The 461,373-nt window shown below is 38.5% G+C and carries 414 protein-coding genes, 14 tRNA genes, 1 other RNA gene and 2 pseudogenes (2 of these 431 cut by a window edge); 269 read left to right on the top strand and 162 right to left on the bottom strand.

The window, feature by feature from the left end; all coding sequences use genetic code 11:
* The 4 genes in view from nadD to leuS are tightly spaced (at most 14 nt apart) and all read right to left on the bottom strand, a layout consistent with a single transcriptional unit that may run on beyond the window.
* Positions 1-78: the 5' end (the start) of a nicotinate-nucleotide adenylyltransferase gene (gene nadD, locus QUE09_RS12745; RefSeq protein ID WP_286233142.1), read on the bottom strand. Its footprint begins 585 nt before the window's first position; 78 of the gene's 663 nt are visible here — the first part of the coding sequence; its start codon is at positions 76-78; the stop codon falls past the left edge of the window.
* Positions 59-1,108: a DNA polymerase III subunit delta gene (holA, locus tag QUE09_RS12740; protein WP_286233141.1), complete on the bottom strand. Its 1,050-nt coding sequence runs from the start codon at positions 1,106-1,108 to the stop codon at positions 59-61. Before holA ends, nadD begins: the two co-directional genes overlap by 20 nt.
* A 14-nt stretch (positions 1,109-1,122) precedes the next feature.
* The gene (locus QUE09_RS12735; RefSeq protein WP_286233140.1) at positions 1,123-1,635 is read right to left on the bottom strand and encodes an LPS-assembly lipoprotein LptE; all 513 of its coding nucleotides are present in this window, start codon (positions 1,633-1,635) and stop codon (positions 1,123-1,125) included.
* Entirely contained in the window at positions 1,635-4,214 is a 2,580-nt protein-coding gene (leuS, locus tag QUE09_RS12730) for a leucine--tRNA ligase (RefSeq protein WP_286233139.1), read from the bottom strand. Before leuS ends, QUE09_RS12735 begins: the two co-directional genes overlap by 1 nt.
* 256 nt (positions 4,215-4,470) lie before the next feature.
* Between leuS and QUE09_RS12725 the strand changes: the two genes are divergently transcribed.
* The 17 genes from QUE09_RS12725 to hppD all read left to right on the top strand — a co-directional run bounded on the left by QUE09_RS12725 (position 4,471) and on the right by hppD (position 25,834).
* Complete coding sequence (locus QUE09_RS12725; protein ID WP_286233138.1) at positions 4,471-4,950, top strand: zinc ribbon-containing protein; 480 nt, start codon at positions 4,471-4,473, stop codon at positions 4,948-4,950.
* A gap of 141 nt (positions 4,951-5,091) precedes the next feature.
* Complete coding sequence (locus QUE09_RS12720; protein WP_286233136.1) at positions 5,092-7,485, top strand: Lon protease family protein; 2,394 nt, start codon at positions 5,092-5,094, stop codon at positions 7,483-7,485.
* A gap of 404 nt (positions 7,486-7,889) precedes the next feature.
* Positions 7,890-8,315 (top strand): NADH-quinone oxidoreductase subunit A, encoded by a 426-nt coding sequence (gene ndhC / locus QUE09_RS12715; RefSeq protein WP_286233135.1) that lies wholly within the window; start codon positions 7,890-7,892, stop codon positions 8,313-8,315.
* On the top strand, positions 8,315-8,953 hold the full coding sequence (locus QUE09_RS12710) for a NuoB/complex I 20 kDa subunit family protein (RefSeq protein WP_286233133.1): 639 nt from the start codon (positions 8,315-8,317) through the stop codon (positions 8,951-8,953). The genes ndhC and QUE09_RS12710 overlap by 1 nt, the downstream gene beginning before the upstream one ends.
* Before the next feature lie 101 nt (positions 8,954-9,054).
* Positions 9,055-10,749, top strand: a complete 1,695-nt coding sequence (nuoC, locus tag QUE09_RS12705) for an NADH-quinone oxidoreductase subunit C/D (protein WP_434017558.1) — start codon at positions 9,055-9,057, stop codon at positions 10,747-10,749.
* A 4-nt stretch (positions 10,750-10,753) separates the two neighbouring features.
* On the top strand, positions 10,754-11,281 hold the full coding sequence (gene nuoE / locus QUE09_RS12700; protein WP_286233131.1) for an NADH-quinone oxidoreductase subunit NuoE: 528 nt from the start codon (positions 10,754-10,756) through the stop codon (positions 11,279-11,281).
* Complete coding sequence (gene nuoF / locus QUE09_RS12695; RefSeq protein WP_286233130.1) at positions 11,281-12,591, top strand: NADH-quinone oxidoreductase subunit NuoF; 1,311 nt, start codon at positions 11,281-11,283, stop codon at positions 12,589-12,591. Before nuoE ends, nuoF begins: the two co-directional genes overlap by 1 nt.
* Positions 12,584-15,415 (top strand): NADH-quinone oxidoreductase subunit NuoG, encoded by a 2,832-nt coding sequence (gene nuoG, locus QUE09_RS12690; protein WP_286233129.1) that lies wholly within the window; start codon positions 12,584-12,586, stop codon positions 15,413-15,415. The genes nuoF and nuoG overlap by 8 nt, the downstream gene beginning before the upstream one ends.
* Positions 15,405-16,379 carry an NADH-quinone oxidoreductase subunit NuoH gene (nuoH, locus tag QUE09_RS12685; RefSeq protein WP_434017201.1) on the top strand — a complete coding sequence of 325 codons (975 nt, stop codon included), beginning with the start codon at positions 15,405-15,407 and terminating at the stop codon, positions 16,377-16,379. Before nuoG ends, nuoH begins: the two co-directional genes overlap by 11 nt.
* A complete protein-coding gene (nuoI, locus tag QUE09_RS12680; RefSeq protein WP_286233128.1) occupies positions 16,379-16,894 on the top strand; it encodes an NADH-quinone oxidoreductase subunit NuoI in 516 nt (171 codons plus the stop codon). The genes nuoH and nuoI overlap by 1 nt, the downstream gene beginning before the upstream one ends.
* Positions 16,891-17,415, top strand: a complete 525-nt coding sequence (nuoJ, locus tag QUE09_RS12675) for an NADH-quinone oxidoreductase subunit J (RefSeq protein ID WP_286233127.1) — start codon at positions 16,891-16,893, stop codon at positions 17,413-17,415. The genes nuoI and nuoJ overlap by 4 nt, the downstream gene beginning before the upstream one ends.
* On the top strand, positions 17,412-17,729 hold the full coding sequence (gene nuoK / locus QUE09_RS12670; protein ID WP_286233126.1) for an NADH-quinone oxidoreductase subunit NuoK: 318 nt from the start codon (positions 17,412-17,414) through the stop codon (positions 17,727-17,729). Before nuoJ ends, nuoK begins: the two co-directional genes overlap by 4 nt.
* A complete protein-coding gene (gene nuoL / locus QUE09_RS12665) occupies positions 17,726-19,597 on the top strand; it encodes an NADH-quinone oxidoreductase subunit L (protein ID WP_286233125.1) in 1,872 nt (623 codons plus the stop codon). The genes nuoK and nuoL overlap by 4 nt, the downstream gene beginning before the upstream one ends.
* On the top strand, positions 19,594-21,042 hold the full coding sequence (locus tag QUE09_RS12660; protein ID WP_286233124.1) for a complex I subunit 4 family protein: 1,449 nt from the start codon (positions 19,594-19,596) through the stop codon (positions 21,040-21,042). Before nuoL ends, QUE09_RS12660 begins: the two co-directional genes overlap by 4 nt.
* A complete protein-coding gene (locus QUE09_RS12655; protein ID WP_286233123.1) occupies positions 21,042-22,460 on the top strand; it encodes an NADH-quinone oxidoreductase subunit N in 1,419 nt (472 codons plus the stop codon). Before QUE09_RS12660 ends, QUE09_RS12655 begins: the two co-directional genes overlap by 1 nt.
* A 299-nt stretch (positions 22,461-22,759) precedes the next feature.
* On the top strand, positions 22,760-24,508 hold the full coding sequence (locus QUE09_RS12650; RefSeq protein ID WP_286233122.1) for a DEAD/DEAH box helicase: 1,749 nt from the start codon (positions 22,760-22,762) through the stop codon (positions 24,506-24,508).
* A gap of 282 nt (positions 24,509-24,790) precedes the next feature.
* A complete protein-coding gene (gene hppD / locus QUE09_RS12645) occupies positions 24,791-25,834 on the top strand; it encodes a 4-hydroxyphenylpyruvate dioxygenase (protein ID WP_286233121.1) in 1,044 nt (347 codons plus the stop codon).
* Positions 25,835-26,429: 595 nt separating this feature from the next.
* On the opposite strand, the gene QUE09_RS12640 is transcribed toward hppD, so the two are convergent.
* Positions 26,430-27,119 (bottom strand): PilZ domain-containing protein, encoded by a 690-nt coding sequence (locus tag QUE09_RS12640; protein WP_286233120.1) that lies wholly within the window; start codon positions 27,117-27,119, stop codon positions 26,430-26,432.
* A gap of 205 nt (positions 27,120-27,324) precedes the next feature.
* On the bottom strand, positions 27,325-27,936 hold the full coding sequence (can, locus tag QUE09_RS12635) for a carbonate dehydratase (RefSeq protein WP_286233119.1): 612 nt from the start codon (positions 27,934-27,936) through the stop codon (positions 27,325-27,327).
* Between the two features lie 139 nt (positions 27,937-28,075).
* Between can and ppiC the strand changes: the two genes are divergently transcribed.
* The gene (gene ppiC, locus QUE09_RS12630) at positions 28,076-28,354 is read left to right on the top strand and encodes a peptidylprolyl isomerase PpiC (RefSeq protein WP_286233118.1); all 279 of its coding nucleotides are present in this window, start codon (positions 28,076-28,078) and stop codon (positions 28,352-28,354) included.
* 85 nt (positions 28,355-28,439) lie between these two features.
* Here ppiC and QUE09_RS12625 read toward each other — a convergent pair whose 3' ends face one another.
* Both QUE09_RS12625 and QUE09_RS12620 read right to left on the bottom strand, forming a co-directional pair.
* Positions 28,440-31,436 carry a TonB-dependent receptor gene (locus QUE09_RS12625; RefSeq protein WP_286233117.1) on the bottom strand — a complete coding sequence of 999 codons (2,997 nt, stop codon included), beginning with the start codon at positions 31,434-31,436 and terminating at the stop codon, positions 28,440-28,442.
* Between the two features lie 576 nt (positions 31,437-32,012).
* The gene (locus QUE09_RS12620; protein ID WP_286233116.1) at positions 32,013-32,180 is read right to left on the bottom strand and encodes a DUF2897 family protein; all 168 of its coding nucleotides are present in this window, start codon (positions 32,178-32,180) and stop codon (positions 32,013-32,015) included.
* A 458-nt stretch (positions 32,181-32,638) separates the two neighbouring features.
* Here QUE09_RS12620 and QUE09_RS12615 point away from each other — a divergent pair, with 458 nt between their 5' ends.
* A complete protein-coding gene (locus tag QUE09_RS12615; RefSeq protein ID WP_286233115.1) occupies positions 32,639-33,805 on the top strand; it encodes a methyl-accepting chemotaxis protein in 1,167 nt (388 codons plus the stop codon).
* A gap of 37 nt (positions 33,806-33,842) precedes the next feature.
* Here QUE09_RS12615 and QUE09_RS12610 read toward each other — a convergent pair whose 3' ends face one another.
* The 3 genes from QUE09_RS12610 to QUE09_RS12600 form a co-directional block, all read right to left on the bottom strand.
* Positions 33,843-34,460 carry a PilZ domain-containing protein gene (locus QUE09_RS12610; protein ID WP_286233114.1) on the bottom strand — a complete coding sequence of 206 codons (618 nt, stop codon included), beginning with the start codon at positions 34,458-34,460 and terminating at the stop codon, positions 33,843-33,845.
* A gap of 65 nt (positions 34,461-34,525) precedes the next feature.
* Positions 34,526-35,140, bottom strand: coding sequence for a TetR/AcrR family transcriptional regulator (locus QUE09_RS12605; protein WP_286233113.1), 615 nt, complete (start codon positions 35,138-35,140; stop codon positions 34,526-34,528).
* A 10-nt stretch (positions 35,141-35,150) separates the two neighbouring features.
* Positions 35,151-36,380: a threonine/serine exporter family protein gene (locus QUE09_RS12600; protein WP_286233112.1), complete on the bottom strand. Its 1,230-nt coding sequence runs from the start codon at positions 36,378-36,380 to the stop codon at positions 35,151-35,153.
* A gap of 86 nt (positions 36,381-36,466) precedes the next feature.
* On the opposite strand from QUE09_RS12600, the gene QUE09_RS12595 reads away from it, so the two are divergent.
* The 3 genes from QUE09_RS12595 (at position 36,467) to QUE09_RS12585 (ending at position 38,737) form a co-directional block, all read left to right on the top strand.
* Entirely contained in the window at positions 36,467-36,640 is a 174-nt protein-coding gene (locus QUE09_RS12595; RefSeq protein WP_286233111.1) for a hypothetical protein, read from the top strand.
* A 125-nt stretch (positions 36,641-36,765) separates the two neighbouring features.
* Positions 36,766-37,536 carry a class II aldolase/adducin family protein gene (locus QUE09_RS12590; RefSeq protein WP_286233110.1) on the top strand — a complete coding sequence of 257 codons (771 nt, stop codon included), beginning with the start codon at positions 36,766-36,768 and terminating at the stop codon, positions 37,534-37,536.
* 13 nt (positions 37,537-37,549) lie between these two features.
* Complete coding sequence (locus QUE09_RS12585) at positions 37,550-38,737, top strand: mandelate racemase/muconate lactonizing enzyme family protein (protein ID WP_286233109.1); 1,188 nt, start codon at positions 37,550-37,552, stop codon at positions 38,735-38,737.
* 59 nt (positions 38,738-38,796) lie between these two features.
* Here the strand turns inward: QUE09_RS12585 and QUE09_RS12580 are convergent, their stop codons facing one another.
* From QUE09_RS12580 to nadK, 3 genes are all read right to left on the bottom strand, one after another.
* Entirely contained in the window at positions 38,797-39,144 is a 348-nt protein-coding gene (locus tag QUE09_RS12580; RefSeq protein WP_286233108.1) for an outer membrane protein assembly factor BamE, read from the bottom strand.
* Between the two features lie 165 nt (positions 39,145-39,309).
* On the bottom strand, positions 39,310-40,974 hold the full coding sequence (recN, locus tag QUE09_RS12575) for a DNA repair protein RecN (protein ID WP_286233107.1): 1,665 nt from the start codon (positions 40,972-40,974) through the stop codon (positions 39,310-39,312).
* Positions 40,975-41,084: 110 nt separating this feature from the next.
* Positions 41,085-41,966, bottom strand: coding sequence for an NAD(+) kinase (gene nadK / locus QUE09_RS12570; RefSeq protein WP_286233106.1), 882 nt, complete (start codon positions 41,964-41,966; stop codon positions 41,085-41,087).
* 173 nt (positions 41,967-42,139) lie between these two features.
* On the opposite strand from nadK, the gene grpE reads away from it, so the two are divergent.
* From grpE to dnaJ, 3 genes are all read left to right on the top strand, one after another.
* Complete coding sequence (gene grpE, locus QUE09_RS12565; RefSeq protein ID WP_286233105.1) at positions 42,140-42,763, top strand: nucleotide exchange factor GrpE; 624 nt, start codon at positions 42,140-42,142, stop codon at positions 42,761-42,763.
* A 217-nt stretch (positions 42,764-42,980) separates the two neighbouring features.
* Positions 42,981-44,909: a molecular chaperone DnaK gene (gene dnaK / locus QUE09_RS12560; protein ID WP_286233104.1), complete on the top strand. Its 1,929-nt coding sequence runs from the start codon at positions 42,981-42,983 to the stop codon at positions 44,907-44,909.
* Between the two features lie 291 nt (positions 44,910-45,200).
* Positions 45,201-46,343 (top strand): molecular chaperone DnaJ, encoded by a 1,143-nt coding sequence (dnaJ, locus tag QUE09_RS12555; RefSeq protein WP_286233103.1) that lies wholly within the window; start codon positions 45,201-45,203, stop codon positions 46,341-46,343.
* Between the two features lie 172 nt (positions 46,344-46,515).
* On the opposite strand, the gene QUE09_RS12550 is transcribed toward dnaJ, so the two are convergent.
* Positions 46,516-46,713 carry a hypothetical protein gene (locus tag QUE09_RS12550; RefSeq protein ID WP_286233102.1) on the bottom strand — a complete coding sequence of 66 codons (198 nt, stop codon included), beginning with the start codon at positions 46,711-46,713 and terminating at the stop codon, positions 46,516-46,518.
* 167 nt (positions 46,714-46,880) lie between these two features.
* Between QUE09_RS12550 and QUE09_RS12545 the strand changes: the two genes are divergently transcribed.
* Both QUE09_RS12545 and QUE09_RS12540 read left to right on the top strand, forming a co-directional pair.
* Positions 46,881-47,090, top strand: a complete 210-nt coding sequence (locus QUE09_RS12545; RefSeq protein WP_286233101.1) for a helix-turn-helix domain-containing protein — start codon at positions 46,881-46,883, stop codon at positions 47,088-47,090.
* Between the two features lie 58 nt (positions 47,091-47,148).
* Complete coding sequence (locus QUE09_RS12540; RefSeq protein ID WP_286233100.1) at positions 47,149-47,811, top strand: hypothetical protein; 663 nt, start codon at positions 47,149-47,151, stop codon at positions 47,809-47,811.
* A gap of 4 nt (positions 47,812-47,815) precedes the next feature.
* On the opposite strand, the gene QUE09_RS12535 is transcribed toward QUE09_RS12540, so the two are convergent.
* Positions 47,816-48,286, bottom strand: coding sequence for an Lrp/AsnC family transcriptional regulator (locus QUE09_RS12535; RefSeq protein WP_286233099.1), 471 nt, complete (start codon positions 48,284-48,286; stop codon positions 47,816-47,818).
* Positions 48,287-48,522: 236 nt separating this feature from the next.
* Between QUE09_RS12535 and nhaA the strand changes: the two genes are divergently transcribed.
* The 4 genes from nhaA (at position 48,523) to QUE09_RS12515 (ending at position 51,736) form a co-directional block, all read left to right on the top strand.
* Positions 48,523-49,689: a Na+/H+ antiporter NhaA gene (gene nhaA / locus QUE09_RS12530; protein ID WP_286233098.1), complete on the top strand. Its 1,167-nt coding sequence runs from the start codon at positions 48,523-48,525 to the stop codon at positions 49,687-49,689.
* Positions 49,690-49,781: 92 nt separating this feature from the next.
* Positions 49,782-50,333 (top strand): elongation factor P hydroxylase, encoded by a 552-nt coding sequence (locus tag QUE09_RS12525; protein WP_286233097.1) that lies wholly within the window; start codon positions 49,782-49,784, stop codon positions 50,331-50,333.
* On the top strand, positions 50,326-51,450 hold the full coding sequence (locus QUE09_RS12520) for an ATP-NAD kinase family protein (RefSeq protein WP_286233096.1): 1,125 nt from the start codon (positions 50,326-50,328) through the stop codon (positions 51,448-51,450). The genes QUE09_RS12525 and QUE09_RS12520 overlap by 8 nt, the downstream gene beginning before the upstream one ends.
* 13 nt (positions 51,451-51,463) lie before the next feature.
* Entirely contained in the window at positions 51,464-51,736 is a 273-nt protein-coding gene (locus QUE09_RS12515; protein WP_286233095.1) for a YfcL family protein, read from the top strand.
* Between the two features lie 13 nt (positions 51,737-51,749).
* Here QUE09_RS12515 and mnmC read toward each other — a convergent pair whose 3' ends face one another.
* The gene (gene mnmC / locus QUE09_RS12510) at positions 51,750-53,732 is read right to left on the bottom strand and encodes a bifunctional tRNA (5-methylaminomethyl-2-thiouridine)(34)-methyltransferase MnmC2/FAD-dependent 5-carboxymethylaminomethyl-2-thiouridine(34) oxidoreductase MnmC1 (RefSeq protein ID WP_286233094.1); all 1,983 of its coding nucleotides are present in this window, start codon (positions 53,730-53,732) and stop codon (positions 51,750-51,752) included.
* A gap of 171 nt (positions 53,733-53,903) precedes the next feature.
* Between mnmC and fabB the strand changes: the two genes are divergently transcribed.
* From fabB to QUE09_RS12490, 4 genes are all read left to right on the top strand, one after another.
* Complete coding sequence (gene fabB, locus QUE09_RS12505) at positions 53,904-55,115, top strand: beta-ketoacyl-ACP synthase I (RefSeq protein ID WP_286233093.1); 1,212 nt, start codon at positions 53,904-53,906, stop codon at positions 55,113-55,115.
* Positions 55,116-55,181: 66 nt separating this feature from the next.
* A complete protein-coding gene (locus tag QUE09_RS12500) occupies positions 55,182-56,297 on the top strand; it encodes a 4-phosphoerythronate dehydrogenase (protein ID WP_286233092.1) in 1,116 nt (371 codons plus the stop codon).
* A gap of 28 nt (positions 56,298-56,325) precedes the next feature.
* Positions 56,326-57,345: an aspartate-semialdehyde dehydrogenase gene (locus tag QUE09_RS12495; RefSeq protein ID WP_286233091.1), complete on the top strand. Its 1,020-nt coding sequence runs from the start codon at positions 56,326-56,328 to the stop codon at positions 57,343-57,345.
* Between the two features lie 200 nt (positions 57,346-57,545).
* Entirely contained in the window at positions 57,546-60,935 is a 3,390-nt protein-coding gene (locus QUE09_RS12490; RefSeq protein ID WP_286233090.1) for a FimV/HubP family polar landmark protein, read from the top strand.
* A 194-nt stretch (positions 60,936-61,129) separates the two neighbouring features.
* Here QUE09_RS12490 and QUE09_RS12485 read toward each other — a convergent pair whose 3' ends face one another.
* Complete coding sequence (locus tag QUE09_RS12485) at positions 61,130-61,675, bottom strand: hypothetical protein (protein WP_286233089.1); 546 nt, start codon at positions 61,673-61,675, stop codon at positions 61,130-61,132.
* A 329-nt stretch (positions 61,676-62,004) separates the two neighbouring features.
* On the opposite strand from QUE09_RS12485, the gene truA reads away from it, so the two are divergent.
* The 6 genes from truA to purF all read left to right on the top strand — a co-directional run bounded on the left by truA (position 62,005) and on the right by purF (position 67,750).
* A complete protein-coding gene (gene truA, locus QUE09_RS12480; RefSeq protein ID WP_286233088.1) occupies positions 62,005-62,787 on the top strand; it encodes a tRNA pseudouridine(38-40) synthase TruA in 783 nt (260 codons plus the stop codon).
* Positions 62,788-62,933: 146 nt separating this feature from the next.
* Complete coding sequence (accD, locus tag QUE09_RS12475) at positions 62,934-63,791, top strand: acetyl-CoA carboxylase, carboxyltransferase subunit beta (protein WP_286233087.1); 858 nt, start codon at positions 62,934-62,936, stop codon at positions 63,789-63,791.
* 7 nt (positions 63,792-63,798) lie between these two features.
* Positions 63,799-65,058 carry a bifunctional tetrahydrofolate synthase/dihydrofolate synthase gene (gene folC / locus QUE09_RS12470; RefSeq protein WP_286233086.1) on the top strand — a complete coding sequence of 420 codons (1,260 nt, stop codon included), beginning with the start codon at positions 63,799-63,801 and terminating at the stop codon, positions 65,056-65,058.
* 1 nt (position 65,059) lies between these two features.
* Positions 65,060-65,659: an SPOR domain-containing protein gene (locus tag QUE09_RS12465; RefSeq protein ID WP_286233085.1), complete on the top strand. Its 600-nt coding sequence runs from the start codon at positions 65,060-65,062 to the stop codon at positions 65,657-65,659.
* A gap of 69 nt (positions 65,660-65,728) precedes the next feature.
* Complete coding sequence (locus tag QUE09_RS12460; RefSeq protein ID WP_286233084.1) at positions 65,729-66,217, top strand: CvpA family protein; 489 nt, start codon at positions 65,729-65,731, stop codon at positions 66,215-66,217.
* Between the two features lie 18 nt (positions 66,218-66,235).
* Positions 66,236-67,750 carry an amidophosphoribosyltransferase gene (gene purF, locus QUE09_RS12455; protein WP_286233083.1) on the top strand — a complete coding sequence of 505 codons (1,515 nt, stop codon included), beginning with the start codon at positions 66,236-66,238 and terminating at the stop codon, positions 67,748-67,750.
* Between the two features lie 100 nt (positions 67,751-67,850).
* On the opposite strand, the gene QUE09_RS12450 is transcribed toward purF, so the two are convergent.
* Together QUE09_RS12450 and QUE09_RS12445 are read right to left on the bottom strand one after the other, a co-directional pair.
* The gene (locus tag QUE09_RS12450) at positions 67,851-68,450 is read right to left on the bottom strand and encodes a Yip1 family protein (RefSeq protein ID WP_286233082.1); all 600 of its coding nucleotides are present in this window, start codon (positions 68,448-68,450) and stop codon (positions 67,851-67,853) included.
* A gap of 221 nt (positions 68,451-68,671) precedes the next feature.
* Entirely contained in the window at positions 68,672-68,950 is a 279-nt protein-coding gene (locus QUE09_RS12445) for an immunoglobulin domain-containing protein (protein WP_286233081.1), read from the bottom strand.
* 98 nt (positions 68,951-69,048) lie between these two features.
* On the opposite strand from QUE09_RS12445, the gene miaE reads away from it, so the two are divergent.
* The gene (gene miaE, locus QUE09_RS12440) at positions 69,049-69,822 is read left to right on the top strand and encodes a tRNA isopentenyl-2-thiomethyl-A-37 hydroxylase MiaE (protein WP_286233080.1); all 774 of its coding nucleotides are present in this window, start codon (positions 69,049-69,051) and stop codon (positions 69,820-69,822) included.
* Here miaE and lpxH read toward each other — a convergent pair.
* Together lpxH and QUE09_RS12430 are read right to left on the bottom strand one after the other, a co-directional pair.
* Entirely contained in the window at positions 69,812-70,546 is a 735-nt protein-coding gene (gene lpxH / locus QUE09_RS12435) for a UDP-2,3-diacylglucosamine diphosphatase (RefSeq protein ID WP_286233079.1), read from the bottom strand. The genes miaE and lpxH overlap by 11 nt on opposite strands.
* Before the next feature lie 13 nt (positions 70,547-70,559).
* Positions 70,560-71,051 carry a peptidylprolyl isomerase gene (locus QUE09_RS12430; RefSeq protein WP_286233077.1) on the bottom strand — a complete coding sequence of 164 codons (492 nt, stop codon included), beginning with the start codon at positions 71,049-71,051 and terminating at the stop codon, positions 70,560-70,562.
* Positions 71,052-71,190: 139 nt separating this feature from the next.
* Here QUE09_RS12430 and cysS point away from each other — a divergent pair, with 139 nt between their 5' ends.
* Positions 71,191-72,591, top strand: a complete 1,401-nt coding sequence (gene cysS, locus QUE09_RS12425) for a cysteine--tRNA ligase (RefSeq protein ID WP_286233076.1) — start codon at positions 71,191-71,193, stop codon at positions 72,589-72,591.
* 76 nt (positions 72,592-72,667) lie between these two features.
* On the opposite strand, the gene folD is transcribed toward cysS, so the two are convergent.
* The gene (folD, locus tag QUE09_RS12420; protein ID WP_286233075.1) at positions 72,668-73,525 is read right to left on the bottom strand and encodes a bifunctional methylenetetrahydrofolate dehydrogenase/methenyltetrahydrofolate cyclohydrolase FolD; all 858 of its coding nucleotides are present in this window, start codon (positions 73,523-73,525) and stop codon (positions 72,668-72,670) included.
* 284 nt (positions 73,526-73,809) lie between these two features.
* Between folD and QUE09_RS12415 the strand changes: the two genes are divergently transcribed.
* From QUE09_RS12415 to QUE09_RS12370, 10 genes are all read left to right on the top strand, one after another.
* Positions 73,810-73,886: transfer RNA gene (locus QUE09_RS12415), tRNA-Pro, on the top strand.
* 54 nt (positions 73,887-73,940) lie between these two features.
* Positions 73,941-74,017 (top strand) — tRNA-Arg (locus QUE09_RS12410).
* An 8-nt stretch (positions 74,018-74,025) separates the two neighbouring features.
* Positions 74,026-74,101: transfer RNA gene (locus tag QUE09_RS12405), tRNA-His, on the top strand.
* A gap of 8 nt (positions 74,102-74,109) precedes the next feature.
* Positions 74,110-74,186 (top strand) — tRNA-Pro (locus tag QUE09_RS12400).
* A 767-nt stretch (positions 74,187-74,953) separates the two neighbouring features.
* Positions 74,954-76,261, top strand: coding sequence for a trigger factor (gene tig / locus QUE09_RS12395; RefSeq protein WP_286233074.1), 1,308 nt, complete (start codon positions 74,954-74,956; stop codon positions 76,259-76,261).
* Between the two features lie 86 nt (positions 76,262-76,347).
* On the top strand, positions 76,348-76,986 hold the full coding sequence (gene clpP, locus QUE09_RS12390) for an ATP-dependent Clp endopeptidase proteolytic subunit ClpP (RefSeq protein WP_286233073.1): 639 nt from the start codon (positions 76,348-76,350) through the stop codon (positions 76,984-76,986).
* 82 nt (positions 76,987-77,068) lie between these two features.
* The gene (clpX, locus tag QUE09_RS12385; RefSeq protein WP_286233072.1) at positions 77,069-78,349 is read left to right on the top strand and encodes an ATP-dependent protease ATP-binding subunit ClpX; all 1,281 of its coding nucleotides are present in this window, start codon (positions 77,069-77,071) and stop codon (positions 78,347-78,349) included.
* Positions 78,350-78,560: 211 nt separating this feature from the next.
* Positions 78,561-80,918 (top strand): endopeptidase La, encoded by a 2,358-nt coding sequence (gene lon, locus QUE09_RS12380; protein ID WP_286233071.1) that lies wholly within the window; start codon positions 78,561-78,563, stop codon positions 80,916-80,918.
* A 292-nt stretch (positions 80,919-81,210) separates the two neighbouring features.
* Positions 81,211-81,483, top strand: coding sequence for a nucleoid-associated protein HU-beta (gene hupB / locus QUE09_RS12375; RefSeq protein ID WP_074499445.1), 273 nt, complete (start codon positions 81,211-81,213; stop codon positions 81,481-81,483).
* A 186-nt stretch (positions 81,484-81,669) separates the two neighbouring features.
* Positions 81,670-83,580, top strand: a complete 1,911-nt coding sequence (locus QUE09_RS12370; RefSeq protein WP_286233070.1) for a SurA N-terminal domain-containing protein — start codon at positions 81,670-81,672, stop codon at positions 83,578-83,580.
* A gap of 62 nt (positions 83,581-83,642) precedes the next feature.
* Here QUE09_RS12370 and QUE09_RS12365 read toward each other — a convergent pair whose 3' ends face one another.
* From QUE09_RS12365 to pspF, 6 genes are read right to left on the bottom strand one after another with little or no spacing between them, the layout of a single operon-like run.
* Positions 83,643-84,425 carry a peptide ABC transporter ATP-binding protein gene (locus tag QUE09_RS12365; protein WP_286233069.1) on the bottom strand — a complete coding sequence of 261 codons (783 nt, stop codon included), beginning with the start codon at positions 84,423-84,425 and terminating at the stop codon, positions 83,643-83,645.
* Positions 84,425-85,414, bottom strand: a complete 990-nt coding sequence (locus QUE09_RS12360) for a peptide ABC transporter ATP-binding protein (RefSeq protein ID WP_286233068.1) — start codon at positions 85,412-85,414, stop codon at positions 84,425-84,427. The genes QUE09_RS12365 and QUE09_RS12360 overlap by 1 nt, the downstream gene beginning before the upstream one ends.
* The gene (locus QUE09_RS12355) at positions 85,414-86,307 is read right to left on the bottom strand and encodes an ABC transporter permease subunit (RefSeq protein ID WP_286233067.1); all 894 of its coding nucleotides are present in this window, start codon (positions 86,305-86,307) and stop codon (positions 85,414-85,416) included. The genes QUE09_RS12360 and QUE09_RS12355 overlap by 1 nt, the downstream gene beginning before the upstream one ends.
* Positions 86,297-87,325 carry an ABC transporter permease gene (locus tag QUE09_RS12350; protein WP_286233066.1) on the bottom strand — a complete coding sequence of 343 codons (1,029 nt, stop codon included), beginning with the start codon at positions 87,323-87,325 and terminating at the stop codon, positions 86,297-86,299. The genes QUE09_RS12355 and QUE09_RS12350 overlap by 11 nt, the downstream gene beginning before the upstream one ends.
* 1 nt (position 87,326) lies before the next feature.
* Positions 87,327-88,955 (bottom strand): ABC transporter substrate-binding protein, encoded by a 1,629-nt coding sequence (locus tag QUE09_RS12345; protein WP_286233065.1) that lies wholly within the window; start codon positions 88,953-88,955, stop codon positions 87,327-87,329.
* Between the two features lie 9 nt (positions 88,956-88,964).
* Positions 88,965-90,053 (bottom strand): phage shock protein operon transcriptional activator, encoded by a 1,089-nt coding sequence (pspF, locus tag QUE09_RS12340; RefSeq protein WP_286233064.1) that lies wholly within the window; start codon positions 90,051-90,053, stop codon positions 88,965-88,967.
* Positions 90,054-90,241: 188 nt separating this feature from the next.
* Between pspF and pspA the strand changes: the two genes are divergently transcribed.
* The 11 genes from pspA (at position 90,242) to ffs (ending at position 99,344) form a co-directional block, all read left to right on the top strand.
* Entirely contained in the window at positions 90,242-90,913 is a 672-nt protein-coding gene (gene pspA / locus QUE09_RS12335) for a phage shock protein PspA (protein WP_286233063.1), read from the top strand.
* Between the two features lie 47 nt (positions 90,914-90,960).
* A complete protein-coding gene (gene pspB, locus QUE09_RS12330) occupies positions 90,961-91,188 on the top strand; it encodes an envelope stress response membrane protein PspB (protein WP_434017196.1) in 228 nt (75 codons plus the stop codon).
* Entirely contained in the window at positions 91,185-91,628 is a 444-nt protein-coding gene (gene pspC / locus QUE09_RS12325; RefSeq protein WP_286233062.1) for an envelope stress response membrane protein PspC, read from the top strand. Before pspB ends, pspC begins: the two co-directional genes overlap by 4 nt.
* Before the next feature lie 130 nt (positions 91,629-91,758).
* The gene (locus tag QUE09_RS12320; RefSeq protein WP_286233061.1) at positions 91,759-93,189 is read left to right on the top strand and encodes a YcjX family GTP-binding protein; all 1,431 of its coding nucleotides are present in this window, start codon (positions 91,759-91,761) and stop codon (positions 93,187-93,189) included.
* Positions 93,186-94,217 carry a YcjF family protein gene (locus tag QUE09_RS12315; RefSeq protein WP_286233060.1) on the top strand — a complete coding sequence of 344 codons (1,032 nt, stop codon included), beginning with the start codon at positions 93,186-93,188 and terminating at the stop codon, positions 94,215-94,217. Before QUE09_RS12320 ends, QUE09_RS12315 begins: the two co-directional genes overlap by 4 nt.
* Positions 94,218-94,488: 271 nt before the next feature.
* Positions 94,489-95,310 (top strand): phenylalanine 4-monooxygenase, encoded by an 822-nt coding sequence (phhA, locus tag QUE09_RS12310; RefSeq protein WP_286233059.1) that lies wholly within the window; start codon positions 94,489-94,491, stop codon positions 95,308-95,310.
* A gap of 11 nt (positions 95,311-95,321) precedes the next feature.
* Complete coding sequence (locus QUE09_RS12305) at positions 95,322-95,660, top strand: 4a-hydroxytetrahydrobiopterin dehydratase (RefSeq protein WP_286233057.1); 339 nt, start codon at positions 95,322-95,324, stop codon at positions 95,658-95,660.
* Positions 95,661-95,768: 108 nt separating this feature from the next.
* Complete coding sequence (tyrR, locus tag QUE09_RS12300) at positions 95,769-97,319, top strand: transcriptional regulator TyrR (RefSeq protein ID WP_286233056.1); 1,551 nt, start codon at positions 95,769-95,771, stop codon at positions 97,317-97,319.
* A gap of 122 nt (positions 97,320-97,441) precedes the next feature.
* On the top strand, positions 97,442-98,080 hold the full coding sequence (gene maiA, locus QUE09_RS12295; RefSeq protein ID WP_286233055.1) for a maleylacetoacetate isomerase: 639 nt from the start codon (positions 97,442-97,444) through the stop codon (positions 98,078-98,080).
* A 191-nt stretch (positions 98,081-98,271) separates the two neighbouring features.
* Positions 98,272-99,150, top strand: a complete 879-nt coding sequence (locus tag QUE09_RS12290; protein WP_286233054.1) for a DUF3014 domain-containing protein — start codon at positions 98,272-98,274, stop codon at positions 99,148-99,150.
* 97 nt (positions 99,151-99,247) lie between these two features.
* Positions 99,248-99,344: signal recognition particle sRNA small type (gene ffs / locus QUE09_RS12285), an RNA gene on the top strand.
* 52 nt (positions 99,345-99,396) lie between these two features.
* On the opposite strand, the gene QUE09_RS12280 is transcribed toward ffs, so the two are convergent.
* The 3 genes from QUE09_RS12280 to QUE09_RS12270 all read right to left on the bottom strand — a co-directional run bounded on the left by QUE09_RS12280 (position 99,397) and on the right by QUE09_RS12270 (position 101,124).
* Positions 99,397-99,660 (bottom strand): late competence development ComFB family protein, encoded by a 264-nt coding sequence (locus QUE09_RS12280; protein WP_286233053.1) that lies wholly within the window; start codon positions 99,658-99,660, stop codon positions 99,397-99,399.
* Positions 99,661-99,732: 72 nt separating this feature from the next.
* Positions 99,733-100,344: a primosomal replication protein PriC gene (priC, locus tag QUE09_RS12275; protein ID WP_286233052.1), complete on the bottom strand. Its 612-nt coding sequence runs from the start codon at positions 100,342-100,344 to the stop codon at positions 99,733-99,735.
* On the bottom strand, positions 100,345-101,124 hold the full coding sequence (locus QUE09_RS12270) for a sulfite exporter TauE/SafE family protein (protein WP_286233051.1): 780 nt from the start codon (positions 101,122-101,124) through the stop codon (positions 100,345-100,347).
* Between the two features lie 705 nt (positions 101,125-101,829).
* On the opposite strand from QUE09_RS12270, the gene QUE09_RS12265 reads away from it, so the two are divergent.
* The 11 genes from QUE09_RS12265 to QUE09_RS12215 all read left to right on the top strand — a co-directional run bounded on the left by QUE09_RS12265 (position 101,830) and on the right by QUE09_RS12215 (position 110,584).
* Positions 101,830-102,609 (top strand): DUF3450 domain-containing protein, encoded by a 780-nt coding sequence (locus QUE09_RS12265; RefSeq protein ID WP_286233050.1) that lies wholly within the window; start codon positions 101,830-101,832, stop codon positions 102,607-102,609.
* Positions 102,609-103,958, top strand: coding sequence for a MotA/TolQ/ExbB proton channel family protein (locus QUE09_RS12260; protein ID WP_286233049.1), 1,350 nt, complete (start codon positions 102,609-102,611; stop codon positions 103,956-103,958). Before QUE09_RS12265 ends, QUE09_RS12260 begins: the two co-directional genes overlap by 1 nt.
* On the top strand, positions 103,958-104,482 hold the full coding sequence (locus tag QUE09_RS12255; RefSeq protein ID WP_286233048.1) for a MotA/TolQ/ExbB proton channel family protein: 525 nt from the start codon (positions 103,958-103,960) through the stop codon (positions 104,480-104,482). Before QUE09_RS12260 ends, QUE09_RS12255 begins: the two co-directional genes overlap by 1 nt.
* A gap of 12 nt (positions 104,483-104,494) precedes the next feature.
* On the top strand, positions 104,495-104,896 hold the full coding sequence (locus tag QUE09_RS12250) for an ExbD/TolR family protein (RefSeq protein WP_286233047.1): 402 nt from the start codon (positions 104,495-104,497) through the stop codon (positions 104,894-104,896).
* 4 nt (positions 104,897-104,900) lie between these two features.
* Positions 104,901-105,515 (top strand): energy transducer TonB, encoded by a 615-nt coding sequence (locus tag QUE09_RS12245; RefSeq protein ID WP_286233046.1) that lies wholly within the window; start codon positions 104,901-104,903, stop codon positions 105,513-105,515.
* A gap of 5 nt (positions 105,516-105,520) precedes the next feature.
* On the top strand, positions 105,521-106,774 hold the full coding sequence (locus QUE09_RS12240; RefSeq protein ID WP_286233045.1) for a tetratricopeptide repeat protein: 1,254 nt from the start codon (positions 105,521-105,523) through the stop codon (positions 106,772-106,774).
* Positions 106,775-106,940: 166 nt separating this feature from the next.
* Positions 106,941-107,063, top strand: coding sequence for a hypothetical protein (locus tag QUE09_RS12235; protein WP_286233044.1), 123 nt, complete (start codon positions 106,941-106,943; stop codon positions 107,061-107,063).
* A gap of 29 nt (positions 107,064-107,092) precedes the next feature.
* Complete coding sequence (locus QUE09_RS12230; protein ID WP_286233042.1) at positions 107,093-107,482, top strand: response regulator; 390 nt, start codon at positions 107,093-107,095, stop codon at positions 107,480-107,482.
* Between the two features lie 60 nt (positions 107,483-107,542).
* A complete protein-coding gene (gene apt, locus QUE09_RS12225) occupies positions 107,543-108,088 on the top strand; it encodes an adenine phosphoribosyltransferase (protein WP_286233041.1) in 546 nt (181 codons plus the stop codon).
* Positions 108,089-108,095: 7 nt separating this feature from the next.
* Positions 108,096-110,195: a DNA polymerase III subunit gamma/tau gene (gene dnaX, locus QUE09_RS12220; RefSeq protein WP_286233040.1), complete on the top strand. Its 2,100-nt coding sequence runs from the start codon at positions 108,096-108,098 to the stop codon at positions 110,193-110,195.
* Positions 110,196-110,257: 62 nt separating this feature from the next.
* A complete protein-coding gene (locus QUE09_RS12215) occupies positions 110,258-110,584 on the top strand; it encodes a YbaB/EbfC family nucleoid-associated protein (RefSeq protein ID WP_286233039.1) in 327 nt (108 codons plus the stop codon).
* Positions 110,585-110,652: 68 nt separating this feature from the next.
* On the opposite strand, the gene QUE09_RS12210 is transcribed toward QUE09_RS12215, so the two are convergent.
* Positions 110,653-111,414, bottom strand: coding sequence for a hypothetical protein (locus tag QUE09_RS12210; protein WP_286233038.1), 762 nt, complete (start codon positions 111,412-111,414; stop codon positions 110,653-110,655).
* A gap of 292 nt (positions 111,415-111,706) precedes the next feature.
* On the opposite strand from QUE09_RS12210, the gene cysB reads away from it, so the two are divergent.
* Positions 111,707-112,681, top strand: a complete 975-nt coding sequence (gene cysB, locus QUE09_RS12205) for an HTH-type transcriptional regulator CysB (protein WP_286233037.1) — start codon at positions 111,707-111,709, stop codon at positions 112,679-112,681.
* A gap of 48 nt (positions 112,682-112,729) precedes the next feature.
* On the opposite strand, the gene QUE09_RS12200 is transcribed toward cysB, so the two are convergent.
* The 3 genes from QUE09_RS12200 to pabB form a co-directional block, all read right to left on the bottom strand.
* Positions 112,730-114,106, bottom strand: coding sequence for an L-serine ammonia-lyase (locus QUE09_RS12200; protein WP_286233036.1), 1,377 nt, complete (start codon positions 114,104-114,106; stop codon positions 112,730-112,732).
* Positions 114,107-114,239: 133 nt separating this feature from the next.
* The gene (locus tag QUE09_RS12195) at positions 114,240-114,815 is read right to left on the bottom strand and encodes a CoA pyrophosphatase (protein WP_286233035.1); all 576 of its coding nucleotides are present in this window, start codon (positions 114,813-114,815) and stop codon (positions 114,240-114,242) included.
* Positions 114,816-114,865: 50 nt separating this feature from the next.
* Positions 114,866-116,266, bottom strand: coding sequence for an aminodeoxychorismate synthase component I (gene pabB, locus QUE09_RS12190; protein ID WP_491590187.1), 1,401 nt, complete (start codon positions 116,264-116,266; stop codon positions 114,866-114,868).
* A 142-nt stretch (positions 116,267-116,408) separates the two neighbouring features.
* On the opposite strand from pabB, the gene QUE09_RS12185 reads away from it, so the two are divergent.
* The 4 genes from QUE09_RS12185 to QUE09_RS12170 all read left to right on the top strand — a co-directional run bounded on the left by QUE09_RS12185 (position 116,409) and on the right by QUE09_RS12170 (position 121,426).
* Positions 116,409-117,944: a fumarate hydratase gene (locus QUE09_RS12185; protein WP_286233034.1), complete on the top strand. Its 1,536-nt coding sequence runs from the start codon at positions 116,409-116,411 to the stop codon at positions 117,942-117,944.
* Between the two features lie 113 nt (positions 117,945-118,057).
* The gene (locus tag QUE09_RS12180) at positions 118,058-119,416 is read left to right on the top strand and encodes a DNA recombination protein RmuC (RefSeq protein ID WP_286233032.1); all 1,359 of its coding nucleotides are present in this window, start codon (positions 118,058-118,060) and stop codon (positions 119,414-119,416) included.
* 91 nt (positions 119,417-119,507) lie between these two features.
* Positions 119,508-120,698 (top strand): GGDEF domain-containing protein, encoded by a 1,191-nt coding sequence (locus tag QUE09_RS12175; protein ID WP_286233031.1) that lies wholly within the window; start codon positions 119,508-119,510, stop codon positions 120,696-120,698.
* Positions 120,699-120,727: 29 nt separating this feature from the next.
* On the top strand, positions 120,728-121,426 hold the full coding sequence (locus tag QUE09_RS12170) for a substrate-binding periplasmic protein (RefSeq protein ID WP_286233030.1): 699 nt from the start codon (positions 120,728-120,730) through the stop codon (positions 121,424-121,426).
* Positions 121,427-121,483: 57 nt separating this feature from the next.
* On the opposite strand, the gene QUE09_RS12165 is transcribed toward QUE09_RS12170, so the two are convergent.
* On the bottom strand, positions 121,484-122,821 hold the full coding sequence (locus tag QUE09_RS12165; protein WP_286233029.1) for a sodium-dependent transporter: 1,338 nt from the start codon (positions 122,819-122,821) through the stop codon (positions 121,484-121,486).
* Between the two features lie 201 nt (positions 122,822-123,022).
* Between QUE09_RS12165 and QUE09_RS12160 the strand changes: the two genes are divergently transcribed.
* Together QUE09_RS12160 and QUE09_RS12155 are read left to right on the top strand one after the other, a co-directional pair.
* Positions 123,023-123,664: an MBL fold metallo-hydrolase gene (locus QUE09_RS12160; RefSeq protein WP_286235928.1), complete on the top strand. Its 642-nt coding sequence runs from the start codon at positions 123,023-123,025 to the stop codon at positions 123,662-123,664.
* A gap of 1 nt (position 123,665) precedes the next feature.
* Positions 123,666-124,505: an ion transporter gene (locus tag QUE09_RS12155; protein WP_286233028.1), complete on the top strand. Its 840-nt coding sequence runs from the start codon at positions 123,666-123,668 to the stop codon at positions 124,503-124,505.
* A gap of 78 nt (positions 124,506-124,583) precedes the next feature.
* Here the strand turns inward: QUE09_RS12155 and QUE09_RS12150 are convergent, their stop codons facing one another.
* Positions 124,584-124,895, bottom strand: coding sequence for an Mpo1-like protein (locus QUE09_RS12150; RefSeq protein WP_286233027.1), 312 nt, complete (start codon positions 124,893-124,895; stop codon positions 124,584-124,586).
* A gap of 17 nt (positions 124,896-124,912) precedes the next feature.
* Positions 124,913-125,569, bottom strand: coding sequence for a LysE family translocator (locus QUE09_RS12145; protein WP_286233026.1), 657 nt, complete (start codon positions 125,567-125,569; stop codon positions 124,913-124,915).
* Positions 125,570-125,683: 114 nt separating this feature from the next.
* Between QUE09_RS12145 and QUE09_RS12140 the strand changes: the two genes are divergently transcribed.
* Positions 125,684-126,373, top strand: coding sequence for a pseudouridine synthase (locus QUE09_RS12140; RefSeq protein ID WP_286233025.1), 690 nt, complete (start codon positions 125,684-125,686; stop codon positions 126,371-126,373).
* A gap of 136 nt (positions 126,374-126,509) precedes the next feature.
* Positions 126,510-126,800, top strand: a complete 291-nt coding sequence (locus QUE09_RS12135; RefSeq protein ID WP_286233024.1) for a hypothetical protein — start codon at positions 126,510-126,512, stop codon at positions 126,798-126,800.
* Between the two features lie 45 nt (positions 126,801-126,845).
* Here the strand turns inward: QUE09_RS12135 and QUE09_RS12130 are convergent, their stop codons facing one another.
* Both QUE09_RS12130 and QUE09_RS12125 read right to left on the bottom strand, forming a co-directional pair.
* Positions 126,846-128,231: a sensor histidine kinase gene (locus tag QUE09_RS12130; RefSeq protein ID WP_286233023.1), complete on the bottom strand. Its 1,386-nt coding sequence runs from the start codon at positions 128,229-128,231 to the stop codon at positions 126,846-126,848.
* A complete protein-coding gene (locus QUE09_RS12125) occupies positions 128,191-129,588 on the bottom strand; it encodes a sigma-54-dependent transcriptional regulator (protein ID WP_286233022.1) in 1,398 nt (465 codons plus the stop codon). Before QUE09_RS12125 ends, QUE09_RS12130 begins: the two co-directional genes overlap by 41 nt.
* Before the next feature lie 176 nt (positions 129,589-129,764).
* Here QUE09_RS12125 and QUE09_RS12120 point away from each other — a divergent pair, with 176 nt between their 5' ends.
* The 3 genes from QUE09_RS12120 to QUE09_RS12110 are packed head-to-tail and all read left to right on the top strand — an operon-like array spanning position 129,765 to position 134,300.
* Positions 129,765-131,063, top strand: a complete 1,299-nt coding sequence (locus QUE09_RS12120; RefSeq protein WP_286233021.1) for an efflux RND transporter periplasmic adaptor subunit — start codon at positions 129,765-129,767, stop codon at positions 131,061-131,063.
* A gap of 33 nt (positions 131,064-131,096) precedes the next feature.
* Complete coding sequence (locus tag QUE09_RS12115; protein ID WP_286233020.1) at positions 131,097-131,780, top strand: ABC transporter ATP-binding protein; 684 nt, start codon at positions 131,097-131,099, stop codon at positions 131,778-131,780.
* A 12-nt stretch (positions 131,781-131,792) separates the two neighbouring features.
* Positions 131,793-134,300, top strand: coding sequence for an ABC transporter permease (locus QUE09_RS12110; RefSeq protein ID WP_286233019.1), 2,508 nt, complete (start codon positions 131,793-131,795; stop codon positions 134,298-134,300).
* Between the two features lie 57 nt (positions 134,301-134,357).
* Here QUE09_RS12110 and QUE09_RS12105 read toward each other — a convergent pair whose 3' ends face one another.
* The 3 genes from QUE09_RS12105 to mfd form a co-directional block, all read right to left on the bottom strand.
* A complete protein-coding gene (locus QUE09_RS12105) occupies positions 134,358-134,648 on the bottom strand; it encodes a DUF1244 domain-containing protein (protein ID WP_286233018.1) in 291 nt (96 codons plus the stop codon).
* A gap of 19 nt (positions 134,649-134,667) precedes the next feature.
* Positions 134,668-136,230 (bottom strand): CsiV family protein, encoded by a 1,563-nt coding sequence (locus QUE09_RS12100; RefSeq protein WP_286233017.1) that lies wholly within the window; start codon positions 136,228-136,230, stop codon positions 134,668-134,670.
* A gap of 72 nt (positions 136,231-136,302) precedes the next feature.
* Complete coding sequence (gene mfd / locus QUE09_RS12095) at positions 136,303-139,812, bottom strand: transcription-repair coupling factor (RefSeq protein WP_286233016.1); 3,510 nt, start codon at positions 139,810-139,812, stop codon at positions 136,303-136,305.
* A gap of 143 nt (positions 139,813-139,955) precedes the next feature.
* Between mfd and QUE09_RS12090 the strand changes: the two genes are divergently transcribed.
* From QUE09_RS12090 to QUE09_RS12035, 12 genes are all read left to right on the top strand, one after another.
* Positions 139,956-140,600, top strand: a complete 645-nt coding sequence (locus tag QUE09_RS12090) for a YehS family protein (RefSeq protein ID WP_286233015.1) — start codon at positions 139,956-139,958, stop codon at positions 140,598-140,600.
* A 3-nt stretch (positions 140,601-140,603) separates the two neighbouring features.
* A complete protein-coding gene (locus QUE09_RS12085; protein WP_286233014.1) occupies positions 140,604-141,560 on the top strand; it encodes a 2-hydroxyacid dehydrogenase in 957 nt (318 codons plus the stop codon).
* An 84-nt stretch (positions 141,561-141,644) separates the two neighbouring features.
* Complete coding sequence (locus QUE09_RS12080; RefSeq protein ID WP_286233013.1) at positions 141,645-142,013, top strand: putative zinc-binding protein; 369 nt, start codon at positions 141,645-141,647, stop codon at positions 142,011-142,013.
* A gap of 61 nt (positions 142,014-142,074) precedes the next feature.
* A complete protein-coding gene (locus QUE09_RS12075) occupies positions 142,075-142,419 on the top strand; it encodes a hypothetical protein (RefSeq protein ID WP_286233012.1) in 345 nt (114 codons plus the stop codon).
* Positions 142,416-142,712: a DUF3465 domain-containing protein gene (locus QUE09_RS12070; protein WP_286233011.1), complete on the top strand. Its 297-nt coding sequence runs from the start codon at positions 142,416-142,418 to the stop codon at positions 142,710-142,712. The genes QUE09_RS12075 and QUE09_RS12070 overlap by 4 nt, the downstream gene beginning before the upstream one ends.
* 283 nt (positions 142,713-142,995) lie before the next feature.
* Positions 142,996-143,424, top strand: a complete 429-nt coding sequence (locus QUE09_RS12065) for an acyl-CoA thioesterase (protein WP_286233010.1) — start codon at positions 142,996-142,998, stop codon at positions 143,422-143,424.
* A 103-nt stretch (positions 143,425-143,527) separates the two neighbouring features.
* Complete coding sequence (olsF, locus tag QUE09_RS12060; protein WP_286233009.1) at positions 143,528-145,249, top strand: bifunctional ornithine lipid synthase OlsF; 1,722 nt, start codon at positions 143,528-143,530, stop codon at positions 145,247-145,249.
* Positions 145,250-145,313: 64 nt separating this feature from the next.
* The gene (locus QUE09_RS12055; protein WP_286233008.1) at positions 145,314-145,829 is read left to right on the top strand and encodes a phosphatase PAP2 family protein; all 516 of its coding nucleotides are present in this window, start codon (positions 145,314-145,316) and stop codon (positions 145,827-145,829) included.
* Complete coding sequence (locus QUE09_RS12050; RefSeq protein WP_286233007.1) at positions 145,829-146,860, top strand: glycosyltransferase family protein; 1,032 nt, start codon at positions 145,829-145,831, stop codon at positions 146,858-146,860. The genes QUE09_RS12055 and QUE09_RS12050 overlap by 1 nt, the downstream gene beginning before the upstream one ends.
* 191 nt (positions 146,861-147,051) lie before the next feature.
* A complete protein-coding gene (locus tag QUE09_RS12045) occupies positions 147,052-147,411 on the top strand; it encodes a GntR family transcriptional regulator (protein WP_286233006.1) in 360 nt (119 codons plus the stop codon).
* Entirely contained in the window at positions 147,408-148,265 is an 858-nt protein-coding gene (locus QUE09_RS12040) for an ABC transporter ATP-binding protein (protein ID WP_286233005.1), read from the top strand. Before QUE09_RS12045 ends, QUE09_RS12040 begins: the two co-directional genes overlap by 4 nt.
* A complete protein-coding gene (locus QUE09_RS12035; RefSeq protein WP_286233004.1) occupies positions 148,265-149,155 on the top strand; it encodes a hypothetical protein in 891 nt (296 codons plus the stop codon). Before QUE09_RS12040 ends, QUE09_RS12035 begins: the two co-directional genes overlap by 1 nt.
* Positions 149,156-149,272: 117 nt before the next feature.
* Here the strand turns inward: QUE09_RS12035 and QUE09_RS12030 are convergent, their stop codons facing one another.
* From QUE09_RS12030 to QUE09_RS12010, 5 genes are all read right to left on the bottom strand, one after another.
* A complete protein-coding gene (locus tag QUE09_RS12030) occupies positions 149,273-149,563 on the bottom strand; it encodes a hypothetical protein (protein ID WP_286233003.1) in 291 nt (96 codons plus the stop codon).
* Between the two features lie 466 nt (positions 149,564-150,029).
* Positions 150,030-150,215, bottom strand: a complete 186-nt coding sequence (locus QUE09_RS12025) for a hypothetical protein (RefSeq protein ID WP_286233002.1) — start codon at positions 150,213-150,215, stop codon at positions 150,030-150,032.
* A gap of 17 nt (positions 150,216-150,232) precedes the next feature.
* Entirely contained in the window at positions 150,233-150,475 is a 243-nt protein-coding gene (locus QUE09_RS12020; RefSeq protein ID WP_286233001.1) for a hypothetical protein, read from the bottom strand.
* Between the two features lie 12 nt (positions 150,476-150,487).
* Positions 150,488-151,468: a methylenetetrahydrofolate reductase gene (locus tag QUE09_RS12015; protein ID WP_286233000.1), complete on the bottom strand. Its 981-nt coding sequence runs from the start codon at positions 151,466-151,468 to the stop codon at positions 150,488-150,490.
* 133 nt (positions 151,469-151,601) lie between these two features.
* The gene (locus QUE09_RS12010; RefSeq protein WP_286232999.1) at positions 151,602-152,576 is read right to left on the bottom strand and encodes a tRNA-dihydrouridine synthase; all 975 of its coding nucleotides are present in this window, start codon (positions 152,574-152,576) and stop codon (positions 151,602-151,604) included.
* Positions 152,577-152,645: 69 nt separating this feature from the next.
* On the opposite strand from QUE09_RS12010, the gene QUE09_RS12005 reads away from it, so the two are divergent.
* Entirely contained in the window at positions 152,646-153,191 is a 546-nt protein-coding gene (locus tag QUE09_RS12005; protein ID WP_286232998.1) for a hypothetical protein, read from the top strand.
* Positions 153,192-153,419: 228 nt separating this feature from the next.
* Here the strand turns inward: QUE09_RS12005 and QUE09_RS12000 are convergent, their stop codons facing one another.
* Complete coding sequence (locus tag QUE09_RS12000; protein ID WP_286232997.1) at positions 153,420-153,980, bottom strand: GNAT family N-acetyltransferase; 561 nt, start codon at positions 153,978-153,980, stop codon at positions 153,420-153,422.
* Positions 153,981-154,056: 76 nt separating this feature from the next.
* Here QUE09_RS12000 and QUE09_RS11995 point away from each other — a divergent pair, with 76 nt between their 5' ends.
* Together QUE09_RS11995 and QUE09_RS11990 are read left to right on the top strand one after the other, a co-directional pair.
* Positions 154,057-154,722: an SDR family oxidoreductase gene (locus QUE09_RS11995; RefSeq protein ID WP_286232996.1), complete on the top strand. Its 666-nt coding sequence runs from the start codon at positions 154,057-154,059 to the stop codon at positions 154,720-154,722.
* Positions 154,722-155,078 (top strand): MGMT family protein, encoded by a 357-nt coding sequence (locus QUE09_RS11990; protein WP_286232995.1) that lies wholly within the window; start codon positions 154,722-154,724, stop codon positions 155,076-155,078. The genes QUE09_RS11995 and QUE09_RS11990 overlap by 1 nt, the downstream gene beginning before the upstream one ends.
* Before the next feature lie 44 nt (positions 155,079-155,122).
* Here QUE09_RS11990 and QUE09_RS11985 read toward each other — a convergent pair whose 3' ends face one another.
* Entirely contained in the window at positions 155,123-155,911 is a 789-nt protein-coding gene (locus QUE09_RS11985; protein WP_286232994.1) for an SDR family oxidoreductase, read from the bottom strand.
* A gap of 104 nt (positions 155,912-156,015) precedes the next feature.
* Here QUE09_RS11985 and QUE09_RS11980 point away from each other — a divergent pair, with 104 nt between their 5' ends.
* Complete coding sequence (locus QUE09_RS11980; protein ID WP_286232993.1) at positions 156,016-156,789, top strand: alpha/beta fold hydrolase; 774 nt, start codon at positions 156,016-156,018, stop codon at positions 156,787-156,789.
* A 63-nt stretch (positions 156,790-156,852) separates the two neighbouring features.
* On the opposite strand, the gene QUE09_RS11975 is transcribed toward QUE09_RS11980, so the two are convergent.
* Together QUE09_RS11975 and tpx are read right to left on the bottom strand one after the other, a co-directional pair.
* The gene (locus QUE09_RS11975; RefSeq protein ID WP_286232992.1) at positions 156,853-157,308 is read right to left on the bottom strand and encodes an Hsp20 family protein; all 456 of its coding nucleotides are present in this window, start codon (positions 157,306-157,308) and stop codon (positions 156,853-156,855) included.
* A gap of 252 nt (positions 157,309-157,560) precedes the next feature.
* On the bottom strand, positions 157,561-158,115 hold the full coding sequence (gene tpx / locus QUE09_RS11970) for a thiol peroxidase (RefSeq protein WP_434017555.1): 555 nt from the start codon (positions 158,113-158,115) through the stop codon (positions 157,561-157,563).
* Between the two features lie 241 nt (positions 158,116-158,356).
* Here tpx and QUE09_RS11965 point away from each other — a divergent pair, with 241 nt between their 5' ends.
* Both QUE09_RS11965 and QUE09_RS11960 read left to right on the top strand, forming a co-directional pair.
* A complete protein-coding gene (locus QUE09_RS11965; protein ID WP_286232990.1) occupies positions 158,357-159,439 on the top strand; it encodes a response regulator in 1,083 nt (360 codons plus the stop codon).
* A gap of 3 nt (positions 159,440-159,442) precedes the next feature.
* Complete coding sequence (locus tag QUE09_RS11960) at positions 159,443-160,405, top strand: sensor domain-containing diguanylate cyclase (protein WP_286232989.1); 963 nt, start codon at positions 159,443-159,445, stop codon at positions 160,403-160,405.
* 124 nt (positions 160,406-160,529) lie between these two features.
* On the opposite strand, the gene QUE09_RS11955 is transcribed toward QUE09_RS11960, so the two are convergent.
* Positions 160,530-162,344, bottom strand: coding sequence for a M2 family metallopeptidase (locus tag QUE09_RS11955; RefSeq protein ID WP_286235927.1), 1,815 nt, complete (start codon positions 162,342-162,344; stop codon positions 160,530-160,532).
* 549 nt (positions 162,345-162,893) lie between these two features.
* On the opposite strand from QUE09_RS11955, the gene psrA reads away from it, so the two are divergent.
* From psrA to QUE09_RS11930, 5 genes are all read left to right on the top strand, one after another.
* Entirely contained in the window at positions 162,894-163,523 is a 630-nt protein-coding gene (gene psrA / locus QUE09_RS11950; RefSeq protein ID WP_286232988.1) for a TetR family transcriptional repressor PsrA, read from the top strand.
* A 90-nt stretch (positions 163,524-163,613) separates the two neighbouring features.
* Positions 163,614-164,648, top strand: coding sequence for a beta-N-acetylhexosaminidase (gene nagZ, locus QUE09_RS11945; protein ID WP_350226393.1), 1,035 nt, complete (start codon positions 163,614-163,616; stop codon positions 164,646-164,648).
* The gene (locus tag QUE09_RS11940) at positions 164,641-166,014 is read left to right on the top strand and encodes an SLC13 family permease (RefSeq protein ID WP_286232986.1); all 1,374 of its coding nucleotides are present in this window, start codon (positions 164,641-164,643) and stop codon (positions 166,012-166,014) included. Before nagZ ends, QUE09_RS11940 begins: the two co-directional genes overlap by 8 nt.
* Positions 166,015-166,205: 191 nt before the next feature.
* Entirely contained in the window at positions 166,206-168,035 is a 1,830-nt protein-coding gene (locus QUE09_RS11935; RefSeq protein ID WP_286232984.1) for a protein kinase domain-containing protein, read from the top strand.
* A gap of 20 nt (positions 168,036-168,055) precedes the next feature.
* Entirely contained in the window at positions 168,056-168,439 is a 384-nt protein-coding gene (locus QUE09_RS11930) for a VOC family protein (protein ID WP_286232983.1), read from the top strand.
* A gap of 147 nt (positions 168,440-168,586) precedes the next feature.
* On the opposite strand, the gene QUE09_RS11925 is transcribed toward QUE09_RS11930, so the two are convergent.
* Together QUE09_RS11925 and QUE09_RS11920 are read right to left on the bottom strand one after the other, a co-directional pair.
* Positions 168,587-169,636, bottom strand: a complete 1,050-nt coding sequence (locus QUE09_RS11925; protein WP_286232982.1) for a patatin-like phospholipase family protein — start codon at positions 169,634-169,636, stop codon at positions 168,587-168,589.
* Between the two features lie 2 nt (positions 169,637-169,638).
* Positions 169,639-170,988, bottom strand: a complete 1,350-nt coding sequence (locus QUE09_RS11920) for an anti-phage deoxyguanosine triphosphatase (RefSeq protein WP_286232980.1) — start codon at positions 170,986-170,988, stop codon at positions 169,639-169,641.
* Positions 170,989-171,461: 473 nt separating this feature from the next.
* Between QUE09_RS11920 and QUE09_RS11915 the strand changes: the two genes are divergently transcribed.
* Positions 171,462-172,205: a substrate-binding periplasmic protein gene (locus QUE09_RS11915; RefSeq protein WP_286232979.1), complete on the top strand. Its 744-nt coding sequence runs from the start codon at positions 171,462-171,464 to the stop codon at positions 172,203-172,205.
* A 5-nt stretch (positions 172,206-172,210) separates the two neighbouring features.
* On the opposite strand, the gene cmoB is transcribed toward QUE09_RS11915, so the two are convergent.
* Positions 172,211-173,176, bottom strand: a complete 966-nt coding sequence (gene cmoB / locus QUE09_RS11910) for a tRNA 5-methoxyuridine(34)/uridine 5-oxyacetic acid(34) synthase CmoB (RefSeq protein ID WP_286232978.1) — start codon at positions 173,174-173,176, stop codon at positions 172,211-172,213.
* Between the two features lie 9 nt (positions 173,177-173,185).
* Positions 173,186-173,920, bottom strand: coding sequence for a carboxy-S-adenosyl-L-methionine synthase CmoA (cmoA, locus tag QUE09_RS11905; RefSeq protein WP_286232977.1), 735 nt, complete (start codon positions 173,918-173,920; stop codon positions 173,186-173,188).
* A 131-nt stretch (positions 173,921-174,051) separates the two neighbouring features.
* Here cmoA and QUE09_RS11900 point away from each other — a divergent pair, with 131 nt between their 5' ends.
* The 18 genes from QUE09_RS11900 to QUE09_RS11815 all read left to right on the top strand — a co-directional run bounded on the left by QUE09_RS11900 (position 174,052) and on the right by QUE09_RS11815 (position 190,935).
* The gene (locus QUE09_RS11900) at positions 174,052-176,892 is read left to right on the top strand and encodes a transporter substrate-binding domain-containing protein (protein WP_286232976.1); all 2,841 of its coding nucleotides are present in this window, start codon (positions 174,052-174,054) and stop codon (positions 176,890-176,892) included.
* Positions 176,893-176,995: 103 nt separating this feature from the next.
* Positions 176,996-178,777, top strand: coding sequence for an aspartate--tRNA ligase (gene aspS, locus QUE09_RS11895; protein ID WP_286232975.1), 1,782 nt, complete (start codon positions 176,996-176,998; stop codon positions 178,775-178,777).
* 116 nt (positions 178,778-178,893) lie between these two features.
* The gene (ruvC, locus tag QUE09_RS11890; protein ID WP_286232974.1) at positions 178,894-179,421 is read left to right on the top strand and encodes a crossover junction endodeoxyribonuclease RuvC; all 528 of its coding nucleotides are present in this window, start codon (positions 178,894-178,896) and stop codon (positions 179,419-179,421) included.
* A gap of 77 nt (positions 179,422-179,498) precedes the next feature.
* Complete coding sequence (gene ruvA, locus QUE09_RS11885; RefSeq protein WP_286232973.1) at positions 179,499-180,116, top strand: Holliday junction branch migration protein RuvA; 618 nt, start codon at positions 179,499-179,501, stop codon at positions 180,114-180,116.
* Positions 180,117-180,129: 13 nt separating this feature from the next.
* The gene (gene ruvB / locus QUE09_RS11880) at positions 180,130-181,134 is read left to right on the top strand and encodes a Holliday junction branch migration DNA helicase RuvB (RefSeq protein WP_286232972.1); all 1,005 of its coding nucleotides are present in this window, start codon (positions 180,130-180,132) and stop codon (positions 181,132-181,134) included.
* A 228-nt stretch (positions 181,135-181,362) separates the two neighbouring features.
* Positions 181,363-182,907, top strand: a complete 1,545-nt coding sequence (locus QUE09_RS11875) for an AbgT family transporter (protein ID WP_286232971.1) — start codon at positions 181,363-181,365, stop codon at positions 182,905-182,907.
* A 478-nt stretch (positions 182,908-183,385) separates the two neighbouring features.
* On the top strand, positions 183,386-183,796 hold the full coding sequence (gene ybgC / locus QUE09_RS11870) for a tol-pal system-associated acyl-CoA thioesterase (protein WP_286232970.1): 411 nt from the start codon (positions 183,386-183,388) through the stop codon (positions 183,794-183,796).
* Entirely contained in the window at positions 183,786-184,463 is a 678-nt protein-coding gene (gene tolQ / locus QUE09_RS11865) for a protein TolQ (RefSeq protein WP_286232969.1), read from the top strand. The genes ybgC and tolQ overlap by 11 nt, the downstream gene beginning before the upstream one ends.
* A gap of 18 nt (positions 184,464-184,481) precedes the next feature.
* Complete coding sequence (gene tolR, locus QUE09_RS11860; RefSeq protein ID WP_286232968.1) at positions 184,482-184,910, top strand: protein TolR; 429 nt, start codon at positions 184,482-184,484, stop codon at positions 184,908-184,910.
* Between the two features lie 3 nt (positions 184,911-184,913).
* Complete coding sequence (gene tolA, locus QUE09_RS11855; protein ID WP_286232967.1) at positions 184,914-185,741, top strand: cell envelope integrity protein TolA; 828 nt, start codon at positions 184,914-184,916, stop codon at positions 185,739-185,741.
* Between the two features lie 30 nt (positions 185,742-185,771).
* Positions 185,772-187,121: a Tol-Pal system beta propeller repeat protein TolB gene (tolB, locus tag QUE09_RS11850; protein WP_286232966.1), complete on the top strand. Its 1,350-nt coding sequence runs from the start codon at positions 185,772-185,774 to the stop codon at positions 187,119-187,121.
* Between the two features lie 45 nt (positions 187,122-187,166).
* Positions 187,167-187,706 carry a peptidoglycan-associated lipoprotein Pal gene (gene pal / locus QUE09_RS11845; protein ID WP_286232965.1) on the top strand — a complete coding sequence of 180 codons (540 nt, stop codon included), beginning with the start codon at positions 187,167-187,169 and terminating at the stop codon, positions 187,704-187,706.
* Between the two features lie 15 nt (positions 187,707-187,721).
* Complete coding sequence (gene ybgF / locus QUE09_RS11840) at positions 187,722-188,498, top strand: tol-pal system protein YbgF (RefSeq protein ID WP_286232964.1); 777 nt, start codon at positions 187,722-187,724, stop codon at positions 188,496-188,498.
* Between the two features lie 147 nt (positions 188,499-188,645).
* A tRNA-Lys gene (locus QUE09_RS11835) sits at positions 188,646-188,721 on the top strand.
* A gap of 64 nt (positions 188,722-188,785) precedes the next feature.
* Positions 188,786-188,861 (top strand) — tRNA-Lys (locus QUE09_RS11830).
* 55 nt (positions 188,862-188,916) lie between these two features.
* Positions 188,917-188,992 (top strand) — tRNA-Lys (locus QUE09_RS11825).
* A 434-nt stretch (positions 188,993-189,426) separates the two neighbouring features.
* Positions 189,427-190,467: a quinolinate synthase NadA gene (gene nadA, locus QUE09_RS11820; protein WP_286232963.1), complete on the top strand. Its 1,041-nt coding sequence runs from the start codon at positions 189,427-189,429 to the stop codon at positions 190,465-190,467.
* 380 nt (positions 190,468-190,847) lie between these two features.
* Positions 190,848-190,935, top strand: a tRNA-Ser gene (locus tag QUE09_RS11815).
* A gap of 360 nt (positions 190,936-191,295) precedes the next feature.
* Here the strand turns inward: QUE09_RS11815 and QUE09_RS11810 are convergent.
* A complete protein-coding gene (locus QUE09_RS11810) occupies positions 191,296-192,510 on the bottom strand; it encodes a helix-turn-helix domain-containing protein (RefSeq protein WP_286232962.1) in 1,215 nt (404 codons plus the stop codon).
* Positions 192,511-192,700: 190 nt separating this feature from the next.
* On the opposite strand from QUE09_RS11810, the gene QUE09_RS11805 reads away from it, so the two are divergent.
* The gene (locus QUE09_RS11805) at positions 192,701-194,083 is read left to right on the top strand and encodes a PDZ domain-containing protein (protein WP_286232961.1); all 1,383 of its coding nucleotides are present in this window, start codon (positions 192,701-192,703) and stop codon (positions 194,081-194,083) included.
* A gap of 210 nt (positions 194,084-194,293) precedes the next feature.
* On the opposite strand, the gene QUE09_RS11800 is transcribed toward QUE09_RS11805, so the two are convergent.
* Positions 194,294-195,016, bottom strand: a complete 723-nt coding sequence (locus QUE09_RS11800; RefSeq protein WP_286232960.1) for a trypsin-like peptidase domain-containing protein — start codon at positions 195,014-195,016, stop codon at positions 194,294-194,296.
* Between the two features lie 217 nt (positions 195,017-195,233).
* Between QUE09_RS11800 and QUE09_RS11795 the strand changes: the two genes are divergently transcribed.
* The gene (locus tag QUE09_RS11795) at positions 195,234-196,523 is read left to right on the top strand and encodes a DUF885 family protein (RefSeq protein WP_286232959.1); all 1,290 of its coding nucleotides are present in this window, start codon (positions 195,234-195,236) and stop codon (positions 196,521-196,523) included.
* A gap of 159 nt (positions 196,524-196,682) precedes the next feature.
* On the opposite strand, the gene QUE09_RS11790 is transcribed toward QUE09_RS11795, so the two are convergent.
* Both QUE09_RS11790 and QUE09_RS11785 read right to left on the bottom strand, forming a co-directional pair.
* Entirely contained in the window at positions 196,683-198,788 is a 2,106-nt protein-coding gene (locus tag QUE09_RS11790) for a putative bifunctional diguanylate cyclase/phosphodiesterase (RefSeq protein WP_286232958.1), read from the bottom strand.
* 60 nt (positions 198,789-198,848) lie between these two features.
* Complete coding sequence (locus QUE09_RS11785; protein WP_286232957.1) at positions 198,849-200,393, bottom strand: methyl-accepting chemotaxis protein; 1,545 nt, start codon at positions 200,391-200,393, stop codon at positions 198,849-198,851.
* A gap of 414 nt (positions 200,394-200,807) precedes the next feature.
* Between QUE09_RS11785 and QUE09_RS11780 the strand changes: the two genes are divergently transcribed.
* Positions 200,808-201,314 (top strand): hypothetical protein, encoded by a 507-nt coding sequence (locus QUE09_RS11780; RefSeq protein ID WP_286232956.1) that lies wholly within the window; start codon positions 200,808-200,810, stop codon positions 201,312-201,314.
* 20 nt (positions 201,315-201,334) lie between these two features.
* On the opposite strand, the gene QUE09_RS11775 is transcribed toward QUE09_RS11780, so the two are convergent.
* Positions 201,335-202,099, bottom strand: coding sequence for a substrate-binding periplasmic protein (locus QUE09_RS11775; RefSeq protein WP_286232955.1), 765 nt, complete (start codon positions 202,097-202,099; stop codon positions 201,335-201,337).
* A gap of 206 nt (positions 202,100-202,305) precedes the next feature.
* Here QUE09_RS11775 and QUE09_RS11770 point away from each other — a divergent pair, with 206 nt between their 5' ends.
* From QUE09_RS11770 to QUE09_RS11755, 4 genes are all read left to right on the top strand, one after another.
* On the top strand, positions 202,306-202,920 hold the full coding sequence (locus QUE09_RS11770) for an energy transducer TonB (protein ID WP_286232954.1): 615 nt from the start codon (positions 202,306-202,308) through the stop codon (positions 202,918-202,920).
* A gap of 4 nt (positions 202,921-202,924) precedes the next feature.
* Positions 202,925-203,488 carry an RNA polymerase sigma factor gene (locus QUE09_RS11765; RefSeq protein WP_286232953.1) on the top strand — a complete coding sequence of 188 codons (564 nt, stop codon included), beginning with the start codon at positions 202,925-202,927 and terminating at the stop codon, positions 203,486-203,488.
* Positions 203,481-204,191 carry a TonB family protein gene (locus QUE09_RS11760; RefSeq protein WP_286232952.1) on the top strand — a complete coding sequence of 237 codons (711 nt, stop codon included), beginning with the start codon at positions 203,481-203,483 and terminating at the stop codon, positions 204,189-204,191. Before QUE09_RS11765 ends, QUE09_RS11760 begins: the two co-directional genes overlap by 8 nt.
* Positions 204,192-204,271: 80 nt before the next feature.
* A complete protein-coding gene (locus tag QUE09_RS11755; protein ID WP_286232951.1) occupies positions 204,272-207,757 on the top strand; it encodes a hybrid sensor histidine kinase/response regulator in 3,486 nt (1,161 codons plus the stop codon).
* Between the two features lie 90 nt (positions 207,758-207,847).
* Here QUE09_RS11755 and QUE09_RS11750 read toward each other — a convergent pair.
* Positions 207,848-208,072 (bottom strand): annotated as a pseudogene (locus QUE09_RS11750) (tyrosine-type recombinase/integrase); the annotation flags it as partial.
* Positions 208,073-208,392: 320 nt separating this feature from the next.
* Between QUE09_RS11750 and QUE09_RS11745 the strand changes: the two are divergent.
* The 4 genes from QUE09_RS11745 (at position 208,393) to QUE09_RS11730 (ending at position 210,490) form a co-directional block, all read left to right on the top strand.
* Complete coding sequence (locus QUE09_RS11745) at positions 208,393-208,650, top strand: hypothetical protein (protein WP_286232949.1); 258 nt, start codon at positions 208,393-208,395, stop codon at positions 208,648-208,650.
* Between the two features lie 104 nt (positions 208,651-208,754).
* Positions 208,755-209,306: a hypothetical protein gene (locus QUE09_RS11740; RefSeq protein WP_286232948.1), complete on the top strand. Its 552-nt coding sequence runs from the start codon at positions 208,755-208,757 to the stop codon at positions 209,304-209,306.
* Positions 209,307-209,434: 128 nt separating this feature from the next.
* A complete protein-coding gene (locus QUE09_RS11735) occupies positions 209,435-209,746 on the top strand; it encodes a cupin domain-containing protein (RefSeq protein WP_286232947.1) in 312 nt (103 codons plus the stop codon).
* A 99-nt stretch (positions 209,747-209,845) separates the two neighbouring features.
* A complete protein-coding gene (locus QUE09_RS11730; protein WP_286232946.1) occupies positions 209,846-210,490 on the top strand; it encodes a hypothetical protein in 645 nt (214 codons plus the stop codon).
* A 315-nt stretch (positions 210,491-210,805) separates the two neighbouring features.
* On the opposite strand, the gene QUE09_RS11725 is transcribed toward QUE09_RS11730, so the two are convergent.
* Positions 210,806-211,831 carry an IS110 family RNA-guided transposase gene (locus QUE09_RS11725; protein ID WP_286232945.1) on the bottom strand — a complete coding sequence of 342 codons (1,026 nt, stop codon included), beginning with the start codon at positions 211,829-211,831 and terminating at the stop codon, positions 210,806-210,808.
* A gap of 152 nt (positions 211,832-211,983) precedes the next feature.
* On the opposite strand from QUE09_RS11725, the gene QUE09_RS11720 reads away from it, so the two are divergent.
* Positions 211,984-213,387: a PKD domain-containing protein gene (locus tag QUE09_RS11720; protein ID WP_286232944.1), complete on the top strand. Its 1,404-nt coding sequence runs from the start codon at positions 211,984-211,986 to the stop codon at positions 213,385-213,387.
* Positions 213,388-213,875: 488 nt separating this feature from the next.
* Here QUE09_RS11720 and QUE09_RS11715 read toward each other — a convergent pair.
* The 3 genes and pseudogenes from QUE09_RS11715 to QUE09_RS11705 form a co-directional block, all read right to left on the bottom strand.
* Positions 213,876-214,919: pseudogene (locus QUE09_RS11715) on the bottom strand (IS110 family RNA-guided transposase).
* Positions 214,920-215,181: 262 nt separating this feature from the next.
* Positions 215,182-215,835: a response regulator gene (locus QUE09_RS11710; RefSeq protein WP_286232943.1), complete on the bottom strand. Its 654-nt coding sequence runs from the start codon at positions 215,833-215,835 to the stop codon at positions 215,182-215,184.
* Positions 215,836-215,911: 76 nt separating this feature from the next.
* The gene (locus QUE09_RS11705; RefSeq protein WP_286232942.1) at positions 215,912-218,194 is read right to left on the bottom strand and encodes a TonB-dependent receptor; all 2,283 of its coding nucleotides are present in this window, start codon (positions 218,192-218,194) and stop codon (positions 215,912-215,914) included.
* A gap of 264 nt (positions 218,195-218,458) precedes the next feature.
* Between QUE09_RS11705 and QUE09_RS11700 the strand changes: the two genes are divergently transcribed.
* From QUE09_RS11700 to QUE09_RS11680, 5 genes are read left to right on the top strand one after another with little or no spacing between them, the layout of a single operon-like run.
* A complete protein-coding gene (locus QUE09_RS11700) occupies positions 218,459-219,754 on the top strand; it encodes a GntP family permease (RefSeq protein WP_286232941.1) in 1,296 nt (431 codons plus the stop codon).
* Between the two features lie 18 nt (positions 219,755-219,772).
* Positions 219,773-220,936 (top strand): E22 family MetX-like putative esterase, encoded by a 1,164-nt coding sequence (locus QUE09_RS11695; protein ID WP_286232940.1) that lies wholly within the window; start codon positions 219,773-219,775, stop codon positions 220,934-220,936.
* 16 nt (positions 220,937-220,952) lie between these two features.
* On the top strand, positions 220,953-221,720 hold the full coding sequence (locus QUE09_RS11690; protein WP_286232939.1) for a 3-hydroxybutyrate dehydrogenase: 768 nt from the start codon (positions 220,953-220,955) through the stop codon (positions 221,718-221,720).
* A gap of 8 nt (positions 221,721-221,728) precedes the next feature.
* A complete protein-coding gene (locus QUE09_RS11685) occupies positions 221,729-222,430 on the top strand; it encodes a CoA transferase subunit A (RefSeq protein ID WP_286232938.1) in 702 nt (233 codons plus the stop codon).
* Positions 222,431-222,440: 10 nt separating this feature from the next.
* On the top strand, positions 222,441-223,097 hold the full coding sequence (locus tag QUE09_RS11680; RefSeq protein WP_286232937.1) for a CoA transferase subunit B: 657 nt from the start codon (positions 222,441-222,443) through the stop codon (positions 223,095-223,097).
* A 91-nt stretch (positions 223,098-223,188) separates the two neighbouring features.
* On the opposite strand, the gene QUE09_RS11675 is transcribed toward QUE09_RS11680, so the two are convergent.
* Positions 223,189-223,440, bottom strand: coding sequence for a GNAT family N-acetyltransferase (locus tag QUE09_RS11675; RefSeq protein WP_286232936.1), 252 nt, complete (start codon positions 223,438-223,440; stop codon positions 223,189-223,191).
* Between the two features lie 232 nt (positions 223,441-223,672).
* Here QUE09_RS11675 and QUE09_RS11670 point away from each other — a divergent pair, with 232 nt between their 5' ends.
* The 4 genes from QUE09_RS11670 (at position 223,673) to QUE09_RS11655 (ending at position 228,348) form a co-directional block, all read left to right on the top strand.
* Positions 223,673-225,256, top strand: a complete 1,584-nt coding sequence (locus tag QUE09_RS11670) for an EAL domain-containing protein (protein WP_286232935.1) — start codon at positions 223,673-223,675, stop codon at positions 225,254-225,256.
* Positions 225,257-225,353: 97 nt separating this feature from the next.
* The gene (locus tag QUE09_RS11665; RefSeq protein ID WP_286232934.1) at positions 225,354-226,298 is read left to right on the top strand and encodes an HlyD family secretion protein; all 945 of its coding nucleotides are present in this window, start codon (positions 225,354-225,356) and stop codon (positions 226,296-226,298) included.
* Positions 226,295-227,224, top strand: a complete 930-nt coding sequence (locus tag QUE09_RS11660) for an ABC transporter ATP-binding protein (protein WP_286232933.1) — start codon at positions 226,295-226,297, stop codon at positions 227,222-227,224. Before QUE09_RS11665 ends, QUE09_RS11660 begins: the two co-directional genes overlap by 4 nt.
* The gene (locus tag QUE09_RS11655) at positions 227,221-228,348 is read left to right on the top strand and encodes an ABC transporter permease (protein ID WP_286232932.1); all 1,128 of its coding nucleotides are present in this window, start codon (positions 227,221-227,223) and stop codon (positions 228,346-228,348) included. The genes QUE09_RS11660 and QUE09_RS11655 overlap by 4 nt, the downstream gene beginning before the upstream one ends.
* Before the next feature lie 52 nt (positions 228,349-228,400).
* Here QUE09_RS11655 and QUE09_RS11650 read toward each other — a convergent pair whose 3' ends face one another.
* The 3 genes from QUE09_RS11650 to QUE09_RS11640 all read right to left on the bottom strand — a co-directional run bounded on the left by QUE09_RS11650 (position 228,401) and on the right by QUE09_RS11640 (position 230,314).
* Positions 228,401-228,685: a transcriptional regulator gene (locus tag QUE09_RS11650; protein ID WP_286232931.1), complete on the bottom strand. Its 285-nt coding sequence runs from the start codon at positions 228,683-228,685 to the stop codon at positions 228,401-228,403.
* Between the two features lie 5 nt (positions 228,686-228,690).
* Positions 228,691-229,167: a hypothetical protein gene (locus tag QUE09_RS11645; protein ID WP_286232930.1), complete on the bottom strand. Its 477-nt coding sequence runs from the start codon at positions 229,165-229,167 to the stop codon at positions 228,691-228,693.
* A 136-nt stretch (positions 229,168-229,303) separates the two neighbouring features.
* Complete coding sequence (locus QUE09_RS11640) at positions 229,304-230,314, bottom strand: LacI family DNA-binding transcriptional regulator (protein ID WP_286232929.1); 1,011 nt, start codon at positions 230,312-230,314, stop codon at positions 229,304-229,306.
* 158 nt (positions 230,315-230,472) lie between these two features.
* On the opposite strand from QUE09_RS11640, the gene QUE09_RS11635 reads away from it, so the two are divergent.
* From QUE09_RS11635 to QUE09_RS11610, 6 genes are all read left to right on the top strand, one after another.
* Entirely contained in the window at positions 230,473-231,516 is a 1,044-nt protein-coding gene (locus tag QUE09_RS11635) for a UDP-glucose--hexose-1-phosphate uridylyltransferase (protein ID WP_286232928.1), read from the top strand.
* Complete coding sequence (galK, locus tag QUE09_RS11630; RefSeq protein WP_286232927.1) at positions 231,516-232,673, top strand: galactokinase; 1,158 nt, start codon at positions 231,516-231,518, stop codon at positions 232,671-232,673. The genes QUE09_RS11635 and galK overlap by 1 nt, the downstream gene beginning before the upstream one ends.
* A gap of 17 nt (positions 232,674-232,690) precedes the next feature.
* On the top strand, positions 232,691-233,713 hold the full coding sequence (gene galE / locus QUE09_RS11625) for a UDP-glucose 4-epimerase GalE (RefSeq protein ID WP_286232926.1): 1,023 nt from the start codon (positions 232,691-232,693) through the stop codon (positions 233,711-233,713).
* A 238-nt stretch (positions 233,714-233,951) separates the two neighbouring features.
* Positions 233,952-236,381 carry a M1 family metallopeptidase gene (locus tag QUE09_RS11620; protein WP_286232925.1) on the top strand — a complete coding sequence of 810 codons (2,430 nt, stop codon included), beginning with the start codon at positions 233,952-233,954 and terminating at the stop codon, positions 236,379-236,381.
* Between the two features lie 11 nt (positions 236,382-236,392).
* Positions 236,393-236,890 carry a DUF6702 family protein gene (locus QUE09_RS11615; protein ID WP_286232924.1) on the top strand — a complete coding sequence of 166 codons (498 nt, stop codon included), beginning with the start codon at positions 236,393-236,395 and terminating at the stop codon, positions 236,888-236,890.
* Between the two features lie 239 nt (positions 236,891-237,129).
* Positions 237,130-237,825 carry a transposase gene (locus tag QUE09_RS11610; protein ID WP_286232923.1) on the top strand — a complete coding sequence of 232 codons (696 nt, stop codon included), beginning with the start codon at positions 237,130-237,132 and terminating at the stop codon, positions 237,823-237,825.
* 73 nt (positions 237,826-237,898) lie between these two features.
* Here QUE09_RS11610 and QUE09_RS11605 read toward each other — a convergent pair whose 3' ends face one another.
* Positions 237,899-239,767 carry a CocE/NonD family hydrolase gene (locus tag QUE09_RS11605; RefSeq protein ID WP_286232922.1) on the bottom strand — a complete coding sequence of 623 codons (1,869 nt, stop codon included), beginning with the start codon at positions 239,765-239,767 and terminating at the stop codon, positions 237,899-237,901.
* A gap of 232 nt (positions 239,768-239,999) precedes the next feature.
* On the opposite strand from QUE09_RS11605, the gene QUE09_RS11600 reads away from it, so the two are divergent.
* Together QUE09_RS11600 and QUE09_RS11595 are read left to right on the top strand one after the other, a co-directional pair.
* Positions 240,000-240,437 (top strand): SRPBCC family protein, encoded by a 438-nt coding sequence (locus tag QUE09_RS11600; protein WP_286232921.1) that lies wholly within the window; start codon positions 240,000-240,002, stop codon positions 240,435-240,437.
* 4 nt (positions 240,438-240,441) lie between these two features.
* Entirely contained in the window at positions 240,442-240,750 is a 309-nt protein-coding gene (locus QUE09_RS11595) for an ArsR/SmtB family transcription factor (RefSeq protein WP_286232920.1), read from the top strand.
* 16 nt (positions 240,751-240,766) lie between these two features.
* On the opposite strand, the gene QUE09_RS11590 is transcribed toward QUE09_RS11595, so the two are convergent.
* Both QUE09_RS11590 and astB read right to left on the bottom strand, forming a co-directional pair.
* Entirely contained in the window at positions 240,767-241,099 is a 333-nt protein-coding gene (locus tag QUE09_RS11590) for a hypothetical protein (RefSeq protein WP_286232919.1), read from the bottom strand.
* A gap of 106 nt (positions 241,100-241,205) precedes the next feature.
* A complete protein-coding gene (astB, locus tag QUE09_RS11585) occupies positions 241,206-242,546 on the bottom strand; it encodes an N-succinylarginine dihydrolase (protein ID WP_286232918.1) in 1,341 nt (446 codons plus the stop codon).
* A 263-nt stretch (positions 242,547-242,809) separates the two neighbouring features.
* Between astB and QUE09_RS11580 the strand changes: the two genes are divergently transcribed.
* Positions 242,810-243,508 carry a hypothetical protein gene (locus QUE09_RS11580; RefSeq protein WP_286232917.1) on the top strand — a complete coding sequence of 233 codons (699 nt, stop codon included), beginning with the start codon at positions 242,810-242,812 and terminating at the stop codon, positions 243,506-243,508.
* Here QUE09_RS11580 and QUE09_RS11575 read toward each other — a convergent pair.
* Positions 243,501-244,400, bottom strand: coding sequence for a DUF2785 domain-containing protein (locus QUE09_RS11575; protein ID WP_286232916.1), 900 nt, complete (start codon positions 244,398-244,400; stop codon positions 243,501-243,503). The genes QUE09_RS11580 and QUE09_RS11575 overlap by 8 nt on opposite strands.
* Positions 244,401-244,590: 190 nt before the next feature.
* Between QUE09_RS11575 and QUE09_RS11570 the strand changes: the two genes are divergently transcribed.
* Entirely contained in the window at positions 244,591-246,651 is a 2,061-nt protein-coding gene (locus tag QUE09_RS11570; protein WP_286232915.1) for a spermidine synthase, read from the top strand.
* A gap of 86 nt (positions 246,652-246,737) precedes the next feature.
* On the opposite strand, the gene QUE09_RS11565 is transcribed toward QUE09_RS11570, so the two are convergent.
* Positions 246,738-247,157, bottom strand: coding sequence for a VOC family protein (locus QUE09_RS11565; RefSeq protein WP_286232914.1), 420 nt, complete (start codon positions 247,155-247,157; stop codon positions 246,738-246,740).
* 167 nt (positions 247,158-247,324) lie between these two features.
* On the opposite strand from QUE09_RS11565, the gene QUE09_RS11560 reads away from it, so the two are divergent.
* The 5 genes from QUE09_RS11560 (at position 247,325) to katG (ending at position 253,333) form a co-directional block, all read left to right on the top strand.
* Positions 247,325-247,702: a metalloregulator ArsR/SmtB family transcription factor gene (locus QUE09_RS11560; protein WP_286232913.1), complete on the top strand. Its 378-nt coding sequence runs from the start codon at positions 247,325-247,327 to the stop codon at positions 247,700-247,702.
* A gap of 12 nt (positions 247,703-247,714) precedes the next feature.
* Positions 247,715-248,737 (top strand): ACR3 family arsenite efflux transporter, encoded by a 1,023-nt coding sequence (arsB, locus tag QUE09_RS11555; protein WP_286232912.1) that lies wholly within the window; start codon positions 247,715-247,717, stop codon positions 248,735-248,737.
* A 46-nt stretch (positions 248,738-248,783) separates the two neighbouring features.
* Positions 248,784-249,797: an ArsJ-associated glyceraldehyde-3-phosphate dehydrogenase gene (locus QUE09_RS11550; protein ID WP_286232911.1), complete on the top strand. Its 1,014-nt coding sequence runs from the start codon at positions 248,784-248,786 to the stop codon at positions 249,795-249,797.
* 21 nt (positions 249,798-249,818) lie between these two features.
* A complete protein-coding gene (gene arsJ / locus QUE09_RS11545) occupies positions 249,819-251,027 on the top strand; it encodes an organoarsenical effux MFS transporter ArsJ (protein ID WP_286232910.1) in 1,209 nt (402 codons plus the stop codon).
* A 149-nt stretch (positions 251,028-251,176) separates the two neighbouring features.
* On the top strand, positions 251,177-253,333 hold the full coding sequence (katG, locus tag QUE09_RS11540; RefSeq protein WP_286232909.1) for a catalase/peroxidase HPI: 2,157 nt from the start codon (positions 251,177-251,179) through the stop codon (positions 253,331-253,333).
* Positions 253,334-253,430: 97 nt separating this feature from the next.
* Here the strand turns inward: katG and QUE09_RS11535 are convergent, their stop codons facing one another.
* Together QUE09_RS11535 and QUE09_RS11530 are read right to left on the bottom strand one after the other, a co-directional pair.
* Positions 253,431-254,693, bottom strand: coding sequence for a serine hydrolase domain-containing protein (locus tag QUE09_RS11535; protein WP_286232908.1), 1,263 nt, complete (start codon positions 254,691-254,693; stop codon positions 253,431-253,433).
* Positions 254,694-254,778: 85 nt separating this feature from the next.
* A complete protein-coding gene (locus QUE09_RS11530) occupies positions 254,779-255,858 on the bottom strand; it encodes a helix-turn-helix domain-containing protein (RefSeq protein ID WP_286232907.1) in 1,080 nt (359 codons plus the stop codon).
* A gap of 397 nt (positions 255,859-256,255) precedes the next feature.
* Here QUE09_RS11530 and QUE09_RS11525 point away from each other — a divergent pair, with 397 nt between their 5' ends.
* The 3 genes from QUE09_RS11525 (at position 256,256) to QUE09_RS11515 (ending at position 258,032) form a co-directional block, all read left to right on the top strand.
* Positions 256,256-256,762, top strand: a complete 507-nt coding sequence (locus QUE09_RS11525) for an RNA polymerase sigma factor (RefSeq protein ID WP_286232906.1) — start codon at positions 256,256-256,258, stop codon at positions 256,760-256,762.
* A gap of 1 nt (position 256,763) precedes the next feature.
* Entirely contained in the window at positions 256,764-257,423 is a 660-nt protein-coding gene (locus tag QUE09_RS11520) for a hypothetical protein (protein WP_286232905.1), read from the top strand.
* A gap of 114 nt (positions 257,424-257,537) precedes the next feature.
* Positions 257,538-258,032 carry a hypothetical protein gene (locus tag QUE09_RS11515; RefSeq protein WP_286232904.1) on the top strand — a complete coding sequence of 165 codons (495 nt, stop codon included), beginning with the start codon at positions 257,538-257,540 and terminating at the stop codon, positions 258,030-258,032.
* A 224-nt stretch (positions 258,033-258,256) separates the two neighbouring features.
* Here QUE09_RS11515 and QUE09_RS11510 read toward each other — a convergent pair whose 3' ends face one another.
* From QUE09_RS11510 to QUE09_RS11500, 3 genes are all read right to left on the bottom strand, one after another.
* Positions 258,257-258,478, bottom strand: coding sequence for a hypothetical protein (locus tag QUE09_RS11510; protein WP_286232903.1), 222 nt, complete (start codon positions 258,476-258,478; stop codon positions 258,257-258,259).
* A gap of 567 nt (positions 258,479-259,045) precedes the next feature.
* A complete protein-coding gene (locus QUE09_RS11505) occupies positions 259,046-259,657 on the bottom strand; it encodes a DUF1700 domain-containing protein (protein ID WP_286232902.1) in 612 nt (203 codons plus the stop codon).
* 5 nt (positions 259,658-259,662) lie between these two features.
* Positions 259,663-260,007, bottom strand: a complete 345-nt coding sequence (locus tag QUE09_RS11500; protein ID WP_286232901.1) for a PadR family transcriptional regulator — start codon at positions 260,005-260,007, stop codon at positions 259,663-259,665.
* Positions 260,008-260,277: 270 nt separating this feature from the next.
* Between QUE09_RS11500 and QUE09_RS11495 the strand changes: the two genes are divergently transcribed.
* Entirely contained in the window at positions 260,278-261,696 is a 1,419-nt protein-coding gene (locus tag QUE09_RS11495) for an alpha/beta hydrolase family protein (protein ID WP_286232900.1), read from the top strand.
* 262 nt (positions 261,697-261,958) lie between these two features.
* On the opposite strand, the gene nth is transcribed toward QUE09_RS11495, so the two are convergent.
* From nth to QUE09_RS11455, 8 genes are all read right to left on the bottom strand, one after another.
* Positions 261,959-262,591 (bottom strand): endonuclease III, encoded by a 633-nt coding sequence (gene nth / locus QUE09_RS11490; protein WP_286232899.1) that lies wholly within the window; start codon positions 262,589-262,591, stop codon positions 261,959-261,961.
* A 29-nt stretch (positions 262,592-262,620) separates the two neighbouring features.
* Positions 262,621-263,325 (bottom strand): electron transport complex subunit E, encoded by a 705-nt coding sequence (locus QUE09_RS11485; RefSeq protein ID WP_286232898.1) that lies wholly within the window; start codon positions 263,323-263,325, stop codon positions 262,621-262,623.
* Complete coding sequence (gene rsxG, locus QUE09_RS11480; protein WP_286235926.1) at positions 263,325-263,951, bottom strand: electron transport complex subunit RsxG; 627 nt, start codon at positions 263,949-263,951, stop codon at positions 263,325-263,327. The genes QUE09_RS11485 and rsxG overlap by 1 nt, the downstream gene beginning before the upstream one ends.
* A 9-nt stretch (positions 263,952-263,960) precedes the next feature.
* A complete protein-coding gene (rsxD, locus tag QUE09_RS11475) occupies positions 263,961-265,010 on the bottom strand; it encodes an electron transport complex subunit RsxD (protein WP_286232897.1) in 1,050 nt (349 codons plus the stop codon).
* A 5-nt stretch (positions 265,011-265,015) separates the two neighbouring features.
* Positions 265,016-267,190: an electron transport complex subunit RsxC gene (rsxC, locus tag QUE09_RS11470; protein WP_286232896.1), complete on the bottom strand. Its 2,175-nt coding sequence runs from the start codon at positions 267,188-267,190 to the stop codon at positions 265,016-265,018.
* Positions 267,191-267,200: 10 nt separating this feature from the next.
* A complete protein-coding gene (gene rsxB, locus QUE09_RS11465) occupies positions 267,201-267,755 on the bottom strand; it encodes an electron transport complex subunit RsxB (protein WP_286232895.1) in 555 nt (184 codons plus the stop codon).
* Positions 267,755-268,336, bottom strand: a complete 582-nt coding sequence (gene rsxA, locus QUE09_RS11460; RefSeq protein WP_286232894.1) for an electron transport complex subunit RsxA — start codon at positions 268,334-268,336, stop codon at positions 267,755-267,757. Before rsxA ends, rsxB begins: the two co-directional genes overlap by 1 nt.
* A 208-nt stretch (positions 268,337-268,544) precedes the next feature.
* Entirely contained in the window at positions 268,545-270,410 is a 1,866-nt protein-coding gene (locus QUE09_RS11455) for an EAL domain-containing protein (RefSeq protein WP_286232893.1), read from the bottom strand.
* A 546-nt stretch (positions 270,411-270,956) separates the two neighbouring features.
* On the opposite strand from QUE09_RS11455, the gene rimP reads away from it, so the two are divergent.
* The 6 genes from rimP to rpsO all read left to right on the top strand — a co-directional run bounded on the left by rimP (position 270,957) and on the right by rpsO (position 277,616).
* A complete protein-coding gene (gene rimP, locus QUE09_RS11450; RefSeq protein ID WP_286232892.1) occupies positions 270,957-271,415 on the top strand; it encodes a ribosome maturation factor RimP in 459 nt (152 codons plus the stop codon).
* Positions 271,416-271,457: 42 nt separating this feature from the next.
* The gene (nusA, locus tag QUE09_RS11445; protein ID WP_286232891.1) at positions 271,458-272,954 is read left to right on the top strand and encodes a transcription termination factor NusA; all 1,497 of its coding nucleotides are present in this window, start codon (positions 271,458-271,460) and stop codon (positions 272,952-272,954) included.
* Between the two features lie 20 nt (positions 272,955-272,974).
* Entirely contained in the window at positions 272,975-275,635 is a 2,661-nt protein-coding gene (gene infB, locus QUE09_RS11440) for a translation initiation factor IF-2 (protein ID WP_286232890.1), read from the top strand.
* Positions 275,636-275,809: 174 nt separating this feature from the next.
* Positions 275,810-276,202 (top strand): 30S ribosome-binding factor RbfA, encoded by a 393-nt coding sequence (gene rbfA / locus QUE09_RS11435; RefSeq protein WP_286232889.1) that lies wholly within the window; start codon positions 275,810-275,812, stop codon positions 276,200-276,202.
* Positions 276,202-277,140, top strand: a complete 939-nt coding sequence (gene truB / locus QUE09_RS11430; protein WP_286232888.1) for a tRNA pseudouridine(55) synthase TruB — start codon at positions 276,202-276,204, stop codon at positions 277,138-277,140. Before rbfA ends, truB begins: the two co-directional genes overlap by 1 nt.
* A 206-nt stretch (positions 277,141-277,346) precedes the next feature.
* On the top strand, positions 277,347-277,616 hold the full coding sequence (gene rpsO / locus QUE09_RS11425; protein ID WP_074498437.1) for a 30S ribosomal protein S15: 270 nt from the start codon (positions 277,347-277,349) through the stop codon (positions 277,614-277,616).
* Between the two features lie 70 nt (positions 277,617-277,686).
* Here rpsO and QUE09_RS11420 read toward each other — a convergent pair whose 3' ends face one another.
* Positions 277,687-278,292: a thioredoxin domain-containing protein gene (locus QUE09_RS11420; RefSeq protein ID WP_286232887.1), complete on the bottom strand. Its 606-nt coding sequence runs from the start codon at positions 278,290-278,292 to the stop codon at positions 277,687-277,689.
* A gap of 339 nt (positions 278,293-278,631) precedes the next feature.
* Between QUE09_RS11420 and rpsB the strand changes: the two genes are divergently transcribed.
* The 22 genes from rpsB (at position 278,632) to QUE09_RS11310 (ending at position 303,505) form a co-directional block, all read left to right on the top strand.
* Complete coding sequence (gene rpsB / locus QUE09_RS11415; protein ID WP_286232886.1) at positions 278,632-279,360, top strand: 30S ribosomal protein S2; 729 nt, start codon at positions 278,632-278,634, stop codon at positions 279,358-279,360.
* 90 nt (positions 279,361-279,450) lie between these two features.
* Positions 279,451-280,287, top strand: coding sequence for a translation elongation factor Ts (gene tsf / locus QUE09_RS11410; RefSeq protein WP_286232885.1), 837 nt, complete (start codon positions 279,451-279,453; stop codon positions 280,285-280,287).
* A 154-nt stretch (positions 280,288-280,441) separates the two neighbouring features.
* A complete protein-coding gene (gene pyrH, locus QUE09_RS11405; RefSeq protein WP_286232884.1) occupies positions 280,442-281,182 on the top strand; it encodes a UMP kinase in 741 nt (246 codons plus the stop codon).
* A 24-nt stretch (positions 281,183-281,206) separates the two neighbouring features.
* Positions 281,207-281,764 (top strand): ribosome recycling factor, encoded by a 558-nt coding sequence (gene frr, locus QUE09_RS11400; RefSeq protein ID WP_286232883.1) that lies wholly within the window; start codon positions 281,207-281,209, stop codon positions 281,762-281,764.
* A 60-nt stretch (positions 281,765-281,824) separates the two neighbouring features.
* Positions 281,825-282,595 carry a polyprenyl diphosphate synthase gene (gene uppS, locus QUE09_RS11395; RefSeq protein ID WP_286235925.1) on the top strand — a complete coding sequence of 257 codons (771 nt, stop codon included), beginning with the start codon at positions 281,825-281,827 and terminating at the stop codon, positions 282,593-282,595.
* Between the two features lie 32 nt (positions 282,596-282,627).
* Positions 282,628-283,497: a phosphatidate cytidylyltransferase gene (locus QUE09_RS11390; RefSeq protein ID WP_286232882.1), complete on the top strand. Its 870-nt coding sequence runs from the start codon at positions 282,628-282,630 to the stop codon at positions 283,495-283,497.
* Between the two features lie 7 nt (positions 283,498-283,504).
* On the top strand, positions 283,505-284,725 hold the full coding sequence (ispC, locus tag QUE09_RS11385) for a 1-deoxy-D-xylulose-5-phosphate reductoisomerase (RefSeq protein WP_286232881.1): 1,221 nt from the start codon (positions 283,505-283,507) through the stop codon (positions 284,723-284,725).
* The gene (gene rseP / locus QUE09_RS11380) at positions 284,722-286,077 is read left to right on the top strand and encodes a sigma E protease regulator RseP (RefSeq protein ID WP_286232880.1); all 1,356 of its coding nucleotides are present in this window, start codon (positions 284,722-284,724) and stop codon (positions 286,075-286,077) included. Before ispC ends, rseP begins: the two co-directional genes overlap by 4 nt.
* A gap of 29 nt (positions 286,078-286,106) precedes the next feature.
* On the top strand, positions 286,107-288,575 hold the full coding sequence (bamA, locus tag QUE09_RS11375; protein WP_286232879.1) for an outer membrane protein assembly factor BamA: 2,469 nt from the start codon (positions 286,107-286,109) through the stop codon (positions 288,573-288,575).
* 61 nt (positions 288,576-288,636) lie between these two features.
* Positions 288,637-289,158, top strand: coding sequence for an OmpH/Skp family outer membrane protein (locus QUE09_RS11370; protein ID WP_286232878.1), 522 nt, complete (start codon positions 288,637-288,639; stop codon positions 289,156-289,158).
* A gap of 292 nt (positions 289,159-289,450) precedes the next feature.
* Positions 289,451-290,485, top strand: coding sequence for a UDP-3-O-(3-hydroxymyristoyl)glucosamine N-acyltransferase (gene lpxD / locus QUE09_RS11365; RefSeq protein ID WP_286232877.1), 1,035 nt, complete (start codon positions 289,451-289,453; stop codon positions 290,483-290,485).
* A gap of 42 nt (positions 290,486-290,527) precedes the next feature.
* Complete coding sequence (gene fabZ, locus QUE09_RS11360; RefSeq protein WP_286232876.1) at positions 290,528-290,980, top strand: 3-hydroxyacyl-ACP dehydratase FabZ; 453 nt, start codon at positions 290,528-290,530, stop codon at positions 290,978-290,980.
* Between the two features lie 12 nt (positions 290,981-290,992).
* Positions 290,993-291,763 carry an acyl-ACP--UDP-N-acetylglucosamine O-acyltransferase gene (gene lpxA / locus QUE09_RS11355; protein ID WP_286232875.1) on the top strand — a complete coding sequence of 257 codons (771 nt, stop codon included), beginning with the start codon at positions 290,993-290,995 and terminating at the stop codon, positions 291,761-291,763.
* A 2-nt stretch (positions 291,764-291,765) separates the two neighbouring features.
* Positions 291,766-292,941, top strand: coding sequence for a lipid-A-disaccharide synthase (gene lpxB, locus QUE09_RS11350; RefSeq protein WP_286232874.1), 1,176 nt, complete (start codon positions 291,766-291,768; stop codon positions 292,939-292,941).
* A gap of 1 nt (position 292,942) precedes the next feature.
* Entirely contained in the window at positions 292,943-293,563 is a 621-nt protein-coding gene (rnhB, locus tag QUE09_RS11345; RefSeq protein WP_286232873.1) for a ribonuclease HII, read from the top strand.
* A 20-nt stretch (positions 293,564-293,583) separates the two neighbouring features.
* Complete coding sequence (gene dnaE / locus QUE09_RS11340; RefSeq protein WP_286232872.1) at positions 293,584-297,114, top strand: DNA polymerase III subunit alpha; 3,531 nt, start codon at positions 293,584-293,586, stop codon at positions 297,112-297,114.
* Positions 297,115-297,167: 53 nt separating this feature from the next.
* Positions 297,168-298,124 carry an acetyl-CoA carboxylase carboxyl transferase subunit alpha gene (accA, locus tag QUE09_RS11335; RefSeq protein ID WP_286232871.1) on the top strand — a complete coding sequence of 319 codons (957 nt, stop codon included), beginning with the start codon at positions 297,168-297,170 and terminating at the stop codon, positions 298,122-298,124.
* Positions 298,125-298,164: 40 nt separating this feature from the next.
* Entirely contained in the window at positions 298,165-299,544 is a 1,380-nt protein-coding gene (gene tilS, locus QUE09_RS11330; protein ID WP_286232870.1) for a tRNA lysidine(34) synthetase TilS, read from the top strand.
* Positions 299,545-299,594: 50 nt separating this feature from the next.
* Positions 299,595-300,767, top strand: coding sequence for a dicarboxylate/amino acid:cation symporter (locus QUE09_RS11325; protein WP_286232869.1), 1,173 nt, complete (start codon positions 299,595-299,597; stop codon positions 300,765-300,767).
* 510 nt (positions 300,768-301,277) lie between these two features.
* Positions 301,278-301,847, top strand: a complete 570-nt coding sequence (locus tag QUE09_RS11320; RefSeq protein ID WP_286232868.1) for a PhnA domain-containing protein — start codon at positions 301,278-301,280, stop codon at positions 301,845-301,847.
* Positions 301,848-302,139: 292 nt separating this feature from the next.
* Positions 302,140-303,054, top strand: a complete 915-nt coding sequence (locus QUE09_RS11315; RefSeq protein ID WP_286232867.1) for a DMT family transporter — start codon at positions 302,140-302,142, stop codon at positions 303,052-303,054.
* On the top strand, positions 303,047-303,505 hold the full coding sequence (locus QUE09_RS11310) for a GNAT family N-acetyltransferase (protein ID WP_286232866.1): 459 nt from the start codon (positions 303,047-303,049) through the stop codon (positions 303,503-303,505). Before QUE09_RS11315 ends, QUE09_RS11310 begins: the two co-directional genes overlap by 8 nt.
* Before the next feature lie 49 nt (positions 303,506-303,554).
* On the opposite strand, the gene QUE09_RS11305 is transcribed toward QUE09_RS11310, so the two are convergent.
* From QUE09_RS11305 to QUE09_RS11280, 6 genes are all read right to left on the bottom strand, one after another.
* Positions 303,555-304,895 carry an HD-GYP domain-containing protein gene (locus QUE09_RS11305; protein ID WP_286232865.1) on the bottom strand — a complete coding sequence of 447 codons (1,341 nt, stop codon included), beginning with the start codon at positions 304,893-304,895 and terminating at the stop codon, positions 303,555-303,557.
* A 195-nt stretch (positions 304,896-305,090) separates the two neighbouring features.
* A complete protein-coding gene (gene fur / locus QUE09_RS11300) occupies positions 305,091-305,534 on the bottom strand; it encodes a ferric iron uptake transcriptional regulator (RefSeq protein ID WP_286232864.1) in 444 nt (147 codons plus the stop codon).
* 206 nt (positions 305,535-305,740) lie between these two features.
* Positions 305,741-306,268 (bottom strand): flavodoxin FldA, encoded by a 528-nt coding sequence (gene fldA / locus QUE09_RS11295; RefSeq protein ID WP_286232863.1) that lies wholly within the window; start codon positions 306,266-306,268, stop codon positions 305,741-305,743.
* A gap of 19 nt (positions 306,269-306,287) precedes the next feature.
* Positions 306,288-306,569 (bottom strand): LexA regulated protein, encoded by a 282-nt coding sequence (ybfE, locus tag QUE09_RS11290; RefSeq protein ID WP_286232862.1) that lies wholly within the window; start codon positions 306,567-306,569, stop codon positions 306,288-306,290.
* Between the two features lie 2 nt (positions 306,570-306,571).
* On the bottom strand, positions 306,572-306,793 hold the full coding sequence (locus tag QUE09_RS11285; RefSeq protein ID WP_286232861.1) for a DUF2788 domain-containing protein: 222 nt from the start codon (positions 306,791-306,793) through the stop codon (positions 306,572-306,574).
* Between the two features lie 110 nt (positions 306,794-306,903).
* Positions 306,904-307,674, bottom strand: coding sequence for an alpha/beta fold hydrolase (locus QUE09_RS11280; RefSeq protein WP_286232860.1), 771 nt, complete (start codon positions 307,672-307,674; stop codon positions 306,904-306,906).
* A gap of 126 nt (positions 307,675-307,800) precedes the next feature.
* Here QUE09_RS11280 and seqA point away from each other — a divergent pair, with 126 nt between their 5' ends.
* The 9 genes from seqA to QUE09_RS11235 all read left to right on the top strand — a co-directional run bounded on the left by seqA (position 307,801) and on the right by QUE09_RS11235 (position 317,871).
* Entirely contained in the window at positions 307,801-308,349 is a 549-nt protein-coding gene (gene seqA / locus QUE09_RS11275) for a replication initiation negative regulator SeqA (RefSeq protein ID WP_286232859.1), read from the top strand.
* A gap of 16 nt (positions 308,350-308,365) precedes the next feature.
* Positions 308,366-310,012 carry a phosphoglucomutase (alpha-D-glucose-1,6-bisphosphate-dependent) gene (gene pgm, locus QUE09_RS11270; protein ID WP_286232858.1) on the top strand — a complete coding sequence of 549 codons (1,647 nt, stop codon included), beginning with the start codon at positions 308,366-308,368 and terminating at the stop codon, positions 310,010-310,012.
* Between the two features lie 98 nt (positions 310,013-310,110).
* Positions 310,111-310,848, top strand: a complete 738-nt coding sequence (locus tag QUE09_RS11265; protein WP_286232857.1) for a GGDEF domain-containing protein — start codon at positions 310,111-310,113, stop codon at positions 310,846-310,848.
* A 180-nt stretch (positions 310,849-311,028) separates the two neighbouring features.
* The gene (astE, locus tag QUE09_RS11260) at positions 311,029-312,108 is read left to right on the top strand and encodes a succinylglutamate desuccinylase (RefSeq protein WP_286232856.1); all 1,080 of its coding nucleotides are present in this window, start codon (positions 311,029-311,031) and stop codon (positions 312,106-312,108) included.
* 289 nt (positions 312,109-312,397) lie between these two features.
* Positions 312,398-313,582 carry a thiamine pyrophosphate-dependent dehydrogenase E1 component subunit alpha gene (locus QUE09_RS11255; protein ID WP_286232855.1) on the top strand — a complete coding sequence of 395 codons (1,185 nt, stop codon included), beginning with the start codon at positions 312,398-312,400 and terminating at the stop codon, positions 313,580-313,582.
* Positions 313,582-314,559, top strand: a complete 978-nt coding sequence (locus tag QUE09_RS11250; protein ID WP_286232854.1) for an alpha-ketoacid dehydrogenase subunit beta — start codon at positions 313,582-313,584, stop codon at positions 314,557-314,559. Before QUE09_RS11255 ends, QUE09_RS11250 begins: the two co-directional genes overlap by 1 nt.
* A 10-nt stretch (positions 314,560-314,569) precedes the next feature.
* A complete protein-coding gene (locus tag QUE09_RS11245) occupies positions 314,570-316,126 on the top strand; it encodes a dihydrolipoyllysine-residue acetyltransferase (RefSeq protein WP_286232853.1) in 1,557 nt (518 codons plus the stop codon).
* Positions 316,127-316,274: 148 nt separating this feature from the next.
* Entirely contained in the window at positions 316,275-316,871 is a 597-nt protein-coding gene (locus QUE09_RS11240) for a PepSY domain-containing protein (protein ID WP_286232852.1), read from the top strand.
* A 118-nt stretch (positions 316,872-316,989) separates the two neighbouring features.
* Entirely contained in the window at positions 316,990-317,871 is an 882-nt protein-coding gene (locus QUE09_RS11235; RefSeq protein ID WP_286232851.1) for an alpha/beta fold hydrolase, read from the top strand.
* A 13-nt stretch (positions 317,872-317,884) separates the two neighbouring features.
* On the opposite strand, the gene QUE09_RS11230 is transcribed toward QUE09_RS11235, so the two are convergent.
* On the bottom strand, positions 317,885-318,316 hold the full coding sequence (locus tag QUE09_RS11230) for a hypothetical protein (protein ID WP_286232850.1): 432 nt from the start codon (positions 318,314-318,316) through the stop codon (positions 317,885-317,887).
* A 312-nt stretch (positions 318,317-318,628) separates the two neighbouring features.
* Between QUE09_RS11230 and QUE09_RS11225 the strand changes: the two genes are divergently transcribed.
* Entirely contained in the window at positions 318,629-318,997 is a 369-nt protein-coding gene (locus tag QUE09_RS11225) for a hypothetical protein (RefSeq protein WP_286232849.1), read from the top strand.
* 492 nt (positions 318,998-319,489) lie between these two features.
* Here QUE09_RS11225 and iadA read toward each other — a convergent pair whose 3' ends face one another.
* The 3 genes from iadA to QUE09_RS11210 all read right to left on the bottom strand — a co-directional run bounded on the left by iadA (position 319,490) and on the right by QUE09_RS11210 (position 325,145).
* The gene (gene iadA, locus QUE09_RS11220) at positions 319,490-320,620 is read right to left on the bottom strand and encodes a beta-aspartyl-peptidase (RefSeq protein WP_286232848.1); all 1,131 of its coding nucleotides are present in this window, start codon (positions 320,618-320,620) and stop codon (positions 319,490-319,492) included.
* A gap of 23 nt (positions 320,621-320,643) precedes the next feature.
* Positions 320,644-322,113 (bottom strand): putative basic amino acid antiporter YfcC, encoded by a 1,470-nt coding sequence (gene yfcC / locus QUE09_RS11215; protein WP_286232847.1) that lies wholly within the window; start codon positions 322,111-322,113, stop codon positions 320,644-320,646.
* Positions 322,114-322,226: 113 nt separating this feature from the next.
* Positions 322,227-325,145: a TonB-dependent receptor domain-containing protein gene (locus QUE09_RS11210; protein WP_286232846.1), complete on the bottom strand. Its 2,919-nt coding sequence runs from the start codon at positions 325,143-325,145 to the stop codon at positions 322,227-322,229.
* A gap of 511 nt (positions 325,146-325,656) precedes the next feature.
* Between QUE09_RS11210 and QUE09_RS11205 the strand changes: the two genes are divergently transcribed.
* Positions 325,657-327,285, top strand: a complete 1,629-nt coding sequence (locus tag QUE09_RS11205; RefSeq protein WP_286232845.1) for a cyanophycinase — start codon at positions 325,657-325,659, stop codon at positions 327,283-327,285.
* 206 nt (positions 327,286-327,491) lie between these two features.
* Here the strand turns inward: QUE09_RS11205 and QUE09_RS11200 are convergent, their stop codons facing one another.
* Positions 327,492-328,034, bottom strand: a complete 543-nt coding sequence (locus QUE09_RS11200) for a hypothetical protein (RefSeq protein ID WP_286232844.1) — start codon at positions 328,032-328,034, stop codon at positions 327,492-327,494.
* A gap of 261 nt (positions 328,035-328,295) precedes the next feature.
* Between QUE09_RS11200 and QUE09_RS11195 the strand changes: the two genes are divergently transcribed.
* Complete coding sequence (locus tag QUE09_RS11195) at positions 328,296-329,348, top strand: efflux RND transporter periplasmic adaptor subunit (RefSeq protein WP_286232843.1); 1,053 nt, start codon at positions 328,296-328,298, stop codon at positions 329,346-329,348.
* 8 nt (positions 329,349-329,356) lie between these two features.
* Complete coding sequence (locus tag QUE09_RS11190; protein WP_286232842.1) at positions 329,357-332,452, top strand: efflux RND transporter permease subunit; 3,096 nt, start codon at positions 329,357-329,359, stop codon at positions 332,450-332,452.
* A gap of 82 nt (positions 332,453-332,534) precedes the next feature.
* Here QUE09_RS11190 and QUE09_RS11185 read toward each other — a convergent pair whose 3' ends face one another.
* Entirely contained in the window at positions 332,535-333,320 is a 786-nt protein-coding gene (locus tag QUE09_RS11185; protein ID WP_286232841.1) for a choice-of-anchor H family protein, read from the bottom strand.
* A 199-nt stretch (positions 333,321-333,519) separates the two neighbouring features.
* Here QUE09_RS11185 and QUE09_RS11180 point away from each other — a divergent pair, with 199 nt between their 5' ends.
* The 5 genes from QUE09_RS11180 (at position 333,520) to QUE09_RS11160 (ending at position 338,436) form a co-directional block, all read left to right on the top strand.
* A complete protein-coding gene (locus QUE09_RS11180; protein ID WP_286232840.1) occupies positions 333,520-333,810 on the top strand; it encodes a PepSY domain-containing protein in 291 nt (96 codons plus the stop codon).
* A 3-nt stretch (positions 333,811-333,813) separates the two neighbouring features.
* Complete coding sequence (locus tag QUE09_RS11175; protein WP_286232839.1) at positions 333,814-334,491, top strand: response regulator transcription factor; 678 nt, start codon at positions 333,814-333,816, stop codon at positions 334,489-334,491.
* A 13-nt stretch (positions 334,492-334,504) separates the two neighbouring features.
* Positions 334,505-335,857, top strand: coding sequence for an ATP-binding protein (locus tag QUE09_RS11170; protein WP_286232838.1), 1,353 nt, complete (start codon positions 334,505-334,507; stop codon positions 335,855-335,857).
* Between the two features lie 119 nt (positions 335,858-335,976).
* Positions 335,977-337,392 carry a DUF3300 domain-containing protein gene (locus tag QUE09_RS11165; protein ID WP_286232837.1) on the top strand — a complete coding sequence of 472 codons (1,416 nt, stop codon included), beginning with the start codon at positions 335,977-335,979 and terminating at the stop codon, positions 337,390-337,392.
* A gap of 174 nt (positions 337,393-337,566) precedes the next feature.
* A complete protein-coding gene (locus QUE09_RS11160; protein WP_286232836.1) occupies positions 337,567-338,436 on the top strand; it encodes an MliC family protein in 870 nt (289 codons plus the stop codon).
* 333 nt (positions 338,437-338,769) lie between these two features.
* Here QUE09_RS11160 and QUE09_RS11155 read toward each other — a convergent pair whose 3' ends face one another.
* Together QUE09_RS11155 and QUE09_RS11150 are read right to left on the bottom strand one after the other, a co-directional pair.
* Entirely contained in the window at positions 338,770-340,104 is a 1,335-nt protein-coding gene (locus tag QUE09_RS11155) for a M20/M25/M40 family metallo-hydrolase (RefSeq protein ID WP_286232835.1), read from the bottom strand.
* A gap of 69 nt (positions 340,105-340,173) precedes the next feature.
* Positions 340,174-340,719 carry a YaeQ family protein gene (locus QUE09_RS11150; protein ID WP_286232834.1) on the bottom strand — a complete coding sequence of 182 codons (546 nt, stop codon included), beginning with the start codon at positions 340,717-340,719 and terminating at the stop codon, positions 340,174-340,176.
* 155 nt (positions 340,720-340,874) lie between these two features.
* Between QUE09_RS11150 and QUE09_RS11145 the strand changes: the two genes are divergently transcribed.
* Positions 340,875-341,999: a pyridoxal-phosphate-dependent aminotransferase family protein gene (locus QUE09_RS11145; RefSeq protein ID WP_286232833.1), complete on the top strand. Its 1,125-nt coding sequence runs from the start codon at positions 340,875-340,877 to the stop codon at positions 341,997-341,999.
* Positions 342,000-342,065: 66 nt separating this feature from the next.
* Here the strand turns inward: QUE09_RS11145 and QUE09_RS11140 are convergent, their stop codons facing one another.
* Positions 342,066-342,746 carry an iron-containing redox enzyme family protein gene (locus QUE09_RS11140; protein WP_286232832.1) on the bottom strand — a complete coding sequence of 227 codons (681 nt, stop codon included), beginning with the start codon at positions 342,744-342,746 and terminating at the stop codon, positions 342,066-342,068.
* A 10-nt stretch (positions 342,747-342,756) separates the two neighbouring features.
* The gene (locus tag QUE09_RS11135; RefSeq protein WP_286232831.1) at positions 342,757-342,933 is read right to left on the bottom strand and encodes a hypothetical protein; all 177 of its coding nucleotides are present in this window, start codon (positions 342,931-342,933) and stop codon (positions 342,757-342,759) included.
* A gap of 180 nt (positions 342,934-343,113) precedes the next feature.
* Here QUE09_RS11135 and QUE09_RS11130 point away from each other — a divergent pair, with 180 nt between their 5' ends.
* Together QUE09_RS11130 and QUE09_RS11125 are read left to right on the top strand one after the other, a co-directional pair.
* Positions 343,114-349,203 (top strand): response regulator, encoded by a 6,090-nt coding sequence (locus QUE09_RS11130; RefSeq protein WP_286232830.1) that lies wholly within the window; start codon positions 343,114-343,116, stop codon positions 349,201-349,203.
* A gap of 6 nt (positions 349,204-349,209) precedes the next feature.
* Positions 349,210-350,124, top strand: a complete 915-nt coding sequence (locus QUE09_RS11125; protein ID WP_286232829.1) for a GGDEF domain-containing response regulator — start codon at positions 349,210-349,212, stop codon at positions 350,122-350,124.
* A 33-nt stretch (positions 350,125-350,157) separates the two neighbouring features.
* Here the strand turns inward: QUE09_RS11125 and QUE09_RS11120 are convergent, their stop codons facing one another.
* From QUE09_RS11120 to QUE09_RS11095, 6 genes are all read right to left on the bottom strand, one after another.
* Complete coding sequence (locus QUE09_RS11120) at positions 350,158-352,122, bottom strand: RiPP maturation radical SAM C-methyltransferase (RefSeq protein ID WP_286232828.1); 1,965 nt, start codon at positions 352,120-352,122, stop codon at positions 350,158-350,160.
* 80 nt (positions 352,123-352,202) lie between these two features.
* Entirely contained in the window at positions 352,203-353,165 is a 963-nt protein-coding gene (locus QUE09_RS11115; protein ID WP_286232827.1) for an adenosylmethionine decarboxylase, read from the bottom strand.
* Between the two features lie 82 nt (positions 353,166-353,247).
* On the bottom strand, positions 353,248-353,733 hold the full coding sequence (locus tag QUE09_RS11110; RefSeq protein ID WP_286232826.1) for a hypothetical protein: 486 nt from the start codon (positions 353,731-353,733) through the stop codon (positions 353,248-353,250).
* Between the two features lie 245 nt (positions 353,734-353,978).
* Complete coding sequence (locus QUE09_RS11105) at positions 353,979-356,108, bottom strand: methyl-accepting chemotaxis protein (protein ID WP_286232825.1); 2,130 nt, start codon at positions 356,106-356,108, stop codon at positions 353,979-353,981.
* Positions 356,109-356,153: 45 nt separating this feature from the next.
* Positions 356,154-356,846: a TorF family putative porin gene (locus QUE09_RS11100; protein WP_286232824.1), complete on the bottom strand. Its 693-nt coding sequence runs from the start codon at positions 356,844-356,846 to the stop codon at positions 356,154-356,156.
* 294 nt (positions 356,847-357,140) lie between these two features.
* Positions 357,141-357,923, bottom strand: coding sequence for a peptidylprolyl isomerase (locus QUE09_RS11095; RefSeq protein WP_286232823.1), 783 nt, complete (start codon positions 357,921-357,923; stop codon positions 357,141-357,143).
* Positions 357,924-358,253: 330 nt separating this feature from the next.
* Between QUE09_RS11095 and QUE09_RS11090 the strand changes: the two genes are divergently transcribed.
* Positions 358,254-358,712 carry a hypothetical protein gene (locus tag QUE09_RS11090; protein ID WP_286232822.1) on the top strand — a complete coding sequence of 153 codons (459 nt, stop codon included), beginning with the start codon at positions 358,254-358,256 and terminating at the stop codon, positions 358,710-358,712.
* Positions 358,713-358,793: 81 nt separating this feature from the next.
* On the opposite strand, the gene dbpA is transcribed toward QUE09_RS11090, so the two are convergent.
* Positions 358,794-360,200: an ATP-dependent RNA helicase DbpA gene (dbpA, locus tag QUE09_RS11085; RefSeq protein ID WP_286232821.1), complete on the bottom strand. Its 1,407-nt coding sequence runs from the start codon at positions 360,198-360,200 to the stop codon at positions 358,794-358,796.
* Between the two features lie 68 nt (positions 360,201-360,268).
* Here dbpA and QUE09_RS11080 point away from each other — a divergent pair, with 68 nt between their 5' ends.
* The 3 genes from QUE09_RS11080 to QUE09_RS11070 all read left to right on the top strand — a co-directional run bounded on the left by QUE09_RS11080 (position 360,269) and on the right by QUE09_RS11070 (position 363,456).
* Positions 360,269-360,742: an NYN domain-containing protein gene (locus QUE09_RS11080; RefSeq protein ID WP_286232820.1), complete on the top strand. Its 474-nt coding sequence runs from the start codon at positions 360,269-360,271 to the stop codon at positions 360,740-360,742.
* A 224-nt stretch (positions 360,743-360,966) separates the two neighbouring features.
* Positions 360,967-362,655 (top strand): M1 family metallopeptidase, encoded by a 1,689-nt coding sequence (locus tag QUE09_RS11075; RefSeq protein ID WP_286232819.1) that lies wholly within the window; start codon positions 360,967-360,969, stop codon positions 362,653-362,655.
* Between the two features lie 255 nt (positions 362,656-362,910).
* Complete coding sequence (locus QUE09_RS11070; RefSeq protein WP_286232818.1) at positions 362,911-363,456, top strand: RNA methyltransferase; 546 nt, start codon at positions 362,911-362,913, stop codon at positions 363,454-363,456.
* Positions 363,457-363,487: 31 nt separating this feature from the next.
* Here QUE09_RS11070 and QUE09_RS11065 read toward each other — a convergent pair whose 3' ends face one another.
* Positions 363,488-364,009, bottom strand: coding sequence for an NADPH-dependent FMN reductase (locus QUE09_RS11065; RefSeq protein ID WP_286232817.1), 522 nt, complete (start codon positions 364,007-364,009; stop codon positions 363,488-363,490).
* Between the two features lie 134 nt (positions 364,010-364,143).
* On the opposite strand from QUE09_RS11065, the gene QUE09_RS11060 reads away from it, so the two are divergent.
* The 3 genes from QUE09_RS11060 to QUE09_RS11050 all read left to right on the top strand — a co-directional run bounded on the left by QUE09_RS11060 (position 364,144) and on the right by QUE09_RS11050 (position 367,286).
* Entirely contained in the window at positions 364,144-365,052 is a 909-nt protein-coding gene (locus tag QUE09_RS11060; RefSeq protein ID WP_286232816.1) for a LysR substrate-binding domain-containing protein, read from the top strand.
* Positions 365,053-365,264: 212 nt separating this feature from the next.
* Positions 365,265-366,158 carry a pirin family protein gene (locus tag QUE09_RS11055; protein WP_286232815.1) on the top strand — a complete coding sequence of 298 codons (894 nt, stop codon included), beginning with the start codon at positions 365,265-365,267 and terminating at the stop codon, positions 366,156-366,158.
* Between the two features lie 111 nt (positions 366,159-366,269).
* Positions 366,270-367,286, top strand: coding sequence for an alpha/beta hydrolase family protein (locus QUE09_RS11050; RefSeq protein WP_286232814.1), 1,017 nt, complete (start codon positions 366,270-366,272; stop codon positions 367,284-367,286).
* A 153-nt stretch (positions 367,287-367,439) separates the two neighbouring features.
* Here the strand turns inward: QUE09_RS11050 and QUE09_RS11045 are convergent, their stop codons facing one another.
* Positions 367,440-368,156, bottom strand: coding sequence for a PEP-CTERM sorting domain-containing protein (locus QUE09_RS11045; protein WP_286232813.1), 717 nt, complete (start codon positions 368,154-368,156; stop codon positions 367,440-367,442).
* A gap of 295 nt (positions 368,157-368,451) precedes the next feature.
* Positions 368,452-370,137, bottom strand: coding sequence for a DUF262 domain-containing protein (locus tag QUE09_RS11040; RefSeq protein ID WP_286232812.1), 1,686 nt, complete (start codon positions 370,135-370,137; stop codon positions 368,452-368,454).
* A 182-nt stretch (positions 370,138-370,319) separates the two neighbouring features.
* On the opposite strand from QUE09_RS11040, the gene rimO reads away from it, so the two are divergent.
* The 3 genes from rimO to QUE09_RS11025 all read left to right on the top strand — a co-directional run bounded on the left by rimO (position 370,320) and on the right by QUE09_RS11025 (position 375,041).
* Positions 370,320-371,759, top strand: a complete 1,440-nt coding sequence (gene rimO / locus QUE09_RS11035) for a 30S ribosomal protein S12 methylthiotransferase RimO (RefSeq protein ID WP_286232811.1) — start codon at positions 370,320-370,322, stop codon at positions 371,757-371,759.
* A gap of 919 nt (positions 371,760-372,678) precedes the next feature.
* Positions 372,679-373,794, top strand: a complete 1,116-nt coding sequence (gene proB / locus QUE09_RS11030; protein ID WP_286232810.1) for a glutamate 5-kinase — start codon at positions 372,679-372,681, stop codon at positions 373,792-373,794.
* Positions 373,794-375,041 carry a glutamate-5-semialdehyde dehydrogenase gene (locus QUE09_RS11025; protein ID WP_286232809.1) on the top strand — a complete coding sequence of 416 codons (1,248 nt, stop codon included), beginning with the start codon at positions 373,794-373,796 and terminating at the stop codon, positions 375,039-375,041. The genes proB and QUE09_RS11025 overlap by 1 nt, the downstream gene beginning before the upstream one ends.
* A 128-nt stretch (positions 375,042-375,169) precedes the next feature.
* On the opposite strand, the gene QUE09_RS11020 is transcribed toward QUE09_RS11025, so the two are convergent.
* The 6 genes from QUE09_RS11020 to miaB all read right to left on the bottom strand — a co-directional run bounded on the left by QUE09_RS11020 (position 375,170) and on the right by miaB (position 382,543).
* Entirely contained in the window at positions 375,170-376,828 is a 1,659-nt protein-coding gene (locus QUE09_RS11020; protein WP_286232808.1) for an amidohydrolase, read from the bottom strand.
* Positions 376,829-376,925: 97 nt separating this feature from the next.
* Entirely contained in the window at positions 376,926-378,506 is a 1,581-nt protein-coding gene (gene lnt, locus QUE09_RS11015; protein ID WP_286232807.1) for an apolipoprotein N-acyltransferase, read from the bottom strand.
* Positions 378,507-378,511: 5 nt separating this feature from the next.
* Positions 378,512-379,393: a CorC family transporter gene (locus tag QUE09_RS11010; protein WP_286232806.1), complete on the bottom strand. Its 882-nt coding sequence runs from the start codon at positions 379,391-379,393 to the stop codon at positions 378,512-378,514.
* A 128-nt stretch (positions 379,394-379,521) separates the two neighbouring features.
* Complete coding sequence (gene ybeY / locus QUE09_RS11005) at positions 379,522-379,980, bottom strand: rRNA maturation RNase YbeY (RefSeq protein ID WP_286232805.1); 459 nt, start codon at positions 379,978-379,980, stop codon at positions 379,522-379,524.
* Positions 379,980-381,047 (bottom strand): PhoH family protein, encoded by a 1,068-nt coding sequence (locus tag QUE09_RS11000; protein ID WP_286232804.1) that lies wholly within the window; start codon positions 381,045-381,047, stop codon positions 379,980-379,982. Before QUE09_RS11000 ends, ybeY begins: the two co-directional genes overlap by 1 nt.
* Before the next feature lie 53 nt (positions 381,048-381,100).
* Positions 381,101-382,543 carry a tRNA (N6-isopentenyl adenosine(37)-C2)-methylthiotransferase MiaB gene (gene miaB / locus QUE09_RS10995; RefSeq protein WP_286232803.1) on the bottom strand — a complete coding sequence of 481 codons (1,443 nt, stop codon included), beginning with the start codon at positions 382,541-382,543 and terminating at the stop codon, positions 381,101-381,103.
* Between the two features lie 219 nt (positions 382,544-382,762).
* Between miaB and QUE09_RS10990 the strand changes: the two genes are divergently transcribed.
* Positions 382,763-383,929: an FAD-dependent oxidoreductase gene (locus QUE09_RS10990; protein WP_286232802.1), complete on the top strand. Its 1,167-nt coding sequence runs from the start codon at positions 382,763-382,765 to the stop codon at positions 383,927-383,929.
* A 21-nt stretch (positions 383,930-383,950) separates the two neighbouring features.
* Here QUE09_RS10990 and QUE09_RS10985 read toward each other — a convergent pair whose 3' ends face one another.
* The 15 genes from QUE09_RS10985 to lolB all read right to left on the bottom strand — a co-directional run bounded on the left by QUE09_RS10985 (position 383,951) and on the right by lolB (position 393,391).
* Positions 383,951-384,721, bottom strand: coding sequence for an EAL domain-containing protein (locus tag QUE09_RS10985; RefSeq protein ID WP_286232801.1), 771 nt, complete (start codon positions 384,719-384,721; stop codon positions 383,951-383,953).
* Between the two features lie 232 nt (positions 384,722-384,953).
* Positions 384,954-385,376, bottom strand: a complete 423-nt coding sequence (locus QUE09_RS10980) for an ester cyclase (protein WP_286232800.1) — start codon at positions 385,374-385,376, stop codon at positions 384,954-384,956.
* 33 nt (positions 385,377-385,409) lie between these two features.
* On the bottom strand, positions 385,410-385,826 hold the full coding sequence (locus tag QUE09_RS10975) for a MarR family winged helix-turn-helix transcriptional regulator (protein ID WP_286232799.1): 417 nt from the start codon (positions 385,824-385,826) through the stop codon (positions 385,410-385,412).
* A gap of 801 nt (positions 385,827-386,627) precedes the next feature.
* Positions 386,628-386,712, bottom strand: a tRNA-Leu gene (locus QUE09_RS10970).
* Positions 386,713-387,036: 324 nt separating this feature from the next.
* Positions 387,037-387,111 (bottom strand) — tRNA-Gln (locus QUE09_RS10965).
* Between the two features lie 68 nt (positions 387,112-387,179).
* Positions 387,180-387,254, bottom strand: a tRNA-Gln gene (locus QUE09_RS10960).
* 37 nt (positions 387,255-387,291) lie between these two features.
* Positions 387,292-387,376: transfer RNA gene (locus QUE09_RS10955), tRNA-Leu, on the bottom strand.
* Between the two features lie 8 nt (positions 387,377-387,384).
* Positions 387,385-387,461: transfer RNA gene (locus QUE09_RS10950), tRNA-Met, on the bottom strand.
* 201 nt (positions 387,462-387,662) lie between these two features.
* On the bottom strand, positions 387,663-388,019 hold the full coding sequence (locus QUE09_RS10945; RefSeq protein WP_286232798.1) for a DUF3718 domain-containing protein: 357 nt from the start codon (positions 388,017-388,019) through the stop codon (positions 387,663-387,665).
* A 165-nt stretch (positions 388,020-388,184) separates the two neighbouring features.
* Positions 388,185-389,276, bottom strand: a complete 1,092-nt coding sequence (ychF, locus tag QUE09_RS10940; RefSeq protein ID WP_286232797.1) for a redox-regulated ATPase YchF — start codon at positions 389,274-389,276, stop codon at positions 388,185-388,187.
* 22 nt (positions 389,277-389,298) lie between these two features.
* Positions 389,299-389,886 carry an aminoacyl-tRNA hydrolase gene (gene pth / locus QUE09_RS10935; protein WP_286232796.1) on the bottom strand — a complete coding sequence of 196 codons (588 nt, stop codon included), beginning with the start codon at positions 389,884-389,886 and terminating at the stop codon, positions 389,299-389,301.
* 17 nt (positions 389,887-389,903) lie between these two features.
* The gene (locus tag QUE09_RS10930; protein ID WP_286232795.1) at positions 389,904-390,527 is read right to left on the bottom strand and encodes a 50S ribosomal protein L25/general stress protein Ctc; all 624 of its coding nucleotides are present in this window, start codon (positions 390,525-390,527) and stop codon (positions 389,904-389,906) included.
* A 305-nt stretch (positions 390,528-390,832) separates the two neighbouring features.
* Entirely contained in the window at positions 390,833-391,780 is a 948-nt protein-coding gene (locus QUE09_RS10925; protein WP_286235924.1) for a ribose-phosphate pyrophosphokinase, read from the bottom strand.
* A gap of 128 nt (positions 391,781-391,908) precedes the next feature.
* Positions 391,909-392,772 (bottom strand): 4-(cytidine 5'-diphospho)-2-C-methyl-D-erythritol kinase, encoded by an 864-nt coding sequence (ispE, locus tag QUE09_RS10920; protein ID WP_286232794.1) that lies wholly within the window; start codon positions 392,770-392,772, stop codon positions 391,909-391,911.
* Between the two features lies 1 nt (position 392,773).
* A complete protein-coding gene (gene lolB / locus QUE09_RS10915; protein ID WP_286232793.1) occupies positions 392,774-393,391 on the bottom strand; it encodes a lipoprotein insertase outer membrane protein LolB in 618 nt (205 codons plus the stop codon).
* A 158-nt stretch (positions 393,392-393,549) separates the two neighbouring features.
* Here lolB and hemA point away from each other — a divergent pair, with 158 nt between their 5' ends.
* From hemA to kdsA, 7 genes are all read left to right on the top strand, one after another.
* The gene (gene hemA, locus QUE09_RS10910; RefSeq protein WP_286232792.1) at positions 393,550-394,812 is read left to right on the top strand and encodes a glutamyl-tRNA reductase; all 1,263 of its coding nucleotides are present in this window, start codon (positions 393,550-393,552) and stop codon (positions 394,810-394,812) included.
* Positions 394,813-394,942: 130 nt separating this feature from the next.
* A complete protein-coding gene (gene prfA, locus QUE09_RS10905) occupies positions 394,943-396,031 on the top strand; it encodes a peptide chain release factor 1 (protein WP_286232791.1) in 1,089 nt (362 codons plus the stop codon).
* 5 nt (positions 396,032-396,036) lie between these two features.
* The gene (prmC, locus tag QUE09_RS10900) at positions 396,037-396,897 is read left to right on the top strand and encodes a peptide chain release factor N(5)-glutamine methyltransferase (RefSeq protein WP_286232790.1); all 861 of its coding nucleotides are present in this window, start codon (positions 396,037-396,039) and stop codon (positions 396,895-396,897) included.
* A gap of 24 nt (positions 396,898-396,921) precedes the next feature.
* Positions 396,922-397,287, top strand: coding sequence for a SirB2 family protein (locus QUE09_RS10895; protein WP_286232789.1), 366 nt, complete (start codon positions 396,922-396,924; stop codon positions 397,285-397,287).
* A gap of 58 nt (positions 397,288-397,345) precedes the next feature.
* Positions 397,346-398,152 (top strand): tetratricopeptide repeat protein, encoded by an 807-nt coding sequence (locus QUE09_RS10890; protein WP_286232788.1) that lies wholly within the window; start codon positions 397,346-397,348, stop codon positions 398,150-398,152.
* A 45-nt stretch (positions 398,153-398,197) separates the two neighbouring features.
* Positions 398,198-399,469 (top strand): DUF819 family protein, encoded by a 1,272-nt coding sequence (locus QUE09_RS10885; protein WP_286232787.1) that lies wholly within the window; start codon positions 398,198-398,200, stop codon positions 399,467-399,469.
* A 20-nt stretch (positions 399,470-399,489) separates the two neighbouring features.
* Positions 399,490-400,332 (top strand): 3-deoxy-8-phosphooctulonate synthase, encoded by an 843-nt coding sequence (gene kdsA, locus QUE09_RS10880; protein WP_286232786.1) that lies wholly within the window; start codon positions 399,490-399,492, stop codon positions 400,330-400,332.
* Between the two features lie 253 nt (positions 400,333-400,585).
* Here kdsA and QUE09_RS10875 read toward each other — a convergent pair whose 3' ends face one another.
* Complete coding sequence (locus tag QUE09_RS10875) at positions 400,586-400,846, bottom strand: hypothetical protein (RefSeq protein ID WP_286232785.1); 261 nt, start codon at positions 400,844-400,846, stop codon at positions 400,586-400,588.
* 297 nt (positions 400,847-401,143) lie between these two features.
* Between QUE09_RS10875 and QUE09_RS10870 the strand changes: the two genes are divergently transcribed.
* Genes QUE09_RS10870 through rlmM form a run of 4 tightly spaced genes read left to right on the top strand, consistent with a single transcriptional unit; the run spans position 401,144 to position 404,155 of the window.
* Entirely contained in the window at positions 401,144-402,052 is a 909-nt protein-coding gene (locus tag QUE09_RS10870; protein ID WP_286232784.1) for a transcriptional regulator GcvA, read from the top strand.
* Positions 402,042-402,689, top strand: coding sequence for an alpha/beta family hydrolase (locus QUE09_RS10865; protein WP_286232783.1), 648 nt, complete (start codon positions 402,042-402,044; stop codon positions 402,687-402,689). Before QUE09_RS10870 ends, QUE09_RS10865 begins: the two co-directional genes overlap by 11 nt.
* A complete protein-coding gene (locus QUE09_RS10860; protein WP_286232782.1) occupies positions 402,682-403,062 on the top strand; it encodes a DUF423 domain-containing protein in 381 nt (126 codons plus the stop codon). The genes QUE09_RS10865 and QUE09_RS10860 overlap by 8 nt, the downstream gene beginning before the upstream one ends.
* Before the next feature lies 1 nt (position 403,063).
* On the top strand, positions 403,064-404,155 hold the full coding sequence (gene rlmM / locus QUE09_RS10855; RefSeq protein WP_286232781.1) for a 23S rRNA (cytidine(2498)-2'-O)-methyltransferase RlmM: 1,092 nt from the start codon (positions 403,064-403,066) through the stop codon (positions 404,153-404,155).
* Positions 404,156-404,211: 56 nt separating this feature from the next.
* On the opposite strand, the gene QUE09_RS10850 is transcribed toward rlmM, so the two are convergent.
* The 6 genes from QUE09_RS10850 to queF all read right to left on the bottom strand — a co-directional run bounded on the left by QUE09_RS10850 (position 404,212) and on the right by queF (position 410,846).
* Positions 404,212-405,219 (bottom strand): isocitrate dehydrogenase, encoded by a 1,008-nt coding sequence (locus QUE09_RS10850; protein ID WP_286232780.1) that lies wholly within the window; start codon positions 405,217-405,219, stop codon positions 404,212-404,214.
* A gap of 242 nt (positions 405,220-405,461) precedes the next feature.
* Positions 405,462-405,902: a DUF3192 domain-containing protein gene (locus tag QUE09_RS10845; protein WP_286232779.1), complete on the bottom strand. Its 441-nt coding sequence runs from the start codon at positions 405,900-405,902 to the stop codon at positions 405,462-405,464.
* Between the two features lie 97 nt (positions 405,903-405,999).
* The gene (gene xni / locus QUE09_RS10840) at positions 406,000-406,821 is read right to left on the bottom strand and encodes a flap endonuclease Xni (RefSeq protein WP_286232778.1); all 822 of its coding nucleotides are present in this window, start codon (positions 406,819-406,821) and stop codon (positions 406,000-406,002) included.
* Positions 406,822-408,171 carry a nucleotide 5'-monophosphate nucleosidase PpnN gene (gene ppnN, locus QUE09_RS10835; RefSeq protein ID WP_286232777.1) on the bottom strand — a complete coding sequence of 450 codons (1,350 nt, stop codon included), beginning with the start codon at positions 408,169-408,171 and terminating at the stop codon, positions 406,822-406,824. It abuts the gene before it with no gap.
* 17 nt (positions 408,172-408,188) lie between these two features.
* A complete protein-coding gene (locus tag QUE09_RS10830) occupies positions 408,189-409,784 on the bottom strand; it encodes a GGDEF domain-containing protein (RefSeq protein ID WP_286232776.1) in 1,596 nt (531 codons plus the stop codon).
* 219 nt (positions 409,785-410,003) lie between these two features.
* The gene (gene queF / locus QUE09_RS10825) at positions 410,004-410,846 is read right to left on the bottom strand and encodes an NADPH-dependent 7-cyano-7-deazaguanine reductase QueF (RefSeq protein WP_286232775.1); all 843 of its coding nucleotides are present in this window, start codon (positions 410,844-410,846) and stop codon (positions 410,004-410,006) included.
* A gap of 65 nt (positions 410,847-410,911) precedes the next feature.
* Between queF and syd the strand changes: the two genes are divergently transcribed.
* A complete protein-coding gene (gene syd, locus QUE09_RS10820) occupies positions 410,912-411,484 on the top strand; it encodes a SecY-interacting protein (protein ID WP_286232774.1) in 573 nt (190 codons plus the stop codon).
* A gap of 17 nt (positions 411,485-411,501) precedes the next feature.
* On the opposite strand, the gene QUE09_RS10815 is transcribed toward syd, so the two are convergent.
* A complete protein-coding gene (locus tag QUE09_RS10815) occupies positions 411,502-411,825 on the bottom strand; it encodes a hypothetical protein (RefSeq protein ID WP_286232773.1) in 324 nt (107 codons plus the stop codon).
* 177 nt (positions 411,826-412,002) lie between these two features.
* On the opposite strand from QUE09_RS10815, the gene QUE09_RS10810 reads away from it, so the two are divergent.
* Positions 412,003-412,383, top strand: a complete 381-nt coding sequence (locus QUE09_RS10810; RefSeq protein ID WP_286232772.1) for a DUF3192 domain-containing protein — start codon at positions 412,003-412,005, stop codon at positions 412,381-412,383.
* A 166-nt stretch (positions 412,384-412,549) separates the two neighbouring features.
* Here the strand turns inward: QUE09_RS10810 and yhbY are convergent, their stop codons facing one another.
* The gene (gene yhbY / locus QUE09_RS10805; RefSeq protein WP_286232771.1) at positions 412,550-412,846 is read right to left on the bottom strand and encodes a ribosome assembly RNA-binding protein YhbY; all 297 of its coding nucleotides are present in this window, start codon (positions 412,844-412,846) and stop codon (positions 412,550-412,552) included.
* Positions 412,847-412,968: 122 nt separating this feature from the next.
* Between yhbY and rlmE the strand changes: the two genes are divergently transcribed.
* The 13 genes from rlmE to dgcA all read left to right on the top strand — a co-directional run bounded on the left by rlmE (position 412,969) and on the right by dgcA (position 426,378).
* Positions 412,969-413,598, top strand: coding sequence for a 23S rRNA (uridine(2552)-2'-O)-methyltransferase RlmE (gene rlmE / locus QUE09_RS10800; RefSeq protein ID WP_286232770.1), 630 nt, complete (start codon positions 412,969-412,971; stop codon positions 413,596-413,598).
* Positions 413,599-413,671: 73 nt separating this feature from the next.
* Positions 413,672-415,600 (top strand): ATP-dependent zinc metalloprotease FtsH, encoded by a 1,929-nt coding sequence (ftsH, locus tag QUE09_RS10795; RefSeq protein WP_286232769.1) that lies wholly within the window; start codon positions 413,672-413,674, stop codon positions 415,598-415,600.
* Positions 415,601-415,724: 124 nt separating this feature from the next.
* Complete coding sequence (folP, locus tag QUE09_RS10790; protein WP_286235923.1) at positions 415,725-416,507, top strand: dihydropteroate synthase; 783 nt, start codon at positions 415,725-415,727, stop codon at positions 416,505-416,507.
* Between the two features lie 33 nt (positions 416,508-416,540).
* Positions 416,541-417,878, top strand: coding sequence for a phosphoglucosamine mutase (glmM, locus tag QUE09_RS10785; protein WP_286232768.1), 1,338 nt, complete (start codon positions 416,541-416,543; stop codon positions 417,876-417,878).
* A gap of 100 nt (positions 417,879-417,978) precedes the next feature.
* Positions 417,979-418,740, top strand: a complete 762-nt coding sequence (gene tpiA, locus QUE09_RS10780) for a triose-phosphate isomerase (protein ID WP_286232767.1) — start codon at positions 417,979-417,981, stop codon at positions 418,738-418,740.
* 11 nt (positions 418,741-418,751) lie between these two features.
* Positions 418,752-419,135, top strand: a complete 384-nt coding sequence (gene secG, locus QUE09_RS10775; RefSeq protein ID WP_350226378.1) for a preprotein translocase subunit SecG — start codon at positions 418,752-418,754, stop codon at positions 419,133-419,135.
* A 7-nt stretch (positions 419,136-419,142) separates the two neighbouring features.
* A tRNA-Leu gene (locus tag QUE09_RS10770) sits at positions 419,143-419,227 on the top strand.
* A 199-nt stretch (positions 419,228-419,426) separates the two neighbouring features.
* Positions 419,427-420,686 carry an alpha/beta hydrolase-fold protein gene (locus QUE09_RS10765; RefSeq protein ID WP_286232766.1) on the top strand — a complete coding sequence of 420 codons (1,260 nt, stop codon included), beginning with the start codon at positions 419,427-419,429 and terminating at the stop codon, positions 420,684-420,686.
* 63 nt (positions 420,687-420,749) lie between these two features.
* A complete protein-coding gene (locus QUE09_RS10760) occupies positions 420,750-421,211 on the top strand; it encodes a GNAT family N-acetyltransferase (protein WP_286232765.1) in 462 nt (153 codons plus the stop codon).
* Positions 421,212-421,588: 377 nt separating this feature from the next.
* The gene (locus QUE09_RS10755; RefSeq protein ID WP_286232764.1) at positions 421,589-423,304 is read left to right on the top strand and encodes a Na+/H+ antiporter NhaC family protein; all 1,716 of its coding nucleotides are present in this window, start codon (positions 421,589-421,591) and stop codon (positions 423,302-423,304) included.
* Positions 423,305-423,326: 22 nt separating this feature from the next.
* A complete protein-coding gene (locus tag QUE09_RS10750) occupies positions 423,327-424,202 on the top strand; it encodes a LysR family transcriptional regulator (RefSeq protein ID WP_286232763.1) in 876 nt (291 codons plus the stop codon).
* A 143-nt stretch (positions 424,203-424,345) separates the two neighbouring features.
* Entirely contained in the window at positions 424,346-425,374 is a 1,029-nt protein-coding gene (gene dgcN, locus QUE09_RS10745) for an N-acetyltransferase DgcN (RefSeq protein WP_286232762.1), read from the top strand.
* Positions 425,371-426,378, top strand: coding sequence for an N-acetyl-D-Glu racemase DgcA (gene dgcA, locus QUE09_RS10740; protein ID WP_286232761.1), 1,008 nt, complete (start codon positions 425,371-425,373; stop codon positions 426,376-426,378). Before dgcN ends, dgcA begins: the two co-directional genes overlap by 4 nt.
* A 169-nt stretch (positions 426,379-426,547) precedes the next feature.
* Here the strand turns inward: dgcA and lacZ are convergent, their stop codons facing one another.
* Entirely contained in the window at positions 426,548-429,685 is a 3,138-nt protein-coding gene (gene lacZ / locus QUE09_RS10735) for a beta-galactosidase, LacZ type (RefSeq protein WP_286232760.1), read from the bottom strand.
* Positions 429,686-430,014: 329 nt separating this feature from the next.
* Positions 430,015-430,785 carry a transcriptional repressor AgaR gene (gene agaR, locus QUE09_RS10730; RefSeq protein ID WP_286232759.1) on the bottom strand — a complete coding sequence of 257 codons (771 nt, stop codon included), beginning with the start codon at positions 430,783-430,785 and terminating at the stop codon, positions 430,015-430,017.
* A gap of 219 nt (positions 430,786-431,004) precedes the next feature.
* Between agaR (QUE09_RS10730) and QUE09_RS10725 the strand changes: the two genes are divergently transcribed.
* Positions 431,005-432,351 carry a sugar MFS transporter gene (locus QUE09_RS10725; protein ID WP_286232758.1) on the top strand — a complete coding sequence of 449 codons (1,347 nt, stop codon included), beginning with the start codon at positions 431,005-431,007 and terminating at the stop codon, positions 432,349-432,351.
* A 57-nt stretch (positions 432,352-432,408) separates the two neighbouring features.
* On the opposite strand, the gene QUE09_RS10720 is transcribed toward QUE09_RS10725, so the two are convergent.
* The 6 genes from QUE09_RS10720 to QUE09_RS10695 are packed head-to-tail and all read right to left on the bottom strand — an operon-like array spanning position 432,409 to position 439,257.
* Positions 432,409-432,993: a gluconate 2-dehydrogenase subunit 3 family protein gene (locus tag QUE09_RS10720; RefSeq protein WP_286232757.1), complete on the bottom strand. Its 585-nt coding sequence runs from the start codon at positions 432,991-432,993 to the stop codon at positions 432,409-432,411.
* A 1-nt stretch (position 432,994) separates the two neighbouring features.
* Complete coding sequence (locus QUE09_RS10715) at positions 432,995-434,698, bottom strand: FAD-dependent oxidoreductase (protein ID WP_286232756.1); 1,704 nt, start codon at positions 434,696-434,698, stop codon at positions 432,995-432,997.
* Between the two features lie 10 nt (positions 434,699-434,708).
* Entirely contained in the window at positions 434,709-435,890 is a 1,182-nt protein-coding gene (gene nagA / locus QUE09_RS10710) for an N-acetylglucosamine-6-phosphate deacetylase (protein WP_286232755.1), read from the bottom strand.
* The gene (locus tag QUE09_RS10705; RefSeq protein ID WP_286232754.1) at positions 435,880-436,794 is read right to left on the bottom strand and encodes an ROK family protein; all 915 of its coding nucleotides are present in this window, start codon (positions 436,792-436,794) and stop codon (positions 435,880-435,882) included. Before QUE09_RS10705 ends, nagA begins: the two co-directional genes overlap by 11 nt.
* A gap of 35 nt (positions 436,795-436,829) precedes the next feature.
* Positions 436,830-437,957 (bottom strand): SIS domain-containing protein, encoded by a 1,128-nt coding sequence (locus QUE09_RS10700; protein WP_286232753.1) that lies wholly within the window; start codon positions 437,955-437,957, stop codon positions 436,830-436,832.
* A gap of 10 nt (positions 437,958-437,967) precedes the next feature.
* On the bottom strand, positions 437,968-439,257 hold the full coding sequence (locus QUE09_RS10695; RefSeq protein ID WP_286232752.1) for a D-tagatose-bisphosphate aldolase, class II, non-catalytic subunit: 1,290 nt from the start codon (positions 439,255-439,257) through the stop codon (positions 437,968-437,970).
* Positions 439,258-439,702: 445 nt separating this feature from the next.
* On the opposite strand from QUE09_RS10695, the gene QUE09_RS10690 reads away from it, so the two are divergent.
* From QUE09_RS10690 to QUE09_RS10670, 5 genes are all read left to right on the top strand, one after another.
* Complete coding sequence (locus QUE09_RS10690; RefSeq protein ID WP_434017549.1) at positions 439,703-441,031, top strand: Gfo/Idh/MocA family protein; 1,329 nt, start codon at positions 439,703-439,705, stop codon at positions 441,029-441,031.
* Positions 441,021-441,293, top strand: a complete 273-nt coding sequence (locus QUE09_RS10685) for a hypothetical protein (RefSeq protein ID WP_286232750.1) — start codon at positions 441,021-441,023, stop codon at positions 441,291-441,293. The genes QUE09_RS10690 and QUE09_RS10685 overlap by 11 nt, the downstream gene beginning before the upstream one ends.
* 334 nt (positions 441,294-441,627) lie before the next feature.
* Complete coding sequence (locus QUE09_RS10680) at positions 441,628-442,167, top strand: DUF4287 domain-containing protein (protein WP_286232749.1); 540 nt, start codon at positions 441,628-441,630, stop codon at positions 442,165-442,167.
* Positions 442,168-442,248: 81 nt separating this feature from the next.
* On the top strand, positions 442,249-442,668 hold the full coding sequence (locus tag QUE09_RS10675) for a hypothetical protein (protein WP_286232748.1): 420 nt from the start codon (positions 442,249-442,251) through the stop codon (positions 442,666-442,668).
* Between the two features lie 259 nt (positions 442,669-442,927).
* The gene (locus QUE09_RS10670) at positions 442,928-443,365 is read left to right on the top strand and encodes a hypothetical protein (protein ID WP_286232747.1); all 438 of its coding nucleotides are present in this window, start codon (positions 442,928-442,930) and stop codon (positions 443,363-443,365) included.
* 113 nt (positions 443,366-443,478) lie between these two features.
* On the opposite strand, the gene QUE09_RS10665 is transcribed toward QUE09_RS10670, so the two are convergent.
* Complete coding sequence (locus QUE09_RS10665; protein WP_286232746.1) at positions 443,479-444,450, bottom strand: CPBP family intramembrane glutamic endopeptidase; 972 nt, start codon at positions 444,448-444,450, stop codon at positions 443,479-443,481.
* 111 nt (positions 444,451-444,561) lie between these two features.
* Positions 444,562-444,699 (bottom strand): hypothetical protein, encoded by a 138-nt coding sequence (locus QUE09_RS10660; protein ID WP_286232745.1) that lies wholly within the window; start codon positions 444,697-444,699, stop codon positions 444,562-444,564.
* Positions 444,700-445,311: 612 nt separating this feature from the next.
* On the opposite strand from QUE09_RS10660, the gene QUE09_RS10655 reads away from it, so the two are divergent.
* From QUE09_RS10655 to QUE09_RS10645, 3 genes are all read left to right on the top strand, one after another.
* On the top strand, positions 445,312-445,929 hold the full coding sequence (locus QUE09_RS10655) for an NUDIX hydrolase (RefSeq protein ID WP_286232743.1): 618 nt from the start codon (positions 445,312-445,314) through the stop codon (positions 445,927-445,929).
* A gap of 77 nt (positions 445,930-446,006) precedes the next feature.
* Complete coding sequence (locus QUE09_RS10650) at positions 446,007-446,831, top strand: TIGR04219 family outer membrane beta-barrel protein (RefSeq protein WP_286232742.1); 825 nt, start codon at positions 446,007-446,009, stop codon at positions 446,829-446,831.
* Positions 446,832-446,964: 133 nt separating this feature from the next.
* Complete coding sequence (locus tag QUE09_RS10645; protein WP_286232741.1) at positions 446,965-447,480, top strand: hypothetical protein; 516 nt, start codon at positions 446,965-446,967, stop codon at positions 447,478-447,480.
* An 85-nt stretch (positions 447,481-447,565) separates the two neighbouring features.
* Here QUE09_RS10645 and agaR (QUE09_RS10640) read toward each other — a convergent pair whose 3' ends face one another.
* Positions 447,566-448,330, bottom strand: coding sequence for a transcriptional repressor AgaR (agaR, locus tag QUE09_RS10640; RefSeq protein WP_286232740.1), 765 nt, complete (start codon positions 448,328-448,330; stop codon positions 447,566-447,568).
* A gap of 281 nt (positions 448,331-448,611) precedes the next feature.
* On the opposite strand from agaR (QUE09_RS10640), the gene QUE09_RS10635 reads away from it, so the two are divergent.
* The 4 genes from QUE09_RS10635 to QUE09_RS10620 all read left to right on the top strand — a co-directional run bounded on the left by QUE09_RS10635 (position 448,612) and on the right by QUE09_RS10620 (position 456,914).
* Positions 448,612-451,479 carry a TonB-dependent receptor gene (locus QUE09_RS10635; RefSeq protein WP_286232739.1) on the top strand — a complete coding sequence of 956 codons (2,868 nt, stop codon included), beginning with the start codon at positions 448,612-448,614 and terminating at the stop codon, positions 451,477-451,479.
* 92 nt (positions 451,480-451,571) lie between these two features.
* Positions 451,572-454,502, top strand: a complete 2,931-nt coding sequence (locus tag QUE09_RS10630) for a discoidin domain-containing protein (protein ID WP_286232738.1) — start codon at positions 451,572-451,574, stop codon at positions 454,500-454,502.
* A gap of 124 nt (positions 454,503-454,626) precedes the next feature.
* Positions 454,627-455,988 (top strand): DUF3472 domain-containing protein, encoded by a 1,362-nt coding sequence (locus QUE09_RS10625; protein ID WP_286232737.1) that lies wholly within the window; start codon positions 454,627-454,629, stop codon positions 455,986-455,988.
* 83 nt (positions 455,989-456,071) lie between these two features.
* Entirely contained in the window at positions 456,072-456,914 is an 843-nt protein-coding gene (locus QUE09_RS10620; protein WP_286232736.1) for an endonuclease/exonuclease/phosphatase family protein, read from the top strand.
* A 76-nt stretch (positions 456,915-456,990) separates the two neighbouring features.
* Here the strand turns inward: QUE09_RS10620 and megL are convergent, their stop codons facing one another.
* Complete coding sequence (gene megL / locus QUE09_RS10615) at positions 456,991-458,196, bottom strand: methionine gamma-lyase (RefSeq protein ID WP_286232735.1); 1,206 nt, start codon at positions 458,194-458,196, stop codon at positions 456,991-456,993.
* Between the two features lie 249 nt (positions 458,197-458,445).
* On the opposite strand from megL, the gene QUE09_RS10610 reads away from it, so the two are divergent.
* Positions 458,446-459,963 carry a sigma 54-interacting transcriptional regulator gene (locus tag QUE09_RS10610; RefSeq protein ID WP_286232734.1) on the top strand — a complete coding sequence of 506 codons (1,518 nt, stop codon included), beginning with the start codon at positions 458,446-458,448 and terminating at the stop codon, positions 459,961-459,963.
* Between the two features lie 40 nt (positions 459,964-460,003).
* On the opposite strand, the gene QUE09_RS10605 is transcribed toward QUE09_RS10610, so the two are convergent.
* From QUE09_RS10605 to QUE09_RS10595, 3 genes are all read right to left on the bottom strand, one after another.
* Positions 460,004-460,801, bottom strand: a complete 798-nt coding sequence (locus QUE09_RS10605; protein WP_286232733.1) for a response regulator — start codon at positions 460,799-460,801, stop codon at positions 460,004-460,006.
* Between the two features lie 18 nt (positions 460,802-460,819).
* Positions 460,820-461,179 carry an SUI1 family translation initiation factor gene (locus QUE09_RS10600; RefSeq protein WP_286232732.1) on the bottom strand — a complete coding sequence of 120 codons (360 nt, stop codon included), beginning with the start codon at positions 461,177-461,179 and terminating at the stop codon, positions 460,820-460,822.
* A gap of 69 nt (positions 461,180-461,248) precedes the next feature.
* On the bottom strand, positions 461,249-461,373 hold the final stretch of the coding sequence (locus QUE09_RS10595) for an electron transfer flavoprotein subunit alpha/FixB family protein (protein ID WP_286232731.1). It continues 802 nt past the right edge of the window; 125 of the gene's 927 nt are visible here — the last part of the coding sequence; the start codon falls outside the window, past its right edge; it ends in the stop codon at positions 461,249-461,251.

Genomic DNA, 461,373 nt, shown 5'->3' with positions numbered 1-461,373 from the left:
GCCGTTATGAATAGGATCAAAGGTGCCGCCTAATATACCTATGCGCTTGCCGTATTTATTAGGCGTGTAAGTACTCATAATTTAATGAAAGCTCTGTTGTTACTTCACCGTGATATAGCGTTGTGATCACATCTGTAATTAATACAAAGGGATTAAAGTCGCTCGATGTTTTCATGGTAAGATCTACGTCAGCGATCCTCGAAAGCGCAAGTGCCATGTGCTTAGAAGATACGGTGTTTAGCGCTTTTTGATAAAGGGGCTTACGCTTTTCCCAAATTCGAAACTCCTTGAAAACAGCAGCGATGTCTTGACCAGATGATAATTGTTCTTGCATCTGATTTAATTGTTTGATCTCTTTATGAATAAACCATAACAATTGACCTGCAGCTGTACCGTCGTGCTGTAGTTGATCAAGCATGCTGATGCATTTAGCCATATCGCCTTGTAACATAGCGTCTATTAGTTGAAACGGGTTAAACTTTGCCTGTTTGATCATTAATTGTTGCGCTTGTTCGGTCGTGATTAATTGCTGACCAAATAGAATTGATAGCTTTTGTAGTTCTTGGTCTAAGGCGTTTAAGTTACCTTCAAATAGTTCAGCGAGCATAAATACGACATCTGGAAGCATATTAAGTTGGTATGCACGCGATTGTTTTTGAATCCATTGTTGCAGGTGTTTGCCTTCAATATCATAAAGCGGTAAATAAGCACCATTAGACTCTAATGCTTTAAACCATTTACGTTTTTGTGTAGCGCCATCGAGTTTGTTGCCATGTATTAACAACAATACATCAGGTACTAATTGCTGCGCTAACTCGGTGAGTATTTTGCTACCAGTATCACCAATTTTAGTCGTTAATAACTCAAGTTCAATAATACGCAAACTTGAGAATAAACTCATCGCCTGATATTCCTGAACCAGTTGCGTCCAATCAAATTTATCGTCAACAGAAAACTGAATAATTTCTTCAAAACCTTGCTGTTGAAAATGCTGTTTGATGGTAAAAATACTATTGGTTTTTTGCCAAGGTTCATCACCAAAAATGAGCCAAACTGGCAATGGAGGCTTGCCGAGTGTTGCAGTTAGTTGGTTATGGTATATTCTCACGAGTATCGCTTATATTAACGTTGAATACTTGCCATATTGCGCAGTATTTTATCCGCTGCCTCAATACGCATTTCTTTTAACATCATTGCTAGTTCACGACTTTTAGCCAGCGCAATATCGGGGTCATCTTGGTAATCCCGATTGAGTTCGAATTTAAAATTAATTGGATCTTGTTCAGTAAACCTTAGTTGATACTTCACTGTATAAATTAATTCATATTCCGCAACTTGACCATTGGGGAAAACTGAAAGTGTTCTTCTATCAAGTTTGTCTTTTAAAATTCTCAACTCGGGTAGGGTGTTATCAAATTTTTTAGCTACTTTGACTTGGTTTCGTTGTAAATGCTGTATAGTTAGCCGTGTAAGTTCACCGTAGCGGTCTACCGAACTTACATTTAAATGCTGAAGTTCTGGCGCTAGCAAATAGTTTCCACGAAGTTGAAAACCACAGGCGCTTAGTAGCAAGGTGAACAGCATTATGCTGAACACCTTTGTGTTAGTAGGTAAGTTACTGCTTACTTTTGTCATTAGTTGGCTACAATATTTAACAGTTTACCGGGAACATAGATAACTTTGCGAATAGTTTTGCCTTCAATAAATTTAGCAACGTTTTCTTCCGTTGTACCTAATTGTTCAACCGTATCTTGGCTGGCATCTGCTGCTACTGTTATTTTAGCTCGTAATTTACCATTTACTTGCACAATAATTAGCTTTTCGTCTTCAACTAACGCTGATTGATCTACTGTTGGCCACGTTGCATTTTCAATGGTAGTGCCATCACCGACCTCAAGCCATAAATGGTGACCTAAATGAGGAACGATAGGCGATAACATTAATACTACGGCACGAACTGCTTCTTGCATTACAGCACGATCTTCATCGGTCTCTAACGATGCTTTAGCTAGATGGTTCATTAATTCCATAATCGCCGCTATTGCTGTATTAAACGTATTACGACGGCCTATATCGTCACTGACTTTATTAATTGTCTTATGTAGTTCGCGGCGTAACGTTTTTTGCTGGCTGTTTAATGTCAAACCATCAAGCTCAGGTGAGTTGCCACTCGCCTGAAAATCTGCAACTAATTTATATACGCGCTTAAGGAATCGATGCGCGCCTTCAACGCCTGAGTCAGACCATTCTAAGGTTTGCTCTGGTGGAGATGTAAACATAATAAATAGGCGAACAGTATCTGCACCAAATTGGTCGATAACTTCTTGAGGGTCAATACCGTTATTCTTTGACTTAGACATTTTACTCATGCCTGCTGAAATAACGGGTTTGCCATCAAGCTTGCTTGTTGCTTTTATAACAGCGCCTTTATCGTCACGCTCTACTGCTACATCGGTGGGGGAAATCCACTCTTGTGCGCCATTGTCACTTTCACGATAATAGGTATCTGCTAATACCATGCCTTGGCACAATAAACTTTTGAATGGTTCATCACTATCAACAAGCCCAACATCTCGTAATAGTTTGTGGAAAAAACGTGCGTACAATAAATGTAAAATGGCATGTTCAATACCGCCAACATATTGGTCAACGGGTAACCAATAATTTGCTTTTTCAGGATCGAGCATTTGTGTGTCGTCGTTCGGTGAACAAAAACGCGCGTAATACCATGAAGACTCCATGAACGTATCAAAGGTATCTGTTTCTTTAAATGCTGCTTGACCTTCATAGGTTGTTTTCGCCCATTCAGGATCATCTTTAATCGGAGATGTCACACCATTCATGGTGACATCTTCCGGTAATGAAACCGGGAGTTGATCAGCGGGCACAGGCACTGACTCCCCGTTTTCTAAATTGATCATTGGAATAGGAGCACCCCAATAACGCTGACGAGATACGCCCCAATCACGCAAACGATAGTTAACTTTTATACTTCCTTTTCCAAGTTCATTTAATTGCTTGGCAATTGCATCAAAAGCTTCATCAAAATCTAGACCGTCAAAGTCACCTGAGTTAACAAGCGTGTTTTTCTCAACAATTGCCGCTTGCTCAATATCATCGCCTTCACTAGCCGAAATAACTTGTTTTATTGCTAAACCATATTTTTTAGCAAATTCGAAATCTCTTTGGTCGTGACCAGGTACAGACATTACTGCGCCAGAACCATAATCCATTAATACGAAATTTGCTGCCCATACTGGAACTAATTCACCTGTCAGTGGATGTACGGCTTTTAAGCCGGTATCAACACCTTTCTTTTCCATGGTTGCAACATCAGCTTCTGTTGCTTTGCTTTGCTTGCATTCGTCAATAAACGCAGCAAGTTCGGCATTGGTTTTCGCCGCTTCAAGTGCTAATGGGTGTTGTGCGGCTAGGGCTACGTAAGTGACTCCCATAACGGTATCGGGACGTGTAGTATAAATATCAAACTGTTGGTCGCTGCCTTGGATGTCGAATGTCATTTCAACACCTTGTGAACGGCCAATCCAGTTTTTCTGCATGGTTTTAACTTGTTCAGGCCAGCCCTCTAGCTGGTCTAAATCTGCCAGCAACTCTTCGGCGTAATCTGTAATTTTAATAAACCATTGTGGAATTTCTTTTCGCTCAACAATAGCGCCAGAACGCCAGCCTCGACCATCTATTACTTGTTCGTTGGCTAAAACAGTTTGATCAACAGGATCCCAATTAACGGTTGCATTTTTCTTATAAACTAAGCCTTTTTCGTATAACTTAGTGAAAAACCATTGTTCCCAACGATAGTAATCTTTTTTACATGTCGCTAATTCACGGTCCCAATCATAGCCAAAACCTAAAGATTTAAGCTGACCTTTCATGTAATCAATATTTTGATAGGTCCATTTTGCTGGTGCAGAATTATTCTTAATTGCTGCATTTTCCGCAGGTAAACCAAAAGAGTCCCACCCCATTGGTTGCATAACATTTTTGCCTTGGAGGCGTTGATAACGTGAAATTACATCGCCTAAACTATAATTACGAACATGCCCCATGTGCAATTTACCACTCGGGTATGGAAACATAGATAAGCAATAAAATTTTTCTTTACCAGGTTGCTCAACCGCTTTGAAGGTTTTATTTTCAGCCCAGTATTTTTGAACTGTTGCTTCGATAGCTTGGGGATTATAAATGGGTTCCATTAATGACTTTCTCAAAAATTTGATGTGATGCGAATAACGCGTCAAAAGATAATTTGTTTATTGCCATAGAATACATGATTTTCTGTAAGCGCGACAAGTTTATATGCTGCTATTTTATGCGAAAATGCGTAATTGAGAATGAAGTAGTTTACTAACATTCAAAAATAGGTATTTTTGTTAGCAAAGCAACAAAGGTTAACGCTGAAGAGAACAACTGCTATACTCATTTTTAATACTAATAAATGACGGAAGTATAATGAAAAAAGACCGCTTTTCTGAGTTTTATCAAGGTATGTCTGATTGGTTAACTGATGTGAAGAAACATGAGGTAACGCAAATTGTCGAATTAGTAGAGCAAGCAAAATCTGTAATGTTAGCGATGGAGCAATTACCAGAAGAACGTGTAAAGCAGTTTGTCACTAATTTTCAGTATGATTTGCAAGAGTTTTATTCACAAACTCAAGAAGACGCTAAGCATTCGATTTATTTGGCATTGATGAAAGAGTCTTTTTGGGCTGTTATGGCAAATATTACTGATAAATCACAAGTAGAATGGGCTGAATTACCTGATGATTTTCACCATAATGGCATCTATAAAACGGGCGATATTATTGGTTTCGGTATGCTTGAATGTCAGAAATGTAAAAATGCAACTCCTATTACGCATATGTCGACGGTTGAGAACTGTATGTATTGTGGTCATGATCAATTTATGCGACAAAGTTTAACACCTTAGTGACGTTTTTTTGCGACTAAGCCTCAGTTCAGAGTACACTATGCTTGTTTTATATTATCAAGGATGGTTTCCCCCTTTAGTAGAAGAATGACAACCATCTATCCGTGAATAATTTATTTTCTGTACTCAGGTATTACCAATATGACCCTAAGCGTTAGCCAATATCGATTGGCGCCAGAGAAGCTAACCGCACAACTCGATGCTTCTTTTTTCGAGAGTATTGTTCAAGATCATTCTCAATCATCTATATTTTTAGGTCATCAACGCGCCAAAGAAGCCCTTGAGTTTGGTTTATCAATGCAAACACGTGGTTTTAACGTTTTTGCGATGGGGCAACATGGAACTGGACGCCAAACACTCGTGAAACAAATGCTGACACAGCTTGCCAGTGAACAACCAACACCTGCCGAGTGGTGTTACATTAATAATTTCGATGATATTCACGCACCATACAAGTTATATGTAAGCCCTGGTGATGGAAAGCAACTAGTCAAACGAATGAATACGTTCATTGACGAGTTATTAGATTTATTTCCCGAAATTTTTGATAACCCGAGCTATCAACGTCAAAAAGCAGCTATCGATCGAGAATTTAATCGAAAATATGATGAAGCAATCGCTAACGTTGAAGCAATAGCGTTACAACATGAAGTGGTTGTTTATGAAGAGGCTGGCGAAATAACCTTTGCGCCACTTGTAAATGGTAAACCATTAAATGATAAAGAATTTGCTAACTTAGACGAAGCAAAACGTAATGAATTCTATGCGTTATTAGAAGAGTTAGAGGGATTGCTTTCTGAACAACTTATTGAACTACCGCAATGGAAGCGTATTTCTTCAGATAAGTTACGAAAATTAAAGCATGAAACCGCAGAGCAAAGTATTCGTCCGTTTTTAAAAGAACTTGAACATGAGTTTGCCAGTAATATTGGTGTCTTAAAATATTTATCAAAGGTAAAAAGCCATGTCGTTGATGCTGTACTTGAAGTACTAGTAGATGAAAGCAATGAACAGCACCGTAATGACAAAGATACGCGAAAACTTATGGTAGAACGATTTCTACCAAACTTACTTGTGCCAAGAAGTATTGGTGAAGGTGCACCTGTTGTTTATGAACAAAACCCTACGTTTCAAAACTTATTCGGTCATGTAGACTTTGCCACTTTTCAAGGTAGTACATATAGTAGTTATCGATTAATTCGGCCAGGCGCACTGCATCGCGCCAATGGTGGCTATTTGTTGCTAGAAGCTGAAAAGCTATTAAATCAACCTTTGGTGTGGGCAAAGTTGAAGCTTGCCTTAAAAACACAAGAGATTACGATTGAAAACCCTTATTCGGAATTTGCACAACCTAGTTCATTTAGCTTACAGCCTGAAAAAATTCCATTACAAGTTAAAGTTGTTCTACTAGGCGATGCTGACATTTACTATTTATTGCAAGATTATGATCAAGAGTTTACTGAACTGTTTCGTGTATTAGCTGACTTTGATCGTTATTTAGATACCAATGAAGAAAACCTCGCAGAATACACGCAACTTATTCGCCAAAGAGGCTATCAGCAAGCATATCCAGAGATAGATAACGGTGCCGTAATGGAGCTTATTCGGTATGCATTACGTCGTGCTGAACATCAACATAAAATGTCAGCCAATATTGTACAAGTTAATGATTTACTCGATGAATCTGTTTATTTGTTACGTAAAGACAATATTGAGGGCGCGCTAACAGCAGAACACGTTATAAAAGCGATGGCTGCTAGGGAGCGACGTACTGGGAGAATTAGTGAAGCATGGTTAGATGAGATAAAGGAAGAGCAAGTATTAATCAGTACACAAGGTGCTCAAGTTGGTAAAGTTAATGGCTTAACGGTTCTAGAAATTGGCGATAGTGTTTTTGGTACACCAGCAAGGATCACTGCAACGGTTTACGCGGGTAGCCACGGTATTACAGACATTGAACGCGAAGTAGATTTGGGCAAATCTATACACTCAAAAGGGGTTCTCTTATTGAGTGGCTATATTGGTCACAAATACGGGCAAGACTTTCCGGTGGCCATATCGGCTAATATCGCCATTGAACAGTCTTATGGTCATATAGATGGCGACAGTGCATCGATGGCTGAACTATGCGCCTTAATTTCGGCAATTTCACAATTACCTATTGAGCAAGGTATAGCGATAACAGGGTCGATGAACCAACATGGTGAAGTACAATCTATTGGTGGTGTTAATGAGAAAATCGAAGGCTTTTATCGTTTATGCAAAGACAAAGGCTTAACAGGTGAGCAAGGGGTCATTATTCCAAAAACAAATGTGGCGAACTTGATGCTTGCACCTGAGGTCATTGCTGCCGTTGCTGCGAAAAAGTTTCATATTTACGCAGTAGATAATGTTGACCAATCGATGGAAATACTGATGGGGCAATCTGCCGGGGTTAGAAACAGTGTTGGTCGATACCCGAGAAAGTCCATTCATGCGCTAGTGTTAGATAAACTTAGCCATTTGTCAGAACTCATTAATGGTTCAGAAGAGTAATTGTTTTCGTTAAAAAACCACTTAAAAGTGCGTATTTTAAGTGGTTTGAACTATAATGTCGGTTAAGTGCAGTTTTATCGTTTTCAGGGATTTTTCGTATAATAATGTTAATCTCTTCATTAACATTGGGCTAGTGCTTATCTTTTCACTGTTGGTAGTTTATCTACCAGGCCTTTTTGCTGCCTGTTGCCGGCAGTTGAAGCGACTTTACTCGTTCTTTTTTATATAATTATTTGAATAGCAAGTAAATTTGCAAAATCTATTCTTTATCTTATTATTAAATTGTCTGTATAAAAAATACGCACTCAAGCATAGCTAAAGATGTGAGAGTACGTAAATAATCGATAAGCTAGTTGTCTATCGTGTCATTAAATCAAATGGTAAACATTTGGGGAGACTCGAAGATGAGTGGGCAAATCACGTTAATTTGGCCAATTGCAGCATATTTTTTGACATTAATCATTATGTTGACTGTCATGATGGTGCTTTCACATGTCCTTGGTACTAAAGCAAAATTGCCAGCAAAGAATATTCCCTATGAATCTGGCGTTATTTCGGTAAACGACAACAAAACCCGCTTTACTTCACATTTCTTTCTATACGCTATTTTTTTCGTTATTTTTGATCTTGAAACCATTTTTTTATTTGCATGGGTGATTGCCTTTAAAGAATCTGGTTGGCCAGGGTTTATTGAAGCTTCTATTTTTATCGCCATCTTATTAGCTGCGCTGATCTACCTATTTCGAATTGGCGCTTTATCGCTTAAACATCGTCACTTGCCAGTAAAGTCTGAACAAAGTTATACGACGAAAGTTGTGAGGGAGCGCTAATGGAGTGGTCGCTAACCAAAGCTGAACTTGATAAACAGTTGTTTCAGTCAAAGCAAAAAGTTGAACAAGAACTTCAACGTAATATTTTATTTTCAAAACTTGATGACTTGGCAAATTGGGGGCGGAAAAACTCAATATGGCCATTTAATTTTGGCTTGAGCTGTTGTTATGTAGAAATGGCAACAAGTTTTACTTCGAGGCATGATATCGCTCGTTTTGGTGCCGAGGTAATTAGAGCTACACCAAGACAGGCTGATCTCATGGTGATATCTGGCACTTGCTTTAGAAAAATGGCACCGGTAATTCAGCACCTTTATCAACAATTACTCGAACCTAAATGGGTTATTTCAATGGGCTCTTGTGCCAACTCTGGTGGTATGTATGACATATATAGTGTTGTACAAGGCGTGGATAAGTTTATTCCCGTCGATGTTTATGTACCAGGATGTCCTCCGCGGCCTGAAGCTTTAATGGAAGCAATACTACTCTTACAAAGCAAAATTGCGCATCAACCAAGAAAGATAAGTTGGCTTGTTGATGGCGGCAATGTCACTGAGATTGCTAAACCGTCGTTACGCGACATAAAACATGAACATCGTATCGCAACTACGAACTTAGATGAGCCTGATTCCATATGAGTTTTCAAGTAGATTTATCTGTTAGTCGCGACTGGCAGCAGCCAGTTCATATTCCCATTATCGAAGAAATACGCGCACTTATTAGCGACATACCGCTGTATATGGCATGTGATAAAGACCATATTTGTGATGATATTCCAACCTTATGGGTGCAAAAGGCTGATCTAATCCCTGTAATGCAAGTGGTTCGTCATGAACTTGCTGAACCTTTTAACCTTTGCTTTGATATTACCGCAATTGATGAAAGCGAAAGACGCAATAAATCAAAATATGTTAGAGACATTACAATAAGTTATCATCTTATCTCAACTGAAAGAAACCAAGATGTTCGGATAAAAATTGCACTTTCTGCCAGTGATAAAAACATTGAAAGTGTATGTCAATATTGGCCTAACGCCAACTGGTATGAAAGAGAAGTGTGGGATATGTTTGGCGTGGTTTTTCATAATCACCCTTATTTAACGCGTATTCTAATGCCACATACATGGCAAGGTCATCCACTATTAAAAACGCATCCTGCACGAGCAACTGAGATGGATCCTTTTACCTTACCATCTAATAAACAAGATGAAGAGCAACAGGCCTTACAGTTTAATCCTGAAGCGTGGGGCATGAAACGACAAGGTCCTGACAACGACTTTATGTTTTTAAACTTAGGACCAAATCACCCAAGTGTTCACGGCGCTTTTAGAATTGTTTTACAAATGGATGGCGAGGAAATTGTCGACTGCGTACCTGATATTGGCTATCACCACCGAGGTGCAGAAAAAATGGGAGAGCGCCAATCTTGGCATAGCTACATCCCTTACACCGATCGTATCGATTACTTAGGGGGGGTGATGAATAACTTCCCTTATGTAATGGCTGTTGAAAAACTGGCAGGTATAGCTGTGCCTGAGCGGGCAAAAGTAGCGCGAATTATGACTGCTGAGATGTTCCGTATTCTAAGTCACTTATTGTTTTATGGGACATTTGCGCAAGATGTAGGCGCGTTATCGCCTATATTCTATATGTTCGTTGACCGTGAAAAACTATTTACCATTGTCGAAGCGATTTCTGGGGCAAGGATGCACCCAAGCTGGTTTCGTATTGGTGGAATCGCGTCAGACTTACCCAAAGGCTGGGATAAGCTGGTTCGTGAATATGTTAATTACTTGCCCGCGCGATTAGATGAATATGAAAAGATGGTGATGCAAAACGGCATTTTGAAACAGCGAACACAAGGTATTGGTGCTTATTCTGCAAAAGAAGCGCTTGACTGGGGAGTAACAGGACCAGGATTACGTGCAACCGGTTATGCGTGGGATCTTCGTAAACAGCGTCCTTACGGCGGTTATGATCAGTTTGATTTTGAAGTACCGACTGGAAGTCATGGCGATTGTTATGATCGGTGCCGTGTGCGTATTGAAGAGATGAGGCAAAGTATTCGTATTATTGAACAATGTTTAAATAATATGCCGAGTGGCCCCTACAAAGCCGAGCATCCACAATCCACACCTCCTGATAAAGCTAGAACGATGACAGATATTGATACCTTAATACCTCATTTTGTTAATGTTTCTTGGGGGCCAACAATACCTACGGGTGAAGTGTCCGTAGCTGTGGAGGCGACAAAAGGCATCATGGCATACCACCTTATTAGCGATGGCAGTACCATGAGTTATCGTACAAGAATTCGTACGCCAAGTTTTGCGCACTTACAAATGATCCCTCAAATAGCTCGCGGCCAGATGGTTGCCGATTTAATTGCAACCCTCGGTAGTATTGATTACGTAATGGCTGACGTGGATAGGTAATGAAATGAAAGCAATAAACCCACAAAACGTCTTACCACTTGATTATCTCAGCGATCAAGAAAGGTCTGCTATTGATCATGAAGTGAGCATAATGGCGACAAGAGAAGCCTGTGGTATTGAAGCTTTAAAAATAGTGCAATTAAACCGTGGCTGGATAAGTGACGACGCATTACATGCTATAGCGCATTATTTACGTATTTCTGTTGCTGATTTGGAAGGTGTTGCGACCTTTTATAACCTTATATACCGTCAACCAGTAGGCAAATATGTTATTCATTTATGTAACAGTATTAGCTGTCATTTATGTGGATATGATGAGGTACTAGCTGCAATAAAAGACTATTTATCCATCGATTATGGTGAGACCACTGATGATGGCATGTTTACACTGTTATCAAATGTGTGTTTAGGCGGATGTGATAAGGCGCCTGTCATGATGATTGGACGAGAACATTATCAGCAGTTAACGCCGGAAAGTGTTATTGATATTTTACAAACACTTTATGCAACTGAAGCGAAGGGGAAAGTGTAATGGATGCATTAACTCACCCTTTGACGTATTTAATTAATACAACGCAGCCACTCAATATTCAGCAGTATTGTGAGGAAAATGGCTATGTAGCTGCGAAAAAAGTGTTAAGTGAATTAAGTCCTAATGATGCATTAGACGTTGTTAAGGCATCTGGGTTAAAAGGGCGGGGTGGTGCTGGTTTTCCAACGGGGATGAAATGGAGTTTTGTTCCGCAATTTGAGGAGAATGACCCAAAAGCAGAGGAAGACAAATATCTAATCTGTAACGCTGATGAAATGGAGCCAGGTACGTTCAAAGACAGGTGGCTTTTAGAGGGCGTACCTCATCAACTTATCGAGTCGATGATTATTGCCGGTTACATTATCGGTGCCACTAAAGCGTATATCTTTCTTCGTGGCGAATACCATCTGGCAGCTAAACGATTGCAACAGGCAGTTGACGAAGCTTATCAAGATGGTTGGTTAGGAAAAGATATACAGCATAGTGGTTATAGCCTAGAACTTTACTTGCATACCAGTGCTGGACGTTACATTTGTGGCGAAGAAACGGCATTAATTAATGCCTTAGAAGGCAAACGGGCAAATCCGCGTGCTAAGCCTCCTTTTCCGCAAGTTGCAGGGTTATTTGGCAAACCTACCATTGTTAACAACGTAGAAACATTAAGTAATCTGCCGCATATTTTTAATCATGGCGTTGAATGGTATCAACGACATGCACCAAATAGTGATGCCGGGACAAAAATATATGGTGCTAGCGGTAGAATAAAAAAACCAGGTTTATGGGAATTACCAATGGGCGCTACGATTGGTCAAGTGTTGAATGACCATGCTGGCGGTATGTTAGAAGGTTTATCATTAAAAGGACTATTGCCTGGAGGCGCCTCAACAGACTTTCTGTTACCTGAACATTTAGATGTTGCGATGGACTATGATTCGATTGCAAAAGCAGGTAGCCGCTTGGGTACGGGAGGATTGATTGTATTAGATGATAAAAACTGCCCTGTAGCAATGGTGAAGAATTTAATGCAATTTTTTGCACAGGAGTCATGTGGTTGGTGTACCCCATGTCGTGATGGTACACCATGGGCGTTAGAGATACTAACACGCATAGAGTGTGGTCAAGGACAGCTCTCTGATATAGACGAGCTCTATAGACTTTGTGACTTTATGTGGATAGGAAAAACGCATTGTGCTTTGGCACCTGGTGCTGTTGAACCTTTACGTAGCGCTCTTAATTATTTTACTGATGATTTTGTTCAGCATATAGAGAATAAGTGTTGTCCTTACCAAGCAGGGGGGCATCATGGTTAAAAAGTTAGTTACGATTTTTATTGATGATATCGCTTATCAAATTGATAGCGGTGACAATCTACTTGCTGGTGTTTTATCACAGAAGTTAAATTTGCCGTATTTTTGTTGGCACCCTGCAATGGGGTCCGTTGGTGCATGTCGGCAGTGTGCAGTAACGCAATACCAAGACGAAAATGATGACAAAGGTCGTTTGATCATGGCATGCACTGCGCCTGTTACAGAGGGTATGCGTATCGGTTTAAATGAAGCAACCTCACAAGCGTTTCGTGAACAAGTTATCAGTGCAATGATGACGAACCATCCACATGATTGCCCTGTTTGTGCTGAAGGAGGAGAATGTCATTTACAGGATATGACCGTGATGACTGGGCACTCAACTCGGAAATATCATGGTTTAAAGCGTACTTTTACCAACCAACATTTAGGTCAGTTTATTGGCCATGAAATGAATCGTTGTATCACTTGTTATCGCTGCGTTCGCTATTATAAAGATTACGCGGGTGGTGAAGATTTTGGTGTTTTTGGTACGAAAAACCAAGTTTATTTTGGTCGACAACAAGACGGACAATTAGCAAGTGAATTTAGTGGCAACTTAGTTGAAGTTTGCCCAACAGGGGTATTTACAAACAAAATATTCTCTGCACATTATGCGCGTAAGTGGGACTTACAATCTGCACCGTCTATTTGTGGTAACTGTGCTGTTGGGTGCAACACGAGTATTGGTGAAAGGTATGGCAGTGTTCGACGAGTAATGAACCGTTACCACCATGAGTTGAACGGTTATTTTTTATGTGATCATGGCCGTTTTGGATTGGGCTATGTTAATAATGCATGTCGTATCAAGCAGGCCAAGGGTATTAAGCAACGATCACCTTATCGATTGACAAAACATGATGTACTTATTGAATTATTGCCTTATCGACGAAAACGTTTTCTGGCAATTGGCTCCGCACGGGCCAGTGTTGAAAGTAACCAATTGTTGAAATTAATAGTAGGGGAACAAAACTTTAGTAGTGGTTTTTCCGAAAACGAATACTTGTTAGCGAACGCTCATATTGATTATTTGTCGCGGCACAGGCCGGTAAGTTTAGCTGAAGTAGAACAAGCTGACTTTGTTTTGATTGTTGACGAAGATATTACACAAAGTGCGCCAAGAATTGCCCTTGCTGTTCGTCAAGCACTACGTAATGAAGGAATCGAACGTTCAGAAGCCATGGGGATTCCAAAGTGGCAAGACAGTGCGGTAAGAACAGTTACGGCAGACAGGTTATCGCCTCTTTATGTGTTTTCAAGTATTGCAACGAAATTAGATTCAGTAGCCAAAAAAGCTGTTCTTCAGCCTGTTACCGACAGTATCACTGTAATCAAACAACTCATTTCCGTTGTTAATAAAGAGGTTCAAACAGCAGAACTTGCCGACAATATTGCAACGTTAGTGGCGGATCTAACCCAGGCAAAAAAACCACTCATTATTGGTGGCTGGAGCCAACAGAATAACCTGTTATTTTCGCTTATTGTGTCATTAATAGACACGATTAAAAAGGTGAAAGGTGTTTGCGACTCGCTTATGGTTGTTCCTCATGCGAATACGGTAGGTCAACTTTACCTGACCTCTGATAATACACCCACCGTTGAAGCAGTTATTGAACAGGTTGAACAAGATGATAATGTGGCAGGTATTATTGTTTTAGAGAATGAATTAACATCAGTTGCTGCTACATCTTTGGCGCGCTTGAAAGCGTTAAACAAAGCCAAAATTGTACTTGAACATAGCAGCAGTGATATGAGTGACGATGCTACTGTTGTTATGCCTGTCACGCCTATTTCTGAGTCTCACGGTCATTTTGCTAATTATCAAGGTCGTCTTCAAGCTTTTTACCCCGTAACGCCTGCCGTATTGCCAGTACAAAATTCATGGTGTTGGCTTGTGATAATGGCTCAAGCACTTGATATTTTTCTGCCAGACATCGCAGAAATTGAAAATATCGTTCAACTTAATCAATGGTTTAAAGAGCGTGATGAAAATTGGCCGATTAAACCATCTCAATTCGATATTGCGGTTGCACGAGAACCACATCGGGCAAGTGGTCGCACGGCGAAAATGGCTAATCAAACGGTACATGAAGCTAAAACAACGCAAAGTGATGAGCCTTTCCGATTCTCTATGGAAGGCGGTGCTGTTGATAGTGATGATGCGATGCCTTTTGTTTGGGCGCCAGGTTGGAATTCAAATCAAGCGATAACAAAATACCAACAGCAACCAAATGGGCCACTAATGAAACGCAAAGCGGCCGCTTTTCTGCCTTTTAATAATAAGTTTATTCAACCCCCACCAATAAATGATCAAAGCGCAATGAGCAAGCCTATTAATGGCATCGCAACATTAGCCGTAAGCAAGCCTTGGTATCAACGGTTTTGGTTAACCAAATATCAGCCTGAGTTTATTCTTTTATCTACGGAAAATAAGTTTCATATTGCTGAAAATATGGCACAACAGCTCAATGTGAGTAACGGAGAGTGGGCGACACTTTCACTATTTAAACCAAATAGTGAATTAGAAGCCTCTTTGGTTGGTTTAATTGAGATTAGTCATGAATTACCGATTAAACATGCGTTTATTGAAACTGATGAGATCGATGATAATCATTGGCAAATAAAGCAGTTAACGCGAGCTAGCGAACAAGACGTTATGCAATGGAAAGCTCAGCATGAGCAAGCACATCAAGCAGCAATTCTAGCGCAGAAAAATGAATTAAAACAGCTTAAAGAACAAGATCAAATAATACCCATTCGCTTTGTAGCGGGAGGCTTAGATGATGTTTGATTCCCTAATAAAACTTGTTGAAATCGCCATTATTCTTGGGTTACTTATTCCTGCGGCTGCAATGCTCGTTTGGGTTGAGCGTCGGTTAATTGGTATATGGCAAGATAGACTAGGACCTAACAGAGTAGGACCATTTGGTGTGTTGCAGTCGTTTGCTGACCTGCTAAAAATACTGAGTAAAGAGGATTGGGTGCCACCTTTTAGCGATAAACGGGTATTTGTTATAGCGCCAGTTATTGGTGCTGTTTGTGTGTTGATGAGCTTTGCCGTGTTGCCTTTTTCCCCTAGTATTGGCGTTGCTGATTTAAATATAGGGCTATTGTTTTTTTTAGCAATGGCGTCGTTAGCCGTTTATTCGGTGGTATTGGCTGGTTGGGCATCAAATTCTAAATATGCATTATTAGGTGGTATGAGAGCGGCAGCGCAAACCGTTAGTTATGAAGTCTTTATGGGGCTGTCATTTATGGGCGTTGTGTTATTAAGCGGCACATTTAACTTGCGTGACATTGTACTGGCACAACAACATGGTTGGTTTATACAGACACAATTTGTTGGCTTTTTTGTGTTTTTTGTTGCCGGTATTGCGGAGAGCCATCGTCTACCGTTTGATCTTCCCGAAGCGGAAACAGAGTTAACGGCAGGTTTTCACACTGAATATTCTGGCCTTAAATTCGCCTTATTTTTTCTCGGTGAATACTTGGGCGTTACGTTGATTTCCTGTATGTCAGTCGTTTTATTTTTTGGCGGTTGGTTAATGCCTGAACCGCTTGCTTCTTGGCTACCACCGTTAGTTTGGTTTCTCTTAAAAGTCTTCTTATTTGTTGTTTTTTTTATCTTGTTGCGCACATCTCTACCGCGACCTAGGTTTGATCAGTTATTAATTTTCGGCTGGAAATATATGTTACCACTGGCTTTGGTTAACTTATTAGTAACTGCACTGTTGTCGATAACGGAGGTGATTTAATGTTTAGTCAACTCAGAACAATGTGGTTAGTACTCAAGCATACTTTTACCAAAGCCGACACCGTTGAGTATCCAGAACAAAAACCTTATTTGTCGCCTCGCTATCGAGGCAGAATAGTGCTTACACGCGAACCTGACGGACAAGAACGCTGTGTGGCCTGTAACCTATGTGCTGTTGCTTGTCCTGTTGACTGTATTGCCCTACAACAAACGGTTGATGATGATGGCCGAAAGCGTGCCGAGTTTTTCCGAATTAATTTTTCACGTTGTATTTTATGTGGTTTTTGCGAAGAGGCATGTCCAACCTATGCGATACAGCTAACACCCGATGTAGAGTTAGCAGAATATGATCGTCAAAACTTAGTGTATGAAAAAGAGCATTTACTTATTAATGGAGTGGGTAAATATCCTGATTATAGTTTTTATCAACAATCAGGTATTGCAGTAAAAAATAAAGGCAAAGGAGAAAGTGTTCAAGAGAAGCCCCCGATAGATATTAAAGGGCTAATGCCATGAGTTTTTCACCACTAATTACCATGTTTTATTTAGCCGCTTTAATTGCCGTTATTGCAAGTATCAAAGTGGTTACACGGAAAAATACTGTACATGCATTGCTATATTTAGTGGTCTCGCTGATTGCTGTAGCTGTTTGTTTTTATTTAATGGGAGCCCCTTTTGCTGCTGGCTTAGAGGTTATTGTATATGCCGGCGCTATATTAGTTTTGTTTGTTTTTGCCATCATGTTATTCGGTTTGCGTGAAGATGAAACACATTATGCACCACAAAACCGTGGATTTTCTGGATGGATAGGCCCTGTTTGTTTATCTGTGATTTTGTTAATCGAGCTAGTGTATACGATTAATCATCAAGGAATTCAGCAACAGCTTTTAGCAACCGTAGTTGACGCTAAGCGTGTAGGTATTTTGTTATATGGTCCTTATTTACTTGCTGTAGAAATAGCATCGTTTTTGTTGCTCACTGGACTCGTCGCTGCTTATCACTTTGCTAAAACGACCAATCATGGAGGTCCAGCATGACCACCATTCCTTTAGAACACGTATTGATTTTGGCCAGTATTTTGTTTTTTATCGGCTTTATTGGCGTAATTGCTCGCAAAAATACCTTATTTATTTTAATGAGTTTAGAGGTGATGTTAAATGCAACGGGTGTAGCATTTATTGGTGCAGGTAGTGTTTGGCAGCAGGCAGATGGCCAAATTATGTTTATGTTAATTTTAACGCTTGCAGCAGCAGAGGTGGCGATAGGGCTTGCTCTACTTATTCGGATGCAACACCAATATCGTCAACTTGATATCGATGTGCTATCTGAATTGAAAGGAGATCAAGGATGATACTCGCGTGGTTACCTTTTTATCCATTGTTTAGCTTTTTTATTTTAGTGTTGTTCAAGCGTTATTTGTCTTGGCAGTTAGCGAGTATTATCAGTATTGGTAGTGTTTTATTGTCTACTTTATCTAGTGCTTTCTTGGTCTGGCAGCTTGAGCACAACGAAATAAGTTCAATGACGCAACATTTATGGTCTTGGTTTACGCTTATCGGTTTTGATACCGGTAATACTTATCAGGTCAATGTTGCTTTTTATCTTGATCATCTATCTGCTGTGATGGTTTGTGTAGTCAGTGGCGTTGGTTTTCTTATTCATTGTTTTGCCGCAGCTTATATGAGGGAGGATACCCATTTTCATCGTTTTATGGCTTACATGAATTTATTTTTGGTAGCGATGTTAATTTTAGTCTTAGCGGATAACTTAATACTTCTTTATTTAGGGTGGGAAGGTGTTGGTTTATGCAGTTTCCTATTAATTGGTTTTTGGTATCAAAAGCCTGAAAATGTCGCCGCGGCAAGAAAAGCATTTATCGTGACACGTATTGGTGACACAGCAATGGCTATCGGTTTGTTCCTATTGTTTACCTCACTTAACTCTTTGGATATTCAAGCGGTTAATTTACTTGCCAACGGCGCTTGGCCTCTCAATGATGAAAAAACGTTTTGGATTTCGATATTATTACTAGGAGGAGCAGTAGGAAAATCGGCGCAACTTCCGCTACAGACATGGTTACCCGATGCAATGGCAGGGCCTACACCTGTGAGTGCATTGATCCATGCTGCCACAATGGTTACGGCAGGCATTTACTTAATTGCGCGAATGCATAATGTGTTTTTGCTGACACCTGAGGTTATGCAAATAATCGCTTGGATTGGCGCGTTAACCTTGTTACTCGCTGGGTTATCTGCCTTAGTTCAGACTGATATTAAACGTATACTAGCGTATTCAACCATGAGCCAAATTGGTTACATGATGTTAGCGTTAGGCGCCGGCGCTTGGGGGGCTGGTATTTTTCATCTAATGACTCATGCTTTTTTTAAAGCGCTACTTTTTCTTACCGCTGGCGCTATTATTTACGCGTTACATCATCAGCAAAATATATTCAAAATGGGCGGAGTATTTAAACGGCTACCATTCGAATCGATATGTTTTTCGGTTGGTCTTGCGTGTTTAATTGCACTACCTGGAACGTCAGGCTTTTTTTCAAAAGAAGCGATTATCGGACAACTTTGGACTTCGACAACGGCAGGCCCTACTTTTTGGTGGCTTGCAGTCTTAGGTGCCTTAATAACATCGATATATAGCTGTCGATTATTCTTTTTGGTTTTTATGGGGGCACCTAGAGAAACGTTCAATATTGTCGATGTGCATTATCCATTAATGCGCATATCCTTGTTGGTATTGGCTGTGCTATCGGTTTTAGGCGGTCTACTACAGTTAGATTTGTACACGGTGTTTGTGCCAACGGAACCGAATGTTTTGACTGATGAGCCTAGTTGGTTGCATGTTGCAGCGGTCATAACGCCATTTATTGGTATTGTTTTATCCGTTGCTTTTTTTAGTGGCTATTATCGCGGTGATAATGATGCAGTAGAGCGAGGTTTAAATAGTATTTGTCAGCAACCTATTAAACGATTTTTTGCTGCTGGAGCGGGGTTTGATAGGCTATATGCTGTGTTAATCGTAAAGCCATTTAAAACCCTAGCGAACATAAATCAATCAGATATGATCGATAGGGTGGTCATGTTTTCATCTTGGTATAGCGTACTCATTAGAGATGTTGCCTTGTCCTTCCAAAATGGATTGTTACGTTGGTATGCTGCTGCGTTTGCTTGCGGTGTAGCGTTGTGGATAGGGGTGTGGCTATTATGATCATTGTAGCAATTATCACCATATTGATTTTATTATCGATAACGGCATGGCGAAGCGATAAGTACTTTGTACACGGTCCCAAATTTATTGCACTGTTTGCCATTGTTTTTAGCTTATTTTTGTTCGTGATGTACTTACTTCAGGCGAATCTTGACTACACATCGTTATCGATTGTTTTTGAACACGTTTGGATTCGTGCTTTTAACATAAAAATACAATTTGGCTTAGATAACCTGAGCATTCTTATGGTTATTTTAACGCTATTCTTAGCTTCAATTGCCATTGTTATTTCCTGGCGAGAAATCATACATAGACAAGGTTTTTATTATTTTAACTTGTTGTGCGCAACAGCGGGCATTATCGGTGTGTTTACCGCGACAGATTTGTTTTTATTTTTCGTTTTTTGGGAAGTAATGTTGCTACCGATTACCGCATTAATTGCAATATGGGGACATGAACATCGCTTTTTCGCGGCTATTAAGTTTTTTATTTTTACGCAAATAAGTAGCTTATGTATGTTGGTTGCCATTATCTCAATGGCGTTAGTACATCAAGCGCACACCGGCACTTTAAGTTTCTTATATTCAGATTGGTTAATCATAGATCTCTCAGCTAACACGACATACTTTATGATGTTAGGTTTTTTCATCGCTTTTGCCGTCAAGCTCCCATCAGTACCGTTCCATTCTTGGTTACCTGACGCGCATACACAAGCACCTACAGGAGGGAGTGTACTGCTAGCGGGTATTCTTTTGAAAACGGGCGCCTATGGTTTAATTAGGTTTGTAATAGAGCTTTTCCCTAGTGAAAGCATACAGTTTGCGCCATATGCCATAACGCTTGGTGTTATCAGTATTCTTTATGGCGCGAAAATGGCTTTTGCACAATCTGATTGTAAACGATTAATTGCCTTTAGCAGTGTTAGTCATATGGGCTTTGTGATGATGGCATTGTTTGCGTTTACTGCTAACGCATTTAATGGCGCCATTATGACAATGGTTGCACATGGTTTGAGCAGTGCAGCATTATTTAGTGTCGCTGGCATTATTTATCACCGTATTCACACGAGAGAATTAACTAAAATGGGAAATTTAGGTGTAAATGCTCCTTGGATGGCTGCTATGTCCTTAATCTTTGTGGCAGCAGCATTTGGCTTACCTGGACTCGCTAATTTTATTGGTGAATTTTACAGTTTAGTTGGGGTTTTCGCGTTGTATCCAGTTCACGCGATTGTTGCATCTATCGGCATGGTTGGCTCGGCAGTATATGGGATGAAGCTATTTCAAAACATGTTTCATGGCACAACGTCAAACCAAACATCGATACAAATAAAAGACTTATCATTAAGTGAAGGTATTATTTGCGTGGTGTTGGTTATGCTACTCGTTATATTGGGTATATATCCTCAAGTGTTATTTCAATATCACTTTCAAGGAGGAATTTGATGTCTACTACTCAATGGATTTTGCTAACGCCTCAATTGCTAATTGCAACTGGAGTTTTTTGTAGTTTATTGTTAATCGCGTGGCAAAGGAGTCAACAACTCATTGCTTGGTTTACCTTGATGAGTTTTGTTGTCACTATTATTGCGACCGTGTCTTTACTAGAACACCCCTCTCATCAAATTACCGTTTTGATGTATATCGATAATTTTTCGCTGTTTGCATTTTTATGGATATTGTTTGCTGGTATTGCGGCGCTATATATGGGGAAGCTTTATTTACGAAAGCAAATTGAAGTACATGACGAATTTTACTTACTGTTACAACTGACGATACTTGGCGCCGGTGTGCTTGTCGCGAGCGACCACTTTGCAAGTCTATTTCTTGGTTTTGAATTGTTGAGCTTGTCTTTAGTTGGGTTAGCCGGTTACTTTCGCCAACAAAGATATGCAGTAGAGGCTGGTTTCAAATACCTCATCTTAAGTGCAAGCGCTTCTAGTTTTATGCTTTTAGGTATTGCCTTTCTTTATAGTCAGACTGGTAGCTTGTCTTTCTCTTCACATGTTGTAGGAGCCGCGCAAAATGTTATCGCGCAACTCGGCTTTTTAATGATAATTACGGGGATTGGCTTTAAGTTGTCATTAGTGCCCTTTCATTTTTGGACACCCGATGTTTATTACGGTTCTTCAACACCGGTTACTTTTATGTTGGCGACAATTTCAAAAAGTGCCATGTTTATTGCGCTGGCGAAATGCATTTATGCTGAGCCGTTTCAAGTTATTGTTACACAACGAGATGTATTAACAGCACTGAGTATATTAGCTATTTTGTCAATGATTATTGGTAATTGTTTGGCACTACGACAACGTCATGTTAAGCGAATTTTAGCGTATGCTTCTATTGCACATATGGGGTACCTGCTCATTGTTTTATTGCTCCATAATCAACAATCAATTGCGTTTGCCAAGCAAGCGGTATTATTTTACTTACTCGCTTATATTATCGCTAATGTTGCAATTTTTGGTGTTATCTCTCTAACTGAACAAGAGCAAAAGTGCACAGAATCCTTTGAGTTAAGTCATTGGACGGGGCTTTTTTGGCAATCGCCGATAAGAGCCTGTGTTGTTATTTTTGCGGTTCTGAGTTTTGCTGGTATTCCCTTAACTGCAGGGTTTATTGGTAAATTTTATTTAATGAGTCTGGCAACAAATAACCAGTTATGGGGGTTACTCAGCGCACTTATTATCGGGAGTGGTATTGCATTAGGGTATTATCTCCCCATTATTTTTCAACTATTTGCAACCTTGCCTGATTCGCGAAGTTTATTGACCACTTGGCGGACAAAAATGTGGTTATCTGTTGTGTTATTGATAAGTATTGGCTTAGGTGTTTTTCCTAATTTAATCATTGAACGCTTATAATTCGAAAGACACTGCCGAGAGTCATAAACACAATGATAGTGATAGACGTGTTTTGAATAATATGGTTAATTAATGCACTTATTACTTGTTTGCTTGCGATAAATCTGTATAATGCGCGCCTCGTTGTTTGGGCTCGGATGCTCTTACAAGAATTTCGAAGTGGGGCGATCCCAATAGACTTGATCTGTACTGCACCTGACGTGCAACCTCTATTTGTAAAGTCTTCCTGGTGGTTTCCTCTTTATATCGCGTAAAGCTTGTTAGTTTACAAAACGCTTTAGCATGGGAAGACAATTTATATGATTAATATCGACAATGCCGTAACTGGCTTTGCTAGCCTCGGCTTGCCTGAAAACATCCTTTCTGCTGTAACAGAACTTGGTTTTGACCAAGCAACACCTATTCAAGCGAAAACAATTCCTTCGTTATTAGAAGGGTTTGATGTGCTTGGTGAAGCGCAAACAGGTACAGGTAAAACTGCGGCGTTTAGTTTACCAGCGTTAACAAAAATAGAGACAGGAGTACGCAAGCCACAGATGTTGGTACTTGCACCAACTCGCGAACTCGCTATACAGGTTGCAGAAGCAATTGAGTCATTTGCTAAAAATATTAAAGGGCTTAAGGTTGCAACGCTTTATGGCGGGCAATCTTATGGTCCACAATTTCAACAACTCGAACGCGGTGCGCAAGTTGTTGTAGGTACACCAGGTCGTTTAATGGACCATTTACGTCGCAAAAGTTTGAAACTTGCGGACTTAAAAGTTTGTGTACTTGATGAAGCTGATGAAATGTTAAATATGGGCTTCTTGGAAGATATCGAATGGATCCTTGAGCATTTACCTGAAAAAACGCAAATGGCGTTATTCTCGGCAACAATGCCAGCTCAAATTCGTAAAGTCGCGAATAGATTTTTAACAGACCCTGTACATGTGAAAATTGCAGCTGAGAAAAAAGCAAAAGCGAATATTGAACAACTCGCATGGAAAGTGACAGGTATTAATAAGATGACAGCTTTAGAGCGCATCGCTGAAACTGTTGATTATGATGCAATGATCATTTTTGTTCGTACGCGAAGCGACACTGTTGAAGTCGCTGAAAAACTTGAACGTGCTGGTTATCCAGCTTTGGCGTTAAACGGCGATATGAACCAAGCTCAACGTGAGCGCGCTGTTGACCAAATTAAAACGTCAAAAGCCTCAATATTGATTGCAACTGATGTTGTTGCTCGTGGTTTAGATATTCCACGTATTTCTACGGTAATTAACTACGATTTACCAGGTGATACTGAATCATATGTTCACCGTATAGGTAGAACAGGTCGTGCTGGCCGAACCGGTACCGCAATTTCATTTGTAAGACCTCGTGAAATGTATTTGTTACGTCAGTATGAGCGATTAACATCAGGTACTATTTCTCCATTTGAGTTACCAAGTATTCAAGAAATTGGCAAATTACGTATAGCTCGTACTCAAACTGAATTAGCAGCGTTGATTGCCGACAAAGACTTGGCTGATATGCGTGAAATCATTGAAGGCATGGCGAATGATACAGAGTTGTCGATGACTGAAATTGCAGCAGCACTGTTGTACTTGAAGCAAGTTAAGCAACCATTACGTCCAAAAGAAGATCCTAAGCCGCGTCGTGAAACGCGCGATAGAGACAATAATCGTTCTCGCGATGGTAAGGGCCGTGATAACCGTGGTGATAGAGAACGCCCTCGTCGTTCAAAAGTAGCGCGTAATGACGTAGATTGGCAAACGTATCGTTTAGAAGTGGGTAAAGAGCATGGCGCTAAGCCCGGTGATATTGTTGGCGCAATTGCTAACGAAATATCATTAGATAGTGGCTACATTGGGCAAATTAATTTGCATGAACGCCATACCTTTGTTCAGTTACCTAAAGGAATGCCAGAAAAAGCATTTAATCAGTTGAAACGTGTTCGTGTTCGTCGTCAAGCACTAGAGATTTCGGTATCACAGGCACCAGTGGTTACAGATAAACCTAGAAAGCGAAATGATAAACAACGAAAACCGACTCGGTTTTCATAATATCTTATAAAGAAAGCGCCTATTTGGCGCTTTTTTTATCTATTCGGTTAGTTTATTTTCGGCGCATTATTAAACGATTATTCATATAAAATAATGTGTGTATTATTTTCTTTACACCCTCTGTGCACGTCCTATTTGGGCTAGCATCCTGTCAGTTTAAACAAGCGCAATTTGTACGTACAAGATCATTTACGTTGCTAGCACATATCTTGCTACCCCTAAGCTTTTCCTCAAGGTTTTTACTGGCAATAATGGCCTTAAGAAATCAATGAGAGATAATTTATGACTGACGTAGCAAATCCTTTAAAATTGTGCGGTATTGAATTTACCGAATATGCAACACCTGATTCTGATTTTATGGAAAAGGCTTTTTATGGTTTTGGTTTTTCAAAAACGAAAAAGTTTAAAGGGCGCGATATTGAGTATTTTAACCAAAATGATATCCACTTTTTATTGAACAACGAAAGACAAGGTTTTTCACGCGAGTTTGCTAAATCACATGGCCCTGCGATTTGTTCGATGGGCTGGCGTGTAGAAGATGCTGAATTTGCCTTCGAACAAGCGATTCAACGTGGTGCTAAGTCAGCACAAGATGCTGAAAACAAACTTCCTTATCCTGCTATTTATGGTATAGGTGATAGTCTAATTTATTTTATTGATAGATTTGGTGATAAGGGCTCTATTTATGATGTTGACTTTGAGCCATTAGAAAACCCAGTAGTAGTTGAAGATAAAGGCTTTAAAGCGGTAGATCATTTAACGAACAATGTTTATCAAGGCACAATGGAGCATTGGGCCAATTTTTACAAAGACGTGTTTGGTTTTACCGAAGTACGTTATTTTGATATTAAAGGTGAAAAATCTGCACTTGTTTCATATGCACTGCAGTCACCGTGTGGCAATTTCTCTATTCCAATCAATGAAGGTAAAGGTACAAGCAATAACCAGATTGATGAATACTTAGAAGAATACGATGGTCCTGGTGTTCAGCATCTAGCGTTTATTACTGATGACTTAGTGGGGTCTTTAGACAAAATTGATAAGTCTATTATTGATACGTTAAACATCGTTCCTGAGTATTATGATGATGTATTTGATCGTATTCCATGGGTTAAAGAAGATAAAGAGCGTATTAAAGAACACCAAATCTTAGTCGACAGTCAAAGTGAGAATTCGTATTTACTACAGATTTTTACCAAGAATATTTTTGGCCCTATCTTTATTGAAATGATACAACGCGTTGATGATAAAGGTTTTGGTGAAGGTAACTTTACTGCGTTATTTAAATCTATTGAATTAAATCAAATTGAACGCGGTGTGCTGTAACTTTTTGCTTTACTGCGATTAAAAAAAAAACCGGCCATTCAGCCGGTTTTTTTATATTTATTGTCAACTCAAAATTACCTCCTATGGAGGAGGTGATCGTTCTATCGAGGCTTCGCCCGTAAAGCTTATTTTTAACAGTATCAATTAAATGGTTTTCAAAGTTTTTTTATGCAAAATTGCAGAGATGGAGTTTCTCGATATTTAGCGATAGACATGAAGTATGCCGACTCCCTTTGAAGCGATAGCAGCAAATATTTATTTAAAGACGGTAATGCTTGTCAGCCTAGAATGGCTGACACTGACGAGCATTTGTCAGAGCAGCATGACAGTCTAAAATATTGCTGTTAGTGTTTGCTGAATAGGGTGATGAGGGAGTTGTCAGAGGGAAACAATCGATTTTTCCCGCTATTGTGCTATCGGCACACCGACAATATAACGGGGGAGATAAACAATAGATGAAAGTATTTTACGATGAAACTTAAGTAAAAGCTGACAGAAATAAGCTCCTTTCCTGCGTTAACCTCTCATCATATATAAAATAATATATTGCAAGTGTTGTTTGAGGTGCTTGGACTGCTCTAAACAGAGAGCTGATTTACAAAATACTTGTATCGATAAATAACTGTTCGAGTAATGCTGCAACTTGCTTATCATTTTCTTGAAATTTAATGCCGACATTTACGCGTCCTCGCTCATTTCGACTATTACATACGGTTGCCGGTATGCGCATTTCACCAGCGGCATAATGATTAACACAGACGAAAATATCACGCTGTTTTACACTGATCATTTCACTGCTTGCTTTAAAAGTAAAACCACATCCTTTTAACGATAAATCAACGATAATACCGTTTACTTGAATGTTACTTTGATCTGGCGCATTTAATGATATTGCCGCAGGTAAGTGCGTGGTAATGCGTTGATGTGCTCTTAATTGCCTATTCTCAATTTTCGTTGGGTAATTTAGTAATATCAGCTTTTCTGGAGATTGGGTAATATTCCTAATTGTGGCTCTAAATGCGAAACAACAGCCTTTATCACCTTCAAGCAAATAACGTACGATGGCAACGTTACCTTCTACGAGAACATCACTGTAATTATCAGAAGACGCCGGATATTTTATAATAATGTACTTTCCCGTTTCGTATCCTATTAAGGGAAGTTTTAATCGTACTTTTACAGGATGGTTTACTTGAAAATCAATAACCTTACCGGGTAGTAATTCAAAGATATTAGAGGGTTCAATTTCTTCAACTGGCAATGAATTAACTGCTACGTCTGCCATTAATCTTCCTTAATATTTGATGAACTTGAGTACCACTTTACATGTTCATGTTATTTATAGTTTTTGTTTTAATTTAATATAAACAAGGTAGAAAATAATGACAATCTTTTAAAAGTAAAATATTTTTTCAGCTATAGCGTAGATGAATATTATTACGTTGTAATGCTAAATGTACCGGTTGATTATATTGGGCTGGTGCCATACGTTATCGTATCAGCGCTTCTGCATCAGAAGACACCTGCAAATCTTTTAGAATGCCGTCAGCTAAGTTATACACAAAGCCGTGAACCGTAAGTGTTTGACCAGCAGCCCATGCGTTACGAACGATAGTGGTATTACAGACATTAGCAACTTGTTCTATAACATTAAGCTCACATAAAGTATTGAGTTTTTCTTTATGATCAGTAATAGCATCGAGTTTTTCTTGATGAAAACGATGTACATCTTCAATATGACGTAACCAGTTGTCAATTAGACCATAACTTTTTTTATCCATTGATGCCAATACACCACCGCAGCCATAATGACCACACACGATGATGTGTTTTACTTTTAAATGATCAACCGCGTATTGTATAACCGATAAACAGTTAAGATCTGTATGTATAACCTGATTGGCGATATTGCGGTGAACAAATACTTCTCCTGGTAACATACCGAGCAATTCGTTCGCTGGAACACGCGAATCGGAACAACCAATCCAAAGATATTCGGGCTCTTGCTGTTTAGCGAGAGTGTCAAAAAAAGTAGGATCTTCTTGGTTGATTTGATCTGCCCAAGCGCGGTTATTTTTAAACAAGTGATCGATGTTTGACATGTGCAATTTTAGAGAATGATTAATTAGATAACATTTTATGTGTTTTAGCGTGATAAAGTAAATCTAACCACTATACATTTTGTTAAATTAATTACATTTTCGATTATAATAGTGATAATACATACGGTAAGGTGAAACCATGGCGACTGCATGCGCAAGGCATATTTTAGTAAAAAGTGAAAACCAAGCTAAAGAGCTATTAATCAAAATTGAAAAAGGCACTGACTTTGGTCAGTTGGCTAAAAAATTCTCTACTTGTCCTTCTGGCAAAAAAGGAGGAGATTTAGGCGAGTTTAAGAAAGGTCAGATGGTAAAAGCATTTGATGACGTTGTATTTAAGAAAGAAGTATTGAAAGTACATGGCCCTATAAAAACGCGCTTTGGATATCATTTGATTCAAACAATTTATCGCAATTAAAATTGTTTAGTTTGTGCTGTGTAAAAAAGCCGCTAACAAATGTATAGCGGCTTTTTATTTTAATTAACTTTTTGAGCGTGTTTTATTAAAAACGTGCTTCAAAGTTTAGTGTTGCAAATCGCGGTGTTTGCCAATCAAGTGGCGCACCGTAAAATTGGTTTCTAGCACCTGCTGTCCAACCAATTCCTTCATAATTGTCAACAATACTGACAGGCTGACTATTATCTAAGACATTGAAAATATCTAATGAAGCTCTCATATCAATGCCGTTAACATTGAACGAGTAACTCGCAGAAAGATCTAATCTAAATGTCCAAGGTGTTGTGCCATTGCTACCACGAGGGTGATAGGTAATAGAACCGTCGTTTTGTGTTACGTAATATGTATCACCATAACTTCCGTATAAATCTGGATCTGTACTCCAGTAGCTTCCACCTTGCACGCCGCGAGGACGGCCACTAGCTAATGTAGAATTCCAGCCAACAACAAATTGTTCAGTAACATTGTAGCTACCGAAGAATTTGAACACATGGCGACGATCGTTTGGTAAGTTACCGTAAGAACCGTCCATTAACGCTGGGAAGTCAAAGTCAGTGGTTACACCAGCATCTGTTTGACCATTATCTGATTTTACTGCACCTTCAAAGTTACCATAGCTGTGTGACCAGGTATAACTTGCTGTCCAAGAAAAATCTTCTACTTTATATTTCAAGGTTGTTTCAAGTGCGTAATACTTGTTTTCGCCTTTTGGTAATCGAACTGTTGTTTCATTATCATAGGTAACAGGTGTATCTGTGTCAGCTAAACCATCGTCATCGGCGTCAACGTAAAATACAGCATCTTTACCTGGGTTGATCATTAAACAGTGTGCGTTTGAATATGCACCACAGTAATCATCTAAGGCAGAATCGACATAGCGGTAAGTACCTTTAACTAACATAGAGTACTCATCATTTAACATTGTTTCATAGCCTAAGATATATTCGACTTTAGAAAATGGTTCGGCATTATTTGATACAAAGGTTTTTTCTTCTGGAAATGTTGCTGTTGAGTTTACAACTTCTGAATTAGCCTTAGTGCCATTAACAGGTGTTGCACCAATAGGTTCACCCGTCGCTGGATCTACGCCTGTAAACGTATAATGCGTCGTTCTATCATCAACACCTGAAGCCGCACGATAAATAGTATTGTTAGCGATTGGTAAATAGTACTGGCCAAACGTACCAAATAATTTACTTTCACCATCACCTGTTGGATCCCATGAGAAACCTAAACGCGGCGCAACATCTGTTGTGAATGAACTAATTACACGGCCAGTAACGCCAGTGTTTTCAAAGTCATCAACACGTAAACCTAAGGTTAATGTAAGATCATCACTTAATGTCCAAACGTCTTCAATGAAGTAAGCTTTTATGTCACTGGTAAAGCCACCACCTTTTTCAGCATTTGAAAATACACGATCTCGTACATAATCTTGTGGTTGATCACTAGTGTTGGTAAATAGTACACCATCATTACCTTGAATTGACGCGCCAGGCTGCACGGTATAATAAGTCCACGAGTGGCCACCATCTGGTCCTGTTGGGATATTAAAGCGAGTTGTATCGCGTTCTTGACTCTCAATACCTGCTGTAATGGTGTGATCGCCAATGGTATATTCAAGATCTAATGCATATTGCGTGTTGGTATCGTTGTTTTCACCGTACGCACCACCAGGTCCACAACTTACCGCTGGCGTTGTATAGTTATCACGAGCTTCGTTGACTGTTGAACATGCGATATTAGAAGCACTTGTTTCATACTCAGTTTCAATTCTACCTGCCATCGCAGTGACAATTAAGTCATCTGTAATGTAACCGGTATAACTAATACTATGAGTTTCACCACCACGCTTTCTGATTTGCGTACCGGTTTCTTCTCCTACAACACCTTTACCATTGTTGTTATATGAAAAAATAGTTTCTTGCGTATCTGAACGGTTTGAATAGCCAAAATAGCTTAAGCGATGGTTGTCGCTAATATCCCAGTCAATTGTGGCGCCCCAGAATAAATTATCGCCGCCAGATGATTCACGCTTTCTGTACTGGTTGTTTGCTAAGTAGTGGTCCCAGAATGATGGTTGGAAAGTTAAATTTTGTTTCGTACTTTTTGGGTTAATAATCGCGTACATGAATAACTTATCTTTGATGATTGGACCACCAACAGAGAAAGTCATTTCTTTTTGCGTTAATTCATCAAGGCTTTCGTCACGATAAATAGTACCTGAACCGCCATTTGAACGTGCTATTTGTCGATCATCACTACGCCATGATTCTGGCGAGTATGTACCTGTGACAGCAAATTCCCATTCATTTGTCCCTTTTTTGGCTGTAGCATTAATCGCACCACCAGTTGCACGGCCATAACGAGCAGAGTATCCACCTGTTTTTACTTGGAATTCTTTATAAAATTCAAATGGTAACTCACCACAACCTAAGCCATTACGTGTATTGGTTACTTCCATTCCATTGATATAACAGATATTTTCCGCAACAGAAGAACCACCAAATGAGGCTGTATTTGCACCAAATGATTGGTCACCCTGAACTACACCTGGTGCTAATAGAGCAACAGAAGTCAAATTACGATTGACGGGCATGCGATCAATTTCAGCTTCGCCAATGATTAGACCTGAATCTGAAGAAGCTAAGTCTAAGGTTGCAACGGAAGATGCAACGACTTGGATCACTTCAGTATCACTGCTAGGAGCTGCTACCTCAAAGTTGGTAATGGTATTCTTACCTAAAGACACTCTTACCTGTTCAAGTGCTAAAACTTGATTACCTTTAGATACCGTAACTTCATATAAACCTGTGGGTAGCTTTGCAAGGCGATAGCTACCATCTGCGTCCAATTCAATGCTACGCGTCGTTCCTGTATCGACATTTACAGCTTTAACGGTAATATCTGTTGCAACACCCTGTGTGACTGAAATCACACCTCTAATATCTTCTGCACTAGCCGTAGACATTCCGATAACTGAAGAAATGGCAATAGCGGTTAGTGAGCGGGTAAAAATCTTAGCATAACTAGATTTTTTCATAATTAACTCCCTGGACCTTTAATTTAGTTTTTTAATTTTATAGTGCGCTAACGTAATTTTGGTGCCATGTATGAAAGCTTTCATGACCGTTGAATTGTTAGCGTAACCTAGATACTAAGCCCTGCTTATTTAACACTGCAATACAGCAATACTTCTTGAAGGCGGGTTTTGAAACGTTTTGAAATAACTCCAAAAAAGCATTTTCTCGGGAATTAAAAGGGGTAGCGATTGTAGAGGAAGTTTATGTTTCAAAATTGAAACATAATGGTGTGTAAAATGACTGAAATGTTTGTGATTTACAGAAATTTCCATAAAAATCAAAAGGGTAAAAGTGTTTCGTTATGTAACGATTGTTTCGGGCTGAAAAAATGAATGACAATTATATTAATTCGTTACTATGGATAAGTTATTGTAAAATATAGTTTTATATTTTATTTTTTCGAGGTTAAGCGACAGGGCTGTAAAAAAGTTCCTGATTAATCAGGTGGTAAACTGTAACTGAATTTTATAATGAGAAATAAAGGATTATTTACCTATTTTAGAGGTGCTTTGAAAGGGGATATTAAGGCATCTATGCTATTCGTTATCTTTGTCTTTTTTTCGTTGTTCTTGTTCTCGTAACCGAATCTTTTCTTTTTGTGTTGCCGTTAATTTAAATTTTTTGGCTGACTGTAAGATAACCAAAATGGCACCAATAACTAATGCTAAGCAGCAAAAAACGATTAATAGTGTATAAAAATTCATGATTTTATTCTTTATGCTCAGTTTTAATTTCTAGCGTTAAAGGCATTTACAAAAGCGCTTATATAATTGTTGTGCTATCTGTGAATCTATATGTTCAACGTGAAATTATGATACGTTTTTCAATGATAAAGCCTTTACCATTGCGGTTACCTGTATTCCGTAATTAATTTAATGTTAGCCTAATTTGATTGATATATATATTAAATTTGTATCATTTTAAGTGGAGCGGATAGTGCAGGCTGTTAGTTGCAATACGTATCATGAACCTGATATTGATACGTTGATAAGTTTGGTATGGTTATTATCGTAAATGAACGATCATGGTTAACCTCCTTTTTACCTAAAAAAATGGTCGCCAAAAGTCATATTTACCTGTAACGTTATGTTATTGATTAACATTCATGCATGATTGCTTGATTGTTATATAAGAATAAAAACACATACATGATGGGTTAATTATGGTGAATAACTTACAAGTTAAGATGCTATTTCCTATAGCCGGTGTTGGTTTGTTAGCGATTGTATCTGTTGTGCTGTTTGTTGAGCAGCTTTCTATGATGAGCGGGATACTATTAGTTTTATTATTATGTATTGTGCAAATGGCGGTAAGTTTTTGGTTTTTCAATCATCAAATTGGCAATAGACTCGCTAAGCTAAAGCATTATTTGGCGCTAGTTATCAGCGTAGATCAGGCACCATCTGAACCACTAATAGACCATGTAGGTGATGATCTCGCTGACATGACTAATGAACTGAGTAGTTTTATTGAAAACTTAAGTGATGTGCTTGCTGAAATCCGCCAGGAGTCGGAACGACTTAGAGAGGGTTCTGGTTCACTCACTAGTCAAATTAGTGATGCCGTTATTGCCGTTGATCAGTCAAGTGAACATATATCACAAATGGCAAGTTCAATTGATAATGTAGCGTCAACATCGACTACATTGTCTGAAAATGCGGCGCAAGTTAGTGATACTACAAGCGAAGTGTTAGCAACCTTGCAACAGGGTTCTGACTCTTCAGCAAATAGTCAGAAAACAATGGCCACTTTTGCACAAGACGTTACTGGTATGGCACATGATCTTGAGCAACTACAAGAGGAATGTTCACGTATTGGCAGTGTACTTGACGTTATTCGTGGTATTGCTGATCAAACAAACTTGTTAGCACTTAATGCTGCGATAGAAGCAGCACGTGCTGGAGAACAAGGACGAGGCTTTGCCGTTGTTGCTGATGAAGTGAGAGCATTGGCACATAGAACACAAGAGTCTACCGTAGAAATTCAATCTATGGTTGAGGGATTGCAAGATAAGTCAAATAAAGCTGTTGACGCGATTAATAAAGGTAAACAACTCACACAAGACAGCTTATCTCAATCTGAAGATGTGGTTGAAGCGCTCTCAAAAGTTGCGCAGGTATTTAACGAAGTAAATAGCTTAACAACACAAATTGCTGCTGATACGCATGAGCAACAACATGCTACTGCATCTATTAATGAAAATATGGTAACTGTCGTCTCGTTAAGTAAAGAAATTAATAGTACGCTTAACCACGTTGCTGAGAATGCAGAGCGACAAAAAGCAACGACTGAAGATGTAGATACTACTCTTAATAGGGTTTGTGTATAGTTAGCAAATTGGTGATTATTTTAGAGAAAGCCACATGCTAGTTATCTGCTTTCTCTTGCCTTCTTTTTTCTGCAAGCGCTTGTAAATCTTTAGACTGTTTATGTAAACTTGCTCTAACCAAAGCATCTCTGTCTTCATCTTTAATAAAGTGGTAGATAACTTTATGTTCCGTTAGTGTTTTCGTGTCATCATCAATGTTTATCGCGCTAATAACTTCCCCAAAACAATAAATTGCACAGTTCTCTTCAGGAATAAATATTTTAACTTCAATGCGTGTGTCCACATCAATTGTATGTTCACTGATAAAAGTAAAACCACCACCACCAAAACTTGTCCCTTGATAACGGGATTCCTTACAATCTTGCTGTTGAATAATGTAAGTCATCATCAAGTCAATTTTTCTCGCTTGATGGTTAAGGTAGTCTATTAGTTGACCAGCAACACCACTTAACGCTTGTAAAGGCTTTAGTGCCGCTTGATCTAACGTTGCGATTTCTGATGCCATTACAAATGGTGCAGGAATCGAATCAAGAAACTGTTGATAACTGCTGACTTGATTATTTACGAGCGGCTCAATATTCACCGTAAAGTCGTGGGCAATGGAGAAAAATTCATTATATTGATCTAACTTTGCTTGTTCTGTTGTTATCGTCATCGCACGTACTTTTTATTTATCTTAGATTGATTATGAAATAATTTTCTTCATGACACAATCAAGGGTTAGGTAGAGTGTTGCTTTATCATCATATCTATAGCGCACTCACACATTTGTGTGATACTTGACTGATCGATATAGATACCATCTATTGTTAACTTAGCAATGCCATGTAATGTGCCCCAAACAACTTGCGACATCCGCAATGCTGAGTGCTCATTGGATAATAAGTTTTGAGTTTGCCAATATTCAACCATGTCTACTTGTTGATTAAATGTCGGATATGCAGCAGTTTTTAACTGTTCGTTTGCTCGCTTTGTTTGCCAAATAGTGTGACCAAACATTAGGTTGTATAGATGAGGGTTAGAAATTGCAAAATCTAAATAGCTAAACACAAATGCTCGGTATTGTTCTGCAGTAGAATCAAACGTGCCATTTAGTATATCGTCCGCAATAGTACGCCACTGCTTAAAGCCATTTGTTGCTATGGCACAGAGTAATGCATGTTTATCTTCAAAATGATGATAGGCAGCAGTACGTGAAACGCCGACAGTTTGCGCTATTTTTCTTAATGAAAGTGCCTCAACACCTTCTTGGGCAAGCATCGTTGTTGCGCCATCAAGTAATGCTTTATACAAATCGCCATGATGGTAAGTTTCTTTTGAAGAGGATTGGTTCATAACGTTATTGTTACAACGCTTTTCGTGGAGGGATGGCGACATTAGCGAAAATTAATCCGGCCACAAGCGACATAAAAATTAAGAACCATTGTGAGTTTATATCCGAAGTGTTTGCTAAGATCATTTGTCCTGATACCGCAATGTTAAGCCCCATATATACTTTACTGCCAGGTACTAGTACAACTAACCCTAATAACTTTACTAAACTTGACGGTAAGTTCATGATGCGAGAGAAAATATTACTATAAATACCAAGGGCAAAAGCGCCAACAAATGCACCTAGAGCAACACCTAAGTAGTTTGCTCCCCAAAGGCTCGCAGCAAAAGCAACATAGCCCGATATTATCCCCCATGGCGCATCTTTTTTTCGCGCTTTAAATAGGATTACCAAGCTAATAGATAAAACGGTTACGGAAGCCCATGAAGTCCACGCTGGTAGCGTTAATGGTTCTACGTAATCGGCAACCCCCCATAGTTTATGGCCTATTGCCATACCGAGTACTGCGCCAAAATAGAGTTTGAATAAAACCATCAACGCATCCATTACTCTCGCGGTTCCAGAAATTAGATTACGCGCAGCTAATTCTGATAAACCTAACGTTAGCGCCAGTCCAGGAATAAAAGCAATTACCGCAGATAAGATCACTAAAGGGGCATTAATACTGGGATCATAATTCGTGATAAGTGATGCTAACAATGCACAGGTTAATGCTGCAATTGGCTCAAGCATTTCGGTAACACGTCTAGATCTTTCTGCCCAAAAGATAAATAGGCATGCAACTAAACCAAGAATTGTTGACCAAAAAACATCGTTCCAACTGGTATGCATTAACATAGCAAATGCGCCACTTGATGCGCCAAAAGCAAAAAACGTTAGGACTTTACCGTATGGATTCGGTTTATTAACAATTTCATCTAAGCGATCAATAGCTTCGACTAGCGTGCGTTGCCCCGAGCTGAGTTCATCCACTAATTCGTCAGTTCGGGCTAGTGCTCCTAGATCAAGGTCGCCAGGGTTAACGCGCACTAGGTGATTATACTCTTGGTTTTCCTCTTCGTCGGAAAGAATAAACGTTAATGAAGTGGGAGTTACAATAAAGCTTGCATAAAGCTCTAGGAATTGCGAAACACTTTGTAAGTGAGCTTCTAATCGATAGGCAGGCGTTCCAAATTTATGTAACGCTTTACCCAAGCGAATAATAAATCGTCTTTTTTGGTGAAACTCTTCCAGATTCGTCATAAATTTGATCCGCAGCGAATTTATTGCCGTTAACTAATTGATATTTTATGTTATGTTTTACTTTTCTAAAACAAGTAATTTTTATTATGACCTTATTAATTATTTTAGCTTGTGTCTTCGGTGGTGTTGCACTCATGGTAATTTTTGGCGAAAAATATGGCAAACCGATGGATGAACAGCAGCAGGCAAGCTATAGCAAGTGGTTACGTATCTTAGTGTTTGTGCTGATCATCGCCGCTATTATTAAGATGATGGTCTAAGATATTAATAATTGACCTCACGCAATGCTTTAACTCATATGCAGCTTTCACTACAATGGCCTGAAATTTACGGTTTACATTGCTAAATAGTCATATTGCAATCACGCAGTAAACAAGGATATTGCATGTTAGAGATACCAAAACTAAATTTAAAAGACAAAGTGTCGCCTCAAGAGTGGCAAACGCGAGTAGATTTGGCCGCCTGTTATCGTTTGGTAGCCATGCATGGTTGGGACGACTTAATTTATACACATATTTCTGCACGTATTCCAGAGTCAGATTTTTTACTGATAAATGCATTTGGTTTAGCGTTTGATGAGATTACCGCTTCTAACCTCGTAAAAATTGATATTGAAGGCAATATTATTGATGCTGACTGTCCTTTCGATATTAACCCAGCAGGTTTTACAATTCATAGTGCTGTGCATCAAGCTAGGCATGATGAGCAATGTGTGTTGCATTTGCATACCAATGAAACTATAGCAGTAGCGAGTTTAAAAGAAGGACTTTTGCCTCTTAGCCAATATGCTATGTTTGCTTTGGCATCTATGAGCTATCATGACTATGAAGGTCTTGCTGTCAATGCTGATGAGAAAAAACGCATACAAGATGACCTTGGTAACGCTAACTTTATGCTGCTGAGAAATCACGGTGGTTTAACATTAGGTAAAACCATTGGTGATGCATTTATGCATATGTATGATTTAACTCGTGCCTGTCAAGTACAACTACAAATAATGGCTACAGGTATGGATAAGATACTTGTAGAACAAAGCATTGTTGATGGTATCAAAGCTCAAGCGAATATTGTTCATACAGGGCTAACAGGTGGCCAGAAATCTTGGCCGGCGCTTGTTAGGCGGGTTTATCGCCAAGATCCATCATTTGCAAGTTAATTAAGAGATTAAAATGAAAGTTACCCATATAGAAATATTTGATATTGAATGCCCTGAAAGGCCACCGTGGAATCCTGTTTTTGTTCGTATTCATACTGATGAGGGTATTACAGGGGTTGGTGAAGCAGGTCTTGCTTATGACTGGGGGCATAGTGCAGCAGCTGCGATGATTAAAGAAATCGCCGAGGCGGTTTTAATTGGTTTTGATCCTTTCCAAACAGAACTGCTATGGTCTCGTATGTTACGTGAGAGTTTCTGGGGATTAGGTGGTGGGCCTGTTCTATATTCTGCCATGAGTGCTATTGATACAGCATTATGGGATATAAAAGGAAAAGCACTAAATGTTCCTGTATATCAATTACTTGGTGGTAAAGTAAATAGTGACTTAAGAACTTATGCAAGCCAATTGCAATTTGATTGGGATACTGAATGTACAAAACTTATTGAACCTGCTGAATATGCTGAAGCAGCTTTAAAAGCGGTGGCTGAAGGTTATGACGCTGTAAAAGTAGATCCAATTGTTTACAACCAGGACGGTAGTTCATCATTTGACCGCACTAAATTGTTTACCGCTCCGCAAATGAGATTGTTTGGAAACCGCCTACGTGCGATTAGAAATGCAGTAGGAGATGACGTTGATATTATTTTCGAATCACATTCCTTAATGGGGGCAGCTTCAGCCATTCAAATGGGTAAAATAATTGAAGAAGTTGGCTGTATGATGTATGAAGAGCCTGTTAATTACCTTAATAATAAAGTACATAAAAAGGTAGCCGATAAAGTAAACGTGCCTATAGCGGGTGGCGAACGCTTGTATCATCGCTGGGATGTTCGTCCTTACTTTGAAGACCAAAGTATTGATGTGTTGCAACCTGATGTAGGGTTATGTGGTGGCTTTACAGAAGCAAAAAAAGTGTGTGATTATGCTGATACATACGATATTCGTATTCAAGCGCATGTTTGTGGTGGTCCAGTGGCTACAGCTGCGTCATTGCATTTAGAAACGGCAATACCCAACTTTTTAATTCATGAACATCATACATACGCGATTAAACATTGGAATCGCGAATTGTGTATACAGGATCCTCAACCGAAAAATGGTATTTTTAATGTATCTGAAACACCAGGTATCGGTATTGAGCTTAATGATGAAATTGTAAAACGCTCGCCTAATGTTACTGTAAATGCATTGAAAGCGTAGAACGGAATAACTTTTAAGGCTAAAAAAACCGATAATAAATATCGGTTTTTTTTATCGTGCTAATTAACGATAGGGGTGTAAAAGCTTTCTGGTAATTCAAAATCGCCTTGGGCATCTTTTAATTTATTATCTTCAAAGGTCACTATAAACTTTCTATCTTTATTTAACGCCTCACTTCTACCTGACTTAAAACGGTAAACATAATGCCAAACATTATTGTTGAATGTGTCAGTAACAACAGGTGTACCTAATACAAACTTTACTTGTTCTTTGGTCATGCCTAATTGCAATTTATCGATATCTTTCTGTTCAAGGAAGTTCCCTTGTGGAATATCTATCCGGTAAATCCAGCCAGTACAAGCAGACAATCCTAATAAAGCAATTAACGTTAAAATTCGAAACAACATGATGTAATTAGTAACCCTTTTTTTTGTGAGTGGGGATGATAACTAAGCAAGCCCAGAGATACAAAACTTTTTTAAAAACTTAGCGTATTAAATAAAATTAATGCCATTAATGCTTATAAAAGGCAAGTGCAAATGTCATAGTTAATGGCGTTTAGTTATTTACTTTTAACCTGCTAACAATTCTTGGGCGTTTGCTAAACTAGAGTCTGTTATCTGATCACCTGCTAGTAATCGTGCAATTTCTTTGACGCGTGCATTTGTAGATAGTTCCGTGACTTTTGTTTCAGTATGCTCACCATCGGTTAATTTGCTGACAAAAAATTGTTGATGACCTTTACTGGCTACTTGAGGGAGGTGAGTAACACATATTACCTGTGTATTCTGAGCAAGTTGTTTTAACTTACTACCAACCATTGCAGCAGTTGGCCCACTGATACCAACATCTACTTCGTCGAAAATTAAACTAGGCGCGGTAACTTGATGTGACAAGATTACCTGCATTGCTAAGCTAATACGAGAAAGTTCACCACCTGATGCAACTTTGCTCATTGTATCTAGTGACTGTCCTGGGTTTAAGCTAACCAAAAAGTTAATGTCGTCGCTACCTGATGCAGACATTTTCTCAGAGTTTTCATTACTTACAGCAACACAAAACTGTCCATGTTCCATATTTAACTCACGCATACTATCAGTAATTTTTGCGCTTAGTGTTATTGCTGCTTTTTGGCGGGATTCTGTCAGTTTTTGAGCGCTGTCGACATATTGATTTTTAGCAAAATCTATTTCTTGGTGTAACTGATTTAATCTCGACTCATCAGTGGTTATTGCCGACAACTGTTGTTTCAAATCATAATGAAGTTGATGCAGTGCTTCTGGTTGTGTTTGATGTTTTTTAGCGAGCTGTATTGCTGTTGAATATCTTTCTTCAATGGTTTGAAAATATTGAGGATCTAGCTCTAATCGTGCATTGTAATCTTTAAGCTCTTGGCTTGCATCTTCTAGTTGTAACAATGCTTCATTCATTTGATCCATCACAGGTACTAGTGTGGTATCTACACTCGTAATATTGGCTACTTTTTCAATACAAGTTCTTAGCGCATCATTTATATTAAAGGTATCATCGTCGCTTAAAAGATGAATTGCTTGTAAAGAGCTATCAAGTAAATGTTGGCAATTGCTGAATTTTTTATAATCAACTTCTAATTGAGTGAATTCGTTTTCGATCAAGCCGAAGTCGTCAAGTTCACTCACTTGATATTGTAATAACTGTTGCTGTGCTTCTCTGCTTTGTTGCGACGTTTGTAGTTGTGTTAATTCTTGTGTCAAACTTTGCCATTTTTGATAGTGAAATTTAACGTCTTCTAATAAATGTCTATGATTTGCAAAGTCATCGAGCATTTGCTTTTGCGTATGGTTTTTTGTAATTAGTTGATGATCATGTTGGCCATGAATATTAATCAAAAACTGACTGATATCTTTTAGTTGTGTTAGTGGAACAGGTGTTCCGTTTATATAAGATTTTGAACGACCCTCAGCAGATATTACGCGCCGTAAAATGCACTCGTCTTCCGTAGAAAAATCATTGTTTTTTAACCAATTAATCGCTGGTTGATTATCTTCAATATCAAAAGTGGCAACAAGTGACGCTTGTTTACTATTAGGACGAACCACGTTGGTAACGGCTCTATCACCGAGGCATAGCCCTAATGCATCAATGGCAATTGATTTACCTGCACCAGTCTCACCAGTAATTGTAGTCATGCCAGATCGCCATTCGATTTCGAGCGACTTAACAATAGCGAAATTTTGAATTGATAAATGAACAAGCATAGTTGTTAGTTACTGTATAAATCCATAGGTGTTAATTTATACAGTAATCATTAAAGGTGCAAGTTGAAATCGAGATAAATTTTATTTTAGTTATTAACTAACTGAAAATGTTAATAAAGTTTATTACCCCAACTCAACTTTTGTCTGAGTACATTAAAGTAGTCATGATCTAGAGGGTGGATAAGCCTTAATGTATTTACACTTTTTCTAATAATAACTTCATCACCTGGCATAACAGCTAGAATGACATGCCCGTCACAACTTACTTGTAAGCTTTCGTAGTTTTCATTGGCAAGTACAAGTTTAATTTCACTATTTCCATCTACAACAATAGGACGGCTAGTTAACGTATGTGGAAACATTGGAACTAATGATAACGCATTTAAGTTTGGCGTAAGTATAGGTCCACCTGCAGACATCGAGTATGCAGTTGAGCCTGTAGGCGTCGATACAATTAAGCCATCAGAGCGTTGACTAAACATGAAGCTACCATCGATATACACTTCAAACTCAATCATACTTGCAACTTTACCCGCGTGAAGGACTGCTTCGTTTACTGCGCTGTTAGAGCTTTTTAATTTTCCATGACGATAAACTTCAGCTTCAATAATGAATCGCTGCTCTGAATGCGATTTGCCAGCTAATATTTGCTTAAGTGGCTCAATAAGCTCTGTCGGTGCTAAATCAGTTAAAAAACCAAGGTTACCCCTGTTTACACCAATAACGCCAATGTTATAACAAGAAAGTACACGCGCAGCACCAAGCATATAGCCATCTCCGCCAACTACGATAGCTAAATCTGCTTGTTCACCTATTTCAACTAGCGTTCGCTGATGTAGCTCTGTTAACTCAAGTCCAGCTGAAACGGAGCTCTCAACGAGTACTTGATAGCCTTGTTTATATAAAAACTCATATAAGGTTTCAATCGTATGTTTTGCGCCTTTATGCTTAGGCTTGCCTATAAGGCCTATTGTGCTGTAGACAGTTGTCATTATCGTAAGCGTTTAGTCATTGAATAGTAAAAGTTTCGCTGTATTTTAACCGCTTGTAAAGGTTACTTTTTTATAAATCTTTTATATTTAAGCTTGAATCGTAAAGGGAAGCCCCCATAATTACCCAAATCGACTATATTATCCTGTTATATTAAGAATTGTGGAGTTGTTTCATGTCTAATGAATCATCAGAAAATAAAAGTGCAGAGGAATTAGCTGCAGAGAAGATTATCGCAGAAGCGGAAGAGCAAGTTGAAGAACAACATGACCATGCACATGAAGCGATTAGTGCAGAACAAGAGCGTATTAACGAGCTTGAACTTGCTTTAGCGGCAGCGCAATCAACGGTTGCAGATCAAAAAGACTCTGTTATTCGTGCTAAAGCAGAAGTCGATAACGTTCGTCGTCGTAGCGCACAAGATGTTGAAAAAGCACGCAAGTTTGCATTAGAAAAGTTTGTGGGTGAGTTACTACCGGTAGTAGATAACTTAGAAAGAGCTGTGGCATCCTTTGATAAAGATAATGATGAAACTAAACCAATGCTTGAAGGTGTTGAACTTACACTACAAAGCTTTCTAAGTACGCTAGAAAAATTTGATGTGAAAAGTGTTGATCCCCAAGACCAGCCGTTTAATCCTGAATTGCATCAAGCAATGTCAATGCAAGAAGTTGAAGGTGTTGAACCAAACACTGTAATAGCTGTTATGCAAAAGGGCTATGAATTGAACGGCCGCTTAGTGCGTCCTGCGATGGTGATGGTATCAAAAGCAAAGCCTGCGGTAGATACGCAAGCTTAACCTAAATATTTATGAAAAAAGCCAGGTGTTACCTGGCTTTTTTATACCTTGTTGATCAAAACAAAGACAAGATTGGAAAATTATCTGACTTATACACAAATAAAATGACATTTTTTTCATTTTTTTCGTATTCAACAGTTGAAAACAATTTTTCTTGCCCCCACTAAATGGTCAACAACGAAATTAATTGTAAAGATAGAATTTGGAGATCCTTAAGATGGGCAAAATTATTGGTATTGACCTAGGGACAACTAACTCATGTGTAGCTGTTCTTGATGGCGACAAAGTACGTGTTATTGAAAATGCGGAAGGCGATCGTACAACCCCTTCTATTATCGCATATACAGAAGATGGTGAGACATTAGTTGGCCAACCGGCAAAACGCCAAGCGGTAACTAACCCTAACAACACATTATTCGCTATTAAGCGTTTAATCGGTCGTCGCTTTGAAGATAAAGAAGTGCAACGTGATATCGGTATCATGCCTTTTGGTATTGTTAAAGCCGACAATGGCGATGCATGGGTAGAAGCGAAAGGCGAAAAAATGGCGCCACCACAAGTTTCTGCTGAAGTTTTGAAAAAAATGAAGAAGACAGCGGAAGACTATTTGGGCGAGAGCGTATCTGAAGCTGTTATAACTGTTCCTGCTTACTTTAATGATTCACAGCGTCAAGCAACGAAAGATGCTGGTCGTATCGCTGGCTTAGACGTTAAGCGCATTATTAACGAGCCAACTGCAGCTGCACTTGCTTATGGAATGGATAAGAAGAAAGGTGAAAAAGTTGTTGCCGTTTATGACTTAGGTGGTGGTACGTTTGATATCTCAATTATTGAAATTGACGAAGTTGAAGGTGAGCACACTTTTGAAGTACTAGCGACTAACGGTGATACGCACCTTGGTGGTGAAGACTTTGATAATCGCATGATCGATTATTTAGTTGAAGAGTTTAAGAAAGATCAAGGTATGGATCTAACGAAAGATCCTCTTGCGATGCAGCGCCTTAAAGAAGCTGCTGAAAAAGCAAAATGTGAACTTTCATCAGCACAACAAACAGATGTTAATTTACCATACATTACTGCTGATGCGTCAGGTCCAAAGCACATGAACATTAAAGTGACACGTGCAAAACTTGAATCTTTAGTAGAAGACATGGTTAAAGCGACTCTTGAACCATTAAAAACTGCATTGGCAGATGCTGATTTGTCTACCTCAGAGGTTACAGATGTTATTTTGGTTGGTGGTCAAACACGTATGCCACTAGTACAGAAAGTTGTAACGGATTTCTTTGGTAAAGAGCCACGTAAAGACGTTAACCCTGATGAAGCAGTAGCGTCAGGTGCTGCGGTACAGGCTGGTGTTTTAGCTGGTGACGTAACAGACGTATTGTTATTAGATGTAACGCCATTATCGTTAGGTATTGAGACAATGGGTGGTGTGATGACGAAAGTTATCGATAAAAACACAACTATCCCAACTAAGCAATCTCAAACGTTCTCAACGGCAGAAGATAATCAAGCTGCAGTAACTGTGCATGTATTGCAAGGTGAGCGTAAACAAGCACAAGCAAATAAATCTTTAGGTCAATTTAATCTAGAAGGTATTGATGCGGCGCCACGAGGAATGCCTCAAATTGAAGTAACTTTTGATATTGATGCTGATGGTATTTTACATGTATCTGCGAAAGATAAGAATACAGGTAAAGAGCAGAAGATCACTATTAAAGCGTCTTCTGGCTTATCAGACGATGAAGTAGATCAAATGGTACGTGACGCTGAAGCAAATGCTGATGCCGATGCGAAATTTGAAGAGTTAGTTACGGCACGTAACCAAGCTGATGGTATGGTTCATGCGACTCGTACGCAAATTACTGAAGCAGGTGATGATTTACCGGCTGAAGATAAAGAGAAAATTGAAGCTGCACTTGCTGAATTAGAAACAGCAATTAAAGGTGAAAGCAAAGAAGAAATCGATGCTAAATCACAAGCAGTTGTTGAAGCTTCTCATAAGCTAATGGAAATTGCACAAGCGAAAGCGCAAGCACAACAAGGCGGTGCAGCTCCTGAAGCTGATGCAACTGACGCAGGTGCTAAGCCTGGAGATGACGTTGTTGACGCTGAGTTTGAAGAGGTGAAAGACGATAAGTAATTTTAAGCTTTGTCGTCGCAGTTTCGCTCTATAACTGCGTTGGACATACTCACTTAGTTCTTTTGTTGAAAGTAAGGAGCTCCGTGTGTCCGATTTGTTATAGTGCGTCTCTGCATAGACAAATACTTAAAATGAACATTCTGTTTTACTTAAAGCGTCGTTTTACGGCGCTTTATTGTGTTTAGCATTGAGCTTTAGGTTAATGAAATTACAGAGTTAATTTTTTTATCGGTAAAAGCCCATAAAAAAATTAATTTTCGAAAATTGCAGTAAATAGAAAGAATCAAAACTATGTCCAAACGTGATTACTATGAAATATTAGACGTCGAACGAGATGCGTCTGAACGTGACATTAAAAAGGCGTACAAACGTCTTGCGATGAAGTTTCACCCAGACCGCACTAAAGGTGACAAAGAAAAGGAAGAAACTTTTAAGCAGATAAAAGAAGCTTATGAAATCTTAACTGATGATCAAAAACGTGCTGCTTATGATCAATATGGCCATGCGGCATTTGAGCAAGGCGGTATGGGCGGTGGCGGTGGCTACGGCGGTGGAGCTGACTTTGGCGATATTTTCGGTGATGTTTTTGGTGATATTTTCGGTGGTGGTCGCAGAGGCGGTGGCGGCGGTCAGCGCGCTAGAAGAGGCAGTGACTTAAGATATAACCTTGAACTGTCTTTAGAAGAGGCTGTACGCGGCAAGTCGGTTGAAATTAAAGTACCTACTTACGTGCAATGTGAGCCTTGCAATGGCTCTGGTGCTAAAAAAGGTACACAGCCTAAAACCTGTAGTACTTGTCATGGCCATGGCCAGGTTCAAATGCGTCAAGGCATGTTTGCTGTACAACAAACGTGCCCGAGCTGTAACGGTAAAGGTAAAGTAGTTTCTGATCCTTGTAACTCATGTCATGGTCAAGGTAGAGTTCAGAAAACTAAAACGTTAAATGCAAAAATACCGGCAGGTGTAGATACAGGCGATAGAATTCGCTTGTCAGGAGAAGGTGAAGCTGGCGAGCAAGGAGCTCCAGCTGGTGATCTTTATGTGCAAGTTAATGTGAAGGATCATCCGATATTTGTGCGTGATGAAAACCATTTATATTGTGAAATGCCTATTAGTTTCTCTACCGCGGCTCTTGGTGGTGAAATTGAAGTACCAACCCTGGAAGGTAAAGTGAAGCTTAAAGTACCTAAGGAAACACAAACAGGTAAGATGTTTAGGTTACGTGGCAAGGGCGTCAAATCAGTAAGAAGTCACAGTGTTGGTGATTTAATGTGTAAAGTTGTGGTTGAAACACCCATTAATTTAACCGGTGATCAAGTTGATTTATTACGTCAATTAGAGTCTAAAATGAGTACCAGTTCAAAAAAGCATAGCCCGAAAGAGAGTGGTTTTTTTGATAGTGTTAAAAAGTTTTTTGATGACCTTAAATCATAAGGTTTTTGGTATTTCACAATGCTTTTATGCAATGTGATACGACTTTCTATATAGATAAAAGTCCCACTCATGTGGGACTTTTTTATTGTTAACGTTAAATCACATGCTATGCAGACGAATTTATTCAAGTTATTTGTAAAGTTTATCTATCATTAAATTAGAGTCTTTACCTCTACACGATAGCCACATCTTCTTTGAGGAACAAAACCACTAAGTAGATAAGTGCTAGAGGCGGTAAAAAAGACAGTACAAACCCTAATATAGCTGCTCTTTTTGCATTGTCTGTTTTGTAGGTGCCAAGCCGGTAACTAACGCCAATTATAAACGTTAAATACAATAGGTATATTGCAGCTATTAGTATAATCCACATGATTTATATCCTTCTAAAAATTAAAACTAAGCTTAATCGCATTAATAAGACTATAGTAAAAATGTTTCTAGTCAATAAATATTTATCGATAAACGATAAATGTTTATTGTAAAACAATGTTTATATTGCTAGTGTTATGGCATTGATTATTCTTTGTATTAATTGGCATGACATCAAAAATAAAAGTAAATCTTGATTATCTATTGCTGCTTCGTGGTATGAGTCTCACGGAGCTTTCAGAAACTGTTGATATTTCGATGGCAAATTTATCTATATTAAAACGAGGTAAAGCTAAAGCAGTGCGTTTTTCTACACTGATAAAGCTATGTGAAGCACTAGATTGTCAACCAGGTGATTTACTCGCGTTAGAAAGTTAGATTTTAAAAGTGTTGGATTATCACTATAATTACAACCTATCAGTTATTTAGGTGTGTTATGCGTACTTCATTTGTTTTCTTAATTTTTTTATCCTTTATCAGTCGATTAAATGCAAGCGAAGAAAAAGCACTTCCTCCGTTAGATCCTGCCTATGTAGATACACATGGTATGGTATTGGTGTCTCAAGGCTCTAGGGTTTTCGCCTCTAACTTAGCTCTGTATGAAAAGCCCCATGACGTTCAATTATTATATAAGCTTGAAACGAAAGCTGTTCCATTTCTTAACCTTATTAGAGATGCAGATTTGGTGACGATAAAGACTAAGCCTTTTAATTTACAACGCTTGATAAGAGGAGAAAAAATGACAGTGCTTGCTGATGTATATTTAGGGCATTTTGAGCGCGATGGAATGATTGTTTATCAAGACTATCCCATTGTGTTTGATAAAAAGTTATATGCAAGAAAGTTAACCGATTTAAAAGCACCAACAAAGTGGCAAGAATACGATGTAGTTACATTAAATAAAGCTGAACGTATTTATATTCATAAAATTCAACAGGCGCCAAGTTTTGCTCATCTCATGTTTGTTGATTTAACCGGGGCCTGTCTTCATAAATTTAAAACGTCAGAACTCGTGCCTTCTGAAAATGAATTAACCTATAAGTTTATTAATTGCGGCACAATGAAACCTTTATATTATGAGCATAATACATTTCAATAAGAGGTTATTCATCTTCAAAGTTAGGGAGCACGCCACTACGACTGTGTTCGAATACTAATGAAGTTTCTACAGTCTGTACTTCTTCTCTTGATGTAACGGCATTAAATACAAATTTTCGTAAATGCTCACTATCTTTGACTGACATATGGATAAAGTAATCATAACTGCCTCCCATATGGTAAAGACTGACAATTTCGGGTAATTGAAGGAGGTCGTCTCTTAGTCTGTTTACTATTTGCTCTGAATAAGGTTGAAGGCGAATGGCTGCTATTGCTTCGATGTTGCCACCGATGTTTTTAAAGTTTATATCAACAAAGGCGCCTTTGATAATGCCATGACTTTTCATGCGTTTTACACGTTCTAGGCAAGTAGAAGGGGCAATACCTATTTGTGCAGCAAGCTCTTTATTTGTTATATCTGCATCTTTATATAATATTGTTAATATTTTCAGGTCAATATCGTCTAACTTTTTCATGATTTCATTCTTTTTTTTATGTACTACTCAGGCATACTACACTTAATTTTGTTAGGAAAACCAGCAAAAATTACGTACTTATAAAATTAATGTCGAATATTTCATAAAATTCCGAATTAACATCGTTTTAAATTGTTTGCGAAAAGAATATTTAAACTTCTCTTTGTTATGATATTGTCACATGTGAAAAATTGACATAATATGTCTTTATTGGTTTGTTAAAAATGTAGGATTGTATGCCAATAAAAAATATACAAGATTTTCTTAAACTTGAAGCCGCGAGTGGACTGATATTGATGGCAGCGGCTATTATGGCGATGCTTATCGCTAATTCCCCGTTATCACCGTATTACGATTTATTATTAAGTATACCCGTTAAAGTGGCGGTAGGTAGTTTTGAAATAGCGAAACCGTTATTACTTTGGATTAATGATGGCTTAATGGCATTATTTTTCTTTCTCGTGGGGTTGGAGCTTAAACGAGAGTTTTTAGAAGGAGATTTATCCAAACCAGGGCAAATTACATTACCTGCTGTAGGTGCGGTAGGCGGTATGCTTGTGCCAGCAGTGTGCTACGCTTTAGTTAATATAGATAACCCACAAGCATTAAGTGGCTGGGCTATTCCGACAGCAACAGATATAGCGTTTGCTTTAGGTATCTTAGCAATTATAGGCAGTAAAGTGCCGTTACAATTAAAAGTGTTTCTGACATCGCTTGCTATTTTTGATGACTTAGGGGCGATTATTGTTATTGCATTATTTTACACTGACCAGTTGTCAATGATGTCCTTGATTGTATCTGCTGTTGTGCTTTCAATCCTTTTTGTTATTAATCGACGAGGTGTAACTGATACGGCACCATATATATTCTTTGGCCTTATTCTTTGGGTTGCTGTATTAAAGTCTGGCGTTCATGCAACATTAGCGGGTGTAGTATTAGCACTCTTTATTCCAATAAAAGGAAAAGAAGATGAGCCATCGCCACTTAAATCTCTCGAGCACAACTTACACGCAATGGTTGCCTTTATTATTTTGCCAATTTTCGCGTTTGCTAATGCAGGAATTAGCTTTGAAGGTATTGGATTTGAACAAATTACCTCACCGGTGCCACTTGGTATAATTATGGGGTTAGTTGTGGGGAAACAACTCGGAGTTTTTGGCTTTTGCTTTATTGCAATTAAATTAGGGCTCGCCAAATTACCCGAGAATGTTAATTGGGGATTACTATACGGCGTAGCGATGCTTTGTGGTGTCGGTTTTACCATGAGTTTGTTTATTGGCTCGTTAGCATTTGAGCAAACAGGTGAAAGTGGTATGTTTCAAGATCGATTAGGGATTGTCGTCGGGTCATTAATTTCTGGTGTATTAGGTTATTTCCTTATTCGTTATAAAGTGAATAAGTAGCGTAACGCTTTACATTAAAACATCGAAATGGCGATATTATTTATCGCCATTTTTCGTTAGAATACGCGAAAATTGTTCAGTAAGCCGGACAAATGCAACACAACTATCAAGATCTCATCGCGATTTTCGAACATACCTTTTTTGAGCGATATAATACCCGCCTTGTTAAAGGCGGCAATGAACCTATTTATTTACCAGCTGATGATTCATTAAACTATCATCGAATCATCTTTGCACATGGATATTTTACCAGTGCACTGCATGAAGTTGCGCATTGGTGTATTGCCGGTCGACAACGAAGATTGTTAGAAGATTTTGGTTATTGGTATCACCCCGATGGTCGAACAAAATGTGAACAGAAGCAGTTTGAAAGTGTAGAGGTAAAACCACAGGCTATAGAGTGGGCATTTTGTATTGCGGCCGGTATACGGTTTAATGTTTCTACAGATAATTTAAATGGGGAAGAACCTGATACTGTTGCGTTTCGCTTAGCGGTATATCAGCAAGTTAAAGCATATTTGTCTGTTGGTTTTCCTAAAAGGGCGCAGCAATTTATACAGGCGCTTGCTCAGTTTTATCATCACCCATTACCTCTATCATTAGAGCATTTTGAATTAGACAGTGAGTTATACGCTAATGTTTAAATTAGGCTTAATTATTAATCCTATTGCCGGAATTGGCGGTAGTGTGGCATTTAAAGGAAGTGATGGACATGGCGTTGCAGAGCAAGCGATTTCACTTGGCGCTAAGCCCATGGCAAATATACGTGCAGAACAAGCGCTAAAAGTGTTACTACCTTATAAAGACTCAATAGAAGTGTATACGGTTAAGGGTGATATGGGTGAAAACCTGGTTGAATCACTTGGTTTTCATTATTGCGTGATCCATCAAACTGAAAGTGCAACAACGACGTTTGAAGATACTGAATGTGCAGCTAAGAAAATGTGTGATACTGATGTTGATTTGTTGTTATTTGCGGGGGGGGATGGCACAGCTAGAAATATTTCACATCAAGTTGGCGATCACTTTCCTGTCTTAGGTATTCCTGCTGGTTGTAAAATTCACTCTGGTGTTTATGCCGTTACGCCGACCGCAGCAGGGCGAATAGTTGAGCTGATGGTAACTAATCAATTGGTCACATTAACGGAAGCTGATGTCATGGATATTGATGAATCTCTATTTAGAGAAGGTGTCGTTAAAGCTAAGCGTTATGGTGAAATGCAGGTGCCAGCTGAATTGAGGTACGTTCAAGCGACAAAGTCTGGTGGTAAAGAGTCTGATGAACTTGTTCTGCAGGATATCGCTGCACATGTTATCGATAATATGGACTCGGAATTGTTTATTATTGGTTCGGGATCTACGACCGCTTATTTAATGGAAGAGTTAGGTTTACCTAATACGTTATTAGGAGTTGATGTTGTTCAAGAACAACAACTGTTAAAAAGTGATGTAACTGAATCCCAACTCTGGAATTATGTTCAAGAAAATGTAGGGAACGTTAAACTTGTTATTACGTTAATTGGTGGTCAAGGGCATATTTTTGGCCGAGGGAATCAACAGCTAAGCCCACGTATTATTCGTGCGGTGGGTAAAGAAAATATTGTTATAATCGCGACCAAGTCAAAATTAACTGCATTGGATTCGCGGCCTCTTATTGCAGATACTGGTGATGCATCTTTAGATCATGCCTTGTCTGGATTTATGCCTGTAGTAACTGGTTACAATGATCAGGTTTATTACCCCGTTTCAAGTCCACAATAAGTAGAGAGTATTTGTGAAAATAAAAAATTTAACTGATCTGTATCAATACTTTGATCAACTTGCAGAGCAAGATGCAACGAGCGATGATTTATTTGCTTCCAGCTATATTAGAGGTTTTATTTCATTATCTGCCAGTGAATTTGGTGATGAAAGCCAAGAAATTTCATCTGCACTCATTGAGCATGTTAGCGCGAGTATGCATGCGTCGAAAAAAGAGCTTTCGCCGGATGATCGCCAAATCGTTAAAGAGTATTGGCAAACGTTGGTCTCGAAAATAGCGCCATAACAGAGGCAGTCGGTTAGAGCGCTATTTTTCGTTTAATAATATCACGTATTACAAACCTATTGCTTGATAAACTAAAAAGCATTTGATTATTGACTGGGTATGGTGTGCCGCATATATCTGCAGTTAATATTTCAGCAAGCAGTGGCGAAGAACATATACCTCTAGCACCCAATCCTGTCATAACATATAAGTTTTCTAAAAACGGTGCAGGTGTTTGATAGCGCCAATTTTTGTCTTTTGCTAAATGTGAAAATAGCGCAGGGTATAACGTTACATCAGCCATTGGTCCTGCAATTGGCAAGTGATCGGGCGTCATGCATCTAATTCTTGCTTTACTCGCTTTAATATCTTTAGTTTGCCAACCAAATTGTGTACCCATCGCTTCATTCAACATCGATAGGTTGTATTGATCTGCCTGCTCGTCTGTTTCTATTGATGTGTTATTTTTATCAAACGTAGCGCCAATACAATGCATATTACTATCTGCAGGCGTTAAATAGCCTTTATGACAAATAACTGTTGAGAGTGGGTTAACCTCTGGGTTAGATGATAATACACTTACTTGACCTTTGACTGGTTGTAGTGGCAAGTCTGCGAGCGACTTTAACTTAATCGAATCAGCACCAGCGGCAATAACTACGTTAGACGCATATAGCTTGCCTTTATTGCTGTTTAATTGCCATTTTCCGCGTTCTAATTGAACTAACTGTTCGATATCAACGTTTAATTTTACTTTTAATAATCCAGTATTCTGCAATAGTTTAAAAATTTCTTGAGTGGCACTTTGGGGGGCAAGCCATCCAGCGTCGGGAATAAATAGGCCACCATTTTTTAAACCGAGCCCCGACTTTTGGCTAGCCTCTTGAGCATTTAAACTTTGAATGAGGCTAGTAGGCCAGTTTTCCGATGCAACAATACCTTGCTGCCGTTTTCGTAATTTATCATTAAATGAGAGCTCCAGTAACCCACACCAGTCATACGAAAACAGAGCACCCTTATTTATAATTGACTGATAAAAATGGCGTGCATGTTGAAGTGCTTGTTGATAAAAAACACTTAGTTCATCACGTTTTTGGTGTATTAAAGGGTACAAAGCACCGATGTTATTGCTTGAAGCTCCTTGTGCTAGCTGCTCATCTTTGCAATATAACGTTACCTTTATACCCTGTTGAATTAAGTTAAAAGCTAGGCATGCGCTTGCAATACCGCCACCTATAATAGAAACGTGTTGTGGTTTAGTGCGTAGAGGTCTTAATTGGTAACTTTTACCTAAGCGCGTACTTTGCTGAAATTTTCCTACTAGTATTTCTTTTTTCTTTCCGCCCGACGCAATACGTTTGATACGAAACCCGTTTTCTATTAACCCTCTTCTTACGATACCTGCAACCGTGAAAGTTGCTACGCTTGCTTCTGGTCTAGATAAGCGGCCCATTTCCTGAAATAAATCATCTCTCCACATTTCAGGGTTTTTAGTTGGTGAAAATCCATCTAAATACCAAACATCAATTAATCCGAGTTTTTGGCATGTTAATGTTTTGAAGCTTTTTACTGCATCGCCTAGCATTATCGACAGGGTAATTTTCCCATCAAAAAACGATAAGGTTGTGTTATTACAAAGCTCGGTTGGGTATTGCTCGATGAGCAGTTCACTCCATGAAGCTAGGCGAGGTAAACATGCCAAAGACTTCTTTAATTGTAGTAGCGTTAACGGGTACTTTTCGGTCGTAATAAAATGAATCTTAGGTAACAGGTGAGACGCTTTTAACTCAGCATAGAGTTTCATGGTTAGCAGAAAATTAAGCCCAGTGCCAAACCCCGTTTCCCCAATGGTTACGGTGTCCTGTTCATTTAGCAGTGTATCTTTAAGTTGATTACCTTCAATAAAGACTTGTTCGCTTTGTAGGTATCCAGTTCCAGTATCAAAATAGATATCATCAAAATGTTCGTTATAGGGTGAACCATCATTTTGAAAGTGGATTTTATTCTTGTTTCTCACGTTAATTTTACTGTAATTTTATTGGCATACGCGTTATATTTTACCTTTACTTTAGGGCTTTTGTCATGATTTGAAAAAATTCAGTGTACAAGTGTACGCTGGACAGACCAGTTTAATAGTAAAAAGTCTGTATCATACGCCCGAATTTCTAAATTTAAGATGGTTATTTAAATGAAACGTGTAGTGATCACCGGATTAGGTATCGTATCGAGTATTGGTAATAATGCTGAAGAAGTGACAGCGTCTTTAAAGGCGGGTCGTTCAGGCATTACTAAATCAGAGAGCTTTGAAGAACAAGGTTTACGCAGCCAAGTTTGGGGTAACCCAACTTTAAACGCTAAAGATCATATTGACCGTAAAGCATTTCGTTTTATGGGAGATGCTGCAGGTTACGCCTATGTAGCAATGCAAGAAGCAATTGACGACGCAAAACTAACAGAAGAACAAGTCTCTAATTTTCGTACAGGTATTGTAGCAGGTTCTGGTGGCGCATCTTCGGCAAATATTGTTACTGCAGTAGACACGATTCGTGAACGAGGTGTTAAGCGCGTTGGTCCATATGCTGTGCCAAAAACAATGGGAAGTACTTGTTCTGCTTGCTTAGCAACGCCTTTTAAAATTAAAGGGGTTAACTATTCAATTAGTTCAGCGTGTGCAACTTCTGCTCATTGTATTGGTAATGCAGCAGAGCTCATTCAACTAGGCAAGCAAGATATTGTATTTGCAGGTGGTGGTGAAGAAGTTGATTGGTCATTAGCCATGATGTTTGATGCTATGGGGGCGTTATCAACAAAATATAACGACACACCAGATAAAGCATCACGTACTTACGATGCTGATCGCGATGGTTTTGTTATCTCTGGCGGCGGCGGTATGGTTGTTGTTGAAGAGTTAGAGCACGCGTTAGCACGTGGCGCACATATTTATGCTGAAATAGTTGGTTATGGTGCAACTTCCGACGGTTATGACATGGTCGCGCCGAGTGGTGAAGGTGCAGTACGTTGTATGCAACAAGCGATGCATGGTGTTGAGGGTGATGTGGATTATTTAAATACTCACGGTACATCAACACCTGTAGGTGATGTCAAAGAACTTGGTGCAATACAAGAATTGTTTGGTGAAAAGTCACCGGCAATTAGCGCAACTAAAGCAATGACTGGGCATGCCTTAGGTGCAGCAGGTGTTCATGAAGCCATTTATACTTTGTTAATGATGGAAAATAACTTTATTGCTCCTTCGATTAACGTAGAAACACTTGATGAACAAGCACAAGGTTTAGATATTGTTACTGAGACTCGCCAACAAGAGATTAACCTAGCAATGTCGAATAGCTTTGGTTTTGGCGGCACAAACGCAACCTTATTAATGAAGAAATATAAATAGTTCTAATAACGGTTCAGATAAAAAGCCGTTAACGTGAGTTAGCGGCTTTTTCTTTATATATTGCTTATGAAAATTTATTACGATGAAAACATGCCATATGCAGCTGATTTTTTTGGTGAGTTTGGTCAGTTAAAGCCCTTTAATGGCAGAGCACTAAAGGCTGATACATTGGTTGATGCTGATGTATTATTAGTGAGATCTATCACTGATGTGAACCACGACTTGTTGCAAAACAGTCCTAATATATCTTTTATTGGCACAGCGACGATAGGTGTCGATCACATAGATCAAGCTTATTTACAAAGCCAAAATATTGCCTTTAGTTCAGCACCAGGCTGCAATGCGATATCTGTTGCAGAATATGTATTATCAGCGTTAGTTGTATTAGCTGAGCGTTATTGTTTTTCAATATTTGATAGAACTGTTGGTATTGTTGGTGCGGGTAATACAGGAAGCCGACTGAGTGAAAAGCTAACGGCACTAGGTATTAAGCATAAATTATATGATCCGATTTTGGCAGCAAGTGAAACTGACTCACGCGAATTTTCTAGCTTTGAAGATATTCTGAATTGCGACGTGATATCTTTACATGTACCCAAAACAATGTCCGGTGAATGCCCAACTTATCATATGTTTGATAGTGCGGTATTGGCTAGATTGACTGACAGTCAAATATTAATCAATGCATGTCGTGGAGAAGTTATTGATAATAAAGCGTTATTAGCATTAAAGAATGCCGGAATGGCAACTAAACTTGTATTAGACGTTTGGGAAGATGAACCGGACATAGAGCAAGCACTTATCCCTTTTTGTGAAATAGCGACAGCGCATATAGCTGGTTATAGCTTAGAAGGAAAAGCTCGTGGCACAGAAATGCTTTATTTGGCACTATGTGAGCAATTAAATAAAACGCCCAATCAATCACTTGCTAGCTTGTTACCTAAATCAACAATCGGTAAGATGGAGCTGCATGGTAAACTAAATCAAGTGTTGTTAAATCAAGTGGTAAAGATGGTTTATGATGTTAGACGAGATGATGGTATTTTTCGTCAACAAGTTTGCAATCATGGCTTTGATTTTATAAGAAAAACTTACCCAGCTCGCAGGGAATTTTCGGCAACAGAAGTGAAGATGAGTGATAAACAAGCAGAAGCCCAAGTGAAACAACTTGGTTTTAGTTAAGAATAAACAGAGGAGAAGAGAGTAAGCTATGGCACAGAAATTTGATGTATGCGTATTAGGTGCGACAGGGTTAGTAGGCAAAACAATTATTGAGTTATTAGAGCAACGTGATTTTCCTGTAAACAAACTTTACCCATTAGCAAGTGCTCGTTCAGCGGGTGGATTTGTAGAGTTTAACGGTGAAAGTATCGAAGTAATTGATGCCGATACCTTTGATTTCAGCCAAGCTCAAATCGGCTTTTTTTCAGCTGGTGGTTCTGTTTCCGCTAAATTTGCTCCAATCGCTGGTGAAGCAGGATGTATAGTAATCGATAATACATCAGAGTTTCGTTATGAAGATGATATTCCATTGATCGTACCAGAAGTAAATCCTGATGCATTAGCTGACTATCGTAATCGCAATATTATCGCTAATCCTAACTGTTCAACTATTCAAATGATGGTTGCCCTTAAGCCAATTCACCAAGCCGTTGGTATTGAACGTATTAATGTTTGTACTTATCAATCAGTTTCGGGAGCAGGTAAGGAAGCCATGGATGAGTTAGCAAAACAATGTGCTGATTTGTTAAGTGGCAAACCAATTGAACCGAAGGCGTTTTCACGTCAAATTGCATTCAATGTTATTCCACAAATTGATGTATTCCAAGACAATGGTTATACGAAAGAAGAAATGAAGATGGTGTGGGAAACAAATAAAATTTTGGGTGATGACACTATTCGTGTTAACCCTACAGCTGTGCGTGTGCCAGTATTTTTTGGGCATGCAGAAGCGATCCACATTGAAACACGAGAGCAAATATCGGCAGAAGCAGTTAAAGAATTGTTAGCGTCAGCTGAAGGTGTTGAAGTTTGTGATAAAGATGAAGACTTTCCAACACAAATAGGTGAAGCAAGCGGCGTAGATGCGACATTTGTTGGCCGCATCCGTGAAGATATTAGCCACCCTAATGGTATAAACCTTTGGGTAGTGGCAGATAATGTTCGTAAAGGTGCTGCAACGAATAGTATTCAAATTGCAGAATTACTCGTGAAAGAACATTTAAGCTAAGCTTAAGATTTATTAAAGAAAAATAAAAACTCGTCGTTATAGTTAACGACGAGTTTTTTTGTTATAAAAAGGGATGTAAAAACATATCATCCAACTAGGCAATGGTTTAAAATCCGTATTGGAATAAATTTTGCTTTGTATTTTAATTAGTTGGAAGCGCCAAACATTTGGCAAACAATAACAATAGCTAGGAAATCTTAATGCAACGATTATTACGCCTGTGCCTGTGGCAGGTAATCTTGGTAAGCATTAGCTCAATGAGCATGCCATCTTTTGCTGAAGAAGAGGGCGGTATTCGCATTCGTGGACCAAAAAGTACCGACACTTATCGCTATGAACAATATGGCCCAATAACGTCAAAAGATACCTTGTGGAATATTGCATTAACAGTACGCCCTGATCCTAGTTATTCCGTTTATCAAGTTATGCAAGCGCTATATGAAAAAAACCCTCAGGCTTTTAAAGATCGTAATTTAAATCATATGATTGATGGGCAATATCTACAATTGCCATCAGTCGAAGAAATTGCACGTATTAACCCTACTGTTGCTAAACAGAAATCTGAACAAGATGACTCAGCTTGGGATAAAAAAGTAACTGCGCCACCTAAAGTTGTAAAACCAACGGAGCAATCGGTTAAGAAAAAAGATTTAGATCAAGCGAAAAGTGAAATTAACGATCAGTTACAAACTTACGAAAAATCTCAACAACTACGTTTAGAAACGATTCAAAATGATGTGCTTGATTCCATTGATGGACTACAAGCGATCCTTAGAGAAAACGAACAACTCAAACAAAAGCTAAATAGTTTTACTGATCAACTTAGTAGCATGAAAGAAGAAGTGGCGAAAAGTAAAGACGTAGAAGTTCAGCAGCAACAAACTATTACGCTACTACAAACTTTGTTAGCCAAAGTTGAAGCGGAAGAACAAGCAAGATTGCAAGCACAGCAAGCGTTAGAAGAAGCCAATGCTAGTTTTATTAATAGTCCTTGGTTTTTAGCATTAGGTTTGGGACTGCCTATCGCGTTAATTGGAGGCTTAGCATTTTTCTTCTTACGTAAAAAACAACAAAAGCAACCAGCTAAAGCTGCTGTTGAAGAACAAGCAGCAGCACCTGTAAAAGAAGCTGTAAACGACCAATCTGAAGCAACTTCGGATGACGAATTATCATTAGATAGTGAGTTGTCACTTGACGATGAATTGTCTTTAGACGATGAGTTGTCGCTTGATGATGAATTATCGATTGACTTGTCAGAAGGTGAAACGAGTTCAGATGACGATGCGTTATTTAATGATGATTTAGAGCCACTAAGTGAAGAGTTACTTGATGATGACGTTATTCACCTCGATGATAGTCTTGATGATTTAGACGATCTTGGCGACTTAGATGATTTAGAAGAGATTTCGCTCGAAGAGAGCGAAGATGAGCCTGAAACATTGGAAGGTAATGAATTAGACCAAGGTGATTTAGATTCTTTACTTGCCAATTTAGATGACGATGAAAGCGAAGTAGAAGAAAGCGACAGCAATTCTGTTGATGAAGGTGACAATAACGCAATTGATTCCGATGAAGAAATTGTTGAAATATCAGAAGACATTGAGCTTAGTGATCCAGATGATATCGATGCATTAATGGATTCAATGGCAACGGAACCAGCGTCAGAAAGCCAAGAAACAGCGCAAGCAAATGAAGCATCCGTTGACGATTCATCTGCAGAATTAAGCGATCCTGATGATATTGATGCGTTAATGGACTCAATGGCAGCTGCACCTGAATCAGAAAGTACAGAGCCAGAAAAAACCGCACAAGCACCAGAAGAAGACTTACCGGCAGAATTAAGCGACCCAGATGATATTGATGCGTTAATGGACTCAATGGCAGCTACACCTGAATCAGAAAGTTCAGAGCCAGAAAAAGCTGCACAAGCACCAGAAGAAGACTTATCGGCAGAATTAAGCGACCCAGATGATATTGATGCGTTAATGGATTCAATGGCAGCTACATCTGGATCAGAAAGTTCAGAGCCAGAAAAAGCTGCTCAAGCACCAGAAGAAGACTTATCGGCAGAATTAAGCGACCCAGATGATATTGATGCGTTAATGGACTCAATGGCAGCTGCACCTGAATCAGAAAGTACAGAGCCAGAAAAAACCGCACAAGCACCAGAAGAAGACTTATCGGCAGAATTAAGCGACCCAGATGATATTGATGCGTTAATGGACTCAATGGCAGCTACACCTGAATCAGAAAGCACAGAGCCAGAAAAAGCTGCACAAGCACCAGAAGAAGACTTATCGGCAGAATTAAGCGACCCAGATGATATTGATGCCTTAATGGACTCAATGGCAGCTGCACCAGAATCAGAGAGTACAGAGCCAGAAAAAGCTGCACAGGCACAAGAAGAAGACTTGACGGCAGAATTAAGCGACCCAGATGATATTGATGCCTTAATGGATTCAATGGCAGCTACACCTGAATCAGAAAGCACAGCGCCAGAAGAAGAGGAGTCAGCGGAACAAACTAAACTTGATGAACAGGAAACGCAGGAAGAAGATACTAAAGCGCTGATTGATAACTTTTCAGATGAATACGTTGAGTCGTTTTTAACGGTAGATTTAAGTGATCTAGCCGATGAAGCTCAATTAAACGAAGAAACCAGTACGACAAGTAATGTTGAAGTAGATGATATCGATATAGAGGCATTGTTAGCCGAAGAACAATCATCTGCAGAGCAATCAAACCCGCAAGATATAAAAGCCGATGATAACTTGGCGAGTGATGAAGATTTAGATATCGATGATTTACTTGCAGAAGTCGCACAAGATAGTGGTGCTCTGTCCGAAGATGAGCCTTTAGACATAGGTGATGAACTAGATGCGGGAATTGAAAAAGCGGAACAGGTATCAACTGACGAAATCGATGAAGAGCTAGCCGCCGACTTAAATGCTGATTTTGATGAATCAGCACTTTCTGAATTACTTAATGACGAAAGCGAAGGATCAGAAGCAGTTGAAATCACCCCTGATTTTACAGACAGCAACGTACTTGCTGATTTGCTCGCTGATGATGAGCACAAGGAACAACAAGAGACAGTTGAAGCAAAAGAACTCGATGATATAGAAGAACTCGACAATCTAGATTTTGATGAGCTATTGGCTAATATCGAAGAAGAGGGGGCCGAAGTATCAGAAGAAAATAATCTTTCAACGGAAAAAGTCGATACAGAGAATAAGAGTTACGATGTAAGTGCAGAATCAACTAAAGATGTTAACAGCGATGATGACTTTATTTCCGTTGATGACCTTATTTCAGATACTTTGTCAGATGGTAATGAAGAAGATGAACCTTATGACAAAACTAACATTGACGTTGGTTTAGGAGAGTTTCCTGAGTTTACAAACGATATAAATCAAATTGATGTCGACGAAGATGATGATAGTGGCGTTGCAGCAAAACTTGATTTAGCAAAGGTCTATATTGAAATTGGCGATAATGAGAACGCTGAAGTTATTCTACAAGATGTTGTTAAATTAGGCGACGCAGATCAACAATACGAAGCGCAACAGTTATTGGAAAGTTTAGAATAAACGCAACAGGTAAGTATTTGTATAAAGGTTAGTTCGTTGTGCTAATGTGTAAGATGAAATAATGCCGCGTCTTGCGGCATTTTTCTTGTTCGTTCGTAAACCTCTTCCTATGGAAGTGATGATCTTTTATTCGGGGGATTTTTCCGTAAAGCTTAATTTTAACGCTATCAATTGAATTGTTTCCTCTAAATTTTTTAAGTCTCACTTAGCTGTTCTTTACATCTATTCTTTAATACATCTATTCTATGCTTTGCTTCTTCAATACTAAGCTTCATCTTTGCAAGAGTACTATCAACGTCAATTTTTTTAGTTGCTATAAACGCTTGGTTGTCGAATTTAGATACATAGGCTAATTTGCCTTCTTTATTCGATTTGATGGTATAAACAGGCTTTGGAAATTTACACTTACTAAAAAAGCGACTGTTATCTTTTGTCTCTACAAGAAAGATAGTTGTCCAATACTCACCACTAGTTTGTCCCCACAATCCATAGTTTTCTACCCAATGAGTCACAACACCTTCTTCGTAATAATCACTTCTTGTAAAGAAAAAACCATCTGGACTTCTAACTGAGACAAATCTAACGTCCTTTGAATTAGCGTGATAAGCTCCTTCCCAAACACCAGCGACGCTATATGTTTTAGCAATTGAATGTGTTGAAAAAAATGGTGTGAATAGAAATAAATAAAGGCTGTACTTGCTAAATTTTTGAAGTCTAATTGAAAGTTTAAAATTATCCATTCCTTTGCCTGATAATCCTAGATTGAGTATTAATAATAATCAGGTTTTTTAAATCAGTCTATCTTTATAAATGGCGATTATTTAATGCTGTTGATCTTTCGCGTTATTTTTTACAGGAGTTTATTGGTATTTAGACTGGGCATTTCTTTTAGTGTGTGATTTTCTACATGAAAAACCGATAATGACGTATAAATGACAAAAAGTGGTTAGTTCGAAAGACATTTAATCTCGAAAAACCAAAAGGCCCTAAATAGTCCGCTGTATTTTATTCGCAAAATAGTAGATAATCCGCGGCGATTTTGAATTAACATAATGTCGGTTTTTTAAGTATGCGAATTGCACTAGGTATTGAATATGATGGCAGCCAATATTGTGGTTGGCAGCGTCAAAAAAATGTTAGTAGTGTGCAAGAAATGTTGGAAAAAGCATTATCTAATGTCGCTAATGAGCCTATTGAAGTCGTTTGTGCTGGAAGAACTGATACAGGCGTGAGTGCGACAAATCAAGTGGTACATTTTGATACTAATATGATTAGAAAAGATGTTGCCTGGACATTAGGTGTCAATACGAGTCTTCCTTCGGATATCGCCGTTACTTGGGTTAAAACAGTCGATGATTCTTTTCACGCTCGTTTCGGGGCTACCTCTCGTCGATATCGCTATATCATATATAATAATCCATTAAGGCCAGCAGTGTTTTCTCGAGGCTTAACCTTTATTCACTATCCACTCGATGAATCGCTAATGCATCAGGCAGCGCAGATTTTAGTTGGTGAACATGATTTTACCAGTTTTCGCACGGTTCATTGTCAAGCGCCAACTGCGGTTCGCACAATTGAACATTGCAATGTATCAAGACAAGGACAATATGTGATTATTGATGTTAAAGGTAATGCTTTTTTACATCACATGATTCGCAATATTACCGGAAGTTTATTACGCGTTGGTAGGGGGCAAGAACAAGTATCGTGGATAGCAGATGTCTTGGCTGCAAAAAATAGATGTGTTGCAGGTATGACCGCACCGGCTAATGGTTTATACTTTGTCGACGTTACGTATCCGGAAAAATACCAATTACCAGAGCGCCCCATAGGGCCTTTATTATTTGGTTAAAAGTCATAATATACAGGGCAGACCAGTTTTTTATATTCAAACGGCCTTATATTATGCTCTAATTACGGGTTAAACACCGTTTTGACGGTTAGTCGTATAACTGTTTATTATATAAACAAAATTCAAGCATTGATGAAAGTGAAACTATGAGCTGGATTGAAAAGATTCTCCCAAAAGCGAAAACCTCGCAAAAACGCAATATACCTGAAGGGGTATGGGCAAAATGTACTTCTTGTAACGCAATGTTATATAAAGCGGAACTTGAACGTGTTTTGTCTGTTTGTCCTAAGTGTGATCATCACATGCGTATTTCAGCACGTAAGAGAATAGAACATTTTCTAGATGCTGGTGAGCGTATAGAATTAGGTGCTGATTTAGAACCGCAAGATAAATTAAAGTTTAAAGACTCTAAAAAATACAAAGATAGAATTGCTGCAGCCCAAAAAGCGACAGGCGAAAAAGATGCACTTGTTGTTATGAAAGGTGAGCTCCATGGTTTACCAATCGTTGCTGCAGCATTTGAATTTTCATTTTTAGGTGGCTCGATGGCATCTGTTGTCGGTGCTCGTTTTGTGAAAGCTGCTGAATATTGCCTTGAACACGAAATACCATTAGTGTGTTTTTCTGCAAGTGGCGGAGCTCGCATGCAAGAAGCCTTGTTTTCATTGATGCAAATGGCAAAAACAAGTGCAGCGTTAGCTAAAATGCGTGAAAAAGGTTTACCGTATATTTCGGTACTCACTGACCCAACAATGGGTGGAGTATCGGCAAGTTTAGCGATGTTAGGTGATGTAAATGTTGCAGAACCAAAGGCATTAATTGGTTTTGCTGGTCCACGTGTAATTGAACAAACAGTACGTGAAAAATTACCAGAAGGGTTCCAACGCAGTGAATTTTTGCTAGAAAAAGGCGCAATAGACATGATTGTTAATCGTCGAGATATGCGAGATACACTTGCAAGATTGCTTGCTAAGTTCACTCACCAAGAGTTAAGAGCTAGCTAGTTAATCTATGAAAAGCATTGATTTAAGCCACTCTAATCGTTCACTCGATGAGTGGCTTTCTTATATTGAACGTATTCATGCAACTGAAATTGATATGGGATTGCAACGTATCAGTGAAGTCGCCAACAGGTTATCAATTGCCTTTGAAAACTCAACGGTTATTACTGTTGCAGGTACTAACGGTAAAGGTACAACGTGCGCGTTTCTTGAAAACGCATTGTGTGCAGAACATATGTCTGTTGCTGTTTATTCATCACCGCATATTAACCGCTTTAATGAACGTTTACGGATTAATAAACAAGATATTGACGACCAAGCTCTTGTTGCAGGGTTTGAACAGATAGAAGCCTGTAGAGGTGATATATCATTAACATATTATGAATATACAACGTTAGTTGCATTAACGATTTTGCAAGCACAAGCTCCTGAGTACATTATTTTAGAGGTAGGCCTTGGCGGCAGGCTTGATGCAACGAATATTATTGATGCTGATATTGCCGTGATCACGACGGTAGACTTAGATCATCAGGCTTTCTTAGGGAACGATAGAGAGTCAATTGGCTATGAAAAAGCAGGTATAATCAGAAAAGGCAAACCAGTAGTTGTTGGAGATACTAATCCCCCAAAATCAGTATTAGAACATGCAAAAAATACAGAAAGTATACTTTATTGCCGTAATACAGATTTTTCAATTTCAGACGGTACAACTGGTTGGCAATGGATAGGTAAAGGTATTGCGTTACGAGAGTTACCAGAAGGCCATATACCTCGTGATAATATAGCGACAGCGTTACAAGTACTGCAGTTACTGGAATACCCTCTATCGGCAAGTAACATTTCTAAACTTATTAAACAAACGAAAGTCGCAGGTCGAACAGAAGTAATAAGTCGAGAATGCGATATTATGCTGGATGTTGGGCACAACCCATTGGCTGCCCGCTATTTAGCGGATATTGTCGCTAATTATCCTTGTGGAAATGTTTATGCCGTTTTAGGTATGTTAGCAGACAAAGATATTGAAAATACCATCAAGCCATTACTACCGATCGTTAAACAGTGGTTTTTAGCGAGTCTTGATGATGTGCCAAGAGGGGCGAGCAGTGCTGACCTTGCTCAACATTTTCAACAACATAACGTTTTAACTTTTGACAACGTCATAGAGGGCTTTAAAATGGCATCGTCAAACATAAAAAATAATGATCTAATTTTAGTTTTTGGTTCCTTTTTTACGGTTGCCAAAGTTAAAGCATTGTTAGATAGGAGTTAATTTGTCTACACCTTTTCAAAATAGATTAGTTGGAACCGTTATTGTTGCGGCGGTAGCGATTATCTTTTTACCTGACTTACTCGACGGCGAGAAACAAACGTATCAAGAAGAGTTTGAAAAGATACCATTGGCTCCACAAGTAGACTTTAAACCAGAAAGTCAATCGATTGATGCTGAAAAAATTGCGCATTTACCCAAGCAACAAGAAAGTGAAGAAGTTGCCATTGATGATGCTAAACAAGTAGAAGCGCTAAATAAGGAAAGTAATTTACCTGCTGAAGAAAATAACAAGGTAGACGCTGCTCCAGCTAAACCCATTACCAAGGCTGCCGTGTTACCAGAGAAAATAACCGAAGAGCAAGCGTGGGTAATACAATTAGGAAGTTTTCGTCATAAAAAGAACGTTGCAGATCTTTCTCGTAAACTAAAGGCGGCGGGTTATACGGTATTTACGAAACCGATAAAAACGAAAAGTGGTACATTAACCAAAGTATTTATTGGTCCTGAACTCGTAAAGTCGAGTTTAGAGAAAAAGCTCCCAGCACTTAAAGAGTTAACAAAAGTGCAAGGAAAAATTGCCAAGTTTCAGCCAACAAAATAATAAAATGTTAGTGATCTTAGTGCGTGTTCTGGTAGAATGCGCGCCTCTAATCGATGAGACACGTAATTTATGGTTTGGGTAGACTATGCCATTTTGGCAGTCATAGGTATTTCAACACTGATAAGCCTTATTAGAGGGTTTGTTAAAGAAGCAATTTCGTTAGTTGTTTGGATCAGTGCCTTCTTTATAGCCAGTTCTTTTTATCCCAAACTCGCCACACTATTAACAAATATTTCCGATCAAATGCTCCGCAACGGTGCATCTATTGCTATTCTATTTATCACCACCTTAATTTTAGGTGCCATTGTTAATTATGTGATTAGCCAGCTGGTGACCAAAACTGGGCTCTCAGGTACAGATCGTCTGTTAGGTCTAGTGTTTGGCGCATTAAGAGGTGTATTAGTTTGTAGTGCAATCTTATTTTTTATGGATGCGTTTACACCTTCACCATCAAGCGAATGGTGGAAAAGTTCTCTATTGATACCAGAATTTACATTAATCATTGAATGGTTTTTTGAATATCTCAAAGAGTCATCCAGTTTTTTACAGCAAGTTTAAAACATCGGGGAAAACTACATGTGTGGTATAGTTGGCATTGTTGGTAATACACCGGTTGGGCAATCATTATATGATGGCTTAACGGTTCTTCAGCATCGTGGTCAGGACGCTGCAGGTATCGTGACGATTAACGATAATACCTTTAGGCTGAGAAAGGCAAACGGTTTAGTGAAGGACGTATTTCACACTCGTCATATGTTAAGACTTCAAGGCAATATTGGTATTGGCCATATTCGTTATCCAACTGCCGGTACGTCGAGTTCATCAGAAGCTCAACCTTTTTATGCCAATTCTCCTTTTGGTATTTCACTTGCTCATAACGGTAACCTTACCAACGCTGAAGAGCTAAAGGATTGGTTATTTAAAGAAGCACGTCGTCATGTAAACACTACGTCTGACTCTGAATTGTTATTGAATATTCTCGGACATGAGATTCAGCATATTGGTGGTTTAGATTTAACACCTGATGATATTTTCACTGCTGTTGCCAATGTTCATAAACGAGTTAGAGGGGCATACGCTAGTGTAGCGCTTATCATTGGTCATGGTATGGTGGCGTTTCGTGATCCAAAAGGGATTCGTCCTTTAGTCTTTGGTAAACGTGAAACTGAAAAGGGCACAGAGTATATGATCGCATCAGAGTCAGTGGCACTTGATGCTAATGACTTCGAGTTTGTGCGTGATGTCGCACCTGGAGAGGCGATTTTCTTTACTGAAGATGGTCAGCTTCACAGTAAGCAATGTGCAGAAAATCCGAGTTTTAATCCGTGTATTTTTGAATACGTATATTTTGCTCGTCCTGACTCAGCGATTGATAAAATATCAGTCTACGGTTCTCGTGTTGAAATGGGTACTAAACTTGGTGCTAAAATCGCTAAAGAGTGGGCTGATGAAGATATTGATGTTGTGATCCCTATTCCTGAAACATCATGTGATACGGCTTTACAAATAGCGCAAACGTTAGACCTTCCTTATAGACAAGGCTTTGTTAAAAACCGTTATATTGGTCGTACGTTTATTATGCCGGGGCAAGAACAACGTAAAAAGTCGGTTCGTCGTAAGTTGAATGCGATTGGCGCTGAGTTTGCAGGTAAAAATGTACTTTTGGTTGATGACTCTATTGTACGTGGTACTACGTCAGAGCAGATTATTGAAATGGCCCGTGCAGCGGGTGCTAAAAAAGTATATTTCGCTTCGGCCGCACCTGAAATACGCTTTCCTAATGTATATGGTATTGATATGCCTAGTGCAAATGAATTGATTGCTCATGGGCGCGAGTTAGAAGATATTTGTCAACTAATTGGTGCTGATAAGCTTATTTTTCAGTCAATTGAAGATTTAGAAGCTGCAGTTAGAATTGCAAATCCTGACATTAAGAACTTTGAAACGTCAGTTTTTAATGGCCAATACATCACCAACGATATTGATCAAGGTTACTTAGAAAAGCTCGATGCATTACGTAATAACGAAGTAAAAGAACAATCAGATAAAAATGCAGACTCAATAATTGATATGCACAATGAAGGTTCTTAAGTTTGTGTCGTTCTGACAAGAGTTTACACTTTTAGGACCAGACATTTTATATGATGAAAAAGGCACCGCAAGGTGCCTTTTTTGTATGAGGAATATTGTGTTAAACAATATATTCTGAGTTAAAGCCCATGCTAAACATAATGGCACTTATTGCCATTAATGCAACGAGTAACACTAAGCCGCATGTTACTACTGAACTTGAATAAATAAATCCTTTCTCTTCAGGAATGTTCATCATAATAGGAATGCCTGAGTAGAGTAGGTAAACTGAATATGACAATGCTGCTAATCCTGCGATAGTGACAAACCAAAGCACAGGATAAAGCGCCGTTAATCCAACCATTAATAATGGTGTTGCAGTATATGCTGCTAGCTCAAGTGATTGCGTAAAGTCAGGTGTGGCGTCAAAGGTAACCGCCATCCACTGGATCAAATATGCCAAGGCAAACACACCAACAACAATGCCTAAATACATTGCCACTGACATTGCCATAGCACTAGATTCACCTAATTTGATGACAGATCCTGTGCCAATAGACCAGCCAATATGGGCTGCTGCAAAATAGCTGCAAATAGCAGGAATAAGTGCAACTGTTAAGATGTGTACTAGGCTGTAAAGTAAACTCTCGTGACGCTTTTCAATAGTATGCCATTCTTCTTTTGGATGAGCATATAGCCCCCAAATATGATTTAAGATCATAATTATATCCTCTTGCTCTGTCCCCAAAATCGCCTTGTGCGTATTTATAATTTTTATCCGCTAGCGTGTGTGATCAACGTTATTATTTTTATTGCTGATATGTTATTTATGAAAGATGTTGAAGATATAGTCAAGAATAGAATGAAAAATATACGAAAATTATAGCAAATTGCTTTTTGTTATAATTAAAATAAATAAGAAAAATATAGGTGGTTATCTATCTAAGTAACTTTAATACGGACGATGCTCATTATTTCCATTTCAAAGCCAGCGATTGTTTCAGAATCAGGGTAATATGTAACGTTTACTTGCTGTCCCGTAAGTGAACGGTACTGTTTTTTTCGTTTGTATTTAAACGGTACATCAATATTTTCAAGCATTATTGTATTTAATATCCATTCATCTTCTTCTCGTTGCACGTGAGAAACGACTTTTATGCCTTCACTATGAATGAGTTGCTTGTGGTTATCGAGTAACTTTTTAATTGCTTTGTTTGCCATAATGCGATTATTTGATGTGATATGAGTCTAATTACTAGTATCTCACGCTTTGAGCTTTTAGAATACCGTCGATTTTAATTTAAAGGTGACAGTTATATATGTCTTATGAAGAGCTACTTGCGCCAATTAACGGTTTTTTATTAACATCGACACCTAAGGCATGGGTTGAGAAGGCTGCTCAACCAGAGAGCTTATCAATGGTTTTGATTGATCACTTGATTTGCGAACTAAAGGCCGCGCAAAGTGCAATGTACCTGATTCGAAAATATGCTGTTGATAAAGAAAGTGGTGATGCATTATTAGCTTGGTTACAGCCGTTTGAACAATTTATATATCGTCGAGAAGGTAACTGGCGAGAGTTAGCTGAAAAGAATAAATTGTCAAAATCGGTTCTACCTAAATCTAATTCGCCATACGGACAAGATCTGATCGACAAGATGGTGTTATTGATAAAGGAAGAGTTACACCATTTTTATCAAGTATTAGAAATTATGGATGAATATGATATTGGATATCGCAGTATCACGCCCGCACGATATGCGAAAGGACTAATTTGCAATGTAAGAACTTATGAACCAGAAACATTAATTGATAAGTTAATTATTGGCGCATATATTGAAGCACGTTCATGTGAACGTTTTGCAAAGCTCGCTCCTCATGTTGATAAACGTTTAGGGGATTTTTATGTTTCACTGTTACGCAGTGAGGCTCGTCATTATCAAGACTACCTAACACTAGCAGAAGAAATTGCCGGTAAAGATATTTCAGACCGAATAGCGTTTTTCGGTAAAATAGAAGCAGATCTTATTAATTCACCTGACGAAGACTTTAAGTTTCATTCAGGAATACCGGCGGACTCAGTTAACAGCTAAAGGGTAGGTTTTCTAGCGTAATGTTGTCGGGACTTACATATAAAATAGAGCCTTGTTCATACCAGTCACCCAATACAATTCGCTTTGCTGGCTTGCCATTCACGGTTATTTCATGTGTTGCAGGGCGATGCGTATGACCATGAATGAGTAATTGTGATTGATACCTTTTTAAACAATTGATGACTTCTATAGGGGTAACATCCATGATGTCTTGTGATTTCATCGATGTTGAAAGGGCACTCTTTTTACGGTAGTTTTGCGCAATATTTCGCCGAACAAATAATGGTAAGCTTTTAATGATTGCTTGCCACCACCAGCTACGCGACTTTTTTCTGAAAGCTTGGTATTCCACATCACGCGTACATAAAGTATCGCCATGCATGATTACTGCTTTTTCGCCGTATAAATCAATCGTGGTAATGTCTGGCAATAAAGTCATACCACAACGTTTTGCGTAACGTTTACCTAATAAAAAGTCACGATTACCTTGAATAAAGTAAATCGTGGTGCCTGTTTCACTAAGCGCTTTTAGGCTTTGCGCAATCTGCGTTACTAACGGAGCGTTATCATCGTCGCCGATCCAATACTCAAACAAATCGCCTAAAATATAGAGCGTTTCTGCGTTAGGTGCATCTTTTTTTAGAAACGACAAAAAACAGGCCGTAATATCCGGCCTGTCTTCTGCTAAATGTAAGTCGGCAATAAAATATGTAATATTCGACATACGTTAGCTAATATTATTCAACAATTGTGTTGTTAATTATAATTTCATCTTTTGGTACGTCATCATGAAAACCAAAGCGGCCAGTTTCAACTAGTGTCATTTTGTCAACAATTTCCATGCCTTCAATCACTTTACCAAATACACAATAGCCCCAACCTTGAACTGTTTCGTTTTTAAAATCGAGAAAGTCATTATCAGTTAAGTTAATAAAAAATTGTGCTGATGCCGAGTGAGGATCTTGCGTACGTGCCATTGCTAAGGTGCCACGTTCATTTGATAAACCATTGTTTGCTTCATTTTCAATACTTTCACCGCTTTCTTTTTCTTCCATACCTGAAGCAAAACCACCGCCTTGCGCCATAAAACCTTTAATAACGCGATGAAAAATAGTGCCGTTGTAAAAGCCATCTTTAGCGTATTGTTCGAAGTTTTTTGCAGTAACAGGCGCTTTATCGAAGTTCAATTCAATTTTTATATCGCCTAAAGAAGTTTGAAAAGTGATCATATTTCTATCTCTAATAAAGTTTGTGCAGGGATTGTAACCTAATGGTTGATTCTGTAAAGGGAAGTGGTGATTATAATACGGAGTTCGGTTACAATGCCGGAGCTTAAATAAACCTGCCTATTAGGAGTCAGAAAACCTCATGTTACAGATGTACAATACACTTACCCGTGAAAAGGAAACATTTACCCCAATTAACCAAGGTAAAGTAGGGTTGTATGTTTGTGGTTGTACGGTTTATGACTTATGTCATATTGGCCATGCTCGCACATATATTAGTTTTGACAATATTGTTCGGTACTTAAGATTTTCAGGTTACGATGTTAATTATGTACGTAACATTACCGATGTTGAAGATAAAATCATTAAACGTGCGCTTGAAAATAATGAAACACCAGAAGCGCTTACTGAGCGAACTATTGGTTATATGCATGAAGACTTTGATGCATTAAACATATTACGCCCTGATTTAGAACCTCGTGTAACAACTCACATGGTTGAAATTATTGAAATGATCGATTCATTGGTTGCCAAAAAGCATGCATATGTTGCTGAAAGTGGCGATGTATTATTCGATGTCTCTAGTTTTCCTGAATATGGGCAGTTAAGTGGTCAAAACTTAGAACAATTACAAGCTGGCTCACGTGTTGATATAGATACGACAAAACGCAATCCTTTAGATTTTGTGTTATGGAAGTCTGCCAAACCAGAAGAGCCAAGTTGGGATTCTCCTTGGGGGGCAGGTCGACCGGGTTGGCATATTGAGTGTTCTGCAATGAATGCTAAAGAATTAGGTAAACACTTTGATATTCATGGAGGCGGCTCAGATTTACAGTTTCCACATCATGAAAACGAGATCGCACAAAGCTGCTGTGCGTTAGATACTCCTTATGTGAACTACTGGATGCATACAGGTATGGTACAGGTTGACCAAGAGAAAATGTCAAAATCTTTAGGTAACTTCTTTACTATTCGTGATGTACTTGCAAAGTATGACGCTGAAACAACACGCTTTTTCTTAACAACAGGCCATTACCGCAGTCAACTCAATTACTCTACAGAAAACCTAGAACAAGCACGTGCATCTGTTGAACGTATTTACACTGCATTACGCGATGTTGATATTCCAGCTGATTTTCAACTCGATAAATCATCACCACATGTCGTTAGCTTTATTAAAGCCATGGATGATGATTTTAATACCCCACAAGCGTTATCAGTGTTATTTGATTTAGCTAAGCAACTTAATCATGCAAAAAGTTTAATAGCGAAAAATGAACTCAGTTCTAATGAAAGTGTATATCTGGCAGGTAGCTTAAAAGCACTAGGTAATGTGCTTGGCTTATTTCAACTTGATCCTGCTAGCTTTTTACAAGGTGGGAATGATGATGAAACAGCAGAAGTTGAAGCGTTAATTGCGCAGCGCAACCAAGCACGTGTTGATAAAAACTGGGCGCTTGCAGATGAAGCTCGAGATAAGTTGAAAGCAATGAATATTATTGTAGAAGATAGTGCCGGTAAAACAACGTGGCGCAAAGGTTAACTTTATTGCTTTTTGCGTGAATATTAAAAAAGGCTTGGACATTGCTATCCAAGCCTTTTTTATTGCAATTTGTCTTTTACGTGTTACTAAACTCTTCACATGCAATAAGTGTATTCTCAATTAAACTGGCGACAGTCATTGGGCCAACACCACCAGGTACTGGCGTAATAAACGCAGCTTTTTGTTTCGCTACATCAAACTCTACATCACCCACTAAGGTACCATTTTCTAAGCGGTTAATACCCACATCAATGACAATAGCACCTTCTTTTATCCAATCACCTGGAATAAAAGCCGGCTTGCCAACCGCAACAACCAATAAATCAGCGTTACGTACTTTTGATTCTAAATCTTTGGTGAAACGATGGGTGGTGGTGACAGTACAACCGGCCAGTAATAACTCTAAAGTCATCGGTCGACCAACAATATTAGATGCGCCAACAACAAGCGCGTCTAAACCATGTGGATGAACGCCCGTTGATTCAAATAACGTCATAATACCTTTAGGTGTGCAAGGTCTAAGCCCTGGTTGTCTTAATGCTAATTTACCAACATTTGAAGGATGAAAACCGTCAACATCTTTGTGTGGCGCGATAGTTTCTATTACTAAATTTGCATCTAAACCTTCAGGTAAGGGTAATTGTACTAAAATACCGTCGATATCGTCATCGTGATTTAATTCCCTTACTAATGACAATAATTCATCTTCAGAGGTCGTTTCTGGTAAATCATATGAGCGAGAAACAAAGCCGACTTCTTCGCAAGCACGTCGTTTGCTGCCAACATATACTTCTGAAGCTGGATCTTTGCCTACTAAAATTACCGCTAAACCGGGTGCTCGTAGCCCTTGCGAAACTCGCTGTTCTACTTTGGTTTTTACAGAAGATCTAAGTTCTTGGGCAATTTTTTTGCCGTCAATAAGAGATGCAGTCATAGTTCCTAGAAAGGTTAGATTAAAAACGACAATATTTTCGCATATTTTACTTTGTAGGTGTAGGTGCAATTTGTTGATTTATTGTATTCATTAGCTATAAGGAATTAACAATTCGTTAAAAGGCGGTTTAATGATACTTTTTTATACAATTACGCACTTATTACCCATGCTTTGCTGTAAAAGTGACCGAACACGTAATTTTTATTAAAAAACGTTTGACGAGCAAACGGCAACTCGGTAATATCCGCACCCGTTGAAAGCAAGCGTGTTTTTAACAAAAAAGTCGGTGATTAGCGCAGCTTGGTAGCGCACTTGGTTTGGGTCCAAGGGGTCGCAAGTTCGAATCTTGCATCACCGACCACTTTTAAATTTTGCATATTAGTGTAATATTTAAAAACGCACTTGTAGGTCATGTGCGCCCTTAGCTCAGCTGGATAGAGCAACGCCCTTCTAAGGCGTGGGTCGTAGGTTCGACTCCTACAGGGCGTGCCATTTCTGTGGTGGCTATAGCTCAGTTGGTAGAGCCCCGGATTGTGATTCCGGTTGTCGTGGGTTCAAGTCCCATTAGCCACCCCATCTTTTGTCGGTGATTAGCGCAGCTTGGTAGCGCACTTGGTTTGGGTCCAAGGGGTCGCAAGTTCGAATCTTGCATCACCGACCACTTTCTCTATTTCGAAATATACCTCAACAACCTTCTTTTACTTCCAACATTTTGAGTAAGATGAGATCTTGCGAAGCAATTCGATAAAATTGTCAGGAACAATTTTGAACGCACAAAGTGCGGCCCGAAGGGGGAAGTACAGGATGTACGGAATAATCTTGTATCACCGACCACTTTCTCTATTTCGAAATATACCTCAACAACCTTCTTTTACTTCCAACATTTTGAGTAAGATGAGATCTTAGCTACTAAGCCTTAAAACCGCTCTTAAAATCCATTTAATCATTCATTAATGGTGTTTCATCTGTTGTTTTATTTACCTTATTTATACATTGCCGTTTTTGTCATTTCAGCTTTGTTATATACAAAACTCAATGACCACTTACCTATAAATTATTTCTTCAAGTTAGCTAATAACTATCAATAATATTGCTCAAAATACAAATTGTTTCGGTAAATTGAAATATTTCGCGTACCTCTACTTACTAATTTAATACCGTTTTAGCCTTATTTTTCCTTGGTTTTGAGGTAATTAATGCAATTTTTTCATGCTGCTTAAAAATTAATTGCTTTGAACTCTCGACTCTAGCTAAAAGCGCCGCTATAATTTCGCGTCATTATTTTTAATCTATCCATCTTTGATTCGGATTAAATTCGTGCCTAGCTAGTCATACGGTATAGGTTTCGAACAACAAGAATTGCTTGTTGCTCAGAATATAGATGCATTATTGAAAGTACTAAAAAGTACTAAATATTGAGGTATGTAAATGCAAGTTTCAGTTGAGACTACACAAGGCTTGGAACGTAAGTTAACGATTTCAGTTCCTGCAGAAAAAGTAGACGTTGAAGTAAAAAACCGTCTTCGCCATATTGCGAAAACACAAAAGATCAATGGTTTCCGTCCTGGTAAAGTGCCGCCGTCAGTTATTCAAAAGCGTTATGGCAAAGCAGTTCGTCAAGAGATCGCGGGTGAAGTCATGCAACGTAACTTCGTGGAAGCGATTGTTGCCGAAAAAATTAACCCAGCGGGGCGTCCTCAATTTGTTGCTAAAAGTAATGAAGATGGCAAAGATTTAGAATTTGAAGCAACTTTTGAAGTATACCCAGAAGTTGAATTGAAAGATTTAGACAAAATCTCTGTTGAACGTCCTGATGTTGAAGTAACAGAGAAAGACGTTGATGAAATGTTTGTTACGTTACAAAAGCAACACCAAACATGGAAAGAAAACAAACGTAAAACTAAGAAAGGCGATAAGTTAACCATCGATTTCTTAGGCCGTGTAGACGGTGAAGAGTTTGAAGGTGGTAAAGCTGAAGGTTTCGAATTAGAACTTGGTGCAGGTCGTATGATCCCAGGTTTTGAAAAAGAAATTACAGGTATGAAGGTTGATGAAGAGAAAACTATTTCTGTGACTTTCCCTGATGATTATCATGCAGAAAACCTGAAAGGTAAAGAAGCAGAATTTGATATCAAAGTACACAAGACTGAAGGTCCAGTGTTACCTAAGATAGATGATGAATTTGCTAAGCTTTTCGGTGTTGAAGATGGTGGTGTAGAAGCACTTCGTGATGAAGTAAGCAAAAACATGACACGTGAACTTAACCAAGCGATAAAAGCTAAGGTTAAAGAGCAAGTGATTAATGGTTTACTTGAAACTAATACTGTAGATTTACCTCAGTCGTTAGTGGCTCAAGAAATTGATGTACTTCGTCAACAAGCGCTACAACGTTTTGGTGGTCAAATGGACCCTAAAAACTTACCTGAACTACCGGCAGAAATGTTCCAAGAACAAGCTGAACGCCGCGTAAAAGTAGGCTTATTGCTTGGTGAAGTTATCAAGCAAAATGAATTGAAAGTAGATGAAGCAAAAGTTAATGAATTGATTGAATCTGCTGCTTCTGCCTATGAAGATCCGCAAGAAGTCATTGAATACTATAAGTCTAATCAAGAAATGAATCAGCAAATGCAAAATGTTGCGCTTGAAGAGCAAGCGGTTGATGTTTTACTTGCTGGTGCAAAAGTTAAAGACAAAAAGTCTAGCTTCAAGGATATTATGAATCCGGAAGCTAAATAAGCTTTTTGATTGACAATAGTTCTCGCAATAGCTTAAATGGCTTGTATGGAAACATATGAGCCATTTTTTTTACAAAGGAAATCGTGTTGATCACTTCTCTAAATAATTCTCAAAGTACAAATAGTCAAATTGAAAGCGCTTTAGTGCCAATGGTTGTTGAACAAACAGCGAAAGGTGAGCGTTCTTATGATATTTATTCTCGTTTGCTCAAAGAGCGCGTTATTTTCTTGTGTGGACAAGTTGAAGACCACATGGCAAATTTGATCGTAGCGCAAATGTTATTTTTAGAGTCTGAAAGCTCTGAAAAAGACATTTTCTTATATATCAATTCTCCTGGTGGTTCTGTTACGGCAGGCATGGCGATTTACGATACCATGAAGTTTATTCGCCCAGACGTCAGTACTGTCTGCGTTGGACAAGCTGCTAGTATGGGAGCGTTTCTTCTTTCTGGTGGCGCAAAAGGTAAGCGTTACTGTCTACCGAATTCACGTGTGATGATTCATCAGCCGTTAGGTGGCTTCCAAGGTCAAGCATCTGACTTTGAAATTCACGCTAAAGAAATTTTAACGATCAAAGAGAAATTGAATCGTTTAATGGCAGAACATACAGGTCAACCTTTGGAAAAAGTTTCTGAAGATACAGATCGTGATAATTTCTTAAGTGCACAAGCAGCAGTTGATTATGGAATTGTTGACTCCATATTTGAACGTAGAGCCGAAAAGTAATCTTTAATAAGCATAGACATTGAGATCTGCTTATTTTGTGAAATACTTATAATATAGATATTGAATAATTTAGAGGTACCGTATGACCGATATAAAAAAAGGTGACGGTGATAACGGCAAGTTATTATATTGTTCGTTTTGTGGTAAAAGCCAGCATGAAGTGCGTAAGTTAATCGCAGGTCCATCGGTCTTTATTTGTGACGAATGTGTCGAGTTGTGTAACGATATAATTCGTGAAGAAATAAAAGAAATTTCTCCAAAGCAAGAAAAAGAAAGCTTGCCTTCACCAGTAGAAATTCGTGAAAGCCTTGATGATTACGTTATTGGGCAAGATCATGCTAAAAAGGTATTGTCAGTAGCGGTTTATAATCATTATAAACGTTTGCGAAATGGTGATTCACATAATGGCGTTGAATTGGGCAAAAGTAATATTTTGCTCATAGGCCCTACAGGTAGCGGTAAAACGTTACTTGCTGAAACACTAGCACGCTTGTTAGATGTGCCTTTTACCATGGCCGACGCTACAACACTTACAGAAGCGGGTTATGTGGGTGAAGATGTTGAAAACATCATCCAGAAGTTACTACAAAAGTGTGATTACGACGTTGAAAAAGCGCAACGCGGTATTGTATACATCGATGAAATCGATAAGATTTCGCGTAAATCTGATAACCCTTCTATTACCAGAGATGTTTCTGGTGAAGGGGTACAACAGGCGTTATTAAAGCTTATTGAAGGTACAGTTGCATCTGTACCACCGCAAGGCGGTCGTAAACACCCACAGCAAGAGTTTTTACAAGTAGATACATCAAAGATACTTTTTATCTGTGGTGGTGCATTTGCTGGGTTAGACAAAGTTATTCAGCAACGCTGTGATACAGGTGTTGGTATTGGCTTTGGTGTAGAAGTCAAAGCAAGCGATGAAGAAAAATCATTGACGGAACGTTTCCAGGAAGTAGAACCGCAAGACTTAGTCAAATATGGTTTAATTCCTGAATTTATCGGTCGATTACCGGTTGTTGCTACGTTAAGTGAGCTTGATGAAAGTGCATTGATACAAATACTACAAGAACCAAAGAATGCTTTAACAAAGCAATACACTGCGCTTTTCGATATGGAAGGAGTAGAGTTAGAGTTCCGTAAAGATGCCTTGCAAGCCATTGCTAATAAAGCAATGATTCGCAAAACAGGTGCTCGAGGACTTCGTTCTATCGTGGAAGGTGTATTACTTGATACGATGTACGAATTACCATCAATGGAAAATGCTGCCAAAGTTGTTGTTGATGAAACGGTAATTAAAGGCGAATCAAAACCTATTGTTATTTACGAGTCAGCTCAAGATAAAGCAGCCTCAGATACTTAAGATAGTAAATTTTAAAAGAGTACTTAGGTACTCTTTTTTTTTATCAAACGAAAATCACTACCGAAATGTTAACCGGCAAACTACAATATTGACTATTTATTGCCCGAACATAAGGTTTTTTACAACTTGTTGTTGAAAGCGTTGCGATAAACCCCATATAGTTTTAACAAAATATAAACACCAAATATTGTTGCATTTAAGAGAGTCCCCGATGTCTGAAGAATCAAAACCTGTCAGCAAAATTAGTGAAATCCCCGTCTTAGCCCTGCGTGATGTAGTGGTTTATCCTCAAATGGTTATTCCTTTGTTTGTCGGCCGTGAAAAATCGATTCGTTGTTTAGATATTGCGATGGAAACAGATAAACAAGTGTTTCTTGTAGCGCAAAAAGACGCTGCTATTGATGATCCAATGGCGGATGATGTCTTTAGAACAGGTACAGTGGCTACTATTCTTCAAATGCTTAAACTGCCTGATGGCACGGTAAAAGTATTGGTGGAAGGCTCTAAACGTGCTGAAATTACTGATTTTGTTGAAACTGAGCAGTATTTTACCGCTGATATAACGTTTTTAGCGACTGAAAATAATGATGAAGAAAGTCTTGATGTCTTAGTACGTTCAGCAATTTCACAATTTGAAGGCTACGTCAAACTCAACAAGAAAATACCACCTGAGGTATTAACGTCAATTTCTGGTATCGATGATGCTGAACAGTTAGCAGATACGATGGCGGCACATATGCCGTTAAAGCTTATCGAAAAACAGAACGTGCTCGAAATTAAAGATGTTGCCAAGCGATTAGAGCACCTTATGGCATTGATGGAAGGTGAAATAGATCTTTTACAGGTAGAAAAGAAAATTCGTACACGCGTTAAGAAACAAATGGAAAAGAGTCAACGCGAGTATTATTTGAATGAGCAAATGAAAGCGATTCAAAAAGAATTAGGTGATATGGATGATGTACCTGATGAACTTGAGCAAATCGCAAAGAAAATCGAAGATGCTCAAATGCCTAAAGAGGCAAAAGAAAAAACACAAGCTGAATTACAAAAATTAAAAATGATGTCTTCAATGTCAGCTGAAGCGACTGTAGTACGTAGCTATATTGATTGGATGACAAGTGTACCTTGGAAAAAACGTAGTAAGCTTAAGAAAAATCTCGCATTAGCAGAAGAGGTATTAGAGAAAGATCATTACGGTTTAGAAAAAGTTAAAGAACGTATCATTGAGTATCTCGCCGTTCAACAACGTGTTAGTCAGCTAAAAGGTCCTATCTTATGTTTGGTTGGTCCTCCTGGTGTAGGTAAAACGTCATTAGGTCAATCTATTGCAAAAGCAACGGGTAGAAAGTACGTGCGTATGGCGCTTGGTGGTGTTCGTGATGAAGCGGAAATCCGCGGTCATAGAAGGACATACATTGGATCTTTACCTGGCAAGTTAATACAAAAAATCGCTAAGGTTGGCGTTAAGAACCCATTATTCTTATTAGATGAAATTGATAAAATGGCTTCTGATATGCGTGGCGATCCATCATCGGCATTATTAGAGGTATTAGACCCTGAGCAGAATACAAGCTTTAACGATCATTACTTAGAAGTAGATTATGATCTCTCCGACGTAATGTTTGTTGCTACCTCGAACAGTATGGATATTCCTGGGCCGTTGCTCGATCGCATGGAAGTTATTCGTTTATCTGGTTATACCGAAGACGAAAAATTAAATATTGCTAAGCGCCACCTTTTAACAAAGCAAATTAAACGTAACGGCTTAAAAGATAGTGAGATCACAGTAGATGATAGCGCCATTATCGGTATTATCCGTTATTACACCAGAGAAGCGGGTGTTAGGAGTTTAGAGCGAGAAATCTCTAAACTATGTCGTAAAGTGGTTAAAACTATTTTGCTTGATAAAAAAGTGAAGTCAGTAGAGATTTCACAAGAAAATTTGTCTGATTTTCTCGGTGTTCAACGGTTTGATTATGGAAAAGCAGATGATCAAAACCGTATTGGTCTAGTAACGGGGCTTGCATGGACATCGGTTGGTGGTGAGTTATTAACAATCGAGACTGCTTCTGTACCAGGCAAAGGCAAGTTAAGTTATACCGGATCACTCGGTGATGTAATGCAGGAGTCAATTCAAGCGGCAATGACCGTGGTACGCAGTAGAACCGAAGCATTGCGCATTAATGATGACTTTTACGAAAAGCGTGATATTCATGTCCATGTGCCAGAAGGTGCTACGCCAAAAGATGGTCCTAGTGCAGGTATTGGTATGTGTACAGCACTTGTGTCTAGTTTGACAGGAAACCCGGTAAAAGCTGATGTCGCGATGACAGGTGAAATTACCCTGCGTGGCGAGGTGTTACCAATTGGTGGGTTAAAAGAAAAATTACTTGCTGCTCATCGAGGTGGCATCAAAACGGTTGTTATTCCAAAAGATAATGAGCGAGATTTGAAAGAAATACCTGATAATGTCAAAGCTGATCTTGCAATTCATCCTGTAAAATGGATTGAAGAAGTATTAGAGATCGCATTAGAACATCCAGTTGAAAAAGTGAAAATTGCGGGTTAACACCTGAAAACTGATGTTTTTTTGAGTAAATAAGCGAAAAAATTGAAAAAAAAGGCAAAAATTTGCAATTAAGGCTTTCCAAACGCTGAAACTATGGTAAGTTAATGAGGCTTATAGCGCTGTACCCCAATATAAACAAGGGGTCTGCTAGAGATAATTAAAATTATCTTAATTTTAGATTTTCTTTAACTCAGTGCTTGATGTTCAAAAAGAAGCTTGTTATAAAAGCTTTTGCAGGACGCTAATTAACAAAAGATAGCGCTGAATAATAACAATTGAAGGGGAATATACTGTGAATAAATCTCAATTAATCGAGAAAATTGCTGCGGGTGCTGACATTTCTAAAGCTGCGGCTGGTCGTGCTTTAGATTCATTTATCGAAGCTGTAACAGAAGAATTAAAAAGTGGTGAGCAAGTAGCATTAGTTGGCTTCGGTACTTTTTCAGTACGTGACCGTGCAGCGCGCACAGGCCGTAACCCACAAACTGGTGCAACGATTGAAATCGCAGCAGCAAAAATTCCATCTTTCAAAGCTGGTAAAGCTTTAAAAGATGCATGTAACTAATCACAGTTACTGTTAAGAGATACAAAAGACCACCTTCAAGGTGGTCTTTTGTTATCTAACTTCCTAGAAACGTAGTAAGAATCTTTCGAATAATTTTACAGATAGCTTCAAGCTGAGCGTTCCTTCTGGTAAAATCGCGCGCAGATAATTGTCTATAGGTTAAACACCTAGTGTTGAGAGAAAACGATGTTAGAAAATATAAGAGAAAATTCTCAAGGATTAGTCGCTAAGATTATTCTTGGTTTTATCATCCTTACCTTTGCAGTGGCAGGGATTGGTAGCTATACCAATAGTGCTGATACATCTATTGCAGAAGTAAATGGTGTTAAAATATCACAAGTATCATTTGATAAAGCATACCAACAACAACGTGATGCGATGGTTCAGCAGTACGGTGAAATGTTTGATACCTTATCTTCTGATCCAGCGTATATGGCGAACTTCAGACAGGGCATTGTTGATAACCTTATTAATCAAGAGGTTTTAGATCAAGCATCTGACGAGTTGGCAATACGTGTAAGCGATGAACAAATCAAAAAAACCATCCGTGAAATGCCTGAATTTCAAGTAGAGGGTGCTTTTGACAATAATCGTTACCTATCCATGATTAACCGAGCAGGCTTTTATCAATCATCTGATTTTCGTGATTACCTACGTGTAGAAATGACACGACGTCAACTGTCTCAAGCATTGGTTGCAACTGAGTTTAGCTTGCCTTACCAAGAAAAACAGATAATGGCATTGCAAAACCAAAAACGTGATCTAAGGTTCGCAACTATTGCTTCAGAACAATATGCTGAGAGTGTTGAAGTAACTGATGAAGATGTGAAGCAATATTATCAAGCAAATCAATCTCGTTACCAAAACGAAGAGAAAGTTAAAGTTAACTATATTGCAATTGATGTTAACGAAATTGCTAAAGGTATTACCGTTTCAGAACAAGAATTAGAAGATTATTATCAAAGTAATATTGCTAACTATCGTCAAGAAGAACAGCGCAGGGTTTCTCATATTTTAATCGAAACTGCAGATGATGAAGCTGCAGCTAGAGCCAGTATTGAAGATATTAAAGTCCGAATTGAAAATGGTGAAGATTTCGCGTCGTTGGCTGAAGAGTTTTCTGCTGATGTATTTAGTGGTGAAAATGGTGGTGATTTAGAGTGGATCGAACGTGGTTCAATGGATGATGCTTTTGATGACGCTGCTTTTTCATTAACAGAGGTAGGTGAAGTATCAGATGTTGTTCAAACAGAATTTGGTTTCCACTTAATAAAGTTAACGGCACTCGAACAAGAAAAAGTTAAAGCATTCAATGAAGTTGCTGATGAATTAAGCGTTCAAGTAAGCAAAGAAAAAGCACAAGATAAATATTTCGAACTTCAACAGCGTGCTGCGGAGTTAAGCTTTGAAATTCCTGATACGTTAGAAGATGCCGCTGCTGCTATTGGTGTTGAAGTGCAAACATCTGATTGGATAACAAAAGGCGTTAATGAAGCTCCTTTTGATAGTCCTAAGGTTATAGATGTTGCTTTTTCATCGTTAGTAATAGAAGAGCGTTTAAATTCAGATATTATTGAAGTGAATGATAATTTAGCAATAGTATTACGAATAAATGAACACCAAGCTGCAAACGTTAAACCGCTTGAAGAAGTTCAGCCTGCTATCAAAGCAACCTTAACTGCTCAAAAAGCGCAAGAGAAAGCACAGCAAGTTGCTGATGAAATAGTTTCGTTGTTAAAGGCAGGTGAAGCAACAGACAGCTTACTAGCTGACAATAATACTAGCTTTGAAGATAAAGGTGATGTTGCGCGTTATGGCAGTGGTTTAGATGCGAACTTGGTTCGAGAAGCGTTTAAATTACCGCATCCAACAGATAATTCAGTATCGGCTACTGCTGTTAACTTAACGACAGGTGACGTCGCAATAGTTAATGTGACCGCGGTTAAACAAGGTGAAGAAACGCAAACTGATCCGCGATTAAAACAGCAGTTAACGCAGCAATTAGCGCAATCTGCTTATATGTCTTACGTTGAGTCGTTAAAAGCAGACGCGAAGATCACACGAAGAACAAGCATTCAAACGTCAAATCAGTACTAAACTGTATAGATAGTTATATGAAAAAGGCCGTGTAGCGGCCTTTTTTTATTTCTGAAATGTAGCTATTTTTTTGTAAGTTGAAACCGTTGGCTCATGATCAGTTTTTTGGTGTATTTATGTTTAGGGTTTCTTAATAGAGCATTAGTATTCCCCATTTCCACTACCTGACCATTACTCATAACCATCATTTCATCGCTAAAGTGTCTTACAATGCCTAAGTTATGAGAAATTAATACAAAGCCGAGTCCCATTTGTTGCTGTAGGTCTAATAATAAGTTTACCATCTGAGAGCGTAACGAAGGATCTAATGCGGCAAGTGCTTCATCCAATATAATTACCTGTGGCTCTAATATAATTGCACGCGCCAGAGAAATACGTTGCTTCTGTCCGCCTGAAAACATATGTGGATAAAAACTCATATGCTCAGCTAGTAAGCCTACTTTTTTTAGTGTACTAACAATTAACTCAGTACGCTCTGTTTCATTCAACTGCGTGTTTAGATACAAAGGTTCATCTAAGATCTGTTGAATTGTGAGGCTCGGGTTTAGCGTAGTCCCAGAGTCTTGAAAAATCATTCTTATGTGCTGACAACGCTGCTTAAAGTTACCATCTTGCAACTGTTGGCCGTTTAACTTTATTGTTCCTGTTGAGGGTTTTTCAGCACCTACTAACAGTTTAGCGAGTGTTGACTTACCAGAGCCAGCTTCTCCGACAATCGCAAGTGTTTTATGAGCTTCAAGTGAAAAGGATAGTGGCTCTAATGCTGAGATTGATTTCTTTTTAAACCAACTACCTGCTACTCGATAGGTTTTACTTAAATTACTGACTTGAAGTAGAGACGTCATTAATAATTACCTTTTAAAGAATAATGACAACTCACTTGATGCCCATGATAGTTCTTGACTTTGGGGGCAACAACGCATGCCCTTTGAGCTTTTGGACACCTTGGCCCCAAACGACAACCAATAGGTAAATGCTGCAGTATTGGTATACTGCCGGGTAACGTCATTAAACGAGACTTTGCTGGTATTTGCATATTCGCCATCGGGCTACTGTCCACTAAAGCACGAGTGTATGGATGAAAAGGTGTATTAAATATTTGTGCCGTACTGCCTGCTTCAACAAATTGTCCTGAATACATAACAGTAATATTACTAGTCCAATGTGTTACATTCTCTAAGTCATGGCTAATCAGTAAAATAGACATGTTTTTTAATTGATTTAAACTCGCGAGCAACCTAAATATTTGGTCTTGGTTCGTACTCTCCATCGCTGCTGTTGGTTCATCTGCGATTAATAACAATGGCTTTCTTGCTAAAGCCATCGCTATCATTACTCGTTGGCACAATGCTTCAGTTAATTGGTGTGGATAGCTATGAATACACTTTTCATGATTCTTTATGCCTACTTTATGTAGAAGGTTTATTGCTGCGAGTTTGCGTTGCTTTTTCCGTTGCCAGAAAAAGCCTGAAAGTTGTTTACCAGACACCGCCTCTTCAAGCTGAACACCAATGGTTGTTGTCGGATCTAAACAGGCCATTGGTTCCTGGAAAATAATAGCAACATCTTTGGTTATAATTGCTTTTCTTTCATCTAATGACAGCCTCATGAGATCCTGCCCACGCCAATGGAAACGATCCGCATCTACTTGCCATTTGTCATCCAACACACCCATAATTGCTTGTGCTAATAGGGACTTACCTGAACCAGATTCGCCAACTAAACCTCTAACTTCGCCTTCTTTCATGGTTAAACTAACGCGATCTACAGCCAAAATAGGGGTAGATGTGGAAAGTAGCTTAATTGATAAATTGCGAATATCGAGCAAATTCATTAATTTTCTTTCCTTATTTTCAGCGCATGGCGCATGCCTTCACCTACTAAGTTGGTTGCCATTACGGCAAACAATATCGCTAATCCGGGTAAATAGACAGTCCACGGTGCGATATAAAAGAGATCAATACCGTTTGCAAGCATCGCTCCCCATTCAGGCATGGGAATAGGTGCGCCTAACCCTAAGAAGCCTAACGTCGCTATATCGAGGATTGCTGCTGACTGTGCTAATGTAGCTTGGCTGATCAGTTTCTCGATAATGTTAGGATATATAGAATAATAAAGTATTCGAATTTTACTAGCGCCGTCGAGTTGTGAGGCGAGTACGTAATCTTTTTTAAACTCTTGTGCAACGGCATTTCTGGTAATATGTATGAATTGCGGAATAAGTACGATAACGATAGCCCATAACGTATTATTTAGACCCGGTCCTAAGATGGCGACGATAATAATCGCAAGTAATAACGATGGTATAGAAAGAATGACGTCTAGAAAGTGATTTAGAAAACTTGATTTAACGCCTTTGGTAAGGGCTGAAAGCGACCCGATAATGACGCCAGCACACATTGATAAAATAACTACCACAAAACTTAAGCCAAAGGTTAAAGATGCGCCGTGCATTAACCTTGAAAGCATATCTCTTCCTAAATTATCAGTACCTAATAAATAGCTGACATCGCCATTGTCATGCCAAGCAGGAGGCAAGAGAATGTATTCAAGATTATTTTCGATTGGGGAGTAAGGTGATATTAGTGGTGAAAAAATGGCAAGTAACACCAAAAACACGAAGCAACCAAAACCTATTGTAACGACAGGTGATTGTTTAAAGTTTTGCCATAATTGCACTAACGGAGAAGGAAACTCTTCTTCACTGTATATTTTATCACGAGCCATATTTGATACCTCGTGCAATAGGGTTTAATGCCGCATATATTAAGTCAGTAAAAATATGCACGATAAAAATAAAACTTGATAGCGCCAGTAATCCACCTTGTATAGCCGTGAAATCACGCTGGTAAATACTTTGTATTAGCCAATTTCCTATGCCTGGCCAGTTAAAAATAACCTCTGTTACCATGGCTAAAGTAACTAAATTCGCAAATTGTAAGCCAACATCTCTTATGACATTAACCATTGCATTTTTAATCGCATGGCGAAAAATAATTTGTTGTGTGGTTAATCCCTTAGCCATTGCTGCTTTAATGTAATGTGATTCCAGCACTGCCAACATAGAAGATCTCGCCAAGCGGACGAATACCGTTGCAGGTGCAAGCGCTACAACACATGCAGGGAGTAAAATATGTATGCTAGCATTTTGAAAAGCCTGCCATTTATAAGGGTTATCACTTAATAATATGTCAATAAACAAAATGCCAGTTATTTGTTTAATTTCGTAAATTAGGCTTATCTGGCCAGCTGACGGGAGCCAAGCCAATTGAATAGAAAATACCAGAATAGCGAGTAGCGCAAGCCAAAAAATAGGTATTGAATAACCAATCATTGAAACTGTGAGTATTATATTGTCGGTTTTTTTTCTATGCCTGACGGCGGCGAGAAACCCAATAGGTATACCTGTAATCATAGCGATAAGTAAAGCGACCGTTGTGAGCTCTATTGTTGCTGGCAAATGACTTAACACTTCTTCCATAATGGGAATCTTTGATGTCATTGAAATGCCAAGGTCACCATTAAATATATGTAATAAATAACTCCAATATTGCCAAATGATGGATTCGTGTTTGTTGTAATCTAAAGCAATCAACGCAACTTGCTCAGGTGTCGCATCTATTTGGCCTGTCAGGTTAACAATTTGTTCACCCGGGAAGAAAAAACTCAAACTGAAGGTTAATAGCGTTAACACGAGCATGGTGAAAAAAAATAGATTTAAACGGCGTAAAGTGAATATCAACATACTATTGCTTTTCTACCCGACCAAAACTAATACCACCAAAGGGATGAAGAATATCACCTTGAACCGATTTTTTTCTTGCTTGGAAGCGCTTAGAATGTGCAATAGGGAATAAAGGCAATTCTTCAGCTGCAATTTTCTGTGCTTCACGATAAAGTGCTTTACGCTGTGCTAAATCGGTAATATTTAACGCAGCTGCAAGCAAGCGTTCAAATTTTTGATTACACCAGAAAGTTCTATTGTTACCTGTTTCTGCTGAACCACAGCTCAATAGCGGCGTAAAAAAATTATCAGGATCTGGGTGATCTGCCGACCAACCAAGTAATACAGCTTGATGTTCCCCTAATGCTAAACGCCGCAAAAATTCTTGCCAATTATAGCTAACAATATTAACCGTGATGCCTATTTTTTGCAGATCCGCTTGAATAAGTTTAGCCATTGTTAAAGCATTTGGGTTATACGCTCGTTGTACCGGCATCGCCCAGAGGTCTATAGTAAATTTTTTGGAGATACCTGCCTGTTGAAGCAGTTCTTTTGCCTTTTCAGGTGAATGTTCGACACTTTGGGTATCTTTTGCATATGCCCATGATGAAGGCGGCAAGATAGAGTTCGCAGACTCGGCTTTACTGTCACCTAAATAAACGGTATCTAAAATTGCTTGCTTATCAATGGCATGTGCAACCGCACGCCTTACTCGTTTATCGTTAAAAGGGGGTTTAGTTGTGTTAAACCCTAAATACCCAATATTAAAGGCTGTAACATCTTCAAGTGTTAATTGTGGGTTTTTGGTGATCTCTTGATGTGCAATTGGGTAACCGATGACATCACACTCGCCGGCAAGCAATTTCGTTAATCGTCCTGTATTACTTGGTGTAATATCAAAAATTAGTTGTTGTAAATGTGATTGTCCCTCCCAGTATGCCGTATGGGGTTCATATCTTATATAAGAACCCGTACGATACTCTTTAAATTTAAAAGGTCCTGTTCCTATTGGCAATGTATCTATATCTTCGAGTTTATTAGAGCGAATTAACAACTCAGCATACTCTCTTGACAATATGACGGAAAAATCTGTGGCAAGGTTTGCTAAAAACGAACTATCTGCTCTTTTTAGATTAAAGCGAATGGTATAGTCGTTTATTCTTTCTATTGAATCAATAACGTCAGCAAACGCGACACTATCAAAAAATGGATACTTTCCGCCTGAAACGTCGTGAAATATTTGCGTTGGATCTAAAATACGATTAAAACTAAAAAGTACATCATCAGCATTTAGAAATCTCGTTGGCTTAAAATAACGCGTGTGGTGAAAAGCGACGTTTTTCCGTAGATAAAAAGTAATTTTTTTATTGTCTTGCGTGACATGCCAAGACTTAGCTATAGAAGGAATTACTTCATTTGTGTTAGCGTCAAATGCAATGAGTTGATTATATAGTTGTTTAGACGTTGCATCGACTGTAACGCCAGATGTTACGAGTTGCGGGTTAAATATTTCCGGTGACCCTTCACTACAATAGATCAAACTCTTTTCACTTAAAGAGTCAACTTTATAAGAATCACAGCCCCAGAGAAGCACGGATAATAATGCGATAAATGCTTGAAAGCCCAATTGACCCGCAGATGTAAGTGTCACAAAAAACCTTTACCCTTCGCTGTTTTGACTATCTAGTAAATTGTATTTTTTCAAATAACCACGCAACTGATGATATGTTAATTCTAGAGCATCTGCAGTTTTTTTCTGATTATACTGGCAATTTTCTAATGCAGACTTAATAAGGTCAACCTCATATTGTTGTGATAACGACTTAAGAGACATAGGAAACTCAAGCATCGCTGCTGTTTCTGGTGCTTTCTCGATTGGCTGAATTGTTGACTCTTCCTGCTCAATTTGCTGCGCTGGGCTTGTTTGAACGACTCTATCTTGTGTTTTCACACGCTGTTTTGGTCGATAAGGTGATTCAAATGGATCTATCACTAAATCATGAACAGGTAAATGTGGGTTATTGCAGCGGTAAACGCTTCTCTCTACAACATTTTTTAATTCACGTATATTGCCAGGCCAATCATATTCTAACAGCGAACGTTTTGCTTTTTCGGTAAAACCGCTAAAGAGTTCAAACTCAAGTTCTCTTGCCATGTTGATCGCGAAATGTTCAGCAAGCATTAGGATATCTTCTATTCTTTCTCTTAACGGGGGTAAAGTTATTACGTCAAATGCTAAACGATCTAACAAATCGGCTCTAAACTCTCCTGAGTCTGCCAGTGAAGGCAAATCTTCATTGGTTGCTGCCACTAATCGTGCGTTAGTTTTAATGGTACGAGAGCCGCCAACGCGTTCAAACTCGCCATATTCTACAACGCGCAGCAGTTTTTCTTGTATCAGGCCTGAGGTATTAGCAATTTCATCTAAAAATAATGTGCCTTTATCTGCACGTTCAAAACGGCCTTCATGTCGTTTACTTGCACCGGTAAAGGCACCGCCTTCATGACCAAATAATTCGGTCTCAAGTAAATTTTCATTTAATGCTGCGCAGTTGAGTTTCAAATAGTTTTGATCCCAACGTTTTGATAAATAATGTAAACGAGCTGCAACGAGCTCTTTACCTGTACCTCGTTCACCTATGATCAATACGGGTTTGCTCAATGGTGCTATTTGTGAAATTTGCTCTAAGACTTCGAGAAAACTATTTGATTGACCAATGAGATTGTCTTGTTGGTTAAATCGTGACATCTTGAACCTAATTATTGGTTTTTTTCGCTAACAAATAGTCTATTTTATTAATGGTGTAGAATAAAGTTTTTTTTGTTAACTTAATAAAAATAATTAAAACAGTTACTTAAATGCATTGTGAAAATTGGCGCAGAATGTGAATATAAGATAACGTCACCAAACATTTCTAATAGAATGAGGAAGTAAAAATGGGTGTTTTTTCAAGATTTACAGATATTATTAATTCAAATATCAACAGCCTATTAGATAAGGCTGAAGACCCGGAAAAGATGGTACGCCTGATCATTCAGGAAATGGAAGATACGTTAGTAGAAGTTCGTTCTACTTCTGCTAAAACATTAGCAGATAAAAAGGAATTAGCGCGCCAAGCAGAGAAATTTGAAAACGATGCTAATCAATGGCAAGACAAAGCAGAGTTGGCATTAAATAAAGGCAGAGAAGATCTTGCTAGATCTGCGTTAGTTGAAAAGAAAAAGTGTAGTGAAAACGCTGAAGCTTTGCGTGATGAATTAAGTCACGTTGATGAGCATATCACGAAGTTACAAGATGAAATATCACAACTTCAAGATAAACTTGCTGACGCTAAAGCACGACAAAAAGCTATTATCATGCGTGAGAAAACAGCAAGTTCAAGACTTAAAGTTAAACGCAATATTGATTCTGACAAAGTAAATGACGCCTTGAGCCGTTTTGATAGTTATGAGCGTAAAATCGATGGTATTGAAGCGCAAGTCGAAGCATATGATCTAGGAAGTAAGTCTTTATCTGATGAAATTGCAGAGCTTGAAAACGATGAAAACATCGAAGACGAATTGGCAAAATTAAAGGCTAAAATGAAGCCTGAGAAAAAGTCTAAATAATTTAGCTTAAAATATAGTTGCCAACTTAGAGCGGAAGGAGATGTATCGTGGAAGAAATTATTATAGCCCCTGTAATTATTTTCATGTTAGTTGTAGCACCAATTTGGTTGGTGCTGCATTACAGAAGTAAAAGACAAATTAGCCAAGGATTAACTGAAGAAGAGTACCTGCAGTTATCTGAGTTATCAGAGTTAGCAGATAAAATGGCTGATAGAATTAAAACGCTTGAAGCGATATTAGATGCTGAAACACCAGATTGGAGGAATAAAGCATGACCAAAAAATGTCGCGGAGAACTATTTCGTAATCCAAGTAAAGGAAAAGTTGCGGGCGTTTGCGCTGGTATAGCTGATTACTTTGGTTGGGAGACTTGGCTAGTTCGTATACTTGTTGTTTCAGGTGTTTTGCTCGGCATGGGTTGGTTTGTTGTGATTTATATCGCTGCGTGGTTTATTTTAGATAAAACGCCAACGTCAGCAAAAGATACTGCGTCGAAAAATCATTATGCAACGCCTGAAGACGTTAAGCGAAATGAGGATTTAGCAGCAGAGCCTATCAAAGTAAAAGCTAAGATATGGCAAGCAGGAGAACCTCCTAAACAAGCATTCCATGATATAAGCAAAAAATTTAGAATGCTTGAACGGGAATTACAGTTAATGGAGCGATATGTAACATCACCAGAGTTTACAGTTTCTCGCGAAATCAACAAGTTATAAAAGCGGTGTAAACCGCTTTTTTTCTAAACTTTTCAAGTGTTTTTCATATATTTTCTTTCATAAACTCGTTAGTATATTCAAATGCGTTTTACCCTAAATGTGCAATATTTCTTGTTTGAGTTAATTGTTTATGTCGTTAATTGAAAAAGCATTGATAGATAAGATAAAAGTTAAAGCAAATGTGTTAAAGCATCGTGCAATCGATCAACATGTGAACCTTGCAGTTACTGGCCTCAGTCGCAGTGGTAAAACTGCTTTTATCACCTCTTTGGTTAATCAATTAATCAATGAAAATTCGCAATCACAAATGACTTTCTTTTCAACCATTCATGAAGGTCGATTTATTGCAGCTAAACGTGTACCGCAAAAAGATTTACATATTGCAAGATTTGATTATGATTCAGCGGCTAAAGCGTTAAGTGAAGAGCCGCCATGTTGGCCACTACCAACAAAAGGTATCAGTCAATTACGCTTAGCGATAAAGTATCAACCAAATAATTCGATAATTAAGTACACAACGGACAACGCTACGATTTTTATTGATATTACCGATTATCCGGGTGAATGGTTACTTGATCTCCCTATGCTAAACCAAACGTTTGAAGAGTGGAGTGAGGTCATGACCGAGTTGCTGAAACAAGCACCTCGTGTTGAAATAGCTGAAGAGTTTATTCAGCGTTTGGAATCATTGTCACCATTTGATCCTGTCGACGAAAAGCTGCTTGCTGAGCTTTCTGAACAATATACCCAACTGCTACAAACTTTTCGTAACGAAATGGGACTTTCTCTCATACAACCTGGGCGATTTATTTTGCCAGGCGATTTAGCCGGCGCGCCTATACTACAGTTCTTTCCGTACACTAATTTCTCTGATATTGACCTAGATGCCTATCAAAAAGCAGAAGAAGATACACTGATCGGTATGTTAAGAGCTAGGTATATTGAGTATAAAGAAAGAGTGGTTAAGGCTTTTTATAAAGAACATTTCGTTAACTTTGACCGACAAATAATTTTGGCTGATTGCTTAACACCACTTAATAACGGTTACGGCAGTTTTAATGACTTACAACAAGCCATGAATCTAATTACCGAAAGTTTTCGGTATGGTAAGGCTAACTTTTTAACACGTATGTTCTCGCCGAAAATTGATAAGTTATTGTTTGCCGCAACCAAGTCAGATCATGTAACACCTGAGCAGCATGGTAATCTTACGTCTTTGCTAAATCAGCTTATTCATCCAATTAGGCAGAAAATAAACTTTGAAAATATAACGACTGAAACCATCGCGATTTCATCAGTAAAGGCGACGCAGTTTGGTAAGAGTCAACATCAAGGAAAAACGTTGCCCGTTATTCGGGGCATAAAACTACCTGAGCGTAAACAAATCACGCTGTTTCCTGGCATGGTGCCAAAAGCTTTGCCAGCAGAATCATATTGGCAGGATAACAGTTTTAATTTTATGCCATTTGCGCCACTTGAATCCACTGGACTACATCAGCCATTTCAACATATTAGAATGGATCAGGTGCTTGAGTTTTTATTGGGAGATAAAATGAAATGACCCAAAATGATGAAAAGTATCAACAACAAATATTGTTTGACGAGCCCAAAGTACAAGGTAATGATAATCATCTAACTGAGGAAGTTACACAAATTGTTGTCGAAGAAGAGAACTTTGAGCTAATAGAACAACCAGAAGAACTCTTGGATGAAGAGCCAATACTATTAAAACGAAATAAACCGTCGAGATGGCTATTAAAGAGCAGTTTAGCACTCTTGCTTATTTTAGTGATCATAGAGGTTACACAATTTTTTATTGCCGGTTTTTCAAGCCAGCCAATAATAGCTGCACTTTATGGTGCACTATTAGCTGCTATTATAGCCATGTGCACACGTACGCTGTATAAAGAAATTAAAGGGTTACGAGCGCTGAAAAAACGAACATCTGTAAGAAATTCATTTAATGAAATTAATCATAAAGGCGCAGAAAAACCTATACGTGAAATTTGTGACAGCCTTGCTCAATCTATTCCGTGTGATAGTAAAGAAGGCAGCGCTAGCCGATGGTCAGACAATATTCCAGAAGAAATGACAGAGAAAGAAGTCTTAGCGCTTTTTAATAAACAAGTCATAACACCTGCTGATCAAAAAGTACTGGACAAAATAAGTAAGTTCTCAACTGAGGCGGTGGTACTTGTGTCGCTAAGTCCAATTGCCATCGTAGATATGGGATTAATGTTTTGGCGTAATATTAAGATGATAGATGAGATTACCAATTTATATGGATTACAGATTGGCTATTGGTCACGCATAAAACTAATCAAGCAAGTTTTTGTAAACATGGTTTATGCTGGGGCTTCTGAACTTATTGCAGATGTAGGTGCTGATTTAGTCGGTGCTGATTTACTCGGCAAACTATCCGCTAGGCTTGCACAAGGGCTAGGTGCCGGCATGTTAACAGCAAGGTTAGGATTACAAACAATGAAACTGTGTAGGCCTATTGCTTTTGAACCTAAGAATGCACCTAAATTAAAAACCATTCGTAAACAAATCGTGTCAAAGATTCTTTCTCTAACGAAAAAAAGTTGAATTTTATACGGAATTTGATAGCTATATTAAGGCAGTAATCAAGATTAAATCGTTAAAATTTAATCCTTTAGCGCTCTGTGTCAATTCGTATGTATCTAAAAGTTTACAAGTGGCGTTTGTTAACATTATCGCGCCGAATAATATTTGGTGATTTTTGGTGTGTCGATCGCTTACTATGGAACTAGTCTACAATTAAGGTAATAAGCCTTAGTCAACGCGCATAATATTAACTAAATCATGCGTTGAACTACTCTAAATAAAGGTTTACAACATGGCAAAGAATAGTGCATACGTTTCAAGACAACCAGATGCAAAAGGATTTATTGATTGGAGCGATGAAGAAAACAGCGTTTGGCATGAGTTAATTACACGCCAACTGTCTTGCATTGAAGGGACAGCATGTGATGAATACATAGCAGGGTTAGAAAAGTTAAATCTTCCCACTGATCGTATTCCACAGCTAGGTGAAATAAGTGAAGTATTAATGGCGGAGACTGGCTGGCAGTGTGAACCTGTACCGGCACTTATTGGTTTTGGTGAGTTTTTCCGCTTACTGTCAGAAAAAAAGTTTCCAGTGGCAACATTTATTCGAACAAGAGAAGAGTTCGATTACTTACAAGAACCTGATATCTTTCATGAAATCTTTGGACATTGCCCCTTATTAACAAACCCGTCATTTGCATCATATACGCAAGCTTATGGAAAAATGGGGTTAAACGCGACGAAAGAACAGCGTGTGTTTCTCGCTAGGTTATACTGGTTTACGGTAGAATTTGGCTTATTAGATACGCCAGAAGGATTAAGGGTTTACGGTGGCGGTATTATATCCTCGCCAACGGAAACGCAGTATGCATTACATGATGAAAATGCCATTCGAAAACCGTTGTCTTATGATAATGTGATAGATGTGCTGCGAACGCCTTATCGAATTGACATACTACAACCTATTTATTACATGCTTACTAAAGTAAGTGATTTAGATGAAATTAGAAAATATGAGATTGACGAGATATTTGAGCTAGTCGAGCAAGCTAAATCGCTCGGTTTGTTTGAAGCAAGGTTTCCTCCTAAAGAAGAAAAGCAAGCAAGTTAAGGATTTTTGAAATGAGTTCAGATTTATCAATACAAAAGTGTGAAGCGTGTCACGTTGATGCGCCAAGAGTAACCGATGAAGAGTTACAAACGTTTATGTCTCAGTTACCTGATTGGGTGCCTGAAGTGAGAGACGGTGTCATGATGTTAGAGCGTGTATATAAGTTCAAAAACTATAAACTCGCTTGGGCGTTTGCAAATAAAGTGTCTACATTAGCTGAGGAAGAGTTTCACCATCCTGCGATTTTATTAGAATGGGGGAAAGTTACTGTAACGTGGTGGACACACGCAATTAAAGGGCTTCATAAGAATGATTTCATTTGTGCGGCCAAAACAGACGAACTTTTGTAATATTTAGTTACACTAATTAGCGCAAAGCTCCCTTCAAAGGGGGCTTTTTTTTGTTGTAAAAATTAGTTTACAATATAGCTTTAGCATGATGAGTTTGAGGAAACGTTTATGCGATTAGAAATAGGTTGTTTAGATCGCGTTGGAATAGCACAAGATGTATTAAGCATTTTTGTTGAACGTGGTATTGATTTACGAGGTATTGAATTAAAACAGCCAGGAAAAATCTTTATAAACATACCTGACTTAGACTTTTCTGAGTTACAAACTTTTATGCCTCAGCTGCGTTTAATTGAAGGGGTAGAAGATGTTAAAACAACTCCATATATGCCTTCTGAACGTGAAAAAAACGAGCTTTCTACCTTAATTAAGACTTTTCCAGATCCTTTTGTGTCCATTGATGCAAAAGGAAATATACGCATTGTCAATCATGTGACAGCAAGCATTATTGGTGCGCAAGACGGAGATATTGTTGGTCAGCACGTAAGTCAATGGCTTAAGGGCTTTAACTTTAATCGCTGGCTTGATAGTGAAGAAGTGTTAGCGCAAACACGTCGTTTAAAGTTTATAGATGAAGACTACGTAGCTGATATTATGCCTATTCACATTGAAGGTTCCGACGGTGAAGTTGTGCTTGCCGGTGCGGTATTAATTTTAAAATCTGAAATCCGTCTTGGCCAACAAATTAGTGCATTTAAACAAGCAAATGAAAATAATTTTGCTGGTATTCAAGCAAGCAGCGGGGCAATGAGGAAGGTGATAAGGGAAGCCAAAAGAATGGCTTTGCTTGATTCATCCATGTTACTTGCTGGTGAAACAGGGACAGGAAAAGAGCTAATTGCTCGAGCTTGTCATGCGGCAAGTGATCGCGCTGAAAAACCTTTTATGACGTTAAATTGTGCTTCATTACCTGATGAAGCCGCGGAGACAGAGTTGTTCGGAATGGGTTCAAGCACGCCTGCAAATATTAAGAAAGGTATGTTTGAACTCGCTGATGGCGGTACAATATTTCTTGATGAAGTTGGTGAAATGTCGCCAAAACTACAAACAAAGCTGTTACGTGTCATTCAAGACGGTATTTTTAGGCGTGTTGATGATGAGAAAGAGATAAACGTAAATGTGCGTTTTATAAGCTCGACTAATCATGATTTACTTACCATGGTCCAACAAGGCGAATTTCGAGAAGATTTATATTATCGCCTAAACGTATTGGGATTGAATATTCCTTCACTTAGAGAACGAAGATCTGACATAATTCCTTTAGCTGAATTCTTTATTGCCAAGTTTGGTCAGCGCATTGGTAAGGGAGGCATTAATATGTCTGATGATTGTCGTGATTTCATTGAACATTATCCATGGCCAGGCAATGTTCGACAGCTAGAGAACGTATTGATCCGGGCAGTGTCTCTGATGGAAGGAAACATTATTCAGACATCACATTTACAATTGCCGGCTTATACTCGTGAACATGGTTATTTAGAACAAGATTTTGAAGGTACATTGGATGCCGCAGTTAAAGGCTTCGAAGCTGACTTATTGAGAAAGCTTTATCCAGCCTATCCAAGTACAAGGCAATTAGCAAAAAAACTCGGGCTAAGTCATACTGCAATTGCTAATAAATTGCGTGAATATGACATAAATAAAAAAACAGTAAAAATATAGTAATCGCCACTTTCTTAAATACTGTAAAGCAACCCTAACATCGGGTTGCTTTTTTAATATTAAGTTTAATTGGTGTTTAATGTACTTTCTTTTACTATCTAGTTTATTTACTTGGTGAATTTATGAAATTATATGGTTATTGGCGTTCTTCCGCCGCGTATCGAGTGCGTATTGCTCTGCATTTGAAAGAGCTTTCTTATGAATATATTCCGGTACATTTAGTAAAAGATGGCGGTGAGCAACACGCTACAAATTATGTGGACTTAAATCCAACCCACTTAGTGCCAACATTCGTTGATGGCGATTTTGTGCTAAACCAGTCTATTGCGATAATTGATTATCTCGATGCAAAATATCCACAATGTTCACTGTATCCAGAAAACATTGAAAGCAGGGCATTAGTATCGGCACTTATGCTTGATATAGCGTGCGAAATCCATCCTGTAAATAACTTACGTATACAGCAGTATTTAGTGAGTGAATTGCATTGTAGTGAACAAGATAAGTTAACATGGTCACATCATTGGATGCATAAGGGATTTTCAGCAATAGAAGAAAAACTTAAGGCAACCTCTGGCTTGTATTGCTTTGGAGATCAAATCACAATTGCCGATTTATGTTTAATACCTCAAGTATATAACGCAAAACGCTTTAATGTAGATATGTCTCGTTATCCGTTAATAAGTAAAGTCGTTGATAACTGCAACTTACTACCTGCATTTATAAGTGCAATGCCGGAAAACCAGCCGGATGCGGTTTAATCAAGATTGTCATTTTTATATGGTTGTTTTTAAACGTTGCAATTTAATGATCAAAAGTGCAATAAAATGTGAACATTGGGCAAATCTTACTTGAAACCTAGGTTAAAAAGCGTTGCAATAGACACAATGTCGTAAAGCAATTTTTAGCGCACGCTTTTTAACAACGCAGTTTATCTAAATTCAGAGGAAGTATGGAAAAGACATCACAGAATCAGTCAAGCACACCATGGCCACTTATTGTAGGCATAGTTATTGTGGTCGTTGCGCTGCTGTTATGGTTTCTTATTGAAGATCAGCCACCGCAAAAAGTTGACCAACCAAAACAAGAAGCAGTTGAAGTAAAGCCGTCGGTAGTTGAAGCCGAACCTGAGCCAGCTATTGAGGAGCCTTCAGAGCCTGAGGTCATAATTCCAGACGTTACACCTGAAGTTGAAGAAGCACCTAAACCGCCTTTACCAACATTGAATGAAAGCGATCAATGGTTACAAGAAAAACTTCCAAGCATAACGTGGCGAAAAGAATTATTAAAATTGGTAATCGACGACGATATGATCCGTCGATTCGTTGTCTTTACTGATAACTTTGCGCAAGGGATGCTAGCTTATGAGCACAGCCCACTAATCAAACCAACTACATCTTTCTCAGGCAAAGAAATTAACGAAGATGATCAAGTCGTTATTAAATGGGATGAATCAACATCTCGTCGTTTTAGTTTGTATGTTGATTTACTAAGATCCGTTGACACCGACACATTAGTAGCTTGGTACTTTGAATTAAAGCCACTTATCGATGAAGCATATCGAGAGTTAGGATATCCTGAAGAGAATTTTACCGATATTTTACAAGATGCCATTACAAAAGTGCTTGATATGGAAATACCTAAAGAACGACTCGAATTGATTCGACCAAGTGTAATGTATCAATTTAAGGATGATTCATACGAAAGTCTAGATGACGCTGAGAAGCTTATGCTGAGAATAGGTAAAGAGAATTTACTCGTAGTTAAATCAGTGTTGTTAGAAATCAGCGAAAAGTTATCTCGAGAGCGAGAAAATAACGAAAACGATTAACTTTTAGCCGTTCAGTGATTTGTTGAGCGGTTGTACTTGCAACTCGGAGATTGTTTAGCGATAATCTCCGCCGCTTATAAAGCATCAATGGTGACCCTTACGGTCCCTTCGCAATGATACTCTGTGAACTCGGCCAGGTCCGGAAGGAAGCAACCGCAGCAGACGACTCATGTGCCGGAGTGTGGCTGTTTGGGTTGCCACCCAAACAATCCCTTCTATTGATGTAAACTACATCAACCTCAGTATTTAATTATGATGTTGTTTCATAAATTCTAATGCTTTATTTATCGCGACCTTAACGTTACCTTCCATTTCAAACCTTTCTGATGCAGGCAAATAAAAAGCCATATCAACTTCATGACGAATGTATCTACAAGGCAATTGGTTAAGCACAACACATGTTAAATCTGCAATAAAATCGGCATCGTAGCGCTCTTCTAACTTTAATGTGGCAAAGTGTTGAACAACAAGTTTCTCATAGTAGTTGTGAATATCGTCAGCAATTTTCATTGTAACCTCAAGATGTTAAATAGATATAAATTATTATAACCATAGCAAAGCAGTCGTTTAAATCCCAGATTATTAACGTTTTTCACTCATTTCTATTTGTCGTTCAATTTTACTGATCGCTTGTCTACATCTTCCTAGTCGTTGATGTAAAGCTAGTACTTGTTGAGAAAGTGTCGCTTGCTCACTATTTGGAGCGCGGTTGAGTTCGATTTGCTTAAGTTCGAGCATCTCCATTAGGCGTCTCTCAAACTCATGTGTTTCCGCTAATTTTTGATGTAAATCGTGCGAAGTTTGCATGATATGTTTAGCGGCTTTCTTAAAATATCGCGCACGATTTTTTTGTTTAAACTGCAGTTCAATTTCTAACTTTCTGCTGTTTGCAGCATAAGCCGTTGTTAGCGCATTTATTTGCTTTTCGACGGTAGTTAACTCGTCATAGACAAAATCTGAGTGGGCGTTTAGTTTCATATACTTGCAGATATGAGATACTTTTCTTTTTACTTCTAAAGCATAAGGCAAAAACGTTTCCGCTTGGGTACTAAAAAGTGGTGGTGAAAAAAGAAAGCGTTCTTTATAAGGTTGGTTTGACTTTTTAAGCTGTAATTTTTGATCAATAGCTTTGGCATCTAGAAGAAGTTGCTCAACGATTGTTGTTAATCTAGCTAATGTGGCGTTTATAGACATTTAATTAGTAAACCACGCTTGATAAGCTAAGTTAACTGACATTCCTATTACAATTGTAATAAAGAGGGGTCTGATAAACTTCGCACCAAATTTTATTGCCCAATGAGATCCTACCCATGAACCTAGCATGATGAAAACGCCCATAGACACACCTAATAGAAAGTTTACATAACCGAGATAAATAAACGTTAGTAAACTACATATGTTGCTAACAAAATTTGTTGATCTCGCTAAGCCACAGCTGAGTAGTATATTTATTTTATATAGCGCACTTGATGAAGCAGTCCAAAAAGCACCAGTACCAGGACCTGCGACCCCATCATAAAAGCCAAGCACTAAACCTTGTACTCCTTGCTTCACCTTTAAAGTATTGTTTTTATTGGGTAATTGGTTGTTTTCATAAACGACATTTTTAGATATTAACGTATACGCTGCTGTGAACATAATAAGCACAGGCAATGCTTTTTCTAGAAGGTGCACAGGTAAATGATCGACAACAACAGTGCCAATTATTGCACCAACTGCGGTAGTCATTATAGATATTTGCCAAAAACGTATATTAAAGAGCTTTTTACGATAAAAAGTGACAGAAGCAGTTAAAGATCCAAACGATGCCGCTAGTTTATTGGTGCCAAGTGCTAAATGTGGTGGTAGCCCAGCAGTGAGTAATGTGGGTATAGTTAACATACCGCCACCGCCTGCTATAGCATCTATAACTCCAGCTAAAAAGCCGATACTGCATAGCGTAAGCCAAAGATTAAGATCGAGTGCAATTTCCATTTAAATAGATAATGTTAAGTGTTGTTTGATAAGACAAATGAAATATTATCACATCTACTAACTTAGCTATATAACCATTCATTACATTTAGTAACGATTACTGTCAATTTAACGAAAAAATAACAAATATCAAAGTAAACCGTAAAGAAGCTGAGACATGCTTTTAAAACCCATGATTATTGTGTGGGTATGAAGTACGAATTTTAGGTTATTACTATAAGGTGAGAAGACTATCTTACTCTTACAAAGAAGTTGAGATTAAAGATGTTATAAAAATCTTATTAATTCAATGGGTAATAATAATTCATTGTATTGTAATAATCGCCGTTATATTGGTATTTTTTCAGAATAATTACACAAAGAAAATAGATATTATTGTAATTAAATTTGACTTACTACGAATGAATTAGTAAAACATAGGGTAGGCAATATTCTGAAGATATTAAACGCCTCGCTAAGTTCGTTCTGATAATAAAACGATAATGTTTTGTTTGGAAATTGTAACGATTTGAAGATAATTGTTCATTTTGTTTCAAATTAGCGGTCTTTTTAATCTGTCAGGTTGACATGAAACATGTCGTTTGGGAATATTGCATGGTTTTATTCTAGAGAAATTAAAACTTAAAAAATTATTGAGCAAATTTTTGGGATTTGCTTTAACAATGAGATTTGTTATCTACATTCAATAACAATTGGTTGGGAACTATGTCCATATTAAGTAAGAAAAGCCTTATCGCATCAACGATAGTCGGCTCATTAGCGCTGACAGCAAGCACATTTGCTTCTGCAGATGCATTAACCGAGCTACAAAAAGCTGAAGCTAAAATCTTTAAAAATTCAGAAAAGTCACAAGCTAAAATCAACAACATCTATGAGCAAACGCTTACATTACTTGCGGAATACCGTAATACTGTAGACGAAGCTGAAATCTTGTCTGATTATAACGATCATGTTCAGCGTATGGTTGACGGCCAGAAAGCCAACATCAAATCATTGGAAGCACAAATTGCTGGTATCGATAAAACAAAACAAGGTGTAGTACCTTTAATGTATAAAATGATCGATACACTTGACGAGTTCATTTCGTTAGACGTTCCGGTAAATATTGAAGCACGTAAAGAACGTGTTCAAGGATTACGTGACGTAATGAATGATTCTAACGTAACTGTATCTGAGCAATTCCGTTTAGTGCTTGAAGCTTACGAAATTGAATCTAACTACGGTACTGTTTTCGCTGCATACCAAGGTGAATTAGATTTAGGTGATCAAAAAATTACTGCTGATTTCCTACATATGGGTCGTATTGCGTTTGTTGCTCAATCACTTGATATGAAAAACGCTTGGGTTTGGAACAACGAAACTCGCGGTTGGGAAAAACTAGGTGATGAATACTTGAAGCCTATTACTGATGGTATTCGCATGGCTCGTAATCAGCTAACTAAAGACTTAACTAAGCTACCAGTATTTGCAGCAGGAGCGAAATAATGAAGAAGATGATTAACTATGTAATGCTTGCTGCGTCTATGACTGTCGGTATGGCAGCGTCTGCAAATGCAAACGATTTACAAAAGCTTTTAGAAAAAGTAAAAAGTGATCGAATTTCTGAAGCTAAAATCGATAAGAAACGTGAAGCTGAATTCACTGCTGCTCGTGCAGATAAGCAAGCGTTATTAAAGAAAGCAAAAGCTACGTTGAAAGCGGAACAAGATCGTAACGCTCGTTTAACGAAAGAATATGCACAAAATGAAATTACACTTGCGCAAAAAGAAGTTGAACTTGATACCGCTCAAGGCACGTTAGGTGAAATGTTTGGTGTAAGTCGTGCAGCTGCAGCTGACGCTTATGGTGCTATTTCTACATCTATTGTTAGTGCTGAATACCCAGGTCGTGGTGACGTACTTAATAAAATTGCTAACGCAAAAGAAATTCCTGCGTTAGAGCAATTAGAAGAGTTATGGTTTGCTTTGCAAACAGAAATGACACAATCAGGTGAAATTTCTAAGTTTACAGCTGAAGTTACTAACCTTGACGGTACTAAATCTACTGAAACAATCACTCGTATCGGTACATTTAACTTAGTTTCTGATAACGGTTATTTAAACTATAACGATGAAGTTGGTCAAATACAGCCACTAGCAAAACAACCTGCTGGCTACATTTCAGATACAGCTTCAAGCTTCTTCAACACAGCATCTGGCTACACTGAACTTTATGTTGATCCTTCACGTGGTGCTATCTTAACGTTAGAAACACGTAAGAAAACACTTGAAGAGTTCTATCATCAAGGTGGCACAGTTGGTTACGCAATTACTGTATTACTAATTATTGGTTTGTTAATTGCTCTTGAGCGTATAATTGTTCTTGGTAGCGTTGCTTCTAAGATGAAAGCTCAACAGAAGAATTTAAGTCAACCTAACGAAAATAATCCACTTGGCCGTTTATTAGTAGTTTATAACGAAAATAAAAACGCTGACGCTGAAACGTTAGAGCTTAAACTAGACGAAGCTATTCTTCGTGAAACGCCTAAAGTAGACCGTGGTATTAACCTTATTAAGATGTTCGCAGCTATTGCACCTCTTATGGGTCTATTAGGTACGGTTATCGGTATGATTTTGACTTTCCAAACAATTACATTGTTCGGTACAGGTGACCCGAAAATCATGGCAGGTAACATCTCTCTTGCACTTGTAACAACTGCGCTAGGTCTAATCGCTGCATTGCCATTAATCTTAGTACACAGCATTGTAGCTGGTCGTAGTAAATCTGTGCTTCATAAATTGGACGAGCAAAGTGCTGGTTTAATTGCTGAAATCGCAGAGAAGGAGTCTAAGTAATGTTATTCCTGATAGAACTTATCGAATCTGTCAGGAGTTTTATTGCAACTGGCGGTAACGTTTTATACTTTGTCGCCTTTGCTCTCTTATTGATGTGGATATTGATGATAGAACGTTATTGGTTCTTGGCGTCAGTTTACCCAAAAATGCGTGATGACATCATTGCTAAATGGGATGCAAGAGCTGATACCACTTCATGGTACGCACATCGTATTAGAGATACATGGATCTCCGAAGCGGCAGAGTTACTAGAACGTAACATGATTACGATTAAAACCTTAGTGGCAATGTGCCCACTAATTGGATTACTAGGCACTGTAACGGGTATGATTTCAGTATTTGAAACCATGGCTCAACAAGGTACAGGTAATCCGCGTCTAATGGCGTCTGGTATTTCAATGGCAACAATCCCGACAATGGCGGGTATGGTTGCAGCATTGTCAGGCGTGTTTTTTAGTAGTCGTTTAGATGCAAAAGTTAAACTAGCTAAGGCTAAACTGATTGACAGTTTACCTCACCACTAGAGAGAGATTAGAATGGCACGTAAACGAATTCGTGAAGAAGAAGAAGCTGCTATAGATATGACGCCGATGCTTGATATCGTCTTCATCATGCTTATCTTCTTTATCGTTACCACGTCTTTTGTAAAAGAGGCTGGTATAGAAGTTAATAAACCAAAAGCGGCTAACCAAACAAAACAAAAGTCAGCAAATATCTTTATTGCGATTAGAGATACTGGCGAAATTTGGTTAGATAAACGTCGTGTTGATGTCGAACGTGTTGCAGCAAATATTGAAAAATTATTAGCAGAGCAGCCAAGTGATGTAGTAATTGTTCAAGCTGACAAAGAAGCGAAACATGGCGTTGTTGTTAAGGTGATGGACGCTATTAAAGAAGCTGGCATCGACCGTATTTCTATCGCTGCAGCTAAGGGGTAGATCTATGGTTCGCTTTTTAGTATCAATACTTCTAGGCGCTGGTGTTACATTTGCATTGTTCGCCTTTATGGCTTACTTAATCTCTAGTACTGATCGAAGAGAAGAAGAAAAGCTTGAGCATATTGTTGTAGAAGTTAACACTACGCCACCTGAGTCAAAAGCTGAAACTAGACGTCGTGTGCCGCCACCGCCGCCACCGCCGCCTAAACAGCCACCTAAACCTCAGGCTCCCGAGCCAGAAACTACTACTGATACTAGTGGTTTGAGCTTTAACTTACCAGGAGTTCAACTTGCTGGTGCTAACACTAACATTGCCGCACCAGGTGCAGGCTTTGGACGTGATGGTGATGCCGCACCAATCGTGCGTATCAACCCAAAATATCCGATGCAAGCAGCACGTGACGGTATTGAAGGTTGGGTAATCTTATCTTTTACTATCAATGAAATTGGTGGTGTTGAAGATGTTGAGGTTATTGATGCTGAGCCTAAACGAGTATTTAACAAAGAAGCTCGTCGCGCGTTGAAAAAGTGGAAGTACAAGCCAAAAGTTGTTGATGGTAAACCAATTAAACAAACAGGTTTGACTGTACAGTTAGACTTCAATATGAGTGGGGGTTAATGATAATGAATAAGATCACTAAATCTTTACTATTATTTGCTTCTGTAGCGTTGGTTCAATTGCCTGTTACATATGACGTGCAAGCTGCTGAGCAAAAGTCAGAAAAGCCAAAACGTAAAACTCAGTTGGTTGGTCAATCTGTAGGTAAAAAAATAGGTAAGGCATTTGAGCTGTACTCAGCAGATGATGTCAAAGGTGCATTAGCACTTCTATTAGAAATAGATGCCAAAAAAGACTACGACAAAGCATATTTAGCTCGTTTTATTGCGAATATGTATGCAACGTTAGGTGAGTCTAAAAAGGCTATTTCTTACCTAAAAAGTGCCGTAGAGCCTGATATATTGAATGAATCAGATCATGGTGACGCATTAAAACTTTTAGCTGACCTTCAAATGCAAGAACAGGCATATGAAGATGCACTAAAAAATTACGAAGCTTGGATGGATTTTACTGGTAAGTCTGACGGTGATACTTGGGTTAAAATTTCTAACGCCAATTATCAATTAAAACGTTTAGATAAAATGGTAGAACCTGCTGATAATGCAATTGCTGCCTACGGTGACAAGCAAAATAAGAACCCTTATTTATTAAAACTTACCTCATATTATGAGCGTAAGAAATATAAAGATGCGGTTGAAGTGCTTGAGACAGCGGTACAGCTATTTCCAACTGAAAAGGCTTTCTGGACGCAATTAGGTAATTTCTACTTGTTAACAGAAGACTATAAACGTGGCATGGCAACGCTTGATTTGGCATACAAGCAAGGTTTTGTAGATAAGGAATCTCACCTTAAAACACTAGCGAGTTTGTATTCTCAAAATAATATCCCGTACAAAGCTGCGAGAATTTTAGAGAAGCATATCGATTCAGGTGAAATTAAGCGTGATGATAAAAACCTTTTCTCTTTAGCTAATGCTTATCATGCAGCACAAGAAATTGATAAAGCAGCTAAGTACTATAGCGAACTTGCTAAGATGACTAATGATTCTAAGCATTACGCTAAGTTAGGTACTCTTCTTGCTCAAGACGAGCAGTTTAAGAAGGCTATCGTTGCTATTGAGAAAGCACTTTCGTTAGGCGCTAAAGACAAAGGTCGTTTAAATATGAGCTTAGCTGAAGCCCACTTTTATTTAGGTCAATATAAGCAAGCATATGATGCAATTCAAAAAGCTCTAAAAGACCCGAGAACGCGTAAAAACGCAAGAGGTTGGGTTTCTTATATTAAAGACACCGCTAAACGTAAAGGTAAGTCAATTTAGACGTTTTATTTGATGCGTATTTAAAAAGCCAGCCTTAAGAGGCTGGCTTTTTTATTTGTTAAGCTCAACAGGTGATCTTTGATCTAGATCAAAAAGTACTATCTAATTCGTCAATTTTTCGCTAGAATTCGCGCCGTTCATTTTGTAGTTTATTAGGAAGTTGAAGATGTCACATAATGAGAACTTTAAAGATAGCTCGTCAAAGCGCCACTTATTTGCTGCTCTTACTGCGTTAATTGCGGCTCCGTTATTACCCATGTTAATGGGCTGGCTAACTGTACTAAGCTAGTTGCAATTAACCTTAGTTAAGAAAAACACATGCAAATATTAATTGTTGACGATAAACAAGTCGTTATTGAGCAAGTGCGTTCATTACTTTCAGATTATCAGTGTGAAATTGATAATGCCGGTAACGGCCTTGATGCGTTGGAAAAAGCACAAAAGAAACAATACGATTTGTTTATCATTGATCATTTAATGCCTGTTATGAACGGTTTACAATTGGTCAAAAACTTGGATAAAAAGCAGTTGTTGGTTAATGCTAAACTCTTTTTTATGACAACCCAAGGTGCAAGTGCAGTCAATCAACTGGCAGAATCAACGTTATTTGATGAGTTAATCGAAAAACCTATTAACCCAGTTAATTTCGAGAATCTTATTGCACCGTTATTCCCTCAAATTAACACTGTAAGATCTATATCAAATTAGTCAGTTTTCTATTATTCTATTACCCTTAAAAAGAAATAAAGTAATAGAATAATAGTTAGTATGACCAATTCACAAAAAGCACTCTTAGAAAACGCAGTACACACAATCCCTGACTATCCTAAACAAGGGATCATGTTTCGTGATGTTACTGGTATCTTAGACAGCGCTGAAGCTTTCAACTTAACCATCAACCTCTTGGCAGAGAAATACCGAGAATACGGTTTTACGAAAGTTGTTGGTACTGAAGCTAGAGGATTCCTATTTGGTGCTCCTTTAGCATTAAAATTAGGCTTAGGCTTTGTACCAGTGCGAAAGCCAGGTAAATTGCCAAGAGCAACATTTGCCCAAGATTATCAACTTGAATATGGCTCAGATACCTTAGAGATACATCAAGATGCATTAACATCTAAAGATAAAGTACTTATCATTGACGATTTGTTAGCAACAGGTGGTACTATAGAAGCGACTCATAAGCTTATTTCGCGAGTCGGTGCTCAAGTAAAGGATGCTGCTTTTGTTATTTCTCTGCCTGATCTAGGTGGTGAGAAGAAACTTGCTGCCTTAGGATTAGATGTTCATTACCTTTTGGCATATGAAGGCGATTAATTAAGCGATGAGTTATCAAGTATTAGCGAGAAAGTGGCGACCTAAAAACTTTGCAGAGCTGATGGGGCAGGAACATGTTGTTGCTGTGCTTTCTAATGCTTTAACGCAGCAAAGGTTACATCATGCCTATTTATTTACTGGTACTCGGGGCGTTGGTAAAACGACGATTGCCAGAATATTTGCGAAAAGTTTAAATTGCCTTGAGGGTATCACAGCAGAGCCTTGTGGTCAGTGCGATGTTTGTCAAGATATCGATCAAGGCCGCTTTGTTGATTTAATCGAAATTGACGCTGCATCACGTACTAAGGTTGACGATACACGTGAAATACTCGATAACGTTCAATATTCTCCTACGAGAGGGCGATATAAGGTTTATTTAATTGATGAAGTGCATATGCTTTCGCGTAGTAGTTTTAATGCATTATTAAAGACGTTAGAAGAACCGCCAGAACATGTTAAATTCATACTTGCAACGACAGATCCACAAAAGTTGCCAGTGACAGTGTTGTCTCGTTGTTTACAGTTCCATTTGAAAGCACTCACTGTGCAACAGATAGAACAAAAACTAACAGATATATTACAATCTGAACAAGTGACAATTGAACCGCTAGCATTAAACCTTATCGCAAAGGCAGCGAGAGGTAGTATGCGAGACTCTTTAAGCCTGACCGATCAAGCGATGGCGCAAGGAAATGGTGATATTATCGCTGCCAATGTACAACAAATGTTAGGTGGTGTTGATCATAATTGGGTGTTCAAAATTTTAGTTGCGTTAGTTAAAAATGATGCAGAAGCCTTAATGTCGCTATCCCTAGAAATTGCGTCTTATTCTCCAAATTATGGTCGTTTACTTGCTGAGCTGATCCAATTACTGCATCAAATCGCGATTAACCAGGTGGTTGGTAAACACTTTGATTTGTCTCCTGAACATAACGTGCTGCTTGAAAAGTTCTGCCAAGCAATGTCTCCAGAGGACGTTCAGCTGTATTATCAAATAGCATTAACAGGTAGAAAAGATCTACCTTATGCGGTTGATGAGCAGGCTGCTTTTGATATGGTATTGTTACGCTTGTTAGCGTTTAAGCCACAACGTTATAGTGAACTTAACGAGAACGAGACACAGGTAGCGAATGATGTTGACTTTGATGATGTTTCGTTTTCAAAAGTAAAACCGGCTAATACAGCTGGCAATAATGACGTCGCTACGTTGGAAGAGCCTGCACCGAACGACATTGTAGCTGATAATAATCAGACAATAGCGCATGAGCTCTCTGAACAGATGACAGTAATAGAGCAGCAAGCTAAAGCGATTATTGAAAATAGTGCGGAAGTACAACAAGAGGTAGATGAGTTATCTGTAGGAGATAATAGTACAGAAGCTGATTTAGAACACTCTAAAAAAGAATGCCCAAATGAAAACGTTAATGGTGATGTTAATATAGATAAAGCACACAATGCTTCTGCGACTAATAACGAAGTCTCCGAACTAAGCTCGGGTGCTCCTGAAATTAGCCAAGTATTGGCGCGTCGAAATATGCTACGAAGTCAAAAACAGGCTTTGGAGAATCATGAAAAAAAGTCTAACGACGCCGTAGAGCGTCGTGAATCGACTGCAAGTGCTAGTGCGGTAAAAGATAGACCTAAAAATGTACCTGATTTAGCGTTAGTGCCCGAGCAACCGTTTATAGAACAAGCAATTGACCCTAGTGTTATTAAAAAGGCTAATCAAGTCGATAAATGGGCTAATATGATAGATGCAATGGCACTAAATGGTCGCTTAAGGCAATTAGCGTTAAATGCAACGATTAATGAGCAAACTGATAATGAAAGGCTTGTACTTTCTTTAAATCAATCAACAAAGCATTTAAAATCTGATGCAGCAATGAGTCAGTTAAATCAATTTGTATCGGAATACTTCGGTAAAACGGTTGCTGTTGAGGTGATGATTGTTGATGAAACTAACGATGATCCAGCACAGATCCAGCGTAAAATAAATGATAAACGTTACGAGTATGCAAAAGAGCTATTAAAAAACGATGAGCTTGTTATTGCGATGCAAGAAGTATTTCAAGCAGAGTTAGATGACGAGACAATAGAAGCTAGATAGTGACTTGAATTTTTATAGTTTAGTCCCTATCTATGGCAGCAAGTGTTAATTGGAGTATAAGTATGATGAAAGGCGGAATGGGCAACATAATGAAACAGGCCCAACAAATGCAGGCTAAAATGCAGAAAATGCAAGAAGAGCTAGCAAAAATGGAAGTAGTAGGCGAGTCTGGTGCTGGTATGGTTAAAGTCACAATGACAGGCAGCCACAGCGTACGTCGTGTAGAAATTGACGAAAGTTTGATGGAAGACGACAAGGAAATGATTGAAGATTTGGTTGCTGCTGCATTTAATGATGCGGTAAGACGTGTGGAAGAGCAAAACAAAGAAAAAATGGGTTCCATTACAGGTGGTATGCAAATGCCTCCAGGGATGAAAATGCCATTTTAGGTTAATTGACAAATTAGCAATTAAAAAAGCCGACAATGATGTCGGCTTTTTTAATCATGATCGAAAACTTACCATTTTTTCTTAGGTTGAAACAATAGGTCTAAATCATCTTCTTCATCTTTTGCTTTTTTAGCAGCGTCTGCAGCATTTGAATTTTTAAGTGCGTTGGTGATCAGGTCAAGCTGCTCTTGGATTTCTTCACGCTTTTTAATGGTGTATTCTGTTTGATGCGGGTGATCAGTAAGCGTTTGAATGGCTTTTTCATAATATTGACGAGCAGAACCAAGCATTTCTTTGCCATGCGCTTGTGAGCCACGTTTATAAAGGCTTTCAATGTTTATTCGCAATTGCATTGCATCTAGTTTTTGATCTTCGTGCATATAAGTTTGAGCATCTAATGCCCCCTTGATCTGCTCAGACTTCAATGTAACTCGCAACTTCTTGATAGTTTGCAGAATAACCACAAGTTGTTGCTCGTTATCCGGCAATACAAAAGTTTCATCTGCATTTTGAGCCGACATATCTTCAGACGCAGACAAGCGCGCTTCCATTTCATTTATTTTATTTTTAATTCCTTTAAGCTCAGGCATGATTTGCGCCATTGCTTTAACAGCATTTAAGCTGCGTCGATTGAGTATTTCAACGACTTTTGGGTTGGTTGGTAAGTGCGAAAGGTTGAGTATCAACTCTTCAGTTTCATCGATAATCGCTTTTTGTTTGGCTGCTTTTGCTCTTTTTTCTTGTTCTTGTTTTTCTTTGTGTTGTTGAACTGCGTTAACAAAAACAACAATGACGACAAGAGCAATTACTAAGCCTATAATTATACCCATATTTTGCTTCTCAACTGTAATGCTTACTATGTACTATATCTCAGTCTACAAAAAATGTAGCCTTTAGCATAGCGTTATCTTGCAAATTACTGATAGTAAAATGAAACATAATTAGATTTATAGTGAAAAGATTAAAATATGTACTTTTATTTTACTTATTGTTGTAATATTCTTTCATAAGAGGGGTTTTTTAGCGTTTTTATGAAATTTTTTTACAAAAAAACTAAAAGACTATGGAATAAATTGTTATTTAAGTATATATTTTTGGCATAAGTCATTTAAAACACACATTATGAAGCTGCAACAACTCCGTTATATTGTCGAAGTACAAAACAATAATTTGAATGTATCTGCTACAGCAGAAAGTTTATTTACCTCGCAACCTGGAATAAGTAAACAGGTTCGCATGTTAGAAGATGAGCTCGGTATCCAAATATTTGGTCGTAGTGGTAAGCATCTAACGCATGTAACTACGGCAGGTAAAGAAGTGATAAACATTGCAACGGAGATTTTGTCTAAAGTTGAGGCTATTAAAGCCGTTGCACGAGAACATACACAGCCCGATGAAGGCAAGTTGAGAATTGCAACGACACATACTCAAGCACGTTATGCTCTACCTGATGTTATTCAAGGCTTTATGAAAAAATATGCTAAAGTGACGCTGCATATGTACCAAGGTACTCCTGCACAAATTAGTGATGCTGCTACGAAAGGTGAAGCCGATTTTGCTATAGCAACAGAGTCATTTCATTTGTACAACGATTTAGTGATGTTACCTTGTTACCACTGGAATAGAAGCATCATTGTAAGACCTGATCACCCTTTAGCGAAGAAAAAAGAATTAACGATTGAAGACATCGCTCAATATTCATTAGTGACCTATGTATTTGGCTTTACAGGTCGTTCTGAGCTAGATGAAGCATTTAAGCGAGCGGGCGTTGAACCTAAAATTGCCTTTACAGCAACAGACGCAGATGTAATTAAAACTTACGTAAGAATGGGTGTTGGTATTGGCGTTATTGCGACGATGGCAATGGATCCTGAACTTGATAAGGATCTTGTAACTTTGGATGCAAGTCATTTATTTAAAGCAAGTACTACCAAAATTGGCTTTAGACGTGGCACATTCTTAAGAGGTTACATGTTCGACTTTATCGAGAGATTTGCACCGCATTTAAATCGTGATCTAGTCACTCGTGCTGTATTACTTAAAAATAATGCAGAAATTGAAGAATTGTTCCAAAATATTAAATTACCAATAAAATAATGACAGCATTAGGCCTTAAAATAATTACGTTTTAAGGCCTAATAGACATTAACATTCGATAATATTAACGGCTAACCCACCTCTAGACGTTTCTTTATATTTAGTTTTCATATCATTTCCAGTTTCCCACATCGTTTTAATAACTTTGTCTAGTGAAACCTTTTGTGTGCCTGTGCCTCTTAAAGCCAAACGTGAAGCATTAATCGCTTTAACGGAACCCATGGCATTTCTTTCTATACAAGGAACTTGTACTAAACCACCAACAGGATCGCAGGTTAAGCCAAGGTTATGTTCCATGCCAATTTCGGCGGCATTTTCGACTTGCTTTGGACTACCACCCATTACTTCAGTTAACGCTCCTGCAGCCATTGAACAAGCAACACCAACCTCGGCTTGGCAACCACCTTCAGCGCCAGAAATTGTCGCATTGGTTTTATATAAAATGCCAATCGCTGCAGCGGTGAGTAAATAGCGAATGCAATCTTCATCGGTAACTGGTCTTATAAATTTATCGTAGTAACATAATACCGCAGGAATGATACCTGCTGCACCATTAGTAGGCGCGGTAACAACACGGCTACCTGCAGCATTTTCTTCGTTAACAGCAAGGGCAAACAAGTTAACCCAGTCCATTGCACTTAATGGATCATTATTACTTTCGACTGACAGAGAGCGAAACAGTGCAGGTGCTCGACGTGTTACTTTTAAGCCACCGGGTAATATACCTTCCGTTTTCATGCCTCGTTCGACACTGTCTTTCATTGCTTGCCAAATGTTAACAAGTTCTTTTCTTATTGTTTGTTCATCAGCTAAGCACTTTTCGTTTTCCATCATTATCGTGCTAATACTCAGTCCTTTTTCTGCTGCTATACTAATTAACTCGTCTGCACTGGAAAATTTATGAGGGCGAATAATATTATTATGTAAGGATAATGCTTTGTCTTTTTCTTTTTCAAAATCACAATCTTGTACGATAAAACCACCACCAATAGAATAATAGGTTTCTTCAAAAATGACATTATCGTTTTGAAAAGCAAAAAGCGTCATTGCGTTAGCATGTGCAGGTAATGTTTTTCTTCTGTGGTAAATAATGGCATCTTCCTTGGGGAAATCCACTTGCTTACCAGATGATAAAGAAATCTTTTGTGTATCATTAACCTGCTTTATTATGCTGTCTATTGACGTTACCGGAATTTCTTCTGGTTTTTCACCGGAAAGCCCTAAAATAACTGCTTTACCTGTGCCATGCCCAACGCCTGTTTGACCCAATGAACCAAAGAGTTCAACTTTGAATCGATCAACATTGTCTGCTAATTTTTGCTCAGCAAGGTGATCGACAAATAATTTTGCCGCTTTCATTGGACCAACGGTATGGGAACTTGAAGGACCAATACCAATTGAAAACATATCAAATACACTAATCATGCGTTAAACCTGAATAATAGTTATAATTTTTAGAATTTTAGGAAATAATCTTCGGTAATAATACAATAAAGTATTACGTTTCTAAATAAGTTTAGCTGTAACTGCGTGAAAATCTATAGCACCTTGGCGCAAATTATCGTAAGTGTTGGCACAGATCTTTTAGAATCGCAGCGGTAGCACCCCAAATATTATGTTCATGGTACGGCATATAATAAACAGGATGTTTTCGTGAATGGCGTTCGATGTCTACAATAATATGATTATTTTGATCAAGAAAGTGAGCCAAGGGTACTTCAAAAACGTGAGCCACTTCATTGTTATCGATTATATAATGAGGCATCTCTGATAATAACGCGATTATTGGGCTAATTGTAAACCCTGTAAGTGTTTGATAGTCTGGAAGTTGCCCTAAAATTTCAATGTTATCAGCACTTATACCTATTTCTTCGTTCGCCTCGCGTAATGCGGTATCAATGACATTTCTATCTTGTGCTTCAACTTTTCCGCCTGGAAAACTAATTTGTCCTGGGTGATGTCTTAAGTGTTCAGAACGTTTTGTTAAAATTACTTGTAAGTTGTTGTTTAATTCTACTAACGCCACTAACACTGCCGACTGTCGTACCTTACTTTTAGCAATGAAGTCATGATAAACGTCATTCGATGACAGTTGATGTAAATGAAATTTGTTTAAAAACTCTTTTCTATCCATTGAATCACGCCTAAAAATCCGGTTAAGAGCCTAGATTGTTATGCTAAATGTTATGGCATTGCGGCGAGAACAGGAAGAATTTTATTTACTTTGTCTAAACTTTCTTGGTATTCATCTTCTGCACTAGAGTCAGCGACAATGCCACCGCCGGCCCAACAAAATATTTGCTGATTTTTGCAGACAAGTGTGCGGATGGTTATACTTGTATCCATATTTCCATTTGCGGAAATGTATCCAATAGCGCCACAGTATATGCTTCTTCGTTGTGGCTCTAATTCATCAATGATTTCCATCGCACGAATTTTGGGTGCGCCGGTTATAGAGCCGCCAGGAAAGGACGCCCTTAATAAATCTACAGCTGTTTTACCATCTTTTAGTTTTCCCTCAACGGTACTTACGAGATGGTGTACCGCTGGAAAGCTCTCAATATCAAACAAGGTTGGTACAACGACGGATCCTGCCTGGCATACTTTACTAATGTCATTGCGTAATAAGTCAACAATCATTAAGTTTTCAGCTTTATCTTTATTTGATTGGCTTAAGAGGTCTTTTTGTTGTTGGTCTGCTTTTGGGTCATCTTTACGCGCCATTGTGCCTTTGATTGGTTTTGTTTGCACCATGCCTTGTTTTACTTGAATAAAACGTTCAGGAGAGACACTTAAAATACTAAAATTAGGTAATCGTATGAAAGCAGAAAAGGGCGCTTTATTTGTTTCTCTTAAGGCTAAATAAGCTAAAAATTCATCACCACTATAGCGGCTAGAAAATCGTTGCGTTAAGTTAATTTGATAACAATCACCATTGATTAAATAGCGTTGTACTTGTGCAAATTTATCATAATATTGTGTTTTGGTTATATTGGTTTCCCAAGGTGCCGTTAAGGTAAAATTGGTCGCTTTAGATAACGCTGAATGGCTAATTGTAGAAAACTTTTGAACATGCTCGCTACGTTCATGTTCTAGACAAATTAAATAGTATTGTTGTGATTTGTTGTCAAATATTATGGCGTTGGTATATATGCCTATTGCCATTTCTGGCATATCTATATCTTTAACAGCCTTATCTGGGAGTCGTTCAAAACTTCTACCTAGATCATAAGAGAAGTAACCAAGCGCACCACCAGTAAAGGGTAAGTGAGCAACATCAATATCTATAGATGCGAATATTTCATCTTGAACGTTTGACAGCACCGTTAACGGGTCATGTCCGGTCAACGTTGTTTCGTCAAGCTGATCTTTGGCAATGGTAACCTGTTGATTATTTGCAACAATTGTCGCCTTTGGCGACCAAACCATTATATCAAATTGGCTATCAACATGATCATCGCTTGAGGAATCAAGCCACATAGACCAAGGAGTATTGGCGATAGAAGCAAAGACTTCGGTCGGTGTTAGCTTTTGACTAAAGTGCAAAGGTTTCGCGGTAATATTTGATTTACAATGCTGCGACAATGTGACTACCTTTTAAATATTCAAACGTCGCCACTGGCGAGCGTGATTCAAGCAGGGTATCATATCGGCAAAAATATAACTTTCAATACTTTCGCTATAGTTAACGTAGAAAGAACAACCTGAAAACCGTTAAAGGGCAAATATGGCTATTATCAAACAACAAGATATGATCGACAGTATTGCAGATGCATTGCAATATATTTCTTATTACCATCCACTAGATTTTGTGCAAGCACTTGAAAAGGCTTACCACAAAGAAGAAAGCCAAGCAGCAAAAGATGCGATAGCACAAATTCTCATTAACTCTCGTATGTCTGCACATGGAAAACGTCCTATTTGCCAAGACACAGGTATCGTAACCTGCTTTGTTAAAATAGGCATGGATGTAAAATGGGATAAAACTGACATGACTGTTCAACAAATGGTCGATGAAGGGACACGTCGCGCATACTTGAATCCAGATAACCCTTTAAGGGCTTCTATTGTTGCTGACCCAGCAGGTGCGCGTAAAAATACCAAAGACAATACACCATCTGTTGTTCACATAGACATGGTTGCTGGTGACGAAGTAGAAGTAATGATTGCTGCTAAAGGTGGCGGAAGTGAAAATAAAACAAAAATGGCGATGTTGAACCCGAGTGATTCAATCGCTGATTGGGTCGTAAAAACATTGCCTACAATGGGAGCCGGCTGGTGTCCACCTGGGATGATAGGCATCGGTGTTGGTGGTACTGCTGAAAAAGCAGGGGTGCTTGCGAAAGAAAGTCTGATGGACCCTGTTAATATTCAAGAGTTAATAGACCGTGGCCCGCAAAGTGCAGAAGAAGCATTACGCCTAGAAATTTATGAACGAGTTAATAAGTTAGGCATTGGCGCTCAAGGCTTAGGTGGTTTAACCACTGTTGTTGATGTTAAAATAAACTCCGTACCAACTCATGCCGCTTCAAAACCTGTTGTTATGATCCCTAATTGTGCTGCGACACGTCATGTTCACTTTCACCTTGATGGTACAGGGCCAGCAGACCTAACACCACCTAAGTTGGAAGATTGGCCTGAAATAACCTGGGAAGTAGGCGAAAATGTTCGCCGGGTAAATGTTGACGGGCTTACAAAAGCAGATATTGCTGAATGGAAAACGGGTGAAACAGTACTACTGTCAGGCAAAATATTAACTGGTCGCGATGCAGCGCATAAGAAAATTCAAGAATTACTAAACTCTGGTGAGGGTTTACCTGACGGTGTAGATTTTACTAATAAATTTATTTATTACGTTGGTCCAGTTGATGCTATTGGTGATGAAGCAGTTGGTCCTGCGGGACCAACAACGGCAACTCGCATGGATAAATTTACTGAAATGATGCTAAATGATACTGGCTTACTCGGTACAATTGGTAAAGCAGAGCGTGGGCCTGCGACAGTAGAAAGTATTAAAACGCATAAATCTGTGTATTTAATGGCTGTAGGCGGCGCAGCATATTTAGTATCTAAAGCGATTAAAAAAGCACGCGTAGTTGCATTTGAAGAGCTTGGCATGGAAGCAATTTACGAATTTGAAGTTGAAGATATGCCTGTGACAGTAGCAGTCGACTCTACAGGTGAATCTGCACATGTTACTGGTCCAGCGATTTGGAAAGCTAAAATTGAAGAGTTAGACAAAGCATTAACATCAAGCAAGTAAAAGTTCGTTAATGTATATGAAAAAACGGTAAGCTTTTGCTTACCGTTTTTTTTATTGTTGGCATTTAGTGGTTGCTGTGCTTAAATACCTGTTAATAATTACAGTGGTTCGAAATGATGTTAGCTTTTTTAAACGGTTTTTTTAGTCAGTTAAGTGGTGAACAGTTATTTTTTTTAACGGCGATAGCGTTGTTATTGTTATTGCTAGGCGTTGTTCTAGGACAGATTTTTGCTATAAATAACAATGCTCAAGCGCTAGAAATGAAGTCTTTATTACAGGAGCACCTACAAGGGTATCAGCATCTTCTTCAACAGCAGTTTAGTGACAGTAAACTAGCGCAACATAAGCTTTTTACAGAAAGTACGCAGCAGCAGCATCAAAGAGCGCGAGAAGAAGCGCAATTACTGCAAAATATGCTACACAAACACCAACAAGACTTTTCAAAGACTCAAGCAGTCGCGTTAGAACAACTGCTAGATGTTATTGCTAAACATAATCAAGCGAACCGGGAAGAACAAGCGAAGTCACTGAATGTAGCGAGCGATAAAATAGCAAATAAAGTATCAGAATTAACTGGAGCGACGGATAATCGTCTAAAAGAAATTAGTGAGCAAGTTGAAAAACGCTTAGCCGATGGTTTTGAAAAAACCAGTAAAACATTTAGCGATATCGTTAAACGATTAGCATTGATAGATGATGCTCAAAAGAAGATCACGGAACTTTCGAGTAATGTTGTTTCTTTGCAAGAAGTATTATCTGATAAACGTTCACGAGGTGCCTTTGGCGAAGTACAGCTTAGCGCGCTAATTCGTAATGTGCTTCCAGAGCAGCACTTTAGTCTGCAATATACATTATCGAATACTAAAATAGCAGATTGTGTTTTATGGTTGCCTGAACCAACAGGCAATGTTGTTATTGATGCGAAATTTCCGTTAGAAAGTTATAAGAGAATGACCAACATTGACGCCAGTGAGTTAGAACGTAAGGTGGCGGAGAAACAATTTAAAACCGATATTAAAAAGCATATTAATGACATTAGTAGTAAATATTTAATCAGTGGTGAAACGGCTGATGGTGCGATTATGTTTATACCAGCAGAAGCAATATTTGCTGAAATACATAGCCACTTCCCTGATTTAGTCGAACACGCGAATAACCAGCGTGTTTGGTTAACGTCGCCAACAACGTTAATGGCAATTTTAACGACGGCTAGAGCAGTGTTAAAAGATGAAGCAACACGAGAACAGGTACATATAATTAAAGCGCATTTAGGGGAATTATCGGCAGATTTTTCACGTTTTAAAACGCGATTTAATAACTTAGCAAGACATATTGACCAAGCGTCTACTGATGTAAAACAAATTCATACTTCAGCAGATAAAATATCGGCACGGTTTGAAAAAATTGAACAAGTAGACATTAGCAATGAAGATAAGCAAGAAACACAACTGTTACAAGAAAAAACAAGTTGATTGCTACTTCATTCCAACCATACAATAGACAAGTCTTTGATGTGCTTAGCGCTTAGGGTTAACTAAGAATAAAAATGATAAGGTTGTACATTTGCTACAAAAACTAGAAGGTATTAAAACCACATTGTGGACAGGCCTAGCGATTAGCTTGTTGTTTGCTATTATCGGTTTTAGCGAAGCGTTGTGGTCTTCAAAAATCATGCTTATTGAGCAAATAGTTTTTGGCTTATTTGTCGTTGGCATTTTATTTACAGCGCAATTTAGTCGCAGTCGATATACATTGATGATTATCGGATTGCTTATTTATTACCTAGTGATACAGCAAAAGCTTGTTGAGCTAGAGACGCTATCTAAACACAAAGAATGGATTTTTTTATCGGCGGTATTTTTACTGAGTTTTTTGGTAAATATTAAAGATCGCGGGCTAATATCTGTTCATGGCTTATTGAGATTACTAGCCGTTGCTGTATGTATTGGCTTAGCCAAAGTTTGGTTAATGATAAGTGAATATATCGCGGCACAAACAATTTTACTGGGCTGGCCAGAACAAATTAGTACTAATATAACCTTAGCAGTGCCATTGATATTTACGACACTTTATGTGCTATATCAATCGATACGTTACCCTAGTTTACTGATAGCCTCTCTGTTAACGAGCTTGTTGATTGCCACCCTTGCATACTATCAACAACTCTTATTGCCGCTAAGTGTTATAATGCTGTTATTACTGGCACATTATATTGTCGTGGTAGTCATTGATTCTTATTATTTAGCTTATCGTGATGAATTGACAGGGATCCCCTCTAGAAGAGCGTTAAATCAGTATGCATTGTCTCTTGGACGGCGCTATTGTGTAGCAATGGTTGATATTGACCACTTTAAAAAATTTAATGACAGTTATGGTCATGATATTGGCGACCAAGTGCTAAAGTTAGTTGCTGCAAAACTAGCAACTGTTTCAGAAGGCGGTAAAGCATTTCGTTATGGTGGCGAAGAATTTACACTTATTTTTCCTCGCAAGAGTGGTGATGAAGCAACACCTGAATTAGAGCGAATACGACAATTAATTGCTGATTATAAAATAATCATTAGGCACCCTGTACGCAAAAGTAAAAAAGCGCGGGGAACCAAACCTACCGAACAAACTAAAACTGTCAGTGTTACTGTTTCTATGGGCGTTTCTACTCGCGAAGATAAACAATCATTCGAACAAGTCATTAAGGTTGCTGATCAGGCACTATATCGAGCGAAAAAGAAGGGGCGAAACAATGTTAGTCGTTAATTGCTATCGAACTCGTTATAATGGCCTTTATGGACAGAATATTTTTTACAATCTTATTGTTGGCAGTGTTCCCTTTGTCAGCAAAGCAACAGGTTATTTTCGCTGCAGAAGATAGCTGGCCGCCGTATTCCGGTCGAAATGGGCAAGGAATTTCTCAGCGCTTAATTGAAAGCGCACTGGCTGATAGTCAGTTTTCGGTTGAGTTCATTTCTGTACCTTATGCTCGAGCGCTAATGATGACTGAAAAAGGTCTAGTTAATGCTTGTTTTAATGTAACACGCCAAAAAGATACAGAGCAACGTTTTGCTTTTGGAGAGCAAGCATTATTGGTGGCAAAAGCCTCTTATTACTACCCAGTAAATAAGGTAAAACCATATAAATCTATAGAACAACTCAACGATAATACTGCTATCGGGCTTATTATTGGCTATGAATATGGTGACGACTATGAGCGAAATCGACACCGTTTTAAAGAGTTTAGGGTGTCAACGCAGCAACAACTTATAGGTATGTTGATCAATGAGCGAATAGAGGTGGCGATAATGTTTGATGAGGTTGCTACATATACCTTGGCTGAAATGTCGTTACCACAAAGTGCAATTGTCAAAGGCGCTTTAAACCACCAAAGTGATATTTATGTTGCTTTTAGCCGTAAAAATGCAGACACACCCGCTTTAATTCAGGCGCTTGATCGAGGGCTTGTGCGATTAAACAAAGAAAGTAATTAGCTGACATTAGTAAATAAATCTAGTAGTGATTATTACTTACTAATGTCTGAACAATGGTTAATTCAAAATCGCAACGTTGATAAACACCACGGTTAGCAGTACAGGGCAAACAAAACGTAAATAGTTACCCCAATGACTTAACCATGGTCTATTTTGTTGTAAGGCTTTGTCACGTAGTTTATTGCCTCGGTGCCATAACCAACCAACAACAATAAAGTAAAATAAACAGCTTAATGGTTGCAGTATCGTGGTGAGCACCCGAATAAAAGCACCAAAAAGTACATCAAAAAAGGCAATTAATAACATTGAAAAAAACATGACTGTTGCTGATACAATCCACGTAGCTTTCTGACGTGACAATTGTTTATCTTCAACGAGGTAAGCTACAGGTACTTCTGTTGAAGAAATTGTTGATGTTAATGCTGCTATGGAAAGTAATAGAAAGAAACCAGCTGCAACGACTAAACCCATGGTGCCCATTGAAGAAAATAACTCTGGCAATATGTGGAAAATAAGCTGCCCTTCACCAATCAACTCATTTCCTTGAAAGACCTGTTGTCCTGCATGCTGTGCAACAAACAATGCTGGAATTATCAATAAACCTGCTAAGAAAGCAATTCCCGTATCTAGCGCAGTAATTGAAAGAACAAGCTTACCTAAATCTTTGTCTTTTTGCATATAGGAGCCGTAAACCATCATGCCACCTACACCGATAGATAGTGAGAAAAATGCTTGCCCCATGGCTGATACAATTAATTTGGGATTTGTTATTTGACTAAAATCAGGTACCAAGTATACCTGTAGCCCTTCTGTTGCACCTGGTTGTTGTAATATATAGATGATTAAACCAATGAGCATAATCAACAGGATAGGCATCAGGCGTGTCGACCATTTTTCTATACCTGCGTTGACTCCCTGATGAATTATCGCAGCACCAAGTAGAATAAAAATAGGTGTAAATAATAGGTTCCTTTCCGTACTCGATGTTGCTAACCAGTGAGACAAGTCGGTTAAACCAATAATTTCTGTAATGGCTGATAACGCATGAGATAACATCCAGCCGGCGACGATGGTGTAAAAGCTTAACATCATTATCGCGCCACAAAGCCCAATAATACCAGCTTTACGCCCTAATGATTCAGACACCCCTTTGCAGGCATCTCCAAGCGCAGATACAGGGTTTTTTTGTGCTTGGTTACCAATATAAACTTCAGCATAAAGGGCAGGAAGCGCTAATAGTAAGGTCACAACTAAATAGACAAATAAGAAAGCACCACCACCATTATTAGCGGCATTGGTGGGAAAGCCCCAAATATTACCTAATCCAATTGCGGAACCAGCGGCAGCTAAAACAAAGCCTATCCGCGAGTGAAATGAATCCCTGAGCTGCGTCATAAATCAATTGCGTTATTGTTGTTATTTCAGCCGAGCTTACCGAGTTCGTCTGAATTAGGAAAGTAATTTTAACATTTTATTAAAATTATTGGTTAAGTTGTCGAATATTTATTCAATGAAGCATTGAATTAAAAATTATTTGCACCCACATAAAGGAGCAGAGAAAATAGTGAATTGTTTAGAACCTTGAGAGCGATTATGTTGCAGTACCAAATTATTCCAGTAACACCTTTTCAGCAAAATTGTACTTTATTTTGGTGCGATGAAACCAAGAGAGCCGCTATTATTGACCCCGGTGGCGATATAGAACTCATAAATGCTGCGATTAAGCAGCATGATGTAACATTAGAGAAAGTGTTGTTAACACACGCGCATATTGATCATGCAGGAGCGACTAAAGCGATATCCGAGTATTATGGGGTAGATATTGAAGGGCCACATAAAGAAGATAAGTTTTGGATTGACTTGATCCCCGAGCAACGAACGAGGTTTGGTTTTGATCAGGCGGAGTTCTTTGAGCCAACCAGGTGGTTGCAGCAAGGAGATACTGTTAGTTTTGGTAATATTACCTTAGAAGTCTACTTTTGTCCTGGGCATACACCTGGGCATGTTGTGTTTTTCCATCGCGAATCAAAACTTGCACAAGTCGGTGATGTATTGTTTAAAGGCTCTATCGGTCGTACCGACTTTCCGCGTGGCGACCATGCAACGTTAATTAGCTCTATTCGCAATAATCTATTTCCACTCGGCGATGATATTCGGTTTATTCCAGGACATGGCCCAATGAGCACTTTCGGCGAAGAGCGAAAAAGTAACCCTTTCGTTGGTGATAGAGTGAATTGACATGAGTACGATAGTAATTTCATTAAAAGAACGTTTGAAACAAGTCGATTCAAGTCCAATTTTCCAGTGGACAGTAATCGCGGTTATTATTCTGTCAGCATTACTCATTGGGGCAAAAACACATGATTTACCTGACCCCGTTATTCAGGCTTTATCTATCGCAGACAACGCAGTAACGCTCTTTTTTCTGATTGAAATAATTATTCGATTTCTAGCGACAGCAAACAAGAAAGCATTTTTTAAGAGCGGTTGGAATATCTTTGATACTATCATCGTGATCGGTAGTTTAGTGCCAGATGGTGGCTCAGGGGTTTTACTTGCGCGGTTATTACGTGTTTTTAGAGTACTAAGATTAGTTTCTATGGTGCCGGAGTTAAGGTTGTTGATCAATGCATTGATCAAAGCTATTCCACGCATGGGCTACATTGCATTACTGATGTTTGTTATTTTTTATATCTATGCCGCCATTGGAAGTATCATTTTTCATCAAATTAATGAGGAATTATGGGGCGATGTTTCAATATCAATGCTGACATTATTCCGTGTTGCTACTTTTGAAGATTGGACCGATGTTATGTATGAAACGATGGCGGTTTACCCACTAAGCTGGATATTCTATTTATCCTTTATTTTTCTTACCGCCTTTATTTTTCTCAATATGATGGTAGGAACAATACTTGATGTGATGAATGAAGAACATGAGCAGCATAGAGCGCAGCAACATGGCGAAACGGCGGAAGGAGGAGAACCTGCAAGTCGTGCACAAATTGAATCATTGCAAGCTGAATTAACTGAAATTAAAGCAATGCTTTTAAATAATCAAGTTGAAAGGCGGCAATAACATTAACGATGTCATACAATGATGTGAATTATTGTAAATAAAGGCTTATGTACTTATTAAATGTAAGCCTTTAATTTCCTACCAGCATTTTACTTTGCCTAATAAAATATCCTTAAACATAACCCAGTCACCTAATAAGCTATAGAGCGGGTAACTAAAGGTGGCAGGTTTGTTTTTTTCGTAAAAAAAGTGACCTACCCAAGCGAAGCCGTAACCAGCGATTGGTAGTAAGTATAGATAACGCCAATGTTGACTTATGAATATGTAAGCTAATAACACGATTACGATTATTGAGCCAATAAAATGTAAACGTCTGCAAACTAGGTTCGAATGTTGGCTTAAGTAAAACGGATAAAATGCTTTAAATGATTGATAAGTTTTTTCAGCCATATTTACCTCGTATATACTTAGTTTATTTTTGAAGTCAGCACTTTTAAGCTAAGTAATATCATAGCGCCTCCCATTATTCTATCTATCCAATGTCCTAGCCTTTGGAAGCTGTTACTAATGCGCGGTTGTGAAAGCAATAATGTTACTGTACAAAACCATGCTAGTTGTATAACCATGAGCCAAACACCATAAATAAGTAAGTGTGTACTAGGAAGACTTGGAGACAATACAACGGTAAAAAGTGCAACAAAGTAAATAGGTGCTTTTGGATTTAATGCGTTACATAAAAAGCCTTTAACTATTGTGCTTAATGCAGATACTTGTGTGGTTGTATTTGTCACTAATTGAGTGTTTATGTCATGGTTATTAGGTGTTTGTGTTGATGATGGTTTAGCACGCAACCCTTGAAAACCTAAATAAAATAAATAACCTGCACCTAGCACTTTAATCATCCAAAGTAAGGTTTCTGAGCTCGCAATAACCGCCGCTAGCCCCAATGCAGAATAAATAATGTGTATTGATAACCCTAAAGCGATACCTAGTGAGCACAGTAATCCCGCTTTTTTGCCGTACTTAAGTGTTTGTTGTGAAACGAGAACGAAATCTGGACCAGGAGAAGCTGCCGCTAATAAGTGAACTGACGTTATAATGATAAGGCCTGAAAGTAAATCCATTTGTTGGATCCCGCTAGAAAGATTACAATTGTCAGCATTATCATCACGTAAACTATGCAGTTTTGCAATATTTAGCTAACTGTAGGCATTATTCATGAAGAAGTTAACAATACCATGCGTTTAGACAAGTTTATCTGTAAGAGTACCGAATTAACGCGCACAGAAGCTAAAAAACTATTAAAGAAAGGTGAAGTTACCGTTAATGGCGATGTAATAACAAACCCTGCTACACAAGTACATGAAAATAATGATATTCGTGTAGATGGTCGTCAATTAACGGCAAGGAAATCTCGATATATAATGCTGCATAAACCTGCAAATACGATTTGTTCGAATGTTGATGAGCTATACCCATCTGTTTTGCACTACTTAGATGTAGATAAAGCTTTTGATATGCATATTGCCGGTCGACTTGATGCTGATACTACTGGTTTGGTTATTGTTACGGACGACGGACGTTGGTCACATAATATTATTTCGCCGAAAAAAGACTGTGCAAAAACCTATCGAGTTTGGTCAAGAGATGTTATTCAACCAGACACGATTGAAAAATTTGCACAAGGTGTACAATTGCAAGGCGAGAAAGGCTTAACAAGGCCAGCAACACTCAATATTGTTAGTGATAAGGAAGCTTTGTTAACTATTACAGAAGGAAAATATCATCAAGTTAAGCGCATGTTTGCTGCAGTGGGAAATAAGGTAATGGGCCTGCATAGAGAGCAAATTGGCTCGTTATTACTTGAACAATTACCTGAAGGTGACTGGCGATACTTAACCGAAGAAGAAGTAAATAGCTTTAAATAACGGTTTGATTTTTTTACTAATAGCGTAATTTGTGAAAAAGTCAAAAAAATGTAAAAAATTCGCTAAAGATTTGAACGTTGTTGCCGATATTATAACCAAGTGATTGGTTTTTAATAAAAATACTGGGTATGAAAAAATGGACGTTTTGGCAGACATTTTACCGCCATCTTATCTTGTAAAGTCGGAAACTACGGCGAAAGACCGCCAACCTGATCAGCAGGAGAAACAGTCGTCTCAGGAAGAAGGTAAAGATAACACTGAGCAAAAGCAAGAAAAGAAAACACCAAAGAAAGCTTATTTTGTTGAACGACGTTCAGGTAAAGATCGTCGCTTGCAACAAAAAAATAGAGGTCGTTGGTTAGATTCTCGCTTAAGCGAGGATAGACGAAAAGCAAACGTTAAATCAGCAATCAAGTTGAGTATTTAATAGACATCATTTCGGCTGACACAATCGCTATTTACTATGTTCTTACTAAAAAGTGAGCGTAAATGTTGTTCCTTTACCTTGCTCACTTTTCAAATAAATATGGCCATTATGCGCCAACATCACTTGTCTGCTTAATGCCAAACCAACGCCTGAACCTTCCCTTTTTGTTGTAAAGAATGGTACAAAAATCTTTTCTGCAATTTGTTCATCAATACCGCACCCATTATCAGTTATCTCGATAACAACATGACCGCGAGTATTCAGATATGAAGAGACATTAATTACTTTATTATCTTCTTTATTGGCAAGTGCATGTTGCGCATTTAAGAGTAAATTTTCCATTACTTGCATTAGCATATCGCGATCGGCATAAACGGTTAAACTTTGTGGTGAAGTATTGATATTGAATGTAATGTTACGCTTTTGCCATTGTTGCTGATGTAGCTGCGCTAAATCGTTAAATAATGGTGAAAGTGCTACTTTTGTTCGCTTAGGCTTGGGTAAACGGGTTAGCCGACGATAACTCGATACAAAGTTGGTTAGACTGTCACTGCGTCTTGCGACAGTGTGGACAGCATCTGCAATGTCGGTGATTGTTTCCTGTAAGGATTGATCTAAAGGTTGTTGATTTGCTAAATCATCAACAAGCTCAGCGGCGGTTTGTGCTAACGATGCAACTGGAGTAATGCTGTTCATTATTTCATGGGTTAACACCCTGACAAGGTCTTGCCATGCGTCTAACTGTGCGGTATTAAGTTCTGATTGAATATCAAGTAAGCTGATTAATAACTCTTTGTCGCCATGAATAACCAACTCAGTAGCAGATACACTAAGTTTATGGTGTATGCCGTCAATTTTAATTTCAACTAATGATCTACTACCTGCGGACATCGCCATTATTTGCTGAGGAAAAACATTACTGAACACTGTTAAATCGGAAAGTTTGGTTACTTGATTAGCACCAAATAGTCGTCGCGCACTGTTATTCCACAAGGTAATACTGTCGTTACTCTGAATACTCATAAGAGGAACAGGTACATGTTCAACGATCGCTTTAATATGTTTTAATGTAGTTTCTTGCGCTTGTCTGCTCGATTGAAGTTGATTAAGAATGTCACCGAAAGATTGCCGAAGTTCGTCAAATCCCGTTCCTAAGGTTTGTAAATCAAAGCGCTGTGAATAGTCAGCATGGCGCGCAGCTTCAAAAAATCGCACGAGTTCTTCGTTCGTTTTATTGACAAAACGTAAAAGCTCGGTGAGCTGAATAATAACGATCATTAACAACAGAATACTTGTTGCGTGATAGCCTTCATTACTTAAAGAAAGTGATAGCGCTCCAAGCGTGACCATGGCGAGTACCGTGCGTAAAACAATGCGTAGTGAAAACTTCTTAAAGCCCATGCTTTTCCATCCTACGGTATAGTGCTGCACGCGTTAGCCCTAATGCTTTTGCGCTGTGACTAATGTTATATTTGTGTCGCTTTAATGCCTTAGAAATTGCTTGTTTTTCAATCGCATCAAGTGTTTGAATGTCTGTGTCTGTGTCTGTGTCAGTAATTACTTGATTGTTCGTTGATAGTGGCTGCTCAACAGTGAGTTGCAGATTAGTAGATGTTATGCTCGATGTGTCGCACATAATAACTGCGCGCTCGATGGCGTGTCTTAACGCCCTTACATTGCCAGGCCATACTGCCTTTAACATCGCTTCTTTGGCTTGCTCATCGAAGGTCAATGATGCTTTTTGATACTTCTTTTCATAAAGCGTTAAGTAGTGCTCCGCTATTGCTAAAATATCTGAGCCTCTTTCTCTTAGTGGGGGGAGTGTAATTTCAACCGTATTTAATCGAAAGAGTAAATCTTGTCGAAAGGATTGCTCATCTTGTAATTGCACTGGATCGAGGTTTGTCGCAGCAATAATTCTTACGTCAAAGGATTCTGCTGTATTGCTACCAACAGGCGTTACTTTACGCTGCTCAAGAACGGTCAGTAATTTTGCTTGTAAATGCAGCGGTAAGTTGCCTATCTCATCTAAAAAAAGTGTACCGCCATCTGCGGCTTTTAACATGCCTATTCGGTCTTGCTGCGCCCCTGTAAATGCGCCTTTTTTATGACCAAATAGTTCACTTTCAAACAAGGTTTCACTTAGTGCGCCCAAATCGATGGAGAGAAATACGTGTTCAGCTCTTTTGCTCTGTCTATGAATTTCATGGGCAACAAGCTCTTTACCTGTGCCATTTTCTCCGAGAATAAGTACATTTGCGTCAGTGGGAGCAGCACGCTCAATCATGTTGAATATACGCGTCATGGCGCTAGATTGCCCAATTATCATTGGCACATGAGCACTGTTTTGTTTTTTTAGCGCCTCGTTGGCAGCTTTTAAGTGTTTTGTTTCTTCTCGAGAACGTTTCAGTTCAAGTGCTGTTGTGACAGTAGATATCACTTTTTCATTCTGCCAAGGTTTGGCAATAAAATCAGTTGCACCACGTTTAATGGCTTCTACAGCAATATCAACGCTACCGTGTGCAGTTATCATAATAACAATTGTGCTTGGTGATAGTGTTAAAATTTGATTTAGCCAATATAATCCTTGTTCGCCCGAGCTTTCACCTGGGCCAAAATTCATATCGAGTAATATGACATCAAAACTGGTTTGCTGAAGCTTAGTAGGTAATTGTTCTGGTTGATTACAAATACTAATGTCACTAAATTTTCGCTTCAGTAAGAGTTTTCCTGCCACCAAAATGTCTTGATCATCATCGACTATCAATATATTTGCTTGTTGTTTCATTACATTCTCTCTTGGTAACTGTTCATTAACGTACACCTAGTGTTCATAAACGTACAGTTTTTTTCATGTTAAAAGTAAGATAAAAAAATAATTCCTATTAATACAGTAGGTTACAAACTGGAATGAAAGTTGTATTGCATTAGGCATTATCAACAAAAGCATTAATATGAATCGATATGACTAACGCTGAAAAGCTTAAAGAAAAAACACCACTATCACCCGTTACAGGGGCTGGAATGGATAGAAAAATTGAACGTTCTTCAACATTATTATCCAAAGTTGTCATTGTCAGCATTGCGATAACAGTACTCGCGTTGATTGTTTTCGCGGTGCGTGAAAAATTCACCGGTAACGCTTTATCTGTCAATGCTAATCGAGTGGTAATTTCATCTGTAACAGAAGGAATATTTGAGGATTTTATACCCGTAAGAGGGCGCGTGGCACCAGCAAAAACGGTATTTTTGGATGCAATTGAAGGTGGAAGAGTTGAACGTATACTCGTGGAAGATGGTGTGATGTTAAATGCTGGAGACCTTATCGTCGAGTTATCAAATGCTTCTTTACAGTTAAACGTGTTAAGTAATGAAGCAAGAGTTGCTGAACAACTTAATAATATGCGTTCAATTGAACTGAATTTGGAACAAAACCGTTTACGTCATAAAAGCAATATTGTCGATATTGAATATCAAATCAAATTGCTTACCCGTCAACTTATTCGCGAGCAAGAGCTTGTTGCGACAGGCGCTATTTCTCAATCTAAATTCGACGATACCCAAGATACACTGGCCTGGTATAAAAGTCGCTTGTCTTTATCGTTAGAAAGCCAAGCATCTGATACGAGAATGCAAGAAGCACAGCTTAGTTTTTTAAAAGACACCTCAACGCGGTTAGAAAGTAACTTAGCCATTTCACGACAAAACCTTGAAAACATGAATGTTAGAGCACCTGTAGACGGTAAGTTGTCGGGTTTTAATGTCGAAGTAGGGCAAAGTATTGGCAGAGGAGAGCGCTTAGGTCAAATTGATACACCAAATAACTTTAAGCTTACCGCCTTTATTGATGAGTTTTACTTAGCACGGGTAGATCTCGGTCAATTAGCAACGTATCAAGGATATCAACTTAAAATCAGCAAAATATATCCGCAAGTGCAGAATGGTCAGTTTGAAGTTGACTTTACCTTCATTAATGAACAGCCAAAAGATATTCGACGTGGTCAAACGGTACAGATGAAGTTAACGCTCGGTGATGAAAGTAAAGCACGTCTGATACCGTCAGGTGCTTTTTATCAAGATACAGGTGGCCGATGGGTTTTTGTTGTTACCGAAGATGGTCGTACAGCGGTTAAGCGTCAAGTGCGACTCGGTCGAAAGAACAATCAATTTATTGAAGTGTTAGAAGGCTTAGTGGTTGGTGAACGCGTCATTACCAGTCCATACACTAGCTATCAAGACATGGATAAGTTAACGCTCAATTAATAGCAATACATAATAATTATTAAGGAATTTTACATGCTTAAATTACATGATCTATCACGTGTTTTTCACACAAAAGACATTGAAACTTCAGCCTTGAATAAGGTCAATATTGAAATAGCGGCTGGTGAGTTTGTCGCTATTATGGGACCCTCAGGGTGTGGTAAGTCAACATTGTTAAACACCATTGGCATGTTGGATAGCCCGACCTCTGGTCACTATTGGTTTAATGACGAAGATGTTTCAAATTATACAGAAGGGCAACTTGCTAATATTCGGAAGAAAAACATTGGTTTTATTTTTCAGAATTTTAATTTGATTGATGAACTGACCGTTGCCGAAAACATCGAATTAGCCTTGCTTTATCATAATATTCCCAAAGCTGAACGCGATAAACGTGTCGCTGCAGTCATGGATAAGGTAGGTATTGCCCATCGAGCAAACCATATGCCTAGCCAATTATCGGGTGGTCAACAGCAACGTGTAGCAGTAGCTAGAGCTGTTGTTGGCGATCAAAAAATGATTTTAGCAGATGAACCTACAGGTAATTTGGATAGTGCGCATGGTCAAGAAGTGATGGAGATGCTTCAGTCTCTTAATGATGAGGGCACAACGATCATTATGGTGACACATAGTCCAAGTCATGCTGATTACGCAAAAAGAACAATTAACTTATTTGACGGTCATGTCGTTACCGAAAGCATGCGTGCAGTATCATAAAGGGGAACGGTAATGTTTAAGAACTACTTAATAACTGCTTGGCGAAATATTCTGAAAAACGGCGTATTTTCGGTCATTAATATTTTTGGTTTAACACTCGCGTTAATGAGCTGCATTTTAATTATGCTCTTTGTTCGAGAGGAATCGGGCTATGATCAATGGTTAACGGATCATGACCGCATTGTAAGAATGCATACTGCGTATACTATGCCTAATCAGCCACCATTTCTCACTGTTCGTTCTGCGGGGAGAATGATGGAAGCCATTCGTGACTTCGCACAAAACGAAATAGAGACTGGCACCCGTATTATTCAATATGGTACGACAATTCAGCATCAAGGAAATGGTTTTTCAGAACAAGCAAGCATGGTTGATGCGAGCTTCTTTGATGTATTTGACTTACCGTTTATACATGGTGATATCTCAAATGCATTTGCTAAACCGATGGATTTAGTCATTACCGAAGAAATGGCACAAAAATATTTTGGTAAAACGGATGTTGTCGGTGAAACGTTAACCTTTTGTTGTTTAGATTCACAAACAATCACACTAAAGGTAACAGGTGTGATTCAATCACTTCCAGAGGCAAGTCATTTAGATATTAACTTTTTGGTGTATTTAAACCCTGCTTTGTTTGGCGAAAATGACAATACACTTAATACTTGGACGAGTTTAAATGTTTACACGTACTTTAAGTTAAATAAAGGTGTGCCCCCTAGTCAGCTTCGAGAGCGGATTTACTACTGGCTGAACAATGAAAGTCCATTTGTCGATTTATTAAAGCAGTTCTTAGGTGAAAAAGCCGAAGGCAAAAAAGTGACTGAATTTACAAATTTAAATGTAATGCCTGTGGCTGATCTTCATTTAGAGGCAAAGAAAGACGCAGGTAATTTAGGTGATATGACGCCAATGGGTGACAAAACGATGATACAGACGTTTTCTTTGGTTGCGTTTCTTGTGTTAGTTATTGCCTGTATTAACTTCATGAATTTAGCAACGGCTAAAGCGAGTAAACGTGCTAAAGAAGTGGCAATGAGAAAAGTATTAGGTGCGTCAAGAAAGCAAGTAGCGATGCAATTTTTAAGTGAAGCTATTGCGATTGTTTTTATTGCACTAATTTTAGCGATAGCTTTTGCTGAGCTCGTTTTACCTATATACAACGATATTATTGGCAAACAACTGCACTTAGCGTTATTTAACGATCCTACACTCTTTGCGGCACTTATAATGGTGGCATTAATTGTTGGTATTGGGGCAGGTATTTATCCGGCACTGTACCTGTCAAAATTCTTACCAGGCCATATTCTTCAAGCGAGCAAAAGTTCCGAGTCAGCAAAGTCGAGTAAATTTCGCAATATTTTAGTTGTCGGGCAGTTTTCAGCATCAATTATTCTTGTTATTGCGACACTTGTGGTTTACGGGCAAACCCTTTATACCAACGCGGTAGATGTGGGATACCGTTATCACGATAAACTGGTGTTAAATGTTCGCGCTGCAGGTGACCAAGTTGACGCATTAAAGCAAGAGTTATTGCGTTTGCCAGAGGTCAAAGCTGTAGCATTGTCGTCAGAATCACCTACACAAGATAATGAAAATAATAGACAATTTACGCTTGTCGACGTGAATGAAATGGGGCAGAAAGTTGAACCGTTATTTTTTAATTACCATCACATGGATGAAGATTTTTTCCCAAGTTACGGTGTGAAGCCTATCGCCGGACGTTTGTTTGATAAAACTTATGGTACTGATGAAGTTAAACCTATAGAAACCGGCAGTGAAGAGCGAGGACGTGCAAGTGTTATTATTAATCAAACGGCACTTGGAAAGCTTGGGTTTACTAAAGCTGAAAATGCTATTGGTAAAACGTTAGCGACACAAAGTCATGATTTAACCATTATTGGTGTGATCCCTGATATACATTTTCGCTCTATTAAATTTGGTATTCGGGCCAGTGTTTATATGTTAAACCCTCGTCGATTTAGCGTGGCAAATATTACCTTTGATACTAATGATACCGCCGCGTTAATGCAGGATGTCGAACAAATTTGGAAGAAGCACGTTTCGATGCAACCGATCAACTCTGAGTTTCTGTCTGAAATGATGCTGGCACAATATCAAGATGAAATAACCACTGCCCAGTTGTTTCTAGTATTTTCAATTTTGGCAATTATCGTTGCTTGTTTAGGATTATATGGCCTGTCTGCTTTTACCGTAGAGCGTAAAACGAAAGAAATCGGTATTCGTAAAGTGATGGGGGCGAGTATGATGGATATAATTAAACTATTGGTTTGGCAGTTTTCAAAACCGGTTTTACTAGCAAACCTAGTTGCTTGGCCAATTGCACTATATTTTATGCTTGATTGGTTGCAAACCTTTCCATATCGCATTGATTATTGGTGGTTATTACCTATATGCATTATGGTCGGTGTTATTTCGCTGCTTATTGCCTGGGGCACTGTCGCCGGTAACGCTGCTAAGGTAGCTCGTCGAAACCCTGTTCATGCACTGCGCTATGAATAACGCGTAATCATAGCTTGTTAAATGAAAAACCACCTGATTAAGGTGGTTTTTTAGTGCTTACTTTTTGGTTTGCAATTTATTAAAGATTGCCAGTTGTTCTTCTGTTGCTGGCAGTTGATACTTCTCTTTCCATTCTTGATAAGGCATGCCATAAACTTGCTCTCTGGCGTCTTCAATATCAATGTGTGTACCGAGTTTTTCCGCTTCAGCAACGGTCCATTTAGCGAAACAATTTCGGCAGAATCCAGCTAGATTCATCAGCTCAATGTTTTGCACGTCTTTTCTATTGTCTAAATGGCGTAAAAGTCGGCGAAATACCGCCGCTTGAATTTCAATTTCCTTTTCCATGCTCTTAAATCTCAATGGGTTAGTTTGCTAAAAGTTCAGGTTTAGGGCGATCGTGACGACGAATTTGGACGATCATGCCCATATATGGGTGGTCAAAGTAATGTATTTCTTTGCTGATTAAACGGCGCTTCTGTTCAAGTCTTATTGGCATTAACTCCCAACTAGCACCTGGTGTCAGCGCTAAGCTTGCTTGTTCGGCTAATGTTAAATTTATAATAGACAAGTCAGCTTTAACGTTTAAATAGTTACCGATTAAATAAACATTAAGAAAACCATCAAGATACCATGGTTGCAGAGGTGGCTGAGGAGCTTGGTCAATACTCAACTGCTCACCATATATTAATGGCTCTGCTGGTTTGTTGAGTTGTGTTGGCGTTTGGTTATTATCAAAGTTCGCTAATGTGGAAAGTATTTGCTGTTTTCGCAATGCCTTTGCTTGTTGTTTTTGCATTGCTGGCGTTTGTTCATTCGCATTTAGCGCCGAACCAAGTACAGATTGAAGTTGTTGTTCAGCATCAAGTTCTGCTTGTTTTTCTTGTTGATATTGAATTAAAGCCTGCTGATAGTGCAGTTGTAGATTTTCACCGGCGTATAAACGCATCGGAATTGCTTTATGCTGTTCAAAAACCTGTTGACGCCAACCAATATGTAATAACGGCTTAAAATCACGACTTCTTTTTAACTGTGTAACAATATCATCAAGGGCTAACGATTCATTGCTGATCAGATAGGGAGCTTGTGAATATAAATTTTCACGGCCATCAATTTTCGTTGGAATAGCGTCAACAGCAAAGCTTGCATAACTATAAAGTGCGCTAGGAAGTGATAATGCATCAAATTGCGTTGACGTTAATGCGCAAAGCGGGTCACTTAATATGTCATCGATATGAAAGTCTGTATCTGCATACTTGTTAGTGTGCTCTGCAACATTTTTAAGTAATTCCCGACCTTCATCGGAAAGTATCTGTTGGCGTATTGTACTTTTGTGCTCGACGGTTTCAGGTTGAGGTGATTGTTCAACGCTTAATGGCTTTTCAGCTTCATTTGAGTTTAACGTTGCGCCTTCTTTAATCGTTTTAACACGGTCGAAAAAGTCATCAACCACTTGTTCTTCTTGGGGACTTTTTGCTTGCTGTGATTCTTGTCCAGTTAATTGGTCATCAGCTATCGTCGTTTCGTTGTCAATGGCTTGTTGTGCCAACTCTGCTTTAGTAAGTGAACTAAAGTGACTTGCTACAGCGTTGACGAACGTTGTTGATAATGCCGTGACTTGTGGCACCTTTACTGTTTGAAAACGTGTTATATCAGTTAACTTTGGGGTTGTGACGTAGCATTGAGGTAATAAACGTTTTAGATCACTGACATCTGGCGCGAGATACTCACTAAGTAAATCACGCGATTGCTTGTATGTGGGTAATGCCGGTTGATTTGCAAACACTTCTTTAAGCACTGATTTATCTGCAATGTTTGACATTAAGATGACTTCTATCTCAAACCAATCACCAGACCATCGGCTTGACGCCGCCATACTGCTCGCCATGAAGAAGCTTGATAGAAGTGCTAAACCTTGTTTAAATTTCATCTAAGTACCAACAAGTTAGTGCATTTTGCTTAGTCGTTTTATCTATCATCATACCTTGAATTGTCATCAGTGTTAATTGAGTTTTTTAGACAAGTCAGTAAGGATGGAGGAGATTAAGGTAAAGCGTGACTGTGCATCTTCTGTTGCACGTGCAAATTTTAGCTTATTGGCACCATCCATTTTAAAAACACTTGGTTGTTGCTGAATTAAGCCAATTATAAACATTGGATCAACATTCGTGTTATCGGTGAATTCAATAGAACCTCCAGCTGGACCTGCATCGATACGGGCGATACCAATTTTTTGAGCTTTAATTCTTAATTTGGCAATATGAATAAGGTTTTTTGTCGCTTGAGGCAGTAAACCAAAACGATCGATTAATTCTACCTGAACGTCATCTAGTGCTGACTTAGTTTTGCAACTTGCAATGCGCTTATACAAACTTAATCGCAAACTCACATCAAAGATATAGTCATCAGGTAATAATGCGGGTACCCTTAAATCGATTTCTGTTTGAGAAGAAAGTACTTGATCAAGTGATGGTTGCTTACCTTCTTTTAACGACGCGACTGCTTGATCTAGCATTTCCATATAAAGGCTAAACCCTACTTGGCTCATGGAGCCACTTTGATCTTCACCCAGTAATTCGCCTGCACCACGAATTTCTAAATCGTGTGTTGCTAACGTAAAACCTGCACCTAAATCTTCTAAAGAAGCGATAGCGTCAAGACGCTTTTTCGCATCTTTTGTCATTAATTTTGCATTTGGCGTAAGTAAATACGCATACGCTTGATGGTGAGAACGACCTACACGGCCACGTAATTGATGTAGTTGCGCTAAACCGAGATGGTCGGCTCGATCTATTACGATAGTATTAGCACTTGGAACATCAATACCTGTTTCGATAATTGTGGTACACACAAGTACATTATATCTTTGATGGTAAAAGTCGCTCATGATTCGCTCAAGATCACGTTCACGCATTTGACCATGCGCAACGATAACTTTCGCTTCTGGTAATAACGTTTCTAACTCGGCTGCAGTTTTTTCTATGGTATCAATATTATTATGTAGGAAGTAGACTTGACCGCCACGTAATATTTCACGAAGCACAGACTCTCTAATCAAGGATTCATCACGTTGTCGTACAAACGTTTTAACTGCCAATCGCTTTGCTGGCGGTGTTGCAATAATGGATAAGTCGCGCATGCCCCCCATAGCCATGTTCAATGTACGAGGAATTGGTGTTGCTGTTAACGTTAAAATATCAACATTTGCACGTAACTGTTTTATTTTTTCCTTTTGTTTAACGCCAAATCTATGTTCTTCATCAACGATGAGAAGCCCTAATGCGCGATATTTGATGCTATTTTGCAACAATTTATGCGTGCCAATAAGAATATCAACTTGGCCAGACTCAACACGTTCTATCACCTGACTTTGTTCTTTGGCTGATTTAAAACGAGACAACACTTCAATGGAGACTGGCCAATTAGCAAATCTATCTTTAAAATTTTCGTAGTGTTGTTGTGCCAATAAGGTTGTGGGCACTAGCATTGCGACTTGCTTACTATCATTAACGGCGATAAAAGCTGCACGCATAGCCACCTCGGTTTTACCGAAACCAACATCACCACAAACGAGCCTGTCCATGGTTTTTTCAGATAACATGTCACTAACAACCGCGTTAATCGCTTGCTCTTGATCTAGCGTTTCTTCAAAGCCAAAACTATCAGCAAAAGCACGATAATCTTCTTTATTTCTGGTAAATTTATATCCAGTATTTGCGGCTCTTTTTGCATAGATATCAAGTAGCTCTGCTGCAACATCTTTTACTTTTTCTGCCGCTTTTTGTTTCGCTTTGCTCCAAGTGTCGTTACCCAATTTATGTAATGGAGCATGATCTTGGTCGGCACCAGAATACCTTGAAATAAGGTGAAGTGATGCAACAGGCACATAAAGTTTAGCGTCGTTTGCATAGCTTAACGTTAAAAATTCAGTTTTAATGCCACCTGTTTCTAAGGTTTGTAACCCTAAATAACGTCCGATGCCATGTTCTATGTGAACAACCGGCTGACCAATACTTAGTTCGGCTAAATTTTTAAAAATGGCATCGGCATGAACATCTTGCTGTGCTTTGCGCCTTCTAGATTGCCTAACGCGGTCGCCTAATAATTCGGTTTCAGTAATAAGGGCAATATTATTTTTTGCTGCAGTACCTTTCGATTGAAAGATAAAGCCGGCACTCAACGCATTCACTGTAATACCAATAGTCTGTGTACTATCAACAAACTCGGCAATAGAGTCGAATATCGGTGGAATGACATTGTTTCGCTTTAAAAGTTCTAAAACACTTTCCCGACGACCTTGGCTTTCCGCTACGAAGAGCACTTTACCGTGGCTAGATTTATCTTGTAAAAAGAGGTTAAGTAAATCAAACGGATCTTTTGACTGATGATTAATCGTAATGTCGGGTAAAGGCGTTACGTCGTAATGAACGATACCTCGGCTACTTGATGCTTCTTGCTCTGCAGTTGTTTGTATTGAAATGCGATCAAATGGCTTAAGCGCTACGTATAAATCCTCTTCTGATAAGAAAAGTTGATCCGGAGATAATAATGGTCGTGTTGGATCGTATTTTCTGTCTTCATATCGATAATCAATATCGTGCCAGTAGTTGGCAAGCGATTTTTCAATGTCGCCAGACATAATGACTAACGTATCTTCTGCTAGATAATCACATAAGGTATTTGTTTGGTTGAAAAATAGCGGTAGGTAATACTCGATTCCAGCTGGTAAAATACCATTACTCACTTGATGATAAATAGATTCTTTGTCTATGGTTCCAGTAAATTGCTCACGGTATTGACGCCTAAACGTATTAATACCTGATTTATCGGTTGGAAACTCATGTGCGGGCAGTAAGTCTATGCGATCGATTTGTTCTTTAGAACGCTGAGTTTCTGGATCAAAAAGACGAATTTCTTCGATTTCATCATCAAAAAAATCAAGACGAAATGGTTTATTGCTGCCCATAGGGTATAAATCGAGAATGGCTCCGCGCGCTGAAAACTCTCCGTGTTCCATCACTTGATCGACACATCGATAACCACTTGCTTCTAGCTCAATGCGCATTTGATGTAAGTCTTTTTTATCGCCTTTCTTGATCAGAAGACTATTACTCTCTAAATAAGCTTTAGGTGCTAATCGTTGAATAAAGGTTGCCGTTGGTACGATTACGATGCCATTTGACATTCTAGAAAGTTGGTAAAGTGTGGCTAAACGTTGAGAAATAATGTCTTGATGCGGTGAGAATGTATCGTAAGGCAATGTTTCCCAATCTGGAAACAAACAAATAGGTAGTGCTTTGCTTTTATTGATACTATTTAATTCTTGTTCAAACTTAAGCGCTGAAGGCGTATCGTGTGTTAATAATAATATCGGTTTATCGGCTTGTAATGCTGCGTGATAAATGGCAAGTGTTGCACTCGAACCTTGTAAGTTTTGCCAAGCCTTTTTATCGGCATTTTTACCTCGGCGATGCGGTAACGTTGGTTGAAAAAGCGTATTTGTTTTGGTCATGAAAGCTAGCTATTTATCTGGTTTATCCTTAAAAACTTGCTGATGATACCTTAGCTAGCGCTAGGCGTTAACATTTATTTCGAATTAAACTGGAAAGGCGATATAATGTTATCTTTGTCGTATTATGTATAGAGAGATACCACTTGACCAATAATGATGTTCTTCGCCGATTACGCTACACCTTTCAATTTAAAGATCAACAGGTAGTCAATGTGTTTGCTTTGGCAAATCGACAAGTAACGGTACAACAAGTTATTGCGTGGTTAAAGCCAGATGATGATGCGGAAATATTACCGTTATCAGATAGTGAACTTGCTAGTTTTCTAAATGGCTTTATTGTTGAAAAAAGAGGCCGTAGCGATAAACCAGTGCCAACGCCAGAAAAACAATTAACGAAAAATTTAATTTTAAAAAAGCTTAAAATTGCGCTAAACCTCACCAGTGACGATATCATCGCACTTTTAGCGAAAATGGACGTAACTATTGGTAATGCTGAACTTACTGCATTCTTTAGAAAGCCAGAACATAAAAATTATCGACATTGTAAATCTCAATTTTTGCGTAACTTTTTAATGGCGTTACAGTTAACTCATCGTCCTAATGTTGAAAATAAGCCAGCAAAAACGCAGTCAGAGCCACGTCATAAAACAACTAACAATGTTCAACATACTAAAGCAAAACATCAAACAGCTAAGAAACGTTATGACAACCCGAATGCAAGCCCTTATGCTACGTTCGAAAAAAAGACTGAACGAAAGGTGTTATCGATAAAAGGAAAGAATAAATAGGCTATGTCTGTATTTATTCCCTTAGTCAGTCAGTTATCAGCGAGTGAACAAGTCGCTTGGTGTACGGCGTTGAATCATGCGTTGCAACACTCAGAAGTAAATGTGAAGGTCTGTTTACCTGAGATGTTAGATGAACAACAACATCAAGAGGTTACCTGTGCTATTGTTGCAAATCCAGATCCAGCATTGTTAAAACGTTATCCAAATTTGGTTTGGGTTCATAGCTTATGGGCAGGCGTAGAACGGTTAGTTAAAGCGCTAAAAGGTCAAAAAATTAAGTTAGTGCGCTTAATCGATCCTCGCTTAGCTGACACGATGGCACAAGCTTGTGTCGCATGGAGTTACTATGTTTTACGTGATATGCATTGCTACCAACAACAACAAAATCAAGCAAGGTGGCAACAGCACCCAGTAAGGCTAACCAACGAATGCAATATAACTGTACTTGGTTTGGGTGAATTAGGGCGCACAGCAGCGTTGGCGCTAACCAATAATAATTTTAATGTGGTTGGTTGGAGTAAACATCAAAAGAATATCAATGGCGTGGATTGTTTAGCTGGGGAACCTAGCCTAAATAAAGCGCTTTGCAATGCCGATATTGTGATTTGCTTGCTACCGCTTACTACAGCAACAAAAGGATTACTTAATCAACATCGTATAAATAATATGAAAGTAGGGGCTACGTTGATTAACTTTGCCCGAAGCGCAATTATTGATGAACAAGCATTGCTTAATGCTTTAGATAATCGTCACATCGCGCATGCAATTCTCGATGTTTTTGCTCAAGAGCCTTTGCCAAAAGAGCATAGCTTTTGGCGTCATAATAACATAACGGTGTTACCACATATCTCAGCACCTACAAGTCAACAAAGTGCGAGTAAGATGGTTGCTAGTAATATTGCTAGTTACCTTTCTACCGGAGAACTTCCCGCACATGTAGATTTGGTCAAAGGTTATTAAACGCCTTTTGATCTAAGTCAAACCTTGCTATTTCGAATTTGCTACCATGTAACCCCAACCCAAAATTGTGAATGAATGTTTAACATGGAAAAACCGCTTGTATACGCGTGCAGCGGCTGCTCAAACGTCGCAAGGATAGCCCATGATATCGCGTTAAATTTAGACTGTGACGGTATTGCAAGTATGTCATGCGTTTCGGGCGTTGTTGCTGGCGACAAAAAAATAACGGAGCAGTTAAATGCTGCGAAGCAAGTCATCGCAATAGATGGCTGTAATTCTCAATGCACGAAATCGTGTTTGTCACTTGTCAATGCAAATATTGACCATTATTTTGTTATTACTGATATTGGTATTGAAAAGCGTGATATATGGCAAGATGCTCTATTAGACAACAGTAAAGCGGTCAACCATATTTATCATGCTTTAAAAGCACAAGGTTTCGTTTTTAATTAAGTGCAAAATTTCTTTCAGCGTTTTACTATAACGCATAGGATTCAAAACAACCGAATTATTGATGTTTACTGTTTTTGAGAAACTAGCAAAGCTTTTAAACCCCATTCGTCATGTGTTCATACTCGCTGCGATGCTAAGTGCTAGTACAATGGTTTATCTATTTATTTTTGCCAATATTAATACGCAAAATCGTTGGTTGGTAATAGCATTACTTTGCTTTATCTGGAGCATGTTGTTGCAATTATTACCTCCATGTTTTCAGCCTTTAGAAACAAACAATAGAAAAGGCCTATTGGCGAGTCTAAGACAAAAATTTGTACGTGTTTTTCAGATGTTATTTTCAATTATATTTATTGGCGTTTCAGTTGCTACGCTTCACTTATCAATAAAATTATTAACCTTATGACCAAAGATAGGCTTCATGGTATTGGTATCATCAGTAAAGTCTTTTCTGATGATGTAAAAGGTACTAAACATCAACGTTTTACGGTTAAAATGAAAAATGGTAAAACAGTGTTAGTCGTGCATAATATTGATATAGCACCGAGAATATTAGGTTTAAAAGTTGGCGAGCCTATTGAAATTCAAGGACAATATCAATGGAATAGCCAAGGCGGCATGGTTCACTGGACACACCATGACCCTCATGCAGAGTTTCCCACTGGCTATATAAAGTATCATGGGAAGTTCTACAGCTAATAAATTATTACCTTTTTACCGCTCTTTTACCTAGCCTTGTAGTTAACATCAAGGCTATTGAGCTGTCATATCAGTTGTTTGAAACACCAATTCGTTCATTAGTTTAGTATAAGGTTTGTCGCTGATATCATTTAGATGCTTTATCGTTATCTGTTGTGATAGGAGTGTTAATCGTTTTGTTTGGAGACTATAGAATTAATAAACCGATGTTTGTTGATAATTTACTGCGTTGTCACGTCGAGTTAGGCTATAATTAACACATTGTTTTTATAAAGGAATTAGCATGAGATTTTTATCCAGAAGGCTGGTGATGCCGGGTGATTTAAACTATGGGTTATCTTTGTTTGGTGGTCGAGCTCTACAGTGGATTGATGAAGAAGCGGCAATATATGCGATATGCCAACTCGAAACCAATTATTTAGTGACTAAACATATCGGTGAAATAACATTTGAAGCACCAGCAATGCAAGGGGACGTTGTTGAATTTGGTTTAGAAACAAAACAAGTAGGGCGTACTTCAATTACCGTAAGTTGTTTAGTCAGAAATAAAGTTACTAAAAAAACGATTTGTATGGCAGATGATATTGTTTTTGTTAAGGTTGATCCTGAAACACGTTTACCTATCGAGCACGGTAAGACGTTACAAGAGCTTGAGCAGCAAACGATTGACGAAATACGTACGTTAAATATCAATACGGATAAACAACGCTAAGTGTTGGCATAACCCGTTGCCATAAAAGCGTCATATACAAGTAACAAAGGTGTCACTTTACTTCACTATGTTAATGGTGAGACACCTTTGGAGCTTATAGAAAATGATCCGTGTTGATGATGTTGTTGAGCAAAACCTACCAAAACTACAGCAAAAACCTTGGCTAGAAAAACCCGTTAAGGCCATTTTAAAAAACCTTTTACATGAAAATAAATTTCAAGCTTTTGAAAAGCAATACCCACATGTAACAGGCTTCGACTTCGTTGAACAAGGATTATCTTATCTAGGTATTAGTTATTCTGTTCGCGACAATGAACGTGAAAATATTCCAAGTCACGGGCGTGTGGTTATTATCGCAAATCACCCTATCGGCTCAATAGACGGGTTAACGTTAATAAAATTAATTGCTGATATTCGTCGCGATGTAAAAGTAGTGGTTAACAGCATGCTGATGGCTCTAGAGCCATTGCAATCACTGTTACTGCCTGTAAACAATATGGGCGGAAAAACACCTAAAGAAAACCTACAGGCGATTCATCAGCATTTAGCTAACAATGGGGCAATTATTGTTTTTCCAGCAGGCGAAGTATCGCGCTTACGTCCAAGTGGTATAAAAGATGGTAAATGGCACAGCGGTTTTTTGCGCTTTGCTCAACAAGCAAAGTCGCCTATTGTTCCTGTTTATATCGATGCGAAAAATTCAGCCAAGTTTTATGGCGTATCAATGATGTATAAACCTGCTTCTACTTTGCTACTCGTCGATGAAATGTTCAATAAGCGCCAAGGTAATGTTGTTATGCGTATAGGACAGCAAATACCTTACGAGAGTTACCAGTCAACTGCGCTAGACATAAAAACAAAAACAACACTATTTAAACAGCACCTTTATCGGTTGAAAAAGGGACGTGCGGATTTATTTACAACACAGTCTGCCATTGCACCTCATGAAGACAGAAAAACACTGAAACACGCGATAAAAAAAGGCGAGTACTTAGGACAAACGCAAGACGGAAAATTTATTTATTTACATCGTTATCAAGAAAATGACCCAGTAATGCGTGAGATAGGTGTGTTACGAGAACAAGCATTTCGAGCTGTTGGTGAAGGTTCTAACCTTAGGCGTGATATTGATGCGTTTGATAAGTATTACCTTCAATTGGTTTTATGGGACGATGAAGAGTTAGAAATTGTTGGGGCTTACCGTTTTGCCGACACAAAAGAGGTGATATCAACGCAAGGTTTAACTGGTTTGTATAGTCACTCATTGTTTGATTTTGGTGAAGATATGACGCCTTACCTTGATCAAGGTTTGGAGCTTGGTCGTAGTTTTGTACAGCCTAAATACTGGGGAAAGCGCAGTTTAGACTATTTATGGTTTGGTATTGGAGCTTTCATAAATAAATACCCTAAATATCGCTATTTATTCGGGCCTGTCACGATAAGCAATTCGATGCCACAGGCAGCAAAAGAGCTGATGGTTTATTTTTATCGTCTTTATTTTGGTAGTGAACGTGCATTAGCAACATCTCGTTCGCCTTTTACTCTACAGCCAACAGTTATTGACGAATTGAAACAGCAATTTAATGGCCAAGACTATAAATCTGACTTTACACGATTAAAACACTTATTGGCGAATATGGGCACAGCTATCCCGACGTTATACAAACAATACAGTGAGCTTACAGAGCCTGGCGGCGTTAAGTTTTTAGACTTTGGTGTAGATGCCGACTTTGCTGACTGTATAGATGGTTTAGTATTGTTAGATATAACACAATTAAAGCCTAAAAAAAGACAACGGTACCTTGGCACAGGAACAGCTAATTAGTTGTCATAAAAGGTGTGATTTATTGTCATGTTTCGGTCATATATTGACGTTAAGGTAGAACATTATGACAGTACTTAAAGCGCTATACCAAGCAGATTTACGGGTACTACTTTGGTGTAGAAAGTCGCGCTATCACCCGCAGTTTATGCTTTTTATCCGAAGCTTATCCCGCACCGGTGACGGTTATATGCAGTGCTTATTTCCATTTGTTTATTGGCTGTATAATCCCGCTTCTGGGTATGCCTTCCTGCTGCTAACAGCGCTGACATTTGCCATTGAGCGCCCTGTCTATTTTATTTTGAAAAACGTACTAAAACGCCGCAGACCTCCCGAAGTTGTACCTGATTTTTTTTCCGTCATCCAAGCAGCAGATAAATTTAGCTTTCCATCGGGTCATACTATGGCTGCTTTTGCTTTGGCTGGCTTGGCAACAATGCACATTGGCATTGCGGCATTTCCATTATATTTATGGGCAAGTTGTATCGGCATTTCACGCATTGTATTAGGTGTCCATTTTCCATCCGATACTATTGCTGGGGCTTTATTGGGTAGTTTGATTGTATTGGGAGTAGTGCTTTAATGAAGATTCTTTATGGTATACAAGCCACCGGCAATGGTCATATTTCGCGGTCACGTGTAATGGCAAAGTATTTTAAAGAACGAAATATAGACGTTACCTATCTACTATCAGGTCGGGAGAAAGACCAGTTATTTGATATGGAAATCTTTGGTGATTTTCTTTATAGAGAAGGTTTAACCTTTATTACACGTGAAGGTAAAATAGATAATTGGCAAACAGTAAAGCGTAATAATGTATTTCGTTTTGTCTATGACGTAATGAGCCTGGATGTGAAGCAATACGATTTAGTGATCACTGATTTTGAACCAGTAACGGCGTGGGCAGCTAAACTTGCAGGTGTAAATTCGTTGGCAATTGGTCATCAATATGCGTTTGGCGAACATACACCAGTAGCTGGCAGTAACATGTTTGCTACTTCTCTTTTGAAGTATTTTGCGCCTGCAAAGCGTTCTTTAGGTTTACATTGGTCACGCTATAATAATAATGTACTTCCGCCCATTATCGACGTTAACTTAGAGCGGACCATGGGAACAGGTACTGTGCTTGTTTATTTACCCTTTGAAGATCAGCTGTCGGTAACCCAAATGCTGAATAATATTTCAGGTCAACAATTTGTACAGTATTCACAAGACTTAGCTGACGGTGAAATAGGGAATGTAAAGCTAAGGAAAACCAGTTATTTGGGATTTAAAGAAGAGCTTAAACGAGCAAAGGCAGTTATTTGTAATAGCGGATTTGAGTTAAATAGTGAATGCATACACTTAGGTATTCCGATTCTAACTAAGCCCATTGCAGGGCAAATGGAACAAGAGTCTAACGCTCTGGCTTTGTCGCAGTTAGGTTATGGTAAAGCGGTTACATCACTGTCTAGCTGCGATATTAAAGATTGGTTAGTTAACCTGCCAGCCCAGCATTTTAATACACTACCTGACGTTGCACAACTTATCATAAGTTGGTTGATGGGAGAGACAAGTTATCAATCTATTGAGGACTTTACGGCTAACGTATGGCGGCAACAAGGTTTGTCCTAAGCCTATTATTTTAATGAGAAGTGCCTACTTATAAAACCTTTAACCCGCTGTATTTGCGGTAATTCCACACACCTCCCTTTTCTTTTGAAACATTTTTTTACAGCATTCATGTAAGTAAAGCTTGTGTAATGGTGTGCTGGTGAAGTATAACACTAGGGTGATGGTTATTCCGTAATGATGGAAACGTAAATATGACAACCCAATGGCAAGCAGATAAACCGATATACCTGCAGTTATATCAACAAGTAATAGAGAGGATCCTCGATGGATATATTCAAGAAGGCGAAGCGCTACCCTCTGTTCGTAAAGTAGCTGCTCAATACCAAGTAAACCCCATGACAATTTCAAAGGCATATCAAATGTTGCAGGATGAAAACATTGTAGAAAAACAAAGAGGTAAAGGGCTTTATGTTAAACATGGCGCCCAAGAAGTAATTCTTAAGCGAGAACGTGACATGTTTTTAACGGAGCGATGGCCAGCAATTTTAAAACAAATTAAGCGTTTGCAGTTAGCGCCTGAAAGCTTGTTAAATGGGGAGGGTTTATCATGAATGAAGTGTTGTCTCTTAAACAAGTCTCTAAATCTTACAAAGATATAAAAGTTGTCGATAATGTAAATTTATCTGTTAAACCTGGGCAAATTCTTGGCTTGGTTGGCCCTAATGGGGCAGGCAAAACAACTTGCTTACAAGCGTTGCTTGGATTGATTTCATACCAAGGTGATATCAACGTTCTAGGGTTTGAGCCAAGAAAAAACAGGGCTGAAATGTTAGAACATGTGGCTTATATTGCTGATGTTGCCGTATTGCCAAAATGGCTGACCGCTCAGCAAGCAATTACTTATATGTCTGGTGTCCATCCAAAATTTGATGCTGATAAAGCTCGTATGTTTCTTGCTAAGACGAATATTAAAGAAAGCAGTAAGATAGGTACTTTGTCTAAGGGGATGGTTACACAATTACACCTTGCACTCATTCTAGCATTAGATGTGTCTTTATTGGTGCTCGATGAACCGACATTGGGTCTAGATATACTGACTCGTCGTCAATTTTATAGCCATTTACTTGAGGATTTTTATAACGAAGAAAAGTCTATTGTTGTAACGACGCACCAAATTGAAGAGATAGAACATATTCTAACTGATGTTGCTTTTATTCAAGAGGGTAAAATTGTTCTTTCAGAAAGCGTAGAGCACATTAGGGACAGATTTAAGTTAGTTGCTGTAGCTGATGAAAATCAAAAGGCAGCAACAGCAATGGCGCCTATATGCACCAATCGATTAATGGGGATTACGACAATGCTTTTTGATCACCACTCACAAGCAGAGCTTGAGTCAGTTGGTAAAGTAACTTCACCAAGTTTAGCTGATATATTTGTTGGCGTTATGGCCAAGGAGGTTTACTAATGAACATGCTTTCCTTACAAATGAATATTCAAAAAGAACTGTGGGAATACAAGAAAATTTTTGTTTGGTTACCCACCATATTAGCAACGATAATCGTGTTAATCCCTACTTTTAATTATCTTTTGGGGGATGGTTTTCCGATCAATTGGCAATATCAACTCGATAGAATTAGTCAACAGCAAGATAATGCGTTGTTTTCAGAAATAATATTTGCCTTGATGACAGCCATATTTATTCCTTTCTTGATTGTGGCATTTATTGTGCAGCTGTATTATTTTACCGCATGTCTTTTCGATGAAAAGCGAGATCTTTCAATTGTATTCTGGCGTTCCTTACCGGTGCCTGATAGCCTAACTATTGGGGTAAAACTGCTTGTCGGTGCAATTATACTACCCGCAATATTTATGCTAGCAGCAACCGTTGTTTTACTTATATTTGCATTAGTCGCATTTATTGCCTGTATCGTGCTATCTGTTAGTCAAAATATTGATCTTTGGGGAATTTGGTTTTCAGGTGATTGGGTGATTAACTTGTTAAGTTGCTGGGGCACTTTACTACCATTGAGTTTATGGTTGTTGCCAGTCTATGCATGGTTAATGCTTATGTCTATGTTTGCCCATAAGGCACCATTTTTGTGGGCAACCTTACCTATTGCAATCATATTGATTATAGAAGCAATCATTGTTGAATATTTTAATTTAAATGTCGCTTATTTTGCCACAATGCTGGTTGATTATTTTGATTTTGCTAATGCGATATCTACTGAGTACTCATCAGCATCATCGGCGCCGATTAAAGCGATATTTAGTAAGATAAATATTGGGACACTTGTATTAAGTGCATGCTTTATATATGCCACTTATTGGCTTAGAGTAAATAGAAACCAATAACGTAAATACGACAACTCACTTCAGTAGTGGCACAATGATATGTTTCATTTGTTACTACTGAATAGCACTCCGTATTTTACACGAGTATTAATATTCATTCTCACTCAATTTGAACAACTAAAAACGACGACAGTTGGTACCGTTACCTTGACGTGAAGCACCAAGAATTCGATTTTGTTTATCAACCATGAACGTTAACGAACAATAGTTAGTGGTTTTATGAAGTGCCGTTGCACCATCGTATTCAATCACCTTATTGCCATCGTCTAGTTTCAGAAAGGTATTTGGAGTACCATACTCTTCAATAAGAGTACCGAGTGATTCTCCGTGCCAATGTGACACATCTCCATTTGACGCACATGAAGCAACGAATATCATGAAAAAACTACATACTGCTAAATTTTTCATTGAACTTCTCTTGCTAATTGCTATTGGTAATGTTGAGTATAAAGTGAACAGGTAGGACTTGTAAATTATATGTCAGGATGTTTCATAATATGAATGTTTTGAAATGTTCACAATTGTGAACAACTTTGAAAACCAATAGTAATTTTATTAAAGACTTTTAACTACTTAGTGTTTTTATCAACATAATACGATACGAAGTTATGTTGATAAAAAATTTTTAATAACGTGTTGTGTGATACAAGTAAAGTTGAGAATGAGTTAACTTATCGCGTAACATCAGCGGGTTAGTTGGTATATATTGTGTTTTTGTTACCAACCCGTTACCTGTAAAGCTATATTTCAAGGCTTAAATACCAAGCATATTCTTGCTAGCTAGTAAGGTTATGAGCGATAGTCATAATATATTAAGCTTTATAACTCGTTTTTGGTTAGCTAGCATTGCCTGCAAAAAATATATCTACACGCTCTAGTTTTCGGTTAAAAACTCACGGTAATTTTTTACCCCAAAATATCGCACTGATTTTTTAACAGTAACTTTTTTGGCGATAAGGTGATCATTGCAATAAACCTTAACAATTTGTTTATCACCGTTACTGTCGGATTCATACTGATGTGCGTCATTGAGTCTGAGATTATCAAACTCAGTTTTCATGATAAGCTTCATGGTCACTACAATTTATCGATTTCTTGACTAACTTGGTAGCCTTGATCTGTAACGATTTTTTCTAGAATTTGTACGCGCTCTTCCAAGGATGACACTTGTTTTTTCAATGAATTATTTTGCTCTTGTGTTTTGTTATTATTACTTAGCGTACGTTCTTTAAATTCTAAATGCTTTTTGTACATGTCATAGAGCACACCAAAACCCACAGAAATCAGTACAATAAGCACAACCATTGTAGTACCAGTCATGTTTGCTTCTCCTTAACTGATCAGCGACTGCAACTCTTGCTTCGCTAGATAATTTTCCATAGTAGAACGTAATAATTTATATAACAATATTGAACCGTCAATCTCTTCTTTACGGTTTGTTAAACTTTCAATGTTAAGGCCTAATGGTAATTTATAGGGTAACACTGCGTCCAAAATTTGCCTTAAGCTATTCGCACAGATTCGAATAGATTCATATAATGGCTTATCTGCATTTAATATTCTGAGGCTAGTTGCTTCTGGCACACTGACCCCTAACCAATCGATAAACTCAAGTGTTTTTTCACTTCCGCAAGGCGAAAAGGTTAAGACAATGCGCTGTGGTTTTAAATTAAGTTTTTTACATTCGATCGCGTAACGAGTTAGCATGTCAATGGTAGCTTGCGGATCATAGATTGCTTGTGAAATAAAGAAGTTACAACCTTGTCTGTGCTTTTCAATGAGACGTTCATGCTCATTGCCTTTGCTTGCATGTCGTTCAGCAATAGTTACACCACCGATGAAAAAATCATGTTGGTTATTTACTAATGTGTTGTAAGCGTCTTTTAAAGGTAAAGTAATGTGGTTTGTACTTGAAGGGCTGCCAACGAGTACTATGTCTTTTACGCCATAATGCTGCCAAGCTTCATTAGCCCAGTCATTAAAAGCTTCAGCGCCTGATTGCACAACACTTTTATAGGTAATAACCGGACGTGAAGACTTTTGATTGAGTAAAGCCGAGTAATGACGAGGATCATGGGTTGACTTAAAAGGAAACGGGCGTGGTTTGTTCGTGCGCGAATCTTCATTTTGAATATCATAAACAATCAAGCCATCAAAATCGATGTCGCTAACCCGCTCTAGTAACTTACTGGCAATTTCTTCTACTTTTTCAACAGGCGTGTCGCTTTTAGGAGGCGTTGTACCAATAAAATACACACCACGGTTGACGTCATTATATCTTGCTCTTAACTCTGAACCTTGTTCCACAATCATTATCTACCTAACAATACTTAAGGTTAATCATACCGAGTTTTTCTTTAAAAATCTTCGCTTCAGGTATGTCGAAACGTGATAATTTATCGCAAATTTTTCGTATTGATATGAGAAAAATTCATCGAGGTGTGATTTATTCATGTTTAGGCACAATAGTTAAGTGAGTTAATGTCGATATTTCAGCGAGTATTTCTTGTTTTTGTGTCATGGTTTTTATCCGCTGAAACAATTGTTCGGCTTGCGGATATTGCATTTTTAAATAACGTAGCCATTGTTTTAGTCGGCTCGAAAAGTAATAGCTTTTATCGCCATCCAGTTCTAGCTCTGCATAGTGCATCAGCAGTTGACTGAGCAACTGCCACGACATTTTATCTTCAGTACCCTTGATTACGTTAGCTAAATTAGGCATAGCAAGTGCACCACGACCTAGCATTAGTCTATTGGTTTTTGATTCTTTCATACATTGTTGTGCTGAGGTTAAATCCCAGATTTCGCCATTTGCACAAAAATCGATGTCATATTTGTCTGCTACTTCGCCGATATGTTGCCAATAAGCTGGCGGCTTATAACCGTCTCGTTTTGTTCGCGCATGAACGGTTAACTCGTTTGCTTTAGCATCAGCAACTGCGGCGACAACTTCTTCAAATAAACTTGTATCATCAAAACCTAAGCGCACTTTAGCAGAAACAATGTGATTTTCAGGAACGGCTTCTCGCACCGCTGAGACAATTTGATAAATGGTTTCAGGACTTTTTAAAAGTACAGCCCCACCTTTACTTTTATTAACGGTTTTAGCAGGACAGCCAAAATTTAAGTCTATGCCTTGTGAACCCAATGCAATAGCACGGTTGGCATTTTCTGCCATCCAAGCGGCGTGCTGTCCTAATAGTTGTATACGAACTGGCGTACCATTACTGGTAAAACCACTATTAAGCAACTCAGGAGATAGTTTGTGATAGACATGGCGGGGAATTAACCCTTTGACGACACGAACGAATTCGGTAATACAAAGATCATAATGATTAATGGAGGTTAATAATTCTCGCATTAATACGTCAGCGACGCCTTCCATTGGGGCAAGAGTTATTTTATTTACGTTTAAATTCATAGATATAGATATTCAATTTCGACTCGACAAAAGAGTAAACGTCATCTAGCCTTATAAAAGCCAACTTTGATGAAATTATTTTTAATTGATCGGGTCTTGTTAATGAGAGCTGATCGTAAGATATGGTATCTATTTTTATATAAAAAAGGAAAACAAGAGATGAGTATGTCCAAAAAATCTATGTTTGGGGTTATTTTTACGGCATTAACGATGGCATTTATGTTTGCGTTACCAGCAAAAGCTGAAAGCAATGTAAATCCATTTGAAGTTGAAAATGTGCAATTTTCAAGTCATGGACATGGTGGTCATGATGCTGCTTCGTGTGGAGAAGGTGCAGGTAAAAAGGACAAAAAAAGCTGCGGCGAAGGAATGAAGCACAAAGATAAAAAAAGCTGCGGCGAAGGAATGAAACACAAAGATAAGAAAAGCTGTGGCGAAGGAATGAAGCACAAAGATAAAAAAAGCTGTGGCGAAGGAATGAAACATAAAGAGAAAAAAAGCTGTGGTGAAGGTGCGGCTAAGAAAAAACAGCGCACTAGTTGTGGCGAAAACCACTGCGGTGAAGGTAAGAAAAAGAAAATGAAAAAAATGAAGGAAGAAAAAGATAACGGCTAATGCTCGCCTTATTTACAAAGCCACTGATGACGGTTGTCTTTAGTGGCTTTTTATTGTCAAACCTGAACTACCTTATAGCGAGCAGTTTAAAAGCCTCGTTCTATGAAAGTGGAGTCTTTATTATTACTCAGGCAAACAATAGGAGTTCCATTTTTTTTGAAGGTTTTGTATTGTGTTACGTCGCTTCAAAACCGCGAAACTTAGCCTAAGCCTAGGGAAAGTAAGCCCTCAAGAACCACTGTTTTTAGCTAAAAGCCCATAGATTAGTTCGTCGTGCCATTCACCATGAAGTAGGCTGTGTTCACAAAAGTGAGCTTCTCGTTTCATCCCTAACTTTTCCATGACTTTCCAACTACCAATGTTTTCGGCAAAACAATAAGCGACAACTTTATGAGCGTAAAGTTGTCGGAATATAAAATTTAATAGCAGAGCCCCAACATGCGGAATAATACCGCAACCTTGGTATTTTGGTAGCAACAAATAGCCTATTTCAACGCGTTTTTGCGTGATGTCTATTAATCGAAAGCCAATACTTCCAACATTTTCTTGCGAGTCTTTATCGACAATTTTTAGCGTTAGCCAATGATTTTCATCTTCATTCCAAGGCGAGATACGTTGTGAAAATTTAGCTGCTAGTGCTTGTGGGTCAAGTATTGGACCGATGAAATGCATTAGATCTGGGTCTGATTGAAGCTGCTTAAATAATGGCCAGTCTTCTTGAGACATGGATTGAATAATAAATTGTTCTGATTCCAATAAAATTGGTTGCTTAAGTAGCGTTAAATTCATTGCCATCCTTGAATAATGCCGTGATGATTGCCATATAGTAAAGCAAGTTTTTCCGTTAATAAACAGAGGAAGTGTTATGAGAAATACAGTGGTAATTACTGGCGCTAATCGTGGTATTGGCCTTGCTATGGCAACTAAATATGCTCAAAAAGGTGACACTGTTATTGCTTTATGTCGACAATCGTCTGCGGCATTGGATGCACTAGGAGTAGAAGTAATAACAGGTATTGATGTTGCGAAGGAAAGTGGTTTATCAACAATGGCAAACGCCTTATCTTCACGTAGTATTGATATTTTAGTGTGTAATGCGGGTATATTGAGAGATGAACAATTGGGTCAATTAAACGTTGCGACCATTAATGAACAGTTTTCTGTAAATGCTTTGGCGCCATTGTTAGTGGTAGAGCGTCTACTGACACAACTACATGCAGGTAGTAAAATCGCAATGATTACTTCTCGTATGGGTTCTATTGCTGATAATGGTTCTGGTGGGCGTTATGGATATCGTATGTCAAAAGCTGCGTTAAATGCTGCTTCCATGTCGTTATCAAAAGATTTAGCACCTCGGGATATTTCTGTAGGAATATATCATCCTGGCTATGTGCAAACTGATATGGTGAATATGGGCGGGGATATCAGTGCGGCAGAGGCGGCTGAGCGTATTGTGGGTTTAATTGAGCATCAGTCAATGACTGATAGCGGCTCATTTAAACACTCCAATGGGCAAGTACTTCCTTGGTAATGCTACAACGCGAAAATTATCAGCGTATTTGGCATACCGTGCAACTTATACCCAAGGGTAAAGTTGCAACGTATGGTCAAGTCGCTGATTTAGCAGGGCTTCCTGGTCGAGCAAGGTTAGTCGGCAAAGCCTTGGGTAAAGTACCGCAACAAGGTTGGCAACAATCAGCAGTTCCGTGGTATCGAGTTATTAATGCCCAAGGTAAAATATCATTTCCCATAGGAAGTGAGCAGTTTGAGCGACAACAAACACTGTTGCAGCAGGAAAATGTTGTTGTTTTAGGTAATAAAATCAACCTTAAAAGTCACCTGTGGGTGCCGGATCTTGACGAGTTACTTTTCAAATTATCTTTTTAGTCTGTTGAGCTTAAAGATTGATCTTCAAGCTCAACATCACATGCTTATAAGCTGGAAGTTCTTCCGCCATCAACAGGTAAATTAATGCCAGTAATATAACCTGCACTTGGTGACGCTAAAAAAGCAGCAGCTGCTGCAAACTCTTCAGGTTTAGCGAAACGGCGCATAGGAATATGTGACTTTTCGTTTTCAGTAGCTTGTTCAATTGATATTTTCTGTTTTTTAGCTTTCCCAGCAATTATCGCATCAAGTCTAGCTGTTGCTGTTGCGCCAGGTAAAACGTTGTTGACCGTTATACCGTATGGACCAAGTTCATTAGCTAACGTTTTTGCCCAACTTGCAACTGCACCACGAATGGTGTTTGAAACACCTAAATTAGGTAAAGGTTGTTTCACAGATGTTGAGATAACATTAATAATGCGACCATATTTTGTCTCCTTCATATGAGGGATAACTGCTTGTACTAAGTGGTGGTTTGAGACTAAATGCAATTGAAAGGCATCGACAAATGATTGCGCATCAGCCGTACTTGCCGGGCCAGGCGAAGGGCCTCCGGTATTATTAATCAAAATATCAATGCCACCATGCTGTTCGATTCTGGACTCGATTGCATTTTTCACTTGTTCTGGGTTTGAAAAGTCAGCAACTAATACGTGATGTTGTTGACCTTTGCTAGTATCGAGAGAAGGTAACACGGCTTTAAGTGCTTTTTCGTTACGTGCAAATAAGGTTACGTTGGCTCCAAGAGAAGCTAGTTCTATTGCGCAGGCTTTACCAATACCTTGGCTACTACCACATACTAAGGCGCTTTTATTTGTTAACTCTAAATTCATAGTCATATTCGTATATTATTTTCGACCTAGTCATTTAAGCATACTCACTGTTAAAATGTTAAAAAATTTTTATTAGCCACTTTAGCTTAACGAGATGTAGAAAAATGCAAGGTATTAAGGTTTTGGGTCAAGGTCCTGTTGTTGTTTTATTGCATAGTTCCTTAAGTAGTAATAAACAATGGTTGCCTTTATGTCATGCGCTGCAAGAGCACTTCACGTTAATTAACATTGATCTAAAAGGTTATGGCAATGCTCCTTTGCCGAAAGATTTATCTCGTTACACTTTCGACGAAGAACTCGCACGAATTGATGCATGTTTGTCAAAGCAAAATATAACTGAAACAGTTCATTTGGTTGGACATTCGTGTGGTGGTGCTATTGCCATGGCGTGGGCAATGAAGAATACACATAAAGTGGCAAGTTTAGCCTTGTTTGAGCCTGTTGCTTTTCATTTACTCGAACACTATTCTCCGCAACATTTTCAACAAGTCTGTGAATTTGCTGAGCAATTAGCGACAATGAATAATGGTCAATCTGCGCAGGCATTTGTCAACTTTTGGAATGGTGAACAGTTTTTTCAGCTGTTACCTTTGAAAGTACAACAACAAATGGCAAATGCGATGCCTAAAGTTCATGCGGATTTTCGAGGTATTTTGCATGAACAGTATTTGTTAGGAGAACTTGCTCAGTTAACATGCCCTTGTTTAGTTATGATTGGTAAGCAAACACAACCTTTAAGTAAGGTATTAAGCCAAGCGATTACAGAGCAGTTAACAGATGTGACATTAGTGAACGTGCCTTATGGTCATATGACACCAGTATCACACCCTAAAATAACCACTGAAGCGATCAGCACGTTTTTATTTCGTTTTTTATAAAGGTACAAAAAAGCCCGGCGTAATACCGGGCAAAAAATAAGGAGAAAATCAGTTAGTTTAAATTTAGTTTGTCTTATCGTTTAATAGGCTTTTGCCATTTATTGCAATTTTTCTTGGTTTAAGGGCTTCTGGTATTTCACGTTGTAAATCAACATGAAGCAAGCCGTTTTCCATAAAGGCACCAATAACCTTAACATGATCACCTAATTGAAATTTTCGCTCAAAGTTGCGATCTGCAATGCCTTGGTGTAAAAATTTTCGTTCTGTTTTATCACTACTGCCGCTTTTGGTGCCAGTGATAACTAAATTGTTATGTTCTGATTGAATTTCTAGCTCTTCTTCGGCAAAACCTGCAACAGCCATAGTAATTCGATATTGGTCGTCTGCGAGCAATTCGATGTTATATGGAGGATAAGATGACTGTTTGTCTGCACGAGAGGCTTTGTCTAGTAAACCCGCTAAGTGGTCGAATCCAATAAATGAACGGTATAATGGGCTGAAATCTGTATTTGTACGCATAATTCATATCCTTTCTTTAAGCAATATGTGTTTAAATGAAGTTGTGCTCTGAATGTCGCCCGGAAAATCCGCCGCGTATTTCATTAGTACATGCATAACTTCTAATATTGTGCCTTTCTATATTGAACAGGCGGTTAATTGTAGCCCCATATGGCGACTACAATTAAGAGATAGGGATGAAGAAATGTATTTCAAGAAAAAATATAAATTTATTTTAAATTTATTTATATATCATTGAAATAAAAGGGTTAATTAATTTTTATTTTCTTCGCTTGTTTTACTTACTTCTTGTAATGCCGCTAGTGCAGCTTCGTAATTTGGATGTTGTGAAATATTAGCAACAAGTTCTTTGTAGGTGATTTTACCGCTAGCATCAATAACGAAAATGGCGCGCGTGAGTAACCCCATATCTTTGATTAGCAAGCCATAATTTTTACCAAATTCACGCCAAACGCTATCCGATAATACTTGTAACTGTTCAATATTCTCATCTTTACAGAATCGCTTTTGCGCATACGGCAGATCATTGCTAATCGTTAGTAGTGTTAAATCATCACCTAATTTTGCCGCCTCTTCGTTAAAACGTTTGGTTTGAATAGAGCACACCCCTGTATCTAAACTAGGTACAACAGATATTAATAGCGGTTTACCAGCAAACTCGCTTAGCGTTACCGGGGAAAACATTTCGTCAACCACTTTAAATGAAGGCGCTTGGCTGCCAACATTTACTTGATCACCGAGTAGCGTGATATATTTATCGCCTGCTTTTACTAAATCATAAGATTCGGTTAAAGATTGTGATGGCATTGTGTCTGAATGAGCAGTTAATGATAAGCTTGTAAGCAGTACAAATGTACTCGTATAAGTTGCTATTTTCATGTGACTTTATTTATCGTTAATGTGTTAGAGATAAAATACTACCTGTGACAAAAATAAATTGCGAATAAATAGTGTTTTTATTGATTTGTATCTATTGTTATAGCAGAGAGAGCTTTAAAATAGCGACAGCGTTTTTTGTTAAAATATCCATGTGTTAGATGAGTTTTTTATGCCAACACCTTTGTTAATTTGTGATGATTCAAATATGGCGCGAAAGCAGGTAGCGAGATCTTTGCCAGATGGCTGGGATGTTGATATTAGCTTTGCGACGAATGGACTGGAAGCCATTGATTTAATAAAACAAGGCAAGGGAGATGTGCTGTTTTTAGATTTAAATATGCCAGAAATGGATGGTTATCAAGTCTTGGAGTCTATTGTAAAGCAAGATTTACCAACTTTGGTTATTGTTATTTCTGGTGATATTCAACCTGAAGCTCACCAACGTGTAACCAGCTTAGGCGCTCTCGATTTCATTCAAAAACCCATTAACAAAGACAAGTTAACAGGCATTCTTAAATCATTCGGCGTTTATAACCCTGACGATATTTGTACTGAACCTGTCGAAAGTAGTAACACTGAAAAGTTTATACTTGAACCGTTAAAGGCACCTGTTAAACCAATAGAAGAAGAGTTTGAAACTAAACCTCAAGTGGTGTCGCTAGACAGTGATTTACGTGATTGTTATCAAGAAATTGCCAATGTAGCAATGGGGCAGGCGGGCGATTTATTAGCACGTTTACTTGATGTTTTTGTTGTTTTGCCAATCCCTAATGTGAATTTAATTGAGGTAAGTGAATTGTCGATGGCATTATCAGCTATCGAAGCTCATGAGAGTACATCAGGTATTTGTCAGGGTTTTATCGGTGCCGGTATTTCTGGTGAAGCGTTACTTATTCTAAACGACTCTAGTTTTAAAGATGTTGCTGCATTGATGAATTATCAGTACGAAATTGATGACACAACTGAACTTGAGTTGTTAATGGATTTGGCAAATGTCTTAATTGGTGCTTGTTTAAAAGGTGTATCTGAGCAACTTGATATGCCATTTAGTCAAGGGCATCCTGTTGTGTTAGGACAGCACCGTAAAATTTCTGAGTTGATAGCCACTAATTCAACTAAGTGGCGCAGAACATTAGCGATTGAAATAAGCTATGGTATTGAGAACTATCCTATCAAATGTGACTTGTTGTTATTGTTTACTGAAAACTCAATGAATACGTTAAATAATAAAATTGCTTATCTGCTGGATTAAATAATGTCATTAGAAACTGAACAAATTAATGAATTACACTGGCTGATGGAAATGCTACACACCATTGATGTGGGACTGGTTGTTCTTGATCGGCAGTATAATGTTCAAATATGGAATGGTTTTATGGAAAACCACAGTGGTCTGTTACCAAGAGAGGTAAAAGACAAGTCATTGTTTTCACTATTTGAAGAAATCCCTAAAGAATGGTTTATTCGCAAATCTGAGTCTGTTTTTATGTTAAAAAATAAGGCTTTTACAATTTGGGAACAGCGACCTTACTTATTTAAATTTCAGAATTATCGGCCTATTACAGGAACTGCCGATTACATGTATCAGAATACTACGTTTATCCCGCTGATGTCTTCAACTGGGGAAGTTACACATTTATGTTTGATTGTTTATGATGTGACTGATAACGCTGTTCATAAACAAGACTTAGAACAAGCCAATACTGAGTTAGCAATATTAAGCCAAACGGATGGCTTAACAAAATTATTTAATCGAACACATTGGGAACGTTGTTTACAGTCAGAATATAAACGGTGGACGCGTAGTCAACATCCGAGTTGTTTGGTGATGATTGATATAGATCATTTTAAAAAGGTCAACGACAGCTATGGTCATATGGTTGGCGATGATGTAATTCGCCACCTATCAGGTATCATTCGTCAACACGTTCGAGAAACTGATATATCTGGACGCTATGGCGGTGAGGAGTTTTCAATATTATTAGCTGATACTTGTCTCGAAAATGCAAAAGTATTTGCTGATCGATTACGAGAAGAAATAGAGCAAGCCGTAGTTAAGCATAATGATATCGAAGTTAGGTACACCATTAGTCTAGGGATAGCCGAAGTTGACGACAGTATAAAGAATTATGAAGCTTGGATTGAATGTGCAGACGCGGCCTTATACCGTGCTAAAGAAAGTGGAAGAAATAAAGTGATGATGCACCCTAAACAGTAATATGCATTGAACAATAATGATAAAAAAGGCGCTTAATACAGCGCCTTTTTTGCTATTGACGAGCCTATGTTTGTTTGCAACGAAATGCTTAGCGAAGCATTAAGCAAAAGCCGTTTTTAACAGACTAAATGCCGCATTGCTTACCTTGGTTTTTAGCTTTTAACCACTTTTGTAATGGTGCGAAGTAATCTAAGATTGCCGTTGCATCCATTTGGCCTTTACCTGTTAGTACTTGATAGGCTTCTTGCCATGGTTTACTTTGCCCCATCTCTAATACTTCATTGAGTGCCTTACCCGCTTCTTTGTTGTTGTAAATTGAACAACGATGAATTGGATCTTTATTGCCAGAAATTTCACAAAGTGCTTTATGAAATTCAAATTGCTGAATATGCGCTAGGAAGTACCTTGAGTATGGAACTCCGCCCGGAACGTGATATTTTGCACCTGGATCAAACGCGTTATCTGGTCTCGCAATCGGTGCGGCAATACCTTGATATTTCTCACGCAGCTCCCACCATGCTTTATTGTAGTTTTCTGGAGTAATTTCGCCTGAGTAAACTTTCCAGCGCCATTGATCAACTAGCAAACCAAAGGGAATAAATGCAACTTTATCTAAAGCCATCTTCATTAACAGACCAATATCTTTTGATTCATCTGGAATATTGTCAATTAAGCCGATTTCTTTTAAATACTTTGGCGTTACAGAAAGCGCAATAGTATCGCCAATTGCTTCATGAAAACCGTCGTTTGCACTTCCTTGATAAAGTGTAGGCTGGTTTTTATAAGCACGTTGATAAAAGTTATGTCCTAATTCATGATGAATAACATTAAATTCTTCGCCTGTTTTTTGAATACACATTTTTATGCGTATATCGTCTTTGGCGTCTAAATTCCATGCTGAAGCGTGGCAGACAACGTCTCGGTCTTCTGGTTTTACGAATAATGAACGTTGCCAAAACGTTTCAGGTAATGGCTCAAAACCGAGTGAAGTGAAAAAGTGTTCGGCACCTTTCACCATTTTTATTTCGTCGTAGTTATGTACTTTTAACTGTTTAGTAACATCGTATCCTGGGTCTGCATTTTCAGGCGCAACTAAGTCATAAATATTCCCCCAAGTTTGCGCCCACATATTGCCTAATAAATGTGCTGGGATAGGTTGGTCATTAGGTACTTTGTCTTCACCATATTTATCAGCAAGTTTATTTTTAACATAACAATGTAGATCTTCATAAAGTGGTTTTACTTGCAGCCATAACCGATCGAGTTCTTGGGCAAATTCATCAGCTGGCATATCGTAATTAGAGCGCCACATGGTACCTAGATCGCTATAACCAAGACCTTTTGCACCCTCATTAGCAAGTTCAGTTTGTTCAATAAAAAGTGATTTCATATCAGGACTAACGGTACGCCACCCCTGCCACATTTCTAACAATTCATCATAATCTCTTGATGTTGCCATTGTTGACGTCATATCACCTAAACTTAAGGTTTTACCTGTTTTAGTGGTATAAGTACCTCTGCCATACATACTGTTAAGTTCTGAACCAATTTGCGCCAGTTTTGCAGACTTTTTACTATCTTGGGGAGCTGGCATCACTAAACTTTGCTTAAGTAAGTTTAGTTTTCTGCGTTGATCATCAGTAACATCAACATCATCATATTTTGCAGCTTCCATGGCAAAGCGCACACCAGCTTCAGTTGATTTTTGATCTGCTTCAGCTGCGAGTGCATTAGTGTCATGCGTAATAAAATTAGCGTTGATCCATGCCGCACGCGCCCCCGCTAAATTTAATTGAATCAGCTCTTGTTCAACGTTATTTAAAAACTGTTCTGCATCTTTTGCAGTTAGTGAATTTGTTGGTTCTGGCGTGCTATTACAGCCTGCAATAGTGGCAGCAACACAAAGTGCTATAAGTGATTTTTTTAGGTGTTTTTTCATCATTCTTTCTTGTTAACTTGTTGTAAATTAAGTTCAGTATAAAAGAATATATTTATCTTTAATAGTTGTGCAAATAGGCCATGGTATTAATAGGGATAACAATGGTCTATTGACTATGTCAAAGTAAACGTTTGTTTACTTGTTAGAACAAAAAAAAGCCCGGCGACTGCCGGGCTAATAAAATTCATGAAACTTAGAACACTCTCACAGTCAATACTTCCGCGTATTGAACGATACATTCACAAGAGTTGATTAAATAATAACCTAAATATTGACTGGGATCTTCTGCTATTTCAAAATATTTTGTAATTGCTTATTTCTTAAGAATATTTGATTCTTTTCATCATGTTTTGACAAGGAAGTGGTTACTAGGCATGTTGAGATCCCACCAAGCAGTACAACTTTTTGAATGGTGACATTGAAATAGAGTACTCCTCTGTTTTACAAAAGGGAAATAGTGACAATATTTATTGAGATTTTCATGATTGCGTTATTTAAAACGCTTGTTTAAACTGTTGTTCAATTGTGCAGTAACTGGTGGTAATTTTGATGGATACAAAAAGTAAAATACTTGATGCGGCTGAAACGCTATTTGCCGATAAAGGCTTTAATGGTACGTCGTTGCGAGAGATCACCAGTCTCGCTGACGTAAATCTTGCTGCCGTTAACTATCATTTCGGTTCTAAGAAAGAGTTAATAAAGGCCGTAATGTCGCGATATATGAATGAGTTGGCACCGCATTTGGAAAATTCACTAATTTTAGTCTGTCAGCAATCGCAAAAACCGACATTACTTGAAGTATTTTCCGCATTCATTGAGCCTTTATTATCGTTAAATGTTTTTCGAGAAAATGGCACCAGTAAATTTTTACAATTATTAGGACGTGGCTATACAGACAGCCAAGGTTTTTTGCGTTGGTTTCTGACTACACAGTACCCCGGCGTTATTACACACTTTGTTGAAGCGGTTCAACGTGCATATCCAGAATTAACGGCGGAAGACATTTTTTGGCGTCTACATTTTACTATGGGCACTGTTGTTTTTACTATGTCTTCAAGTGATGCATTAATTGATATTGCTCATAATGATTTTGCACAATCATTAGATATTAGTGATGTTATTCGTAAAGTTATTCCATTTGTTTCCGCAGGAGTAGGTGCGCCACTTCAGCAAAACTAATCATTGTTGAATGTTGTTGCTGAATTTAACTTTTGCAACGCCACAATATTAGGTACAGTAGCCAAATTACTGTTTAATTTACTTGGTATTATGGGTCCAATCATGATGGACGTGCTTGGCACGTCGCTTACGGAACAAGATAAAGAGCTTGTTCAACATCCACTCGTTGGTGGGTTAATTCTTTTTTCACGTAATTTTGAATCTATAAGCCAACTAACTGAGTTAATAACTCAATTGAGGCAAGCAGCTAACAAACCGCTTTTAATTGGTGTTGATCATGAAGGTGGTCGCGTTCAACGTTTCAGAGACGGTTTTTCAGAAATACCTTCTATGGGAAGCTTTATTGAAAACACTGATGGTAGGTTAGCGTTAGCGTCTGCGCATGCAAAAAATGCTGGAGCGCTAATGGCGATGGAGGTACAGGCAGTTGGCATAGATATTAGTTTTGCTCCTGTACTTGACGTTAATGGAATAAGTGAAGTTATCGGAAAACGTGCTTTTTCTGAGAATATCGAAGAGATCACTCCACTAGCTAATGCATTTATTCATGGAATGCGTTCTGCTGGTATGAAATGCACCGCTAAGCACTTTCCTGGGCATGGTAGTGTGCAAGCAGATTCTCATATCGCGATGCCTGTCGATCCACGTCCATTTTCTGATATATATCAGCACGATTTACGTCCATTTGAACAGCTTATTCAAGAAGCATTAATTGATGCTGTTATGCCTGCCCATGTTATTTATCCTGATGTAGACGATAAGTCAGTAGGGTTTTCTCAAAAGTGGTTAGCTCAGATCCTTCGAAATGATCTTAACTTTAAAGGCGCAATATTTAGTGACGATTTATCAATGCATGGTGCATCATCAATCGGTGGCTTTATAGAAAGGGCTGAAGCAGCACAGGCCGCAGGTTGTGACATGTTATTAGTCTGTAATAACCGCGATGCTTGTATTGATGTTATCGATAATGCAAACATTTCCATTAATCCAGCAAGTGAAATACGATTGAAAGCGATGTTAAAAACGAATTCAATGGATTGGAAAACCATGCAAGCAAGTAAAGCTTGGCAAACGCTAAACCGAGCTAATCAGTCGTATCTTGCACAGGAAGTTATGCATGATTAATAGGACTAAAATGATTATTATTGCACCTTGTATTTCGTTTGCGGTTTATTGGCTTTTATTGTCACTTGGGTTGGATGCTAAGCCAGCAGTGACTGCTGCCATTACGTGTTTAACCGTACTTTGGTGGATTACTGAAGCGATACCTATTCCCGCAACGTCTTTGGTACCTTTTGCGTTATTACCATTGTTTGGTGTACTTGATCACAAAGCCGTCGCGTCGAGTCTTGGTAGTCACGTTATCTTATTATTGATGGGCGCTTTTATGCTGTCGAAAGCAATTGAAAAAAGCGGTACGCATCATCGTTTGGCTGTCTATATGGTGCGATTTGTTGGTGTTTCTAGCGCTAAACGGCTCGTTTTTGGGTTTATGCTCGCATCGGCTGTATTAAGTATGTGGATTTCTAATACGGCAACGACCTTAATCATGTTACCTATCGCATTGGCTATTTTAACACATGTTAATAATCCTAAATTGAGTGTTGCGCTCATCTTAGGAATTGCTTATGCAGCAAGTGTTGGCGGCGTAGGAACGCCTATTGGTACACCACCTAATGTCATTTTTATGGGCATTTATGAAGAACAAACTGGCCAGGAATTTGGCTTTGTCCGTTGGATGAAAATAGGCGTTCCAATTGTGTTGTTGGTTGTTCCGATCATGGCGTTGTGGTTGACACGAGATATTAAATTAGAAAAAGCGATTGAGCTTCCTAAATTGGGTGAGTGGCGTAAAGAAGAGCGACGAACTTTATGGGTATTTGGTTTAACTGCGCTTGCTTGGATCACACGTACAGAACCTTTTGGTGGTTGGTCTGGTGCACTTGATATGTCAATCGCTGGCGATAGCACCGTTGCCTTGTTTGCCGTTGTCATGATGTTTGTTATCTCTAATGGCAAAGGTGGGCGTTTGCTTGATTGGGACTGCGCTAAAGAGATCCCATGGGGGATGTTATTACTTTTTGCCGGCGGTATTGCCATTGCTAAAGGCTTTAATGCATCGGGCTTAAGTGTTTTACTTGGAGAATGGTTAACTTCGTTAGCCAATTTGCCTGCGATATTAATGTTATTAACGATCTGCTTAACGGTTACTTACTTAACAGAGATCACCAGTAATACTGCAACAGCGACATTATTAATGCCAATTCTAGCAGCCGCCGCAATATCTGCTGGTTTAGAGCCAAGCGTTTTTATGGTACCAGCGGCAATTTGTGCAAGTTGCGCGTTTATGTTGCCAGTAGCTACAGCACCTAATGCAATAGCGTTTGCTACTGGTGAAGTCACAATTAGGCAAATGGCGAAAGAAGGGGCTGTTTTAAGTTTTGTCGTGTCAATTTTGGTAGCGTTCGTCAGTTATTGGTGGTTTACTTAAAAAAAAGCCTTGGTATAAAACCAAGGCTGGGAACGGTGTAAGCCAATACATTCGACTTCTAGAGAGCACTTAATTTCAGCGAGCACTGCAAATTAAGTATCGCTATAGTAATACGGATATATGACAGAAAAATGACTTAAATTTCTTTTTTGATAATTTTATGTGTTGATCCCCTAAATGTAGGAAAACGAGTGGCAGAGAAGAAACTTCAACATTTTTATATTGCAGAAGAACAATCAATTTATTTACTTAGCCATAAAGACGCGACTAAGCTAAAAGAATGGGTTGAGTTATGCGAACGTCAATTATCATTACTTGGCTATGATGATATTTCGCTTATCGGAAAGGGAGCATATGGCTTTGTTTTTGGAGGAAAAAATGAAGCAGGCATTGAACAAGTTTTTAAATTTTCTCGTATAAATTTGCCGCAGCATGTGCAAGATAGGCTGGCAGAAGAAGCCGAAATACAGCGTGAGCTCTTGCATGAGCGTATTCCTAAAATTATTGAGTATTACAAAATTAAACGTCAATCCATTGTTCATATGGAGCGAGCGCCAGGTATTGACTTAGAAAAACTTTCTCATCAAGTAGGGCCTTTGGCGCCAGAGCTAATTGTTAACATTGCGCTTCAATTAGCCGACATTTTATTATATTTACGCGATACCCGTAATCACCATAAGGGTAAACCATACGTACACGGCGATATTAAGCCATCAAATTTGGTTTATCATCAAGATAACAATAAACTCTATCTCGTGGATTGGGGGTCAGCGGTCACTGCTCAGCTTGATATTAATGGCCAAACAACGGCAAATAATATTATGGATTTAATGAGTAGCGACTTACAAAATTCTAACGCACGCCTTGGCGATGTTTATTTTATTGGTCCGGAACAAATTAGTGGTGAAATGTCTTCGCCTCGTTTTGATGAACAAGGTATGGCTGCTACACTGTATGCCTTGGCTTCTGGTCAATCATGTCGGTATGGTCATCGTGTAATACCACCCACATCGCTTGGTTTACCAAAAGTTTTGGCAAAAGTGATTGAAGCAATGCTGAGTGACGACAAAAAAGTACGTGATCAAGGTGGTGATTATTTCTTTAAGAATTTGTCTCTGTTAAGGAACACGGTATTAGCTTCGACACCTAGCTGGCCAGAGATAAAGCCTTTAATTCCTGTTTGGTGCAAGCCTAATACACGTGAAATAGATACGGTTGTGTATGGGTCACGTAAATCGTTTTTACGAGAAGAAAGTGATGAAGGGACTCTATCTGACATTAATGATGCACAGTTAGAGAAATATTATAAAAATTACCTTATGGGAATGGGGGATACTGAAAAAGCCTTTATCGCTGCAGTCAGTCGTCTTGGTAACTTTCCTGTTGTTGGTGGACTTGCAATACGTTGGGAGAAGCAAGGCGTATATATCGATTCAAATCTTACTTTGTTTGATGAACGTCTGAAAACCTCATTTCAAAGTGCTGTGAACAATATGATATACCTCGCCCAAGGTATCTTTAGAACCGGGGTATTTAAAAGTTGCTTGTTTAATGCAAGAAACACTTTACATGTTGAACGTAACACGCCAGAAGAACCCTTTATTGCAGCCTCAGAGCAAGTTATACCGTTTGATATTAGTGATGTGCCAGACTTGGATGATGCATCGAAGTTACATTCTTATTTTGAAGATGGTAAAGATCCCGATGAATACCTATATTTACCTGATGAGATCATGGAAGTGCTTGCACAAATGAATTTAATTCATCATACGGGTTGTATTATTTTTGAGGTATTGCCAACACATTTGAAAATTCACAGTTACTTGATGCTGTTAAACCATGAACAAGAACAGGATTTTGCTAAATTGTTAGCAAAGTTGCTGGCGTTATTACCCGCTATTGAAGGGCTAGGTATATCAGGTTTTATGAAGCTCCCATACAAAGATACGCGTTTTTTTGAGCATATTAGCTGCTTGCCAGAAAAGTATTACCCTATGAATCCAAAACGTAGTGAAAAATAGAAATACACAAGGATATTAAGATGAAAAACGGTATTGGAGAAATGGCTTGGTTAGATTTATCTGTAGATGATGCGTCAACCGTTAAAGATTTTTATCAGCAAGTAGTTGGTTGGAAATCGAGTGAAGTTTCGATGGGAGATTATCAAGATTATGCGATGTTAATGCCTGATAGTGGTGATGCTGTTGCAGGAATTTGTCATGCGAAAGGTTGTAATATTGATATACCCGCAGCGTGGTTACCTTATTTTTTGGTTGCAGATATTGAACAGGCGGTTACTGCGGTTAAGGATAAAGGTGGCGAGTTAGTAACGGCCATTAAAGGCATGGGAAATGACAAGTACGTAATAATTAAAGATCCTGCCGGTGCTGTTTGTGCGATTTATCAAAAATCGGAAAATAACTAGTTATACAAGAAAATGAGTTAGTTTTTTAATAGGCATGTGGCCTATTGAACGGCTGCTGTTATATTTTTTATCGATTATAACCAAACGAGGTAATTAATTGATGTTTCTATATTCACGCCTGTATTGTTAACGAATGGCATGCAATGTTTACGACAAAGGTATGATTCGGTTGTAATCAGGATTTTGGATAAATTCAGCTAAACTTTCTGCAAGTAACTCTGATTGAGCAAATACTGTACGCCAGTACTTTATACGTGTATTTGCATCTAATTCAGTAAAATCATTTCTATCTGGAATTTTACCATAAGGTAAGCTATCGATAAAAGTTTTGGAGGGGCTAAGCATGACGACATTATCGTAATGCTCGTGCGTCACAGATCTTGATAAATTTTTATCAAACCACCCAGGTTTTGGCTGATCGTTAAAATGTGGAAAGAGAGTTAACCCTTTATTTTTAGGTAATGCTACATCAAAGTGGTAGTCAATAATGCCACCGTCTCGGTACATGCCTTCCGGTGCGTTTTCGATATGTTTTACCCCTTGCATTACCATAGGTATTGAGCCAGATGCTAATAAAGCTTGTTTGTAGTTTACTGAATTTAAAGGGGTGTATTGCGTATTGAAGTTGTATTGATCAGTCAATTCAAACGCTTGATTCGGCGCTTGAAATACAAAGCGTTGGTATTGGTGAGCTAATAAACCTCGATTGATTCTATTTAAGATCATGCTGCTGATAAGTCCTAACATCTGTGGCAATTTATGCTCATAGCTCGTTAACCCTGCACATTTAGCGACAATAAAATGTGGTTTGAAAATAGGGTTGGTAATTGATTGTTCGATACCTTGCTCGCTATACACACTATCGAGCAGTGCTTTTGCTTTATCGGTAATTTCTATGCGGTCAGCTTTAGCTGAATATACAGTTTCACTGTATGTCTCCGCTAAACGGGTAATCGCTGCAACTGGATTTTGCTGGCTTAAAGCTGCAAAACGAAAGGCACCGGCAGATGAGCCAACTAAATCAACAGGTGTTGCTTTATCTTTGAAGAACTCACCAAAAATATACTTGTCTAGCGCTAGCAATGTAAACCATTTAGGGCCACCACTTGCACCAAACATTGCGGAGAATAATTCAGGTGTAAAGCCGTATTTTTTGATTTTTTCTAGGGCAGTTTTACCTGCGTAAATGTCTAACATTGCTAATTATTCGACCATGAAATAGGTGTGTTACCTTGCGGTATAAAAAGTGTTTGATAAAGCTTGGTTGCAAAATCATCTGTCATACTCGCTACATAATCTGCGATAACGCGTGCAGGACTTTCACCATGATCAATCGCTTGACGGTATTGAATTTTTGCTTGTGCTGGTAAAAGTCTTTCTGGATCTGACGATAACGCTTCAAATAGCTCCATCACTATTTGTTGCCCACGATACTCTGCTTGCTGAATTGCAGGTTGCTTAATGACAAACTGATAGACGAAGTCTTTAAAAATATCTAATACTGTATCGGCAATTTGAGGATGTTTAGCATTATATCGTAATAAGCTCTCCTGAAAATGCGTGTTGTGGGTTTGGTTTAGATCAATAAGCTCAATAGCCGTAATTAAGTAGTTTACTAATGATCCTATCGCTTCTTTCTGTTGGTGATGTTGTTGACTAAAAAGTTGTGCGGTCAGATCTTGGCTAATATTTTGTAGCCACTCATCATCTAGGCGCTGTAATTGTTTAACCACGTGCTGTTCAAAGTCATTGGCATGTACTACGCCGGTTGCTATAGCGTCTTCTAAATCATGAATACCATAAGCGATATCATCGGCGAGTTCCATCATAGAACAATCTAATGACTTGTAAATTGTTTTTAGATGAGCGCCAGTTTTTTTAACCTTTGATTGCTGAAATGCTGCTTTATCTTGTTCTGATAGCGGTGCGAGTAGCCAGTCAATTGATTTAGCATCATCTTTATACAGACCTTTTGGTGGATGCCAGTCATTCGCTTTAAGCTGTCTAAAGCTAGCTGGAGTAGTTGGCGAGTGTGTACCTTGTAGCTCATCAATAATTTGTGGGTATTTTACAAGACCTAGTAACGTGCGTCGTGCGAGGTTCATCCCGTATCCTTCACTAAAAGGCTCTAATTTAGAAACAATACGAAATGTTTGTCCGTTACCTTCAAAGCCGCCATGGTCGCGCATCATAAAATGTAAAGCGACTTCACCACCATGGCCAAAAGGTGGATGGCCAATATCATGCGCTAAGCAAAGCGCTTCTATGAGGCTGTCGTCTTTTGGAAATAATTGTGCAGCCAATTCTGGATATTTAGCGCGTAATTGTGCACTTATACCTGAGCCTATTTGTGCTGCCTCAAGCGAGTGGGTAAGTCGTGTCCGGTAAAAATCACTTTGACCACTGCCAATTACTTGTGTTTTACATTGTAAACGACGAAAAGCTGCAGAATGTAAAATACGTGCGCGATCCCGTTGAAAAGGACTACGGTGATCGTGTCGACGCTTCACGACAGAAGCAAATTGACGGTCTGACCAAGTATCGTTCATACACTGCCTTTACATTATGTGATAATTTAACGTCAGAAAATTTGCTTGTGCCTACTTATCTGACGTAGCGCTGAATAGGTTAATTATTTATTTCAAGTGTTATTAGTACCGTGTAAAAGGCATAGATTCAACTTTTTACTGTGCTATTTTAACGAGCAATATGCGCTTTCAGTCATGTATTTTATTGCTTAACTGTGCGATTTTGCTTATAACTATAACAGGCATTATTTATTGATTGTAACCTGTTGAAAGTTAAAAACAAAGATAGTAAGTGAAGTTTGATCTCTTTTTAGTTAGCTAGGTGCTTTTGATATGATTGCCTAAAAGCTAATATTGGCTTTATATTCGTTAAGGTTAAAAAGTAAAAATTTGATTTTATATTGCACATCAGTACAATTTTTGTAAGGTTTATCATAACATATGTTACAATTGGCTTGTTGTCTTTATTTGGTGCGTATTGCATTGGTGAATCCATGAAAGTAAAAATTTGGCGAACTGGGCTTTTTGTCGTTTTTTGTAGTCTTTTCCAAGCAAAATGTGTTTTTGCTCAAAACGTAACTGTAGTGGCAGGACTCGTTAAACCTCCCTTTATTATTGAAGAAAATGGCGCGGGTTTGCAATTAGATTTAATGCGTAAAGGGTTAAATAAACAAGGTTTAGGTGTTAACTTTTACCATGCACCTAACGGGCGTAATATTACTTCTTATCAGCGCTTAAATGCCGATATTATTCTTACGGTTGAGTCTGATTACCAGCATCCATCGTTATATTTATCAAAACCTTATGTTAGTTATCAAAATGTTGTCATAAGTCTGGCAGAAAATGATTTCGTAATAGAAAGTGAAAATGACTTAACAAATAAAGTGGTTGTAGCCTTTCAAAATGCTAAAAAGTATCTCGGAAAAGACTATCGAAAAGCGATTGATTACGTTATTGATTATCGAGAAATTCCAGAGCAAAGCAAGCAAGTAGAAATGCTATTTTTAAGGCGAACGGAACTTATTGTGATTGATATCAATATTTTTAAATATATTGTTAAGCATGCAGAAAATAAAGTTTTGTTTTCTAAACCTTACAAGGTACATAAAATTTTTGAACCACAACATTTTCCCGCTGCTTTTAAAAGCAAAAAAATGCGCGATCAGTTTGATCAGGCAATCTCTGAAATGCGAGAAAATGGCGAATACCAGCAAATTATTAATCATTATATTAATTAGCAATACTATTTGTTGGCAACAAAAATTGCTCTTTTAGGCGCTGGATAGCCCTCGATAGTAATACTCTGGTCGTTTGGATCAAGAAAATCTTTTAACGATTCTGTGTCTATCCAATCTGTTTTTCTTTGTTCTTCTAACGATGTGGTATCAATGTTAGCAACACGAATGTTACTAAAGCCGCAACGACTTAACCAAGCACACATAGCTTTTGCGCTAGGTAAAAACCAAACATTCCGCATTTTTGCATAGCGTTCGCCTGGCACAAGTACTGTATTCTCGTCGCCATCGACAATCAGTGTTTCTAACACCAACTCACCACCTTTAACCAATTGTACTTTTAATTGATACAAAAAATCGATAGGCGAACGTCTGTGATACAATACACCCATTGCAAAAACGGTATCAAAAGCTTCAAGTTCAGGAAGATCTTCTACCCCTAAAGGTAATAAGTTAACAGTATTATCATTCACAAAATGTTGAATAGCTTGAAATTGCATAAAGAATAATTGTGTTGGGTCTATACCAACAACGAACTTTGCCCCTGCGCCTTTCATTCTCCATAAATGATAGCCGCTACCACAACCAATATCTAAGACATATTTATTGTTTAGATCACTGATATGGGGGAGTAATCTGTCCCACTTAAAATCACTTCGCCATTCGGTATCAATGTGTAAACCATGAAGGTGGTAGGGACCTTTTCGCCAAGGTTTTAGTTTTTTAAGCAGATTCTCCATGCGTTTATATTCGCCATCATTGATATCGCTTCGTTCACCTGCTTTCACTTGATTAGTGATATCTATTGTTGAACTTGTGGTCTTTGGTAGCGCTTCTAGCGTTTTTTGCCAATGCGCAAATTCGCCATGTAATTGCTCTTTATGCCATCGAGTTAGTTGTTGGGGTAACGTGTTTAACCAAGGTGCAAGACGATTAACGGCAATTTGTTGATAAAAAGAGGAAAAAAAGTTCATTACTACTACTTATTTTATGGCAAAAAGAGAAAAGAAATTAAAGCACTGGAACCAAGTACTACTATGAGAAAAGCCCGCTTTTGAAAGTCGCTCATGGTGAACGTCAATCGCGTCTGGTTTCATCACATTTTCAAGTGCTGTTCGTTTTTGAGCGATTTCAAGTTCGCTGTATCCATTTGCACGTTTAAAATCATGATGTAAATCAATAAGTGTTTGGTTGCAAGTTTTATCTGGATGGATCATCTTATCTGATATTACTAGAATACCACCTGGGTTAAGTCCATTTGCAATGTTAGCAAGTAAAGTTTCTCGTTTATCTGGTTCAATAAATTGCAATGTAAAGTTCAACACCACCATTGAAGCATTTTCGATAGCGATATCTAATACATCTGCTTCAATAATTTCGACGGGTGTTTGCCCTTTAAATGCAGCGACATGACGTTGACAACGGTCTACCATTGCTGCTGAATTATCAACACCAATAATACGGCAATGGTCACTTTGAATGCCTTGTCGCATCGCTAAGGTTGCTGCACCAAGTGAACATCCTAAGTCATATATATTTGAATGATCAGTGACATATTGCTGGCTTAATCGACCAATAGTGTCAATGATGGTGTTATATCCTGGCACTGATCGTGAAATCATATCTGGAAACACATCAACCACTTGAGCGTCGAAAGTAAAGTCTTTTACTTGGCGTTGTTTGTTAGAAAAGATAAGATCAGGTTTTGACGATGTCATATTACTTTTACGTTGCAATGTAGATAACTGTCATTATTTTAACGTAAAATCGAGAATGAATGAACTTGAATGCGAAATTCTCTTCAATATCTTGAGAGATCAGATGTACGCATGCACTTAGGAGTAAAAATTTGTTGAAGTCATGCACGCATTTAATTTTTGTTGTACTGCTCTGTTTTATGGTTAATACGCAACAGACCATTGCAGCTACATTTACCGATAAAGTTTTCACTGTTGCTATCAACAAAACCTCATACCCTTATCACTTTGAAAATGCTGAAGGTGAAGCTGCTGGTTTAACAGTCGATTTATGGCGCCTTTGGGCGGAGAAACAAAAGGTTGAAGTCGATTTTAAAGTGATGAAGTGGCCGCAAACACTATCATCACTAGCTGACGGTAGCGTTGATATTCATGGTGGCTTGTCTAAAACACAGCAACGCATTAAACACTATGATTTCACGTCTGCTTTCTTCCATCAGAAAAATTATATTTTTGTTCATCGAGACTATCATGTACGCCGTATGGAAGAGTTAAGACCTTTTGCAATAGGCATAGTAAAAGATTCAAGTCATGTCGATATTATTAAAAATCAATACCCAGAATTAATACTTAAATATTATGACAGTCGTTTCGCGTTATTTGATGCCGCTTTAAGTGGCGAAATTGTTGCTTTTACTAATTTAGATAAAATATCAAATAATTATCCCCAGTACCGTGAAGTTAGTCAGCTTTTCCCAGCGTATAAACGCTTATTGTTTAATAAGGGCGACTATACCTCGGCGGTTAAAAAAGGTAACACGGCGTTATTAGCATTTATAGAACAGGGCATGGCTAAAATTAGTCGAACAGAGCGTTCTGATATTGAAAAGAAATGGCTTGGTATTGATAAAAAGTCAGACACGTTAATTTTAATGTTTTCACCTGAGTTTCCGCCATTTATGACGGTGTCAACATCGGGGCTTGCACAAGGGCTTTTCATTGATATGTGGCGTATTTGGTCTGAGTATAGTGGACAGTCTATCGAGTTCATTCCGCAGTCTTTTGATAATGCATCAGAAATGCTAGCAAGTGGCGGTGCTGATATTCATATTGGCTTTCCAGATCTTAGTTTTACCCAAGGTGCGTTAACACTATATCCAGCGTTGAGTGCTGCGATGCAGGTATATCAGGCGGATATCAAATGCTATGTATCAAAAGATAGAATTAATAATACAGCTAATACGAAGGGCATGAAGTTAGGTATCTACAAAAATATACCGAACATAGAGAATTTGCGCCTGTTGTTTCCAGACAATGAATTGGTTTTTTACACAAATTTTAAAACCATGGTTCAACACGCTGAATCGGGAAAAATAGATGGTTTGCTCGGCGCGAAAGATATTATGGAATCACGTTTAAGCATGGCAAATGTGCAGCATGAATTTATGGCGTTACCTGATTCTTTCTATACTGCAAACTTATATGCGGTTACCGCAAATAATAATGAAAAGCTCGCTGAAATTATAAAAAATGGTTTTGCATTAATTCCTGACGAAGCTTTGATCAATCTAGAGCGTAGGTGGTTATCTCAAGACAGCAAGGGCTACTTTAAACATAGCAAACAAAAAGCCCAACTAACTGAAGAAGAAAAAAACTGGATAGCAAACCATCGTGAAATTCGTATAGGCGTTAATAAAAATTGGATGCCGGTCGAATTTATCAATGAAGATGGCAACGTTGGCGGTATAAATGCCGATATTAATGCACTTGTTGAGCAACGAACGGGTATTAATTTTACCTATGTAGCATTTGATAATTGGCAGCAAATGTTAGAGGCACTCATGCAACAAAACATTGATATTTTGGCCAGTGCTACTGAAACGCAGGCGCGTAAAGAACATATTCTTTTTACTGACTCTTATTGGGATATGCCTTGGGTTGTTATTCACAGTAAACAACGTGGTAAACGACAACGACTAGAAGATTTTTATGGCAGTGAATTGGCAATAGTAAAGGGTTACCACCTCGTAGATAAAATTAGAGCCGAGCAACCAAATATATCTTTGCGGCTTGTCGATACCCACGAAGAAGGATTATTAGCAGTACAAACAGGTGCTGTAGAGGGCTTCATTGAAAATATTGCATCAGCATCTGAATTAATTCGTCGTGAAAGTTTAGTTACCTTAACGATGTCGATTATTGAAGATCTAAATATTGATAAAAACAGTTATGCGATTCGTAAAGACTGGCCGTTATTGCAAAGTATTATCAACAAAGGTTTAGCCACAATTAGCGCTACCGAGCGTAAAGAAATATATGAACATTGGTTTGAAATAAATTTAGAAACAGGTCTGGATAAAAATGTTGTATTAAGAGTTTCCCTCCAAGTTGGGGCTATTATTGTCATCATAATCGTGGTGATAGTATTTTGGAATAGACGTTTATATGTTGAAGTTGAAACACGTAAGGCATTAGAAGAAAAAATGAAACATATGGCGATGCACGATGAGTTAACCGGCTTGCCAAATCGCTTATTGCTCAAAGATCGTATCAATCACGGAATAAATTACCATCGACGTCAAGATAGATTAATGGCTGTACTTTTTATTGATTTAGATGGCTTTAAAACGGTCAATGATACCCATGGTCATGATGTAGGTGATGAGTTATTAATACTGGTTGCAGAACGGTTATCTGGTTGTATAAGAAGCTCCGACACTGTTGTTCGTTTTGGTGGTGATGAATTTGTATTATTACTGACAGAATTGCATAACAAGAATGAAGCTGCTTTTGTTGCAGAGAAAGTATTAAAACTTGTTCAACAACCATTTGAGTTGTCTTCTGGAGAAGAGAACATTGGCTGTAGTATTGGCATTGCCATGTTTCCTAGTGATGGCGAGTCAGAAACTGAGTTATTAAAAATAGCAGATACGTTAATGTATCGCGTTAAGGCTGCTGGTAAAAACCATTACGTTTTTAACGCCGATAATTAAGTGACATTCTGACGTATTTCTATATAATTGGCGGCAATTTTTTCCGTAAAATAGGTTATCTCTTACAGATAATCAACATTTAAAGAATTCAGGATTTAGGTATATGCGAACGCTGTATTGTGGTGAGGTTAACGAATCTCATATTGGTCAAGAAGTTACTCTCTGTGGATGGGTAAATCGTCGTCGTGATTTAGGTGCGGTGATCTTTATAGATTTACGTGACCGCGAAGGTATCGTACAGGTTGTTTATGATCCTGATTTGCAAGAAGTGCTTGAAAAGGCAAATTCGCTACGTAATGAGTTTTGTATTCAAGTTAAAGGTAAAGTTCGTGGGCGTCCTGAGGGACAAATTAATAAAGATATGGCAACAGGCGCTATTGAAGTGCTTGGTTTAGATGTCAATATTCTTAACCGTTCGGCACCACTACCACTTGATTCTAATCAAGAAAACTCAGAAGAAAATCGTCTTAAGTACCGTTATTTAGATTTACGTCGCCCAGAAATGACGGATCGATTACGTTTTAGAGCCAAAGTTACGGCTGCTGTACGCCAGTCGCTTGAAGCTCAAGGCTTTATGGATATTGAAACACCGATCCTTACCGCGGCTACGCCAGAAGGTGCGCGAGATTACTTAGTACCTAGTCGCACACATAAAGGTAACTTTTTTGCTTTGCCACAATCTCCACAATTGTTTAAACAATTGCTTATGATGTCTGGCATGGAACGTTATTATCAAATCGTAAAATGTTTTAGGGATGAGGATTTACGCGCGGATCGCCAGCCAGAATTTACTCAAATCGATATTGAAACGTCATTTATGACAGCAGATCAAGTCATGGAAGTAACTGAACGAATGATCCGTGAGTTATTTATACAGTTGCTTGATGTTGACTTAGGCGACTTCCCGCGTATGCCATACAGTGAAGCGATGCAACGTTATGGCTCAGATAAGCCTGATTTGCGTAATCCGCTTGAGATAGTAGATGTAGCAGACATATTAAAAGATGTTGAGTTTAAGGTATTTTCTGGTCCTGCAAATGATGAAAAAGGACGTGTGGCAGTTATTCGTGTGCCAGATGGCGCTGCAAAGTTTTCGCGTAAAAACCTTGATGAATTAACTAAGTTTGTTGGCATTTATGGTGCTAAAGGTATGCCTTGGTTAAAAGTAAACGACAAGGCTGCGGGGCTAGAAGGCTTGCAATCACCAATCTTGAAATTCTTATCTGAAGATGCTGTTAACGCTTTATTAGATAGAGCGAATGCTGAAACGGGCGATATTATTTTCTTCGGATCTGATAGTTACAATGTCGTCACTGAATCTTTGGGGGCATTACGCTTAAAATTGGGTGAAGAACTTGGCTTAACAACTGACGAATGGAAGCCACTTTGGGTTGTTGATTTTCCAATGTTTGAAGAAGTAGATGGCCACCTTCATGCGTTACATCATCCGTTTACTGCTCCTACTGACATGACTCCGGAAGCTTTAGAAGCGAATCCTATTGGTGCGTTATCTAATGCATACGATATGGTGTTGAATGGTTGTGAGCTTGGTGGCGGTTCTGTACGTATTCATGACCAGAAAATGCAAGCAGCAGTATTTCGCATTTTGGGCATTAGTGATGAAGAAGCACAAGAGAAGTTTGGCTTCTTACTGGAAGCATTACAGTATGGTGCACCACCACATGCAGGCTTAGCATTTGGTTTAGATCGCTTGGTTATGTTAATGACAGGAGCAACATCTATTCGTGATGTTATGGCATTCCCTAAAACGACAACAGCGGCATGCCCACTAACTAATGCACCTGGTCAAGCAAATCCTGAACAGTTGAAGGAATTAGGCATACAAGCCATTCCACAGCAGGAAGAAAAACCAACAGATAGCTAACTTCGTTTAAGAAGTTTTTATCGACGAACGAATTTGATGCAGTTAAAGTAATGCTTTAACTGCATTTTTTATTTCAAGAATACTTCATATTTTAGAGAGTTACATTAGGAACGGCCTTGGCAATTATTTTAGGTATTGATCCCGGTTCTCGGTTTACTGGCTATGGTGTTATCGCTCAACAAGGGCGAACGCTTACATATTTAGGTAGCGGTTGTATTAAGGCCATAGCGGCTGGGGATGAATTAGGTGATCGGTTACAAACCATTTACGCAGGCGTGAGTGAGATTATTTTACAGTTTCAGCCAACGATGTTTGCAATTGAACAAGTTTTTATGGCAAAAAACCCAGATTCAGCGTTAAAACTTGGCCAGGCGCGCGGTGCAGCCATAGTTGCGGCTACGAATACAGGGTTAAAAATTGCTGAGTATTCAGCAAGGCAGATCAAGCAATCGGTGGTGGGAACCGGTGGAGCAGATAAAACACAAGTGCAACATATGGTGAAATCAATTCTTAAATTACCAGCGACACCACAAGCAGATGCTGCAGATGCGCTAGCTGTAGCATTATGCCATGCACATAGCCATGACTCTATTAGCAAAATGTCGGGTCAAGCGACTAAAACAGTACGTAGAAGGCTTCGATAATACTTTACTGTATAAATATATAGTGATAAGGTTTGCACTATTGTAAGAATTGATGATGAAATTATAAGGTAAGCCCAGTGATAGGCCGTTTACGTGGAACATTAGTTGAAAAACTGCCACCCGAAATCTTAATTGAATGCGCAGGTGTTGGCTATGAAGTTACAATGCCAATGACCAGTATCTATGCACTTCCAGATAACGACCAACAAGCGACAATATTTACGCATTTTGTCGTACGTGAAGATGCTCAGTTACTTTATGGGTTTGCTAATAAAACTGAACGTAAACTGTTTAGGCTCCTGATAAAAATTAATGGTGTAGGGCCCAAACTCGCATTAGCTATTTTATCTGGAATGTCAGCAGAACAATTTGTCAGTTGTGTTGCTCATGATGATTTAAGTACCATTGTTAAGATCCCTGGTGTTGGTAAAAAAACGGCCGAACGATTATTAATTGAGATGCGTGATAAATTGAAAGATTGGCATGCTGACCCTGATGCCAATAGTTTCACGTTAACATCTGTGCATGCAGGTAATATGCAAGAAGCAGCACCAGATGCAAAGGGTGATGCAATAAATGCATTAGTCTCTTTAGGATATTCAAATGCGCAAGCGAGTAAGGCCGTCAAAGCGGTTCACCAACAAGGTATGGATAGTGAGTCGATTATTCGTGATGCCTTAAAATCGATGTTATAGAGAGAATTTTTGCATGATAGAAGCAGATCGTTTAATACAACCTGTTGCCACCAAAGAAGATGAAGGCATTGATCGTGCTATTCGCCCTAAATTGTTGAGTGACTATACTGGGCAAGCGCATGTTAAAGCACAAATGGAAATCTTCATTCAAGCAGCGAAAAATCGCCAAGAAGCGCTTGATCATTTATTGATTTTTGGCCCTCCCGGTCTTGGCAAAACGACGTTAGCGAATATAGTCGCTAACGAAATGGGGGTTAATATTCGTACAACTTCTGGCCCTGTGTTAGAAAAGGCCGGTGATTTAGCTGCACTATTAACTAATTTAGAAGAAAACGATGTACTATTTATCGATGAGATTCATCGTTTAAGCCCCGTTGTTGAAGAAGTACTTTACCCAGCTATGGAAGATTATCAATTAGATATTATGATTGGCGAAGGACCTGCTGCAAGATCCATTAAGTTGGATCTACCTCCTTTTACGTTGATAGGGGCGACAACAAGAGCAGGTGCGCTGACTTCACCACTGCGTGATCGCTTTGGTATTGTTCAACGCTTAGAGTTTTACAATAATAAAGATCTTACCGACATTGTTAATCGATCTGCACATTTTTTAAATTTAGATATTGCGCAAGAAGGCGCCTTTGAAGTTGCTAAACGCTCACGTGGTACACCAAGAATAGCGAACCGGTTGTTACGTCGTGTGCGAGATTATGCCGATGTTAAAACACAGGGGAAGGTTGATCAAAATGTCGCGCATAATGCGTTAACTATGTTAGAAGTAGACAATCAAGGATTCGACATTATGGATCGAAAGCTACTCGAAGCGATTATTAATAAATTTGATGGTGGTCCAGTTGGGTTAGATAATGTAGCAGCGGCAATAGGGGAGGAACGTGAAACGATCGAAGATGTTTTAGAACCCTTTTTAATTCAACAAGGATTCTTACAACGTACGCCTCGAGGACGTATTGTTACGGATAAAGCTTACCAACATTTTTCAGTGGTGCGTAAAACATAAGCCAACTGATATGCCAATGCCTGAGGCGATGGTTATGTTTTAATGCACAATCTTATGTCGCAACAACATATCAATTCAATTACAGGGAATTAACCTCAATTATATTGTTGTTTATCGTAAGTGCGAGTAAACCTAAAAAAACGACAAGTAATCGACTAATTTTGAACTTTTCATTTCAAAGCCGTATGCTATTTGATTGTTAATAATAATCAAATAGGAGCATAGCTCATGAGTGCCGAACAACAAACAAATACAAAAGGCATTGATAAGTTTCTAAATGGTATCGAACGAGTAGGTAATAAACTTCCTGATCCAGCAATTATCTTTTTAATCGCAATGATCACTATATGGGTGTTATCAGCGATACTTTCCCAAGTTACTTTTACCTCATTAGATCCGCGTACAGGTGACGCTATCGTAGTTAATAACTTATTGACTTTAGAGGCTTTTGCTCAATTTTTGTCGAGCATGGTTAAAACCTTTACAGGTTTTGCGCCACTTGGTGTGGTTCTAGTTGCTATGCTTGGTGTTGGTATGGCAGAAAACTCTGGTTATATTAATACTGCGTTGAAACTTATGTTAAAACGAACACCTAAGGTGTTACTGACACCTTGCGTGATACTTATTGCCATTATCAGTCATACAGCGGTTGATGCTGGTTATGTATTGGTGATCCCACTTGCTGGGGTTATTTTTTTCGCTATGGGTCGACACCCACTTGTTGGAATTGCAGCGGCATTTGCCGGCGTCAGCGGTGGCTTTAGTGCCAATTTTATCCCGTCTGGTATTGATCCGCTGTTACAAAGCTTTACTCAAAGTGCTGCCCATATAATCGACCCAGATCTTGCAATTAACCCTTTGAATAATTGGTTCTTTACCTCTGCATCAACCTTATTTATCGTACTTGTTGGTTGGTATATTACTGATAAGATTATTGAGCCACGGCTAAAAGACGTCAAGATTGACGGCGATACTGAAGACTTACCGAGTTTTGATGAGATTGGCGCCCAAGAGCGTAAAAGCTTTTACGTTGCATCCACGGTTATGTTAGTTGGTATTGCTTTGCTCGTAGCAGCTACTGTTGGCGAAGAGTCAGCTTTTCGCGGTACTAACGGCTCTTTAACAGATTTTAGCGCGCCATTAATGCAGTCAATTGTGCCCCTTATATTTTTGTTATTTTGGGTACCTGGTATCGTATATGGGTTTATGGTTGGGACGTTTACATCAACCAAAGATATGGTGCAAGCGATGACTAAGTCGATGAACGGTATGGCGTATTATATTGTTATGGCGTTCTTTTGTGCATTGTTTATCTCTGCTTTTGGTAAATCAAATCTTGGTGCCTTGTTAGCGATAGAAGGTGCAGAAGTGTTAAAAGCATTAGCGTTGCCAAGTTCAATTACGATTATTGGCATTATTATTTTGACTGGTTTTGTTAATTTGTTTGTGGGCTCTAGTTCTGCTAAATGGGCGTTATTAGGACCGATCTTTGTACCTATGCTAATGCAATTGGGTATATCACCAGACCTAACGCAAGCAGCATATCGTGTTGGTGATTCAAGTTCTAATATAATCACACCACTTATGCCATATTTTCCACTTGTTGTTGTTTATTGTCAGAAATACGTTAAAGATACTGGAATTGGTACCTTAATTGCGCTAATGATCCCATATTCAATTGTCTTTCTAATTGGCTGGACATTATTCTTACTCGCTTACTGGGGGCTTGGCTTTCCACTAGGTTTACAAGCGAGCTACGTTTATCCAGGGTAGGTGTTTTTAGTTTGGGCATAGCGTGCTCGAGTGTTCAAGATAAAAACTAAGCAAAAAAAAAGCCCGCTTAAGTTAAGCGGGCCAACTTAATTTCTCAAGTTGCTAGAAGGAATATGGTATTCCAGGAAACATGTCAGAGAGATAAGATAGCAAACTATCTAATCTAAATATTAACTGGCTAATGATAAAATCTAGGGGTATCAGAAGTTTATCAATGCGCTAGCTCAGAAAACATGAGTATTTTAGACAAAACTTTGATCTAGAACAAACGAGAAAATTTTATCTTTCACATTAGAAAAACTAATAGATATATATCTGAGTGTGCTGTTGCTTTATAACAGTATTTTTAGCCCAATAAATAAATATGTAATTTATTTGTAAATTCTTGCAAAACGTACGCTGTAGGGGTTGTTTGCATCTGTGGTTTTCTATTACTATATCCAGCATTATAAAACCTACATAAGCCATACTTTCATTAATGCAAACACCTCAATATCAATTTCAAATTAGAGTGTTTTACGAAGATACTGATGCAGGTGGTAATGTTTATCATGCAAATTATCTGAATTATTGCGAACGGGCGCGTACTGAGTGGTTAAGAACGTTAGGTATAAATCAATCAATCTTTTTAGAACAAAACGCTGGTTTTGTGGTCAGAAAACTTGCTATGGACAACTTAGCTCCTGCTAAGTTAGATGATTTATTAACTATCTCAACCTCCATTGAGCAATTAAAACGTGCTAGTGTGAGCTTTATTCATCAGGTTTTTAACGAACAACAGGTATGTTTGTGTAAAATCCATGTGGTCGTTGCTTTTGTAGATCTTATCCATGCTAAACCTTGTGCAATACCCAATAATATTTTAGGAGCGTTAAAAAGTGTCAGCTGAACTTTCAATTTTGGATTTGTTTTTGGAAGCAAGTTTGCTCGTGAAAACAGTGATGTTAATTTTACTTGGTTTTTCAGTTGTGTCTTGGGCGATGATTTTTCAACGTCGTAAAGCACTTGTTGAAGCAACTCAACAATTAAAAGAATTTGAAGATAAGTTTTGGAGCGGCGCCGATTTAAGCAAATTATATGCTGAGGTTACTGCACATCCACAAATCAAAGGAATTGAAAGCTTATTCGTAGCAGGGTTTAAGGAGTTTGCACGTATTCGAAAAAGTAATGTATATACTCCACAGGCTGTTGTAGATGGTACGCATAGAGCAATGCGTGTTGCGCTATCTCGTGAGGTAGATGCTTTAGAAATGCATTTACCTTTCATGGCAACGGTTGGCTCTATTAGTCCATATATTGGCTTATTTGGTACTGTTTGGGGCATTATGAATTCATTTATTGCGCTAGGTGCCGTGCAACAAGCAACATTGGCGATGGTTGCGCCAGGTATTGCAGAAGCATTAGTTGCAACAGCGATGGGGTTATTTGCTGCAATTCCTGCAGTTATGGCCTATAACCGATTTACACATAGCGTGGAAAAACTTGAAAATAGCTATGCCAACTTTATGGAAGAGTTCTCGAGTATCTTACACCGCCAATCTTCGGCAGTTCAGTAATTACGAGAGGTATCGATTATGTACAATCGTGTTAGACGTAAAAAAGTTGCCGAAATAAATGTCGTTCCATATATCGACGTTATGTTGGTACTTTTAATTATATTTATGGTAACCGCCCCTTTAATTACACAGGGTGTCAAAGTTGATCTTCCTAAGGCCGATGCAGAGCCTTTATCAAAAGATGCAAAACCACCACTAGTCGCATCGGTTGATGCAGAAGGTAATTATTATCTTGCTGTTGGTACAAGTAAAAATCAGCGTTTGTCTGGTGAAGAAGTGGCATCTTTAGTAAAGGCTCATTTAGCGAAGGAACCTGATACTCCTGTTGTAGTCAATGGTGACGGCGCGGTTTCATATAACGCTGTAATTCAACTGATGGTGTTGTTACAAAAAGATGCAGGTGTACCTTCTGTTGGTTTAATGACAGATACACCGGAGGAGAATTAGTACGTGCAAGGGCCTTTTGTTAAAGCGTTAGCGATTAGCTTTTCTGCGCATGTCGTCATTGCTTTAGTGCTATTATTTGCTGATTTTTCATCGCTTCCAAAGCCCACGCCAACGGCGAGTGCTGCTATTGCTCCGCCAAAGCCCATTAAAGCTGTGGTGGTAGAAAGGAAAACGATTGAGAAGCAACTTAACGATATTCGTGAAAAAGACTTAGCTAAAAAGCGTAAAAAAGCAGCTGAGGAAAAAGCACGAAAGGATCGTGCGCGTAATGCAGCGCTTGCTAAAAAAAGAAAACAGGAGCAAGCAAAAAGAAAAAGGGAAGAAGCACAACGTAAATCAGCGTTAGCTAAAAAGAAAAAAGCAGCTGAAGAAAAACGGCGCAGAGAAGCAGAAGCTAAGCGAAAGAAAAAAGCTGAAGATGAGAAACGTAAACGTCAAGAAGCTGAAAGAAAACGTCGTGCTAAAAAAGAACGTGAAGAACAAGAACGTCAACTGGCCGAACAAATGGCACAGGAAATGGCGGCTAGAGCGAAAGCACGTAAACAGCAAGTGATGTCTGAATTAGGACGGTATACCGCACTAATTACTCATATTATTCAAAGTAACTTATTAACAGACCAAGCCACCATGGAAGGAAAGTCATGTAAGTTAAATATTACGTTAGCAGCGTCTGGCTTTGTTATTGATGTTTCTAGACAAGGTGGTGACCGCGTTGTATGTGATGCTGCACGCAATGCTGTGCAAAAAGCGGGTACGTTACCCGTATCAAAAGATCCAGAAGTATTTGAAAAAATGCGCACAATCAGTTTAACTGTTGTGCCGGAGTTTTAATTAACCTAAATAAAAAGCATTTAATATCCTATGAAAAAACTCAGAATTTTTGTTTCCTTGGTCGTGTTATTGTTAACAACACGTGTATTCGCTGGTTCATTAGAAATTGTAATAACCGAAGGTGTAGATGGGGCTCGCCCAATAGCTATTTTACCTTTTACCTATAATGGGCCAGGGCAACTACCTGAAAATATTACCAAAATTATTAGTGAAGATTTATTACGTAGTGGTAAATTTAGCCCAGTTTCGACGACGAGTTTTCCTCAGTTCCCTAAAAAAGATACTGATGTTGATTACGCTGCTTGGACGGGTATTGGCGTAGAAAACGTAGTAATTGGTAATATTACTTCAACGGGGTTAGGGCGCTATCAGGTAACTTTTCAGTTAATCGATGTTGTACGAGGCCAAATTACTGACGGTAAATCACAAATGTTAAGCGGTGGTAAGTTAGTTAAAGCCACTGATCATATTTTGGCTGAAAGTAGTGTTACTATTAGTACAAGCCAGTTCCGTCGTTATGCACATCGTATAAGTGATAAAATATATCAAACACTAACAGGTACACGTGGTGCCTTCTTAACAAAAATTGCCTATGTGATTGTAAGAGATCAAGGTGAATACCCTTATCAATTAGTTATTGCCGATTATGATGGTTATAACGAACATGTGTTATTAAGCTCAAAAGAGCCGTTAATGTCACCATCATGGGATCCTACAGGCAACAAACTTGCGTATGTAACGTTTTTAAATCACCAAGCACAAATTTATGCTATTGATATTTATACAGGTAAACGCAGCCTAATTGCATCGTTTAACGGTATAAACAGTGCTCCTCGTTGGTCGCCTGACGGTAAGAAGATGGCAATGGTTTTATCAAAAGATGGTAATCCTGAGCTTTATGTTATGACAATTGCAACGAAAAAATTGCGCAGAATTACTCGTCATCGCGCGATAGATACTGAACCAAGTTGGACTCCTGATGGTAATTCATTGATATTTAGTTCAGAACGGGGTGGAAAAGCGCAGCTATATCGCGTAAATTTAGTCAATGGAAAAATTAGGCGACTTACTTTCGATGGTGAAATGAATCTCGGAGGTTCATTAAGCCCGGATGGTCGTCAGCTTGTAATGGTAAATCGCACACGTGGTCAATACCATTTAGCAAAACAAAATTTGGAAACAGGGACTTTTCAGGTATTAACCCGTACTAGGTTAGATGAATCGCCAAGTATTGCCCCTAATGGCGGTATGATCATATATAGTACATTGCACAATAACCGACAAGTTTTGAGCTTAGTCTCATTAGATGGTCGATTTAAAGCGAGGTTACCGGCGCTAAATGGCGAAGTAAAATCACCAGCTTGGTCACCATTTTTATAAAAATTGTAAAAATTAAAAATTATTGAAACAATAAGGAAACCCAAAATGCGCTTGAATAAAACTGTGAAGGCTCTTGCTGTAGCTTTACCTATTATGGCTTTAACGGCTTGTAGCTCAAACACTGAAACTGATGAGCAAAGCCAAGTTGATACTAACACACAAACTCAGACAGCAACTGAGCAAGACAATGTTCAAGTGACTGCTGCGCAACGTGAAGCTGAAATTGCAGAACAAAAACGCCAAGAAATGGAGCGTTTACGTTCAGAGCATATTGTTTATTTCGGATTTGATAAATCAACAGTGAGTGCTGAGTTTTCAAATGTATTAGATGCGCACGCTGCATTCTTAGCAAAGAACAACGATGTTAACGTATTAATCGAAGGTCATGCTGATGAGCGTGGTACACCTGATTACAATATTGCGTTAGGTGAGCGTCGTGCTAAATCAGTACAAACTTATTTAGAAAATATGGGTGTTTCACCTTCTCAAATTTCTATTGTGAGCTACGGTGAAGAAAAGCCTATGGTTAGAGACCGTTCAGAAAGCGCTTTTGCTAAAAACCGTCGTGCTGTATTAGTTTACTAATCGAGTAACATTTAAATGAAACTAAACCAAGTTTTATTTGGTGTTTTATCTGCTGCTGCTCTTAATGGGTATGCAGCAGAGCCTGCACCAGTGATAGATGCTTCTAACGTTATTTCTAGTTCCGCAGCATCGGGCTCTTTACATGAGCAAATTGAAGATATTGTTCGTCAAAATAAGGTTTACACCCGCAATCAGGTGAAAATGCAAAGACAACTTGATGAATTGCAAAATGAAGTAAGCGAACTTCGTGGTGTGACAGAACTACATTCACATCAATTGACGCAAGTATTGGATAGACAAAAAGAGTTGTATCAAGAGCTTGAACGTCGTGTTTCACAAGCATTGAAGCCGAAAGTAGTGACACCTACATATCAGCAGGCTGTAACTGAAACACCCACGGTTAGCCCAACAGCTGTTAATGGTGATGATGCATATAATGCCGCACTTAATTTGGTCTTGAAGGAAAAGCGTTACGATGACGCAATTCCTGCATTTCGTCAGTTTATATCGCAATATCCAAGTTCAAACTATGCAGCAAATGCTCAGTATTGGTTAGGGCAGTTATTGTTTAGTAAAGGTGAGTTGGCTCAGGCGAAAGCATCCTTTTTAGTTGTTGTTGATAAGTATAAAGAATCATCTAAGCGTAGCGATGCTATGCTTAAGTTAGGCATGGTTGAGCAAAAGCAGAATAATAATGCGCAAGCAATTAGTTTGTATCAGCAGCTCATTAAACTTTACCCTGATTCAAGCGCTGCCAAGTTGGCGCAATCAAGATTATCGTCATTACAGTAAGTGTGTGGCGATAACTTGCTCACTATGTTGGCTTTTTAAGCAAATAAACCAAGAATATAAAAAAACTTAATTTTGTTGTTGCACTCGACAAAATTATGAGTATCATATGCGGCGCGTTGAACGAGACGTTCATCGCATATTAAATGTCGGTCGTTAGCTCAGTTGGTAGAGCAGTTGGCTTTTAACCAATTTGTCGAAGGTTCAAATCCTTCACGACCGACCACTTTCTTCTCACCAAATTTAGAAAGTGGAGCTCGCTCATTTAATAGGTAGTAAAAATAGAATATCGGTCGTTAGCTCAGTTGGTAGAGCAGTTGGCTTTTAACCAATTTGTCGAAGGTTCAAATCCTTCACGACCGACCACTTCTTTACATGAGAAGTGAACCAATCTCTTTTTAATACCGTATCTATCTATCATCGGTCGTTAGCTCAGTTGGTAGAGCAGTTGGCTTTTAACCAATTTGTCGAAGGTTCAAATCCTTCACGACCGACCACCTTCTTTCTATACATCTATTACATTCAAACGAAATAGTTCTTTAATCGTAATAATTTGAACCGAGAAGAAGGTTCACAAAATTGTCAGGAACAATTTTGAACGCGAAGCGGCCCATAGGTGAAGTACAGGATGTACGGAGTAAATCCTTCACGACCGACCACTTCTTTCGATTAATGCGTCTTACTTTAATATTCTTGATAAACTGAACACACTCTCTAAAACTTACCTTTATGGTAATAGCTCAGAAATGCTTCCTCACTAAACGTTAATAGCTTTAGATATATTGTCTTTTCGTAATAAATTCAAAGCGTTAATAATTGAACTCCGAAACATTTTAAAAGCGATGGTTGTACTATGATCTGATAGTACACATTTATCCGTAGATCTCGTATAATTCGGCCCCAGTTGTAATAGGTACATAAGAGTAAAGTAATGGCGCAAAGCAATTTGGCAGTAGATTTTGAATTTAAGTTTCCAGCAAAACCTGCGAAGCTAACATCACAAGAAAAGTCAGATTACAAAGCACGAATTAAACAGCTTCTTGTTGAAAAGAACGCTGTACTAATCGCGCATTACTATACTGATCCTGAAATCCAAGCATTGGCAGAGGAAACTGGCGGCTGCGTAGCTGATTCCCTTGAAATGGCGCGTTTTGGAAACCAACATCAAGCTGATACGTTGATTATCGCAGGTGTTAAATTTATGGGGGAAACGGCGAAAGTTTTAACGCCGGAAAAACGCGTCGTTATGCCAACACTAGAAGCAACTTGTTCTCTGGATTTGGGTTGTCCAATTAAAGAGTTTAGTGAATTTTGTGATCAACACCCTGATAGAACGGTTGTTGTTTATGCTAATACGTCAACAGCGGTTAAAGCACGAGCAGATTGGATTGTTACTTCTTCGTGTGCGTTAGAAATTGTCGAACACTTGGATGAGCAAGGTGAAAAAATAGTTTGGGGGCCAGATCGTCACCTAGGCAGTTATATTCAAAAACAAACAGGCGCAGATATGATCATGTGGCAGGGCGCCTGTATTGTGCATGATGAATTTAAAACTAAAGCGCTTAAAGATATGAAAGCGTTACACCCTGATGCTGCTATTTTGGTTCACCCTGAGTCTCCAGCTGATGTTGTTGAACTTGCAGATGCGGTTGGTTCTACAAGCCAGCTTATTAAGGCTGCACAAGAAATGCCTAATCAAAAATTTATCGTTGCAACTGATCGCGGCATTTTTTATAAAATGCAGCAGCTTTGCCCTGATAAAGAATTTTTTGAAGCACCAACAGCAGGTGAGGGCGCAACCTGTAAAAGCTGTGCGCATTGCCCATGGATGGCTATGAACGGCCTTAAAGCGATTGAGGAAGCGCTGATTGACCCTAGCGGAAAAGAAATTTTTGTTGATATGGAATTGCGTGAAGGCGCGCTTCGGTCAACTAATCGTATGTTAGATTTTGCTGCAAGTTTAAAGCGCTAAGTTAAAAAACAACCAATTGACGTAGAATAACGAAGAAAGCCTTGCTTATACGAGGCTTTTTTTCTAACATAGCGCAGCTTTTTCAGGCTCAGTTTAAAAAGCTTGTTTGTTAAAAAAGAATCTAATTTAGGTGACGTGTCCGAGTGGCTGCCAAGGTTTAAATCACGCCTGGCGTGCTCAGCCAGATCACCCAGTGTCGATAAACACTGTAAAAAGCTTATCGTTATATATGAATCAAATTTAGGTGACGTGTCCGAGTGGGGCGTTACCGCCTGGAAAAAGCACTGCTTTTTCAGGTAAGGGCAGACATTCATGGACGAATGGCTTGGGTGCCGATCATCATGGATGTGTTTATGCCAAGTCTTAAAATTTAGAATTTAGGTGACGTGTCCGAGTGGCTGAAGGAGCACGCCTGGAAAGTGTGTAAAGGGCAACCTTTCGAGAGTTCGAATCTCTCCGTCACCGCCATCTTCAAACCTGCATATGCAGGTTTTTTTACGTTAGGAGAGATGAGAACGTTAGAGTTCGACAATTTGGTCAGGAACCCAATTGAACGCGATAGCGACCCGTAGGGTAAAATTTAGGGAAGTATTTTATAATCTCTCCGTCATCGCCATTCTTTATCTAGCCCTTTAATTCTCTAAGGTTCTTTAATATCAGGGCGTGTAGCCGTTCAATAACATTCACGTTTAAATTCTGCTTCTAATACTTTATTTAGCATTTTAATCTCGTTAGTTAATTGAATTTTACTTCTAACGAAGTCCCTGGCTAAATCACACTTCTATACTCTGACCTCTACTTTTAGCTAGGACTAACAATGTACCGTTACTAACCTGCCTGTTTAAATTGCTTTTTGTAGTGTGATGCAGTGCAATTCATTTGCTCTTTAAAGGCTTTATTAAAGGTGACACGGTTACTGAATCCCGATTCTAGTGCAATGCGTTCAATAGGCCATGCTAGCTTAGTATCTTCGAGCAAATCTGCGGCATGTTGAACACGAAAACCGTTCACTAGTTTGTAAAAATTGGTCTTCATATATTGGTTAATGACTTGTGAAATCGTGTGAGACTTTATCTCAAGAACTTGTGCAAGGTCGGTTAGGGCAAGCTTTTCATTTAAATATAATTGCTGTGATGTGAGCACCGTTTTAATTTGTTTTGCTATTTCACTAGCTGTGCTGTCTGGAAGCGCCGAGTGAATATATTTTACTTGGTTTCCATCGTTGTCTTGTATGCCCACTTGTTTATTTTGCGAGGTCTCTTCTGAAATATTTGAGATTTGTTGTTCTTCTTTGGTAAAAATAATACTGGGCTGCTTTAAGCCAACAAACCCCATTGCTAGTACAATAATGCTAATGAAGAGTAACCATGATTGACTCACTTGTCCTAGCGTTATGGCACTATAATATTGCTGAGCGATAAACAAGCTTACCCATAGTGCTTCCAGTAATATAAAGGCGATCACGAGTCCTTTTAATTGTATGATGATTTCGCCGCTGTTATCGCTTCTTAAGTTGTATAAAGTGCGACTAAACTTTTGCAAGCGCATCGTTGCCAGCGCCAGATAGGTTGTTAGATGTAATTTAATGCCAATAAGCAACAGTACTACTGGCAATGGATAATTTGCTTGGTATTTACTATCGCTAGCGATAACGTTATCCCACATGGCGATTTTTAGCTCTGCTGATCGAAACACATTAGCGCTGTTAAACAGCAACCAAAGAATAAGCCAAGGTGCAAAATGCAGTAACCATTGACCCCAAGTAAATGAGGGGAGTCCAGACATTTTACGAACATAGCCATAAAAAACAGGTCCAAGTAGCAATACCATGCCAGGCATCAAATCAAGTAAATGAGGAATATAACGATAAAAGCCGGAATAGGTTGCCCCACCTTCAAAGAGTTTATAAGCTAAAATCAGCATGACACCGGCTAACATGCGTCCAGCATTTCTAGGAGCACTGCGTTGCCATAATACTATGGCTATCATCAATGCGTGACTAAAGGCGACAAAGTAAATAACGCTAAGAACAGTTATATTCATGCTTCAGAGACGTGAAAATAAAATATTAATAAAGTGTGACTATTTTGATAAAGAAACATTCAAACCACAAGCAAGTTTATCTCATCAATAGGTGAATTTAGCGCGTATTCTGGTAAACCTAAAACAAGATTATCAACTATCGACAGGCTTTATATGAAAGTGATTGACTGAATGTAAACAGGAGTTATCTATGAAGACATGGGTTCAAGTTTTATTTTTAACGAGTTTAATCGCTTTTAGTCAATGCACACTTGCGAAAAATACTTTAAAAAGAACGAGCTTTTTAGGGTTGGTACCAGAAAGTTCGCAGGTAGGTGAGGCGGTAGTTGTTCGTCAACTGCATCCTCAAGGGACTGCACATGCACTGGGTTTAAAGGTGGGAGATAGATTAATTAGTCTTAATGGCAAGGCTATCGGTGATTTCTCTCAATTAGTTGCTGCACTTGGAAACATTAACGAAGGTGAAAATATTGCGCTTGGCATTGAGCGAGGTGCAGGATCTTTAACGCTTAATGCAAACGCTCAAGGAAGACCAAAAGAGCAAGGCCTAGGTTTTCGTGTTCGTTATGGCGAGCTTTCTTGGCAGCAAGAAAAAATACGTACTATTACCTATACTCCGGATAAACCACGGCAAGACAATGCAGCGGTTTTCTTTATACAAGGTTACACTTGTGGATCAATTGATTATGGCATGCTGCCAGATATAAGTTTAAACCAATTGCTTGGTCAATATGCCAATGCTGGATTTGCCGTGATGAAAATGGAAAAGCCAGGGGTAGGAGATAGTGAAGGCAAACTGGACTGTCAATTATACGATTTTGTGACTGAGAACAATGCATTTTTAGCAGGTTTAACACACTTAAAGGCAATGGCCGATGTTAATGCTGGCAATGTTTTTGTGTTTGGTCATTCTTTGGGTGTATTGCATGCAGCGATTATAGCCGAAAAAGGCTTAGCAAAAGGTGTGATAGGATATGGAGGTGTCGCTAAGCCTTGGATAGATTATTTACATGATATTTATCGAAAGCAATCGGTTTTATACTGGGGCGTGAGCGAAGAACAGGCTAAACGTAATGTTGAAATTATGTCACCATTTTTGACCAAGTGGCTTGCCTCAGATCTTCCTTGGCAAACGGTAGTGAATAGTAAAGCGGCTAAGCGGGTTATGGATGAGCAGTTAGTGACAATCAATGAAGAACAGATCATGGATCGTCACTATAGCTTTTTTCGCAGCGTTAATCGTTTCGATTTTGAGACGATATGGAAGAATGCTAGATCACATGCGTTAATGTTACATGGTCAATTTGACATTCAGGCAATTGAGGCTGACTGGGCATATAAGGTAGCTGCGCTTGTTAACAAAAAGCAAGGTATCACTGGGCAGGCTTTAACGTTTGAGCGCACTGAACATAGCTTACTTGCGTTTGCTAATAAGTCAGATTTAATGAAGTTTACGCAACGACAAGCCAGTAACTTAGGTACGTTTAATAAAAAAATTGCTTCATCATCAATATCGTGGATGAAAAAGATACTAAGCCATGAGTCACCGTTAGTTCGGCTCAGTAGATCTTGACGATCAAGGACGTTAAAAATATTTGCTGTAATATTTACGGATAATGCAACGTTTATGTTTTGGTCGATATAAGAAGGCAGTAACGCGAGTTTTTCGACGTCGCTACCATACATTTTTGCCACAAAGAAAATGGCTAGAAAGCACGCGATGCAAATAAAGGCAAACAACATTTTATTCTTCATCAAGTGCTTCCTATTTTATGTGATTAACTTACAGATCTGCCAGTATTGTTTTCAGGTACTTTAAATTAGCAGGTGCAAAATCAAAACCTTCTCCAGTGCTTGACTTCATTATATTAGATACGATACCCACGACTTGGCCCTGATTATCAAGAACAGGGCTACCACTTAAGCCACTGAGTTTATTGAAGGTCAGGTTCGGCATGGCAATACGTAAATTATTCGGCTCTGCAGATAGGAAAGTACCTGTATAAATATCTTGCTGACATGTTTCTTGATTAACATAGCTGCAACCATAGGCGGTCAGTGTTTCACCAGCAGGCACAGGGGTACTTCTCAAGGTCAGTATTGCAAGAGGAGATTTATTCTCGATCACTTCAAAAACTAGCCAGTCTTTTTCTAATATTTTCATGTTAATAGCTTCGTTACCATCGGCGTTTAACAGTTTGCCGAGTTTGACGTATTGATCAGGACTTTGATTAGGGTGAATACGCCAATCGCGAATGTGGTTTTTAATCGATACTGTCTTCATTTCAGGAGTTTTAGCTTCAAGTAAAGTGTGCTTCACCGTTACTGCATAGAGCTTGTTGTTATGTTTGAGTAAAAAACCATTACCAACAAAGTGTTTGTTGTTTGCGGCATTGTGGAATGTTAGTTTGTTAATGCCTGAATATTGTGTTGCGTGAGTAGGGCTTATCAGTAACGAATAGCTAAGTAAAGACGTGATAATTATATGTTTAAGATTGAATTGCATTGAATAAAGCGCTTGTTATTAAGTTAAGGTGCTATCTATTGTCGATAGCGCAGATAAAAATTTGATAAGCTCGATGTAAATTTACAGTGAAAGGTCTAATTTAATCGGTATTTTTGTCTTTTTCGATAACCCCGATTAAGGTTTACATGTGCTTTAAGGCAGCCATTAAAATCTGTTTACCTGAGTGTTAGTGTTGAGTATCAAGGTCTTGTTATTGATGAAATGGATCATATTATTGGTTAGTGTTTGTGTTTTTAGCGTATTAACCGAGGCACAAGCATTGCCTTTAAAGGAGAGTGTTGCTAACTCGCTTCATCGAGCACAATTGCTTTATAGACAGTTGAATGCTATCCAACCACAGCTGGATTTTGCGCCTATTTGGCGACGTTGGCATGAACGCCGAGTTCATGATACTCGGGTGCCGCTTGAAAACCTCCAATTGCTCATCAATAGATTAAGTGAGCAACAGAATCAATTGACTGTGTGTCAACAAGCGGCTGTGGATGAATTAACGTTTCAGCTTGCGTTATTGCAAGAGCGAAATAGACTCATCGAACAACTACCGCACGATGCTGTAGAGTATTCTTCAAGTTTTTATCAATTACCAAATGGTCGAGCTTGGTATAAACATTGGCTAAAATCTTGGTTGCGTCATGATGTGAGTATTAAACAACTACAAACCATGGCGAAAAAAGAGCTACAAGCAGTTGATGTACGAAGAGAAGCTTTAGATAAATTGTCGCTAGCTAAAAATCACGAGAGTTACTCAATTAAGGATAAAAGTAAGATTGTATCGGCGTTTGAACAACGAGAAAAAACGGTATATCAGTATTTATCAACATTTGTTACTGGTAACTTTAAAGCACCAAAACTTCGTATTGAACAATCAAGTTTACCTAAAAGTTTTCCGGCACCGGGTATATATAACCCGGCTAATCAAACGTTTTTGTATCACTTACAAACGGATCTGTTGCCAATAGCGCATATGGATTGGTTGCTTTTACATGAGGCTGTGCCAGGTCATCACTATCAAAGCCAATTTTCATTACATCAATCTAACTGTTCGTCTTTGAATGGTGAAGTGGGGGCTAATGTCTTTAGCGAAGGCTGGGCTGCTTATGTTGAACAATTTGGTGCTGATTTGGGATTATTCACCGATAAATCAAGTGCGGCTTATGCGCTTGATTGGCAAGCGTTAAGAGCGGTTCGCGTGTTATTGGATATTGGTATTCATTTTTATGGCTGGACAGACGAGCAGGCAGAACAAGAGTGGATGAAACATATACCTGAGCAGCGGGCCATTATGGCAAGAGAAATTAATCGAATTAGAACTTGGCCGGTTCAAGTGATCTCTTATGTTTATGGTAAAGCGGTAATAGAACAAATTGCTCAACGCATGAAAGCAAATAATCCTGAATTATCAATGGCTGAGGTTCATCGCAAGATATTGCAATTACATACAGGGGTATTTACTCAAAAGCCTAGTGTTTATGAACAGACGGATTAGACACTTATGCACTCGATACAGTTGTTACATTTATTCGAATGTTACGTTGTTTTCTAAATGATAGTGTATTTAGAGGTTATGTATCGAAGGACTACTGTATGCTGATAATCGCATGTTAGGTGAGAATCAGTTCATCACTAAGGCCCTAGACTCAAAAGGCTATGTACTAAGTTTTACGCCAATACTACTTTCATTAAAATGTTTAATGAATACTCTAAAGTCATTTTCATTTAGTGGTGGTGCAATAAAATAACCTTGTGCAATGTCACAGTTATACTCACACAGCAAGTTATATTGTTGTATTGTTTCTACACCTTCCGCGATAACGATTAGTTTTAATTTATGGGCTAGTTTAATTATTGACGCCAGTACTGTTTTTCCTTGATTATTCTCAATATTATCGAGGAACGATTTATCCAACTTGATAATGTCTATTGACAGTTTAGTGAGGTAACTTAGTGAAGAGAAGCCGGTACCAAAATCGTCAATGGCTATTTTGATCCCTTGCTTACGTAGATTTTTTAATGTGTTTTGTACAAATGTAAAATTCTTGATTAAATTTGACTCTGTGATCTCAATAACAATGTTAGATGTTGATAAGTTGAGTGAATGAAGTGCAGTGATAAAATCATTAACAAAGGTTGTACCACATAGTTCTTGGACAGAAATATTAACCGAAGCCTTTATTTCTTCAGGTAAACTATTAAAAAATCGACAATTATGTTTCAGTAAGTTGCTTGATAACGTTTTTATTTGGTTAGACTTTTCTGCCATTGCAATGAATATATTTGGGGGAATATTTTTATGATCATTGTTAATCCACCTCGCAAGTGCTTCACAGCCCACAATTTTGCCTGTTTTTAAATCTACTTGAGGTTGATAGTGTGAAAAAATTGCATCATTACTAATTGCCACTGCTAATTCGGATTCAATTTTGTGGTACTGATGGAAGCGATCACCCAGCGTTTCATTATAATAAATATATTGGTTGCCACCTTTACTTTTTGCTCGGTACATTGCAATGTCGGCATTAGAAATAAGACTTTTGGTATTTTGAGCTGTTTTCGGGTAGTTACTTAGTCCGATACTGAGTTTTATGTAGTAGGCCTCGTCATTTATCATGATTGGTAACGACATTCGTTGATAAAGCGTATTGAGTAAATTATTCACACTTGTTTCTGTATGCTCGGCATTGAAAATAATTAAAAACTCGTCACCGCTCATTCTGCCAATTACATCATTTTTATTAAGCAATAAGGAAATAGTAGAGATAGTAGTTTTTAATACCTTATCGCCAAATTGATGACCTCGCGTATCATTGATTGCTTTAAAGTTATCTAAATCGACAAATGCTACATAAAACCCTTTTGATGTGTCTGTCGTTGATAGCTCGGTGATTTTTGCTCTTAATATTTCGAGCAGTGTTGTTCGGTTGGGGAAGCTCGTTAGACAATCATAATAGGCTAGCCTTTGTAGCTCTTTTTCATAGTTTATTTTTTCCGTACAATCAGAAAAAATAGCGATATAACCTTGTATTACGTTATTGTCACAGTAAATGGCATTAATTTTTAAATCTTTGGGTATTAAATGTCCTTTATTATGTCTATCCCAAATTTGTCCATGCCATTTGCCTGTTTTATTAAGTGTTGTCCATAAGGCTTGGTAAAACTCATTATCATGTTGACCAGATTTCATAAAACCAGCTTTTTGACCAATGGCTTGTTGTTTTGAGTAGCCCGTTATTTTTTCAAAAGCAGGGTTTACGTCTACAATGATATTTTTGCTATTAGTTACCATGATTGCATCACTGGTTTCATTGTAAATCAGCCCTGATATTTCAAGCGTTTTATCAAGTTGTTTATCTTGTGCAATATCGCGCCAAAATACGTGAATATAATCTTTGTTTAAGTGATGTAACTTGGTTAAGCAAACTTCAACAGGAAACTCTTCACCGGTTTTATTACGATGAACCCAGGTAAAACGATGGCTACCTTTTTGATACGCTGTTTTTAACATTGCCTCAGCCTTATCAACTGATAGTTGGCCACAAGGTTGTCTTGTAGGAGAAATTTCAGCAGGGTGCGCAGTATAAATTTGATCTTTATTTTCTAACTTTAGTTTTTTAATTGTTGCAACATTACAGTACACAAATTTATTGTCTTTAATAAGCAACATTGCATCTTCACTTTGCTCAAATAGTGATTGATATAAGTCTCCAGAGTGCCCAAAAATGCTGCTGTCTTTGAATATGTTTTCTGCTTCCATTTGTTACCGATATCCTATTGCTTAACTCGTACTTTGAGAGAGGTGATTCCTTGGTTGGTTTTATAATTTGAATTGGTTTATTAAGTTCTGTTGTTCTGTTAATTGATCGAGTAAGTAGTTACTTAGTTTAACTGACTCATTGCCATGCAATTCACTTTCTGAAGACATATCCGAGATAGATGTCACATTTTGATTAACATCTTCAGCAGCTGCTGATTGTTGAGTAATAGCGGCTGCTATTTGTTCGCTGATGGCAACGAGATCATGAACTTCTTGTGAGATCTGCTGTAATGACACACCGGTTTTTTCGGACAAACTGACACAGTTCTGAGAGAGTTGATTGCCCTCATTCATTGCGTGTAAAGCAATGTCTGATTCTTTTTGTAGTTGGTCAAGTAAGGTGTTTATTTCTTCCGTTGATTGTTGCGTACGTTTTGCTAATGCTCTAACTTCTTCAGCAACAACAGCAAAGCCTCGACCTTGTTCTCCCGCTCGTGCTGCTTCAATTGCTGCGTTAAGAGCTAATAAATTAGTTTGATCTGCAATACTGCTAATTTCATTTGAAATACTTTCAATAGATCGGCAACCGACAGTTAGCTTGTTAATTGCTTGGTCTACCTGCGCTAATTGGTTAGATAGTTGGTTTATTGCCTCAGTTGCTTTATCAACGTGTAATCTTCCTTGGTTACTAATATTAAGCCCTTGTTGAGTGACTTTAGCTGCTTCTTTAACCGTAAACGTAATATCCTTTACCGTCGTCGACATTTCATTGGCGGCAGTTGCCACTTGCGCGGTTTCAGACTTTTGGTTACTGAGTATCGTGGCAATATTTTGTCCACGCTGAGACGATTGATGAGCGATTTCTGTAATGCTTGAAGAAATATCACATACGCGTCCGACAATAGCATTTAGCTCTAGTTGTCGTTTCTCTAGTGCAACCTCAATGGTACCAATCAAGTCGTTGTTACCTGCATACAGATATGTCATGAGTGGGTTGTCATATATCTTTTTTGCTTTGTCCGCTACTTTTTTATATGTACGTTGCCATTGTGTATAAAGGAGTGTCGAACAAAAGGCAACAACACAAAGCGTCATAGCAATAATATCTGTGCCTGTCGAAATAACATTGATGATTGTTAGTAACAATATTGCGATAAAACATCCGTGAAACCATATGCTTTTATCGGTTGTTTTTGTGAGTTTCTTTGGCGCTTTTCCTTGATTTAGTTGCGCATATGCCTGTTCTGCTCGTTTAACAACATCTCTATCAGGACACGTGCGTACAGATTGATATTCCTTTACCTTGCCATTGTTATCTTTTATTGGTGTTACAAAGGCATTAACCCAGTAGTAATCGCCATTTTTACACTTGTTTTTGACCGGCCCCATCCATGATTTACCGGATTTTAAATGTTGCCATAGGTTTGCAAAGGCTGCTTTTGGCATATCGGGGTGGCGCACCATATTGTGTGGTTGACCAACCATCTCCTCTAAGCTATAGCCTGCAATGTTACAGAAATTATCATTTGCGTATTTTATATGGCTATTTAAATCGGTCGTTGATAGTAAAATTTCAGATTGTGAGAACACCTGCTCTTTGTTCATGTACACTCCGTCGCATTTATTATTTCTTTTATTATTTGTTTATTTTTTATAACGAGATACAGCCAATAATCCGCTTTTTTTTGCGAATAATTATTGAACACCTATAACCCTACAATTTGTAAGGTAATAAGGCAACATTTATATTGATTATTGCTTAAATATGATAATAAAGTATTACGAATTTATTTTTAGTTACTGATTTTTAAAGTTATATTTTTTTGTGGTGAGTGTAAGGATGATGTTTTTATCAAGAGGTTATGGAATAAATTGCGATATGGTTAACATTTTTTAAATAGGAATTGGTTTAACTTTACGTTGTTAAGATTAGCCAGTGAATGTTTCTTTTGATAATTAGTTGCACGAAACTGCGCTAAACGTAATAGTATCGATATGTTTAGTTTTTGGGCTATCTTTATGCATAACTTTACGTTACTTATTATTCTACTGGTTTCGCCATTTGTCATGGCAGAAAAGTTTATTGGTCAATGGTATGTCGATAATAAGCAGACGTACTTAACAGCTCACACGCGCGATGGTGATAGTCAGTTACATCTTGAAGCACGTAACGGAAAAGTCACGAAAGTAAAGTTGGTATTACCGAATTTCGCCCATTTTGGGCAGGAAGGCGCTGTGTTTCAATACAGCTCTCCAACCTATGGCTTAATTAGAACGACTTCATATTTAGTGAAAGGGGAGCAAGTAATATTGACTGAACCTTTTGAAGTGCACTCTTTCGTTGAAAACTTATTGGATATTTCAACGCACCTTATGTTTAATCAAGACAATTTAGGAAATTCATTTAAAGATCGAAAAATAACGATTTCTTATCTTGACGGTGCAAAACGGCCTAAATGGCGTCATGCAAAGTTCTCGACAATTGAAATTGACGAAGTATTAGCGTCGTTAAAGGTTGAGGTATAGCGCTTGGTATTTATAAAGACTTAGCGTCGCATTGCCCATAAGTTTTTAGCGCTGTCATCAAAATATTTTTCAGTAATTTTTTTAAAGGCTCGCTGTTGTTTTAGCTGCTTTACATTCTCTGCAAGTTGTTTTTTTATTTTTTCATCAACATTGTTGTTGCACACTAAATATAACTTGCCAGTAGAGTACACTATGGGCTTTGCAAATGATGATAGTTGAATATCTTTTTGTTTCGCAAGGTAGAGAATGGTTGGAATTGCACCGGCAATACCATCTACCGTGTTATGTTTAAACATCTCTAAGGCGTTTTTATAACGGGGCGGGTATATTTTTTTTAATGATGGGTTTTGATCAAACTCTTTGCTTATTTTTAACCCCAACGGTACTGCAATAGTCAACGACGATAAGTTTTTTCTCGAGATGTCGTTTGTCGTTTTTTTGACTACTACGCCTGCATTTAGGTAGATATTGATAGGCGCGACCAATGTAAACTTCTCTATATAGTCATAGGTATTAACGATCAATGAACAAGTTGGTTTATTGGAATGCAAATAGTTAGTCAGTCGTTTAACTGGCAATAATTGGTGCTCTGCATTAACTTCTACGCCTTGACGAATTAGTTCTAACATTTCATAGAGCATGCCAGATTTTTTATGCGGTGACTTCGTAAAACCGTATGGTAATTGTTCCATCGTAGCAAAAGTCAATTCACTGTCTTGAGCAAAAGCTAGGTGTACGTTTAATAGCAGTGCTGAAAGGGTAAGCTTTAGTGTAATACTTTTCACTAGAAAGTGATGCTCCAAGTGCCTGTTAATATTTTTTATAGAGCTACAGCATAACAAAATAATCGCTTAAAAGGTCAGTATAGCCATAAATAAATAATAAATTTAACCCCTTTTTTCCCCTTCAATCGTTTTATTACTAAGTAAGGATGAATTGCTTACCAATGTGTGATCACACCTCTTTATTGAATAACAAATGAGGAAACATTATGACTAGATCTTTAACGATAATAGTATTTGCAGGTATTATTACCATCGGGTTATTTGCTTTTATGGCTTATTTAATTAAGCAAGATAAGGTGGCTAAGATTGATATTCCAGATCCGATAACCGTTCAGGTTTATGACGTACCTAAAGATAGTAAGGTTAAATCAATTACTAGACGTCAATTTCAACCACCTGAACCGCCACCTGCAATGACGACGACGAAGTCTACGCTAGAGCCCGCAGAGTCATTGAGCCACTTTGAGTTTGAAGCGACTGGCTTAAACCTTGAAAATAAAAGGGCAAACTTTAATTTAAATGGTCAGCTTGCCAACCAAGAGGCTAGACCAATAATTAGATCTAATCCTCGGTATCCGAGAGAAGCATTGCAACGAGGTCTTGAAGGTTGGGTTAGATTAGCTTTTGATATTAATAGCATAGGTGAAGTGATTAATATTCAAGTTATTGACTCACAACCGAAACGTGTATTTGACAAAGCAGCTAAACAAGCATTAAAAAAATGGAAATATAAAGCGAAGTCTATCGATGGTAAAGCGATTATTCAGACGGGATTTACCGTTCAATTAGACTTTAACATGCAGCAAAGAAATATAGGATAGCCAATTGAAGTTACCTTCAATGATTAAAGGGTGGATGATAACATCATCCACCCCAGAGGCGTTATTGAAACGATACTTAACAACGAGAGATAATAAGTTTCTTGCGCTGTTGATCAAACAATTCAATCACTCTTTGTATCACTATTTATTAACTCTGTCAGACAAAGAACTCGCAGAAGATGTAGTGCAAATAACGTGGCTTAAAGTACTAAACATTAAGAACACTAGTCATGAACATACTAACGTTAGGGCTTGGTTGTATACGATTGCTAGAAATACGTTGTTCGATGAATTACGAAAAACACAACGTTGGCACTATGTTGTTTTAGATGAAACGCAACACGCGTCAACCAATGCGTTAACTGAAAAAGATGATCGATTGGCAGCCTTTAATTCCGCATTAATGCACTTACCCTTTTATCAACGAGAAGCGTTTATATTTCAGCAAGAAGGCTTTTCCATATTAGAAATTGCAGAAATGACGAATGAAAGTTTTGAAACGATAAAAAGCCGTTTAAGGTATGCAAGAAAACAGCTTAAAACAATCTTAGGAAAAGATCATGAATGATGATTTTGATAAAGAGTTGAATTCGCTTTATCAACAACGTAAAGCACAGATAGATGCTCCTTCAATAAAGCTACCTAATGAAACGTTTAAAAAACGTGTTTCTGTTTTTAAACCGTTGGCAATATTACTCTGTGGCGGTGTATCGTCTTTTGGTATTTTTGCGTTAATGTCACATTTAGCTAAAACGCCAACGCCTGTTACCGTTGAGCCGAAAATAAGTCATCAGGTGGTTGTGTTACCAGATGTTATTGTTGATGAAAGTAAAGACGATACGGTTATAAAGAGTGTGGCGTTACCTGAAAAAACTCTTGTCGCAACGCAACCAAACGTTAATGGTTATAAGCCTCCTCAGATTGAAAAGGTCAAACCCTCTATTGATAGCAACGTAACCTTTGATGGTACCAACACCGTTCATTTACCTGATATTGATTTACCACAAACGAGTATAACTCCTATATTAAAGATATTACCTGATTACCCAGCGGCGCTTTTAGCCAAGAAGCAAACAGGTATGGTAAAAATGCGTTACAAAGTCGCTGAAGATGGACGTGTTATTAATATCGAGATTATGGAACAAACAGGGGATAGACAGTTTAGACGTGCCGCCAAAAAAGCCTTGAGTGCCTGGCAATATGATAAGGACTTAACCATAAACGAAACGCTTGAAGTGGTATTTGAGTTTCAATTAGATGCAAAGAAATAGACGTGTATGACTTAAGCACTATTCGCAATTTCAGACAGATAGATTAGTATGGCTCACACAATAATAAAAAATTGTCTGATATGCTGCCGATTTCTGTTTTAGTTTTATTAAGCTTTTTCTATCTGATTTTACTGTTTACCATTGCCTTTGTTGGTGATAAATACACAATATCAAAAAAAGTTAAGCCGGTTGTTTATAGTCTAGGGTTAGGTGTTTACTGCACCTCTTGGGCATTTTATGGTGTAACCGGGCAATCAGCGGAAACGGGTTGGTGGTTTACGCCAACATATACTGGCGCTATATTGGTGTTTATTTTTGCTTGGCCTTTAGTACTTAAAGTCGCGCATATTTGCCGTGAACAGTCGTTAACTTCTTTAGCCGATTTTATTTCATCTCGTTATGGTAAATCTTCAAAACTAGCAGGGCTCATTACCGTAACGGCCGTATTTGCCATCATCCCTTATATTGCTTTGCAATTACGAGCGATCACAAGTAGCTTTAATGAGGTGATTAATTACCCTAATGAGCAATCACCTGTCGATGTAACATTGTTATTTACCGTTACTTTAGCTGTGTTTGCCATCTTGTTTGGTACTAGGCGAATTCGTCCTTCAGAGCATAATCCAGGGTTATTATTAGCCATTGCGTTTGAATCAATTATCAAACTTATTACTTTTCTTGCTATTGGATTTTTTGTCTGCTTTTTTATGTTTGATGGTATGTCAGACCTCTTTCAGCAAGCAAATCAACATGCTGCCGTGCAGGAAATTAGCTCCCCACCGAGTTATGTTTACCTTACCCAGACGTTGCTTGGCGTGTTAATGATGTTTTGTTTACCTCGTCAGTTTCATATGACGTTTATTGAACTTGATGACAAAAAAGCCTTGAATCATGCCCGTTGGCTTTTTCCTATTTACATGATTTTAATTAATATCTTTGCACTACCTATTGCTTATGCTGGGTTGATAATATTTGACGGTGTTGCTGTTGGCTCTGATAGTTTTATGTTGCAATTGCCTATTTATGCTGATAACCAGTTGATGACGTTAATCTCTTTTCTTGGTGGTTTTTCTGCTGCAACCAGTATGGTTATTGTCGCTACGATCGTGTTAAGTATTATGATTTCGAATGATCTGATCACGCCTAAGTTGCTAAACCGTGAGGTTTATTCCAGCCAAGTACAAAAGCTCAGTCCAAATAAATTACTCTTGATACGACGTATCGCCATCGTGGTGATTTTATTAGCGGCTTATGCTTATTATCAGGTGACCTCAAATTCTGAACTATTAGCGGTAACAGGGTTAATGTCGATGTCACTTGTTGCCCAATTTTCACCTGCATTATTGCTTGGGTTAGTTTGGCGAAAAGCGAATGAAAAAGCGGCGTATCGCAGTATTATTATTGGTACGCTATTTTGGGCTTATACACTGCTTTTACCATCGCTTCATAACAGCTTAATTAATATAGAGTCACTATTGAATGAGGGGTTTTTAGGTGTCGAATGGTTAAGACCAACGATGATGTTTGGCTTAGAGTTAGAGTTTATTTCTCATGGTGTGATTATCAGCTTATTGTCGAGTTTTATCGTGTTTATCTATTATTCGATTACCGAAACGCCTGAGATAACTGAACAGTTGCAAGCGGTTAACTTTATTCAACCAGAAGAGTCCCAACGACATACTCAATATGACAGCTCCGCGTTAACAATCAGAGATTTACATAGTTTAGTTGCTCGTTTTTTTGGTGCTGGTGTTGCAGATCAACTCATTGATGAATATTTTAAGCAACAAGCGTTTAATTGGGAACATGTAGCGCCAGTGGCATTAGAACAAAATGCTGAGCAAGAACTCGCGGGGGTTATCGGTGGTGCATCTGCTAAATTACTTTTTGATTCTGCAAAACGTAGGCGTAGCGCGCTGTTAAATGATGTGGTTGATATTGTTGATGAAGCAAGTGAATTACTGCGCTTTAACCGTTCTTTATTGCAAGCTACGATTCAAAATGTTGAACAAGGTATTTCCGTAGTTGATAAAGAATTGCGTGTAGTGGCGTGGAATAGACGTTATATCGAAATGTTTGATTATCCTGAAAAAGAAATTTTTGTCGGCAGGCCAGTAGAAGAGGTTTTACAATTTAATGCTAATCGTGGTTTGTTTAATACCGATGATAGTGAAGAGGAAATTAAAAAGCGTATTGCCTATTTAAAACAAGGAAAGTCATATCGTTTCCAACGTGTCCAACAAAATGGAAAAGTGTATGAAATGACAGGAAATCCACTACCAGGAGGCGGCTTTGTTACCACTTATGCCGATATTACCGAATTTGTAAATACACAAAAAGCGCTTGAAGAAGTGAATGTGCATTTGGAATCTCGTGTTGAAAAACGTACGCACGACTTACAACAGGTAAATTTACATTTACAAGCAGCAAAACAAGAAGCCGAACAGGCAAATATTAATAAAACACGATACTTTGCTGCTTTAAGTCATGATCTACTGCAACCTTTTAATGCCGCAAGTTTATTTTCTTCGATCCTTACCGAAAAAGCAGGAGAGGAGACGACCGATAAAGCGATACTAAAAGAGCTTAGTGAGAATATTCATAATTCACTTACCAATGCTGAACAACTCTTAAGCTCTATTTTGGAACTGACTAAGCTAGACGCGGGGAGCACTAAGCCGTATTTAGAAGACTTTACTATAGAGAGTTTTATTAAACCCATTGCTGATGAGTTTAGTTATATTGCGAAAAATAAAGGGATAGCGTTCGAACAACATATCGACAATTGTGCAACACGCTCAGATAAAGCGTTACTACGACGTGTGCTGCAAAATCTTTTAGCGAATGCTATTCGCTATACTGAACAAGGCAAAATATCGTTATCAGTTTATCAATCAGAACAAAAGGTGATTATCGATATTACCGATACAGGCGTCGGGATAAAGGCGACAGATCAACAACGAATTTTTAATGATTTTGAACAAATTGAAGATGCACAAGGTAATAAGCATCATACAGGCTTAGGGCTTGGTTTAGCGATAACATCACGGATTTGTAAGATTTTAGGGATCCCATTAACGCTTACCTCTGAGCTTGCACAAGGTAGTTGTTTTACTTTGTCGCTCCCAGTTATTAACATGCAACACAGTCGCGTAGTTGAAAAACACCCCGTGATAAATCGAAACAAACGAGATTTGGCAGGCTTAAAGGTATTAGTTATTGATAACGACACTTCTGTACTCGCAGCAATGCAACAACGCCTTTCTGAGTGGGGGTGTCAGGTTTACACCGCATGTGATCAACAAGAAGCTCTGGTTGCATGTGAGCAACAACTACCCGAAATTATTATTGCCGATTATCATTTAGATCATGGAAAAACAGGAATAGAAGCCTCTGTTTTACTGCGAGAGCAACTGCAACAGGATATTCCTGTCATTATTAATTCGGCAGATCATTCTGAGGAACTTCATGAACAAGTCGTTGAGAATAACTTTATTTTTATTCATAAACCGGTCAAGCCAGCAGCACTAAAACGCACCATTAAATCGTTAATGAAAACGGCGTAGTACGAGCATAGCGTTAGATATAAACAATTTTAATGAAAAGGCTAATAATTAGTCTGATAGGCAGCTTAGAGCGAGTAGTGGACTTTCACTTTAGTTAATATTTCTATCTAGTGGACTTACCGTATGGCTAAATCGAGACCCAACTACATGAGTATATAACTCAGTTGTTCTTAAATCAGAGTGCCCTAATAACTCTTGAACTGTGCGAATATCAGTCCCGTTCATCAAAAGTTGTGTTGCAAAAGTGTGCCTAAAAGTATGTGCTTTTACTCTTTTAGTTATGTTGCTTTTTAAAACAGCCTGTCTAAGTTGCTTTATAGAAATAAGCAAGAAATGGGGCGTTATGTAAGTCGAGAGATTTCTCGGTTAACTCAACAACATTTAATAAATTAACGATATTTTAATAACTTACAATGGTGGTACTTTGCTTAGTGAGCCAAAATAATGCTCGTTTATCTCAGTTCTCGTTTTCTCCTTAATTAGAGTTCGTTGTTTTTGAGTGAAATAATTGCTAACGTATTAAAATTAATAAATAAAATTGGTGTGTTTTGAAATGTACTCTCATAACTCTGATTTGAGTTAATCGGGAATTCACGCTAATAAGCTGTTATGTTTTTCATTAGATGAGTTAACTTATGGATAAGTTGTTTAGCCGAAAAGAGAAATTACTTTATTCTGTGCTAATTGGGTTAAGCTCAGTAATATTTGTTTGGGCAATGTATCGAATGGAAACATGTGGGTATGATTGCGGTTTATATTCTGTTTCATCTGGCCCAACTGTCGTAGTGGTTTATTTACTAAGCTTTTGGATTTTAGTTATCTCATTTGGTGTATTTCTTCTTAAATTTTTGTTTCGGAAGTTTGGTGAAAACAAAACATATCAAGCGCATTAAGTGAGTGGGACGCTAACAGCTTGCTCGGTTCCGCTTCGCTTCACAGTATAGCAAGCTATTATCAGCCCCTTATGCGGGCGTTATATTTACAGGGAGTTTAAGAGTTGAATTGGGAAGATGTGTTTAAAATTATAACCGCTGTAATTACTTCTGTTGGTGCAGCTGGTGTAATAATCTTTGGATTATCTAATTGGTTAGGCAAAGTTTGGGCTAACAGGATTTTAGAGAGAGAAAAAAATGCTCTAAATAAGGAACTTGAAGCAACCAAAAGAGAACTAGATGTTTACAAAGAAACTTATATGCGTAGTCATAATGATAAAATAGTTATTTATCGCGCAGTAGTAGACGTAGTTTCTAAACTTTTATCTACCTTTGATTCAGTACAATCTGGCAGAACACCTATTGAGCAAGCTGCTCAAGCTTTTGATTTATTTAATGAACAACGAATGCAAACTTATGGTTATTTAGCCATGTTAGCACCGCAATCGGCTATGGACGCTCATGATGATTTTATAGACCATTTAATGAAAATATCAGGGAATGAAGTGGGCTATGAATGGGCTGAAGTAAGAGAGCTAGCTATCAAGTTTATAAATGAAGTTCGAATTGACATTGGTATTGATAAAACACCTATTTCATACAATGGAGATATGTAAATATAACAAGGCCATTATGGCAAAAGGACGCAAAACGCTTGGCTTGTGCTCCTTCGTCGCTAATTTTAGCCAAGCATTTTTGCGCCCCATATGGCGGCGTTATACGCTATTCATAATTTGGAAGTATTGTGGAAATAATTAGAAGTAAAGAATTCAAATCTGAACGCGCCTGGGGTGCAAAAGACATCGCAAATATGAACGGTATTACGACGCGCTTGCATTGGACTGATCAGCCTTATAAGTGGCATGTAAATGACGGCGAAGAAGTGTTTGTTGTTTTAGATGGCGTTGTTGAAATGTTGTTTAAAGATAATGGAATTGAGCAATCATCGGTTTTAAGAGCAGGTGATATATTTTATGCATCAACTGGGACTGAGCATGTTGCGCATCCGCGTGGTGAAGCTCGAATACTAGTCGTAGAATCGGAAGGAAGCGTATAACAAGTTGTTTAAACGGAATAAAAACAGATGGCCATCGCTTCGCGATTATAGCCAACCATTTTTATACGCTTAACGAGGCGTTAGCTATACAAGGAAGTCATGAAGTACTTAACGTTTTTTTGTCATATTTTGTTTTATGTACAATTAATATTTATTTTTGTTTTTCCAATAGAAGACGGCTATCTTTTTGAAAATTGGGGATTGATAGTTCTTTTATCAATTTTATTACCAATTGCATATTCTATCTCGTCATTCAAACAACCAATTAATGCTACCAAAGTCCTTCCAATTGGGCTTAATGAGTTTTTGGTTTTGTTTATTCTATCTGTTGGATTGAACGTACTTTCGACTAAAGGATTCATTTTAAAAAGTAATGCCGTTGAACTTGGGTTTGACTCTTCAGTAAACTCCGTAGAATTGTTTAAACGAACTTATTTAGATAGTGAAGAAAAAAACAGGTTGCACGCTCAAGCCATATACCAGAATTATGGCGTTATAGTTCAGTTCAAACTTGAATCTGGTAATTATAAGGACTTTAATCCGTCTACTTTAGATGTTAATAAATATGACGATAATGCCGCTACCAATCTAAAAATTAGTGAACTCAAAAAATGGTATGTTAAACAATCTGGAAATGCAATATACCTTTCTTTATTTCAAATATTTGGTTTTCTTTTAATTGCTAAGTTAACATTGCTTTGGTTAAATCGTATAGCTAACAAGCAACTCAAGCAGGACAAATAAAGCTTGGCTTTTGTCACTGCGTTCCATATCTTAGCCAAGCTAATTATTTGCCCCTTAGTTGGGCTACATGGACTCCCCTTTGTCAAGCACAAGCAGTCTATGACAACAAGAAGATCTGACAGCAACTCTACATTCGGCGTTTATTAGCTATATACGCTATCGCCCTGATGATTTGCGCTTGCGCATGGCCTCATTCGTTAAACAGTATTTAAATACTTCCCGACTAAACAGGCTTTAATGCGCTCGGTCTGACCGTGTTATCGTCAATTGCTAATGCTACGACTCGGTGGGGTTAACCGTTTGGTTTAACCTTTTCTATTTTACATAATCAATCTGATATTCTTTTTCTGAGTGTAATAATGCCCAAATTAATCGGGCATTTTTTGCCGCTAATGCCACGGTGGCACGCTTAAACCCTCGTCGCTCGATAAGGTCTTTTATCCATAAACTGGTTCTGTCAGTTTTGTGCCTGCAGTTAGCAATCACGGCTCGCGCGCCATGAATGAGTGAGGTGCGAATATGTTTTTCGCCACGTTTGGATATTCTTCCTAACTTTACCTGTCCACCTGTAGTGTATTGCTTTGGTACTAAACCAATCCATGCACTAAAGGCACGAGAGGTGTCGAAGTCTTTGGCATCACAGACAGTAGCAACTACCGCGGTTGCGGTCACTTCGCCGACACCAGGAATACTCATTAAGCGTTTAGCGGCATGCATTTGATGGGCTAATTGATACAGTTTTCTGTCATGTTTAAGGATTTGTTCGTTTAACCCTTTTATCTCTTGCCATAAATCATGCAATAGCTCTCTGGCGAGCATAGGTAAGCCGTTCTCTGCATCTTCTAAAATACTGGTGATAGCATGTTGTGCTGGGTATCTACCTTTAGGCATAACAATACCGAACTCAGCGAGTAAGCCTCTAAGGCGATTAATCATGGTGGTGCGCTCTTTCACTAACCCTTGGCGTACACGATGTAACGTCATGACGGCTTGTTGGTCAGCTGTTTTCACTGGCACATGCCAAATATTAGGTCGCATTGCTGCTTCACAAATCGCTTCGGCATCGTTATTATCGTTTTTACCGCCAGTGCGAAAAGGTTCGATGAACTTGGCGGCAATAATCGCGACTTGGTGTCCGAGAGATTTACACTGACGCGCCCAATAATGCGCGCCACTACATGCCTCCATGGCAATGAGACAAGGATTGAGTTGAGCAATAAAGGGAAGTGGTTTTTTACGTGATAACGTTTTCCTTAGCACAATTTTTCCAAACTCATTCATGCCAACCAGGCTAAACGTATTTTTTGCTAAATCGATACCAAGTGTTTTAATGTTATTCATGATGGGCTCCTTTTTTAAGTTTCGCACCTTAAGTTTGGCAAAATTTGCCAAAGTCAGGGGGAGTCCATCTCAATTGTTATGTGTAATGGTTGAATATTTAACTATTGCTTAATTTGAATTTTTATAATTACTAAATGGAATTTTAGGACAAGATGTTAAAACACCTTTCGAATTTAAAAAAGTCTAACTCACCTAAGCTCTTATTAACTATAGTTGCATTCCTATTCACGACGGGATGTGGCGGAGGAAGTAGTGAAACCACTATGCCGACCAAAGTAAACAGCGCTCCTATAGCACAAATAAAAGATGTAGTTGTTGTAAATGATTTAACTATATCCACACTAGATGGTTCTTTGAGTTCAGATAGTGATGGTGAAATTACTAAATTCTCATGGAAACAAGTAGATAATGAAGCTCCTGAAGCGAAAATTACATCTCCTACAAGTTCAATTACAGAAATAGAGCTTCCCGATGTTAAATCAAAGACCATATTTGAATTTCAATTAGAAGTTATTGATAATTCTGGTGCAAAAAGTACTGACTCAACAACATTAGAGGTTAAGGATGTCAACTGTTTAGATTATTCAGAAAATATCCCAGCATCCGGCATTTTTTCTACGGATTTCTCTGCAGAAATGGTTCCTGGCTGTAATGGTGATATATATATTGCTAATAAAGAGCTAATGCAAATTGACTGGGTAAATGTAGTTTCAGGGGAAACTATTGAAACTTTCCAATTAATAAGTTCTCCTAAACAACTGGAGTTCGATCATCTCCAAGAAAAGCTCTATGTTACTTTTTATAACATTAATCAGCCAGAAAACTATTATGCTGTAATTGATAGAAATGAAATGACAGTTGAATATGTAACTCTAGATTTTCCTATAACGATGTTAACATTGAACAAAAACGGAGGTGTATTCATTAGTAGTAGGAATCAATATTTTTTGAATTATGATGTTTACAAAATTGAAGGAGATGAGGTGGTTGGCGGGCCATGGTCAATTGATGTTCCTGCTATTAGATACAATCATACAAATAATCAAATAATAGCTGCTGATTACGGAGTGTCACCTGCGAGCCTTTATCGATATGGTTTTGATGAGAATGGTAATATCTCAATGCTTGAACATCTGAGAACTGACGGTGCAAATGGTAATGATCTTGAAATTTCTAACGATGGTTCAATTGTAGTTTTAGCTGCGGGCGGTGGGAATGGTCATGGATATGATATCTTAAATTTTGACTCTACAGATCTATCTAATGTTCGTGGCAAATGGGATGTTGGTGCATATCCGAATAGTGTTTCTTTTTCTTATGATGATAGTATGCTTGCAACAACTAATTACACCAGTTTAGTTGTTTATAATACTTCAACCTACCAAGAAATTTTAAAAAAAGAAATACTACCTTGCCCATACAATGATTTGTTTCATGCTGAATTTTCTAGAAATGGTAAAATGGTATTTGTTAAACAGGATTGCTTAATAGAAGTGAATGGGCAAAATGATAGAGTAAACTATATCCATTACTTTAAAATCCCTGAGAACACATAACACATATGAACCTTCTGCCCGTCAATAGGCAATAGGGTTTTTATTAGCTACCGCCAGGTAGCTAATTTGTCTTCAATCAGAAAAATCTCTTACTTCGCTCTGTCAGTTAGCCGTTAAAATCGTTTACGGCAAACACATATTGAGGCTTTCTTATTGTGATCTCATCACCGCCTAAGTTATCAATCCATTAGTGACTCAGGGGCACTAGACATTCATCGGTTAACCTTTGCTGGCACTACTCAAGCAAATGACTCATTGGCATTTAGCCACGTTCAGTTAGTTTAAGGCTCAGCTAAGGTGTAAACGATTTTGCTCATTGCCTTGTTTAATAATTAAGTGCGCACCAGCGAGGTGTCTAACCAAGCGCAAAGGGCTAATAAGGCGATAACATTTACCAGCATTAACGTGTTTAAACACACTTAATCGCAAATAACCCGTGGTTGTTCTAGCTTTTCCAGTTAGGTGTTGAGCTCACCTCGCTGTGCGGCTTAAACAGTTAAGAATCGTTCATCATCAAATACCGTTTTATGTTTAAGCATGTAATACACGCAACGACCAATTTTATGGGCGAGTACTGATAAAGCTTTTGCTTTACTCATGCGTTTTTGTAGTTTGTTTAAGTATCGACGTGCTTTGTCATTGCCGCGTAAATACAACACGGCAGCTTTACTAAACGCCCACTTTAAATGACCATTACCGATTTTGTTGCCTGAGGTACCATAGGTTTTTCCCGCAGATTCTGCTTTGCACTTAACTAAGCGACAATAAGAAGCAAACTTCTGGACAGATTCAAACCTGTCGATGTCACCAATTTCATAAAGTGTGGTCATAGCCAGAATAATGCCGATACCTGGTCTAGTGCGTAGTTGCGCATAATAGTCTGGTCGATGTTGCTTGGCTTTGCGCTCAATAAAGTATTCAAGGTACTTTAGCTCTTTGGCATAGCTATCAAGAATAGCTAAGTCAAAATTAACATTACGTTGCACCACTTCATCATCAAAGCGGTGGCGAAAGGCTTCTCGAACCGATGGGTTCTTCATGTGCAACTCAAGTGCTGGGTAGTTTTATTGGCTATTGGTGTTAACGGTATGCGCTTTGAGTTGTGCGCCATGCCTGACGAGCTTGGTTCTTCTGCGCAGTAAATCACGAGTTGAACGCATGGTTTGTGGGTAGGTATAGGCTAATGGAAAGTTACCACCACGTAACAAGCTGGCAATTTTATAAGAATCTATTTTGTCATTTTTAGCTTTACCACCATGAATAGCCTTCATGTAAAGGGCATGGCCGAGCACAAAATCAACACCTTGTTGCTCACACTAATCACTGACCCAATACCAACAGTGCATAGACTCAACACCGATAACGATATTGCCTAGATAGGGTGAAATAAGCTGGTTTAATAAGCCTTTTTCAACCTTAGTTTTCTGATGAAGCACCTTTTCACTTTGTTGATTTAAAATGCAGACATAAATAATTCGCGCATGTAAATCGATTCCACAATAAAAATCGTGTAATTTGGTGTAGAATTTCATTTAGCTTTCTCCTTTTTGGTTTTGTCGCCTTGAAGTTTAGCCAATGGCTAGACTTCGGGGAGAAGGTTCAATAAGTATCAAGGCAATTATGTGTGGGACGTCTAATGCTTGGCTGGCGCTCATTCTTCGCTAATTATAGCCAAGCATTTATACGCCCCATTTTACGGCGTTACCATTGTCCGTTAGTGGCTGTGAGATCAATCGATGGACGATACAACACATTGATTAAATCTTTCTGCTGGTGATTCATAGTTTAGCGTCTTTAACTAGGCGTCATTTGCTTTAAGTTTTGAAACAACATACTCGCTTGTGTGCGGTTATTGACCTGTAACTTTTGTAATATCGCTGAAACATGGTTTTTAACGGTTGGTTCTTGAATGTTCATTTCATAGGCTATTTGTTTGTTTAGTAGCCCGTCAGCGATCATCTGTAAAACACGGTATTGAGCGGGTGTTAATTTATGTAGCTTATCAGCCAATGCTTTTTCCGGCGGTTCGGCAATTTGGCTAAGATCAATGTTATCTGGCAACCAAGTTTCACCATCGAGCACTTCTTCGATAGCATCGGCAATTAAGTCTAGAGAGGCTGACTTAGGAATGTAACCACTTGCCCCTAAATGGATGGCCTTACTAATAACACTTGGCTCTTCAGTGGCTGAAACCATGACTACCTGAATATCTTGGTAGGCATTCTTAATCGATGTTAAGCCGGTAAAGCCGTCGTTGCCAGGCATGTTTAGATCAAGGAAGATTAATTCTGTATCTGGATTATTCTTAATAACCTGCATTAGGTTGTCAAAAGAATCTGCTTCGAGAATATCGCTATTAGGGAGCAATTTCTTTGCCGCTTGAATTAATGCTGCTCTAAATAAGGGGTGATCATCGGCAACTGCTAATTTCACAATGTCTTCACTCATGCTAAACCTTAATACCACTATTAGAACAAAACAACAGAGAGGGCGCTAGTACCCTCTCCATTTAGTTTGCAATAGGTTAAAACCTATAGCCCACTGTAAGGTGTACAGTGCGCGGATCACCGTAGTAGCCAATTAATGTTGTATCGCCACCAAATCCTGGACCATATGAGCCATCAGGGTTACGGCTCGTGAAATTATAGCCGCCAACCATATACTCTTTATCCGTAATATTCTTTGCGTGGATACCGCCATACCAGTTACCGTCATTACCTTCCCATGTAATGCTTGCGTTAACTTGACCAAATCCGTCTTGCTTTAGTGAGTCATCATCTTCGAAGATAGTATAGTCACTGCGATAGTAATAACCGGCATTAATCATGAATACGCCAACACTACTTTCTAGTAAATAATTTGCAGAAAGGCTGAACGTGTCATCTGGTGTATTTGATAATCCTACAAGTGGTACCTTAATTGTTTCATCTTGTTTAATATCAGCAGATAAATGACCATAAGCTAAGTTTAATGTTAGGTTTTCTGTGGCCAACCAAGTCACTTCTGCTTCAATACCTTTAACATCTGAACTGGCTGCATTCGCTAAAAATTGGCCTAAATCAGTGTCATTTTCTTGAGGTACCACAACAATATATTGTCTGTCTTGGTGTTCTGTTGAAAATAACGTGATATTGGTACGTAATGCATCTGTCCAGTCTTTTTTCATGCCGATTTCAAATGAATCGACGATTTCTGGATCGGCAGCATCTTCGTTTGCACCAGCACGAGGGTTAAAGGTACCCGACTTAAAGCCTTGTGAGAAACTCGCGAAATACATGGTGTTGTCATCTGCTTGGTATTCAATGCCTACACGTGGTGTAAAACGTGACCAATCTTCAGACTTCATTGCATCTAGTACACCATCACCATTGGTATCTTTACCTAATACTTGTGTTTTTGGTAATGAAGAGTCTCTATCATAGCCAGGGATCCAATTGTCATAAGGGTATTCAATACTGGCATACAAATCATTGTAAACGTCCGCTTTACGCTCTTCTTTGGTGTAACGAGCTCCTAAAGTCAAAGAAAGCTTATCTGTTAAATCGATGTTACTTTGTATGTAAGCAGCGACTGATTCACTTTCATTACAACCAGAAACTTCTGCTGTTAAAGATAAGAATATAATTGCGTCATATTGACCACACGATTCACCGGAATATTGATAGAGTCCACCAACTACATTAAAGCCATCGCCTCGATAGCTCGCTTGTAACTCATTACTTGAATTTTCATCGTCATATACGGCTGGCACATCAAATATTTGTAAGCCTGTGTTATCAAAGTCGATGTTTGTTGGTGAATAGCTTTCACGTTTTGAGCCTACGTATTTTAGTGAAAGGTTGTCTGTTGCTTGCCAGTCAATGGTTAAGCTAATACCTTCAAGTTCTACTTTATTCCATGTAGGTAAGCTTGTATACGAGTCGTATTTACTGTCAGGAATTGGCGCATTAGGTGCTAATAAACTAGGTAATAAACGGAAACCACCTTTTGAGTTGGAGTCGTCATCGGTTTTATCCCATGCTAAACGCATAAATAAATCATCCGTTGCGTGATATTCTAGCGTTAAGCGTGAAGCTGTTAATTCCTTGTTGTAGTTTTCCGTATCTGAGCCATTTGGCGCAACGAGAAACTCGCCAAAGCCATCACGCTTTAGCATGCCATGACCAAAGCCAACATATAATTTGTCTTCAATTAATGGAATTTGACCGGTAATTTTTAAATCACGTTGACTGTAGCTGCCAACAGTACCTTCAATATTAAATTCGGTATCACCAGACATTGACTTAGTTACGTATTTAATTGCGCCACCTGTGGTATTTTTACCGTAAAGGGTACCTTGTGGGCCACGTAATACTTCGATACGTTCAACATCAAGTAAGTCTAATACCGCACCTTGAGGGCGAGCCATATAGACGTCGTCGATATAAATACCAACACCAGGCTCATAACCCCAAAGTGGATCTTGTTGACCAATACCGCGAATAAAAGCAGTAAGCGTTGAGTTGGTACCTCTACTCGCTTGTAAGGTGGTGTTGGGTGAAAAACGTTCTATCTCTGTAATATTTGAAATGCCATTTTCCGCTAATTCTGCAGCGCCAACAGAAGTAACTGCAATTGGCACTTCTTGTAAACTTTCTGTGGTTTTACGAGCAGTAACTTCAATACGTTCTAGTCCTGCCTTTTTTGAATCTGTCGCTTCTTCAGCATAAATGTTTGCTGAAAATAGTGCTGAGCTGATCGCTAAAGCACAAACCGATTTTTTGTATAAGGTGTTGTGTTGTTTCGATGTAGCTATTGAGTGCTTCATACTTCCCCCGATGGATATTGTTCTTGTCTTTATGTTTTTAGTTATTGTTGTGATTATTTTTCAGTCGCTTTCTAATCTAGTCGAAGCTAATCCATCTGTATGTGGTACTTAAGTACTATACCTATTTTCTTCGTCGCGTTTAATAATGAAATTGTAGTTTTAAGCCAGTTTATCAATAAACCATTCTGTGCCAAGACTACCCAGCGTTGTGAGTCAAATATGTTTTCAGTCAAACGTTAACTCTAATATTACGCAGGAACGACTATGATAAGTATGATTGGCTTGGTAGGGGGGCTTGTATTGCTCGTTATCCTTACCATGCGGGGGATGAACTTATTCATCAGTGCCCCGTTGTGCGCACTGATTGTTGCGCTGACAAACGGTATGGCAATACTGACAGGGGATACACATTTTGTCAGTACATATATGACGGGCTTTACTAGTTTTATTGCCGCATGGTTTTTCATGTTTTTGCTTGGCTCTTTGTTTGGCAAATTTATGGAAGACACGGGAGCGGCAGACAGCGTTGCTCGCTATATTGTAAATAAGCTTGGTATGAAAAGAGCCGTATTTGCAGTAGTAGCAGCTTGTGCGATTTTAACATATGGCGGTGTAAATTTATTCGTAGTTGCTTTCTCTGTTTATCCTATGGCGCTTAGTTTGTTTAAGGATGCCAATCTACCTCGGCGATTTATACCCGCGACGTTGGCATTTGGTTCTGTTACTTTTACCATGACATCTGCTGGTTCGCCTGAAATCCAGAATTGGATCCCTATAAAGTATTTGGGTACAACACCTTATGCTGGCTGGGAAGTCAGTTTGGTTGTTGCAGTTTTTATGGCGTTATTTGGCTATTGGTGGCTAAATCGCCTAATTCGAAAAGCAATTGCGAATGGGGAAGTGTTTGAACATCGTGACGACGACCCAGAGATACCAGAACGTGATTATCCGCACCCAATTACCGGTGTTATTCCATTGCTAGTAGTCCTTGGCCTTTCTTTTACTTTGCATCATGAATTTGGTCACAACGCCTTAATTATCGCGTTAGCAGGCGGTGTACTCAGTATTTTGATTATTAACAATAAGCATTTTCATCATCTTGCTAATGCTGTGTCTGATGGTACCAATGGTGCTTTAATTGCCATTGGTAATACAGCCGCGGTAGTAGGTTTTGGCGCCGTGGCAAAATCAACTGACGGCTTTCAACTTGCAGTCGATATTATGACGCAAGTACCCGGAAATGAATTAATTGGCGCAGCTGTAGCAGTTACAGTTATTGCTGGTTTAACGGGCTCAGCATCTGGAGGACAAGCTATTGCGCTGCCTTTATTAGCGCCTCATTACTTAGATCAGGGCGTTGACCCCGAACAATTGCATCGTGTAGTTGCGATTAGTTCTGGTGCTTTAGATACCTTGCCACATAATGGTTACGTAGTAACAACGATACGCGCTATTTGTAAAGAAACGCATGCTAGTGCTTATTGGTCGATGTTTGCTATGACAGGGATAGTCCCTTTGATAGGCTTAATACTTGCCATTAGTTTATTTATATTATTTTAAGAAAAAGAGACTTATATCATGAACTTTAGATTTTATGTTTGTACATTCTTGCTTGTTTGCTCCTGTGCTCTATCTGCAGCGGATCTTATGGTTGAAAAGCAAAAGTTTACACTTGATAACTTTACTACGTTTAATGGCAAAACAATTAAGCAGGTGAATGTAGGATGGGAAGCTTATGGCACCCTTAATGAAGAAAAGTCTAATGCCATTTTAATCACGCATTACTTTACAGGAAATTCACATGCCGCAGGCAAATACACTAAACAAGATGCGATGCCCGGGTATTGGGACAGTATTATCGGACCAGGCAAAGCCATTGATACTGATAAGTATTATGTTATTAGCTCTGATACTTTAGTCAATGCAAGTGCATTTGATAAGAACGTTATAACTACAGGGCCTGCAAGTATAAACCCTGATACAGGTAAACCTTATGGATTATCTTTTCCTGTTGTCACTATTCGTGACTTTGTCAATGTACAAAAAGCGTTAGTGGAAAGCTTAGGAATTAAAAAGTTGCATGCTGTTGTTGGTGCATCGATGGGGTCAATGCAGTCGCTCGAATGGGCGGTTACATATCCTGATATGGTTGAGCGTATGGTTTCTGTGATTGGATTAGGTCAATCTGATGCTTGGCTTGTTGCTGGACTTGAAAAATGGGCAGCGCCAATTAAACAAGATCCCTTGTGGAATAATGGCGATTATTATCAGGGAACAGCTCCTAATACTGGGTTAATGCTCTCTTTAGCTACCATTACACAAGAAGCAATGCACCCCGCTATTTTTAACGCCTCTAACCCTAAACATCAAAACATCATTGATGGTGCGCTAAACGATATTAACGCGACTTTTCCTGTCGTTGATTGGTTATACGGTGCAGCTAAAGCACGTGTTAACTCCATGGATGCGAACCATATTTTGTATTTGGTAAGAGCAAGCCAACTTTTTATTGCAGGTCATAACAATGACTTAGCAGCAAGTTTAGCAAAAGTTAAAGCGAAATCACTATTTCTACCGGCAACAAATGACTTATTACTTTATCCAGAAATGGCGAAAAAAGCTCACGATCTTATTGGCGAAAATAGCCATTACGAAGAAATAAATGGTATGTGGGGCCACTTAGATGGTTTATTCACCATTAGTCAAAAAGCGAAAGTGTTGAGCGATTTTCTAGCAGAGTAATTTCTGGAGTAAAAAAATGAAAAATAAATCTGTATTAATTACAGGTGCTGCTAGTGGTATTGGGTTTAATATTGCTCAGCAATTAGCGAACTTAGGTGCCAATGTGATCATCACCGATGTAAGTGAAGAAGCTGTACAAAAAGCGCAACAAGCTTTTGCAGCACAAGGCATTGCTGTTAAAGCATTTAAACTTGATGTCACCAGTGATACTGATATTGAACAACTAATGACGTCGCTTAATGGCACACCCATTGATGTACTAGTCAACAATGCCGGAATTCAGCATGTTTCACGACTAGAAGAATTTCCAATGAACGTTTGGCAAAAGATAGTTGACGTGTTACTCACCGGGCCTGCTAGAACGTGTAAAGCTGTGTTACCTAGAATGCGAGAACAAGGCTTTGGTCGAATTATTAATATTGGCTCAATTCATGGGTTGGTGGCGTCGCCCTATAAGTCCGCTTATGTCGCTGCAAAGCACGGTTTAATTGGTTTTTCTAAGGTAATAGCGTTAGAAACGAGTGATTGTGATATTACCATCAATACGATTTGTCCTGCCTATGTAAAAACGCCCTTAGTCGAAAAGCAAATTGCCGATCAAGCAAAAGAACATGGCATTAGCGAAGATGAGGTGATTGAAAAAATAATGTTGGCACCAATGCCGAAAAAATCGTTTATTGACATGGAAGAAATCGCTGCAACAGTGCAATTTCTTGCCAGTAATGAAGCAAAAAATATGACCGGCCAAGCGCTTGTGCTTGATGGCGGTTGGACGGTGAAATAGGAGTCATTATGTCTGGATTTAATAAAGTGGTCGCTAGCTACGAAGAAGCCATGGCTGGCCTTGAAGATAATATGACCATTATCGCTGGTGGTTTTGGCTTATGTGGTATTCCTGAAAACTTAATCAATGAAATTAAGCGACAAGGTACTACAGGTTTAACCGTCGTTTCGAACAATTGTGGCGTAGATGGTTTTGGCTTAGGCGTTTTGTTAGCAGATCGTCAAATTAGTAAAATTGTGGCTTCTTATGTAGGAGAAAATGCCGAGTTTGAGCGACAAATGCTAAATGGTGAGTTAACGGTTGAATTGACACCTCAAGGCACACTTGCAGAAAAGATGCGTGCTGGTGGTGCGGGGATACCTGCATTTTTTACTGCAACTGGTTATGGAACACCTGTCGGTGACGGAAAAGAAGTACGTGAATTTAATGGTCGCCCTTACATTATGGAAGAAAGTATTACCGGTGATTTTGCCATTGTTAAAGCTTGGAAAGCCGATACTTATGGTAATTTGGTTTATCGCAAAACAGCCCGTAACTTTAACCCCATGGCGGCAACAGCAGGGAAAATTACTGTGGTAGAGGTAGAAGAGATTGTACCTGCAGGCGAGTTAGATCCGGATGAGATCCATACACCAGGAATTTATGTTGATCGACTAATTCAAGGACAATTTGAAAAACGCATTGAACAACGCACCGTTAGGCAAGGGTAGGGGAATTAAAATGGCATTAACGCGAGAACAAATGGCAAAACGTGTTGCACAAGAGTTACAAGATGGCTTTTATGTAAATTTAGGTATTGGCATTCCAACCTTGGTGGCAAACTACGTACCAGACAATATGGAAGTGATGTTACAATCGGAAAACGGCTTGCTAGGTATGGGACAATTTCCTACGGAAGATGAAATTGACGCTGATCTTATCAATGCAGGTAAGCAAACGGTAACAGTGGTAAAAGGCGCATCAATATTTTCGAGTGCTGAATCCTTTGCCATGATCCGTGGTGGTCATGTTGATTTAACGGTATTAGGGGCGTTTGAAGTTGATGTTCACGGTAATATCGCCTCTTATATGATCCCTGGAAAATTAATTAAGGGGATGGGCGGTGCGATGGATTTAGTCGCTGGTGCTGACAATATCATCGTAACTATGACACATGCGTCAAAGCATGGTGAATCTAAATTACTGGCTAATTGCACGTTACCGCTAACCGGTAAAGGTTGTATCAAAAAGGTATTAACGGATTTAGCCTACCTTGAAATTATTGATGGAAAATTCCACTTACTTGAATATGCACCGGGTGTGTCGATTGAACAAATTCAATCGTTAACACAAGGCGAGTTAGTTGTAAGTGATCAGGTAAAGGAAATGCAATTGTAGCATTTCATTTGATTTTAGCGCTTGTTTAGGTAATTTCCGCCTCTCTTGTGATTACACACGTTTTTACAAGCGCTTTTTTTCAACCCATATTTTATATAGGTTTGATCATATTAAGTATTTTAGATTTAACCCCTAAGTTTTGATAAAAGCCTTTGGCATAGGTGTTATTGTCAAAAACTTCTAAGTGTAATAATCGACAGTCGCGCGCTATTGCCCAGACTGCAGCTTGCTTCACTAGCATTTTCCCTAATCCTAATCCTAAGCCTTGCGATTGCAGCCAAATCGCCAACAACGTTACGGTTGCAATTACCTCGTTAGAGATGCCATTAGTTTTTGTTCGCACATATATTCAATGTCAATAAATGGTCATGTACCTGAGGATCTGGGCAGCATTTTACACAAGTACGTGCAAGATGGTTGGAAGGTGCATACGGTAAATTTTAGTAGCAGTGTACATGATGGTGCAGGGCAAATCATGGTATTGCTTGAGCGGTTTATGATAATGGGGTAGCGTTACACAATTGAGTAGAGACAAGCTATCCTTAGAAGAAAAAATAGTTGTTGTGAGGCATAACATGCGAGATACCAGTCAAAATAATAAAGAAAGTGGCAATAAATTAGCGACAAACTTAGGGATAGCAGTGCCTCAATTTACTCTGGAGCAAGTGTTAAGTGCTATAGAAAAAGACCAATTTTATTTAGTTGCGCAAGCACAAGTAGATTTGGAAAGTTTCGAATTGGTTGGGTTTGAGTTTTTGGCACGCTGGCACCATCCTGAATATGGTGATTTATTACCGTACCATTTTATCCCTTTGTTAGAAAAAGAAAAACAATGTCATGTTCTGACACTCCACTTATTTGAACGAGTTTTAACGCTGCTCTCTAGTATTCAGGGAGTTGCTCCTGACATACACTTTTCGTTAAATATTTCGGCTAACGATTTATGTCGAGAAAAATTCGCAAATCATATTATTCGTATTGCTAACGCATATGAAGTTGATATGAGTAAAATTGTTTTAGAAGTAACAGAAACCGCAGGGATCTTTGGTGAAAATAGTGTCAATAATCTGCAAAAATTACATGAGTACGGTATTTTACTTGCCGTGGATGATTTTTGGACCGGCTTTTCTACACTCGAAACGATAAGATTAGGAGTATTCTCCGAGATCAAAATTGATTATTCGTTAACGTCTCAATTGATTAACGATAAAACCAGTATGGCGGGCGTAAATTCAATCTTACAATTAAGTAGTGATTTAGGTATGCGTTGTGTGGTTGAGGGCATAGAAACCTGTATGGTGCGTTCTGTATTGCTTGAAGCTGGCGCTGTTCATGGACAAGGTTTTTTGTTCAGTAAGGGAGTTAAAGAGGATGCATTAGCCAACTGGATTGAAGGCTATACGAACAATAAGAGTAACAATCCTTGTAATCAATTATGCCTTCCTTTTACGCAAAACGAACGATTTCAACTAGAGGCACGACCACACCCTTCTTGGATCTGGGATTTTGAAAATAACAGCATTAAATGGGCAAACAGAAGTGCGTTAGAATTTTGGCAGGCATCTTCAAAAAAAGAATTAGAAGAGCGTGATTTTTCAGGCATGAGTTACTTGGTAAAAACACGGCTACAAAGTTACCAAAGAAGGTTGCAAGCTGGTGAAGAAGAAATTAGCTCAGAGTGGGACTTTTTTCCAAGTGGTGACGCGAAAAAAGTATTATGTATGCAGTTACCGCGAATCGATGAATCATCAGGCAAGTTAGTAATGTTAGTCAATGCGTTTGAAGGGTTTCAATCGCGATTACCTCCACGAAAACATATCGAATCTTCGAATAAGTTTCCTGTACCATTTATTGTTGTAGATGAAGACGGTAAGTTATTACGGATCAATAAACATGCGCATATTGAAATAAATATTGAGACAGATCACATCACTGAATTTATGTCGCAGCAGGATTTTGATTCAATCAAACATAGTTGTGGACTTGGTCAGTTAGTACAGCGCTTTACTAAATTTGATCGAATACAAGGGCATAATTACTTATATATTCGTGCGGTAATGATACCAGATAAGAATGAACATGGTCGTAATATATATCACATTGTCGCAATACCTGTATCTGAACTCATTACGCAAGGCATGCCAGACGTTAGTGATTAAAGATCTAAAAGGAACATAAGTGCAAGCTACTACGATAACTTTACGCTTGATAACGGTAAATAATAATTGTTAGTTTTCATAAAAATAAGGAAAGAGAATGTCAAAGCTAAGCTTGCTAATTTTACTGTTGTTTTTAACGCTATCATTTGGCTGTGAACAAGCAGTTAAAAAGCAATCGCTCACCGGGTATATCGAAGCAATAAATTATTATGTAATTACGCCAGAATCTGGATATTTATCGCACTCATCACTCAAAGAAGGAATGCCAGTAAATGCGACGTTAACTGTTGCTTCGTTAGATAATGAGGCGCAGAAAATAGCGCTCACGCGAACAACTCGCCTTGTAGAACAAAGGCGAGCAGAGTATGAAAATTTATTATCAGGACAAAGGCCAGAAGAACTTGCTGTTAGTGAGAAAGCGCTTAGGGCTCAACAAGTTATAACTGATGAAGCTCAACGCATCTTTGAAAGGCAAAAAGCATTATTAAAACAAAATCTTACATCACAAGCAGAACTTGACCATGCGAGTGCTGAATATCAAGCTGCAAGAGCAAAAGTCGAAGAAATTCAACAAGGACTCATTTCACAAAAATTACCTGCTAGAGGAGCAGCTATTACAGCAGCATTTGCGGCAGTAGAACAGGCAATAGCACAAAAATCGCTTGCTCAATGGCAGTTAGATCGTAGAAATATTATTGCAGGCAATGAGGGAACTGTTGAGCAAGTGTATTTTCGTGAAGGAGAGTTTGTTTCCCAAGGTCAACCGATTGCGGCAATAACGAGTACCTCTCAGGTTAAGGTGAGATTTTATTTACCACAGCAGCAACTCTCAACGCTGAAAATAGGCCAAACTGTAATGTTAGATAGTGATGCTGGCGACCAACAAAAAGCAAAGATTAGTTACATTGCTAAAGAGCCCAGTTTTATGCCGCCAGTACTTTATAGTAAAAAAAATCGCGACAAGTTAGTGTTTTTAGTTGAAGCAAATGTTGTTGGTGAAACCGCATTACGTCAAGGTCAACCTGTGGATATAACATTATGAGTGACTTAGCGATAGATGTAAGTGGTTTAGTAAAATCTTTTGGCGATAAAACGGTAGTAAATGGCGTAAGTTTAGCGGTGCCGAAAGGACAGGTTTGGGGATTTTTAGGGCCCAATGGTTCAGGAAAAACAACAACGATCCGAATGATCTGTGGGTTGCTTAATCCTACCGCTGGGGAAGGAAAATGTCTTGGCTTTGATATAATTAAGCAAGCAGATAAAATTAAACGCCAAACTGGCTACATGACACAAAAGTTTTCGTTTTGGGATGATCTAACAATTCGCGAAAATCTAGAGTTTGTTGCTCGTGTCTATACCCTAAAGCAGATTAAAAAGGTGGTAGATGATACCTTAATGTCGCTTGGGTTGTTACAGCGTCAACATCAATTAGCAGGTACATTATCTGGTGGGTGGAAGCAACGTTTAGCGCTAGCCGCTGTCACTATGCATAATCCTAAACTGTTATTACTTGACGAACCAACAGCAGGCGTAGACCCACAAGCAAGACGTGAATTTTGGGATCAAATCCATGCGCTTAGTGCAAATGGTATGACAATTTTGGTCTCTACCCATTATATGGATGAAGCAGAACGATGTGATGAAATTGCCTACTTAGCTCATGGTGAACTAATAACACAAGGCAGCGTGACAAAGGTTATTGCTCATAGTCAGTTAGTAACTTATCGGGCGACAGGTGATCATGTAAGAGATTATGTTCAAGCATTAAAAAAAGAGCCGGGTATTCAAAGTGCCTCATATTTCGGTTCTGCCCTCCATGTAAGTGGCAAAGACCGTCAATTGCTTGATAAAACTTTACAGCGTGATCCATATCGAAACATGCAATGGCAACCTATTGAACCTGATCTTGAAGACGTTTTCATTTCTCTAATGGCAGATGCAGGCGTTGATAAACGAGGTTATCAATGAATAGTGTTTCCAGAGTTTGGGCTATTCTACTGAAGGAATTAATTCAAATGCGCCGAGATCGGATGACATTTGCCATGATGGTCGCGATTCCTATTATGCAATTAATTCTGTTTGGTTTTGCTATTAATACCGACCCTAAACGATTACCAACGGTTATATATGCACAAGAAAATACATCAATAACTAGGGCAATAATTGATGGTTTTGCGCATTCTAATTATTTTCATTTTATTGACCAGGTTGATACGCCTAAAGCTGCAAACGACGCTTTATTGACTGGAGATGCTTCATTTGTAATTCAAATCCCAGTTGGCTTTACACGAGAGTTAATTCGTCAACAACACCCTCAATTATTGATTGAAGCAGATGCATCTGACCCCAGTGCTTCTTCAAACGCATTAGCACAAGCGACAAAAATTGTAGAAAGTGCATTAGTTCATGAATACACGGGCGCTTTAGCGTACCTAAAGAGTAGTTCAGCTAATATTGATGTTGTTATACACCGTAAATACAACCCGGAAGGTATTACCCAATACAATATTGTGCCCGGTTTACTGGGGGTTATCTTAACCATGACATCAGTTATGATTACGGCAATGGCGATGACACGAGAAAGTGAAAAGGGAAACCTTGAAAACATTCTTGCTATGCCGGCGAGGCCATTCGAGGTTATGCTTGGCAAGATCACACCTTATGTACTGGTTGGTAGTGTACAAACCGTTATTATACTGCTTGCTGCAACATGGCTTTTTACCGTGCCCTTTGTCGGTAATATCGCATTGTTATTAATGGCGGTTTTAGTGTTTATTATCGCTAATCTGTTTTTAGGTTTTACCTTTTCGACTATCGCTAAAACACAGATGCAAGCAATGCAAATGACCTTCTTTTTCTTTTTGCCGTCGATTTTATTGTCAGGATTTATGTTTCCGTTTCGTGGCATGCCCTTGTGGGCGCAATATGCTGGCGAAGTATTGCCATTAACGCACTTCTTACGCATTGTCAGAGGTGTGATGTTAAAAGGCGCAGATTGGTCGCATCTGCATCAAGAGTTTTATGCGATGTTTGCATTTATCTTTTTTGCTGGTTTACTCTCTATATTAAGGTATAGAACAACGTTAGATTAAGCTAGATAATACACTTGAAGATCAATATAACGTTGTTTGACAAGGTTAAACGTTAAATATTGCCTACTATGCTACGTAATGACATTAAATGACCGTTGTAGGCTTCACGCCCAAGACTTGTTAGCGATAACCATGTGCGTTGTCTTCCCATGTTTGAACGTTTAATTGCATTGATATAACCTACCTCTTCCAATGACTTTAAATGCTTTGATAACACTGAATCGCTTACCTCGAGCTTTTCTCGCAGTACTTTAAATTCAATTTCACTTGTAGCGGCTAAAATTGCGCAAATTTGTAAGCGATATTGTGCGTGAATAAGTTGATCAAATTTCGACATAGTCATTATTCACCTTTCTTTTTTATGTAATGACCTGTTGAATGAAAGTGCAACAAATACGCGAGGACCGTTGCATTTAAAGCGGCACCTATATAGGTAAGGTAATCTAGGTCATTGAGACTAAAAATACGCGAAAAAATAATTACAGCCGCAAAAAATATTGCGGTTGAAAAATGGAAGATACATTTTTTTTTGCTTTTCGATAAAATTTTTGGTTTAACGCCTAGCAACTGGCTGGTATAGAGATAAAAACCTACAGCAAGTAAAAAACCAACAGCGGAGATAATAAGACCTAACATCCATAAATTTTCGTGACGTGTCGCTGCCCAAGAAAAAGTCATCATGCCGTAGAAAAAAGCGATAATGCCGGTAAGCCAAATTGGGGGTCTGATCAGCTTATTGGTGTTAATATCTATATCCGCTAAATTATCGAGTACGAGCTTAGCCTCTTGCACTGAAATATCCTGTTCTTGTTTGTTCATGTCTAATCCTATTAGTTTCCAATGTGGAAAGTAATGACGATTTATCTCGTCTTAACATAGTAAATTAGATTAACGAAAGTGCATTCTAGATAGAGTGATATGGTAAAAAACGATACACCTAGTGTGTTTATTAAGTTTAGCTACTTTTTCGTGTTGTAGACTCTCGCTTAACAAGCCGAGGAACATGCTTAAGTGTGGCAACTGTTGTTTCACTTTCGTTTTGATCGGCTAAACGTAATGCTAGTTCAGCTGCTTGCTTAGCCATAGCTTCAATTGGGTAGTGCAGGGTAGTTAGTTTTGGACGGGAATATCGAGAAAGTAATACGTCATCAAAACCAATCACTGAAATGTCGTTGGGCACATGATAGCCATTGTCTTCTAGTGTTGAAATTGCGCCAATTGCCATAGCGTCATTATACACAAAGACCGCGCTAAAGGTTTCGCCGCTTGCGAGTAAGTTTTGTGCTGCGATTTCTCCACCTTTTAAAGATGGTTCTTGCTGATCAATTAATGCTTCTTTAAGCGGAACTACTTGTTCAGCTAATACTTGCTGAAAACCGCGTAACCTTAAGGCAGGATCATCTATTGGATAATGGCTACTGATACAAGCTAGCGCAGTATGATTTAGTGCTAAAAGGTGACGAGCAGCGATCTTTCCGCCTTCTTCGTTATCCAACCAAATACATTGTTGCTCAATGCCTGGTATAACTCTATCAATGATCACTAAACCTTTAATTTTCTTATTAAGGTCGATAAGTTGCAAGTCGGAGAGTGCTTTACTATGCACGACCATCACATCGCATCGACGTTCAATTAATAACTGAATAGCCTGCATTTCTGATGCTGCATTTATTTCGCTTGTACTGAGCAACAATTGCATGTGATTTTTTCTAGCTATTTGTTCAACGCCACTGGCTAAAGAAGCGAAAAATGGATCGGTGATGTCAGGAATAACAACACCAATAGTCGTATTTTTTTGGGTAACAAGTGCGCGGGCATTGGCATTAGGCGTATAGCCAAGATCACACATGACTTTACGGACTTTTTCTTTTGTTTTTGCGCTTACTTTAGGACCATTATTTACAACGCGCGAAACCGTTGCTACGGAGACGCCTGCGACACGAGCTACATCTTTGATTGTTGACATTTGTAAATGTTTACATTTTTTAAGTGCTTATATTAAGAGCAGTATATCTAAGCTTTACATAGTGAGCAATATTCTAAAATTAGCCTTTGAAACTAAGGTTGCAATAAAAAGGGAAAACGTTTACATTTTGGGGCAAATTAATATAGTGGAATGCAATCATGACAGTTGAATTTGATCCGACAGAGCACCCGCACCGCCGATATAACCCTTTATTGAATGAATGGGTGCTTGTCTCGCCACACCGTGCTAAACGCCCTTGGCAAGGGCAAGTGGAAGCTGTTTCACAGCAGCAGACCACGTCTCATGATCCTACGTGTTATTTATGTGCTGGAAATACGCGTATAAATGGTAAAGTAAATGAGCGCTATTTAACAACGTTTGTTTTTAATAACGACTTTGCAGCGTTAAAAACCGGTACGCCTTATGTAGAAAGCAATGATCCGCTTTTTAAAATGGCGACAGAGAAAGGTGAAAGCCGCGTGATCTGTTTTTCTCCTGATCACAGTAAAACACTACCGGAACTATCCGTTGCAGAAATTATTCATGTTGTTAATACCTGGCAAGCCCAGTGTCTTGAGCTAGGTGAAAAATACCAATGGATACAAGTTTTTGAAAATAAAGGTGCTGTGATGGGGTGCTCTAATCCTCATCCCCATGGGCAAATATGGGCGCAGCAACAAATACCAACATTAGCAGAACGGAAGTGCCATTCACAATTAGCCTATTTTTCTCAATATCAAAGTAACCTCTTAAATGACTATGTTGAAAAAGAGCTTACAAAAGAACAACGAGTTGTGGTGAAAAATGACGATTGGGTGGTGGTTGTACCCTACTGGGCAGCGTGGCCATTTGAAACGTTGTTGTTACCACGATTTTCTGTTTCAAGAATGTCTGAACTAACGTCAACGCAAAAAGCGTCTCTTGCTGATATTTTAAAAAAAATAGCAACGAAATATGACAACTTATTCCAATGCTCCTTTCCGTATTCAATGGGCTGGCATGGTGCACCTTATGATGGAAAGCAATATCCTGAGTGGACATTACATGCCAGTTTCTTGCCGCCACTTTTACGTTCTGCAACGGTGAGAAAATTCATGGTTGGTTATGAGATGTTAGCCGAGGCTCAGCGTGACCTTACCCCAGAGCAGGCAGCAGAAAGGTTAAAGAACTTGCCAGAAACCCATTATAAGGAGCTTTTATAATGAGCGAAAATCATAAAATTGAAGTGCTATTTCAGCAGTGTTATCAACACGAACCTGATGTGGTTTGTCATGCACCAGCTCGTGTCAATATTATCGGCGATCATACTGATTATAATGATGGCTTTGTTTTTCCTGCCGCTATTGATTGTGGCACTACGATTGCGGCATCAAAGCGTGAAGATCAACTTGTCAAAGTTTATTCTCATGATTTTGGTCAAAGCTCTACAGAATTTGTATTAAATCAATTTAGTTTTGACACTGAACATATGTGGTGTAATTACATTAAGGGCTCTGTTCAAGCGTTAATGGAAAAATATCCAAACCTTCGCGGTGCAAATATTGTTGTTACGGGCAATGTTGCTCAAGGAGCTGGGTTAAGTTCGTCAGCTAGCTTTGAAATGGCGATATTGAAAACGTTTACCTCGCTGTATCAACTTGACCTCGATGGCGTTACTGCTGCTCAAATGGGTCAGCAAGCAGAAAATGAATATGTCGGTTGTAATTGCGGCATTATGGATCAGCTAATTTCTGCGATGGGTAAAAAAGACCATGCAATGTTGCTAGATTGCAGAGATTTGAGTTTTGAAGATGCGCCAATTGATGAAGGTTTGTCGCTGTTGGTTATCAATTCAAATGTAAAACGTGGTTTAGTTGATAGCGAGTATAATTTGCGTCGAGAACAGTGTGAGCAAGTTGCTGATCATTTTAACTGCAAAGCGTTACGTGATGTAACCTTGTCACAATTAATAGCAGAGAAAGATAAGTTGTCGGAGGTTCTGTTTCGTCGCGCTAAACATGTGATCACTGAGAATGAACGTACTGTTGCCGCATTAGCTGCGTTTAAAGCGTCAAACATGCCAGCATTAAGTCAATTGATGGCGGAATCACACCAGTCACTTCGTGATGATTTTGAAGTTACAACCAAGGAAATGGACGGCTTAGTTGACATTGTTAGTGAACAGATAGGCAATCAAGGCGGCGTGCGCATGACAGGCGGTGGATTTGGTGGCTGCGTAGTTGTTATTATGCCGAAAGACTTGGTTGATACCGTGATTGAGCAAGTCAACATTCAATATCCACAACGATTTGGTTTAGTTGCAGATATCTATATTTGCCATGCGTCACAAGGGGCGTTTAGGCATACTGAAGTAAACTAATGAGTTAGGGAAGTGTAATGAATATTTTAGTAACAGGTGGTGCCGGTTATATCGGCTCACATACGGTTTTGTCACTGTTGAATAATGATTTCGACGTTATTGTTTTCGACAACTTATCTAATTCAAGTATTGAATCTATCCGTCGTGTTGAAAAATTAACCGATAAAAAGGTGACTTTCGTTAAAGGTGATATTCAAGATAAAGCGGCATTAGCGGAGCTCTTTTGTGCGCACAATATAGATGCAGTGATCCATTTTGCGGCATTGAAAGCGGTTGGAGAGTCATCAACTATGCCGTTGGCGTATTATCAAAATAACGTAAATGGCTCCTTATGTTTACTAGAGGTTATGGCAACATTTAAGGTGAAACATTTTATTTTCTCATCGTCTGCAACCGTTTATGGTGGTGATAATAATGTCCCTTATATTGAAACTATGCCATTAGGAGAGGCTTCTAGTCCTTATGGCGCAAGTAAAGTGATGGTTGAGCGTATGTTGAATGATGTCGCGAAAGCTGATAGTGATTTTCGCGCAATATCTTTACGTTATTTTAATCCTATTGGAGCGCATGAAAGTGGTCAAATAGGAGAAGCCCCTCAAGGCGTACCCAATAACTTATTACCTTATATCGCACAAGTAGCGGTAGGTAAGCGTAAAAGTTTACAAGTATTTGGTGATGACTATCAAACGCTAGATGGCACTTGCGAACGTGATTATTTACATGTAATGGATTTAGCCGAAGGTCATGTTGCGGCGTTAAAGTGGTTGAATAAACAGCGAGGTTTTACCGGCGTTGAAGCGTTTAATTTAGGAACAGGAAAAGCGTTATCAGTGTTAAGTATTATTCGCGCATTTGAACAAGTCAGTCAACAAAATATTCGCTATGAAATAGGTGCTCGCCGGTCAGGAGACTTAGCTGCATTTTGGGCAAATGCTGATAAAGCTAACCGGCTATTAGGTTGGCAGGCGACACGTAGCCTTGAGCAAATGATAGAAGATACTTGGCGCTGGCAAGTAAATAACCCAGAAGGGTACCTCTAAGGGGCTTTTTTAAAATAATACAAATAGATAATAAACATGACTATTTTTTGTTATGTTATAACAAATGAGACGAATTGCGGCTTTTTCTTGTTAGAAAGCGCTGAATTTAGTGCTTATTTGTTTTATTATCTAAGAGCTGTTTTTTCATATTGAAGTTTATCAGTAAGTTAAGCACGCCTTAGCACTTCGTATACATAGCTTTTGTGTACGGATCCTCAAGTAGTGAGCAGGAATAATCATGATTAAAAAAACGATAACATTGGCAGCTTTGCTCGTCTGTACCGCATCTTTATCGGCGTACGGCTCTGTAAAGCAAACCAAAGGGGACTTTGAAGATAAGTTCCGGCAGTTAGATGAAGTGTTACCTACACCTAATGTGTATCGTAACGCTGCAGGTGAGCCAGGTCACCGCTATTGGCAACAACAAGTTGATTATAATATCAAAGTTACCCTTGACGAAGAAAAACGCCGTTTAGAAGGTAGCGAAGAAATTGTATATATTAATAACTCTCCTGATACATTGAAGTATCTTTGGTTACAACTAGACCAAAATATTTTTAAACAAGATTCATTAAGTGAATTATCTTCTACATTTAGTGGTAATAAGGCCTCAGGCGGTAAAATAAGCTTGTCGGCGTTGCGTCGCCAACAATTTATTGGTGACAGTGAATTAGGCTATACCATTAGCAATGTTAAAGATAATAGAGGTAATTCACTTAATTACGTTATTGTTGGCACCAACATGCGTATTGATCTGAATAAACCATTGAAGTCAGGACAGAAAACGAGTTTTTCATTAGATTTTGGCTTTAATATTGTTGAAGAAGATGCGGTTTCAGCGCGTTCTGGTTATGAGCACTTTCCAGATGATGCTCGTGAAGGTGGCAACGATATCTTTTTGTTAGCGCAATGGTATCCACGTCTACATGCATATACAGATTACGAAGCATGGACTAATAAAGAGTTTTTAGGTCGCGGTGAATTTACACTAGAGTTTGGTGATTATGAAGTAGAAATGACGGTACCTGCCGATCATATCGTTTCTTCAACTGGTGTATTAGCTAACCCTAAAAAAGTATTAACAAGCGAGCAACGTAAACGCTTAGAACAAGCTGAAGATGCTGAGCGTATTGTTTTCATCGTGACTGAAGAAGAAGCGTTAGAAAACGAAAAAGAAGGTACGAACAAAACAAAAACGTGGAAGTTTAAAGCTAATAACGTTCGTGACTTTGCTTGGGCTTCATCACGTAAATTTATGTGGGATGCGCGTGGCTTCAAACAAAACAACGATGAAACTCCTCTTGTAATGGCGATGTCTTTTTATCCGAAAGAAGGTGGCGATTTATGGAAGAAGTATTCAACGGAATCAATCATTCACACAATGGATGTATACAACCGTTTCTCATTTGATTACCCGTACCCAACTGCACAGTCAGTAAATGGTCCTGTGGGGGGTATGGAATATCCAATGATCACTTTTAACGGTCCACGTACTGAATTACGTGACGATGGTAGCCGTACTTATTCGCAAGCTGAAAAGCGCTTCTTGATTGGTGTGGTCATTCATGAAATCGGTCACATTTATTTCCCGATGACTGTAAACTCTGATGAGCGCCAATGGACATGGATGGATGAAGGGTTAAATAGCTTCTTAGATGGTGTTGCTGGTCGTGAATGGGATCCTAGCATTCCTTGGGGGGTAGAGCCTCGCGATATTACTGGGTACATGAAGTCTTCAAACCAAGTACCTATTATGACGCAATCTGACAGCGTTTTACGCTTAGGCCCTAATGCCTACACTAAACCTGCGGCAGCGTTAAATATTTTACGTGAAACCATTCTTGGTCGTGAATTATTTGATTTTGCGTTTAAAGAGTATGCACAACGTTGGAAGTTTAAACGTCCTACGCCATCAGATTTTTTCCGCACAATGGAAGAAGCTTCTGGTGTTGACCTTGATTGGTTCTGGCGTGGTTGGTTCTACTCAACAGATCATGTCGATATTTCATTAGATCGTGTTTATAAACTACGTTTAGATACAGAAGATCCTGATATTGATTTTGCTCGCGAACGTCAACAAGAGTTAGATAAACCTAAATCACTTACCGATGAGCGTAATAAAGCGGAAGGTAAAAAATTATGGATTGAACGTTTCCCTGACATTAAAGATTTCTATGACGAAAATGATCGCTTCACTGTTACCAATAAAGAACGTAATAAGTACCAGAAGTACTTAAAAGGTTTAAAAGACTGGGAACGTGAAGTATTCACACGCGCTGTAAAAGAAGACAAAAACTACTATGTTTTAGATTTTACAAACAAGGGTGGTTTAGTAATGCCTATCATTCTAGAGCTATCATTTGAAGATGGTAGTAAAGAAATGATGCGTATTCCTGCTGAGATCTGGCGCCGTTCTCCTAAAGCGGTTAGTAAGCTAATAGTAACGGAGAAAGATAAAAACTTAGTCAGTATTACTGTTGATCCTCGTTGGGAAACTGCAGACGTAGATGTTGAGAATAACCATTACCCACGTCGCATTATTCCTTCTCGTATCGAGAGCTATAAGCGTAAGAAATCATCAGCTAAAGTAAGTCGAGATATCATGCATGATATTAAAACTGAACTTAAATCAGATGATGATAAAAAAGATCAAGAGAAAGATAACTAATTAGGTTTTATATGAAATTTGTATTTAAGTGTTTAATGTTATGTATGGTGTTACTAAGTGATACAGTGTTAGCTCACCAGCAAAAGGCTGCGATTAGCACAGTATTGTTTAATCCAAGAACAGAAAACATTGAAGTAAGCCATCGGTTTTATTTACATGATGCAGAACATGCCGTTAAGCATATTTTTGGTAAGAACGCCGACATTATAAAATCCAAAGAAACGCAACAGCGCTTTTTTGAATATGTAATGACTCGTTTTTCATTAAAAGATGATAAAGGTAATGCACTTGCACTTGGCTCTGTTGGTTTTGAAGTTGACGGCAAGTTCTTTTGGGTTTACCAAGAAACTAAACAGCCTGTGTTACTTGGAGGCCTGACAATCGAGCACTCAGCATTACGTGATATTTGGCCTAGCCAAACCAATACTGTCAATGTTGAAGGTAGAGGTGATGTTAAAACCGCAACGTTTAATGGTAACGTAGAAGTGGCTAAAATCGAATTTCATTAAGTTAATTGTTAAATGAAAAAGCCGTTAGATGTTTAACATTTAACGGCTTTTTTTAATTAATGGGGTCAGGTACATTATCGAAATTATACAAAACAAAGACCGTTGCTTTATTTAGCTTATAAGTAAATTGTACCTGACCCCATTAATCCTTCTATTTGCAATTTAATGTGTTTACACAGAGAAATATTTCACAGGTCAACTACACTGTAAGCTTTATATAAATATCAAGGATGATATGTATGGCAAGGTTACCTCGACTAGATTTACCCAATATTCCACAGCACGTTATTCAACGCGGAAATAATCGTCAATCCTGTTTTTATCAGGAAAAAGATTATAAAGCCTATTTAAACTGGCTTAAGCATTATGCGTATAAGTCAGATGTTTTAATTCACGCTTGGGTGTTGATGACCAATCATGTGCATTTGTTGTGCACTCCTGTTAAACCCAAGGGAGTCAGTTTAATGATGCAAGGATTGGGCAGGCGTTACGTACAATACTTTAATCACAGTTATCAAAGGACAGGAGGTTTATGGGAAGGGAGGTTTAAATCCTGTTTAGTTCAGGACAATAATTATTTATTAGAGGTATATCGTTATATCGAATTAAACCCTGTTAGGGCTGGTATGGTCAAAGAACCGGCCAATTACCCTTGGTCAAGTTATCAAATAAATGCGTTAGGAAAGCATTCTAGTTTATGTACTCAGCACGAACAATATATCGCGTTAGGTCAATCTGATGTACAAAGGCAAATGAGCTATAAAACGCTATTTACATTTTCTATGAATGAGAGTGATGAACAATGCATTAGGAATTCCGTAAACAAAGGAATTACGTTAGGAGACGATAAATTTAAATCGACCATAGAAATGTTAACAGGAAAGCGGGTTAACTCAGGTTTGAGAGGAAGACCCAAATCTGTTGCCGAACCTTAACGCTTAAATGTACCTGACCCCATTTATTAAAGACCACTTTCGTGTGAAAGAAAGTGGCCTTAGCACGACAAGGTTATTTCATGACTGAAATTTCAATGGTACTTGCTTGATCCGCTTGATGGTAAATACGATGATTAGCTTTAACAAAATCAGTTGCTGTTGCTTTAAAGATATTATCCACATAGTTTTGTGGGTTACGATCTAAGAAAGGAAACATGCTGCTTTGCACCATAATTTGCAGTTTGTGACCGCGTTTAAAGGTGTGCATTACGTCATACAGCTCAAAGTTAACCGGTGTTACTTCATTAGCTTTAAACGGCTTAGGCTCGCTCATTGATTCACGAAAACGACCTCGAATAGAACCCCATCTAACCAACTCATGACGGTTGCCAAGCTCTTTATCAAGTTTATTGGTGTTTTCATTTTTCGCAGGAAATACGTCAACAAGCTTAACGATGATATCTGCTGCGGTTTGAGACGTGCTGAACTTAAGCTTTAGGTCGATGTTACCTGCTAATGTTAAATCTTCCGTTAATGGCGCAGTTTCAAATATTAAAACATCTGGACGACGCGCTGCAAAACGCTGGTCTTCTGCCATGTATGGACGATCCCAGCCGCGACCAATTGCTTTAGAGTGTGGTACTGGCTTATTTGGGTCACTAACATATTCTGAGAAGCTAGTTTTTGCTGTTGGTTTTTCGTTGCTAATTGTTTCGTTAGCCGTTAAATACAGTGTTTGCTTTTTAGCGGCTTTTGGTGGCCAAGTGCCAAATCGATGCCAGCGATCTGCACCGGTATCAAAAATGGTTGCTTTGGCGATATTTGCACTGTCAGCTTTTTTTAGATGTTCTTTAAAGAAAGGTAATAACACATTTTTTTGGAACCAAGCACTGGTATTAAAGCCGTTGTCTGCCTCACCCATTTTTGAGCCATCACCACGGTTCCACTGCCCGTGATACCAAGGTCCCATGACTAACTGCACGTTATCTTTTTTGTTGTTGTGTGACATGGTTTGATAGGTTTTTAAAGGACCATACAAATCTTCAGTGTCATACCAACCGCCAACAACTAATGTCGCGGGCTTTGTGTTGCCTAAGTGTTGTAGCAAATCACGTGATTGCCAGTATTCGTCATAATTTGGGTGGTTAACTAAGTCATCCCAAAAAGGACGTTTATGATGAAAGTATTTGTCGTTTACATTAGATAGCGGACCTAAATCAAGAAAAAACTGATAACCATCATGTGTCGCCATGTCTTGACCGGTTGGCCAATGACTATGCTTTTCTGTTGGGAAATTATCAAATCGGTCAAAAAAAACAAATGCCATGGGTAATGCGAAAGCACCATTTCGATGAAAATCATCAAAAAACCAATCAGCAATAGGCGCTTGAGGAGAAATTGCTTTTAGTGCAGGGTGGGCATTGATGGAGGCAACTGACGTATAGTAACCAGGGTAAGAAACCCCATACATACCGACGTTACCATTATTGTTATCGATATTTTTTACTAACCATTCAACAGTATCATAGGTGTCTGTTGCATCATCAATGGCTTTTTTACCCCGCTTATAAGCGTCCTGTGGTCGCATATTGTCATAGGTACCTTGTGAGCGGAAGCGTCCACGAACATCTTGAAAAACAAAAATAAAGCCATCCTTTTCAAATGCTTCAGATGGCCCTAAGCTTGAACGATATTTGTTAATACCATAAGGCCCAACCGAATAAGGCGTGCGCTGCATTAAAATCGGATACGGTTTGCTGACATCATAGGGGACATAAACAGCAGTAAATAACGTTTTACCGTCTCGCATTGGTATTTCATATTCATATTTTGCGTAGTTTTCACGAATATATTCTGCGCGCTTGTTATTTGCTTCAGCAGCAAAGACATTGGGCATACAAATACATATAAACGCGATGACAAGGAGTGCATTTCTGATCATGTGCTGTTTCTCTTTATTGTGATTATATAACAATTCATTGTGACAAGGATGCTACATTCAAGCAAGGGCTGTTACGAATTAGCTATAAAGAAATTTTTATTATTAATTATTAATTTAATTCATAGGGTTAGTTTCATCTATTGGCAAAAATTAATATTTATGCAACCAAATGGTTGCTTTTTGTTTATACCATGCTTTACTTTATGTACTCACGATAACAACGGTAACAATTATGCAAAATGAGATTAAACGAGAAATATTGATTAATGCATCACAAGAAAGAGTGTATTCTGCGATTGCTGACCCTAAACAAGTCGTAATGTGGTTCCCTGAATCAATAGAAGGTAACTATCAAGTTGGCGAGCAAGTCGCATTTAATTTTGACGAATGCGGTAAAAGTCAGGTTTATGTTGAAGATGCAAAACCCCATGAATATTTTGCTTATCGTTGGGTGCCGGGCGCTAGTCCATACAGTGGCGATGTATTATTGGTGCCGAATACCTTGGTTGAGTTTTATGTTGAAGCATTATCAGCGAATAGCTGCAAGGTAACGCTTATTGAGTCAGGGTTTGCGCAGTTACCTATTGAGGTTATCGAAGCATCGTATAAGGGTAATGTTGAGGGGTGGGACTTTATGCTCGATAAGTTAGCAATGTTTCTAAAAAGGTAAATAAATGGACGCTGTTAATATTTATAAAGCGCTAGGTGACCCTGTCAGGCTTGAGATGGTTCAGCGGTTAGCAAATGGTGATGTTAATACTATTGGTGAATTGTCTCATAATTTAGGTGTAACGCGTCAGGGCGCTAGAAAACAATTACAAGTATTGGTATCAGCAAATTTAGTGACATTGTCAAAACAAGGCAGAGAGACGCATGTATCGCTTGATGCACATAGGCTAAAAATAGCTGAGCAGTTTATTGCTGAATTAACAAATCAGTGGGATTCGAGATTGTCAGCGTTGAAAAATCTAACTGAAAGGTGAACAGCGTTTACGGAAACTAAGTTTCGGGAGGGCATTCATACCTTGATTTGATGATTTTTCTTAGGCGACTTTTTATTGTTTTTTGCTCAAAATAAAGGGCTATAAAACCGCCTACTCCAAAAGAAGTAAAGCTAAGCAGTATGTATGCTAGACCAAATACTGTGCCTTTGGTGAGGTAATTTAGGTATAAATTAAAGGGGATAACAACAAGTAAAAATGCGGTTACCTTTACAGACTCTCTTAAAAGTTTAGTGCTAGCTTTAGCCACTGAAACATAATCTTCAATTGTATCTTGTGGTACTGTTTTTGTTACAGGAAATGTTTTTTTAATCCAAGCTGAATAATCCAAGAATCTATCCTAATATTCTCTCTATCGTTATTAGCGTTAACGTATCAAGTTTTTCATTCTTTTCAAAATATTAGCATTAAATTTTAATAAAATTCTGGTTAAACGTTTATTCACGCTGAAACTGATAAACAGCGCCTAACGCTAGCAATTGCGTAAGTTCATCTAGTGCCGTTCTTGATTCAATAACGAGTTGAGGATCGCGTAAATCGTTAAGCACTAACTGGTCGCGATAGTGTTTATTTACCCAGGCAACAAGTTTGATATATAAATCGTCATTCAAAATGCAGTTTGAATTAACGGCTGATAATTCTTTAGGTGTTAGCGTGACACGTAAACGCAGGCATGCGGGGCCTCCGCCATTTTTCATACTTTCATTAACGTCAAAAAAGGCGAGTTTTGTAATGGGGTTTTCTGCAGCAACAACCGATTGTACATAATCAAATACCCGTCTATTTTCCTGACAATGCATTGGGGCAATTATTGCCATTTCTCCATTCGACAGGGTTACTAATTGCGTGTTAAACAAGTAAGTATTGACCGCATCTTGGATTGATACATCGTCTGTACTTGCTTCAATAAAGTAGAGCGAATCTCCCATAAACTTTTCGATAACTTCTTGTTTAAATGCAGCGGTGTTGAGGTATGCTTGTTCATGGTAAAACAACACGTTTTGATTTCCGACCGCGATAACATCATTGTGAAAAACCCCTTGGTCAATGACGGCTGGGTTTTGTTGAACAAATACACTGTTTTTATCTGATACACCATGCAATCGGGCTATTGCTTGGCTTGCTTCTTTAGTTTGTCTTGCTGGGAACTTGGTTGGTTCAGGCATATTGCGGCGAAAGGCATTGCGTCCATAGGTAAATATTTCTAAACCTGTGTCAGTATATTGTGTACATAAGCGCGTATGATTTGCTGCACCTTCGTCACCAAAATGTTCGTTATCTGGCAGATGTTGATGATGGCAAAAATAGTCATCATTGTTAAAGATACTTTGTAAAATATTAGTCGTGGTTTCAGGCTCTAATGAACGATGAAACTTGTTAGCTAGGTTGGCAGCAGTGAAATGAACTTTTCCATCTAACGTATCAGCAGATGGAGAGACTGTTGCAGCATTGGCTGTCCACATGGACGATGCTGAGCAACAGGATGCCAGAATTGCTGGCGATACTTTGTAGGCGGCATCAACAACTTGTGCATCAGTGCCAGTAAAGCCCAAGCGTTTAAGCGCATATATATCTGGTCTTTCTTGTGGTGCGATGACACCTTGCACCAACCCCATATCATGCAATGCTTTCATTTTTTTTAGCCCTTGAAGAGCCGCTTGCTTAGGATTAGAGCTGGCTTTGGCATTAGATAAAGAGGCGACATTCCCTTCTGATAACCCAGCATAGTTGTGAGTAGGGCCAACAATACCATCAAAATTCGCTTCAAGGCTTTTCATACTTTTTCCAACAAAATTGTTTATCTAAAGCATTTGCAAAAGTTACGCCTAAAGTTAACTATCTGTTATATATATAAAATTATTTAAGATGATGTACCTATAGTACTTTATGCACAAGATTACGACGTGTGGTGCACTATGTTGGGGCGATATTGTATATAACCTGGTGTCGACAAATTCATCGGGTTTGTTACGTTTATGTAGATAAATTAGGTTTAATTAATTATTATTGTCGACAATTATAGTGTTTACATGGTTGTGAAATGTCTGCATATGACTTTTTTGGCGCGCTTAACAGCGTATTAATTTTTGTGAGTTTGTTCGGTGTTTTTTCTCAGCTACAAACGATTTGGCAGCGTAAACACCTTAAGCGTAACAAAGAGCAAGCAACGGCATTGCTGTCGTTAAATCAATTTGCGGTTAGTTACTTAGCTTACTTATCTTTTTTTATTTATGGCTATTCAATATCACCTTTTAATCATTACATTGTTTGGCCAAGACTGATCGCGGCAGTGTTGGTCTTGCTTATCATATTCGAAATTTGGCGAGAGAGAAAAACCAAGCAAAGTTTTGTCTGTGTTAGTGTCGCAACTAGCACGTTACTGTTGGCATTGGTGGGGTTATTTGTCGGAAGCGATATAGACGATCAAGGGCAATATATTGCTACAGTGATGATATTGGTTATCTCTGTGCTTATCGCGCAAGGTTACTTGCATCAAATTAAGGTTATTTTATTGTCAGGCGAAACAGGCGCTGTTGATATTAAAATGAGTCAATTTATTTTCATGATGGATATGTCAACAATTGCATTTGCTCTCAGTATGGGAATCACCAATGGCTGGCCATTACTCGTGTTGGCGATAACGAGCGCATTAACCAAGATTGCCATTATGTATTTGTTTTGGTGGGTAAAGGTGAGCCCTATCGCCGCTAAGCGCAGGGCACAGTCATTACTTAGTTAACTCGCTTAATGGCCGCTAACAACGCTGGCTGAATGGCTTGAAGTTGAGAGTTTTTACTATCACGCGTTATCACATAAACGTTGTTTAAAAAGTTTCGTGTATTGTGTAATTTCGCTAACCCTTGTTCACTTTTATATACTGATTGCCAGTTATCAAATGGTGCAGAAGATGCGATTTCATTGAGCCATTGTGTAATCGTTTCAAGCGCTATTTTATTTTGCAAAACAATATAAATAAATGGCATGGCTAAACGCTTCGGCTCGCCAAAGGTATAAAACGTATTGTCTGGCGCTATCTGTGTTTTTATTGCCGCTAAAATTTGCTTGAATTGCTGTTCTGTAATGTACTTGTTAAGTACGAGTTGTAAGAATATATCAGCAGTGTGAGCAACATTATGTCGCCAACCTTCTTTGACATTAAACCCCCGATAATCACGAATTTTTTCCATATAGTCTGTGGTGATATCGATTAAAATTTGCCTTTCATCATTGTTTAAATAAGGGGTAATGCGATCAACACGGACGACTTCCGATAACACTAAAGCGGCAAATGGCTGTTCGAAGCCTTGAGTGTCTTTGGAAACGTTTGACAGTATTGACTGCAATGTAACTAATAGTGTTTTTATCGTCTTTTGATTAAGAAGCCCGTTCCGCAGCCAATGATTATAGGCCTCATAAGTAATACCGTCTCTAATACTAGGATTTGGGTGAGATAAACAACTGACTAATGATAGCGCTAACTTGTTGCGGGTACTGTCATCATCAATTTTAAACTTATTGGTTTTTAAATGTGTCAGTTCATCAATAGAGATCTGCTGTAAACAATCACTTGCAACCACGCTCGATAATGGTAAAAGCAGTATTGTTGTTAATAAAAAGCGGGATATTTTCATTGTTGTTATTAACTCCTTATAACGTATAACAATAGTTATTGACGGGATAAACCAAGTCAAACATTAAACGATTTTATATGTTACATAATATTAACAAGTGATAACGATACCAACTCGCTAGTTTTATCTCTTGTGGAATGTCTTTATAATCCGATTTCGTTTTACGTATTTCAATATTACGTTGTTTTTTATGCATTATTTGATTGTTGTATTGCTTGGCGCATTTTTATTGTTTCAAGTTCAGCCTTTGATCGCCAAAGTGATCTTACCGTATTTTGGTGGCGGCGCAGCTGTGTGGACCGCCTGTATGTTATTTTTTCAAGCTTTTCTGTTGGCAGGTTATGCCTATAGCCACGCACTGGCAAAATGGTTTATACCAAAAAAGCAACTAGTGATTCATGCCACAATGCTATTAGTTAGCTGTATCGTTTTACCGTTAGGCAACATGCAAGATTTGCTGATATTTGAGCATCAACAAGCGCCTTTAGCATCGATTTTAGTGTATTTAACCCTTGCTGTTGGTTTACCCTATTTTGCCTTATCAACAACAGGCCCTCTAATACAGCACTGGTATGCAGTTAATAATCATGGCAAAGCGCCTTACTACCTTTACTCATGGTCAAATGTTGCTTCGTTACTAGCATTACTGACATTTCCCTTTGTCTTTGAGCCAAACTTTGCGGTTTCAAATCAGCTGATGATGTGGTCTGCATTGTATGCGGGCTATGTATTGCTGATGCTTTATCTTATTTACAAAAGCTATGCATACGTGGCCCACCATAATGTTTATAACACCAGTGAGGCGTTAAGTGAGCGAGCACAAATTGAAGCGGATAATAACGCAGTTACCATGACGCAGTCGCTAATTTGGTTAGCATTGTCATCGCTAGGTGTGGTGTTTTTAGTGGCGACAACTAATGCGATCACGCAAAATGTCGCGCCTATTCCATTTTTGTGGGTGTTGCCGTTATGCTTATATTTATTAACGTTTATTATTAGTTTTCATAGTAAAAACTGCTATGTCCGTTGGTATTGGCTAGTATTGTTTGCCTTTAGTGCAGTAATTGCTATTTTCTTGCATTTTATTGGCTCACAATTCGACTTTATTACCCAAGTTATTTTATTTAGTGCGGTACTTTTTAGTGGCTGTATGATTTGTCATGGTGAACTTGCTAGTACTAAACCATCAACTAAACATTTGACCCATTTCTATTTAATTATCGCTTTAGGTGGCTTTTTAGGATCGTTATTTGTTGCACTGGTAGCCAGTAAAGTATTTGATCAATTCTTAGAATTTCCACTCGCATTTGTTGCTTTATTAGTGTTACTGAGTGTTCATTACTGGCGAGCGCAGCTTGGCTTCAAGTATATAGGTTCAATGGCTGGCATGGCATTAGTGAGTTTTGCGATGTTTTATTTTTTACAACAAAGCTATCAGCAAAATGATATTTACCAGCAGCGAAATTTTTACGGAGTATTAGCGATAAAAGATGTTGAGATTGATGGTCAAACTGAACGTCGCTTAATTGATGGCACTACGTCGCACGGAACGCAATATTTAGAACAGTCACAGCAGCACATCCCTTTGAGTTATTACCGTCAAGGTACAGGGGGCGCATTAGCACTAGAATTTATGCGACAAGCCGTTGATGATAAAGCGATAAAGGCCGGTTTTGTTGGCTTAGGTGCTGGCGCATTAGCCGCTTATGGTAAACCGCAAGATGAATTTATATTTTATGAGCTGAATCCATTGGTCATTAACGCTGCGCAGCAATATTTTACTTATCTTTCACAATCAGCCGCACAAATTGATGTTATTGAAGGTGATGCACGAATTTCTATTAGACAACAGCTTGACGCTTTACGCCAATCACCATTTGATGTGTTGGTATTGGATGCGTTTTCAGGTGACAGTATTCCTCAACATTTGTTGACTATTGAAGCTATGGTGCTTTATCAACAGATTTTAAAAAATCAAGGTGTTATTGCTGTTCATATCTCTAATAGCCATTTGAATTTATTACCTTTAATGCAAGGCTTAGCGAATAAACTAGGTATTGAACTTGTGTATTTTCATACAGCAGGAAAAGAAGGCATCAGTCATGATACTGATTGGGTTTGGCTGACAAAAAATAAAGCCTTGGTAAACAATGCTCGGGTACGATTAATGAAAACGCCAATACATCGTGAGCACATTGCACCCGTAATATGGACTGATGATCATAGTCATTTAATGTCGCTGCTAAAGTAAGAGTAGGTAATATAAAAACGGAAGAACCGAACAAAAAAGCGTGCTGATAGCACGCTTTTTTAATTGATAATTTATCGCCTTAATGGTTACCAACTACCGATGTTTTCCATGCTTTGCCATGGTTCTTGTACAGGTAGCGCATCACCTTTTTGTAATAGTTCAATAGAAATACCATCGGGTGATTTTACAAATGCCATATGACCGCATCTTGGTGGTCTATTAATGACCACGCCATTGTCCATCAAATGTTGGCAAGTTGCATAAATATCATCAACTTCAAAGGCTAAATGACCAAAGTTTCTGCCGGCATCGTACACTTCATCTGAATCCCAGTTATGTGTTAATTCAATTTCTGGTGCCCCTTGCTCGGTGGCCAGAAAGATTAAGGTAAATTTACCTGCTGGCACGTCATAACGGTTGGTTTCGATTAATCCTAATTTATTAATAAAAAAGTCTAATGATGCTTCCACGTCGGTGACGCGGATCATGGTGTGAAGAAATTTCATGAAATTGACTCATTTTGTGGTACGAATTTTCAATTATTTTATCAAGTAGAATGCTATGCGACTAGGTTGGTGATGGATTTATTTGCTCAATGAATGGTTGTCATAAATATATAATAAATTTAGTATATAATTAATTTGTTATATACTATTGGAAGGTCACATGAGATATGGCTGATTTACACATGGTTGAAAAATTAACGCCAACGTTGTTCTATAAGGCGCTAGCCGATGATATTCGATTAAAGTCATTACTGATTATCTTATTAGAAAACGAAGTGTGTGTTTGCGAGCTGATGACAGCGTTACAGGAAAGTAGTCAACCAAAGGTTTCAAGGCATTTAGCACAATTGAGAAAACTAGGCTTATTAACAGATAGAAAATATCAACAATGGGTGTTTTATTCATTGCACCCGAGATCACCACAGTGGATGAAAAATGTCTTAAAGACAACATTAGACAGTTCTCCACAGTTTATTAAACAAGAAATGCAGCGATTACAGATGATGGGTGATAGGCCCACGCGTGTCGCGGTTTGTTGCCAATAGGAGCATTGTTTCATGGGATTTTTTGAACGTTATTTATCGTTTTGGGTTGCGTTATGTATCACTTGTGGTGTGCTTTTCGGTGTGAGCTTTCCAGCATTTTTTGCATGGGTTGCTGACGTTGAAATCGCCCAGGTAAATGTTATTGTTGCTGTTTTCATTTGGTTAATGATTTACCCCATGATGGTGCAAATTGATTTTTCGACGATTAAAGAGGTCGGGAAAAATCCATCTGGCTTAATACTTACGTTAATCATTAATTGGTTAATAAAGCCGTTTTCAATGGCAGCATTAGGCTGGTTATTTTTTGAAGTGTTATTTATCGATATGGTGAGCCCAGAATCCGCGCAAGAATATATTGCAGGGATGATATTACTTGGTGTTGCGCCATGTACTGCCATGGTTTTTGTTTGGTCGCAATTAACGAAAGGTGATGCAAATTATACTTTAGTTCAAGTGTCGGTAAATGACATTATTATGATTTTCGCCTTTGCACCTATAGCTGCGTTTTTATTAGGTGTTGCAGAAATAAGCGTACCTTGGGAAACATTGTTTTATTCAGTTATTTTATATGTAGTGTTGCCTTTAATTGCGGGCGTTATTACACGAACTAGGCTCAACCGAAGTGGGCAAAATAATCAAGCAATTAGTCGTTTTTTAGCGCAGTTAAAACCATTTTCCATTATCGGGTTATTACTAACAGTCGTTTTGCTTTTTGGCTTTCAGGCACAACGCATAATTGAACAACCACAAACTATTGTACTTATTGCCATCCCATTAATATTACAAACCTACGGCATATTTTTCTTAGCTTATTTTGCGGCGTTAAAGTTCAAATTAAAACAGAATATTGCAGCACCTGCCTGTTTAATTGGTACATCGAATTTTTTTGAGTTAGCGGTTGCAGTTGCTATTTCACTGTTTGGGTTGCATTCAGGTGCAGCGTTGGCAACGGTAGTTGGTGTGCTCGTTGAAGTCCCCGTAATGCTGTCGCTCGTTGCTTTTGTAAATCGCACACAACACTGGTTTGAAAAGTAATCATAATTAAGCAAATTTGAAATCATTAATAAGGGAAACGTTAAAAATGACAATCAAAGTAGGAATCAACGGTTTTGGTCGTATGGGGCGCTTAACGTTAAGAGCGGCTTTTGCAAATAAAGATATAGAATTTGTTCATATCAACGACCCTGCGGGTAATGCTGAAACGTTAGCGCATTTATTAAAATATGATTCTGTACATGGCATTTGGCCACATGACGTCAGTCATGCTGATGATCAGTTAATTATTGATGGCCAAGCGATAGCTGTAACGCAAAATAGCGCGATAGAGCAAACCGATTGGTCGAAATGTGATTTAGTGTTAGAGGCGTCAGGTAAAATGAAAACCAAAGCGCTATTGGAAAAATATCTTGCACAAGGTGTTAAAAAGGTGGTTGTGACAGCGCCAGTTAAAGAAAAGGGCGTATTAAATATCGTGATGGGGGTTAATGATAATCTTTATGACGAAAACACCTACGACATTGTGACAGCCGCTTCTTGCACAACAAACTGTCTGGCGCCCATTGTGAAAGTGTTACAAGAAAAAATTGGCATAAAACACGGTTCAATGACAACCATTCATGATATTACCAATACCCAAACTATTCTCGATGCCCCTCATAAAGACTTAAGACGTGCGCGTGCTTGTGGGATGAGTTTAATCCCAACGACAACAGGCTCTGCAACCGCGATCACTCATATTTTTCCTGAGCTAAAAGGGCGATTAAATGGCCATGCGATAAGAGTACCGCTAGCGAATGCTTCAATTACTGATTGTGTTTTTGAAGTTGAAAGAGAAACTAGTGCAGAAGAATTAAACGAGTGGTTTAAACAAGCTGCAGATCAAGAGCTTGCTGGCATTTTAGGTTATGAAGAAAAGCCCTTAGTGTCGGTTGATTATAAAACAGATCCTCGTTCAAGCATTGTTGATGCGTTATCAACCATGGTGGTTAATGAGACACAAGTTAAGATTTATGCGTGGTACGACAACGAATGGGGTTATGCAAATCGTAGTGCAGAGCTAGTCTTTAAAGTAGCGAAAAGCATTGACGTTAAATAAAGATTTTCTGGAAACGATTAAATGAAACAACTTGCAAGTTTACCAAGTGATATCAAGCAGTACTTGATTATTACGGGTAATTATTGGGCGTTTACCTTAACTGATGGCGCATTGCGCATGTTAGTGGTGTTGTATTTTCATCAATTAGGGTATTCGCCACTAAGCATCGCGATGTTGTTTCTTTTTTATGAAATTTTTGGCGTGATAACCAATCTTTTTGGTGGCTATCTAGGCGCAAGGCTTGGGTTAAATAAAACCATGAACCTTGGTTTGGTACTGCAAATTGTTTCTCTATTAATGCTCACAGCATCACAAGACTGGTTAACGGTAGTGTATGTTATGGCTGCTCAAGCGCTTTCAGGGATCGCAAAAGATCTGAATAAAATGAGTGCGAAAAGCTCCATTAAAATGTTAGTGGCAAGCGGGCAAGAAGGTACGTTATTTAAGTGGGTGGCGATTTTAACCGGCTCTAAGAATGCGTTGAAAGGTATTGGTTTCTTTTTAGGCGGTTTATTACTGACCTTGTTATCGTTTAAAGGGGCAATGCTACTGATGGCCATTGTGCTGTCACTTATTTGGTGTTTTAGTATAGTCGCGTTAAAGCAAGATTTAGGTAAAGCAAAAAATAAACCTAAATTTAGTGAAATTTTTTCTAAAAGCAGGGCGATTAATATCTTGTCAGCGGCACGGCTGTTTCTCTTTGCCGCCCGTGATGTTTGGTTTGTCGTCGCCTTACCTGTGTTTTTATCGCAAACGTTTAACTGGGATCATTGGCATGTAGGTGGTTTTCTTGCCTTGTGGGTTATTGGATATGGCATTGTTCAGTCAGTTGCGCCGACGCTTTTTAATCTTGAAAAGGGCATGTCAGTTGCGAAAGAAACGGTGACATGGGCACTGTTGTTATCGTTTGTAACGTTACTCATTTGCTTTGCTTTATATTTTCAATGGTCGACAAGTGTTTTGCTTATTGTTGGCCTGCTTATTTTTGGCGCTTTATTTGCCGTAAACTCGTCATTACATAGTTATTTAATCGTTAGTATGGCTGATGCTGATGGTGTGTCATTAGACGTTGGCTTTTATTATATGGCGAATGCCTTAGGACGATTACTTGGTACGGTGTTATCCGGTTGGATTTTTCAAGCGTATGGATTAATTGCTTGTTTAGCTATTTCGTTTAGTTTTATTTTACTTACCGCGGCTATATCAACGAAACTGCCCAAAAAATTATGAAGTTAAATTCTCGACAACGTTTCCCGTAAATGTAAATTACTAATCATTTTTTAACGAGATCAAAATGTTAATTGAGTTTTTAGACAAATAATATTGGTGCCCTATACTGAAGATTACTGCAAATTTTAACCGTAACTAAGGATAATGATATGTCTTCAGGAAAATGCCCAATAATGCACGGTAGCTCTACCGAAACGGGCAAATCCAATACCGATTGGTGGCCCAAATCCCTTAACCTCGATATTTTGCATCAACATGATGTTAAAACGAATCCGTTAGATCCGTCGTTTAATTATCAGGAAGCGGTAAAAAGCTTAGATTTTGATGCGCTGAAAAAAGATTTAATTGCATTAATGAAAGATAGTCAAAGCTGGTGGCCAGCAGACTGGGGCCATTACGGTGGTTTGATGATCAGAATGACATGGCATGCTGCTGGATCTTACCGTATCGCAGATGGTCGTGGTGGTGCGGGTAATGGTAACTTACGTTTTGCGCCTTTAAATTCATGGCCTGATAATACCAACCTAGATAAAGCACGCCGTTTACTTTGGCCAATCAAGAAAAAATACGGCCATAAATTAAGCTGGGCCGATTTGATCGCTTATGCCGGCACTATGGCGTATGAATCTATGGGGTTAAATACATATGGCTTTGCCTTTGGTCGTGAAGATATTTGGCATCCTGAAAGAGATACCTATTGGGGCTCTGAAAAAGAATGGCTTGCACCAACTGGCAGTGAAGGTAATCGTTATTCAGGGGAACGTGATTTAGAAAATCCACTTGCCGCAGTAATGATGGGGCTTATTTATGTTAACCCTGAAGGTGTTGATGGCGAACCAGATCCATTAAAAACGGCCAAAGATATTCGTGTTACGTTTGAACGTATGGCGATGAATGACGAAGAAACGGTCGCGTTAACTGCTGGTGGCCACACCGTAGGTAAATGTCATGGTAATGGTGATGCTGCACTGTTAGGCGCTGAACCAGAAGGTGCAGAATTAGAAGATCAAGGCTTTGGTTGGCTGAATAAAACCAAACGCGGCATTGGTCGTGATACGGTGACAAGTGGTATTGAAGGTGCGTGGACATCAAATCCAACGCAATGGGACAATGGCTACTTTGAAATGTTACTTAACCATGAGTGGCAGTTGAGTAAAAGCCCAGCAGGCGCATGGCAATGGGAGCCTGTTGATATTAAAGAACAAGATAAACCTGTTGATGTTGAAGACTCTTCAAAGCGTTATAACCCTATTATGACTGACGCTGATATGGCTATGCGTGAAGATCCCGAATACCGAAAAATCTCTGAGCGCTTTTATAATGACCCTGCCTATTTTTCGCAAGTATTCGCGCGTGCATGGTTTAAATTAACGCATCGTGATATGGGACCAAAAGCTCGTTATATTGGTCCTGATGTGCCGAAAGAAGATTTAATTTGGCAAGATCCTGTACCGGCTGGTAACACGAGTTATGATGTAAAAGAAGTCAGTGCCAAAATTGCGGTAAGTGGCCTGTCAATTGGTGAAATGGTTGCTACCGCTTGGGATAGCGCTCGTACCTTTAGAAACTCTGATAAGCGCGGTGGCGCCAACGGCGCTCGTATTCGTTTAGCTCCGCAAAAAGATTGGCAAGGTAACGAACCTGAGCGCTTAGCTAAAGTACTAGCTATTTATCAAGAGATCGCGAGCGCTACAGGTGCAAGTATTGCTGATGTTATTGTATTGGCAGGTAATCTCGGTATAGAAACGGCAGCTAAAGCTGCAGGCGTTAATGTAAGTGTACCATTTTCACCAGGCCGCGGAGATGCAACAGATGAGATGACAGACGAAACATCATTTGAAGTGCTAGAGCCATTACACGATGGTTACCGTAACTGGCAGAAAAAAGACTATGTTGTTAGTCCAGAAGAAATGTTACTCGATCGTACTCAATTAATGGGCTTAACGGCACATGAAATGACCGTACTTATTGGTGGTATGCGTGTATTAGGGGCGAACTATGGTGGTAGCCAGCATGGCGTATTTACCGATCAAGTGGGCGTATTAAGCAATGACTTTTTCGTTAATTTGACTAACATGAATTACAGCTGGAACCCTAAAGGTGAAAACCTTTACGAGATATGTGACAGAGCTTCGGGGGAGGCAAAATGGACTGCTACGCGTGTTGATCTAGTGTTTGGTTCAAACTCAATTTTACGCGCTTACGCTGAGGTATACGCGCAGGATGATAGCAAAGAGAAATTTGTTAAAGATTTTGTCAATGCGTGGTCAAAAGTGATGAATGCGGACAGATTTGACGTTGCTTAGTGGCTACTTTTTATGAAGTTAAAGTGCTATTAATGGATGTTAATACCATTATACCAATGAGTAAAACGAGCTATTCGTTTTACTCATTGTACTCTTTTTAATCTTTATGATGTTGTGTTTCTATTTCGTCGATGAATAGTCTTAGAATATCGAAGGAAACACTCGCAAAGTCATTGAATACTTCGGTTCTGATATTGGCATTAATTGCTAATGACAATTGATATTTTGGAATAACCATTAAAAAGCTTTGTGCGCCTGCAGATACGCCTCCATGATGAATATAAGTAAGTGATGGGTAGCTTTCACCTAAGTCTAAATCATGAACACGCCAACCAATACCGTATCTTTGTGGGTTAATCTCACCATTGTTTGTTTTTTGCGGTGTCCAAAACGTATCCCTTGTTTGCGCAGAAATAAAATGGTTATCCATAAAACCTTGAGCTAATGTTACTAAATCTTTGGACGTGGACACCCAACCACCACCGGCTAAACGGTGACTTAAATCAACGTCATACCACGCCTTTAGTCGAGTGGGAGTTTGTTTATCTTGCCAATAAAATGTTGCGAGTTTATCGCTAGAATGGTTTGGGGTTTCTGAAAACGTCGCATTCATGGCTAGTGGCTTAAATACCGCTTGTTGCATATGGGTTTGATAACGCATTTCCGCATTGTTTTGCATAAGTGCACTTAGTACGATAGTTCCTAAACTTGAATAACTAAATTGTTCTCCTGGAGCAAATAACAGTTCGCTTTCGTCAAATAGTTTGATGGCTTCAAAAGGGTCTTCAATATGATTTTGAGCGCTTAACATTTTTAGCATCCCCAGTGTTTCTGTGTTGTCTCCGTAATGTGGGAGACCAGACATATGAGCGGCTAATTGTCTGGCGGTTATATTTGCCCACTGTGGATTTGGAACGCTTTCAAAATAGTCTTTTAATGGTGTGTCTAAGTGAAGCTTATTGTTGTCAACTAATCGTGCAAGCCCCGTTGCCGTTACTGCTTTTGATGTGCTGCCAATTCTAAGTTGCGTGTTAGTTGTCATTTGAGTTTTATTAGCGATATCCGCCCAGCCTACACTACCTGCCCATACAAGTTTACCCTTGATGGCGACAGCAGCTGTATAGCCTGGTGCTGCAATATTTTTTTGATGTAAGGCAAGGGCGTGTAAAGCTTGCTTGGCGGTATGCTTGAAACGCACATCGTACACTTCATTGGTTTTAGGTTGTTCACTCGGCCAAGATACGTAGTTTCCTCCTAGCATGGGTACCATATCACGATAAGCTAAGCCCTGATAAACGGGCCAGCTTTTGTATACCAACATAAGTAGTAAAATAAATATAATGATCAGCGCTTTTTTCATAGCAATTCCTTAAATGAATAAAAGCGCTTATTAGATGTTTTTATTGTTATTTCGTCTTATCAAAAATAAAAAATGCAGATCATTTTTAAAATTGATCACGATATTGTTTCGGCGTTTGACCCGTTGTTGCTTTAAATGCACGGTTAAATGGCGCAATTGAACCATAGCCTGCTTCGAGCGCTAACGTCAGTATGGGTAGTTGTTTTTTAGAGACATCTTGAAGTTGTTCACATACCCAAGGGATACGATAACTATTTAGATAGTGAGAAAAGTTACTAAACCCTAATTGCTGATTTATCAGTTGACGAAGTTGGTGTGGTGGTAACTTTAGCAATGCTGATAATTTGCCAATGGTGAGACCTTGTTGTAAAAATACGCCATCATGCATTAATTTGTTTAACGCGATGAGTTGTTTCGATTCAACAGTTTCTTTGTTGTTTCTCGTTACACCTTGAGGTTTTAAGCTTTGCTTTAGAGCCATCTCTGTATTGGTAAGAGCGCTCTTTGGTGATATACGCTTTGACGCAATTACGTTAACCAGTAAAAAAATAATAAATGCATTTGTTAAACCAAAGGCCGAGGTATCACGAATGTCTTGGTATATAAACTCAAAAGAAACGAGCCCGACCATATAAAAGCAACAAAATATGACCATTAATAAACGCGTATTGCGACGATTATTGTCTAGATCATCCATATACTCAGACAAACATAGATAAATAACCGAGAGTAAAACCATAATTCCAACTGCATGGTTAACGTCATGTATTACACTACGCCCATGTAGTACTAAGAATACGTAACTTAAGATGAGTAGCCACAACGCTGTGGGTATTAATAACCAAATGGGTTGTTGTCGTAACGTAAAGTTTTTCTCTAACTTACTTAACGTGAACCATAATACGGCAAATGGTGTTAAATCGGTGCCAAGTAATAAAATATTACGTAAGTTTCCGTAGTGATGATCTTCGATGGGAGCCGTTAGCAGAATGTAGGATATCAAACATGTAATTAGTGTTATTTGAGCTAATGGTAGCGAGGGATATTTTTTTACTAAATAAGCGATGAGCAACCCAAGTTGACCAACAGCACAAAACCTGAAAAATAATTCAATAACTTGAATATTTGAAAGCGTAATGTCCAATGATAACCTTTGTTCTAACATTAAGTTTGTCCCTTTATTTTGTCAGAATAAAAGAATAATAGCGATATAAATAATAGATCTCTAAACGGTGGGAACAAGGCTGTAAAAGTGTGAATCGACATCCAAAACCTAGACAATTTTTAGCCGTTTTTATATCGAATTTATCCACTCTTGCTGAAAGTAAGCCATTGAAGTTATGGTTTCTTGATTAGTATTACACTTCGCTCAATCAATCAATCAATCAATTTGTTTTTTTGCTATTAAATCATATTTTTTTGTGACTATTTCATTAATGATGCGAATAATTAGATAGCCACGACAAATTAAATTGTCTATGCATTGAGACGGCGGCGTTTGTTATGACACCTAAGACTTAATAGTTAGGGAACATCAATAATAATTTGGCAAGAGAGTGTGAATGAACACAACAAAAAAAGCGTTATTTGTTCAAGCAATTGAAGAGCATAAAGGCATTATTTATAAGGTCGTAAATTCATACTGTCAAAATCAAGATGAAAGACAAGACCTCGCTCAAGAAATACTAACAACTATGTGGGTAGCTTTTGACAAGTACAACAACGCATATAAATTTTCTACTTGGATGTACCGAATCGCGCTCAATGTCGCCATTTCTTACTATCGGAAAGGGAGTAAGCGAGAAAATAAAGTTACTGTTAATGAAGAGAGTATCGTACATATTGCAGACGAGCCTCTAGAAGGAGAGCGGAGTGAAGAAATAAAGCAGTTATATCGCTTTATTTCACAACTCGACAAGGTCAACAAAGCGATTATGTTGCTTTATCTGGAAAGTGAATCCTACGACAGCATTGCTAATAGCTTAGGCATTAGTAAAACAAATGTAGCTACGCGAATAAACCGAATTAAAGAAAAGTTGAGAAATCAATTTGAGACATTGGAGTCATAACATGAATTTAGATGAGATGAAAAACACTTGGTTACAGCAAAGTAATGACAATGCAGCAGCCATTAAAATAAATCAATCAATGTTGACTGAAATGAAAATAACTAAGCAAATGAAACAACTTACCAATATTAAGCGGGCTCGTATTATCGAGAGCATACTGTTCTTCTGTATCATCTTTTTATTGGGGCAGTACATTGCGCAGGACTTTACATTGTCAGCTACTAAGATCTCTGCTTTGGTTCTCAATGTTTTTGCAATTATCGGCTTAGCTGGAAATATTGCTCAAATCGTTTTGATTTCTAATGTTGATTACTCACAGCCAGTTAGGGAACTACAGAAAAATATTTATAAAATTTGTTGCCATAAGTTGCAGTTAACTAAGTTACTGATGATGTCTACGCCTTTTTATTTAGCGTATGTATTTTTAGGTTTTGACGTACTGCTTGGCGTCGAGTTATTTGCCTATTTAGAATCACATATGATTTGGTTTTATTCCGCATCTTCTGCGTTACTACTTGTTGTTATGGCATGGTTGTCGACCAAGTTACACTATAAGAATATCAATACCAGCTGGGTCAGAAAAACGATTCAATTTATAGTCGGTGAACGTTTAGTCAACATGGCACAGTTTATTAATAATATCGAGATGACAGATAGTTAAACTCGTCGTAGTCTCATTACCAATGTTACTCACTCTTTAAATCAAATGTTAATTAGAGAGTCGTAACATTGGGATTTCAATTATCAAACCAACATCATTAAAAGAGACAGCATTGTGAAGGAAGTATTCAAAATCAGGAAAACCGCAGTGATTGGCGGGGCAATTTCGATAATAGGGCTAGCCTTAACGGTTTTTTTTGCGTCACAGGTAAGCTTCAGTATCAGGTTGGAAAGTTGGTTTAGTCAGCAATATTGGGTTCAATTCAAACCTCTGGTATCAAGTATCTTATTGCTTACCGCAGGTATGCTGGCTGTTTTCAAACGGCCCAATGCAAATTTCATCTTAGCGCTGTTTGGTCATACAATTTCCGAAGAAATAATATTTGATTGGCTTGGATTAACCAATGCCAGTACTCGCTTCTTTGATTTTATTGGACTAAATAACCTTAACTTTCCGGAGTATACAATCGTGTGGTTTTTTGGTTTATCCTTAATCTCTCTGTGTATTGCCTATAGTAATGTACTAAACCTAAGGCGCGTAACTCTTGGCGAAGCTCTGTTTGGAATAGCTACTGGTGTAGTCGTTAGTTTTTTACCCAGTTTATTATAGTGATGAAGGACATGAAAAAGCGTCACAATCAATAGGTCATCAAATTACAGGGATGTGCAAATCTAACCGATAGTGAACCAGCTATTTTAAATGCTTTAGCTACGATTTTACCCTGTTTTTTAGCCATTTGCTCGACGCTTTTAGCTATGGCAAATTTGCTGCTATTTGATACGCGACAGATATGATCATCAAATCCCTTAAAAGTGATAAGTTAAACTCCCTTATCAGTGAGTGTTTTTGTATACGCCCATGTCTTCTGCATGCCATCGTTGGCTACGATTTAAAATGGCTAATTGGATAAAAAGACTAAAGGGAACAATAAGCCAAATACCTTGATTGCTGGATTTTTCACCCAACATACCTAACAGGGAAAATATACCAATAGAAGATGCGATACCAAAAACGCTTATACTGTAATATTCTTTCTCTGCTTCTTGCTCAAACAAGACTTTAATTTATACAAGTTGAGTATTAATGCTAATGCTTCTCCACTCTATAGAGTTATACCCAGTAAACTTACTTCATGTCGCTTTTTTTTTCGCTGACAAGTTTAGGTGTTTTTCTAACTTGGAATTCGAAAGTTTATAGAAACTTGGCTTTCTTCTTTTTATATCAATCAGTGCTTATGTTGCTGAACTTTTTGGAGGAAACTCAAATTACCGGCATGTTTTATCTAATAACGCCTGTATTAACTTTGTTGGTTGGGCCGTTACTTTACTTTTTTGTGAGGTCAATTGTTCAGGAAAAGGGGCTGAGTGTTGGCGAGGAGAGCTTACACTTAGCGCCCATGTTCGTGGCGCTTCCATTTACAAACTATACGCAAACGGTTATTGCTTTTGGTTCTGTTAGCCAAATCCTCTATTTGGCTTTGGCGTTTAGACTAATGTCTCGTTACCACAAAGTTTCAATTGGGAGCAGTGAGTCGAGGTAAAAGCAACTTGTTTACTAACATCTAGTCGCCGTCAATTGCTACAAGAAATTAGAAAGATTGGTAGACTCTCTAGTACAGATATTTATTCTTGATTTAACCGAGTAATAAAGAAACTTAATATCTTACTCAACCCCCAATACGCTGCTGCACTGCCTAAAATACCAATCACAGAAAACCAGCCTGTCATCCATTGTTTGGCGTCAGGTTGGGCGTTGAAAGACAGAGAAACTTCTCCTGTTGGGTAATACCAAATACCTACGTCGGGATTTACTATGTGTATTACAGACATGATGAAAACCATGATCACCCAAAAATACCCCATGCCTAGAACGAAGGTGGCTAGAGCATGCATTAGGCCTTTTTTACCGCTGGATTTTAGAGTTTGTAATATTGCCGAAGGGTGGCCTTTAGAGGCTTTTTGGTACAACAAAATGTCAGCAATTAGTGGTTCTAAGTATTCTTCTGGTGATCCCAAGTTTGAAATAGCCTTAATAAGGCGAACATCTTCACTTTCAATATTATCTGAGCTGGATTTTTTAGCCGGTACTTGTGCCATCGATTCAAATAGATGACTGAGTATTTCTAAACGAATGTCTGACCGCTCCTCTTCCGGCAGAAGCTTTAATTTGTGGATAAGTTCTCGGTCAAAGTTGTCCCAAACTGTTTGAGCTGTGGTGCTTTTGAGTGGAAACATAGTATTCATGATTGCATCACCAAGTTTAAAATAGAGTTATGAGTTTCAGTCCATGTTTGTTTCATTTTTGCCAGACTTCCTTGTCCTAGAGGGGTGATCTCGTAATATTTTCTCGGCGAACCAACTTCAGCTGTTTGCCATTCTGATGTTACAAGACCATCTCGTTTTAAGCGGTTGAGCAGCGGGTACAATGTTCCTTCGGCGACTTCAATAGAGGTTACGTCTTTAATTTGCAAAGCGAGTTCGTAACCATACGTATTGCCTTGTTGAAGCCGAAGTAAGATGATGAATTCGAGCAGTCCCTTTCTGAACTGGGGAATCCATCGTTCAATTATTTTGTCTGACTCCATACGCTGGAGATCCCTTCTATTTTGTAAAAACTCTAAAAAGCATAGTATAACTAAGTATTAAGCAAAGCAATATTCGCTTACATTTTTATTTTATACATGAAGCAGCGCTCTATATATCTATTTTCATTGACCTTTTGTTTGTTTATATCACTCTGTTAACTTAAACAGGTATATCTATACATAGTGCATAGCATTGCTATGTAGTGGTTTTTAATTTAAAGTTACCTAGCAATACAAGGTAGTTGTTTATAAATTGTTGAGGTAAATGAAATGAGTACATTAATGAAACAATTTGGTTTCATGTTAGCAATGGCATTATTTAGCAAGTTGTCTTTTGCTACTGTAACACTAGAAAACATAAAAGGTTCTTGGCTAGGAACAATGAATATTCCAGAAGGACCTACTCTTCGAATTGGTGTTGAAGTGTTTAAAAAAGCAGATAACCATTGGGGGGGGAACATTGCGAGTTTGGATCAAGGTGCTCGATATATGTTGGTGTCGGATATCAGTATTGATAAGGGCATTTTTATCCTACAAATGGCGAATGCTCCCGTGAGTGTTGTTGGCAAAGTTGACGACACTGCAAGTTCTATTATGGCTAAATTCAAGCAGGGAGACAGTGAATTTGACATTATCCTGCATAAAGTTGATGAACTTCCTGACATTAATCGAAAGCAAACTCCAACAAAGTTAGAGGGTTACTCTGAACAAGAAGTAGCGTATAGAAACTCAACCGACGGTACGTGGCTTTCTGGCACATTAACTCTCCCTCAAGGTACAAATAAACATCCTGCAATTATGTTGGTGAGTGGCTCAGGTCCAAATCATAGAGACTCATACCACGCAGGACATAGGACATTTAAAGTACTGGCGGATCATTTCAGTAAACAAGGTTATGTCGTTTTGAGATCAGACAAGCGAGGAGTTTACAAATCGAGTGGTAACTTTGAAGACGCTAGCTTAAATAACTTAGTTTTAGATACGCAGTCGGCCATTCAATTCCTAAAATCACATAAACGCGTTGATTCTAATAACGTAATTCTAATAGGCCATAGCGAAGGAAGTTTAGTGTCGATAATGGCATCTGAAAAAGAGTCTGTTCAGGGGATTATTTCTTTGGCTGGTCCAGGTATGTCAGTACTTGATATTCTATTGCTACAAGACCAAACAGAGCCAGCAGCAAAAGGTGCCACAAAAGCAGAAACTGACGTACTGCTGCAGTTCAGCAAGCGTTTTTATCAGATGGTATTGAACACCCCATCATCTATAGAACGTAAGCAAAACGCAGTCAACTTGTACGATAGCTTAAAAGGCAAAGACGCGGAGGTTGTTGCAAAGTGGGTTAGCAAACAAAACGGTACATTGAGCATTGGTTCGGCTGAAAGCGATGCGTTTTATCAATTTTTGCAGCAAAGTCCAATTCCTTACTGGAATAGATTTTCCGGTCACGCATTGATTTTAAACGGAGACAAAGACTCTCAAGTTCCTGCAAAACAAAATGTTCAAGGGATTGTTGATGCGGCTACTAATAAAAATTCGGATGTTGAAAGTCGCATATTCAAAGGGCTAAACCATTTATTTCAAACTGCAAAAACAGGATCTGTGGACGAGTATAGAGAAATAGAGGAAACTATAAATGAAGAAGTTCTATTAGTCATTTCTAAATGGTTAAAACGCAATTTTAGTTAAAAAACGAAACTATGGAGTAGGTATCAAAAGGTGCTTTGATACCTATTTTGATGGAAGACCTTGATTTGGTTATTGCCCTAACAGGACAAGACTTGAACGATGATGATGCTGGTAGAAAATAAGATCCTGCCAGCATTTATTAGCTAGAGCAACAATACTTTAATTTTAAGCCACTTTAGTTTTAGAGAATGGCTGCATTATTGTATTCCCAAAAATCAGTGAATATAAAAGGCATAACGAAGAGATTTAACGCATATTTTGCTTACTCAGTTTTATCTTTAAACTCACACAAATCTTCAATAATACAAGCGCCACATTTTGGTTTACGGGCTGTGCACACATAACGGCCATGAAGAATCAGCCAGTGGTGAACGTCGACTTTAAATTCTTTAGGTACAACCTTAAGGAGCTTTTGTTCCACTTGTTCGACATTTTTACCCATGGCGAGTTTAGTGCGATTAGACACTCTAAAAATATGGGTGTCCACAGCAATGGTCGGCCAACCGAATGCGGTATTAAGTACAACATTTGCTGTTTTTCTGCCAACACCAGGAAGTGCTTCTAGCGCTGCGCGGTCTTCTGGTACTTCGCCACCATGAAGCTCAACCAACATGCGGCAGGTTTTCATGGTGTTTTCTGCTTTTGTATTAAATAGCCCGATAGTTTTTATATAAGACTTGAGCCCATCTATCCCTAAGTCTAGTATCGCTTGAGGTGTATTTGCTACAGGGTATAGCTTTGCTGTTGCTTTATTTACACCTACATCTGTTGCTTGTGCAGAAAGTAATACGGCGATAAGCAATTCAAATGGAGAATTAAAATTTAATTCTGTTGTTGGGTGCGGATTATCGTCGCGTAAGCGCGTCAAAATTTCTATTCGTTTTTCTTTATTCATTCTTGTTATTAGTCAGTGGTTTTAATAAATTAGCTGTCGAAATTTACTCGAACGCGTTCAATGTGCTCTTCTTGTACTTTAGGCTGACGTTCTGCAAGTTTATCGTCGATCACGTTTTTTATTGCGATTAAAAAGCCCATCGCGATAAAGGCGCCAGGAGGGAGTATAGCTAGTAAAAATTGATTATCTAATGCGAATACTTCGATGCGTAAATCAGCTGCCCAATTGCCTAGCAGTAGGTCAGCGCCATCAAATAATGTACCTTGCCCGAGAAGTTCTCTAACTGCGCCGAGAACCAACAGTACAAGTAAAAAGCCTGTTCCCATCATTAGGCCATCAAAACTCGCTTGTTTTACGGGATTTTTAGATGCGTAAGCTTCTGCTCGACCAATGATGGCGCAATTGGTGACAATTAAGGGTAAAAATATACCGAGTGATTCGTATAAAGAAAAGGCAAAAGCATTCATTAGTAATTGAACACAAGTCACAAATGCTGCAATAATCAGTACGAATATAGGAATACGTATTTCTTTTGGTACCCATTTTTGAATTAATGAGACCGTTGCATTCGAACAGATTAAAACAAATAACGTCGCCAACCCTAATCCAAGTGCATTAACGACAGTAGATGTTACTGCTAATAACGGGCATAAGCCAAGTAATTGCACAAGACCTGGGTTATTTTTCCAGAGCCCTTGCCATGTTAACTCTTTGTATTCTTGTGGAATATTCATTAGTTTTCCTGACATGTTTTTGTGCTAGTGTAGATGTTGTCTTTATGTTGCTGAAAATACAAAACGGCACGCTTACTCGCGTTTACAATGGCTCTTGGTGTAATGGTTGCTCCGGTAAATTGATCAAAGCTGCCCCCGTCTTTTTTTACTGCCCATTGAGGATCCGACTCACCATTGAGTAATTTGTTATTAAAGCTTAAAATCCAATCACTCTTCCTAAGCTCAATTTTATCACCTAACCCAGGTGTTTCTTGATGTTTTAAGGTGCGCATACCGGTAACCTTGCCATTAATATTCATACCAATGAGCAATTCAATATTGCCATTATAGCCATCAGGTGCAGTGATTGTCATTGCGATTGAAGCGGGCTTTTCGTCTATATAGCCTAAGTAGGCTTTTTGAGGTGTTTCGCCGATGGCTTCGTCATTTAATAAAATACACGCTGTGCTCATGTTGTTGGTGTGATCGTTGGGATCTATGATAACGGCTAAGCTTTTAATTAAGTTCTGTTGCTGTTGCTGTGCAATGGTGTCCTTAGTGAGAAAATCAACAAGTGCAACCAATGCTGTACAGGCTATCGCAAAGATAGCGAGCAACTTGGCATTTTGTTCTATAGCTTTTTTCATCATTCCGTCCTATTTATGCCCATAAGTTCTTGGTCGTGTGTATTGGTCAATTAACGGAGCACACATATTACATAGCAGCACGGAGAATGCTACGGCATCTGGATAACCACCAAACTTTCTAATGATAAAGACTAAAAAGCCAGCAAGGGCCGCAAAAAGTATTCTTCCTTTGGTACTCGTTGCTCCTGATACTGGATCAGTAAGAATAAAAAAGGCACCTAACATAGTTGCACCATTTAACCAGTGGAACATAGTAGAGGCATTCGTATCAGGGCTTAATAAAAACGCGATAAAAGTACAGATAAACAATGTTAATAAAAAGCTTACTGGCGTTACCCAAGAAATTGCGCGTTTTGCTATGAGCACTATACCACCAAGCAAAAATGCGGCGTTAATCCATTGCCAACCTACACCAAAATACTCACCAATAACGGGGGTGTTTAGGCTTTCTTCAACAGTATTACCCATGGTTATACTGGTTTTTAACGTATCGAGTGGCGTAGCCATGGTGAAACCATCAATATGCATCTGCAACTGTTCGACAGAATAACCTTGTCTTGTATAGTCAGTGAAAATTACAGATAGCGTATTATAAAAGTCGAGATCTAACGCCATAAGCGTTAAAGGTGGTTGCCATGACGTCATCTGAACAGGAAATGAAATCAGCAACATTACATAAGCTGCCATGGCAGGGTTAAACACATTGTGCCCTAAGCCGCCATACAATTGTTTAACAATTGCTATCGCAAATAGACTGCCTAAAACTGATATCCACCAAGGAGCGAGTGCAGGTAAACTAATACCCAGTAAAATAGCAGTTAGAATCGCGCTTCCATCAAAAATTTGCCTACGAATATTTTTTTCACGCAATGATAAAATAAAAAATTCACTTATTAGCGCTGTTGCAATAGCGAGGGAGATATGAATTAAATTCCCCCAGCCAAAAAAGTACCATTGTGCGAAAATGCCAGGTATTGTGGCATAGATTACCAAACGCATAAGTGCAGAGGTTTTACTCTGTTGGTGATCATGTGGTGAACTTGCGATCCAATACGCCATTATATTTAGCCTTGCTGATTATTCTTTTGCTGTTTTTTTGCTTTAGCTTTCGCAACTGCGGCGGCTATGCGCGCTTTTTTTTCATCATCTTTATCTACAGATGGTGTTGACTGCTTTTCTTCTTGTATATTTTGAACATCATTCTCTTCAATTGACGTTTCAAACTCATTGTTAGTCGTTTTTTCTTTTTTAGCCTTTGCTTTTGCAACTGCGGCGGCCACACGTGCCTTCTTATCGTTTTCTTTGGCCACTTTAGTGTCTACTTCTTGTGAACTTTCAGTAGAAAGCTGCGTATATTGGCTTTGTTCAGTGCTACTTTCGTTGTCACTGAGGACAGATGCTTTTTTCGCCTTAGCCTTTGCAACCGCAGCAGCGATGCGGGCTTTTTTTTCATCTTGTGCGTTATCTGATGGTAACGTAGTGGTGTTGCTTTCTTGGGGGGTACTTTCCGCTGTTTGTTCTTTTTTAGCTTTTGCGCGGGCAACCGCAGCAGCAACTCGCGCTTTTTTATCATCTGACGTTGTTTTTTCTGACGCCTTCTGTGCCGCTTTTTTAGCTTTTGCGCGTGCTACTGCAGCAGCGACAGGTGAACTATTTTCAGACGAGGTATTAGCGTCATTGGTAGCAGATTTCTGGGCTTTCTTTGCTTGAACGCGAGCAAGCGCGGCAGCTACCGCTGATTTTTCTTCTTTCGCTTCCTTAGTACCCGCGTTCATTCTTGCTTTGCGGGCTTCTGCTGCTTTTTTATGTTTCTCTTCGCGCGCTGCTTTTTCACGTTCTAGCCTTGCTTTACGTGCTTCAAACCGTTGTTTTGCTTTTTCTGCTTTAATATCTAATAGCTTTTGTTCGCGTATCTCTGCCTTTGCGACACGATAATAGTGCACTAATGGGATATGGCTTGGACAAACATAAGCACAGGCGCCACATTCAATACAATCAAATAAATTTAATTTATTGAGTTGATCATAATCTTGCGCCTTGGCATACCACTGTAGCTCTTGTGGTAATAATTGCGCAGGACACGCTTCTGCACACTGACCACAACGAATACATTCTACTTCCTGATTATCGTCGGGTATTTCTTTTTCGCTTGGCGCTAAAATACAGTTCGTTGTTTTAACAATCGGTATTTTGTCACTAGCTAAACTAAATCCCATCATTGGTCCACCCATGATGAAATGTTTTTTAGATTGTTCAGGGTAGCCGCATTGTTTTAGTAAATTGGCGACCGGTGTGCCTAATAACGCCCAAACATTTTGCGGTTTAGATAATGCTTGTCCGCTCACGGTAACAACGCGTTTTATTAGTGGAGTGTCTGAAATTACAGCCTCTGCAATTGAAAAGCAGGTCGCAATATTTTGCATGACAATCCCTAAAGAGCTCGGCAATACACCTGAAGCAACTTCTTTTCCGGTCAATGCTTTTATTAATTGTTTTTCACCGCCGGTTGGGTATTTCGTTGGTAACACGCAGACTTTTATTTTGTCGTTATCTTGTGTTTGATGTCGTAAAGCTTCAATGGCCTCGGGTTTATTGTCTTCTATGCCTATAAGAATAAAAGCTGGTTCTAGGATTTTATCAAGAATATTAATGCCATCTAAAATTGAACATGCATGTTCTCTTATTAGTAAGTCATCGGCTGTTATGTATGGCTCACATTCTGCGGCATTAATAATTAAATAATTAATTTGTGCTTGTGTATTAACTTTAACGTGTGTCGGGAAACCTGCGCCGCCCATGCCCGAAATACCAGCATCAGCAATTTTTTCAATCAATGCTGACTTCGATAACGCATGATAATTGGGCGTTATTTGACGTTCTCGCCATTTATCTTCACCGTCTGGTTCAAGCGTTATACAAAGCTCTCTTAACCCAGAAGGGTGGGCTATGATATGTAAGTCAATAGCTGTAATTTTGCCACTGGTAGGTGCATGTACAGGAACAACAAGTGGTGCTGTTGCTTTCGTTAATGGTTGTCCTTTTAATACATGATCGCCAACGGCTACAAGTAAGTCACCAGGTTCGCCAATATGCTGTTGCACGGGAATGACGAGTTTTTCAGGCAAAGGTAAAGACCTGATTGGTTTGTCATTGGTCAAGAACTTCATTTCAGGTGGGTGAATACCCCCATGAAACTGCCAGAATTGGCCGCGTTCTATACGTTCAATTACGGATTCCAAATCAACCTCGTTACTTAATTTCTGTTACTGGAATGCTTTCAAGATCCCATTGCCAGTTGCGCGTTGTTTGCTTGATTGGTCGCATTTCAATGCAATCGACAGGACAAGGTGCAACGCATAAATCACAACCTGTACACTCATCAACAATAACGGTATGCATTTGTTTTGTTGCACCAATAATGGCATCGACAGGGCAAGCTTGAATACACTTGGTACAGCCAATACAATCTTCTTCGATGATAAAAGCGACTTTAGGTGTATTGTCTGCGTCATGACTTTCATCCATGGCGATTGGTTCTACACCCATTAAATCAGCAATTTTTTTAATCGTTTCTTCACCGCCAGGTGCACATTTATTAATTGCTTCACCATTCGCTACTGCTTCCGCGTAAGGTTTACAGCCTGGATAACCACATTGCCCACATTGCGTTTGTGGTAATAACTCATCAATTTGTTGGGCAAGTGGATCACCTTCTACTTTGAATTTTACTGAAGCAAAACCAAGTAAAGCGCCAAACGCTAGACCAATTAACCCTAAAATTAAAATTGCGATAATAGCTGTCATTAAAATTTCACCAAGCCACTAAAGCCCATAAATGCGAGTGACATAAGTCCAGCTGTGATCATCGCAATTGCAGAACCTTTAAAAGGTTTAGGAATATCGGCATTCGCTAATTTTTCACGCATCGCGGAAAACATAACAAGCACCAACGAAAAACCAAGTGCCGCACTAAAACCATAAACAATAGATTCAATGAAGTTATGACGTTCATACATGTTTAACAAGGCAACACCTAATACGGCACAGTTGGTGGTAATTAATGGTAAAAATATGCCAAGAGAGCGATATAAATTTGCACTGGTTTTATGTACAACCATTTCAGTAAACTGTACGACAACTGCAATGACGAGAATAAAGGTCATGGTTGTTAAATATTCAAGAGAAAGAGGTGCAAGTATATAAGTCTGTACTAAATAACTGATCAACGACGCTAGTGTCATAACAAACGTTGTTGCGTATGACATGCCGATTGCTGTTTCAGTTTTAGAAGACACACCCATAAAAGGGCAGAGTCCCAGAAACTTAACGAGCACGAAGTTATTGACTAATACCGTGCCCACTAGTAATAAAAAGTAGTCAGTCATTTTTCTGCGAAGTTCTTAAAAATTGAGGGTATTATCCGATTTTCTATCACAGATAACAACATCTTGAGTGAAAAAATTATATTGCATATGCAATATTAATTGTAAGGCCTGTAATAAATCAATGAAATATTCCGCTTCGATGGCTTACAGGCTTGGTTTATATACGTATTAAGTTTTGAGTGAAATTAACAAAGTCGCTTAAATGAGACTAAATTTTTTCAGGTTTTCCTATGTAGTACCCTTGGCAGCCATCAATAAAGAGTTTTTCAAGTGTGAACTTTTCTTCTTGGCTCTCTACACTTTCAGCTAACACAGTAATACTTAAACGATGTGCTAGATCGATCATTAACCTTAAAAAGTACTGATTGTTTTTATCTTCATCAATGTCGCGTGTATAGGTACTGTCCATTTTGATAAAATCTGGCTTTAAATCCCGAAAGAATTTAAACGACGTTAAGCCAACACCAAAACGTTCTACGGTTACTCGTGCACCAGCACGATGAAGCATATCGATGAAACGCTTGCTGCTTTTTATATTCTGCTGTAGCCCAAATTCACTAATTTCAAAAACTAAATTTGCACTAATCTTAGGATCACGCAGTAATCGTCTTTCGAGCCAAATTAAAAAATGTTCGTCGTGAATGGTGCGAGGGCTAATGTTAATGCCAAAGTGTTGGTCTAATAAATTTTTCTGGCTAATCAACGTCATCGCTTGCTCTACAATCATTCGATCAACGTCGACAATTTTATCGAGCTTTTCAGCCATAGCGATAAAAGACACTGTGGGTAACATGTCATTATTAGCATTGAGAAAACGTGCCAGGAATTCACCGTATACCTTTGTTGTACGTGTATTTGGCTTTATGTGTTGTACCAACAATGTAACGCGTTGGTTTTCAATCACACTTTCAATTTCTTGACGCCAATTTTGATTGCCGTAACTGGCGCTATCGCCACTTAATATATCAGTGTCGGTTTGTGCATACCATGCGTTAATTTGCTGAGTTTGAGCAACACTTATTGCGGTATCAGCAAGCGCTAATAGTTCACCTAATGGGTTACTTTTTGAAAAGGGAACTAACCCTGTATAAGCAACTGAGTCGAGATCTGACGACAGTTGGAAGTCATTAAAACGACCTGAAAGGTTATCTGCAAACGTTTCAGCTTCTTTTATTGTTGTGTTAGGCATAATACAAGCAAAATCAGAACTATTGAGTCTGAAAATTTTTGCGCCTTTATGAGGGCCAATATTGTGTTTGATTATCTCGGCTACTTTAGCAATATAATTGTCACCTTCGTGATAACCATGAATTTGATTAATGGTTTGTAGTTCTGAACAGCGAGTGATGCTTAATACACCAAACTCAATATTTTGATGATTTGCTTCAAAAAACTGTACAAATCGAGTGCGATTCTCAAGTTGTGTTAAATGGTCAACATAAGCGTCGGTTTCAAGTGCTTTTGTTTCATCCAAATGACTTGAAATTTGTCGTTTAATCTCATTAATGCCTGCATCTAACTCAGGTAAATCAAAGAGTACTGAATGACTTTTCTCGCCCTCAGCATTAATAACATGCTTTAAGTCATGACTAATTTGTTGATTAACACGTTTAATTATTTCACCGTATCGATTAATACTTAGCTTTCCTGCAAGTAGAGCAATGAAAATTGAGCAAACTAAAATGGCGATTAAAAGGCTATAAAAGAAATTTACCGTATTACTCGAGCTGACACGGTATTCTATACGATAGTTATTGGGTAGCGATTGTACTGATGGCTCAATGCTAAAGATACTGGCAAGTATGGATACGTTGGATGCTTTATGAAAAATAATATCTTTGTTAAACGAAACTTTTAACGATTGATATTGCCCGCTTTGGAATATAGATTGCGCAACTTGTTCGTAGGTTGTGTCTGCAGACTGTTTAAACACGAGCGCTAACGTTGTAGCTTGTTGGCTTTGCTTTGTGGCGATTTGTTGCTGAGATAAGAAAAAGGTAATCACAAGAATCACAAGGTTAAACAATAAAGCGTAACCAATATTACGAGTAATAATTTGTGAATAAGTAAACATAATAACCCTTCAACAGTGCAGTCATATGCTCACCAGCATTTCAATTATCAGTTAACGGCTTAAACACTATACGTTGTGTTTAATAACTTTCTTAAAGACAACTGGTTAGCTTGAAATTTTTGACGATGGTTATCGTTATATCATGAAAAACTATACAATACTAACGTATTGTAATTTCTTTATTTTATAATAGTTAACCTAATTGTGGGCGTTAGAAAGAGTAAAATCAAATTTATTAGATATTTGCTGTGTAATGAATCAACAATAAGGTAATAAAGTCACTTGCGAATCTTACGTTAAATCTATATAATCTTGCCCATCTTTTTTGATATGACAATCACTGAAGGCGAATAATGGGATTTTCCATAGTCGTTATTGTTATATCAGTTAACAATTTTTATCTATTGTTAACATTGCGGGCTTCAGTGATTATGGCCCCTTTATGGGGTTTTTTTATATCTGTAAATAGATATATTACAGCATGAATTATCGCTGGGCTTTAAGCCCTTTTTTTATATCTGGATTAAATGAAATTGGAGAAGTTGATTGGCTAAATTTGAAGACAAGTTAACAGAAATGTTACGCCCAGCTGTAGAAGCCGTAGGTAAAGAACTACTAGGCGTAGAGTTTGTAAGTGCAGGAAAACATTCTGTACTACGTGTTTTTATTGATCACGAAAATGGCATTAATGTTGATGATTGTGCTGAAGTTAGCCACTCGGTTGGCGCGATATTGGATGTTGAAGATCCAATTAGCACTGAATATAGCTTAGAAGTCTCTTCTCCTGGACTAGATCGTCCTTTATTTTCGCTTGCACATTATCAAGAGATAATAGGTGAAACCATTAATATTAAACTAAGTATGCCTTTAAACGGACGTAGAAAGTTTAAAGGCGTACTCGAAACGATAGAAAATGACACTTTGGTTGTTGTAGTAGACGGGGAAAGTTACGAGATTATCTTTAGTAATATTGATAAAGGTAACCTTGTCCCTAAATTTGATTAACAACAATTTAAACGATAACGATTAACATATAGGCTAAAAAGCATGAGTAAGGAAGTATTACTAGTTGTAGATGCCGTTTCTAATGAAAAAGCATTACCGCGTGAAAGTATTTTTCAGGCAATGGAAACTGCATTAGAAACCGCGACTAAGAAAAAGTATGAGGGCGATATTTCTGTTCGAGTTTCTATCGATCGTAAGTCAGGAGAATTTGACACGTTTAGACGTTGGTTAGTCATCGAAGATACTCAAGAAGCAATGGAAAACCCTTATGCTGAAATTGGTCTGGCGGCTGCACAATATGATGCCCCAGAAGTTCAGTTAGGTGACTATGTTGAAGAACAAATTGAATCAATAAAGTTTGATCGCATTACTACGCAAACAGCAAAACAAGTGATCGTTCAAAAAGTACGTGAAGCAGAGCGTGCGTTAATTGTTGATTCATACCAAGATCAGGTTGGAGAATTAATCACGGGTGTTGTGAAAAAAGCCAACCGCGATAGCGTAATTCTTGACTTAGGTAATAATGCAGAAGCGGTAATTTATCGTGATGACTTATTACCACGTGAAGTTTTTCGTCCGGGTGATCGCGTACGCGGTTTGTTATATGCGATTAAGCCGGAAGCACGTGGCGCACAATTATTTGTTTCACGTACAAAGCCAGAAATGTTGATTGAGCTTTTCCGCGTTGAAGTGCCAGAAATTGGCGAAGAAATGTTGGAAATTCGCGGGGCAGCTCGTGATCCAGGATCTCGCGCAAAAATCGCTGTTAAATCTAATGATAAGCGCATTGATCCTGTTGGTGCTTGTGTCGGTATGCGAGGTTCGCGTGTACAAGCAGTTTCTGGCGAATTAGGTGGGGAACGCGTTGATATCGTGTTATTTGACGATAACCCTGCACAGTTTGTTATTAATGCAATGGCACCTGCAGAGGTCGCTTCTATTATTGTTGATGAAGACAAACGTACTATGGATATCGCTGTTGAAGAAGGCAACTTAGCAATGGCGATTGGTCGTAACGGTCAAAATGTTCGTTTAGCAAGCAACCTAACTGGTTGGGAACTAAATGTAATGACGGTTGATGACATGAACGAAAAGCACCAAGCTGAAAACGATAAAGTACTGAATCTTTTCACTGAAAAGCTCGATATTGATGAAGATTTTGCCACGTTATTAGCTGAAGAAGGTTTTACTTCTCTTGAAGAAATTGCTTATGTACCAGCGTCAGAGTTATTAGAGATTGACGGCATGGATGAAGACATTGTTGAAGAGTTGAGAGGCCGTGCTAAAGCAGCATTGACGACACAGGCTTTAGCAAGTGAAGAATCATTAGAAAATGCAGAACCAGCAGAAGATCTTCTTAACCTTGAAGGGTTAGATCGTCACCTAGCATTTGTATTGGCAAGTCGTGGCATTATTACGCTAGAAGACTTAGCTGAACAAGGGGTAGATGATATTTCTGATATAGAAGAACTTGATGAAAAAACAGCAGGCGACCTCATTATGGCCGCTCGTAATATATGTTGGTTTAACGAAGAATAATCGCCGGGAGAACTATATAGATGGCATCTGTAACAGTAGAAGAACTTGCCAATGAAATAGGTGCGCCGGTCGAAAGATTGGTAAGCCAGTTATCAGAAATTGGTATTGAAAAATCGTCGACTGACGAAGTTTCTCAACAAGAGAAAGAATCATTACTTGAGCACTTGCGTAAGCAACATGGCGACGACTCAGCCGCTAAGCCAAGTAAAATGACATTGAGTCGTAAGAAGAAATCAACCTTAGTACTTGGCTCTGGTAGTAAAGCTAAGTCAGTGCAAGTTGAAGTGCGTAAAAAGCGTACCTACGTTAAGCGTAGCGATATAGAAGAACAACAAGCACAAGCTGAATTAGAAGCGCAAGAGAAAGCCGAAGCTGAAGCAAGAGCTAAAGAAGAAGCTGAAGCAAAAGCAAGAGCAGAAGCTGAAGCAAAGGCAAAAGCTGAAGCAAAAGCAAAGGCAGAAGCTGAAGCCAAAGCGAAAGCAAAGGCCGAAGCTGAGCGTAAAGCTAAAGAAGCATCGAAAGAAAAAGCTGAAAAAATCGAAAAAACAAAAGTAGAAGCGCCTGCGGAAAGTGAAGAAGCACGTAAATTACGTGAACAAGCGGAAAAAGAAGCACAAGAAAAAGCTGAAGCAGAAGCTAAAGCTGCAGCAGAAGCTGCGCGTAAGTTAGCCGAAGAAAACGAAGCTCGTTGGAAAGCGGAAGAAGAAGAACGTAAGAAACATGAAAATGATGTTGTTCATGTTACTTCTTCTGTTTATGCGCAAGAAGCTGAAGATGCTGTTGATGCACAAGAAGAGACTGGTCGTCGTCGCAAGAAGAAAAAAGCGAAGAAAGATGAAAGGCCATCATCGGTAGGCAAAGGTAAGAAGAAAACATTATCTGCTCCTCAAAGCTTAAAACATGGCTTCCAAAAACCAGTTGAAGCGAAAACCAAAGAAGTGCGTATTGGTGAAACAATTTCTGTTGCTGAACTTGCAAATAAAATGGCAGTTAAGGGCGCTGAAGTCGTTAAAGCAATGTTTAAAATGGGCGCAATGGCGACGATTAACCAAGTGATTGACCAAGAAACTGCAGCGCTTGTTGCTGAAGAAATGGGTCATGAAGTGGTACTTGTTAAAGAAAATGCGTTAGAAGAAGCAGTACTATCTGATCGTGGTGATGATGGTGAAGCACAAACACGTGCTCCTGTAGTAACTATTATGGGTCACGTTGACCATGGTAAAACATCACTACTTGATTACATTCGTGAAGCGAAAGTGGCATCAGGTGAGGCTGGTGGTATTACTCAACATATTGGTGCATACCATGTTGAAACAGAAGGTGGCATGATCACTTTCCTAGATACTCCAGGTCACGCAGCGTTTACAGCGATGCGTTCTCGTGGTGCCAAGGCGACAGATATTGTTATTATTGTTGTTGCAGCTGATGACGGTGTAATGCCGCAAACAATTGAAGCTATTCAACATGCGAAAGCAGCTGAAGCACCTATTATTATTGCTGTTAACAAAATGGATAAAGAAAGCGCTGATCCAGATCGTGTTAAAACTGAATTGTCTCAACACGATGTTATTCCAGAAGACTGGGGTGGCGATGTACAGTTTGTTCACGTTTCAGCTAAAACAGGTTTAGGTATAGATGAATTACTTGAGTCTGTACTACTTCAATCTGAAGTTTTAGAGCTAACAGCTGTTGTTGATAAAATGGCAAATGGCGTTGTTGTTGAATCTAAACTTGATAAAGGTCGAGGTCCAGTTGCAACTGTACTTGTACAAGAAGGTACATTAAAGCAAGGTGATATCGTACTGTGTGGTTTAGAGTATGGTCGCGTTCGTGCAATGAGAGACGAGCTAGGCCGTCAAATTAACGAAGCAGGGCCTTCAATTCCAGTTGAAATTTTAGGTTTATCAGGTGTGCCACAATCTGGTGATGAAGCCACGGTTGTTAAAGATGAGAAGAAAGCACGTGAAGTTGCTTTATATCGTCAAGGTAAATTCCGCGATGTTAAGTTGGCACGTCAACAGAAAGCCAAGCTTGAGAACATGTTTACAGATATGGCAGAAGGCGAAGTTTCTGAAGTAAACGTAGTGTTGAAATCTGACGTTCAAGGTTCACTTGAAGCGATTTCTGATGCATTAGTTAAACTTTCAACCAATGAAGTGAAAGTGAAAATTATCGGTTCTGGTGTTGGTGGTATTACTGAAACTGATGCGTCATTAGCCGCAGCGTCTAATGCTATTGTTGTTGGCTTTAACGTTCGTGCTGATGCCTCGGCACGTAAAGTTATCGAATCTGAAGGTGTAGATTTACGCTATTACAGCGTTATTTACAGCTTAATTGATGAAGTTAAGCAAGCGATGAGCGGTTTATTAGCGCCAGAATTTAAGCAAGAAATTATTGGTCTTGCGGAAGTACGTGATGTGTTTAAATCACCGAAAATTGGCGCTATTGCTGGTTGTATGGTAACTGAAGGTCTTATCAAACGTAATAATCCGATTCGTGTATTGCGTGATAACGTCGTTATTTACGAAGGTGAGCTTGAGTCTTTACGTCGCTTTAAAGATGATGTTCCAGAAGTTCGAAACGGCACTGAGTGTGGTATCGGAGTTAAGAACTATAATGACGTTAAAGTTGGCGACCAGATCGAAGTATTCGAGACTGTAGAAGTTAAACGTACATTATAAGTTTAAGTGTTACCGCTTTTATAGTGAATAGACTTGCTGACAAACACCTGTTTACGATGCATGTATATAAAGCTAAAAGCGCTAATAAAACATTAAACTTGTAAACATAATACAATGGGGGCGGTAGCCCCCGTTTTTATCTTATAGAAGAATATTAATTTACTAGGAGTTTCTATGAGTAGAGATTTCTCACGTACTGATCGTGTAGGTCAGGAAATCCAGAAAGAAGTGGCAATGATTATCCAGCGAGAAGTTAAAGATCCTCGCCTTGGTATGGTAACGGTTAATGCAGTTGAAGTGACAAGAGACTTAGCTTACGCCAAAATATATGTCACCTTTTTTACTCTTGAAGGGCAAAATGTTGAACAATCTATCGACTTGTTGAATGAAGCGTCAGGCTTTATTCGAAGTTTGTTAGCTAAGCGTATTAAAGCTCGCATTATGCCTGAACTGCGGTTTGTTTATGATAAATCAATGGCAGAAGGTGTACGCATGTCTTCGCTTGTTGATCAAGCCGTTGCAGATGATGAGAAACGAAAGTCAAAGCGTAAGGGCGAAGAAGACTAATGGCAAAACGTAGAAAGGGTAGACCTGTTAATGGTGTCGTTCTGCTTGATAAGCCTTATGATATTTCGTCGAATAAAGCCTTGCAAAAGGTTAAGCATATCTATTTTGCTCAAAAAGCCGGTCACACAGGTGCATTAGACCCATTGGCTACGGGAATGTTGCCAATTTGTTTAGGTGAAGCAACGAAGTTTTCTCAGTTTTTATTAGATACTGATAAAACATACCTAGTAACTGCTAAGCTTGGTGTAAGAACCACAACGAGCGATATCGACGGTGAAGTGGTTTCAGAAAAAACGGTTGATGTTAGTGAAGAACAACTTGCTAAAGCATTAGCATCTTTCCGTGGTATCACTCAACAAATACCATCAATGTACTCAGCCTTAAAATATCAAGGCCAACCTTTATATAAATATGCACGAGAAGGTATCGAAGTACCAAGAGAATCGCGTGAAATTGAAGTGTATCGATTAGATTTATTACGCTTTGAAGAGGATGAAGTTGACCTTGAAATTCATGTGTCTAAAGGTACCTATATTCGAACAATTGTGGATGATTTGGGTGAGTTATTAGGATGTGGCGCACATGTTAGCGCATTAAGGCGAGTGAGTGTGGGTAGCTATCCTAGAGATAAAATGGTTACTATCGAACAGCTTGATGCCTTATTGGAACAAGCAAAAGAAAAAGATGTCTCACCGTCCACACTGTTAGATCCACTCTTATTACCAATGAATACCGCGGTTGTTGATTTACCTGCTGTGTATATTGATGATATGAGCGCAGCATATTTGCGACATGGTAATCCTGTACAAGCGGCAAATGCCCCTGTTGAAGGTGTTGTACAAGTTTATATTGAGCAAGACAATCACAATGAGTTCATTGGTGTTGGCGTTATAGATGATAATGGCTTAGTTGCACCAAAGCGTATTACGGTTATTTAATCGTTGTACATTTAATAGCTAAAGTAGGGGTTTCTAACTTTATTGTACACATTTGCTTGCCTTGGAAATATTCCTTAAGGGTTATCCTGATGAATAATTATTGCAAAGTTAATGTTTATTGGTAGAATACGCGCTCTTTAGAACGTCTTGCTGATTTAGTGTTCGGCTTGACGCGATTTTTAAACACTAATTTTAAGGTATTAATTATGTCTTTATCTGTAGAGCAAAAAGCAGCTATCGTTGCTGAATATGCGACAAAAGAAGGTGATACAGGTTCACCGGAAGTACAAGTTGCTTTGTTAACAACGCAAATCAACCACTTGCAAGGTCACTTCAAAGAGCACATCCATGATCACCACTCTCGTCGTGGTTTATTACGCATGGTTAGCCAACGTCGTAAGTTACTTGATTACTTAAAAGGTAAAAATGTTGAGCGTTACTCAGCGTTAATTGCTAAATTAGGTCTACGTCGTTAATCGATGATGATTTAATAAAAAAAAGGAGCCAGTAGGCTCCTTTTTTATATCCTAAGATATAAAATTTGTACTATTCACCTAACTCAAGGGCGATAGCATCTATGATTTTTTCTGGCTGACCAATATATAAATTATGGTTTAACAAGATTAGTTCGTCGTCAATGGCTAAAAGCAAAGCGGGAATCGCCTTTGTGCCAATAATTTTCTGTATTTCTTCAATATCACCTAAGGCAAATTCTGCTTCTTTACACAGCTTTTCCGATTTTAAACTCTTGGCTGGTGGCGATAGTTTTAATGTATTGATGACATCTTTTACATCGTCTTGATTGCGAAGTAAATTGCCATATTTAAAATGCTGCTCTTGTAAGGCTTCCAATAAGGGCAATGCTTTTCCATGTGCTTTTTGCTCAACCCAACTCATTAAATTACTTGCAAGTGTTGAATCTTGCCCTCGTTCACATTGGCTTTTATATGCTGGTGTAAACTTAACAGTAGATAAACGTTCGATTTCTTTTAAGACTTTGCTATCAATATGGTCAAGGCCATCGTAATAAGAACAATGTAAAGTATGAATACTGATGTCTTTTCGCGCCTTTGCAATTTCTGTTAGTAACGGGGTGGCCGCGTAACTCCAAGGGCAGTGACTGTCATATAAAAAATAGATTTCTGCAGACATATAATTAATGAATCTTTTATTTAAGAATAAGGTAATTTTATCGCGAATACTGCCAATATGCATCCGTTATATCATTACATTTCACCTAATTATATTTACAAAAAGATAAGACGAGAAAAAATACTGTTCAATTATCCCACACTATGGTATAAAGTGCGGCGCTGAAATTGACGTTCTATACAGATTAACTGTTATTGCGTTTGTTTCGCATAAACGAAGTAATCGCTAAGATTACTTAAACATAAACTCACATACACTTAGCAAAGATATATCGGGGTGCACGATTAACGTGTCGTATATATTGAGTGTATGGACGCTTAACCCCAAAAGGAAAATATTATGCCAAACGTATCTATGCGTGACATGCTTAAAGCAGGTGTTCACTTCGGTCACAAAACTCGTTACTGGAACCCAAAAATGAAATCTTACATTTTTGGTGCTCGTGATAAAGTTCATATCATCAACTTAGAGCAAACTGTTCCAATGTTTAACGATGCATTGTCTTTCTTATCAGGTGTTTCTTCTAAGAAAGGTAAAGTTTTATTTGTTGGTACAAAGCGTGCTGCAAGTGAATCAATCAAAGAAGCTGCAATTAAGTGTGACCAATTTTACGTAAATCACCGTTGGTTAGGTGGTATGTTGACTAACTGGAAAACAGTTCGTCAATCAATCAAACGTTTGAAAGAGCTTGAAACGCAAAGCACTGACGGTACTTTCGAAGCATTGACTAAGAAAGAAGCGTTAATGCGTACTCGTGAAATGGAAAAGCTTGAAAAAAGCCTTGGTGGTATCAAGAACATGGGTGGCTTACCAGACGCTATCTTCATCATTGATGCTGATCACGAACACATTGCTGTTAAAGAAGCAAACAACCTAGGTATTCCTGTAATCGCTGTTGTTGATACTAACTCTAACCCAGATGGTATTGACTACATTGTTCCAGGTAACGACGACGCAATTCGTGCAGTAACCTTATACACTGATTCTGCTGCTAATGCAGTTTTAGAAGGTCGTGAGCAAAACATCGTTGTTCAAGCTGAAAAAGACGGTTTCGTAGAAGCTGAATAATTCACTTTTCAATGCATGTCGACTGCCATATTAGTTTAATGCTGATATGGCAATCTATTAAAACTTATTTGAATTTCGAGGAATTAACTCATGGCAATTACTGCTGCTCAAGTTAAAGAATTACGTGAACGTACTGGCGCCGGTATGATGGATTGTAAGAAAGCCTTACAAGAAACAAACGGTGATATTGATTTAGCAATTGAAAATATGCGTAAATCAGGTCAAGCAAAAGCGGCTAAAAAAGCTGGTAACATTGCTGCTGAAGGTCAAATCATTATCAAAGATGGCGCATTAGTAGAAGTTAACTGTCAAACTGACTTTGTTGCTAAAGATGAAAACTTTTTAGCCTTTGCTAATGAAGTTGCTGAAGCTGCAGCTGCTGGCAAACTTTCAATTGAAGATTTACAAGCACAGTTCGAAGAAAAACGTGTTGCGCTTGTAGCTAAAATTGGTGAGAACATCAATGTACGCCGTGTAGCATATGTTGAAGGTGCTACTTTAGCATCTTATAAGCATGGTGCAAAAATTGGTGTTGTTGTTGCCGGTGAAGGTGACGCAGAGTCTCTTAAGCATGTTGCAATGCATGTTGCTGCTTCTAAGCCTGAGTACGTTAATCCAGAAGACGTACCTGCAGAAGTTGTAGAGAAAGAGAAAGCAATCCAAATTGATATCGCGATGAATGAAGGTAAGCCTGCTGAAATCGCTGAGAAAATGGTTACAGGTCGTATGAAGAAGTTCACTGGTGAAATCTCATTGACTGGCCAAGCATTTATCATGGAACCAAAGCGTTCTGTTGGTGATGTTCTTAAAGAGAAAGGCGTTTCTGTTTCTACATTCGTTCGCTTAGAAGTGGGTGAAGGTATTGAGAGAAAAGAAGAAGATTTCGCAGCTGAAGTTGAAGCGCAAATCGCAGCGGCTAAATCTTAATCGAAAGTCGGCTAATAATTGAGTGAATAAACTCTTTTTATTATTTAGACTTCCGATAGTTCGCTAAACGTATTAAAATAGCCGCGGTCATTTGACTGTGGCTATTTTTTTATCTGAAATATTGGCATTACATCAACACAGGAATGTTTAATTTATGAGCACCAATCCTAAACCAACATATCGTCGCATCCTATTAAAACTCAGTGGTGAAGCCTTAATGGGCGATGAGGGATTCGGTATTGATCCTAAAATTTTGGATCGCATGGCACAAGAAATTAAAGAACTTGTCGAAATGGATATCCAAGTAGGTTTGGTTATTGGTGGTGGTAATTTATTCCGTGGTGCAGGTCTTGCCGAAGCGGGTATGAACCGAGTAGTCGGTGACCAAATGGGAATGCTAGCAACAGTGATGAACGGCTTAGCAATGCGTGATGCGCTACATAGAGCATTTGTTAATGCACGCCTGATGTCGGCAATTGATTTAGCAGGCGTTTGTGATACTTATAATTGGGCTGAAGCAATCAGCTTGTTGAAATCTGGCCGTGTGGTTATTTTTAGCGCCGGTACGGGTAACCCATTTTTTACTACAGATTCAGCCGCTTGTCTTCGTGGTATTGAAATCGAAGCCGATGCGGTATTAAAAGCAACAAAAGTAGATGGTATATATTCTGATGATCCCGTTAAAAATCCAGAAGCTGTACTTTATCAACACTTAACGTATCAAGAAGTCTTAGAAAAAGAATTAAAAGTAATGGATTTGGCGGCATTTACCTTGGCACGAGATCATAGTATGCCGATTCGTGTTTTTAACATGAATAAGCCAGGTGCATTAAAATCCGTGATTATGGGCGATGAAGAAGGTACGACCATTGATCATGCAGAGAATTTAGCATAATCGTAAAAACTAAGGATTATCATTGTGATTGAAGAAATCAAACAAGATGCGCAAGAACGCATGGCAAAAAGCATTGAATCATTAAAAGGTAGCTTAAATAAAGTAAGAACTGGCCGCGCCCATACTTCACTTTTAGATAATATAACGATTGAGTATTACGGTGTTGATACGCCGCTTAATCAAGTCGGTAATGTTTCTGTACCTGATGCTCGTACAATTGCGGTAACTGTTTTTGATAAAAGCATGATTGCTGCAGTAGAAAAAGCGATTATGGCGTCTGATTTAGGATTAAATCCTTCATCGCAAGGCACATTGATTCGTATTCCTTTGCCACCATTAACTGAAGAACGTCGTAAAGACTTAGTTAAAGTCGTTAAAGGCGAAGGTGAAAATGGTAAAATTGCTATTCGCAATATTCGTCGTGACGCAAATTCCGATATTAAGTCATTAAATAAAGACAAAGAAATTAGTGATGACGAAATGCACCAAGCAGAGGATGAAGTGCAAAAAATCACGGATACTTATATCAAGCAAGTAGATGAAATTCTTGCTGATAAAGAAGCCGAATTAATGGAAATTTAATCGTATTAAGTACTAGATAACGTCGCAGTTTCACCTGCGGCGTTTTTTATTATCTTGTTGATTGTCAATGGAGTTTTTGTGTCACAATCTGTAAATGCTGACAGTAGCAAACTTGTCCCGCAACATGTTGCCATTATTATGGACGGTAATGGTCGTTGGGCACAGCAACGTGGTAAAACGCGCGTTGTTGGCCATAAAAATGGTGTAGAGTCAGTAAGAGCTGTTGTATCAACTGCTCGAAAGCAAGGTGTCAAAGCGTTAACATTATTTGCTTTTAGTAGCGAAAATTGGCGTCGACCTGAACAGGAAGTTGGCGTATTAATGGATCTTTTTATGTTAGTGTTAACACGAGAAGTGAAAAAACTACATAAAAACAACATTCGCTTTCAAGTCATTGGGGACACTTCTAAATTCTCAGCTTCATTGCAAGATAAAATATCAGCTGCAGAAACACTAACACAATCTAACGATGCCATGGTATTGTCTGTGGCGGCAAATTATGGTGGTCGTTGGGATATCACAAATGCAGCGCAAAATATTGCGCGAGAAGTGCAAGAAGGCACATTGGCAATAGATGATATAACAGAATCGTGTTTTGATGAGCATACCAGTCTAGTAGGCTTACCAGAGTTAGATTTGTTGATTCGTACTGGTGGGGATTTTCGCATAAGTAACTTTCTTTTATGGCAAGCTGCGTATGCTGAGTTTTATTTTACCGATACTTTATGGCCGGACTTTCAAGAACAAGCGTTCATTGAAGCGTTGGCAACTTTTAGCGACCGAGAAAGGCGCTTTGGTCAAACAGGTGACCAAGTTAAGGAAAACAGATAACAACCAACAATTACATTTATAAGGGTTATCTTTTGTTATTAAAACGTATTATGACAGCTTTGGCATTAGCCCCTTTAGCAATATGGGCAATTTTCTATATGTCATTAGAACATTTTGCCTATTTTATTATGGTAATAATGGCTATTGGTGCCTGGGAATGGGGGCCGCTCATGGGCTTCAAAAACAACCGTCGTCGTTTGGCGTTCGTCATTGCTACGGTGAGTTTAATTTCTATTTTGTGGTATCAAATTCCTTTGCTTCAACTTTGGCAAGAGCCAATGGTGTTGAATCAAAATGTACAATACCTCCTTTGGCTTGCTGTCTTTTGGTGGCTACTCTCTGCAACATTAACATTTTTATACCCTCGTTATAGTAAATTTTGGTCGAGTCATCGCTCTGTTCGTGGATTGTTTGGTTGGTTAACATTAGTACCTACGTGGCTTGCCTTTATGGTACTAAGAACCAATCATTATCAAGATGATCCTTACCATGGTGCACAACTTATTATGTTTTTATTTCTCATGGTTTGGGCTGCTGATATTGGCGCATACTTCGTTGGTAAAGCAATTGGTAAGCATAAATTGATGCCTAATGTCAGTCCGGGTAAAACTATGGAAGGTTTCATAGGCGGTGTAATTTTTGCCAGTATTTTAATTGCCATCGCAGGTTATTTTCTACAATGGCAATTACAGCAATATATTGTTGCCATTGGTGTTACCGCTTTGATTACCACTATCTCAGTATTGGGTGACTTGAATGAAAGTATGTTTAAGCGTCAAGCGGGAATTAAAGATAGTGGCTCAATTTTACCAGGTCATGGTGGTGTGCTAGATCGAATTGATAGTTTAACGGCAACGGCACCAATCTTTGCACTTTGTTATGCGTTTTTAGGTTGGTCGTAATAGTAATATGCGTAACATTTCCATTTTAGGTTCAACAGGTTCTATCGGTACGAATACACTGGATGTGATCGCTCGACACCTTGATAAATTTAATGTTGTTTCGCTTGCCGCAAATAGTAATGTTGAACTAATGCTTGAACAATGCCAACAGTTTTTACCTAAAAGCGTTGTACTGGTAAACCAAGAGGCTGCGCTTTTACTTAGTCAGAAGTTGACAGAACTTGGTTTAGAACATATTAAAGTGACTCATGGTGCAGATGCATTAGTAGACCTTGTAGAATGCGGCACTATAGATACTGTTATGGCTGCTATCGTTGGTGCTTCAGGTCTTGTTCCTACACTTGCCGCTGTAAAAGCAGGTAAAAGGGTATTGTTGGCCAATAAAGAAGCACTAGTAACTTCTGGGCAAATATTTATTGATGCATTAGCGGAGTCAGGAGCAGAATTATTACCGATAGATAGTGAGCATAACGCGATATTTCAATGTTTACCTATTAATGCGCAGCAACAAGTCGGAAGCTGTCAATTAGCGGAAAATGGTGTCAGTAAAGTGTTACTTACTGGTTCTGGTGGTCCATTTCGTACTCTCGATATAGCAACTTTTTCAGATGTTACGCCTGCACAAGCTTGTGCACACCCTAACTGGGATATGGGTAAAAAAATATCAGTTGATTCAGCCACCATGATGAATAAAGGCCTTGAGTTTATTGAAGCTAAATGGCTATTTAATCTCTCGCCAGATGATATTCAAGTAGTGTTACACCCGCAAAGTACGATACATTCAATGGTGCAGTACAAAGACGGAACGGTATTAGCACAAATGGGGAATCCTGATATGCGTACCCCTATAGCGCATGCGTTAGCCTTTCCTGATAGAATTGATGCAGGTGTAAAACCATTAGATTTTTTCAGTACGACTTCGTTTGAATTTGAAAAGCCTGATTTTAAACGCTATCCAAACCTCAAACTTGCGATAGACGCTTGTTCATATGGTCAAGGGGCATGCACAGCGTTAAATGCTAGCAATGAAATTGCTGTTGCTGCATTTTTAGCAGAAGAAATTAAATTTACCGATATATACAAAATAAATGAAACTTGTGTGAAAAAATTTGTCTTACATCAGGTAGAGTCAATAGAAGAGGTAATTGCATTGGATGCAGCAGTTCGAGAATATGCTATGCAAAAGGTAACAGAGCTTGTTCAAGCGTATAAGGTCGAGCATTTATGATTGATTTTATTTGGAACTTACTTTCGTTTATTATCGCGCTCGGTATCTTAATAACTGTACATGAATATGGTCATTTCTGGGTTGCGCGTAAAAACGGTGTCAAAGTTCATCGATTTGCTATTGGCTTCGGTAAACCGTTGTGGCGTACGTATGATAAGCATGGCACTGAGTTTGTAGTTGCGATGATACCACTTGGTGGTTACGTAAAAATGTTAGATGACAGGGTTGATGATGTTAACCCTGAAGATGCAGAAGCAACGTTTAATAGTAAATCTGTTTATCAACGAATCGCTATAGTGGCTGCTGGACCTGCTGCGAATTTTATTTTTGCCATCGCGGCCTTTTATTTAATGTTTTTATTGGGTGTTCCGAGTGTAAAACCTGTTGTCGGCCAAATAACAACTGACTCAATAGTTGAAAAGGCTGCTGTTGAGGTAAATAGCGAGATCGTCGAAGTCGCCGGTCGTAGAACGTTAGATTGGCAAGCGGTAAATTTAGCGTTAATTGCTCATATGGACGAACCAAGCATAACACTTAAAACGCGCTCAAATGATAATGCGTCTTTACGTGAACATAATTTAGATACCAAAAACTGGCAATATTCGCCTGAAAAAGGTTCTGCAATAGAAAGCGTTGGTTTGCGTCCCTTCATGCCGAAAACTTATGATGAGATCTCGGTTATTGTAAGCAATAGTCCAGCTGAATTAGCGGGGTTGAAAGTTGGTGATCGTGTCATTTCAGTTGAAAATGAAAAAATAAACGGTAGTTGGCAAAAATTTACGGAACTAATTAAAACCTATCCTAATCAAACCATCGAACTTGAAGTAGAGCGTGATGAAAATATATTTAAAATTAACGCCACGCCAGAAGCGCGAGATGTAAACGGTAGAGTATTTGGATATTTAGGGTTAGCACCGAAAGTTGAACCATACCCGAAAGCGTATCAAATAGAAATTTCTTATGGCTTATTTGATGCTGTAACACAAAGTATTACCAAAACTTGGCAACTGATAACGTTAAGTTTTGATATGATAGGTAAATTACTGACTGGTGATGTATCGGTAAAGAATTTAAGTGGTCCAATCGCAATAGCACAAGGTGCAGGGGATCATGCAGGTTATGGCTTTGTGTATTTTTTAGGCTTTTTAGCGCTAATTAGTATTAATTTAGGCATAATTAACATTTTACCGGTACCAGTACTTGATGGCGGACATTTAGTTTATTACTTTATAGAGCTTTTGACAGGTAAGCCGGTATCAGAAAAAGTACAAGAAATAGGTTTTAAATTTGGTACACTAGCCATATTGGGCTTGATGAGTATCGCTCTTTTTAATGATTTATCGCGGTTATAAATAACAATAAGTAGTTAAGTTTAGTTTTTATGATGATGAAAAAAATAGCCTTTGCGGTAATGTTAGCTGCCACGGGTACACACGCACAAGCGGCGGAAGAATTCCAAGTAGAAGACATTCAAGTTAAAGGATTACAACGTGTTGCACTCGGTGCCGCGTTAACCCACATACCTTTTAACGTTGGTGATACGCTAAATGAGTTTCGTATCTCTCAATCGATAAAGTCTTTATACAAATCAGGTCACTTTAACGATATCTCGGTTTATCGAGATGGTTCCCGTGTCATCTTCAAAGTAAGAGAACGTGAAACGATTAGTGAAATTACCTTTGAAGGTAATAGTGATCTTAAAGAAGAGCAGCTAATTGAAAGTCTTGAAGGACAAGATATTCGTGTTGGCGAAACACTGGATCGCACGGTAATTACAAATTTAGAGGCTGGTTTAGAAGATTTTTATCACGGTGTTGGTAAATACAACGCTGATGTTAAAGCTGAAATTACCCACTTGCCTCGAAATCGCGTAAATTTGAAATTTGTTTTCAAAGAAGGTGATGCCGCTGCTATACAACGTATAAATGTTGTTGGTAATGAAGTGTTCTCTGATCAAGAATTGCTTGAAAAAATCGAATTGACCTACGATTCTCCTTGGTGGGATTTCATGGCGCAAGATCGTTATCAAAAGCAAAAACTTCAAGGGGATATGGAAACGATTGAAAGTTACTACTTAGATCGTGGTTACTTGCAATATCGAGTCGATTCGACACAAGTGTCAATGACACCTGATAAACAAGCAATTTATATTACGCTTAATGTTAATGAAGGTGAACAATTTACTGTAAGTGAAGTTGATTTTGTTGGTGATATGGCTGGATTTGAAAAGACAATCAGAGCCATCAATCCATTGCGAGCAGATAAGCTTTATAATGGTGCTGAAGTTACCTATACCGAAGAAACCATTAGTAAGTTTTTAGGTCGCTTTGGTTATGCATATCCTAAAGTAACGACAATTCCTGAAATTAATGAAGAAGATAAAACGGTAAAATTAACCATCTCTGTCGACCCTGGTAAACGTATTTATGTAAACAGGATCAATTTTAAAGGTAATCATGTTACAGCTGATCGCGTACTTCGTCGTGAAATGCGACAAATGGAAGGCGCTTGGTTGTCAAATGCGTTAGTCGAGAATTCAAAAGCGTGGTTAATGCGTCTTCCATACATGGAAGAAGTGGAATTTGAAACGGTTCAACTGCCAGAAGAAGACGATTTAGTTGATATAGAGTTTAGTGTTAAAGAACAACCTTCTGGTTCTTTTACGGCGGGTATTGGTTATGGTTCAGCAACCAAATTAAGTTTAAATGCTGGTATTCAGCAAAATAACTTCCTAGGCACTGGTAATCGCTTAGCGTTTAACATTAACACGGTAAGCTATTCTCGTGCTGTAAGTATTTCTTACACTGACCCTTACTTTACTACAGATGCTATTTCACTCGGTGGAACTGTATTTTATAACGAGTTTGATGCGGGTAGCGCTAACTTAGTTGAATACAATAATAAAACGTATGGTGTTGGTGTTAACTTTGGTTTCCCAATTAATGAGTATGTGCGATTAAACTTTGGTTTAGGGTACAAACATAACGGCATTACACGTTTACAAACTTACGAACAAATTCAACGCTTTTATGAATTATATTCAGATCCAAGTGATCCAGATGCTGGTTTAGAGTTTGATAACTTTGACATTACAGCTGCTATATCACGTTCGACGTTAAACCGTGGTACGTTCCCTACAGCGGGTTCTCAACAAACGTTATCTTATAAGATGACAACACCAAACTCTGATACAAATTATTTCAAAATTAACTTGGATACGAAGTGGTATTTCCCTATTGCTAGAGGATGGAGCTTTAAAACAAGCTTGAATCTAGGTTATGGTAATGGTTACGATAAGATAAATGGTAGTGATCAGATGCTACCTTTCTGGGAAAACTTTAGAGCGGGTGGTGGTTCAGATACCTTGCGTGGTTTTGAGACCAATATTGTTGGTCCACGAGCTATCTTTAGATATCCTACATCAATACCTGGTACGCCTGATCCTGTTGGCGGTGGCGGATGTTGTTTAGGGCCAGATCATGATGTTATTGATGTTTCACGCCGTTCAGTTGGTGGTAACGCCATCGCTTTAGCGGGTATTGAACTGATTGTTCCAACTCCGTTCTTAGATGAAGGGTTCTCAAATAGTGTCAGAACAAGTTTCTTTATTGATGCTGGTAATGTGTGGAATACAGAGTTTGATATGAAAGATTATCTAGACTTAGCACCACGAGAACTGGTAAAAGTAGATGATTATTCTGACGTAGGGCGCTTTAGAGCATCTGGTGGTTTATCAATACAATGGTTATCACCAATGGGGCCGATGATATTTAGTTTTGCTAAAACAATTAAAGAAGAAGAAGGTGATGATACTAAATTCTTTAACTTTAATATTGGGCAAACCTTTTAAACGAAAATTTAAACCTTATATAAAAATAAATAGCAGCAAATTTACGAGCTAGGAGAATACATTGAAAAAGTTATTTAAATCGGTTGCAGTAGCAACTCTTGCTTCAAGTGCATTATTATCAGGCGCTGCAAGTGCCGCAGATCAAAAGATTGCTGTGGTAAATTTTCAACAAGTTATGCAACAAATTCCTCAAACAGATGCATTGAGACAAAAGCTAGAAGCCGAATTTAAAGATTCACGAGCAGAACTTGAACAACTTAAGAAAGATTTTGAATATTATCAAAATAAAAAAGAACGTGATTCAGAGTTAATGTCAGACAAACAAAAAACTGACTTAGACAAACAAATTGCTGACACGTACCGTGCATATCAAGAAAAAGGCCAAAAATTACAGCAAGCTGCTGGTGCTATGCAAAACCAAGAGTCTAATAAGATTCTAGCGTTAATTGGCCAAACAGTTGAATCAATTGCTGCAAAAGAAAAATTTGATTTAGTGATCCGAAGAGAAGCGTTAGTATTCGTTACACCTGATGCTGATATCTCGCAAAAAGTCATTGAGCAAGTCAGCAAATTAGAAAATTAAGTTCAATCTGTATTGAACGTAATTCGATAAAAAGCTCTGTTTGTAACAGGGCTTTTTTTATTTTAATACGCGAATCTTTTTATGTGTTAATAAATGAAAAGGAAGCCAATATTAAGTTAATTGCAGGACTACCCTGTAAGAATACCAAGTAATCGCTAGTTATTGTGGTAAATCCGCCCGCCATCAAAGAAAAATACCCTATATAGTCATTTTAGTTATCCACAATTGTCGTGAAATAGCCTACAATTGAACATATTGCCTAGGCTCTTGAAAATAAGAAAGATTGTTGTTTATGAGTTATACACTTAAAGAGATTGCACAAAAAATTGGTGCTACCGTTCAAGGTGATGCAAGTTGTCTAATTACCAAACTTGCAACATTGTCTGATGCACAGACAGGGGATATCGCCTTTCTATCAAATAAGAAGTATCAACAGCAACTTGAAGGAACTAAAGCGTCTGCAGTGATATTGTCTGCTGATTGTGCTAAAGATTGCCCGACTAATGCATTAGTGATGAACAACCCATACTATGGTTATGCTTTAGTCGCACAATTACTAGACACTACACCGGCACCAGCGACAGGTATTCATGACAGAGCTGTGGTTGAAGAAGGCGCTATAATTGGGCAAAACGTATCGATCGGTGCGAACGCCGTTATCGAAACTGGTGCTATGTTAGAAGATAACGTTTGCATTGGTGCAGGCTGTTTTATCGGTAAAAATAGCAAAATAGGCGAAAATACAACGCTATGGGCCAACGTATCCGTCTATCACCACGTGATAATTGGCAAAAATTGTTTAGTTCAAGCAAATACTGTTATTGGTTCTGATGGTTTTGGTTATGCGAATGAACAAGGTAAGTGGATTAAAATTCCACAAATTGGCTCCGTAGTTATCGGCGATGATGTAGAAATTGGTGCGAGTACAACGATTGATCGAGGTGCGCTAGGTGACACGGTAATACATGACGGCGTCATATTAGATAATCAAATTCAAATTGCACATAATGTCACAATAGGCCAAGGCACTGCCATGGCTGCTTGTAGCGTAATTGCCGGCAGTACAACTATCGGTAAATACTGCACAATTGCAGGGTTAGTCGGTATAAATGGTCATATAGAAATTGCAGATGGCTGTGTGTTTACAGGGATGACTATGGTGACTAAAAATATTGATAAAGGAGGGGTTTACTCTTCGGGATCTCCTTGTCAACCAAATAAAGAATGGCATAAAACGAATGCCAGAATTAGAAAGCTTGATGCTACTAATGCTAAAATAAAAGGAATTGAACAGCAATTAAACGCATTAAGTACTAACGCAAAGTAGGTAGATTCACTGCCTAAAAAATAAGTAGAAAAGGAAATAAAATTGGACTCTCAAAAAAACACCATTGATGTGGAAGAAATTCGTCAGTTGATTCCGCATCGTTATCCAATGTTATTAGTTGATCGCGTATTAGATTTTGAACCTGGAAAAACGTTACATGCGATTAAAAATGTTACGATAAATGAGCCTGTTTTTACGGGGCATTTTCCTGATTTAGCAATATTTCCTGGCGTAATGATCCTTGAAGCCTTAGCCCAAGCAACAGGCTTACTTGGCTTTAAAAGTACTGAAGCGAGAGAAGAAGATGAAATGTATCTTTTTGCCTCAATTGACAACGCTAAGTTTAAACACCCGGTAACCCCAGGTGATACGATGCACCTTCATGTTGAGTTTGTTAAAGAACGTCGAGGTATGTGGAAGTTTTATGGCGAAGCCCGTGTAGATGGGAAAGTTGTATGTTCTGCTGATTTGATGTGTGCACGCCGTAAAATGTAATAGGAGTTAATCTTGATCCACCCGCAAGCCATAATTGAAGAAGGCGCAGTCATTGGTCGTAATGTGACCATAGGCCCATGGACTTATGTTAGTAAAAACGTGGTTATCGGCGATGACTGTCACATTGGGCCGAATGTTGTTATAAATGGTCCGACAGAGCTAGGTAAGGGAAACCGTGTGTTTCAATTTGCCTCGATTGGCGAGGATTGCCAAGATTTAAAATATGATGGTGAACCAACAAAACTTATTGTCGGTGATAATAACGTTTTTCGGGAATCTTGTACGGTACATCGAGGCACTATTCAAGATAAAGGTATCACAGAGATTGGTAGTAACAACTTATTTATGGCGTATACCCATGTAGCCCATGATTGTGTAGTAGGAAATAACTGCATATTAGCAAACAATGCTTCTATTGCAGGCCACGTGCATGTGGGGGATTATGCAATACTTGGCGGCCAATCAGGCGTACATCAGTTTTGTCATATTGGTGCCCATAGTTTTATTGCTGCAACATCTTTAATTTTGAAAGATGTTCCCCCTTATATTATGGCGTCTGGTAATGCTGCTAAGCCTTATGGGCTAAATAGCGAAGGATTAAAGCGCAGAGGTTTTTCTCCTGAAGCAATAAAGGCAATAAAAAAGGCCTATCGTAAAGTTTATCGCGCAGGATTAACAGTCGATGAAGCGCTAAGTGTCATAGCTGAAGAAATTCCTACGCAAGCAGAAGTAACACTATTTACAGATTTTATTAAAGCCTCAAAGCGCGGCATTATTCGTTAGTCATGGTATTAGCTCAAAGTAAGGTGGACGTTGATACTAATCCGACTCCTGTATTTGGTATTGTTGTTGGTGAACATTCAGGTGATACGTTAGGTGCAGGGTTAATGACTGCACTTAAGCGACATTATCCCGACGCTAAGTTTGTTGGTATCGGTGGGCCAAAAATGCAAGGTCTTGGTTTCGAAAGCTTGTTTGACATGGAAGAACTTTCGGTCATGGGCATCTTTGAGGTACTTGGCCGTTTAAAACGTTTATTTAAAGTTCGTGATGAATTAGTGCATTATTTTACCAAGCATAGACCAGATGTTTTTATTGGTATTGATGCGCCTGATTTTAATTTGCGATTAGAATTACCGTTAAAGCAAGCAGGTATTAAAACTGTGCATTACGTTAGTCCAAGTGTTTGGGCTTGGCGGCATAAACGTATTTTTAAAATTGCTGAAGCAACAGACATGGTTTTAAGCCTGTTGCCTTTTGAAAAAGCATTTTACGATAAATACAACGTGCCATGCACTTTTGTTGGTCACCCTCTTGCAGATGATATCCCGTTGTTATCTGATAAACAGCAGGCACGAGATGAACTTGCTTTACCCGATGCAAAAATACTCGCGATAATGCCTGGAAGTCGTGGTGGAGAGCTAGCCCGTTTAACACCAATATTTTTAGAAACTGCCAAGTTGTTGCATCAGCAAGATGCAAAGCTTATTTTTGTTGCTCCTATGATCAGCGAAAAGCGAGCAAAGCAGTTTTCTGATATTTGTAAAAAAGTAGCGCCCTTACTACCAATAAAGGTTATTGTCGGTGATACACAGACAGTGATGGCCGCTAGCGATTGTTTATTAACAGCCTCTGGTACAGTGACATTAGAAGCTGCGTTAATAAAGCGTCCTATGGTAATATGTTACAAGTTTAATGCCTTTACTTATCATATGTTCAAAGGCTTTGTTAATTTAAAATGGTTTTCGTTACCTAATTTATTGGCCAATAAATCATTACTGCCTGAGCTATTACAAAGCCAAGTGTCGGTAGCTAACTTATTACCGCTTTTAAAAGAACGGTTGTATGAATCACAAGAAGATCTAACACAGGCCTATACTGACATTCATCAAAGTTTGCGATGCGACGCGAGTAAGCAGGCTGCCCAAGCTGTTGTAGACTTACGCGAAAGCGAAAAATAATATGAGTAAAATTGAATTACCGCCATTTACTTATCCCGTTGCTTATCGAATCGCGGGTGTAGACGAAGTTGGCCGAGGCCCGCTTGTTGGTGACGTTGTTACGGCTGCAGTGATACTTGATCCAGAAAACCCCATCGAAGGTTTAACTGATTCAAAGAAACTATCTGAAAAAAAGCGCAATCGTCTATCTGATGAAATTAAAGAAAAAGCAACTGCGTGGTATATCGGTAGAGCGACACCTGAAGAAATTGACACGTTAAATATTTTGCATGCGACTATGCTTGCAATGCAGCGTGCAGTACAAGGGCTATCAGTAGAGCCAGATTATGTGCTTGTTGATGGCAATCGTTGTCCTACATTTTTGGGTGAAGCAGGAAAAATTTCTACGCAATCTGTTGTTAAAGGTGATTTACGAGTTGCGGAAATAAGTGCGGCCTCTATTATCGCCAAAGTCGCTCGTGATCAAGAAATGATCGAATTAGATGCTCAGTACCCTGATTATGGATTTGCGAAACATAAAGGTTACCCAACTAAAGTGCACCTCGAAAAAATTGTCGAACTCGGTGTACTAGACTGTTATCGTAAAAGCTTCAAACCTGTAGCTGCGTTACTCAATAAATAAGATAATAATAAAAACCACTTATGTCAGAAGCTCAAGAATTGCAATCCACATTTTCTCCACCTAAGTTCATTCATTTGCGTGTGCATAGCGACTTTTCAATGTCAGATGGTTTGAATAAAGTTAAGCCTATCATTGCGAAGGCGGAAGAAATGAATATGCCCGCAATTGCATTGACTGATCAAACAAATTTATGTGGACTGGTGAAGTACTATCATGCATGTCATGGTGCAGGTATCAAACCCATTATTGGCTGCGACTTTTGGGTAAAATGCGAAGAACTCGGTGACGAATTATCGCGATTAGTTGTGATATCGACGAATAATGTTGGCTACAAAAATTTGACTGAGTTAATTTCTAAAGCCTATTTACGTGGACACATCAAAGGTAAGGCGGTACTTGATCGCGCATGGTTAGCAGATTATTCAGAAGGGTTGGTTTTATTGTCTGGTGCAAAAGACGGTGATGTAGGTAAAGCCTTGTTAAAAGGTAACCAAGACATGGTCAATTCCCTCATAGCCTTTTACCAACAATATTTCCCAAACAATTATTACCTTGAACTTATAAGGACTGGGCGAGACGACGAAGAAACGTATCTACATCTTGCCGTTGAACTTGCAGAGCAGCACAATTTACCGGTTGTAGCCACTAATGAAGTCGTCTTTTTAACTGAAGATTTATTTGATGCGCACGAAATACGTGTAGCAATTCATGATGGTTTTACCCTAGATGACAAAAGGCGGCCTAGAAATTATAGTCCACAGCAGTATTTGCGCAGCGAAGAAGAAATGTGTGAGCTGTTTTCTGACATTCCCGAAGCATTGGAAAATTCTGTTGAAATTGCAAAACGATGTAATGTTACTGTTCGTTTAGGAGAGTATTTCCTCCCTGATTTTCCAACAGAAGGTATGAAGATCGAAGATTTTCTTATCAAAGTATCAGAAGAGGGGCTTCAAGAGCGACTTGAATTTTTATTTGATAAAGATGCCCCTGATTTTGCAGAGAAAAGAAAACCATATGATGAACGTTTGAAAATTGAATTAGACGTTATTAATAATATGGGGTTTCCAGGTTACTTCTTGATCGTGATGGAATTTATTCAATGGAGTAAAGATAACGACATTCCTGTTGGACCTGGTCGAGGTTCAGGTGCAGGCTCTCTCGTTGCTTATGCGTTAAAGATTACGGATCTTGATCCATTAGAATTTGATTTGCTATTCGAACGATTCTTAAACCCAGAGCGGGTATCAATGCCTGATTTTGATGTTGATTTTTGCATGGATCGTCGCGATGAGGTTATAGATCATACAGCTGAATTATACGGACGTGATGCAGTATCACAAATTATAACCTTCGGCACCATGGCGGCGAAAGCCGTAATTCGAGATGTAGGCCGTGTACTTGGTCATCCTTACGGTTTTGTCGATCGTATTTCTAAGTTAGTACCGGGCGATCCGGGCATGACCTTGGCAAAGGCGTTTGAAGCTGAGCCAAAACTTCCAGAAGTATACGCACAAGATAGTGACGTTAAAGACCTTATTGATATGTGTCGCATATTAGAAGGTACGACACGAAATGCTGGGAAACATGCTGGTGGTGTCGTGATTTCACCGACAACAATTACAGACTTTGCACCATTATACTGTGATGATGAAGGAAAAAACCCGGTTACCCAATTTGATAAGAACGATGTAGAAGATGCAGGTCTTGTTAAGTTTGATTTCTTAGGACTAAGAACACTGACCATTTTACAATGGGCTATTGAAATGGCAAACGCAAAGCTTGCCAAACAAGATAAAGAGCTTATTGATATTGCTGCTATTCCGCTAGATGATCGCGCATCATTTAAAGTGTTACTTGCTGCTAAGACAACTGCTGTATTCCAATTAGAATCTTCAGGGATGAAAGCGTTAATTGAAAAATTAAAACCAGATTGCTTTGAAGATATCATTGCACTAGTTGCTTTGTTTAGACCTGGGCCGCTTGATTCTGGCATGGTTGATAACTTTATCGAGCGTAAACATGGTCGTGAAGAAGTCTCTTATCCTGATGTTAAATGGCAACATGAGTCGCTAAAACCAATTCTAGAACCGACATACGGCATCATTCTTTATCAAGAGCAAGTTATGCAGATCGCCCAAGTGTTGGCTGGCTATACACTTGGTGGCGCCGATATGCTTCGTCGTGCCATGGGTAAGAAGAAGCCAGAAGAAATGGCGAAGCAACGTGCAATTTTTGAAGAAGGTGCAATAAGCCAAGGTGTTGATGGCGAGCTTGCCATGAAGATCTTTGACTTGGTAGAAAAATTTGCTGGTTATGGTTTTAACAAATCTCATTCAGCTGCTTATGCCTTGGTTTCGTATCAAACGCTGTGGATGAAGGCTCATTTTCCAGAACCATTTATGGCGGCAGTAATGTCTGCCGATATGGATAATACAGATAAGATTGTTACACTTGTTGATGAATGCAGTAATATGGGGCTTACCTTATTACCGCCAGATGTAAATTCAGGACAGTACAAGTTCACTGTAAATGACGATAATGAGATAGTTTATGGCATTGGTGCAGTCAAAGGTGTTGGTGAAGGGCCTATAGAGGCGATAATTGCCGCACGCTCTGCTGGTGGACCTTTTGTCGATTTATTTGATTTTTGTGCCCGGGTTGATTTAAAGAAAACAAATAAACGTGTTTTAGAACGACTGATTAAATCTGGTGCAATGGACAACTTAGGCCCTAAAACGGATAAAGGGCCACATAGAGCTGCGCTTTTTGAAACATTGCCTGAAGCCATTAAGGCTGCAGAACAACACGCAAAAGCACAGGCGCTAGGGCAAGAGGACTTATTCGGACTCATTAATGAAGAGCCTGATGATACACGCCAAGCCTTTAAAGATGTATCTATGTGGCCAGAGGAAGTTTGGCTTGATGGCGAAAAGGAAACATTAGGTTTATACCTTACTGGGCATCCAATTAATCGTTACCTGAAAGAAATTAAGCGTTATTCTTCTGGAAGACTCATTGCTATGCAGCCAACAGGCAGAGACAAAACGGCAACCGCTGTTGGTTTAGTGTTAGGTGTCAGAGTCATGGTAAATAAACGTGGTCGACGTTGGGCATTAGTTACGTTAGATGATAAGAGTGCACGCATGGATGTGAGGCTTTTTCCTGACGATTATGATACCTTTGCTGAGTTGTTAGTACCTGATGCAATTTTGGTCTGCAGTGGACAGGTCAGCTTTGATGATTACTCTGGTGGTATTACAATGACTGCCCGCGATATAATGACCATTGCTGACGCGCGTGAAAATTACTTGTCATCTATTGATATAAGTATTGATCGTACGGAGATTGCCGGTAATTTTATTGAACAATTTAGTCAGGTATTGTCTGAGTATAAAGACGGTACATGTCCAATTCGTGTGTTTTATCAAAGAGATGAAGCAAAAGGTATGCTAGAATTGGGCGTACAATGGCGAGTAACACCAGATGATGCATTATTGCATCAGCTAAGAGAATTAGTCGGTGAAGAGAGTCTCGCATTACAGTTTAAATAATTAGCGTGTATAAAACACGGTAACATTTGTTAACGCATAGGTAATAAAAACATATGTCATTAAACTTTTTAGACTTTGAGCAGCCGATAGCTGAACTTGAAGCCAAAATTGAAGAATTACGATTGGTAAGCAAAGGTCAAGAGCTAGATTTAGATCTTGAAGAGCAAATTAATCAATTAAAAGAAAAAAACAAAGAACAAACGAGGAAGATTTTTGCCAACTTAGATCCATGGCAAACAGCGCGCGTTGCGCGTCACCCTCAACGTCCTTATACCTATGATTATTTATCACGTATTTTTACCGATTTTGATGAGTTAGCGGGTGATAGAGCATATGCTGACGATAAAGCTATTGTTGGTGGTACAGCACGACTAGACGGCAAACCCGTGATGGTCATTGGTCACCAAAAAGGTCGCTCGACGAATGAGAAAGTAAAACGTAATTTCGGTATGCCAAGACCTGAAGGTTACCGTAAAGCGCTGCGTTTAATGGAAATGGCAGAGCGCTTTAAGATGCCAATTATTACCTTTATTGACACACCAGGCGCTTATCCGGGTATTGGAGCTGAAGAGCGTGGGCAAAGTGAAGCGATCGCTAAAAACTTACAAGTAATGGCGCGTTTAAATGTCCCTGTTATTTGTACAGTAATTGGAGAAGGTGGTTCTGGTGGTGCGTTAGCGATTGGTGTTGGTGATCGTGTTAATATGCTGGAATATTCTACTTATTCTGTAATTTCTCCGGAAGGTTGCGCATCAATTTTGTGGAAAACCGCAGAAAAAGCGTCTACAGCAGCTGAAGCGATGGGTATCACTGCTAGACGTATTAAAGAGCTTGGTTTAATTGATAATGTTATTGACGAACCTATGGGTGGAGCGCATCGCGATATGGATGAAATGGCTGCTGTTCTCAAACAGTCGCTCAAATCTGGTTTATCGGAACTTGAAGGTCTATCAGCAGAAGAGTTGATTGAACAACGTTATCAACGTCTGATGTCTTACGGCTACTGTTAATCAATAGGGGCCTGATGAATTATTATCAGGCCTTTTTTCAATGAACAATCTCTTCGCACATTTCCAACAGCAACTGTTACCTTTTATGGAAAGGCCAATCTGTCTTGCTTATAGTGGTGGTGTCGATTCTCAAGTATTATTACACCTTTTTTCTCGGTTAATGTCAGTTTCTCCCCATGTTAATGTATTTGCATGTCATGTAAATCATGGCTTGAGTCAATATGCAGATCATTGGCAAACCTTTACACAAGAGCAGTGTCATAAATTTAATATTCAATATCAGACACAATCGGTACATTTAGTTAAGCAGCCGCGACAAAGTGTTGAGGCACTTGCAAGAGATGCTCGATATCATGTGCTAGACCAAATAACACCTGAAAATGCAGTAATCGTAACGGGGCATCATATCAATGATCAGATGGAAACCTTCTTACTTGCGTTAAAAAGAGGATCGGGTATACAAGGGTTAGCTGCAATGAAGGCAGATTCATCGTTCGGGACAGGTAAAAAACGGTTAGTGCGTCCTTTGTTGATGATCTCTCGTCAAGAGATCGAACAATATGCGCTAGCACATGATCTTGAATGGATTGAAGATGAATCAAATCGAGATCATGTTTACGATCGAAATTTTATTAGACATCAAATTTCACCTGTATTCACACAACGATGGCCAGGTATTGCAAAAAATATTGCTCGTACTGCGGCACATTGTCAGGAAGCGCAGAGTTTAATTGATGAAATTGCTGCTCAAGATTTACACCTTTGTACAACTGAAAGTACAGACGATTCGCCATGTTTACGTGTATCAGCGTTGTTATCATTATCTATTGTTCGGCGTAAGCACGTTATTCGGTATTTTTTGCAACAGCACCAAGTTAATATGCCAACAGAGCAGCAGCTTTTTCAGTTATTATCGGGGTTAAGTGCTGATAGTGAAAGTAAGTTGCAAGTCAAAGTAGGTAATAAGTGGTTGCGTCATTATCAAGGGGTTTTGCATCTAACAGATAGGCTTGATGATGTGACTGATTGGCATTATCGCTTTGCTGTTACAGCGTTAAGGCATGCTCCTATATGTATTGAACTACCAGATAACTTAGGTCAATTGCAACTTACATTAATAAATGAACCGTCAACTTGTGAGCAAATATTCTCAGTATCTTCACAAGCTGAACAAATAATAATAAATTTTACGCCACCCGCGGAAAAGGTATTGCCAGATTATCGTCATAAACATAGAGCACTAAAAAAAATATGGCAGGAATTGCAGGTAGCTCCATGGTTGCGTAAACGTATTCCTTTCATTTATGTTGATAACGAGTTTGCTGTCGCGACTAAGCATTTTATTTGCCAACCTTTTTTGAGAGACAAAGGGCAATTAAATATCAAAGTTGACTGGCTTGCACAAAGAGAGTCGGGTTAGAATAAAGCGTTGTCCCTCACAATAAAAATACTATAAAAATCGGAGTTCCTATGAATCTTGTTTTAAAGCTTATTGCTGGCATTGTTGCTGGTATCTTAGTGGGCTTATATGCCCCCGAATTTATCGTACAGCTTGTCTTTACTGCACAAAATTTAATTGGTCAGTTAATTAAGTTTACTATCCCATTAATTATCTTATTTTACATTGCAAGCGGTATCGCCTCTTTGCCTAAAGGTTCGGGTTCTCTATTGGGGAAAACTGTTGGCTTAGCATACGGCTCTACGATTGTTGCTGGTATCTTAGCATTTATTGTTGCAAGTAATGTTTTACCTGAACTTACAGCAAGTACGGTTTCTGAAGCGTCACACGGTGGCGAAGTAAAAGGCTTTATTGATATTCAAGTAAACCCGTTGTTTGATGTGATGAGTGCTCTTGCTGTTGCCTTTATTTTTGGTATCGGCATTAGCGCAACGAATGCGACTTCATTGCGAACGACACTAAATGAAGCAAAAGATGTTATCGAACAGTTATTATCCAAAGTGATAATTCCAGCATTGCCTTTTTATATTGCTGGTGTGTTTGCCGAAATGACGGTAGATGGTTCGGTATTTTCGACATTAAAAACATTTGGTATCGTTTTAGTGTTAGCGGTAATAATGCACTGGGTTTGGATATCAATATTATATGTTGCCACAGGCGCTGCAACAGGCAAATCGCCAGCTAAGCTATTGAAAAATATGATGCCCGCTTATTTTACAGCATTAGGTACCATGTCTAGTGCAGCTACAATTCCGGTTTCTTTACGTGCTAATAAACAGAATGACGTAAGCGATGGCGTGGCTAATTTTACCGTACCATTGTGTGCTTCTATTCATTTAAGTGGTTCTACAATTACCATCGTAACATGTGCTACTGCAGTCATGATAATGACACCTGATTTAGCGTTACCTGGATTAACTGGCATGCTTGGTTTTATTTTTATGCTTGGTGTTACTATGATTGCAGCGCCAGGTGCTCCAGGTGGGGCTGTAATGTCTGCGTTAGGGCTGTTAGCAAGTATGCTAGGCTTTTCAGACGCAGCACTTGCTTTGATGATAGCATTATACATGGCACAAGATAGTTTTGGTACAGCCTGTAATGTTACTGGTGACGGTGCTATTGCTCTTTGGGTGGATAAGTTTGCCGGTGAAGAAGGCTTGACTCCAGTAGAAAATAAACAATAAGGATTATTTATTTTTTACCATAAAAGGTCGCGTAGCGGCCTTTTTTGTTGTCTGTTTTAAACTACATCCTATGGGTATGGTGATCGTTCAGTCGGGTTTTGCCTGTAAAGCTTAGCTTATCAGTATTAGTTAAGTTTTTTTCAAGTGTCTTTTTAATGCTAAATTTCCGTAATAGCGCTTTTTGTTATTTATCGATAGGCATGATGTAAACGGACTCCCTTTGAAGCGATAACGGCAACTACTTTTAAAGACGGTAATGCTTGTTAGTCAAGGATGTCTGACACCGACAATATAACGAGAGAGATAAACAATAGATGAAAGTATTTTACGATGAATCTCAGTAAACGCTGAAAGACATAAACGCCCTAATAGGGAGCCGTGTCAAAATCACCTGCTATGCAGGTGGATTATTTACTTTTTAACGATTTATTTAGACATTTCGCTTTAATTCCCCTTTTTTAATATGGGTATAAAGGGCATAATAGCGCAAATTTTTTTAAGGATGTCATTATGCCAGTTGAACAAGCATTACAAGCACGCAGTAACTCTCAATGTGAATTATGCGGAGCATCCGATCAGTTAACTGTATACTCGATTCCCCCTGAAAGTGATGGCAGTGTGCAGCAAAGTGCCTATCTTTGTCATACGTGTATATCGCAAATGTCAGGTGAGCAAGCGATAGATATTAATCATTGGCGATGTTTAAACGATAGCATGTGGAGTCAAGAGCCTGCGATTCAAGTTTTGTCTTATCGCATGTTACATAAACTTTCATCTGAGTCTTTTGCTCAAGATGCACTTGATATGATGTACTTGGAAGATGAAGTTCGTACGTGGGCTGAACAGGGCATTGCTGCAGAGCAAACTAATGGGCCTACTCGCGATTGCAATGGTACAGAATTGAGTGCGGGAGACAACGTCACGCTGATCAAAGATCTAAAGGTAAAAGGGGCAAACTTTACTGCTAAGCAAGGTACTATGGTAAGGGGAATATCGTTAACAGATAACCCTGAACATATTGAAGGGAAAGTAAACGGTACTAAAATTGTGTTGGTAGCTGCGTATTTAAAAAAGGCGTAGCTCAAAAAGTGACGTAATTGGATGTTGACTTATTATTTATAGAGCGTCACTATTAAGAAAATTAGAATTTTACAAAATAAGTAAAGAACTTAATGTTAACTTTTCAATCAGCAAATCTCTGTACTCAGCTTAAGCGCCGCGTCGTCGTAAAGACAATGCGTTGGAGTCTGTTTGCTGCGGAAAGTTAAGCTAAGGCTTTAGCTAAAAACCGCAGTTTCTATACTGCGGTTTTTTTTATTCAAATCGCAACTGAAACTACTTTTAAACGTTTTACATCAAAAGGAGTGAAGCAATGCGCGTACCTTTAGCGTACCTTGCCGTTGTGATAATTTGGTCTACTACGCCACTTGGTATTGTATGGAGCAGTGAATCTGTCCATCCAACGATGGCTGTATTAATGCGAATGGTAATCGCATGGCTGATTGGTGTTACTGTTATTTTGATTTGCCGTATACACATTCCTTGGCATAAACAAGCGTTTAAACTGTATGGCTTTTCAGCGATAGGTATTTTTGGTGGTATGTCTTTTTCTTATACTGCTGCGACTTATATTTCTTCGGGATTAATGTCTTTAATCTTTGGCTTAGCGCCGATCTTGTCCGGGTTATTGGCGCAAAAAATGTTAGCCGAACCAAAGTTTTCGTTAACGAAAAAAGTAGCATTAATCGCTGCACTAGCTGGTCTTTTTATTGTTTGTCTTGATAATATGGCTTTAAAAGATGATGCCTATATCGGTATCATGTTGATATTGGCTGGTGTGTTTTTCTTTAGTATAAGCGGTGTACTTATAAAGTCAGTACCGTTGGCGATTAACCCTATTTCAACAACAGTTGGTGCCTTAACATTTAGCTTGCCACTTTTTTTGATCTTATGGTTAGTTTTCGACGGTTCATTGCCTATAGAACAATGGCAGTTTCGCTCAATTGCTGCGATTGTTTATCTCGGTATTTTTGGCTCGTTGATTGGTTTTATCGCATATTTTTATGTGTTACAAAAGCTGTCTGCGAGCACGGTTGCATTGGTAACGATGATCACGCCTGTATTGGCATTGATGTTAGGGCACTTGCTTAATGATGAAGTATTAACAGCGAATTTAGTTGCTGGTGCCGTCTTGGTTATTCTAGGGCTTTCATGTTTTCAATGGAGTAGTAAAGTGGAAGCGGTTGTTGCTAAAAGTGTTAATAAGAAGAGAAAGGTAAGTGAATAAGAATGAAGATAAGTCGTCCTTAACTTTTACGTTTCGTAAAGCATCAGATAACGATATCAGTTACTTAGTTGCGCTCAGAAAAGAGACAATGACTCCTCACTTATTAACAGCTGGACTTGTTTACACTGACGAACAACATATTGAGCGGATAACAGAGTACTTCAGCGATTCTTATCTTATTTGTCTTGAGGGACAACCGATAGGTTTAATAAAGCTGGCACAAACTAAAACTAACTGGCATATCCGCCAATTACAAATAGCGTGTCGAATGCAGGGTAAAGGACTTGGTACAAAACTACTCACCTTATTACAAAGTAAAGCGCAGGCGTTAAATGTATCTATCACTTTAAATGTACTTTTTAAAAACCCAGCTTTAGCATTATACCAACGTTGTGGATTTAAAGTGATTGGTGAGAATGCATTAGAGTACCAAATGCGCTGGCGGCCTTAGCTATTCATTATTTACAAAGCTTATTTTAGGTCAACGAAGCAGTTAAGGATTACTGGTAGTCTGTCCATGCTTGTAGCAGGTTTTGATCTAAGATTGTCATTTTCTCTTTCAATTGCGAAGTAATGTCATGTTTGTCTGGTACTTCTTCATTGATACAGCTAGGAATAATACGAAACGCTTTTTTAAATAACCAAAGCAATTCATATTGCATATCATCGAGTTCCTGTAACTCTTGGTGAACTTCGTTGTAGTCTGCATCTTTTATATTTTCTAACCAGTCAAGGGTTTCGGGGCTAGTGAAGCCGCCTCGGGTAATGATATTGCTAATTTTTTTATATGAATCAAGTAATGCATTGCGATGTTTACCATGTGTATCTGGCGGTAACATTTTCACAAAATCAGAAAATGCAAAATGTAACTGCATCATTCTAACCCGTTGTAAAATAATTCTTTTGGGGACAGATAAAAACGTTTGCCGATCAAGCAATTCTCCAATGTCTAACTCTGCGCGCTGTAAAATAGCGTACATCGCTTGATAAGATTCAAACTTAAATGAATTTAAGTTAATCTGAAGATAAGGCAATATATTTGCCATTGATTTACCCGTTAAGTTGTATTGTCTTGTGCGAATATGACAAATCATATCTGCTAAGCCAATTAACTGACCAACATTACACAGTTTATCGTCATGTAATTCATTGGGGTAGCCAGTACCATCACAGCGCTCGTGATGTTCTTTAATCGCTCTATATACTTCATCATCAAAAGGATGAATTAGTTTTGCAATTGCGGTGCTGATTAACATGTGTTGTTTAATAGAGTGCCATTCTTCGCTGGTATAATGACTTTTTTTATTCACTAATGTCGGCTCTACATGTAAAAGTCCTAAATCATGTATCAGGCCGGCATAAAAAGTATTCGTTACTTGTTGCGGGGTTAACTTCATTTGCTTAGCCAATAAACAGGCTAACCAGGTACTAAACAAAGTTTGATCAAAAATACCCGGTAATTGAATTTTTAAGATAGTGAGTTTTTGTAATAGAATTCGAGGTATTTGTTTTTCGATACACAGCTGATTTAAGGTGCTCGCAAATTTACTACTTTCATGGATTTTCGCGAGATCTGGATATTTTTGAATATAATCAACAAACTCGTTTTCTAAACTTTTATCAGTTAAACAACCCTCCACGGAAATCAATGCGTCAAGCTGCTGCTGCATTTTGTGTCCCACTAAAAAGTCGTGTACTCGGTATTCAATAGCTGTGCCTTTAGGTAAAAGCAACGCCCCAGTTGAATTATAAATATCTTCAGTGGCAACTACATCATTAGTCTCATTTACGTCAGATAAATGATTGACATAGTGTTCATTATTGCCAGCTTCTTTGCTCACTGAGACTCCCTTTATGTTGAACGGTACAGAAAGTGTCGCTTTATCGCATTTTATTTTTGCTAACTTATTGAACTCATTTTACTTATAGCACAAATATCTTAAAAGAGCGAAGTTATAAGGGGAAGAGGGGAGTAATACTTTTGATGCGGGGTAAAAGCGAAAAAGCGGCCTTTTACTGCCGCTTTCTGATTATAATTATTGGTGGGTTTTTCTATATTTTTCACACGCATCTTTATCTTCGCACTCACCATATAAATACAGGCTATGGTTTGTTAGGCGAATGTTATGCGCGTTTGCGATATCTTCCTGACGTTGTTCAATCACGTCATCTTCAAATTCTACAACTTTGCCACATTTTAAGCAGACTAAATGGTCATGATGCTTTTTATGACTTAGTTCGAATACTGATTTACCACCTTCAAAATGGTGGCGAGTTACGATACCCGCATCGTCAAATTGGTTTAGTACACGATAAACAGTCGCGAGACCAATTTCTTCATTTTGATCAAGCAAAATTTTGTATACGTCTTCTGCGCTAATATGTTGATTATTTGGATCTTGCAAAATGGCTAAGATCTTAACGCGGGGTAACGTAATCTTTAATCCGGCTCTTTTTAGTTCTTCGTTTTGATCTGGCATGAAGTAACGTCTCAATTGGTCCTAAAGGGTAAAATTATAGTGTTAATCGCAGTGATATTAAAGCGCTATTTACGTTAATTTACTAATACTGTATTGCTTATTTATTTGTTTTTGTTGATAAAACCCTAAAATATTTAAGGGTATATAGTTTTTAGGTATAAAAAAACCTGCTGAAAAGCAGGCTTTATAATTGATTTAGATCTGTGTTAGTCAGCAAGTTCAGCTAAACACATTTCTTCGTATACTAGATTTACCCATTTATCGACACGCTCTTCTGTTAGTTCAGGTTGACGATCTTCATCAACACATAAACCGATAAATGTGTTTTCGTCGATAAGGGCTTTTGAAGCTTCAAATTCATATCCTTCATTCGGCCAATTAGCAACGATTATTGCACCTTTAGATTCGCAAATATCTCTTAATGGTTCCATCGCATCACAGAAGTATTCTGCGTAATCTTCTTGATCGCCTAAGCCATAAATAGCAACAAGCTTGTCGGTAAAATCAATTTCTTCAAGTTCAGGTAAGAAATCATCCCAATCACATTGGTTTTCACCGTAATACCAAGTGGGAATACCTAAAATAATCAGATCAAAAGCAGCAATATCTTCTTTGGTACTTTTGGCAATATCTTTTACCTCAACCATCTTTTTGCCCAATTTCTTTTGGATCATTTTGCCTACAGCTTCAGTGTTACCTGTGTCACTACCAAAAAATAAACCTACAATTGCCATGAATAATAACCTTTTAACTTTAATTTTCTTCGTTTGCTAACGCTTTTACGATAAGTGATTCGATAAGCTCACTTCTGTTACAGTCAGCATTCTTTGCTAATTGATCTAATTTTTCTATCAGATTTTGATGAATTTTAAACTCAACGCGTTTTAGGCCGTTATTACGGTCTCGCTTAACTTGATTTCGTTTATTAATACGAATCTGAACACTCCGCGAATGCGGATTGGTTTTTGGGCGTCCAGGTCGCTTATCGTCACCAAATAAGTCGATTGTCGTCAAATCTGCTTCGTGTTTTGCCATGATTAACCTAGGCCCTGACTTTCCCAAATGAATTGGATCACGCCTTTAGCAATGAAGCCAGCACAGCCTAAAAACAACACGAAATACACAACGTATTGTCCCATTTTAGGTACATTATTCTTTTTCATAACGTCATGAATAGATAACCCTATGAAAATAAATATAAAAACAAAAAATAGGTTTAACCCTATTGTTTCAATTAAAGCAAAGTGTTCAGCAAGCATAATTCACCTTAAAAAATTCAGGCGCGACTATAGCACATTGAGAGCACTTTACGTATTATTTTTAACATGAATAATATTGCATATGCAATAAAAAGTAAAAATAAATGTCGTTAATCGTTTTTTTCTAAAAAATCGCCTACTATTTTGTTGAATGCGGTTGTTTTCTCCGCATGTAACCAATGGCCTGCACCTTGAATAATTTTGGCCTTTGCATTAGGAAATAACCTATTTATTGTTTCGCGGTGATCACTCGTAATGTACTGAGATTCACCACCTTTAATAAACAATGTTTGACCTGAAAACTGTTCGTTCCCTTGATACGCTGCCATTATCTGAGCATAACGGTGTGTTAGAAAGGCAAGGTTACATTTGAATATAAAATGGTCTCTTTGTTTCGTCAGGTTTCGAAGAAGAAACTGTCTTATTCCAGGTTCTGGTACGTAAGCTGATAGCGTTGCGTCTGCTTCTTTTCTATTAGCTATGTTATCAAGTTCGATAGCATTTAACCCTGCGAATATTTTTTCATGATGTGGCGGATAGGCAACAGGAGCAATGTCTGCAATTATTAGCTTGTTGATACGATGAGGGTATTGCAATGCAACTTGCATTGCTATTTTTCCTCCCATGGAGTGACCGAGAATACTTGCCTGCGTTATGTCGAGTGCATCCATTGTATCAATAATATCTTTAGCTAAAGATTCATAATTCATATCATCAATGTGGGGAGAGGCGCCATGATTTCTAACGTCGACATTCGTTACTTTATATTGAAGGCTAAGAGGTTTGGCAACCATGTTTAAGTTTTCAAGACTGCCTAGTAGTCCATGTATGAGTATAAGGTCGCTACCACTGCCTTGTTGTTGATAATGAAGTATGGTCATGGAATATAAATTTTGTGAATAATGGCGTTATTATACTGAATTTCATCAATAAGCTAAATTCCCTCTAGAGACTTGTTGTGAAGCTCAGTATAATCTTGCTCGCAATTATAGTGGTAAGGTTATTAGATGAAACATATCGAAATAGATGAAGAGTTGTATCAATATTTGGCGTCAAACACACAGTATATCGGCGAAAGTGCATCTTCCATTTTGCGCCGCTTGTTATCCTTGCCAGGTAACCAATCGCAAGATATAAAGATAAGCGAAGATAAAGTAACAAAAACCTTTACGGTTGATAAAAAAGAGCCTGCACCTTCACAGGTTAAAATAAATAAAAACAAAAACGTATTCGATGTTATAAATAAGGAAGAGCTAGCTATGCAACGGGGTGTAGTTGGTCGATTTTTGTTGTTATTATCAGCATTGCATCGTATGCATGGTGAGGCGTTTTCAATTGTGCTAAATATAAGAGGTCGCGATCGCTTGTATTTTGCTGATAGCGAAAAAGCGTTAAGTGAATCTGGTAGCAGTACTAAACCGCGTCAAATACCAGATAGTCGATTTTGGGTGATTACTAATTCAAACACGACGCGTAAGAAAATGATGATTACAGAAGTCGCAAAAGCATTAGGTTACGAAGAGAATCAAATAGAGAAAATTCGAGATTTACTTTAGTTATTAAGGGGTTTTAATGTCGGTTCATAAACACGCGGGACAGAAAGCATCGCCAAGTGATTTAGAAAATATTCCACTGGTTGTGAGTCACTATTATCTTTTTCAACCGGATGTAAAAGAGATTGCGCAACGTGTTAAATTCGGCACCTCCGGACATCGTGGGAACGCTAGTAACCTTAGTTTTAATGAACACCACATCATCGCTATATGCCAAGCGATTGCTGAATACCGCCATCAAGAGGGGATCGATGGGCCTTTGTTTTTAGGTAAAGATACGCACGCTTTATCTGAACCTGCATTTGCAACGGCTTTAAGTGTGCTAATTGCTAATAACGTCCCCGTTATTGTTCAGGAAGATCTTGGTTTTACGCCAACCCCTGTTATCTCTCGATTAATCGTTGATTATAATAATAGCAATGCTGCTAATGCCGATGGCATTATCATTACACCTTCACATAACCCACCGGCTGACGGCGGCATAAAATATAACCCTCCTCATGGTGGGCCAGCCGAAGGTGAAATTACAGCACTAATCGAAAGGCGTGCGAATGATATTATTCAAAGAGGTTTACTTGACGCTAAACAATCTAGTTATCAACATGCGTTGACTTCACCTCTACTACGAAAACAAGATTTTATCGGTTTTTATGTCGCGGAATTAAGCAAAGTCATTAATCTAAAAGCAATTAGTGAAGCGGGTGTAACTATAGGTGCAGATCCTATGGGGGGCTCAGGTATTCACTACTGGCCAGCGATAGCCGAGCATTATCATTTGGCGTTAAGTGTTGTGAATGAAAACGTAGATCCAAGTTTCTCATTTATGACACTCGATAAGGATGGCAAAATTCGTATGGATTGTTCTTCTCCATACGCAATGGCAAGCTTGATAGAGCTTAAAGATAGCTTTGATATTGCCGTTGGGAATGATGCTGATTTTGATCGTCACGGTATTGTGACCAAAACAGGCGGCCTAATGAATCCCAATCATTTTTTGGCAGTCGCCATTCATTATTTAATGACTCATCGAAGTTGGCCAGAAGACTGTAAAATAGGAAAAACACTTGTTTCTAGTTCAATGATCGATCGCGTGGCTGCGTCACTTAATAAGCCGTTAGCAGAAGTGCCTGTTGGCTTTAAATGGTTTGTTGAGGGGTTACATTCTGGTGAGTATGCCTTTGGCGGTGAAGAAAGCGCTGGCGCCACATTCTTAGCACTAGATGGCAGCTGTTGGACGACAGACAAAGATGGGTTTGTTATGGCGCTATTGGCAGCAGAAATTTTAGCGGTAACGGGTAAAGATCCTCAACAGTATTATAATGAACTTGCGCAATCGTTAGGTGAGCCTTGTTATAAACGCAACGAGGCAGTTGCCAGTTACGAACAAAAGCAGGTCTTTTCAGCTATTGATATCAATGAAATTGAAGAAAAAACGCTTGCTGATGAACCCATTAAAGAAAAAATGACTCACGCACCGGCAAACGGCGCCGCTATCGGTGGCATAAAAATTACTGCTGAAAACGGTTGGTTTGCCGCTAGACCTTCAGGCACAGAAGATATCTATAAAATATATGCAGAAAGTTTCATTAGTGAAGCACATCTCGACTTAATTATTCATGAAGCTCAACATATTGTTAATAAATTATTTACAAAAAATAAAGCATAAATTGTTCAAATAAAGTACAATTAGCCGGTTTGAATTATCAAGGATGATATTTAGACGTTAAATAATTTAAAAATAATAATATTTTTCAAAGAGATAGTATGCCTCATCGTCAGTATTTTCATCGGCCAACCGTGATTAAAGACCTCATTATTATTGCGGTTGTAAATTTCGCATTTTTGATACTTTTTATGCAAGTCGATTTTTTCGAATGGTTGTATTTATTTGTGCAACAGAATGAAAAATATGAAATTGATGAATTTATACCTGTAACTTTCACATTGGTCATAAGTTGGTTGGTCTTTAGTTATCGTCGAATTAAAGAACTTGGCATTATGGCGCATACCCTTGAACAAATTTCATTGATTGATCCACTAACTGGATTGCCAAACAGGCGTTCAGGCCAACTTAGCTTGATTTCATGGTGTGAGTTAGCGAATAAACATAATCAAGCATTTGCCGTTTATCAAATTGATTTAGATGACTTTAAAAAGGTTAATGATTTATATGGTCAAATTGTAGGCGATGAAGTGCTAAAACAAGTAACGAGAAAGCTATACACGGCCTTACCACAAAAAGCTGTGTTGTGCCGCTGGTTAGATGATAACTTTATTGTTATTGCGCCACTATTGCCTGAAACAACACCGTATCAAGTCGCAGAAAGATTACAGCAAGCCATAGACGATAAAACCATGACCTCTACGGTAGATGTAACCTGCAGCATTGGTTATGCTATTTACGAAAAAAATCATATTGCTGAAGATATTTTACATGATGCAGAAGACGCTCTGTTAGTGGCAAAGCATCGAGGTAAAAATGCTATTCACGGACATACGTAAACGCTGTTTTATTCTTTAACAGACAAAATGAGCAAGGTTAATCGAGCTAAATAATGAAAACCTGCTGTAAAGTTTTCTATCGATAAATCGCTGAATGGTCTGCTGAGCAAATTTTATAGTTAAAAAATGTGATAAATATTTTACAATAGTGCTTATCATTTATTTTATAAAGAAATTGGTTTGGGTAGATTACAACAGCAGTTACAATCTTCGGGTGATTTTTTAGCATTATCTCGCGAGCATCCTTGGTCATTGCCAGAAACATTCTCCTTTGATGTTACGCATCAATCCACATCCACACAGTGTACAGTGTCTGTTTTAGAAACAGGTATTATTTCAATAACACCAAAACATATCGATACTACGCAAGACATCGTATTGTCTAGTGGTGTGCACGGCAATGAAACAGCACCGATCGAAATTTGTCGCGATATAATTCAAAAAATTATACTTGGTCAGTTAGTTGTTAAACAACGTGTACTGTTTATTTTTGGTAATATTGCGTCGATGAATATTGCTGAGCGCTTTGTCGAGGAAAATATGAATAGACTATTTTCCGGCGGACATTCTATTGATCAAGGCAATGGTCCAGGGTTAATAAATAAAGAACGCAAGCGAGCACTATTATTAGAAAATACGATTAGAAGCTTCTATCAGCAAGGCGATAAACTTAGTGCTAACCGAGAACGCATGCACTATGATCTTCATACGGCTATACGTGGTGCAAAGTACGACAAGTTTGCTGTCTATCCTTTTTTACATGGTTCTCCTCGAAAACCAGAGCAATTACAATTTTTATTGGCTTGCGGTGTAAACACGATCTTATTGTCGAATTCACCAACAACAACCTTTAGTTACTTTTCTTCAAAACAGTTTGGCGCTGACGCGTTTACAATTGAATTAGGCAAGGTAAAGCCTTTTGGTGAAAATGACATGACACAATTTAGTCAAGTTGCAGATACGCTGACTAAATTAGTATCTGGAGAAGACCTAGCGCTTAAGCCCTACAATGAAGATGATTTTCATATTTTTACCGTTGCACAGGTAATTAATCGCGAACATCAAGATTTTCAACTTACCTTTTCTGACGATACGGTTAATTTTACTGACTTTCCTAAAGGTCATGTTATTGCCGTTGATGGCGATAGAGAAATTAAAACGCAACATAAAGGTGAGGCGATTATTTTTCCAAATGCTAATGTTGCTATTGGGCAGCGGGCAATACTCACGGTTATTCCTGCAACATTAAACGAAAATTAATCGAGAAATTTTGATTACGGTAACTCTGCTAACGTATTGTTATTAAAAGAGTGTTTGCTGGATATTTTTTGAGCTGTAAACAATAATGTTCACTTACAAATAAGTTTTAAAACGCCTGTTTTAGGAAACTTGCATTACAGTTAACGTAAAGGTAAAGTTTGCGCAGGTTAAAAAACATTAATGATAACGTACCCAAACGAAAGTCTCATTTGTGTGATCTCGCACTATACTTGATTGCATATAGGTTTTTGATATTCCCTTAAACAAGGGCAAAACATAAGAGAAGGCTATGAATACTGACATTTACAAAGAAGGTCCTGTTGTACATAACGCGGCTTTTATTGATGGTCATTCAGTTGAAATCCCCATCCTCAAAATATTACAACAAGATGGCACTGTATATGACGGCGCTGAACTTCCTGATATTAATGAAGAACACGCGGTAAAAATTTATAAAGCACTTGCTTTTCATCGCGCACTAGATGAGCGCATGATTGGTGCTCAACGCCAAGGTCGTATTAGTTTTTATATGGCAGCATTAGGCGAAGAAGCCGCAAGTGTCGGCGGAGCTGCAGGCTTGGAAGCGCAAGATATGATAATGGCGCAATACCGTGAACAAGGTGCGTTAATTTATCGTGGTTTCAGTTTAGAAGACTTTATGAACCAGATGTTTTCTAATGAAAAAGATCTAGGTAAAGGTCGTCAGATGCCGATCCATTACGGGTCTAATGCGTTGAACTACATGACTATTTCTTCTCCTTTAGGCACGCAAATTCCACAAGCAGCTGGTTATGCCTATGGTCAAAAACTTCAAGGAAAAGATGCAGTAACACTTTGTTATTTTGGTGAAGGAGCTGCTTCTGAGGGCGACTTTCATGCTGGTTTAAATATGGCCGCAGTTCACAATGCGCCGGTTATCTTTTTCTGTCGCAATAATGGTTACGCCATTTCTACACCGTCAGATGAACAATACGTTGGTAATGGTATTGCGTCGCGTGGTGTTGGATATGGCATTAAAACGATTCGTATAGATGGCAATGATATATTAGCCGTTTTAAAAGCAGTTCAACTTGCTAGAATGTACGCTTTAGAAGAAAACAAACCTGTTATTATTGAAGCCATGTCTTATCGCCTAGGGGCCCACTCTACATCTGATGATCCTTCTGGTTATCGAACCAAAGAAGAAGAAGAAAAGTGGCATGCTCATGATCCAATCTCACGTATGAAGTCGTGGATGTTAGCTAAAAATTGGTGGAATGAAGAACAAGAAACCGCATTATTTGAGCAGTTACGTGAAGATATACTAGCAGCAGTGAAAGTGGCTGAAAAAATTGATAAGCCACCTGTTGAAGACTTAGTTACTGACGTTTATGACCAAGTTCCAGAGCACTTACAAAAGCAACTTGAGTCTCTTAAAACACATATCAAGAAATATCCAGAAGCGTATCCGTTTACTGCTGGGAGAATTAAATAATGGCACAAATGAATTTATTGCAGGCAATTAATAACGCCCTAGATATTGCCATGGCAGAGAATGATAGCGCACTTTGCTTTGGCGAAGATGTTGGCCACTTTGGTGGTGTATTTAGAGCAACTAGTGGTTTACAAGAAAAATATGGTAAAGCTCGTTGCTTTAACACACCGCTTGTAGAACAAGGTATCATTGGTTTTGCTAATGGCCTTGCGGCGCAAGGCAGTACACCGATTGCTGAAATACAATTTGCTGATTATATTTTTCCCGCTTTCGATCAAATCGTAAATGAATCGGCAAAATTTAGGTATCGTAGTGGTAATGAATTTAATGTTGGTAATTTAACGATTCGTACTCCATACGGTGGCGGTATTGCGGGCGGTTTGTATCACAGTCAATCCCCAGAAGCATATTTTGCCCATACACCAGGCTTAAAAATTGTTGTGCCGCGTAATCCTTATCAGGCAAAAGGGCTTTTACTCGCGTCAATTAGAGATGATAACCCTGTTATTTTCTTTGAACCTAAACGTCTATATCGCGCTTCTGTTGGTGAGGTGCCAGAAGAAGATTATCAATTACCGATTGGTAAGGCGGAAGTTACTCAGCAAGGCAGTGATATTTCTTTACTTGCTTGGGGCGCACAAATGGAAATTATAGAAAAAGCGGCAGAAATGGCGAAGAAAGATGGTATTTCATGTGAAATCATTGATTTACGTACTATTTTACCATGGGATGTAGAAACCATTGCTAATTCGGTATTAAAAACTGGACGTTTATTAATCTCACAAGAAGCACCGTTAACCGCTGGCTTTGCGAGTGAAATTGCTGCAACTATACAGCAAGAGTGTTTCTTACATTTGGAATCTCCTATCGAAAGGGTTTGTGGTATTGATACACCATACCCACTTTCTTTAGAAAAAGAACATGCCGCTGATCACTTAAAAGTGTATGAAGCGATTAAGCGAAGCATAAATTACTAGGACTGAAAACATGAGCATTGATTTTATTTTACCGGACATCGGAGAAGGTATCGTTGAATGTGAACTGGTTGAATGGCTAGTAAAAGAGGGTGATCAAATAGTAGAAGATCAACCCGTTGCTGATGTCATGACTGATAAAGCTCTCGTGCAAATACCAGCGATGCATTCAGGCATTGTTGATAAGCTATATTATGCCAAGGGTGATATCGCAAAAGTTCATTCACCATTATTTGCAATGACACCTGAAGGTGATGTATCCGAAGAGCCAGCTACTGAAACAGTGCAAAATGAAACTGCGATACAAACGACTAGTGTAGATACGGGTGGAAAAATTGTAGAAGACTTCATTTTACCTGATATAGGTGAAGGTATTGTTGAATGTGAAGTTGTAGAGTGGTTAGTTGCAGAAGGCGATCAAATTGAAGAAGATCAGCCTGTTGCAGATGTTATGACAGACAAAGCGCTTGTACAAATTCCCGCGATGCACTCTGGCACTGTTGTTAAGCTATATTATGCCAAAGGCGAAATTGCTAAAGTACATGCCCCTTTGTTTTCCCTAGAACGTATATCAACTGACTCAGTAAATACGCCTGCGCCAGTAGCTGAGAAAGTAGCAGTAGCTTCGGTACCATCGACTAATCAAACGCCAAATGTTGAACCGAATACCAACAAGGTTAGCAATAAAAAAGCGGTTGCGAGCCCAGCAGTTCGCCGTGTGGCACGAGAATTAGGCGTTAACATCCATGAAATACCAGGTAGTGGTAAAAAAGGCCGTGTATATAAAGATGATGTAATAGCTTATAAAGATGGGGCTAGATCAACTACAACGAGTACAACAGTGACGGCAACACAAAGCGCAGGTGGTACTCGCGTTGAACCTATACGTGGTGTTAAAGCCGCAATGGCTAAGGCAATGGTTGCATCTGTTTCAACAATACCTCACTTTACGTATTGTGAAGAAATAGATATGACTAAATTGATAAAGCTGCGTAAAGAGCTTAAAGAAGTATATGCGAAACAAGATATTAAGCTTACTATGATGCCTTTTTTCATGAAAGCAATGTCTTTAGCATTGAAAGAGTTTCCCGTTATAAACTCACAGCCAAACGAAGATTGCACAGAGTTAACGTATTTTGATGATCATAATATTGGCATGGCTGTAGATTCAAAAGTTGGCTTATTAGTCCCTAATATTAAGCAAGTGCAAATTAAATCTATTCTTGATCTTGCTAAAGATATTACTCGACTAACCAATGATGCGCGTTCTGGTCGCGTAGCGGCTGAAGATTTAAAAGGTGGTACAATTTCGATTTCAAATATTGGTGCTATTGGTGGTACGGTAGCAACACCTATTATAAATAAGCCTGAATCAGCAATTGTTGCATTGGGTAAGCTACAAACTTTACCTCGTTTTAATGAACAAGGCGAGGTAGAAGCACGTTCAATTATGCAAGTCAGTTGGTCTGGTGATCATCGTGTAATTGATGGAGGCACAATTGCTCGCTTTAGCAATCTGTGGAAGTCTTTCTTAGAAGATCCTACCAATATGCTTGTTCATATGAGCTAATGTAAAATCATTGAAAAAACCTGCTTTATGCAGGTTTTTTTATCCGTTACATAACGCATTGTATAAACTAGCAATTAGTCTATATTTTCCTTTCTTATCGTAGTGTCAAAAGGTTAAAATAATTTCCTTATTTTAAAGGGAGTTATGTGTGCGTAAATTTCATCAAGTGCTAGGGTTAATTATGTTATTGCCATTTATAGCGTGGGCAATTACAGGCGTTTACTTTTTTTTCAAACCAGGTTATCAGACGGCGTATCAGCCATTGTATATTAAGGCTTATCCAATTAAGCAAACTATTAGCCTGCCTGAAGGTGATTGGCGCGAAGTGAGACAAATTAAGACCATTTTAGGTCATCATGTGATGTTGAAAACCAAAAAAAAGTGGTTGAATTATTTAATGCCAAACTGGGCGGTAATAGATAGTCCGAATGAACAACAAGTTAACGCATTAATTCAAGATGCTATTACGGCGAATAAAGCACGATACGGTGATGTTTTATCAATTGATGGTAATCAAGCGGTTACCACGACAGATGTCAACATTACCTTAAACTGGCAGCAATTGAGTTTACGTCAGCAAGGGCAAGATACGCACTTTATCAATACCATGTATAACATTCATTATTTACGCTGGACAGGGCACAAAACAATAGACCAGTATTTAGGTGTTATTGGCTTGATACTTGTCGTGATACTTGCAGGTGTTGGTACGTGGATGACATTTAAACCACGAATTCGTAAGTAAGTGTCTACTAAATAAGTACACTTGTATTGAGGTCTGACCTCTTGTTGTGTAAGGTAGCTTATGTGTTAAATACGATGTTGTCGGTTCGTTAAACATCATATAAATAAGCGAATATATAATGAAGCAAGAATCTTTATTTGTTACCAGTGAAAATCACAAACTTCACGTACGCCATATATTCAAAAAACAGGGTGGAACGCCCATTTTGATGCTTCATGGCACAATAGAGAATGGCAAAATATTCTATACCGAGTCTGGTAAAGGCCTAGCATGTTATCTTGCTCAGCAAGGGTTTGATGTTTATGTACCTGATTTTAGAGGTAAAGGTCAAAGCACACCAACGTTACAAGAAACAACGGCGCACGGCCAACATGAAATGATTATTGATGACGTTCCAAACCTTGTTAAATTTGTTGCTGAGAAAACAGGCCAACCGATGCACGTTATTTGTCACTCTTGGGGAGGTGTTATCTTTTGTAGTAGCTTTGCGCGTTTTCCTTTAATGCAAAAGCATATTGGTAAACTTGTTTGTTTTGGCACAAAACGCAGTCTATTTCGAAAAACATTTAATAAGTTTTGGAAAGTTGATCTATTGTTCAATCGAATAGCGCCGTTTTTAGCAAAACGTAAAGGTTACATTGATGCCGTTAAGCTAAAATTTGGTGCAGATAATGAAACACGTCGGTTTTTACATCAATGCACCTACTGGGTTAAGCCTAACCCATGGCATGATCCCGAAGATAAGTTTGACTATGGACAAGCCGCGAAACAAACCGTATGGCCTTCAACCTGGCATTTAACCGGTTTAAAAGATGATTTACTTGGCCATATTGACGACGTAAAAGCTTTTGTTGAAGAGACTAAACCTGACGCTAAAGTAAGCTTGCTCTCTAAACGTGCCGGAAATTTGAAAGATTATGATCACATTAACATATTAACGGATGCACAAGCCGTTAATGATCATTTTCCTGCAGTTTTAGCATGGCTTAATGATCATTAACCTGACACTAAAATTACTTTAACCATCCTCGACGAGTTGCCTTTGTTGATAGCCAAATGAGTAATAGGCCTACAATAGCAACTAAAGAGGGCATGATCACACTCGTACTGCCGTAAACAGCCAGTGAGTCGATAATATAAAAAGCGTGAAAGTTTTGAACAATAACGGCGACAAATGACAGAATAAATAGACTTTTTGCCAACGCTTTTTTTAGTAATATTAAAATACAGCCAAGAGTGCCAGTGATAACGGCTGTGGCAAAGGCGATTGTCGCCCATGGCTGATTATTCTGATAAAGAGCTTGTTCAGCCTCTGGAAGTTTAGCTATCATTTCTGGTGTCATCATAATATGGCCTACAAAAGCCATCAGCCCTAGCATATTCCAAATAAGCGCGATGATACCTACGATATAAAACCATTTTGGTACTTTTGTTTCTTGCGTCATATTTACCTTCTTATTTTTATTGATTATTGTTTTAAATGCGCTTTGTCTAATGAATGATACTATTAAACATCGCTTTTTATAGTGTAGTTATATTTTGAAAAAAATTATACGTGAGTTAGGCATAGTTGTATAAAATGCCACGGATAGCACGAAATAATTATTAATAATATGAAGAAGTTACTTGTTTTTATAAAATATAGCTTTTTGGAACTTATCGTTGGCTGTAGTGCTCCGACGACGGTACATTTATATGGAAAACATCTTCAACGATCCGAAATTAACGTACTGTAATAGTCGTTAACTAATACTGACATGGTCGTTGATGTAAATAGATTACCGTTTCCAAAAACTATTGGTGATAATACTTTAATTTATGCACCGAGCAACGGCAGTAAGCAAAACGCTGAACATGTTATGTTACTCGTTAATAAACTCGGCTTTTCTATAGCGAATACCGGGCTAAGCCTTGCAAGTAAGCAAAGTTTTACTGCAAAAAATATGGGTCTGTACCTTATATCAAATGATGTAAAAAGTTCTGATATTTTACACGTAAAAAATGCCTACAAAATCCCATTGATAAGTGAATATTCAGTGCGAAATTGTCTAAACTCTAGCACCTTAGTGTTACTAAAAAATGGTCACTTTCATATTGAAGAAGATGTGTGGGATGCGTCAAATTAATTGTATAATGAGCAGGTATTCAAAGGCACTTAGCAACTTAAAGAAGTAAAATTTCTATTCTTAGATAGTCCACAAATAGAATCGACTTTAATTTTTGAGCGCAAAGTGTTTACACGTTGCATTAATGAGGGCGAATTGAAAGGTTTTCAGTTTTTACCATTGTCGACTAATAGTAAAACAGGACATGCTGGCCGTTTATATTGTAACTATGAAATAAGCCAAATACGGTAAATAACATACATTATGTTGAGCAAAATCAGTTCCACATTGCAGATTTATTAGTGAACTGTTTTTACTATTTAAATTCTGCTTAACTGAAATAATGATAAATGTCATCTAGATGAGTCAAAGCTGTTATCTACGCTTCTAACTTTGAGTTAAATTTTGGAAGGGCTCATAAAAGTTAAGTTAAAGCTTAAGTAAGTCTCTTATAATTACTTAAGCTTTTTATAAGCATGATGTTGGCGTTAGTGTTTTAATACTACCGATTAATTAAGTCATTTTAATGCCTTTTGCATACACAGAGCTAACCGCTAACGTTGACTTATTGAGTAGGTTTATATCAGCGTCATACCCTTGTTGTATTCTTCCTTTGTTTTGCAGTTTTAATATGTTAGCTGGTGATTTTGTGATGGTAGTCAAAGCTGTGTCTATCGGTACATCAAATTCAGTAACCGCTTCGACAAACGATAGGTGAAGACTCTTTACTTCGCCTACTTGAAGATCAATCAATGCTCCTTGTTCATCAAATACAGGCAGGCTCGCATTACCATCAGAGCTCATCGTTAATTGAGACACATTAATACCTTTATCTAAACACATAGCTAGAGCTTGTGCTGCTTTAACCTCACCAGACGCTAATATTTGTTCATTAGTACTGGTGGTAAAGTCTAAAAAACCACCTGCTTGTGCAAACTTAATACCTTGAGATAATAAGTTGCTGGTACGATTAATATGAGTAGGGTAAAACTGTGTTATGGGAATATCCGTTTGTTCTGTTACTTGGTGCAGTATTGACAAACCGCTGGGTTCATCACCTACGTGAATACTAACAATACCAGCCTTATTCGCTAGCATTCCAGCAACGCGTGCTTCTGATGTTAAACGAGCCAATTCTTGTACAGTAATTTGAGAACTTCTGTGATCGGCAATAGCTACTTCCCCAATACCAATAAATTTATTGATGAGCATAATATCTTTAGTGACAGACTCAGTGATCGTAACTGCAGGGATATGGTAAGAACCGGTATAACAAAAAACACTTATTCCTTGCTCTTCTAGGGCGTAAGTTTTAGCTAATAGGTTTTCGAGACTGCGAGTAATTGAGTCTGTGCCAAGCACGCCAATGATTGTTGTAACACCACCAGCAATAGCTTCTTCTATCTTCATTTCGGGGGTTCTTGTTGCAAAACCACCTTCACCACCACCTCCTGTTATATGTACAAGCGAGTCTACAAAACCTGGTACTAACAGCGACTGGTTAACGTCAATAACTTCGATATCTAAATCCAAAAATGGAGATAAATCTTTGGCAATTTTGATAATTTTACCACCCGCTACTAATACATCGTTGATGCCGAGTGGTTCAGGTGCATAAACGTCAGCCTGTCTAAATAATTTCATAAAACGTCCTTTATACAGTTTGATTAAGCAAAGTTAATCATTACTGCTGTAATAATAAATAAGCTAGCGGCAGACATTATCACTAACATAAACTTAGCGATAAATTTTGCCCAAACACCCCAATCTATGCGAGCAACACCTAAACAACCAATTAACGACGCTGATGTTGGAATAATAAGGTTTGTAAGGCCATCACCTAGTTGGAATGCAAGTACTGCTATTTGTCTGCTAACTCCAACTAAATCACTAAGAGGAGCCATTAATGGCATAGTTAACGCCGCTTGACCTGATCCTGATGCGATAAAAAAGTTAAAGATCGACTGAAATATAAACATTAACAGCGCAGAAAGTACGGTCGGTAATTCACCGATGACATTTGATGCAGTATATAAAATAGTATTTAGTACCGAAGCTTCATCAGCTTGATCACCACCTAATATGATGACGATCCCTTTCGCCATACCTACTATCATTGCAGCAGGTAATAGCTCTTGCGCCCCTTTTTTGAATGCATTTGCTACTTGGTTTACGTTAAGCCGCTTACTTAAAATGGCAATAAAACCGATGATAATACCCATGGTAAAAAATTGACTAGCAATTTCAGGAATATAATAGCCTTTGGCAATAACTCCCCAAATGACCCATGCTATTGCTATAAAAAAGCTCAATAAGATGACCGAGTCCGCCTTACTGAATGTTTGAGCAACTTGGCTTTTTGTATTTTTTTGTATTTTTATATCAACATTGTAATTAGGTGAAAGCTCAGGGTTCGCCTTTATCTTTGCCGCGTACTTCATGGTAAATATAACGCCGATAATCGTGAGCACAAACCACATGATAATTCGAAATTCCATACCCGATAACAACGGTACCTCTGCAATTCCTTGTGCTATCGCAACGCTAAAAGGGTTCATCCAAGACGCAGCAAAGCCAATTTGTGTTGCTACATAGGTCACCAGAACAGTAGTAATTGAATCGTATCCTATGGCTAACATCAACGGTAGCAATACAATGCAAAAAGCGATAGCTTCTTCTCCCATACCAAAGATTGCGCCACCAAGTGAAAATAATGTAAAAAGTATTGGAATAAATAGTCGTTCTAAGCGTTGTGTTTTATTAATCAAAGCAAGTATGCCGTTATCAACAGCGCCTGTTTGCATTACTATGCCAAAAGCGCCACCAGTTAAAATGATAAACATCATTACACCTATGGCAGATCCCCATTTATCGCCTGAAACCATTCCTTCAAAGGCAAAGTTAAAAAAACCAACCTCGCCACTTTCCGAAAATAGCGGCACTCCTTGGTAACTTTCTACTACTTGATAGCTATCAGTAACTAGTATCTTCTTACCTGTTTCTGGATTAAGTTCAGTATTAAACTTACCAGCAGGAATAATGTGGGTAGCGATTGCGGCTAATAAAACGACAATAAATAGGATAATGAAGGCATCTGGCATTGATTTAGCTGAGCCATTCTTTATAGCTTTGTTCATTCATTTCACTCTTTATTTAGATTGCTTTTATTGCCGCAGAAACTTATGCGAGCAATAAAAAATAAAAAGGGTTAAGCATAAGTTAATTAAACCTAACCCGGTTTCAGCATCGCTTAGTTAAAAAAGTAAGTAAATGATAATTTATAGTTCGCACCTAAGGCGTTGTGATTTATAGAATCAAAACCTCGGCTTGAGCCATAAGCAACAGGAGGCGCTTTATCGAATAAATTATTTACAGTGAGATTTACGTTCATATTGTCGAAATCGTAACCAATGTTTGCTCTAACGGTTGTCCAAGCATTAACGTCTCGTTGACCGTTGCTGTCAAGTTTACTTAAGGCATCTAACTCATCTAAATTTCGACCACGCAACCCTTCAATATCATCAGCGTAGCTGGCGGTATATTGTGCGGTTAAGCTGGCATAAAAGTTATCTTGTGACCAGTTGATACGAAGATTAGCAATATTCTCAGGATAACGCCATGTACCGATCAGTTCTTCAATTTTATCTGAGCCTGGTTTATTGCGATCAAATTTCATGTAATGCGTCGCATCTAACGCAATTGATAATCGCCCCATATTCACGTTTATTATGTGCTCAAAACCTAAATCAATACCAGCAACTGTTTGCTTACCTGTGTTTTGTAACTGAATTACGTGATCACGATATAACGGTAATTCGGCATACCGAGGTACGTCAAAAATGACCCAAGCGTCAAGAATTTCCGAGAGGTTAGCACCTGGGTCTTCAACTGTTAATCCATTGTTGTCTGTCACTAAACATAAGTCTTCTTCATATGAAATACCCGTCTCACCATCAGGTACAATGCCACAATGGCGTAGTGAATGGTCTGAGATTGCAGCATTTAATGTTGCTGTCATATCGGTATCAATTAAGTCTTCGTGTTTAAACTGCCAATAATCAACGGTTAAGGTCGTATCGATAGTTGGGCTATATGCAAAACCTACGCTAACAGATTCAGATTCCTCTGCTAATAAGGATCTATTGCCTAACTCTAATACGTTAGGGCTGCGTTCATCGCCAAATCCTTCACAGTATAAATTTGCAACAGCTTGGTTTGCTCCACAATCATAGGTTGCGGTAGTCGTACGTAACTTAACGCCAGCCTGAGTCAGTGATGGCGCTCTAAATGAAGTAGACCAAGAACCACGTAATATAAGTTCATCAATTGGTCGATAACTAAAACCTATTTTAGGGTTAAAAGTATCACCAAAATCGTCATAATCATCATAGCGACCAGCAACTTGAAACTCTAATTGATCGGTCAAAGGTATATAAAGTTCAGCAAACAAACCAAACTGTTGGCGGTTCGCTGCTGATAAACTAGAACCAAATCCAAACACATCTACAAGGTAATCATTTTCAGCCTGAGCACGCGAATTTACTGAGGGAGTATCGGTAATTTCTTCTTTGCGGACTTCAGCGCCAAATGCAGCGCTAACAACTTGCTCGCCAAACTCAAACAGTTGCCCCGATATACGTGCATCCCAAGCGTAAACGGTGCTTTCACCATTTCGCGTTGGTATTTCTTGAGTTTTGGCAAGTAAAGCATCGTTGGCGCTATCGCCTGCTAAAAATGGGTTGTAACTATTAAGTAAGCTTCCATCTGTACAGCTTAAAGTAGCGTCAGTATAGGTTGCTATTTTACCGTCACTACAGAGTTCGCCATTAATTGCAGCATGATACTTGTATCGATTATAAATACCAGCTATCGCTTCTTGTTCAGATTCTGATTTTGACAGTGTGATGGCCGTTTCCCAGTCCCAATCATGATAAACTCCAGATAAGCCTGAAACTAAACGGAAGGCGTTGGTTTCTACTGCTATAGTTCGAGGATTCGAAAATCGAGCATCAAACATAAAGCCTTCGTCAACCCAACGTCCAGTCTGTGTTTGATAATCCTCAATCCACATATCATAAAGCAATGTATCTTTGGTTTCGTTATCAAAGATATCAAGTGTTGATACAGGAACGAATGGCCCTTCTGTATCGTCTATGCGATTAATCGGGGCAGGTGAAGACACTGCAATGGATTTTGTTCGACTGTAGAAAAAGTCGGTATTCCATACCGTATCACCAAATTCACGACTAAATATAAAACCGGTTGATGCGCTCTCTAGTTCGCTAATTAGTTCATCATCTTCATTGTGATAATAAGCACAAATTTCTTCGTCGTACTCAGTGGTTACAAATGCTGTTTTACAGTTAGGAGCTCCTATTTCCTCTGTGCCTGAGTAGGATGACAAATAATAAATATTTGGCGTATCTTTTGGCAGATATGAATAATTACTGACTAAAGTTGGTTTTTTTGTGAAACTACGATCTTGTGCGTTAAAGCTGTTTCTATCAAAGTAGTCAGCAAAAACGGTTAACTGACCGCCAAGCGCCTCGGTACCTAAGACAAAATTGAGGTTATATTTGCCTTCGTCGGTATCTTCAAAACTGTTACCGTATGAGAGGTTTAGTTCTGTCCCTTGATAATCTTTTTTTAGGATGTAATTAATTACGCCTGCGACGGCGTCAGCACCATAAATAGCAGACGCCCCAGACGCAAGTACTTCAATTTTTTCAATTGCCGCTAGGGGAATACTGTTTATGTCAACGAAGTTTTGTGTACCAGACGCGAAAGAACTTGCTGCAACTCGGCGGCCATTAATCAGTGTTAACGTTGAACTTGGCCCAAGGCCTCTTAATGAAGCAGCAGCCTGACCAGCTGGTGTTGACGTTGATGTTGCACCACTTTCAGATGTAGTAAATGAACCTAAGCCACCACGTGTTTGAGTAACTTGGCTCATCAATTCAGCAATCGTTGAAGCACCAGAGTTTTTTATTTCCTCACTTGAAAGTACAACCATTGGTTGCATGCCCTCAAGATCAACCCCTTTAATTTGGCTACCTGTAACGGTAACTCTCTCGATTGTTTGCTCGTCAGTTTGTTGAGCAAATATAGAACTTGTAAAACAAAGACTTGCTAGAGCAAGTGTGATTGAATTTCGTTTAAATAATGACATGTTATCTACCTTAATGGCATCCAAGTGCACATGTTTATGTTATTAGACGTGCATGGATGATCTAAATTTTAATTATTTTTAGATAATGGACTAAGCATGACAAAGCCCTCGAAGCAATTAAGCCGCAAGGTTTATTCGTCAAACCACTCCGAAAGGTAGTAGTTTTGATAAGAATATGTTGATAGCGTGAAGGCTTTCTTGTACATGTAAAAGTGTCTTATCTCAAACTATGGGTTGTCAATGACAATCCTGATAAAGGTTTAATGGGTTGCTTGTTGGCGCAAGCAGATTTTATGTTCTCTTTTTTAGGAATACTCTGGATACAATTTCTTGTCAATAGTGTCTTGATGAAAAATTATTGTAATATATATTTCGGGAGAAAATAAAAATGCTGCTAAAATCGTTAATATTGACGCTAATGTGTTTAATCTTGTTACCAAGTTATGCCAAAAGCTTTGATGAATATACTAAGCTTTTTTTAGTTGGAGGTGGGCTAAAAACCTGTTCTTCCATGTCTAAAACGCAATGTCAACGTGATGACTTATTTGCTGATGACGTAAAAACTCAATCCTTATTTCAGTTGAATGAGGATAATATTGCGCTACTATTTCGTCATTGGCCTAGGGATCATTTAGTTGAACAAAGAGCCGCTTTAAAGCGATTACTACTAAAAATGGCGCGATTGAATAGTGAGGTATTAACGAAAGCGACATTACGAAAATTATGGCTGCAACAAGGGGGCCGAACATTAGTTAACCAACTAGCAGATAGAGAATTTTACTTGATGCTTGATGCCCTTGAAATCATGCAGGTAAATAAAAATGGTTACAGGGTTACGGAAAAAGTAGGGTTAAAACACAATAAAAACCCTTTTTCACGTGAAGTGTTTACTACTTTTTCACAGTTAGCAGCATTAAAAAACGCGCAAGATAAACCTCCTCACATATTAGTGGTAACAGCATCGGCTCGTGATCCTTACGAAGCGGCTGATTTTTATGTAGAAGTATTTAAAGCAACAGGTGCTGAAGTTACTTGGCTACCTATTGACGCGGCATTGAATACCCTATGGCAGGAACAAGGACACTCTGCGCAAGCATGTGCCATGATAGAGAAATATCAAGCACGCGTGCTTAAAACTATTAAGCGGAAATTCGTCTATCCTGATCGTTTCCTCTCGCAACAGACATTCTGTCAGCAGCCTGAACTTTTTCTAAATTTAATAAAAAAAGCTGACGGTTTGTTTATCAATGGTGGCGATCAGTCACTAACCGCTAAAGCATTCAAAAACAAAGATAATTATGATAACAAACTGTTAACATTGATAAGACAACGGATGGAAAAAAACACCTTGTTGGTGGGCGGGACTAGTGCGGGCACTGCGGTTATGTCGGGAGGTAAATTTAACCAAAACCAGACGCCAATGATCACTAACGGCAGAAGTGAGGTCGCGCTTGTTCGTGGAGCAAAAGCTGACATATTGCCCAATGCTGGCTGTCAAAAGGCAAATAAATGTGCCGTTGATTTGCTAAATGGTGACTTAACCTATAACACGCAAGGTGGTTTAGGTTTGTTCCCATGGGGAATTATGGACACACATTTTTCTGAACGTGGTAGACAAGGTCGTTTATTGAAGGTAGTTGAACAAACTGACGTTAGCTTTGCTTTTGGCGTTGATGAAGCGACAGCACTTGCCGTTAGTTGGCAGAGTAATGAAAATATTGAAATGAAAGTTGTTGGTCAAGGCGGTGTTTTTATTGTTGAGAAACCCTCTTTAACAAAACCATCAAAGTTAATAACACATTATCCAACACGAGAAGATTCGCTTGTATTAAGCAAAAATAAGTTGTCTATTTTATTTGCCAATTGGAAGGTTCCATCAAATAATACAAATGCTTTGCTCAGTGAAAAAGATGATATTTTTTCTGGGCAAAGGTACCTTCGAGCAATGAATAACTTGTGTTTAAGTAGCGAACATGAGCAAATCTATACAAGCCATTGGCAAGGTAATGAGTTACGTATCTTAATCAATAAAACGCGTGCGTGGGAAAGTGTTACCGGTATATTTAAAAATAATACGATTGAACGTAGTTATTGTAGCTACAAAAATGCTCAAGTTAGTGTCGAAATAGTGCATGATTAACTTAAATTGCTAGAACGTATAGCAATTCGTGGTTAAACGTTATCGGCTGTCTGATTTACTTAAAAATATAGGAAAATACGGGCAGCCGACCCTTAACTAACAAATTTTGCGATGAATTTAGATAGGAGGCTGATAATGCGTGGCAGTCTTAAAGAGTAATTGCTCAAGAATATTTTTATAATGGTTAGCTTTTTATAAAGCTTTATTTATGCGCTTCTGGTCAACTTTTCTTTAAGTGTTAAGTACTGTTGGGTCATTATGGCTAGGTCTGCTTTTACTTCATCAAGCTCTGATTGTAATACTCGTGACTTTTGAATTGCGGCTAATTTATCTTCCATTAATTCAGTTTCTTTTTTGTTCGCGATCGCGAGCTTCGCTTTGGTTTCATCGAGCAGCGTAAGTAAACGCATTACGTCTTTGTTCTCTGTAAATACCTGATCACGACCAAGCTTGTCTTCTATAGGTTCGCCTTCGTCGGCAATTTCATTCGCTTTGCCTACAAAATACAAATATGACAATCGTAAAGCAAAGAATAGGACAGTTAATAAAAGCGAGAGTAGATATTGATGTTCAATGCTAGCAATAGCAGCATTCAGTTTGTTATTTACGCCGCCTGAAGCCGAAATGAATGTGACAAAAAATTGATTATGCAAGGCTAACCAAATAAGTGCGTAAACGAGTAAAAAGTTTGGTGCTTTTGGTTGAGCACGATAAAAGCTAATAATGTTTTTTATGTAAGGCTTAAGCATTGAAAATCCCTTTATTGAACACACCTTTTACATTCAGTTTACCGCGTTTAACGGGTAATTTAAATTGCTGTAGGTAACACCGAAATACAAATTAAGCTTAATAGGCCGACCATATCGGCTAGTTAGTTGAAGAGTTGTTATATAAATTGCCGTGTTTAAAGGTGTTTTTAAGATAAATGTACAAGTATCTGAGATATGTGACCGCCGTTTATGGCGATTCTTTTGTATACTATATTCAAGTAAATTTTGAGTGTAAACGAGATGTATTCTACGCAATCAGGTAAAGCTTTATTTCCCTTTATTATTACCGTATTAGCTGGTCTTTGTATTTATTTGTATTTGCCTGTTAGCCAAGGCGAAAAAAATGATATGGCAGGACATGCTACTCAGGTCGAGGCACACATTGCAACATTGCAAGAAAATGCCGTATTAATTGAGGCGATTGGCAGTGCCCGTGCTAATCAAGCTATCTACGTAAAAAGTGCACAAAGTGATTATATTACCGATATATTTTTTGAAGATGGCCAATTAGTAAAGAAAGGTCAAAAGTTAGTGCAACTGCAATCGCAGGAAGAAAAGTTTGCTGTGAAAGAGTTATCGATTAATTTACGTGAAGAGCAGCGACAATTAAATCGATTGAAAGAGCTGGCACGTTCACAAGCTACGGCTAAATCTATGCTCGAGGAACAGCTCTCAAAAGTAGATGCTACACAGGCACAATTAGAAAGTGCTAAAACAAAACTTGCTGAAATGACGGTAACTGCACCGTTTTCTGGGTTATTAGGAAAACGCGAGATTTCGATTGGTAGCTTTGTTAATACTTCTACAAACATTACCACGCTAGATGACATCAGTATTATTAAAGTAGACTTTAAAGTCCCTGAAAAATATCTTGCACAGTTAACAGTTGGTATGACGGTTACTACAAAGAATGATGCTTATCCAAACCATATATTTTCGGGCGAGGTAACGCATATTAGTTCTCGTATAGATGCGGTTACTCGCAGTATTGAAGTTACCGCTAGCTTTGAGAATAAACAAGGGCTTTTACGCCCAGGAATGTTATTAGATACCGCATTACAATTGAGCTCTGAACAAGCAATTATGATACCTGAAAAAGCGGTTATTCCGTTAAAAGATCAACATTATGTTTTTGCAATTGAAAAAGGTGTAGCAAATCGCGTTCAAGTGCACGTAGTAGGTCGACATGACGGCTGGGTTGCAATTGATAAAGGCCTAAGTGATGGCCAACAAATAGTGACCGAAGGACTGATAAAAATACGTTCTGGCAGCAAAGTTAGTATCAAGGGGTAATTTAAGTCGTGAAAATTACAGATACTAGTGTAAAACGTCCGGTTTTTGCCATTGTTATAAACCTGCTTTTGCTTACGTTTGGTATTGTTGCATTTACCATGTTGCCGTTGCGTGAATATCCAGATATCGAATCTCCTATTGTCAGCGTAAGTACAAGTTATACTGGCGCAAGCGCAGAGATTATTGAAACCAAAATAACCCAAGTACTAGAGAATCGTATTTCGGGTATTGAAGGCATTAAAAGCATTAATTCATCGAGCCGCAATGGTCGTTCAAACATTACCATTGAGTTTAATATCAGTAGAGATATTGATGCGGCATCAAATGATGTTCGCGAGCGTGTCGCAAGAGCTCTCGATAGTTTACCTGAGCAAGTTAGGCCACCCGAAGTATCTAAATCTAATAGTGACGAAAGTCCGATCGCTTGGTTTGTGTTAAATAGTACGACAATGGATTCATTGCAACTGTCAGATTACGCTCAGCGCTTTATTGTCGATAGATTAGCTGTTGTTGATGGTGTTTCAAATGTTCGTGTTGGTGGTGAACGAAAATATGCCATGAAAGTATGGTTAAATCGTAAAGCTATGGCCGCCAGGGGGATCACCAGCCAAGATATTGAAAATACACTGAGAACAGAAAATGTTGAATTGCCTGCGGGTGAAATAGAATCGGTTGACCGTGATTTTACTGTGCGCACAGCGCGTAGTTATAAAGATCAAACTGATTTTAGAAATTTAGTGATTAAACGTGGTGAAGATGGCTATTTAGTGCGATTAGGCGAAGTAGCCGATGTACATCTAGAAGCGGCTGACGATGAAAGTTTGTTTCGAGGTAATGGTCGAGACATGATTGGCCTTGGTATCGTAAAACAGGCAAAGGCCAATACGTTAACCGTGGTAGAAAATGCACGTCTTGAATTAGAAAAGATTAAGCGAAACTTACCAGAAGGCACAACCATAGAAGACAGTTATGACTCTTCTATCTTCATCAAGGAGTCTATTGATGAAGTTTATCGTACCCTTGCTATTTCCATGACTTTAGTTGTACTCGTTATTTACCTGTTCCTAGGCAATATTCGTGCTACGTTAATTCCTGCTGTAACTGTGCCTGTGGCATTAGTGGGCAGTTTTATGTTCTTGCTCGCCATGGATTATTCGATTAATTTGCTAACGCTACTCGCTTTAGTTTTGGCGATAGGGCTTGTGGTCGATGATGCCATTGTTATGCTCGAAAATATTCATCGTCGCATAGAGTTAGGTGAACAACCATTATTAGCGGCTTATCGAGGTGCGCGTGAAGTGGGATTTGCGATTATAGCAACGACATTAGTACTTATTTCAGTGTTCGTACCACTGGTATTTATGGATGGACGTATTGGTGCATTATTTACTGAATTTGCAATGGCGGTTAGCGCCGCGGTGTTTTTCTCAAGTATCACTGCACTTACATTATCTCCAGCACTTTGTTCTAAAGTATTAAAACCATCTGAAAAAGAGAGTAAATTTAGTCAATGGATGGATAAACGATTTCAGAAGATCGAACAGGCTTATAAAGCATCAATTCGCTCCAACATGCTACGTAAATGGAGCTTAGTTGCTACGTTGTTATTATCAGGGTTTGCGAGTTATTCATTGTTACAACAAGTACCATCGGAGCTCACACCAAAAGAAGATCGTGGCACCTTCTTTTTAATGATGAATGGCCCACAAGGGGCAAGTTATGAAAATAATGCTGCAAATATGGCGAAAATTGAAGAACGATTATTGCCTTATTCTCAATCTGGCGAGCTAAGTCGTGTACTTATTCGAGTGCCAGGTTGGGGCGGTAGAGGTGGTGTTGCCATTGTTGGCATGGCTGACTGGGACGAAAGAAAGCGTTCAACTTGGGACGTTATGGATGAAATCAGTGGTAAAATGCGAGAGGTTACTGATGTACGCGCGTTTGCAATTATGCGTCGAGGCATTGGGGGGGGAGGCTCATCTCGACCTATAGAGTTTGTATTGCAAGGTAATGATTATGCGCAACTTGCAGATTGGCGTGATCGAATCATTAAACGTGCAGAAACAAACCCTGGTCTTGTGCGCATTGACCATGATTACAAAGAGACTTTTCCACAATTTTTAGTCAATATCGACAAAAATAAAGCAGCCGATCTAGGTGTTTCCGTTTCTGATATTGGTAGAACATTAGAAACAATGTTAGGACAACGTCGTGCAACCACATTTATTGATCGTGGTGAAGAGTACGATGTGATATTGAAAGGCACGAAGAAAGATTTTTCAAATCCTACCGATATATCTAATATTTACTTAAAATCACGCAGTGGTGAGTTAGTACCATTAGACAGTTTGATCACGTTAACGGAAGAAGCAACCGCTTCTCGACTTAATCGTTATAACCGAATGCGCTCAATTACCTTAAGCGCAAATTTAGCTGATGGTTATACGCTAGAAGAAGCACTTAACTTTTTAAATCAAGTTGCAGCTGAAGAAAATGACATAGACGGTGCCGTTGATTACAAAGGTGAATCACAGTTGTTTTATGAAGGTGCTTCAGCGATGACTTATGTCTTTATACTCGCGTTGACCGTGACATTCTTGGTGTTAGCAGCACAATTTGAAAGTTTCGTGCATCCCTTTGTTATTATGTTAACGGTGCCTTTAGGGTTAGTTGGTGCGTTGTTTGGTTTGTGGTCAACAGGGTTAACACTGAATATATACAGCCAAATAGGCATTGTCATGTTAATCGGATTAAGTGCCAAAAATGGTATTTTGATTGTCGAATTCACCAATCAATTGCGCGATAAAGGCGTTGAGTTTAGTGAAGCTATTGTGCAGGCTGCCGCTCAACGTTTAAGGCCGATTATTATGACATCATTAACAACCGTGATGAGTGCCGTACCGCTAGTATTAGCTTCAGGTCCTGGTGCTGAAAGTCGTATGGTAATAGGGGTTGTAGTGTTTACTGGTGTTATTGTTGCAACGTTATTAACCTTGTTTATTATTCCTGCTGCTTACTATGCCTTGGCTAAAAACACCCAATCACCAGAGTTCTTGCAGCATAAGCTTGAGCAACAGGCAAAAGAAAAACCGCTAAAAGATTAATGTTTCTCATTGAAGTGATACTGGCTTAACGGGGTAACCATAATGCCGTTAAGCCAGCAATATCACGGTTAATCGTTTAAGATTATTCACGGTACTTTGACTTATGAGTTGTGTTTTTTACGCGTATAAACGCAATACTCGCTAATAGCGCTAATAACGTATAAATACTGCCACCGTGACCATGGCTTTCACTCTCGTACACAACTTCCACGTAGTTCGGATCATAGTCTGTACTTTCGAGAGGCAATGCATAAAGCTCATTAGTATTATCTGAACTATACGTTGCAACTACGCCAGGGTATCCAACTTCATATAAGTCAATTAATACATCATAATACTCAGGAACATAGCCTTGATTTAAGGTAGTATAAACTTCGTATTCGTCATCTTGATCTTCACCATAAATAACAAAATCTTCGGTGGTGTAATAATGGATCCAATCACCACCATTTTTACTCAGGTAAAGTTCGGCATAAACGTTCGCAGCATTAATATAATCATAGCTATAAACGTCGGCGTCAAAAGTAACACTAAAAGTTTGAAAAAAACCATCTTCATCGTAATCTTCAATGAGTTGGGCATAACCTTGGAATATCGTAAAACTATGGTCAATTCTAGAGGCTGCTTTTGGCTTATTAATCGTTACTAGATCTTGTGCAATTTTTTGTGCTTTAACTTGTTCTCGTGTTAAGCCGGTTAATTGATTTTCAGCCGTTTCTTTGCTCTTTAATTGGCTCAAGGCCGATGATTGGTCCCACATTGTTTTAGCTGCTGAAATACTCTTACTTTTTACTGCTGATGAGGTTGCGCTCACGGGTAATGCAAAGAGTATACTGATGACGGCAATAGTTGTGATAGTTGTTGTCATGATCCATCCTCGAAATAATTAATACGCTATTATTAAAACGCGTTTATTCTGAATGTTTCCTGAACGTTATAATGATGATTTTATTTATATTCTTTTTATTTTTGTGTTCAGTAAGTATTCAGTTTTCGCTTGATAGATTGTTATCAAACTCGATTACTTTTACACTGACAGGGTTGTTATCATTCACACGGTATTTTAAATGAATTTTTGCACGGTAGTTCGCTCCATTTTGTTTATGACAATGTTGTTCACACTGAACCACATACAGCCTTTGTATGCTCATTCATATGAAGCTGGCAAAACATACCGGGTAGCAAACGCAAAACAAGCTGCTCAAATGGTAAAAGCTCGCTATGGCGGTAAAGTATTGAAGGTTCAACGAACTAAGGTTAAAGGCAACCCAGGTTACAAAGTTAAACTCTTAAAGAACAATGGACATGTAGTGTCAGTTAAAGTAGATGCTGTTAGCGGAAAAATAGTAGGAAGTTAAGCGATGCGGTTATTAATTGTTGAAGATGATATTAATTTACAGTCTCAGTTGAAAGAACAACTCGAGCAAGCTAACTATAGTGTTGATTGTGCTGATGATGGTGAAATAGGCTTTTTTCAGGCTACGGAATATCAATACGATGCCGCGATCATAGATCTAGGCTTACCTAAGCTAGACGGTAAATCATTGATTGAACAATTACGTGCACAAGAGATTAAATATCCCATTATTGTCTTGACTGCAAGAGACCGGTGGCAAGATAAAGTTGAAGGACTTGATGCTGGCGCAGATGACTATTTAACTAAGCCTTTCCAAGTGGAGGAATTACTTGCTCGCTTGAACGCACTAATTCGTCGAAGTGCAGGGCAGGCGAGTCCGGTTATTACGAATGGTCCTTTTTCAATTGATACGGCGAGTATGGTTGTAAGTGTTCATCAACAAACGATTGCTTTGAGTAGCTACGAATATAAAGTATTCGAATATATGATGCTTCACATGGGGCATGTTATTTCTAAAACCCAGTTAACAGAGCATATTTACGATCAGGACTTTGATCTAGATTCTAATGTCATTGAAGTCTTTGTTCGTCGCTTACGTAAAAAACTTGATCCTGATGGTAGTTTACAATTTATTGAGACGTTAAGAGGCCAAGGTTATCGACTTAAGACATTTGAACCGTAATTGAGATATGCAGATGGCTAACGTTAATGCTTGGTTTAATTCGCTGAAATCGCGTTTATTATTAAGTGCGGTTTTTATGGTGCTGGTCTTACTACCCATTGTTGGTATTACCATTATTAAGGCTTACCAAAATCATATGGAAGCGGGGGTGAGTAATGAATTAACTGCGTATTCTTATAGTTTGCTTGCCGTAGCTGAATTTGAACAAGGTCAACTACAAATGCCAGAAGTGCTGGCTGAAAATCGCTTTAATATCGGGCAATCTGGTATGTATGCGGCAATTTCAGACTTAAAAAATGCACAATTACTTTGGCAATCACAATCTTTACTCGCTATTACATTACCAAAAAATATGCCTTCTCCTAAAGTCGGTGAGTCAAACTTCTCAACAATAAATATTGATAATACGGAACACTTTATTTATAGCTTTTCAGTGCTTTTTTCTGACATAAATAATGACCACATAGTAACGCTCCACATTATCAAAGAACAATCGAGCTTTTTAGTGTTAATGGCTGAATTTAAACAACAACTTTGGTTAGGCTTACTGATATTAATGACCATATTGTTGATACTACAATATGTTTGGTTGCGCTGGAGTTTACAACCGCTATCACGGTTAACCGCTGAAATTGCTGCGATTGAACAAGGTAAAAGTAATCAACTTTCTAACCATTACCCGCTTGAATTACAACAAGTGACAGATCAACTTAACAATTTGCTTGATACTGAAAAAATGCAACGTACTAGGTACCGAAATGCCTTATCAGATCTTGCACATAGCTTGAAAACACCTTTGGCAGTCATCCAAGGATATGTAAAAGCCACTAATGATAAGAATGCTCAAGAACAAATTGACGTGATGAATTTAATGATCGAGCATCAATTAAAACGCGCACAGAGTGCCGGTCATGCTGCCTGGTATCTTGGAATTGAGATTGCACCTAGCTTACGTAAGTTGGTTAATAGCTTAGAAAAAATATATCGAGATAAAGCGTTGATTATTGATAGTCAGTGTGATGAAAAATTGATGTTTAAAGGCGATGAAGCTGACTTACTTGAAATATTAGGTAACTTGCTTGATAACGCCTGTAAAGCTGCAAAATCTGTTGTTTCTATTGATATTCAAACGATGGGGCATCAATTAGTTTTTATTGTTGAAGATGATGGACAGGGGATCGACCCCGACGATGTAACCAAGATCTTAAAACGTGGCAAACGTGCAGATACCTATCAACAAGGACATGGCATAGGATTAGCAATTGTTCGTGATTTAGTTGATAGCTATAAAGGTACATTATCAATTAATACCTCTTCAACTTACGGAGGGGCGTGCTTTACACTTACTTTTAATAACAAAACATAAGCTAAGTACTTATATTTCTTCCTTCTCTCTTTATTTTTTCTTTAGGTATTCAGGCATCATTCAGTTTACTTTTTGTAGATTAACACTTAACCAGAAACAACAAGGTTAAGGCTGGAAAGATGAAACTACATCAACAACTGATAACGACAATCATCATAGCAAGTGCCGTAACTAGCACGCAGCTAACCGTAGCAGCGGAAAATCAAGCACAGGCAACGGTTGAATATACTGAGATGTCGGAAGCTGAACTTGCTCAAATGTTAGCACCTATTGCCCTTTATCCGGATACCTTATTAACCCATATATTAATTGCGGCAACATACCCTATTGAAGTTATTGATGCTGACAGATTTATTAAAGATAACAAGTATGCCAGTAACGATACTTTACAGGAAATAGCTGAAAATAAAGATTGGGATCCTAGTGTTAAGGCGTTATTAGCATTTCCACAAATACTGGAAAAACTTAGTACAGATCTTACTTGGATGCGAGAACTAGGCGATGCATTTTTACAAGATGAAGCACAAGTATTAGCAAGTATACAAAGGCTGAGACAGCAAGCTGATAACGCAGGGAACTTAGCTAAAATGGACAATGTTAAGATCATCCGCGAGCAAAAAACGATTGTTATTCAACCGGAACAACCAGAAATTATTTATGTACCATATTACGATACTCGCAGGGTTTATGGTCATTGGCATTGGTCACATCGTCCACCTATTTATTGGCATAGACCTGCATACTATAGTTATCATCATGGACCATTTTATTGGCGTTCAGGCGTGCACTTAGCTTTAGATTTTTTCTTTGTTGGCTTTCAATGGCACAAACGTTACGTTGTGCACCATACACCGAAATACTATCGCAGCTACCATAGCCGAAAACGCGTCACGACAAGTCATCGCGTTAAGCGTTGGCAGCATAACCCTAATCGTCGAAAAGGTGTTGCTTATCGCTCGCATGACGTTAAAAAGCGATATGCTTCTCATCGTCCTGTGCGTCACTATATAAGTAGTGATACCAAACAGGGTATAAGAAAAGAGCGCACTATTGACCGTCATGGTCAGTCGTATAAAAAGCATCACGCTGTGAGCAAAAAATTACGTAATCTTCACGGCGAACCTATGGTTGAAAAAAGAAATAAACAGCAAAAGCGCGTTACAAAAGGTGTCTCAGGTCGTCAAATTCAACGTGATCACGATAAAGGGATACTAATAAAAAACGGTCAAAGGCAACATGTAAAACGCACACCTAAAGTAGAAAAACAACGACACGTTGAACACAAACTGAAACAGTATCGGCAGGTTAATAAGCCACAAAAATATTCATCGGCAACGAAAACACAAGGGGTTAGACCGCAATTGAATAAGCGTGTATCTAAGCCATATGATAGACCTGTGAAAGTTCGCGCGATGAAGCCAGCCAAGGGAGGTCACTCACGTAGTATTAAAACCTATACAAGAGTGGCAAAGGGCTCAAATGGTCATAAGCCGGTTGCTCCTTCCAACCGAAAAATTAAGCCTCGTCATGATTAATACATTCTCAGACGAAGCATATAATAAGATCATTGAGTTAAGGTAAATATCGCAAACAAGGATGTTTTGCGATATTTTTTATGTCAGTAAATAGAACGGGGAGTTGTAAGTTTGACTATAATGAGTGGTAACTCGTTAACGATTGGAATCACTAATAAAACCATGGAATGCTTTATGAATATAAAAGGTTGCGCTGTACTACTGTTGTTAGCATTGTCGGCTTGTTCAACAAAACAAGAACAAGCGCGAGTATATATTGGGCAACAATGTTCCGCTACTAACTATCAACTTATTGCAGATAAAGTGCAGTCAGATGATGATTTAGGCCATGGTCCAGATATCGCTAGTGATGAGTGGAAGTCTGTCATTGAGTATAAATTAGGAATACGAGATAAACCAACAACACCAGAGCATACAAGTCAGCAGTGGTGTTCTTATATACTGGATATTATAGAAAAAAAATCCCTAGAAAAACGTCAGGTAGATGTAATAAACGATAACCACGTAGCGAAAATGACGCCTTCTTTTGACTGTGCGAATACCCAACTTGGCAGTGCAGAAGATCTTGTCTGTAGCCATCAAGTGTTAGCATCTCTCGATAGTCAACTTTCAGCGATATACCAACAAGCAAAATATTCATTAACAAAAGCGCAAATTAATAGACTGAGAGCTACACAGCATGGTTGGCGTAAAGGTCGTGATGACTGTTGGAAAGCGCAAGATCAAACGCAGTGTATTGAGCAAATATATATGATGCGTATTGCGACGTTACAAGCTAAATATGACTTAGTGCCGTCTATAGGTCCTGTTACTTATAGCTGTAATAACGAGGTTGAAGAAGAAATAAACCTTACTTTTTACCAAACAAACCCTGCAACAGTTATTGCTGAGCGCGGTAATAATATGTCGTTAATGTTTCAAAAGCCAAGTGCAAGTGGTGCAAGGTATCAAGGAAGAAATGAATCTCTCTGGGAGCACCAAGGCGAAGCTCGTATTACTTGGGGTTATAATGCTAAGCCCATGACTTGTGAAAAGAAAAGTTAAGGTTTACTCATAATAAAATAAGCGGCTTTAGTGGCCGCTTATTTCGTTGAGTGTAGATCAGGCAAATTAGAGCGTGTTGATCTTTCATGTTTACTTTTGCCGCAATTTGTTTTGTATTTATACAAGGCAGCGCTTTCGCCGTGTAGTTATTCTACTCCAGTAAAGCGTTAACACAGTAGAAATGCCAAACAGGTGCAGCCCGAAGGGTTCAACTAAACGCTTTCTGCTCTTTGTTACTTGAACTAACCATAGAATGACTATGCAATAATCCAAGTGCCGCGAACAGAAGGTGTTTGATTTGAACGAAATTTAAACAGCAAAGAACAACATGCTCTAGTAAATTTTACCGAGGCTTTTTACTTTATTTATATCAACACGCGTAGGTGTAATTTTTCCATCAATTAACCCTTGAGTAGCAATTGATAAATTTTCAATGACTTTGTGCATCGAATTTAGATCTAAACTCGCCAGATCATCAGTGACCTTATGATAATGCTGATCTTTATCTAGTTGCGTGCTACTAAAGCTATGTGCAGGTACGCCTAATCGCGCCAAAGTTGCATTGTCTGAACGATAAAATAGGTTTTGTTTTGGATATGGATCTTTGTAAATTTTAAAGTCTTTGCTAGCGAGTGCTTTGTTTAGCTCTTCGCCTAATGAAGAACGCTCCATTCCTGTCATCCAAACATTACCTGGGCCAAACTTTGAAGGCTTACCAATCATTTCAATGTTGATCATAGCAATAACATCATCGGGGTTTAACTGTTGCGAAAAATAACGCGAACCAAAACCGCCAATTTCTTCAGCGGTAAATGCGGAAAAAATTACCGTTCGCGCATTACTTCCTTTATTAGCAAAGTATTGTGCAAGGTTTATAATGGCTGTAGTACCAGATGCATCATCATCTGCACCGTTATATATACTGTCTTCGCCATTTTCAGTTGGCGTTATACCAAGATGATCATAATGTGCGGAATATAAAACAACGTCATCTTTAAGTTTATTGCCTGGTAAAACACCAACAACGTTGGTTAGTGTTTGTTTTTCAATAGTGGTTTTCGCGGCGACATTAATGGTATCAATAGTAGACTCTTCAGTTAGAATCATTACGATAGCACCTTGATGATCTAGTGATAGTTTCTTTAAACCTCTAGCAAAATAACCGCTGTAACCAGCGAATAGCTTTTTATGCGCAGGGTTGATTAATACAACATGTTTACCGCCTTGTTGATTAATACCGCGGATAACTTCACGCATATTATCTTTTTTGCTGACTGAATGTAGCGTAAAGTCATCAAGGTCACTCCACTTTATCGCTTTTATCGTACTTGCTATACCGAGTTGATCGGCAGCGATAAGTTTTCCGTTTAATGTAACTTCTAAAGATGCAGGGCGTATAGTGGTTATGTCGAATGATTGTTTAAATGAATGTTCGCCTTTCATAGGCACTAAACCAATCTCCTTAAATCGTTTCGCAATATAATCAGCCGCTTGGTCGATTTCTGGGCTGAAGCTAGCACGCCCTTTAAGATCATCACTGGCTAAGTGCGTTATATCTTTGGTGATGGCTTCGAGAGATGTATTATTTGCGTAAACTGAAGAGCTAAATGTTGCGCCTAACGCAACAGAGAGCGTGAGAGCTAAAGCATTTTTTGTTATTGTTAGCATTTGTAGTCCCTATCGTTAAAAGCACTACTATTGAATATCAGTACCGGTATTGCAAGCTGAGAAATAAAGTTACTGACGGATAGATTGTAACGTTTGGTGTTCAATTAGCAGGCTTTTTTCACCTATGGTTAACCACAACTGACCGTCCTGAATACTCGCCTGTATTTCTGTTGTACGTTCGATTAATGTTGAAAACTCGGCAAGTGCTTGATAATCAAACCGTTCAATTTGTACATTTTTTAAAAGCGTAAGCTTTTTTTCTTGCTGTTGCCACCAAACATCAAATGGCGAATGATAGCCATAAATTATCATTGCTTCGGCTTTGTTACTGGCGCGTTTTATCCGTTTCTCATCGGGTTGGCCCAGTTCAATCCACAAGGTAACTTCTTCTGTTAGTGTTTGAGCCCAAAGCGCAGGCTCGTCTTCATCACTGACCCCTTTGCCAAAAACAAGCGCGGGATCAGCATTTAATATGTACGCAAGTATTCTTGCACTCATGCGCAGCATTGTTTCAGATGGATGCTGCGCTATGGTCAAGTTTAATGTGTCGTAATAATGACGATCCATATCAGATAAATGAATCGTTGTTTTGTAGATAGTAGATTTAAGCGCCATGGCGAACATAGAAATTTTGTTTGCTCTATGATACGCCTAAGTCTTGAATTTTCGAAGCTATTTATTCAATGAATAACTGAGATAAGATGAATTAATTTAGCGAATAGCGCATTTCAATGGTACATTTTTGCTATTGTTAATCAATCGGAACCGTGATGACTTATTCTTCTTTTATACCTCCTCAACGCACATTAATGGGACCAGGGCCTTCAGATGTAAGCCAACAAGTGCTTTCTGCTTTAGCACGACCCACTATTGGCCATTTAGATCCATTATTTATCGAAATGATGGATGAAGTTAAGTGTTTGTTACAGTACGCTTTTCAAACGCGTAATGAAATGACTCTGGCTTTATCAGCACCAGGTTCTGCGGGAATGGAAGCTTGTTTTGTTAACTTGATAACACCGGATGACACCGTTGTGGTTTGTCAAAATGGCGTCTTTGGTTCAAGGATGGCAGAAAATGTTAAACGTATTGGTGCAAAACTTGTACTCATTGAAGGAGAATGGGGCAGAGCAGTATCAACCGCATCACTTGAAGCAACGTTATCTAAACACCCAGAAGCGTCAATTGTTGCTTTTGTTCACGCGGAAACCTCTACGGGGGCGCGTTCTGACGCAAAAACATTGTGTGAAATTGCACAAAAACATGACTGTTTAACGATTGTTGATGCTGTAACATCACTGGGTGGGTGCGAACTGCGTGTTGATGAATGGGGGATCGATGCCATTTATGCGGGTAGCCAGAAATGCTTATCTTGTGTACCGGGTATTTCGCCAATTAGTTTTAGTCCTAAAGCCGTTGAGGTGATTAAAAGTAGAACAACGACAGTGCAAAGTTGGTTTCTCGATCAGTCACTTGTTATGTCTTATTGGTCTGGCGAAGGTAAACGTGCCTATCACCACACAGCACCTGTAAATTCACTGTATGCACTGCATGAGTCTTTGATCATGTTAAAAAATGAAGGATTAGAAAATGCGTGGCAACGTCATCAAAATATGCATGATTTATTAGCAAAGGGATTAGCTAAATTAGGTTTAAACTTTGTTGTACCTGAAAATGAACGATTAGCACAGCTTAATACGGTGTATATTCCACAAGGGGTTGATGATGCAAAAGTTAGACACTTTTTACTTAATGAGTACAACCTCGAGATTGGCGCTGGGCTAGGGCAGTTTGCAGGAAAAGCATGGCGTATAGGTTTAATGGGCTATGGTGCACGTAAAGAAAATGTTGCTTTGTGCTTAGCTGCGTTGAAAGAGGCCTTGGCCTTTGAATAATTAAAATCAGAACTTTCTGTCAGAAAGTAAATAAGGTAAATGATGATAACTTCATTTACCTTATTATTAGGCGGTTTGTTGTTTAGGAGCCACTCGGCATATATCTTCCATTACCTTGGCTACATATCTAAAGGTTTGAAATGCACTGAGTTCAATCGCTTGGTATTGTACTTCGGTTAAAGGCAGGCTGTTAATTGTCTCGATAATGTCTTCTTTATGTTGAGCATCTATCACTGCATGTTCCATCACAGTACTAAACGCCTTAGCGGGTAGTCCTGAGTTTTTAATTAGGCCTTCAACATACTCTACAGTGGGATGATAAACCTCTAAACACCCTAAATAACCCATGAATGCAACAGGGTGATGATGTTTTATCCAGTAGTACTGAGAACCACTTAATGCTGCCACGTTTGGCGTAGGCGGGCGTGAAAAGATCTCTTCTCTGCTTAAGCCTAATAATTCTAAATCGTTGACATACCATTCATCGTGATCTGTTTCTTCAGCAATATGTCTGCGCATGTAACTGGTTAAAATATTGTGTAGTTCATCTTTAGGATAGTCTTCCATGCACGAGATTACTTCGCGCATTAGCGGTACTGTAGCTCTCGCCACCATCTGATTAACCCAAATATGCTCTTTAACAACCTCAGGATAACAAGACAACTCATAGTACTGATTGCCTACAGCCCTAGCATTTAAAGCCATTAAGCTCATGCTTTTGGTTAATCGTTCAAAATGAGTTGTCATTGCGAGCGCCTTACAACATTATACCGACGCCAGGGCTAACCTTTTTAACTGACTTATTAATAGATTTTAGTTGCTCAACTTCATCTTTTGATAAGCTGTCAATAGCTTTAATATGCTCTTCTGTTAATTCGTCCTTGTTTATCACGCCTTCTTCGTGCAAATGTTCTGTATTTGTTTTTGTAGACATTTTATCTTTCCTTTTAAACTAAAATATTAAACAACGTTAATGTTGCAAAGCTAGAATAGTGTCTTTTGGAAATTTAAGTCAAGATAAAATATGGGAAAATCTAATTAAAATTGGCACTTGTTCTATATACGTAATGACTTTAAGCTTATATACAAACATCAGGCATCGAACAATAAAAACATGCAATCCATTATATTTAAGAGTTTCGTCATTCTCTTAGTTAGTCATTTATTAATAGAAAGTGTATTTGCAAATAAGTTTGAACACTTTTATCGAGAAAAAGGATTATCACAGGCGACTGTTAGCAGTTTATTAGTTGACCAAGATGGCTACTTGTGGGTTGGAACGAATGATGGTCTCAACCGCTTTAATGGATATGATTTTGAAGTATTCAAAGCAAATGATAGTGTAAAAGATTCAATTTTAGCGAGTAATATCACTACACTTTATCAAGATACAGAGGGAGTACTTTGGGTAGCAACTGTCTCAGGTGTTAATACGTTCAATAGAAAACTAAATACATTTAATGACATTAAAGTTGTAAATGAACACTTAGGCAAAACCGAAGCAAAAGTTATCAAGATAAACGAAGTTTCTGATAACGACATTATATTTGCTACGGACAAAGGTGGATTTACTTTTAATAAGCAATCACAAACAATATCAGAAATAAATATTTCGCATGAATCTACAGGGAAAATTAGTACTTTATTTAAAGCAAAAGAAACCTTGTGGGCTAGCCTTAATAATGGCGATTTAGGTTATTTAGAAGGTACCCGTTTTAAAACGGTTTTTAATGGTTTTGATGTCACTAATGCATTCATTTCCCTTGAAGAAGAATTATGGCTTGGAACTGTAAATGGCCTAGTTATCATAGATGCTAAGACCGGTGAAAAAATAAAGCCTCAACTATCATCACAATTATCAGACGTTAATATAACTGTAATACACCATAATGGTCATAATGTTTGGGTCGGCACGAACAATTCAGGCCTATTTAAAATTGATAGAGATACATCAATCGTAGAGAATTTCATTGCAAATGATAAAGATCCAAACAGTTTAGGCCATAATCAAATAACCGATATTACCTCTGATAACCATGATGGTGTTTGGATTGGTACTTATGTATTGGGTGTCGAAAAATATGACACTTCAAATGAGCAATTTAAGCATATTGAACAAAATAACGCCCATAAAACAACCTTGTCTGGGAATACTATTACATCCTTTTTGGAGTTGGATGATAAGAACTTATTGATTGGTACTTATGAGTCTGGTCTTAATCTCTACAACAGTGACTTAAAATCATATAGTCATTTTACCTCAGATGAAAAAAATCAACTTTCAATTTCATCAAGTGGTATATCTGCACTAGTTAGACATAATCAAGATTCGGTTTGGGTTGGCACTATAGGTGGTGGATTAAACCTATTTAATCTTCAAAATAAAACCTTTGAAAGGATTAACATCACTGATAATGCTAATAGCACTATAGGTGAAAATACAGTGCTAAGGATACTAAAAGGTGAAGGTGACTTTATCTGGATTGGCACATGGGGAGGTGGGTTACTTAAATATAATTATGCGTTAGGCACTTTTAAACGATTTACTCACCAACCTGAAAATCAAAACTCTATATCAGATAACAGTGTTTGGGCGCTTACAAAAGATGATGCTGGATACATTTGGATTGGTACACAAAGTGGGGGATTAAATAAGTTTGATCCAGAGACGGAAAGTTTCACTCATTACGGTAGTCAGTCAGAGAATGAGTATTCAATTAGTAATAATTGGGTAACGAGTATCTATGTAGAGTCTCAGGATGTGCTATGGATTGGCACTTTTAGCGGCTTAAACAAATTTGAGCCTAAACGTGAAGTTTTTACCAAGTACTCAACCAAACATGGCCTGCCAAGCGAATTGATTTATGGTGTTTTATCTGATGAACAGGGGTATTTATGGTTAAGCTCCAATGACGGATTATCACGTTTTGACCCGCGTACAACATCATTTAAAAATTACGGTGTTAGTGATGGTTTACAAGGAAGTGAATTTAACTCTTTAAGTTACTATAAAACGGAATCAGGAGAGTTACTGTTTGGTGGCGTGAATGGTTTTAATCGTTTTTTTCCGAGCGACATTAAAGATGATACATCACTACCTAATGTAGTGTTAACTGACTTTCTAGTGCATAACAAGCATGTTGAAATTCAAGCTGATAAAACGAATGTCACAAAAAAACAGAAAGTGAATAGTGCAAGTTTAACTATTCCTAGTGATATAAATGAACTAGATCGCCTTATATTAACTTATGATGAAAAACTTGTTTCATTTGAGTTTGCCGCATTGCATTTTGCTGAGCCAATGAATAATCAATATGCATATAAGTTAGAAGGTTATGATGAAGAGTGGATTTACACGGATGCAAAAAATAGAAGAGCAACATATACCAGTTTGCCTTCAGGGGATTATACGTTACACGTAAAAGCCAGTAATGGTGATGGATATTGGAATGAGACAGGAAAGTCACTTAACATTACAGTACTACCGCCAATCTGGCGAACATGGTGGGCTTATACCTTATATTTAATTTTAATTGTTGGCACTATCGGGCTGATTTTATATCGCCAGAATTATCAACGCTTAAAAGAGCATGCTATAAATGTGCAGTTAAAGCGCGCAGATAGACTTAAAGATGAATTTTTGGCCAATACTTCTCATGAGTTACGTACACCACTAAATGGTATAATTGGCCTAGCAGAATCATTAATTGATGGTGCGTCAGGTCAACTGCCAGAATCTGCAAATAAAAACCTTGCCATGGTTGTCGCTAGCGGTAAGCGCTTATCGAATCTTGTAAATGATATTCTCGACTTTTCAAAGCTAAAAAACCATACCTTAAAATTAAATTTCTCTGGCGTGGAGTTACATAGTTTGACAGACGTTGTCATGACTGTGTCTACCCCATTAATTGGCGATAAAAATATTACCTTGAAAAACAGAGTGTCTAGTGAATTACCCATTGTTAATGCAGATGAAAGCCGTCTAGAACAAATTTTATATAATTTGATAGGTAATGCCATTAAGTTTACCGAAGAGGGTGAAGTCACTATTGATGCAGAGCAGATAGGGAACAAGGTTAAAATTTCAGTGCAAGACACAGGAATAGGTATTGCTGCAGATAAGTTACAGGTTATTTTTAACTCATTTGAACAATTAAAAGGGAATGCTAGCAGAGTACAAAGTGGCACAGGTTTAGGGTTGGCGGTTACAAAGCAGTTGGTTGAGTTGCATGATGGCCGTATTGATGTGCACTCAAAACTTGGCAAAGGCAGCTGTTTCTCTGTAACGTTACCCATCGATAACGATCAAATTACCGATATTACCAATGTTGCTAAATCGGCAAACTTACAAAAGCTTAATCGATTGCAGCATTTAGATAATGAGATTGAGTATATTAGTGTCGATGAGAACGAGTTGATGCTAGAGCAGGGTAAACAATTAGACTATAAAAACTATCATATTTTAGTGGTAGATGATGACCCTATTAACCGTCAAGTATTGCTTAACCATTTAAACTTAAAAGGTTATCGTCTTTCAGAGGCGGCAAGTGGTAAACAAGCGCTTACCATGATTGAAAATGCTGCCGCATCAAATGAAAGCGGTGAACGACCGTTTGATTTAATATTATTAGATGTGATGATGCCTAAAATGTCTGGCTATGAGGTATGTAATCATATTCGTGAATGGTATTCTTTGAATGAGCTTCCCGTTATTTTCTTGACTGCTAAGAATCAAGTTATTGATTTAGTAGAAAGCTTTGCAGTTGGCGGCAATGATTATTTGACAAAACCAGTGTCTAAACACGAGCTATTAACCCGTGTAGAAAATCATTTAAGTCTGCTAGATATTAATAGGCATTTAGAGTTTCAAGTTGCCAGTAGAACGGAAGAACTTGAAAAAGCAACGCAGGCTAAGAGCGAGTTTTTAGCTAAGATGAGTCATGAAATTCGTACACCAATGAACGCAATTATTGGTCTAAGTCATTTGGCATTTAAAACGAGACTAGATAATCATCAAAAAGATCTCATTGGTAAAATACAAGATGCATCACAAGCATTACTCGGTTTAATTAATGATATTTTGGACTTCTCTAAAATAGAAGCGGGAAAAATGACCATTGAATCTGTGGTCATGAACATTGAAGCACTCATTAAGAAAACAGCGAATATCTGTTCGTTGAAAGCACACAGTAAAGGCTTAGAGTTAGTCGTTAAGGTTGCGCCTGACGTACCGAAGCAAATTAAATCTGACCCAGTTAGATTACAACAAATACTCGTTAACCTTGCCAGTAATGCGATTAAATTTACCGACTCAGGCCATGTACTGATCGAAGTCAGATGTAAGCAAGGTCATAGCGATAAGCTTGAATTTTTGGTAACAGACACAGGTATTGGTTTAGAAGCGGAAACGATGAACAACCTGTTTAAGTCATTTAATCAGGCAGATAGTTCTATTACTCGTCGTTTTGGTGGCACAGGGTTAGGTTTATCAATTTGTAAGCAATTAACGACCTTAATGGGCGGTGAGATATGGGTAGAAAGCCAGTTAGGTGAAGGTAGCACATTTGGCTTTACCGTAGGTTATGAACCGGTAGAGCAAAGTGAAATAGTGGCTACTCAAGCGCTAATGATTGAAGGGCAGAATGTACTCGTTGTTGATGATAATGCGCTGTGTTTAAGTGTATTAGAAGATCTTTTAAAGCAATTTGGCTGTAAAATTACCACCACAGATAATGCGATTACAGCATTAGAATTAATTGATAATGCGATATTAATGCAACACCCGTTTGACCTTGTTATTACAGATTGGCGCATGCCTAAAATGGATGGAATCGAACTTGCTCATCGCATTAACAAGCTCAATGAAAAACATGATATTCCTGCGGTACTCATGGTAACGGCATTTGACAAAAACGATGCAATGTCTATGTCGCAAGCAGCCGGCATAGATGGCTTTTTAGAAAAACCTGTAGATTCATCTTTGTTACTCAATGCGATGATGAATGCATTAAAACTCGATGAAACTACTTTTGAATTACAGCACATTCAGAAAGGTGTGCTAGATCTTTCACATAGTAAAATTTTGCTCGTAGAAGATAATGCGCTAAATCAGCAAGTCGTCTTAGGGTTCTTGGAAGAAACTGGTGTACAGATTGATATCGCTGAGAATGGACAAGTGGCTATCGATAAGCTTGATAGTGAACGCTATGATCTTGTGTTCATGGATTTACAAATGCCTGTGATGGACGGCTTAACAGCTACTAAAATAATTAGAGCCAATGATCAATTTACTAATTTACCGATTATTGCTATGACCGCACATGCAATGCAAGAAGAATTAGATCGTTGTCTCAATGTAGGAATGAATGACTACTTTACTAAGCCAATTGATCCTAATGCTTTATTTACCTTGTTATCCAAATGGCTAGGGAATAACAGTCAAGTAAACACGCTTTCGGTAAATGATGCGAATAACCCGGATAATACGACTAACGATTCGCAGCATACTGAAAATATTATAAAAGTTGAAGGTGAGATAGATGAACAGCCTGACAATTTATTAGCGGCGATAGAGAAACTAACATGTATAGACGCCGATGCTGCTATAGAAAGTATGGGGGGAAGGGTACATTTATATCAAAATTTAGTGCAAGAATTTGCAAAAAATTATCGTCAAACAGTAGATACATTAAGTGATACTTATAAAGAAAAAGATTACGATACCGCTTATCGTGTGGCGCATTCGTTAAAATCAAATGCTAACTATATTGGTGCTTTAACGTTAGCAAAACGAGCAACACAATTAGAAGCACAATTAAAAAATGCGCCGGAAGATGCCGACTTGCTTGTTGCAGAAACCTCTATAGAGCTAAACAATGTGTTAATTGCACTAGATGGACTTCCTTTCGAAGACAGCGCAGCTGAAGCACCGCAAACGGCCATTGTTAATGTTGAATACTTTGCTAAACAATTGCATAGTTTACTGCAATCTATTCGGGATTTAGTTGTTGAAGAAAGTGCAAATGCGGAGGACTTATTGCCTCGGTTAATTAATTTAACAGCAGGTACAGAGCATGAAAACGCGGCTCAGAAAATTGCTGATGACATCGAAGATATCGAATATAAATCTGCGATAAGTAGAATAGATGCTATTTTAAAAGCATTAGCTGACGGTAATCTTATCAATAATAACGTGATGAATTAACGCACCATGGACATAGAAAATTTCGAATTAAAAATCTTGATCGTAGATGATGAGAAAGCGAATAGAAAAATATTAAAAGAGTTGCTACACGATCAGGCGAAAATTATTTTTGCCAAAAATGGTGAACAAGCGATTGAGTTTGCAAAGAAACATGTACCTGATCTTATGCTGTTAGATGTTGTTATGCCTGATAGGTCGGGCTTTGAAGTCATTGAGGTGATAAAAAACGATCCTGTGACGAAGGGTGTATCGGTCATTTTTATTACCGGTCTTGCCAATTGCAGCGATGAAGAAAAAGGCTTTGCATTGGGTGGCTGTGATTATATTTACAAACCGTTTAACGCTAATATTGTAACCGCTAGAATAGCGACACATTTAGAGTTGATACAGCAGCGTAAAATGTTAGATAGAATTGCCCATATTGACGCGTTAACGGGGTTATCAAATCGACGAAAATTAGATATAACGCTTAAACATGAACTAGCAGCACATAAACGAGAACATAAACCATTAACGGTAGCAATGCTCGATGTCGACTATTTTAAGCAATATAATGATAATTATGGCCATGGTGCGGGTGATATTGCACTCAAAAAAGTAGCCGCTTCATTTCGTGAAGTATTAAACAGACCGAGAGACTTTGTTGCTCGTTATGGCGGGGAAGAGTTCACCATAATTCTCCCCGATTGCAATGAACAAGGCGCTAAGCTTGTACTGCAAAAAGTATTCGAAGCTTTAGCCAATAAAGAAATTAAACATGAATTTTCAGACGTAGGGAATTTGGTAACCATGAGTGCTGGCGCTGTGATCGTAAATTGCGAGCAGTCGCATACAGTAGACTCAGTTTTACAAGAGGCAGACCGCTTACTTTATCAAGCAAAACATAATGGTCGTCACCAAGTAGCCATCGATGTCATGTAATGACGTCATCGGCTACTTGCTTTTACAAGCAAATTAATTCATCGATTTTAGTATTTCTTCAACCTTTAATGTGCCACTAGGCGAGTTTTCTTCATCAGGCATTTGTGATTGTTCCATAGGAAAAGCAAGTGCCATAATACACTTACTCAAATGAATGATTAAATGATTGTCAGTTAGCCATTTTATAGCTTGTTCAATAGCTTGTTCATCACTTGAGGTGCATTGCTCATTAAGTTTTTTGATGAGTCTCGCTTTAGGTAGTGGTTCTGCAATTAATCGGTAAATATCAGCGTATAATCCAGTTAACGTATGTGTATATGACGTTGATATGTTACGGGTATCAAAAATAATGATTTTATCTTCATGATCTGTCATACAACACATAGGGATTGTGCCGTTTAGCCAACTTTCGCTCCACGACTCTAATAAGTTTTGTACTTTAGCGTGCGCTTCTGTTGCGGGTTTAAAGGTAAAGTTTAGAGTGTATATATCTGTTTCTTTATCGCTTGCCTGAATAAAAAAATACGCAAGGTTATAAACAGTTTGTTTATCGAGCGGATAAATATATTGATAACTTTTAGTGGGTTCTAAGCGTAGACCAAACTTTTCTGGCGTATTAAAGTAAGGGCTAAATCGGTGATAACAAATTTTTGCCATTTGATTGAATGGCGGGTGATAGTGAGTCACCAAAGGCAGCCATTCTGCCATTTCATCATACCAGTAGGTTTGTTCATCAGGTGCTTCACATAATAAATTCCACGATACACGCACGCCATAACTGCGACACCATTTAAGGGCTGCTAAGTTTTGTATCGCGGTGGTACCTTTTTTTATCGCCTTTAGAAAGTCATCATGTAATCCTTCAATACCCGGTTGTATCCACTTTATTCCAGCCTCAGCTAGCGATTTTACGTGGTGTTGCTTTAAGTTCGCTTTGGTTTCGTAAAATAGGTTGTATGTTGGCTTTTCGGCTAAGGCGGGTAATACGGTTTTCATATATTCGATGGGCAAAATATTATCGACAATGAGAAATTTATCAACATTATACTTGCGTGATAGGTTTTCAAGTTCTTTTAGCGCAACGTCTGGTGTTTTAGAGCGGTGTTCCATTGTGCCACCGTTTAATCCGCAGAAGGTGCAGTGTTGCTTAGCTCCCCACCAACAACCTCGAGAGGTTTCAGCGACAAGACCTGGGGAAATATATTGGTCAATTTCAAGAGAATCTAAAGTACTAAAATAACTATCAAAGGTTGGTTCGCCAACTAGCCGCATATCTGAAATGTAAGCGCGTGGTGGCTTTTGTGTTTGTCCTGCATCAACAACAAGTGATTGATGTTGCTGGCTTATGAACCCATGCGGTAGGTTCAATTGATTAATTGGCTCATCTTTCATCAACTTATCAATGAAAGGGCCTATAACGTCATCACACTCGCCAGAAAATACATAGTCGACCCAAGAAAAGCTTTCACTGATGGTTTGCCCCATTATGCCTTCGCAATTGGCGCCACCCATTAACGTGATAATAGCGGGGTTTAGCTGCTTAAGTTTCCTGAGTAACGCAAGAGAAGCACAGTTTTGCTGAAAGGTAGAGGTGCAACCAACAATTTTAGGGTTACCTTTTATAATATCTTTTGCTAATGAGTCAACAAAGCGTTCAGCTGTGTCTCGAATGTTCAGTAGCTTTTGTTTATTCTCATTTGTTAAATCAGTAAATAATGCGAAGAAGCCTTCATCATTGGCTGGTTTATCAGGAAATGCAGCCCGAGAGAATGTCCATTCACCAATTAAGTAGTCATTAAAGGTATTGTCAATGAAGTTATATTCAATCAAGCCAATTTGTTTGGCAAACGCTAAGTTGGCGTATACTGATTCAACGTTGTAACCATAGTCTGTAATATAGGTTTCAAGTACGCCCATTGCCATTGAAGGAATGGTAAGGGAGGTATATGGCATACATACTAAATAAATATTTTTGTCCATAAATGCGTTATTTTTCACGATCTATACCTTTTCGTATTCTTACAAGTTCACGCACTTAATTAAGTAACCTGTTACACGTATTCACAATAACGAGTTGTCTATAAAGTTAGGTGATCCTTTGAAACATCTAAGTCTACCGGCTCGATAGCTTTTATTTGTGGTCGAATAAAGTTAGCAAAGTGCATTAAATATCCGTTATCAAGTGTTTTACTAACGATAGATTGACGCACATAGCACTTATTAACATGTTGTTTGATCAGCGCATCAAATGATTGCTCATTAACGGTTAATACGTCAATAGAGTTTGGTTCTAATATAGCAATTATCGCTGGTGCCATCAGTATTAGGTTTAAATTCGACTCAAAGGAAATGTAGCTACTGCCTGCTTGAGGGGTAACATGTATGGTGAAATACTCATTGTTATTGATCGCATTAAGTGAATAACCATAAGGGTCGAAAACAAAGTCATCTGTATCAAATTGCGGTATTAATTTGTCGAGTTGTAGAAAAGATCTTATCGCTTTTGCTGTGATGTTTTCTGCTGAAAGCGTATGTGATGCATTGTCACTAATTTGATAGGCAAGTAACTCATAGGTTTTATCAATAGGGTCTGCTACATAGTCATTAATTAAGTGATATACGTAATTATGATGGCTATCCAAATGTCCAAAGCGCATTGCTTTGCCGTTAACGTACTGTTGTAATTGATTTATATCTTGGCCAAAATAGCTAGACTGTGCGTGAGCTAAGTATTCATTTTTACGCTGATAAAGCAGGTGCTTAATTTGCTTTGCATCAATATTTTGCAAGAAAAACTCAACAGATTTGACGAGTGATGTGGTGCCACAAGTTAAGATAAGTAATCTATTTGACCAAACAAATAAACTTGACTCGGAAAGTAGGTAAGCATGACAGACGTCATTTTTAATCGACGAAAGTATATGCGCTTCGCAACAAGCAACAAGCTTTCGCCAAAATGCTTCGTCAAAGTCGGTTAATAAATTAATGTTATTATGGGCGACGATGATTTCTGCTTTCTTTACGGAGCCTTCAAAGAACAAAAGTTATTCCTCGTTTAGTAAACAAACGCTTTCGCACATATGAAGTAAAGTGGGTCATGGTGTTAATATTGGTCAAGGTATACTAGCGACTTTTTGACTTTATTTCGTTATACACTTTTTCAAAATGCTGGTAAAAAAAACTATCAAAATACTTTCCGTGGTTTTGCCATACTTTTTGAAAATTTGGGCGATGAAACCACTCTATAATTTCAAGTTCCCAGCCTTGCCATTGTGTTGTTTTGGCGCCTAATGTAACTCTATTGTACATTAAGTATGCGCGCTCAAAAATTGCAATTCTAATTAATAAAATGGCTTCTTCTTGTTTTTTTTGTTCTTCGGTTAATGTTACCGGGTTATTATATGGTGAATCAAACACATCTAACGATGGATGTTCAATACAAAGCTGTTGTATTTCAATATACTTTTCATCTAAGGCGTCGAAAGTACCATATTCCCTCTCAAGCCTTTGTTTTTTTTGCTCTTTTAAGTAGACATATATTGCTGTTGGTACACCTGCGATGGTAATGATAAAGGTCAATATTTCGAGAATTTGAGACAGTTTCTCCATTACGTTACTCTTATTAGAATCAAGCCAATTATTGATGTTAGAAAGCCTATACTAATAGACCTGTTTGAGTAAATACATTTCTGTTGAATTGCGTATTAGATTTTGCAATTAAACGCTAAACAAGCAATACCTTATTAAGGTAAGTGTTACTAAGGTAATGAATAATCAAAGGGCGCTGTTGGTAGCGGTTTTGCGATGAAGCAAAGCAATATACACGGTATGCTTTGCTTCATTATAATTCAGCGTTAGCTTGTTTTTAATTTATTAAGTAGCTCTATTAATTCGTGCGCAGATTGATGAATAGAGGTAGCACTGGTTTCAGATGCTTGTGATAACACGGCAACTTCGTTGGTCGCATCACCGACGACAACCATATTTTTGTTAAGCTCCTCTGAAACTTGGCTTTGCTCTTCGGCAGCTGCGGCAATTTGTAAGATGTGTTGATTAATTTCCTCAATTTGGGTCACGGTTTCTTGCATTTTTTCAAATGCTCCGCTGGCGCAAGCGGCCGCGTTATCCGCTTTAATACTGCCTTTTTCAATAATATTAACAGTTGTAGACACTTCATTTTGTAGTGCGGAAATTACTTGAGAAATCTCATCAACTGAATCAGCGGTTTTCGATGCTAATGCTCTAACTTCGTCAGCTACTACACTAAAACCTCTACCATGATCTCCCGCCCGAGCGGCTTCAATCGCTGCATTTAATGCAAGTAAATTCGTTTGTTCTGCAATAACGCCAATAACGTCGAGTATTTTTTTGATGTCGTCACTGCGAATAGATACCGCTTTAACTGCTTCAGAGGCTGTACCTATTTCATCAGATAGTTCTGACGCCTGTGTAGAGGCTGTAGATACTTCAGATTCAGTGTCTTTTACCGACTGTGTCGCTGCAGTTGCGTTATCTGCCGCAGATGAAGCAGTGTTTGCAACTTCTTGAGCGGTTTGGGACATCTCTGTAATTGCGGTAACAATCGTATTAACCTCAGCTTGCTGAGTAGAAATGTGTTGGTGGGTTCGTTGCGCATTGTCTTTACTTTCTTCACTCAATTCCATGACTTCTAGCCCAGACTGCTTTGCTTGTTCTAGCAGTGCGCGTACTTTTTCTCTAAATTGATTAAAGCCATTACTCAAGTTAATTAGTTCTGCATGTGATTCAACATCAATTGCCTGAGTAAGATCGCCACCTTGTCCTGCAAGTTCTGCCATTCTATCGGCGACCATTTCAACAGGACGAACAATACCTCGGGTAAAAAACTTAATCAGTACTAAGGCTATGATTATAACGATAAAGGCGACAATTAAGTTGTTGCGTAATATGTCGTTAACTTCATTTGATATCATCTCTGAAACGTTATCAACAGGCTGCATTGCGGTACCAACGTCAATGCCAACGATAAGCTGCCAATCAACATTGGCTTCTTTAATTTTTATCGGACGTACAACATATAAATAGTTATCAATAACTTTAGATTGTGCTTTTCCTGAAATAGCTAGCAATGATTTGCTATTCGGAAAAACGTCTTTAAAGGGCTTCGCTAAATTTGCTTCGTGCTCTGTTGCTGCGGCTAAAAAACCCGCTTGGCTGACAATAAAGACTTTAGAGTTGCCGCCGTATAATGAAGCTTTTAATTCTTTTGCGAAGCTTTGAAGAATTGGTAAATTCAAATCAGCACCTACTACACCTCTGAAGCGACCTTCAGCGACAACAGGTACCACTAAACTGGTCATAAGTTCATTATAACCAGGCCTAATTTCATAGTTATAAGGGTTTGAAGCGCAAGGAGACATTTTGTCCATTGCACATAGGTACCACTCAGCGGCACGAAAGCCATATTCATCAGGTGTTGTATCATGCTTTTCTTCTGGATCTTCAACAATTTCTTGAGAAATATTGCCGCCATCTTCTCTAACAAAGTAAACTTCAAAACTTCCATGACCTGCAACCGAATGTGCGTAACCTTGCGTAAATTCGCTGTCTTTACCATCAAAAGCATTATCTTCAAATTGCGCGTATATGGATGACGTGCTGCTGTATTTTAAAGTGCTTTTAACGATCGATTCTACTTGGTCGCGAGTAAGAGGTTGGGGTAAGTCACCATTAATATTACTAGTAATTTGTTGCGCTAATTTATAAGGCACAGAGAAAGACTCGGCAAACAAACTGGCGATTTTCTCAGAGATCGCATCAGTTTTTGATATAACACTGTCTTCAATTTGATTAGACACTTCGTTACTGACTTCTTTAACAATGACTTCTTCAGTATTACCGAGAGAGTAGGCGCTGATACTCATGTAACTGATCGTATTGATAATAAATAGTGCACCAACAACGAGGAGTAGTTTTAGTGATAAACTTTTTTCTTCAAAAATCATAGGGGGTTCCTGTGAGTCTGTTTAGGCGTTTATTTATTAATTTGTTTATAAACCAAAGGTATAGCTAACGGTGCCTAACAGTTTAACGTCATCGTCATAATTTAAATCAGTTTTTTCAAGGGACAATGTAAATGCTAACGCTTGCCATGACAACGCAGCTTCAGCCTTATAATGTATATAGCTATCGTCGTTGGTATCCCATGAGAATTTGTCTTCGTCAAGGCTGGTAGAACGGTCAACTTGAAAGTTTAGTGATAGTGTTTCGCTAAGCGGAACACTATGTGCTAGCGCGATGATATAGTGTCCAGCATCTGTCCCCGCGTAATCATTGGAGTACCAAGCCGTTATTTGAGTGCTTTGATAGCCTAACGTTAGGTAAACTTCTGCATAGTTAATCTCGCTACTGTCATCGCCGCCGATGTAACTGTAGTAGGCAAGCCCAGTATCGTACCAGAGGTTATCATCAATGCTTTGAGAAAAGCCTGCGTAATAATCAACTTCAGCGTCTGTACCATCGCCAAAATCAACATTTGAAGCCCAACTACCTATATATGCTCCGTTTTCTCCAGCCCAATCTATGCTGCCTTGTATTGCTGGTTTTTCATCGGTTTGTGATACGCCATTAAATAAATAATCTGATGCCGCTGTCAGTGTAACCGATACTTCGGCATGACTTGGCAGCGATAAACTAAACAATGAAACGGCGAGTGTACAAGGTAATATTTTTTGATATGACAAGGTAGACTCCTAAGGTGCTAATTTTACTCGTCATATTTACTATAGTTAACAATTTTCAAAAAGGTGAATAAAATTTTCGTTGAACGTTTATTTTATATGAAACAAGTAAAGTATCGGATTGTATCCGCTTAGCAAAGATCCAAAATAACATATGATCATTACAACTCTTTTTGTCTTTGAGCGTCTAAACGTTATTTGTTGTCACGCTTTGTTTTGAAGGTATAAATGGTTAAATTTACCCGCTTGTATAGCATGGGAGATTTTTACACAAGCGGGTAATACAACATTAAGGGGTTATTTTTTTCTAAAAACCAAAGGGAAAGCGCATAACAACAGGGCAAACCAAGAGAAGCTACCGCCACTGCTACCGCTAGATTTAGGTTGTTCTAAACTTTTCTCATAAAGCGTATTTTTTGTTGATGTGAGATCCGCATCAGTGCTTACCGTCGCATCGTAAATGACGACTTGATAGATGTTGACGAAGTTTTCTTGTCCGGGCACAGCATCTGCATCACCACACTGATCTTCATAATCTGGCATTGGTAATTCGCGAAACCCACCATGGCCAGTATCGCAACGTGGGACTTCTGCAATTGCATTGACAACATTCATTCCGTCTTCAATAACTTCGCCAAATACAGCATAAGCACCACCACCGTACACATCTACAGGGTCAAGAGTGGATGAATTATCTTTCAAATTAATAAACCACTGGCTACTCGCGCTGTTAATTCTTCCACTTTGTTTTGCCATTGAAATTGTCGCTTTTACGTTTGAATAAGCAGGTTCATTTTCAATAGTGCCATTCGTTTCAATCCATTCTGGTGGCAATTCACCTTCAAATTTCGCGCCACCACCTTGTATAACAAAGTCATCAACGGTTCGGTGGATAATGGTATTGTCGTACTTTCCTTCTGTTACATAGTTAAGAAAGTTTTCAACGGTTTTTGGTGTTGTTTCATCATGTAAATTTACTTTGAAATTACCATGTGAGGTCTGAAATTCTACGATGGTTGCTTGCGCAGAGGCAGCACTAAGTCCCAATGTTAAGACCAACGGAGTAAGATATTTTTTCATGCGTTTATTATTTCTTTAATTGATTAAAATCAGTGTCTTCGATGGTAGGGATAGCCGATAAAAACGACAAGCAGTTAAATGTTATCTTATGTAAATGGTCGACATATTTGTGAAGGTGTTTTGGTTGTGTCGACCGCCGCGTCAAAAAGCAATATGCTCAGTTTAAGGATTTTTTGCTAAATGAAATAAACTATCTTTCTATATAAATGAGTTACTTAATCTCGCAGCTTACACTTCTTTATATCAAATTGTATATCTGTCCTATAATCAAGTGGCCTTTTGCTTTGTAACGTAGTGCATTAGGAAAACTAATCATTGAGGAGAAATGAAATGTTTAAGCGTTTTAAATATCTTATACTAATTTTCACTACGGTTACGTGTGTTTCTACATTCGCAAAAGAGAGACTGGAAGTTTATCAAGATTATGATTTTGGTTCGGACATATTAAGTATTACTACGGTTAAGATTGATGCCAATATGGAAGATGTCTATTTAGCGGGTCTGAGCCAAACATGGGCGAGAGCGATGCAGATGAATAAGGAAATGGGCTACATCAAAGATTGGAAAATATTGGCGAGTGATTTACCACAAAGTGGGCAATTTAATATGTTGCTGATGGTAACGTTTGAAAAGGCTTCAGATTTAGAGCCTAATAAAGAGCGCTACAATGCTTTTATGAAAAAATGGGGAGAAAAAAATAGAGATCTTGCCATTAAAATCTCGGCAAAGTATCCCGAAGTGAGGGAGTTAACGGGTCAATATTTAATGAGAGAAATCAAACTAAAATAACGGTATATGACGTAAATGAAAAGACTACATTTATAAGCCGTTAGCATTAAGATGAATAACGCTAACGGCTTATTCTTTTGATTATTTTAACAGCCTTGCGCGAAAATTTCGCCCTTTCATTTTCCCTTCTGTTATAACTTTTAAGGCTTTTTTAGCAACAGTACGCTTTACTGCAACATAGGCTTTTAGCGGTGTCATTTGTATTTTGCCAATGGCATTACCATCAATCACATTGTCTGCTGTTAAAGCGCCGAGAATATCGCCTGGACGAAGTTTTTGTTTCTTACCGCCATCAATTTGAATCGTTGTCATGGGGGCCATTGAAATAGGATTATTTAATACCTCGTTATTAGGTAAAGGCTCAGCATGAACTTCTATATCAAGGTACTCTTCTAAACGAATGAACTTGTGAGCTTCTTTATTACTCATTAGTGAGCAAGCAATACCTTTGTTTCCTGCGCGTCCAGTACGGCCGATGCGGTGTACATGAATCTCTGGGTCATGGGCTATATGGTAGTTAATCACCATACTGATATTGTCAATATCAAGGCCACGAGCAGCGACATCAGTAGCAACTAGAATATTAATGCTTTGGTTGGCAAAACGAATAAGTGTTTGATCACGATCTCGTTGTTCTAAGTCGCCATGCAACGCAGCACAACTAAAGCCGCGATGTAGTAAAGAGTCAGCTAATGCTTGTGCCTCTGACTTGGTATTACAAAAAATTACTGAAGAGGTGCATTGAAAATGTTGTAATAATAGGGCTACCGCTGTTGAGCGTTCATCGTTACTTTGTACTTCAAAAAAGTGTTGTTCAATACTTGCATGGTTATGATTACTTTCTACCTTGATCAGTTCAGGCTTTTGCATGATCTTGTTAGCCATAGATTTTATTTTTTCAGGGAAAGTAGCACTGAAAAGTAAAGATTGCCTTTGCGCAGGACAGTGTGAAAATATTAAGTCAAGTGATGGCTGAAAGCCCATTTCTAGCATGCGGTCTGCTTCATCTAGCACTAAGGTATTTAATTCAGACAAATCTAAACGCCCCTTTTGCAGGTGATCTTCAATACGACCTGGTGTGCCAACAATGATATGCGCGCCATGTTCTAATGAACCAATTTGTGGGCCCATAGGGGTGCCACCACACAATGTTAAAACTTTTACATTGTGTATTGCTGCTGCAAGCTTTCGAATTTCTTTAGCAACTTGATCTGCTAGCTCACGCGTTGGACAAAGTACAAGTGCTTGTATTCGAAATCGTTTTACTTTTAAATTGTGTAAAAGACCTAAGGTAAAAGTTGCTGTTTTTCCCGATCCTGTTTTACCTTGACCGATAATATCTTGTCCCGCCAAAATTTTTGGCAGCGCTTTTTCTTGAATAGGGGTCATTTCAAGATAACCTAAGCGCGTTAAGTTTTCAGTAAGTTCAGGGCTTAATGGAGTATTTGAAAAAGAGAGAGCAGACAAGCGATAAAACCTTATTAACATGAATTATTTGGATTATATCAGAGGGGAGGTGATATAGTGCGATTGTTTTTACGCTAAAGGAACATTTCGTGACCAAAATTGCTATTTTTGTTGATGTACAAAATATTTATTATACCACGCGCCAAGCCTTTGGTAGACAATTTAACTATCGCCAGTTTTGGCAGCAGATCTTGCAACAAGGTGATATTGTAATCGCAAACGCTTATGCAATTGCACGAGATGATGATCAGCAACACAAATTTCAAACCGCTCTTAAACATATTGGTTTTGATGTAAAACTTAAACCATTTATTCAGCGTAGCGATGGTTCAGCAAAAGGAGATTGGGATGTCGGAATCGCTATTGATGTACTCGATGCCGGCCCTGATGTTGATAAAATTATTCTACTCTCCGGTGACGGCGATTTTGACTTATTATTAGCAAAGGTTGCCGATAAGTTTCAATGCGAAACGCACGTTTTTGGCGTTGCACAATTAACTGCAGCGTCTTTAATTAATGCGGCAGATAACTTTACTCGTATAGATAGTGGGTTATTAATGTAATTATTTGAACTTTTTTGTGTCTGCTATTTTATAAAGAAACAAAGGGAGTATAACGTTTATAAGAATAGTACGCTTCCTAAGATATGTCTTGAATGTAGTTGTTATTATCATGTTATTCATAGTTAACAATCTGTTGTTAATCGCAATTATCTTTCACTAGTAGATGCATTCATAGTAAGTTGAATATCTGATAATATTTTATAAGTGCTTGAGAGGAATGAAGCATGAACCATTTAATGGCATGCCTTTTTGTGGCTTTGGTTGCATTATCTAATAACGTTTTTGCAGAGCAGCGTACTGATTATACCATGGGAAGCGATGGCCCTTTACCCGCTTCGCAGCAAGGATTAACACTTGAACATGCTGATCTTCACTTTACTATTTTTCCAGACAAAAAGGCGATTTCAGGCAAAAGCGTTTTATCGCTTATCAGCGGACATGCGAGAACGCAAGTTGGAATAAATCTAGATAACTTTTTTGATATTAGCAAAATACTGATAAACAATGCGTTGGTAGCAAGTACGCAATATAGTAATACTGAAGGCTTATTAGTTATTCAATTAGGTGAAGCCATTGAAGGGGAATTTACGATAGAAATTCATTATTCAGGCATACCGCGCGAAGCGGTTAGAGCGCCGTGGGATGGTGGTTTTGTGTGGTCAAAAACTTCAGATGGTCAAGATTGGATAGCAACGGCAGTACAAGGAGAAGGCTGTGATTTGTTCTGGCCGTGTATTGACAACCCAATAGGCGAGCCTAAAACCACAACTATTCATATTACCGTGCCCAAGGGGTTAGTTGCAGCGTCAAACGGAACATTAAAATCGGTAACTAAAGGTGATTCAACAGACACGTATCATTGGCAAGCATTATCACAATTAAATACTTATGGTGTTGCTATTAATGTTGGTCCATTTGATGTGATAAAAACAACATTTAACAGTCATTTTGGTAATAAAATTCCAGTAGAGTTTTATCATTTACCTGCAAACAAAGAAAAAGCAAAACAATTGGTTGAACAATTGTTGGCGATGACTGATTTCTTCGAAAAAACCATAGGGCCATATCCTTTTGCCCAAGATAAAATTGGTGTTGTAGAAACGCCTCATTTAGGGATGGAGCATCAAACGATCAACGCCTATGGTAATCAATATAAAACAGACAAATATGGCTTTGATTGGTTGATGTTTCATGAGTTTGCACATGAGTGGTTTGCTAATCAATTAACTAATAAAAATGCGAATGCAATGTGGCTTCATGAAGGCTTTGGCGCATACGTACATCCGTTGTATGAGTATTTTCTCCACGGCCAAGCGGCATACATGGCGCATATGTTTGATATGCGTTTGGGCATTAGAAACAAAGCACCTATTGTAAGCAAAGAGTTATTGACTGTTGAGGGTGTTTATCAAGAAGAAAAAGGTGGGCCGGGAGCAGATATATATGCTAAAGCTCCCTGGGTATTGCATACGTTACGAAATCTTATTGGCGATAAGCATTTCTTTGATGCAACAACAGCGCTAGTTTACGGGACTGCAACGCCTAAACCGGGAAAATTTAAACCTGTTTTAGCGGATACAGAAGACTTTCTTAATATCGTTAATCGATTAACAGGCGATGATTACTCATGGTTTTTTGATGTCTATTTTTATCAAGCTGCGCTGCCAGAAGTGGTAGAAAATAGAACGAAAGACCGTTTAACGTTAGCGTGGAAAACGCCTAATAACTTACCATTTCCATTACCTTTAGATGTATCAGTAAATGGTAAGATATTCTCATTGGATATGACGAAAAATAAAACATTAGCTGTTTCAGCTAATGACCTTGTGATCATTGATCCAATGAGTAAAGTACTGATTGAAAAACCACATGTTGCTGTGTATCAAAAATTTATTAAAGAAAACGCTAAGTAGGTTGTTAAAAAAGTTTAACCGTTTATATTTTTCAACAGTATAAGTATCGATTGTGAGATGGTTAGAGTATCGCTAAAAGCTGGATGATATAGGATTATTTGTTCATTTTTAGCGAGCCATAATATGTCAATCGCGGTTAAAGCAAAAAACAGCTTTAATGTAAGACATTTTAAATAGGCATCTGCATGATATAAGCGCAGATTTAGTTGAGCCATACGCTTTATAGGGTATGCTAGCTGATAAAATGTAAATTAGATGAAGTATCAACAGCTCATTATGAATCAGTCAAATGTAATCATCGGCTTAATCAACCCTAAAGGGCCGAGCAATGTCGGCACAATAATGCGTGCAGCGGGGTGTTTTAATGCTGACGAAGTTTTATATACCGGCACTCGGTATGCACGTGCTGCACAATATGAAGTAAAAACAAATACCGATACACACAAATCCCGAAATCATATTCCCCTGACACAAGTGGAGTGTTTATTAACTAACAAAGTAGAGGACATGGCTGTCGTTTGTGTTGAACTATGTATTGGCGCAACGTCACTTACTGAGTTTAAACACCCAGAACGTGCATTGTACATATTTGGTCCCGAAGACGGTTCAATTAGCCAAGGGATTATTGACCAAGCTGATCATGTCGTTTATGTGCCGACAAAAGACTGTTTAAATCTAGCGGCAACTGCGAATGTTGTGCTTTACGATCGGTTAGCCAAATCATCAAATATAAATAAGGGTGATGAATTGATAAAAAACAGTCGAGATACTAATAACCGCCTTAAAGTTAGCCGTGAATAAAGGCCTTAACCTTGCTTCAACATAATATTGCTTAGATTTTTGCAAGTACTGCTTTTAATTGCTCGTCTAGTTCTGCGTTAATCAGTTTACCTGTCTCTTGATCAAAATTGTCATAAAAGCTCGGAATTGATAAAGAAGCTAACACCTTTCCGTCGAAAAAGTGTGCAGAGTTTTCAGCCAATGCCAATACACTTTTTGCGCCGCCGGGACCTGGCGAAGTTGATAACAATACCATAGGTTTACCTTGATAAACTTTTTGGTCTATACGTGAAACCCAATCAAACAAGTTTTTAAAAGCTGCAGTATAGTTACCATTGTGTTCAGCGAATGAAATGAGTATTGCATCTGCTTCTGTTATATTTCTGGCAAAGTGATAAGCTGCGTCTGGAATACCATGAGCCTCTTCTAGATCACTGCTATAAATAGGCATTTGATGGTCGTTGATATCTACTATCTCTACTGTATGTTGATCTAAAAAAGTCGTTGCGTAAGTCACAAGCGCTTTATTAATTGACTTGATACTGTTACTCGCTGCAAAAGCTAAAATTTTCATTTTTATCTCCAAATTGTATTTTTCGATGTAATGATAGATTATAAACATAGAACGATAGCTCATTATATAGCCAAATATTGAAAGATTCGTTCTTTATTTGGAACGATATGGGTCACTGTTAATAAAGGAGATCAATGTTGATTGATTTAAATGACTATTATTACTTTGTGCAAGTAGTAGACAAACGGGGCTTTACTGCGGCAGCGAATGCGTTAAATATGCCTAAATCACGTTTGAGTCGTCATGTATCCAAACTAGAAGATAGATTAGATGTAAAGTTAATACAAAGAACATCGCGTCAATTTAACGTGACAGAGATGGGCCAAGTTTTCTACCAACACGCTCGAACACTTATTAACGAAATGGAAGCTGCAGAAGCAGCGATAGAGAGCAGAAAGACATCACTAAGTGGTCGAGTAATTATGAGTTGTTCGGTGGGGGTAGCGCAATTTGCGATCAAAGATGTTGTTACTCAATTTCTTTTGGAACATCCAAAAGTTGAGCTTGTACAACAAGTCACCAATGAAAATATCGATTTAGTGTCCTCTGGTATTGATATGGCGATTCGAGGGCATATTGAAGCCTTACCAGACTCGAGTCTTATTCAACGAAGTCTATGCAATGTGTCATGGCATTTATTTGCAAGTCCTCATTATCTCGCAAAAACAGGTATCCCAAAAACGCCCTATGATTTATTTAATAGGCAAAGTTTGAAAGTTGGATGGCAGCCAACAACGGGGCATTGGACGCTTGAAAATAATGATGGGCTTAAAACAGCAGTGCCTTTTAGTCCACAACTTTGTAGTGATGATATGAGTACGCTAAAAGCATCTGCCATAAAAGGTTTAGGGGTTGTAAGTTTACCTGCTTATACTTGTAGAGATGAACTAGCTAATGGTTCACTTGAAAGAGTATTGCCTAACTGGGTGTCAGGCAAAGCTCAGCTGAGTTTACTAACGCCATCGCGAAAAGGACTTTCGCCTTCTGTGAGCACTTTTGGAGAATATTTACTTAACAACCTTAAAGATCATGTTGGCGATTAGAGAAGGTTATCTTAGCGATATGAGCGAGTGGTTTAAAATGGCTAATCTATAACAAACCATTAAGGCTACGCTTCGGTCATGAGTACTTAGACATTTTAATTTTGTATTCTTGTTCTAAAAATGGAACGAAATGTTCGAATAATGTCTATTTACCAAGTTATTGTTCTATTGCTATTGTTAATTTAACGCTTCCAATTAAAAAGGAAATAGCAATGACCAGCCCATTAAAACAGGCGACATTATACAATGAGCATGACATGAATAAGGTAATTTTTTCGGCGATTACCCACGGCCAGCCGTTTCAAATTCGAGGTGGTTTTGATGCATTAGGGTTCCGTCATACATCTTTTGGCGACCTTATGGATCCGCTTATTATGGTGGACCATTATACCATGACAAAACCAACGTTTGGTGCCCACCCGCATGCCGGCTTATCTGCTGTTTCATTGTTGTTTGAAGATAGCATTGGAAAATTTCACAATCGCGATTCACTCGGTAATGATTTTGATTTGTTACCCGGAGATCTATACTGGTTAAACGCTGGTAATGGTGTTGTTCACGATGAATCGCCTAGAGAAAACGCTAGAATCCATGGATTGCAGGTGTTTGTAAATTTACCTAAAGCCCTAAAAATGTCAGCACCTCAATCTTCTTTAGTTAGATCGGAACAAATGCCAGTGATCACCGGTCCGGGTTATCGTGTTCGTCTGGCTGTTGGTGAATCAAATGGCATTAAAGGAGCGCTAATTCCGTCAAATTATTTAACTATTCTAGATGGAAAGCTGCTTGGTGATTCAACATTTTCACATCAAACAAAAGAAAATGAGCAAAGTTGGATTTACGCAGTTGCGGGCAACATTGACATTGTAATAGGAGAGAAGGTAGTAAGCCTAAAGCAAGGGCAGTCAATTGCGGCAAAAACCATGACTCAAGCTATAAGCATAATGACTAAGGCGTCAGAAGACGCTCATTTTGTGTTGTTTTCAGGACCTGCAATTAAAGAAACGTTTATTCAACGAGGCCCTTTTGTAATGAGCACAGAACAAGAGCTCGACAACGTACAGCGTGACTATGAACTTGGTAAACTCGGCACTTTACGTTATTAAGCGTCGCATTTAATCATAGCAGACGCTCAGTAAGCTTTTTGATAAGGACTAGCTATGACTAATTTTACTTATTGTCTCTTTTTTACGCTGTTATCTATATGTTGCTCAAGCATGGCCAGAGTACAATCAAGTGCTGTTGAATTAACACATGTTATTGCTGCACAAGATGTTCAACTAGCCGGGACATTAACTTTGCCCAGTGAAAGCAAAGAGAATGCGCTAGTTATTATGCTTTCAGGCAGCGGACCTCAAGATAGAGATGAGACATTGGATGGTTTTAAAGTGTTTAAAACACTATCTGACCAGCTAAGTGAACGAGGTATAACTACGTTTCGTTTTGATGACCGAGGTGTTGGTAAAAGCACGGGAAATTTCGCTTCAAGCACGTTGCAAGATCATGTGAATGATGTAGTAGCAATCATGGAGTATTTTAAAAACCATGAAACGCATCGATTTGATGATTTTATTTTACTTGGACATAGCCAAGGCGGAATTGTCAGTGCTAAAGTTGCAGTGCAATATAACGATGTTAATAAAGTGATATTGATGGGGGCGCCAGCAGTTCCGCTTATTGAGATTGTTACCTATCAATTAAGACAAGAATATGAGCAGAAAAAACTAGATAGAGCTGTTATTGAAAAGGACGTTTCCGTTCATAATAAGTTAATGCATGCGATCTATAGCCAGCAAGGTATCAAACAAGCGTTGAAGCAGTTTACGGCCTCTTCAATTTTGATGCTATTAGCGAACAACCAAAATGAAAAAGATCTCGCTGAAATTACTCAACTCGCAGAAGAGCGAACGAAGCAATATGAAGTCGTTTATGCATTGCCTTCATTAACTTCTTTCTTATATCACGACACAGCGAAAGACTACGAAAAATTGTCTATACCAGTGTTAGGGCTATTTGGCGGTAAAGACCTACAGGTAACGATTGCTCAGAACAAAGACAGAATGGAAAATGCATTGTTAAAATCAAAAACTCGTTACCAATTTGAAACATTTAACGATGCAAATCATTATTTTCAGCAAGCCGATACCGGCTTACGAGAAGAGTACGCCACATTAGAAAAGCATTTTGTTGATGGGTTTGTAGATACTCTATCAAACTGGATTTTAACACAATAATTAAGATGATCTTAGTTAGGAGAAAGGCTAGCGAATTGACTTTGTTAGGCTTACGCACCTGATTAAATATTGTTTGGCTGCGTGTGCTATTTATAAAATGGTAATAAAAAAAGCACCAGTAAATGGTGCTTTAGTTTTAAAAAAACATTTGGGTTACTGTTTCTTAACTCTTCGTGAAGCCAACCCCATAATACCTAAAGCGAAGATGGCAAGGGTAGAAGGTTCTGGCACATCTACTGAACCGTAAGTTAAATTATCGTAACGCACAGCAAAGTCACTGCCTTCATATTTTGCATTTAAAATAACTTCACCAAAGTAACTTACATCACTTACAGAATCGGTGTAAACGCTCGTACCATTAATGAAGTATTCTACACCTGAGCCGGTTATTTCAAATGCAAAGGTGTTAAAGGCATCAAAGTTAAACAGTGAACTAAAATGTGCCCAACCAATGTTTGAATCATAAGCTGCTACAGATCCGCCATTACCACCTTGAAACTCTAAGATAGGATACGCCGAAATTGCATCGGTACCATCGTATGCAGTTGACCAAAAACCACCATATCTTTCATCGTTGCTCCAAGCGCTATCAATAAACATGTCTATAGACATAAAAGTTGATTCGCCGATATCAAGCTTCATACCTTGCGTATCGTAAAAGCCACCATTAGGATTCAAAGGGCCGGCAATATTCATCACCAATTCGTTATTCACTATATCAAAGCTTGATGGTGCTGCGCGATCAACTGACCAGTTGTTTAAAGAGTCACCATTATCGAAAGTTGTCGTGATTAATGAAGCGTTAACATAAGAACTGACAGATAAAACTATACTAGCCAAAGCCATTTTTAACATTTTATTGTTTTTCATATTATTCCTTGTAATACCGTTGTTTAAAATAGGGTAGCTTGATTCACATCAATCTTAATTGTACATATGCACAAAATGCACCAAAAAATAAAGTTCTTTATTTACAGTATTTTAAGTTAATGTTGAACAAGGTAATACGTAAAGTGTAAAATTATTGGACAGTTGTACAGTTATCTTTGGGCTAAATTTACAAAAGCATTTTATGACTGTTGTACAATTTATTTCGCTAATTAGCCGTAAAACTAGCTAAGCAGCCAACTATCTTCAAAGAACGAACACTCTTTGGTCTTTATCGTTAATCAAAACGCCACGTACTCATCGCAAAATTAACAATTTTATTCTGCCTTTTGTTTATTGAGCTTTCTTTCCACACAGGTTTACCATCTTCTGACTCTGAAAACTCTTGTATCTCTGTTTGTTGGTTAAGCAAAGGGTTTGAAATATAAGACGACAATTTATCTTTGAATGGTTTGTTGCCAATGGAAGCATTGTGTGAGCCTGAAATCAACATAAGGTTACCAATGCAATTCAACTTATTCGACATAAACTCTTCCGAATATTCGTTATTATCGTCTACGTCATAGCCTGTTTCTATAGGATCTCCATTGGTAGGTTTTCTCGGTGAAATATGCTCTATTTGCTCATTGCTTATTGAAAATTCATTGATACCGTACCCTTTATTTTGTAAAGCGTTTTCATATCGCCAAAGTAAGTAGTTAAGTACGTTGTTGCCGTATAGATTGCCACAGAGTACTTTTTTAGTATTGTTATCTCCCCAATACCAAGAATCGTTCAACTTCTCTTTTATCGCACTTTTTAGTGAGTATACATTACCTTCAAAAGCTAACATGATGGCATTCAATCGTTCCTGTATATTAGCTCTACTATTAATTAGCTTTGCCCTAAAGGTTAGTATTTCTAATACATTCAGCAGATTTAACAATTCATTTTTATCTTGAATATATTTGTAACCTTTAATGATGAATGGGTATATATATGCGGGCACACCTAGTTTTAGCAGGTTGCAGTTTGCTTTAGTATTTTCTCTTTCAAATTTTTTTAAGTTTGAAAAGGTCGTATGTAGCTCGCTTACATAGTCTTTAATCCATTCAACTTTATTTTCAGATTTTTTTAAAATTTCTTTTACGTCATCTAAAGATCTATACGCATACCCTTTAACATACGCATTGTTGTGATAAGTTAGAATTGCGTCTTCTGATAAATTGCCAATTTCATTGATGATGAAGTAAATGTTTTTAAAAATATTCGATATTGACTCGATGTTTGTATCTACATGGTCTTGTGGGCTAAAAACATACATTTGATACATGAAATAAGACTTAATCTTTTCCATGTTTGTTAATTCTTTACCTCGATTGTTTTCTAATTCAAACATTAAGGCAGAATCTTTTTTACCTTCTAATTCTATAATCGTTAAATCAGTGTTTTCGATCTTGTCTAAAATTTGAAGAATGGTATCTGTTGCTAGCTTGCTTAACGTTTGTTCAAAGTAGTCTTTTGCAGCTTTTATTCTTGTTTGTGAAGGGCTAGACAATTCAAACTGCTTGTTATTATCAACGATCAGAGAGTCAAAGCAAGCTCGGTCATATTCAACGGGACGCAGTTTAATGTTACCACCTGTTTTGAGATAAATTTGCTCTTTTTCTAAGACATTAAATTCGAACGATTCAATTTTATGCCTGTCAGTTAGCACATTTATTAATGAGCGCATGAATATTGATAAAGTGGTGATCCTTTGTTGACCATCGATAATTTCATATTTCTTGTTTTTTTGTGTTACTTCTAAAAGTAGGTTGCCAAAAAAATAATTATTATTGCCGTTTATTTGTTCCAATAGATCGTCAATAAACGTTTTCCAATTTTCTTTTTCCCACGAATACGCCCTTTGATAAACAGGAATTTCATAACTTCTTTGTGGGTGAGCGAAAAAGCTTAGCACATTACTTGGGATAAATTGCATTAAGGCTCCATTATTTTCAATCTAGATATTAGGTAAGCATTATCAATGAAGACAAGCATTTAGGGAATATATTGTTTGTTAAATGAAGCTCGTTAACTTGTAATTCCATCAAAACTCACATTCCTGTATAATTTGCGCTCCTGAAATCACCTGTGATTTTTATTGATTTACAAAGGCGCTTTATGACTGTTGAACAATTTGATCCCGCTAATACATCGCAAATACAAACTAAGCAAACAACCACATTAGACACACCTAAAAAAGTGATAGAAGAGCAAGCTAGTCATATTGATCACAGTCAAACCCAAGGCTCTCGAATTGGTTTTGTCAGCCTTGGTTGCCCTAAAAACCTAGTAGATTCTGAGCGAATCTTGACGCAACTTCGTACAGAAGGCTACGACGTAGTACCCAGTTATGATGACGCCGATATGGTGATAGTTAATACGTGTGGTTTTATCGATTCAGCTGTACAAGAGTCTTTAGATACAATAGGTGAAGCATTAAAAGAAAATGGTAAGGTGCTGGTAACGGGATGTTTAGGTGCGAAGAAAGATGAAATTATTGAATTGCACCCCAATGTGTTGGGAGTAACGGGGCCACATGCTTATGATGAAGTACTAACACAAGTACATAAACATATAGAAAAGCCTAAACATAATCCGTTTGTTGATTTAATTCCTGATCAAGGCGTAAAACTTACACCCAAGCATTTCGCTTATCTTAAAATATCAGAAGGCTGTAATCACCGTTGTACGTTTTGTATTATACCGTCAATGCGTGGTGATCTCGATTCTAGACCCATAGGCGATGTGCTGGGAGAAGCAAAACGCCTTGCCAATGCTGGCGTGAAAGAGCTCTTGGTTATTTCTCAAGATACTTCTGCTTATGGTGTTGATGTTAAGCATAAACTTGATTTTTATGAAGGCATGCCAGTTAAAACCCATATGCAACAGCTATGTGAAGAACTAGCTAAGCAAGGGGTATGGGTGCGTTTACACTATGTATATCCGTATCCGCATGTCGACAACATTATTCCATTAATGGCAGAAGGTAAGATTTTACCGTATTTGGATATTCCATTTCAGCATGCCAACAAACGTATTTTAAAATTGATGAAGCGCCCAGGAAGCGCTGATCGGGTATTAGAGCGTATTAAAAAGTGGCGTGAAATTTGTCCTGAGCTCGTTATTCGTTCTACATTTATCGTTGGCTTCCCCGGCGAAACGGAAGCCGAGTTTGAAGAGTTATTAGACTTCTTACGTGAAGCTCAGCTCGATCGTGTTGGCTGTTTTAAATATTCACCTGTTGAAGGGGCTACAGCCAATGATCTACCTGATCATGTATCTGAAGAGGTTATGGAAGATAGGTTGCAGCGTTTTATGGCTGTACAGGCTGAGATAAGTGCTGCTAAATTGCAATCACGTATAGGCCAGGAATACTTGATACTTGTTGATGAAGTGAACGATTTAGGGATTGTAGGTCGTTCATATATGGATGCACCAGAAGTTGATGGTAAGGTTTATTTATCGGATGATTACGATGCGGAACCCGGTGATCAAATTTGGGTTCAAATTATTCATGCTGATGAACATGATGTTTGGGGTATAAGAGTAGAAGATTAAAGTGCCACTTATGTTCAATGGTGTGTAAAAACTTACAGCTAGCTCGTTCGTTAAGCTAGCTACAGACTCTGTGACTATGTTTTCTTCGTAGTCACTTTTTATTCTAATATTTAATTTTCAAGTAGTTACATATAAGTGTACAGACTGTACCTGATCTTTCATGTTGCTATTTAGTCATGCCAGTACTGGGTTAAACTTTAATGTAAGCAACGTTTGTGTCTGCGGTTTACTCACCTTTTACTCGACGACCGAAATACTTAGCTTATGTAGGCATTAGCGTTAATTTACGCTGTACCCTTTCTTTATTTATTATTGTTATTTATAAATTACTTATTGTACTAATTGTTTTTTGATGAGAAATTAATCACTAAACTAGCATTGAACGGATTGTTGCTATTTATATGAAAAAAAAGAGTTTATTTGTAATTCGTTTTTTGGTTTTTATGTTTTAAACACTTCTTAATTTACTTGTAGCGCGTTAAATTCAGCCCGTTGCTTAAAAATTAAACTTGATAATCATATCAATAATGATTAGAGTACTAACCATTAATATTCTAATTGATTTTATAGGTTATGAAAACAGACATTTCTGATTATATATGTTTCTATTTAATTCTTGGTTTAGGCTATGGCCTAGCAATACTTTCTACAGGCTTCAAAGGCCTTAATACCCTCTTCAAAAGCAAAACGTAATCCTCTAAATTTGATAGCGCTGTAAAATACAATGTAACTAGCATGTTATTTACGCCGCTTATCGATGACACTAATTTTTGTGTTACTGATATTTACTGGTTTTATGCCATGTAAAAGCATCCTCTTAAATGAGTGACTACTTGCTTAGATAGTCACGACAAACAGCCGACAGAGCAGGCAAATCGTAACTTTCCGTTATGAACAAATAGCTCAATGGAGTATAAAAGTGAATGTAGATTCTAAACCTTTACCGTGGCAACGAATTGTCATTAAAGTTGGGAGTGCGCTAATTGCTCCCAATAGAAATGGTTGTAGCAGCCAATATTTATTAAGCATTGCTAATTTTATCGTGCGTTGTCGCATGTCAGGAACTCAGGTAGTCCTGGTTTCTTCTGGCTCAGTTGCTGCTGGTGCTCATTTATTTAAAGGGGTTGATACATCACCGATTACTATAAAAAAGGCTATGGCAGCAGCCGGTCAGTCGGAAATGATGGCAACGTGGGATCGATTATTTGATTTTAATACCGCACAAATACTGTTAACACATGCTGATCTTAAAAACCGAGATCGTTACATCAGTGTTAGAGAAACAATTGAAGAGTTGCTCGACAATAATATATTGCCCATTATTAATGAAAATGACACCGTAGCAACAGATAGATTGAAAGTGGGTGACAATGACAACTTATCTGCCATGGTAGCGAGCGCGGCTAATGCTGACAGCTTAGTTATTTGTTCAGACGTTGATGGCTTGTATGATGCTAACCCAAAATTAGATTCAAACGCTCAGCTTATTACCGATGTTTATGAAATTAATGCCGGTATTTACAATATGGCGGGTGGTGCTACGAGTGATGTTGGTACTGGCGGTATGAAAACTAAAATTCAGGCCGCGGACAAAGCTGTGTCTCATGGTATAGATACCTATATCGTTAACGGCTTTAATGAGGCGAGTTTTAATGAGTTGTTGGCGGGTGAGAGCCCAGGTACACATTTTCATCCACATAAAAAACCCATGCAGGATACTCATCATTGGATGAAGCATACAACAAAGATCCAGGGAGAATTAGTTGTAGATGATGCCTTTATGATGGAGAAAGACGCAACGGGCGACCTGCTCTCACCACAAGACCTGTTAGAAGTTAGCGGTGAGTTTTCCGCGGGCGATGTTGTACTAGTGAGAAAAGATAATGGCGACAAACTTGCCAAAGTAAAAACCAACTATAGTAGTTGTTTGCTAAATTTCGTCGCTACTCAAAACAATGAACATATTTCGGAGCAGTTAGATAATACTGATGAACCGATACTTTCCAAACAATATATCACCTTATTAGGAGCATAATGAGTTTAATTACAAATATTGCCGAGCAAGCAGCCGCCGGTGCAAAAGTACTTGCAACAAAATCTTCAGAGCTAAAAAAAGCATTACTTAATGATATGGCTGATGCATTAAGATCGCAACAAGATGAAATTTTAGCTGCCAACCAAGAAGACTTAGTAAATGCACGTGAGAATGGCCTATCTGAGGCTATGGTTGACCGGTTAACGTTAAATGCTCAACGTATTGAAGATATGGCGATTGGGCTAGAAACCGTCGCTCATTTGCCAGATGTTGTTGGCACTACTCGCCTGATAGAAACGAGACCAAATGGCATTGAAATTCAAAAAATGCGCGTACCTTTAGGCGTAATATGTATGATTTACGAGGCTCGACCTAATGTAACTGCTGATGCAGCAGGGTTATGTATTAAGTCAGGTAATGCCGTGATTTTACGTGGTGGTAAAGAAGCACTAAGTTCTAGCTTAGCAATTGCTGATACACTGCAGAGTGTATTGAAAAAATATGACTTACCAACATCTATTGTGTCTGTTATTCCTGATCCAAATAGAGCGCTGTTAAATGAACTATTAACATTAAAGCAATATATTGATTTGGTCATCCCAAGAGGGGGGGAAGGTTTAATTAATTTTGTTAGCGAAAATAGTAAAATACCTGTTATTCAACACTATAAAGGCGTTTGTCATTTGTATGTTGATAAAGATGCCGACCTAGATAAAGCGCTAAATATTCTGGTTAATGGTAAGACTCAACGACCAGGCGTTTGTAATGCGCTTGAAGGCTTAGTAGTGCATAAGGATATTGCGGAACGCTTTCTTCCAATGGTGAAGGAAGTCTTTGATAAAGAGCACGTGACGGTAAATGGCGAAAGCGACATTAGCCGCTACTTCAATGCCTTTAAAGCAATTGAAAGCACTGAATTTGGTGAAGAATACTTAAGTCTAGAAATCGCAGTGAAAGTTGTTGATAGTCTTGATATGGCAATTAAGCACATTGATGACTTCGGCAGTAACCATACTGAGGTTATTTGTACCGAGAATAAAGAAACGGCTGCTATATTCCAGCAAGTTGTTGATGCTTCTGTTGTTATGGTTAACGCATCTTCTCGTTTTTCAGACGGTTCAGAGTTAGGGTTGGGCGCTGAAATTGGTATTGCTACAACTAAGCTGCATGCCTATGGTCCAATGGGCATTGAGTCGCTTACCACTGAAAAATTCTTAGTTAACGGCACTGGACAAGTTAGGGTTTAACTAAGGTTGCGTTTCTTAGTAATAGCGCAGGTGTCAGTGAAGTAATGAGTAATATGAGAGTTACCTTGTTAATCTTTTGATTGAGTTGGTAACTCTTATTGCTAATTGATGTGTAGGTTTCGACTTAGTTATTCGTTGATATATATTCTTTTACCGTTAACCCAGGTTTCTAATACTTTCGTTTTCCAAATATCTTGTTCTGGCATTGTAAAGTAATCACGATCAATGATAATAAAATCGGCTTTTTTACCCGGCTCAAGTGTGCCGATAATATTTTCTTGATGACTGGCATAAGCAGCATCTGCAGTAAAAGTTCTTAATGCTTCGATTCTGGTCATCTTTTCAGCGCTCATCCAACCACCTTCTGGAAGGTTTTCTTTATCTTGCCGAGTAATTGATGCATGTAAGCCAAAAAATGGGTTAGGGGACTCTACGGGAAAGTCTGAACCCGCGGCAATAATTGCGTCCGCGTTTAACAGTTTACGCCAGGCATATGCTCCTTTTAGTCGTTTATCTCCTAGGCGATCGCCAGCCATATTTTTATCGGAAGTCGCGTGGGTTGCTTGCATCGACGCAATGACACCTAGTTCACTAAACCTTGGTATATCTTCGAGTTGTAAAATTTGGGCATGTTCTACTCTATGCCTTAAATGTCGTGTATTTGTTTTGGCGATTAGTTGCTCATAACTATCTAATACTAATTTGTTGGCATTATCGCCTATTGCGTGGGTATTTACTTGAAAACCAGCTTTCATCGCTGTTGTTACGTAGCGTTCAAAGTCTTTATTATTGTGTAATAACAGGCCACGATGACCATGCTTATCGCTATAATCCTTGATTAATGCTGCACCACGGCTACCGAGCGCGCCATCCGCTTGAATTTTTACACTGTTAAATTGCAACATATCGCCATTTGTTGAAAATGTGCCATATTTAAGTGTTTGTTGCCAGCTGGGGGAAGGTAAATAAAGCATGGCATTAATTCGAATAGGCAACTTGTTATTGGCAGACATTTGTAAGAAAGCTTCCAAGTTTTGGCTATCGATGCCTGCGTCATGAACACTTGTCAATCCAAGAGCTGCTAGGGCATTCATGGCATTGTTTAACACTGTTTTTTGTTCTTCTAGTGTTAATGGGGCGATCTTTTGTTCAATCAATTTCATGGCATTATCAATAAATACCCCAGTCGCATTACCGTTTTCATCGCGAATTATTTCACCACCATGAGGTGCTTTTGTCTGCTTTGTTATTCCTGCAAGCTGCATAGCTTTACTATTTGCCCAACCTGCGTGACCGTCTACTCGACGCAACCAAACAGGTTTATCAGGGAAATATTGATCTAAGGATGCGGCTGTTGGAAACGTATTTTTAAGCCACTGTGTTTGATTCCAGCCCCTGCCTTTAATCCAGGTTAGGCTTTTGTTTTTTTGTGCATATCGCAGCACTCTTTCCACAGCTTCATCTACGGTTTTTGTTGCGGTTAAGTCTGCTTGAGTAAGGCTTTCACCGTAACTTAAAATATGACCATGCGCATCAATTAGCCCTGGCAACATGGTTTTGCCTTTACCATCAATGACGATACATTTAGCACATTTATCAAGCGTTTTTTGTCTGTGATAAACCTGTTCAATTACATCATTTTTAAATTTGATCGCATGAAACTTCTTAATCTCATCACCTTTAATAGTGTAGCCATTTACATTGGTGATAAGTGTAGTTTTTGCATGTGTAAATGCAGTAAAACCTGTGAGAAAAGTTAATAATATCAGTTGATTATATTTCATCATTTTAAGGTTTATCTTAGTGGTTGTATGATAATACTAACAGGAACTGGGGGAATTTATAATAGTTGTGTTAGGGGAGAGAGAATAAGCTTTAGTGCCTTTATCGTTTTCTATATATGATAAATATAGCAAGACACAGTGAAAATAAATAAATAGGTGTATTACCGTAGCGGCTATAAGGCGTAGTGCCTGATACCAAGGTGACATCGGCATGTAAAACACCTTGCTCAAATTGTGGCAAAATATCAGTGAGGTTACCGTTATGATCTGCTACTGCAGTAACCCCCGTATTTGTCGCTCGTATTAGTGGTCGAGCGAACTCAAGTGCGCGCATTCGGGCAATTTCCATGTGTTGGTGGGGCCCGTGAGAGTCTCCAAACCAAGCATCATTACTAACCGTAAGTAAAATGTTACTCTCGTTGGCAAAGTTTGCAGAAAGTTGATCGGCAAAAGCGATTTCAAAGCAGATAAGCGCTAATAGATTAATATCATGTGCAGTTAGATTTTTTTGCTTGTATGCGCCTCGTGTAAATGAAGACATTGGTAAATTAAATAAAGGTGCGAGTGGTCTCAGTAGATCTCCAAAAGGTACAAACTCGCCTATGGGTAGTAAGTGGTTTTTATTATAGCGATTGCTATGACCGTAAAAATAGTTCCCTTGTTCATCGTTGCTATGTTTCTTGCCCAGTACAATTAGGCTATTAAAATATTCTTTAGATTCAAAGTTATAATTAATAATGCCAGTGATAATAGCACTATTATTAATAGTTGCTGATTGATTTGCTAGTGTTAAAAACTCCTGCGTCGTACTCATGGTTTCAATAGCGGGTACGGCAGACTCTGGCCACACGATAATATCTGCATTGTAGTTTTTTCTACTAAGATCTAGATATTTAAGCATGGTAGGCCACTGCTGAGCAGGCTCCCATTTGATTGATTGCGCGATATTGCCTTGTATTAAAGCAATTCGCTTAGTTTCGCCTGTAGGGGTAACCCATTGCGTTATTGCACTCGTAGCTGTTAATGCAATGATGATTAAAAAAGGTATAACAGCGAGAAATTTTTTTGTGCCATTTAGTGTACTAATTATTGCAGCACTTAACAGCATTAACATGACAGATATCCCGACTTCGCCAATGACGGGGGCTAATGCAGAAAAAGGGGCGTCTATTTGTGTGTAGCCGATTGAAAGCCACGGAAACCCAGTTAATACCTTCCCGCGTAAGTACTCTGTTAAAGCCCAACAAGGTGCAAGTAACCACCAATTAATTTGCTTGTTACGCCACAACGATAACTTTGCTGTTAAATACAATGCGAGTGCGGGATAAAGTGCTAAATACAAACACAGCAAAAGCATAACAAAAATAGACGCAATTAAAGGCATGCCTCCAAATTCAGCGATGCTAACGTGTACCCAACTAACACCTGCTGCAAACCACCCAAAGCCGAAAGCAAAGCCATGTTTAACACAAAGTTTACTATCTCGGTTTGTTTGTGTGAGGTTTCGATTGACATACCATAACCAGCTTGGCAAAACTAACCAAGTCAACCACCATTGGGAAAAGGGGGCGTATGCGAATACTAAAAGAGCACCTAAAAGCGCACTTATCCAGAGTGTTTTATCTGTTAAAAGAGCGCTTATTTTCCAGGCACTGAGCTTGCTTTTGAGCTTTTTAAGCATTGGCGTTATTCGGTAGGCTTACCATTTATTTCATGATTTTTAGGTACTGTTACCTGCAAGGTTTGTAACCTACGACTATCTGCAGAGGTTACTTTAAATTCGAACTTGTCGATAGATACTTCTTCACCTTTTTTCGGCATGTGACCAAAATTATGTAAAACGACTCCGCCAATAGTATCAGCATCACCTTCACTTAATTGGCAATTAAAGAACTCAGTAAAGTCATTTAATTCTGTTAATGCTTTGACTTGGTATACGTTGCCTGCCAGATGTTTAATATCTTGTTCTATCTCATCGTCAGTTTCGTCTTCTATCTCGCCAACAATAAGCTCGAGGATGTCTTCAATTGTAACGACGCCTGATACACCACCATATTCATCAACAACAATTGCCATATGGTAACGTTGTGAGCGAAACTCTTTTAGTAGCGGTTCTACTTTTTTGCTTTCAGGGACGATAATTGCTTGACGAATAACGTCTTGTAATGACGTTAATGGTTCCTGTTGTTCAAAGCCATAAGCAAGTAAATCTTTCGCTAATAATATTCCCTCAATGTGATCTATATCTTCATTAATGACAGGGAAACGAGAGTGACCTGAATCGATGATAACAGGGAGTAATTCATTAAGTGGTGTTTTTATATCAAGCGTGATCATTTGAGAGCGCGGGATCATAATATCCCTGACACGCATATCTGAAACTTCTAATACGCCTTCAATCATAAGCTTAGTTTCAGGCTTTATAAGTTCTCGGTCTTCAGCGTCGTTTAACACTTCAACCAGTTCTTCTTTATTTTGCGGCTCTCCAGTAAATAACTGAACGAATTTATCAATCAGTGACTTATTATGTGCAGAGCCGTTGCTAGAGTGGGGGTTGTCTTCGCTCATAGAGCAATCTGTATTCCTTTTATAACTCAGTTTTTAAGTGTCTATTTAAATGGCACATATTTCAAGAAAAAATTACTGTTCATTACTTTATCAAGTGAGAATAAATCACATTTTGTCTATATGGTCGATTATTCTTCTAGTAAATATGGGTTGTTAATACCCAATGTAGCAAGTTTTTCTATTTCAATAGCTTCCATTTCAATGGCATCTTTCTCTGATATATGGTCATACCCAAGCAAATGCAAGCACCCGTGAATGACCATATGTGCCCAATGATGTTGAACGGGCTTATTTTGCTGCTGAGCTTCCTGTTCAACGACTTGCCAGCAAATAACCAAGTCTCCTAATAAGTTTAGTTCAACGCCTTCTGGCACTTCAAACGGAAATGATAATACATTCGTTGCGCTGTCTTTGCCGCGGTATTGATGATTGAGCGACTGGCTTTCTTCACTATCTACAATGCGAATAGTGAGTTCAAAGGCACTTTTAGTATGGCTTAATGCTGTATTAACCCATACTTGAAAGTCTTCAATAGAAGGAATAGAGGTTGATGGACAAGCAAGTTGTAAATCTAATTGGTGAATCATTATGAGTCACTGTCCTTGTTTGATTGCTCTTGTTGCTTTTGTAATTCAGCTGCGCGTTTTTTTTCCTCGCGAATACGATTCATTTTAGTATCGTGCGCCTCATAGGCCTCAACGATCCTTGCAACTACTGGATGTCTTACTACATCTTTAGACATAAAGAAGTTAAAGCTCACGCCAGGTATATTATCTAATACTTCAATGGCATGACGTAACCCCGACTTTTGACCACGAGGTAAATCTACTTGCGTTATATCCCCCGTGATCACTGCACGAGAATTGAAGCCAATACGTGTTAAAAACATTTTCATTTGCTCTACCGTAGTATTTTGACTTTCATCAAGAATAATAAAGGCATCATTTAATGTTCTACCACGCATGTAAGCTAATGGAGCAATTTCAATAACGCTACGTTCTATTAACTTTTCAACTTTTTCAAATCCAAGCATTTCAAAAAGCGCATCGTATAGCGGGCGTAAATAAGGATCGACTTTCTGTGACAAATCGCCAGGTAAGAAGCCAAGCTTTTCACCGGCTTCAACGGCTGGGCGCGTTAATAAAATACGACGTACCTCTTGGCGCTCAAGTGCGTCTACGGCACAAGCAACAGCTAAGTAGGTTTTACCTGTGCCAGCTGGGCCAATACCAAAGCTAATATCGTTAGTGAGCACATTTTGCACATAAGCAGATTGATTTTTATTGCGCGGTTTAATTAAACCACGTTTGGTTTTAATGGTAACCATTTGCTCATAGTCAACATCAACTTGTGTTGGTGCTTGCTCCAATACATTGGCATCGATGATTGCTAAGTGCACCATTTCATCGGTAATAGTTTGTTGTTTACCTTTTACGGTTTCCGTTTCAACGTATAAATTTTTAAGTAGTTGTACTACTGCTTCAGTGTTTTTTGGTTCGCCAACGATTTTAAAGCTATTGCTACGGTAACTTATTTCCACACCTAAACGACGTTCAATGGCTTTTAAATTATCATCCATTGGCCCACAAAGGTTGGCTTGTCTGCTATTGTCTACAGGCTCTAAAACGAGGTTTTCAGTAACTATTGTGCTCAAAAAACATGTCCTATTAATTTGGGAATAATTTACGGCGGTTTATACGTTGTTCGCTATGGCGCAAAAGTACCAACACCAAGCTCATCAATATTTGCATTTGCTGTTTTATGATGGCTGTTAGATAAAATATCTGCTGGTGAATGGGCAATACGTAAGCCCATGTCTTTTTCCATACGTACTAATTCACCACGTAGTGAGTTTGCATAAACATCAGTAATATTTACGTCAACAAATTGTCCGATGACAGAATGTGGTGCTTCAAAATTTACAATTCTGTTGTTCTCTGTTCGACCGCGAAGTTCCATTGGGTTTTTCTTCGATGGACCTTCAACAAGTATACGCTGTTCTGTGTTTAACATTTGACGTGCAATACGTAATGCTTGCTGGTTGATGCGATCTTGTAGAATGGCTAATCGCTGTTTTTTAACATCTTCTGTAATATCGTCTGGTAAATCTGCCGCCGGCGTACCTGGGCGAGCGCTGTATATAAAACTAAAGCTTAGATCAAAATCAACATCTTTAATTAAGTTCATTGTTGCTTCAAAATCTTCATCGGTTTCACCTGGAAATCCAATAATAAAGTCTGAAGACATACAAATATCTGGTCGAGCTTTGCGTAGTCGACGGATTTTAGATTTATATTCTAAAGCGGTATGCGCTCGTTTCATTTGCATGAGGATACGATCAGATCCTGTTTGAACCGGTAAATGCAGGTGACTTACTAATTCGGGAACATCGGTATATACATCAATAATGTCATCAGTAAACTCAACAGGGTGCGAAGTTGTGTATCTTATGCGGTCGATACCGTCGATTGTTGCGATTAAGCGGATCAAATCAGAAAATCGACAAATGTTACCATCGTGCATTTCGCCTCGGTAAGCATTAACATTTTGACCTAATAAGTTTACTTCTCTTACACCTTGTTCTGCTAGTTGTGCGATTTCATATAAAACATCGTCTAATGGACGACTGACTTCTTCGCCACGGGTATAAGGTACAACACAGAAAGTACAATATTTACTGCAACCTTCCATAATAGATACAAACGCTGTTGGGCCTTCAGCTTTAGGTTCAGGTAAGCGATCGAATTTTTCAATTTCTGGAAAGCTAACATCAACGACAGGGTTGTGCTCACCTTTCACTTGTTGGATCATCTCTGGTAGACGGTGTAAAGTTTGCGGGCCAAAAACAATATCTACATAAGGCGCTCTAGATCTTATAGCGTCACCTTCTTGTGACGCAACACAACCGCCAACACCTATAACTAAGTCTGGCTTTGAATCTTTTAAGTTTTTCCAGCGACCTAATTGATGAAAAACTTTTTCCTGTGCTTTTTCGCGAATAGAGCAAGTATTTAAAAGGATAACATCTGCATCTTCAGCTTCATCTGCCAATGTAAAGCCGTGTGTAGAATCTAGTAGATCTGCCATTTTCTGCGAGTCGTACTCGTTCATTTGACAGCCCCAGGTTTTGATGAATAACTTCTTGCTCATTTTTTAATGCCTATTATCGATTAAAATTGATTCTAGTTTATGCTAGAGAATTTCAGGGGGCGTATTTTACTCGTTCTTTCTTTGCGTGGCTAGCTTATCTGGTGATTAAGCGTAAAAATCCAGCAATAGTGATAAATTCATGATCATAATCATCGAATTACCTCGTGGTGTTGGTTAGAATGTGATGAATTGATAAGCAATAATAAATATAGGCAGATAATGAAACACTTTGACTGCGCAATTGTCGGTGGCGGAATGGTAGGTGCGGCGAGCGCACTCTCCCTTGCTGAATTAGGCCTAACTGTGGTGGTAATTGAAAAATTTGAGCCTAAGCCATTTGACTCGTCTCAACCTTTTGACTTGCGTGTGTCGGCAATATCACTTGCTTCTCAGCACCTATTAGAACAGTTGAATGCGTGGCAGCAAATCACCGAATGGCGCTTATGCCCATATAAAAGATTGGGAGTGTGGGAGCATGAGAACGCGTATACTGAGTTTTCTTGCCAAGAAATTGAGCAGCCTTATTTAGGGCATATTGTTGAAAATCGCCTAATCCAGCTGTCTTTATGGCAACAGCTTGCGGCACACAAAAATATTACTTTATTGTGCCCTGAATCCTTAACGACGTTTGAACAAAGCGAAGATGAAGTGACCCTAACTCTTAGCTCTCAAACTTTAGCGGCAAAAATATTGGTCGCAGCTGATGGCGCGCAATCTCAAGTTCGTCAACTTTCAGGTATAGGTGTAACGGGGTGGGATTACGGCCAAGACGCAATGTTAATTAATGTTGAAACAGAACATGTACAACAAGATATTACTTGGCAACAATTTTTTCCAACTGGACCTGTTGCTATGTTGCCCATGCGGGGCAATCATGCCTCGCTTGTTTGGTATCATCAAAAAGCTACGTTATCGAGGCTTGCTAACCTTAGCAATCAACAGTTACAAGAAGAAATCAAACAACACTTTCCCGCCCGATTAGGCAATGTTCGTGTGATCGATAAAGGTAAGTTTTCTCTCACGCGTCGACATGCAAACCAATATCAACATGGCAGAGTGATACTTCTTGGGGACGCTGCTCATACAATAAATCCATTAGCAGGGCAGGGGGTAAACCTTGGCTTCAAGGATGTAAAAGCATTACAAACGGTAGTCGCAAAAGCTATTGGAGAAAACCACTGCTGGCATTGCCCTCAAACGTTAGCAAATTATGAAAAATTACGGCGTAACGACAATTTAATAATGATGACTACAATGGATATGTTTTATGCGGCTTTTAGCAACTCAAACCCCGTGCTTAAATCATTAAGAAATATTGGCCTTGCAACGGTAAATAAAATGCCAATACTCAAATCAAAAGCGCTAGCCTATGCTTGCGGTGTTTAAAAGAGATAAAATGGTAATATGTTACTCGAATATAGCAAAGTTTACCTCCGGCAATGATTCAAAGCCAGGATGAGCGAATAGATAACCTTGCATTAGGTTGACGCCGGCATCTTTTAACCACCGCATTTCTTCTATGGATTCTATGCCTTCTGCTAACGGCGTAATATTGAGTGATTGGCACAAGCTTATGCAATGCCTTATGATGTGTTGTCTGGTTATGTCAGTATCTATATTTCTAATGAGCGCCATATCAAATTTTATAATATTTGTTTGAAAATCAGCAAGTAATCCAAGACCTGAATACCCAGCGCCAAAGTCATCTATGGCGGTACGTAACCCCATTGAATTATAATAGTTAACAATATTTTTAAGATGGTTTTGATCTTCTACTTTTTCGACTTCGGTAAATTCAAAAAGCAGTTTCTCAATAGGAAAGTTATTTACCTTAGCTGCTTCTAATGTCGTACGTATACAGCGCTCTGGTTTATAGATTGCATTGGGTAAAAAATTAATACTAAGTATGCAATCTACGTTAAGCTTGGCAGCTAAAGTAATTGCTTTAGTTCGACATAGTTGATCAAAAAGGTAGCGATTTTCATCGTTAACTTGGGAAATAATTGAATATGCAGATTCGTTATTTAGCCCTCTAACTAAAGCTTCATAACCATATATTTCTTTTGTTTGGCAATTAATAATCGGTTGAAACGCCATCGTAAAGTCAAAGCTCAGTGAACCTTTATCTTTGCAGCCGCTGCAAGAAAAGCGATCAAATATAAAATGTTGTTCATCCATAGAAAACCTTGCATGTGTTAACGTAAAGTATGTTGAGTTGCTAGGGCGACGCTAGTAGCCTAGATAATTCAACCCAACATATTGCACTTTTTGCTAATAATTGTCTTTGATAACTTTGTTTTAAATTAGCGCTACAACTTAGCACGTATGATAGTAAAAATTAATGTTAAAACAGACTATCGCATTTATTTATCTTACAGTATAGGCGATAAATTCATAGGCTAAAGTAAACTTAATTATCTAATCTATATTGTTGTAGTTGTTGATAAATAGATAAGCGGTCAGCAACTTGCCAATGCCCACAAATACGCTTGTTGTCAAAAGAATAAACCGTTGCCCCTGACATTTGAAACGTTTTACCTTTGGCCAAAATGCCCGCTATTTCCTGCTGCTGTGTTCCTTGCCATAGCCATGTTATACATACACGTGATTGAGCTTCAAAAATTGTTTGAATGTCAAATAATTGATCGGGAAAAGGAGCGCGAGAAGTGGATACTCTCTGCTGAAATTCTTTTACATTTAGTGTTTTTGTATGCCACGGATCTCCTGGATCATGATATATAGTGTAACTGTCAGCTATATAATTACCTATAGTATCAATTTTTCCTTCATTCCAAACGTCTTGAATAAAGTTGATTAAAGTTTCCTTGTTCATGGTTAATCCTTTGCTATCGTTGGTTGTACTGAATTAAATCTTTTTTAATAGTTGTACTAAGCTATTTATTTCTACAGGCTTTAATGAGTCGAATAACGTGTTTATCGCTTGTGAAAATGATATTTTCGCCTCTTGATATATTTGTTCACCTGCCGGAGAAAGTGCGACTAGACTAACTCTGGCATCACGAGCGTTTGCTTCTTTTGCAACAAGGCCTATTTTCTCAAGAGGGTTTAGCAACCTTGTTACTCCTGATGGACTTAACCCCACTTGTTCTGCGAGCTCAGAACGTCTCATTTTTGAATGAGGGGCGTGATAAAGTTTATCTAGAACCAGGTAGTCAGATAGTCCTAAGCCATGTATTGATAGTGTGCCATTAAATTTTTTTAACATACTATTTTGTAGTTCAATTAAGTTAAAGACTAGGTGCTCTTTTGCTTCATTTGGCATAATAAAAATCCTATAAAAATTAATTGAACATATAGTACATAATTTATTTGCGTAGTCAAGTATGTATCAACGAATAGTGTAACATTACGCAAGTAATAATGGGATTTATTAAGATAAACAACTAATTAAATAGTTTCTTTAAATCAAATTAAGTTAAGTAACTGCTGTGCCACTAACATTTGCAATGGCCTTCTTGGTTAACAATATATTGGTTAATAGGGTATTAGGTTTCTCTGTTAAGGTATTCTTTAAGATGAATGGTACGGGAGGAGAGACTTGAACTCTCACATCTTGCGATACTGGAACCGATGTATCACCATTAAAGGTAGCGCGTCTACTAATTCCGCCACAACAAAGTGATGTTGAAATAAGGTTGTGCTATTAGGGTTATATTTTAGAAGGTGTCTTAAGAGTTCTGTGTGAGATGAGATACTTTGAATGGTACGGGAGGAGAGACTTGAACTCTCACATCTTGCGATACTGGAACCGATGTATCACCAATGAAGGTAGCGCGTCTACCAATTCCACCACAGCAAAGTGATGTTGAAATAAGGTTGTGCTATTAGGGTTATATTTTAGAAGGTGTCTTAAGAGTTCTGTGTGAGATGAGATACTTTGAATGGTACGGGAAGAGAGACTTGAACTCTCACATCTTGCGATACTGGAACCGATGTATCACCATTAAAGGTAGCGCGTCTACTAATTCCACCACAGCAAAGTGATGTTGAAATAAGGTTGTGCTATTAGGGTTATATTTTAGAAGGTGTCTTAAGAGTTCTGTGTGAGATGAGATACTTTGAATGGTACGGGAGGAGAGACTTGAACTCTCACATCTTGCGATACTGGAACCTAAATCCAGCGCGTCTACCAATTCCGCCACTCCCGCATTCTGATTTTTCGCATAGTTTAAAGAGTTTGCAACTCTCTTGATACTGGAACGTTAATTCCTTAGAAATGCCAGCGCGTCTACCAATTCCGCCACTCCCGCATTCTGATTTTTCGCATAGTTTAAAGAGTTTGCAACTCTTTTGATACTGGAACGTTAATTCCTTAGAAATGCCAGCGCGTCTACCAATTCCGCCACTCCCGCATTCTGTTTTTTTGCATAGTTTAAAGAGTTTACAACTCTTCGCACACACGATAATAACATCGCTAATGCTTGTCTTCATTAATAGGTGTAACGTAATTAACAAGAGACATTGTTAAGAATTGGCAGGGGTAAGAGGATTTGAACCTCTGAATGACGGGATCAAAACCCGCTGCCTTACCGCTTGGCTATACCCCTTCCGAAATTCTTAAACTTGAAACATTGATTATTTATACTCACCACTTAATTAGCTACTGCTAAGAAAGTGGCAGGGGTAAGAGGATTTGAACCTCTGAATGACGGGATCAAAACCCGCTGCCTTACCGCTTGGCTATACCCCTGCAATGTTTCTTATTCTCGCAACTTGTGTTGCTTGAATGGTACGGGAGGAGAGACTTGAACTCTCACACCTCGCGGTACTGGAACCTAAATCCAGCGCGTCTACCAATTCCGCCACTCCCGCATTGTAAATGGTGGCTACACCGAGATTTGAACTTGGGACCCCATCATTATGAGTGATGTGCTCTAACCAGCTGAGCTATGTAGCCATTTACAATCTTGCCTCTCAGCAAGTGGCGCGTATTATGCAAATCTGATCGCGTAACGTCAACCGTTTTTTTAGAAAATAATGACACTTTTTTATCGTTTGCTTATTTCATCGTCAATTCGTTGGTGAAGTGTGCAAAGTTGGTAGGTAAATGATTAAAATGGAAGCATTATCGCTTCCATTTTTACAAGCCTTAATAAAGTTACTTCACTCGTTCTTTAGCTTCTTCTGCTAAATGAGCAGAATGTGCGATTAATGCATCAATATTTGCTGATACTTTTTTAGCGGGTACTTTACCAATAATAAACTCTCCGGCTTCCAATGCATTACTTTTGGCTGCGAAGATGAGTATATTGTCACCATTACATTTAATATCGTCAAAAACGGAACGAATCCTTATTTTTTTAGTCCTTAAATAGGTACGTAGTCTATTTTTATCATTTGCAGCTACATATTCACAAATGCGTCTAGCAACATCTTCTTCTGCATACGCTTCTGAAATTGGTGCCAATGAAGTGGTTATTGCAATTAGACTCAAACTTAATATTATTTTTTTCATAGAAAACCTTTCATTATTGAATTAAAAAAACTGGTTTTTAGCATTGTTGTTAATACTTATACCAATATGAGCATACGTCTTTCATATTGGTTTAAGTTTGGTAGATATTTAAAATAAAACAAGGCGCTAAAAAGCGCCTTGTTTTAAGTTGATATGAGAGAGAGGTTAGACGTTGAATCTAAAGTGAACAACATCACCATCTTTAACGAGGTAATCTTTACCTTCTAAGCGCCATTTACCTGCGTCTTTTGCACCTGACTCACCATTAAAGTTAATAAAGTCATCGTAGGAAACAACTTCGGCTCTAATAAAGCCTTTTTCAAAATCAGTATGAATAACGCCTGCTGCTTGTGGTGCTGTCGCATTCTGCTTTACGGTCCAAGCACGGACTTCTTTTACACCAGCCGTAAAATATGTTTGTAGGTTAAGTAAGCCATATCCAGAATTAATCACGCGGTTTAAACCAGGTTCAGTTAATCCCATCTCTTCCATGAATATTTCGCGATCTTCTTCATCCATTTCAGATAATTCGCCTTCAATTTCTGCACAAACAGGGACAACAACGGCACCTTCTTGTGCTGCAATTTCTCTTACCTTATCTAAGTAAGGGTTATTTTCAAAACCATCATCGTTAACATTGGCAATATACATGGTGGGCTTAACAGTTAAGAAGTTTAAATATTTAACAGCGGCCAATTCTTCTTTGCTTAACTCAAGTGAACGGATCATATTACCGTCTTCAACATGTTTAAGAATCTTTTCTAATACAGGTAATTCAAATTTCGCGTCTTTGTCGCCACCTTTGGCTTTTTTTGTCTGACGTTGAATAGCTCTTTCTGCGGTGTCCATATCGGCAAGTGCAAGCTCTGTATTGATTACATCAATATCATCTTCTGGACTTACTTGACCCGCTACATGAACAATATTTTCATTTTCAAAGCAACGTACAACATGACCAATTGCATCGGTTTCACGAATATTGGCTAAGAATTTATTGCCTAAACCTTCACCTTTCGATGCACCAGCTACCAAACCTGCAATATCAACAAACTCCATTGAAGTTGGAATTACGCGTTCAGGTTTAACGATATCAGCAAGTTTATCTAATCGAGGATCCGGCACTGGCACTACACCAGTATTAGGTTCTATGGTACAGAACGGAAAGTTTGCGGCTTCAATACCTGCTTTGGTTAATGCGTTAAAAAGAGTTGATTTACCTACGTTGGGTAAGCCAACGATACCACATTTGAATCCCATAGTTTGTTACCTGTATTCGTTATTAAGCTTGCGCTTTAAAGGAGTGTAATCTGTTTTGTGCTGCTTTGACGTCATTTTTTTGCCAAATTTCAAAACAACGACTTGCTTCATCAATACATTGATCAATTAATGTTTGCTCACTTGCCGGAGCTTTACCTAACACATGTCCTGTCACTTTATCACGGTGCCCTGGATGGCCTATGCCTATGCGCAACCGATAGAAGTCTTTATTGTTTGCTAATCGAGCAATTGTATCTCTTAAACCATTATGCCCGCCGTGGCCCCCACCTTTTTTTATCTTACAAATACCAGGCTCCATATCGAGTTCATCATGAGCAACCAGAATATCTTCAACGGGGATCTTGTAAAAGTTTGCTAGCGGAGCAACGGCTTGTCCACTGCGATTCATAAAGGTTGTTGGCACAAGTAAATGAACAACATTGCCACCAATATCGCCTTTGCCATAATAACCAAAATATTTCTTTTCAGGGCGGAGAGAAATGTTATAACGAGACGCAAGCTCTTCAACAAACCAAACGCCTGCATTGTGACGGGTATTTGTATATTCGGGGCCTGGATTACCCAGGCCCACAACTAACTGAATAGTCATTTAAGGGCAGGCCTTAATTATTCTTCAGTAGCTTCTTCTGCTTCACCTTCTTCGCTGTCATCGCTTGCACCTTTAGGAGCATTCGCAGTAACAACGGCTTGGTCATGGCTTTCACCTTTTGCAAGTTCATCAGAAGTTACACCTTTTGGAAGTGTTACGTCTGATAAGTGCAATGTTTGACCAACTTCAAGATCAGCAACATCAACTTCGATGAATTCTGGAATATCACCTGGTAAACAAGTTACTGCAATTTCATTAATGTGATGAGCAACAGCGCCACCTTTCTTCGCAACTGCATCTTCGTTAAGGAAGTGAACAGGTACGTTTGTGTGAATTGGGTGAGCAGCATCAACACGCATAAAGTCTAAGTGCATGATTACTGGCTTGAATGGGTGACGTTGCATGTCTTTAACAAGACATTCAACTGGCTTGCCGTCAACATTCAATGTTAATACTTGAGAGTAAAATGCTTCTTCTTGTTGTGCACGAAAAACTTTGTTGTGCGCAAGAGTTAAAGAAACAGACTCTTTGCCTTCACCGTAAAGGATCGCTGGAACTTTGTTCGCGTGACGTAGGCGGCGGCTCGCACCTTTCCCTAGATCAGTACGTACTTCAGCATCCAAAGTAAATATTTCAGTCATTTTTATTACCTAATGTAAAAAATTAAATATGGTTGTTTTTTGCGACCAAAAACAACCGCGTAACGCTTTTTATGTACAGGAGTTTAAAGCACCATACAAAAAAGGCGCGGCATAATAACACTATAAATGGTTAATTGCTATATTATGTTGATGTTAGATGTGTGTTTTTCTAATGTATCTATGCAGGTATTTAGTAGCAGTTAGGTGCAATTAATTCTAGAGTCATAGAGTTGATATTAAAAAAGCCGGCTGTTGTATTAGCAGCCGGCTTTAAACATTATTGCTTTTTAATAAGTATTATTTACTTAGTTATCAAACATCGCAGAAATTGACTCTTCGTTACATACGCGACGAATAGCTTCAGATAACATGCCACTCAACGTTAATTGACGCACATTTTTAAGTTTTTTAATTTCTGGTGAGAGTGGAATAGAGTCAGTTACAATCACTTCATCTATTACAGAGTTTTTCAAGTTTTCAGCTGCATTACCCGAAAGTACAGGGTGTGTAGCATAAGCAAAAACGCGTTTAGCACCATGATCTTTTAAGGCTTCAGCTGCTTTTGCTAATGTACCGCCAGTATCAATCATATCATCTACGATAATACAATCACGGCCCACTACGTCACCAATAATGTGCATGACTTGTGCAACATTTGCTTTCGGTCGACGTTTATCAATAATTGCTAGATCAGCATCGTCGAGTAATTTGGCAACGGCACGTGCGCGCACAACACCACCAATATCAGGTGAAACAATGACGGGGTTTTCTAATGCTTTGTCTTGCATATCTTCTAATAAGATAGGCGTACCAAAGACATTATCAACCGGCACATCGAAAAAGCCTTGAATTTGTTCGGCGTGCAAATCAACGGTAAGCACACGGTCAACACCAACACTTGAAAGGAAATCAGCCACAACTTTTGCGGTAATTGGTACACGTGCACTACGTACACGACGATCTTGTCTTGCATAACCAAAATAAGGCATAACAGCAGTAATACGGCCTGCTGAAGCGCGACGTAATGCATCGATCATTACGATCAATTCCATTAAGTTATCATTGGTAGGTGCGCACGTAGATTGGATAATGAAAACATCAGCACCACGAACATTTTCCGTGATTTCAACGCTGATTTCGCCATCACTAAAACTGCCAACTTTGGCTTCACCTAGCGTGATATATAAACGGTTAGCAATTTTCTTGGCCAGTTCAGGGGTGGCATTACCCGCAAAAATTTTCATGTCAGGCACAGGTAGTTCCTCAGAAACTTTTGACATTGGTTTATCTTTCATACCGTTATCAATCACTAGGATAATAACAGCACACATTAACAAAAAAGCCAACTATTTGGCCTTTTTTATACAACTTTTTTACTGTGTTATCCCGCTTTCAACATATTAATATGTTGATGAAGTGGAGAACGATTAACACCTTTTGCCACAAAAGAAGAGATTTGTTCTGGTAACAACGATTGTATTTTCTCCGCCTGTTCTCGAGAAGAAAATCGACTAAATATACAAGCACCAGTACCCGTCATCTGAGACGGCGCGTATTCTAGCAACCAAGCTAATAGATTGGCAACCTCAGGATAGTGTTTTATTACAAAAGTTTGACAATCATTATGACAGGAATTTATGTCCAATTGGTCAAGATTTAATTTCGGGGTATCCCGCGTTAATGATGGTGCGGTAAATACTGCTTGTGTTGAAATGCTGACCGGTGGTTTAGTTATTAAATAATAGTCTTCACTTGGTGTTACAGGCGTTAACTGTTCGCCAATTCCTTGTGCAAATGCAGCATACCCTCGCACGAAAACAGGTACATCTGCGCCAAGTGTTAACCCGAGTGTTGCTAACTCTTCTAAAGATATGTTTAGTTGCCATAAATAATTTAAGGCTACTAGCACTGTTGCTGCATTTGATGAACCACCTCCTAGTCCGCCGCCCATAGGTAAACGTTTATCAATTTTAATCAAAGCGCCTTTTTTAACATTTGCATAATGTTGAAGTGCTTTAGCTGCTTTAATAATTAAGTTGTCTTCATTATCAACACCATTAATAGGCGTCAGTAAAGTCAGTTCGTTAGATGTATTTGATATTGAAATATCAATAGTATCTCCACTTTCTAGAAATTGAAAAACAGTTTCTAGTTCATGGTAACCATCTGCTCTTTGACCAACGATATGGAGAAATAAATTCAGTTTTGCAGGAGAAGGAAAAGAGTAAAAAGTGTTTGTCGGCATATTAGATTGTCCAATCGCTTATTGATAATTTTATTGTTAAACCTTGTTGTTTTACTGTTAACTTGTGAGCGAGAAAAATGCCTTTTTCATTACGGTAATGTGCATAGTTAACCTGCCAATTGTGCAAATATTGTTGGGTATTTAACGTTATGGGTAACTGATTGTTTTGATCAAAAAGAATGGTATCGTTGTGATTGACCGCATGACCAAATAGCCATTGTGTTAATTGTTCGGCGGGCAAGTGATAGCCAGTGAGCGACGTTAGTAGTCTCGTTAAATTTGTATCAGTATAAGATTCACCATCCACAGTAAGCGTGTGTATACCTTTTGCCGTTGTCAGTGAGAATACTTGGATGCCTAAATAAGTGGTTAATGTGAGTTGTTGTGCTTTGGTTTTCGGAAAATATTGCCAGTATATATTCGCACTCTCACGGTTTTTCCCTTCTATAAACGCAATTTTTCCTTTGATTTGCCATTGGGATAATTGTGCAATTTTGGTTTTTCGTTGTTGATAGGAGTCAAGGTTTTCAATGGTTGTAGTGTCATTATTAGAGATGCTTGAACAGGCATTGACTAAACAGCAAATGGCAATAATTACTAATACTCGTACTTTTATCATGGTTTATTTCTTTCAATTACACCGTTTATTACGTAAAATTATACCGTTCGCAGCGCGTGGCATTAAGTTATTCAAAAATTTTGTTTATGATACACCACTAGTGGTAATTGTCAGCGCTAATTCATTATTAAATCACTACAGGTTTATCTTTACGTTTTATGCCCATAGTTGCCGTTGGAATAAATCACAAAACCGCGCCCGTCGCCATCAGGGAGAAGATTTCATTTAACCCTGATAATTTGTCTTCGGCACTGCAAGATATGTTGCAATACGTGCAATGTAAAGAAGCCGCTATTTTATCCACCTGTAATCGAACAGAACTCTATTTAGTTGAAACGAAACCTCTATCTGATACTCAGTCCTTGGTGACTTCATGGTTAGAAAAACATCATAATGTACCCGCGTCTTCGATTGTACCAAGTATGTATTGGCATAGCGACCAACAAGCGGTAAACCATATGATGCGAGTAGCTTGTGGTTTAGATTCTCTAGTGTTGGGTGAGCCACAAATACTTGGTCAGATGAAGCAAGCTTATAGCCAAGCCAAAGCTGCTGGTTCAATGGCACTTGTTATGGACAGGCTTTTTCAGCGAACCTTTGGTGTTGCAAAACAAGTAAGAACAGATACGGATATTGGTGCAAGTGCAGTTTCCGTGGCCTTTGCAGCAGTCAACTTGGCTAAACATATTTTTGCGAGTTTAGAAAAAGCAAATGTATTACTTGTTGGTGCTGGTGAAACGATTGAACTGGTTGCAAAGCATTTATATGAAAATAAAGTAGGCAACATTACTGTTGCTAATCGCACCTTGCATCGTGCTCAGGCAATGGCGGAGCAAATAGGTGCTAACGTAATAACATTAGCACAAATACCAGAACATATTAGCGATGCTGATATTGTGATTAGTTCAACGGGCAGTACTTTACCAATTATCGGTAAAGGAATGGTTGAAAAAGCATTAATTAAGCGAAAACACCGTCCTGTGTTTATGGTTGATTTAGCGGTACCTCGAGATATAGAAGAACAGGTTTCAGATTTAGAAGATGTGTTTCTTTATACCGTTGATGATCTTCAAGGTATTATTGCCAAAAATATTGAAAATAGACGAAAAGCCGCCGTTGAAGCAGAGGCTATAGTAACCGAGCAAACTGACAGTTTTATGGCTTGGCTGCGAGGATTAAATACCCAAGATACAGTGGTGAGTTATCGTAATAAGTGTTTAACAGAGCGAGACATTTTGCTAGAAAAAGCGATGCAACAGCTTCAAGCCAACAAAGACCCTAAAGCTGTTGTTGCAGAATTAGCAACGAAATTAACGAACAAATTTATGCATGCGCCAACAAGTGCTATTCAGAATGCTGCTCAAGGCGGTGAATTAGATAAAATAGTGTATTTGCGCGATATTTTTGACATCGATAAATAGCGGTTACAAAGCCTCTTTGTTGAAAGTCGCTGAGTTAGCCTTTACACTTCGCGCAATTCTCAGAGAAATTATTTAATAAGTGGCCTGTTTAACGGTCACTTATTCAACTTATCAATAGATAGAAGTTTTCATGAAAAAGTCAGTTTACGAAAAACTAGAAGGATTAGTAGAGCGGTTTGAAGAAGTTCAAGCACTACTATCTGATCCTGAAACCATCGCCGACCAAGAAAAGTTTCAAGCTTTATCAAGAGAGTTTAAGCAACTTGAAGAAGTGACAGAGGTCTTTAATCGTTACAAGACGGCGCAAGATGATTTTGCTACCGCTGAAGAAATGCTTAAAGATGATGATCCGGATCTTCGTGAAATGGCACAAGAAGAGTTTAAAGAATCAAAACAGGTTGTTGAAGCGCTAACAGAAGAACTTCAAATTTTACTTTTACCGCGTGATCCAAATGATGCAAATAACTGCTTTGTTGAAATTCGCGCAGGTGCTGGTGGTGATGAGGCTGCAATTTTTGTTGGTGACTTATACCGTATGTATACACGTTACTGTGAATCTCAAGGATGGCGAATAGAAGTCATGAATATGAGTGAGAGTGAGCAAGGCGGTTATAAAGAAATGGTCTTTAAAATTGCTGGTGAAGGTGTGTATGGACAAATGAAGTTTGAATCTGGCGGTCATCGTGTGCAACGTGTTCCAGAAACGGAATCTCAAGGTCGTGTTCATACTTCAGCCTGTACTGTGGTTGTACTTCCTGAAATACCAGAATCAGAAGCAATTGAAATTAATAAAGCTGATTTACGCATTGATACTTTCCGTGCATCAGGTGCGGGTGGTCAGCACGTGAACAAAACAGATTCTGCTATTCGTATCACTCATATTCCAACAGGGCTTGTTGTTGAGTGTCAAGATCAACGTTCACAGCATAAAAACCGTGCGCAAGCGATGTCTGTATTACAAGCAAGGTTGCAAGCAGCAGAAGATGAAAAACGTCGTAGCGAAGAAGAAGACTCTCGTCGCAATTTAGTTGCAAGTGGTGATCGCTCTGAACGTATACGTACGTATAACTACCCTCAAAGTCGTATGACTGACCATCGCATTAATCTTACCTTGTATCGCTTAGCGGAAGTGATGGAAGGCAACCTAAATCTCGTTTTAGATCCAATATTACAAGAATATCAAGCAGACATGCTTGCAGCGCTTGCTGATAATAGTTAGAAGTTATGGGTGAAAGTGTTCCCTACACGATAGAGCAAGCAATAGCATATGGCAGTAAATTGATTGCTGCCATTTCTGATTCTGCAAAACTCGATTGTCAGGTACTATTGTCTTTTTGTCTTGGTAAACCAACGAGTTATTTATTTACTTGGCCAGAAAAATCTCTTACTCTCGAACAACAAGCTCAATTTGTGACATTGATTGAAAAGCGTGTTGAAGGCGAGCCTATTGCTTACCTTGTTGGTGAAAAAGAGTTTTGGTCTTTACCCTTTAAAGTTTCACCTGCAACATTAATTCCAAGACCTGATACAGAAGTGCTCGTAGAGCAAGTTATCGAAAATCATAACGTTCAATCATGTCAGTGTTTAGATTTAGGTACAGGAACAGGTGCCATTGCAATTGCATTAGCAACAGAAAATCCAGGCTGGCAAGTCGAGGCGATAGATTTCCAAGAGGCGGCAGTAGAACTTGCTAAAGAGAATGCGACCAATCTAAATGTCGCGAACGTACGTATTTATCAAAGTCATTGGTTTAGTCACGTAGAGAATACTAAATGTTTTGATGTAATTGTTAGTAACCCTCCATATATAGATCAAGCTGATGAGCATTTATCGTTAGGTGATGTAGTATATGAACCGAAAAGTGCTTTAGTCGCGGAAAATTGTGGCTTATCTGATATTCAAACGATTGCCAAAGACGCACGGCGGTATTTAAAAGAAGGTGGCTATTTGTATTTAGAACATGGTTATAAACAAAAAGATGCTGTAGTGAGTATTCTTCTGGCGCTTGGCTACAGTAACGTTCAAACAATAAAAGATTATAACAATAACGATCGGGTAACATTTGCCTGTTACCGCGAGCAATAAAACAACCATTTAAAGGGGTATTAGATGTTTAAACATTTGCACATGACACTCGCTGCGTTAAGTGTCGCACTATTTACATTAAGGTTTATTTGGACATTACTTGCTTCTAAGCAACTAGAAAAGAAATGGGTTAAAGTTGCTCCCCATGTAATTGATACGTTTTTATTACTTGCTGGTATTGCGCTTATGGTGCAAGTGGGTTGGAATCCGCTGGATCATACCTGGTTAGCAGAAAAGTTATTAGCTGTTGTGTTTTATATTCTTACAGCTTATTACACGCTAAAGCTTGCTAGAAATCGCTTGATGCAAGTAATAGGTTATATTGGTGCACTTGGTTGGATTGTATTAGTTGTTCGTTTAGCGTTAGCTAAAGAAAATATTATGTTCTAACGTGTGTTCCGCTTAGTTTACATCACTAAAAAAGTAATGAGGAATAATAGTAAGTTAAATGAATGATTTGTTGTTGTCAGAGTTAACATCTGAACAAAGTAATTTATTGTCGTCTTTGGCGTTAATTGAAAAACATATATTTGACAATGCTCAAAGTGGGCAGTTTAACGATGCGTTGTCGAACATTATCGAAACTTGTAAACAAGCTACTGCCGATATTGATGATTCAATGGCTCAGGCGGAATGTTTAATTAATGCACTATATGTTGATGAGTTATTTATCGATAAAACAAGAGCCTTGTGGCCGGTGATGGCAACAACGATTGAAGCTGCAATTGAACATAGAGTGTTATCTCCCGTATTAAAGGCCGCGGTCGTTCAACATATTGTTACTCAATGCAATTTAGAAGCTGAAATAGTTTACGTGCCAGAAGAGATTATGGTGCGGATAATTTGTGACGATGTTTATTCAATTATTTTTGATCCTATAACGGGTGAATCCCTAAACTGGCAAGAGTTAGATCGCCGATTAGATGGTCTTCCTAATGAACCTAATAGTCAGTATTTAGCCCCCATGGAGATACAAAGTAGTCTCGTTGAACACCTTACTTTGTTAAAGAATAGCCTGATAAATGAATTGCAGTTTGATAAAGCACTTAAATGTGTTGATTTATTGTTAGCAATAAAGCCTGAAGATCCGTTTGAGAGGCGAGATAGAGGTTTCTTATTGCATCAACTTGACTGTTTCAAAGTTGCTTACGATGACTATCAATATTTTGTTGAACAATGTCCAAAAGACCCCGCAGCACAGTTATTAAAGTTTCAGCTTGATAACATTAATCTAGACGATACCGTGTTACACTGATCGTTGTTAAAAATAATAACAAGACAAACAAATTGGAGATAAATTATGTTTGCCGACCCTTCAACAGTAGAAACTGTGAGCGCACCTTTATTAACAAATGATGCAACAATACTCGGTATTTTTGCCATCATGTTAGGTTGGGTTTTTTATACCTCACATAGCCAAACACCTTTTTGGAAAAAGTTTTACAGCGTTGTACCCGCCGTATTACTTTGCTACTTCTTGCCTTCACTATTAAATACCTTTGATATTATTCGTGGTGAAGATTCACAGCTTTATTATGTTGCTTCACGCTATTTGTTACCTGCCTGTTTAGTGCTGCTAACGATCAGTATCGATATTAAGGCGATTAAGCGATTAGGCAGCAAAGCGGTAATTTTATTTTTCACAGGTACTCTCGGTATCGTTCTTGGAGGGCCAATAGCGCTACTCATTGTTTCAGCGGTTGTACCTGAGCTTATTGGGGTTTCAGGGCCAGAGGCGGCGTGGCGTGGTATGACAACGGTAGCAGGAAGTTGGATAGGCGGCAGTGCTAACCAAGCCGCAATGAAAGAAATATATGGTGCAGGTGATGCTATTTTTTCAACCATGGTTACTGTTGACGTTATTGTTGCCAATTTATGGATGGCGGTGCTACTTATTATGTCAGGTAGGGCAGCCTCAATAGATAAAAAATCAGGTGCAGATGTTAGCGCCATCAATGAACTTAAAGAAAAAGTTGAACAGTTTCATGCGAAGCATTCACGTATTCCTAGCTTAGCTGATTTGATGATTATCGTTGCCGTAGGCCTTGGTGTTACAGGTTTTGCGCATTTATTTGCTGATATTGTTACACCGTACTTTGTTGAAAACCATCCGAGTTTGGGTAAGTTTAGTTTTCATAGTAAGTTTTTTTGGATGGTAATATTCGCCAGTACTGTTGGTATTATTCTATCGTTTACTAAAGTGAGAAACTTAGAAGGGGCAGGTGCATCGAAAGTTGGTAGTGCATTTCTCTATGTATTGATCGCAACTATTGGCATGAAAATGGATGTTAGAATGATAATGGATACGCCATTATATTTTGTGATTGGCGCAATTTGGATGCTCGTTCATGCATCGCTAATGCTTATCGTTGCTAAATTAATTAAAGCTCCTTTGTTTTATATGGCTATAGGTAGTCAGGCAAATGTTGGTGGTGCTGCTTCTGCGCCTATTGTTGCGTCAGCATTTCATCCGTCATTAGCACCTGTAGGTGTGCTTTTAGCGGTATTAGGTTATACCTTAGGTACATACATGGCGTGGCTATGTGGACAATTTTTACAAGCAGTTGGCTAAGTAGATAATTAGGATAAAAAATGATAATTGAACAAGTTAAGGTTGGTGGGCTTTCTGTTGCAAATAATCAACCGTTTACGTTATTCGGCGGCATGAATGTTTTAGAGTCTAGAGATTTAGCGATGAAAATTGCTGAATACTATGTTGAAGTTACTAATAAGCTTGGTATCCCATATGTTTTTAAAGCATCATTTGACAAAGCTAACCGGTCTTCAATTCATTCATTTCGTGGCCCAGGCTTAGAGAAAGGTTTAAGGATTTTTGAAGAAATTAAAGCAACGTTTGATGTTCCTATTATCACTGATGTACATGAACCAGAACAGGCTCAACCAGTTGCAGATGTAGTTGATATTATTCAATTACCTGCATTTTTGGCTCGCCAGACAGATCTTGTCGTTGCAATGGCAAAAACAGGTTCGGCTATTAATGTGAAGAAGCCACAGTTTTTAGCGGCTCATGAAATGAGACATATCATTAAAAAATTTGCAGAAGCAGGTAATGAACAAGTTATTTTGTGTGAACGCGGCAGTTGCTATGGCTATAATAACTTAATTGTCGATATGCTCGCGATGGATGAAATGAGAAATATGGCACCTGTCATATTTGATGCAACTCACGCGTTACAGAAACCTGGTGGAAGAACTGATTCTGCCGACGGTAGACGCGCTCAAGCCGCGCAATTGGCACGTAGTGGCATGGCATTAGGATTGGCAGGGTTATTTATAGAAGCACATCCAGACCCAGACAATGCAAAGTGCGATGGTCCATGTGCTTTACCACTAGATAAACTTGAGCCTTATTTAGCACAAATGAAAGATATTGATGATTTAATTAAATCATTTGCGCCGCTTATTACTGAATAAGGCAGCAAATTAAAAAAGGGGTCAGGTACATCTAACATTAAATGTACCTGACCCTTTTTTTACGTTTTATTCGTCAGTAAAAATAAAAAAGGCGCCAAAAGTAGGCGCCTAAAGTTTGCTTGCGAGCATATGAGGAGATGGGGTCCTCGTAGATAAAAGTAGCTAGAGATCTACTTTTTATCTTGCTAGAGTTTTGGGCTTCTAGCATTAACCAAACGACGATTTGTTATCGACAAATCGGTATAAATTAATGTTATTCAGAAAGTACTGTAGTCTTAACAAGTAATTCAGCTTTTTTACCTTGTTTAGCTGTCTTTATGGGAGTTAAGGCTTTAGTGGCTTTAATTTCAAACGATGCTTCTAAAGCCGCCATAGACGCTTTCACTTCGTTGTGTATTAAAGTTGATATTTCAACTTTATTCACTGGCTGAGCTTTTTCGAACGCTACATTTTTAGCATTTGCATTACTTATTGTCAGTAAAAACAAAGCTGTTATTACGCTAATAGTTTTCATGAGATTGTCACCTAATATAATTCAATAAACATCCATATAGATGATTAGGGACCTTTTCTTTGCTCCGTGAATGTGTTGGGAGAACATTCATTGCCTGCTACAATCATTGGTCTGTGTTGTAGTAAAAAGATGTAGTCCGTCATCTACGGTGCAAATAATAAGTAAAAACTAGCTAATTTAAAAATGACTAATTATAATGTTTTGCATTAGAAAAACTAATGGATTGGTTCGGATTGTGGTTTGTGGGTTTTTTATGCAAATTAATGTCATATTTATTTAATGTAATAGCGAGAAGAAATGGCGACTAGAATACCTCCGCTCAATGCTTTAAAGGCTTTTGAAGCATCAGCTAGACAATTGAGTTTTACCCGGGCAGCTGAGGAATTATTCGTCACTCAAGCTGCTATTAGTCATCAAATTAAATCTTTGGAAGAGCACTTAGGGTTAAAATTGTTTATGCGAAAAAATCGTGCTCTTTTGCTAACAGAAGAAGGTCAAGCCTATTATCAAGATATAAAGGATGTTTTCAGATCATTGCAAGATGCAACAGAAAGGTTACTTGCTCGTGGTGCTAAGGGAGCAATAACGGTTAGTTTACAGCCAAGCTTCGCTATTCAGTGGTTAGTTCCACGCTTACACACATTCAATGTATTGAATAACGACATTGATGTACGGATTAAGGCCGTTGACCAGACTGATCATTTGTTAACGGAAGATGTAGATGTTGCTATTTACTATGGGCGAGGACGTTGGCCAGGAGTACATGCAGATAAACTGCATACTGAATACTTGGTCCCTGTTTGTTCGCCACTTTTATTAGATGGTCCTAAACCGCTTAAATCTACACAAGATCTCACCAATCATACTCTATTACATGATACCTCAAGAAGAGACTGGAAACGTTGGTTTAAAGATGCAGGTATTAAAGCGACCAATGTGAATCATGGGCCGATATTTAGCCATTCTGCCATGGTGGTACAAGCAGCAGTTCATGGTCAAGGAATTGCATTAGCACAACGGATACTTGCACAGCCAGAATTAGATGCTGGTAGGCTTGTTATGCCCGTAGAACATTCTTTGATCAGTAAAAATGCGTTTTATATTGTGTGCCGTGAACACCAGATGGAGCTTGGTAAGATTGCTGCTTTTAGAGAATGGGTGTTAGAAACTGTTGCCAATGAAGAGGAATTAGGTAATGAGTTTTAGTTACATAGAAAACTTAGTTGATAAACCTAAAGCACATTTTCTATTCGCCCATGGAGCCGGCGCTGATAAATCATCAGGGTTTATGACCAATATAGCGAGTGGGCTTAATGAACGTAATTTTAGTGTTACGCGATTTAACTTTAATTATATGGACAAGCGACAATCGGATGGTAAAAAGTATCCCCCTGAACGCATGCCTAAGCTTTTGTCCTGCTTTTCCGATGTTATCGTACAACACTCTTTTACTGCACCTCTTTATTTGATTGGCAAGTCCATGGGATCTCGAGTTGCCGTTACCTTAACGAGTAAATTGGCTGATGTCCCTGTATTAACAAAATCGGTGCAAGGGGTTGTTTGCTTAGGATACCCATTTCATCCGATTGGTAAGCCTGATAATTTGAGGCTTGAGCCAATAAAAAAAAATGACTTACCTATACTTATTGTGCAAGGAGAGCGAGACAAATTGGGAAATAAAGAGGAAGTCTTAAGCTATCAATTACCCGCCAACGTTAAATCGGTGTTTATGGCAGATGGAGATCACGACTTAAAACCAAGAGTAAAGTCGGGTTTTACACACGATCAACACCTTAATGATGCATTAAGTCAAATAGAAAGGTTTGTATTAGAAAATGAATAATATAGAAAATTTTTTCAAAGTCTTTGTTGGCCTTAGTGGTGCTTATTCTGTATTATTCGGCGCTTGGTTGTCGCACCAAGGGCATACCTTACCAGTAGAAGTAGTCTCAACGTTGAAGGATGCACACTTTTATCAGTTTATTCATACTGTAGCGTTGTTTGCTATATGTATGTCTAAGCAGAATAAACATACGAAAGCTATGCTTGTTACTGCGAGTTTATTGGCTTTTGGTATTTTATGTTTTAGTGGCAGTTTATATATAAAAACATTTTTTGATTGGCAAGCTATTGGCAAGTTAGCGCCAATTGGTGGTATCTCTTTATCATTGGCTTGGCTGTCAGTACTCATTCACCTTAATATTCGTAAACATTAATATGACCGCAATAGTACTTTATTGTCGCCCAGGCTTTGAAAAAGAGTGTGGCGCAGAAATTCAAGAAAAAGCTGCTTGGAACCAAATTTATGGTTACCTTCAATTATCTAAAAATCAAGGTGTAGTCTTTTTTCACCTAAATAACCCTGATGACGGTGAAATATTAATGTCTAAATTACCACTTAAGCGCTTAATATTTGCGCGACAGTGGTTTGTGACTTTAACGGAAAAAATAGCGCTTCCTGATTATGATCGTGTTGAAGCAATCATCGAGCAACTTGGAAGTGATTGGCAGTACGCTGATTTAAGAATGGAAACGCCTGATACGAATGATGGTAAAGCACTGTCTAAATTTTGTAGAAAACTAAGTGTCCCTTTAAGGCAAGGGTTGCGAAATAAAAAAATCCTAACACCGAAAGGTGAGCAAGAAGGAGCTGTGCTTCATGCATTATTTTTTAGTGGTAGTGAAGTTGTCCTTGGTTATTCGCTTGGAACTAATACTTCTCCACATGTAATGGGGATCCCAAGGTTAAAGTTTCCTTCACAAGCACCAAGTCGATCAACATTAAAACTAGATGAAGCGTTTTTATATTTTATTCCCAAAGATGAATGGCCATCACGTTTAACATCAGGCATGAATGCCGTTGATTTAGGAGCTGCTCCTGGCGGATGGACATATCAGTTAGTTAGACGAGGTATGATGGTAACCTCTATCGATAATGGCCCTATGGCGGAGTCTTTGATGGAGACCGGCCAAGTTAAGCACAAGATGATAGATGGCTTTAAATATATACCTGCAAAACAAAATGTTTATTGGTTAGTTTGTGACATGATTGAAAAACCACAACGCGTGGCAAAGTTAATGGCAGAATGGCTCTTGCGCGGAGACTGTAAAGAAGCAATTTTTAACTTAAAGTTACCGATGAAAGGGCGTTATCAGCAAGTACAAGACGATTTGCAATTGATCAAAGATATGTTTTCAGAGCATCAGGTTAAGTACGAACTATACGCGAAACACTTATATTATGATCGCGAAGAAATTACAGTACACGCGAGACTACTGTCACCCGCACCGTATTTTGGGATGAATTAATAAAAAGGGTCAGATACCTATAATATAAATTGTATCTGACCCTTTTATGTTTACTTTTATAAACGCTCTAATAATGCGTCTGTAAAATCAGTTGTACCGTGTGTACCACCTAAGTCACGTGTCGTGCGATCACCCGTTTCTATAACTTCAGTAATAGCCTTGCGAATAGCGTCAGCTTTATCACCCATTTCCAAATATTCTAACATTTGAATTGATGCTAAAATCACAGAAGTAGGGTTAGCTAAATTCTTACCAGCAATGTCTGGAGCGCTACCGTGCACAGCTTCAAAAATTGCGCAATCTTTACCGATGTTTGCGCCTGGCGCCATACCTAAACCACCGACAAGGCCAGCACAAAGATCTGATAAGATATCGCCAAACAAGTTGGTTGTTACAATTACGTCAAATTGCTCTGGATTCATAACCAGTTGCATACAACAGTTATCAACGATCATCTCCGTTGACTCAATATCTGGATAACGTTTTGCAACTTCGCGAGCAACTTTTAGAAATAGACCAGAAGTAGATTTTAAGATGTTAGCTTTATGAACAGCGGTTACCTTTTTACGGCCTTCTTTACGTGCAGTTTCATAAGCGAACTCAACGATACGTTCAGCACCTTCTCGAGTGATCAAGCTCATTGCTTCAGCTTGTGCACCGTCATCAGAAACCGTTTGACCTAAGCCTGAATACATACCTTCAGTATTCTCACGAATTGTAATGATATCGATGTTTTCGTAACGTGCTTTCGTACCTTTAAAGGATAGAACTGGACGAACATTCGCATATAACTGAAATTGTTTTCTCAAGGTTACGTTAATAGACGTAAAACCTTCGCCTACTGGTGTCGTAAGTGGACCTTTTAAGGTGATTTTATTTTTCTTAATTAACTCAAGTGTTTCCTCTGGCACGAGTTCACCATGCTTTTCTAAAGCAACAAGCCCTGCATCTGCGTACTCATAGTCAAAATCACAGCCAGCTTTATCTAGTACTTTGATAGTTGCGTCGATAATATCTGGGCCAATACCGTCGCCTGGAATTACTGTGATGGTTTGTTTAGCCATTTTTTTATCCTTTAAAAGTTAAAATTGATTTTCCAAAGTAAAATTTTTGCGATTACTTTGAAATTGCGCAGGTTTATATCACGCTTACATGAAGTAAGCTAGCCTGAAAACTTTCAGGCTAGGCTAAGTTTAGTATAAAAATAGTAGGTTAACGGAAATGTATCGTTTTACAATAAGACATTAGTAGCATTATATTAAACGCTATTTTCGACTGTTGAATTTAATAAGTGTTTGAAATTAAATTAGTTATTGTTAGGGAATGCTTGTTCAGACAAGGCATTTAGAGATTTCCCATATTCAGATATCACGCTATCTAGCCCTTTATATCGATCAGCTTTAGCAATTTCGGTCAATACGTTATCAACAAACACCAAGTAAGAGCATTCATCTTGTGTGGTAATGCCATCAGACTTTACGTGTTGTGTGCGATAAAACAATACTTGAAAGTTTCGTTCTTCCGCTTTTTTAGCTTCCGTAATATCAGGACTACCAAGTTTTTCTATTGCTTCTTCAAAGGTGAATTCGCCAAGCTTCAGTTTACTAATAAACTGGCGATTATAAGCTTCTCGATCTTCCCATTGCATATTCGCCGGACTGTCATCGTAAAAGTTTACGACAAGTAGTACGAATATACCGTATGCAGCTAATGCCAGAAAAATTCTAAAAATGATCTTTTTATTCATTTGTTAATAGAGAAAATATTTGTAATTTTAGTTTTGTATAGGATAACGATAACTTTAGAGCATTGAAAGTAATTAACCACAATTAACTGGTCTAAAGTTACTGGCTTTCTGTAAACTCAGCTAAAGGTAACCGAATATCTTTGAGATTAAAGCCAAGTGGAATGTCTTGTTTCAACTGTAAAAGCTTTTTCGCCAAGGTTATATCATCGTGGTGTTTAGCGAGCTTATCACGTACGCTAGCTTTAATATCTGAGGCATTTAGGATTGCCTGTAGTGAACCATATTTGTTGAGTAGAGCTGCAGCCGTTACTTGTCCAATGCCTGGAACACCAGGAATTTTATTCGTACTATCTCCCGTTAACGTCCAAAGCTCCATCAATTGCCCGGGAGCAACATCAAATTTTTCACGTGTATAGCTTTCATCTAGTTGCCTGCGGTTAAAATAATCGTAAACATGAATATGGTTGCCAATTAACGAAAGAAAACACTTATCCGTTGAGATAATCGTAACTTTTTGACCACGTAATGCCACTTTGATTGCTAGTGTTGCAATCAGGTCATCTGCTTCATCTGTCTCGGATATTAAAGAATCAACGTGTTGTTCCATAAAACCATCTTGGATACTAGGTAAAGTATCTGCCAGGTGTTGTGGCATTTTTTTTCGACCAGCTTTATAGTCAGGATAGAGTTGATAGCGCCACCCTGGTGTTAGGCTATCAAATACTGCCAACGCGTGAGTTGGTGACGTTTGTTCAATAATGTTGTTTAACGCAACGTTACACGCTTGCTGAGTATTATGGAGTACTTGCTGCTTAGTGTTATCTGCTAACTCATTATTGAGCAGAAAGGGGCGCTCTTGTACTGCATAAATTCGGCGAATAAGGTTCATCGCATCGATAAGTACAACATGTACAGACATCTAGCACTTCCCGACAACATTGTAACATGGTGTATACTCACTACCAGGTAACTTCATGCGTTGTTGTTGTACAAATGAATTAAGTAGTTTGTCCATTAATGTCATAATTTTTTCGTCACCTGAAACAGTGAAAGGCCCGTGTTTTCGAATTTCTTTTATCCCTTCAGATTTTACGTTGCCAGCAACAATACCTGAAAAAACGCGTCGTAGGTTTGCAGCCAATGTTGCTACATCCATTTCATAACTAATTTGTGTTCTTTCCATATTTTCATGGTTGGGTATAAATGGTTGCTGAAAGTCTTGTTCAATTACTAATGACCAATTGAAATGGTAAGCATCGCCAGTTTGTTTGCGATACGTTAACACATCTTGTAACCCAGCCTTCATTTTTTTTGCAACGAGTTCAGCATCATCAACAACTATTTCGTATAGGGCTTGCGCTTTTTCGCCTAATGTTGCAGCAATAAATTTATCTATTTGGGTAAAGTATTCACTGCTAGACGCTGGCCCTGTTAGAATAATTGGCAGCTTTTGGGCTTTATTTTTAGGGTTTAATAATATCCCTAATATATATAGTAATTCTTCCGCAGTACCTGCTCCTCCAGGAAAAATAATAATGCCATGAGACATACGAACAAAGGCCTCTAATCGTTTTTCAATATCTGGCATAATAACAAGTTCTGAAACCATTGGGTTTGGTGGTTCTGCGGCAATAATACTGGGTTCAGTCAATCCAATATAACGGCCATTATAGTTGCGTTGTTTTGCATGGCCAATTGTTGCACCTTTCATTGGGCCTTTCATCGCACCGGGTCCACAACCTGTACAGATGTTGAATGCTCGCAAACCGAGTTGATAACCAACTTCTTTTGTATATTGATATTCGACATCATTTATTGAGTGACCGCCCCAACAGGTCACTAGGTTTGGTTCACTGTCTGGTAAAATCGCATTTGCATTACGAAGAATATCAAAGGTAGTGTGCGTTATATTCGCACCATCAACCATGTTGTGGTCGTAACGTGTATTAGTAAACAAAATATCTCGCAATACTGCAGATAAGTGCTCCTGAATTCCTCGTATAATTTTTCCGTCAACAAAAGCGTGTTCGGGCGGATTTTCTAAGGCTAATTTTACACCGCGCTCTCTGCGCAGCACCTGAATATTAAAGTCTTTGTATTGTTGGTAAATTGCTTCTGCATCATCGGTATGGCTGCCTGAGTTTAATACCGCCAATGAACAGTTTCGATACAGTTGATGTAGGTTACTTGAAGCAGATTCTTGCAATTTACCGACTTCAATAGGAGACAGGAGATTCATGTTTCCAAGGGGATTAAATTGTACGTGCATTGGCGACTCCCTAGCTGCTAATCGATGTAAATAACTTGGTTCTTTCCTTTTTCTTTTGCTTCATACAGCGCTTTATCTGCGCGTTCAAAGGCAATATGAACATTATCGCCTTCTCTTATATGAGTAACGCCGATAGACATAGTCATACTGACCTTGTCATTTCTGAACTTAAAGGGCAATTTGGCGATGGTTTTACGTAGTAAATTTAACGTATGAATTAAATTGTCTTTTTCAATATCATTGAAAACAAAAACAAACTCTTCACCACCGTAGCGAGCAACAAAAGCATGTTTCTCTAGATGTTTTTTTAACGTATTTGCGATAACTTGCAGTGTCTTATCTCCTGCAGTATGGCCATAAGTATCGTTTATATTTTTAAAATTATCTAAATCAGCAACAACAATTGCAAGAGGACGCTTGTTGTGTTGACAGCGAGCTATTTCCTTATGAAAGTGTTCATCAAATGCAGCACGATTGTATAGCTTTGTTAGCGCATCTTCTAAACTTTTAGCCTGCTGCTCTTTAATTTGTTTCTCAAAGGCTCGGCTTTGTATTTCAAGTTTATTGACTTTTTCTGACATTGACTCAAGTTGTTCGGTGAACTGCTTTTGTTGTATTGCCTCATATGATTTTTTCTTTTCAAGTGTTGATGCAATAGTATGTAGCTTTTCGTTAATCTCTACTTTAATATCAACTAAAGAATTGGCGCTTTCAATCTCATGTGCCATATCATTAAGCTGTTTTTGCATACGTTCATTAAGTAAATTGAGTTTCTCGTGTTTTTCTTCATGAGACTCTATAGTATCTGTTACAGCACTCTGAACTGTCGCTAACGTATCGCTTAATGTTGATAGAAAAACCTTAGCTGTGTTGCGCTCTTGAATTAAATCTTGGCTTATAACATCAAAAGTCGCTAAGAAGGAATCAAACAATTTATCATTCGGCATATTATCGGAAAGTTGAGCACGAATACGTTGAATTTGCTCTTGATACTTCCTAGAAATGTTTATTTTGCTTAGAAAATCATTAAATTTCTTTATTATACCTTTATTGGATGTTTCTCTGCCTGCTGGGTTAGTTACATGGTGTGTTTTTGAAAGCAAGCCATTCGTTGATTCTGCAATATTTCCTTTTTTTAACGCTATTTGATAAAGCGAAACTAACTGGGTTAATAATGGTATATATTGCGATAAGGCATCTTTACTTTGTTCATTATCCTTTAATAATGTTCTGAGTTGTCGGCGTAAGTCATCTGGCAGACCATTAATTTTTTGTAATGATTTTCCAGCGCTGTGAAAGTTGTCTCGTAGTACGCGGATTTCATTATCTGCCTTTGTTGAATACTTATATAGTAACGTCGAAGTATCATTTATGAGCGTTTCAATGTCACTAATTGATGCTTTGCTATTAAATAATTGTCGTAATTTTGCAAGTTTATTATCTAATGAAACATCAACACCTTTAGCTATTTGACTAAGTTTAATAATAAACTCAGTCAGTAGTACGGATTGATGTGTTAAGTCGCTTTCAACATCAGCTCTAGCAGTAATTGCAGCATCAAGTTTACGTTTTAATACTATAAGCTCTTTATCGACAGCTTTGTTGCCCGTCATGAATGTATTACGTCCTTTGAAAGTAAACTTTAATTTCTTTGTTCGTTCGTCGCATTTGTTACGGAAATTAACGTGTCAAAAATAACTATGCGCGGAATAAATTTTGTATAATTAATAATATACGCAAGTTTTCAAATTGTCAGTATAGAAAAATGAGATATGTTAAAATATCTAGCGATTCTTTGATTTAGCCACAAATTGTTACAAGTTTTCTCTGTTTTATTGCCTCAATGTTCTGGCTGGTTTCGGTTGTTGTTGATGACTAGAACGAAATGGATTGATATCAAGGCCACCTCGTCTTGTATATCGTGCATAAACAGAAAGCTTGGTTGGTTTGCATATTTCCATAATGTCGCAATAAATTCTTTCGACACATTGTTCGTGAAATTCATTGTGCTCTCTAAAGGAAATAACATACTTCAACAGTGCCTGATGACTTATTTTTGGTCCTTGATATTCAACAAACAAAGACGCCCAATCTGGCTGGTTGGTAATTAAACAATTAGACTTTAATAAATGCGAAACAAGCGATTCTGTGACCTCTTCATTACTTTCTGTTGATAAATGTGCAGAAGAAAGTTGGTAGTCATTCATTTCTATATCAAGATCATCAATACATTGACTGCTATGGTTTTTTATCGCTAGAACAGGGCAATTGTCTACTGGATATAGCGTGACTTTGGCGTTAGCTGCACTTGTTTTTGATAGATCTTTAACCATCGCATCTTTAACCGCTTGTTCAGAAGGAAATTTAGTTTGGTTAAAGCTGTTGAGGTAAAGCTTGAAAGATTTTGACTCGACAATATTAGGACTTGTACAAGGAAAGCGAAATTCGGCGACTTTGACGATTGGTTTTCCTTTACTATTTAACCAAGATACTTCATAGCCATACCATATGTCTTCACCTATAAATGGAAGCTGACCTTCAATTAATGCAAGTTCATTTCTGTTTAAACTTCTTGGGACACTTTGAAGTAGGTCAGGATTATATTGACTTGCATACTCAGTGTTTTTTCCTAACGATAGGTTTTCAAGTTCACTGGCGTTTTTATATTGGCTCATAGAAATATAATAAAGTAAGATCGATAAAATAAATTAGCGCATATTGTAATGAAAGTAGAGGCGAGATGGAAACGAAACAGTTACGACAACTTAGTGATGCCGTTTTAAATTTTGGACAAAATTATGTTAGCGCCTTTAAAAGTAAGCTTGGTCATTACCCTGTCGTTGAAGCCGATGATGATTGGCCATCTCCTTGCGAGCTCGATTCATTTAATGAAGAGCTAAAAACATGGCAGCCAATGAAAATCCAAGAAACGCTTATATTTGATAATGTTGAGCGTGCTATTGGCTTTAACATTCACCCTAGTATTAAAACGTATTTTACCGTGCACTACAGTGAGAGTATTCCAGCAAACTGTGAAGAGGGTAATCTACAACTCTTGTTTGCATGGAGTGAAAAAGATTTTGAAAGACTTCAACAAAATCTCATTGGTCATATCTTAATGAAGCAAAAACTTAAGCAAGATATTACTTTATTTTTTGCGCTAACAGATAAAGACGATATTATTTTAACAGTAAATAATGATAACGGCGAGGTGTGGGTAGAGCGTGTTGGTCGCAAGCCACACAAAAAAATCGCTGATAATCTTTGTCAATTTATGACAAGTTTAACCCCTGATATTTATATCGAAGACTAACAGGTGTGCGCAAAGGCCTAATCGTCTTTTTGTATGATCGCTTTGAGTTGAAGAATTTCTTTTTGTAACGTTAACACCTCTTTTTTAAGTGGCGCTATTGCTTCGGTAATTGCATGCTGTAACTGCTCAGCTAGAATGTTGTCGTTTACTTGTTTTATAGGAGGCAGTGTAGTGTTTACTTCAGTAAACGTTGGTTCATGCTGCCAAGTTTTCAATGTTGAAATAATGCGTGGTAATGGCACTGGTGTATTTAGTTTCGTTTTAATTAATGCAACGGTTGGCTTAATACCTTGATTGGCAAGCTTATTCGCAGCGGTTAATATCTCGTCATTGATGGTCATATTGCACATATATCTTTGTATAAAAAACGATATTTTAGCCAAATCTACACAAAAAGTCTTGGTTTTATTTTAGTCAAACTCTAGAAAATATAAATAATACAAGGGGTTATTAATCTTGGTTTAAGAATTGCTAATTGAATGCTATTGAAATATACAAAAATAACATGAGAGTTAATTATGAAAAAATCGATTATTGCATTATTAGTTGTTGCACCACTTAGTTTATCTTTAACAGGCTGTGTAGTGTCTGTTGGTGGTGATGATGACCACATGATCAGTTCAGACTTTTCAGATCGTGAATACAATAACCGTAAAAAAATCGCCCGTTTAAACATTGGTTCGAGTTTTGTGGACGCATCTCGCAAGCTTGGGGTAGCAGATTTTAACGAAAGTTATCAACAAGATGATAAAACGATTCAAGTGTTGTTTTATCGCACTAACCGTATCCATAAAGATGGATTAACGACGCGTGATGAGTGTACTTATCTGTATTTTGTTAACGGTGAATTAAAAGAAACCGGGCAAGGTGGAGATTTTTCGAGAAATACGGGGTTATAAAATAAAAAATGCCGCTTAATAAAAGCGGCATTTTTTATTCTCAAGTAAGCTTATTACTCACTCGTATTGTCGACTTCGCTAAACCAATTTATTCACATTGGTGTTATTTAGCAATAAATTTGTCGACTATAAACAGAACGAATTAAGGCTAACACCTTAACGATGTTTATAATTTAGGAATATGAATTTTCTTTTCATCACTTTGACGATAAAGCACAAGTGTTTTACCAATAACTTGTACCTTTATCGCGTTAGTTTCTTGACAAATAGCATCAACAATTAACCCTTTTACTTCTCTATCGTCCGTAGGGATTTTTACTTTGATTAATTCGTGATGATTAAGTGCATAATCAATTTCAGCGATAACCGCTTCTGTTAACCCATTACTTCCTAAAAGTACAACAGGTTTTAACGAATGGGCTTCGCCTTTTAAATACTGAATTTGTTTTTTATTTAAACTCATTAAAAAATTTCGTTACATGTTAGCTTGAATTATCACTATTTTAACTCCATCTTGTTTGTAATACTAATAAAACCTGTTTTGTTTGATGCATATTATCTTGCAAAGCCGGCTGTACACTGGATATGAGTAAAAAGAAATTATCAAATAGTAGTCAACGATGGATGCAAGAGCATTTCGACGACGAATATGTAAAAAAAGCACAAAAGCTTGGTTTGCGCTCTCGCGCTGTTTTTAAAATTGAAGAAATCAATGAAAAAGACAAGTTGATTAAGTCTGGCATGAAGGTTGTTGATCTTGGTGCTGCACCCGGAGGTTGGTCTGAGTATGCGGTTAAAGCAGTTGGTGATACAGGGCAGGTTGTGGCTTGCGATATACTCGCAATGGACCCCATTGCAGGCGTTGATTTTCTGCAGGGGGACTTTCGTGAAGATGCGGTACTTGATGCATTATTAACACGAATTGACGGTAAAAACATTGACGTTGTCATGTCAGATATGGCTGCTAACTTTACCGGTAATGACGCCGCCGATGCAGCACGAAGTATGTATTTGGTCGAACTGGCTTTAGATATGTGCAACCAAGTACTAAAGAAAAACGGTGCTTTTGTGGTCAAAGTGTTTCAAGGGGCTGGCTTTGATCAATTCATGCAAGAAGTGAAGCAAGCGTTTAAAGTGGTTAAAGTGAGGAAACCGCAATCTTCACGAGCAAGGTCACGAGAAGTTTATCTTGTGGCGACCGGCTTTAAATTGTAGTAAATTAGACAGAATTATTTAAGCACTACTTAAATGGATAGAGTAGTGTTGATGAACTAAAGAGGTCATTAAGTTGAGCGATATGGCAAAAAATCTGATTTTATGGTTAGTAATAGCCGTGGTATTAATGTCGGTTTTCCAGAGTTTTACTCCGGGAGGTGGCACCGAACAATCTATGAATTATACGCGCTTTGTGCAAGATGTGCGTCAAGGACAAGTGCGTGAGGTCGTTGTAGATCGCAATGGCGTCATAAAAGGCATTAAACGCAGTGGTGAGCAATTCACAGCTGTTATACCTGGTGGTTACGATCGTGATTTAATTAATGACCTAGTGAAGCAAGGTGTAACTGCTTCGGGTGAAAAGCCAGAAGAAACAAGCTTTTTAACGTCGGTGTTTATTTCGTGGTTTCCGATGATTTTATTAATCGGTGTGTGGATTTTCTTCATGCGTCAAATGCAAGGCGGTGGCGGTAAAGGCGCTATGTCTTTTGGCAAATCAAAAGCACGCTTGTTAAGTGAAGACCAAATTAAAACAACATTTGCAGATGTTGCTGGTTGTGACGAAGCTAAAGAAGAAGTGGCAGAGCTTGTTGATTATTTAAAAGATCCATCTCGTTTCCAAAAACTTGGAGGTCGTATTCCTTCAGGTGTTTTGATGGTAGGTCAACCTGGTACAGGTAAAACATTGTTAGCTAAAGCAATTGCTGGTGAAGCTAAAGTGCCTTTCTTTACTATTTCGGGTTCAGACTTCGTTGAAATGTTTGTTGGTGTAGGTGCATCACGTGTTCGCGATATGTTTGAACAAGCTAAGAAATCTGCACCTTGCATCATCTTTATTGATGAAATCGATGCAGTAGGTCGCCAACGTGGTGCTGGTTTAGGCGGTGGTCATGACGAGCGTGAACAAACGTTGAACCAAATGTTGGTTGAAATGGATGGCTTTGAAGGTAATGAAGGCGTTATCGTCATTGCGGCAACTAACCGTCCTGACGTGCTTGACCCTGCATTGTTACGTCCAGGCCGTTTTGACCGTCAAGTAACAGTAGGGTTACCTGATATTCGTGGTCGCGAACAGATTCTTAAGGTACACATGCGTAAAGTGCCAATTGGTGACGATGTTGAAGCATCAGTAATTGCACGTGGTACTCCTGGTTTCTCAGGTGCTGATTTAGCTAACTTAGTTAATGAAGCAGCTTTATTTGCTGCACGTTCTTCACGACGCGTTGTATCGATGGAAGAGTTTGAAAAAGCAAAAGATAAAATATTGATGGGTGCTGAGCGCAAGTCAATGGTAATGAGCGAAGACGAAAAAGAAATGACGGCTTATCATGAAGCAGGTCATGCAATTGTTGGACGTTTAGTACCTGAACATGATCCTGTGTATAAAGTGTCTATTATTCCTCGTGGACGAGCGCTTGGTGTTACTATGTATTTACCAGAGCAAGATAGATTTAGTCACAGTAAACAACATTTAGAAAGTAATATATCTTCACTTTATGGTGGACGTATTGCCGAAGAAATTATTTACGGTGCTGATAAAGTATCCACAGGTGCGTCAAATGATATTGAACGTGCTACAAACTTAGCGCGTAAAATGGTTACTCAGTGGGGCTTATCAGCTAAGATGGGACCAATGTTGTTTGCCGAAGAAGAAGGCGAAGTATTTTTAGGGAGAACATCGGCTAAATCTCTTCATATGTCTGATGATACAGCTAAAGCGATTGATGAAGAAATTAAACGTATTGTTGATGTTAATTACAAACGTGCTGAGCAAATTCTTAACGATAATATGGATATTCTGCACGCAATGAAAGATGCTTTAATGCATTATGAAACCATTGATGCAAAACAAATTGATGATTTGATGAATCGTAGAGATGTTAGACCGCCGTCAGATTTTCATGGCGATAATTCTTCTGGTTCAGATCAACCACCTAAAGCTCCTTCCGGAGATAAAGCAGAGCCTGACCTTAATACACCAAGTGATATGCCTGCAAAATAACGATATAAAGCCTCGATATTCGAGGCTTTCTTTTATCCCATAGACTTTCAGTAAACAGAGTATTTCCGTGACACTAATTACACCTGGTCAACCGCTTTCGTTAAACCCTCAACATATACAAGTGATGGGCATTTTAAATGTTACGCCCGACTCCTTCTCCGATGGCGGCAAATATACAGCAGTCAACACTGCTCTTGAGCAAGTAGAACGCATGATTGATGCTGGAGCGAGCATTATAGATATTGGTGGTGAGTCAACCCGGCCAGGAGCGGTAGATGTTGTTTTAGCGGAAGAGCTACAACGAACAATACCTGTCATTGAAGCGATAAAAGAACGTTTTGACATTGCAGTATCGATAGATACGAGTAAAGCACTTGTGATGAAAGAAGCTATTTTAGCGGGTGCTGACCTAGTGAATGATGTTAGAGCGCTACAGGAAGAAGGCTGCTTAGAGGTAGTTGCCAATAGCAATGTACCTGTGTGTTTAATGCACATGCAAGGCCAACCACGTACAATGCAATCAAATCCACAGTATCAAGATTTACTCGTTGATATTATGGGTTTTTTCGAACAACGTGTAGCCGCTTGCCAACAAGTAGGGATTGGAAAAGAGAGAATTTTGCTCGATCCTGGCTTTGGATTTGGAAAAACGCTTGAACAAAACTACCGTTTGTTGGCAAACTTATCACAGTTTAAAAAGCTTGGCTTTCCACTCTTATCTGGCACATCTAGAAAATCGATGATTGGTAATTTGCTCAATCGAGAGGTTAATGAAAGACTTGCTGGTAGTTTAGCAACGGCTATGTTAGCGGTTCAACAAGGCGCATCGATCATTCGAGTTCATGATGTTCAGGAAACAGTAGATACGATAAAAATATTACAATATACGCACCAAATGCAAGCTTAGGCTTGCGTTATAAATTAATACAAGGATTTATTCATGTCTGAAAGAAGATATTTTGGTACTGACGGCGTACGAGGTCTAGTAGGCAAATACCCGATCACGCCAGATTTTGTCATGAAATTAGGTTATGCTGCAGGTAAAGTTTTAGCGGCTCAAGGCACTAAAAAAGTGCTAATTGGTAAAGATACACGAATTTCAGGATATATGCTTGAATCAGCGCTTGAAGCTGGCTTTTCAGCGGCAGGTGTAGACATAGGCTTGTTAGGGCCAATGCCAACACCAGGTATTGCTTATTTGACTAAAACGTTTCGTGCTGAAGCTGGTATCGTAATCAGCGCTTCTCATAACCCTTTTTACGATAATGGTATTAAGTTTTTCTCTCAGGACGGGCAAAAATTACCAGACGAGGTTGAACTTGCTATTGAAGCTGAACTAGACAAAGATATCACCTGTGTTGATTCTGCTGAGCTAGGTAAAGCAACGCGTATAGCTGACGCATCAGGTCGTTACATTGAGTTTTGTAAAAGTAACTTTCCAAGCCAGTACTCCTTAAAAGGCATGAAAATCGTAGTAGATTGTGCGCATGGCGCAACGTATCACATAGCACCTAATGTATTTAGAGAGCTAGGGGCAAATGTTGTAGAAATTGGCGCTAATCCCAATGGTACAAATATTAATGACGAGTGTGGTGCAACCTCTATGGCGGCAATTAGTGCAGCAGTATTAGAACATGAAGCTGACTTAGGTATTGCACTTGATGGTGACGGTGATCGCTTAATGATGGTTGATAATACTGGCTACGTACTAGACGGTGATGAATGCGTTTTCGTTATCGCGTGTAACGATTTAAAGTCTGGTAATATACGTGGTGGTGTTGTTGGTACCTTAATGAGTAACATGGGCCTAGAACTGGCTCTTGCAGACATGGGCGTACCTTTTGCACGCAGTAATGTTGGTGATCGTTATGTAATGGAAATGCTAAAAGAAAACGGTTGGCAATTAGGCGCTGAAAATTCTGGACACATCATTAATTTAAACCATACCTCAACTGGTGATGGCATTATTGCAGCTCTCAATGTGCTTACCGCAATGTGTGCCTCAGGTAAAAGTTTATTTGAATTGCGTCAAGGCATGACCAAATTACCGCAAGTACTAGTTAATGTGAGGTTTTCAGGCGATAATGACCCACTGACTGAAGAAAGTGTTGTAACTTCAGTACATAAAGTAAATGAAGCTTTAACTGGCAGAGGGCGAGTGTTGTTAAGAAAGTCAGGTACTGAACCTCTGATTCGAGTTATGGTTGAAGGACCAGATCATGATGAAGTAACGGCTTTAGCACATGATATCGCTGACGCAGTAAAAAAAGCGTGTTAGGCGGTTGAAATGTGAGCAAATGAGCAAGATATTAAGTGAAACACTTGTATCTTGCTCAGAGGTTAGTTAATATCTCGCCGCTTTGATTTAGGAAAGACTTATGAACAGATCACTGATAGTTGCCGCAAATTGGAAAATGAACGGTAATTTAACGTTAATCAAAGAAATGACAACTGCTTTATCAGTAGTTTCTCTTTCTCAAGATACGCGTGTTATTATTTGTCCTAGCTTTCCTTATCTTGCCGCATTTTCACATGCTCAAGAAGTAAAGCAACTTGATGCGAGAATTTCGCTTGGTTGTCAAAACGTTTCCGAGCATGAAAACGGCGCATATACAGGCGAAGTTTCAACAGACATGTTGCAAGAACTGAACGTTGATTATGTTATCATCGGTCATTCTGAACGTAGAAGCTTGTATAAAGAAACAAGTACATTAGTTGCTCATAAAGTAAAGCGTGCATTAGACGCAGGTTTATCGCCAATATTATGCATTGGTGAAAGTGAGCAAGAGCGTGAGACTCAGCAAACAGAAGTAGTACTTGCTTCGCAATTGCAGCCTGTTATTGATGAAATAGGTATAGAGAAATTTAAAGAAGTTGTTATTGCTTACGAGCCTGTATGGGCTATTGGTACAGGAAAAACAGCTTCACCAGAGCTGGCGCAAGAAACGCACCAGTATATTCGACAATTTATAGCGAATATAGATCAGCAAATTGCTGAAAAGATTTCAATTTTGTATGGCGGTAGCGTTAATGCTACCAATTGCCAACAATTGTTTTCACAGTCAGATATAGACGGTGGATTAATTGGTGGTGCTAGCTTAAAAGTCGACGAATTTACGAAAATTTGTTCGGCGGTATAAAGGATATAGTAATGTTGTATCAAGTTTTAATTGTTATTTATCTAATCGTTGCTATTTGCCTGATCGGATTAGTGTTAATCCAACAAGGTAAAGGTGCAGATATGGGGGCATCGTTTGGTGCTGGTTCATCTGCAACTATTTTCGGTTCTAGTGGTTCTGGTAACTTTCTAACCCGTGCAACAACTTGGTTAGCCATTGCATTTTTTGCTATTAGTTTAGTGTTAGGTAATTTGACGGCTAATAAAGTTAAGTCGAGCGATGAGTGGAATGACTTAGGTATTCCTGCAGAACAAACTGCTGTTGAATCAAGTGTTGAGCCTGTTGCAGATGCTAATGAAGAAGTACCGGCAGCAAATGACACCAAGAAAAACAACGAAAGTGAAATACCAGATTAAGAAATTTGCGGAAGTGGTGGAATTGGTAGACACGCCATCTTGAGGGGGTGGTGGCTTCGGCCGTGCGGGTTCAAGTCCCGCTTTCCGCACCAAACTAAACCCAGTTAATCAATAGATTGCTGGGTTTTTCTTTATTCAACATTTAGTTATTAACTCATATATTGTTACTTTTATTGTCGTTAGATGACAATATTTGTAACAAATGCTTATTTTTAACCATATACCGGCATACACTTAATGCCTTAAACTAGTCAGTAAAAATAAAACAACTGACATTTTTAAAGGACTGCTATGCAGACTAAAGCAATATATTTAACTATATTAATGCTGGTAACGGTTATTTTTAACGTTTCATACGCAGAAAGCTCGTCTCAACACCCTGTATACGCTGGGTTTAAGTTAGTGAGTGACTCAAGTACGCTAAAGGAAAGGCGCGAAGTAAATATATACCTGCCTAAGCGTTATGCTGAATCGTCTTCAAATTATCCTGTACTGTATATATTGGATGGACAATGGCATTTTATGAATGCTATTGCTGTACAACAAAGCTTAAAAGCGCAGTTTACCAAGGCAATCCCTGAAATGATTGTTGTTGCTATTATTAATAAGGAACCGAATAGACGCAATTGGTTTGGTGCCAATAGTGAACAGTTTTCTAAGTATCTTAAAGATGAACTTATCCCTCATATCGATAGTAATTATCGAACACAACCTACAAGAATACTTTTCGGTTGGGAGATGGGGGCATTCTTTTCCTCATCTCTAATTTCTCAATATCCATCGTTGTTTGAGGGCGTAATTCTTAGCAATGGGGGAGAAATTGATAAAGAGGCGTTGTTAAACATAGACAAAAACTTAGCGCAACCGCTTTACCTTTACGTTGCTAATTCAGAGCGAGATGTTTATACCATTAAATATGGTAACGCTTTGGCAAACCTTTTGGCTAACAACCCTCTAAAGCAGTTACATTGGCGTTTTGAAAAGTTTAACCAAGAGACTCACCAATCAACACCTTATATTGCATTGTACAAAGGGTTGATGAATATCTTTCAAAATTATCGTTTACCAGAGTTTGTGAGTATCGAAGAGTTTAAGGAACGCGGTGGCTTACCTTACTTAAATGATTATTTTAAAAAACGTGGTGAACGATTTGGTGTTGAAAAAGTAATAAGTGATAAAACTAAGAATCATCTTATTTGGTTGGCGCTAAATGATGATGATTACTCGGCATTCGATTTATTTATGCGTGAATTTAGCGACGTTTTAGCAACGCAACGGTATAACGCGGTATTTTGGCAAAACAGAATTGCGCTTTTTTATTTGCGTCATGAAAATACAACAAAAGCCCAGCAGTACTTTGAGCAAGCTATTGTAAAATTTCCAGACTCAGCGTTGCTTTATAATGGCTTAGGAAAGGTATTTAAAGCCATCGGTGCAAAAGATAAAGCACATAAAAATTTTACTAAAGCAATATCCATTGCTGAGCAGTCAGCAGACAATAATTTGCCTCAGTATCAAGCTGATTTAGCATCCATAGATGTAACTCAATAACTCATTTGCCTTTTAATGCACTTATTGAAAGGCAATCAAACTTAATAAAAAGCTGATTTTCATATGACCGTTACGATTAGAAACGCACAAGAAAGCGATCGCCAATTTATATTTGCGCTTTCACCTTATTTAGCTGAAGTTGCAAGGTTAGACTGGCACTCTGTTGACGTTGTTCAACGTATGCAGGATCAATATATTCATGACATGCTTGCTAGCACGAATACGGCGAATAAAACACTCATCGCAGAAAAGGAATCAATTTCCTTGGGGTTTATACATGTCAGGGAGGGGTGTGATGATATTTCGGGTGAAAAATGTGCAACAGTGCCACTTTTAGCGGTATCTCCAAGCGCTCAAGGTTTAGGGGTTGGTAAGTTATTAATGGCAGAAGCTGAAAAGTGGGCAAGATCAATGAATTTTGAATTACTGCATTTAGAGGTTTTCGCTAATAATGTTAAAGCGCAAAAATTCTATAGCAATCTCGGGTTTATGCCTGAAATGTTGCAAATGGTCAAAACACTTTAACTCGTCTTATTTTTCGATAATGCAGAGTAACATTGTTACCTCTACAAAAATTACACAATATTCGTGTAAATCAGTATTTTCAGCTGTCGGTCTAGTGTACGCAATTTTCAGCTAAAGTATTACCTGCAAGTACCGAATACGTTGAATTACCAAAAACGACGCTAAAGCAGCTAAACGATCGCTAGATTACGTCGTTTACTTACTTTTTAAACGTTTATTAAATTACGTACATCTATTGAAAGAACAATGAATAAGCACCTATTTGCATCCTTCGTGCAAATTTTCAAGCAAGGTCTTTATGTTATTGATATTATGCTGTGAAGTAGCAAAGTCTGTTTTCCCTCATTTACATTAAAGAATAAAATTAAACTATGACAATGAATAAAAATGTATGGGCCTTTTTCATCTTAATATTTGGCCTATGTTTGGCGCAGTACGTTAACCTTTATGTTGAAAAAACGTGGTTGGAACAATCTTATATTTATGATGTGTATCAAACAGATAAAGGAAAACCTGCCTATAAATATAAAGGCGAGGAAATAAAGATAACGGATGTTGTACCTTATCATTCTTCACCGTTAAACCAAGCGAATCTCAGTGCAACAGAGCAACCGCTACTGACTCAGCAATGGGTTGAGAAAGAAGACGGGCAATTACAACAATTAAAACCTGCGTTTCACTTTGGCTTGTGGTCTTTGCTCCCTGCATTTCTAACTGTCTTACTGTGTTTGATAACGCGAGAACCACTTACTGCACTTTTTTCTGGGATTGTTACAGGTGCACTCATGTTAGGTGAATACGATATTACAGATAGTGTTATTATTCCCAATCTAGCGCAGCAAGGTACGGCAGCATTATTACTTTTATACTTATGGTTGCTCGGTGGTTTGCTAGGTCTGTGGTCAAAAACGGGGGCTGCTCAAGCATTTGCTGACATGATGACTAAGCGATTCGTCAGAGGGCAACGTTCGGCAAAGGTAGTGTCTTGGATCCTAGGTGTTTTACTCTTTCAGGGAGGAACCATGAGCACCGTACTAGTGGGTACTACCGTTAGGCCTTTAGCCGATAAAGCCAAAGTCAGTCATGAAGAAATGAGTTATATCGTTGATTCGACTGCATCACCAATTGCTGCCGTATTGGCATTTAATGCTTGGCCTGCTTATGTACAAGCGCTTATTTTCGTGCCAGGCGTCAGTTTCTTAGCAACTGAAGCTGATAGAATCGCTTTCTTTTTTAATAGTATTCCTTTTAGTTTTTATGGCATTTTTGCGGTGCTTGGTACCTTATTATTAAGCTTAAATATAGCAACATTTTCAGGTCGAAGAATTAAAGAAGCACATATTAGGGCTAACACTACAGGGCAGTTAGATGCACCAGGAGCAAAACCGCTTAGTGCGAAAGAATTGCAAACCTGTGATGTACCTAAAGGTTATAACTCACATTACTTAGAATTCATTTTACCTTTAGTGACTTTAATTTTGACGGCGGTTCTAACTTTTATTTTTATGGGGTCTCCAAAGGTTAATTGGGCGTTTGGCGCCGCATTAATGTTGTCGGTATTGATGGCGTTAGGCAAAGGAATGTCATTAATGAATGTTATTGATGGCTTTGGTAATGGTCTAAAAGGGGTTGTTGTTGCTTCGGTTATTTTAATGTTAGCGGTGATCATCGGTTTCATCAGTAAAGAAATTGGTGGTGGTTTGTATTTAGTCTCTTTACTAGGAGAGCAATTACCTTATTGGTTACTGCCTGTTACCTTACAACTGATCACGATGATTATCGCGTTTTCTACAGGAACGAGTTGGGGGACGTTTGCAATAGCATTTCCTTTGGCTATGCCGCTTGCATGGTCAATTGGTGATAGCCAAATGCTTGCCAACCCAGAACTTTACATGATGATATGTTTTGCGACAGTGCTAAATGGTAGTATTTATGGTGACCAATGCTCACCAATATCAGATACCACTATTTTAAGTTCAATGACAACCGGTTGTGACTTGATGGATCACGTTAAATCACAAATTGTACCTGCGACATATGCCGCTACTATAGCGGGTAGTTTATGGACAGCGTGCGTTTTATTGTTCACGTAGCTAAATTTCGAAGAGATAACTAATGAGATTAAGGCATATTGAAATATTTCATGCAATTTACACCACAGGGTCGATTACCAATGCTGCCAAAATACTGCACGTGTCGCAACCTTCGGTAAGTAAAGTGTTATCGCATGCTGAGATGCAACTTGGCTTTAATCTCTTTGAGCGTGTTAAGGGGCGTTTAATACCGACCAATGAAGCTGAAATGTTATTTGATGAAGTCGATAAAATTTATCAGCAAATGCGCTCGATTAGAAATACAGCAGAAAATATTAAAAAGACTGACTTTGGTAATATCAGTATTGGCGTAACCCCAGCATTAGGCTTTGATGTATTACCAAACGCAATTTCAGCGTTTCAAGCGGATCATCCTAAGGTCAACTTTACTATTCAAACCGTGCACAACGATGAAGTGACCAAAGCACTTTTTGAGCATAAATGTGATTTTGCCGTATTGTTTTCGCCTGCAACCTTTGCGGGGATTACATGTCAGCCGTGCGCACAATCAGAACTCGTGGTTATGTACCCGAAAGCATTATTTTCAGAGAGCCCCGCAGAGTTATCGTTATCTCAGTTAACTGAATACCCGTTTATTGATATTAGTGATAGTGGACCACTAGGTGATCTGTTATGGACGCGAATAATGGAAGAAAATGTTGATCTGCAGTCAACAATCAAAGTACAAACTTACTTTATTGCTGCAAGAATGGTTGCTAGAGGTGCAGGAGTTTGTGTTGTCGATAAATATACAGCACAAGGCAATGTATCCAACGACATTGGTTATGCTTCATTTTCGCCCAAACTGTCATTTGATGTTAGCCTGTTACATTTAGAAGGTCGGCCTATACCTCGCGTAGCAGAAGATTTCATCCCTTACCTAATTGAACAAATATAGGTGTTGTTAACAAAGAAAGCACACTATAACCTAAGGTTATAGGTGAGCTAACGCATTGTATTTTTCAATTATCTAACAAGCGAATAAGCTGTATTTAAGAAAACGTTAGTTGATTATTTACTTCTTATTTTAGGTTGTTATTTATGCAAATAGTTGCTCCTTATCTGCTTTTCATCGGTGATGCTACGGATGAACTTTCTATCAAAATGGCGCGTGGTGTAGCCGATTGGCGTCCAGAATTATGTATTGGTGAAATGAAAGTTGAAGGCTGTACCGTTTCAACAGGGTTGGCATCAACATCAATTGAAGAGGCTGCAAAGCAAGGTGCGAAAACCTTTGTTTTAGGCTTTGCAAATAGTGGCGGAATATTAGCGGAGAAGTGGCATCCATATATCATTAAAGCACTTGAATTTGGTATGGATGTTGTTAGTGGTTTACATGATAAATTAACCGATGTAGCTGAATTAGTTGAAGTTGCTAATATACATAATCGACAGTTACTCGATATTAGGCACCCTGAAGGGGGGTTTAAAACGGGAACCGGCGCTAAGCGCTCAGGTCAACGATTGTTAACGGTTGGCACTGATTGTTCTGTCGGAAAAATGTATACCTCGTTGAGTCTTGAAAAGTCGATGAAAGCTAAAGGGCTAAATGTTGATTTTAGGGCTACAGGACAGTGTGGCATCCTAATCGCCGGGCAAGGTCTTGCTATTGATTGTATTATTGCTGACTTTATTTCGGGGGCAACTGAAACCTTATCACCTGATAATCAAGACGACCATTGGGACATTATAGAAGGACAAGGCTCATTATCTCACCCAGCTTTTGCTGGTGTTAGTACGGGGTTATTGCATGGTTCACAGCCAGATGCAATTGTTGTTTGTCATGCACTGAATAGACATCATATGCGTGGTTTACCGCATACGTCGATTCCAAGTATTGCTGATACCATTGCGTTAAATTTACAAGCCGCTAAGCTAACCAATCCTAATGTGCAGTTGGCGGGTATCACCGTTAATACATCGAGTGTCAGTGTTGAGCAAGGAAGAATATATTGCCAAGGTATCGCTAAAGAATTTGGTATCCCATGTGTTGACCCTGTAAGAGACGGTACAGATGCGATTATTGACTATCTATTACACAATCAGCAAATAGCAGGTGTTGTATCATGATCACATTAAATTATCGCCAAGTGTCATTTCCACTTGCACAGGTTTTTCGTATTGCGCGCGGTGCTAAAAGCGAAGCAGAAGTGATTGAAGTTGAATTAACCAGTCAAGGCCGAAAGGGAAGAGCCGAATCTGTACCGTATAAACGTTATCAAGAAGATATGGGCTCAGTAACTAAGCAACTCGATGACATAAAAACTAAGCTTGCAAAAGGCGTTTCTATAGAAGAATTGCTCGCTAGTTTGGCGCCAGGAGCAGCAAAAAATGCTGTTGATTGTGCTTACTGGGATTTAAAAGCAAAGTTGTGCGACACTTCTGTAGAAGATTTGCTTTCGTTAGCGCCAACACTTCCTTGTATTACTGCACAAACATTGAGTATTGATAGCCAAGAAAACATGGCGAACGCAGCTTTAGCGCTAAAACATCCCCCTTTAATAAAAGTAAAGTTAGATGGTGATGATATTATTGGAAAGATGCGCGCGATTCACAAGGCCGCTCCATATAGTGAGTTTATCGTAGATGCTAATGAAGGCTGGTCTATGGAGCAGCTGACGACACATGCCTTTGAATTAGCTAAGCTCAATGTGGTTTTGATTGAACAACCTTTACCTGTAGGTGAAGACGAAGCCCTTATAGACGTTGATTTACCCGTAGCTCTTTGTGCAGATGAGTCTTGTCATACCCGTCAAGACTTACCTTACTTAAAGGGGCGATATGACACCATCAACATAAAACTAGATAAAACAGGTGGCTTAACTGAAGCACTATTACTAAAAGAAGAAGCCTTAGCGTTAGGTTTCGATATAATGGTTGGCTGTATGGTGGGGTCATCTCTAGCCATGGCTCCGGCATTTTTATTGTCAAATGGCGCAAAGTTTGTTGATTTGGATGGGCCATTGCTTGTCGCCAAAGATAGACCATTTGGTTTCAATTTTAGTAATGGCATTATGCATTCACTCAATACTGATTTATGGGGTGGTAGTTCAGAGCAGTATTATTTGGCTTAAAAGTTAGTTTGTATAAAGGAAAAGTTTTTCTCAAACGTGCGTTTGCATGGCCCTGTTGTCAGGGCCTTTTTTTATATAAATAGTAGTCTCTGTTCATTGAAAAGACCATGCTGTGTGTAGCCATTAGTGGTATTTAGAAACCTGTGCGTTCCACTAATCGCTATTACGCCTATTGCTCAGCGTCACTTTGCATATACCCTTGTAAGGTGTAACTGTATTGATACTCTTTTTCGGTTAATGAGTACTTTTCAAGTGCAGTAGTATGCCAACTATTCACACCACCTACACCCATTTGTCCGTAATCGATATTTAAAGAAACAATAGGTCTAGGCTGCAAACTGCCTGAATGGCTCTGCGTGCGACGCATACCAGGGTCAAGATCACTCATTCGATAAGGCAGTGCACTCATACCAAAATGAGGGTTACCAGATATTTTTAACCCTATTCCTTGTTTATTTAACAATGTAGCCCATCTTACTTGTGTTTTATAGCCACTTTCTTGCGGGCGAACATATGGATGATATTGTTCAGCAACAGTACTTTTATAAACGCCAACATGTGCGGCATAGTGACGATCACGATAATTTTCATGGGGTCCTTTACCAAAGAATGTTAACTGTTCAAATTCCCCAAACAACTCTAAATTCATACCTACACGCGGGATCTTTGGCATATTTTCAAGCGCTGATGTTAGGCGATAATCTACCTTAACTGCGCCATCCGCTGTTATGGTATAATCTATTGCGACCTTACCATCAACATCTTCTAAATAAAATTCAGTGTTTACTACAACTGTGTTGTTATTTTCAGTAAGTTTAAAGGTGGTCTTTTTCTGACGCTCTGAAGCGTAACGCCAAACCCTGAGTTTATCTTGCCAATTACCGCCAAAATCATTGTCTGTTGGTGCTCGCCAAAAGTTTGCTTTAGGCGCTTTTTTAATGAGCTCTTCTCCTTTATAACGCATGCCTGATAATTCAGCGTATTTATGATTAAAACGGACTATAAAATCTTTGCCATGAATTTCCGAGTCGGTAACTGTGCGATAAACTGTTAGCTTCCCTTTAACTGGCTTCTTAGTTGATGTTGTAGCCTGTTGTACTATGAATTGTTCTTTGGCAATTTCAGCGTTCTTACCAATTAAGGGTTCGTCGTTTTTAGTCAGAATTTGAACATCTAAAAACACTTCTTCATCGCTCGACTTTGGTAGGCGGTAATTAAGTTTGTACACCTGTGCTTGTTGCGGAGCTATATTAAGGTTATCAATTGTTCCTGCTTGTAATGTATGACCATTTTGCATTAAGCGCCAAGACAGCTTGTAAGCGGAAAGATCTTTAAAAAAGAATTCGTTAAAGACATTAATTTTACCACGTTTAAGGTCTAGAACGCTGAGTTGAATGTCTTGATGTACTTTTTTAATTTCATATAAAGATGGTTCAGGCGTTCTATCTGGCAACACAATACCATTTAATACGAAGTTACCATCCGAAGGGGTTCCTGGCACACCGAAATCGCCACCATAAGCAAAAATACGATTGCCAGACTCATCTGTTGTCCGCAGGCCTTGATCGACCCAATCCCAAATAAAACCACCTTGTAATTTAGGATATTTTCGGATGACTTGCCAAAAATCGAGAAAATTACCTGCACTATTGCCCATTGCGTGCGCGTATTCACTCATTATCATACTGCGATCCGGATTTGAACGCGCATACTTTTCCATATATGCAGGTGTAGGATATTGCGGCACATATAAATCAGTATTCCATTCAAATACTGCACGTTCATACTGAATAGGGCGATGTGGGTCTCTGGCGCGCACCCAATCGTAGGCATGATAAAAGTTATAGCCATTACCAGCTTCATTACCTAACGACCAAGCGATAATAGATGGGTGGTTTTTATCGCGTTCAATCATGGCTTCAATTCGCGCTAAATGTGCCTTTTTCCATGCAGGGTTATTACCTAAGCTTTCTCCTTTAGCAAGGTTATAATACATGCCATGGGATTCAATATTGGCTTCGTCTACGATGTAAATGCCATATTTATCACAGAGTTCGTACCAATATGGATCATTAGGGTAATGTGCGAGGCGTACCGCGTTAATATTAAATTGTTTAAAGAGTTTAATATCAAGTTCCATACTTTCACGTGAAATATAGTGACCGGTATCAGGATCATGTTCATGGCGATTAACGCCTTTAATTAAAATAGGTTGACCATTTACCATCAACTGACCGTTAATAATTTCAGTACTTCGAAACCCTATTTTTTGCTGTATAAATTGTGTGGGCTTATTTTTATCTATTAATGAAATTGACAGCTGATAAAGACTGGGGACTTCTGCTGACCACTTCAATACATCTTTTAATTGTGCATTAAATGTCGTTTTTTTGGTCAATATTGACTTTTTATGTTGATAAACTTGTTCACCATTTGGCGCGGTCAGCGTAACTTCGAGCTGCTGCTCAGCTGAGATGGTATTAGCTGCTATTTCAAGTGAGAATTTGCCTGTTTGGTAATCTTTTTCTAAATCAGCTTTGACAAAGTAATCCTGTATATGGGTTTCTGGTGTGTAATAAAGATAAACATCACGCTCAATACCCGATAATCGCCAGAAATCTTGTGCTTCCAAATAACTACCGTCACTCCACCTCAAAACTTGTAATGCGATCGTATTTTCCCCCTGTTCTACATAAGATGTAATGTTAAATTCGGCAGGTGTTTTGCTTCCTTGACTGTAACCTACTTTTTTGCCATTTATCCATAGGTAGAATGCAGACTTAACCGCGCCAAAATGTATAAAGACTTTATTGTGTGTTAGCCAATTTTTATCTAACTGAAACGTTCGTCGATAATGGCCTGTTGGATTGTCATGCGCTTGAATATAGGGCGGATTCTTGGCAAAAGGATAGGGTTGATTTAAATAGATAGGGCGATCAAATCCTTGCAACTCCCAATTTCCCGGCACATTTATTTGTTGCCAGTCAGAGTCATCAATATTTGGCTTGGCAAAGTTTTTTGGTGCTTTTGCGATATTCGGACTAAGTTTAAACCGCCATATACCATTTAAGTCTTTATAGTTACTGGCTTTATTTTTATCTGTAATAGTAGATTCAATAAACGGAAAGAAGTTTGCGCGTGGTGGCAGTTTATTGATGCCTATCACTTGTGGATCTTCCCAATCATTACCTTTATCTAGCGTTTCTGAATTTGCTGACGTTGTGTTCAATGCCAGTAATAAAGGCAAACTTAATTTTATCAGGGTGTACCAAGCGAGCGGCTTACCGTAGTGCTTTATTTTTATCATTAATCAATCTCACTATAATGAACAGTGTAGTAATTAATGAGCAACTTAACGTATTTTTAATCTTTGTGAAAGGTAAATTTGCTTTCATAAGGTTTTGAAGTGAGGTTGAATGATTGGATTAATTTAACTGAAACTAGGCGAATAAATACCCATTTAATACGTTTTTCAGGTATTACAACAACTAAGCTATACGGTAAAAGAATGTTTAAAATGAGAAAAGCATGAGTATGAAAATGTTGTAGTAAATCGCCTCTACGAGCTAATCAATATAAATTAATGATAAGCTCGTTTGCCAAGCGTATGTAGCATCTACTGAGAAAGCAGATGTGTTATATTTCAACAAGGTGTAATTCTATATTGTGGCTTTCAAGTACGTCGATATATTCTTTTGAAAGATGGCTATCGGTAACCAGTATATCGACTTTATCGAGTGTAATGATTGAATGAAGCGAACGCTTACCAAACTTAGATGAATCGGTTACGACAATAATTTGTTCTGCGTTTTCACACATCGCTCGGTTAAAGTTAGCTTCAGGCTCATAATGCGTACTAATGCCACGATTAATATCAATGCCATCAACACCTAATATTACTTTATTGAAATTGTAATATTCTAAGCGTTCTTCAGCTTGTGCGCCGTAAAAAGACATAGATTTTTTTCTTAATCGACCACCGGTAATAAAAACATCACATCCTTCGGCTTGCGCTAACTGGTTGGCAATATTTAATCCATTGGTCATTACAGTGAGTTGCTTTTTACCAATTAAACAGTGCGCAACTTCTTCTGTTGTTGAGCCGGAATCAAGGATAATTGCGTCGCCTTCGTCAATGAGGTGTGCAACTGCTTCGCCAAGTTTTTGTTTAATTTTAAGGTTTTTAGTGTGCTTTTCTTTAATCGATAGCTCTTTTGTTAAACGGTTACTTGGTACTGCGCCACCACGAGACCTAACGAGCAATCCAAGTCGATTAAGTTCATTCAGATCATTACGAATTGATACGGTTGAAATGTTAAATATTTCGGCTAACTCTTTAACTGAAACATTACCTTTTTTTTCGGTTAATAACACGATTTCTTGGCGTCTTTCAATGGTACTAAGCATGGTGCTTTCTCTATTTTTATCGTTTTTATTTAGTCAAATACAAGCGTACGCTTTATTTTATAAAGCAATTGTTCGTTATTTTTAATAAAAAGGCAACTGGTTAATAATACTTACTCTTTTTTACGAAAGAGAATGAAGCTTTCAAATGTTGTTGATAATTTAAGGTGAATATGGAATGATAAATCGATTATAAATTATTAAAAATGATAGGAAACAATCATGTCAACGCACACTTCCGCGACTCCATTGATGAAAGAGGAGGGCGCTTTAACACGCTACATGCCGATGATGATCATTGGCGGCCTTTTCTTTATGTTTGGATTTGTTACATGGCTAAACGGATCACTGATCCCGTTTTTACAAATTACTTGTGAATTGAACCACTTTGAAGCTTATTTTGTTACCTTAGTGTTTTATATTGCTTATACCGTGATGGCGCTTCCTGCAGCGAAAGTATTAAAATCTATCGGTTATAAAAAGGGGATTGTTGGTGGGTTGCTAGTTATGACCGTAGGTGCCCTTGTCTTTATTCCTGCGGCACAAACAAAGTTGTATTCTGTGTTCTTAATTGCGCTATTTTTACTAGGAACAGGTTTAACGATTTTACAAACGGCTGCAAATCCATACCTCGTTGTGATAGGACCACAAGAATCTGCAGCAGTACGTATTAGTATTATGGGGATTTTAAATAAAGGTGCTGGGATTATCGCACCAATATTTTTCACCGCATTTGTTTTAACCGATATGTCTCAATATAACGAAAGCTATTTAGGCACTTTAAATGCAGTAGAGCGACTACAAGCATTACAAGAATTATCTAGTCGCCTTATATTTCCATACTTCATCATGGCAGGAATGCTTGCAATATTAGCGGTATTTATCCATTTTTCACCTTTGCCAGATGTTGACTTAGGAGCAGAAGAAAACGATCTTAGCGTTGAACGTACATCTGAGATCAAAGGCGTATTACATTACCCCCAATTGATACTCGGTATGCTGACTTTATTTTTCTATATTGGTGTCGAAGTGATCGCCGGTGATACGATCGGTTTATACGGTAAGGAACTTGGTGTTACTAACTTTGGGCAATTAACGTCTTATACCATGGCATTTATGGTGGTTGCCTATATCATTGGTATTGTTGTTATTCCACGCTGGATAAGCCAAGAAAAGGCACTGGTTGTATCCGCGGTATTAGGTTTGGTTTTTTCTATTTTTATAATTATTGGTGCAAAAGATAGTACCGCTGTTTGGGATTTAATGTTTTCATGGAGTGGCGTGCCTGCCATACCTAATACTGTTTTATTTGTTGCATTACTCGGTTTAGCAAATGCCTTAGTATGGCCTGCTGTTTGGCCAATGGCACTTAAAGACCTAGGGAAACAAACCGCTACAGGCTCAGCAGTATTAATTATGGGAATTTCAGGTGGTGCTTTATTACCCTTACTATATGGCGCATTTGCTGAACAAACTGGCGATTCGCAGCTGTCCTATTGGATAATGTTACCTTGTTACGCCTTTATATTATATTACGCATTAATTGGTCATAAGAAGCGTAACTGGTAACTCCGCAGTCGTAATTTTGATTAAAAAGCGCAGCTATGCTGCGTTTTTTATATAAAACTAACAGTTACCAGGAATATAAGTTACAGGAAAGTCTTTTGCATCGCGTTGTAATTTTGCGATCTCTTCGTGATGCATAAAGCCAATAATGAGTAACGCTCTTAAAGTGAATAAAAATTTATATTGGTAATAATGTACTTTTATCTCAGCGGGAATGCGCTCTGGTGGCAAATCATCGAGTATTTGATATGTTGCTCTTTGCTCGTCAGTTATCGATAAAAACTGCGTTAAATGAGCGGTATGATCTTGCTGTGTAGTTTCATCTACAATCATGCTTTTGTTAAATAGTTCTTGGGTTATCCTTAAGCCATCAACAAACATATTTTGTTGTTTCTCAGGAAAGGTTTCTTTAACCATTGTCTCAACAAAACGCTGTAATTTGAGTGTTTCAGCACCCGGTGTTGAAGTTTCGGGCAAAATAGTATTATTAAGTTGTTTGATAAATGCACGTTGGCTCGCATTAAAATATGGTTTTTTCGGGCGATGGTTTTGTTGACTTGCTTGAACCAATGTTATTAATGTTTGACTCGATGCTGTAATACCAATCGAAGTAAGCAACATTTTAATTGCACTACGCCTTTCCATTTTAAAAAATGCCTCGAGTAAATTGTTTTACAGCATGATCAGCTGCGCGTGCGGTAAAGGCCATATAGGTTAACGAAGGATTTTGATATCCCGATGATGTCATAAATGAACCATCCGTAACGTAAACATTTGCAACGCTATGTAGTTGGTTATGTTTGTTGACCACGGATGTTTTAGGGTCATTTCCCATGCGGGCTGTACCCATTTCATGAATCGCTTGCCCAGGAAATGAGCCGTCATCATATGGCGTTACGTTTTCATAACCCGCTAGTGTCAGCATTTGTACTGCCTGAGCTTTCATGTCTTTGCGCATATTTGCTTCATTGGTACCATATCGGCAACTAAATGATACGGTGGGCAAACCCCATTGATCTAATTGTTGATAATCTAACGTCAGCTTATTTTCATATCGTGGCAAACATTCACCAAAACCGATCAGTGCAACTTGCCATGACCCCGGTGTGAGTAAGTGATCTTTAAAATCAGCACCAATTGACATTTCTTTTATGCCTCTTCGCCAATCAGTGCGCGTAGCATACCCTTGAAAACCATAGCCACGAACGAAATTAAGTTTTGATTCGTATGGCTTTCGCAGGTTTCTAAACCTTGGAATGTGAAAGCCTACTGGGCGTTTACCTTGATCAATAATATGATCAAATTTAGATACGATTGCTGTGGCTCCCACTCGAAAGTGATGGTCCATTAAGTTGTGCCCAAGTTGACCGCTATCATTGCCAAGCCCATGAGGGAAACGTTTTGATGTTGATTGTAACAATAAAGCGGTTGTAGCGACTGTCGATGCGCAGCAAAAAATAATTTTCGCGTGAAAGTGCGACGTTTTGTGCGTATTTGCATCAATTACTTCTACGCCAGTTGCGCGTTTTGCGTGATCATCGTAATGAATACGCTTTACGATTGAATTGGGGCGAAGCGTCATATTTCCTGTGCGTTGTGCTGCAGGTAACGTTGAGGCATTGCTACTAAAATAACTACCTGTTGGACAGCCTCTCATGCATCTATTTCGGTAACTACATGCGCTTCTACCAATAAATGTTTTGTCACCGGTTAAGTGGGCTACCCTGCCAATCGTTAAATGCCGACTACTGTAGTGCTTATTTAACGTTGCTTTTAAGTCTTTCTCAACGCAATTAAGCGGCATGGGCGGTAAAAATTTACCGTCGGGCAGTTGTTCAAGATTTAGTGCCTCACCGATAACGCCAATAAACTGCTCAACTTTATCATACCAAGGAGCAATATCTTTATAGCGTATCGGCCAGTCAACCCCATGATTGTCTGTGATATTTGCTGAAAAGTCTAAGTCGCTTAGCCGGAGACATTGTCTCCCCCAAGTTAGCGAACGTCCACCGACATGATAACCTCTTAACCAGTCAAATCTATATTGTTCTTGATAAGGATGTTTAACATCATTTACAAACCAATGCTTTACATCCTGATTGGTCGCAAAGCCACTACGTGCTTGTTTAAACTGTGTTTTATGTTCTTGCAGGCTGGGTTGATTGGCAAAAGGCAGTTGCCAAGATGATAAATGAGCAGTGGGGTAGTCAGTTGCATGTTCAACCATTCGACCACGCTCTAGCACCAGAACTTTTAATCCTTGTTCTGTGAGTTCTTTTGCTGCCCAACCGCCTGTCATGCCACTGCCGATGACAATCGCATCAAAGGTATTTTCGCCTTGTCTGCTCATAAAGTGATAATTATCGGTTAAATAACGCTACATGTTGCTCACAAAATACGACTTCACCATCTATGATCGTCGCTTGAACGTTTAAATCGGGCGATAGCACTGCAAAACAAGCGCGTTTTCCTAGCGTTATACTTCCTAATTCGTCTGCTAAGGCTAAATGCGCCGCAGGCACTAAACTGGCCATATGCACGGCCTCAATAAATGGCACTTTTGCCATCTCGATTATATTTTTTACGCTTTTTTCAAGCGTTAATGTGCTACCTGCGAGTGAACCTTGTTTCGTTCTTGCTATGCCTTCTTTTACAATAACATCTAGCTCACCTAAACGGTAAGTGCCATCACTGAACCCACCCGCATTGATACAGTCACTGATCAGCGCTATTTTGTCTTTGCCTTTTAACTGATAAATCATTTCCATAATTGTTGGATGTAAATGCACGCCATCGGCAATCACTTCTGCCAACGCGTCTTTATTCATCAGTACAGCACCGGCACAACCAGGATCTCTATGGTGTACACCACTCATGCCATTGAAAATATGAACACCACCACAAGCACCCGCAGCGAAGGCATCTGTTGCTTGTTGATAATTTGCGTTTGTATGGCCCAACATAACGTTGACACCAAGCTCATCTAAATAACGAATTATCTCCATTGAACCTTCAAATTCAGGCGCAAGCGCCATAACTTTTAATGAACCTTGGCTCGCTTGATAAATTGCGTCAACACGCTCTTTTGTCAGCTCAAGAAAAAACGCTTCGTTGTGCGCTCCTTTATGGGTTTCAGTAAAGAAAAGCCCTTCGTTGTAAGCACCGAGTACTTGCGCTCCTGGCATTTTATGATGGCTTGCTTGTCCAATTACCTCAAAGGCTTTTAACGTTTGCTGCCAACTCGCGGTCACTGTTGTTGCTAAAAACCCGATCACGCCATGTTTGGCTAAAGAAGTTGAAATAGTCGTTAACGATGATAGCTCAGCGTCCATAACATCGCAGCCTTCACGACCATGAATATGCATGTCTATCATGCCCGGTATGAGAATTGAATCGCCTAAATCCACGATATGAACATTGGCGCGAGGCTCGCGAGTTATTTCACTAATAATGCCATGCTTAACAAGTACATAAGTATTTTTCTCAATACTTTTTTCTGTGACGATTTGTGCACACTTGAGATAATATGGGTTATAGTTCATGTGGTAAGCTCCCGAGTATTGCTGCGCCTCTTACTCCACTTGAGTCGCCAAATTGTGCTGCGACAACTTTAGGTGAGGTAAAGCCCGGAAATAAATGTTGTTGTATGGCATTAGGTAGTTGCACAATAATGTTGTCAACCAGTGATAGACCGCCACCAAGTACGATAATATCAGGCTCTTGAAACTTAACTAAAGCAGCGAAGGTTTCACCTAATATATCGAGATAGCATGCTAACACTTGTTGTGCTGTAGTATCGTTAAGTGTTAGCTGTTGATGCCAATGTATAGCACTTTGCTGTTCACCCGTAAAATGCTGATACAAACGGCTAATACCAGGGCCAGCAATGTAACTTTCTACACAGCCTTGTAATCCGCAACCACAGGTGTAGATAGGTAAATTATATTTTTGCTGTAACTGGGCAGATAATGGAATATGACCATATTCTCCTGCGATGCCTAAATTGGTTTCTTCAAGTTGGCCATTTACGCATAAACCACCGGCAGCACCAGTACCAATAATTGCACCAAAAACACGCGAATACTCTTTACCTGCGCCTAATGTTGCCTCAGAGAGCGCGAAGCATCGGGTATCATTTTTTAAATTAATGTGGCGATCGAGTATCGCGTGTAAGTCATGCACAATATCTTGATTTGTCGCACAAGGAATATTGGCTGAAAGCACCTTACCCTTATGGTTAATCAAGCCGGGCATGCCTATACCTACATTACAGGTTTCACCGGTGATTTGGTCAGCTTTGGTAATCTGTTCTTTTAAGGTTTCAAGAAACCGCGCATAGTCGTCTGTTGGCGTGTTAACACGCCAACAGTCAAGTAAATTAAAATGGTCATCAAATATAGCGGTTTCAATTTTTGTTCCGCCAATATCTACACCGTAACGGGCCATTTTCATTCCTAATGATTATTTAATCGTTAATGTTGCTAGTCAGCATCTACAAGTGGGTAGATGTTAACACCTTGTACGACGCGATTAACTTCACCTGTTGGACAAGGGTTGTCTGGTGACAGGTTAAGAGCGATTGATTTGTAAAAAGCGAGTATTTGGCAATATACAATAATAGGTAGTCCTGCCCATACATCTTCTAAATTGCTGTCGTCGTTAAATACAACATCATCAATACAAGTGACTTGGTGAGCAATTTTATCGTTAACAACCTCATTTACCAAGTCAGATGTGTAACGTCTTGTGTATGCGTTGCTTGACTGAAATATAATGATATCTGTTTGATTATTAACAATTGATTTCGGGCCGTGACGAAAACCTAGTGGGCTTTCGCAATAACTTGTTACTTTGCCAGCCGTTAACTCTAAATATTTAAGTGCTGCTTCACGGGCAATACCTAATGTTGGACCTGCACCTAAAAATACGATCCGATCAATATTTTGTTCAGCTTTCGTTTTAATGTTTACGACTTCGTCGCTGAGGATTCTTTCTGCGGCATTTGCTGCACTTTCGAGTTGCTCTGTGTTAGGAGTAAAAACGGCTAATACCGACACCATCATAGCCGTAAAACTACTCGTCATTGCAAAACTTTCATCTAACGTACCTTCAGGCATAATTAAACTTAATGCATTGTTATTGCCTTTAGTACCCGTGGCAAGCTCACCATTTTCATTGCAGGTAATGACTAAGTGAAAGCAGGTATCAATTAATGTATTGGCTAATTCAACAGCGGCTAAGCTTTCAGGGCTATTCCCTGAACGTGCAAATGAAATAACTAATGTTGGTTGTTCGCGGTGTAAATAATATTCAGGCGTTCCAACAATATCTGTGGTGCTGATTGCGTTACATTGAAAACCTGTGCTGCTTTCTATATAGGGTGCAACGGTGTCGCCAACATATGCTGAAGTACCTGCACCCGTAAAAATAATTCTTAGGTTATCTAACGCGAGAATGGGTGAAAGAAAGCTTGATATCTTAGCTTGTTGGTTAATAACATTAGTATGAGCTTCACGCCAAACCTTTGGTTGTTGAGATATTTCTTTGGCAGTCCAGTAAGCACCTTTTGCATTAAGAGTATCTACGTCAATAGTCAAAAATTCATTCATTAGATAAAACCTATTGTTGAGACTGTTGATTGCAAGCGCTGGCATATACTTCAGTAACTTGCATAATTTTATTTACAATGAGTGCTCTTGGGCAATTCTTAATGGTGCCTGCACGCAACGCTTGGTATTGCTCGGGTAGATATTGGCTTATTAACGGCAAAGGAATAGCGTGTTGAGTCAAGTTGTTCAATAACTTCTCTACTGCTTGTTCTACTATTGTTGTATTCCAATAATAACGAATACGGTCACTATAGCTATATCTGCGGTAAAAGATTTCATCTGCAGGGGCAACGTGATAAAACTTTTGCCAGTAAACTGGGTTTGTTAACATTGCTTCTTCAATAACATCCATGAGGTTGGCGCGTTGCTCGGAGGGTATGTAAGCTTGTTCAATATAACTTAGTGCAAATAATGCTTCACGCATAGCAAAAGTTAATTGTGGACCAACTTTTAGAATACCGAAATGATCAGTCACTAAAGACTGGTACGCAGTTGGTTTTTGATAGTCGGTCGAATGTGCTTCAAATACGATATTAGGCACCGTTTTTATAAATTGACTTAGCGGTTGTGCTTTTTCTGAGTCGTAATCGATAATACTTGTATGATCAAATTCAACGCCTGGTTGAACAACAATACCAATAACCCTTTGCCATGCATCTTGTAAACCTTTGTTATTAAAGGCTGCTAAGTGAATGCTTAGTGTTTTTTCAACATTTTCTGTAGGGGTTACGTCAAGTGATGTAATTTCTTCTGTTGCACCGCCTGGTGGCGGAACTTCCGTACCAACAACATAAACAATATCAGAATGCCCAAAGGTATCTTTTGCTGTTTTCTCTGCAACTTCGCAAAGTATAGCAGCACGTTCGGCGATTATTTCATCTGAAAGTGCAATGTCATCATCAGCACAAGGCATGCTAGTATCTAAGTGTATTTTTTTAAATCCAGCAGCAACATAATGTTGAATAAGCGTCTTTGACTTCTCTAATGCTTGCGCTGCGTTTTCGTCTACCCAGCATACAGGCCCTAGGTGATCACCACCTAGAATAATATTTTCAAAAGGAAAGTTAAGTTTAACAGCGATATTCTTTATAAATTCAACAAAATCAACAGGTTTCATTGATGTATATCCGCCAAATTGATTCACTTGGTTAGCGGTGGCTTCAATGAGTACAACCGTATTGTCTTTAATCGCTTGTTTTATTGCTGCTTCAATTACCAGAGGCTGAGCACAGCAAACGGAATATATGCCAACGTTTGCATCATTACGGTTACTGTTGATGATATCTATTATCTTAGTCACTGCTAATCCTATTATATAACTGATTCATTAAAGTGGATGTTAGCAACTTTCGTTTTCTTTCGCAATATGCTTTATGAAAGAAAGTAATTGTTTTACTAAAATACTGCTACAACTATAGGTGACAAGGTTTTGGTGATGTTTTTATTGGGTTGTAGCGCATTTTTATCGCTTGTTCGAATAAAGCAATAGTGAGGATATTGTTTTTTTGAAGTCTTTTGAAAGTTTTGATTGCGTTTTTTCTTCCGTTTGGATATATATATAGCTAATTGTTTTCATAAATTATTTAGCATTATAAGAAATAAAGGAAAAACACATGTCTGATCTTGGTCGTCGTAAATTTTTAAAGTCAGCTGCGGCAACCGCAGCAGCTGGCGTTGTTGCCGGTTGTGCTACGAGTGCACAAAATACAGGTTCTCCACTTTTTAAACAGCAAGGGCCCAGTGTTATGGGGTTAGTTGTGCCAAAAATGGATGTGGTAAGAGTCGGATTTATTGGTGTAGGTGTACGCGGTGGTGATTACCATGTAAAAAACTTCATTAAAATGGAAGGCGTAGAGGTTAAAGCGATTTGTGATACCGATCAGCAGTCACTTGATAAAGCCATTGGACATGTCGTTAAACAAGGCTTTCCTGCACCAGAAAAATATACAGGGTCAGATTTAGCCTATAAAAAGATGCTAGAACGACAAGATATTGATGTTGTTATTATTTCTACCCCTTGGAAGTGGCATGCGCCTATGGCAGTAGATGCCATGGAAAGTGGTAAACACGCATTGATCGAAGTTCCAGCAGCAACAACAATCGAAGAATGTTGGCAATTGGTGGATACAGCAGAGCGTACTCAGAAAAACTGTATGATGCTTGAAAATGTTAACTACGGTCGTGATGAGTTAATGGCATTAAATATGGTTCGCCAAGGCTTATTTGGTGATTTGTTACACGGTGAAGCGGCTTATATTCATGAGTTGCGTTGGCAAATGAAAGAAATTGACCGTAAAACAGGCTCTTGGCGTACACAGCGTCATGCCATGCACAACGGTAACTTGTATCCAACACATGGTTTAGGCCCTGTCGCTCAGTATATGAATATTAACCGTGGTGACCGTTTAGATTATATTACATCTATGAGTTCACCAGCGATGGGGCGTCAACAATACGCACAACGTGAATTTCCAGCAGATCATGCACGTAATAAAATGAAGTATATAGCTGGCGATATGAACACCAGTATTATTAAAACGGTTAAAGGCCGCAGTATCATGGTTCAACATGATACTACAACGCCACGTCCATATAGCCGTCATAACTTAATTCAGGGTACCAACGGTGTATTTGCTGGCTTCCCGAATCGTATCGCATTGGAAAACATTCCTGATAAAATTAAAGCGATTTACGATCAACAGCATGAAGAAGCCCTAGCATTATGGAAAGCAAATGGTAAGAAAGGTTACAAACCTTATCATCAAAATTACCACTCTTGGGATACTGATATGGAAAAATGGTATCAAGCGTACGAGCATCCGTTATGGAAACGATTAGGTGATGCTGCAAAGGGTGCAGGGCATGGTGGTATGGACTTTATTATGACACATCGCATTGTTTCGTGTTTGCGTAATGGTGAACCATTAGATCAAGATGTATATGATGCAGCTGCTTGGTCTTCAGTATTCCCGCTTAGTATGGATTCTGTAGCAGACAGAAGTAATAGTAAAACTATTCCTGACTTTACTCGCGGCGCTTGGAAAACAGGTAAGCCTTTAGGCATTGTTACTTAGTCGTAATACACTAAATAGCGAAAAAGAATTAAGGTCTCATTATGAGGCCTTTTTTGTCGCCATTTCAGACAAAATTAAATTAGATGAAAACAGTTTGATACATTGTAAAAACAGTCAGTGTTTCTTTCACATAACCCGAATATTAGCACCAGATGGAGAAGCTGATAGCGGGTATGATTTACTTGGCGTTTCTGTATTGGATCAAGAACTGATCAAGATGTTGCCTAGTGTTACGCTCGTATTTTTAGCTAGCGCCTCTTAACAAAGCGTTGTTATGACTCCCCATGTGAAGTAAAAACACCAAGTCCTGCCTATTTATTTTAGAACGATCAATTGTTATCAATAAATGATTAGCACATTGAATGAAGCCAATAATTTCTCTCTAGCTTCGTGGTTTAGTCTATGTTCGTGCTCAATTAACTTTCGTTAACAGCTAGCCTAACGCCTTTGGAAGCTTAGCCATAGCTGATGCTTTTTATGTGTATTAAGTCCGATAAAAAGGTATGTTATGTTTGTTCATGTAAACCCTCGAAATTAAAAGCTAACACTTTGTGGGGCGTTATCGTGGCTATGTTTTGAATTAAATGGTGAAGTATATGGATAAACCACTACAAACAATGATTGAGAATATGCCTGAGAAAACAGGTAAAAAGCTAGACGAATGGCTTGAAATATTAAACAAAAAAAACTTTGAAAAACACTCTGTAGCTGTAAAGTTCTTAAAGACTGAATATGGTGTGACACATGGATTTGCAAATACAATAGTTGCTCTGTCCAAAGAAAGTGATTCACCTGAAGATTTGGTTGTAAATCAATATAGTGGTAAAGAATTACTCAAACCTATTTATGAAAAGATACTTTTTACAGTCGACAGTTTCGGGGATGATATTGTGATCACTCCCAAGAAAGGAAGTGTCAGTTTAATTAGAAAAAAGCAATTTGCCTTAGTTAAACCAGCAACTAAAACAAGGATCGATTTGGGATTAAAACTTAAAGGTATAGAAGTTCAGGGGCGCTTAGAGAGTTCTGGGCCATTTGGTACCATGTGTACTCACAGAATACAGCTAAAAGAGATATCTGACGTTGATAATGAAGTTGTTGCATGGTTATTAAAAGCCTATGAGAGCTCAGTGTAATAAAAGCTACCAACTGTTAAAAATGTCAGGCCATCTTATACTTGCTAGGTTTCGCTTGGCTAGTCATAAGGAAGGAAGCAAATGAGAAAAATTTTAACCATTTTATGGAATGCAGGTGCCACAATATTTTGGGGGATGGCGCTTATCTTAGTTCCAATTGTTTTGTTATGGAACATTACCGATGACTGGTGCGGAACAGAGCAATATGAAGTCTTTTTATCACCTAACAACGATATTGAGGCTGTGGTTAATGTGATCAATTGTGGTGCGACAACCAATTACGAAACTCAGATTTCGGTTAATCGTATAAATACTCCTGAAGATAAGGATGTTTTAGTTGTACTAGATGGACACCCTAATGAACTGGTATATAAAGTAACTTGGTTGAGTGAGAATACACTTGAGGTATCTGAATTCAACTTTCAAGACTTGCTTAGATTTCATAGTCGTAACACTGTCGGAGATATAGTTACATCTCAGATAAGGCCTGGGGTAAGGTAACAAAACCACTGTGAAGAGAATGCCTGAAACTTGATTCGGTTCAGTTGCACTATATATTATTAGCAATAAGTTATCATCAGCCTCTTATGCAGTAGTTATACATGCTGAATTGAACTGGAGATCTATATATGCAGCGATAAAAGGTTATTATCACTTTATATCTCAATTACATCTGATGTTCTTAATGGATTAATTAACTATACGATGAATTATTTTTAATTAATTCAAAAACTAACAAACAATACTAAAAGGTTTTTTTATGCTAGAAGTAAATAATTTGGTAGCACTTTCGACAGTTGTTGGAGGCTTTGCAACGGGGTTTGCTGCGGCATTTGCTATTGTAGGAATACCGCTAACATATATTCAGATCAAGACAAGTAAAGAACTACATCGAGAGGGGATAGCAAAAGGTTTATATCGAGAATATTTAGCCGACGCAATTAATCGGCCAGATTTTATTACACCAAACATTGAACAATTAAAGCGAACAGGTAAATTTGTTCAGTATGAGCTTTTTATTGCGCATATGTTGTATTCACTGGAAGAAATCCTTGCTCATACCAATGAAAAAGAGTGGGAGAATGTTGTTATTGGACAGTTAAAAACGCATATAGAATATTTACGTTCTGAAGATTTTCATCATAAACGTAAATATTATGATTCGGCTCTTATTACTTTAATAGCCAACATCACTTAGCCAATTAAATAACAATTTTGTGCATTTAAGATTCTATAGTTATTTAGTCTAAGCTTGTAAGAACGTCAGTATAGGCACATACGTGAATGTATAAGAAAGCAAAATGAATAGAGCTAACGTAACGCTTTGGGTGATAAGTTAATAAGTTTACGTTCATTTGACGTGGATTTACTTGAAGTAAACTTTAATTGGATCAGTACAATCAACAGTATCTCTAAAGCCGTCACTAAAATTGAACCTTCTAGACCAAACTTACCACCTGTGATGAGTGAGTTTTCTGTTCGAACGATCGCTAGCCAACTTGCCATTTTATGACCGCTAACTTCGAAACCAAAAACGGTGCCTTGAAAAAGATTCCAAGTAAAATGGAGCGTAATAGGAAACCACAAATTTCTCGTATATAAATAATAAAGCCCAAAGGTAACGCCTGCTAGAAATAGGTTAATGAGTGAAATTAATGTCCAATTAACATTTCCTAAATGAAGTGCCATAAATATTACAGATGAAATGAATAGCGCTAAATAAGGTGTTGTTGCTCTCATCAACAGACCTTGAATAAAACCTCTGCATAGTATTTCTTCTGAAACAGCTACTAATAAAAAGAGTGAACAGCTCGCTACCCAAGGTACAAGGCTAAACGATTGAACAGTATATGAGATATAGCCAGTGCTGACTAATAGAAAGAAACATATTGTAATTATAATTATTCCTGCCAAAGCGCCTAACACTGCATCCGTTTTATAACCATTTAGCTTAAAACCAATTATGCTAAATGGAATTTTTTGAATGTGAAAAGCTATTTTTATACAAATTATTAACGCGATTAATTCAGCTAGTAAAATAAAGGCTTCCCCCTTAATACCTAAGGTTTCACTAAATTCACTTGGTGGCAGATTAAACATATCGAGCGTTAACATACCATTAATTAAAAGTGGTATTAAAAAAACAAACTGCATAAACAGAGTACCAATTAGTACTAAAAAGGTTATGTAAAGCGCCCCTAAAATACTGGGTTTATCTGCTTTGTCATCACTGTATGTTGAACTCGCCTTGAGTAAATCCTCTGTTTTTTCATGGCGGCGCATTATGTTTTCCTTTTGTTTAAATGTATCCTTTGAAAAATTGGATAAACTACAAGCTCGAATAAAAATATGACTTCTAAATATTTAAGAAGTCATAATGACATTACAATATCTTTAACCGTGAAATCCCCCCGTATACCGGTTAGGCGCAGGGCTGCCGATATTAGCCGCCACCCATTTTAACGCTTTCCAAAATAGCTTTTTATTTCCACCATTTACTTTTTGAATTTCATTTACGTTTAATTCTCTCATTGTTTTTTTCCTTTTACTTTGAGGCCGATCCTTGCTCATTGTTGACGCTAAATGATCCGAATTAGTCATAATGTTGGGTAATATCGAAATATACTCCAACGGTTAAAGAGTGTGTAAAAATAACAAATGGTTATCTAAAAACTATGTACTGATGAACTGCTTACATTTATCAAACACGATTAAGAAGTAAAAAAGTTCCTGTTAAACAGCAAGGCGTTAAAAATAGAAATTAGTTACTATATTGCTAACGTTTTGTTTTCAAATGTTTATTTGATTATTGTATTTATGTTGTAAAAAGGTTGTCAGCGTAATAGAGTCATGTTTAGTTGAATAATAGCGATGAAAAGTATAGCTATTACTATGATAGGGGAATTATCATTGATGTTGTTCAGAACGCCGTATTATGGATGTTGCCTAAACATGAATGAACATTAACTAGAAAGACATATCAGGCTTTCATCCCAATAATGACAGGATCTAACGTTGTACTAAATGAAATAATAAACGCATTAAAGGCCGAGATGCTAACTGCTTGTTCAATTTCGCTTTGTTGCTTAACTTTAGGTCGGTATTATCATCCTCGAATAAAGGGGAACACATTTGGAGAAATTGATGAATCAATGGGTTAGCTGGGTAAAGCGGCTTCAGGCCATTAGTCAAACAGGAAAAGCATACTCTAAAGATAAATTTGATATCGAAAGGTTTGACGAACTTGCCAGTATATCTCATCAAATGTTGGCACAGTTAGCTGATACACCCGTGCCTAAAGCAGAGAATTTGTTTATTCCTGAAACGGGGTATCCAACGCCGAAAGTTGATTTACGTGCTGGTGTTATTAAAAACAATAAAATTTTGCTCGTTAGAGAGCGACAGGATAATCGTTGGACACTTCCCGGGGGATGGGCAGATGTGTGTGAAACACCTTCTCAAGGTATTGTTCGTGAAGTATACGAGGAGTCTGGCTTTAACGTAACCAACCCGACATTAGTGGCGATTAAAGATCGCGATATTCACCCTTATGTACCTAAATACCCACAGCATATTTATAAGTTGTTTTTTCTATGTACCTTTGAATCAGGGCAGCCGTTAACAAATATTGAGATTTCTGAAATAGATTTTTTTGAACGAGATAATTTGCCAGAGCTTTCAGAAAGCCGTGTGTTACGTGATGATATTGAATTAATGTTTAGATGCCATGAAAACCCAACGACTGAAGTTTTGGTCGATTAAAGAAACGAGAAAAACATGCTTTCGCAGTACATGCACTCATTTACTAGGTTATTTACCTATACAAGGATTGTAATAAGATGATTAAAAAAGCGTTAGTAGCAGTTTTTTTATTAATATTAGTGAGTCACGTACAAGCAGACTCTGTTGGCTTATATGTAGGTGGCCAAATTTGGCAAGGAAAGGTCAACGGTGAGTTTGGCAATGAAACTACAACGACTGACTTTGATTTGAAAAAAGAAGAACAACGTAGTTTTTTTGTTGCTATTGAGCATCCTTTTCCTATGTTACCTAATTTTCGAGTTTCTCACACCACATATGATACCAGCAGTAAACTCAACGTAACACAAGCGTCCAGTTACACAGATGAAGCGTCTGGTATTGTTCATGAATCCATCGTAGATACTGACATTGATACCCGTTTTAATGTCAGATACGTTGATTACACTTTCTATTATGAATTATTCGACAATCGAGCCTTTTCATTAGATTTAGGCGTTACGGCTCGGGATTTTGGCGGAGCTATTGCTATTACTGAAAACTCAACGAGAGTGGATAATTGGCATGATATATTTGGCACTCCTTATACCTTTACCTATTACGATAATGTTAATCATAGAATAAACACCAACGACATTGAGCCAATGCTATACATTGCTACTAATGTAGGATTACCAGTAACGGGAGTAAGTTTATTCGCCCAAGGTGACTTTTTACTGAAAAGTCACCATACAATTTCTGACTATAACGTTGGTATTATGTATAACTTAATTAATAGCCAAGTGGTGGATTTTAACGTCGCTATTGGCTATCGCGCGGTGAAAATGGCGTTTAACAACGATGAAAATTTAACGAGTGATGCTAGCATTAAAGGGGGCTTTATCAGTGTAGTGGCACACTTTTAAAAATGCATTTAGCATGTGGCTAAGCAGTGCTAACAACGCATTTGAAAGTAGGGCTGCAAAAAGATAAAGTTATTTAATAATGCTAATTACTTGTTTTTTTTAAGCTTTACTACCAGTCAAGGAACCGTATTTAATGGATAGTGAAAAGTGGTATAAAAACCCTGAAATGATAGTCGCGCTTTCTGCGTTATTAATTGGTCTGGTTACGGCGTTTACGTCAATTTATTCGGCATATGTTGATCGAGAATATGCACGGGCATCGGTTTGGCCCAGGCTAGAAATATTTAGAAGCTTTAACGGTGATTCTTTTAGTTATGGCGTTACCAATAATGGTACGGGTCCAGCACTTATAAAGTATGCAAAGGTTCAACATGGCACAACATATGTTAAAAAATGGAAAGATATTGAGCCTTTCAATAATATTAGACAATCTCACATAAGTAATCGTACTTTATCGCCAACGAAGAGTATTACGCCTGTGTCTTATAATGGTGATAATGCGCACGCGTTGGTCAAGGCAGATAAGTTGATTAATATTGAGCTTTGTTATTGTTCTATTTACGACGAGTGTTGGCTTGTTGATAGAAACAATCAACCTCAACCTGTGAATGCCTGTCAGGTTAACGATGAACAAGCGTTTACACAGTAGGCATTAATAAATATAACTCGCTTCGAAAAAAGCCGGTATCAGCCAACATCAACCAATGAAAGCTATTACCGGCAACAGGTAAAGGTTAGGTTTGAATAATTAAATTCACACCATTGCGCTCTAATGCTTGGGCAAAGGCGTCTGGAATGCCAGCATCAGTTATTAACACGTCTATTTCTGCTAGACCGCATATTTTATGAACACCTGAGCGGTTAAACTTAGAAGAATCGGCAACGGTAATAACTTCTTTAGCGACTCTACGCATTAAACGGTTCATCATGGCTTCGTATTCAAAATGGGTTGTAATACCAGAATTAAAATCAATGCCGTCAACCCCCATGAAGGCTTTGTCAAAATGATACCTTTCTAAACTGTCTTCTGCTTGTCGACCATAAAAAGACAACGATGTTTTTCTTAACACACCGCCAGTCATTAACACTTCAACACCGGGTGCATCAATGAGGTTTTGTGCGACATTTAAGCCGTTGGTCATGACGACGAGGCGCTCAAAATCGTGTAAACAGTTTGCTAATTCAGCAATAGTAGAACCTGAATCTAGAATGATAGCATCGCCTTCTTGGACTTGTTTATGGGCTAATATGGCGAGCTTTCGTTTAATATCAATTTGCGCACAATGCTTTTCATTTATCGATAATTCTTTCGGCACGGTACTGCTTGCCATTGCGCCACCTCGCGTACGCCGTACTAAGTTTTTCATATCGAGATAATTCAAGTCACCGCGTATTGTAACTTCTGAAACCTGATAGCTTTTCGCTAAAGCACTTACATGTACTTTGCCTAACTTAAGGGTTTGTTGCACGATATCGTGTCGTCTTTCAATGGTGTTCATAATGAATTTTATCTTATTTCGTTATGTATATATCTTATCCTTCTTTCGCAAGCTTTCAAGTGTGAATAATACCAAAAGCACTTTCGAAACTGTAAGTTTTTGTTTTGATTTGGTTATATTAGTATTTTTCTGTTGTCTTTGTCTTTTTTGAAAGTCTTATCGAAAGTTTTTATTGCTTTTAAATGTTGATTTGTTAGTTTCATTGGGTATAAATATAGTGCGAGTGAAATTAAAACAAATAATAACTAAAACTAAACATGAGAGATAAGAGAGGGTACAGCATGGTAAATCACCAGAAAAAATACCTGAGCCTACTTATTGGTTCCATTCTTGGAGTCAGTAGTGCGTGTGCGGTAGCACAGGAAACAGAGCAAACGACAGCAACAAAGAAAGAGGCAACAGAGCAAGAAAGCGAAACTGAGGTTATTGAAGTTCGCGGTATGAGAAGCAGTATTAAAGAGTCGCTTTTCATCAAACAAAACTCAATTCAAGTTGTTGATGCAATTGTTGCTGAAGATATTGGCAAATTTCCAGATCAAAATGTCGCGGAGGCTTTGCAACGTATTACCGGTATCACCATTACACGTAATGCGGGTGAAGGCCAGAACGTTACTGTTCGCGGCCTAGGTGGTGACTACAACGTTACAACAATTAATGGCCGTCGTATGGCATCAGAGCATAGTAGCCGAGACTTTAACTATGATCTCATTGCCGCTGAATTACTCGGTGGTGTTGAAGTTTACAAATCTTCGGTAGCGCAAACGCAAGAAGGTGGTATTGGTTCTGTTATTAATATTAAAACCCGTCGACCGCTTGACTTTGACGGCTTTACGCTGTCAGCCTCTGCAAAAGGTATTTATGAAGACAGAACAAAAGATACGACTCCTCAAGCCTCATTTTTAGTTAGTAATACCTTTGATGACGGAAAGTTTGGTGCCTTATTTACCGCAGTATATTCTGAAAGAACCTTGCGTATTGATAGCTACGAAGGGCAAGGTTTTTATAACTCAGTAACAGATCCTGATCTTACCATACGTCAAGATGTTGATGGTAACGGTGAATTTGATCAATATGTCGATAATGAATGGGGTTCAATTATTCCAGGTTATGTTCGTTACGGTAACAAACAAGATACACGTGAACGTATTGGCGGAAGTTTAGCACTGCAATGGTTACCAAATGATGATGTGGAAGTTAACTTTGATAGTATTTATTCTTCATATGAAACCAATGGTACAGAGTCACAAATTTCTTTTGTAACCTATGATGAAAGTTGGACGCCAGGCATTCCAGGTGTTAAAGATGTAGGTTTCGCTGATAATGGTTTAGTGAATAAAATGACCATGTTTAACAGTGGCGCAATGGCCGAGCTGTTAAATGTATCACGCCCAAGAATTACAGAAACGTTTCAAGTTGGTGTTAACAGTAAGTGGAATATTACTGATGCATTGTCTTTGAATTTCGATTTATCTCATTCTCAATCTGAAAATGAAAATAATGGCCACAATCGATACATTGTAGCACGTGGATTTGTTGAAGAAGTTTCAATTGACGCATCAACAAATAACTTGTTACCTGACGTGACAGTTTCTCCAAATTTAGATTCAAGTTCGCCTTTCGGTGCTCACTATAGTTACAACAGTGGTACTGGTGTTAAAGATAGAGTAAGTGAATTTCGTATTGACGGTAAATGGATCCCGAATATTCATTGGATAGCGTCTGTTGATTTTGGTATTAACATTGGTAAGCAAACAAAAACGACTGCTGTTAATGCTTCTAAAAATGCGAGTGCTTTTTCAAATGCCGGTACTATCTTAGATTCAACAGAGTATGATGAGTGGGATATTGATTTTTCTGCAGCGGAAGAAATCAATGGTTTTGACTTGTTTAGACTGCCAAGTGATGCGGTTATTGCAGGAAACTTTGACAACTTTATGAGTGGCGAGCCAGGTAAACACCCAACACCTTGGCCAATGTTTGATTACGATAAACTCTTCTCTTTTTATGAAAGTATTAGCCCTGAAGCTGCAAACCAGTTAATTAAAGCAACACCTCGTCCAAACGATTCATACGATGTATCTGAGCAAACTAGTGCGCTTTATCTTGCGATAAACATTGAAGATGAAATATATGATTATCCATACGTATTAAATTTGGGTGTACGTGCAATTGAAACGAAAGTAACGAGTAGCGGTTTCTCTTTAAACCCTGCATTAGTTAACTTTGTGGCAGCAGATAATGATAACCCCGAAATTATAAAATTTTTGAAAGATGTTGAAAATTATCAAGAAGTTGTTGAGTTTGAAGATTCTTATCAAGATGTATTACCAAGTTTTAACTTTAAGTTAAACCTAACCGATGAGCTGGTTTTCCGTGCAGCTGCGTCAAAAGTAATTACGCGTCCTAGCATTGGCAATTTAAAAGCGTGGAGTTACGTTAACATTAATGATCGTGAATATCACGCATCTAATCCTGGCTTAGAGCCTTTGCGCGCAACACAAGGTGACCTTGCTTTAGAGTGGTACTTTTCTGAGTACGGTGCATTAACGACCGCATTTTATGTTAAAGATATCGAAACTTTTTCTACGTATGGTAGAAACGGTACTATCGATATTGATGGTGAAGAATTCACTGTAGAATCACATATTAACAGTGATGCAGGTGGTAAGATTAAGGGTATTGAAATTGCCTATCAGCAATCATTTACCGATATTTTACCGGCGCCATTTGATGGCTTAGGTATTCAATTAAACTATACCGTTGTTGACTCTGGTTATGACCAAGTTGATGAAGATCATGAAGAGTTCGATTTTCGTGAACGTGACTTGCCATTCAGAGGCATGTCTAAGCATTCTTATAACGCAGTTATCTACTATGAGAAAGACAAAATTCAAGCACGTTTTGCCTATAACTGGCGCGATAAATATTTAACAAATGAAGAAGACTGGGGCGGTGTTAGATGGCAAGCCGATTACGGGCAGTTAGATTTTAGTGCAAGTTACGATCTAACTGAGCAGCTAAATATCAATGTTTCAGCGAATAACCTAACCAATGAACGCGGTTATGCCTATATCGAGAATGAGGAGCAACTAGCTTACCTATATCGTTCAGGTCGCCTGTTTAATTTAGGTGTTAATTATCGTTTCTAATTTCCAATAAATGAGACAAAAACGCCAGCAAGTATGCGTTCATCTTCATAACAATTACTTGCTGTAATTATAAAAATAGCGTGGAAAAAGTGATGAATTTAAAAAACAAGTTATCCATATTATCAACGGCGATCATACTCGCTACTACTGCGGGTTGTGGTTCGTCAGATGACGAAAAAGTTACAAATAATGTTGTTGAAAAACCAGTAGTTATACCTCCCGGTGAAACAGACCGAGCGCCTTCAACGTGGTTGCGCTTTGGTGATGATTTCAATGGCGATACCATCATGCAAGATGTGTATATTCCAACAAATGGCTTAACACCTTATACTTATTATTCAGTATTAAATTGGAATGCAGGCCTTGATGGTGGTGGCTATGCGGGTATTCAAGATCATCCTGATGGCAGAAATTTTATCTTTTCAATTTGGGATCCTTCAAACGGCGAGCCGATCACGGCTGAATACCAAGGTGAAGGTACGCAAGTTGAATTATTTGGTGGTGAGGGTACGGGCCTTAAATCTTGGAACTTCCAATTAGGTTGGGAGCCAGACAGATGGTATACCTTAGCGACTAAAGTGTGGCATACACGAGATGACGGTCATACGCATTTTGCTTTTTGGTCGCAAGATAAAGAAACAGGCATATGGACACACTTAGTCACCATGGATTTTCCAATGCCTTGGATTGTTTTTAGTACGGAAACGGGTTCATTTGTTGAAGATTGGTTAGGTACGGGTAATAACACACGTACTGCATTGTTTAATAATGGACGTAAGCGTGGCATGGATGGTGGCTGGAAGGCCTTCACTAATGCTGATTATAATGTCGTTCAAGAAGAAGCAACTGCAGCTTATAACGATAACTTCGATATTGCATCAAACGCTGATTACTATCGTATGACGACGGGGGGTACTGCTGGAGCAGAAGAAGGCGAAGAAGCATTTGAGCCAGAAGGTGAATTAGCAAGACCTTATTTATTAGCTGCGCCAAGTGACGCGCCGACTAATGTGACGCTATCAACTGTTTCAACGACGGGGATTGACTGGCAACTCGCTACGACAGAAGTACCACAATTATCTTATCGTGTATGGGTTAATGATAAAATCGTAGCAGAAGGTACAGATCCACAAGCAAGAAGTGCGATGTTTGATGTTATTGATGTTGATGATGAAATTACGCTTGAAATTGAAAATATCTTCGGCAAAACAAGTACGTTTAAAGCCACTGCAAGTCAAGGACAAATTGAAGTAGACAATACAATTGTTGTTGATACAGAAGCACATTTACTTGAGCGAAATGAAGCAACAGTGATTGAAGCTATCGCAGCGGGTGAGTCAAAGTTATATCAAGTTATGGGCTTAGATGCGTCTAAATCGATGACGGTAAAACTAGCTGGTGATGAAGGCGATGCTGACATTTACGTGATGGAAGGTAGCATGCCAACTACAACTGACTATGATTGTGTTGGCTTCTCGGGTAGTAGTATTGAGTCATGTCGTTTACCAGTAAATGTAAGAGAGGAAACACCTTACTATGTACTCGTAACGGCTAGAACCGACGTTTCATGTTTAGCCTTATCAACAACACAAGATGGTGAACCTGGTTGGATCAGTGGTTCTAACTATATTGTAAGCTCTGAATCTGCTACGGGATCAGGTAATGGTCTTGGTAATGCATTTGACGGTAACGAAGCGACTATTTGGCATACAAACTGGGGCGATGGTGCGCCAACTTACCCGCACACGATAACTATTGATTTAGGTGATACCTATGACGTTAATCGAATTCGTTATCTTCCACGCCAAGATGGTGGTGTGAATGGAACGATTGTCGGATATGAACTTTATATTTCTGATGATCCAGACACCTATCCAGCAGAACCTCAAATAGTTGGTACGTGGGAAGATAGTACCGATGAAAAAGTAGAATGGTTTACTGAAGCGGTTACAGGGCGTTTTGTTAAATTTGTTGCAACAGAAGAGCGTGGCGGAAACGAGTGGGCTTCTGCGGCTGAAATTAAATTTGGCTTTGATGACGGCTCAGACCCCCTTGCTGAAGGCGGTGACGAAGATACAGAAACCGATACTGATGCAGGCGGCGCATGTTCTGCTGGCGGTGATAATGGCGATGGTAACCACGTTAATATTCCGGTTAATTCAACTTTACTTGATAATGCTGGTTTGAGCGCTTCTAGCTCGTCGGGTGCTCAGGAAGGTCATGAACTATCTTTTGCCTTTGATGGTATAACTGGTGATGCAGGTCACTGGCATACGCCTTGGAGTGGTGTTCCATCGTACCCACACGAAGTATTAATCGACTTAGGTGAAATGTACGACGTTAATCGTTTTGATTACACACCGCGTACTGGTGGTGGAAACGGTACGATTGTTGAGTACGAAATCTACGTAGGTGAAAGCGCTGAAAGTTTAGGTGAAGCCGTAGCTGTAGGTACTTGGGAAGACAGTGGCGACGTGAAAACGGTTACCTTTACTGATAAACCAGGTCGCTTTGTTAAGTTTGTTGCCTTAGCTGAGCGTGGTGATGGTGCATGGGCTGCAGCCTCTGAGTTTAACGTTGGTGTTAATATGACAACGAAAGTTGATAATACAACACTAAGCTATTCAACAAGCTCTGGTGCGCAACCTGGCAATGAGCTAGCTCACGCTTTTGATGGTAAGTTTGATGCTAATCATTGGCATACACCGTGGAATGGTATTCCTGGATTCCCGCATGAAGTCATTATCGATTTAGGGGAAGCAATGGATGTTGTTCAATTTGAGTACACGCCTCGTGCAGGTGGTGGTAACGGTACAATTGTTGAGTATGAAGTATACGTAAGTGACTCAGATAGTAGTTGGGGAGCCGCCGTTGCTACAGGTACTTGGAAAGGCTCTGGTGCTAAGGAAATCGCAGCATTTGATGCAACTAATGGTCGTTATGTCAAGTTTGTTGCGCTTCGAGAGAAGAATGACAATAACTTTGCTGCAGCAGTAGAGTTTGGTATCCGTACTAACCCTTAAGGTTATGTATGTAACATGGTTTAAAGGAAGAAGTGTAGTGGCTTCTTCCTTTTTTTTGAGGTTTTATCTGACAATACAAGGCGCTTTATTCGCAATTTGTATCGTTAGTTTAAAAAGGTAAATTATGAAAAATAAAGCAAAGCATTCACACTCGGTTGCGATAATATCTGCACTTTTGTTGGCGATATGTGTTGTAGGGTGTGGTGAGGGAACAAAGTCACCAAAAAAAATGCAAGCGACAACAACATATAAAAGTGCATTAACGGCTGCAGATATGCCTATTGAAGTAGCTGTTGGTGGTAATAGTTGGATTGCGGATGATATTGAAGCGTCTGATACATTAATTTCATCTACGGGGCTTTCTCAATGGCAAGAGAGTAGCCAACAACTTGTAACTTATTTTTATCTTGGTGCAACGGGTGAGCTCAACCTTGGAATTAAGGGAAACATCGTTAACGACATCGCTACAATTAACGTAAGCATTAACGAGCAGCAACAGCAAATTACGCTAGATAATACAGAGAGTCGTATTGTGCCGATAGGCACATTTAGCGTGACAGAAAAAGGTTATCAAAAGGTGACTATTTCTGGCGTTGACAAACAAGGGCAGTACTTTCCTGATATCAGCGCGCTTGTTATCGGTGGTGAAGCAACGACGGGGAAAAATTACTATGTGAAAGATGACTTTTACTGGGGAAGAAGAGGGCCCTCTGTTCATTTGCAATATCAATTACCGCAGGAAAAAGGTAACTATGAGTGGTTTTATAGTGAAATAACGGTACCAGAGGGACAAGACTCTTTAGGTTCATATTATATGGCAAATGGTTTCAACGGTGGCTACTTTGGTATTCAAGTGAACTCTGAAACTGAGCGAAGAGTACTTTTTTCAATTTGGAGTCCCTATAAAACAGATGATCCGAGCAGCATTCCTGACGAGTACAAAACTACGTTACTTAAAAAAGGAAAAGATGTTTATACGGGTAAGTTTGGTAATGAAGGCTCTGGCGGCCAAAGCTATGTAAAATATAACTGGCAAACGGGTGTAACATATCGTTTTTTAACGCGTTATCAACCAAGAGTTGACGAAAATAAAACAGATTTCACCGCCTACTTTTTTGATCCAGTAGTTAATCAATGGCAGCTTATTGCTAGTTTTAGAAGGCCGCATACGACAACATATTTACAATCGCCTTATTCATTTTTAGAAAACTTTATTCCAGGTGCAGGGCAATTTGAGCGTATGGCAAACTATAGTAACCAATGGGTTAAGCAATCGAATAAAGATTGGGAACCCATGCTAGAGGCGAAGTTTACGTATGATGCCACGGCGCGTAAAGAAGCACGTGTTGATTTTCAAGGTGGCATAAATCAAACGGGGTTTTATTTAAAAAATACCGGCTTTTTCTCAGATAATACAAAGTATAATACGCAGCTTACTCGCACTGCTACGTCTGCGCCAAAAATTGACTTAAACGCATTACCGTAATAAGCATATTAACTGACTGTAGGTGAACGTTAATCACTTACAGTCATGTTAAGTTGCTTGAATTATCATAGGATCAGAAAAATATGAATAAAATGGTGCAGTTTATTAACGGCGTCAGTGCTCTAGGTAACACATATTTTATGTGTTTTATTTTTTTGGGTATATTGCCAACAGCGGTATCAGCCCATAACGTTGCTGCTAATGCAGATACCACATTAAAGGTCGTTACTTACAATATAAAACATGGTACTGATTTAGTAGGGCAAAAAAGTATAGTTAAACAAGCGGCTTTTCTAAACATGCACCAGCCTGACTTACTGTCTATTCAAGAGGTTGATAAGTTAACAAAACGCTCGGGCCTTGTTGATCAAACATCGTTTTTTGCACACAAGCTAGCACTCAATAGTGTTTTTCAGCGGTTTATGCATTATGACGATGGCGAATATGGTATTGCTGCTTTTAGTAAGTTCCCTGTGTTATCTAAATCAACGATTAATCTACCGAATGGCTTAGAACCCCGAAACTTTCCTATGTTTACCGTTGATGTGGCGCAGCAACCACTTATTTTTGTGCCCGTTCATTTTGATTGGCCAACGAATGATAATCAACGTTTTGCTCAGGCAAAGGCGCTTTTGGCGGCGCTTAATACACAGTATCCTGTTATTTTGGCGGGCGACTTTAACGATATAGCAAGCTCAAGAACGATGCTACTTTTTAAACAAGCGGGCTTTGATTTTCATCAAAAAAATAAGGCGACTTATTTGGGGAGTGATGTTGAAGAAAATATTTTACCCGAAATTGATTTTATTGCGGTTCGAAGCGGTAACAAGGTATCACTTTCGCTTTTAGACAGTAAGGTTATTGAAAACAATGCGCTGTCAGACCATGCTCCGGTTGTTTCTTGGATTAACGTATCGGTTAAGTAGCTGCAACTATTTTTATCCTTGCAATGAAGAGATCGCAGTGCACGATCTCTTTTAATATTATTGCTTTTATATCAGGCTACGCTACTTTTTCGGTATTAAGTGTTACTTGATCTAACGACTGTTTTAAATCTTCAATAATGTCAGTGACGTTTTCTAAACCTACAGAGATCCTTATTAACCCGTCACTAATACCTGCTTTTAAGCGCTCTTCATCACTATAAGGTGAGTGTGTCATAGACGCAGGGTGTTGGATCAGAGATTCAGCATCGCCCAAACTAACCGCAATAGAGAAGAGCTGCATGCGATTAATAAATTCCGCACCACCTTTGACATCACTTTTTAGTTCAAAGCCAATCACACCACCAGCTGCTTTCATTTGATTACCTATGTATTGATGACCTTGATGAGACGGTAGTCCAGGATAATAAACGGTGTCAACAGCAGGGTGACTTTCTAAAAACTCTGCAACTAACTGCGCATTCTGGCAGTGTCTTTCAACACGAATCGGCAATGTTTTTAGGCCTCGTATTATCAGCCAAGCATCGTGAGGGCTCATTGTGCCACCAATATCTTTTAATGCAGTTAGCTTTATTTCGTTAATCATTTCTTTACGACCGCAAATAATGCCTGCAACAACATCACCATGTCCATTTAGATACTTTGTCGCACTGTGCACAATAATATCGGCACCAAAGCGAACTGGTTTTTGAAGAACGGGTGTCATAAAGGTGTTATCAACAACAGAAATTAGCTGGTGCGCTTTTGCTATCGCTAAAATCTCAACAAGATCTAATACTTGTAGGTTTGGGTTGATAGGTGATTCAAGAAAAATAAGCTTAGTATTCTCTTTAATTGCATTGTTGATGTTGTCGGTATTACTCATATCAACAAAACTGACTTCTATACCAAAGCGCGTCAACATATGGTTCATTAATGCATATGAACATCCATAGATTGCTTTTGAAGCGATCAAATGGTCGCCCGCAGCCAGATTTGTCAGTAATGCTGCTGAAACTGCCGCCATACCCGTTGCGGTTGCTGCTGCATCTTCTGTACCTTCTAGCTGTGCCATGCGCTGTTCGAGTTCACGTGTTGTAGGGTTACCTAAACGAGTGTACATGTAACCTTCGGCTTCACCAGCAAACCTTTGAGCGCCTTGTTCTGCATTTTCAAAGGTAAAAGTAGAGGTTTGGTATAAAGGTGATGCGAGTGAGCCAAACTGTTCGTCTTTTATTTTTCCGCCATGTACTACTTGTGTTTCGATAAATTTGCTTTTAATCATTGTTCTCTCATGTGTTATCGGAATATAGTGCTGTAATCTGTGTTTAAACAAGTTCTAAGCCATAAATAAAATAGTGCATAAAAACAATTGGTTAAGTTGATTTGGCGTTGTTGAGATAACCTTGATTGTAATGTTTTTATTACAAAGTTGTGGGTATTGAAGAATTTTGAATAGTAAAATAAATAATCTCTTGAAATACAAGTGCTAAACTGATGTCATAATAGTATTACTTAGTAATTAAATTATTACATGAAAATTTGTATTGAATCTGCGGATAGAGTAGGTATTAGTCAAGAAATTTTAGCAACGTTTGCATCACATGACTGGAACGTTAAAAGTATTGAGGTTCAAAGCCAAAATACCTTTGTGCATATTGATGCCAGTGAGGCGAATCTAGATAGAGTAGAGCAATTATTAATGCCAATTAATGGTATTAATAATTGCGTCGTGATTAATGAAATGCCCTCAGAAACTCGAGAAAAACATGTGCAGGCATTATTGGCGAAAATCTCAGATCCTATTATAGATATTAGTGATTCAGGGATGATTTTAGCGTGTAATCAAGCGGCTAAAGGTATTGCGAAAAAGCATCAAGTTGATTTAGTACATAGTAATATCGCTGATTTTATTGATACGTCGTTAGCCGTTTTGTTGCAATCTCATGAGTTTAGTATGACGGTCTCTTTTTTAGGTGAACCGTTTATTGCCGATATAAACCCTGTATTGAGTGCTGATAATGTAACTGGTGCGGTGATCTATTTAAAGTCAGTTGAAAAGGTGGGGCGTCAGTTATCTTTGGTGCAAGCCTCTAAAGATAACGCGTTGCAAGCGATGATAGGTGAATCTGAACAAATTCGTTTGGTTAAATCGCAGATTGTTCGCTTTGCTCGATTAGAGTTACCTGTATTAGTAGTTGGTAAAACGGGCACTGGTAAAGAGTTGGTTGCGCAAGCGTTGCACCAACTTGGGCCTCGAAAAGATAAACCGTTTTTAACCATTAATTGTGCGGCAATCCCTGAACAGTTACTTGAAAGTGAGCTTTTTGGCTATACCGCAGGTGCTTTTACTGGCGCAAGTAAAGGAGGCAAGCCAGGACTTTTTGAACTTGCCAATGGCGGTACACTTTTTCTTGATGAAATAGCTGAAATGTCGTCATATTTGCAAGCTAAGCTGCTGCGATTTTTACAAGACTTTCGTTATCGTAAAGTAGGTGGCACCAAAGAATATAAAGCAGATGTAAAGATTATTAGTGCAAGTCACCAAGACTTTGAAGAATTGATAGCGCAGGGGCAATTTCGCGAAGACTTATTTTATCGCCTTAATGTACTAAAAATAGAACTACCGTCACTAGCGCAAAGAAAGACAGATATTGATTTACTCGTTAATTACTTTTTACAACTTGCCTCACAACAAGTAAACCAAGTGAACGTAGATATTGTACCTGCTGGGCGTGAGCAACTACGCTGTTTTCCTTGGCCTGGCAATATCAGACAGTTGGAAAATACTATTTTTAGGCTTGTTGCTCTTTCTGACGGAGAAGATATAGATGTTTCGCATATTCAACAGGTACTCTTTGGTAAACAAGATTTAGCCGTGCATGGTGAATTGTTACATGTACAAGATTGGGCAACAGCCCAAGCTGAATTTGAAAAGAATTTGCTAAAAGAATTATATCCACATTATCCAACAACAAGGAAGTTAGCCACGCGGTTAAATGTATCCCACAATAAAATAGCAATGAAGTTAAGGGCTTATAAGCTAGTATAAGCCCTTAACGGGATAAATAAATTACTAACGCTTACGCGTTTTAATGATCTAATAGAGTGTATAGTATTTGTTTTACCGTCTCAGGTTCAAAAGGCTTGTCACAAAGGGCATTTACACCATCTTGTTCAATATTCGCTAAATGTGTGTCTTTACTTTCACTGGTGACCATTAAAATAGGGATATGTGATTGCTGACTTTGCTCACGAACATACTTTGTTAGTTGGCGACCATCAATTTCGGGCATATTAAAGTCAGTAACAACAAGATCGTACATATTTTCATTTAGCATTGAAATAGCTTCGCTACCATCTTTAGCTTCAGAAACTTTAAGCAAACCAAGGTTATTGAGTACGCGTCTAATATGATTTCTTGCAAGCTTGCTATCGTCAACGAGCAACACACGTATTTCGTGAACGTCGAAATAATCGAGTTCCATTTCTTCTGCAGACATGAGATCAATGGTGTTATTGATGGCTGCGTGTAAGTGATCACTGGTGAATGGTTTTGGTAAAATAGCAACCACACCGGACTGTTTAAATTCTTCAAGGCTTTCGCGTCTGTATTCACTAGATACGAGCATAAAAGCGGTTTCATTATTTCGCTCTGACGATTTTACGTGCTTTAACAAGTCAAGCGCTGTTCCTTGATCAAAATACATTGCACTTGCAATGAGATCGAATTGGTGGCGCTCGATCTGCTGTAGTGCGTCACTAAACGTCTTTGCCAATGTAATTTCTGTGATGTCATGCTGTTTTAAATGATTAATGATGATCTTACTTTGTGTATCTGAAGGTTCGATCAGCAATATCGATAATTCACTTGGTTGTATGCTTGTCATTATTTCCCTCTAACGCTCTTAACCGCCTGTAAATTTGACCTTAAAACCTGCTTTTTCAAGTTCGGTTTTGATTACATCTCTTTTGTCGCCTTGAATTTCAATTGTTTCATCGACAACGCTACCACCTGTACCTGCTTTCTTTTTTAGCGTACTGGCTAAATTTTTCAGCGCTTTTTGATCAAGCCCAAGACCTGAAATAACAATTACGCCTTTACCTTTACGGCCTTTTGTTTCACGTCTAACTTTTGCTGTACCATCGGATGGTGTGATTTGTTCAACCTTTTCAGGGGATATTTTACCTTTGTCAGTTGAATAAACGAGTTGGGATAACTGATCTTGCCAAGACATATGATAAGCTCTAACAGTTGTTTTCGGCATTATATCTCTAAGCATAAAAAAAACCAGCGTTTAAGCTGGTTTTCGTAATCAATTAATTATATTTAATTGTTATAGTTTGCTTTCAAGTTCAGGCAGGATGTCAAATAAATCAGCAACAATTCCGTAATCTGCAACTTGGAAAATAGGTGCTTCAGCATCTTTGTTGATGGCAACAATAATCTTGGAGTCTTTCA

The sequence above is a fragment of the Thalassotalea sediminis genome (assembly GCF_030295915.1).
In the GTDB taxonomy this organism is placed as follows: Bacteria; Pseudomonadota; Gammaproteobacteria; order Enterobacterales; family Alteromonadaceae; genus Thalassotalea_C; species Thalassotalea_C sediminis.
Note: the sequence above shows the minus strand (reverse complement) of the source record. Positions and strands in the feature narration are given on the sequence as shown.

Coding starts and splice junctions, on each gene's coding strand:
- QUE09_RS12735 (WP_286233140.1), bottom strand. CDS start 1,635: ATGACAAAAGTAAGCAGTAACTTACCTACTAACACAAAGGTGTTCAGC.
- leuS (WP_286233139.1), bottom strand. CDS start 4,214: ATGGAACCCATTTATAATCCCCAAGCTATCGAAGCAACAGTTCAAAAA.
- QUE09_RS12725 (WP_286233138.1), top strand. CDS start 4,471: ATGAAAAAAGACCGCTTTTCTGAGTTTTATCAAGGTATGTCTGATTGG.
- QUE09_RS12720 (WP_286233136.1), top strand. CDS start 5,092: ATGACCCTAAGCGTTAGCCAATATCGATTGGCGCCAGAGAAGCTAACC.
- ndhC (WP_286233135.1), top strand. CDS start 7,890: ATGAGTGGGCAAATCACGTTAATTTGGCCAATTGCAGCATATTTTTTG.
- QUE09_RS12710 (WP_286233133.1), top strand. CDS start 8,315: ATGGAGTGGTCGCTAACCAAAGCTGAACTTGATAAACAGTTGTTTCAG.
- nuoC (WP_434017558.1), top strand. CDS start 9,055: ATGGCATGTGATAAAGACCATATTTGTGATGATATTCCAACCTTATGG.
- nuoE (WP_286233131.1), top strand. CDS start 10,754: ATGAAAGCAATAAACCCACAAAACGTCTTACCACTTGATTATCTCAGC.
- nuoF (WP_286233130.1), top strand. CDS start 11,281: ATGGATGCATTAACTCACCCTTTGACGTATTTAATTAATACAACGCAG.
- nuoG (WP_286233129.1), top strand. CDS start 12,584: ATGGTTAAAAAGTTAGTTACGATTTTTATTGATGATATCGCTTATCAA.
- nuoH (WP_434017201.1), top strand. CDS start 15,405: ATGATGTTTGATTCCCTAATAAAACTTGTTGAAATCGCCATTATTCTT.
- nuoI (WP_286233128.1), top strand. CDS start 16,379: ATGTTTAGTCAACTCAGAACAATGTGGTTAGTACTCAAGCATACTTTT.
- nuoJ (WP_286233127.1), top strand. CDS start 16,891: ATGAGTTTTTCACCACTAATTACCATGTTTTATTTAGCCGCTTTAATT.
- nuoK (WP_286233126.1), top strand. CDS start 17,412: ATGACCACCATTCCTTTAGAACACGTATTGATTTTGGCCAGTATTTTG.
- nuoL (WP_286233125.1), top strand. CDS start 17,726: ATGATACTCGCGTGGTTACCTTTTTATCCATTGTTTAGCTTTTTTATT.
- QUE09_RS12660 (WP_286233124.1), top strand. CDS start 19,594: ATGATCATTGTAGCAATTATCACCATATTGATTTTATTATCGATAACG.
- QUE09_RS12655 (WP_286233123.1), top strand. CDS start 21,042: ATGTCTACTACTCAATGGATTTTGCTAACGCCTCAATTGCTAATTGCA.
- QUE09_RS12650 (WP_286233122.1), top strand. CDS start 22,760: ATGATTAATATCGACAATGCCGTAACTGGCTTTGCTAGCCTCGGCTTG.
- hppD (WP_286233121.1), top strand. CDS start 24,791: ATGACTGACGTAGCAAATCCTTTAAAATTGTGCGGTATTGAATTTACC.
- QUE09_RS12640 (WP_286233120.1), bottom strand. CDS start 27,119: ATGGCAGACGTAGCAGTTAATTCATTGCCAGTTGAAGAAATTGAACCC.
- can (WP_286233119.1), bottom strand. CDS start 27,936: ATGTCAAACATCGATCACTTGTTTAAAAATAACCGCGCTTGGGCAGAT.
- ppiC (WP_286233118.1), top strand. CDS start 28,076: ATGGCGACTGCATGCGCAAGGCATATTTTAGTAAAAAGTGAAAACCAA.
- QUE09_RS12625 (WP_286233117.1), bottom strand. CDS start 31,436: ATGAAAAAATCTAGTTATGCTAAGATTTTTACCCGCTCACTAACCGCT.
- QUE09_RS12620 (WP_286233116.1), bottom strand. CDS start 32,180: ATGAATTTTTATACACTATTAATCGTTTTTTGCTGCTTAGCATTAGTT.
- QUE09_RS12615 (WP_286233115.1), top strand. CDS start 32,639: ATGGTGAATAACTTACAAGTTAAGATGCTATTTCCTATAGCCGGTGTT.
- QUE09_RS12610 (WP_286233114.1), bottom strand. CDS start 34,460: ATGACGATAACAACAGAACAAGCAAAGTTAGATCAATATAATGAATTT.
- QUE09_RS12605 (WP_286233113.1), bottom strand. CDS start 35,140: ATGAACCAATCCTCTTCAAAAGAAACTTACCATCATGGCGATTTGTAT.
- QUE09_RS12600 (WP_286233112.1), bottom strand. CDS start 36,380: ATGACGAATCTGGAAGAGTTTCACCAAAAAAGACGATTTATTATTCGC.
- QUE09_RS12595 (WP_286233111.1), top strand. CDS start 36,467: ATGACCTTATTAATTATTTTAGCTTGTGTCTTCGGTGGTGTTGCACTC.
- QUE09_RS12590 (WP_286233110.1), top strand. CDS start 36,766: ATGTTAGAGATACCAAAACTAAATTTAAAAGACAAAGTGTCGCCTCAA.
- QUE09_RS12585 (WP_286233109.1), top strand. CDS start 37,550: ATGAAAGTTACCCATATAGAAATATTTGATATTGAATGCCCTGAAAGG.
- QUE09_RS12580 (WP_286233108.1), bottom strand. CDS start 39,144: ATGTTGTTTCGAATTTTAACGTTAATTGCTTTATTAGGATTGTCTGCT.
- recN (WP_286233107.1), bottom strand. CDS start 40,974: ATGCTTGTTCATTTATCAATTCAAAATTTCGCTATTGTTAAGTCGCTC.
- nadK (WP_286233106.1), bottom strand. CDS start 41,966: ATGACAACTGTCTACAGCACAATAGGCCTTATAGGCAAGCCTAAGCAT.
- grpE (WP_286233105.1), top strand. CDS start 42,140: ATGTCTAATGAATCATCAGAAAATAAAAGTGCAGAGGAATTAGCTGCA.
- dnaK (WP_286233104.1), top strand. CDS start 42,981: ATGGGCAAAATTATTGGTATTGACCTAGGGACAACTAACTCATGTGTA.
- dnaJ (WP_286233103.1), top strand. CDS start 45,201: ATGTCCAAACGTGATTACTATGAAATATTAGACGTCGAACGAGATGCG.
- QUE09_RS12550 (WP_286233102.1), bottom strand. CDS start 46,713: ATGTGGATTATACTAATAGCTGCAATATACCTATTGTATTTAACGTTT.
- QUE09_RS12545 (WP_286233101.1), top strand. CDS start 46,881: ATGACATCAAAAATAAAAGTAAATCTTGATTATCTATTGCTGCTTCGT.
- QUE09_RS12540 (WP_286233100.1), top strand. CDS start 47,149: ATGCGTACTTCATTTGTTTTCTTAATTTTTTTATCCTTTATCAGTCGA.
- QUE09_RS12535 (WP_286233099.1), bottom strand. CDS start 48,286: ATGAAAAAGTTAGACGATATTGACCTGAAAATATTAACAATATTATAT.
- nhaA (WP_286233098.1), top strand. CDS start 48,523: ATGCCAATAAAAAATATACAAGATTTTCTTAAACTTGAAGCCGCGAGT.
- QUE09_RS12525 (WP_286233097.1), top strand. CDS start 49,782: ATGCAACACAACTATCAAGATCTCATCGCGATTTTCGAACATACCTTT.
- QUE09_RS12520 (WP_286233096.1), top strand. CDS start 50,326: ATGTTTAAATTAGGCTTAATTATTAATCCTATTGCCGGAATTGGCGGT.
- fabB (WP_286233093.1), top strand. CDS start 53,904: ATGAAACGTGTAGTGATCACCGGATTAGGTATCGTATCGAGTATTGGT.
- QUE09_RS12500 (WP_286233092.1), top strand. CDS start 55,182: ATGAAAATTTATTACGATGAAAACATGCCATATGCAGCTGATTTTTTT.
- QUE09_RS12495 (WP_286233091.1), top strand. CDS start 56,326: ATGGCACAGAAATTTGATGTATGCGTATTAGGTGCGACAGGGTTAGTA.
- QUE09_RS12490 (WP_286233090.1), top strand. CDS start 57,546: ATGCAACGATTATTACGCCTGTGCCTGTGGCAGGTAATCTTGGTAAGC.
- QUE09_RS12485 (WP_286233089.1), bottom strand. CDS start 61,675: ATGGATAATTTTAAACTTTCAATTAGACTTCAAAAATTTAGCAAGTAC.
- truA (WP_286233088.1), top strand. CDS start 62,005: ATGCGAATTGCACTAGGTATTGAATATGATGGCAGCCAATATTGTGGT.
- accD (WP_286233087.1), top strand. CDS start 62,934: ATGAGCTGGATTGAAAAGATTCTCCCAAAAGCGAAAACCTCGCAAAAA.
- folC (WP_286233086.1), top strand. CDS start 63,799: ATGAAAAGCATTGATTTAAGCCACTCTAATCGTTCACTCGATGAGTGG.
- QUE09_RS12460 (WP_286233084.1), top strand. CDS start 65,729: ATGGTTTGGGTAGACTATGCCATTTTGGCAGTCATAGGTATTTCAACA.
- purF (WP_286233083.1), top strand. CDS start 66,236: ATGTGTGGTATAGTTGGCATTGTTGGTAATACACCGGTTGGGCAATCA.
- QUE09_RS12450 (WP_286233082.1), bottom strand. CDS start 68,450: ATGATCTTAAATCATATTTGGGGGCTATATGCTCATCCAAAAGAAGAA.
- QUE09_RS12445 (WP_286233081.1), bottom strand. CDS start 68,950: ATGGCAAACAAAGCAATTAAAAAGTTACTCGATAACCACAAGCAACTC.
- miaE (WP_286233080.1), top strand. CDS start 69,049: ATGTCTTATGAAGAGCTACTTGCGCCAATTAACGGTTTTTTATTAACA.
- lpxH (WP_286233079.1), bottom strand. CDS start 70,546: ATGTCGAATATTACATATTTTATTGCCGACTTACATTTAGCAGAAGAC.
- QUE09_RS12430 (WP_286233077.1), bottom strand. CDS start 71,051: ATGATCACTTTTCAAACTTCTTTAGGCGATATAAAAATTGAATTGAAC.
- cysS (WP_286233076.1), top strand. CDS start 71,191: ATGTTACAGATGTACAATACACTTACCCGTGAAAAGGAAACATTTACC.
- folD (WP_286233075.1), bottom strand. CDS start 73,525: ATGACTGCATCTCTTATTGACGGCAAAAAAATTGCCCAAGAACTTAGA.
- tig (WP_286233074.1), top strand. CDS start 74,954: ATGCAAGTTTCAGTTGAGACTACACAAGGCTTGGAACGTAAGTTAACG.
- clpX (WP_286233072.1), top strand. CDS start 77,069: ATGACCGATATAAAAAAAGGTGACGGTGATAACGGCAAGTTATTATAT.
- lon (WP_286233071.1), top strand. CDS start 78,561: ATGTCTGAAGAATCAAAACCTGTCAGCAAAATTAGTGAAATCCCCGTC.
- QUE09_RS12370 (WP_286233070.1), top strand. CDS start 81,670: ATGTTAGAAAATATAAGAGAAAATTCTCAAGGATTAGTCGCTAAGATT.
- QUE09_RS12365 (WP_286233069.1), bottom strand. CDS start 84,425: ATGACGTCTCTACTTCAAGTCAGTAATTTAAGTAAAACCTATCGAGTA.
- QUE09_RS12360 (WP_286233068.1), bottom strand. CDS start 85,414: ATGAATTTGCTCGATATTCGCAATTTATCAATTAAGCTACTTTCCACA.
- QUE09_RS12355 (WP_286233067.1), bottom strand. CDS start 86,307: ATGGCTCGTGATAAAATATACAGTGAAGAAGAGTTTCCTTCTCCGTTA.
- QUE09_RS12350 (WP_286233066.1), bottom strand. CDS start 87,325: ATGTTGATATTCACTTTACGCCGTTTAAATCTATTTTTTTTCACCATG.
- pspF (WP_286233064.1), bottom strand. CDS start 90,053: ATGTCACGATTTAACCAACAAGACAATCTCATTGGTCAATCAAATAGT.
- pspA (WP_286233063.1), top strand. CDS start 90,242: ATGGGTGTTTTTTCAAGATTTACAGATATTATTAATTCAAATATCAAC.
- pspC (WP_286233062.1), top strand. CDS start 91,185: ATGACCAAAAAATGTCGCGGAGAACTATTTCGTAATCCAAGTAAAGGA.
- QUE09_RS12320 (WP_286233061.1), top strand. CDS start 91,759: ATGTCGTTAATTGAAAAAGCATTGATAGATAAGATAAAAGTTAAAGCA.
- QUE09_RS12315 (WP_286233060.1), top strand. CDS start 93,186: ATGACCCAAAATGATGAAAAGTATCAACAACAAATATTGTTTGACGAG.
- phhA (WP_286233059.1), top strand. CDS start 94,489: ATGGCAAAGAATAGTGCATACGTTTCAAGACAACCAGATGCAAAAGGA.
- QUE09_RS12305 (WP_286233057.1), top strand. CDS start 95,322: ATGAGTTCAGATTTATCAATACAAAAGTGTGAAGCGTGTCACGTTGAT.
- tyrR (WP_286233056.1), top strand. CDS start 95,769: ATGCGATTAGAAATAGGTTGTTTAGATCGCGTTGGAATAGCACAAGAT.
- maiA (WP_286233055.1), top strand. CDS start 97,442: ATGAAATTATATGGTTATTGGCGTTCTTCCGCCGCGTATCGAGTGCGT.
- QUE09_RS12290 (WP_286233054.1), top strand. CDS start 98,272: ATGGAAAAGACATCACAGAATCAGTCAAGCACACCATGGCCACTTATT.
- QUE09_RS12280 (WP_286233053.1), bottom strand. CDS start 99,660: ATGAAAATTGCTGACGATATTCACAACTACTATGAGAAACTTGTTGTT.
- priC (WP_286233052.1), bottom strand. CDS start 100,344: ATGTCTATAAACGCCACATTAGCTAGATTAACAACAATCGTTGAGCAA.
- QUE09_RS12270 (WP_286233051.1), bottom strand. CDS start 101,124: ATGGAAATTGCACTCGATCTTAATCTTTGGCTTACGCTATGCAGTATC.
- QUE09_RS12265 (WP_286233050.1), top strand. CDS start 101,830: ATGTCCATATTAAGTAAGAAAAGCCTTATCGCATCAACGATAGTCGGC.
- QUE09_RS12260 (WP_286233049.1), top strand. CDS start 102,609: ATGAAGAAGATGATTAACTATGTAATGCTTGCTGCGTCTATGACTGTC.
- QUE09_RS12255 (WP_286233048.1), top strand. CDS start 103,958: ATGTTATTCCTGATAGAACTTATCGAATCTGTCAGGAGTTTTATTGCA.
- QUE09_RS12250 (WP_286233047.1), top strand. CDS start 104,495: ATGGCACGTAAACGAATTCGTGAAGAAGAAGAAGCTGCTATAGATATG.
- QUE09_RS12245 (WP_286233046.1), top strand. CDS start 104,901: ATGGTTCGCTTTTTAGTATCAATACTTCTAGGCGCTGGTGTTACATTT.
- QUE09_RS12240 (WP_286233045.1), top strand. CDS start 105,521: ATGAATAAGATCACTAAATCTTTACTATTATTTGCTTCTGTAGCGTTG.
- QUE09_RS12235 (WP_286233044.1), top strand. CDS start 106,941: ATGTCACATAATGAGAACTTTAAAGATAGCTCGTCAAAGCGCCACTTA.
- QUE09_RS12230 (WP_286233042.1), top strand. CDS start 107,093: ATGCAAATATTAATTGTTGACGATAAACAAGTCGTTATTGAGCAAGTG.
- apt (WP_286233041.1), top strand. CDS start 107,543: ATGACCAATTCACAAAAAGCACTCTTAGAAAACGCAGTACACACAATC.
- dnaX (WP_286233040.1), top strand. CDS start 108,096: ATGAGTTATCAAGTATTAGCGAGAAAGTGGCGACCTAAAAACTTTGCA.
- QUE09_RS12215 (WP_286233039.1), top strand. CDS start 110,258: ATGATGAAAGGCGGAATGGGCAACATAATGAAACAGGCCCAACAAATG.
- QUE09_RS12210 (WP_286233038.1), bottom strand. CDS start 111,414: ATGGGTATAATTATAGGCTTAGTAATTGCTCTTGTCGTCATTGTTGTT.
- cysB (WP_286233037.1), top strand. CDS start 111,707: ATGAAGCTGCAACAACTCCGTTATATTGTCGAAGTACAAAACAATAAT.
- QUE09_RS12200 (WP_286233036.1), bottom strand. CDS start 114,106: ATGATTAGTGTATTTGATATGTTTTCAATTGGTATTGGTCCTTCAAGT.
- QUE09_RS12195 (WP_286233035.1), bottom strand. CDS start 114,815: ATGGATAGAAAAGAGTTTTTAAACAAATTTCATTTACATCAACTGTCA.
- QUE09_RS12185 (WP_286233034.1), top strand. CDS start 116,409: ATGGCTATTATCAAACAACAAGATATGATCGACAGTATTGCAGATGCA.
- QUE09_RS12180 (WP_286233032.1), top strand. CDS start 118,058: ATGATGTTAGCTTTTTTAAACGGTTTTTTTAGTCAGTTAAGTGGTGAA.
- QUE09_RS12170 (WP_286233030.1), top strand. CDS start 120,728: ATGGACAGAATATTTTTTACAATCTTATTGTTGGCAGTGTTCCCTTTG.
- QUE09_RS12165 (WP_286233029.1), bottom strand. CDS start 122,821: ATGACGCAGCTCAGGGATTCATTTCACTCGCGGATAGGCTTTGTTTTA.
- QUE09_RS12155 (WP_286233028.1), top strand. CDS start 123,666: ATGAGTACGATAGTAATTTCATTAAAAGAACGTTTGAAACAAGTCGAT.
- QUE09_RS12150 (WP_286233027.1), bottom strand. CDS start 124,895: ATGGCTGAAAAAACTTATCAATCATTTAAAGCATTTTATCCGTTTTAC.
- QUE09_RS12145 (WP_286233026.1), bottom strand. CDS start 125,569: ATGGATTTACTTTCAGGCCTTATCATTATAACGTCAGTTCACTTATTA.
- QUE09_RS12140 (WP_286233025.1), top strand. CDS start 125,684: ATGCGTTTAGACAAGTTTATCTGTAAGAGTACCGAATTAACGCGCACA.
- QUE09_RS12135 (WP_286233024.1), top strand. CDS start 126,510: ATGGACGTTTTGGCAGACATTTTACCGCCATCTTATCTTGTAAAGTCG.
- QUE09_RS12125 (WP_286233022.1), bottom strand. CDS start 129,588: ATGAAACAACAAGCAAATATATTGATAGTCGATGATGATCAAGACATT.
- QUE09_RS12120 (WP_286233021.1), top strand. CDS start 129,765: ATGACTAACGCTGAAAAGCTTAAAGAAAAAACACCACTATCACCCGTT.
- QUE09_RS12115 (WP_286233020.1), top strand. CDS start 131,097: ATGCTTAAATTACATGATCTATCACGTGTTTTTCACACAAAAGACATT.
- QUE09_RS12110 (WP_286233019.1), top strand. CDS start 131,793: ATGTTTAAGAACTACTTAATAACTGCTTGGCGAAATATTCTGAAAAAC.
- QUE09_RS12105 (WP_286233018.1), bottom strand. CDS start 134,648: ATGGAAAAGGAAATTGAAATTCAAGCGGCGGTATTTCGCCGACTTTTA.
- QUE09_RS12100 (WP_286233017.1), bottom strand. CDS start 136,230: ATGAAATTTAAACAAGGTTTAGCACTTCTATCAAGCTTCTTCATGGCG.
- mfd (WP_286233016.1), bottom strand. CDS start 139,812: ATGACCAAAACAAATACGCTTTTTCAACCAACGTTACCGCATCGCCGA.
- QUE09_RS12085 (WP_286233014.1), top strand. CDS start 140,604: ATGTCTGTATTTATTCCCTTAGTCAGTCAGTTATCAGCGAGTGAACAA.
- QUE09_RS12080 (WP_286233013.1), top strand. CDS start 141,645: ATGGAAAAACCGCTTGTATACGCGTGCAGCGGCTGCTCAAACGTCGCA.
- QUE09_RS12075 (WP_286233012.1), top strand. CDS start 142,075: ATGTTTACTGTTTTTGAGAAACTAGCAAAGCTTTTAAACCCCATTCGT.
- QUE09_RS12070 (WP_286233011.1), top strand. CDS start 142,416: ATGACCAAAGATAGGCTTCATGGTATTGGTATCATCAGTAAAGTCTTT.
- QUE09_RS12065 (WP_286233010.1), top strand. CDS start 142,996: ATGAGATTTTTATCCAGAAGGCTGGTGATGCCGGGTGATTTAAACTAT.
- olsF (WP_286233009.1), top strand. CDS start 143,528: ATGATCCGTGTTGATGATGTTGTTGAGCAAAACCTACCAAAACTACAG.
- QUE09_RS12055 (WP_286233008.1), top strand. CDS start 145,314: ATGACAGTACTTAAAGCGCTATACCAAGCAGATTTACGGGTACTACTT.
- QUE09_RS12050 (WP_286233007.1), top strand. CDS start 145,829: ATGAAGATTCTTTATGGTATACAAGCCACCGGCAATGGTCATATTTCG.
- QUE09_RS12045 (WP_286233006.1), top strand. CDS start 147,052: ATGACAACCCAATGGCAAGCAGATAAACCGATATACCTGCAGTTATAT.
- QUE09_RS12040 (WP_286233005.1), top strand. CDS start 147,408: ATGAATGAAGTGTTGTCTCTTAAACAAGTCTCTAAATCTTACAAAGAT.
- QUE09_RS12035 (WP_286233004.1), top strand. CDS start 148,265: ATGAACATGCTTTCCTTACAAATGAATATTCAAAAAGAACTGTGGGAA.
- QUE09_RS12030 (WP_286233003.1), bottom strand. CDS start 149,563: ATGAAAAATTTAGCAGTATGTAGTTTTTTCATGATATTCGTTGCTTCA.
- QUE09_RS12025 (WP_286233002.1), bottom strand. CDS start 150,215: ATGAAAACTGAGTTTGATAATCTCAGACTCAATGACGCACATCAGTAT.
- QUE09_RS12020 (WP_286233001.1), bottom strand. CDS start 150,475: ATGACTGGTACTACAATGGTTGTGCTTATTGTACTGATTTCTGTGGGT.
- QUE09_RS12015 (WP_286233000.1), bottom strand. CDS start 151,468: ATGATTGTGGAACAAGGTTCAGAGTTAAGAGCAAGATATAATGACGTC.
- QUE09_RS12010 (WP_286232999.1), bottom strand. CDS start 152,576: ATGAATTTAAACGTAAATAAAATAACTCTTGCCCCAATGGAAGGCGTC.
- QUE09_RS12005 (WP_286232998.1), top strand. CDS start 152,646: ATGAAATTATTTTTAATTGATCGGGTCTTGTTAATGAGAGCTGATCGT.
- QUE09_RS12000 (WP_286232997.1), bottom strand. CDS start 153,980: ATGAATTTAACGCTACTTAAGCAACCAATTTTATTGGAATCAGAACAA.
- QUE09_RS11995 (WP_286232996.1), top strand. CDS start 154,057: ATGAGAAATACAGTGGTAATTACTGGCGCTAATCGTGGTATTGGCCTT.
- QUE09_RS11990 (WP_286232995.1), top strand. CDS start 154,722: ATGCTACAACGCGAAAATTATCAGCGTATTTGGCATACCGTGCAACTT.
- QUE09_RS11985 (WP_286232994.1), bottom strand. CDS start 155,911: ATGAATTTAGAGTTAACAAATAAAAGCGCCTTAGTATGTGGTAGTAGC.
- QUE09_RS11980 (WP_286232993.1), top strand. CDS start 156,016: ATGCAAGGTATTAAGGTTTTGGGTCAAGGTCCTGTTGTTGTTTTATTG.
- QUE09_RS11975 (WP_286232992.1), bottom strand. CDS start 157,308: ATGCGTACAAATACAGATTTCAGCCCATTATACCGTTCATTTATTGGA.
- tpx (WP_434017555.1), bottom strand. CDS start 158,115: ATGCCATCACAATCTTTAACCGAATCTTATGATTTAGTAAAAGCAGGC.
- QUE09_RS11965 (WP_286232990.1), top strand. CDS start 158,357: ATGCCAACACCTTTGTTAATTTGTGATGATTCAAATATGGCGCGAAAG.
- QUE09_RS11960 (WP_286232989.1), top strand. CDS start 159,443: ATGTCATTAGAAACTGAACAAATTAATGAATTACACTGGCTGATGGAA.
- QUE09_RS11955 (WP_286235927.1), bottom strand. CDS start 162,344: ATGAAAAAACACCTAAAAAAATCACTTATAGCACTTTGTGTTGCTGCC.
- psrA (WP_286232988.1), top strand. CDS start 162,894: ATGGATACAAAAAGTAAAATACTTGATGCGGCTGAAACGCTATTTGCC.
- nagZ (WP_350226393.1), top strand. CDS start 163,614: ATGGGTCCAATCATGATGGACGTGCTTGGCACGTCGCTTACGGAACAA.
- QUE09_RS11940 (WP_286232986.1), top strand. CDS start 164,641: ATGATTAATAGGACTAAAATGATTATTATTGCACCTTGTATTTCGTTT.
- QUE09_RS11930 (WP_286232983.1), top strand. CDS start 168,056: ATGAAAAACGGTATTGGAGAAATGGCTTGGTTAGATTTATCTGTAGAT.
- QUE09_RS11925 (WP_286232982.1), bottom strand. CDS start 169,636: ATGTTAGACATTTACGCAGGTAAAACTGCCCTAGAAAAAATCAAAAAA.
- QUE09_RS11920 (WP_286232980.1), bottom strand. CDS start 170,988: ATGAACGATACTTGGTCAGACCGTCAATTTGCTTCTGTCGTGAAGCGT.
- QUE09_RS11915 (WP_286232979.1), top strand. CDS start 171,462: ATGAAAGTAAAAATTTGGCGAACTGGGCTTTTTGTCGTTTTTTGTAGT.
- cmoB (WP_286232978.1), bottom strand. CDS start 173,176: ATGAACTTTTTTTCCTCTTTTTATCAACAAATTGCCGTTAATCGTCTT.
- cmoA (WP_286232977.1), bottom strand. CDS start 173,920: ATGACATCGTCAAAACCTGATCTTATCTTTTCTAACAAACAACGCCAA.
- aspS (WP_286232975.1), top strand. CDS start 176,996: ATGCGAACGCTGTATTGTGGTGAGGTTAACGAATCTCATATTGGTCAA.
- ruvB (WP_286232972.1), top strand. CDS start 180,130: ATGATAGAAGCAGATCGTTTAATACAACCTGTTGCCACCAAAGAAGAT.
- QUE09_RS11875 (WP_286232971.1), top strand. CDS start 181,363: ATGAGTGCCGAACAACAAACAAATACAAAAGGCATTGATAAGTTTCTA.
- ybgC (WP_286232970.1), top strand. CDS start 183,386: ATGCAAACACCTCAATATCAATTTCAAATTAGAGTGTTTTACGAAGAT.
- tolR (WP_286232968.1), top strand. CDS start 184,482: ATGTACAATCGTGTTAGACGTAAAAAAGTTGCCGAAATAAATGTCGTT.
- tolB (WP_286232966.1), top strand. CDS start 185,772: ATGAAAAAACTCAGAATTTTTGTTTCCTTGGTCGTGTTATTGTTAACA.
- pal (WP_286232965.1), top strand. CDS start 187,167: ATGCGCTTGAATAAAACTGTGAAGGCTCTTGCTGTAGCTTTACCTATT.
- ybgF (WP_286232964.1), top strand. CDS start 187,722: ATGAAACTAAACCAAGTTTTATTTGGTGTTTTATCTGCTGCTGCTCTT.
- nadA (WP_286232963.1), top strand. CDS start 189,427: ATGGCGCAAAGCAATTTGGCAGTAGATTTTGAATTTAAGTTTCCAGCA.
- QUE09_RS11810 (WP_286232962.1), bottom strand. CDS start 192,510: ATGAATATAACTGTTCTTAGCGTTATTTACTTTGTCGCCTTTAGTCAC.
- QUE09_RS11805 (WP_286232961.1), top strand. CDS start 192,701: ATGAAGACATGGGTTCAAGTTTTATTTTTAACGAGTTTAATCGCTTTT.
- QUE09_RS11800 (WP_286232960.1), bottom strand. CDS start 195,016: ATGCAATTCAATCTTAAACATATAATTATCACGTCTTTACTTAGCTAT.
- QUE09_RS11795 (WP_286232959.1), top strand. CDS start 195,234: ATGAAATGGATCATATTATTGGTTAGTGTTTGTGTTTTTAGCGTATTA.
- QUE09_RS11790 (WP_286232958.1), bottom strand. CDS start 198,788: ATGGAAGCAGAAAACATATTCAAAGACAGCAGCATTTTTGGGCACTCT.
- QUE09_RS11785 (WP_286232957.1), bottom strand. CDS start 200,393: ATGAACAAAGAGCAGGTGTTCTCACAATCTGAAATTTTACTATCAACG.
- QUE09_RS11780 (WP_286232956.1), top strand. CDS start 200,808: ATGCATAACTTTACGTTACTTATTATTCTACTGGTTTCGCCATTTGTC.
- QUE09_RS11770 (WP_286232954.1), top strand. CDS start 202,306: ATGACTAGATCTTTAACGATAATAGTATTTGCAGGTATTATTACCATC.
- QUE09_RS11760 (WP_286232952.1), top strand. CDS start 203,481: ATGAATGATGATTTTGATAAAGAGTTGAATTCGCTTTATCAACAACGT.
- QUE09_RS11755 (WP_286232951.1), top strand. CDS start 204,272: ATGCTGCCGATTTCTGTTTTAGTTTTATTAAGCTTTTTCTATCTGATT.
- QUE09_RS11745 (WP_286232949.1), top strand. CDS start 208,393: ATGGATAAGTTGTTTAGCCGAAAAGAGAAATTACTTTATTCTGTGCTA.
- QUE09_RS11730 (WP_286232946.1), top strand. CDS start 209,846: ATGAAGTACTTAACGTTTTTTTGTCATATTTTGTTTTATGTACAATTA.
- QUE09_RS11725 (WP_286232945.1), bottom strand. CDS start 211,831: ATGAATAACATTAAAACACTTGGTATCGATTTAGCAAAAAATACGTTT.
- QUE09_RS11720 (WP_286232944.1), top strand. CDS start 211,984: ATGTTAAAACACCTTTCGAATTTAAAAAAGTCTAACTCACCTAAGCTC.
- QUE09_RS11710 (WP_286232943.1), bottom strand. CDS start 215,835: ATGAGTGAAGACATTGTGAAATTAGCAGTTGCCGATGATCACCCCTTA.
- QUE09_RS11705 (WP_286232942.1), bottom strand. CDS start 218,194: ATGAAGCACTCAATAGCTACATCGAAACAACACAACACCTTATACAAA.
- QUE09_RS11700 (WP_286232941.1), top strand. CDS start 218,459: ATGATAAGTATGATTGGCTTGGTAGGGGGGCTTGTATTGCTCGTTATC.
- QUE09_RS11695 (WP_286232940.1), top strand. CDS start 219,773: ATGAACTTTAGATTTTATGTTTGTACATTCTTGCTTGTTTGCTCCTGT.
- QUE09_RS11690 (WP_286232939.1), top strand. CDS start 220,953: ATGAAAAATAAATCTGTATTAATTACAGGTGCTGCTAGTGGTATTGGG.
- QUE09_RS11685 (WP_286232938.1), top strand. CDS start 221,729: ATGTCTGGATTTAATAAAGTGGTCGCTAGCTACGAAGAAGCCATGGCT.
- QUE09_RS11680 (WP_286232937.1), top strand. CDS start 222,441: ATGGCATTAACGCGAGAACAAATGGCAAAACGTGTTGCACAAGAGTTA.
- QUE09_RS11670 (WP_286232935.1), top strand. CDS start 223,673: ATGCGAGATACCAGTCAAAATAATAAAGAAAGTGGCAATAAATTAGCG.
- QUE09_RS11665 (WP_286232934.1), top strand. CDS start 225,354: ATGTCAAAGCTAAGCTTGCTAATTTTACTGTTGTTTTTAACGCTATCA.
- QUE09_RS11660 (WP_286232933.1), top strand. CDS start 226,295: ATGAGTGACTTAGCGATAGATGTAAGTGGTTTAGTAAAATCTTTTGGC.
- QUE09_RS11655 (WP_286232932.1), top strand. CDS start 227,221: ATGAATAGTGTTTCCAGAGTTTGGGCTATTCTACTGAAGGAATTAATT.
- QUE09_RS11650 (WP_286232931.1), bottom strand. CDS start 228,685: ATGTCGAAATTTGATCAACTTATTCACGCACAATATCGCTTACAAATT.
- QUE09_RS11645 (WP_286232930.1), bottom strand. CDS start 229,167: ATGAACAAACAAGAACAGGATATTTCAGTGCAAGAGGCTAAGCTCGTA.
- QUE09_RS11640 (WP_286232929.1), bottom strand. CDS start 230,314: ATGTCAACAATCAAAGATGTAGCTCGTGTCGCAGGCGTCTCCGTAGCA.
- QUE09_RS11635 (WP_286232928.1), top strand. CDS start 230,473: ATGACAGTTGAATTTGATCCGACAGAGCACCCGCACCGCCGATATAAC.
- galK (WP_286232927.1), top strand. CDS start 231,516: ATGAGCGAAAATCATAAAATTGAAGTGCTATTTCAGCAGTGTTATCAA.
- galE (WP_286232926.1), top strand. CDS start 232,691: ATGAATATTTTAGTAACAGGTGGTGCCGGTTATATCGGCTCACATACG.
- QUE09_RS11620 (WP_286232925.1), top strand. CDS start 233,952: ATGATTAAAAAAACGATAACATTGGCAGCTTTGCTCGTCTGTACCGCA.
- QUE09_RS11615 (WP_286232924.1), top strand. CDS start 236,393: ATGAAATTTGTATTTAAGTGTTTAATGTTATGTATGGTGTTACTAAGT.
- QUE09_RS11610 (WP_286232923.1), top strand. CDS start 237,130: ATGGCAAGGTTACCTCGACTAGATTTACCCAATATTCCACAGCACGTT.
- QUE09_RS11605 (WP_286232922.1), bottom strand. CDS start 239,767: ATGATCAGAAATGCACTCCTTGTCATCGCGTTTATATGTATTTGTATG.
- QUE09_RS11600 (WP_286232921.1), top strand. CDS start 240,000: ATGCAAAATGAGATTAAACGAGAAATATTGATTAATGCATCACAAGAA.
- QUE09_RS11595 (WP_286232920.1), top strand. CDS start 240,442: ATGGACGCTGTTAATATTTATAAAGCGCTAGGTGACCCTGTCAGGCTT.
- astB (WP_286232918.1), bottom strand. CDS start 242,546: ATGAAAAGCCTTGAAGCGAATTTTGATGGTATTGTTGGCCCTACTCAC.
- QUE09_RS11580 (WP_286232917.1), top strand. CDS start 242,810: ATGTCTGCATATGACTTTTTTGGCGCGCTTAACAGCGTATTAATTTTT.
- QUE09_RS11575 (WP_286232916.1), bottom strand. CDS start 244,400: ATGAAAATATCCCGCTTTTTATTAACAACAATACTGCTTTTACCATTA.
- QUE09_RS11570 (WP_286232915.1), top strand. CDS start 244,591: ATGCATTATTTGATTGTTGTATTGCTTGGCGCATTTTTATTGTTTCAA.
- QUE09_RS11565 (WP_286232914.1), bottom strand. CDS start 247,157: ATGAAATTTCTTCACACCATGATCCGCGTCACCGACGTGGAAGCATCA.
- QUE09_RS11560 (WP_286232913.1), top strand. CDS start 247,325: ATGGCTGATTTACACATGGTTGAAAAATTAACGCCAACGTTGTTCTAT.
- arsB (WP_286232912.1), top strand. CDS start 247,715: ATGGGATTTTTTGAACGTTATTTATCGTTTTGGGTTGCGTTATGTATC.
- QUE09_RS11550 (WP_286232911.1), top strand. CDS start 248,784: ATGACAATCAAAGTAGGAATCAACGGTTTTGGTCGTATGGGGCGCTTA.
- arsJ (WP_286232910.1), top strand. CDS start 249,819: ATGAAACAACTTGCAAGTTTACCAAGTGATATCAAGCAGTACTTGATT.
- katG (WP_286232909.1), top strand. CDS start 251,177: ATGTCTTCAGGAAAATGCCCAATAATGCACGGTAGCTCTACCGAAACG.
- QUE09_RS11535 (WP_286232908.1), bottom strand. CDS start 254,693: ATGAAAAAAGCGCTGATCATTATATTTATTTTACTACTTATGTTGGTA.
- QUE09_RS11530 (WP_286232907.1), bottom strand. CDS start 255,858: ATGTTAGAACAAAGGTTATCATTGGACATTACGCTTTCAAATATTCAA.
- QUE09_RS11525 (WP_286232906.1), top strand. CDS start 256,256: ATGAACACAACAAAAAAAGCGTTATTTGTTCAAGCAATTGAAGAGCAT.
- QUE09_RS11520 (WP_286232905.1), top strand. CDS start 256,764: ATGAATTTAGATGAGATGAAAAACACTTGGTTACAGCAAAGTAATGAC.
- QUE09_RS11505 (WP_286232902.1), bottom strand. CDS start 259,657: ATGTTTCCACTCAAAAGCACCACAGCTCAAACAGTTTGGGACAACTTT.
- QUE09_RS11500 (WP_286232901.1), bottom strand. CDS start 260,007: ATGGAGTCAGACAAAATAATTGAACGATGGATTCCCCAGTTCAGAAAG.
- QUE09_RS11495 (WP_286232900.1), top strand. CDS start 260,278: ATGAGTACATTAATGAAACAATTTGGTTTCATGTTAGCAATGGCATTA.
- nth (WP_286232899.1), bottom strand. CDS start 262,591: ATGAATAAAGAAAAACGAATAGAAATTTTGACGCGCTTACGCGACGAT.
- QUE09_RS11485 (WP_286232898.1), bottom strand. CDS start 263,325: ATGAATATTCCACAAGAATACAAAGAGTTAACATGGCAAGGGCTCTGG.
- rsxG (WP_286235926.1), bottom strand. CDS start 263,951: ATGAAAAAAGCTATAGAACAAAATGCCAAGTTGCTCGCTATCTTTGCG.
- rsxD (WP_286232897.1), bottom strand. CDS start 265,010: ATGGCGTATTGGATCGCAAGTTCACCACATGATCACCAACAGAGTAAA.
- rsxB (WP_286232895.1), bottom strand. CDS start 267,755: ATGACAGCTATTATCGCAATTTTAATTTTAGGGTTAATTGGTCTAGCG.
- rsxA (WP_286232894.1), bottom strand. CDS start 268,336: ATGACTGACTACTTTTTATTACTAGTGGGCACGGTATTAGTCAATAAC.
- QUE09_RS11455 (WP_286232893.1), bottom strand. CDS start 270,410: ATGTTTACTTATTCACAAATTATTACTCGTAATATTGGTTACGCTTTA.
- nusA (WP_286232891.1), top strand. CDS start 271,458: ATGAGTAAGGAAGTATTACTAGTTGTAGATGCCGTTTCTAATGAAAAA.
- infB (WP_286232890.1), top strand. CDS start 272,975: ATGGCATCTGTAACAGTAGAAGAACTTGCCAATGAAATAGGTGCGCCG.
- rbfA (WP_286232889.1), top strand. CDS start 275,810: ATGAGTAGAGATTTCTCACGTACTGATCGTGTAGGTCAGGAAATCCAG.
- truB (WP_286232888.1), top strand. CDS start 276,202: ATGGCAAAACGTAGAAAGGGTAGACCTGTTAATGGTGTCGTTCTGCTT.
- rpsO (WP_074498437.1), top strand. CDS start 277,347: ATGTCTTTATCTGTAGAGCAAAAAGCAGCTATCGTTGCTGAATATGCG.
- QUE09_RS11420 (WP_286232887.1), bottom strand. CDS start 278,292: ATGTCTGCAGAAATCTATTTTTTATATGACAGTCACTGCCCTTGGAGT.
- rpsB (WP_286232886.1), top strand. CDS start 278,632: ATGCCAAACGTATCTATGCGTGACATGCTTAAAGCAGGTGTTCACTTC.
- tsf (WP_286232885.1), top strand. CDS start 279,451: ATGGCAATTACTGCTGCTCAAGTTAAAGAATTACGTGAACGTACTGGC.
- pyrH (WP_286232884.1), top strand. CDS start 280,442: ATGAGCACCAATCCTAAACCAACATATCGTCGCATCCTATTAAAACTC.
- ispC (WP_286232881.1), top strand. CDS start 283,505: ATGCGTAACATTTCCATTTTAGGTTCAACAGGTTCTATCGGTACGAAT.
- rseP (WP_286232880.1), top strand. CDS start 284,722: ATGATTGATTTTATTTGGAACTTACTTTCGTTTATTATCGCGCTCGGT.
- bamA (WP_286232879.1), top strand. CDS start 286,107: ATGATGATGAAAAAAATAGCCTTTGCGGTAATGTTAGCTGCCACGGGT.
- lpxD (WP_286232877.1), top strand. CDS start 289,451: ATGAGTTATACACTTAAAGAGATTGCACAAAAAATTGGTGCTACCGTT.
- lpxB (WP_286232874.1), top strand. CDS start 291,766: ATGGTATTAGCTCAAAGTAAGGTGGACGTTGATACTAATCCGACTCCT.
- rnhB (WP_286232873.1), top strand. CDS start 292,943: ATGAGTAAAATTGAATTACCGCCATTTACTTATCCCGTTGCTTATCGA.
- dnaE (WP_286232872.1), top strand. CDS start 293,584: ATGTCAGAAGCTCAAGAATTGCAATCCACATTTTCTCCACCTAAGTTC.
- accA (WP_286232871.1), top strand. CDS start 297,168: ATGTCATTAAACTTTTTAGACTTTGAGCAGCCGATAGCTGAACTTGAA.
- tilS (WP_286232870.1), top strand. CDS start 298,165: ATGAACAATCTCTTCGCACATTTCCAACAGCAACTGTTACCTTTTATG.
- QUE09_RS11325 (WP_286232869.1), top strand. CDS start 299,595: ATGAATCTTGTTTTAAAGCTTATTGCTGGCATTGTTGCTGGTATCTTA.
- QUE09_RS11320 (WP_286232868.1), top strand. CDS start 301,278: ATGCCAGTTGAACAAGCATTACAAGCACGCAGTAACTCTCAATGTGAA.
- QUE09_RS11315 (WP_286232867.1), top strand. CDS start 302,140: ATGCGCGTACCTTTAGCGTACCTTGCCGTTGTGATAATTTGGTCTACT.
- fur (WP_286232864.1), bottom strand. CDS start 305,534: ATGCCAGATCAAAACGAAGAACTAAAAAGAGCCGGATTAAAGATTACG.
- fldA (WP_286232863.1), bottom strand. CDS start 306,268: ATGGCAATTGTAGGTTTATTTTTTGGTAGTGACACAGGTAACACTGAA.
- ybfE (WP_286232862.1), bottom strand. CDS start 306,569: ATGGCAAAACACGAAGCAGATTTGACGACAATCGACTTATTTGGTGAC.
- QUE09_RS11285 (WP_286232861.1), bottom strand. CDS start 306,793: ATGCTTGCTGAACACTTTGCTTTAATTGAAACAATAGGGTTAAACCTA.
- QUE09_RS11280 (WP_286232860.1), bottom strand. CDS start 307,674: ATGACCATACTTCATTATCAACAACAAGGCAGTGGTAGCGACCTTATA.
- seqA (WP_286232859.1), top strand. CDS start 307,801: ATGAAACATATCGAAATAGATGAAGAGTTGTATCAATATTTGGCGTCA.
- pgm (WP_286232858.1), top strand. CDS start 308,366: ATGTCGGTTCATAAACACGCGGGACAGAAAGCATCGCCAAGTGATTTA.
- QUE09_RS11265 (WP_286232857.1), top strand. CDS start 310,111: ATGCCTCATCGTCAGTATTTTCATCGGCCAACCGTGATTAAAGACCTC.
- QUE09_RS11255 (WP_286232855.1), top strand. CDS start 312,398: ATGAATACTGACATTTACAAAGAAGGTCCTGTTGTACATAACGCGGCT.
- QUE09_RS11250 (WP_286232854.1), top strand. CDS start 313,582: ATGGCACAAATGAATTTATTGCAGGCAATTAATAACGCCCTAGATATT.
- QUE09_RS11245 (WP_286232853.1), top strand. CDS start 314,570: ATGAGCATTGATTTTATTTTACCGGACATCGGAGAAGGTATCGTTGAA.
- QUE09_RS11235 (WP_286232851.1), top strand. CDS start 316,990: ATGAAGCAAGAATCTTTATTTGTTACCAGTGAAAATCACAAACTTCAC.
- QUE09_RS11230 (WP_286232850.1), bottom strand. CDS start 318,316: ATGACGCAAGAAACAAAAGTACCAAAATGGTTTTATATCGTAGGTATC.
- QUE09_RS11225 (WP_286232849.1), top strand. CDS start 318,629: ATGGTCGTTGATGTAAATAGATTACCGTTTCCAAAAACTATTGGTGAT.
- iadA (WP_286232848.1), bottom strand. CDS start 320,620: ATGAAATTATTTAGACAGGCTGACGTTTATGCACCTGAACCACTCGGC.
- yfcC (WP_286232847.1), bottom strand. CDS start 322,113: ATGAACAAAGCTATAAAGAATGGCTCAGCTAAATCAATGCCAGATGCC.
- QUE09_RS11210 (WP_286232846.1), bottom strand. CDS start 325,145: ATGTCATTATTTAAACGAAATTCAATCACACTTGCTCTAGCAAGTCTT.
- QUE09_RS11205 (WP_286232845.1), top strand. CDS start 325,657: ATGTCTAAAACGCAATGTCAACGTGATGACTTATTTGCTGATGACGTA.
- QUE09_RS11200 (WP_286232844.1), bottom strand. CDS start 328,034: ATGCTTAAGCCTTACATAAAAAACATTATTAGCTTTTATCGTGCTCAA.
- QUE09_RS11195 (WP_286232843.1), top strand. CDS start 328,296: ATGTATTCTACGCAATCAGGTAAAGCTTTATTTCCCTTTATTATTACC.
- QUE09_RS11185 (WP_286232841.1), bottom strand. CDS start 333,320: ATGACAACAACTATCACAACTATTGCCGTCATCAGTATACTCTTTGCA.
- QUE09_RS11180 (WP_286232840.1), top strand. CDS start 333,520: ATGAATTTTTGCACGGTAGTTCGCTCCATTTTGTTTATGACAATGTTG.
- QUE09_RS11175 (WP_286232839.1), top strand. CDS start 333,814: ATGCGGTTATTAATTGTTGAAGATGATATTAATTTACAGTCTCAGTTG.
- QUE09_RS11170 (WP_286232838.1), top strand. CDS start 334,505: ATGGCTAACGTTAATGCTTGGTTTAATTCGCTGAAATCGCGTTTATTA.
- QUE09_RS11165 (WP_286232837.1), top strand. CDS start 335,977: ATGAAACTACATCAACAACTGATAACGACAATCATCATAGCAAGTGCC.
- QUE09_RS11160 (WP_286232836.1), top strand. CDS start 337,567: ATGAATATAAAAGGTTGCGCTGTACTACTGTTGTTAGCATTGTCGGCT.
- QUE09_RS11155 (WP_286232835.1), bottom strand. CDS start 340,104: ATGCTAACAATAACAAAAAATGCTTTAGCTCTCACGCTCTCTGTTGCG.
- QUE09_RS11150 (WP_286232834.1), bottom strand. CDS start 340,719: ATGGCGCTTAAATCTACTATCTACAAAACAACGATTCATTTATCTGAT.
- QUE09_RS11145 (WP_286232833.1), top strand. CDS start 340,875: ATGACTTATTCTTCTTTTATACCTCCTCAACGCACATTAATGGGACCA.
- QUE09_RS11140 (WP_286232832.1), bottom strand. CDS start 342,746: ATGACAACTCATTTTGAACGATTAACCAAAAGCATGAGCTTAATGGCT.
- QUE09_RS11135 (WP_286232831.1), bottom strand. CDS start 342,933: ATGTCTACAAAAACAAATACAGAACATTTGCACGAAGAAGGCGTGATA.
- QUE09_RS11130 (WP_286232830.1), top strand. CDS start 343,114: ATGCAATCCATTATATTTAAGAGTTTCGTCATTCTCTTAGTTAGTCAT.
- QUE09_RS11125 (WP_286232829.1), top strand. CDS start 349,210: ATGGACATAGAAAATTTCGAATTAAAAATCTTGATCGTAGATGATGAG.
- QUE09_RS11110 (WP_286232826.1), bottom strand. CDS start 353,733: ATGGAGAAACTGTCTCAAATTCTCGAAATATTGACCTTTATCATTACC.
- QUE09_RS11105 (WP_286232825.1), bottom strand. CDS start 356,108: ATGATTTTTGAAGAAAAAAGTTTATCACTAAAACTACTCCTCGTTGTT.
- QUE09_RS11095 (WP_286232823.1), bottom strand. CDS start 357,923: ATGAAAAAATATCTTACTCCGTTGGTCTTAACATTGGGACTTAGTGCT.
- QUE09_RS11090 (WP_286232822.1), top strand. CDS start 358,254: ATGTTTAAGCGTTTTAAATATCTTATACTAATTTTCACTACGGTTACG.
- dbpA (WP_286232821.1), bottom strand. CDS start 360,200: ATGTTAATAAGGTTTTATCGCTTGTCTGCTCTCTCTTTTTCAAATACT.
- QUE09_RS11075 (WP_286232819.1), top strand. CDS start 360,967: ATGAACCATTTAATGGCATGCCTTTTTGTGGCTTTGGTTGCATTATCT.
- QUE09_RS11070 (WP_286232818.1), top strand. CDS start 362,911: ATGAAGTATCAACAGCTCATTATGAATCAGTCAAATGTAATCATCGGC.
- QUE09_RS11065 (WP_286232817.1), bottom strand. CDS start 364,009: ATGAAAATTTTAGCTTTTGCAGCGAGTAACAGTATCAAGTCAATTAAT.
- QUE09_RS11060 (WP_286232816.1), top strand. CDS start 364,144: ATGTTGATTGATTTAAATGACTATTATTACTTTGTGCAAGTAGTAGAC.
- QUE09_RS11055 (WP_286232815.1), top strand. CDS start 365,265: ATGACCAGCCCATTAAAACAGGCGACATTATACAATGAGCATGACATG.
- QUE09_RS11050 (WP_286232814.1), top strand. CDS start 366,270: ATGGCCAGAGTACAATCAAGTGCTGTTGAATTAACACATGTTATTGCT.
- QUE09_RS11045 (WP_286232813.1), bottom strand. CDS start 368,156: ATGAAAAACAATAAAATGTTAAAAATGGCTTTGGCTAGTATAGTTTTA.
- QUE09_RS11040 (WP_286232812.1), bottom strand. CDS start 370,137: ATGCAATTTATCCCAAGTAATGTGCTAAGCTTTTTCGCTCACCCACAA.
- rimO (WP_286232811.1), top strand. CDS start 370,320: ATGACTGTTGAACAATTTGATCCCGCTAATACATCGCAAATACAAACT.
- QUE09_RS11025 (WP_286232809.1), top strand. CDS start 373,794: ATGAGTTTAATTACAAATATTGCCGAGCAAGCAGCCGCCGGTGCAAAA.
- QUE09_RS11020 (WP_286232808.1), bottom strand. CDS start 376,828: ATGATGAAATATAATCAACTGATATTATTAACTTTTCTCACAGGTTTT.
- lnt (WP_286232807.1), bottom strand. CDS start 378,506: ATGCTTAAAAAGCTCAAAAGCAAGCTCAGTGCCTGGAAAATAAGCGCT.
- QUE09_RS11010 (WP_286232806.1), bottom strand. CDS start 379,393: ATGAGCGAAGACAACCCCCACTCTAGCAACGGCTCTGCACATAATAAG.
- ybeY (WP_286232805.1), bottom strand. CDS start 379,980: ATGATTCACCAATTAGATTTACAACTTGCTTGTCCATCAACCTCTATT.
- miaB (WP_286232803.1), bottom strand. CDS start 382,543: ATGAGCAAGAAGTTATTCATCAAAACCTGGGGCTGTCAAATGAACGAG.
- QUE09_RS10990 (WP_286232802.1), top strand. CDS start 382,763: ATGAAACACTTTGACTGCGCAATTGTCGGTGGCGGAATGGTAGGTGCG.
- QUE09_RS10985 (WP_286232801.1), bottom strand. CDS start 384,721: ATGGATGAACAACATTTTATATTTGATCGCTTTTCTTGCAGCGGCTGC.
- QUE09_RS10980 (WP_286232800.1), bottom strand. CDS start 385,376: ATGAACAAGGAAACTTTAATCAACTTTATTCAAGACGTTTGGAATGAA.
- QUE09_RS10975 (WP_286232799.1), bottom strand. CDS start 385,826: ATGCCAAATGAAGCAAAAGAGCACCTAGTCTTTAACTTAATTGAACTA.
- QUE09_RS10945 (WP_286232798.1), bottom strand. CDS start 388,019: ATGAAAAAAATAATATTAAGTTTGAGTCTAATTGCAATAACCACTTCA.
- ychF (WP_286232797.1), bottom strand. CDS start 389,276: ATGGGATTCAAATGTGGTATCGTTGGCTTACCCAACGTAGGTAAATCA.
- pth (WP_286232796.1), bottom strand. CDS start 389,886: ATGACTATTCAGTTAGTTGTGGGCCTGGGTAATCCAGGCCCCGAATAT.
- QUE09_RS10930 (WP_286232795.1), bottom strand. CDS start 390,527: ATGACTGAAATATTTACTTTGGATGCTGAAGTACGTACTGATCTAGGG.
- ispE (WP_286232794.1), bottom strand. CDS start 392,772: ATGCCGACAAACACTTTTTACTCTTTTCCTTCTCCTGCAAAACTGAAT.
- lolB (WP_286232793.1), bottom strand. CDS start 393,391: ATGATAAAAGTACGAGTATTAGTAATTATTGCCATTTGCTGTTTAGTC.
- hemA (WP_286232792.1), top strand. CDS start 393,550: ATGCCCATAGTTGCCGTTGGAATAAATCACAAAACCGCGCCCGTCGCC.
- prfA (WP_286232791.1), top strand. CDS start 394,943: ATGAAAAAGTCAGTTTACGAAAAACTAGAAGGATTAGTAGAGCGGTTT.
- prmC (WP_286232790.1), top strand. CDS start 396,037: ATGGGTGAAAGTGTTCCCTACACGATAGAGCAAGCAATAGCATATGGC.
- QUE09_RS10895 (WP_286232789.1), top strand. CDS start 396,922: ATGTTTAAACATTTGCACATGACACTCGCTGCGTTAAGTGTCGCACTA.
- QUE09_RS10890 (WP_286232788.1), top strand. CDS start 397,346: ATGAATGATTTGTTGTTGTCAGAGTTAACATCTGAACAAAGTAATTTA.
- QUE09_RS10885 (WP_286232787.1), top strand. CDS start 398,198: ATGTTTGCCGACCCTTCAACAGTAGAAACTGTGAGCGCACCTTTATTA.
- kdsA (WP_286232786.1), top strand. CDS start 399,490: ATGATAATTGAACAAGTTAAGGTTGGTGGGCTTTCTGTTGCAAATAAT.
- QUE09_RS10875 (WP_286232785.1), bottom strand. CDS start 400,846: ATGAAAACTATTAGCGTAATAACAGCTTTGTTTTTACTGACAATAAGT.
- QUE09_RS10870 (WP_286232784.1), top strand. CDS start 401,144: ATGGCGACTAGAATACCTCCGCTCAATGCTTTAAAGGCTTTTGAAGCA.
- QUE09_RS10865 (WP_286232783.1), top strand. CDS start 402,042: ATGAGTTTTAGTTACATAGAAAACTTAGTTGATAAACCTAAAGCACAT.
- QUE09_RS10860 (WP_286232782.1), top strand. CDS start 402,682: ATGAATAATATAGAAAATTTTTTCAAAGTCTTTGTTGGCCTTAGTGGT.
- rlmM (WP_286232781.1), top strand. CDS start 403,064: ATGACCGCAATAGTACTTTATTGTCGCCCAGGCTTTGAAAAAGAGTGT.
- QUE09_RS10850 (WP_286232780.1), bottom strand. CDS start 405,219: ATGGCTAAACAAACCATCACAGTAATTCCAGGCGACGGTATTGGCCCA.
- QUE09_RS10845 (WP_286232779.1), bottom strand. CDS start 405,902: ATGAATAAAAAGATCATTTTTAGAATTTTTCTGGCATTAGCTGCATAC.
- xni (WP_286232778.1), bottom strand. CDS start 406,821: ATGTCTGTACATGTTGTACTTATCGATGCGATGAACCTTATTCGCCGA.
- ppnN (WP_286232777.1), bottom strand. CDS start 408,171: ATGCACGTACAATTTAATCCCCTTGGAAACATGAATCTCCTGTCTCCT.
- QUE09_RS10830 (WP_286232776.1), bottom strand. CDS start 409,784: ATGACGGGCAACAAAGCTGTCGATAAAGAGCTTATAGTATTAAAACGT.
- queF (WP_286232775.1), bottom strand. CDS start 410,846: ATGAGCCAATATAAAAACGCCAGTGAACTTGAAAACCTATCGTTAGGA.
- syd (WP_286232774.1), top strand. CDS start 410,912: ATGGAAACGAAACAGTTACGACAACTTAGTGATGCCGTTTTAAATTTT.
- QUE09_RS10815 (WP_286232773.1), bottom strand. CDS start 411,825: ATGACCATCAATGACGAGATATTAACCGCTGCGAATAAGCTTGCCAAT.
- QUE09_RS10810 (WP_286232772.1), top strand. CDS start 412,003: ATGAAAAAATCGATTATTGCATTATTAGTTGTTGCACCACTTAGTTTA.
- yhbY (WP_286232771.1), bottom strand. CDS start 412,846: ATGAGTTTAAATAAAAAACAAATTCAGTATTTAAAAGGCGAAGCCCAT.
- rlmE (WP_286232770.1), top strand. CDS start 412,969: ATGAGTAAAAAGAAATTATCAAATAGTAGTCAACGATGGATGCAAGAG.
- folP (WP_286235923.1), top strand. CDS start 415,725: ATGGGCATTTTAAATGTTACGCCCGACTCCTTCTCCGATGGCGGCAAA.
- glmM (WP_286232768.1), top strand. CDS start 416,541: ATGTCTGAAAGAAGATATTTTGGTACTGACGGCGTACGAGGTCTAGTA.
- tpiA (WP_286232767.1), top strand. CDS start 417,979: ATGAACAGATCACTGATAGTTGCCGCAAATTGGAAAATGAACGGTAAT.
- secG (WP_350226378.1), top strand. CDS start 418,752: ATGTTGTATCAAGTTTTAATTGTTATTTATCTAATCGTTGCTATTTGC.
- QUE09_RS10765 (WP_286232766.1), top strand. CDS start 419,427: ATGCAGACTAAAGCAATATATTTAACTATATTAATGCTGGTAACGGTT.
- QUE09_RS10760 (WP_286232765.1), top strand. CDS start 420,750: ATGACCGTTACGATTAGAAACGCACAAGAAAGCGATCGCCAATTTATA.
- QUE09_RS10755 (WP_286232764.1), top strand. CDS start 421,589: ATGAATAAAAATGTATGGGCCTTTTTCATCTTAATATTTGGCCTATGT.
- QUE09_RS10750 (WP_286232763.1), top strand. CDS start 423,327: ATGAGATTAAGGCATATTGAAATATTTCATGCAATTTACACCACAGGG.
- dgcN (WP_286232762.1), top strand. CDS start 424,346: ATGCAAATAGTTGCTCCTTATCTGCTTTTCATCGGTGATGCTACGGAT.
- dgcA (WP_286232761.1), top strand. CDS start 425,371: ATGATCACATTAAATTATCGCCAAGTGTCATTTCCACTTGCACAGGTT.
- lacZ (WP_286232760.1), bottom strand. CDS start 429,685: ATGATAAAAATAAAGCACTACGGTAAGCCGCTCGCTTGGTACACCCTG.
- agaR (WP_286232759.1), bottom strand. CDS start 430,785: ATGCTTAGTACCATTGAAAGACGCCAAGAAATCGTGTTATTAACCGAA.
- QUE09_RS10725 (WP_286232758.1), top strand. CDS start 431,005: ATGTCAACGCACACTTCCGCGACTCCATTGATGAAAGAGGAGGGCGCT.
- QUE09_RS10720 (WP_286232757.1), bottom strand. CDS start 432,993: ATGGAAAGGCGTAGTGCAATTAAAATGTTGCTTACTTCGATTGGTATT.
- QUE09_RS10715 (WP_286232756.1), bottom strand. CDS start 434,698: ATGAGCAGACAAGGCGAAAATACCTTTGATGCGATTGTCATCGGCAGT.
- nagA (WP_286232755.1), bottom strand. CDS start 435,890: ATGAACTATAACCCATATTATCTCAAGTGTGCACAAATCGTCACAGAA.
- QUE09_RS10705 (WP_286232754.1), bottom strand. CDS start 436,794: ATGGCCCGTTACGGTGTAGATATTGGCGGAACAAAAATTGAAACCGCT.
- QUE09_RS10700 (WP_286232753.1), bottom strand. CDS start 437,957: ATGAATGAATTTTTGACTATTGACGTAGATACTCTTAATGCAAAAGGT.
- QUE09_RS10690 (WP_434017549.1), top strand. CDS start 439,703: ATGGGGTTAGTTGTGCCAAAAATGGATGTGGTAAGAGTCGGATTTATT.
- QUE09_RS10680 (WP_286232749.1), top strand. CDS start 441,628: ATGGATAAACCACTACAAACAATGATTGAGAATATGCCTGAGAAAACA.
- QUE09_RS10675 (WP_286232748.1), top strand. CDS start 442,249: ATGAGAAAAATTTTAACCATTTTATGGAATGCAGGTGCCACAATATTT.
- QUE09_RS10670 (WP_286232747.1), top strand. CDS start 442,928: ATGCTAGAAGTAAATAATTTGGTAGCACTTTCGACAGTTGTTGGAGGC.
- QUE09_RS10665 (WP_286232746.1), bottom strand. CDS start 444,450: ATGCGCCGCCATGAAAAAACAGAGGATTTACTCAAGGCGAGTTCAACA.
- QUE09_RS10660 (WP_286232745.1), bottom strand. CDS start 444,699: ATGAGAGAATTAAACGTAAATGAAATTCAAAAAGTAAATGGTGGAAAT.
- QUE09_RS10655 (WP_286232743.1), top strand. CDS start 445,312: ATGAATCAATGGGTTAGCTGGGTAAAGCGGCTTCAGGCCATTAGTCAA.
- QUE09_RS10650 (WP_286232742.1), top strand. CDS start 446,007: ATGATTAAAAAAGCGTTAGTAGCAGTTTTTTTATTAATATTAGTGAGT.
- QUE09_RS10645 (WP_286232741.1), top strand. CDS start 446,965: ATGGATAGTGAAAAGTGGTATAAAAACCCTGAAATGATAGTCGCGCTT.
- agaR (WP_286232740.1), bottom strand. CDS start 448,330: ATGAACACCATTGAAAGACGACACGATATCGTGCAACAAACCCTTAAG.
- QUE09_RS10635 (WP_286232739.1), top strand. CDS start 448,612: ATGGTAAATCACCAGAAAAAATACCTGAGCCTACTTATTGGTTCCATT.
- QUE09_RS10630 (WP_286232738.1), top strand. CDS start 451,572: ATGAATTTAAAAAACAAGTTATCCATATTATCAACGGCGATCATACTC.
- QUE09_RS10625 (WP_286232737.1), top strand. CDS start 454,627: ATGAAAAATAAAGCAAAGCATTCACACTCGGTTGCGATAATATCTGCA.
- QUE09_RS10620 (WP_286232736.1), top strand. CDS start 456,072: ATGAATAAAATGGTGCAGTTTATTAACGGCGTCAGTGCTCTAGGTAAC.
- megL (WP_286232735.1), bottom strand. CDS start 458,196: ATGATTAAAAGCAAATTTATCGAAACACAAGTAGTACATGGCGGAAAA.
- QUE09_RS10610 (WP_286232734.1), top strand. CDS start 458,446: ATGAAAATTTGTATTGAATCTGCGGATAGAGTAGGTATTAGTCAAGAA.
- QUE09_RS10605 (WP_286232733.1), bottom strand. CDS start 460,801: ATGACAAGCATACAACCAAGTGAATTATCGATATTGCTGATCGAACCT.
- QUE09_RS10600 (WP_286232732.1), bottom strand. CDS start 461,179: ATGCCGAAAACAACTGTTAGAGCTTATCATATGTCTTGGCAAGATCAG.